Origin of the sequence: Terrabacter sp. GCM10028922, assembly GCF_042666095.1 — a bacterium.
Classification (GTDB): domain Bacteria; phylum Actinomycetota; class Actinomycetes; order Actinomycetales; family Dermatophilaceae; genus Terrabacter.
In genome coordinates, this window is sequence record NZ_JBHTFG010000032.1 from 58,599 (window position 1) to 451,186 (window position 392,588).

356 protein-coding genes, 6 tRNA genes, 3 pseudogenes and 3 riboswitches (1 of these 368 only partly in view) are annotated in these 392,588 nt (G+C 71.3%); of the genes and pseudogenes, 204 read left to right on the plus strand and 161 right to left on the minus strand.

The features are described from left to right. A protein-coding gene (locus ACFQU3_RS20635; protein ID WP_385913277.1) for an HNH endonuclease crosses the window boundary here: on the plus strand, window positions 1-644 show its end. 853 nt of this gene lie to the left of the window's left edge; only the last 644 of its 1,497 coding nucleotides appear in the window; the start codon falls outside the window, past its left edge; the stop codon is at window positions 642-644. Window positions 645-662: 18 nt separating this feature from the next. Further along, entirely contained in the window at window positions 663-1,517 is an 855-nt protein-coding gene (locus tag ACFQU3_RS20640; RefSeq protein ID WP_385913279.1) for a PHP domain-containing protein, read from the plus strand. 50 nt (window positions 1,518-1,567) lie between these two features. Here ACFQU3_RS20640 and ACFQU3_RS20645 read toward each other — a convergent pair whose 3' ends face one another. Continuing rightward, entirely contained in the window at window positions 1,568-1,801 is a 234-nt protein-coding gene (locus ACFQU3_RS20645; protein ID WP_385913281.1) for a hypothetical protein, read from the minus strand. 90 nt (window positions 1,802-1,891) lie between these two features. On the opposite strand from ACFQU3_RS20645, the gene ACFQU3_RS20650 reads away from it, so the two are divergent. Together ACFQU3_RS20650 and ACFQU3_RS20655 are read left to right on the plus strand one after the other, a co-directional pair. Continuing rightward, window positions 1,892-2,854, plus strand: a complete 963-nt coding sequence (locus ACFQU3_RS20650; RefSeq protein ID WP_385913283.1) for a GlxA family transcriptional regulator — start codon at window positions 1,892-1,894, stop codon at window positions 2,852-2,854. A gap of 178 nt (window positions 2,855-3,032) precedes the next feature. Then, on the plus strand, window positions 3,033-4,289 hold the full coding sequence (locus ACFQU3_RS20655; protein ID WP_385913285.1) for a lipase family protein: 1,257 nt from the start codon (window positions 3,033-3,035) through the stop codon (window positions 4,287-4,289). A 14-nt stretch (window positions 4,290-4,303) separates the two neighbouring features. Here the strand turns inward: ACFQU3_RS20655 and ACFQU3_RS20660 are convergent, their stop codons facing one another. From ACFQU3_RS20660 to ACFQU3_RS20685, 6 genes are read right to left on the minus strand one after another with little or no spacing between them, the layout of a single operon-like run. Beyond that, on the minus strand, window positions 4,304-5,725 hold the full coding sequence (locus tag ACFQU3_RS20660) for a tryptophan-rich sensory protein (RefSeq protein ID WP_385913287.1): 1,422 nt from the start codon (window positions 5,723-5,725) through the stop codon (window positions 4,304-4,306). Between the two features lie 4 nt (window positions 5,726-5,729). Continuing rightward, window positions 5,730-6,452, minus strand: coding sequence for a CPBP family intramembrane glutamic endopeptidase (locus ACFQU3_RS20665; RefSeq protein WP_385913289.1), 723 nt, complete (start codon window positions 6,450-6,452; stop codon window positions 5,730-5,732). Between the two features lie 59 nt (window positions 6,453-6,511). Next, the gene (locus ACFQU3_RS20670) at window positions 6,512-7,873 is read right to left on the minus strand and encodes a cryptochrome/photolyase family protein (RefSeq protein WP_385913291.1); all 1,362 of its coding nucleotides are present in this window, start codon (window positions 7,871-7,873) and stop codon (window positions 6,512-6,514) included. Beyond that, the gene (locus ACFQU3_RS20675; RefSeq protein WP_385913293.1) at window positions 7,873-9,150 is read right to left on the minus strand and encodes a class I SAM-dependent methyltransferase; all 1,278 of its coding nucleotides are present in this window, start codon (window positions 9,148-9,150) and stop codon (window positions 7,873-7,875) included. The genes ACFQU3_RS20670 and ACFQU3_RS20675 overlap by 1 nt, the downstream gene beginning before the upstream one ends. Further along, window positions 9,147-9,902 carry a DUF1365 domain-containing protein gene (locus tag ACFQU3_RS20680; RefSeq protein WP_385913295.1) on the minus strand — a complete coding sequence of 252 codons (756 nt, stop codon included), beginning with the start codon at window positions 9,900-9,902 and terminating at the stop codon, window positions 9,147-9,149. Before ACFQU3_RS20680 ends, ACFQU3_RS20675 begins: the two co-directional genes overlap by 4 nt. Beyond that, on the minus strand, window positions 9,899-11,194 hold the full coding sequence (locus ACFQU3_RS20685) for an NAD(P)/FAD-dependent oxidoreductase (RefSeq protein WP_385913297.1): 1,296 nt from the start codon (window positions 11,192-11,194) through the stop codon (window positions 9,899-9,901). Before ACFQU3_RS20685 ends, ACFQU3_RS20680 begins: the two co-directional genes overlap by 4 nt. Window positions 11,195-11,339: 145 nt before the next feature. Here ACFQU3_RS20685 and ACFQU3_RS20690 point away from each other — a divergent pair, with 145 nt between their 5' ends. From ACFQU3_RS20690 to ACFQU3_RS20715, 6 genes are read left to right on the plus strand one after another with little or no spacing between them, the layout of a single operon-like run. After that, on the plus strand, window positions 11,340-11,783 hold the full coding sequence (locus tag ACFQU3_RS20690) for an SRPBCC family protein (protein ID WP_385913299.1): 444 nt from the start codon (window positions 11,340-11,342) through the stop codon (window positions 11,781-11,783). Between the two features lie 2 nt (window positions 11,784-11,785). After that, a complete protein-coding gene (locus ACFQU3_RS20695; protein ID WP_385913301.1) occupies window positions 11,786-12,712 on the plus strand; it encodes a MerR family transcriptional regulator in 927 nt (308 codons plus the stop codon). A 2-nt stretch (window positions 12,713-12,714) separates the two neighbouring features. Then, complete coding sequence (locus ACFQU3_RS20700) at window positions 12,715-13,452, plus strand: cobalt-precorrin-6A reductase (RefSeq protein WP_385913303.1); 738 nt, start codon at window positions 12,715-12,717, stop codon at window positions 13,450-13,452. Between the two features lie 29 nt (window positions 13,453-13,481). Further along, complete coding sequence (locus tag ACFQU3_RS20705) at window positions 13,482-15,266, plus strand: SulP family inorganic anion transporter (RefSeq protein ID WP_385913305.1); 1,785 nt, start codon at window positions 13,482-13,484, stop codon at window positions 15,264-15,266. Between the two features lie 9 nt (window positions 15,267-15,275). Next, complete coding sequence (locus tag ACFQU3_RS20710) at window positions 15,276-15,662, plus strand: VOC family protein (RefSeq protein ID WP_385913307.1); 387 nt, start codon at window positions 15,276-15,278, stop codon at window positions 15,660-15,662. Continuing rightward, complete coding sequence (locus ACFQU3_RS20715) at window positions 15,659-16,111, plus strand: MOSC domain-containing protein (RefSeq protein WP_385913309.1); 453 nt, start codon at window positions 15,659-15,661, stop codon at window positions 16,109-16,111. The genes ACFQU3_RS20710 and ACFQU3_RS20715 overlap by 4 nt, the downstream gene beginning before the upstream one ends. Here ACFQU3_RS20715 and ACFQU3_RS20720 read toward each other — a convergent pair. The 8 genes from ACFQU3_RS20720 to ACFQU3_RS20755 all read right to left on the minus strand — a co-directional run bounded on the left by ACFQU3_RS20720 (window position 16,062) and on the right by ACFQU3_RS20755 (window position 24,751). Continuing rightward, on the minus strand, window positions 16,062-17,015 hold the full coding sequence (locus ACFQU3_RS20720) for a cobalamin biosynthesis protein (RefSeq protein WP_385913311.1): 954 nt from the start codon (window positions 17,013-17,015) through the stop codon (window positions 16,062-16,064). The genes ACFQU3_RS20715 and ACFQU3_RS20720 overlap by 50 nt on opposite strands. Further along, on the minus strand, window positions 17,012-18,031 hold the full coding sequence (cobA, locus tag ACFQU3_RS20725; RefSeq protein ID WP_385913313.1) for a uroporphyrinogen-III C-methyltransferase: 1,020 nt from the start codon (window positions 18,029-18,031) through the stop codon (window positions 17,012-17,014). Before cobA ends, ACFQU3_RS20720 begins: the two co-directional genes overlap by 4 nt. Continuing rightward, window positions 18,021-19,097, minus strand: coding sequence for an Rv2231c family pyridoxal phosphate-dependent protein CobC (gene cobC, locus ACFQU3_RS20730; protein ID WP_385913315.1), 1,077 nt, complete (start codon window positions 19,095-19,097; stop codon window positions 18,021-18,023). Before cobC ends, cobA begins: the two co-directional genes overlap by 11 nt. Then, window positions 19,094-20,590, minus strand: coding sequence for a cobyrinate a,c-diamide synthase (locus ACFQU3_RS20735; RefSeq protein WP_385913316.1), 1,497 nt, complete (start codon window positions 20,588-20,590; stop codon window positions 19,094-19,096). The genes cobC and ACFQU3_RS20735 overlap by 4 nt, the downstream gene beginning before the upstream one ends. Further along, window positions 20,587-21,198 (minus strand): cob(I)yrinic acid a,c-diamide adenosyltransferase, encoded by a 612-nt coding sequence (gene cobO, locus ACFQU3_RS20740; RefSeq protein WP_385913318.1) that lies wholly within the window; start codon window positions 21,196-21,198, stop codon window positions 20,587-20,589. The genes ACFQU3_RS20735 and cobO overlap by 4 nt, the downstream gene beginning before the upstream one ends. Next, window positions 21,198-23,306, minus strand: coding sequence for a VWA domain-containing protein (locus ACFQU3_RS20745; protein WP_385913320.1), 2,109 nt, complete (start codon window positions 23,304-23,306; stop codon window positions 21,198-21,200). The genes cobO and ACFQU3_RS20745 overlap by 1 nt, the downstream gene beginning before the upstream one ends. A gap of 80 nt (window positions 23,307-23,386) precedes the next feature. After that, window positions 23,387-23,459, minus strand: a riboswitch (cobalamin riboswitch). A 75-nt stretch (window positions 23,460-23,534) separates the two neighbouring features. After that, the gene (locus ACFQU3_RS20750) at window positions 23,535-24,275 is read right to left on the minus strand and encodes a hypothetical protein (RefSeq protein WP_385913322.1); all 741 of its coding nucleotides are present in this window, start codon (window positions 24,273-24,275) and stop codon (window positions 23,535-23,537) included. Then, window positions 24,272-24,751 (minus strand): hypothetical protein, encoded by a 480-nt coding sequence (locus ACFQU3_RS20755; RefSeq protein WP_385913324.1) that lies wholly within the window; start codon window positions 24,749-24,751, stop codon window positions 24,272-24,274. The genes ACFQU3_RS20750 and ACFQU3_RS20755 overlap by 4 nt, the downstream gene beginning before the upstream one ends. A 144-nt stretch (window positions 24,752-24,895) precedes the next feature. Between ACFQU3_RS20755 and cbiE the strand changes: the two genes are divergently transcribed. From cbiE to ACFQU3_RS20780, 5 genes are all read left to right on the plus strand, one after another. Next, entirely contained in the window at window positions 24,896-26,140 is a 1,245-nt protein-coding gene (gene cbiE, locus ACFQU3_RS20760; protein ID WP_385913326.1) for a precorrin-6y C5,15-methyltransferase (decarboxylating) subunit CbiE, read from the plus strand. Then, window positions 26,137-26,901, plus strand: coding sequence for a cobalt-precorrin-4/precorrin-4 C(11)-methyltransferase (locus ACFQU3_RS20765; RefSeq protein ID WP_385913328.1), 765 nt, complete (start codon window positions 26,137-26,139; stop codon window positions 26,899-26,901). Before cbiE ends, ACFQU3_RS20765 begins: the two co-directional genes overlap by 4 nt. Window positions 26,902-26,931: 30 nt before the next feature. Next, a riboswitch (cobalamin riboswitch) is annotated at window positions 26,932-27,118 on the plus strand. Between the two features lie 29 nt (window positions 27,119-27,147). Continuing rightward, window positions 27,148-27,354, plus strand: coding sequence for a CbtB-domain containing protein (locus ACFQU3_RS20770; RefSeq protein ID WP_385913330.1), 207 nt, complete (start codon window positions 27,148-27,150; stop codon window positions 27,352-27,354). Window positions 27,355-27,361: 7 nt separating this feature from the next. Then, window positions 27,362-28,156, plus strand: a complete 795-nt coding sequence (locus tag ACFQU3_RS20775) for a CbtA family protein (RefSeq protein ID WP_385913332.1) — start codon at window positions 27,362-27,364, stop codon at window positions 28,154-28,156. After that, complete coding sequence (locus tag ACFQU3_RS20780; protein ID WP_385913334.1) at window positions 28,153-28,536, plus strand: hypothetical protein; 384 nt, start codon at window positions 28,153-28,155, stop codon at window positions 28,534-28,536. Before ACFQU3_RS20775 ends, ACFQU3_RS20780 begins: the two co-directional genes overlap by 4 nt. Window positions 28,537-28,551: 15 nt before the next feature. Here ACFQU3_RS20780 and ACFQU3_RS20785 read toward each other — a convergent pair whose 3' ends face one another. From ACFQU3_RS20785 to ACFQU3_RS20810, 6 genes are all read right to left on the minus strand, one after another. Then, window positions 28,552-29,010 (minus strand): hypothetical protein, encoded by a 459-nt coding sequence (locus ACFQU3_RS20785; protein WP_385913336.1) that lies wholly within the window; start codon window positions 29,008-29,010, stop codon window positions 28,552-28,554. A gap of 103 nt (window positions 29,011-29,113) precedes the next feature. Beyond that, complete coding sequence (locus tag ACFQU3_RS20790) at window positions 29,114-29,728, minus strand: methyltransferase domain-containing protein (RefSeq protein WP_385913338.1); 615 nt, start codon at window positions 29,726-29,728, stop codon at window positions 29,114-29,116. A gap of 109 nt (window positions 29,729-29,837) precedes the next feature. Then, a complete protein-coding gene (locus ACFQU3_RS20795; RefSeq protein ID WP_385913954.1) occupies window positions 29,838-31,355 on the minus strand; it encodes a precorrin-2 C(20)-methyltransferase in 1,518 nt (505 codons plus the stop codon). A gap of 65 nt (window positions 31,356-31,420) precedes the next feature. Beyond that, window positions 31,421-32,068: a precorrin-8X methylmutase gene (locus ACFQU3_RS20800; protein WP_385913956.1), complete on the minus strand. Its 648-nt coding sequence runs from the start codon at window positions 32,066-32,068 to the stop codon at window positions 31,421-31,423. 17 nt (window positions 32,069-32,085) lie between these two features. Beyond that, window positions 32,086-33,291: a precorrin-3B synthase gene (locus tag ACFQU3_RS20805; RefSeq protein ID WP_385913339.1), complete on the minus strand. Its 1,206-nt coding sequence runs from the start codon at window positions 33,289-33,291 to the stop codon at window positions 32,086-32,088. A gap of 45 nt (window positions 33,292-33,336) precedes the next feature. Next, window positions 33,337-34,110: a GNAT family N-acetyltransferase gene (locus tag ACFQU3_RS20810; RefSeq protein ID WP_385913341.1), complete on the minus strand. Its 774-nt coding sequence runs from the start codon at window positions 34,108-34,110 to the stop codon at window positions 33,337-33,339. A gap of 42 nt (window positions 34,111-34,152) precedes the next feature. After that, window positions 34,153-34,288: riboswitch (cobalamin riboswitch) on the plus strand. Window positions 34,289-34,329: 41 nt separating this feature from the next. Between ACFQU3_RS20810 and cobN the strand changes: the two genes are divergently transcribed. Continuing rightward, the gene (gene cobN, locus ACFQU3_RS20815; protein WP_385913343.1) at window positions 34,330-37,995 is read left to right on the plus strand and encodes a cobaltochelatase subunit CobN; all 3,666 of its coding nucleotides are present in this window, start codon (window positions 34,330-34,332) and stop codon (window positions 37,993-37,995) included. 108 nt (window positions 37,996-38,103) lie between these two features. Here the strand turns inward: cobN and ACFQU3_RS20820 are convergent, their stop codons facing one another. Then, complete coding sequence (locus ACFQU3_RS20820) at window positions 38,104-38,727, minus strand: ArsR/SmtB family transcription factor (RefSeq protein ID WP_385913345.1); 624 nt, start codon at window positions 38,725-38,727, stop codon at window positions 38,104-38,106. Window positions 38,728-38,788: 61 nt separating this feature from the next. On the opposite strand from ACFQU3_RS20820, the gene ACFQU3_RS20825 reads away from it, so the two are divergent. Continuing rightward, window positions 38,789-39,364: a dienelactone hydrolase family protein gene (locus tag ACFQU3_RS20825; RefSeq protein WP_385913347.1), complete on the plus strand. Its 576-nt coding sequence runs from the start codon at window positions 38,789-38,791 to the stop codon at window positions 39,362-39,364. On the opposite strand, the gene ACFQU3_RS20830 is transcribed toward ACFQU3_RS20825, so the two are convergent. The 4 genes from ACFQU3_RS20830 to ACFQU3_RS20845 all read right to left on the minus strand — a co-directional run bounded on the left by ACFQU3_RS20830 (window position 39,361) and on the right by ACFQU3_RS20845 (window position 43,840). Further along, on the minus strand, window positions 39,361-39,996 hold the full coding sequence (locus ACFQU3_RS20830; RefSeq protein ID WP_385913349.1) for a hypothetical protein: 636 nt from the start codon (window positions 39,994-39,996) through the stop codon (window positions 39,361-39,363). The two genes, ACFQU3_RS20825 and ACFQU3_RS20830, sit on opposite strands and share 4 nt — an antisense overlap. A gap of 27 nt (window positions 39,997-40,023) precedes the next feature. After that, the gene (cobF, locus tag ACFQU3_RS20835) at window positions 40,024-41,457 is read right to left on the minus strand and encodes a precorrin-6A synthase (deacetylating) (RefSeq protein WP_385913351.1); all 1,434 of its coding nucleotides are present in this window, start codon (window positions 41,455-41,457) and stop codon (window positions 40,024-40,026) included. Then, on the minus strand, window positions 41,454-42,968 hold the full coding sequence (locus ACFQU3_RS20840) for a cobyric acid synthase (RefSeq protein WP_385913353.1): 1,515 nt from the start codon (window positions 42,966-42,968) through the stop codon (window positions 41,454-41,456). The genes cobF and ACFQU3_RS20840 overlap by 4 nt, the downstream gene beginning before the upstream one ends. A gap of 152 nt (window positions 42,969-43,120) precedes the next feature. Then, window positions 43,121-43,840 (minus strand): PadR family transcriptional regulator, encoded by a 720-nt coding sequence (locus ACFQU3_RS20845; RefSeq protein ID WP_385913355.1) that lies wholly within the window; start codon window positions 43,838-43,840, stop codon window positions 43,121-43,123. Window positions 43,841-44,214: 374 nt separating this feature from the next. On the opposite strand from ACFQU3_RS20845, the gene ACFQU3_RS20850 reads away from it, so the two are divergent. From ACFQU3_RS20850 to ACFQU3_RS20865, 4 genes are read left to right on the plus strand one after another with little or no spacing between them, the layout of a single operon-like run. Continuing rightward, window positions 44,215-44,649, plus strand: coding sequence for an ATP-binding protein (locus ACFQU3_RS20850; protein ID WP_385913357.1), 435 nt, complete (start codon window positions 44,215-44,217; stop codon window positions 44,647-44,649). An 11-nt stretch (window positions 44,650-44,660) separates the two neighbouring features. Beyond that, window positions 44,661-46,112 carry an LLM class flavin-dependent oxidoreductase gene (locus ACFQU3_RS20855; protein ID WP_385913359.1) on the plus strand — a complete coding sequence of 484 codons (1,452 nt, stop codon included), beginning with the start codon at window positions 44,661-44,663 and terminating at the stop codon, window positions 46,110-46,112. Window positions 46,113-46,140: 28 nt separating this feature from the next. Then, window positions 46,141-47,028, plus strand: coding sequence for a DUF5926 family protein (locus ACFQU3_RS20860; RefSeq protein WP_385913361.1), 888 nt, complete (start codon window positions 46,141-46,143; stop codon window positions 47,026-47,028). 14 nt (window positions 47,029-47,042) lie between these two features. After that, the gene (locus ACFQU3_RS20865; RefSeq protein ID WP_385913363.1) at window positions 47,043-47,774 is read left to right on the plus strand and encodes a glycosyltransferase family 2 protein; all 732 of its coding nucleotides are present in this window, start codon (window positions 47,043-47,045) and stop codon (window positions 47,772-47,774) included. A gap of 115 nt (window positions 47,775-47,889) precedes the next feature. Here ACFQU3_RS20865 and ACFQU3_RS20870 read toward each other — a convergent pair whose 3' ends face one another. The 3 genes from ACFQU3_RS20870 to ACFQU3_RS20880 form a co-directional block, all read right to left on the minus strand. After that, window positions 47,890-48,369, minus strand: a complete 480-nt coding sequence (locus ACFQU3_RS20870) for an SRPBCC family protein (protein ID WP_385913365.1) — start codon at window positions 48,367-48,369, stop codon at window positions 47,890-47,892. Beyond that, window positions 48,366-48,686 (minus strand): ArsR/SmtB family transcription factor, encoded by a 321-nt coding sequence (locus tag ACFQU3_RS20875; protein ID WP_385913367.1) that lies wholly within the window; start codon window positions 48,684-48,686, stop codon window positions 48,366-48,368. The genes ACFQU3_RS20870 and ACFQU3_RS20875 overlap by 4 nt, the downstream gene beginning before the upstream one ends. A gap of 119 nt (window positions 48,687-48,805) precedes the next feature. Next, window positions 48,806-50,998, minus strand: a complete 2,193-nt coding sequence (locus ACFQU3_RS20880; protein WP_385913369.1) for a hypothetical protein — start codon at window positions 50,996-50,998, stop codon at window positions 48,806-48,808. Window positions 50,999-51,096: 98 nt separating this feature from the next. Here ACFQU3_RS20880 and ACFQU3_RS20885 point away from each other — a divergent pair, with 98 nt between their 5' ends. Then, the gene (locus tag ACFQU3_RS20885) at window positions 51,097-51,627 is read left to right on the plus strand and encodes a DUF4446 family protein (protein WP_385913371.1); all 531 of its coding nucleotides are present in this window, start codon (window positions 51,097-51,099) and stop codon (window positions 51,625-51,627) included. A gap of 68 nt (window positions 51,628-51,695) precedes the next feature. After that, window positions 51,696-52,571, plus strand: coding sequence for a prephenate dehydratase (pheA, locus tag ACFQU3_RS20890; protein WP_385913958.1), 876 nt, complete (start codon window positions 51,696-51,698; stop codon window positions 52,569-52,571). A 21-nt stretch (window positions 52,572-52,592) separates the two neighbouring features. On the opposite strand, the gene ACFQU3_RS20895 is transcribed toward pheA, so the two are convergent. After that, window positions 52,593-53,309 carry a peptidoglycan-binding protein gene (locus ACFQU3_RS20895; RefSeq protein WP_385913373.1) on the minus strand — a complete coding sequence of 239 codons (717 nt, stop codon included), beginning with the start codon at window positions 53,307-53,309 and terminating at the stop codon, window positions 52,593-52,595. A 488-nt stretch (window positions 53,310-53,797) separates the two neighbouring features. Between ACFQU3_RS20895 and ACFQU3_RS20900 the strand changes: the two genes are divergently transcribed. The 4 genes from ACFQU3_RS20900 (at window position 53,798) to ACFQU3_RS20915 (ending at window position 59,125) form a co-directional block, all read left to right on the plus strand. Then, the gene (locus ACFQU3_RS20900) at window positions 53,798-55,378 is read left to right on the plus strand and encodes a S8/S53 family peptidase (protein WP_385913375.1); all 1,581 of its coding nucleotides are present in this window, start codon (window positions 53,798-53,800) and stop codon (window positions 55,376-55,378) included. Continuing rightward, window positions 55,375-55,956 carry an RNA polymerase sigma factor gene (locus ACFQU3_RS20905; RefSeq protein WP_385913377.1) on the plus strand — a complete coding sequence of 194 codons (582 nt, stop codon included), beginning with the start codon at window positions 55,375-55,377 and terminating at the stop codon, window positions 55,954-55,956. Before ACFQU3_RS20900 ends, ACFQU3_RS20905 begins: the two co-directional genes overlap by 4 nt. A gap of 1 nt (window position 55,957) precedes the next feature. Further along, window positions 55,958-56,455, plus strand: a complete 498-nt coding sequence (locus ACFQU3_RS20910; RefSeq protein WP_385913379.1) for a carboxypeptidase-like regulatory domain-containing protein — start codon at window positions 55,958-55,960, stop codon at window positions 56,453-56,455. A 261-nt stretch (window positions 56,456-56,716) separates the two neighbouring features. Continuing rightward, complete coding sequence (locus ACFQU3_RS20915) at window positions 56,717-59,125, plus strand: CHAT domain-containing protein (protein ID WP_385913381.1); 2,409 nt, start codon at window positions 56,717-56,719, stop codon at window positions 59,123-59,125. A 9-nt stretch (window positions 59,126-59,134) separates the two neighbouring features. Here ACFQU3_RS20915 and ACFQU3_RS20920 read toward each other — a convergent pair whose 3' ends face one another. From ACFQU3_RS20920 to ACFQU3_RS20935, 4 genes are all read right to left on the minus strand, one after another. Beyond that, entirely contained in the window at window positions 59,135-60,457 is a 1,323-nt protein-coding gene (locus ACFQU3_RS20920) for an enolase C-terminal domain-like protein (RefSeq protein ID WP_385913383.1), read from the minus strand. A 12-nt stretch (window positions 60,458-60,469) separates the two neighbouring features. Beyond that, window positions 60,470-62,062 (minus strand): aldehyde dehydrogenase (NADP(+)), encoded by a 1,593-nt coding sequence (locus tag ACFQU3_RS20925; RefSeq protein WP_385913385.1) that lies wholly within the window; start codon window positions 62,060-62,062, stop codon window positions 60,470-60,472. A 71-nt stretch (window positions 62,063-62,133) separates the two neighbouring features. Beyond that, the gene (gene kdgD / locus ACFQU3_RS20930; protein ID WP_385913387.1) at window positions 62,134-63,045 is read right to left on the minus strand and encodes a 5-dehydro-4-deoxyglucarate dehydratase; all 912 of its coding nucleotides are present in this window, start codon (window positions 63,043-63,045) and stop codon (window positions 62,134-62,136) included. Between the two features lie 158 nt (window positions 63,046-63,203). Next, a complete protein-coding gene (locus ACFQU3_RS20935; protein ID WP_385913389.1) occupies window positions 63,204-64,127 on the minus strand; it encodes a LysR family transcriptional regulator in 924 nt (307 codons plus the stop codon). Window positions 64,128-64,276: 149 nt separating this feature from the next. Between ACFQU3_RS20935 and ACFQU3_RS20940 the strand changes: the two genes are divergently transcribed. The 5 genes from ACFQU3_RS20940 to ACFQU3_RS20960 are packed head-to-tail and all read left to right on the plus strand — an operon-like array spanning window position 64,277 to window position 69,138. After that, on the plus strand, window positions 64,277-65,296 hold the full coding sequence (locus ACFQU3_RS20940; protein ID WP_385913391.1) for a tripartite tricarboxylate transporter substrate binding protein: 1,020 nt from the start codon (window positions 64,277-64,279) through the stop codon (window positions 65,294-65,296). A gap of 41 nt (window positions 65,297-65,337) precedes the next feature. Continuing rightward, window positions 65,338-65,880: a tripartite tricarboxylate transporter TctB family protein gene (locus ACFQU3_RS20945; protein ID WP_385913393.1), complete on the plus strand. Its 543-nt coding sequence runs from the start codon at window positions 65,338-65,340 to the stop codon at window positions 65,878-65,880. A 14-nt stretch (window positions 65,881-65,894) separates the two neighbouring features. Continuing rightward, window positions 65,895-67,475, plus strand: a complete 1,581-nt coding sequence (locus ACFQU3_RS20950) for a tripartite tricarboxylate transporter permease (RefSeq protein ID WP_385913395.1) — start codon at window positions 65,895-65,897, stop codon at window positions 67,473-67,475. Continuing rightward, the gene (locus ACFQU3_RS20955; protein WP_385913397.1) at window positions 67,472-67,867 is read left to right on the plus strand and encodes a universal stress protein; all 396 of its coding nucleotides are present in this window, start codon (window positions 67,472-67,474) and stop codon (window positions 67,865-67,867) included. Before ACFQU3_RS20950 ends, ACFQU3_RS20955 begins: the two co-directional genes overlap by 4 nt. Beyond that, the gene (locus ACFQU3_RS20960; protein WP_385913399.1) at window positions 67,867-69,138 is read left to right on the plus strand and encodes a glucarate dehydratase family protein; all 1,272 of its coding nucleotides are present in this window, start codon (window positions 67,867-67,869) and stop codon (window positions 69,136-69,138) included. The genes ACFQU3_RS20955 and ACFQU3_RS20960 overlap by 1 nt, the downstream gene beginning before the upstream one ends. A 6-nt stretch (window positions 69,139-69,144) precedes the next feature. On the opposite strand, the gene ACFQU3_RS20965 is transcribed toward ACFQU3_RS20960, so the two are convergent. The 5 genes from ACFQU3_RS20965 to ACFQU3_RS20985 all read right to left on the minus strand — a co-directional run bounded on the left by ACFQU3_RS20965 (window position 69,145) and on the right by ACFQU3_RS20985 (window position 74,206). Then, window positions 69,145-69,876 (minus strand): FadR/GntR family transcriptional regulator, encoded by a 732-nt coding sequence (locus ACFQU3_RS20965; protein ID WP_385913401.1) that lies wholly within the window; start codon window positions 69,874-69,876, stop codon window positions 69,145-69,147. A gap of 44 nt (window positions 69,877-69,920) precedes the next feature. Further along, complete coding sequence (locus tag ACFQU3_RS20970) at window positions 69,921-71,048, minus strand: mandelate racemase/muconate lactonizing enzyme family protein (RefSeq protein ID WP_385913403.1); 1,128 nt, start codon at window positions 71,046-71,048, stop codon at window positions 69,921-69,923. Window positions 71,049-71,169: 121 nt separating this feature from the next. Continuing rightward, entirely contained in the window at window positions 71,170-72,348 is a 1,179-nt protein-coding gene (locus ACFQU3_RS20975) for a flavin-containing monooxygenase (RefSeq protein ID WP_385913405.1), read from the minus strand. Beyond that, the gene (locus ACFQU3_RS20980) at window positions 72,345-73,532 is read right to left on the minus strand and encodes an amidohydrolase family protein (protein WP_385913407.1); all 1,188 of its coding nucleotides are present in this window, start codon (window positions 73,530-73,532) and stop codon (window positions 72,345-72,347) included. Before ACFQU3_RS20980 ends, ACFQU3_RS20975 begins: the two co-directional genes overlap by 4 nt. A gap of 14 nt (window positions 73,533-73,546) precedes the next feature. After that, a complete protein-coding gene (locus ACFQU3_RS20985; protein WP_385913409.1) occupies window positions 73,547-74,206 on the minus strand; it encodes a DUF2461 domain-containing protein in 660 nt (219 codons plus the stop codon). A 116-nt stretch (window positions 74,207-74,322) separates the two neighbouring features. Here ACFQU3_RS20985 and efeU point away from each other — a divergent pair, with 116 nt between their 5' ends. The 3 genes from efeU to efeB all read left to right on the plus strand — a co-directional run bounded on the left by efeU (window position 74,323) and on the right by efeB (window position 77,751). Beyond that, the gene (gene efeU, locus ACFQU3_RS20990; protein WP_385913411.1) at window positions 74,323-75,183 is read left to right on the plus strand and encodes an iron uptake transporter permease EfeU; all 861 of its coding nucleotides are present in this window, start codon (window positions 74,323-74,325) and stop codon (window positions 75,181-75,183) included. A 61-nt stretch (window positions 75,184-75,244) separates the two neighbouring features. After that, entirely contained in the window at window positions 75,245-76,399 is a 1,155-nt protein-coding gene (gene efeO, locus ACFQU3_RS20995; protein WP_385913413.1) for an iron uptake system protein EfeO, read from the plus strand. Further along, entirely contained in the window at window positions 76,396-77,751 is a 1,356-nt protein-coding gene (gene efeB / locus ACFQU3_RS21000; RefSeq protein ID WP_385913415.1) for an iron uptake transporter deferrochelatase/peroxidase subunit, read from the plus strand. Before efeO ends, efeB begins: the two co-directional genes overlap by 4 nt. Window positions 77,752-77,776: 25 nt before the next feature. Here the strand turns inward: efeB and ACFQU3_RS21005 are convergent, their stop codons facing one another. Continuing rightward, complete coding sequence (locus tag ACFQU3_RS21005; RefSeq protein ID WP_385913417.1) at window positions 77,777-78,883, minus strand: diacylglycerol/lipid kinase family protein; 1,107 nt, start codon at window positions 78,881-78,883, stop codon at window positions 77,777-77,779. Between the two features lie 69 nt (window positions 78,884-78,952). Between ACFQU3_RS21005 and ACFQU3_RS21010 the strand changes: the two genes are divergently transcribed. From ACFQU3_RS21010 to ACFQU3_RS21030, 5 genes are all read left to right on the plus strand, one after another. Further along, a complete protein-coding gene (locus tag ACFQU3_RS21010; RefSeq protein WP_385913419.1) occupies window positions 78,953-79,501 on the plus strand; it encodes a DinB family protein in 549 nt (182 codons plus the stop codon). Next, window positions 79,498-80,553, plus strand: coding sequence for a Gfo/Idh/MocA family protein (locus tag ACFQU3_RS21015; protein WP_385913421.1), 1,056 nt, complete (start codon window positions 79,498-79,500; stop codon window positions 80,551-80,553). The genes ACFQU3_RS21010 and ACFQU3_RS21015 overlap by 4 nt, the downstream gene beginning before the upstream one ends. A gap of 361 nt (window positions 80,554-80,914) precedes the next feature. Then, entirely contained in the window at window positions 80,915-81,619 is a 705-nt protein-coding gene (locus ACFQU3_RS21020; RefSeq protein WP_385913423.1) for a DUF998 domain-containing protein, read from the plus strand. A 35-nt stretch (window positions 81,620-81,654) separates the two neighbouring features. Beyond that, on the plus strand, window positions 81,655-82,026 hold the full coding sequence (locus ACFQU3_RS21025; protein ID WP_385913425.1) for a YciI family protein: 372 nt from the start codon (window positions 81,655-81,657) through the stop codon (window positions 82,024-82,026). A gap of 14 nt (window positions 82,027-82,040) precedes the next feature. After that, on the plus strand, window positions 82,041-83,327 hold the full coding sequence (locus ACFQU3_RS21030; RefSeq protein WP_385913960.1) for an RNA polymerase sigma factor: 1,287 nt from the start codon (window positions 82,041-82,043) through the stop codon (window positions 83,325-83,327). Between the two features lie 4 nt (window positions 83,328-83,331). Here the strand turns inward: ACFQU3_RS21030 and zwf are convergent, their stop codons facing one another. Together zwf and ACFQU3_RS21040 are read right to left on the minus strand one after the other, a co-directional pair. Then, on the minus strand, window positions 83,332-84,765 hold the full coding sequence (gene zwf, locus ACFQU3_RS21035; RefSeq protein ID WP_385913427.1) for a glucose-6-phosphate dehydrogenase: 1,434 nt from the start codon (window positions 84,763-84,765) through the stop codon (window positions 83,332-83,334). 46 nt (window positions 84,766-84,811) lie between these two features. After that, window positions 84,812-85,927: a LacI family DNA-binding transcriptional regulator gene (locus tag ACFQU3_RS21040; protein ID WP_385913429.1), complete on the minus strand. Its 1,116-nt coding sequence runs from the start codon at window positions 85,925-85,927 to the stop codon at window positions 84,812-84,814. A 149-nt stretch (window positions 85,928-86,076) separates the two neighbouring features. On the opposite strand from ACFQU3_RS21040, the gene ACFQU3_RS21045 reads away from it, so the two are divergent. The 4 genes from ACFQU3_RS21045 to ACFQU3_RS21060 all read left to right on the plus strand — a co-directional run bounded on the left by ACFQU3_RS21045 (window position 86,077) and on the right by ACFQU3_RS21060 (window position 90,646). Beyond that, complete coding sequence (locus ACFQU3_RS21045; RefSeq protein WP_385913431.1) at window positions 86,077-87,405, plus strand: ABC transporter substrate-binding protein; 1,329 nt, start codon at window positions 86,077-86,079, stop codon at window positions 87,403-87,405. A gap of 7 nt (window positions 87,406-87,412) precedes the next feature. Continuing rightward, on the plus strand, window positions 87,413-88,339 hold the full coding sequence (locus ACFQU3_RS21050) for a carbohydrate ABC transporter permease (protein ID WP_385913433.1): 927 nt from the start codon (window positions 87,413-87,415) through the stop codon (window positions 88,337-88,339). Continuing rightward, entirely contained in the window at window positions 88,336-89,172 is an 837-nt protein-coding gene (locus ACFQU3_RS21055) for a carbohydrate ABC transporter permease (protein WP_385913435.1), read from the plus strand. The genes ACFQU3_RS21050 and ACFQU3_RS21055 overlap by 4 nt, the downstream gene beginning before the upstream one ends. 70 nt (window positions 89,173-89,242) lie before the next feature. Beyond that, complete coding sequence (locus ACFQU3_RS21060; RefSeq protein ID WP_385913437.1) at window positions 89,243-90,646, plus strand: right-handed parallel beta-helix repeat-containing protein; 1,404 nt, start codon at window positions 89,243-89,245, stop codon at window positions 90,644-90,646. A gap of 67 nt (window positions 90,647-90,713) precedes the next feature. Here the strand turns inward: ACFQU3_RS21060 and ACFQU3_RS21065 are convergent, their stop codons facing one another. Next, a complete protein-coding gene (locus tag ACFQU3_RS21065) occupies window positions 90,714-92,372 on the minus strand; it encodes an ABC-F family ATP-binding cassette domain-containing protein (RefSeq protein ID WP_385913439.1) in 1,659 nt (552 codons plus the stop codon). 152 nt (window positions 92,373-92,524) lie between these two features. After that, window positions 92,525-92,923, minus strand: coding sequence for a MarR family winged helix-turn-helix transcriptional regulator (locus tag ACFQU3_RS21070; protein ID WP_385913441.1), 399 nt, complete (start codon window positions 92,921-92,923; stop codon window positions 92,525-92,527). Window positions 92,924-93,011: 88 nt separating this feature from the next. On the opposite strand from ACFQU3_RS21070, the gene ACFQU3_RS21075 reads away from it, so the two are divergent. The 4 genes from ACFQU3_RS21075 to serS all read left to right on the plus strand — a co-directional run bounded on the left by ACFQU3_RS21075 (window position 93,012) and on the right by serS (window position 97,827). Further along, window positions 93,012-94,517: an MFS transporter gene (locus ACFQU3_RS21075; protein WP_385913443.1), complete on the plus strand. Its 1,506-nt coding sequence runs from the start codon at window positions 93,012-93,014 to the stop codon at window positions 94,515-94,517. A 118-nt stretch (window positions 94,518-94,635) separates the two neighbouring features. Then, entirely contained in the window at window positions 94,636-95,535 is a 900-nt protein-coding gene (locus ACFQU3_RS21080; protein ID WP_385913445.1) for an ABC transporter ATP-binding protein, read from the plus strand. Continuing rightward, complete coding sequence (locus ACFQU3_RS21085; RefSeq protein WP_385913447.1) at window positions 95,532-96,377, plus strand: ABC transporter permease; 846 nt, start codon at window positions 95,532-95,534, stop codon at window positions 96,375-96,377. Before ACFQU3_RS21080 ends, ACFQU3_RS21085 begins: the two co-directional genes overlap by 4 nt. A gap of 124 nt (window positions 96,378-96,501) precedes the next feature. Further along, the gene (gene serS, locus ACFQU3_RS21090) at window positions 96,502-97,827 is read left to right on the plus strand and encodes a serine--tRNA ligase (RefSeq protein ID WP_385913449.1); all 1,326 of its coding nucleotides are present in this window, start codon (window positions 96,502-96,504) and stop codon (window positions 97,825-97,827) included. 57 nt (window positions 97,828-97,884) lie between these two features. On the opposite strand, the gene ACFQU3_RS21095 is transcribed toward serS, so the two are convergent. The 6 genes from ACFQU3_RS21095 to ACFQU3_RS21120 all read right to left on the minus strand — a co-directional run bounded on the left by ACFQU3_RS21095 (window position 97,885) and on the right by ACFQU3_RS21120 (window position 103,145). Beyond that, window positions 97,885-98,910 (minus strand): Gfo/Idh/MocA family protein, encoded by a 1,026-nt coding sequence (locus ACFQU3_RS21095; protein ID WP_385913451.1) that lies wholly within the window; start codon window positions 98,908-98,910, stop codon window positions 97,885-97,887. A 40-nt stretch (window positions 98,911-98,950) separates the two neighbouring features. Further along, window positions 98,951-99,691, minus strand: coding sequence for a GntR family transcriptional regulator (locus tag ACFQU3_RS21100; protein ID WP_385913453.1), 741 nt, complete (start codon window positions 99,689-99,691; stop codon window positions 98,951-98,953). 65 nt (window positions 99,692-99,756) lie between these two features. Further along, window positions 99,757-100,170 carry a universal stress protein gene (locus tag ACFQU3_RS21105; RefSeq protein ID WP_385913455.1) on the minus strand — a complete coding sequence of 138 codons (414 nt, stop codon included), beginning with the start codon at window positions 100,168-100,170 and terminating at the stop codon, window positions 99,757-99,759. A gap of 13 nt (window positions 100,171-100,183) precedes the next feature. Continuing rightward, window positions 100,184-100,999 (minus strand): ATP-binding cassette domain-containing protein, encoded by an 816-nt coding sequence (locus ACFQU3_RS21110; RefSeq protein ID WP_385913457.1) that lies wholly within the window; start codon window positions 100,997-100,999, stop codon window positions 100,184-100,186. A gap of 1 nt (window position 101,000) precedes the next feature. Further along, window positions 101,001-102,062, minus strand: coding sequence for an ABC transporter permease (locus ACFQU3_RS21115; RefSeq protein WP_385913459.1), 1,062 nt, complete (start codon window positions 102,060-102,062; stop codon window positions 101,001-101,003). Window positions 102,063-102,140: 78 nt separating this feature from the next. After that, window positions 102,141-103,145 carry a substrate-binding domain-containing protein gene (locus ACFQU3_RS21120; protein WP_385913461.1) on the minus strand — a complete coding sequence of 335 codons (1,005 nt, stop codon included), beginning with the start codon at window positions 103,143-103,145 and terminating at the stop codon, window positions 102,141-102,143. Window positions 103,146-103,687: 542 nt separating this feature from the next. On the opposite strand from ACFQU3_RS21120, the gene ACFQU3_RS21125 reads away from it, so the two are divergent. The 9 genes from ACFQU3_RS21125 to ACFQU3_RS21165 are packed head-to-tail and all read left to right on the plus strand — an operon-like array spanning window position 103,688 to window position 113,986. Next, window positions 103,688-104,692, plus strand: coding sequence for a Gfo/Idh/MocA family oxidoreductase (locus ACFQU3_RS21125; RefSeq protein WP_385913463.1), 1,005 nt, complete (start codon window positions 103,688-103,690; stop codon window positions 104,690-104,692). A 17-nt stretch (window positions 104,693-104,709) separates the two neighbouring features. Then, window positions 104,710-105,720: a 5-dehydro-2-deoxygluconokinase gene (gene iolC / locus ACFQU3_RS21130; RefSeq protein WP_385913962.1), complete on the plus strand. Its 1,011-nt coding sequence runs from the start codon at window positions 104,710-104,712 to the stop codon at window positions 105,718-105,720. After that, window positions 105,717-106,664, plus strand: coding sequence for a deoxyribose-phosphate aldolase (locus ACFQU3_RS21135; protein WP_385913465.1), 948 nt, complete (start codon window positions 105,717-105,719; stop codon window positions 106,662-106,664). The genes iolC and ACFQU3_RS21135 overlap by 4 nt, the downstream gene beginning before the upstream one ends. Further along, window positions 106,661-107,566, plus strand: a complete 906-nt coding sequence (iolB, locus tag ACFQU3_RS21140) for a 5-deoxy-glucuronate isomerase (RefSeq protein ID WP_385913467.1) — start codon at window positions 106,661-106,663, stop codon at window positions 107,564-107,566. Before ACFQU3_RS21135 ends, iolB begins: the two co-directional genes overlap by 4 nt. Continuing rightward, window positions 107,563-109,554 (plus strand): 3D-(3,5/4)-trihydroxycyclohexane-1,2-dione acylhydrolase (decyclizing), encoded by a 1,992-nt coding sequence (gene iolD, locus ACFQU3_RS21145; RefSeq protein ID WP_385913469.1) that lies wholly within the window; start codon window positions 107,563-107,565, stop codon window positions 109,552-109,554. The genes iolB and iolD overlap by 4 nt, the downstream gene beginning before the upstream one ends. Then, window positions 109,551-110,435 (plus strand): sugar phosphate isomerase/epimerase family protein, encoded by an 885-nt coding sequence (locus ACFQU3_RS21150; RefSeq protein WP_385913471.1) that lies wholly within the window; start codon window positions 109,551-109,553, stop codon window positions 110,433-110,435. The genes iolD and ACFQU3_RS21150 overlap by 4 nt, the downstream gene beginning before the upstream one ends. Window positions 110,436-110,489: 54 nt before the next feature. Next, entirely contained in the window at window positions 110,490-111,989 is a 1,500-nt protein-coding gene (locus tag ACFQU3_RS21155) for a CoA-acylating methylmalonate-semialdehyde dehydrogenase (RefSeq protein ID WP_385913473.1), read from the plus strand. Between the two features lie 45 nt (window positions 111,990-112,034). Beyond that, complete coding sequence (locus ACFQU3_RS21160) at window positions 112,035-112,967, plus strand: TIM barrel protein (protein ID WP_385913475.1); 933 nt, start codon at window positions 112,035-112,037, stop codon at window positions 112,965-112,967. A gap of 14 nt (window positions 112,968-112,981) precedes the next feature. Further along, a complete protein-coding gene (locus tag ACFQU3_RS21165; RefSeq protein WP_385913477.1) occupies window positions 112,982-113,986 on the plus strand; it encodes a Gfo/Idh/MocA family protein in 1,005 nt (334 codons plus the stop codon). A 77-nt stretch (window positions 113,987-114,063) separates the two neighbouring features. Here the strand turns inward: ACFQU3_RS21165 and ACFQU3_RS21170 are convergent, their stop codons facing one another. Together ACFQU3_RS21170 and ACFQU3_RS21175 are read right to left on the minus strand one after the other, a co-directional pair. Further along, window positions 114,064-114,819 (minus strand): Ltp family lipoprotein, encoded by a 756-nt coding sequence (locus ACFQU3_RS21170; protein WP_385913479.1) that lies wholly within the window; start codon window positions 114,817-114,819, stop codon window positions 114,064-114,066. A 340-nt stretch (window positions 114,820-115,159) separates the two neighbouring features. Beyond that, window positions 115,160-115,576 carry a MerR family transcriptional regulator gene (locus ACFQU3_RS21175; protein WP_385913481.1) on the minus strand — a complete coding sequence of 139 codons (417 nt, stop codon included), beginning with the start codon at window positions 115,574-115,576 and terminating at the stop codon, window positions 115,160-115,162. Between the two features lie 84 nt (window positions 115,577-115,660). Here ACFQU3_RS21175 and ACFQU3_RS21180 point away from each other — a divergent pair, with 84 nt between their 5' ends. Then, on the plus strand, window positions 115,661-116,659 hold the full coding sequence (locus tag ACFQU3_RS21180; protein ID WP_385913483.1) for an aldo/keto reductase: 999 nt from the start codon (window positions 115,661-115,663) through the stop codon (window positions 116,657-116,659). A gap of 80 nt (window positions 116,660-116,739) precedes the next feature. Here the strand turns inward: ACFQU3_RS21180 and ACFQU3_RS21185 are convergent, their stop codons facing one another. The 5 genes from ACFQU3_RS21185 to rpmE all read right to left on the minus strand — a co-directional run bounded on the left by ACFQU3_RS21185 (window position 116,740) and on the right by rpmE (window position 118,846). Continuing rightward, on the minus strand, window positions 116,740-117,039 hold the full coding sequence (locus ACFQU3_RS21185; RefSeq protein ID WP_385913964.1) for an HU family DNA-binding protein: 300 nt from the start codon (window positions 117,037-117,039) through the stop codon (window positions 116,740-116,742). Window positions 117,040-117,093: 54 nt separating this feature from the next. Then, window positions 117,094-117,216 (minus strand): type B 50S ribosomal protein L36, encoded by a 123-nt coding sequence (gene ykgO / locus ACFQU3_RS21190; protein WP_385913484.1) that lies wholly within the window; start codon window positions 117,214-117,216, stop codon window positions 117,094-117,096. A 12-nt stretch (window positions 117,217-117,228) separates the two neighbouring features. After that, on the minus strand, window positions 117,229-117,402 hold the full coding sequence (locus ACFQU3_RS21195) for a 50S ribosomal protein L32 (RefSeq protein WP_385913486.1): 174 nt from the start codon (window positions 117,400-117,402) through the stop codon (window positions 117,229-117,231). A 68-nt stretch (window positions 117,403-117,470) separates the two neighbouring features. Next, window positions 117,471-118,571: a CobW family GTP-binding protein gene (locus ACFQU3_RS21200; protein WP_385913488.1), complete on the minus strand. Its 1,101-nt coding sequence runs from the start codon at window positions 118,569-118,571 to the stop codon at window positions 117,471-117,473. Window positions 118,572-118,579: 8 nt separating this feature from the next. Then, window positions 118,580-118,846, minus strand: a complete 267-nt coding sequence (rpmE, locus tag ACFQU3_RS21205) for a 50S ribosomal protein L31 (protein WP_385913490.1) — start codon at window positions 118,844-118,846, stop codon at window positions 118,580-118,582. Between the two features lie 59 nt (window positions 118,847-118,905). Here rpmE and rpmB point away from each other — a divergent pair, with 59 nt between their 5' ends. The 5 genes from rpmB (at window position 118,906) to ACFQU3_RS21230 (ending at window position 121,705) form a co-directional block, all read left to right on the plus strand. Continuing rightward, entirely contained in the window at window positions 118,906-119,142 is a 237-nt protein-coding gene (rpmB, locus tag ACFQU3_RS21210; RefSeq protein WP_385913492.1) for a 50S ribosomal protein L28, read from the plus strand. Continuing rightward, window positions 119,142-119,444, plus strand: a complete 303-nt coding sequence (rpsN, locus tag ACFQU3_RS21215; RefSeq protein ID WP_385913494.1) for a 30S ribosomal protein S14 — start codon at window positions 119,142-119,144, stop codon at window positions 119,442-119,444. The genes rpmB and rpsN overlap by 1 nt, the downstream gene beginning before the upstream one ends. A gap of 119 nt (window positions 119,445-119,563) precedes the next feature. After that, the gene (locus ACFQU3_RS21220) at window positions 119,564-119,770 is read left to right on the plus strand and encodes a bacterioferritin-associated ferredoxin (protein ID WP_385913496.1); all 207 of its coding nucleotides are present in this window, start codon (window positions 119,564-119,566) and stop codon (window positions 119,768-119,770) included. Next, entirely contained in the window at window positions 119,757-120,239 is a 483-nt protein-coding gene (gene bfr / locus ACFQU3_RS21225) for a bacterioferritin (protein ID WP_385913498.1), read from the plus strand. Before ACFQU3_RS21220 ends, bfr begins: the two co-directional genes overlap by 14 nt. A gap of 101 nt (window positions 120,240-120,340) precedes the next feature. Next, window positions 120,341-121,705 carry a sensor histidine kinase gene (locus ACFQU3_RS21230; RefSeq protein WP_385913500.1) on the plus strand — a complete coding sequence of 455 codons (1,365 nt, stop codon included), beginning with the start codon at window positions 120,341-120,343 and terminating at the stop codon, window positions 121,703-121,705. Window positions 121,706-121,713: 8 nt separating this feature from the next. On the opposite strand, the gene ACFQU3_RS21235 is transcribed toward ACFQU3_RS21230, so the two are convergent. Next, a complete protein-coding gene (locus ACFQU3_RS21235; RefSeq protein WP_385913502.1) occupies window positions 121,714-122,700 on the minus strand; it encodes a sugar phosphate isomerase/epimerase family protein in 987 nt (328 codons plus the stop codon). Window positions 122,701-122,783: 83 nt separating this feature from the next. Further along, a complete protein-coding gene (locus ACFQU3_RS21240) occupies window positions 122,784-123,980 on the minus strand; it encodes a Gfo/Idh/MocA family protein (protein ID WP_385913504.1) in 1,197 nt (398 codons plus the stop codon). A gap of 136 nt (window positions 123,981-124,116) precedes the next feature. Between ACFQU3_RS21240 and ACFQU3_RS21245 the strand changes: the two genes are divergently transcribed. Together ACFQU3_RS21245 and ACFQU3_RS21250 are read left to right on the plus strand one after the other, a co-directional pair. After that, a complete protein-coding gene (locus tag ACFQU3_RS21245; protein ID WP_385913506.1) occupies window positions 124,117-125,151 on the plus strand; it encodes a LacI family DNA-binding transcriptional regulator in 1,035 nt (344 codons plus the stop codon). Window positions 125,152-125,182: 31 nt separating this feature from the next. Next, entirely contained in the window at window positions 125,183-125,842 is a 660-nt protein-coding gene (locus ACFQU3_RS21250) for a VOC family protein (protein WP_385913508.1), read from the plus strand. Window positions 125,843-125,855: 13 nt separating this feature from the next. Here ACFQU3_RS21250 and ACFQU3_RS21255 read toward each other — a convergent pair whose 3' ends face one another. The 3 genes from ACFQU3_RS21255 to ACFQU3_RS21265 are packed head-to-tail and all read right to left on the minus strand — an operon-like array spanning window position 125,856 to window position 128,579. Further along, on the minus strand, window positions 125,856-126,692 hold the full coding sequence (locus tag ACFQU3_RS21255; RefSeq protein ID WP_385913510.1) for an alpha/beta fold hydrolase: 837 nt from the start codon (window positions 126,690-126,692) through the stop codon (window positions 125,856-125,858). Window positions 126,693-126,744: 52 nt separating this feature from the next. After that, a complete protein-coding gene (locus tag ACFQU3_RS21260; protein WP_385913512.1) occupies window positions 126,745-127,551 on the minus strand; it encodes an alpha/beta fold hydrolase in 807 nt (268 codons plus the stop codon). Next, window positions 127,536-128,579: a LacI family DNA-binding transcriptional regulator gene (locus tag ACFQU3_RS21265; RefSeq protein WP_385913514.1), complete on the minus strand. Its 1,044-nt coding sequence runs from the start codon at window positions 128,577-128,579 to the stop codon at window positions 127,536-127,538. The genes ACFQU3_RS21260 and ACFQU3_RS21265 overlap by 16 nt, the downstream gene beginning before the upstream one ends. A 117-nt stretch (window positions 128,580-128,696) precedes the next feature. On the opposite strand from ACFQU3_RS21265, the gene ACFQU3_RS21270 reads away from it, so the two are divergent. Beyond that, window positions 128,697-129,740 (plus strand): Gfo/Idh/MocA family oxidoreductase, encoded by a 1,044-nt coding sequence (locus ACFQU3_RS21270; protein ID WP_385913516.1) that lies wholly within the window; start codon window positions 128,697-128,699, stop codon window positions 129,738-129,740. After that, a complete protein-coding gene (locus ACFQU3_RS21275) occupies window positions 129,737-130,543 on the plus strand; it encodes a TIM barrel protein (protein WP_385913518.1) in 807 nt (268 codons plus the stop codon). Before ACFQU3_RS21270 ends, ACFQU3_RS21275 begins: the two co-directional genes overlap by 4 nt. A gap of 55 nt (window positions 130,544-130,598) precedes the next feature. On the opposite strand, the gene ACFQU3_RS21280 is transcribed toward ACFQU3_RS21275, so the two are convergent. The 3 genes from ACFQU3_RS21280 to ACFQU3_RS21290 are packed head-to-tail and all read right to left on the minus strand — an operon-like array spanning window position 130,599 to window position 133,817. Further along, window positions 130,599-131,453, minus strand: coding sequence for a glycosyltransferase family 2 protein (locus ACFQU3_RS21280; RefSeq protein WP_385913520.1), 855 nt, complete (start codon window positions 131,451-131,453; stop codon window positions 130,599-130,601). Further along, window positions 131,450-132,523, minus strand: a complete 1,074-nt coding sequence (locus ACFQU3_RS21285; protein WP_385913522.1) for a glycosyltransferase — start codon at window positions 132,521-132,523, stop codon at window positions 131,450-131,452. The genes ACFQU3_RS21280 and ACFQU3_RS21285 overlap by 4 nt, the downstream gene beginning before the upstream one ends. Further along, a complete protein-coding gene (locus tag ACFQU3_RS21290; RefSeq protein ID WP_385913524.1) occupies window positions 132,471-133,817 on the minus strand; it encodes a UDP-glucose dehydrogenase family protein in 1,347 nt (448 codons plus the stop codon). The genes ACFQU3_RS21285 and ACFQU3_RS21290 overlap by 53 nt, the downstream gene beginning before the upstream one ends. Window positions 133,818-134,023: 206 nt before the next feature. Here ACFQU3_RS21290 and ACFQU3_RS21295 point away from each other — a divergent pair, with 206 nt between their 5' ends. From ACFQU3_RS21295 to ACFQU3_RS21330, 8 genes are read left to right on the plus strand one after another with little or no spacing between them, the layout of a single operon-like run. Continuing rightward, a complete protein-coding gene (locus ACFQU3_RS21295; RefSeq protein WP_385913526.1) occupies window positions 134,024-135,658 on the plus strand; it encodes a carbamoyltransferase in 1,635 nt (544 codons plus the stop codon). Continuing rightward, window positions 135,655-137,172 carry an HAD-IIIA family hydrolase gene (locus tag ACFQU3_RS21300; protein WP_385913528.1) on the plus strand — a complete coding sequence of 506 codons (1,518 nt, stop codon included), beginning with the start codon at window positions 135,655-135,657 and terminating at the stop codon, window positions 137,170-137,172. Before ACFQU3_RS21295 ends, ACFQU3_RS21300 begins: the two co-directional genes overlap by 4 nt. Next, window positions 137,169-138,260: a glycosyltransferase family 9 protein gene (locus ACFQU3_RS21305; RefSeq protein ID WP_385913530.1), complete on the plus strand. Its 1,092-nt coding sequence runs from the start codon at window positions 137,169-137,171 to the stop codon at window positions 138,258-138,260. The genes ACFQU3_RS21300 and ACFQU3_RS21305 overlap by 4 nt, the downstream gene beginning before the upstream one ends. Continuing rightward, window positions 138,257-139,459, plus strand: coding sequence for a glycosyltransferase (locus ACFQU3_RS21310; protein ID WP_385913532.1), 1,203 nt, complete (start codon window positions 138,257-138,259; stop codon window positions 139,457-139,459). The genes ACFQU3_RS21305 and ACFQU3_RS21310 overlap by 4 nt, the downstream gene beginning before the upstream one ends. After that, complete coding sequence (locus tag ACFQU3_RS21315; protein WP_385913534.1) at window positions 139,456-140,091, plus strand: SIS domain-containing protein; 636 nt, start codon at window positions 139,456-139,458, stop codon at window positions 140,089-140,091. The genes ACFQU3_RS21310 and ACFQU3_RS21315 overlap by 4 nt, the downstream gene beginning before the upstream one ends. Beyond that, complete coding sequence (locus ACFQU3_RS21320; protein WP_385913535.1) at window positions 140,088-141,527, plus strand: PfkB family carbohydrate kinase; 1,440 nt, start codon at window positions 140,088-140,090, stop codon at window positions 141,525-141,527. The genes ACFQU3_RS21315 and ACFQU3_RS21320 overlap by 4 nt, the downstream gene beginning before the upstream one ends. After that, complete coding sequence (locus tag ACFQU3_RS21325; RefSeq protein WP_385913537.1) at window positions 141,524-142,234, plus strand: SDR family oxidoreductase; 711 nt, start codon at window positions 141,524-141,526, stop codon at window positions 142,232-142,234. The genes ACFQU3_RS21320 and ACFQU3_RS21325 overlap by 4 nt, the downstream gene beginning before the upstream one ends. Then, entirely contained in the window at window positions 142,225-143,208 is a 984-nt protein-coding gene (locus ACFQU3_RS21330; RefSeq protein ID WP_385913539.1) for a glycosyltransferase family 9 protein, read from the plus strand. Before ACFQU3_RS21325 ends, ACFQU3_RS21330 begins: the two co-directional genes overlap by 10 nt. 21 nt (window positions 143,209-143,229) lie before the next feature. On the opposite strand, the gene ACFQU3_RS21335 is transcribed toward ACFQU3_RS21330, so the two are convergent. Next, window positions 143,230-144,276: a UDP-glucuronic acid decarboxylase family protein gene (locus ACFQU3_RS21335; RefSeq protein ID WP_385913541.1), complete on the minus strand. Its 1,047-nt coding sequence runs from the start codon at window positions 144,274-144,276 to the stop codon at window positions 143,230-143,232. A 136-nt stretch (window positions 144,277-144,412) separates the two neighbouring features. Between ACFQU3_RS21335 and ACFQU3_RS21340 the strand changes: the two genes are divergently transcribed. The 3 genes from ACFQU3_RS21340 (at window position 144,413) to ACFQU3_RS21350 (ending at window position 157,677) form a co-directional block, all read left to right on the plus strand. Then, window positions 144,413-146,416, plus strand: a complete 2,004-nt coding sequence (locus ACFQU3_RS21340) for a M15 family metallopeptidase (protein ID WP_385913542.1) — start codon at window positions 144,413-144,415, stop codon at window positions 146,414-146,416. Between the two features lie 379 nt (window positions 146,417-146,795). Further along, complete coding sequence (locus ACFQU3_RS21345; RefSeq protein WP_385913544.1) at window positions 146,796-156,224, plus strand: RHS repeat-associated core domain-containing protein; 9,429 nt, start codon at window positions 146,796-146,798, stop codon at window positions 156,222-156,224. Window positions 156,225-156,306: 82 nt separating this feature from the next. After that, the gene (locus tag ACFQU3_RS21350) at window positions 156,307-157,677 is read left to right on the plus strand and encodes a DUF2252 domain-containing protein (RefSeq protein ID WP_385913546.1); all 1,371 of its coding nucleotides are present in this window, start codon (window positions 156,307-156,309) and stop codon (window positions 157,675-157,677) included. 3 nt (window positions 157,678-157,680) lie between these two features. Here the strand turns inward: ACFQU3_RS21350 and ACFQU3_RS21355 are convergent, their stop codons facing one another. Beyond that, window positions 157,681-158,415: a sulfite exporter TauE/SafE family protein gene (locus ACFQU3_RS21355; protein ID WP_385913548.1), complete on the minus strand. Its 735-nt coding sequence runs from the start codon at window positions 158,413-158,415 to the stop codon at window positions 157,681-157,683. Between the two features lie 24 nt (window positions 158,416-158,439). After that, window positions 158,440-158,937, minus strand: a complete 498-nt coding sequence (locus ACFQU3_RS21360) for a MarR family winged helix-turn-helix transcriptional regulator (RefSeq protein WP_385913549.1) — start codon at window positions 158,935-158,937, stop codon at window positions 158,440-158,442. A gap of 39 nt (window positions 158,938-158,976) precedes the next feature. On the opposite strand from ACFQU3_RS21360, the pseudogene ACFQU3_RS21365 reads away from it, so the two are divergent. From ACFQU3_RS21365 to ACFQU3_RS21400, 8 genes and pseudogenes are all read left to right on the plus strand, one after another. Next, window positions 158,977-159,804: pseudogene (locus ACFQU3_RS21365) on the plus strand (EamA family transporter); the annotation flags it as partial. Window positions 159,805-159,896: 92 nt separating this feature from the next. Continuing rightward, the gene (locus ACFQU3_RS21370) at window positions 159,897-161,264 is read left to right on the plus strand and encodes a dihydrolipoyl dehydrogenase family protein (RefSeq protein ID WP_385913551.1); all 1,368 of its coding nucleotides are present in this window, start codon (window positions 159,897-159,899) and stop codon (window positions 161,262-161,264) included. 20 nt (window positions 161,265-161,284) lie between these two features. Further along, complete coding sequence (locus tag ACFQU3_RS21375) at window positions 161,285-162,142, plus strand: HAD family hydrolase (protein ID WP_385913553.1); 858 nt, start codon at window positions 161,285-161,287, stop codon at window positions 162,140-162,142. A gap of 196 nt (window positions 162,143-162,338) precedes the next feature. Continuing rightward, on the plus strand, window positions 162,339-162,779 hold the full coding sequence (locus tag ACFQU3_RS21380) for a YciI family protein (RefSeq protein WP_385913555.1): 441 nt from the start codon (window positions 162,339-162,341) through the stop codon (window positions 162,777-162,779). Window positions 162,780-162,854: 75 nt separating this feature from the next. Next, window positions 162,855-164,192, plus strand: a complete 1,338-nt coding sequence (locus ACFQU3_RS21385; protein ID WP_385913557.1) for an RNA polymerase sigma factor — start codon at window positions 162,855-162,857, stop codon at window positions 164,190-164,192. An 85-nt stretch (window positions 164,193-164,277) separates the two neighbouring features. Next, the gene (locus ACFQU3_RS21390) at window positions 164,278-165,111 is read left to right on the plus strand and encodes a uracil-DNA glycosylase family protein (RefSeq protein WP_385913559.1); all 834 of its coding nucleotides are present in this window, start codon (window positions 164,278-164,280) and stop codon (window positions 165,109-165,111) included. After that, complete coding sequence (locus ACFQU3_RS21395; protein ID WP_385913563.1) at window positions 165,096-166,547, plus strand: amidohydrolase family protein; 1,452 nt, start codon at window positions 165,096-165,098, stop codon at window positions 166,545-166,547. The genes ACFQU3_RS21390 and ACFQU3_RS21395 overlap by 16 nt, the downstream gene beginning before the upstream one ends. Before the next feature lie 167 nt (window positions 166,548-166,714). Continuing rightward, window positions 166,715-167,323, plus strand: a complete 609-nt coding sequence (locus ACFQU3_RS21400) for a hypothetical protein (RefSeq protein ID WP_385913566.1) — start codon at window positions 166,715-166,717, stop codon at window positions 167,321-167,323. Here ACFQU3_RS21400 and ACFQU3_RS21405 read toward each other — a convergent pair. From ACFQU3_RS21405 to ACFQU3_RS21430, 6 genes are all read right to left on the minus strand, one after another. Next, window positions 167,268-168,290, minus strand: coding sequence for a TerC family protein (locus tag ACFQU3_RS21405; protein WP_385913568.1), 1,023 nt, complete (start codon window positions 168,288-168,290; stop codon window positions 167,268-167,270). The genes ACFQU3_RS21400 and ACFQU3_RS21405 overlap by 56 nt on opposite strands. 169 nt (window positions 168,291-168,459) lie before the next feature. Continuing rightward, a complete protein-coding gene (locus ACFQU3_RS21410; protein ID WP_385913570.1) occupies window positions 168,460-169,788 on the minus strand; it encodes an ATP-binding protein in 1,329 nt (442 codons plus the stop codon). A gap of 92 nt (window positions 169,789-169,880) precedes the next feature. Further along, window positions 169,881-170,624 carry a response regulator transcription factor gene (locus ACFQU3_RS21415; RefSeq protein WP_385913572.1) on the minus strand — a complete coding sequence of 248 codons (744 nt, stop codon included), beginning with the start codon at window positions 170,622-170,624 and terminating at the stop codon, window positions 169,881-169,883. An 88-nt stretch (window positions 170,625-170,712) separates the two neighbouring features. Next, window positions 170,713-171,213, minus strand: a complete 501-nt coding sequence (locus ACFQU3_RS21420) for a DedA family protein (protein ID WP_385913574.1) — start codon at window positions 171,211-171,213, stop codon at window positions 170,713-170,715. Window positions 171,214-171,290: 77 nt separating this feature from the next. After that, window positions 171,291-171,851 carry a cysteine hydrolase family protein gene (locus ACFQU3_RS21425; RefSeq protein ID WP_385913576.1) on the minus strand — a complete coding sequence of 187 codons (561 nt, stop codon included), beginning with the start codon at window positions 171,849-171,851 and terminating at the stop codon, window positions 171,291-171,293. 76 nt (window positions 171,852-171,927) lie between these two features. Continuing rightward, window positions 171,928-172,338 carry a VOC family protein gene (locus ACFQU3_RS21430; protein WP_385913578.1) on the minus strand — a complete coding sequence of 137 codons (411 nt, stop codon included), beginning with the start codon at window positions 172,336-172,338 and terminating at the stop codon, window positions 171,928-171,930. 57 nt (window positions 172,339-172,395) lie between these two features. On the opposite strand from ACFQU3_RS21430, the gene ACFQU3_RS21435 reads away from it, so the two are divergent. From ACFQU3_RS21435 to ACFQU3_RS21450, 4 genes are all read left to right on the plus strand, one after another. Beyond that, complete coding sequence (locus ACFQU3_RS21435) at window positions 172,396-173,223, plus strand: AraC family transcriptional regulator (RefSeq protein WP_385913580.1); 828 nt, start codon at window positions 172,396-172,398, stop codon at window positions 173,221-173,223. A gap of 103 nt (window positions 173,224-173,326) precedes the next feature. Next, window positions 173,327-173,755 carry a DUF2000 family protein gene (locus ACFQU3_RS21440; protein WP_385913582.1) on the plus strand — a complete coding sequence of 143 codons (429 nt, stop codon included), beginning with the start codon at window positions 173,327-173,329 and terminating at the stop codon, window positions 173,753-173,755. 26 nt (window positions 173,756-173,781) lie between these two features. Then, window positions 173,782-174,630, plus strand: coding sequence for a TrmH family RNA methyltransferase (locus tag ACFQU3_RS21445; RefSeq protein ID WP_385913583.1), 849 nt, complete (start codon window positions 173,782-173,784; stop codon window positions 174,628-174,630). Between the two features lie 152 nt (window positions 174,631-174,782). Beyond that, the gene (locus tag ACFQU3_RS21450; protein ID WP_385913585.1) at window positions 174,783-175,418 is read left to right on the plus strand and encodes a VOC family protein; all 636 of its coding nucleotides are present in this window, start codon (window positions 174,783-174,785) and stop codon (window positions 175,416-175,418) included. A 125-nt stretch (window positions 175,419-175,543) separates the two neighbouring features. On the opposite strand, the gene ACFQU3_RS21455 is transcribed toward ACFQU3_RS21450, so the two are convergent. The 4 genes from ACFQU3_RS21455 to ACFQU3_RS21470 form a co-directional block, all read right to left on the minus strand. Beyond that, entirely contained in the window at window positions 175,544-177,922 is a 2,379-nt protein-coding gene (locus ACFQU3_RS21455) for a heavy metal translocating P-type ATPase (protein ID WP_385913587.1), read from the minus strand. After that, a complete protein-coding gene (locus tag ACFQU3_RS21460) occupies window positions 177,919-178,140 on the minus strand; it encodes a heavy-metal-associated domain-containing protein (protein ID WP_385913589.1) in 222 nt (73 codons plus the stop codon). The genes ACFQU3_RS21455 and ACFQU3_RS21460 overlap by 4 nt, the downstream gene beginning before the upstream one ends. Before the next feature lie 68 nt (window positions 178,141-178,208). After that, window positions 178,209-178,490, minus strand: coding sequence for a metal-sensitive transcriptional regulator (locus ACFQU3_RS21465; protein ID WP_385913591.1), 282 nt, complete (start codon window positions 178,488-178,490; stop codon window positions 178,209-178,211). Window positions 178,491-178,542: 52 nt separating this feature from the next. Beyond that, window positions 178,543-178,950, minus strand: a complete 408-nt coding sequence (locus tag ACFQU3_RS21470; RefSeq protein WP_385913593.1) for an MmcQ/YjbR family DNA-binding protein — start codon at window positions 178,948-178,950, stop codon at window positions 178,543-178,545. A 208-nt stretch (window positions 178,951-179,158) separates the two neighbouring features. Here ACFQU3_RS21470 and ACFQU3_RS21475 point away from each other — a divergent pair, with 208 nt between their 5' ends. The 24 genes from ACFQU3_RS21475 (at window position 179,159) to ACFQU3_RS21590 (ending at window position 208,429) form a co-directional block, all read left to right on the plus strand. Next, the gene (locus tag ACFQU3_RS21475) at window positions 179,159-179,965 is read left to right on the plus strand and encodes a BTAD domain-containing putative transcriptional regulator (RefSeq protein ID WP_385913595.1); all 807 of its coding nucleotides are present in this window, start codon (window positions 179,159-179,161) and stop codon (window positions 179,963-179,965) included. A gap of 262 nt (window positions 179,966-180,227) precedes the next feature. Then, the gene (locus ACFQU3_RS21480; RefSeq protein WP_385913597.1) at window positions 180,228-180,434 is read left to right on the plus strand and encodes a hypothetical protein; all 207 of its coding nucleotides are present in this window, start codon (window positions 180,228-180,230) and stop codon (window positions 180,432-180,434) included. Further along, window positions 180,431-180,973, plus strand: a complete 543-nt coding sequence (locus tag ACFQU3_RS21485) for a Pvc16 family protein (RefSeq protein ID WP_385913599.1) — start codon at window positions 180,431-180,433, stop codon at window positions 180,971-180,973. The genes ACFQU3_RS21480 and ACFQU3_RS21485 overlap by 4 nt, the downstream gene beginning before the upstream one ends. Further along, window positions 180,970-181,584, plus strand: a complete 615-nt coding sequence (locus tag ACFQU3_RS21490; RefSeq protein ID WP_385913601.1) for a hypothetical protein — start codon at window positions 180,970-180,972, stop codon at window positions 181,582-181,584. Before ACFQU3_RS21485 ends, ACFQU3_RS21490 begins: the two co-directional genes overlap by 4 nt. 85 nt (window positions 181,585-181,669) lie before the next feature. Continuing rightward, a complete protein-coding gene (locus tag ACFQU3_RS21495) occupies window positions 181,670-184,285 on the plus strand; it encodes a phage tail sheath subtilisin-like domain-containing protein (protein WP_385913603.1) in 2,616 nt (871 codons plus the stop codon). A gap of 50 nt (window positions 184,286-184,335) precedes the next feature. Continuing rightward, window positions 184,336-184,773: a phage tail protein gene (locus ACFQU3_RS21500; protein ID WP_056755757.1), complete on the plus strand. Its 438-nt coding sequence runs from the start codon at window positions 184,336-184,338 to the stop codon at window positions 184,771-184,773. A gap of 3 nt (window positions 184,774-184,776) precedes the next feature. Continuing rightward, the gene (locus ACFQU3_RS21505; protein ID WP_385913606.1) at window positions 184,777-185,238 is read left to right on the plus strand and encodes a phage tail protein; all 462 of its coding nucleotides are present in this window, start codon (window positions 184,777-184,779) and stop codon (window positions 185,236-185,238) included. Continuing rightward, a complete protein-coding gene (locus ACFQU3_RS21510; protein ID WP_385913608.1) occupies window positions 185,239-185,406 on the plus strand; it encodes a DUF5908 family protein in 168 nt (55 codons plus the stop codon). It abuts the gene before it with no gap. Beyond that, on the plus strand, window positions 185,403-186,077 hold the full coding sequence (locus ACFQU3_RS21515; protein WP_385913610.1) for a hypothetical protein: 675 nt from the start codon (window positions 185,403-185,405) through the stop codon (window positions 186,075-186,077). The genes ACFQU3_RS21510 and ACFQU3_RS21515 overlap by 4 nt, the downstream gene beginning before the upstream one ends. Further along, window positions 186,074-187,846 (plus strand): phage baseplate assembly protein V, encoded by a 1,773-nt coding sequence (locus tag ACFQU3_RS21520; protein ID WP_385913612.1) that lies wholly within the window; start codon window positions 186,074-186,076, stop codon window positions 187,844-187,846. The genes ACFQU3_RS21515 and ACFQU3_RS21520 overlap by 4 nt, the downstream gene beginning before the upstream one ends. 41 nt (window positions 187,847-187,887) lie before the next feature. After that, window positions 187,888-188,166, plus strand: a complete 279-nt coding sequence (locus ACFQU3_RS21525; RefSeq protein WP_385913614.1) for a PAAR domain-containing protein — start codon at window positions 187,888-187,890, stop codon at window positions 188,164-188,166. After that, a complete protein-coding gene (locus ACFQU3_RS21530) occupies window positions 188,163-188,588 on the plus strand; it encodes a GPW/gp25 family protein (protein ID WP_385913616.1) in 426 nt (141 codons plus the stop codon). The genes ACFQU3_RS21525 and ACFQU3_RS21530 overlap by 4 nt, the downstream gene beginning before the upstream one ends. Then, window positions 188,585-191,311 carry a baseplate J/gp47 family protein gene (locus ACFQU3_RS21535; RefSeq protein ID WP_385913618.1) on the plus strand — a complete coding sequence of 909 codons (2,727 nt, stop codon included), beginning with the start codon at window positions 188,585-188,587 and terminating at the stop codon, window positions 191,309-191,311. Before ACFQU3_RS21530 ends, ACFQU3_RS21535 begins: the two co-directional genes overlap by 4 nt. Next, the gene (locus tag ACFQU3_RS21540; RefSeq protein ID WP_385913620.1) at window positions 191,308-193,059 is read left to right on the plus strand and encodes a hypothetical protein; all 1,752 of its coding nucleotides are present in this window, start codon (window positions 191,308-191,310) and stop codon (window positions 193,057-193,059) included. Before ACFQU3_RS21535 ends, ACFQU3_RS21540 begins: the two co-directional genes overlap by 4 nt. Further along, the gene (locus tag ACFQU3_RS21545) at window positions 193,052-193,969 is read left to right on the plus strand and encodes a hypothetical protein (protein ID WP_385913622.1); all 918 of its coding nucleotides are present in this window, start codon (window positions 193,052-193,054) and stop codon (window positions 193,967-193,969) included. The genes ACFQU3_RS21540 and ACFQU3_RS21545 overlap by 8 nt, the downstream gene beginning before the upstream one ends. Window positions 193,970-193,988: 19 nt before the next feature. Then, window positions 193,989-196,115, plus strand: coding sequence for a hypothetical protein (locus tag ACFQU3_RS21550; protein WP_385913624.1), 2,127 nt, complete (start codon window positions 193,989-193,991; stop codon window positions 196,113-196,115). Further along, window positions 196,112-197,320, plus strand: a complete 1,209-nt coding sequence (locus tag ACFQU3_RS21555; protein WP_385913626.1) for a contractile injection system tape measure protein — start codon at window positions 196,112-196,114, stop codon at window positions 197,318-197,320. The genes ACFQU3_RS21550 and ACFQU3_RS21555 overlap by 4 nt, the downstream gene beginning before the upstream one ends. Further along, window positions 197,317-198,666, plus strand: a complete 1,350-nt coding sequence (locus ACFQU3_RS21560) for an ATP-binding protein (protein ID WP_385913628.1) — start codon at window positions 197,317-197,319, stop codon at window positions 198,664-198,666. The genes ACFQU3_RS21555 and ACFQU3_RS21560 overlap by 4 nt, the downstream gene beginning before the upstream one ends. After that, window positions 198,663-203,819, plus strand: coding sequence for a hypothetical protein (locus tag ACFQU3_RS21565; RefSeq protein WP_385913630.1), 5,157 nt, complete (start codon window positions 198,663-198,665; stop codon window positions 203,817-203,819). Before ACFQU3_RS21560 ends, ACFQU3_RS21565 begins: the two co-directional genes overlap by 4 nt. Next, window positions 203,816-204,475, plus strand: a complete 660-nt coding sequence (locus ACFQU3_RS21570; protein ID WP_385913632.1) for a hypothetical protein — start codon at window positions 203,816-203,818, stop codon at window positions 204,473-204,475. The genes ACFQU3_RS21565 and ACFQU3_RS21570 overlap by 4 nt, the downstream gene beginning before the upstream one ends. Next, window positions 204,468-204,785 carry a hypothetical protein gene (locus tag ACFQU3_RS21575; protein ID WP_385913634.1) on the plus strand — a complete coding sequence of 106 codons (318 nt, stop codon included), beginning with the start codon at window positions 204,468-204,470 and terminating at the stop codon, window positions 204,783-204,785. Before ACFQU3_RS21570 ends, ACFQU3_RS21575 begins: the two co-directional genes overlap by 8 nt. A 122-nt stretch (window positions 204,786-204,907) precedes the next feature. After that, window positions 204,908-205,123: a heavy-metal-associated domain-containing protein gene (locus tag ACFQU3_RS21580; protein ID WP_385913636.1), complete on the plus strand. Its 216-nt coding sequence runs from the start codon at window positions 204,908-204,910 to the stop codon at window positions 205,121-205,123. Next, window positions 205,120-206,088, plus strand: a complete 969-nt coding sequence (locus tag ACFQU3_RS21585) for a hypothetical protein (protein ID WP_385913638.1) — start codon at window positions 205,120-205,122, stop codon at window positions 206,086-206,088. The genes ACFQU3_RS21580 and ACFQU3_RS21585 overlap by 4 nt, the downstream gene beginning before the upstream one ends. 76 nt (window positions 206,089-206,164) lie before the next feature. Beyond that, entirely contained in the window at window positions 206,165-208,429 is a 2,265-nt protein-coding gene (locus ACFQU3_RS21590) for a heavy metal translocating P-type ATPase (protein ID WP_385913965.1), read from the plus strand. A 124-nt stretch (window positions 208,430-208,553) separates the two neighbouring features. On the opposite strand, the gene purB is transcribed toward ACFQU3_RS21590, so the two are convergent. The 4 genes from purB to ACFQU3_RS21610 form a co-directional block, all read right to left on the minus strand. Continuing rightward, complete coding sequence (gene purB / locus ACFQU3_RS21595) at window positions 208,554-209,966, minus strand: adenylosuccinate lyase (protein ID WP_385913640.1); 1,413 nt, start codon at window positions 209,964-209,966, stop codon at window positions 208,554-208,556. 98 nt (window positions 209,967-210,064) lie between these two features. Beyond that, on the minus strand, window positions 210,065-210,865 hold the full coding sequence (locus ACFQU3_RS21600) for a VOC family protein (RefSeq protein WP_385913642.1): 801 nt from the start codon (window positions 210,863-210,865) through the stop codon (window positions 210,065-210,067). A gap of 38 nt (window positions 210,866-210,903) precedes the next feature. Then, window positions 210,904-211,695, minus strand: coding sequence for a VOC family protein (locus tag ACFQU3_RS21605; RefSeq protein WP_385913644.1), 792 nt, complete (start codon window positions 211,693-211,695; stop codon window positions 210,904-210,906). 4 nt (window positions 211,696-211,699) lie between these two features. After that, window positions 211,700-212,284, minus strand: coding sequence for a low molecular weight protein-tyrosine-phosphatase (locus ACFQU3_RS21610; protein ID WP_385913646.1), 585 nt, complete (start codon window positions 212,282-212,284; stop codon window positions 211,700-211,702). A gap of 93 nt (window positions 212,285-212,377) precedes the next feature. Between ACFQU3_RS21610 and ACFQU3_RS21615 the strand changes: the two genes are divergently transcribed. Both ACFQU3_RS21615 and ACFQU3_RS21620 read left to right on the plus strand, forming a co-directional pair. Then, window positions 212,378-212,803: a YybH family protein gene (locus ACFQU3_RS21615; RefSeq protein WP_385913648.1), complete on the plus strand. Its 426-nt coding sequence runs from the start codon at window positions 212,378-212,380 to the stop codon at window positions 212,801-212,803. A 9-nt stretch (window positions 212,804-212,812) separates the two neighbouring features. After that, window positions 212,813-214,177: an MFS transporter gene (locus ACFQU3_RS21620; protein ID WP_385913650.1), complete on the plus strand. Its 1,365-nt coding sequence runs from the start codon at window positions 212,813-212,815 to the stop codon at window positions 214,175-214,177. Between the two features lie 360 nt (window positions 214,178-214,537). On the opposite strand, the gene galE is transcribed toward ACFQU3_RS21620, so the two are convergent. From galE to ACFQU3_RS21655, 7 genes are read right to left on the minus strand one after another with little or no spacing between them, the layout of a single operon-like run. Continuing rightward, window positions 214,538-215,560, minus strand: coding sequence for a UDP-glucose 4-epimerase GalE (gene galE / locus ACFQU3_RS21625; protein ID WP_385913652.1), 1,023 nt, complete (start codon window positions 215,558-215,560; stop codon window positions 214,538-214,540). A gap of 52 nt (window positions 215,561-215,612) precedes the next feature. After that, window positions 215,613-216,506 carry a M56 family metallopeptidase gene (locus ACFQU3_RS21630; RefSeq protein ID WP_385913654.1) on the minus strand — a complete coding sequence of 298 codons (894 nt, stop codon included), beginning with the start codon at window positions 216,504-216,506 and terminating at the stop codon, window positions 215,613-215,615. A 3-nt stretch (window positions 216,507-216,509) separates the two neighbouring features. Further along, entirely contained in the window at window positions 216,510-216,941 is a 432-nt protein-coding gene (locus ACFQU3_RS21635) for a BlaI/MecI/CopY family transcriptional regulator (protein ID WP_385913656.1), read from the minus strand. Between the two features lie 11 nt (window positions 216,942-216,952). Further along, window positions 216,953-218,752: a thiol reductant ABC exporter subunit CydC gene (cydC, locus tag ACFQU3_RS21640; RefSeq protein ID WP_385913658.1), complete on the minus strand. Its 1,800-nt coding sequence runs from the start codon at window positions 218,750-218,752 to the stop codon at window positions 216,953-216,955. Beyond that, a complete protein-coding gene (gene cydD, locus ACFQU3_RS21645; RefSeq protein ID WP_385913660.1) occupies window positions 218,749-220,485 on the minus strand; it encodes a thiol reductant ABC exporter subunit CydD in 1,737 nt (578 codons plus the stop codon). The genes cydC and cydD overlap by 4 nt, the downstream gene beginning before the upstream one ends. Window positions 220,486-220,503: 18 nt before the next feature. Continuing rightward, entirely contained in the window at window positions 220,504-221,553 is a 1,050-nt protein-coding gene (cydB, locus tag ACFQU3_RS21650; protein WP_385913662.1) for a cytochrome d ubiquinol oxidase subunit II, read from the minus strand. 16 nt (window positions 221,554-221,569) lie between these two features. After that, a complete protein-coding gene (locus ACFQU3_RS21655) occupies window positions 221,570-223,048 on the minus strand; it encodes a cytochrome ubiquinol oxidase subunit I (protein WP_385913664.1) in 1,479 nt (492 codons plus the stop codon). A gap of 144 nt (window positions 223,049-223,192) precedes the next feature. Between ACFQU3_RS21655 and ACFQU3_RS21660 the strand changes: the two genes are divergently transcribed. Next, a complete protein-coding gene (locus ACFQU3_RS21660; protein WP_385913666.1) occupies window positions 223,193-223,573 on the plus strand; it encodes a GntR family transcriptional regulator in 381 nt (126 codons plus the stop codon). 48 nt (window positions 223,574-223,621) lie between these two features. Here the strand turns inward: ACFQU3_RS21660 and ACFQU3_RS21665 are convergent. The 10 genes and pseudogenes from ACFQU3_RS21665 to paaK form a co-directional block, all read right to left on the minus strand. Then, a pseudogene (locus tag ACFQU3_RS21665) lies at window positions 223,622-224,425 on the minus strand (SDR family NAD(P)-dependent oxidoreductase); the annotation flags it as partial. Between the two features lie 321 nt (window positions 224,426-224,746). Continuing rightward, the gene (locus tag ACFQU3_RS21670) at window positions 224,747-225,019 is read right to left on the minus strand and encodes a YbdD/YjiX family protein (RefSeq protein ID WP_385913668.1); all 273 of its coding nucleotides are present in this window, start codon (window positions 225,017-225,019) and stop codon (window positions 224,747-224,749) included. After that, window positions 224,977-227,217: a carbon starvation CstA family protein gene (locus ACFQU3_RS21675; RefSeq protein ID WP_385913670.1), complete on the minus strand. Its 2,241-nt coding sequence runs from the start codon at window positions 227,215-227,217 to the stop codon at window positions 224,977-224,979. Before ACFQU3_RS21675 ends, ACFQU3_RS21670 begins: the two co-directional genes overlap by 43 nt. A 65-nt stretch (window positions 227,218-227,282) precedes the next feature. Beyond that, window positions 227,283-228,710, minus strand: a complete 1,428-nt coding sequence (locus ACFQU3_RS21680; protein WP_385913672.1) for an aminotransferase class V-fold PLP-dependent enzyme — start codon at window positions 228,708-228,710, stop codon at window positions 227,283-227,285. 39 nt (window positions 228,711-228,749) lie between these two features. Continuing rightward, the gene (locus ACFQU3_RS21685; protein WP_385913674.1) at window positions 228,750-229,283 is read right to left on the minus strand and encodes a RidA family protein; all 534 of its coding nucleotides are present in this window, start codon (window positions 229,281-229,283) and stop codon (window positions 228,750-228,752) included. Window positions 229,284-229,505: 222 nt separating this feature from the next. Next, entirely contained in the window at window positions 229,506-229,781 is a 276-nt protein-coding gene (locus ACFQU3_RS21690) for a hypothetical protein (protein ID WP_385913676.1), read from the minus strand. Then, window positions 229,778-230,350, minus strand: a complete 573-nt coding sequence (locus ACFQU3_RS21695; RefSeq protein WP_385913678.1) for an RNA polymerase sigma factor — start codon at window positions 230,348-230,350, stop codon at window positions 229,778-229,780. The genes ACFQU3_RS21690 and ACFQU3_RS21695 overlap by 4 nt, the downstream gene beginning before the upstream one ends. Window positions 230,351-230,484: 134 nt before the next feature. Further along, the gene (locus ACFQU3_RS21700) at window positions 230,485-231,972 is read right to left on the minus strand and encodes a sodium:solute symporter (protein ID WP_385913680.1); all 1,488 of its coding nucleotides are present in this window, start codon (window positions 231,970-231,972) and stop codon (window positions 230,485-230,487) included. 258 nt (window positions 231,973-232,230) lie between these two features. Continuing rightward, a complete protein-coding gene (locus ACFQU3_RS21705; protein ID WP_385913682.1) occupies window positions 232,231-232,659 on the minus strand; it encodes a nitroreductase/quinone reductase family protein in 429 nt (142 codons plus the stop codon). A gap of 123 nt (window positions 232,660-232,782) precedes the next feature. After that, window positions 232,783-234,096, minus strand: coding sequence for a phenylacetate--CoA ligase PaaK (gene paaK / locus ACFQU3_RS21710; protein ID WP_385913684.1), 1,314 nt, complete (start codon window positions 234,094-234,096; stop codon window positions 232,783-232,785). A 192-nt stretch (window positions 234,097-234,288) separates the two neighbouring features. On the opposite strand from paaK, the gene ACFQU3_RS21715 reads away from it, so the two are divergent. The 4 genes from ACFQU3_RS21715 to ACFQU3_RS21730 all read left to right on the plus strand — a co-directional run bounded on the left by ACFQU3_RS21715 (window position 234,289) and on the right by ACFQU3_RS21730 (window position 238,684). Continuing rightward, on the plus strand, window positions 234,289-235,125 hold the full coding sequence (locus ACFQU3_RS21715) for an ABC transporter substrate-binding protein (RefSeq protein WP_385913686.1): 837 nt from the start codon (window positions 234,289-234,291) through the stop codon (window positions 235,123-235,125). A gap of 106 nt (window positions 235,126-235,231) precedes the next feature. Next, entirely contained in the window at window positions 235,232-236,056 is an 825-nt protein-coding gene (locus ACFQU3_RS21720; protein WP_385913688.1) for an amino acid ABC transporter permease, read from the plus strand. After that, complete coding sequence (locus tag ACFQU3_RS21725) at window positions 236,053-236,883, plus strand: amino acid ABC transporter ATP-binding protein (RefSeq protein WP_385913690.1); 831 nt, start codon at window positions 236,053-236,055, stop codon at window positions 236,881-236,883. Before ACFQU3_RS21720 ends, ACFQU3_RS21725 begins: the two co-directional genes overlap by 4 nt. A 250-nt stretch (window positions 236,884-237,133) precedes the next feature. Beyond that, the gene (locus tag ACFQU3_RS21730; protein WP_385913692.1) at window positions 237,134-238,684 is read left to right on the plus strand and encodes a DEAD/DEAH box helicase; all 1,551 of its coding nucleotides are present in this window, start codon (window positions 237,134-237,136) and stop codon (window positions 238,682-238,684) included. A 129-nt stretch (window positions 238,685-238,813) separates the two neighbouring features. Here ACFQU3_RS21730 and paaI read toward each other — a convergent pair whose 3' ends face one another. Beyond that, window positions 238,814-239,245: a hydroxyphenylacetyl-CoA thioesterase PaaI gene (gene paaI, locus ACFQU3_RS21735; protein ID WP_385913694.1), complete on the minus strand. Its 432-nt coding sequence runs from the start codon at window positions 239,243-239,245 to the stop codon at window positions 238,814-238,816. Then, window positions 239,242-240,498, minus strand: coding sequence for a 3-hydroxyacyl-CoA dehydrogenase NAD-binding domain-containing protein (locus ACFQU3_RS21740; protein ID WP_385913696.1), 1,257 nt, complete (start codon window positions 240,496-240,498; stop codon window positions 239,242-239,244). The genes paaI and ACFQU3_RS21740 overlap by 4 nt, the downstream gene beginning before the upstream one ends. A 114-nt stretch (window positions 240,499-240,612) precedes the next feature. Here ACFQU3_RS21740 and paaN point away from each other — a divergent pair, with 114 nt between their 5' ends. Both paaN and ACFQU3_RS21750 read left to right on the plus strand, forming a co-directional pair. Then, the gene (gene paaN, locus ACFQU3_RS21745; protein WP_385913698.1) at window positions 240,613-242,337 is read left to right on the plus strand and encodes a phenylacetic acid degradation protein PaaN; all 1,725 of its coding nucleotides are present in this window, start codon (window positions 240,613-240,615) and stop codon (window positions 242,335-242,337) included. Next, the gene (locus ACFQU3_RS21750) at window positions 242,330-243,739 is read left to right on the plus strand and encodes an MFS transporter (RefSeq protein ID WP_385913700.1); all 1,410 of its coding nucleotides are present in this window, start codon (window positions 242,330-242,332) and stop codon (window positions 243,737-243,739) included. Before paaN ends, ACFQU3_RS21750 begins: the two co-directional genes overlap by 8 nt. Before the next feature lie 39 nt (window positions 243,740-243,778). Here ACFQU3_RS21750 and ACFQU3_RS21755 read toward each other — a convergent pair whose 3' ends face one another. The 4 genes from ACFQU3_RS21755 to ACFQU3_RS21770 form a co-directional block, all read right to left on the minus strand. Beyond that, a complete protein-coding gene (locus tag ACFQU3_RS21755) occupies window positions 243,779-244,990 on the minus strand; it encodes an MFS transporter (RefSeq protein WP_385913702.1) in 1,212 nt (403 codons plus the stop codon). Window positions 244,991-245,099: 109 nt separating this feature from the next. Further along, window positions 245,100-245,480: a DUF1304 domain-containing protein gene (locus tag ACFQU3_RS21760; RefSeq protein ID WP_385913704.1), complete on the minus strand. Its 381-nt coding sequence runs from the start codon at window positions 245,478-245,480 to the stop codon at window positions 245,100-245,102. A gap of 38 nt (window positions 245,481-245,518) precedes the next feature. Continuing rightward, on the minus strand, window positions 245,519-248,512 hold the full coding sequence (locus ACFQU3_RS21765; RefSeq protein WP_385913706.1) for an AAA family ATPase: 2,994 nt from the start codon (window positions 248,510-248,512) through the stop codon (window positions 245,519-245,521). Window position 248,513: 1 nt separating this feature from the next. Continuing rightward, window positions 248,514-249,710, minus strand: a complete 1,197-nt coding sequence (locus ACFQU3_RS21770) for an exonuclease SbcCD subunit D (protein ID WP_385913708.1) — start codon at window positions 249,708-249,710, stop codon at window positions 248,514-248,516. 156 nt (window positions 249,711-249,866) lie between these two features. On the opposite strand from ACFQU3_RS21770, the gene ACFQU3_RS21775 reads away from it, so the two are divergent. Then, window positions 249,867-250,616, plus strand: a complete 750-nt coding sequence (locus ACFQU3_RS21775; RefSeq protein ID WP_385913710.1) for a dihydrofolate reductase family protein — start codon at window positions 249,867-249,869, stop codon at window positions 250,614-250,616. Window positions 250,617-250,677: 61 nt separating this feature from the next. On the opposite strand, the gene ACFQU3_RS21780 is transcribed toward ACFQU3_RS21775, so the two are convergent. Further along, window positions 250,678-251,064, minus strand: a complete 387-nt coding sequence (locus tag ACFQU3_RS21780) for a phage holin family protein (RefSeq protein WP_385913712.1) — start codon at window positions 251,062-251,064, stop codon at window positions 250,678-250,680. Window positions 251,065-251,068: 4 nt separating this feature from the next. Continuing rightward, window positions 251,069-252,157, minus strand: coding sequence for a 6-phosphofructokinase (locus tag ACFQU3_RS21785; protein WP_385913714.1), 1,089 nt, complete (start codon window positions 252,155-252,157; stop codon window positions 251,069-251,071). 147 nt (window positions 252,158-252,304) lie between these two features. Between ACFQU3_RS21785 and hisC the strand changes: the two genes are divergently transcribed. From hisC to ACFQU3_RS21805, 4 genes are all read left to right on the plus strand, one after another. Continuing rightward, a complete protein-coding gene (gene hisC, locus ACFQU3_RS21790) occupies window positions 252,305-253,465 on the plus strand; it encodes a histidinol-phosphate transaminase (RefSeq protein ID WP_385913716.1) in 1,161 nt (386 codons plus the stop codon). A gap of 74 nt (window positions 253,466-253,539) precedes the next feature. Continuing rightward, the gene (locus ACFQU3_RS21795; RefSeq protein ID WP_385913718.1) at window positions 253,540-254,229 is read left to right on the plus strand and encodes a hypothetical protein; all 690 of its coding nucleotides are present in this window, start codon (window positions 253,540-253,542) and stop codon (window positions 254,227-254,229) included. Then, window positions 254,226-255,101: a hypothetical protein gene (locus ACFQU3_RS21800; protein WP_385913720.1), complete on the plus strand. Its 876-nt coding sequence runs from the start codon at window positions 254,226-254,228 to the stop codon at window positions 255,099-255,101. Before ACFQU3_RS21795 ends, ACFQU3_RS21800 begins: the two co-directional genes overlap by 4 nt. 186 nt (window positions 255,102-255,287) lie before the next feature. Then, window positions 255,288-255,695: a glyoxalase superfamily protein gene (locus ACFQU3_RS21805; protein WP_385913722.1), complete on the plus strand. Its 408-nt coding sequence runs from the start codon at window positions 255,288-255,290 to the stop codon at window positions 255,693-255,695. Here the strand turns inward: ACFQU3_RS21805 and ACFQU3_RS21810 are convergent. Then, a complete protein-coding gene (locus ACFQU3_RS21810; protein ID WP_385913724.1) occupies window positions 255,679-256,125 on the minus strand; it encodes a nitroreductase family deazaflavin-dependent oxidoreductase in 447 nt (148 codons plus the stop codon). The genes ACFQU3_RS21805 and ACFQU3_RS21810 overlap by 17 nt on opposite strands. A 114-nt stretch (window positions 256,126-256,239) precedes the next feature. On the opposite strand from ACFQU3_RS21810, the gene ACFQU3_RS21815 reads away from it, so the two are divergent. The 4 genes from ACFQU3_RS21815 (at window position 256,240) to ACFQU3_RS21830 (ending at window position 261,505) form a co-directional block, all read left to right on the plus strand. Continuing rightward, complete coding sequence (locus tag ACFQU3_RS21815) at window positions 256,240-257,580, plus strand: AAA family ATPase (protein ID WP_385913726.1); 1,341 nt, start codon at window positions 256,240-256,242, stop codon at window positions 257,578-257,580. Window positions 257,581-257,861: 281 nt separating this feature from the next. Continuing rightward, on the plus strand, window positions 257,862-259,016 hold the full coding sequence (gene pdhA, locus ACFQU3_RS21820) for a pyruvate dehydrogenase (acetyl-transferring) E1 component subunit alpha (RefSeq protein WP_385913728.1): 1,155 nt from the start codon (window positions 257,862-257,864) through the stop codon (window positions 259,014-259,016). Next, window positions 259,016-260,002, plus strand: a complete 987-nt coding sequence (locus ACFQU3_RS21825) for an alpha-ketoacid dehydrogenase subunit beta (RefSeq protein ID WP_385913730.1) — start codon at window positions 259,016-259,018, stop codon at window positions 260,000-260,002. The genes pdhA and ACFQU3_RS21825 overlap by 1 nt, the downstream gene beginning before the upstream one ends. 18 nt (window positions 260,003-260,020) lie before the next feature. Continuing rightward, window positions 260,021-261,505: a dihydrolipoamide acetyltransferase family protein gene (locus ACFQU3_RS21830; protein WP_385913732.1), complete on the plus strand. Its 1,485-nt coding sequence runs from the start codon at window positions 260,021-260,023 to the stop codon at window positions 261,503-261,505. Between the two features lie 233 nt (window positions 261,506-261,738). On the opposite strand, the gene ACFQU3_RS21835 is transcribed toward ACFQU3_RS21830, so the two are convergent. Together ACFQU3_RS21835 and ACFQU3_RS21840 are read right to left on the minus strand one after the other, a co-directional pair. Further along, on the minus strand, window positions 261,739-262,560 hold the full coding sequence (locus ACFQU3_RS21835) for an oxidoreductase (protein ID WP_385913734.1): 822 nt from the start codon (window positions 262,558-262,560) through the stop codon (window positions 261,739-261,741). A gap of 67 nt (window positions 262,561-262,627) precedes the next feature. Further along, on the minus strand, window positions 262,628-264,328 hold the full coding sequence (locus tag ACFQU3_RS21840; RefSeq protein WP_385913736.1) for an MDR family MFS transporter: 1,701 nt from the start codon (window positions 264,326-264,328) through the stop codon (window positions 262,628-262,630). Between the two features lie 73 nt (window positions 264,329-264,401). Between ACFQU3_RS21840 and ACFQU3_RS21845 the strand changes: the two genes are divergently transcribed. Further along, a complete protein-coding gene (locus ACFQU3_RS21845; RefSeq protein ID WP_385913738.1) occupies window positions 264,402-265,010 on the plus strand; it encodes a TetR family transcriptional regulator in 609 nt (202 codons plus the stop codon). Window positions 265,011-265,083: 73 nt separating this feature from the next. On the opposite strand, the gene ACFQU3_RS21850 is transcribed toward ACFQU3_RS21845, so the two are convergent. Continuing rightward, window positions 265,084-265,431: a TraR/DksA family transcriptional regulator gene (locus tag ACFQU3_RS21850; RefSeq protein ID WP_385913739.1), complete on the minus strand. Its 348-nt coding sequence runs from the start codon at window positions 265,429-265,431 to the stop codon at window positions 265,084-265,086. A 53-nt stretch (window positions 265,432-265,484) separates the two neighbouring features. On the opposite strand from ACFQU3_RS21850, the gene ACFQU3_RS21855 reads away from it, so the two are divergent. After that, the gene (locus ACFQU3_RS21855) at window positions 265,485-266,948 is read left to right on the plus strand and encodes a hypothetical protein (protein ID WP_385913741.1); all 1,464 of its coding nucleotides are present in this window, start codon (window positions 265,485-265,487) and stop codon (window positions 266,946-266,948) included. 122 nt (window positions 266,949-267,070) lie between these two features. Here ACFQU3_RS21855 and ACFQU3_RS21860 read toward each other — a convergent pair whose 3' ends face one another. From ACFQU3_RS21860 to ACFQU3_RS21875, 4 genes are all read right to left on the minus strand, one after another. Beyond that, window positions 267,071-268,264: a ZIP family metal transporter gene (locus tag ACFQU3_RS21860; RefSeq protein ID WP_385913743.1), complete on the minus strand. Its 1,194-nt coding sequence runs from the start codon at window positions 268,262-268,264 to the stop codon at window positions 267,071-267,073. Continuing rightward, entirely contained in the window at window positions 268,264-269,472 is a 1,209-nt protein-coding gene (locus ACFQU3_RS21865; protein WP_385913745.1) for a multicopper oxidase domain-containing protein, read from the minus strand. Before ACFQU3_RS21865 ends, ACFQU3_RS21860 begins: the two co-directional genes overlap by 1 nt. Beyond that, the gene (locus ACFQU3_RS21870; RefSeq protein ID WP_385913747.1) at window positions 269,469-270,188 is read right to left on the minus strand and encodes a metal-dependent transcriptional regulator; all 720 of its coding nucleotides are present in this window, start codon (window positions 270,186-270,188) and stop codon (window positions 269,469-269,471) included. Before ACFQU3_RS21870 ends, ACFQU3_RS21865 begins: the two co-directional genes overlap by 4 nt. 101 nt (window positions 270,189-270,289) lie before the next feature. Then, entirely contained in the window at window positions 270,290-270,943 is a 654-nt protein-coding gene (locus ACFQU3_RS21875; protein ID WP_385913749.1) for a TetR family transcriptional regulator, read from the minus strand. A 92-nt stretch (window positions 270,944-271,035) separates the two neighbouring features. On the opposite strand from ACFQU3_RS21875, the gene ACFQU3_RS21880 reads away from it, so the two are divergent. The 5 genes from ACFQU3_RS21880 to ACFQU3_RS21900 all read left to right on the plus strand — a co-directional run bounded on the left by ACFQU3_RS21880 (window position 271,036) and on the right by ACFQU3_RS21900 (window position 276,736). Then, complete coding sequence (locus tag ACFQU3_RS21880; RefSeq protein ID WP_385913751.1) at window positions 271,036-272,097, plus strand: hypothetical protein; 1,062 nt, start codon at window positions 271,036-271,038, stop codon at window positions 272,095-272,097. A 262-nt stretch (window positions 272,098-272,359) separates the two neighbouring features. Continuing rightward, complete coding sequence (locus tag ACFQU3_RS21885) at window positions 272,360-273,508, plus strand: acyl-CoA dehydrogenase family protein (protein WP_385913753.1); 1,149 nt, start codon at window positions 272,360-272,362, stop codon at window positions 273,506-273,508. Beyond that, window positions 273,508-274,629 (plus strand): acyl-CoA dehydrogenase family protein, encoded by a 1,122-nt coding sequence (locus tag ACFQU3_RS21890; protein WP_385913754.1) that lies wholly within the window; start codon window positions 273,508-273,510, stop codon window positions 274,627-274,629. The genes ACFQU3_RS21885 and ACFQU3_RS21890 overlap by 1 nt, the downstream gene beginning before the upstream one ends. A gap of 46 nt (window positions 274,630-274,675) precedes the next feature. Then, the gene (locus tag ACFQU3_RS21895; RefSeq protein WP_385913756.1) at window positions 274,676-275,419 is read left to right on the plus strand and encodes an enoyl-CoA hydratase-related protein; all 744 of its coding nucleotides are present in this window, start codon (window positions 274,676-274,678) and stop codon (window positions 275,417-275,419) included. Window positions 275,420-275,536: 117 nt separating this feature from the next. After that, window positions 275,537-276,736, plus strand: a complete 1,200-nt coding sequence (locus ACFQU3_RS21900) for an MFS transporter (protein ID WP_385913758.1) — start codon at window positions 275,537-275,539, stop codon at window positions 276,734-276,736. Between the two features lie 151 nt (window positions 276,737-276,887). Here ACFQU3_RS21900 and ACFQU3_RS21905 read toward each other — a convergent pair whose 3' ends face one another. Further along, the gene (locus ACFQU3_RS21905; protein ID WP_385913760.1) at window positions 276,888-278,588 is read right to left on the minus strand and encodes an MDR family MFS transporter; all 1,701 of its coding nucleotides are present in this window, start codon (window positions 278,586-278,588) and stop codon (window positions 276,888-276,890) included. A gap of 1 nt (window position 278,589) precedes the next feature. Continuing rightward, window positions 278,590-279,102 carry a MarR family winged helix-turn-helix transcriptional regulator gene (locus ACFQU3_RS21910; RefSeq protein ID WP_385913762.1) on the minus strand — a complete coding sequence of 171 codons (513 nt, stop codon included), beginning with the start codon at window positions 279,100-279,102 and terminating at the stop codon, window positions 278,590-278,592. Between the two features lie 242 nt (window positions 279,103-279,344). On the opposite strand from ACFQU3_RS21910, the gene ACFQU3_RS21915 reads away from it, so the two are divergent. After that, a complete protein-coding gene (locus ACFQU3_RS21915) occupies window positions 279,345-280,103 on the plus strand; it encodes an ANTAR domain-containing protein (RefSeq protein WP_385913764.1) in 759 nt (252 codons plus the stop codon). A 75-nt stretch (window positions 280,104-280,178) separates the two neighbouring features. Here the strand turns inward: ACFQU3_RS21915 and ACFQU3_RS21920 are convergent, their stop codons facing one another. After that, window positions 280,179-280,967, minus strand: coding sequence for a sigma-70 family RNA polymerase sigma factor (locus tag ACFQU3_RS21920; RefSeq protein WP_385913766.1), 789 nt, complete (start codon window positions 280,965-280,967; stop codon window positions 280,179-280,181). A gap of 213 nt (window positions 280,968-281,180) precedes the next feature. Beyond that, entirely contained in the window at window positions 281,181-282,041 is an 861-nt protein-coding gene (locus tag ACFQU3_RS21925) for a maleylpyruvate isomerase family mycothiol-dependent enzyme (protein ID WP_385913768.1), read from the minus strand. Window positions 282,042-282,067: 26 nt separating this feature from the next. On the opposite strand from ACFQU3_RS21925, the gene ACFQU3_RS21930 reads away from it, so the two are divergent. Further along, window positions 282,068-284,122, plus strand: a complete 2,055-nt coding sequence (locus tag ACFQU3_RS21930; protein WP_385913770.1) for a cytochrome c oxidase assembly protein — start codon at window positions 282,068-282,070, stop codon at window positions 284,120-284,122. Here ACFQU3_RS21930 and ACFQU3_RS21935 read toward each other — a convergent pair. Beyond that, a complete protein-coding gene (locus ACFQU3_RS21935) occupies window positions 284,119-284,937 on the minus strand; it encodes a MerR family transcriptional regulator (protein WP_385913772.1) in 819 nt (272 codons plus the stop codon). The genes ACFQU3_RS21930 and ACFQU3_RS21935 overlap by 4 nt on opposite strands. A 65-nt stretch (window positions 284,938-285,002) precedes the next feature. On the opposite strand from ACFQU3_RS21935, the gene ACFQU3_RS21940 reads away from it, so the two are divergent. From ACFQU3_RS21940 to ACFQU3_RS21965, 6 genes are all read left to right on the plus strand, one after another. Continuing rightward, window positions 285,003-285,809 (plus strand): nitrilase-related carbon-nitrogen hydrolase, encoded by an 807-nt coding sequence (locus ACFQU3_RS21940; protein ID WP_385913774.1) that lies wholly within the window; start codon window positions 285,003-285,005, stop codon window positions 285,807-285,809. After that, window positions 285,806-287,665, plus strand: coding sequence for an NHL domain-containing thioredoxin family protein (locus ACFQU3_RS21945; protein ID WP_385913776.1), 1,860 nt, complete (start codon window positions 285,806-285,808; stop codon window positions 287,663-287,665). Before ACFQU3_RS21940 ends, ACFQU3_RS21945 begins: the two co-directional genes overlap by 4 nt. Window positions 287,666-287,732: 67 nt before the next feature. After that, entirely contained in the window at window positions 287,733-288,611 is an 879-nt protein-coding gene (locus ACFQU3_RS21950) for a hypothetical protein (RefSeq protein ID WP_385913778.1), read from the plus strand. A 130-nt stretch (window positions 288,612-288,741) separates the two neighbouring features. After that, window positions 288,742-289,032, plus strand: a complete 291-nt coding sequence (locus tag ACFQU3_RS21955) for a DUF6458 family protein (RefSeq protein WP_385913780.1) — start codon at window positions 288,742-288,744, stop codon at window positions 289,030-289,032. 82 nt (window positions 289,033-289,114) lie between these two features. Continuing rightward, complete coding sequence (locus tag ACFQU3_RS21960; RefSeq protein ID WP_385913782.1) at window positions 289,115-290,527, plus strand: acyltransferase; 1,413 nt, start codon at window positions 289,115-289,117, stop codon at window positions 290,525-290,527. 103 nt (window positions 290,528-290,630) lie between these two features. Continuing rightward, on the plus strand, window positions 290,631-291,656 hold the full coding sequence (locus ACFQU3_RS21965) for a GNAT family N-acetyltransferase (protein ID WP_385913784.1): 1,026 nt from the start codon (window positions 290,631-290,633) through the stop codon (window positions 291,654-291,656). A gap of 69 nt (window positions 291,657-291,725) precedes the next feature. Here ACFQU3_RS21965 and ACFQU3_RS21970 read toward each other — a convergent pair whose 3' ends face one another. Both ACFQU3_RS21970 and ACFQU3_RS21975 read right to left on the minus strand, forming a co-directional pair. Then, window positions 291,726-293,588: an acyl-CoA dehydrogenase gene (locus tag ACFQU3_RS21970; RefSeq protein WP_385913786.1), complete on the minus strand. Its 1,863-nt coding sequence runs from the start codon at window positions 293,586-293,588 to the stop codon at window positions 291,726-291,728. Window positions 293,589-293,741: 153 nt separating this feature from the next. Further along, a complete protein-coding gene (locus ACFQU3_RS21975) occupies window positions 293,742-295,037 on the minus strand; it encodes an ROK family transcriptional regulator (RefSeq protein ID WP_385913788.1) in 1,296 nt (431 codons plus the stop codon). A 160-nt stretch (window positions 295,038-295,197) separates the two neighbouring features. Between ACFQU3_RS21975 and ACFQU3_RS21980 the strand changes: the two genes are divergently transcribed. Genes ACFQU3_RS21980 through ACFQU3_RS22000 form a run of 5 tightly spaced genes read left to right on the plus strand, consistent with a single transcriptional unit; the run spans window position 295,198 to window position 301,672 of the window. Further along, entirely contained in the window at window positions 295,198-296,496 is a 1,299-nt protein-coding gene (locus tag ACFQU3_RS21980) for an extracellular solute-binding protein (RefSeq protein WP_385913789.1), read from the plus strand. Next, window positions 296,493-297,464, plus strand: a complete 972-nt coding sequence (locus ACFQU3_RS21985; protein ID WP_385913791.1) for a carbohydrate ABC transporter permease — start codon at window positions 296,493-296,495, stop codon at window positions 297,462-297,464. Before ACFQU3_RS21980 ends, ACFQU3_RS21985 begins: the two co-directional genes overlap by 4 nt. Further along, window positions 297,464-298,336 (plus strand): carbohydrate ABC transporter permease, encoded by an 873-nt coding sequence (locus ACFQU3_RS21990; RefSeq protein WP_385913793.1) that lies wholly within the window; start codon window positions 297,464-297,466, stop codon window positions 298,334-298,336. The genes ACFQU3_RS21985 and ACFQU3_RS21990 overlap by 1 nt, the downstream gene beginning before the upstream one ends. Before the next feature lie 2 nt (window positions 298,337-298,338). Next, entirely contained in the window at window positions 298,339-300,057 is a 1,719-nt protein-coding gene (locus tag ACFQU3_RS21995; RefSeq protein ID WP_385913795.1) for an alpha-glucosidase, read from the plus strand. A gap of 10 nt (window positions 300,058-300,067) precedes the next feature. After that, on the plus strand, window positions 300,068-301,672 hold the full coding sequence (locus ACFQU3_RS22000; RefSeq protein ID WP_385913797.1) for a glycoside hydrolase family 66 protein: 1,605 nt from the start codon (window positions 300,068-300,070) through the stop codon (window positions 301,670-301,672). A 64-nt stretch (window positions 301,673-301,736) separates the two neighbouring features. On the opposite strand, the gene ACFQU3_RS22005 is transcribed toward ACFQU3_RS22000, so the two are convergent. The 9 genes from ACFQU3_RS22005 to ACFQU3_RS22045 all read right to left on the minus strand — a co-directional run bounded on the left by ACFQU3_RS22005 (window position 301,737) and on the right by ACFQU3_RS22045 (window position 307,398). Then, window positions 301,737-301,810 (minus strand) — tRNA-Gly (locus ACFQU3_RS22005). A gap of 74 nt (window positions 301,811-301,884) precedes the next feature. Beyond that, a complete protein-coding gene (locus ACFQU3_RS22010; protein ID WP_385913799.1) occupies window positions 301,885-302,145 on the minus strand; it encodes a hypothetical protein in 261 nt (86 codons plus the stop codon). Between the two features lie 290 nt (window positions 302,146-302,435). Next, window positions 302,436-302,987, minus strand: coding sequence for an ABC transporter substrate-binding protein (locus tag ACFQU3_RS22015; protein WP_385913801.1), 552 nt, complete (start codon window positions 302,985-302,987; stop codon window positions 302,436-302,438). Between the two features lie 219 nt (window positions 302,988-303,206). Further along, the gene (locus tag ACFQU3_RS22020; protein ID WP_385913803.1) at window positions 303,207-303,512 is read right to left on the minus strand and encodes a phosphatase RsbU N-terminal domain-containing protein; all 306 of its coding nucleotides are present in this window, start codon (window positions 303,510-303,512) and stop codon (window positions 303,207-303,209) included. Beyond that, complete coding sequence (locus tag ACFQU3_RS22025) at window positions 303,509-303,886, minus strand: STAS domain-containing protein (RefSeq protein ID WP_385913805.1); 378 nt, start codon at window positions 303,884-303,886, stop codon at window positions 303,509-303,511. The genes ACFQU3_RS22020 and ACFQU3_RS22025 overlap by 4 nt, the downstream gene beginning before the upstream one ends. A 26-nt stretch (window positions 303,887-303,912) precedes the next feature. Beyond that, entirely contained in the window at window positions 303,913-304,800 is an 888-nt protein-coding gene (locus ACFQU3_RS22030; RefSeq protein WP_385913807.1) for an STAS domain-containing protein, read from the minus strand. Then, window positions 304,793-305,878 carry a sigma-70 family RNA polymerase sigma factor gene (locus tag ACFQU3_RS22035; RefSeq protein ID WP_385913808.1) on the minus strand — a complete coding sequence of 362 codons (1,086 nt, stop codon included), beginning with the start codon at window positions 305,876-305,878 and terminating at the stop codon, window positions 304,793-304,795. The genes ACFQU3_RS22030 and ACFQU3_RS22035 overlap by 8 nt, the downstream gene beginning before the upstream one ends. Window positions 305,879-306,448: 570 nt before the next feature. Beyond that, a complete protein-coding gene (locus ACFQU3_RS22040; RefSeq protein ID WP_385913810.1) occupies window positions 306,449-306,928 on the minus strand; it encodes an SRPBCC family protein in 480 nt (159 codons plus the stop codon). 347 nt (window positions 306,929-307,275) lie between these two features. After that, on the minus strand, window positions 307,276-307,398 hold the full coding sequence (locus tag ACFQU3_RS22045) for a hypothetical protein (RefSeq protein ID WP_385913812.1): 123 nt from the start codon (window positions 307,396-307,398) through the stop codon (window positions 307,276-307,278). A gap of 347 nt (window positions 307,399-307,745) precedes the next feature. On the opposite strand from ACFQU3_RS22045, the gene ACFQU3_RS22050 reads away from it, so the two are divergent. Continuing rightward, window positions 307,746-309,176, plus strand: a complete 1,431-nt coding sequence (locus ACFQU3_RS22050; RefSeq protein ID WP_385913814.1) for an alkaline phosphatase PhoX — start codon at window positions 307,746-307,748, stop codon at window positions 309,174-309,176. Between the two features lie 403 nt (window positions 309,177-309,579). Here the strand turns inward: ACFQU3_RS22050 and ACFQU3_RS22055 are convergent, their stop codons facing one another. Next, window positions 309,580-310,515 (minus strand): restriction endonuclease, encoded by a 936-nt coding sequence (locus tag ACFQU3_RS22055; RefSeq protein WP_385913816.1) that lies wholly within the window; start codon window positions 310,513-310,515, stop codon window positions 309,580-309,582. A 290-nt stretch (window positions 310,516-310,805) separates the two neighbouring features. Between ACFQU3_RS22055 and ACFQU3_RS22060 the strand changes: the two genes are divergently transcribed. Both ACFQU3_RS22060 and ACFQU3_RS22065 read left to right on the plus strand, forming a co-directional pair. Beyond that, the gene (locus ACFQU3_RS22060) at window positions 310,806-311,642 is read left to right on the plus strand and encodes a DNA adenine methylase (protein WP_385913818.1); all 837 of its coding nucleotides are present in this window, start codon (window positions 310,806-310,808) and stop codon (window positions 311,640-311,642) included. Then, on the plus strand, window positions 311,635-313,938 hold the full coding sequence (locus tag ACFQU3_RS22065) for a DGQHR domain-containing protein (RefSeq protein ID WP_385913820.1): 2,304 nt from the start codon (window positions 311,635-311,637) through the stop codon (window positions 313,936-313,938). Before ACFQU3_RS22060 ends, ACFQU3_RS22065 begins: the two co-directional genes overlap by 8 nt. A 29-nt stretch (window positions 313,939-313,967) precedes the next feature. On the opposite strand, the gene ACFQU3_RS22070 is transcribed toward ACFQU3_RS22065, so the two are convergent. Then, window positions 313,968-314,414: an NUDIX hydrolase gene (locus ACFQU3_RS22070; RefSeq protein ID WP_385913822.1), complete on the minus strand. Its 447-nt coding sequence runs from the start codon at window positions 314,412-314,414 to the stop codon at window positions 313,968-313,970. 41 nt (window positions 314,415-314,455) lie between these two features. On the opposite strand from ACFQU3_RS22070, the gene ACFQU3_RS22075 reads away from it, so the two are divergent. The 8 genes from ACFQU3_RS22075 to ACFQU3_RS22110 all read left to right on the plus strand — a co-directional run bounded on the left by ACFQU3_RS22075 (window position 314,456) and on the right by ACFQU3_RS22110 (window position 321,308). Beyond that, a complete protein-coding gene (locus ACFQU3_RS22075; RefSeq protein ID WP_385913824.1) occupies window positions 314,456-315,232 on the plus strand; it encodes a GntR family transcriptional regulator in 777 nt (258 codons plus the stop codon). An 87-nt stretch (window positions 315,233-315,319) separates the two neighbouring features. Beyond that, window positions 315,320-315,787 carry a plasmid replication, integration and excision activator gene (locus ACFQU3_RS22080; RefSeq protein ID WP_385913825.1) on the plus strand — a complete coding sequence of 156 codons (468 nt, stop codon included), beginning with the start codon at window positions 315,320-315,322 and terminating at the stop codon, window positions 315,785-315,787. Continuing rightward, window positions 315,787-317,433, plus strand: a complete 1,647-nt coding sequence (locus tag ACFQU3_RS22085; RefSeq protein ID WP_385913827.1) for an FtsK/SpoIIIE domain-containing protein — start codon at window positions 315,787-315,789, stop codon at window positions 317,431-317,433. Before ACFQU3_RS22080 ends, ACFQU3_RS22085 begins: the two co-directional genes overlap by 1 nt. Continuing rightward, the gene (locus ACFQU3_RS22090) at window positions 317,430-317,852 is read left to right on the plus strand and encodes a WhiB family transcriptional regulator (protein ID WP_385913829.1); all 423 of its coding nucleotides are present in this window, start codon (window positions 317,430-317,432) and stop codon (window positions 317,850-317,852) included. The genes ACFQU3_RS22085 and ACFQU3_RS22090 overlap by 4 nt, the downstream gene beginning before the upstream one ends. Beyond that, window positions 317,849-318,289 (plus strand): WhiB family transcriptional regulator, encoded by a 441-nt coding sequence (locus ACFQU3_RS22095; RefSeq protein ID WP_385913831.1) that lies wholly within the window; start codon window positions 317,849-317,851, stop codon window positions 318,287-318,289. The genes ACFQU3_RS22090 and ACFQU3_RS22095 overlap by 4 nt, the downstream gene beginning before the upstream one ends. Next, entirely contained in the window at window positions 318,286-319,923 is a 1,638-nt protein-coding gene (locus tag ACFQU3_RS22100; protein WP_385913833.1) for a replication initiator, read from the plus strand. The genes ACFQU3_RS22095 and ACFQU3_RS22100 overlap by 4 nt, the downstream gene beginning before the upstream one ends. Before the next feature lie 18 nt (window positions 319,924-319,941). Then, window positions 319,942-320,157: a helix-turn-helix domain-containing protein gene (locus ACFQU3_RS22105; RefSeq protein ID WP_385913835.1), complete on the plus strand. Its 216-nt coding sequence runs from the start codon at window positions 319,942-319,944 to the stop codon at window positions 320,155-320,157. Beyond that, the gene (locus tag ACFQU3_RS22110; protein ID WP_385913837.1) at window positions 320,145-321,308 is read left to right on the plus strand and encodes a tyrosine-type recombinase/integrase; all 1,164 of its coding nucleotides are present in this window, start codon (window positions 320,145-320,147) and stop codon (window positions 321,306-321,308) included. The genes ACFQU3_RS22105 and ACFQU3_RS22110 overlap by 13 nt, the downstream gene beginning before the upstream one ends. 91 nt (window positions 321,309-321,399) lie before the next feature. Here the strand turns inward: ACFQU3_RS22110 and ACFQU3_RS22115 are convergent. Further along, a tRNA-Gly gene (locus tag ACFQU3_RS22115) sits at window positions 321,400-321,473 on the minus strand. A 111-nt stretch (window positions 321,474-321,584) separates the two neighbouring features. Between ACFQU3_RS22115 and ACFQU3_RS22120 the strand changes: the two genes are divergently transcribed. Together ACFQU3_RS22120 and ACFQU3_RS22125 are read left to right on the plus strand one after the other, a co-directional pair. Continuing rightward, on the plus strand, window positions 321,585-322,016 hold the full coding sequence (locus ACFQU3_RS22120; protein WP_385913838.1) for a hypothetical protein: 432 nt from the start codon (window positions 321,585-321,587) through the stop codon (window positions 322,014-322,016). Continuing rightward, complete coding sequence (locus ACFQU3_RS22125) at window positions 322,016-322,876, plus strand: SMP-30/gluconolactonase/LRE family protein (protein WP_385913840.1); 861 nt, start codon at window positions 322,016-322,018, stop codon at window positions 322,874-322,876. The genes ACFQU3_RS22120 and ACFQU3_RS22125 overlap by 1 nt, the downstream gene beginning before the upstream one ends. A 68-nt stretch (window positions 322,877-322,944) precedes the next feature. Here the strand turns inward: ACFQU3_RS22125 and ACFQU3_RS22130 are convergent, their stop codons facing one another. Next, a complete protein-coding gene (locus tag ACFQU3_RS22130) occupies window positions 322,945-324,465 on the minus strand; it encodes an AAA family ATPase (RefSeq protein WP_385913842.1) in 1,521 nt (506 codons plus the stop codon). An 80-nt stretch (window positions 324,466-324,545) separates the two neighbouring features. On the opposite strand from ACFQU3_RS22130, the gene dcd reads away from it, so the two are divergent. Both dcd and ACFQU3_RS22140 read left to right on the plus strand, forming a co-directional pair. Further along, a complete protein-coding gene (dcd, locus tag ACFQU3_RS22135) occupies window positions 324,546-325,124 on the plus strand; it encodes a dCTP deaminase (RefSeq protein WP_385913844.1) in 579 nt (192 codons plus the stop codon). 38 nt (window positions 325,125-325,162) lie between these two features. After that, complete coding sequence (locus ACFQU3_RS22140) at window positions 325,163-325,861, plus strand: alpha/beta hydrolase (RefSeq protein ID WP_385913846.1); 699 nt, start codon at window positions 325,163-325,165, stop codon at window positions 325,859-325,861. A 69-nt stretch (window positions 325,862-325,930) separates the two neighbouring features. On the opposite strand, the gene ACFQU3_RS22145 is transcribed toward ACFQU3_RS22140, so the two are convergent. Next, complete coding sequence (locus ACFQU3_RS22145; protein ID WP_385913848.1) at window positions 325,931-327,379, minus strand: aromatic amino acid ammonia-lyase; 1,449 nt, start codon at window positions 327,377-327,379, stop codon at window positions 325,931-325,933. 154 nt (window positions 327,380-327,533) lie between these two features. Between ACFQU3_RS22145 and ACFQU3_RS22150 the strand changes: the two genes are divergently transcribed. From ACFQU3_RS22150 to ACFQU3_RS22170, 5 genes are read left to right on the plus strand one after another with little or no spacing between them, the layout of a single operon-like run. After that, window positions 327,534-328,292: an IclR family transcriptional regulator gene (locus ACFQU3_RS22150; protein ID WP_385913850.1), complete on the plus strand. Its 759-nt coding sequence runs from the start codon at window positions 327,534-327,536 to the stop codon at window positions 328,290-328,292. Then, a complete protein-coding gene (locus ACFQU3_RS22155; protein WP_385913852.1) occupies window positions 328,289-329,431 on the plus strand; it encodes an ABC transporter ATP-binding protein in 1,143 nt (380 codons plus the stop codon). Before ACFQU3_RS22150 ends, ACFQU3_RS22155 begins: the two co-directional genes overlap by 4 nt. Then, complete coding sequence (locus tag ACFQU3_RS22160; RefSeq protein WP_385913854.1) at window positions 329,431-330,075, plus strand: ABC transporter permease; 645 nt, start codon at window positions 329,431-329,433, stop codon at window positions 330,073-330,075. The genes ACFQU3_RS22155 and ACFQU3_RS22160 overlap by 1 nt, the downstream gene beginning before the upstream one ends. Continuing rightward, entirely contained in the window at window positions 330,072-330,827 is a 756-nt protein-coding gene (locus ACFQU3_RS22165; protein WP_385913856.1) for an ABC transporter permease, read from the plus strand. The genes ACFQU3_RS22160 and ACFQU3_RS22165 overlap by 4 nt, the downstream gene beginning before the upstream one ends. A 36-nt stretch (window positions 330,828-330,863) precedes the next feature. Continuing rightward, window positions 330,864-331,793 (plus strand): ABC transporter substrate-binding protein, encoded by a 930-nt coding sequence (locus ACFQU3_RS22170; protein WP_385913857.1) that lies wholly within the window; start codon window positions 330,864-330,866, stop codon window positions 331,791-331,793. Window positions 331,794-331,820: 27 nt separating this feature from the next. Here ACFQU3_RS22170 and ACFQU3_RS22175 read toward each other — a convergent pair whose 3' ends face one another. Beyond that, window positions 331,821-332,828: a LacI family DNA-binding transcriptional regulator gene (locus ACFQU3_RS22175; protein ID WP_385913859.1), complete on the minus strand. Its 1,008-nt coding sequence runs from the start codon at window positions 332,826-332,828 to the stop codon at window positions 331,821-331,823. 111 nt (window positions 332,829-332,939) lie between these two features. Here ACFQU3_RS22175 and ACFQU3_RS22180 point away from each other — a divergent pair, with 111 nt between their 5' ends. The 3 genes from ACFQU3_RS22180 to rpmG all read left to right on the plus strand — a co-directional run bounded on the left by ACFQU3_RS22180 (window position 332,940) and on the right by rpmG (window position 334,801). After that, entirely contained in the window at window positions 332,940-333,938 is a 999-nt protein-coding gene (locus tag ACFQU3_RS22180) for an amidohydrolase family protein (RefSeq protein ID WP_385913861.1), read from the plus strand. Next, window positions 333,935-334,522, plus strand: coding sequence for a cysteine dioxygenase (locus ACFQU3_RS22185; RefSeq protein WP_385913863.1), 588 nt, complete (start codon window positions 333,935-333,937; stop codon window positions 334,520-334,522). Before ACFQU3_RS22180 ends, ACFQU3_RS22185 begins: the two co-directional genes overlap by 4 nt. A 111-nt stretch (window positions 334,523-334,633) precedes the next feature. Beyond that, entirely contained in the window at window positions 334,634-334,801 is a 168-nt protein-coding gene (gene rpmG, locus ACFQU3_RS22190) for a 50S ribosomal protein L33 (protein WP_045189498.1), read from the plus strand. A 100-nt stretch (window positions 334,802-334,901) separates the two neighbouring features. Here rpmG and ACFQU3_RS22195 read toward each other — a convergent pair whose 3' ends face one another. After that, on the minus strand, window positions 334,902-335,627 hold the full coding sequence (locus tag ACFQU3_RS22195; protein ID WP_385913865.1) for a hypothetical protein: 726 nt from the start codon (window positions 335,625-335,627) through the stop codon (window positions 334,902-334,904). 168 nt (window positions 335,628-335,795) lie between these two features. Here ACFQU3_RS22195 and ACFQU3_RS22200 point away from each other — a divergent pair, with 168 nt between their 5' ends. The 3 genes from ACFQU3_RS22200 (at window position 335,796) to ACFQU3_RS22210 (ending at window position 339,417) form a co-directional block, all read left to right on the plus strand. After that, window positions 335,796-337,061 (plus strand): GAF domain-containing protein, encoded by a 1,266-nt coding sequence (locus ACFQU3_RS22200; RefSeq protein WP_385913867.1) that lies wholly within the window; start codon window positions 335,796-335,798, stop codon window positions 337,059-337,061. A gap of 295 nt (window positions 337,062-337,356) precedes the next feature. After that, a complete protein-coding gene (locus ACFQU3_RS22205; RefSeq protein ID WP_385913869.1) occupies window positions 337,357-338,880 on the plus strand; it encodes an aldehyde dehydrogenase family protein in 1,524 nt (507 codons plus the stop codon). A 42-nt stretch (window positions 338,881-338,922) separates the two neighbouring features. Continuing rightward, window positions 338,923-339,417 carry a DUF779 domain-containing protein gene (locus ACFQU3_RS22210; RefSeq protein WP_385913967.1) on the plus strand — a complete coding sequence of 165 codons (495 nt, stop codon included), beginning with the start codon at window positions 338,923-338,925 and terminating at the stop codon, window positions 339,415-339,417. On the opposite strand, the gene ACFQU3_RS22215 is transcribed toward ACFQU3_RS22210, so the two are convergent. Further along, on the minus strand, window positions 339,341-340,069 hold the full coding sequence (locus tag ACFQU3_RS22215) for a transporter substrate-binding domain-containing protein (RefSeq protein WP_385913871.1): 729 nt from the start codon (window positions 340,067-340,069) through the stop codon (window positions 339,341-339,343). The two genes, ACFQU3_RS22210 and ACFQU3_RS22215, sit on opposite strands and share 77 nt — an antisense overlap. Before the next feature lie 67 nt (window positions 340,070-340,136). On the opposite strand from ACFQU3_RS22215, the gene ACFQU3_RS22220 reads away from it, so the two are divergent. Further along, window positions 340,137-341,168, plus strand: a complete 1,032-nt coding sequence (locus tag ACFQU3_RS22220; RefSeq protein ID WP_385913872.1) for a M4 family metallopeptidase — start codon at window positions 340,137-340,139, stop codon at window positions 341,166-341,168. 94 nt (window positions 341,169-341,262) lie between these two features. Here the strand turns inward: ACFQU3_RS22220 and ACFQU3_RS22225 are convergent, their stop codons facing one another. Beyond that, complete coding sequence (locus ACFQU3_RS22225; RefSeq protein WP_385913874.1) at window positions 341,263-343,620, minus strand: (Fe-S)-binding protein; 2,358 nt, start codon at window positions 343,618-343,620, stop codon at window positions 341,263-341,265. A gap of 300 nt (window positions 343,621-343,920) precedes the next feature. Here ACFQU3_RS22225 and cysK point away from each other — a divergent pair, with 300 nt between their 5' ends. The 5 genes from cysK (at window position 343,921) to ACFQU3_RS22250 (ending at window position 347,502) form a co-directional block, all read left to right on the plus strand. Next, complete coding sequence (gene cysK, locus ACFQU3_RS22230) at window positions 343,921-344,850, plus strand: cysteine synthase A (RefSeq protein WP_385913876.1); 930 nt, start codon at window positions 343,921-343,923, stop codon at window positions 344,848-344,850. 32 nt (window positions 344,851-344,882) lie between these two features. Next, the gene (gene cysE, locus ACFQU3_RS22235) at window positions 344,883-345,599 is read left to right on the plus strand and encodes a serine O-acetyltransferase (protein WP_385913878.1); all 717 of its coding nucleotides are present in this window, start codon (window positions 344,883-344,885) and stop codon (window positions 345,597-345,599) included. Between the two features lie 216 nt (window positions 345,600-345,815). Further along, window positions 345,816-345,902: transfer RNA gene (locus tag ACFQU3_RS22240), tRNA-Ser, on the plus strand. Between the two features lie 233 nt (window positions 345,903-346,135). Next, window positions 346,136-347,071, plus strand: coding sequence for a dihydropteroate synthase (gene folP / locus ACFQU3_RS22245; protein WP_385913969.1), 936 nt, complete (start codon window positions 346,136-346,138; stop codon window positions 347,069-347,071). A 227-nt stretch (window positions 347,072-347,298) separates the two neighbouring features. Further along, the gene (locus ACFQU3_RS22250; protein ID WP_013491183.1) at window positions 347,299-347,502 is read left to right on the plus strand and encodes a cold-shock protein; all 204 of its coding nucleotides are present in this window, start codon (window positions 347,299-347,301) and stop codon (window positions 347,500-347,502) included. A gap of 116 nt (window positions 347,503-347,618) precedes the next feature. Here the strand turns inward: ACFQU3_RS22250 and ACFQU3_RS22255 are convergent, their stop codons facing one another. Then, window positions 347,619-349,130 (minus strand): LCP family protein, encoded by a 1,512-nt coding sequence (locus tag ACFQU3_RS22255; protein WP_385913881.1) that lies wholly within the window; start codon window positions 349,128-349,130, stop codon window positions 347,619-347,621. 190 nt (window positions 349,131-349,320) lie between these two features. Here ACFQU3_RS22255 and ACFQU3_RS22260 point away from each other — a divergent pair. After that, window positions 349,321-349,410, plus strand: a tRNA-Ser gene (locus ACFQU3_RS22260). Window positions 349,411-349,744: 334 nt separating this feature from the next. Here ACFQU3_RS22260 and ACFQU3_RS22265 read toward each other — a convergent pair. Together ACFQU3_RS22265 and ACFQU3_RS22270 are read right to left on the minus strand one after the other, a co-directional pair. Beyond that, window positions 349,745-350,251 carry a DUF6328 family protein gene (locus ACFQU3_RS22265; RefSeq protein WP_385913882.1) on the minus strand — a complete coding sequence of 169 codons (507 nt, stop codon included), beginning with the start codon at window positions 350,249-350,251 and terminating at the stop codon, window positions 349,745-349,747. Between the two features lie 184 nt (window positions 350,252-350,435). Then, entirely contained in the window at window positions 350,436-352,295 is a 1,860-nt protein-coding gene (locus ACFQU3_RS22270; protein ID WP_385913884.1) for a phosphoenolpyruvate carboxykinase (GTP), read from the minus strand. 472 nt (window positions 352,296-352,767) lie between these two features. Between ACFQU3_RS22270 and ACFQU3_RS22275 the strand changes: the two genes are divergently transcribed. Further along, window positions 352,768-352,840: transfer RNA gene (locus ACFQU3_RS22275), tRNA-Arg, on the plus strand. Window positions 352,841-353,022: 182 nt separating this feature from the next. On the opposite strand, the gene ACFQU3_RS22280 is transcribed toward ACFQU3_RS22275, so the two are convergent. Next, window positions 353,023-353,430, minus strand: coding sequence for a RidA family protein (locus ACFQU3_RS22280; protein ID WP_385913886.1), 408 nt, complete (start codon window positions 353,428-353,430; stop codon window positions 353,023-353,025). A 141-nt stretch (window positions 353,431-353,571) separates the two neighbouring features. Between ACFQU3_RS22280 and ACFQU3_RS22285 the strand changes: the two genes are divergently transcribed. Then, window positions 353,572-353,952 (plus strand): winged helix-turn-helix transcriptional regulator, encoded by a 381-nt coding sequence (locus tag ACFQU3_RS22285; protein WP_385913888.1) that lies wholly within the window; start codon window positions 353,572-353,574, stop codon window positions 353,950-353,952. Between the two features lie 61 nt (window positions 353,953-354,013). On the opposite strand, the gene ACFQU3_RS22290 is transcribed toward ACFQU3_RS22285, so the two are convergent. Both ACFQU3_RS22290 and ACFQU3_RS22295 read right to left on the minus strand, forming a co-directional pair. Then, the gene (locus tag ACFQU3_RS22290) at window positions 354,014-354,307 is read right to left on the minus strand and encodes a hypothetical protein (RefSeq protein ID WP_385913890.1); all 294 of its coding nucleotides are present in this window, start codon (window positions 354,305-354,307) and stop codon (window positions 354,014-354,016) included. A gap of 596 nt (window positions 354,308-354,903) precedes the next feature. Further along, entirely contained in the window at window positions 354,904-355,260 is a 357-nt protein-coding gene (locus tag ACFQU3_RS22295; RefSeq protein ID WP_385913892.1) for a hypothetical protein, read from the minus strand. Between the two features lie 351 nt (window positions 355,261-355,611). On the opposite strand from ACFQU3_RS22295, the gene ACFQU3_RS22300 reads away from it, so the two are divergent. Continuing rightward, complete coding sequence (locus ACFQU3_RS22300) at window positions 355,612-357,096, plus strand: FAD-dependent monooxygenase (protein ID WP_385913894.1); 1,485 nt, start codon at window positions 355,612-355,614, stop codon at window positions 357,094-357,096. 17 nt (window positions 357,097-357,113) lie between these two features. Here the strand turns inward: ACFQU3_RS22300 and ACFQU3_RS22305 are convergent, their stop codons facing one another. Continuing rightward, the gene (locus ACFQU3_RS22305) at window positions 357,114-357,557 is read right to left on the minus strand and encodes a MarR family winged helix-turn-helix transcriptional regulator (RefSeq protein WP_385913896.1); all 444 of its coding nucleotides are present in this window, start codon (window positions 357,555-357,557) and stop codon (window positions 357,114-357,116) included. Between the two features lie 79 nt (window positions 357,558-357,636). Here ACFQU3_RS22305 and ACFQU3_RS22310 point away from each other — a divergent pair, with 79 nt between their 5' ends. From ACFQU3_RS22310 to ACFQU3_RS22355, 10 genes are all read left to right on the plus strand, one after another. Then, window positions 357,637-358,263, plus strand: coding sequence for a DsbA family protein (locus ACFQU3_RS22310; RefSeq protein WP_385913898.1), 627 nt, complete (start codon window positions 357,637-357,639; stop codon window positions 358,261-358,263). Window positions 358,264-358,323: 60 nt separating this feature from the next. Next, entirely contained in the window at window positions 358,324-359,007 is a 684-nt protein-coding gene (locus tag ACFQU3_RS22315) for a maleylpyruvate isomerase family mycothiol-dependent enzyme (RefSeq protein WP_385913900.1), read from the plus strand. A 121-nt stretch (window positions 359,008-359,128) separates the two neighbouring features. Then, window positions 359,129-360,772: an AMP-binding protein gene (locus ACFQU3_RS22320; protein WP_385913902.1), complete on the plus strand. Its 1,644-nt coding sequence runs from the start codon at window positions 359,129-359,131 to the stop codon at window positions 360,770-360,772. A gap of 240 nt (window positions 360,773-361,012) precedes the next feature. Further along, the gene (locus ACFQU3_RS22325; protein WP_385913904.1) at window positions 361,013-362,611 is read left to right on the plus strand and encodes a hypothetical protein; all 1,599 of its coding nucleotides are present in this window, start codon (window positions 361,013-361,015) and stop codon (window positions 362,609-362,611) included. Between the two features lie 84 nt (window positions 362,612-362,695). Beyond that, a complete protein-coding gene (argS, locus tag ACFQU3_RS22330) occupies window positions 362,696-364,456 on the plus strand; it encodes an arginine--tRNA ligase (protein WP_385913906.1) in 1,761 nt (586 codons plus the stop codon). Window positions 364,457-364,593: 137 nt separating this feature from the next. Further along, entirely contained in the window at window positions 364,594-365,337 is a 744-nt protein-coding gene (locus ACFQU3_RS22335; RefSeq protein WP_385913908.1) for a DUF4328 domain-containing protein, read from the plus strand. Between the two features lie 111 nt (window positions 365,338-365,448). Beyond that, a complete protein-coding gene (locus ACFQU3_RS22340) occupies window positions 365,449-366,690 on the plus strand; it encodes an alpha/beta fold hydrolase (protein WP_385913910.1) in 1,242 nt (413 codons plus the stop codon). Between the two features lie 61 nt (window positions 366,691-366,751). Beyond that, entirely contained in the window at window positions 366,752-367,990 is a 1,239-nt protein-coding gene (locus ACFQU3_RS22345) for an NAD(P)/FAD-dependent oxidoreductase (protein WP_385913912.1), read from the plus strand. 72 nt (window positions 367,991-368,062) lie between these two features. Beyond that, window positions 368,063-368,623, plus strand: a complete 561-nt coding sequence (locus ACFQU3_RS22350; RefSeq protein WP_385913914.1) for an OsmC family protein — start codon at window positions 368,063-368,065, stop codon at window positions 368,621-368,623. A gap of 144 nt (window positions 368,624-368,767) precedes the next feature. Then, entirely contained in the window at window positions 368,768-369,478 is a 711-nt protein-coding gene (locus tag ACFQU3_RS22355; RefSeq protein ID WP_385913916.1) for a flavodoxin family protein, read from the plus strand. A gap of 68 nt (window positions 369,479-369,546) precedes the next feature. On the opposite strand, the gene xylB is transcribed toward ACFQU3_RS22355, so the two are convergent. Genes xylB through ACFQU3_RS22380 form a run of 5 tightly spaced genes read right to left on the minus strand, consistent with a single transcriptional unit; the run spans window position 369,547 to window position 375,695 of the window. After that, the gene (xylB, locus tag ACFQU3_RS22360; RefSeq protein WP_385913918.1) at window positions 369,547-370,989 is read right to left on the minus strand and encodes a xylulokinase; all 1,443 of its coding nucleotides are present in this window, start codon (window positions 370,987-370,989) and stop codon (window positions 369,547-369,549) included. Further along, complete coding sequence (locus ACFQU3_RS22365) at window positions 370,965-372,461, minus strand: mannitol dehydrogenase family protein (protein WP_385913920.1); 1,497 nt, start codon at window positions 372,459-372,461, stop codon at window positions 370,965-370,967. The genes xylB and ACFQU3_RS22365 overlap by 25 nt, the downstream gene beginning before the upstream one ends. Further along, on the minus strand, window positions 372,458-373,363 hold the full coding sequence (locus ACFQU3_RS22370) for a carbohydrate ABC transporter permease (protein WP_385913922.1): 906 nt from the start codon (window positions 373,361-373,363) through the stop codon (window positions 372,458-372,460). The genes ACFQU3_RS22365 and ACFQU3_RS22370 overlap by 4 nt, the downstream gene beginning before the upstream one ends. Beyond that, on the minus strand, window positions 373,360-374,316 hold the full coding sequence (locus ACFQU3_RS22375; protein ID WP_385913924.1) for a carbohydrate ABC transporter permease: 957 nt from the start codon (window positions 374,314-374,316) through the stop codon (window positions 373,360-373,362). Before ACFQU3_RS22375 ends, ACFQU3_RS22370 begins: the two co-directional genes overlap by 4 nt. Then, on the minus strand, window positions 374,313-375,695 hold the full coding sequence (locus tag ACFQU3_RS22380) for an ABC transporter substrate-binding protein (protein ID WP_385913971.1): 1,383 nt from the start codon (window positions 375,693-375,695) through the stop codon (window positions 374,313-374,315). The genes ACFQU3_RS22375 and ACFQU3_RS22380 overlap by 4 nt, the downstream gene beginning before the upstream one ends. Before the next feature lie 159 nt (window positions 375,696-375,854). Here ACFQU3_RS22380 and ACFQU3_RS22385 point away from each other — a divergent pair, with 159 nt between their 5' ends. The 3 genes from ACFQU3_RS22385 to pntB all read left to right on the plus strand — a co-directional run bounded on the left by ACFQU3_RS22385 (window position 375,855) and on the right by pntB (window position 379,900). Beyond that, complete coding sequence (locus ACFQU3_RS22385; protein WP_385913926.1) at window positions 375,855-376,805, plus strand: sugar-binding transcriptional regulator; 951 nt, start codon at window positions 375,855-375,857, stop codon at window positions 376,803-376,805. Between the two features lie 143 nt (window positions 376,806-376,948). Next, window positions 376,949-378,505, plus strand: a complete 1,557-nt coding sequence (locus tag ACFQU3_RS22390) for a Re/Si-specific NAD(P)(+) transhydrogenase subunit alpha (RefSeq protein ID WP_385913928.1) — start codon at window positions 376,949-376,951, stop codon at window positions 378,503-378,505. A gap of 6 nt (window positions 378,506-378,511) precedes the next feature. Then, complete coding sequence (pntB, locus tag ACFQU3_RS22395) at window positions 378,512-379,900, plus strand: Re/Si-specific NAD(P)(+) transhydrogenase subunit beta (protein ID WP_385913930.1); 1,389 nt, start codon at window positions 378,512-378,514, stop codon at window positions 379,898-379,900. Between the two features lie 142 nt (window positions 379,901-380,042). Here the strand turns inward: pntB and ACFQU3_RS22400 are convergent, their stop codons facing one another. The 4 genes from ACFQU3_RS22400 to ACFQU3_RS22415 form a co-directional block, all read right to left on the minus strand. Further along, window positions 380,043-380,963 (minus strand): hypothetical protein, encoded by a 921-nt coding sequence (locus ACFQU3_RS22400; protein WP_385913932.1) that lies wholly within the window; start codon window positions 380,961-380,963, stop codon window positions 380,043-380,045. Between the two features lie 184 nt (window positions 380,964-381,147). After that, complete coding sequence (locus ACFQU3_RS22405; RefSeq protein WP_385913934.1) at window positions 381,148-382,647, minus strand: amino acid permease; 1,500 nt, start codon at window positions 382,645-382,647, stop codon at window positions 381,148-381,150. Between the two features lie 82 nt (window positions 382,648-382,729). Continuing rightward, window positions 382,730-383,548: a PH domain-containing protein gene (locus tag ACFQU3_RS22410; RefSeq protein WP_385913936.1), complete on the minus strand. Its 819-nt coding sequence runs from the start codon at window positions 383,546-383,548 to the stop codon at window positions 382,730-382,732. 35 nt (window positions 383,549-383,583) lie between these two features. After that, on the minus strand, window positions 383,584-383,754 hold the full coding sequence (locus ACFQU3_RS22415; RefSeq protein ID WP_385913938.1) for a hypothetical protein: 171 nt from the start codon (window positions 383,752-383,754) through the stop codon (window positions 383,584-383,586). Between the two features lie 164 nt (window positions 383,755-383,918). Between ACFQU3_RS22415 and ACFQU3_RS22420 the strand changes: the two genes are divergently transcribed. Next, window positions 383,919-384,899, plus strand: coding sequence for a small ribosomal subunit Rsm22 family protein (locus ACFQU3_RS22420; RefSeq protein ID WP_385913940.1), 981 nt, complete (start codon window positions 383,919-383,921; stop codon window positions 384,897-384,899). 22 nt (window positions 384,900-384,921) lie between these two features. Here ACFQU3_RS22420 and upp read toward each other — a convergent pair whose 3' ends face one another. Further along, the gene (upp, locus tag ACFQU3_RS22425; RefSeq protein WP_385913942.1) at window positions 384,922-385,560 is read right to left on the minus strand and encodes a uracil phosphoribosyltransferase; all 639 of its coding nucleotides are present in this window, start codon (window positions 385,558-385,560) and stop codon (window positions 384,922-384,924) included. A 17-nt stretch (window positions 385,561-385,577) separates the two neighbouring features. On the opposite strand from upp, the gene ACFQU3_RS22430 reads away from it, so the two are divergent. Beyond that, complete coding sequence (locus ACFQU3_RS22430; protein WP_385913944.1) at window positions 385,578-386,081, plus strand: nucleoside deaminase; 504 nt, start codon at window positions 385,578-385,580, stop codon at window positions 386,079-386,081. A gap of 10 nt (window positions 386,082-386,091) precedes the next feature. Continuing rightward, window positions 386,092-386,181, plus strand: a tRNA-Ser gene (locus ACFQU3_RS22435). A 452-nt stretch (window positions 386,182-386,633) separates the two neighbouring features. Here the strand turns inward: ACFQU3_RS22435 and ACFQU3_RS22440 are convergent. The 4 genes and pseudogenes from ACFQU3_RS22440 to ACFQU3_RS22455 all read right to left on the minus strand — a co-directional run. Then, on the minus strand, window positions 386,634-390,287 hold the full coding sequence (locus ACFQU3_RS22440; protein ID WP_385913946.1) for a discoidin domain-containing protein: 3,654 nt from the start codon (window positions 390,285-390,287) through the stop codon (window positions 386,634-386,636). 403 nt (window positions 390,288-390,690) lie between these two features. Further along, window positions 390,691-391,821 carry a LacI family DNA-binding transcriptional regulator gene (locus tag ACFQU3_RS22445; RefSeq protein WP_385913948.1) on the minus strand — a complete coding sequence of 377 codons (1,131 nt, stop codon included), beginning with the start codon at window positions 391,819-391,821 and terminating at the stop codon, window positions 390,691-390,693. A 277-nt stretch (window positions 391,822-392,098) separates the two neighbouring features. Further along, entirely contained in the window at window positions 392,099-392,290 is a 192-nt protein-coding gene (locus tag ACFQU3_RS22450) for a hypothetical protein (protein WP_385913950.1), read from the minus strand. 36 nt (window positions 392,291-392,326) lie between these two features. Continuing rightward, window positions 392,327-392,588: pseudogene (locus tag ACFQU3_RS22455) on the minus strand (carbohydrate ABC transporter permease); the annotation flags it as partial.

The following is a 392,588-nucleotide window of genomic DNA, read 5'->3' on the forward strand; positions in this document are numbered from 1 at the left end:
GCGTCGTGCCGGCCGGCTCCGCCGCCGCCGATGGCGACGGCCTCACCTGCGGCGGGCTGCTGGCGGAGGCGCCGCCGGCGGTGGTGCGGATCGTGGTGCCGTTCGAGGTCGCGGCCGGCCTGTCGGACGCGGCGTGCGAGATCCCGGGCCATGGGTGGGTCACGGCGGGGCACGCGCGGCGGATCATGACGGCGCCGGGCTCGGTGTGGCAGCGGCTCGCGGTCGAGGTGGACTCGGGCAGGGCGCTCGAGCTGTCGACCGAGAGGTACGCGCCGACCCCGGCGATGGTCGAGCACGTCCGCGCGGTGGACGGGGTCTGCCGGGCGCCAGGCTGTCAGGTGCCGGCGCCGCGGTGCGACCTGGACCACCTCGTGCCGTGGCCGCGGGGTGAGACGCGTGTCTCGAACTTCGAGTCGCTGAGCCGGGGCTGCCACAACGGGAAGACGGCCGGAGTGTGGACCGTCTGCCGGGTCGGCGATGACGGGATCTCGTGGACCTCGCTGGCGGGCCGGGAGTACATCACCTACCCGAAGGACTGGCGCGAAGCCCTGCGCGACCCCGGCACAGGCCCACCCGACGACCCGCCCGACGACCCACCCGACGACCCACACGACACATCGGCTGACGACCCGCCACCCTTCTGACGCGCCTACCGTGGCGGGATGAGCCTCCCGGCCGACAGCCACGTGCACACCGAGTGGTCCTGGGATGCTGCGTTCGGTGACATGGCGAGGACCTGCACGCAGGCCATCGAGATCGGGCTGCCGGCTGTCGCGTTCACCGAGCACGTCGACCACACCGTGTGGACCCTCGACCGGTCACACGTCGACGTGGACGCGCACCTGCTGGCCTTCACGTCCGCCGACGGGCTCGTGACACCGAGACCGTTCGACGCGGCGGGCTACCTCGACGCGGTTGCTGCCTGTCGGGAACGATTTCCCGGACTGCGGATCCTCACGGGCGTGGAGCTCGGCGAGCCCCACCTGCATGCCGAGGCCGTCCGTCACGTCCTGGCGACGGGCACGTTCGACCGCGTGCTGGGCTCTCTGCACTGCCTGCCCGACGGCGACGGCTGGACCGAGCCGGGCGAGCTCTTCGGACGGCGCGCGTCCGCCGACATCATCCGGAGCTACCTGCTCGGCGTGGCCGACATGGTCGCGGTCGACGAGACGTTCGCGGTCCTCGCGCACATCGACTACGCCGTCCGCTCCTGGCCTGCCCGGAGCGAGGGGCCGTTCGACCCGGCGGACTTCGAGGCGGAGTTCCGCCGCGCCCTCGAGGCCACGGCGGCGGCAGGCAAGGCCCTGGAGATCAACACCGTCCTACCGCTGCATCCGACCATCGTGCGGTGGTGGCACGAGGCCGGCGGTGACGCGGTCAGCTTCGGCAGTGACGCGCATGCGCCCGGGTCCTTGGCCCGACGCTTCCGGGAGGTGTCCCAGCTGGCCGAGGCCTGTGGCTTCCGCGCGGGCCGCGACCCGCACGATCTGTGGGGTCGGGCCGGCGGCCCGGCGTGAGCCACGTGGCCCTCGGCTTCGAGGCCGAGCACGGCTGATGCTGCAGGGCTTCAGTGCGCAACGCGGGTGTTGCGAGCGACACGGGGGTTGCGCGCGACGCGGGCGTTGCGCGCGACGCCGGTGTCCTGCGCGACGGGGGTGTCGTGCAGCACCCGGGAGAGGTCGCGATCGACCTCTGCGTCAGCGCCGAAGGGTGCGCGGGGCAGTGAGAAGGTCCGGCGGTGGTGCGGCCCGAGGGCTGCGACGAGAGCGACGATCATGGCGATGAAGAAGATGATGTCCATGGCAGAAAGTCTGCGCCCGTCCTGATCCCGCCACGAGTGGCAGAACAGACGATGTTCGACAAGATCCTGCCAACGTGTCATGCTGGCCGAATGTTGAGCACGATTGCCGTCATCGTCCAGGAGCCGGTGGCCATGTTCGAGCTCGGCGTGCTGTGCGAGGTGTTCGGCCTCGACCGAACGGACGACGGCGTCCCGGCGTTCGACTTCCGGGTCTGCTCTGCTCGCCCGGGTGAGGTCCTGCGCACAACGAGCGGCGTGAGCGTGGTCGCCTCCCACCCCCTCGAGGGCGCCCGCGGCGTCGACCTCGTCGCGATCCCCGGCGGCTCGGTCGACGGACCCTTCGACCCCGTGGTGCTCGACATCCTGCGCGAGACCGCCGAGAGCGGTGGGCGCGTCCTGTCCGTCTGCTCCGGCGCCTTCCAGCTCGCCGCGGCCGGCCTGCTCGACGGCCGTGACTGCACGACGCACTGGAGGTATGCCGCCCGGCTGGCAGCGGAGCACCCGCGCGCCTGTGTCGACCTCGACGTCCTCTACGTCGAGGACGGTCCCGTCCTGACGAGCGCCGGCACGGCGGCCGGCATCGACGCGTGCCTCCACCTCGTCCGCACGGAGCTCGGCTCGGAGGTCGCCACGCGCATCGCACGCCGGATGGTGGTCCCGCCGCACCGGTCCGGCGGCCAGCGCCAGTTCGTCGAGACCCCCGTCCCCTCCGAGCCGTGCGAGGGCCTGCAGGACGTCCTGGAGTGGGTCGCCGAACGTCTCGACGAGGAGCACTCGATCCCGTCTCTCGCCAAGCGGGCCGCCATGTCGGAGCGCACGTTCGCCCGCCGCTTCGCCGCAGAGGTCGGTACGACGCCGCACAAGTGGCTGACGAGCCAGCGCGTGCTCCGCGCCAGGCACCTGCTCGAGACGACGGACTTCGACGTCGAGCGCATCGCCCGCGAGAGCGGCTTCGCGACAGCCGCCGTGCTGCGCCACCACTTCCAGCGGCAGATCGGCATCCCGCCGGTGTCCTACCGTCGCGCCTTCACCAAGCAGCCGGTCAGCGCCTGAGGTCGGCGACCAGCTCAGCCGTCTGGGCTTGTCTCACGGCGTATAGGGCTGTGCCTAGACATCCCCAGACGGCGGGATCGTCCGTCCTCCTTCGTCGCGACAAGATGGGTTACCGCCAGTAGGTTACTGGCCAGTAGACGCCACCGACGTCGTCCCATGGTCAGAGGAGACCGCCTCCATGCCCCATCCCTCCACGCCTGCCACCTGGCCCCTCCCTCGCGTCCGTCTCTCCCGCACCCGCCGGGTTGTCGGAGTCGTCGTGCTCGCCATGGCCGCAGCCGTCATGTCGCCGGTCACCACCGCCCGCGCATCCGACTTCTACACACCTCCCGCCGCCGTCGAGGCGTCACCGGGCACCGTCATCCGCGCCGAGTCGATGACCTTCTACCTCGACCCCCTGCGTCTCCTGCCCTCGCACGCGAGGGCCACCCGAGTCATGTACGCGACGCGAGACCGGACGGGCGCGCCCATCGCCGTCACCGGCACGGTCCTTGTGCCTCCGGCCCCGTGGGTCGGCGTCGGCGTGCGGCCGGTCGTCGGCTACGCCGCGGGCACGCAGGGGCTCGGCGACCAGTGCGCGCCAAGCCGCCAGCTCGCTGCCGGATCCGAGTACGAGGGCGCCTTCATCTCCGGTCTGCTGGCCCGCGGGTACGCCGTCGCGATGACCGACTATCAGGGCCTCGGCACGCCCGGCACCCACACCTACATGGTCCGCACGGCCCAGGCCCACGCCGTCCTCGACATGGTCCGGGCCGCCCAGCACCTCCCGGGCACCGGTCTCCCGTCGGCCGGGCCGGTGCTCCTCGCCGGCTACAGCCAGGGTGGAGGCGCCACGGCCGCGGCGGTGGAGCTCGCCCCCACCTATGCGCCGGAGCTCCACGTCAGGGGCGCGGTCGCCGGCGCGGTGCCCGCTGACCTCGGCGCCGTCGCCGCCCACCTCGACGGCAGCCTCTACTCCGCCTTCGCCCTCTACGCGGTCGCCGGTCAGGCCGCCGCCTACGGCATCGACCTCGGCGACTACCTCAACTCCCGCGGACTGTCCGTCGTGGAGGCGGTGCGGGGAGAGTGCGTTGCCGAGTCGATCGCGCTGCACGCCTTCACGAGCTCGAGCTCCCTGACGAAGGACGGCCGCTCCCTCACCGAGCTCGCAGCGTCGGAGCCGTTCCGCTCGATCATCGCCGACCAGCGCATCGGCCGTCTCACGCCCACCGCGCCGGTCCTCGTGACGCACTCCGTCCTCGACGACGTCATCCCGTATGCCGTGGGCAAGGGCCTCGCGCGTGACTGGTGCGGACGCGGCGCCAACGTCGCCTTCTCGCCGAACATCACCCCGACGCACGTCGGTGGCGCCGTGCCGTCGTTCGCCAAGCAGTTCGCCTTCCTCGAGGCTCGCGTCGCCGGGCTCCCACAGGCCTCCGACTGCTTGTGGCTCTGACGGGCTCCGACGGCTCAGCGGTTGCGACGAGCGATCGCGCTGGAGAGTGCCGTGGCGAAGCCGCACCACGCGGCATACGGCGACAGGGCGATGCCCGCGCGGGTGTTGACGGCGGCTGCCCGCCTGGCGAGGTCGGCCGCGCTCACCGTGAGCACGGCCGCCTCGGCGGCGGCAGCCCAGGGCTTGCGCACCCGCCAGAAGACCACGCTCCAGGCAGCGTTGAGGGCGAGGTTGGTGCCGAGCGCCTTGAGGTACGCGGTGCGGCCCGCGGTGTCGCCGGCCCGGTCGTATGCGGTGAGCGCGGCCGCCGAGCTCGCCGCCAGGTCGGCGTAGAGCCCGGTCCACACCACGGGGAAGGCGATCGCCGGCGGCTGCCAGTCGGGCAGGTCGAGGGAGCGGTACCAGCGCGAGCCCTGCTGGGTCGCAAGCGAACCCGCGATGGCACAGACCGCGGTCGCGGTGCCCGTGAGGGCGAGGTTGCGCAGCGCGGTGTCGGGTTCGGCGTGCCGCATCGCGGATCGCACGGCCGTGTCGAAGTCGGTGAAGCCTCCCGGCACGTCGACGTGCTGCTCGATGTCGCGCTCCTTGACGACGACCTCGTGCACGAGGCTGCCGACGAGCGGCTTCGCGAGGCCGGCCGGGATCGGGGTGACGAGGCCGACCCAGTGGCTCGCGAGCCGGGGCGTCAGCACCGGGACGGTGACCACGAACGGGCGGCGGCGGCCCGTCGCATCGGCGAACCGCGCGATCATCTGCCGGTAGGTGAGCACCTCCGGCCCACCGATGTCGAACGCCCGGTTCACCTCCGGCGGAAGGCTGCCCGCGCCCACCAGCAGGGTCACGACATCCTCGACCGCGATCGGCTGGATCTTGTTCTCGAGCCACTTCGGGGCCACCATCGCCGGCAGCCGCTCCGTGAGGTAGCGCAGCATGTCGAACGACGCCGAGCCGTCGCCGAGCACGACCGCGGCCTGGAGCACTGCCGTCGGCACTCCGGAGTCCAGCAGGATCCGTCCCACCTCGACGCGGGACGCGAGATGGGGCGAGAGCACGTCGTCGTGGGGATGCAGGCCGCCGAGGTAGACGATCCGCGACACCCCCTCCTCGCGCGCGGCCGCGCCGAAGGCCGTCGCGGCCTCGCGGTCGCGGGACTCGAAGTCGGGGCGGTCGTCCATCGAGTGCACGAGGTACCAGGCGGCGTCCACGCCAGAGAGCGCCTTGCGCATGTCGCTCTCGGACGAGACGTCGCTCTCGGTCACCTCGACGTCCTCGAGCCAGGGCCGGCCCTCGAGCGACCCACGACGGCGGGTGAGCACGCGGACCCGCCACCCGTCCGCGAGCAACCTCGGCACGACGTGCCCGCCGACGTAGCCGGAGGCACCGGTCACGAGGGCCGTGCGCTTCGGGGTGGACGAAATGGTGTGGTCGGAGGTCATCGGGTCACCTGGTCAGCTCGAGGGCGGGTGGGAGGAGCAGGAGCATCCCGGTCGACCACGTCACGTGCGTGATGATCGGGCCGAGGACGCCGCCCGTGGCCCGGCGTTGCAGCGCCGTCACGAGCCCGAGGACGGCGGCGGCGAGCACGAGCAGGGGGATTCCGCTGCCGACCGTGGTGAGCGCGTAGAGCAGAGTCGTCACCGCGACCGCGTGGGACGGCAGGGCGGCATACAGCGCCCCCCGGAAGTAGAGCTCCTCGACGACGCCGTTGAGCACGGTGATGGCGAGGACGACGGGGAGCGAGCCGAAGCGGGCGTGGTCGAGCAGCGCGTCGACCGGCGCGCGCAGCATGGGGATGCGCGCCACCACGAGGGCAGCGGCGAGGAAGGCCGCGAGCAGCAGCGTGCCGAGGGCGAGCGACTGCGCGACGGGTCGTGCCGCGGGGCCGCCGCTCCGCGTGTGGCCGCGGCCGAAGTGGAGCGGCCCCGAGGCCACCGCGCCGACTCCCCACGCCGCGGCCAAGCCGAGCGACGCCGTGTAGAAGCGCGGGTCGCCCGGCCGGATCCGCAGGGCCCATGCGAGCGCGGCGGAGCCGACGACGAGGGTCACGGCGGCGACGACCCGGCGTCGCGTCCGAGCTGACGGCGGGTCGGGCTGCTGGCCGCCGACGGGCCTGAGCAGGGCGGCGTCGAGGAACGCGCGCAGCTCGGCGACCGGACCTCGCACCTGCCCTCCTCCCGACTGGTTCCACGACCCGTCCCACTGAGCCGTCCCACCGACCCGGCTCATCGACGACGCGCGCCCTCGTAGCGCGTCAACGTCTCCCTGCGCTCGTCGTCGTGGTCGACGACCCGCCTCGGATAGCCGTTGTCGTACCCGTTGTCGTGCTTCCACGGTTCGTGCGCCGACGCGCCCGACAGATGGCGCAGCTCGGGCACCCAGCGCCGGACGTACTCGCCGTCCGGGTCGAACGTCTTGCCCTGGGTCACCGGGTTGAAGACCCGGAAGTACGGCGCGGCGTCCGTGCCGGTCCCCGCGACCCACTGCCAGCCGTGGTTGTTGGAGGCCAGGTCACCGTCGACGAGGTGATCGAGGAAGTGCCTGGCGCCGACCGGCCACCACACGTGGAGGTCCTTCGTCAGGAAGCTCGCCGCGACCATCCGCAGCCGGTTGTGCATCCAACCCTCCTCGAGCAGCTGGCGCATGCCGGCGTCGACGATCGGGTACCCGGTCCGCCCCTCGCGCCACGCGTCGACGAGCCGGTCGGCCTCCGCGCCCGAGTCGTACGGCAGCCTCGCGAGCTCGGGCCGCAGGGCGTGCCATGCGGAGTCGGGCTCGTGCCACAGCACGTCGGCGTAGAACTCCCGCCAGATCAGCTCTGTCACATACGTGTTGGCGGCCTGCGACCGCCCGGCCGAGTGCGCGGCCAGGTCCGCGAGGATGGTCCGTGGGTGTATCTCGCCGTACTTGAGGGGCACCGACATCCGGCTCGTCGTGTCGAGGTCGGGTCGGTCGCGTTCCCTGTCGTATGCCGTGAGCCCGCCGCGGAGGAACGCGTCCCATCGCTTCAGCGCCGCACCCTCGCCGGCCTCCATCCGCGGGACGGTCGGCAGGGGGTCGCCGGGCACGTCGGCGCGCAGCCACGGGATGCGCGTGGGGCGGGACGCCGGTGCGGGCCGCCCGTGCCGGTGCCACGCCTTCGAGAACGGCGTGAAGACCTTGTAGGGAGAACCGGACTGGTTGAGGATGCGCCCCGGCCCGACGGCATACGGCGTGCCCGTGGCGACCAGCTCGCGCCCGTCGTGTGCGAGTGCGGTCGCGACCTTCTCGTCACGGCGGCGACCGTACGGAGTCGTCTCACGGGTGACGTGCACCTGCCCGGCGCAGACCTCCCTCGCGAGCCGCGGGATGACGTCGACGGGGTCACCCGTGCGGATCACGAGCGCACCGCGCGTGTCCTTCGTCAGGGACGTGAGCGACGCGAGCAGCCGCTGCGTGCGCGGGGAGCCGTGCGCGAGCAGTGCGGGGTCGAGCACGAAGACCGGCAGCACGTGCGCCGCGTGCTCGACCGCGGCGAGCAGGGCCGGGTGGTCGTTCAGGCGCAGGTCGCGCCGGAACCACAGGATCGAGGTCGTCGACGGGGTCATCAGCCGGCCGCGGGGACGACGCCCTCACGCTCGAGGCGCACCTGAGCGACGTCGAGGTAGCCCGTGGCGAAGCCGGCCTGGCAGTACGCGAGGTAGTACTCCCACTTGCGACGGAAGGTCTCGTCGAAGCCGAGGGCGTTGACCTCGGGCCAGCGTGCGAGGAACGTCTCGCGCCAGCGCCGCAGGGTCTCCGCGTAGTCGGCGCCGAACGCCTCGACGCCCGTGATGCGCAGCCTCGTCGCGCCCTCGGTCGTCTCGCTGATCGCCTGGAGGCTCGGGATGAGCCCGCCGGGGAAGATGTGCTTCTGGATCCAGCCGTAGGAGTGCCGCGTGGCCAGGAGGCGTTCGTGCGACATGAGGATCGACTGGACCGCGGCGACGCCGCCCGGAGCGAGGCGTTCGTCGATCGTGCGGAAGTACGTCTCCCAGTACTCCTCCCCGACGGCCTCGATCATCTCGACGCTGACGACGGCGTCGTGGACGCCCTCGACCTCGCGGTAGTCCTGGACCCGGATGTCGACGGTGTCGGAGTAGCCGGCGTCGGCCACCCGCCGGCGGGCCAGCGCGGCCTGCTCCCTGGACAGGGTGACGCTCGTGACCGTGGCGCCGCGGCGGGCGGCCTCGAGGGCGAGCGTGCCCCAGCCGGTGCCGATCTCGAGCAGGCGCGTGTCCTGGCCGACCTTGGCCATGTCGAGGATCGCGTGCACCTTGCGCAGCTGCGCGGTCTCCAACGACTGCGCGCGCGGGGGCAGGTGTTCGTCGAAGAGCGCCGAGCTGTAGCTCATCGTCTCGTCGAGGAACGCCGCGAAGAGGTCGTTGGACAGGTCGTAGTGCGCCTCGATGTTGCGGCGCGACCCGAGCAGCGAGTTGCGCTGCGTCGACGGGATCCGTCGGTCGACGACACCGCGCAGCCGCAGCCAGCGCGGAGGCACTGCTGTCGTGAGGCGCTCGGCGAACGGCGTGAAGAGCTCGGCGAGGTCGGTGCCCTCGGCCGCTCGCCAGTCGCCCGCCATGTACGCCTCGCCGATGCCGATCTTCGGGTGGTGGGCGAGCCGCTCGAACAGCGCCGTCGGGCGGACGACCTGGAGCGCGGGCAGCCCGCGCCGGCGGGTGCCGCCGTCGAGAAGCGAGCCGTCCGGCATGACGACGTCGACGGGCACGCGCTTCGCGACCTGGGCGACGATGCTCCGGGCGAGGTGCGCGCGCAGGCAGAAGTGGCGCAGCGTGGGTCGGCGCAGGCACAGCGGGTGCGCCATGGCGGGCGACGTGGTGGTCATCGGACGGCCTCCTCGGGGTGGCGGGGGCGGGGCATCACGGGCAACCGGCGGCACCACAGCCGGATGCCGTGTGCCCGGATCAGCGTCGTCACCCTCAGGGTCATGAGGCCGTGACGACGGACGAGGCGCAGCAGGGCGCGCGGTGACGCGGGCTCCGGCGTGCCCCGCGTGACGGCGGTCATGACGCGCTCGCCGCCGCGGTCGAGGGCCACCGTCACGGAGACGGTGCGGGGTTCGAGGACCAGGCGGACGGCATACTCCCCGGTCGTGTCGTTGAACGGCGAGACGTAGAACGCCTTGTCGACCGTCGCCGTGCCGTCGGCCGCGACGTCGAGCAGGTAAGCGTGGCGCTCGCCGTACGTGTTGTGCACCTCGAAGACGACGGCGAGCAGCGTGCCGTCGGGTCGCAGGCACCAGAAGACCGAGAGCGGGTCGAAGGTGTGCCCCAGCACGCGCGCGTTCGCGAGCATGAGCACCCGGCAGTCCGGCGGCAGCGTGATGCCGCGTGCCGCGAGGAAGCGTTCGACGTCACCGCGGAGGCCCCCGCCGAGTCGCGCCGCGTCGAGATGGTCACGGGTGTCGAACGCCGCGAACAACCTTGCGGGCCAAGGCAGTCGGGGCAGGCAGTCGACGTCGACGAGCCACTGGTAGTGGGCGTGCGTGAAGCTGTGGTGCAGCGGCGTGCGGCGTGAGTGCGTGACAGTGCCGTCGACGAGGGCGGGCACCGGCGGGGGTATCAGGACGGTGGTCACCAGCGCACCCCGAACGACTCCGCGGCCTCCACGCCGGACCGGCACCCGTCCTCGTGGAAGCCCCACCCGAGGTGCGCGCCCGCGAAGGCGAGACGGTCGCCGCCGCCCGTGCGCAGCCGGGCCGCGGCCTCGACGGCCTCGTGGGTGAACACAGGGTGGTCGTAGACCATCCGGGCCGTCACGAGCGACTCGTCGACCGTGCCACGCGGGTTGAGCGTGACGACGTGGTCGTCGGCGTCGTCGATGCCGTGCAGCCGGTTCATCCAGTAGCTGACCATGACCTCGGCCGCCGGGGCGTCGCAGGCGCGCATGCGGTAGTTCCACGACGCCCTCGCCTGACGCGGCGCGGGCAGCACCGACGAGTCGCGGTGCAACCACGTCGTGTTGCGGGAGTAGCGGATCGCCGCGAGGTCACGCTTCTCGTCTGGTGTCGCGTCGGCGAGCAGGTCGAGCGCCTGGTCGGCGTGGGTCGCGACGACGGCCCGGTCGAACGTCGTCACGCCGCCGACCACGCGGACGTCGACACCGTCGTCGTGCCTCGTCACCGCGGTCACGGGGCTGTCCCTGCGCACGTCCGGCAGACGCTCGGCGAGCCGTTCGACGTAGGTCGCCGACCCACCGGTGACGGTGCGCCACGGAGGTGACCCCGTCACCGTCAACATGCCGTGGTGGTCGAGGAACCGGAAGAGGTGACGGGCCGGGTAGGCGTTCGCGTCGAGGTCGCCGCACGACCAGACGCAGGCCACGAGCGGGATCGCGAAGTGCCGCACGAAGTAGTCGGAGAAGCCCTGCCCGGTGAGGAACTCGCCCCACGTCGGGTCGTGCGACCCATCGGCGAGCAGCGCGTGCGCGGCCCGGTGGAACCGCGGCACGTCGCGCAGCATGCCCAGGAACCGCGGGTCGGCGAGGCGGCGCCTCTGGGCGAACAGGCCCTTGGGACCCCGCCCTCCGGCATACGACAGCCCGCACCCCTCGCACGTGACGCTCATGCTCATCTCCGTCGCCTGGGTCGGCACGTCGAGCTCGCGGAAGAGGCGCAGCAGGTTCGGGTAGGTGCGCTCGTTGTGGACGATGAAGCCGCTGTCGATGCGCAGCGACCCGTCGCGCCCGCCGACCTCATGGGTGTGCGCGTGCCCGCCGAGACGTGTGTCGCTCTCGAAGAGGGTCACGTCATGAGTCCGGCTCAGCACGTGGGCCGCCGTCAGACCCGAGACGCCGGCTCCGATCACCGCTGCGGTCGGTCGGACGGTCGGTCGGGCGGTCGGTCGGGTCGTGTCGTTCGCTCGAGTCACCGAGGCCTCCTCGCTGATGGGTCCCGGGTAGTGGTTCGGCGCGGTGCCCCGACCGGATTGAGCGGCATCGAGGTGCGATGCCTTGTCCAACGTTCGTCCACACCGTAGAGTGGTTGTCTAAGGTCTGTCAAAGGTTGGAGTGGACATGGTCATCGAACGCACCGTCACCGTCGACCGGCCGGTCGACCGCGTCTTCGCCTACCTCAGCGACTTCACCAACACGACGGAGTGGGACCCCGGGACGGTCCGCACCGAGAGGGTCGCGGGGGAGGGCGGCGTCGGCACGCGCTACCACAACACCTCGAGGTTCCTGGGCCGAGAGACCGAGCTCGACTACCTCGTCACCGAGCTGGTGCCCGGCGAGAGAGTCGTTCTCCGGGGCGAGAACGCGACCGTGGTCGCGCACGACACGATGACCTTCGTGCGCACCATGACGGAGGCCGGCGAGGGCACGACGGTGACCTATCGGGCAGACTTCGAGCTCAAGGGGATCGCGAAGCTCATCGCGCCCCTGCTCGCCCCGGCCTTCAGGAGGCTCGGTGACGAGGCCGAGAAGGGACTGCGCACCGCCCTGGGGCGTCTGGAGTAGAGATGTACACCATCAAACGCGCGGCCGAGCTGACGGGCATCAGCGTCGCGACTCTGCGCGCGTGGGAGCGGCGCTACGGCGTCGTCAGCCCCAAGCGCTCCGGCGGCGGCTACCGGCTCTACGGCCCCGAGGACGTGCGCGCGCTCGCCATCATGAACTCCCTCGTCACCCAGGGATGGTCGGCGCGCGAGGCCGCCGCCGACACGTTGCGCCGACTCTCGGCCCGTGACGCCGGCGGGCGTGACGGGCCGCCGCCGCGCGCGGCCCGTGTCACGCACGCCGCTGCGCCGCGCCCCTCGGGCCGCTTCCAGTCCGAGGATGCCGAGGCGTTCGTCCGAGCGGCCGAACGCCTCGACTCCGCGTCGGCGACGGCGGTGCTCGACTCCCGCTTCGCGCTGGGCACCTTCGAGCACGTCGTGGACGACTGGCTCATGCCGACCCTCGAGCTCGTCGGCGAGGAGTGGGCGCACGGCCGCCTCACCGTGGCCGGCGAGCACCTCGTGTCGTATGCCGTCCAGCGACGGCTCGCCGCCGCCTACGAGGCCGCCTCGGGCCGGGTCGACGGCCCGACGCTGCTCGTCGGCCTGCCGCCGGGGGCCCGGCACGAGCTCGGGCTGCTCGCCTTCGCCGTGGCCGCGCGGCGGGCCGGCTTCGCCACCGTCTACGTCGGCGCCGACCTGCCGGCTGAGGACTGGGTGCGCGCCATCGAGGCCAGGCGCGCAGCCGGTATCGTCATGGCCGTGCCCAGGGAGGTCGACTCGGAGTCCGCTCAGCAGATCGTCGACACCGTGAGCCGCACGCACCCCGAGGTCGTCATCGGTCTCGGCGGCAGCCGCCAGGACGAGATCACCGGCAAGGCCATCCACCTCGGCCACTCGATCACCGTGGCGGTGGGCGAGATGACCCGTCGTCTTCGCGTCCCGGCCTGACCGTGCGCGTCCTGGTCCTCGGTGGCACGGGTGAGGCCCGCGCTCTCGCAGCAGTGCTCGTGGCCCGCGGCGACGACGTCGTGTCGAGTCTCGCCGGCCGGGTCAGCGACCCCGCCCTGCCCGTGGGCCGGGTGCGCACGGGCGGCTTCGGCGGCGTCGACGGGCTCGCCGCCTACATCGACGGCCGCGTCGACCGCGTCGTCGACGCGACCCACCCGTTCGCCGCGCAGATCACCGCCAACGCGGTCGCCGCGACGGCCCACGTCGGCGTGCCGTTCGTCCGGCTCCAGCGCCCCGGCTGGTCGGTGCACCCGCTGGCCGACAGCTTCACCTGGGTCGCCGACGTCGACGCCGCCCGCGACGCCGCCGAGAGCCTGGGGCGCCGGCCGTTCCTCACGACGGGTCGCCAGCAGCTCGACGCCTTCGCGTCGTGGGACGACCGCTACGTCCTCGTCCGGGTCGTCGACCCGCCCGACTGGGACGTGCCGGTCAGCTGGGAGGTGCTGCGCGCCCGAGGCCCCTACCCGTACGACGGCGAGCGCGACCTCATGCGCAGCCGCCGGGTCGACGTGCTGCTGACCAAGGACTCCGGCGGGGCGCTCACCGAGGCGAAGCTTGCTGCCGCCCACGACCTCGGCGTGCCCGTCGTCGTCGTGCGCCGTCCCCCCGTGCCCGAGGGCGTACGGGTCGTGGCGTCGGTCGACGACGCGGTGGCCGCGCTCGACGCGAAAAGCACCTGACGGCATACGTCGTCGCGTACGTTCGTCGCGTGACGGCGGGGCAGCGGGACCGGGCGCCGTGGGAGCGGCTGCTCCCGGGGATCGCCGTGCTGCGCGACTACGACCGCGCCTGGCTGCGCGGCGACGTGCTCGGTGGCGTCACCGTCGCCGCCTACCTCGTGCCGCAGGTCCTCGCGTACGCCGAGGTGGCGGGACTGCCTGCGGTCGCAGGGCTCTGGGCCGTCGGGCCGGGACTCCTCGTCTACGCGGTCCTCGGCTCCTCGCGTCAGCTCTCCGTCGGTCCCGAGTCGACGACCGCGCTCATGACCGCAGCCGGCATCGGCGCCCTCGTGACGGCCGGGGGCGGCGTCGCGATGCGACAGGAGATGGCAGCGCTGATGGCGATCGCCGTCGGGGTCATCTGCATCGTCGGCTTCGTGGCGAGGCTGGGCTTCCTCTCCGACCTGCTCTCGAAGCCGGTCCTCGTCGGCTACATGGCCGGCATCGCCGCCCTCATGGTCATCAGCCAGATCGGCAAGGTCAGCGGCATCGGCGTCGAGGGCGGCTCCTTCCCGCAGGAGGTGGCGTACGCCGTGACGCACCTGGGCGAGACCCACCTGCCGACCCTGTGGCTGGCGCTCGGCGTGCTCGTCGTGCTCCTCGGCTTCCAGCGCCTCGCGCCGACGTGGCCCGGCCCCCTGATCGGGATGCTCGGAGCGACGGTCGCCGTCTCCGTGCTCGACCTCGCGAGCACTGCCGGGGTGAAGGTCGTCGGCGACGTGCCGCAGGGGTTGCCGGCCCTGCGGCTTCCCGACCTCGGCGGGGTCGACGTCTGGGCGCTGCTGCCCGCTGCGCTCGGTGTCGCGGTCGTCGCGTACTCCGACAACGTGCTCACGGGTCGCGCCTTCGGAGCACGGCACCGCGAGACCATCGACAGCAACCAGGAGTTCCTCGCCCTCGGCGGCGCCAACGTCGCGACCGGCCTGTTCCAGGGCTTCCCCCTTAGCTCGAGCGGCAGCCGCACGGTCATCGCCGACGCGATGGGTGCACGGACGCAGCTGCACTCCCTCGTCTCGCTGGTCCTCGTCGTCGCGACCCTGCTCTGGCTCGGCCCGGTCATCGGTGCCTTCCCGACCGCGGCGCTCGGCGCCGTCGTCGTCTTCGCCGCGATCCGGCTCGTCGACGTCGCGGAGCTGCGGCGCATCGCCGCATTCCGGCGCAGCGAGCTCGTGCTGGCGCTCGCGACGACGGCTTCGGTGCTGCTCTTCGGGGTGCTGCCCGGCATCGGGGCGGCCATCGCCCTGTCGGTGCTCGACCTGCTGCGACGCATCGTCCACCCGCACGACGGGGTGCTCGGCTACGTGCCCGACGTCGCAGGCATGCACGACATCGACGACCACCCGAACGCCGTGCAGGTGCCGGGCCTCGTCGTCTACCGCTACGACTCGCCGCTGTTCTTCGCCAACTCCGACGACTTCGTGACACGGGCGCTCGCGGTCGTCGACGCCGCCGAGGCGAGCGGCGACCTCGAGTGGTTCCTGCTCAACGCCGAGGCGAACACCGAGGTCGACCTCACCGCGGTCGACGCCCTCGAGTCGCTGCGTCGCACGCTCGAGGACCGCGGAGTCGTCTTTGCGATGGCCCGGGTCAAGGAGGACCTGCGGGTCTCGCTCGACGCGGCGGGCTTCGTCGACGACGTGGGTCGCGACCTCGTCTTCCCGACCCTTCCGACCGCCGTTGCCGCGTATGCCGCGTGGTACGAGCGCGAGCACGGGGCCCCGCCGCCGGGGCTGCGCATCCCACCGGTGCCCGCCCAGCCCGAGCCGGACGCCTAGCCTGACGGCATGCATCTCGACCTCGTCACCGTCGTCGTCGACGACTACGACTCCGCGATCGCGTTCTACACCGGCGTGCTCGGCTTCGAGCTGGCCGAGGACTCGCCGTCGACGACGACCGACGGTCGGCCCAAGCGATGGGTCGTCGTGCGGCCCCCGGACGGCGGCACCGGACTGCTCCTCGCGCGTGCCGACGGTCCCGTGCAGGAGGCGGTCGTCGGTGAGCAGTGGGCCGGCCGGGTCGGGCTGTTCCTGCGCGTCGACGACTTCGACGCGACGCTCGAGCGGCTGCGTACGGCCGGGGCCGAGATCGTGCGGCCACCGCGCCAGGAGGACTACGGCTGGGTGGCGGTCTTCCGCGACGTGGCCGGCAACCGCTGGGACCTGCTCTCGTGACACCGACCGTCGTCTCGATCCACATCGCCCCGGGTCGGCGCCTGCCCACGAAGTCGGTGCCGAGCGTCGAGGCCGAGGCGGGCGCGGGCCTCGTCGGCGACCGCTACCACGGCAGCAGGCACCGGCACGTGACGCTCCAGTCGGCGCCCGACCTCGAGGCCGCCGCTGCCGACCTCGGGCGGCCGGTCGACGCTGGGCTGACCCGGCGCAACATCACGATCTCGGGCGGCGACATCCCGATGAGGCCGGGGGCTCGGGTGACCATCGGCGACGTCGAGCTCGAGGTCGTACGGATCGCTGCGCCCTACCGGCTCCTCGACGACAACCTCGGCCCGGGCGCGGCCCGGGCACTGCACGACCGTGCGGGCACGGTGTTCCGGCTGCTGACGTCGGGCCGGATCAGCGTCGGTGACGAGGTCGTGCTCGACGTCGTCGGTGTCCCAGGCTGAGCAGGGTCGCGACGGCGAGTGACCCCGCCGCGACGCGGCGGGCCAGGCGGGAGGCCGGCGCGATGTCGCGCGCTCCGGCCGCTGAGCCCGTGCCGAGCATGCCCCGGTCCTCGACCCGTCCGTCGTAGACGTTGGCGCCGCCCAGCCGCACGCCCAGGACCCCCGCGAACGCCGCCTCGACGACGCCGCCGTTGGGGCTCGGGTGGGCGGGTGCATCACGCCGGACGGCCTCCCAGCCGGCCCGAGCCCGGTCACGCGAACCTCCAGCGACGAGGGCCAGGGCGCCGGCGACACGGGCGGGCACCCAGTTGGCGACGTCGTCGAGCTTCGCTGCAGCCCAGCCGAACTCGCGATAGCGCTCGTTGCGGTGGCCGACCATCGCATCGAGCGTGTTGACGGCGCGGTAGGCGAGCAGACCCGGCACCCCGAGCAGTCCACCCCACAGCAGGGGAGCGACGACCGCGTCCGACGTGTTCTCGGCGAGGGACTCGATGCACGCCCGCGCCACCTCGTCGGCGTCGAGCCCCGACGTGTCACGCCCGACGAGGTTGCGCACCTGGACGCGGGCGGCGTCGAGGTCGCCGCGCCGCAGCTGCCCGCCGATGGTGTCGGCCTCCCGGGTGAGGGACCGGCCGCCGAGGACTGCCCACGTCGCCGCGGCCGTCGCGAGCGTATGGGCGGCGCCGCGGCGCCGGGTTGCTCGCTCGGCGACCACGCCGAGCGTCGCCGCCCCGGCCACCAGGACGGTGACGTGGGCGACGCCGGGAGCGCGGCGGGCGGCATACGTCCTCTTCTCCAGCAGCAGTGCGGCGGAGCCGAACCCGGCCACCGGGTGCCAGCGGCGCGGGTCGCCGACCGCCTGGTCGAGGGCCCAGCCGAGCGCGAGCCCGAGGGGCCGGCTCATCGGAGGACGTCGAGGGCCGCGACGTCGCCGATGACGACGACGGCGGGTGCACCCAGCCCCTCGCGCCGGGCCGTCGCGTCGATCTCGGCGAGTGGTGCGCGGACGGTGCGCATGCTCGCGAGCCCTGCGTCGGCGACCATGGCGGCCGGCGTGAGCGGTGAACGACCCTCTGCCACAAGGGTCTCGGCGATAGCGCCGAGCGTCGCCACGCCCATGAGGACGACGATCGTCGTGCCGCTGCGGGAGATGGCACCCCAGTCGAGGGTGCTGCGCGGATCGCCGGGCGGCACGTGACCGCTCACGACGGTGAAGCCCTGGACCAGCGCGCGGTGCGTGACCGGGATCCCGGCGAGCGCTGGTGCGGCGATGCTCGAGGAGATGCCCGGCAGGACGACGACGGGGATGCCGTGGGCCGTGCACGCCTCGGCCTCCTCGCCGCCGCGTCCGAAGACGAAGTTGTCACCGCCCTTGAGACGCAGGACGTTCCGGCCGGCGAGTGCGTGCTCGACGAGGAGCTCGTTGATCCGCTCCTGCGGCGTGAAGTCGCCCCTCGGGATCTTGCCGACGTCGACGACCCGCACGTCGTCACGGGCGTGCCGCAGTGCGCTCAGTGGCGCGAGGCGGTCGTGCACGATCACATCGGCTGCGCGGATCGCCTCGATGCCGGCGACGGTGAGCAGGCCCGGGTCGCCGAGGCCGCCGCCGAGCAGAGTCACGGTGCCGACGGACGAGTGGCCACCGGCTCCGCCCGGCCCGCCGCTCTCGACTCTCGGAGACGGCGACGTCGACACCTCGGCGCGGAGCACCACGTCGAAGGTTTCCGGGTCGGCGTCGGCGTCGATGGTGACCAGCCCGCGCTCCACCAGGTCGCGCAGCGACGTCGGCAGGTCGTCGATGTCGGCCGCGACGGTGACGCGCGCACCGTCACGCAGGAGCGCGTGCACCGTCGCGACGGTGTGCGGCACGACGCGTGCGACGAGCACCGACAGACCGGCGAAGCTCAGCTCAGGCGACACGGCGCCCCCTCCTCAGGTCGTCGAACGCCGCGGCGACCGCCCGCGACGTGGCGGCGTCACGGACGGCGAGCCGCACCCACGTCGGTCCGAGCCCGGGGAACGTCTCGCCCCGGCGGACGGCGAAGCCGAGCCGCGCGAGGTCCTCGCGGACCGAGCCGACGCCCAGCGACGACGTGTCGACGAGGACGAACGGTGCGGCCGAGGGTGCCGCCGTTGCGAGGCCCACCGCAGCGAGCTCGCGCACGAGGACCTCCCGGTCGTGAGCCGTGGACACGGCCGCCGCCTCCGCCTCGGCGAGCGCGCGCTCGGAGAGGCAGGCGACCATGGCCGCGACCGACGGGCTCGAGACCGACCACGGCGGCTGCACGGCGCGCATTCGCGCGACGAGCCGCGCGTCGCCGACGACGTAGCCGGCGCGCAGTCCCGCGAGCCCCCACGTCTTGGTCAGCGACCGGACGACGAGCAGCCCGTCCAGGTCGGGGCCGATGACCGACTCGGGCTCTCCCGGCACAGCGTCCATGAAGGCCTCGTCGACGACGACGACGCGCCCTGCCGCCCGCAACGCGCGCAGCTGCGCTGCGGGATGGAGCACGCCCGTCGGGTTCGTGGGGTTGCCGACGACGACGAGGTCGGCGGACGCGTGGGAGCCGCCACGGGCGAAGTCGGCCGGGTCGATCCGGAAGCCCGACCCGCGCTGCAGCACACATCGCCCGACGGGCCGACCAGCGGCGGCGAGGGCAGCCTCCGGCTCGGTGAACTGCGGATGGACGACCACCGGCCGCTCAGCCGGGACCCCCCGGGCGAGGAGCGTGAACGCCTCGGCGCCGCCGGCCGTCGGCAGCACGCACTCGGGTGGGACGCGGTGCCGCGCAGCGATGGCCGCGACCGCCGGCGCCGGGTCGGGGTAGCGGCCGAGGTCGTGCAGCGAGCGTGCGATGACGTCGGCGAGCCACGGCGGCGGCGCCGGGAGCCGGACGTTGACGGCGAGGTCGGTCAGGCCGGGCGCGACGTCGCGGTCGCCGTGGTGGTGCAGGTCGACGCCGGTGTCACCGGCCGCGCTGCTCACGACGCCCTGCTCCGCGACCGGGGGGCGGCGGCATACGCGTGGACCGCCTGCCCGAAGCGCGCGGCGAGCTGGGGGTGACCCGCCCAGTGGGTGTGGAGGTACGACGCGTGCAGCGTCGCGCGGCCGGTGCGGGCCGGGTCGAGGGCGAAGCCGTCGGGCGTGCCGTCGAGCAGCCACGCCGCCGGGCTCGCCCCGGGATCAGGCGTCACCGTCGTGCGGTGGAACTCGTGGCCCGTCACGCGCAGTCCCGCCACCCCGAGCACCGAGTCGCCGGGCGCGATCGCCGTGCGGTAGCCGAGGGTGAGCCGCGGACCCATGGCGGCGACGGCCGGGATCGCGCCGACCATCGCGGCACCGTCGACGGCGGCGCAGAGGTACAGCATCCCGGCGCACTCGGCGACGGTCGGCAGGCCGGCGCGCACCGCACGCAGGATGTCGCCACGGAGCGCCTCGTTGGCCGAGAGCTCCTCGGCGTGCACCTCGGGGAAGCCGCCGCCCAGGTAGAGGCCGGCGGTTCCCCGCGGCAGGCTCGACGCAGTGAGCGGGTCGAAGACGACGGGCTCGAGCCCGGCGGCCCGCAGCAGCTCGTCGGTCTCGGTGTACCGGAACGTGAAGGCCCGGCCACCGGCCACCGCCACCACCGGACGCGAGGCCCTCGGCACGTCGGGTCGCGCCGCGTCACCGAGGGCTGCGGCGGCGTCCCACGCGGGGGCGTCGAGGTCGGGTGCCGAGCGGGCGATCGCGAGCACCTCGTCGAGGTCGATGTGCTCGGCGACCCGCTGCGCGAGCAGCTCGACGGAGCCGGCGGCCTCGTCGCGCTCGGCCGCCGGGACGAGACCGAGGTGGCGCGACGGTGCCTCGATGCCGGCGTCGCGCGGGAGCACACCGAGCACGGGCACGCCCGTCGCGTCTAGGGCCGACCACACCTCGCGCAGGTGCCGCCCCGACGCCGCCTTGTTGAGCACGACGCCGGCGACGCGGACGCCCGGCTCGAAGGTCGCGAGCCCGTGGACGATCGCCGCGGCCGTCCGCGTCATGTGGCTGACGTCGAGAGCGATGAGGACCGGCGTGCGCGTCAGCGTGGCCACGTGCGCCGTCGAGGCGAAGCCGTCGCCGCCGAGGCGCCCGTCGAACAGGCCCATGACGCCCTCGAGGACGGCGACGTCGGTGGGGCCGTCGGCCGAGGCCCCGTGCACGAGCAGCGGGGCGACGCGGGCCTGGCCGCAGAGGAACGGGTCGAGGTTGCGTCCCGGCCGGCCCGTCGCGAGCGAGTGGTAGCCGGGGTCGATGAAGTCGGGCCCGACCTTGAACCCCGTGACCTCGAGCCCGCCGGCGCGCAGGGCGGCCATGAGCCCTGTCGCGACCGTCGTCTTGCCGTGGCCCGAACCGGGTGCGGCCACGACGAGCCGCGGTAGCACGGTGCCGCGGGGCTGCTCCGGCTCAGCGGGCAGCCGACCGAGGGCGGTGTCGATGGCGGAGTCGCGCCGGGTCACCACTCGATCCCCCGCTGCCCCTTCTGGCCCGCGTCGAACGGGTGCTTGACCTTCGTCATCTCGGTGACCAGGTCGGCGAGGTCGAGCACGGCCTCCGGGCAGCGGCGACCGGTGATGACGACATGCTGGTGGCCCGGCCGGTCCCGCAGCGTCGTGACGACGTCGTCGACGTCGATCCAGCCCCAGGACATCGGGTAGGTGAACTCGTCGAGGACGTACAGCCCGTGGGTCTCGGTGGCGAGCCGACGCTTGATCTCGGCCCAGCCTTCGCGGGCCGCCTCGGCGTGGTCGTCCTCGGTGCCCTCCTTGCGGGTCCAGGACCAGCCGGCGCCCATCTTGTGCCACTCCATCGGGCCGCCGCGGCCGGTGTCGCGGTGCAGCTCGGCGAGGGTCTCGACGGCCGTCTGCTCGCCGATGCGCCACTTCGCGCTCTTGACGAACTGGAACACGCCGACCGACCAGCCCTGGTTCCAGCCGCGCAGGGCCAGGCCGAACGCGGCGGTCGACTTCCCCTTGCCGTCCCCGGTGTTGACGATGAGCAGCGGCCGGTTGCGGCGCTGGCGCGTCGTCAGCCCGTCGGCCGGCACGGTGGTCGGCTGGCCCTTCATCAGGCAGCCCTCCCGCTCACGGCCCGAGCCGCGCCGACGATCGCCGACGCCGCGAGCTCGCCGACGGGCAGGTGTTCGGCGCCGAGCTGCTCGGCCAGACGGGCGGCGAGGCCCATCCGGAACCGGCCCGACTCGCAGTCGAGGACGACCGCCTCGACGCCCTCGTGCCGCAGCTGTGCGGCGACCCGCCCCGCACGGGCGAGAGCGTCCGGACCGCTGGTGGCCCGGCCGTCCGTGACGACGACGAGCAGCGCACGCCGGTTCGGGTCGCGCAGGCGCTCCACCCGCAACGTGTCGTATGCCGTCTCGAGCCCTTCGGCGAGCGGCGTCCGTCCGCCGTGGGGCAGGTCGCGCAGGCGTCTCGCGGCGATGTCGACCGAACCGGTCGGCGGCAGGGTGAGAGCGGCGCCCGCGCCACGGAAGGTGACGAGCCCGACCTTGTCACGGCGCTGGTACGCGTCGAGGAGCAGCGACAGGACGGCCGACTTGACGGCTTCCATGCGACGGCGTGCAGCCATCGAGCCGGAGGCGTCGACGCAGAGCAGGACGAGGTTGGACTCGCGGCCCTGGAGCACGGACCGGCGCAGGTCGCCGGGCAGCACCCGCAGACGGCCCGCCGCCGTGCTGCGCGTGGCGGCGGCGCGGATCGTGGCGGGCAGGTGGACCGGTCCGGTGGGTGCGCTGGTCGAGCCGACCCGTCGGCCGGTGCTCGTCAGGGCGGCCGAACGTCGGCCCGGGTCACCCTGCCCGACTCCCTTGGCGCGCAGCAGCTTCGCGCGATAGGGCTCATCGGCGGCGCTCACGCCGGACGCGACAGCACCCGAGGGGCTGGTGTCCGGGGCGGTTTCGGTCTCCTGCTCGCTCGGTTCAGCCTGTTGGTCGTGCCGGCCGTCTTGGCCGTCCTGGGCGCGCTGCGGCTCGGGTGCGCGCTCGGGCTGGCCCTCTCCCTCGCGCTGGGGGGCCGGCTCCGGGGACCGGTCCTCGCCTTCCGGCTCGGTCTCGCGTTCTCCGGTCTCGCGTTCTTCGGGCTCGCGGTCCTCGGGCTCGGGGTCGGGGTCCGGCTCGTCGTCGCCGAGCAGCTGGTCGAGGAGGTCCTCGTCGAGGCCGGGCGAGTCGAACGGGTTGCGGCGCCGCCGGTGCGGAAGCGCGAGCCGGGCGGCTGCGCGCACGTCGGCGCGGGTCACCGTGCTGCGACCGGACCAGGCCGCGTGGGCGACCGCAGCACGTGCGGTGACGATGTCGGCGCGCAGCCCGTCCACCTCGAACCCGGCGCACACGACGGCGATCCGGTGCAGCATCTCGTCGGTGAGCGCGACGGACCGCAGCCTGTCGCGTGCGGCCGCGATCCTCGTGCGCAACGCCTCCTGCTCGGAGGTGAAGCGAGCCACGAACCCGGCCGGGTCGGCGTCGAAGGCGAGCCGGCGGCGTACGACCTCGGCGCGCAGCGCGGGGTCACGGGGGGCTGCGACCTCGACGGTCAGCCCGAAGCGGTCGAGCAGCTGCGGGCGCAGCTCGCCCTCCTCGGGGTTCATCGTGCCGACGAGGACGATCCGTGCCGCGTGCGACACCGACACCCCGTCACGCTCGACGGTGTTGCGGCCCATGGCGGCCGCGTCGAGGAGCAGGTCGACGAGGTGGTCATGGAGCAGGTTGACCTCGTCGACGTAGAGGATGCCGCGGTTCGCGGCTGCCAGCAGACCCGGCTGGTATGCCGTCTCGCCACGTCCCAGCGCGCGCTCGAGGTCGAGCGAGCCGACGACGCGGTCCTCCGTGGCACCGATGGGCAGCTCGACGAGCCGGGCGTGGCGGGTGTCGGCCTCGGCGGCGTGGTCGTGCGGGCCGTCCGGGCACCCGGCACCCTCGCCCGGACCGCAGCCGAAACGGCACCCGGCGACGACCTGCTGGCGGGGGAGCACGGCGGCGAGGCCGCGCACCATCGTCGACTTCGCGGTGCCCTTCTCGCCGCGCACGAGGACGCCGCCGACCTCGGGCGAGACCGCGGTGAGGACGAGGGCGAGGGCCAGGTCGTCGGAGCCGACCACTGCCGCGAAGGGAAAGGTGGGGGGCGTGGACCCGTCGTATTTCGTGCCGTTCGAGCCGTCGCGCATGGGACTGCGAGCCTCCTGCGGGTGCCGCGCCCGCGTCGGTGGACCGGTCGCGCCCGGCGGGCGCGACCAGCGACGGGGGATGCCCTGGCTTCCGGCCGACCTCACGGCCGGTGGTTCACAGTGGCGGGACCGCTCCGGATTCGCACCGGATTCCTCCCCAGTCGCCACGCGCAGTCTGCCACGTCCGCCGAGGCACGCGCGTGGTGGACCGGAGGAGGATCCGCAGGTTCAGAGGGGGCAGGCCATCGAGTCGGTGTCGAGGTCGGCCGGCAGGATCGAGACGAGGGCGCGCCACAGCTCGGTGGGTGTCGTCGGCACGAGCACCGGACCGTGGTCGTCGGCCTCGACGCGCAGCATGCCGGCGTCGGTGTCGACCCAGGCGAGCCGGCGCGCGACGGTGCGGTCGCGAACCGGGAAGGCGATGTCGACGCACGCGGTGCGCCACCCGCCCATCCGGGCGGCCGCGGACACAGCGGGCCAGGGGGTGAGCAGGTCGGCCAGCGCCTCGCCCGTCGCGGCTCGGCGGCCCACGAAGTTGGACACGAGGCCGTCGAGCACCTCCTCGTCGACGCTGACGGTGCCGGCGGCCAGCCGCGGCCGTGGCCCCAGCCCGGCGAGCCGCGCGACCGTCGTGGGCACGAACTCCGTGCCCACGGACTCGAAGTCGTAGGTGCCGTCGCCGAGGTCGGTGAGCATCGCCGACACGCGGGCGAGCCAGCCCTGGTGCAGCGCCACGCCCTCGGGCTCGGTGACGAGCACCTGGAGCGAGGCGAGCGAGTTCGTCACCGCGGCGAGTGCGCCACGCAGCGCGGGATGGGGTGCCCCGTCGACGACCGCACCGACGTCGGCGAGGTCGCGCAACGTGCGGTCGCACGCTCCGGCGGGGTCGGTGGCGTACTCCGCCAGGGTGATGAACGACTCGGCATCGAGCCGCAGCCCGGCGGTCGTCGCGTCGAACATGACGCTCATGCGTGCACTCCCTCACGTCGGCGGACGGCGATGCTCGCTGCGACGCTGTCGACCAGCCGCGCCAGCTCGCTGACCCGCAGGGTCCCGATGTTCGCCGTCAGGGTGACGGCTCGTCCGTCGACGACCGTCGCCCATGACTCGGTCGTCACCGACTCCTCGGCCGGTGTCGCGTGCGTCGTGAGGCGGTGCGTCCCGGGGTGGCCGGCGACCTGCACGTCCTCGCGGTCGAGCACGAGGACGTCGCCGGGGTCCCAGTCGGGGAGCGGGCCGTCGGCTGCCGGCGTGGCCAGCACGAAGTTGGTGCGGAAGCGGGAGCCGTCGTCGGGCTCGACGGCGGCGACGACGTCGCCGCCGGGGCCGAGCTCGACGGTCTCCCAGCTCGCGGGCACGGCGATGGACACGCGTCCGCCGCTGGTGCTGATCGTCGTCATCCGCGGCATCCGGGCACGGCCCATGGCCGGGTGGGCATCACTCATGTACGTGCTTCCTCCCCCTGCTGCTCAAGGTCGCACGTGGTCCCCCGACGACGTGCGAGACACATCATGGCCTCACGAACGGGCTTACCGGGGCGGAACGGCCAATTCGATTGGGTCCAGATCACGCACGCTAGGGTCGCCGCTGTGATCGAGGTGGTCGGCGTCGGTGCGTCCGGGCTGGAGTCCCTCGGCCCCGACGAGCGCCGGCTCGTCGACGAGGCCGGGGTCGTCGTCGGCGGCGAACGGCACCTGGCCATGCTCGAGCCGACCGAGGGGCGACGTCTCGTGCCGTGGCCCTCGCCGCTGCTGCCCGGTCTGCGCGGCCTCCTCGACGACCTGCTCGACGGACGCGACGCGGCCGGTGGCCGGGTCGTCGTGCTCGCGAGCGGGGACCCCCTCGTGTCCGGCATCGGGGCCACCCTCGTGCGCGAGCTGGGTCCCGATCGCGTGCGCCTGCACCCGGCGGTGTCGTCGGTGGCGCTCGCGCGGACCCGGATGGGCTGGTCCGCCGAGGAGTCCGATGTCGTGACCCTCGTCGGCCGTGACGTCGACCGGCTGCGCCGCGACCTGGCACCGCGAGCCCGCCTCGTCGTCCTGACCTCGGGGGAGGACGGCCCGTCCCGCATCGCCGCCCTGCTCGTCGAGGAGGGGTATGCCGGCAGCCGGCTCACCGTCCTCGGTGACCTCGGGTCCGTGGCCGAGTCCCGCACCGACGGGGTGGCCGCATCGTGGGACGGCCGTCCCACGCCTCGGCTGCACCTCGTCTGCGTCGAGTGCGACGCCCACCCCCGGCCCGGCGCGAGGTCGCTCGTGCCGGGACTGCCCGAGACGGCATACGAGCACGACGGGCAGCTGACGAAGCGGCTCGTTCGGGCCGCGGCGCTCGCGCACCTCTCACCCCAGCCCGGCGACGTCATGTGGGACCTCGGCGCCGGCGCCGGATCCGTCGGCATCGAGTTCGCGCGCCAGCACCCGCGCAACGAGGTGCACGCCGTCGAGCGGCATCCCGAGCGCGCCGCGCGCGTGCGGCGCAACGCCCGCGCGCTCGGGGTCCCCGGCCTGCACGTCGTCGAGGCGTCGTCGGAGTACGCCGTCGCGGCGCTGCCCCGGCCCGACGCCGTCTTCGTCGGGGGCGGGGCCACGGCCGGCCTGCTCGACAGGTGCTGGGCGGCTCTCGCGCCGGGAGGGAGGCTCGTCGTCCACGGCGTCACCGTCGAGACCGAGCTGCTCCTCCACGACGCGCGTCGACGGCTCGGTGGCTCGATGACCCGCATCGCGGTGGAGGACCTCGACGAGATCGGCTCGCTCCACGGATGGAGGCCGGCCCGCGCGATCGTCCAGTGGACCGTGGAGAAGCCCGTGCCCGAGGACTCGGAGGGTGACGCATGACCGTGCACTTCATCGGGGCTGGTCCGGGGGCCGCCGACCTGCTGACCCTGCGGGCCGTCCGGCTCATCGGTGAGGCGCAGGTGTGCCTCTACGCCGGCACGTACATCGGTCCCGAGGTCCTCGCGCACTGCGCCGACGGTGCGATCCTCGTCGACACCCAGCACCTCGACCTCGACGCGATCACCGAGCATTGCCTCCTGGCGCACGTGGCGGGCCAGGACGTCGCGCGGCTCTGCTCGGGTGACCCCTCGATGTACTCGGCCATCGCGGAGCAGACCCGCCGCCTCGACCGCGCCGGCGTCCCGTGGGACGTGACACCCGGCGTCCCGGCCTACGCCGCAGCGGCAGCGCTCCTCGGCCGCGAGCTGACGGTGCCGGAGGTCGCCCAGTCGGTCGTGCTCACCCGCGCGCAACGCGACTCCACGCAGATGCCCGAGACCGAGTCGCTCGCCCACTTCGCGCGCTCGCGGGCAACGCTCGTGCTGCACCTCGCGATCCGCCGCACCCGCGAGCTGATGGCGACCCTCGTCGAGGACTACGGCGCCGACTGCCCCGTCGCCGTCGTCGCCAACGCCGAGCAGCCCGACCAGCTCGTGCTGCGCGGCACGCTGACCGACATCGCCGACCAGGTCGAGGCCGCCGGGCTGCGTCAGGCCGCGGTCATCCTCGTCGGGCACGCCCTCGCGGCGCGCGACACCGACGACTTCGTCGAGTCACACCTCTACGGCACGCGCATCGCACGGAACCGGCCGCGCGACTAGGGCCCCCGTGGCGCGTCGCGGCGGCGTGTGTCAGGATGCGAGGGCCGCAGTGCACGGGAAGTCGGTGTGACTCCGACGTGGTCCTCGCCACTGTGACCAGGGAGCAAGTCCCCACCATCGCCACTGGCGACCGCAGGTTCGAAGCCGGGTCGTTGGGAAGGCGGGGAGGCGTGACGATCTGGGAGCCAGGAGACCGGCTGCGGCGTGATCTGTCCACGAGGCATGGAAAGAAAGGGTCAACCTGCCATGGCCACTGCTGCATCGGCTCCTGCCGTCTCCTCCGTCTCCTCCGTCCGTGTCCCCGTCTGGGCGTGGCTCCTGCTCGCGTTCGCGGTCTTCACGCTCTACTTCCTCTCGCAGGAGAACGGCGCCATCCTCAGCGCGCCTGCTGCCGAGATGCTGCACGAGCTGACGCACGACGCGCGCCACGCTCTTGGCGTCCCCTGTCACTGACGTGGGGATGAGCTTCGGCTCCGTGCTGCGGCGCGGAGTCCTGGCCGGCGTGTGCGCCGGCCTCGCGGCGGCGGTCGTCATCTGGCTCGTCGTCGAGCCCGTCATCCGCCGCGCCCTCGCGGTCGAGGACGCGCGCTCGCTCCACGGCGGCCAGTCCGCACCGCTGGCCCTGCACGCCCACGGCGACGGCGAGCCTCTCGTCTCGCGCGCGGCTCAGGTCGTCGGCGGTGCCGTCACCTCGGTCCTCGTCGCGGTCGCGGTCGGCGTCATCTTCGCCGTGGTCTTCGCACGGCTCCGGGATCGGCTGCCCGAACGTGGCGACTTCGGGCGCTCCATGGTGCTCGCCGCCGTGGCCTTCTCGGCCGTGAGTCTTCTTCCGGCACTGAAGATCCCGTCGAACCCACCCGCCGTGGGAGACCCGGCGACCGTCGGCCGGCGCACCATGCTGTATGCCGTCGTCCTCCTCCTCGGGGTCGCCATCGCCCTCGTCGTACCCATAGTCGACCGCTGGGTCGCGGGGCGCGGCACGACGGCGCCGACGCGCTGGGCCCTCGACACGGTCGCGGTCGTCGTCCTCGTCGCACTCGTGCTCGTCCTCGTGCCCGGATCGCCCGACACGGTGCCGGCCGACGTGCCGGCTGCCCTGCTCTGGGACTTCCGGCTCGCGTCGCTGGCCCAGCTCGCGGTCATGTGGCTGACGCTCGGGCTCGTCTTCGGGCTGCTCATGGAGCGGGCTGCGGCGCCCCGTCGCGCGGCGGAGGACGTCGCGCAGGGCGGGCCCTCCGCATCCGTCTCGGCGTGACGGCATACGGCGAGCACGTCTGCATCGTCCGCGTCTGCCGTGACTGCTGCTGCGGCACGGAACGCAAGCACCCCGGGGTCGACCACGACGGGCTCCTCGCCCGGCTCGAGGCCGACACCCGGGGTCACGCGCGCGTGCTGCGCAGTGACTGCCTGCTCGCCTGCGACGAGTCGAACGTCGTCGTCGTGACGCCCTCGCCCGCCGGCCGTCGCGCCGGCGGGCGTCCGGTCTGGCTGCGAGCGGTGCTCGACGACGCCGCGGTCGACGAGATCACCCGTTGGGTGCGGCTGGGTGGTCCCGGCGTGGGGCCCGTGCCCGACCCCATCGGACGGCGGGCGTTCGCACCGAGCGGTCTGGCCCTGTCCTGGGCGGCGGTCTGAGCGCGCTGAGCGAGCTCAGACGAACGACTCGAGGTCGTCGCGCATCCGCGTCAGCTCCGGCTGCTCCCCGTAGGCCAGTTCCAGCGTGCTGAGCGCCCGGAGGACCAGGCGACGGCCCTCGTCGTCGATGAGTCCGGTCAGGCGCAGCAGCGTGAAGCCGGCACCGACGATGATGAAGGCGGCGTCGACGTCGTCCTCGGTGTCGAGGTCTGCGACCAGGCCGTCGACGTCCGCGGGGTCGTCGAAGCCGTCGGCGAGCAGGTCCCGCACGGTCGAGGTCGGGCCGAGCTCGTCGGCACGCTCGGCCCACTCAGCGAGCAGGTCCGCACCCTCGTCGTTGCCGAACGGCGCGAACTCGCCCTCGGCGTCGTTGTAGATCGGGCTCGTGAAGTGCTCCGTGAACGCGTCGTCCGCCGGTGCGTCGATGCCGACGCGGGTCTCGGAGGTCCCGCCGTCGGTGAACTCGTCATCCATGACGTCCAGCATGCCGCGTCACGTATCGGCGTGGACGAACCGGGGGGGCCGGACCTGGCCGTCGTCGGTGGCGCGGGTGCCCGTCGTCCCTGGCTCGGCTCCTTCAGGCTGGTGGACTGCTGAACCCGACGATGTGCCACGCCAGTCCCTCGTGGCGGTAGCTCACCTCCAGCTGTCCGCGCCGCACGGCAGCGGTCATGGCGCCAGGGTCGTGCGCGTAGGTGCGGAAGGCGATGCCGCGCACCCGGAACCACAGGTTCTCGGCCGCCGTGGCTGAGCGGGTCAACAGGTTGCGTGGCGGGTGGCTGAACACGAGCAGGCGACCGGCGTGGTCAGCGGCAGCCGCGAGCAGCTCCTCGTAGTCCGGGTAGCAGCACACGACCCGGTGCAGCACCACGATGTCGTGCGGCTCGACGGCCTCGGGGGAACGCGCCAGGTCCAGGCGCCGGCGGCTGATGCGGTCGGCGACGCCGGCCTCCGCGGCGAGGGCGGCGGCATCAGCGTCGTAGGAGTCAGCCAGCTCCAGGTTGGTGGCACTGGCCGCACCCCGTCGCAGCAGCTCCAGCTGGATCGCCCCGACGCCCCCGCCGATCTCGAGGACGCTGGCGCCGACGACCCCTTGTGCGGCGAGGAACTCGACCATGCGCGACGCAGTCCGGTCCAGTCCGCGCCTGCGGTAGCGCTTGGCGAGGTGACGGGAGAAGCGGGTGCCGAACATGGTGTCGTACCCGGCAGGTTCGCAGCAGCCACCCATACGCGCAGTATCGCCCGCGTGGACGTGTCCGGGAAGCCTCGCGGCGTGCCGCCCGCGCGTGGCTTCCGGGTGCTCAGTCGACGAAGCGGGGGGTCCAGACCTGGCCGCCGTCGGTGACGCGGGTGCCCCTCGCGCAGACGACGACGAGGCACTTCATGTCGATGGTCGACGGGTCGAGGTCGCCGAGCGTCGTCACCGTCAGGGACTCCTCGGCCCGACCGACGTCGCGACCGACGACGACGACGGTGTCGGGGACGCGCTCCCCGAGGAGGACCTCGCGCGCCCGGGCGACCTGTTCGGTGCGGCTGCGCGACGCGGGGTTGTAGAGGGCGATGACGAGGTCGGCCGAGGCGGCGGCCCGGAGCCGCCGCTCGATGACCGACCACGGCTTGAGGCGGTCGGAGAGTGACATGACCGCGAAGTCGCCGCCGAGCGGGGCACCGGCCCGTGCGGCGACCGCCTGCGCCGCGGTGACGCCGGGCAGGACGCGCACCGGCACGTCGCCGTAGCCGTACGTCTCCGCCGCCTCGAAGACCGCTGACGCCATGCCGAAGACGCCGGCGTCGCCGCCGGAGACGACAGCGACCCGCTCGCCCTTGCGGGCCAGCTCGAGGGCGTCGCGGGCGCGGTCCACCTCGACGGTGTTGCCCGAGGCGTGGCGGGTCAGGCCGGCGCGCTGCGGGACCCGGTTGACGTAGGGCGCGTAGCCGACCACGTGACCGACCTCGGCGAGCGCTGCGGTCGCCTCGGGGGTCAACCACCGGTCGGGTCCGGGGCCGAGACCCACGACGACGACCTCGCCGACGACGCTGGGAGCCGGCTCGGCTCGCCGGTAAGCGGATGCCGCTGGCGTCGACGATGCAGCCCGGCCGGCGTCGTCGGCGCGCAGGTCCTTGCCGGGGACGACGACCATCGACATGTACGGCACCGTCGAGGCATCGACGTCCGCGACGGCGAGCACGCGCTCGGCGTCCGAGCTCGCGCGCTCGACGTAGCGCGCCTCGTCGAGCCGGCCGGCCTGGCGCAGCGCCTCGCGGACGTTCTCGAAGGTGCGGCCGAGCTTCATGACGACAGCCGCCTCCGTGTCGGCGAGGCGGCGAGCGAGCTCGGGGACCGGCAGGGTGCCGGGCAAGATCGTCAGCACGTCCTCGTGCCGGCACAGGCCGGTCGCGACGGCGGCAGCCGAGCCGCTGACGGACGTGACGCCCGGGACGACGGCAGTGTCGTAGCGGTCCGCGAGTCGGTCGTGGAGGTACATGTACGTGCCGTAGAAGAGCGGGTCGCCCTCGGCGAGGACGACCACGTTGCGACCCGAGTCGAGGTGTGCGGCAAGGCGGTCCGCGGACTCGTCGTAGAAGTCGGCCATGAGCCCGTGGTAGCCGAGTGGGTGGTCGGTGCTGCCCGTCGTCACGGGGTAGACGAGCAGCTCCTCGACGACGTCGTCGGTGAAGTACGAGGCGGCGATGCGCCGGGCGATGGAGTCGCCGCGCGGTCCGCTGTGGAAGGCGACGACGTCCGCCTCGCCGATGAGCCGCGCGGCCTTGACGGTGACGAGCTCGGGGTCCCCCGGGCCGACGCCCACGCCGCGCAGCCAGCCCGCCGTCCCGGTCGTGCCCGTGGCGGTGGCGGCGACGGGCGCGGTCGGGGTCGTGGCGCTCACAGCTCCTCCTCGCGAGCCAGCGCGTTGACCGCGGACGCGGCGAGTGCGGAGCCCCCGCGGCGCCCGTGGACGACGAGCCAGGGGATGTCGAACGGGTTCTCGGCGAGGGCGGTCTTCGACTCGGCCGAGCCGATGAAGCCGACGGGGATGCCGACGATCGCGGCCGGACGGGGACCTCCGTCGGCGATGGTCTCGAGCAGGTGGAACAGGGCGGTCGGGGCGTTGCCGATCGCGACGACGGAGCCGTCGAGGCGGTCACCCCACAGCGACACGGCTGCAGCCGACCGGGTGGTGCCCCACGCCTGCGCGAGGGCCGGCACGCGCTCGTCACGGAGCGTGCAGACGACCTCGTTGTCGCGGGGCAGCCGCGCCCGGGTGATGCCCGAGGCGATCATGTGGGCGTCGGTAAGGACCGGTGCGCCGGCCCGCAGGGCGCCGCGGGCCGCGGACACGAGGCGCGGGTGGACGGCGATGTGCTCGGTGAGGTGGACGTCACCGCTCGCATGGACCATCCGCACGGCGACGACGCGCGCGTCCTCCGGCAGGTGGTCGAGGCGAGCCTCCGCGCGGATGGTGGCGAACGACCGGCGGTAGATCTCGGCGCCGTCGGTGACGTAGTCGTACCGCCTCGTCGGACGGGCCATGGTGCCGTGCTCGGTGCTCACGTCCACGGGTTCTCCTGCTCTGCTGCTTCTCGAGTCGAGTGGGCACTTTCACCCCGGGTGGAAGTGCCCACTCGACGGGGTGGGGTGTCGTTGCGGACCTGCCGGAGGGCGTCGTCGAGCGACGCCGGCGCCAGGACGTCGACGTATGCCGTCGACGGCGTGCCGCAGCGCCGCTCGCACCCGCTGACATGCACGGGAAGGCGTCCGGCGGGAAGGATGGGAGCGAGCTCATGGGCCAGGGCCCGGGTGTCGAGGGCCGAACGGGCGCAGCCGGGCAGACCCGTGCAGGCGTGCAGTCGGTGCCACGCCGACTCGGGACGGGTGGCGAGACCGGCGTCCTCGAGGTGGGCCAGGGCCGCGGCTCCGTGCTCGACGACGAGCGAGCGCCAGGGAGTGACACGCACCTCGTCGGTCACCTGCGCGAGCGCGATGACGTGCTCCCGGCGGAGCAGGCCGAGCGGGACGGCGACGACGGCGTGGTCGCCGACCGCACCGAGCGGACGTCCGGGGTGGCGCGGAAGGTCCACGTGGGTCGTGGGCGCCCGGCCGAGTGGGGCGTCGAGCTCGTGCACGTGCCAAGCGGTCTCACCGCCTCGGGTCCGCTCGACGAACTCGCGGGCCAGCGCGACGAGCGTCGGCACGGCGGCCTCGAGCGGGACGTCCCAGCCCCGGTCCGTGCTGCCCGCGAGCACGACGCAGCGGCCGCCGCCCGTGGCGAGCACGCCGAGGTCGAAGGTCTCGCGGATGACGTCGCCGCGTCCGTCGTCGAGCGCGAAGAGGAAACGACCACCCAGTCGCGCGAGGTCGGGGTCGGCGCAGAGGGCGGCGTCGAGAGACCGCGAGACGTGACGCACGTCGCAGTGGCCGGCGTCGTCCAGGCCCGAGAGCGGCGAGGCGACGACGTTGCGGACGAGCTCGTGCGACGCCGACGGCACGAGACCGGTGGACTCGATCGAGGCCCGGACCCGGGACGTCAGGGGGTCTGGCAGGCCGCGCAGCTGGAGGGCCGCACGAGAGGTCAGCTGGACGGCTGGATCGGACTGTGCGTCAACGAGATCGAGCAGGCGCTCGAGAGCCTCGACTGATACCGGTCGCCCGGCCGGTCGGAGCCGCACGATCGAGCCGTCGACAGCCACGAACGGGCGGCCCACCCCGGGGCAGGCGTCCGCCGACTGGCGCGGTCGGCGCGTCGGGGCAGTCACGCGGCACATGGTAGGCCCGCATCGCGCGTCCGCGAGAACGACGTCTCAGCCGCTCTCGGGCACCCAGACGTACTGGGGCATCTGGCAGACCTCCACGAAACCGAGTCGTTCGTAGGTCGGCCGACCCATCGTGGACGCCATGAGGACGGCCTCCGTGCAGCCCCTCTCACGCGCCACGTTCATGAGGGTGGCGGTGACGGCATACCCCAGGCCCCGCCGCCGCGCAGACCCCACGGTGGCGATGTTGTAGATGCCGGCGGTGGCAGCGGTGCGGAACACCGAGCCCGCGCTCACCGGCTCACCCTCGAGCCGCGCGATGACGTGGAAGGCGACGTCGGCGGGCACCGATTCCAGCGCGCGCAGCAGCGGCTCGGAGACGAAGTCCGGGAAGCCGAAGCCGGCGGTCATGACCTCGACGAGCTCCGGCGTCACGGGGCTGACCGCGACCTCGACCCCCGGCGGCGTGCGCGGGTCGAGCGGTGCTGTGAGCGGCACGTGCATGCCGGGCTCGGCACTCGGCGCGAGACCGCGCGAGCGCAGCACGGCATCCATCTGCGGCGTCATCGTCGACGGCGTGGCCCACCACAGGAACGGGAGGCCGCGGGCGAGGTAGCGGTCGACGACCTCGGCCGTGCGTCGCGCCTCGGAGCCCGGGGCGAACCGTGCACCGCTGATCCCGTTGAAGAGCGCGAACGGGACGTCGCTCGTGTACGCGATGACGTCTTCGTCGGGCAGCGCCCGCACGTCCTCTGTGGAGGCGAGCAGCCGGAACTGCGCGATGAGGTTGCCCTCCACCGCGGCCACCCTGGGATCGGTCACGTTGGCACGCTAGCCAGCAGCGGGACGGCCCGCAGCCGAACGGCGAGGTGACGACCCGCTAGGGTGGCCGCAGCGTCGTCGACCAGGAACCCGGTGAGAGTCCGGGACGGTCCCGCCACTGTGAGCCCGCCCCACGAGGGTCGGTGAGTCAGGAACTGCCGGCAGCGCTTCACATCCTTTACGACCGCGGGGCGTGGACACCCCGCCGAGGAGACCCCAGTGACGCGCATCGCGCTGCTTTCGACGTCAGACACCGACCTGCTGTGTGCCCGCGGGAGTGGTGCCGACTACCTGCTCGCCAACCCGTCACGACCCGGCCACACCTCGATGGCCGAGGCGATCGAGGCCGCCGACATCGTCGTGGCCCGCATCCTCGGCGGACCGCAGGACCTGTGCGACGGGTTCCGCCGCATCCGCGAGACGGGCAAGCCGATGGTCGTCCTCGGCGGCGAGCAGACCCCCAACGCCGCGCTCATGGACCTCTCGACCGTGGCGCCCGGTGTCGTCGCGGAGGCGCATCGCTACCTGGCGGAGGGGGGCGCGGCGAACCTCCGGGAGCTGCACGCGTTCCTCGGTGACACGCTCCTCATGACGGGCGAGGGGTTCGAGCCACCGGTCGCGATGCCGACCTGGGGCGTGCTCGACCGGCCGGACCCGCTGCCGGCCGCTGCTGCCGGCCAGCGCCCGCGCGTCGGGATCCTCTTCTACCGCGCCCAGTTCGCCGCGGAGAACACCGCCTACGTCCACGCCCTCGCCGACGCCGTCGACGCCGCTGGTGGTGTCGGTGTGCCGGTGCACGTCTCGTCGCTGCGTGACGCCCCGGCCGACCTCCTCGAGCACCTCACGGCATACGACGTGCTCGTGACGACGGTGCTCGCGGCCGGCGGCACGAAGCCGGCCGGTGCGGGGGCCGGCGAGGACGACGAGGCGTGGGACGTGCAGGCGCTCGCCGCGCTCGACGTGCCGATCATCCAGGGGCTCTGCCTCACGTGGGGCCGCGAGCAGTGGGACGCGAGCGACGACGGGATGAGCCCGCTCGACGTCGCGACCCAGGTGGCGGTGCCCGAGTTCGACGGGCGCATCATCGCGAACGCCTTCTCCTTCAAGGAGACCGACGCCGACGGGCTGCCGCACTACGTCCCCGATCTCGAGCGGTGCACCCGCCTCGCGACCCTCGCCGTCAACCACGCACGCCTGCGGCACACCCCACCCGCCGAGCGACGCGTCGCGATCGTCCTGTCGGCGTACCCCTCGAAGCACTCGCGCATCGGCAACGCCGTCGGCCTCGACACGCCGGTGTCGATCATCCGGCTGCTCCGCGCCATGCGTGACGCCGGCTACGACCTCGGCGAGGCCGGCGACATCCCGGGCACCGGGCCGCTCGAGCCGGTCGAGGGCGAGAGCCCCGACACGACGGCCGGCAACGCGCTCATCCACGCCCTCATCGAGGCCGGCGGCCAGGACGAGGACTGGCTGACCCAGGAGCAGCTGTCGGGCCAGCCCGTGCGCATCCCCGCCGCCCGCTACCGCGAGCACTTCGACCGCTTGCCGGCCGGGCTGCGCGACGCCGTGACCGAGCACTGGGGCGAGGCGCCGGGCGAGGTCTTCGTGGACCGCCACACCGACGCCGACGGCGAGCTCGTCGCAGCGAGCATCCGCGCGGGCAACGTCGTCGTGCTCGTTCAGCCGCCGCGCGGCTTCGGCGAGAACCCGATCGCCATCTACCACGACCCGGACCTTCCGCCGACGCACCACTACCTCGCCGTGTACGACTGGCTCGCAAGGGACTTCGGCGCGCACGCCATCGTCCACATGGGCAAGCACGGCAACCTCGAGTGGCTCCCCGGCAAGACCCTCGCCCTCTCCGCGGCCTGCGGGCCCGACGCCACGATCGGGTCGATCCCGCTCGTCTACCCCTTTCTCGTCAACGACCCGGGCGAGGGCAGCCAGGCCAAGCGCCGCGCCCACGCCACGATCGTCGACCACCTCGTGCCGCCGATGGCGCGCGCCGAGTCCTACGGCGACATCGCCCGGCTCGAGCAGCTGCTCGACGAGTACGGCAACGTCTCCGTCATGGACCCGGCCAAGGCGCCGGCCCTGCGCGCCGAGATCTGGACCCTCATCCAGGCCGCGCAGATGCACCACGACCTCGGTCTCACCGACCGCCCCGATGACGATGCCTTCGACGAGTTCGTCATGCACGTCGACGGCTGGCTGTGCGAGGTCAAGGACGTCCAGATCCGGGACGGCCTCCACGTCCTCGGTGAGGCCCCCACCGGGGAGGCCCTCGCCAACCTCGTGCTCGCGATCCTGCGGGCCAACCAGGTCTTCGCCGGCGCCGTGGGCGCCGTGCCGGGGTTGCGGACGGCGCTCGGTCTGAGTGAGGGGCACTCCGAGCGTTCGTCCGTCGACGACGCCGAGGAGCGGGCGAGCGCGCTCGTCGCCGCCCTCGCCGAGGCCGGCTGGGACGCGCCCGCCGTGCCCGGTATCGTGCACGACCAGCTCGGTCCCGACGCTCGCGCCGGCAGCGGCGTCGACACCGATGGCGTATGCCGTTCGCTCGCCTTCGCGTGCCGCGAGGTCGTCCCGCGCCTGCTCGCCACGACGGGTGAGATCGATGCCGTGCTGCACGCCCTCGACGGCGGCTACGTGCCCGCCGGCCCGTCCGGCTCCCCGCTCCGCGGCCTGGTCAACGTGCTCCCGACCGGTCGCAACTTCTACTCCGTGGACCCGAAGGCGATCCCCTCGCGGCTCGCCTGGGAGACGGGCCAGTCGCTCGCCGACGACCTGCTCGCCCGGCACCGCGCCGACACGGGCGAGTGGCCCCGTTCGGTCGGCCTCTCGGTCTGGGGCACGTCGGCGATGCGCACGTCCGGTGACGACATCGCCGAGGTCCTCGCGCTGCTCGGCGTGCGGCCCCGGTGGGACGAGATGTCGCGCCGCGTCGTCGGCCTCGACCCCATCCCGCTCACGGAGCTCGGCCGCCCGCGGATCGACGTCACGGTGCGGATCTCCGGGTTCTTCCGCGATGCCTTCCCGCACGTCATCGTGATGCTCGACGACGCCGTGCGCCTCGTGTCCGAGCTCGACGAGTCGCCCGAGGACAACTACCTGCTCGCCCACGTCGCGGCCGACCTCGCCGAGCACGGCGACGAGCGTCGGGCCACGACCCGCATCTTCGGGTCGAAGCCCGGCTCGTACGGCGCCGGCATCCTGCCGCTCATCGAGTCGGGCAGCTGGCGGTCCGATGCGGACCTCGCGGAGGTCTACGCGACATGGGGCGGCTTCGCCTACGGCCGCGAGCTGGACGGCATACCGGCTCGGGCGGACATGGAGCGCACCTACGCGCGCATGGACGTCGCCGCCAAGAACATCGACACGCGCGAGCACGACATCGCCGACAGCGACGACTACTTCCAGTACCACGGCGGCATGGTCGCGACGGTTCGCGCGCTGACCGGCCGCGAGCCCAAGGCGTACGTCGGCGACTCGACGACGCCCGACTCCGTGCGCACGCGCAGCCTCACCGAGGAGACGGCGCGCGTCTTCCGCGCCCGCGTCGTCAACCCGCGGTGGATCGCCGCGATGCGTCGGCACGGGTACAAGGGCGCGTTCGAGCTGGCCGCGACGGTCGACTACCTCTTCGGCTTCGACGCGACCGCCGGCGTCGTCACGGACTGGATGTACGAGCAGCTCGCCCAGACGTACGTGCTCGACAAGGAGAACCGCGACTTCCTCCAGCACGCGAACCCGTGGGCGCTGCACGGCATGATCGAGCGTCTGCACGAGGCCGTCGAGCGCGGCTTGTGGGAGGAGCCGGACGCCGACCTGCTCGCCGAGCTCCAGCAGGTCTACCTCGACGTCGAGGGCGACCTCGAGGACTGACCGGCGTCAGGGAGCCGCTGGCGTATGCCGTCCGCCGCGGCGTGATCGCGCGCCAGGTCGCGCAGCCGGTGTCGTCCAGGCGCAGCAGGTGCGGGATCTCGCGCCCGATCAGGCCGGGTCGGTGGACGGGTCCTGCGCGGGCTGGGCCTCGGGCTGGGCCTCCGGCTCGGCCTCGGGGAGGACGGGCTGGTCGGTGGGGTAGAGGCCGACGGCGAACCCGTAGACGGTGTCGCCCGACCGCGGCAGGGCGGTGAACTCGCGCACCAGTGCCTCGACGCGACGCCAGAACTGCGATGCGCTCTCTCGTGGGATGCGGACGTGGCGCAGCGTGCTGTAGAGCGTGTCGTCCTCGTGGGCCGGCACCGACTCGGCGGCCGCGACCGACAGACCGTTGACGCAGACCGGGGTCGTCATGTCGCCCGGACGACGGACGACCCCGATCGTGATCGTGCGCCCGGTGCGGCCGTAGTAGCGCTCGTCGATGGCGCGCACGCGCCGGGTCCGCACGACACGGAGCATCCCGGCGTCGACGAGGACGCCGACGTGGTGGGCGACGGTGCTCTTGGGCCGGCCGACCGCGGTGGCGAGCTCCGAGACGGTCGCGGCGCGTTCGAGGACGAGGTCGAGCAGCGACGAGCGGAGCGGGTCGGCGATGGCGCGCAGCTGGGCAGGCGTCGTCAGCTCCACCGTGTCGGGGAGCTCGTAGTCCGGCAGCGGGCTATTGATCGACATAGTTGGATCAGTCTAGATTGTTGGATTGACAGAGCGGTAACCGACGAGCACAGGAGCCAGCATGGCCGAGGTCATCCTCTTCCACCACGCGCAGGGCCAGACCGAGGGCTTCCGCGCCTTCGCCGACGCCCTGCGCTCCGAAGGCCACACGGTCCACGCCCCGGACCTCTACGACGGCAAGACCTTCACGACCCTCGACGAGGGCATGGCCAACGCGCGGGCCATCGGCTTCCAGAGCCTGCTGGACCAGGGGGTCGCCGCTGCCGAGGGCCTGCCCGACGACCTCGTCTACGCAGGGTTCTCGCTCGGTGTCTTGCCCGCCCAGAGGCTCGCACAGACCCGGCCCGGTGCACGCGGCGCCGTCCTGCTCGACTCGGCGATCCCGCTCGGCGAGTTCGCGCCCGAGTGGCCGGCCGTGGTCCCGGTGCAGGTCCACGGCGGCGAGGCCGACGAGTTCTTCATGGACGAGGGCGACGTCGACGCGGCCCGTGAGATCGTGGCAGCAGCGCAGGACGGCGAGCTCTTCACGTATGCCGGGTGCGGCCACCTCTTCGCCGATGCGAGCACGGCGGCCTACGACCCGGACGCTGCCGCGCTCGTCCACCAGCGCGTCGTCGCCTTCCTCGCGCGGCTCTAGGCGTCCAGGCCCGTCTCGTGCGCGACGACCTCGGCACCGCGGGTCAGCCGCACGGTGACCACGGCCCAGTGCGCGTACGTCACGATGGACGTCGCCGCGAAGAGCAGCCCCCGTTCGCCCTGGGGCGGTGTGGTCGGGTCGTCCGGTGACCACAGTCGAGGCATCGTCAGCGCCGTCCAGAGGACCGCCCAGGCCCACACCGTCCACGACCGTGTGCCGTGGATCGCCTTGTCCATGCGCGAGATCCGCACGGCCGGGAGGATCCAGCTGACGATCGGTAGAACCCACATGACCCAGAGGCCCAGGTCGGTGGCCTGCGTGTGGAGCCGTCGAGCGCGGAGGAGCAACCACTGGAGTCTGACGAGCCAGACACAGGAGAACACGCCCGCCGCGAACGCGAGCAGCATCGCCGGCTCGAAAGTCGCGCCGGAGTCGGAGTCACCGATCACGAGCCGGCGGTCCGCTCGGGACACGAAGGCAGCCCACGACATCGGCACGAGCGACGCGGCGCCGAGGGCCAGCGACCACGCGGCTGGGCGTCGCAGCTTCGACTGCTCGGCCCGCACCGGCAGGTCGTCAGGCACGACGTGCCCGTCGCCGAGTGCCGTCGCGTCGCGTCCCCTGTCGTCCACAGCGGCACCCTAGCCGCGCGCCACGGCTCAGCGACTCGGTTCGGCCGGTTCGGTCGGCTCGGTCGGCTCGGTCGGCTCGGTCGGCTGAGTCGGCTCCGACTCGGACGTCAGCGAGTAGTAGATCTCGTCTGACCGGGTGCCGTCGGGGTTGGGCAGGCGCCGGGCCAGCCGGCCCTCGACCCGGAACCCGGCCTTCGTCGCGGCCTTGCCCGACGCCACGTTCTCGACCTTGTGGCCGAGCTCGAGCCGCGCGAGTCCCGCCTCGCGGAACGCCCAGTCCGACACGAGCCGCAGCGCACGCGTCGTGAACCCGCGACCGCGGAAGTGCGGCACGACGCCGTAGCCGACGAGCCCGATCCCGGGCGGACCCATCCGCATGACACCGATGATCCCGGCGCCTCGCCGCGTCTCGGCGTCGACCACGACGAACCGCGCCGCCCGCCCGCGCCGCCACTCGACCGCGGCCCCCGCGGCGATCCGCCGCGCATCGTCGTCGGTCAGGGACTCGCCGTCGAACCCCCAGCGCAGCGACTCCTCGTTGTTGTGCTCGTCGCGTACGACCTCCCAGTCGCCGGGCCCGAGCGGCCTGACCTCGATGACACCGTCGCTGAGCGTCCCGGCGGCCGGGAAGGGCGCGCCCGACGGACCGACACGAGGCGGCACCGGCGCATCCGTCGGCTGCCGCAGCAGGTAGGTGTCCATGACCCAGCCGTGGCGCTCGCGGGCCTCGGCACGCACCAGACGCACCTCCTCGACGACGTCGACGAGCCGGCCCCGCACGAGCAGCTCGTCGGGCGAGCCGAGGAAGGCACCCCAGAAGAGCTCGAGCTGCGGGTACGCCTCGACCAGGCCCGCGCACGCCAGGTGCCCGTCGAGCATGACGACGACGTCGCCGAGCGCGGCGTCGTACTCCTCGACGAGGCGGCGGCCGGTCGTGATGTGGATCGGGGCGCCGATGCGGTTGAGCGGGATGCGGTGCCGGGCGGCGAGCAGCTGCGGCGCACTGATGCCCGCGATGACGTCGTTCTCGACGGCGACCCCGGACGCGGCGTACCGCTCGACCAGCGCGTCGACGACCCGGATCGTCGAGTCGTAGAACGCCGGGTCGCCCCAGACGAGGAAGCCGACCGTCGTCTCGGCGACCGCGAGTCCGTCGATGACCTCGGCGTACGCGTCGACGCGCGCCGCGTGCCAGTCGCGCACCCCCCGGTCGTATGCCGTCGCGTCGCGTTCGGCGTCCGGCCCCCGCCGCGGGTCGGGCACCTCGACGACGCGGTACACGTGGTCGGCGGGGATGAGGGCGTCGCACACGGCCTGCCGGGCGGCGACGAGGTCTGACTTCACCTCGCCCTTGTCGGCGACGAGGAAGACGTCGACCGTCGCGAGCGCCCGGGCCGCCTCGCCGGTGACGTGCTCGGGGTTGCCCATCCCGATCCCGATGACACGGATCCGCTCGATCACGCTGTGGCCCCCGCTCGGGTCAGTGCGAGGAGGGCGTCGATGTCGACGTGCTGCTCGAGGGCGTCGGCGAGGGTGTCGAGCATCCGCTCACGTCGCTCGGCGAAGCCCGGGGCGCCGGCCTGCGGCTGCCACTGCGACCCGACTGCCGAGGCGATCTGCGCGAGCCAGGCTCGTCGGAAGTCGTCGCTCTCGAACGCGCCGTGCCACATCGTCCCCCACACCGGTCCGACGTGCCAGCCGTCGAGGAACCCATGCACCGCAGGCGGATCGGCGACCTCACCGTTCGACGGCGGAAGGCGCCGCGCGATGCCGTGGTGGATCTCGTACGCCGTGTCGACGCCGTGGCCCGACCACGAGCCGGCCGGCCGGGCAAGCACCTTGGCCTGGCCGAACTCGACCCGGACGGGCAGCAGCCCGAGGCCGGGCACGACCCCGACCCGGCCCTCGACGTCGTCCTCGATCTCCTGCCCGAGCATCTGGTAGCCACCGCACACCCCGAGGACCGGCCGCCCGGCCGCCACCCGACGCGCCACGACGTCCGCCAGCCCGCGCTCACGCAGCCAGGCGAGATCGCTTGCAGTGGAACGGGATCCGGGCAGCACGAGCAGGTCGGCAGTGTCTGCCACGGCGGGGTCGACCGTCACGAGGACGTCGACGCCGGGTTCGGCCGCGAGCGCGTCGACGTCGGTGGCGTTCGAGATCCGCGGGAACCGCACGACGGCGACCTTCAGGCGGTCGCGGGCCGTCGCCGACAGCGCCGTCGACGCACGCCAGTGGCCGACCTCGAGGGTGTCCTCGCTGTCGAGCCACACGTCGAGCAGCCACGGGATGACGCCGTGGAACGGCACGCCGGTGCGTGCGGTGATCTCCTCGAGGCCCGGCTCGAGCACCGACACGTCGCCGCGGAACTTGTTGATGACGAACGACTTCAGCAGGGCACGGTCCTCCTCGGCGAGCAGCGCCCACGTGCCGTAGAGGGCAGCGAGGATGCCACCGCGGTCGATGTCGCCGACGACGACGACCGGCAGCCCGAACTCGCGGGCCAGGCCCAGGTTGACGTAGTCGCCCGAGCGTAGGTTGACCTCGGCCGGCGACCCGGCGCCCTCGCAGACGACGAGGTCGTACGCGTCGGCGAGCTCCCGGTAGGCCGCGAAGGCGGCCTCGGCCAGGTGGGCCCGCCCGGCGGCATACTGCCCCGCCTCGAGGGTGCCGGCCGGCTCGCCCCGCACGACGATGAACGACCGGCGGTCGGTGCCCGGCTTGAGCAGGACGGGGTTCATCGCCGTCGTCGGCTCGACGCGTGCGGCGACGGCCTGGAGCCACTGCGCCCGCCCGATCTCGCCACCGTCGAGGCACACCATCGAGTTGTTCGACATGTTCTGCGCCTTGAACGGGGCGACGCGCAGGCCACGGCGCACGAGTGCTCGGCACAGGCCCGCGACGACGACGGACTTGCCGGCGTCGGAGGAGGTGCCGGCGACGAGGAGACCTGAGGGGGCGGGCTGGACCACTCGGCCATCCTGCCCGACCGGCGGCCGTTGACCGGAGCGGGTCCTGCGCTGGGCTCGACTCCGCCTTCGTCGTACTGCACCCCGAGCACGACTGAGCGTGCCCGGGGTGCGGCAGCGAACGAGTCAGCTGACTCGTCGGCTCACTCGGGTTGTCACTCGGGGTCGCCGTCGGCGAGCAGGTGGTAGAGCTTGCGCCGGGTCTCGGTGAGGATCTCGGCGGCCTCGGCCCGCTGCTGCGAGGTGCCCGTCGTGACGATCTGCCACATCGCGCCCATGACCTGGCCGACGATGGGCATGAGGTCGCTGCCGCCGTGGCGCGGCGGCGCCTCCCCCTCCTCCTCGGCTGACTCCTCGAAGGGGCGCCAGGTGGCGGCCATCTCCTCGGCGTTCTCCTCGACGTACGCGCGCCCGGCGTCGGTGAGGCGCAGCAGTCGCCGGCCCTCGACGTCGCGGCCTTCGACGAGCCCCTCGTCCTCGAGCTGCTGGACGGTCGGGTAGACCGAGCCGGGGCTCGGCTTCCACGCGCCGCCGGTGCGCTCGGAGATCTGCTGGATGAGCTGGTAGCCGTTCATCTCGTCGCCTGCGAGGACGTCGAGGATGGCGGCGCGCACGTCGCCGCGTCGAGCGCGGGGTCCGCGGCGTCCGCCGAACTCGGCGCCGAAGCCGGGTCCGCCGAAGTGGCGGACGAGGTCGGCGACCCACGGGGGTGGGCCGGGTCGTCCCCGACCGCCGGGGCCCCCCGGTCCTCCGGGACCGCCCCAGGGGCCGAACCCGGGACCGTTGCGGGGACCACTGTGGCCCCCACCCCAGCCGCCGCCCCAGCCGCCGCCGTCCCAACCGGACTCACGTCGGGTGTGTCGGTGTCCATACATGTGCTTCTCCTTCATGCCTGCACGACTCACGAACAGTCGCGATAGGTTGACGATATATCGCGACTGTTCGTCATGCAAGAGCTGCCCATGTGATGGGTACGGGTGAGGGGTAGTCGGGAGTGCAGGTCGATCCCGAGGTCTACCGGCGTCTAGCGGCAGTTCTAGACGACATGGCATCGGTGAGCCGGCGGGGCGGGGGCACGGGAAAAGTCACAGGGTTCATTGAGGTACGGCGCAGGTTTGGTTAGGTTCGACGGCGGGGGCATGCGTAATCGCCGTGAGGAGGACGTGACGTGGCGAGCACACAGCGGAGCGGATCGACGGCCCGTATGGGTATGGACGGCCGTCGAGCCGAAGCGATCGCGAGGAGATCCATGACCAACGTCCCGGCCACGCCGCTGGGGGAGAAGCGCACGGTGCGCATCCAGTGGGCGCCGTCCGCTGCGCCGCGCATCCGCAAGGAGCTCGTCGAGGACCTCGTGGCCCGGCAGGTCCCGTCGCTCGTCATCGACGAGGCGGAGATCGTCGTGAGCGAGCTCGTCGCGAACGCCATCCGCCACGCCAAGCCGCTGTCCGACGGCGCCATCCGCGTGCACTGGAAGGTCAAGAACAACGTCGTCGAGGTCGAGGTCTCCGACGGCGGCGGCCCCACCGCACCGCGTCCGGCGCCGCCGGCCATGTGGGCCCCCGGGGGTCGGGGGCTACGCATCGTGCGTTCGCTCGCCCATGAGTGGGGCGTCATCGACGAGCCGCACGGTCGCACGGTCTGGGCCTCGCTCGGCGGCCCGTCCCGCCGCCGTTCCCACTGAGCCGCCCACCGGTGCTGCCCGACCCGGCACTCGTCGTGCTCGTCGGCGCCTCCGGTTCGGGCAAGTCGACCTGGGCGGCCGAGCGCTACCGCGCCGCCGAGGTCGTGTCGGCCGACGCGCTCCGCGGCGTCGTCGGCAGCGGAGAGCACGACCTCGGCGCGTCGGCCGACGCGTTCGCCCTCCTCGAGCAGGTCGTCGCCGCCCGCCTCGGCCGCGGGCTCACGACCGTCGTGGACACGCTCGGCACCGATGCCGTGCGCCGCAGACGCTGGCACGACGCCGCGCACCGGGCAGGTATGCCGTCCGTCGCCGTCGTGCTCGACACCCCGGCAGCGCTGTGCCGCAGCCGCAACGCCGGCCGCGACCGCCCCGTTCCGGCGCGCGCGCTGATGAGCCAGCTCGCCTCGGTCGCCGCCGCCCTGGCGGAGCTCGAGTCGGAGGGCTGGCAGGTCGTCCGCGTCGAGCCGGGCGGGCCGAGCGGGGCCGAGCCCGGGCCCGGCCCCCGCGCCGCGTCCGAGCCCGGCTCGGCGGCGACGGGCCTGCGCGGCGTCGTGCTCCAGCTGTCGCGCTTCCCGGCGGAGGGCGACCTGCTCGCCTGGCTGCTGGCCATGGCCGCCGCCGCGGAGGAGGCGGGCCTCACGGGGCTCGCCCTCATGGACCACCTCATCCAGATCCCACAGGTCGGCCGGGCCTGGGATCCCATCCCGGAACCGTGGGTCACGCTCGGTGCCCTCGCCGCGTCCACGACCCGGCTCCAGCTCGGCACGCTGGTCACGCCCGTGACCTTCCGGGCGCCCGGCATCACCGCCAAGGCGGCGGCGACCCTGTCGGCGCTCGCCGGTGGGCGGACGTTCGTCGGGGTCGGCGCCGGCTGGTGGGAACGCGAGCACACGGCATACGGGCTGGGGTTTCCTGCAGCAGGAGAACGCCTGGATGCGCTCGAGCGTGGCATCGAGACGATGAAGGCGCTCTGGGCGCCGGGCACCAAGCCATATGCCGGACGCCGGGTCTCGCTGCCCGAGACGACGTCGTACCCGCGCCCGGCCGGCTCCATCCCGGTGCTCGTCGGCGGCGGCGGCAAGCGCACCCTTCGCATCGCGGCGCGTCTCGGCGACGGCTGCAACGTGCCCTCGGACGACGCCGGGCTCGCGAAGCTCGAGCACTACCTCGCGCTCGTCCGCGAGCGGGGACGCGACGTCTCCGAGGTGCACGCCACGGTGCTCGACCTGCCGCTCGTCGGCAGCGACCGTGACGACGTGTGGACACGGGTGGAGCGGCACCGCGGCCGCACGCCGGCCGCCGCCTTCGCGTCGCTGCACCACGCCGGCACCGCGTCCGAGCACGCCGACCGCCTTGCCGGGCTCGCCGAGCGCGGTGTGACGACAGCCTTCGTCGCGCCTGTCGGGCTCGCGCGTCCCGACGACGTGCTCGCTCTCGAGCCCCTCGCGACCGCGTTCGGCTGACCCGCACCGGGCCACTAGGGTGGCGCGCATGGGTAAGGCATCACGTCGACCGCGCGGCGAGCGCGCTGACCGTTCCGCACGTCCCCTCCCCGCGCCCTTCGTGGCCCGGCCCTTCGAGGGGCTGCCCAACGAGACGGACTGGGTCGCGATGCGCGAGATCGTCCCGGCCGCGACCGCCACGGTGCGTTTCGCGAAGGGCAAGGCCCCCGAGGGTGCGCCGGACGAGGTGACCATCGCGACGGTGCTCCCGCTCGCCTGGCCCGGCCTGCACCGCGAGGCCGGCGAGGTGCTCGTCGGCATCCAGTCCGGCAACGCGAGTGGCGACACGAGCCGCGACATCGCCCAGGCGATCGCGCTCGCCTCGGCCGCCGAGGCCGGCGCGCCCGTGGCGACGCTGCCCGTGTCGACGGCCGACAGCGCGCGTCTCCAGGACATCCTCGACCTCGACGCACCGTTCGAGCTCGAGCTGCACGAGGGCTTCGACTTCTGGGTCGCCGACGCCGAGCTCGACGCCGAGGGCAAGGAGTCGCTCGAGCGCGCCAACGAGTCCGCCATCCCGACCGCCAAGCTCGACGCCGCTCCGTCCGCGTTCTGGTGCCGCATCGGCGAGCGCACCTACGTCCGGTGGGTGCTGCCCTTCGACGAGGACACCGCCACGAACGCCCTGGCCCGCCTGCACGCCGCCGGTGAGAGCCACCTCGGTGAGAACGGCCGCCTGCTCGGCTGCTTCCGGTCGAGCGGTCTGCTCATCCCGGTGTGGGAGGTCGACCCCGGCTCGGAGGCCGCCGACTTCGAGGACGCCGTCGCTGCGATGAAGACGCGCATCGACGCGGCCGCCGCCTCGACCGAGCCGCTGACCGCCGCCGAGCGCGGGGCCAAGGCCGGCCTGACGAACCGCCAGGTCACGCTGCGCTGAGCGGACGGAGCCCGATGACGACCCCGCCCCTGTCCGTCGCCGTCGTCATCCCCGCGAAGGACGAGGCCGCCCGGATCGCCGAGACGATCCATGGTGTGCGCGCGATCCCCGGCGTCGCCGCCGTCATCGTCGTCGACGACGGCTCGACCGACGGCACGGCCGCCGTCGCGGCCCGCGAGGGGGCCGAGGTCGTGCGGCACGTGCGCAACCACGGCAAGGCCGACGCCATGATGAGCGGTCTCGGGCGCGTCAACGGCCTGCGCCGGGTCGGCCGCCTCGACGCCAGCACGTCAGTGCTCTTCGCCGACGCCGACCTCGAGTCGTCGGCGCCCGCCGTCGGGGCGCTCGTGGGCCCCGTCGCCCGCGGAGAGGCCGACCTCACCATCGCGACGCTGCCGCAGCAGGTCGGCAGCGCGGGCGGGCACGGGCTCGTCCTCGGCCTCGCCCGGCGCGGCATCGAGGAGCTGACCGGGTGGTCACCGGTCCAGCCGCTGTCGGGCATGCGCTGCCTGTCGTCGGCCGCCGTCGCCGCGGCCACGCCGTTCGCACGCGGGTGGGGCGTCGAGGTCGGCATGACGATCGACGTGCTCGACGCCGGGCTGACGATCCTCGAGGTGCCGTGCGACCTGCAGCACCGGGTCACCGGCGCCGACTGGCGCTCCCAGGTGCACCGCGCCGCCCAGTACCGCGACGTGGCCCTCGCCCTCGGTGTGCGCCGCCTGCGCCGGCGCCTCGGCCCCGGCTGACGGCCCCGAAGCCACCCTCGCGGTTCCGGGCCACTCTCGCGGTCCCGAACCACCCGCACGCTGGTGGCTCGACGCCTTCAGGGTGGCTCGCCGCCGTTCGGACGGTTCGGTGCCGTCAGTTGCGCACGCCGAGGAGGTCGGCGAACCGCCCGAGGTAGAGCGGCCAGCCGGCGTCGTCGGCGACACCGTCGCGGACGGACTCCCAGCCGGGACCGTGCCGGTCGAGGTTGCGGTGCTCGAGCTCGACGCGGGTCCGGTCGGGTCCCTCGGCCACGAAGCGCACCTCGACCTCACTGGTGAGCTCCGGGTCCTCGACGAGCTCCCAGCGAGGGCTGATGTCCCAGCTGAAGACGACGCGGTGCGGCGGCTCCCAGGCGAGTACCCGGGCCCAGCGGCACTCGGTTCCGTCGACGGCACGGTCGTAGATGTGGCCGCCGACGCGGCCCTCGAAGACCGTCTCGGCGATGGGGGCGGCGAGCAGGTTGTGCTCGCGGGGCTTGAAGTCGCCGAAGCGATCGGTGAACGCGGCGAATGCCTTCTCGACGGGCGCCTCGACGAGGACGTCGCGACGGACGACAGTGTCCGGCTGGGTCATGGCTTCTCCTCTGGCTGGTTGACGGTCTGCTCGTAGCCGCTCAGGGCGCGGCTCCAGAACGTGTCGAGCTGGTCGCGCAGGGCGCTCACGGCGACGGGGTCGAGGTGGTAGATGCGCCGGGTCCCGACGGCGTGCTCGCTCACGAGGCCGGCCTCCTTGAGCACCTTGAGGTGCTGGGAGACGGCCGGGCGGCTGACGGGCAACAGGTCGGCCAGCTCGCCCACGGCGAGGGGGCGTTCTGCCAGGCACTCGACGATGGAGCGGCGGGTGCGGTCACCGAGGAGCATCCACTCGTCCGGCCATTCGTAAGTCCCCACGAACGGTAAGTGTGAACTTACCGAGTGGCCGGTGTCAAGGCCTCCCGCGTCGAAGCCACGGCCTCGGTCCGGAGCCACCCGTGCACCGGGTGCTCGGAGCCGTCAGGGTGGCTCGAGTCCTACAGGTGGTGGCGGTCGCGGCGGCGTCGGACCGGCGCGTTACGTGCCTCGATAGACAGGAAGTGCATGACCGCCGACACGACGAGCGGCACGGTGAAGATCGCCGCGACCGGGGGGATCGCCGCCCCGGAGTCGTTGGTGAGGAACCCGATGACTGTCATGGCGATGATCGAGACGAGGCCGCGGTGCATGAGCGGCGCCTCGTCGAGCAGGCGCCGCAACGGCTCTGTGCCGAGGATGCCGGGCCGGGCCACGATGAGGACGACGAGCGCCATGAGCAGGACGACGAGCACGAGCAGCACCGGCAGGTGCACCGCCAGCGAGATGTTCGCGAAGAGCTTGCGCGACATGACGTCCCACGCGCCGCCGTCGATGACGGTCTGGAGGAAGCGCCCGGGGTGCGAGCGGTCCGCCTCGGGGCGGCGCCAGTCGAGGTAGCAGACGAGGCCCACGACGAGGCCCGCCGCGAGGACGACGAACACGAGGTTGCGGACCGACGTGCGCCACCCCATGACGCCCATGAGCAGGAAGCCGAGCGCCGGGACGAGCGCGATCGGCCCGCCGAAGTCGGCTCCCCACGCCGGCAGCACGTCGACCGCGAGCGCGACACCACCGACGACGACGACCGCGAAGACCGCGAGCCGCGGGGCATCCCGCCGGACCAGCGCGTGCGCCAGGGCGGCGCAGAGCAGCAGGACGGCGGCGGCATACAGCGCGAAGGCGACGTTGCCCATCCCGTAGAAGCGGCCGCCGACGAGCGGCTGGAGTCCGAAGATCGAGGAGATCTGCAGGTGGGAGCCGGTGAGCAGGTCCACGCCGATGACACCGGCCGTGATGGCCGACATCGCCGCCAGCGGGCCGAGCGCGGAGCTGCTCCACGGGCCCTTGAGGCAGACCAGCGCCAGGAGGGAGCTGACGACGAGGACGAGCACGAGCAGCATGGCGGTGAGGACGAGCGTGTTCGTCGACCAGCGCCACCACGGCACGAGGTTGGCGAGGAACGTCGAGGCGGGCATCGCCGACGAGACGAGCCCGACGAGCCGCACGAGGCGCAGCACCCGCGCCCGGGTCAGGCGCCGGTTCCACGGGCGGGCGCGGCGGACGACGGTCCACAGCACCAACATGGCCAGGGCTGTGGCGCTCAGCCAGATGACGAGGAAGGGCGCGACGATGCGGTGCATCGCGTCGGCCTTCGTGTCGATGTCGGTGAGGACGGTCAGCTTGCTCGCCGCGGTCGACTCGCTGTTGTTGGGCGACGGCACGACGCTGAGGGCGCGGCCGCCGATCGCCGCGCTCGACTGGACGCCACCGCGCTGCAGGATCGTGGCCGTGATGTCGGAGAGCTGCGCGACCCCGGACAACCGGGTGGAGGCCGATGCCAGCAGGCCCGGGCCGTAGTGCGGTCCGGTGGCCGTCAGCAGCCGCAGTCGCTCCTGCCGGTCGCGGTCCGCGAGGCCCACGACGACGAGGTCGGCGCCGTTGGGCATCGCGTCGAGGACGAGGTCGATGCGGCGTTCGATGCCGTTGATCCTCTCGACCTGGCGCCTCGGGTCCGGATCGGTCGCGTCGATGCCTCCGACGTCGACGATGCTCACGGGACACTGCGCGAGGTCGGACACGAGGGTCGTGGCCTGGAACGGCGCGTACTTCGCGACCTTGCCGTCGGACGTCGCCGCGGCCAGGCCCGCGCCGGGGCCGACGGCCTGCACACACGTCTTCGCATCGGCGAAGCTGTCGCCGAGCAACCCGAGCTGGGCTCGGAACTCTGCTTCCCGGGATGCCGACGCCAGGGCGTCGAAGCCGACGACCCGGAACCCGCTGGTCGCGTCACCGGCGACCGAGGGGAGCGACGTGCACGCCGGGCGCTGGTCGCTCGTCTCGGGACCGGCCGCCTCGCCGGCCGACACCGTGGCCCATCCGTCGGTGGGGCACGTCGTCAGGCGCAGGCTCTTGACCGACACCGACGCAGCCGAGCCGTCACGCAGCAGGCCCCAGAGGGTCGGGGTGTCCTTCGCCGAGACGTCGTCCCAGGCGAGACCGCCGAGGCCGACGACCACGAGGGACTCGCCGGGCTTGGGCTGCGTCGTCGGCGGCACCGGCACGCTCGTGCGCTTGACGTACGCGAGCGTGAGCGCAGCCACCAGCACCAGGAGCAGGACGACGAGCGTCTTGACGGGGTGGCTGCGGATCACGCAGGACAGACTACAAACCGGGGCTGTTCACCGAGGGCGAGGTCACGGGCTGGAATCGAGCGGCCCGGCGGGCGCGCGCGAGGCTAACCTTGCCGATCGTGGACGCCTCGACGCTGACGACCCTCGCCCTCGCGGCCGGTGTCGTCGCGCTGCTCGCCCTGGCTCTCGCCGTCGGCGCGCAGCTGCGGCTCGCGCGGGTGCGACGGGACTTCGCCGCGCTCGGCGACGACGGCGCGACCGACATCGCCCGTGTGGCCGCGACCCAGAACCACCGCATCGACCGACTCACCGCCGAGGTGACCCGCCTGCGCGAGCACGTCGCGAGCGCCGAGGACGACGTGCGCCAGAGCCTGCGCAACGTCGCTGTCGTGCGCTACGACGCGTTCGGCGACATGGGCGGCCGCCTGTCCTTCTCCGCCGCCATCGTCGACGACCTCGGCGACGGCATCGTCATCTCGTCGATCCACGCGCGGGGCGAGTCCAGGACGTACGCCAAGGGCATCGTCGGCGGGACGTCGAGCATCACCCTGACCCCCGAGGAGCAGCAGGCGCTGGCCTCGGCGACCAAGGACGAGTCCGGCACCGCACGGCCGGCCCGCCTCCCCGACCGCACCAAGGACGCGTCGTGACGCCGCCCCGCACCCCCGACCAGCTCCACCGCTTCGGCTACCTCGGCCCGCGTGGCACGTTCACCCAGATGGCCCTCGACCAGTGGGACGCCGCCGAGGGGCGCGAGCACCTGCCCTTCGCCTCGGTCGACGCTGCCCTGTCGGCCCTGCGGGCCGGCGAGATCGACGCCGCGATGGTGCCGATCGAGAACTCCGTCGAGGGCGGGGTCTCCGCGACCCTCGACGCACTCGCGACCGGCGACCCGCTCGTCGTCATCGGCGAGGTGCTCGTGCCGATCACCTTCGTCCTCTGTGCACGCCCCGGCACGTCGCTCGACTCGGTGCGCTCCGTGGGCACCCATTCCCACGCCTGGGCTCAGGTACGCCGGTGGATGGGCGAGCACCTCCCGGACGCCGAGTACGTGCCGACGCTCTCGACCGCGGCGAGCGCCGCCGCGCTCGGCCAGCCCGGCGACGTGATGTTCGACGCCGGCGTCTGTGCCCCCGTCGCGGCCCGCAACGAGGGGCTCGAGATCCTCGCCGAGGACATCGGCGACAACGGGTCGGCCGTGACCCGCTTCGTCCTCGTCTCGCGGCCGGGCACGCTGCCCGAGCCCACGGGCGCCGACAAGACCACCGTCGTGCTCTACCAGAACGACGACCACGCGGGCGGCCTGCTCGAGCTGCTCGAGCAGTTCGCGGTCCGAGGCGTCAACATGACGCGGCTCGAGTCCAGGCCCACCGGCGAGGCGATGGGCTCGTACTGCTTCTCCATCGACGCCGAGGGCCACGTGCTCGATGCACGCGTCGGCGAGACGTTGATGGGCCTGCGCCGCGTGTGCGCCGAGGTCCGCTTCCTCGGCTCCTACCCGCGCGCCGACCGCGGGACCACCGACGCGCGGCCCGGCACGACCGACGAGGACTTCGAGCGCGCGCGGGCGTGGCTCGACCAGCTGCGCGCCTGAGCATGCTGACGGGCCCCGGCGTCAGCCGATCGTCGCGCCGCTCTTGAGCAGGAAGAGCGTCTCGTCCCCGACGATGCCGTCGGCGCCGATGCGGTTCGCGTCCTGGAAGCGCTGGACGGCCTTCTTCGTCCCGGCGCCGAAGACGCCGTTGACCGTGATCGTGGCGCCGGCCGCGCGGAGTGCCCGCTGCAGGGTCGTCACGTCGGGACCCTTCGACCCCTGCTTCAGCGTCGTGGTGCCCATCGACCGGCTGATCACGAGCACCCAGACGCCCGCGTCCACGCGGCCCGGCTTCGGGGCGGGCCCTTCGTACGTCGCCTCGAGTCGCTTCATCGCGGCCCGGGTCTGTGCGCCGTAGACGCCGTCGACCGCGACGGGACCGAAGTCGGCGTCGTTGAGGAAGCACTGGAGGGCGCGCACGGCCCGACCCCGGTCGCCGGGTGACAGCACGGGGTATGCCGGCAGCGTCCTCGAGCAGTCACCGCTCACCGAGCCGGGGTCGCCCGTCGCCGACGGGTTGGGGGCCGCCGTGGTCGCTGCGGGCTGCGTCGGCTTCGTCGGGGTCAGTGGTTCGGCTGTCTCCGTCGGCAGGGGCTCGGCCCCGGTGGGGCGCGGCGAGGCGGTGTCGGTGGCGGTTGCCGCCGGCGTGGAGGGTGAGGCCGAGATCGGGTCGGGCGTCCTCGCACTGCACCCGCCGAGGACGACGCCGAGCACGGCCACGGCCACGGCCGACTGCATCCATCGACGCCCACCGCCGTGACCCCGTGCGTGACGATCCCGTGTGCTGACCTGCATCCCGACTCCCCTGAGCTCTCCCGCCCGCGGGTCCCTCGTGCCCGCCGACGTCGTGAAGTATGCGGGCTCGGGAGGTCCGGCGCGAGCGGACGCGCGGCACACGGCATACGACACGGCATACGGACGCGGGTGCGCGGGCGGCAGCGCAGGCAGGGGAGGGGGCGCCGGTGCTGCCAGGCCCGGCGCCCCTGGACCGGGTCAGCCCCCAGACCGACCCGGAACCCCTGAGGTCACCGGGCCTGCTGCCCCTCCGCAGCGCCCCGAAGCAGCCCGGTGACCGATCCCCCGTCCGTCCAGAGTCGGTGCGTCCCGGCCTGATACACCTCGGACGCAAAAAGATTCAGGGGCCGGATGTATCAGGAAACCGAGTACGGACACTCAGTCGGGTGTAAGGGTCTTTCCAGCACCAATCCCCCTCAGGAGGTCTGTCGATGTCAGAGTCGGGTCCCGACGCCCCCCAGGGTGCGAACGACGAGAGCGTGACGGGCGGCCGACGCCGACCCGAGCGCCCCCCGGTTCGCGCCCTCGACCCGGCCACGGCCATGCGCCTGACCGACGGTCGTCCGCCGCTTCCCGCGCTCTACCTGTCCGACCGCCTCCTCGTCAGCAACGGGCCCGGCGGCACGCCGCGTGACATCGAGGACCTGCGCGAGGCGCTCGGCAGGCTCGACCTCGACTTCGAGGTGACGCCACGCGCCGACGGTGGTCCGCGCGACCTCGACCGCCCCACGTGGGGCACGAGCATCACGCTCAAGCCGACCCGCTCGCCCATCGACCCCGTCGACGCCTGGAGCGTCCTGCAGCGGCTGCGCGAGGCCGGTGACCCGGTCGCCGAGCGGCTCAGCCTCGAGCACGTCCTGCGCCCGGCCGACGGCTACTGGGGTGGCGTGGGCGGCTACTGGGGCGGTGTGGGCGGCTACTGGGGCGGTGTCGGTGGCTACTGGGGCGGTGTGGGCGGCTACTGGGGTGGCGTCGGCAGCGCCCTGCAGGAGTACTCGGTGCCCGGACGCGGCGGCCGGATGCCGGTCGCGCTCGCGCTGCCCGACCCGCGGCTGCGTGCCCGCGCCGTCGACCGCAACCCCGTCGTCGTCGTGCCCGACACCGCCATCGCCGCCCACCCGTGGTTCAAGGACGGCGAGGGCGTCGTGCGGCTGGTGCTGAAGGAGGGCAGGCTTGTCCCGCTCCTGACGACCGGGGCGGGCGACCCGGTAGACCCCCCGATCTCCGTGCCGCCCCCGGCCGAGCCCGTCGGGCTGCTCCAGGGCCACGCGACGTTCATCGCCGGGCTCATCCGGCAGGGCTGCCCCGAGGCCACGATCGTCTCGATCCCGGTCATGGGAGACGACGGTGTCGTCGACGAGAGCGTCATGCTCGACGTCCTGCAGGCCCTGCTCGACCGGCACGTCGAGGGCCAGGACCAGGGGGTCGAGGCCGACGTCGTCGACGTCCTGTCCCTCTCGCTCGGCTACTACGCCGAGGACCGCACGTACACCTCCGGTCCCGTCGCAGACATGCTCGACCGGTTCGCCGAGCACGGCGTCCTCGTCGTCGCCGGCGTCGGCAACGACGGCACCGACGCGCCGTTCGTGCCGGCGGCGCTCGCAGCGGAGCCGCCGCAGCGGATCACCGCGAAGGCCGTCCCGCCCCTGGCGAGTGTCGGCGCGAGCAACCCCGACGGTGCCACGGTCGCCCTCTTCTCCAACAACCTCCCGGTCGTCAGCGCGATCCGGGCGGGCGTCTCCGTCGTCAGCACCCTGCCGCTCACCAACGGCATGGGCCAGCCGTCGTCGGAGGTCCGCTCGGGAGACACCGTGCGCTGCACGGTCGACCCCGACGACTACACCGGCGGCTTCGGCGTCTGGAGCGGCACGTCCTTCTCCACCCCGGTGTTCGCGGCAGAGCTCGCGGCCGCCCTCATCGACGAGGGCGGCCTGACCGACACCTCGTCCCACGCCATGCGCCGTCGCGCGATCCGCGCGCTGCGCACCTGCATCGGAAGGGTGCGGTCATGACCCCGACCCCCACAGCCCCCGACGGCCTCGGCACCCTCGCCGGCAAGGCGTTCGCCGCCTACCTCGCCGGCGAGCGTGAGCGCCTCTCGGAGCTCGTCGACCTCGTCACGCCCGTGCTGTGGAACGCCGCGCGTTCCCAGGGTGGGGCGCCGGCCACGTGCGAGGACGCCATCCAGACGGCGTTCCTCCAGCTCGTCGACCGTGCCGAGTCGATCAACGAGCCCGCTGCCGTGCTCGGCTGGCTCGTCGTCGTCGTGAAGCGCGAGGTCTGGCGCCTCGCGCGGGGCTCGCGCCGCGAGTTCGGCGTCGAGGAGGTGCCGGAGGCCCCGGCCCAGCAGCTCGACCCGGAGGCGCAGTCGATCCTGTCGGAACGCCAGCGCGTGCTGTGGAAGCACGTCTCGACCCTCACACCGCGATGCCAGGAGCTGCTCCGGGTCATCGCGTTCGCCGACCGCCCCGACTACGCGGCCATCGCGCAGTCGCTGGGGATGCCCGTCGGCAGCATCGGCCCGACCCGTGGCCGCTGCCTCCAGAAGCTGAGGACAACCCTCGGCTCCGACCCCGGATGGGCGGTCTGACATGACATCTCACACGGACGCCATCGACGCCCGCGACCTCGCCAACCTCGCCCAGGTGCGCGACCTGTTCGCCCACGCCGACCCCGTGCCCAGCGACCTCGCCGAGCGGGTCAAGTTCGCCATCACCGTCCACGCGCTGCACGCCGAGGTCGCCGAGCTCATGGACTCGGCCCGCCTCGTGACGCGCGGCACCGACGCCAAGGTCGAGCCGACGCCGACCGACTCGGTCACCTTCACGGCGGCCTCGGTGAGCCTCATGGTGTCGGCCGGTCCCGACGACTCCGACGACACGGACGACCGTGTGCGGGTCGACGGCTGGGTGACGGTCCCCGGTGCCCAGGTCGAGGCCGTGACGACGGAGGGAAGTTCGAGCGTCGTTTCGGATGCGAACGGGCGGTTCGTTCTGGATGATCTACCCCATGGGCCGGTCCACTTCGTCGTGACCGACCCGGGCAACGAGGACATGCGACCGGTCATCACCCCGACGATCCAGATCTGACGATCCAGACCTGGCGACTCGGCGCTGGGTGGTGACCGGCCCCTGAGCGAGAGGCCGGCGGGAGCCATCGACCTGCTCGAGAGTGCCCGGACCCTGCGTGAGCAGGGTGCGGCGGACAACCTGGCCGGACGGCCGGTCCAGGCCGCCCGCTCGCTCACCGCAGCCCTGGACGAGATCCAGCGGCTCGTCGGGGCGGCCCCGACGGCCGAGGCGCTCGAGCTGCGCTGCAAGACGCTCATCACGCTCGCCCTGACGGAGTTCATGCTCGCCGGCCTCGAGCCCGCGACGGCACGTCTGGCCGAGGCCGAGGAGGTCGTCGACGCGCTCGGCGACGACCGGCTGCGCGCCCGTCTCGACTACCAGCGCGCCAACATCCACGGCCGGGTCGGCGACCTCGCGTCGGCGTGGGACGGGCTCGAGGGTGCGGTCCGCCGGCTCGACGCGTTCACCGAGCGCGAGCAGGCGTCGGTCCACCTCAGCCGCGGCATGCTCGCCTTCGAGCTGCTGCGCCCGCAGGAGGCGCTCGAGTCCTTCGCCGAGGCGGCCCGGCTCGCGCACGAGCTCGGCGGCCGGGAGCAGGAGTTCATGGCCCGGCACAACGAGGGGTATGCCGCATACCTCCTCGGTGACATCCCGCGCTCCCTCGCCGACATGGCCGGGGCCGAGGACATCGAGTCCGACGTCTTCAAGGGCCCGGCACGCCTGGACCGGGCCCGGGTCCTGCTCGAGGCCGGGCTCGTCAAGGAGGCCGTCGAGGCGCTGCACGCGGGACTCGCCGGCGTCAGCGGTGACGGGCACGACCAGATCCGGGCCGAGTTCCAGCTCGAGCTGGCGCGCGCGCACCGCCTGCTCGGGCACCTGGACCTGGCGGCGGACGCCGCTCGCTCGGCCCGGGAGACGTACGGCCGCATCGGTGCGACGGCGTGGGCGGCCAAGGCGATGCTCGTCGGGCTCCTCGTCGACCTCGACCGGCAGCGACGCGTGCGCCGCGACCGCGAACGGCTCGAGCGGGACCTCGTCAGGCGCATCGTGGGCGTGGGTGACGCCTCGGTGGCACTCGCCGCGGCCGCGACCGCTGACGAGCTCACCGAGACGGCGACCGAGCTCGGCGACTCCGAGCTCGCCGACAGCGCGCGCGTCGTCGCGGCCCAGGCGCTGCTCCTCGCCGGCGACGTGGCCGGTGCGAACTCCCGCCTGCTCAGCCTCGAGCGCGTGTCCACGGCCTCGCTGTCCGACGAGCTCGACGCGGCCGCGGTGACGGCGATGACCCTCGTCGCCGCCGGCGACGTGACCCCCGCCCGGCGGATCCTCGTGCGCGCCTCACGCCGGCTCGCCGCCGGGCAGGAGGGCAGCGCGAGCCTCGATCTGCGCACCGCCCGGGCGGTCCACGGAGCGCGGCTCTCGGAGCTCGACCTCGAGCTCGCGGTGCCGCGGGGGAGCGGCGCGGTGCTCGAGGCGCTCGAGCGGTGGCGCAGTGCCACGGACCGGCTCCCGTCGCTCGGCCGTCCCGACGACGAGCAGCTCGCCGTGCTCACCGAGCAGCTCCGGGCCGTCCGCGGTCACGCCCGTGGCGAGACGGACCCGGACCAGCTGCGCGAGCTGCACGACCACGCGTCGCGTCTCGAGCGCCAGATCCGCGACCGAGACTGGGCGCTGAGCCGCAGTGGGACCTCCGCCCGGGCCATCCCCGTGCGCGTCCGGGAGGCACGGGCGCTCCTCGGGCAGGTCGACCGAGACCTCGTGTGGTTCTACCGGCACCGCGGCCGGCTCGCCGCCGTCGGCGTCGTCGGCGGTCGCGCCGTCATGCGAGATCTCATGCCGATCGAGCGCGCGGCAGAGCTCGCGCAGCGGGTCCGCGTCGACCTGCGCGCCGCCGCGACCCACCACCTCGGCCCGCTCGCCGGTGCGGTCTGGTCGTCGCTGCGGTCGAGCGCGGCCGAGCTCGACACCGCCCTGCTGCGCCCGTGGCGGTCCGAGCGTGGGCTCGTCGTCGTCGTGTGTCCCGAGGTGTCGGCCCTGCCGTGGGCACTGCTGCCCTCGATGGTGGGCCGTCCCTTCACCGTGGCGCTGTCGCTCACGTCGTTCGCGCGCCGCGCTGCCGTGGCGCCGGACGCCTCCGGGACAGGTGGCGCCCGGGTCCACGTCAGCGTCGGGCCCGGCGTGCCACGCGCGACGAGCGAGGCCCGGACGATCCTCGGGACATGGGGAGCGGGTGACGAGCCGCCCGGGCCGTCACGCCGCGACGAGCTCGTGCGTGCCCTTGCCCGCCCGGGGGTCGTGCACGTCGCGGCCCACGGGACGCACCAGGTCGAGTCGCCGCTCTTCTCCTCGCTCGTGCTCCACGACGGGCCGGTCTTCGCCCACGAGCTGCAGCCCACCGGGGTCCGCGCCGACCACGTCGTGCTGTCGGCCTGCGAGGTGGGGCTCGCGTCGGCGCGGCCCGGGCACGAGTCGCTCGGGCTCGCGCTGTCGCTGCTGTCCCTGGGCGCGCGGTCGGTCGTCGCGGCCGTGGCGCCGGTGCCCGACGACGTCGCGGCGACGACGATGACCCGTCACCACGAGCTGCTCGCGTCGGGCCTGCCGAGCGACGAGGCGCTCGCCCGGGCAGTCTCCGAGACCGACGATGTCGCGGCCGCCTTCCTCAACCTCGGCGGCCAGCACCGTCCGTGACGACCCGGCTCAGCGCACGAGGCAGGGGCGCTTCGGGTCGAACGTCCAGCCGTCGACGAGGAACTGCATCGCCACGGCGTCGTCGCGGGCACCGAGGCCGTGCTCGAGGTAGAGCTCGTGCGCGGCGGCGAGGGCGTCGCGGTCGAGGGTGACCCCGAGGCCAGGAGCGGTGGGCACCTCGATCGCGCCGTCCCGGATCTCGAGCGGCGCCGTCGTCAGGGCCTGGCCGTCCTGCCAGATCCAGTGCGTGTCGAGGGCCGTGATCTCCCCGGGGGCCGCCGCGCCGACGTGGGTGAACATCGCGAGGGAGATGTCGAAGTGGTTGTTCGAGTGCGAGCCCCACGTGAGGCCGAAGTCGTTGCAGAGCTGGGCGACCCGCACGGACCCGGCCATCGTCCAGAAGTGCGGGTCGGCGAGCGGGATGTCGACGGCGTTCGTGCGGATCGCGTGCGCCATCTCGCGCCAGTCCGTCGCGATCATGTTCGTGGCCGTGCGCAGCCCGGTGGCGCGCTTGAACTCGGCCATCGTCTCGCGCCCGGAGAAGCGGCCCTCCGGGCCGCACGGATCCTCGGCGTAGGCGAGCACGTCGTCGAGACCGGTGCACAGGCGTACGGCGTCCTCCAGCAGCCAGCCGCCGTTGGGGTCGAGGGTGATCCGCGCGTCGGGGAAGCGCCGGGCCAGCGCGGTGACGGCCGCGACCTCCTCGTCCCCGGCCAGCACGCCGCCCTTGAGCTTGAAGTCGCTGAAGCCGTAGCGTTCCTGCGCGGCCTCCGCGAGCGCGACGACGGACTCCGGTGTCAGGGCCTCTCGGCGACGCAGCTGCGACCAGCGGTCGTCGCCCTCATCGTCGGCCATGTAGGGCAGGTCCGTGCGGCCCGGGTCGCCGACGTAGAAGAGGTAGCCGAGCATCGGCACGTGGGTGCGCTGCTGGCCGTCCCCGAGCAGCTCGGCGACCGGCACACCGAGGTGCTGGCCCATCAGGTCGAGCAGGGCCGACTCGAGACCCGTGACGGCGTGCACCGTCGTGCGCAGGTCGAAGGTCTGGGCGCCGCGACCGCCTGCGTCGCGGGCGGCATACGCCTCGCCGACCTGGCGGAGCAGCTGGCGGAACCGGGCGATCTCCTTGCCGTGCAACAGCTCCGCGGCCTCGCGGATCGTGCCGGCGATCGCCTCGCCCCCCGGCACCTCGCCGAGTCCGGTGTTGCCGTCGCTGTCGGTGACGATGACAACGTTGCGGGTGAAGAAGGGGCCGTGGGCGCCGCTGAGGTTGAGCAGCATGCTGTCGTGCCCGGCGACGGGCACGACCTCGACGGAGGCGATCTTCGGCGACATGGGGTGCTCCTGTCAGTCCTGCGCCGGACGCAGCCGGCCGTCGATGCGCTGGGTGACGCCCCACGGGTTGTCGTCGCGGGTCGGCTCGGGAAGCAGGCCGGCCGGCACGTCCTGGTAGGCGACGGGCCGTTGGAAGCGGTAGATCGCGAGCGAGCCGACCGAGGTGGTGCGCGAGTCGCTCGTGGCGGGGAACGGGCCTCCGTGGACCATCGCGTGCCCGACCTCGACCCCGGTGGGCCAGCCGTTGAAGAGGATCCGTCCGGCCTTGGTCTCGAGCAGCGGCAGGAGGCTGCTCGCCGTCGCGCGGTCGCTCTCGGCAGCCTGGACGGTCACGGTGAGCTGGCCCTCGAGGCCACGCAGGGCCTCGGCGAGCTCGGCCTCGTCGTCCCAGCGCACGACGACGCCGGCCGCGCCGAAGACCTCGTCGCTGACGGCAGACTCGTCGCGCAGCCCTGAGGTCGTGGTCGACGCGAGCAGGGGTGCGGGGGCGTTCGCGGCGTTCCCGACTGCGCCTTCGGCCTCGACGGTGACACCGGACGCGGTGCGCAGCGCGTCGGTGCCCTTGTCGTAGGCCTGGGCGATGCCCGAGGTGAGCATGGTCTGCCCGGTGGTCGCCGCCACGGCCCGGGCGGCGGCCGCGACGAACGCGTCGCCATCGGGCCCGGACGGCACGAAGGTGAGCCCGGGGTTGGTGCAGAACTGCCCCGAGCCGAGCGTCAGCGAGCCGACGTATGCGGTCGCCAGCGTCTCCGCCCGACCGTCGGCGATGCTGCCGGGTAGGACGACGACGGGGTTGACCGAGCTCATCTCGGCATACACCGGGATGGGCTCACGCCGGGCTGCCGCGGCCGCCACGAGGGCGAGCCCGCCGGCCCGCGAGCCGGTGAAGCCGACGGCCTTGATCCGCGGGTCGCGCACGAGCGCCTGCCCGACGGACGTGCCGCTGCCGAAGATGACGGAGAACACGCCGGCCGGCAGGCCGGAGGCGGCCACGGCGCGGGTGACGGCCGCCCCGACGAGCTCGCTCGTGCCCGGGTGGGCGTTGTGCGCCTTGACGACGACGGGACAGCCGGCGGCCAGCGCCGACGCGGTGTCGCCGCCGGCGACGGAGAAGGCGAGCGGGAAGTTGCTCGCGCCGAACACCGCGACCGGGCCCAGCGGGACCTGGCGCTGGCGGATGTCGGCGCGGGGGAGCGGTGTGCGGTCCGGCAGCGCCGGGTCGATGCGGGCCTCGAGGTGGTCGCCGAGGCGTACGACCCGCGCGAACATCCGCAGCTGGCCCGTCGTGCGGCCCAGCTCGCCGGTGAGGCGGGCGAGGGGCAGCCCCGACTCGATCACGGCGCGCGCGACGATCTGCTCGCCGTCGGCCTCGATCTCGTCGGCGACCTTCCCCAGGAAGGCGGCTCGCTCCTGTGGCGACGTCGCACGGTAGGCGTCGAACGCGTCCGCCGCCGCCCGCGTCGCCGCCTCGAGCTGACCCTCGTCGACGAACGTGTAGACGGGCTCCAGGGCCTCGCCCGTCGCAGCCGCGACGGCCGCGGAGCCGGGAAGGGACCCGGCCACGGGCGTACCGGCGATGATCGAGTGTCCGGTCAGGGTGGTCATGCGATGGCTCCTGGTGCGTCTGGTTCGGGTCTCGTCGGGTGCTGGTCGCGAGCTGCTCGCCCTCGAGCCTCTCAGCCGATCTTGTCGACGAGGATCTTGAGGTCGCTGACGTCCTGCTCGGTGAGGTCGGTGAGCGGCGGGCGCACCGGCCCGGCCGGCCGGCCGATGGCGGCGAGGCCGCCCTTGATGATGGAGACGGCATACCCCCGCTCGCGGTCGCGGATGTCGAGGTAGGGCAGCACGAAGTCGTTCAGCCTGCGGTACACGGCGTCCCTGTCCTGTCGGCGGACGTCCTCGTAGAAGCCGATGGCGAACTCCGGGACGAAGTTGAAGATCGCCGACGAGTACGTCGTGACGCCCAGCTGGAGGAGGGGCAGGGCGAAGGTCTCGGCGGTGGGCAGTCCACCGACGTAGAGGAGCCGGTCGCCGACGCGGGCGTAGGTGCGGGTCATCTCCTCGATGTTGCCCACGCCGTCCTTGAGCCCGATCAGGTTGCGGTTGCGGTCCGCGGCCTCGGCAACGGCGAGGTCACCGAGGATCGCGTTGGCGCGCGAGTAGGCGATGACGCCGAGGTTCGTCGAGCGGCAGACGGCCGAGATGTGCTCGACGAGGCCGCGCTGGCCCGCCTCGGTGAGGTAGGGCGGGAAGAGCAGGATGCCGTCGGCGCCGGCGGCCTCGGCGGCCTTCGCCTGGGCGACCGCGACGGCGGTGCCACCCGTGGCCGGGGCGAGCACGGGCACGCGACCGCCGATCTCGTCGACGGCGACCCGCACGACGGTGTCGATCTCCTCGGTGCGTAGCGAGAAGCCCTCACCGGTGCCGCCGGCCGCGAAGAGCCCGGCGACGTCGTAGCCGCTGAGCCACGACAGGTGGTCGCGGTAGCCGGCCTCGTCGAAGGCGAGGTCGGGCGTGAAGTGCGTGACGGGGAACGACAGCAGTCCGGTGCCCAGCTGGTGAGCGAGTTCGTCGGGAGCCAGGGGCACGGGGTACGTCCTTTGCGACAGAGCGGCCGGCCGTCTCGCTGAGTCGGGGCCCGCCGCTGGGCCAGTGAATGACCTCAGGCTAGGGACGGTGATGGATACCTGTCCAAGACACATTGTGTATGCCATGATGCTCAGGGGGCATCACGGCATACGGCCGCTCAGGCGTCGTCGCCGAGCTGCATCCGGCCGATCTGTGCGAGCACGCGGCGCAACATCGGGCTGCGGCGTCCGCGTGCCCAGATGGCGTGCAGCTCGACCGGGCGCCCCGGTGTCTCGCTACCGTCGGGGTCGCCGCCTCCGTCGACGAGGTCCTTGTAGACCACCCCCTGCACCCCGAGCGATCGAGCGGAGGCGGGCACGAGGGCGCACCCGCGACCCGCGGCGACGAGCAGGACGGCGGTGAGGATCTGGTGCACCTGCTGCTCGACCCTCGGGTGTGCGTTGGTGAGGAAGCGGACCGTCAGCTCGTGGAAGTAGCGCGACTGCACGGGGTTGTAGCTGATGACCGGCACGCGGTCGAAGTCGCCGGCCGTCAGGGGGCGGGTGACCTCGGCGAGCGGGTGCCCCGCCGGCACGGCCGCGCACAGCGCCTCGCGGAACACCACGCGCGACTCGAACTCGGTCGTGTCGAAGGGTGGGCGCGCCAGGCCGAGGTCGAGCTCACCGCGGCGGATGCCGTCGGCCTGGGCGGCCGTGACCCGCTCGTGGAGGATCACGTCGACACCGGGCAGGCTCCGGTCGAGCTCCTTGAGCAGCGGGCCGAGCATGCCGATGGCCGACACGGCCGTGAAACCGAGACGCAGGGTGCCCGCCGCGCCTCCGTCGATGCGGCGGGCGACGTCGCCCGCGCTGTCGACGAGGGCGAGCAGCCGGTAGGACTCGTCGAGGAAGGCGCGTCCGGCCTCGGTGAGGGCGACCCGGCGGTTGTCGCGCTCGAGGAGCGTCACCCCGACCGTGCGCTCGAGCTTCTGTATCTGCCGGCTCAGCGGAGGCTGGGTCATGTTGAGCCGGTCGGCCGCCCGGCCGAAGTGCAGCTCCTCGGCGACGGCGACGAACGCTCGCACCTGGTCCAGGGTCATCATGACCGCCCACGATACAGCGAGGGTATCAATCGATGCAGCATCGGGTTTGGACACGCATTGACTGTCGTTCGTAGTGTCTCCCGTCAAGGGACCAGACCTGACCCCCAGCGCCCCGCCCCGGACGGCGCACCAGCTCGAGGAGACCTTCAATGACGAACGTTCGAACGAGGCACCGCGTCGCCAGCGCCGCCGGCGCCGCCACCCTCGCCCTCGTCCTGACCGCCTGTGGAGGCGTCAAGACCGGCTCCACGGGTGGCGGCGCCACCGGGGGGAGCGACTACCCGACGAAGAGCATCCAGATGACCGTCGGCGCCTCGGCCGGTGGCAGCAGCGACCTCATCAGCCGCGCCATGTCCAAGGGCATGGGCCAGGCGCTCGGCGTCGCGATGCCGGTCGTCAACAAGCCCGGCGCCAACGGCGCGCTCGTCGCCAAGGAGCTGCAGACGGCGAAGCCCGACGGCTACTCCATCGCCATCCAGAACGCGTCGCTCTTCGCGATCACGCCTCTCGCCGTCTCCGAGTCGGAGGCGGTCAAGGTCGACGACTTCGACATCGTCTACGGCGTCTCCCGCGACGACTACGTCCTCGCGACGAACCCCAAGACCGGATGGAAGAGCATCGCCGACATGAAGGCGTCCGGCAAGACGATCCGCTACGGCACCACCGGGGTCGGCACCGGCGCCCAGCTCAACTCCGCGCTGACGTTCGCCACCGCAGGCATCGAGGCCACGGCCGTCCCGTTCGACGGCGGAGCGCCCAACCTCACGGCGCTGCTCGGCGCGCAGGTGGACGCCTCGACCATGCAGGTCGGCGAGGCCATCGAGAACATCCAGGCCGGCAAGCTCGTGCCGCTCGCAGTCTTCTCGGCAGAGCGGGTGCCCTTCCTGCCCGACGTCCCCACCGCCATCGAGCAGGGCTTCGACGTGCAGGTCTCGCAGTACCGCTTCATCACCGTGCCCAAGGGCACCCCGCAGGCGGTCAAGGACAAGCTCGTCGAGGCGGCCAAGAAGACCTTCGCGACGCCGGAGTACAAGAAGTTCAACGAGGACAACAACCTCACGCCGCTCGAGGTGTCGGGCCAGGAGATCGCGACGATGCTGAAGTCCGACCTGCAGTCCAACACCGAGAAGCTCAAGAAGTTCAAGATCTCGCTGGCGTCCACGAGCTGACCGCCACAGCCGCACCCAACCCACTCGAAGAGGAGCAAGGGATGAGCACGACGAGCGGGCCCGAGCGGCACCAGGCCGCCGAGGCCGACATCCTCGAGGAGCTCAAGGCAGAGCTCGCCCACGAGCTGGAGGAGGAGCGACCGCCACACGGCGGCCCGCTCGCGCAGGTCGCGGCCGGCATCGTCACCCTGCTCCTCGGGATCGCGGGCGTCGTGCTCTCCCTCGGCTTCGGGCTCGGCAGCCTCACCCAGCCGGGCCCGGGCCTGTGGCCCTTCGTCATCTCCGTGGCCGTGGCCGCGCTGTCGCTCGCCCACCTCGCGTTCGGTCGGCGCGGCCACGACACCGAGACGTTCACCCGGTCCAGCGCGCTGACCGCGCTCGGGGTGCTGACCCTCGTCGCGCTCGCGGCCCTGCTGCCGGTCATCGGCTTCGAGGTGCCGTCGCTGATCGTCATGGTGATCTGGCTGCGCTTCCTCGGCGGAGAGTCGTGGCGCATGACGGCCGTCGTCAGCGTCGTCACGGTCGCCGCGTTCTACGCACTCTTCGTCCTGGCGCTGTCCATCCCCCTCCCGCGCCTCGTCTGACCGGAGCACCCGTCATGGACCTCAGCCCGATCATCACCGGCTTCGGCATCGTCCTGCAGCCGACGAACCTGCTCTACTGCCTCGTCGGCGTGCTCATCGGCATGCTCATCGGCGTGCTTCCCGGCCTCGGCCCCGCCGCGACCATCGCGATCCTGCTGCCCCTGACCTACGGCATCGAGCCCGTGTCGGCGATCATCATGCTGGCCGGCATCTTCTACGGCGCCCAGTACGGCGGCACGATCACCTCGGTCCTGCTCCGGCTCCCGGGGGAGGCGAGCTCCGTCGTTACGGTCTTCGACGGGTTCGCCATGGCCAAGCAGGGCCGCGCGGGTGCCGCGCTCGGCATCGCTGCCATCGGCTCCTTCATCGGCGGCACCATCTCGATCATCGGCCTGTCGGTCCTGGCGCCCGTCGTCGCCGGCTACGCCCTCGACTTCGGCCCGCCGGAGTACGCCGCGCTCGGCCTGCTCGGCGTCCTGCTCGTCTCGACGGTCGGCAACGGCGGCAAGCTCAAGGCCGTCATCGCTGCAGCCATCGGCCTGCTCATCGCCACCGTGGGGCGCGACAGCTTCACCGGCGCCGAGCGCTTCACCTTCGGCAACCTCAACCTCGCCGACGGCATCGACTTCGTGCCGATCGCGATGGGCCTCTTCGGTCTCGGCGAGATCCTCTACAACCTCGAGGAGAACCACAAGAAGGTCCACGCCCCGGCGAAGGTCACCAAGGTGTGGCCCTCCCGCGCTGACCTCGCGCAGTCGAAGGGCGCCATCGCGCGCGGCTCGGGCATCGGCTTCGGCCTGGGCGTGCTGCCCGGCGGCGGGGCCGTGCTCTCCTCGCTCGTCGCGTACGCCGTCGAGAAGCGCCGTGCGAAGCAGCCCGAGCGCTTCGGCCGGGGTGCGATCGAGGGCGTCGCGGCGCCCGAGTCCGCCAACAACGCGGCGGCCACCTCGTCGTTCATCCCGCTGCTCACGCTCGGCATCCCGGCCAACGCGACGATGGCTCTGATGTTCGGTGCCCTGCTCATCCAGGGCGTGCAGCCGGGGCCGCAGCTCGTCGACCAGCACCCCGACATCTTCTGGGGCGTCATCAACTCGATGTACATCGGCAACATCCTGCTGCTCATCATGAGCATCCCGATGGTCGGCATCTTCGTGCGGATCCTGCGCGTCCGGCCGGCCATCCTCGCGCCGATCACGGCCCTCATCACGATGCTCGGCGTCTACACCGTCAACAACTCGGTGTTCGACATCTACCTCGTCATCGTCTTCGGCATCATCGGCTACCTCATGAAGAAGTTCGGCTTCGACCCCGGGCCGCTGGTCCTCGCGTTCGTGCTCGGCACCCTCATCGAGTCCTCGTCCCGCCAGTCGCTGCTCATCTTCGGCGGCGACCCCACCGGCTTCCTCACCCGACCGATCTCCGGAATGATCTTCGCGGCCATCCTGCTCGTCGCGCTGTTCCCCTTGCTGCGCAAGCTGTTCCGTATGCGGCGTGGTGACGCCGAGTCCGGTCGCGGGGCTCAGCACCACCCCGAGCCCACTCCCGAGCCACGTCCCGAGCCACGTCCCGAGCACGAGACCACGGAGGCGAAATGACCATCCTCGTCGGCTATCTCGACACCCCGGAAGGTCGTGCGGCGCTCGACGCCGGCATCGACGAGGCACGCCTGCGCCAGCAGCCCCTCGTCGTCGTCAACTCCCCGCGGCGAGGAGCCACGGTCGACGACGACATGGTCGACGGCGACCACGTCGAGCAGGTCCGGGCCCGGGCGCGTGCGGCCGGCGTCGCAGTGGAGGTGCGACAGCCCCTGCACGGCGACTCGCTCGCCGAGACGTTCGAGGCGCTGACCGCCGAGCTCGGTGCGACCCTCGTGGTCATCGGCGTGCGCCACCGCAGCCCGGTCGGCAAGCTCATCCTCGGCAGCACGGCCCAGCGGATCCTGCTCGACTCCCAGGTGCCGGTGCTCGCGGTCAAGGCCGCCCACTGATGGCCGCGGTCCGCTCACGCATCTCCTCCGTCGACATCACGCCGGTCGCCTTCGAGGACCCGCCGCTGCTCAACGTCGTCGGCGTGCACCAGCCGTACGCTCTGCGCGCGATCGTGCGCGTGCACACCGACACCGGCTCGGTGGGCCTCGGTGAGACCTACGGTGACGAGACCCAGCTGCAACGACTCGAGGCGGTGGGTCGCGCGGTCGCCGGCCACGACGTCTACGACCTCAACGGACTCTGGCGTGCCGCGTCCGAGGCCCTCGGCCCGGGGAACGCCGGCGCGGGCGCCAGCTTCGGCGGGATGCTGCAGGTCGACTCGGCCGTCGCGACCGCCTATTCGCCCTTCGAGGTCGCCTGTCTCGACATCCAGGGTCACGAGACCGGCCGTCCGGTCAGCGACCTGCTCGGCGGCGCCGTCCGCGACACGGTGCCCTTCAGCGCCTACCTCTTCTACAAGTGGGCGGGGCACCCCGGCCGGCCCGACGACGACTGGGGCGAGGCCCTCACCCCGGACCAGCTCGTCGTGCAGGCCAAGCGGATGGTGACCGCATACGGCTTCGACGCGATCAAGCTCAAGGGCGGCGTGCTGCCGCCCGGCGACGAGGTCGAGGCCATGCGCGCGCTGCGCGACGCGTTTCCCGACCACAGGCTGCGCATCGACCCCAACGGCGGGTGGACCGTCGACACCTCGGTCCGCGTGGCGCACGACCTCGCCGACGTGCTCGAGTACCTCGAGGACCCCACGCCGGGGATCGACGGCATGGCTGCCGTGGCACGCCAGACCGACCTGCCGCTCGCGACGAACATGTGCGTCATCGCCTTCGAGCATCTCGCGCCCGCTGTGCGCGCCGACGCCGTCGGAGTCGTCCTGTCGGACCACCACCTCTGGGGTGGGCTGCTGCGCTCGCGCCTGCTCGCCGGGATCTGCGACACGTTCGGCATGGGTCTGTCGATGCATTCGAACAGCCACCTCGGGGTCAGCCTCGCGGCGATGACCCACCTCGCCGCGGCGACGCCCAACCTCACGTACGCGTGCGACACCCACTACCCGTGGAAGACCGAGGAGGTCGTGAAGCCGGGCGTGCTCGACTTCGTCGACGGCGCCGTCGCGGTGCCCACGGGCCCCGGCCTCGGCGTCGAGATCGACGAGGACGCCCTGGGCGCGCTGCACGAGCAGTACCTCTCGTGCGGCATCCGTCGTCGCGAGGACACCGTCTACATGCAGTCGATCGAGCCCGGCTTCGAGGTCAACACCGCCCGTTGGTGAGGGGTTTCAGGCCTGCTGGAGGCGGGCGCGTGAGTTGGCGAGGTGGAGGCGCATCGCGGCGCGAGCGGCGTGGCCGTCGCCGTGCGCGATGGCGAGGTGGATGTTCTCGTGCTCCAGCGCGACCCGGGTCAGGTGCGTCGCGTCCGAGACGGTGTAGGCGGGCTCGAGGCGGGTGCGCGGCAGCATGATCATCATCGGCCCGAGCGACGCGAGCAGGTCGGAGTAGAAGCGGTTGCCCGACGCGACGGCGATGCGCAGGTGGAACTCGTAGTCGGCCTCGACCGCGCCGCTGGCCTGCTCGCCGGCCCGGGTCAGATCGCGGAGTGCCCGCTCGATCGCCTTGACCTGCACGTCGGTCCGTCGTTCGGCCGCAAGCCCGGCCGCCTCGGTCTCGATGCCGATGCGGAAGTCGATCATGTCGAGGACGTCGCGGTGCGTTCGCACCCGGTCGGCGCCGATCTCGAAGCTGCCGGTCTCGGGAAGGGCGAGCACGAACGAGCCGCGGCCCTGGAAGGTCTCGACGAGGCCGGCAGCCTGCAACCGCGAGATCGCCTCGCGCACGACCGTGCGGCTGACCCCGAACTCCTCGACGAGGGAGGCCTCGGTCGGCAGCTTCTGGCCGGGCTCGATCCGGCCGGCGAGGATGCGCTCCTTGAGCCGCTCGACGAGCTCGTGGGCGAGACCGCGCCCGGAGTCGCGGTCGAGCCGGCGGTCGTCGTCGCTGCCTGGGGGACTCACGGCGCCCAACCTAGTGGCCGCGCAGCTCGCCGGGCATCCGCCCGTCAGGCCCGCCCGACCTCGAAGGTGTCGACCGTCCAGGCCTTGACCTGCTCGCTCAGCGTGAAACCGAGTCCGGGACGGTCCGGCACGACCATGCGCCCGTCCCGGGTCTCGAGCCGCTCGTTGAAGAGCGGGTCGAGCCACTCGAAGTGCTCGACCCACGGCTCGCGGGGGTAGCACGCAGCGAGGTGCAGGTGGATCTCCATGGCGAAGTGCGGCGCGAGCTGGAGGCCGGCGTGGTCGGCGAGCGTGGCGAGGCGCAGGAACGGCGTGATGCCTCCGACGCGGGGCGCATCGGGCTGGATGATGTCAGCCGCGCGGGCCTCGATCAGACGCACGTGCTCGGCGACGCTCGAGAGCATCTCGCCCGTGGCGATGGGGGTGTCGAGCGCGGCCGCGAGCTGGGCGTGCCCCTCGGCGTCGTATGCGTCGAGCGGCTCCTCGATCCACACGAGGCCGAGGTCCTCGACGGCGCGGCCGAAGCGAAGGGCCGTCGCGCGGTCCCACTGCTGGTTGGCGTCGACCATGAGCGGCACGGCGTCGCCGATGTGCTCGCGCACGGCGGCGAGGCGCTGGAGGTCCATCTTCAGGTCGGGCTGGCCGACCTTGATCTTGATGCCGCCGATGCCGGCCGCGAGCGACTCGGATGCACGCAGCTTGACCTCCTCGATCGGCGCGTGGAGGAAGCCGCCCGACGTGTTGTACGTGCGCACCGAGTCACGGTGCGAGCCGATGAGCTTGGAGAGCGGCAGGTCGGCTCGGCGGGCCTTGAGGTCCCAGAGCGCGATGTCGACGGCGGCGAGGGCCTGGGTCGCGACGCCAGAGCGTCCGACGGAGGCGCCCGCCCAGAGCAGCTTGTCGTAGACCCTGGCGATGTCGCTCGGGTCCTCGCCGATGAGACCGTCGGCGACCTCCTTCGCGTGCGCGAACTGGGCAGGACCCCCGGCGCGCTTGCTGTAGCTGAAGCCGGTGCCGCGGTGGTCCTGCTCCGTCGTGATCTCGGCGAACAGGAGCACGACCTCGGTCATCGGCTTCTGCCGTCCGGTCAGCACCTTGGCGTCGCTGATCGGGGTCGGTAGGGGCAGGACGACGGAGGAGAGGGCGACGTGGCGGATGCGGTCTGCGGTCATGGCGAGTCCTCGAGGGATGGCGACGGTGGCACCACTGATCGTACAACTTACACAGTTGTACGACAAGTTTTGAGTGCGTGCGAGATCGAGCCGACGGTGGGCACCGGTCGAGCGGTAGGCGTCAGGCCGAGCGGGCGGCCGTCATCTCGCGGCGCTTGCGCAGTGCCATGGCGAGCGCGATCTTGCGCGCGTCGATGGAGATCTCGCGCAGCATGCCCGAGATCGGGTTCGTGTAGCCGGTGTACCAGAGGCCCGATGCGCCGCGGGCCGTCCGGCCGCCCCGCTCGACGGGGCGGCCGGTGCGGTCGAGCACCCCGAGGTGGCCGAGCAGCGGCTCGAGGCCCTGCTCGTAACCCGTGGCGAGGACGAGGACGTCGGGTCGGATGCGTGACCCGTCGCTCAGCACGACGGTGTCGGCGTCGACCGCGGCGAGAGCCGCGACGGGCTCGACGGCGCCGGACCTGATGGCATCGATGATGCCGACGTCCTGCACCGGGATCGCGTTGTCGCGCTCGACCCGGGTCAGAAGACCGGTGTCCGGACGCGGCAGGCCCCGGTCGCTGAGATCCGGCGTCTGGAGCCGCTCGACGAACGGCGCCACGCGGTCGACGAGGGACGTGGGGAGGCGACGCACCGCGATGCCGGTGTACTGGGCGGCGATCGGACCCCTGTTGCGGCGCAGGATGTGCGGAACGGTCCGCACCGCCAGGCGCACCCGCTTCGCCCCGTGCTCGGCGAGGTCCACGGCGAGCTCGGTGCCGGTGTTGCCGGTGCCGACGACCAGGACGTCCCTACCGGCGTGTGCCGCTCCGCTTCGGTAGTGGCGCGCGAGCACCACCTCGCCCGAGAAGCCTTGCAGGCCGGGCACGTCCGGCTCGCGTGGCGTGTGGTTGAAGCCCGTGGCCACGACGGCATACGGGGCGGTCGTCGTCGTGCCGTCTCCGAGGGTGAGGGTCCACGACGCGCCGTCGGCGGACCTGTCCACCCGGCTCACCTGGGTGCCGAGCCGTACGTGGATCTCGTGGTGCGCGGCATACAGCTCGAGGTAGCGCACGACGTCGTCGCGGGCGACCCAGCGGCCCATCTCCTTCGGGATGGGCAGGCCGGGAAGGCCGGAGAGCTCACGCGGCGTGTGGAGGTGCAGCCGGTCGTAGTGCGCGCGCCACGAGCTGCCGACCGAGTCGGCACGCTCGAGGACGACGGACCGCAGCCCCCGTCGGCGCATGGCCGCCGCGGTCGCGAGACCGGCCGGGCCGGCTCCGATGATGTGGGCGTCGACGGTGGCGCTGGGGCGGGTCACACCGGCGAATCTAGCGCCCGCCCGTCGGCCACGATGATGCCCGCGTGCAGGACCCGCTCCGGACGCAGCATCGCCTCGACGTCCTCGTCGGCGCGTCCGGCCACCACGAGCACGTCGGCGGGCATGCCGGGCGCGAGCCGTCCCGCCCGGTCGGCGATGCCGAGCGCCTTGGCTGGCAGGGACGTGCACATCGCCAGGGCCCGGTCCGTCGGGAGGCCGATCATGCTCACCAGCTGCGTCACTCCGTGCACCATGACGTCGTGTGGCTTCGGGGGGCCGATGCCGGCGTCGGTCGAGAACAAGCAGTTGGCGCCCGAGGCGACGAGCCCCCGCAGGTGCTCGAGGAGCGCGGGGAGGCGTATCGCGATCTCCGGTCGGAGCGGCCCTGGCACGGTGCCACCCGTGATCGACAGGGGGAGGCCGGATGCCGCGAGGCGGGCGACGAGGTCGGGGTCCTGCGCGATGCCGTCGGCCGTCATGAAGCTGACGTGCTCGATGGTGTCGACGCCTGCGGTGACGGCATCGGCGACGCCACTCGTGCCGTGGGCGTGCGCAGCGACGGGCAGCCCTGCGGCGTGGGCGGACTCGACGACCGCGCGGAGCTCGGCAACACCGAACTGCGACTCGTGCGGGGCCGACCCGGGAGTGACGGTGCCGCCCGTGGCCATGACCTTCACGACGTCGACCCCGGCGGCAGCGAGCCGGGCGACGGCCGCCCGCAGTGCCGCCTCGTCTGCGCACTCCCCGCCGAGGAACCAGCAGTGTCCGCCCGGTGTGGTCAGTGCCGGCCCGGCAACGAGCAGCATCGGCCCCGACGACGGGTCGCGGGCGAGCTCGTCGCGCAGCGCCACCGTGACGAGGCCCCGTCCGCCGAGCTCGCGCACCGTCGTGACGCCCGCGGCCAGGGCCCGCCGGGCGTTGGCTCGGCCCCGTTCGAGGAGTGCTTCGTCGTCGCTCTCGCGGTGCCAGCCCAGCGGGTCGGTCGAGCAGTCCCAGGTCAGGTGCTGGTGCGCGTCGACGAGCCCGGGCAGCACCGTCACGTCGCCGAGCTCCTCAACGGTCACGTCGCTCGCGTACGCCCCGGGCGGGCCGACGTCGACGACCGTGCCGTCGTCGATCGCGATGTCGGTCGCGCCGAGGAACCGCTCACCGTCGAAGACCTGTCCTGCTCGCAGAACCTCCATGGCCTTCGCCCCCGTCACGCCGGGCCGACGTGCTCGGAGAACCACTCGTTGAGCGGGCGCAGCGCCTGCCAGGCACCGCGTACCTCGTCGAGAGCCTGCGTCGTCTCCAGCCAGCGAGGGCTGCCGAAGTCGCGGATGAGCATGAGCTCCTTGTGCCGGAGCGTCTCGATGCGCGGGTGGTCGGCGGCATACCCACGGGGAGTGGTCCGCACCTTCTCGCCGAGCACCTCGAAGCCGCTGCCGCGCGCGGCGGCGAGGAGCTGCTCGAGCTGTGGCCCGGTCGACTCCGAGACCACGGCCTGACGCAGGCGGGCGGTCTGGGTCGTCGCGTGCGCATGGAAGCCCCCGCCGGCCTTGAGGCCCGTCGCGCTGATCTCGACGTAGTAGCCGCAGCCGGGATGCGTCGCAGCGAACGCGCCGAGGTGAGTCTTGTACGGCGACTTGTCGGCGCTGAACCGGATGTCGCGGTTGGGCCGGAAGAGCTTCGCCTCCCCGAACTCGTCCTCCAGCGCGTCCACGAGGGCGAGCATCGGCTCGCGGACGTCGTGTTCCCACTGCTGCTTGTGCTCGGTCCAGTACGCCTTGGAGTTGTCGGCCTCGAGGCCGGCGTAGAAGTCGAGGGCGCCGTGGGGAAATCCGGAGAAGGCCACAGGAGACGTCGCGGAGGTGCTCATGTGGCGACTCTGACACCGGGACCAGGTTGTTAGGCAAGGCTTACCTGTGCTTTCCTGATTTCCGTCATGCCGACATGGCGTAATTCCTGAGAATTACCTGAGAGAGGGCCACGCCAGTGCTCGCGAGCAACGCGCTCATCGGACTCCGAGAGGGACTCGAGGCCGCCCTCGTGGTCGTCATCCTCGTCGCCTTCCTCGTCAAGACCGACAGACGCTGGGCACTGCGCCACGTGTGGACCGGCGTCGGTGTCGCCGTCGCCCTCTCGGTCGCCCTCGGCGCCCTGCTCACCTACGGCACGAAGCAGCTGACCTTCGAGGCCCAGGAGCTCATCGGCGGCAGCGCCTCGATCATCGCGGTCGTCTTCGTCACCTTCATGGTCTTCTGGATGAAGTCGGCGGCGCGCACCATCTCGGGCGAGCTCAAGGGCAAGCTCGACAAGGCCCTCGACATGGGCCCCTTCGCGATCGCCCTCGTCGCCTTCCTCGGCGTCGGCCGCGAGGGCCTCGAGACCGCGATCTTCTTCTATGCCACGACCGAGGCCGCCGGCCAGGGCAACAACCAGCCCCTCATCGGCTGGGTGGTCGGCCTGGGCGGCGCCGTCGTGCTCGGCTGGCTCATCTACCGCGGCGCCGTGCAGATCAACCTCGCGAAGTTCTTCCGCTACACCGGCGTCCTGCTCGTCCTCGTCGCCGCCGGCATCCTCGCCTACGGCCTCCACGACCTGCAGGAGGCGCGCTTCGTCCCGGGCCTGACGACTCTCGCCTTCGACGTCAGCAGCACCATCGACCCGGGCAGCTGGTACGCCACGCTGCTCAAGGGCATCTTCAACTTCACGCCGGCCACGACGGTGCTCCAGGCGATCGCGTGGGTCCTCTACGTCGGCATCGTCCTGACGCTGTTCCTGCGCCCGGCCCGTCCCGCGCTGCCGGCGCCCGTGGCGACCTCGGGCGACTCACGCCCGACCGTCGCCGCCTGACCCTCCCGCTCCACCTGCACTCCACCTCCACACGCCAGTCCGAAGCACCCACAGGAGAACCATGTCCCGCCCCGTCCTGCGTGTCGCCACGCCCCTCGCGCTCACGCTCGTCGCCGGCCTCGGCCTCGCCGCCTGCACCGACAAGGCCGACTCGACCGGATCGTCGACGACCGCTGGTGGCGGACCCATCACCGTCACCGCCACCGACACGACGTGCCAGCTGAGCGCGACGACGGCCAAGGCGGGCACCGTGACCTTCCAGGTCGCCAACACCGGCTCGAAGGTCAACGAGTTCTACGTCTACGCCGAGGGAGACCGAATCGTCTCCGAGGTCGAGAACATCACGCCCGGACTCAAGCGCGAGCTCAAGGTCGAGATCACCCAGCCGGGGACGTTCACGACCGCCTGCAAGCCCGGCATGGTCGGCGACGGCATCCGCGGCACGTTCACCGTCACCGGCACGGCCGTCGCAGGCAGCGCCGACCAGAAGGTCGCCAAGGCCATCTCCGACTACAAGGCCTTCGTCGCCGCCCAGTCCGACGAGCTGCTCGCGGGCAGCGAGGCGTTCGTCGCCGCCGTCAAGGCGGGCGACGTCGCCAAGGCCAAGGAGCTCTACCCGACGGCTCGCCTGCCGTGGGAGACGATCGAGCCCGTCGCGGAGAGCTTCGGCGACCTCGACCCGCGCATCGACGGCCGTGAGGACGTCGTCGAGGAGGGCATGAAGTTCACCGGCTACCACCGCCTCGAGAAGGACCTGTGGGTCAGCGGCCTGCAGAAGGACTCGAACGCCATCGCCGACCAGCTCCTGGCCGACGTCAAGGAGATCGCGGCGAAGAGCAAGACGGTCGAGCCGACCGCGCTGACCATCTCGAACGGCGCCAAGGCGCTGCTCGACGAGGTCGCCACCGGCAAGATCACCGGTGAGGAGGAGCGCTACTCGCACACCGACCTCTGGGACTTCCGCGGCAACCTGCAGGGGTCGCAGGAGGCGCTCGAGACGCTGCGCCCCGTCGTGACCGGGCGTGACCCCGAGCTCCAGAAGCTGCTCGACGCCCGGTTCGGCGACCTGAACAAGCTGCTCGAGTCGCACCGCGAAGCCGGCCGGTTCGTCTCGTACGAGACGCTCACGGACGCTGACATCAAGGCCCTCACGGTCGCCCTCGACGCGCTGAGCGAGCAGGTCGCCAAGGTGCCCGGGGTGGTCGAGGCCAAGTGAGCCCGTTCCCGTCCGATCCCGTCGCCCCCGAGCCTCGCGAACCGCTGAACGCGGCCACGGACGAGGCCGGAGTCAGCCGCCGCCGTCTCCTCGGCGTCTCAGGCTCCGCCGCCGTCGCCGGTCTCGTGGCCGGGGGAGTCGGGACGTATGCCGCCACGCGGGGTGGCCAGGACGCCCCGGCAGGTGCCCCGGCGGCTCCCGCGGCCCCCGCCCTCGCGCTCGACGCATCCATCCCGTTCCGGGGCGTCCACCAGGCCGGCATCGTGACTCCAGCCCAGGACCGCCTCCACTTCGTCGCCCTCGACGTCGTGACGAAGGACGCCGCGCAGCTGCGTGAGCTCCTCAAGGCGTGGACCCGTGCGGCCGAGCGCATGACGGCAGGCGCTGAGGCCGCCCCCGGTGGGCTCGTCGGTGGCGGACCCAACCGGGCACCCGAGGACACCGGCGAGGCGTACGGCCTGCCGGCATCCGGCCTCACGATCACGATCGGCTACGGCCCGTCGCTGTTCGACGACCGCTTCGGCCTCACGTCGAAGAAGCCCGCCGCCCTGCGCGAGCTCCCGGCGTTCTTCGGCGACCAGCTCGACCCGAGGCGCTCGGGAGGTGACCTCTGCATCCAGGCCTGCGCCAACGACCCGCAGGTCGCCGTCCACGCCGTGCGCAACCTCGTGCGGCTCGGCTTCGGCGTCGTCGCGGTGCGCTGGTCGCAGCTCGGCTTCGGCCGCACCTCGTCGACGTCGACCGCGCAAGCCACGCCGCGCAACATGTTCGGCTTCAAGGACGGCACCAACAACCTCAAGGCCGAGGAGCCCGAGAGCCTCGCGCAGCACGTCTGGGTCGCGCCGGGCGACGAGAAGGGCGGCGGCGCCTGGATGGCCGGCGGCTCCTACCTCGTCGCCCGCCGGATCCGGATGCACATCGAGGTCTGGGACCGCACGCCCCTGCAGGAGCAGGAGGACATCATCGGGCGCGACAAGAAGGAGGGCGCGCCGCTCGGCGGGGCCAAGGAGTTCGACATCCTGGACTTCACGAAGAAGGGCCCCGACGGCGAGCCCGCGATCCCGGTCGACGCGCACGTCAAGCTGGCCCACGAGAGCCAGCTCGGCGGTGTTCGCATCCTGCGCCGCGGCTACAACTTCACGGACGGCTCCGACGGCGTCGGCCACCTCGACGCGGGCCTGTTCTTCCTCGCGTACATGCGTGACCCCGAGAAGCAGTTCGTGCCGATGCAGCGGGCGCTCGCCAAGTCGGACGGGCTCAACGAGTACATCGAGCACAACGGGTCGGCCGTCTTCGCGTGCCCGCCCGGCCTCGCCGACGGCGAGCACTGGGGTCAGGCGCTGTTCGCCTGACCCCAGTGGGCCGGCGCTGCCCCGGTCAGGTCTGGCGGACCCGCACCGTCAGGCTGGCCGGGAGCACGGTCGCGCTGATCTCCGTGGCCTCACCGACGACGTCGCCGTCGATCTGCACCGGCAACGGCCGGTCGGTGCGCACGCGCACCTGCTGGACCACCTTGTGGTCGAGCGTCGGGTGGCCCTTGCGCTGCCGCGTCGCGACGCGGGTCGCCACCGGCACCCAGCCGACGACACCCTTGGGCGAGGCGATGACCGCATCGAGCCGGCCGTCGTCGACGCGCGCGTTGGGCATGAGCACCAGCCCGCCGAGCAGCCGGCCGCAGTTGCCGATGATGACCATCCGCGCGCGCCGGCGGAACTCGAGCTCGTCGTCGACCTTGACGGAGATGCGGAACTCGGGCGACACGAGGTGCTTGAGGCCCGAGAGCATGTACGCCGGCCAGCCGACCTTCGCCTTGAGGTTCTCGTTGGTGCCCGCCATGATCTGCGCGTCCATCCCGAGGCCGCTCATGACGAGGAAGTAGTGGGTCTCCGGGGCTCCGGACTCGTCGGGTGCGTCGTCCATGGGGGCAGCGCCCACGACGAGCTCGCCGACGTCGATGCGCCGGTTGCGCCCGGTCAGCGCGACCGCGACAGCGGTCTCGAGCGCGACCGGCAGGTCGAGGTTGCGGGCGAGCAGGTTGCCGGTGCCGGCGGGCAGGATGCCGAGGGGCGTCTCGGTGCCGACGAGTGCGCTCGCGACGTTGCGCACCGTGCCGTCGCCACCGAGGCTGCACACGATGTCGGCACCGTCACGCACCGCCTGGGCGGCCTGGCCCTGGCCCGGGTCCTCGATGGTCGTCTCGTAGAACATCGGCTCGCCCCAGCCGTTCGCGAGGCACGTCGACGTGACCCGCTGACGCAGGTCGGGCAGGTCGGCGAACTTCGTCGGGTTGACGACGACGCCGGCACGCTTGAGCGGGGTTCGCGGCTCCTCGCCCGTACGGAAGTGGTCGCGCGGTGGTCGGGGCCGGCGCAGTCGCAGGCCGGCAGTGGCCTCCGGTGCGACGCGGCCCAGGACGAACCACCCGACGACCAGCGCCAGCACCACGACGCCGGCGATGATCCATGGCAGGTAGTCCGTGAGCACGATGACATACGGTATCGCCCGCGCGGGGCGTCCCCGAATCGCCGGCTGCCCCGCCCCTAGGCTGGGCGCATGAGTGACCCCTTCCCCGACCCCGGGCCGTCGACCCCCGACGACGCCGACTGGACGTGGGTGCTGACGCAGCCGTGCCCCGACTGCGGGTTCGACGCTGCCGCCACCGATCCGGCCGACGTCCCCACGATCCTTCGCGACGCCGGCCAGCGGTATGCCGCCGCCCTCCACCGTGACGACGTGCGCACACGTCCGGGCCAAGGTGTCTGGTCGACGCTCGAGTACGTCTGCCACGTCCGCGACGTGTGCGACGTCATGACGGGCCGCCTCGAGCAGATCCTGGCGGGTGGCGGCGAGGTCGTCCGCTTCGCCAACTGGGACCAGGACGCGACGGCCCTCGAGAAGCAGTACTGGCGCTCCGACCCCGACGTCGTCGAGGGTGAGGTCGCCGGTGCCTTCGAGACGGCCGCGACGGCATACGGCCGCCCCTCGGGAGCGCAGTGGGACTGGCCGGCCCTGCGCAGCAACGGCTCCGAGTTCACGGCCCGCACGCTCGCGCTCTACTTCGTCCACGACATCCGACACCACCTCTGGGACGTGAACGCATGACCCTTCCGATCGACGTCCAGCTCCAGCTGCCCGAGCCACGCACGCCCGACCCGCACGAGGCGCCCGCGATCCGCTGGGGCATCCTCGGCCCGGGCGGCATCGCGCACACCTTCGCCGACGCCGTCGCCGTGGGCACGGCCTCGTCGGTCGTCGCCGTCGGGTCGCGCAGCCGCGAGCGAGCGCAGGACTTCGCCGACGAGTTCGAGATCGGCCGGGCGTACGGCAGCTACGAGGAGCTCGTGGACGACCCGGACGTCGACGCCGTCTACGTCGCCTCGCCTCACTCCGAGCACCGCAACCACGCGCTGCTCGCCCTGGAGGCGGGCAAGCCGGTGCTCGTCGAGAAGGCGTTCACACGCAGTGCGGCAGAGGCGCGCGAGGTCCTCGCGGCCGCCGAGTCCCGCGACCTGCTCGTCGTCGAGGCGATGTGGAGCCGTTTCCTGCCGCACTACGACGTCGTGCGCCACGTCGTCGAGACGGGCCTCATCGGCGACCTCGTCGCCGTCTTCGCCGACCACGGCCAGCGCCTCTACCCCGACGGCCCGCTCCGGCTCTCGCAGCCCGAGCTCGCGGGTGGTGCGCTGCTCGACCTCGGCGTCTATCCCGTGTCGTTCGCCGACCTCGTTCTCGGGGCGCCGTCGTCGGTGCAGGCGGTCGGCGGCCTGACCGACCTCGGCGTCGACGCCACGACGACGATCACGGTCACCGGTGCCTCGGGCGCGCACGGGGCGCTGTCGTGCACGATGGCCGCCGTCACGCCCTGCTCGGCCGTCGTCGCAGGCACCGAGGCCCGGCTCGAGCTGTCCGGCACGTTCTACGCGCCCGGGTCGACGATCCGGCTCGTCAACCGCGTGGGCGAGGTCATCGACGAGCGTCCCGGCGGTCTCGCCGACGACGTGCGCGGCTTCTCCTACGAGGCGGCCGAGTTCGCCCGGTGCCTCGTCGCGGGCGAGCGCGAGTCGCCGCTCATGCCGCACGCGACGACGCTGCGGGTCATGGAGACGATGGACGAGGTCCGTCGCCAGGTGGGGGTCCTCTATCCCGGGGAGTGACGGACGTTGCACCCACCCACGGGACGTCGTGCGGGTGCGAACTGCCCACTCGACTCTCGTCACACCCGGTCGAGTGGGCACTTTGCACCCCACACGTGGGACGTCGTGCGGGTGCGAACTGCCCACTCGACTCTCGTCACACCCGGTCGAGTGGGCACTTTGCACCCCACACGTGGGACGTCGTGCGGGTGCGAATTGCCCACTCGACTCTCGTCACACCCGGTCGAGTGGGCACTTTGCACCCACATCCGTCGCGACGAAAGAAAGTCGTCGCGGCGATGTCGATCGGGGTCCATGCCGTTCGTGGAGGGGGTGAGGGCACGCGGCACGAGGTCGCGGCCACGCACCGAGGAGCACCACCATGACCACCGTCCCCACCCCCACCACCGACAGCCGCACCGGCAGCGCCTCCTGCGAGGACGGCTGGACGCCCTTCCACGTCACGAGGTCCTTCCTCGCCTGGGGCGCCGTCGCCGGCCCGTTCTACGTCGTCACCACGCTGGTCCAGGCCCTGACACGCGACGGCTTCGACCTGACCCGCCATCAGTGGAGCCTGCTCGAGAACGGCGACCTCGGCTGGGTCCAGGTCACCAACTTCGTGCTGACCGGCCTCATGCTCGTCGCGTTCGCCGTCGGGCTGCGCCGGGCACTGGCAGGCGGAGCAGGCGCGCGCTGGGCGCCGCGCCTCACCGCCGTCTTCGGGGCGAGCCTCGTCGCGGCCGGTGTCTTCCGCGCCGACCCGGCACTCGGCTTCCCGGTCGGTGCACCGGAAGGCATCGGTGAGGTGACGACCCACGGCGTCGTGCACTTCGCTGCCGCGGGCGTCGGCTTCACCGCGATCGCCGCGGCGTGCTTCGTGCTCGCGCGGCGGTTCGCCGCCGAGGGCCACCGTCGGCTTACCGTGGTCTCACGCGCCACCGGCGTCGTCTTCCTCGGCGGGTTCCTCTGCGTCGCGTCGGGCGGCGGGAGCGTCGCGGCCAACCTGCTGTTCACCGCGGCCGTGGTCCTCGTCTTCGCGTGGATCGCCACGGTCGCCGTCCACGTGTACCGGTCGCTCGCCGACTGAGCCCGCCGATCCCCTGACGAGAGAAGGAGACCCCGATGCGCTACATCGTCGTCCTCAAGGGCACCCAGCCCGCCGGACCACCACCAGAGGGCCTGATGGCCGCGATCATGGATCTCGGCGCCGAGGCCACGGCCTCGGGCGCGATGCTCGACAACGGTGGGCTCGCCCCGAGCGCGGCCGGTGCCCGCGTGACCGTCGCCGGCGGCGAGCTGTCCGTCATGGACGGGCCCTTCGCGGAGGCCAAGGAGTACATCTCGTACGCCATCTACGAGGTGCGCTCCAAGGAGGAGGCCATCGAGTGGACCTCGCGGTTCATGAAGCTCAACGCCGACCTGTGGCCGGGCTGGGAGGGTGAGTGCGAGGTCCTCAAGATCATGGGTCCCGAGGACTTCGCGCCACCCCAGTGAAGCCCGTGGCCCCCATGACCGGCACCGGCTCCGACGAGGGCGCGGCCAGGCGTGCCGTCGAGGCTGTCTGGCGCATCGAGTCCGGCCGCCTCATCGCGGGCCTGGCGCGCGTCACCGGTGACGTCGGGCTGGCCGAGGACCTCGCCCAGGAGGCGCTCGTCGTGGCCCTCGAGCAGTGGCCGGCCTCCGGCATCCCGCCCAACCCGGGGGGCTGGCTCATGACGACCGCCAAGCGCCGAGCCATCGACGCGCACCGACGCACGGCCACCTTCGAGCGGAAGGTGGCCGTGCTCGCGCGCGACGTCACCGAGGACGAGCCCGGTGTGGACAGTGACCGTAACGTCGACGCGCTCGACGACCACGTCGGCGACGACCTCCTGCGTCTCGTCTTCACCGCCTGCCACCCCGTCCTGTCGCTCGAGTCGCGCGTCGCCCTGACGCTCCGCTGCCTCGGCGGGCTCTCGACCGACGAGATCGCGCGGGCCTTCCTCGTGCCCGAGACCACCATGGCGCAGCGCATCGTCCGGGCCAAGAAGACGTTGACCGACAAGGGGGTCCGCTTCGAGCTGCCGCCGCCCGAGCAGCTGTCCGGACGCCTCGCGTCGGTGCTCGAGGTCGTCTACCTCGTCTTCAACGAGGGCTACGCCGCCACGTCGGGCGCCGACTGGGTGCGGCCCGCCCTGTGCCAGGAGGCGATGCGGCTGGCACGCGTGCTCGTGGGGCTCGTGCCTGACGAGCCGGAGGTCCACGGGCTCCTCGCCCTCATGGAGCTGCAGGCCTCGCGGCTACCGGCACGCGTCGGGGCGGACGGCCAACCGGTGCTCCTGCCCGACCAGGACCGCCGCCGCTGGGACCGGCTGCTCGTCCGGCGCGGCCTCGCGTCGCTCGCGCGCGCCGAGGTGTCCGGCCGACCCCTCGGCCCGTATGCCGTGCAGGCCGGCATCGCTGCCTGCCACGCTCGCGCCCTGCGGGCGGAGGACACCGACTGGGCGCGGATCTCCGACCTCTATGCGGTCCTCGCGACCATCTGGCCGTCGCCCGTCGTCGAGATGAACCGCGCTGTGGCCGTGGGGTTCTCGCGCGGACCCGAGGCAGGGCTCGAGGTCGTCGAACGCGTGACAGCATCAGGCCGTCTCTCCGACAACCCCCACCTGCACGCCGTGCGAGCAGACTTGCTCGAGCGCGCCGGACGGCACTCCGAGGCGGCGGAGTCCTTCGAACGCGCGGCGGCGCTGACCCGCAGCGAGGCGGAGCGGACGATCTTCACGTCACGAGCCGCCGCCGCACGCGACCACGCGTGACGGGTCAGGCGCCGCTGATGTTGGGGTCTCGCCAGCGGCGCTCGAACGGCAGCCGCCACGTGAACGGCGCGACGAGCTGGTGGATCTGGTTCGGCCCCCACGTGCCCGGGTCGTACGGGCGCACGATCGGCGGGTTGTCGATCAGCGGCTGCGAGATCTCCCACAGCCTCTCGATACCCTCGGCCGAGGTGAAGAGCGTGCGGTCGCCGCGCGCCGCGTCGTAGATGAGCCGCTCGTACGCCTCGAGCACCGCTCCGGCCCAGTTCGTCTCGCCCATGGAGAACTGCATCGACAGCTTGTCGAGCTTCATGCCTGGGCCGGGGCGTTTCCCGTAGAACGACAACGACATCCGCGACTTGTCGGCGAGGTCGAAGGTCAGGTGGTCGGGGCCGTTGTCACCGACGCCCGAGCCAGGCGGGAACATCGAGCGCGGCGGCTCCTTGAAGGCGATGGAGATGATGCGGGCGCCCTCGGCCAGCTGCTTGCCGGTGCGCAGGAAGAACGGCACACCGGCCCATCGCCAGTTGTCGACGAAGCACTTGAGCGCGACGAACGTCTCGGTCTGGCTGTCGGACTTCACACCCGGCACGTCCCGGTAGCCGACGTACTGGCCACGCACGACGTCGTGGGGCTCGATGGGCGACATGGACCGGAAGACCTTGTTCTTCTCCTCGCTGATGGCGTTCGGCTCGAGGGCCGTCGGCGGCTCCATCGCCGTGAAGGCGAGGACCTGGAAGAGGTGCGTGACGACCATGTCGCGGTAGGCGCCGGTGCCCTCGTAGAAGTCGGCGCGCTGCGCGAGGCCGAGCGTCTCGGGCACGTCGATCTGGATGTGGTCGATGTGGTTGCGGTGCCAGATCGGCTCGAACAGGCCGTTCGCGAAGCGGAACGCGAGGATGTTCTGGGCCGCCTCCTTGCCCAGGAAGTGGTCGATGCGGAAGATCTGCTCCTCCCGAAACACCTGGTGCAGCTCGGCGTTGAGCGTGCGGGCGCTCTCGAGGTCGGTGCCGAAGGGCTTCTCCATGATGATCCGGCTGCGCTCGACGAGCCCGGCCTCGGCGAGCTGGTGGACGACCGCCAGCGCGGCCTTCGGCGGGACTGAGAGGTAGTGCAGGCGCGTGGCCTCCGGACCGAGGATCTGCTCCGACTCGTCGACGGCAGCCCGGATGCCTTGCGGCCCAGCGCTTCCCGGCACCCAGTGGATGCGCTCGGCGAACTCCTTGAGGTCGACGTCGGTGACGTCGTGGGTCGAGTGCTCACGCACGGCGGCGAAGGTGAGGTCGAGGAACTCCTCCCGGGTCAGCTCGTCGAGGCTCGTCGCCACGATGCGCAGACCGTCGAGCAGCTGGGACTCGTGCAGGTGCAGCATGCCGGGAAGCAGCTTGCGCTTCGCGAGGTCACCGGTCGCGCCGAAGAGGACAACTGTCGTGGCCGTCATGTGCCCAGCGTGTCCTAGATCGCCGGTCGCGGGAAGTGGGCCGGGGTCAGGTGCGAGGTGGCGCGATGGAGTCGCGCACGACGAGGGGGCACTCGAGGAGCACCGGCTCGGCGGGATGCTCGCCGTCGAGCAGCATGCCCACCGCCTCGTGGCCCATGGCCCGGTAGGGAAGTGCGACGGTGCTGAGGCGGGGCCGCATGTGGTCGGCGATCTCGACGCGGTTGTCGAAGCCGATGACGCTGACGTCGCCGGGGATGGACAGCCCGAGCTCGCGCAGGCTGTCGTACGCACCCATCGCCATCCAGTCGTTGCCGCAGAAGAGCGCCGTCGGTGGGTCGTCGAGGCCCATCAGGTCGGCCGCGTGCCGTGAGGCCGACTCCTGCCACCAGTCACCGCGACGCACGAGGGTGGGGTCGTAGGCGACACCGGCTGCGGCGAGCGCCTCCCGGTAGCCCTCCAGGCGGCCGCTCGAGGCAGGGTACCCGTCGGGGCCGTTGATGAACGCGATGCGTCGGTGCCCGGCGTCGAGGAGGGTCTGGGTGGCCAGCCGGCCGCCCTGAAGCTCGTCGGGCAGCACGGTCGGCAGGGGTGGCCGACGAGCGTCAGACGTGTCGTCGTGGGTGGTGCCGGAGGGCGGCTCCTGGTCGTCGACGAAGCAGTCGACGAGGACGGCGGGCAGGTCACCGAGGCCCGGCGGCAGCTCGACCCGGCGGTGGTAGTCGGCGGCCAGGATGAGCCCGTCGGCGCGCCACTGCCGCAACCGCATGACAGCATCCGCGGCAGCTGCCTGCTCACCCTCGGTGTCGATGACGAGCAGCGTCTGGCCGCGCTCGAAGGCGGCGTCCTGGGCGCCCTTGATGATCGCCACGGCATACGGCGTCGTGGCGATCTCGCTCGTGACGAGTCCGATGATGTTGCTGTGCGCGCCGCGCAGGCTGCGGGCCATCGCGTCGGGCTGGAAGCCGAGCTCTGCGGCGGCGTTCCACACCCGCTGCCGGGTCTCCTCCGGGATGGTCACGCCGTCGACGTCGTTGAGCACGAGCGACACGGTCGTGCGGGACACGCCGGCGAGCTCGGCGACGTCGCGCTGCCGGGGCCGACGGGAGGCGGGGGAACCGGCTGGGCCCGGGGTGGTGCGGCCGGTGGACTCGCTTCGGGGCATGGACCTCACCGTTCCACGTTCTGGATCTCAGTGTTGACACGTGACAATAACACGAGTTAACTACGGCCCGTTAACACGAGTTAACAGGCACCGGAGCCGCAGGTGGTTGCACCCCGGTCCGGTGCCCCCGAGTCCCCCGTGGAGGCACCATGAACCCGCTCTCGCCAGCGACGCCCGGCTGGTCCCGGCGCTCCTTCCTCCAGCTCGCCGGCCTCACCGGGGCCACGGCCGCGCTCGCCTCGTGCGCAGCCGGCGGCCCCGCCCCCACGAGCACCGGCGCCGCCGGCACCGGCTCGTCCGGCTCGCTGTCGGTCCTCGTCGAGGCGGGTGGCAAGGCCGAGCTCGAGAAGGTCGCGGCCCTGTTCACCCAGCAGACCGGCACGAAGGTCGATCTCGTCGAGCTGCCCTACGACGGGCTCTTCAACCGGCTCCAGACCGAGCTGTCGGCCGGGTCGGTCTCCTTCGACGTGGCGGCGCTCGACGCCGTGTGGCTGCCGACGTTCGCCGGAGCGCTCGCGCCGCTCGACGCCCTCTTCACCGACGCCGTCAAGGGTGACCTCTTCGAGTCCCTCGTGACGGGCGCGCAGATCAACGGCGCCTACGTCGGCATGCCGGTCTGGACCAACGCCGAGATCCTCTTCTACCGCAAGGACCTCTTCGAGGACGCCAAGGAGAAGGCGGCGTTCGAGAAGAAGTACGGCTACCCGCTCGCCCCGCCCACGACCTGGCAGCAGTTCGAGGACGCCGCGGCGTTCTTCACCCGCGGCACCTCGCTCTACGGCACCGACGTCAAGGGCGCCGTCGAGACGGAGTGGCTCGCCCACGTCGGTCAGGCCGGCGCCAAGGGCCTCGTCCTCGACGAGTCGGGCGCCGTCATCATCGACAGCCCGGAGCACCTGCAGGCGCTGACCTTCTACAGCAACCTCAACAACACGCTGAAGGTCGCCCCTCCCGGCGCTGCACAGGTCGACTGGGGCGGCGCCCAGAACCTCTTCAACCAGGGCAAGACGGCGATGATGCGCTTCTGGGCACACGCCTTCCCGCTCATCCCCACCGACTCACCGGTCCACGGCAACGTCGGTGCAGCCCCGATGATCGGCGGAGCCGCCGGCGTCGGAGGCGTGCCCGGCCCGTGGTACCTCTCGGTGCCCAAGTCCGGCGCGAAGACCGAGCAGGCAACGAGGTTCATCCAGTTCGCCTACGACAACAACGCCCTGAGCATCAAGTCGTCGCTCGGCCTCGCCGCCCGCAAGTCGGCCTTCGCCGAGTACGCCGGCAAGCCCGGCTACGAGCACTTCGCCGCCCTGACCGCCACCCTCGACGGCCCCGCGACCAAGGCGCGCCCGGCCACGCCGAAGTGGCAGCAGATCGTCGACACCGTGCTCGTGCCCATGCTGCAGAAGTCGCTCGAGCCGGGTGCCGACTACGCCCAGCTGCTCGCAGCGGCCAAGGGCCAGGTCGAGTCGCTGGTGTCGTGAGATGACCATGAGCGCGCCGGCACCATCGCCCGCACCCCGCCTGCGTCGACCCGTGAGCGACCGACGCTTCGCCCTGCTCCTCATGGTGCCGGCGGCTCTGTTCCTCTCGGCTTTCGTCGCCTGGCCCGTCGTGAAGCTCGGCTGGGACAGCCTCTTCGACACGCAGCCGCTCGCCGGCACGAGCGAGTTCGTCGGGCTCGGCAACTTCGCCGACGTCCTCGGTGCCGCCGACTTCCGCGCGGCGGCTTGGCGCACGGTCGTCTACACGGTGTTCGTCGTGACGTGCGAGTTCGTGCTCGGGCTCGCCACGGCCCTGCTCTTCAACGCCCTCGGCCAGCGCTCGCGCGTGTTCCGCACGATCTTCCTCTACCCGCTCATGATCGCGCCGGTCGTGGCAGGACTGCTGTGGCGGTTCCTGCTCATCGACAACTTCGGCATCGTCGGGCAGCTGCTCGCGCAGGTCGGGATCCTCAGTGACCCCAATGCGATCGGCTGGCTCAGCGACCCCGACATCGTGCTCTTCTCGGTGGCGATCCCCGACATCTGGCTCACGACCTCGTTCATGACGCTCGTGCTCTTCGCCGGTCTGCAGAACATCCCGGGTGACGTGCTCGAGGCGGCCCGCCTCGACGGGGCGGGAGCCCGCACGATGCTCGTGCGCGTCATCCTGCCGATGCTGCGCCCGGTCATCGCGGTGGCGCTCATCGTGCGCGGCGTGGACGCGGCCCGAGCCTTCGACGTCATCCTCATCCAGACCGGCGGTGGCCCGCAGTCGGCGTCGCAGACCCTGAGCCTGCTCATCTACCAGACCATGGTCCGCTTCGGTGAGCCCGGCCGGGCCGCGGCCATGAGCATCGTCTACCTCGTCGTCCTGCTCGCCGTGGCCGTCGTCGCGACGCGCACCATCTGGAGCCCTGGAGGTGAGCGCCGATGAGGAACGTCGGCCAGAAGCGCTCGACCGTCGTGGCACTCTGGGCGACCCTCGTGGTCGTCGTGGCACTCTTCGGCTTCCCGTTCGTCTACCTCGTGCTCACGTCGTTCAAGACGCCGTCGGACGCCATCGCCATCCCACCCGCGGTCCTGCCCCGCACATGGAGCCTGGAGAACTACACCGCCGCGCTGCAGGCGCCCGGCGTCGTCGCGTCGTTCGTCAACTCCCTGAGCACCGCCCTCATCAGCACGGCGCTGTCGATCGGCCTCGGGGTGCCGGCGGCCTACGGCATCACGCGGTTCGCGAGCCGCGCCGGGCGGGTCTTCATGTCGGCCACGCTCGTGACGCGCATGGTGCCGCCCGTCGCGATCGGCATCCCGCTCGTCACGATGACGAGCGCCCTCGGGCTGCGCGACACACCGACCGGCCTGGGGCTCGCCCACGCGACGATCTCTCTGCCGCTCTCGATCTGGCTGCTGTGCAGCTTCTTCGAGGCGGTGCCCGCCGAGCTCGAGGAGGCCGCCCGCGTCGACGGCTGCGGTCGGCTCCGCGCCCTCTGGTCGGTCATCATGCCGGTCGTGTCCGGCGGCGTCGCGGTGACGGCGATCTTCGCCTTCCTCGCCTCGTGGAACGAGTTCCTCTTCGCCCTCCTGCTCACCGCGACCCGTGGCCAGACGACGCCGATCGTCATCGCCAACTTCCAGACGCAGTTCGGGCTCCAGTGGGGCCCGATGACCGCGCTGGCCTGCCTCTACTCGGTGCCCGTCGTCGTCCTGACGCTGTTCCTCCAGCGCCGCATCGTCGCCGGCCTGACCCTGGGCGCAGTCAAGGGCTGAGCAGTCGCGGAAGCGCCCGCTCACGCCGGAGCGCTGCGCGCACGAACGAACCCATTCACGGAGAGAAGACATGCCCACTGATTCCGCGGCCAGGGAGAGCTCTGCCGCCCCCGACCACAGCCGCGCGACGGCGCCTCAGTCAGGCAAGAACTACTACGACGTCACGACGTGGCCCGTAGGCGACCCGTCTGAGGACGTCGGTGCAGTGATCAACAGCATCATCGCCGACATCAAGGACCGGCAGAAGGTCACCGACGCCAACAGTGGCGGAAAGCCCGGTGCGGTGATCTACATCCCGCCTGGCGACTACCACCTGCGCACGCAGGTGCTGGTCGACATCAGCTATCTCAAGATCGCTGGCTCGGGACACGGTTTTGCGTCGACGAGCATCCGGTTCAACCTTCCCGAGGAGGAATGGCCGGACCTGCATGAGCTGTGGCCCGGCGGGAGTCGCATCCTGGTCGACACACCCGTCAATGGAGCCGAGGAGGAGTGCACGGCGGCCTTCCGCGTCGAACGCGGGGGCAGCCCGCGGATCAGCGCGGTCGAGTTCTCCAACTTCTGCATCGACGGGATGCACTTCGAGCCCGATGGTTCAGCGACGCACCGGGAGAACACGTACATCAACGGCAAGACCGGCATCTACGTCGCGAGCTCGAACGACTCGTTCCGGGTGACGGGTATGGGTTTCGTCTACCTCGAGAACGCCCTCACGGTCTACAACGCGGACGCTCTTTCGGTCCATGACAACTTCATCGCTGAATGCGGTAGCTGTGTAGAGCTGCGCGGGTGGGGCCAGGCATGCAAGATCACGGACAACCTGGTCGGAGCGGGCTTCCGAGGTCACTCGATCTATGCCGAGAACCATGGCGGGCTCCTGGTCACCGCGAACAACGTCTTTCCTCGTGGGGCGAGCAGCGTCCATCTGCGGGGCGTCACGCGCTCAAGCGTCACGAACAACCGTCTGCATTCCTTCTACCCCGGGATGCTCATCCTCGAAGCGAACAGCTCAGAGAACCTTGTTGCCACCAATCACTTCTTGCGCGACAACGAGCCGTGGACGCCCTTTCTGGGAGTCGACAACGGAGTGGATGACCTCGAGGGACTTCTCTCTGTCAGCGGCAGCAACAACTCTGTCGTCGGCAACCACTTCTCACAGGTCATCGACTCACGAGGGGTCCGGCCGACGGGCGCCACGCCCGTCATCATCCGGCTGGTGACGGGGGGCGGCAATTTTGTGTCCAACAACCACGTCGTGGCGCTGGACGTGCGATCCACGTCAAGTGACTCGTGCTTCTCGGCCCAAGTGGACGCTCTGTTGACGACTCAGGCTACGGACAGCCTCATTGTCACGACCGTCATGGTCGACCCCGAATCGGCTCGGAATACGATCCTGGACTCCGGAAGTGATACCGAGGTTGTCGTAGACAGGGCTGTCAACGCCTTCAGGGCCACACCCACGGTTGGTTTCTAGGCGCCCCCGGTCCGGTCGAGGTGTTCCGTCGCATCCGGGCGCGAAGGGACACCTCGACCCCGCGGGGTCACAGCACCGCGACCTCGACGCGGCCGTCGACGACGTGCCAGCGGTGGGTCAGGCGTATGCCGTCGAGCAGGTGCTCGTCGTGGCTGACGACGAGCACCGTCCCACCGAAGGCCGCCACGGCAGCCTCGAGCTGCTCGATCGCGTCGACGTCGAGGTGGTTGGTCGGCTCGTCGAGCACGAGGACGTTGACCTCGCGGCCCTGGAAGAGGGCCATGAGCGCGCGGGTGCGCTCGCCCATCGAGAGGCTGCGCGCCGGCCGTGACACGTGCTCGGCGCCCAGGCCGAACTTCGCGAGGAGGGTGCGCACGGCGGCGATCGGCCACTGCTGGCCGGTCTTCGGGTCGTGGCCCAGCTCGCGGCGCACGACGTCGAGGACCCTCACGTCCTCCTCGAGCAGCTGCCTCCTCTGGTCGATGACGCCGACCGAGACGCGGGTGCCGAGCGACTGCCGGCCGGACGTGAGCGGCAGGTCACCGAGCAGCGCCGCGAGCAGCGTCGTCTTGCCGCTGCCGTTGTCGCCGACGATGGCGACGCGGTCCCCGCGACCGACGACGAGACCGACCGGCCCGAGCCGGAAGCCGTGCCGCTCGACGACGGCGTCGGCAAGCGTCGCGACGACGTCCGCCGAGGGCGGGCCCTCGGTGATCGTGTACCGCAGCTGCCACTCCTTGCGGGGCTGGTCGACCGCGTCGAGGCGCCCAGCTGCCCGCGCGAGGCGGGCCCCCTTGGCGGCCTGGCGGTCCGCCCGAGCCCGGTGCTTCTCGCGGATGTGCTTGTCCGGCTCGCCACCCAGGGCGATGTTGCGGCGCCCCTTGTCGGCCCAGTCGTGGCGCTGCCGAGCCTGGGCGAGCAGCGAGTCGCGCTCGGCGGCATACCCCTCGTACGCCTCCCACGCGTGGGTGCGGGCGAGCTCACGCTGAACGACGTAGTCGCTCCAGCCGCCCGTGTAGTGGGCGATCCGCTGCTGCCTCACGTCGAGCTCGACGACGCTCGTCGTCACGGCGTCGAGGAAGGTGCGGTCGTGGCTGGCGATGAGCACCGGACCGTCGTGTCCGCGTACGAAGTCGGCCATGAGGTCGAGCCCGCGGCTGTCGAGGTTGTTCGTCGGCTCGTCGAGGAGCAGCACGTCGTACTGGCTGAGCAGCACGGCGACGAGGCAGGCCCTTGCCGCCTGGCCACCCGAGAGGGTGCCGAGCGGTCGGGTTCCGTCGACATCGAGACCGACGCGCGCCGCGACCTCGGGCAGTCGCTCGTCGAGGTCTGCCGCGCCGAGGGCCAGCCAGCGCTCGAGGGCGGTGGCATAACGCTCCTCGCTCTCCGGCATCCCGGAAGCGATTGCAGCAGAGGCGCATTCGAGCTCGGTGTCTGCCGAGGTGACGCCGGTGCGGCGACGCGCGTACGCGAGCAGGGTCTCCTCGGGGTCGGGCAGCAGTTGGGGCAGCCACGCAACCGTCGCGTCACGCGGCGTCAGGCGGACGGAGCCCGCGTCGACGGGCAGCTCGCCGACGATCGTGCGCATGAGGGTCGACTTGCCCGAGCCGTTCGGCCCGACGACGGCCGTCACGTCCCCGTCGGAGAGCGTGAGGTCCAGACCCGTGAAAAGGGTGCGCGCACCGAAGGCGACAGCGAGGTCGGTGATGGTGAGGGTGGATGGCATCCGGGGTCCTTGATGGTGGGCAGGGCACCGCGGGCGACGTCAGGCGTCGGGCCGGCGGGCTGGCACGAGGGCATCAGGAGATCCACACGAGACGAGACCGTATGCCGTGGGCCACGGGCCCGTCCACCGGGTTTCGCCGGGGGTGGGCTCGCTCAGGCGAGGATGGCCGGACAGTCGGACGCGCCCTCGCGCAGGATCCGCCGCTGCGTCGGCTTCGCCTCCTCGTAGCGGGTGCGACCCGCCTTCGTGATCTCGGCGAAGACGGAGCGGCGGTCGTCCGCGCACGCGGCGCGTGTGACCAGGCCGGCGGCATCGAGGCGGGAGACGAGGCGGGAGAGCGCGCTCTGGCTGAGGTGGGCGCGCTCGCCGAGGTGAGCCATCTTGAGCTTGCCCTCGGGAGTCGAGTAGAGCTGCTGGAGCACCTCGAACTCGCTCGCGCTGAGGTCGTGGGCATTTCCCAGCTCGCGGTCGAGCGTGCACGTCAGGCGCTGGTAGCGACCCATGAGGTCGTGCCAGGCCGCGGCGAGGGCGTCATCGGTGGGCCGGGCCATGCCCCGGATCCTATCACAAGCACATGCATAAGATGTTTCTGCAAAATGTGCTTGTGCATTCAATGCATACGCATGCATAGTGGTCGGCATGACCTCCAAGCTCGAGACCTCTCGACGTCCGGACACCGCTGTCACGACCACCACTGCCACCACCCACGCGGGCAACCACCCGCTCATCAGCGAGGCCCGTGGCTGGACCGGTCGCACGTGGGCCCTGCTCCTCGTCCTCTGCGGCGCGCTCTTCCTCGACGCGCTCGACATCTCGATGGTCGGTGTCGCGCTCCCCTCCATCGGGGCCGACCTCGGGATGGACCCGACGGCGCTCCAGTGGATCGTCAGCGGCTATGTCCTGGGCTATGGGGGCCTGCTCCTGCTCGGCGGCAGGGCGTCCGACCTGCTCGGTCGGCGGAGGGTCTTCCTGGCGGCGGTGCTCGTCTTCGGCGTCGCGTCGGTCGTCACGGCCGTGCTCAGCAACGACCTCGCGATCATCGCCCTGCGCTTCGTCAAGGGCGTGGCCGCCGCCTTCACGGTGCCAGCGGGGCTATCGATCATCACGACGACGTTCGCCGAGGGGCCCGCCCGCAACCGCGCGCTGTCGATCTACACCGTCTCCGGCGCGAGCGGGTTCTCGCTGGGGCTGGTCTTCGGCGGAGTGCTCACGGAGCTCGGCTGGAGGGCGACGTTCCTGCTGCCCGGTCCGGTGGCCCTCGCGATCGCAGCCGTCGCGTGGCGCGTGGTCCCGCGTGCCGCCGTGCCGTCCTTCCGGTTGCGCGACTTCGACCTCCTCGGCGCGGTCACGGTGACCGGCGCCCTGCTGCTCACCGTCTTCACCGTCGTGGAGGCGCCCGGGCGGGGATGGGCCAGTGCGACGACGCTGGGATCGGCAGCCGTCGCCCTCGGCCTGCTGGTGGCCTTCGTCCTCACCGAGCTGCGCCACCCCGCGCCGCTCGTGCGTCTGGGCATCCTCCGCTCGCCGTCGCTCGTCCACGCGAACGTCGCCGGGGCCGTCATGTTCGGCTGCTACGCGGCGTTCCAGTTCCTCGTGACGCTCTTCCTGCAGGACACGCTCGGCTGGTCGCCGCTGTCGATGGCGCTCGCGTTCCTGCCCGCCGGCGTCCTCGTCGCAGCCAGCTCGCTCCACGTCGACAAGCTCCTCGCGGTCGTCCGCACGGAGGTGCTCATCGCGACGGGGCTCACCGCGTTCTTCGCGGCGTACGTCCTCTTCTTCCGCGTGGGCCTCGACCTGTCGTACGCCGCCGTCCTCCTGCCCACGATGCTGCTCCTCGGTGTCGGCTTCGCCATCGCGTTCCCGTCGATCAACGCCCAGGCGACCGCCGGCGTCGCCGACGACGAGCAGGGCCTGGCCAGCGGTCTGGTCAACACGTCCGTGCAGGTCGGCGGCGCGATCATGATGGCCCTCGTGACCGCGGTCCTGGGCAGCCACGCCGGGGAGCCCGGAGCAACGGGAGCGGCCGGGGCGCTCGTCGGTCTGCACGCCGGCTTGCAGGTCATCGTCGGCCTGACGGTTGTCGGCGTCCTCGTCTCGGCGCTCATGCTCTACCGCGGCCGCCGTCCTCGCCTCGCCCTCGACTGACCGCCCCCGATGCGGTGCTCTCAGGGTCGCGTCACGCACGCTCTCGGGGTCGGCTCAGGGTCGAGTCAGGACTGCACCCCATGGCAGCGGCCACCCGCGCACCGGGAAGGTAGAGCCCATGATCACAGTGGAACGACTCACCAAGCGCTACGGCCCCTTCACGGCCGTCGACGACGTCTCGTTCGAGGTCAAGCCGGGTCTGGTCACCGGCTTCCTCGGGCCGAACGGTGCCGGCAAGACGACCGCGATGCGCGTCATGGCCGGCCTCACCCCCGCGAGCTCGGGGCGGGCCACAGTGCTCGGCAAGCCGTATGCCGCCCTGCCGAACCCGGGACGCCACGTGGGTCTGCTGCTCGACGCCTCGGCGCAGCACGCCGGCCGCACCGGACGTGAGGTGCTGACGCTCGGCGCGCTCCTCATGGGCGTCGGCAAGCACCGCGTCGACGAGATGGTCGAGCTCGTGGGCCTCACCGACAAGGAGGCGAACCGCCGGGTCCGCAACTACTCCCTCGGCATGCGCCAGCGCCTCGGCATCGCCCACGCCCTCCTCGGCGACCCCGAGGTGCTCATCCTCGACGAGCCGGCCAACGGCCTCGACCCGGCCGGCATCCGCTGGATGCGCGACCTGCTGCGCGGCTACGCGAACGAGGGAGGCACGGTGCTGCTCAGCTCGCACCTGCTCAACGAGATCGAGCGCGTCGCCGACGAGATCATCGTCATCGGGCACGGCAGGATCGTCGCCGAGGGCACGAAGGACGAGCTGCTCGCCGGAGCCGGCACGTACACCCGCTCGACCGACGACGACGCCCTCCTGGCGGCCCTCGCCGCCGAGTCGGTCGTCGCCCACCGCACGCCGACCGGCGGACTGCAGGTCGACGCCGAGCCCATCGCCGTCGGCCGGGTGGCCGCGGCCCACCAGATCGTCCTGACCGAGCTTCGCGGTGGCGGCAGCCGGGGTCTCGAGGAGATGTTCCTCGACCTCACCGCCGACGCTGCACGAGAGGAGGTGGCGGCATGACCGCCACGACCACGAGTCCCGTTGCCACACAGGTGTCCCCGACGGCGGAGTCCGCCCTGCCGGCCGTGGCCAAGGTGCCGTCGCGCATCGTGGGTCCGCGCCCCACGACCGGCGTACCGTTCGGCCGCCTCATCCACGTCGAGCTGCGCAAGATGCTCGACACCAGGGCCGGCCGCTGGCTGCTCATCGGCATCGGCGCGATCATCGCGGTCGCGCTGACGATCATGTTCTTCAACGAGGGCGGCGAGCACGCGTTCGGCGAGTACCTCCAGGCCACGACCATGCCGATGGCCCTCATCCTTCCCGTCGTCGGCATCCTCGCCGTCACGGCGGAGTGGAGCCAGCGCACCGGACTGGTCACCTTCGGTCTCGAGCCGCGGCGGATCCGGGTCGCCTGGGCCAAGACGCTCGCTGCGCTCTTCGTCGGGGTCTGCGCCTTCGCGCTCTCGCTCGTCCTCGCCGGCATCGCGCACCAGTCGGCCATCACCTTCCGCGGCATCACGGGCGACTGGTCGATCGACGCACTCGTGCTCCTCGGAGCCGGTGGCTACGTGCTGCTCGGCATCGCCCAGGGCGTCGGCTTCGGCATGCTCTTCAAGAACACGCCGGCCGCGGTCGTCGTCTTCTTCGTCCTGCCGACCGCCTGGTCGATCCTCGCCTCGATGGTCTCGTGGCTGCGCGACGCTGCCACCTGGCTCGACATGAACCAGACGATGCAGCCGTTGTTCGAAGGGTCGCTGACCGGCGCGCAGTGGGCGCACCTCGGCACCTCGGTCGGCCTGTGGGTCATCGCGCCGCTCGCCGTCGGCATCTGGCGCCTGACCCGCGCCGAGGTGAAGTAGCACCTCACCACCAACACGAGGTATGCCGTGTGCCTGACGGGGGCACACGGCATACCTCTGCCACGTCAGGGGGTGCGGGGAAGTCGGTCGTGAGTGGCATCGGGGCGCCGATAGGCTGGCCCGCGTGATCGACATCAAGCTCGTGCGCGACGAACCCGACCGGGTCCGCGCCTCGCAACAGGCCCGTGGAGAGGACCCGGGGATCGTGGACGCGATCCTCGCCGCCGACGAGCGCCGTCGATCGTCCCTCGGTGAGTTCGAGGCGCTTCGTGCCGAGCAGAAGACCGTCAGCAAGTCGGTCGGTGCCGCGATGGGCGCCTTCCAGAAGGCGAAGAAGGCCGGTGCCGCCGACGCCGACCAGCTCGAGCAGGCCGCGCACGTCGCGCGCTCGAGGGCCGCGACGCTGAGTGACCAGGTCAAGGCGCTCGAGTCGACCGCTGCCGAGGCCGGGGCCGAGCTCGAGACGCTGCTGCGCCGTGTCGGCAACGTCATCATCGACGGCGTGCCCACGGGTGGTGAGGACGACTACGTCGTGCTCGAGAAGGTCGGTGCCCCAAGGGACTTCGCGGCCGAGGGCTTCCAGCCGCTCGACCACCTCGCGCTCGGCGAGAAGCTCGGGGCCATCGACATGGAGCGCGGCGCCAAGGTCGGCGGTGCGCGCTTCTACTACCTGACCGGGGTCGGCGCCCTGCTCGAGCTCGCGCTGCTCAACATGGCGATGGCGCAGGCGACCGCGGCGGGGTTCACGCCGATGATCACGCCGACGCTCGCGCGGCCCGAGGTCATGGTCGGAGCCGGCTTCATGGACGCGCACGCCGAGGAGGTCTACCACCTCGCCGCCGACGACCTCTACCTCACCGGCACGTCGGAGGTCGCCCTCGCCGGCTACCACGCCGACGAGATCATCGACCTCACGAGCGGCCCCAAGAGGTATGCCGGATGGTCGGCCTGCTACCGCCGCGAGGCAGGGTCGCACGGCAAGGACACCCGCGGCATCATCCGGGTGCACCAGTTCCACAAGGTCGAGATGTTCAGCTACTGCAGGCCCGAGGACGCCGAGGCCGAGCACCAGCGCCTGCTCGGCTGGGAGCGCGAGATGCTCGGGAAGATCGAGGTGCCGTACCGCATCATCGACACCGCCGCGGGTGACCTCGGCGGCCCGGCTGCTCGCAAGTTCGACTGCGAGGCGTGGGTGCCGACGCAGGGCAAGTACCGCGAGCTGACGTCGACGTCGAACTGCACGACGTTCCAGGCTCGGCGCCTGAACACGCGCGAGCGCGACCCGAACGGGTCGGGCACGCGGGCGGTGGCGACGCTCAACGGCACCCTCGGCACGACGCGCTGGCTCGTCGCGATCCTCGAGAACCACCAGCAGGCCGACGGCTCGGTCGTGGTCCCCGAGGCCCTGCGCCCCTTCCTCGGCCTCGACGTCCTCAAGCCCCTCACCTGACGACTCGTTCGATGTATCTGCGCGGCACCGGCGACGCGCAGATACATCGAATCGGCGTCACGTCACCTGACGGGTGACCTCGTCGAGGGCGCGCATGTTGGCCTGCACGGCGGAGGGTGGGTGCAGGGGTGAGGTGAGCTCACCGGCGCCCACGCACCGGGCGACCTCGAGCGCCGAGTGGAAGAGCGCGCCGTGACCGATCGGCTTCGGATCGGTCCACGCCACCGTGCGTGAGCCGTCGGCCGACGTGACGACGACGTCGCCCGGCTGGAAGAACGGGCCGGGCAGGGTCAGGCTGGCAGCCGTGCCGGCGATCGTGGCGGACGTCGGCGTGCGCGCGAGCAGCGTCGTGTGGAGCACGCTCGTCGCGTGGCCGGCGTGGGTCAGCACCATCGCGGCCTGGCCGTTGACGCCGCTGGGCGTCATCTCGCCGGTCGCGTGGACCGACGTCGCCGGGCCGAGCACCCACGTCGCCAGGGTCGTCACGTAGGTGCCGAGGTCGAGCAGCGACCCACCGGCCATCGCCGGGTCGAGGATCCGGTGCGGTGGGTCGAAGCGCTCCCCGTGGTCGGCCAGGACGGTGCGCACGTCGCCGAGCAGCCCGAGATCCAGCACCTGACGGACGACGTCGAACCGGGGCAGGAAGAGCGACCACATCGCCTCCATGCAGAAGACCCCGGCGGTGGCTGCGGCGGACGAGATCTCCTGCGCCTCAGTCGCATCGAGGCCGATGGGTTTCTCGACGAGGACGTGCTTGCCGGCCCGGACCGCGAGCAGGGCCCCGTCGCGGTGCAGGTGGTGCGGGGTCGCGACGTAGACGACGTCGACGTCCGGGTCGTCCACGAGGGCTGCGGCACTCCCGTGCGCCCGTTCGATGCGGTTGACGGCCGCGAAGGCCTGCGCCGACTCGGCGGTCCGCGACCCGACGGCGACGACCCGTTGCGTCGTCGACGCCTGGAGCGAGGCGACGAACCGCGTCGCGATCCAGCCGGTGCCGAGCACGCCCCAGCGCAAGCTGGGCACGGAGTCGGCCGGGGGCCGGCGCGGGGCGGGGAGCGAGACGGGGAGCGAGACGGGGGACACGGCATACCTTGTCGGGTCGAGGGCGGTGGCGCCCGCCGGGTCACCGCTCGTCGAGCATGACCTCGATCGAGTAGTCCTGGGCGCGGTAGCAATGGTCGCCGTACTCGACGGGTCCGCCCACGGCGTCGAAGGCCGTGCGCGTCATCGTGAGGACCGGCTGGGACGGGGTGAGGCCGAGGTGCTTGCGCTCGGACGTCGACGGCTGGCGGGCGCCGATGCGCTGGTGCGCGACGACCGGCTTGCCGCCCCGCGCGCGCAGGAGGGCGTACAGGCCGTCGTTCTCGAGCTCGGTGCGGGTGATGTCGGAGTAGGCCGGCGGGAGCCAGTTGCGCAGGATCGCGAGGGGCCGGTCACCGTCGAGGCGCAGCCGCACGAGCTTGAGCAGCTGGGTCTCGGCCGGCAGCCCGAGGGCGGTCGCGGCAGCCTCGTCGGTCGTCAGCTCGTGCGTCAGCACCTCGGTGCGCGGGTCACCGGCACCCTCGCGTCGCAGGTCGTCGTAGAGGCTCGTCAGCTCGGCCCGGCGGTGGATCTGACGGCCCGCGACGGTCGTGCCGAGCCCGCGCCGCCGCAGCAGCAGGCCCTGCGCGACGAGCTCCTGGATCGCCCGGCGGACCGTCGGGCGGGAGAGCCCGAGACGGTCCGCCATGGCGACCTCGTTCTCGAAGGCGTCGCCCGGCTGGAGCTCACCGCCGGCGATCGCTGCGCTGAGCTGCTCGGCCAGCTGGTGGTACAGCGGGACGGGCGTCTCGCGGTCGATGCGGACGTCAACGGGCTTTGCCATGTCGGCAGACTAGGACAAAGTGCGAGCGTGCGAGCATGTGGTCATGTCATGACACGCTCGCGTCATCACCTCGGGCCCTTGACCACGAGCACCGGGGCCTCCGCGTCGAGGATGATGTTCTGGGCGACGCTGCCGAGGAACGCCTTCCCGACGGGCGAGCGGCGCCGCGCCCCGATGACGAGCAGGTCCGGCCCGATCCGACTCACCTCGCCGAGGATCGCCTCCGACACGTCGCCGATCTCGTGGCCCCCGGCCACGAGCCGGACGTCCCACGGCACGTCCGGCAGCGACACCGTCCCGAGAGCCTTCTCGACCGCGTCGGAGATGCCGGCGCGGTTGGCGTCGGCGATGTCGTTGTCGAGCGAGTCGACGACGTGGATGACGACGAGGTCGGTGCCCCGGAAGGACGCCTGGCGGGCGGCCTCCTCGAGGGCCAACGAGCCCGAGCTGCGGGTCTGGTGCGCGACAACGACGCTCATGCGGTCACCCCGCTCACTTCTGCAGCTCGTGCGAGAGCTCGGTGAGCTCGTCCCCGCCGGCCATCTGCCTGGTCAGCTCGTCGAGCCCGACCTCGGAACGCTTCCGGTCGAGCACCGCCTGGCCGAGCTTGAGGATGACGAAGTGGTTGCCGACGAGGTACGCGTGGTGCGGGTTGTGCGTGATGAAGACGACGCCGAGGCCGGCGTCACGCGCGGCCGCCGTGTACTTGAGCACGACCCCCGACTGCTTGACGCCGAGCGCGGCCGTCGGCTCGTCGAGGATGAGCACGCGGGCCCCGAAGTAGACGGCGCGCGCGATCGCCACGCACTGGCGCTGGCCGCCGGAGAGCGTGCCGATGGGCTGGTCGATGTCCTTGACGACGACGCCCATCTTGCGCAGCTCCTCGTCGGCGATGCGCTTCATGTCGGCGATCTTGAGGCTCGCGAAGGGGCCGCGCCCACCGACGAGCTCGGAGCCGAGGAAGAAGTTGCGCCACACCTCCATGAGCGAGACGACCGCGAGGTCCTGGTAGACGGTCGCGATGCCGTGGTCGAGCGACTCACGCGGCGAGGAGAAGGAGACCTCCTTGCCGTCGACCTTCATGGTGCCCTCGTTGTGCGGGTGCAGGCCGGCCATGATCTTGATGAGGGTCGACTTGCCGGCCCCGTTGTCGCCGAGGACGCAGGTCACCTCGCCGGCGCGGACCGTCAGGTTGATGCCCTTGAGCGCGCGGATCGCGCCGTAGGTCTTGCCGACGTTCTTCATGTCGATGAGCGGCTCGCCCGAGTGCAGCTCCGGGTCCGCGTGCTCGGCCAGGGTGTCAGTCATGTCAGCCCACCTTTCGGGCGGTCGAGAGCTTCTTGACGTAGAGGTTGACCATCACGGCGAGCAGGAGCATGACGCCGAGGAAGGCGCGGAACCAGTTCGGGTCCCATCCTGCGTAGACGATGCAGAGGCTGGTCATGCCGAAGATGAAGGCGCCGATGGCGACCCCGATGGCGTTGCCGAAGCCGCCGGTGAGCAGGGTGCCACCCACGACCGCCGCGATGATGTAGAGGAACTCGTTGCCGATGCCGTTGCCGGCCTGCAGCGTGTCGAACTTGTAGAGGGTGTGCATGCCGATGAACCAGCCGAGGAACGACACGGTCATGAAGAGGCCGATCTTCACCCCGCGCACCGGCACACCGACGGCGCGGGCCGAGTCCGCGTTGCCCCCGACCGCGTAGATCCAGTTGCCGATCCTGGTGCGCTGGAGGATCCAGGCCGACAGCGCGACGAAGAGGAACCACCACAGGACGGTGGCCTCGACGGTGACGCTGCCGATCTTGAAGCTCGAGGCGAAGATCGCGTCGAGCGCCTTGTAGCCGTCCATCTGGTTGATGTTCGGCGTCGACACCGAACCGGTGACGAGCTTGGTCACGCCGAGGTTGGCGCCCTGCAGCACGAAGAACGTGCCCAGGGTTATGAGGAAGCTCGGTATGCCGGTCCTCACCACCAGGTAGCCGTTGAGGAAGCCGATGGCGAGGCTGAAGACGAGGGAGAGCACGGCGCCCACGATGAGGTTGATGCCGAGCTGGTAGCAGAACATCGCGTTGACGAGACCCGCCGTCGTGACGATGACACCGGCCGACAGGTCGAACTCGCCGCCGATCATGAGCATGCCGACGGCGACGGCGACGATGCCGATGGTGGAGCTCTGGTAGAGCACCGTGAAGAACGACGCGGGCGAGCGGAACGCCGGGGCGACGGCGAGGAAGAAGATGAAGATGACGACGGCCGCGACGAGGGCTCCGACCTCGGGCCGTGCGAGCAGGCGGTTCGACCAGCCGAGCGTGACCCTGTTGGATGCCTCGGTCGGCGCCGTGGGCGGCGACGTGACGGTTTGACTCATGGACCTCTCCGATCCGTTGACGTGCGTTCAGTGGAAGACGATGAGGCGGCCGGCCCGGGGGCCGGCCGCCTCGACGGGTCAGCGGGTGTTGTTCTTCGCGAACGGCAGGATGGTGTCGATGTTCGACGCGTCGACGAACGACGGGCCGGTGAGGACGGCCTTGCCGCCGCCGATGTCGTTGCCGTTCTTCTTGTTGAGGTACAGCGCCTGGACGGCGAGGTAGCCCTGCACGTACGGCTGCTGGTCGATCGAGAACTCGATCTTCTTGTCCTTGATCGCCTGGGCGGCGTCGACGTTGAGGTCGAAGGTCACGAGCTTCGCCGAGCTGCCGGCGGCCTCCATCGCCTTGAGGGCGTCGAGCGCGATCGGCGCGCCGAGCGTGACGATGTAGTCGATCGACTTGTCCTGGGCGAGCTTGGCCTGCAGCGCGGAGACCACTGAGGGGTCGTCGGCGCCGTTGACCTGGATGTTCTCCGTGGCGGCGACGCCCTTCTTGACGCCGGCGCAGCGGGCCTCGAGGGCCACCGAGCCGGCCGCCTGGATGACGCACAGCACCTTCTTGCCGCCGGCCTCGGCGATGCGCTTGCCGGCGGTCTCACCGGCGAGGTTCTCGTCAGACCCGAAGTACATGCTGGCGCCGACCTGGGCGTACTGGTCGATCCCGGAGTTGAAGGCGACGACGGGGATCCCGGCGTCGTCGGCGGACTTCACCGCGCCGGCCAGGGCGTCGGGCGTGGCCAGCGTCGTGGCGATGCCGTCGACCTTCGAGTCGACCGCGTTCTGGATGAGGGTCGCCTGCTTGCCGGGGTCCGGGTCGTTCGAGTACTTCAGGGTGATGCCGTTGTTCTTCGCGGCCTGGTTGGCACCGGCCTTGATCTTGTCCCAGAAGGTGTCACCGGGGGTCTCGTGCGTGATCATCGCGATGGTGTAGCCGGAGTTGTCGCCGGCGCCGCCGCCGGAGCCTGCTACTGCCTGCTGCGCGGCGGGTGCACCGCCGCCGCTGCACGCTGCCAGCGCGAGTGCGGCGGCTGTGGCCAGGCCGGCGACGACGGTCAGTTGCTTCCGAGTCCGAGTCGGAGTCATCGTTGATTCCTTTCGTTGCGTCGCGGTCGCCCGGTCGCCGGAGTGGCGCGACGTTCTGTGACGGTTGGTCCGTCGGTCGAGGGGGTTGCGGCTGGGCCGCGTCGCCGGAGGTCCGGCGACGACGTCGTCGCAGGGCAGCCGGGGGCACGCGGGCACGTCTCTGGAGATCTGGTTGGTCCCGCGGGTGGAGCAGCTTGCGGGACGGTGGGGCGAGGTCTTCGCCCGGGCATCAGGACCACGACGAGGGACGGCGAGCTGGTGACCGGCGTCTCTCGTGCCGGCTCCGGCGTCGGCGGACCTCGATGTCGGTGTCCGCGGGTCCCGGCGTCGGTGCCAGCGAATGGCAGAATGCTCCTCGTCAACGCATCATGTCAAGAGATTGAGCAAACATCATAATGTTCTAACATTTGCTTGACACCGTGCGGACGCGGCAGGACCATCGTTGTCGACAGGGCAGCGACGTCGAAGCGCCGCGCGGCTGAACCACGGGCGACGAGCACCCAGCAGCTCACCGCCCACGACACCACCCAAGGGAGTGTGCAATGCGCATCGGACTGGCCGGAGTCGGCCGCATCGGGGCCTTCCACGCCGAGACCCTCCGCGACCTGACCGACGTCGACGAGGTCGTCGTCGCCGACCTCGACGCCGCAGCCGCGGAAGCGGTGGCCGAGCGTCTCGGGGTCGGCTTCGCCGCGTCGCCGGCCGAGCTGCTCGCCCAGGGCGTCGACGGCTTCGTCATCGCCACGGCGACCCCGGGCCACGCCCCGATGCTGCGGCTCGGCCTGGAGGCCGGCGTGCCCACCTTCTGCGAGAAGCCCATCGCAGGCACGCTCGAGGAGACGATGGACCTCGCCAAGCTCGTGTCGCAGAGCAGTACCCCGGTCCACGTCGGGTTCCAGCGGCGCTTCGACCGCGGCTACCAGCGCGCGCAGCACGCCGTCACCGCCGGCGAGCTCGGCTTCGTGCACAGCATCCGCGCCCAGACGCACGACCAGGCTCCGCCGCACGCCTCGTACATCCCGACGAGCGGCGGACTCTTCCGCGACTGCTCGATCCACGACTTCGACATCATCCGGTTCGTCACCGGCCGCGAGGTCGCCGCCGTCTACGCGACGGGCGCCAACAAGGGGGCCGGGTTCTTCGCCGAGGCCGGTGACGTCGACACGGCCGCGGCCGTCCTCACCCTCGACGACGGAACCCTCGTGTCGCTCTCCGCGACGCGCTACAACGGCGCCGGCCACGACGTGCGCATGGAGGTGCTCGGCAGCGAGGGGACGATCGGGGTCGGCTACGACGACTCGCTCGCCGTCACCTCGGCCGAGCCGGGCGCCACGTACCCGTCCGGCCCGCGCCACTGGTCGTTCATGGAGCGCTTCCTGCCGGCCTACCGCGCCGAGCTGACCGCCTTCGCCGCCGTGGCGCGCGGGGTCCTCGCCCCGCCCTGCACCGCCGACGACGCCCTCCAGGCCTTCCGGGTCGCCGAGGCGTGCGAGCTGTCGCGGCACGAGGGACGCCCCGTCCTGCTCGACGAGATCCCGAGCCTGTGAAGGACCTGGTGAACGACATGGACGCGATGGACACGACCACTCCTGCCCCGGACGACACGGCATACGACGTCGTCGCCATCGGGCGCACCGGCGTCGACATCTACCCGCTCCAGCACGGCGTCGGGCTCGAGAAGGTGCGCACCTTCGAGAAGTTCCTCGGCGGCAGTGCGACGAACGTGGCCGTGGCCGCCGCGCGGCACGGCCACCGGACCGCCCTCGTCACGCGCACGGGGCGTGACGCGTTCGGCCGCTACATCCACGAGGCGCTGCGCGACTTCGGCGTCGACGACGCGTACGTGTCGGCCGTCGACGGACCGCCGACGCCGGTCACCTTCTGCGAGGTCTTCCCGCCCGACGACTTCCCGCTGTACTTCTACCGCTACCCGACGGCGCCTGACCTCATGATCGACGCGGATTCCCTTCCGCTGGAGGCGATTCGGCGCGCCGGTGTCTACTGGTCCACGGTGACGGGACTCTCCCAGGAGCCCAGCCGCGCGGCGCACTTCCGCGCGTGGGAGGCCCGCGGCCGTCGAGCCCACACGGTGCTCGACCTCGACTACCGTCCGATGTTCTGGGCCGACCCCGTCGAGGCCGGAGAGCAGGTGGGGCGGGCCCTCGACCACGTGACCGTGGCCGTCGGCAACCGCGAGGAGTGCGAGGTCGCCGTCGGCGAGACCGACCCGCAGCGCGCGGCCGACGCGCTCCTCGAGCGAGGCGTCGAGCTCGCCGTCGTCAAGCAGGGGCCCAAGGGGGTGCTCGCCGCCGCCCGCGACGAGCGCGTCGAGGTCGCGCCGTTCCCCGTCGACGTCGTCAACGGCCTCGGTGCAGGCGACGCCTTCGGCGGTGCTCTCTGCCACGGCCTCCTCGAGGGCTGGGGGCTGCGCCGCATCCTCGAGTTCGCCAACGTCGCCGGGGCCATCGTCGCCAGCAAGCTCGAGTGCTCGACCGCCATGCCCACCTCCGCCGAGGTCGAGGCGCGCCTCGCCGTCTCGTCCCCGTTCGCCACCGTCGCCGAGGAGGCACGATGACCACCACAGAGCACATCACCGAGTACACCACCGAGCACACCCCCCGTACTGCGGGAGTCGCTGTCGCGGACCTGACGGAGATCCGGGTCCGTGAGCCCGGGCGCATCGCCGCCGCCTGGGCCGCGCGCCGCCGCCGCCCGCTCGTCGGCCGCGACGGCCGTCTGCTCGTCGTCGCCGCGGACCACCCGGCGCGCGGGGCTCTCGGGGTCCGGGGGGCGGGCTCGGCGATGGCGAGCCGCAGCGACCTGCTGGAGCGGCTCGTGACCGCGCTCGCGCGTCCCGGCGTCGACGGCGTGCTCGGCACGCCCGACGTGCTCGACGACCTGCTCCTGCTCGGCGCCCTCGACGACAAGGTCGCGATCGGGTCGATGAACCGTGGCGGCCTGCAGGGTGCGCGCTTCGAGCTGGACGACCGCTTCACCGCCTACAGCGCCCACGAGATCGCGGCCCGCGGTCTCGATGGCGGCAAGATGCTGACGCGCATCTGCCTCGAGGACCCCGGCACCGTGGCCACGCTCGAGGCGAGCGCCCGCGCCGTGACCGAGCTCGCCGAGCACGGCCTCATGGCGATGGTCGAGCCGTTCATGTCGGTGCACGAGGGCGACCGGGTCGTCAACCAGCTCGACCCCGACTCGACGATCAAGTCCATCCACATCGGCGCCGGCCTCGGCGCGTCCAGCGCACACACCTGGCTCAAGCTGCCCGTCGTCGACGAGCTCGAGCGCGTCATGGACGCGACGACCCTGCCCACCCTGCTGCTCGGGGGAGACCCCCAGGGCGACCCGCACGAGACGTACGCCTCGTGGGGCCGGGCGCTCGACCTGCCCGCCGTACGGGGGCTGGTCGTCGGGCGTGCCCTGCTCTTCCCGCCCGACGGCGACGTCGCCGCGGCCGTCGACATCGCGGCCGAGCTCGTGCACGGTGGTTCCGGAGGTGGTTCATGACGTGGCACCGGCCCTTCGGCACGGTGGGCGGGGACGGCTGGGACGTCGTCGTCGAACCCGACGCGTCCGGCTGGGAGCACACCGGGATGTATGCCGGCCGCCTCGCCGACGGGGAGTCTCGTGGGCTCGACGCCGGTCGCCGTGAGCTCGTCGTCGTGCCGCTCGAGGGGTCCGTGCTCGTGTCGAGTGACGACGCGGCCGGACGCCACGAGGCCACGCTGGCCGGCCGCGCCTCGGTCTTCGCCGGCGCGACGGACGTCGCCTACGTGCCCGCCGGATCGCGCCTCTCGGTGACGGCGGTCGGCGCGGCCCGGGTGGCACTCGTCTTCGCGGTCACCGAGACCGTCGAGCCACGCTTCGCCTTCCGGCACGTGGCCGCCGACGAGGTGCCGGTCGAGCTGCGCGGAGCCGGTTTCGCCTCGCGCGAGGTCCGCAACTTCGGCATCCCCGGCGTGCTCGAGGCGGACTCCATCATCGCCTGCGAGGTGGTGACCCCGGCCGGCAACTGGAGCTCGTGGCCACCGCACAAGCACGACGAGGAGCGGCCCGGCGAGGAGACGCAGCTCGAGGAGATCTACTACTTCGAGGTCGCGCCCGAGGACGGTTCACCGGCGAGCGCCGCTGCGGACCCCATCGGGTACCAACGGGTCTACGGCACCGAGCACCGTCCCATCGACGTGATGGCCGAGGTCCGCTCGGGTGACGTGGTCCTCGTGCCACACGGTTGGCACGGTCCCGCGATGGCTGCGCCGGGCTACGACCTCTACTACCTCAACGTCATGGCGGGTCCCGGACCGGAGCGCGCCTGGCTCATCTGCGACGACCCGGCCCACGGCTGGGTCCGCGACACCTGGTCGGCCCAGCCGGTCGACCCCCGACTCCCGCTTGGAGGCTCTCGATGACGAGCGCGACCCCGACCGCTTCGACCGGCGAGACCGTGCGCCTGACCGTGGCGCAGGCCGTGGTGCGGTTCCTCGCGAACCAGTGGAGCGAGCGTGACGGCGAGCGGCAGAAGCTCTTCGCCGGCTGCTTCGGCATCTTCGGCCACGGCAACGTCGCCGGGCTCGGCCAGGCCCTGCTGCAGAACGAGCTCGCCGACGGCCAGGAGCACCTCCCGTACGTGCTGGCACGCAACGAGCAGGCCATGGTCCACACGTCGGTCGCCTACGCACGACAGAAGGACCGGCTCCAGACGTGGGCGTGCACTGCCTCCGTCGGGCCCGGCTCGACGAACATGCTGACGGGCGCAGCCCTCGCGACGATCAACCGGATCCCGGTGCTCCTCCTGCCGTCGGGGACGTTCGCGACCCGCGTCAGCGCACCGGTGCTCCAGGAGCTCGAGCAGCCGTATGCCGCCGACGTGACGGTCAACGACGCCTTCCGCCCGTTGTCGAGGTTCTTCGACCGGGTGAGCCGTCCCGAGCAGCTGCCGTCGGCGCTCCTCGGCGCGATGCGCGTGCTCACCGACCCGGTCGAGACCGGTGCGGTGACGATCTCGCTGCCGCAGGACGTGCAGGCCGAGGCCCACGACTGGCCGGTCGAGCTCTTCGCACCGCGCGTGTGGCGCGTGGCGCGCCCGGTGCCGGAGGCCGTCGACATCGCCGACGCGGCGGCCGTCATCCGGTCGGCGCGCCGACCGCTCGTCGTCGCCGGTGGAGGCGTGCACTACTCCGGCGCCGAGGAGGCGCTGCGCGCGCTGGCCGAGCAGACCGGCATCCCGGTGTGCGAGAGCCAGGCCGGCAAGGGCTCGCTTCCCCATGGTCACCCGCAGGAGATGGGTGCGGTCGGCTCGACGGGCACGACCGCCGCCAACGCCCTCGCCGCCGAGGCCGACGTCGTGGTCGGGGTCGGCACGCGCTGGAGCGACTTCACCACCGCCTCGCGGACCGCCTTCCAGGACAAGGGTGTCCGCTTCGTCAACGTCAACGTCGCCCGCTTCGACGCGGGCAAGCACGCAGGGCTCTCCGTCGTCGCCGACGCGCGGGAGGCGCTGAGGGCGCTGTCGGGTGCGCTCGACGGGTATGCCGTCGAGGACGCCTACCGTGAGCGTCAGGCTGCGCTCTGGTCCGAGTGGGACGCCTCGGTCGAGGCCGCCTACCACCCGGCCCCCGACGTGACCGACCGGCTGGGCGACGGGCTGCTGACCCAGGGCCAGGTGCTCGGTGCCGTCAACGAGCTGACCGACCCTCGTGACGTCGTGCTGTGCGCGGCCGGCTCGATGCCCGGTGACCTGCACAAGCTGTGGCGCGTGCGCGACCGCAAGGCCTACCACGTCGAGTACGGCTACTCGTGCATGGGCTACGAGGTGCCGGCGTCCATCGGCATCCGGCTCGCCGACGAGTCGCGCGACGTCTTCGCCATGGTCGGCGACGGTGGCTACCTCATGATGCCGACGGAGCTCGTGACGGCCGTGCAGGAACGCGTCAAGGTCATCGTCGTCCTCGTGCAGAACCACGGCTTCCACTCGATCGGGTCGCTCTCGGAGTCGCTCGGGTCGCAGCGGTTCGGCACCTCGTACCGGTTCCGCGGGGAGTCGTCGGGGCGTCTCGACGGCGACGTGCTGCCCGTCGACCTGGCTGCGAACGCCCGGTCGCTCGGGGCCCACGTCATCGAGGTGCACTCGCTCGACGAGCTGCACCAGGCGATCAAGGAGGCCAAGGCGGCCCCGGCCGACGGTGGCCCGGTCGTCATCCACGTCGAGACCGACCCGCTCGTCCACGCGCCCGACAGCGCGTCGTGGTGGGACGTGCCGGTCTCGGAGGTCAGCGACCTCGACACGACGCAGGCGGCATACGCGGAGTACACCGACCACAAGGCCACCCAGCGTCCCCTCATCAGCCCCACGAGCACCCCCACCAACGCCGCCACGAGCCCGGAGCCCACGTCATGAAGCTCGCCATCGACCCGTACATGTTCCGCGAGACGACCTCGCTGCTCGAGCTGCCCGGTCTCGTGGCCGAGCTCGGCTACGAGTGGGTCGAGCTGTCGCCGCGCGAGGACTTCATCCCCTTCTTCAAGCACCCCCGCGTCGACGACGCCGGGGTCGCCGCCTTCAAGAAGGCCCTCTCCTCGGCCGGTGTCGGGGTGTCGTCGGTGCTGCCGCTCTTCAGCTGGTCGGGCCCCGACGAGGAAGAGCGGCAGGCGGCCGTGCGCTACTGGAAGCGCGCCATCCAGATCGCGTCCGACCTCGGCGTCGACACGATGAACTCCGAGTTCAACGGCAACCCGCGCGACGCGGCTGTCTGCGAGCGGCAGTTCTGGAGGTCGATGGAGGAGCTGCTCCCCGTCTTCGAGAAGGAGGGCATCCGGCTCGTGCTCGAGCCCCATCCCGACGACTGGGAGGAGGACGGCAAGAAGGCCGTCGACCTGATCCGCGGGATCAACAGCCCGAACGTGTCGTTCCTCTACTGCGCACCGCACACGTTCCACCAGGGCAACGACTGCGACGGCATCATGGACAAGGCCGGTGACCTGCTGACGATGGTCCATGTCGCCGACGCCTACGACCACACCGCGTCGTCGGGCCTGCGCTACATCGTCAACCCGCCCGGCTCACAGGTGACGGTGCACCAGCACCTCGACATCGGCCAGGGCGAGGTCGACTTCGACGAGCTCTTCCGCGGCCTCGAGCGCATCGGCTTCGACGGCATCGTCACCTCGTGCGTCTTCGCGTGGGAGGACCGTGCCCGCGAGTCGAGCATCTACATGCGCGACACGATCCGCTCCTACCTCGACAAGTGGGACACGCCGCCCACCTTCGTCGCCCCCTGAGCCGGCCACCCGGCATACCCCGTCTTGTTGTTGCTCCGACCTGAAGGACATCCCATGAGCACGCCCACCCGCATCACCCACCTCGTCGACGGCCGGCCGTGGACCGGCACCGCCGAGCGCACCTCGCCCGTCTACAACCCCGCCACCGGTGAGCAGACCGGCGTCCTCGACCTCGCGTCCGCCGCCCTCGTCGGCGACGTCGTGACGTCCGCCGCCGCCGCGTGGGAGGGCTGGGCCGACGCCTCGCTCGCCAAGCGGTCGGGCGTGCTCTTCGCCTTCCGCGAGCTGCTCAACGAGCGCAAGGAGGAGATCGCGGCCCTCATCACCGCCGAGCACGGCAAGGTGCTCAGCGACGCTCTCGGCGAGGTGACCCGCGGCCTCGAGGTCGCCGAGTTCGCCTGCGGCATCCCACACCTGCTGCGCGGCGGCTTCTCCGAGAACGCCTCGACGAACGTCGACGTCTACTCGATCCGGCAGCCGCTCGGCGTCGTCGCCGTCATCTCGCCGTTCAACTTCCCGGCCATGGTGCCGATGTGGTTCATCCCCATCGCCATCGCATGCGGCAACGCGGTCGTGCTCAAGCCCTCGGAGAAGGACCCGTCGGCGGCGCTCGCGGTCGCGGCTCTCTGGAAGGAAGCCGGCCTGCCCGACGGCGTCATGCAGGTCGTCAACGGCGACAAGGAGGCCGTCGACGCGCTGCTGACGCACCCCGAGGTGAAGTCGGTGTCGTTCGTCGGCTCGACGCCGATCGCGAAGTACGTCTACGAGACGGGCACGGCGCACGGCAAGCGCGTCCAGGCCCTCGGCGGCGCGAAGAACCACATGCTCGTGCTGCCGGACGCCGACCTCGACCTCGCCGCCGACGCGGCCGTCAACGCCGGGTTCGGCTCGGCGGGGGAGCGCTGCATGGCGATCTCCGCCCTCGTGGCAGTCGAGCCCATCGCCGACGAGCTGATCTCGAAGATCAAGGACCGCATGGGCAAGCTCGTCACCGGCGACGGGACGCGCGGCTGCGACATGGGCCCGCTCGTGACGTCGCAGCACCGCGACAAGGTGACGTCGTACCTCGACGCCGGCGTGGCCGAGGGCGCCACGCTCGTCGTCGACGGACGTGAGACCGAGTTCGAGTCGGACGGCGAGGGCTACTTCCTCGCGCCGACGCTCTTCGACGGCGTCAAGCCCGGCATGTCGCTCTACGACGACGAGATCTTCGGGCCCGTGCTGTCGGTCGTGCGCGTCCACTCGTACGACGAGGGCCTCGAGCTCATCAACAACAACCCGTACGGCAACGGCACGGCGATCTTCACCAACGACGGCGGTGCTGCGCGGAAGTTCCAGCGCCACGTCCAGGTCGGCATGGTCGGGGTCAACGTGCCGATCCCCGTCCCGGTGTCGTACTACTCCTTCGGCGGGTGGAAGAACTCGCTCTTCGGCGACACCCACGCCCACGGCATGGAGGGCGTCCACTTCTTCACCCGCGGCAAGGTCGTCACCTCGCGGTGGCTCGACCCGAGCCACGGCGGCCTCAACCTCGGCTTCCCCCAGAACGACTGACCCGCGCCCCCAGCGCCCACCACACCCCTCGAGAGGACCCAGAAGATGGCCGAGTCCAAGGCCCGCAACACCGACGACCGTTACAGCAAGCTGACCATCGGCGTGTGCCCCGACCAGTGGGGCGTCTGGTTCCCCGAGGACGACAAGCAGATCCACTGGGAGACGGCCCTCGACGAGATGGCCGAGGCCGGCTTCTCCGTCATGGAGACCGGACCCTTCGGCTACTTCCCGAAGGACCCGAAGCGACTCCAGGAGGAGATGGACAAGCGCGGCTTCCGGGTCGTCGCCGGCACCGGGTGGGGCATCCTGCACAAGCCGGAGGCGTGGGCCGACACCGAGAAGACGTTCCGCGAGATCGCCGAGACGCACGCGGCCGTCGGCGCGGAGTACATCGTGCACCTGCCCCCGATGTTCCGCGACGAGAAGACGTGGGCCTACACGGACGACCGGGTCCTCTCGACGGAGGCCTGGAACGCGTACATCTCCAACGCCGACAGGCTCGGCCGCATCATGAAGGAGGACTACGGCCTCCAGATGGTGCTGCACCCGCACGGCGACAGCCACATCGAGACGCCCGCCGACATCGACCGCGTGTTCCAGGCCACCGACCCCGACTACGTCGGCTTCTGCCTCGATACCGGTCACATCGTCTACGGCGGCGGCGACCCGATGGAGCTGTGCCGCAAGTACCCCGAGCGGATCTCCTACGTCCACATCAAGGCGATGGACGAGGGCCTCGTGAAGCAGGCCCATGACGAGGACTGGCCCTTCGGCCTCGCCGTGGCCAAGGGCTGCTCGGTCGCGCCGCCGGCAGGTGCGCCCGACATGCCGTCGCTCGTCGAGGCGCTCGCCGACCTCGACAAGGAGCTCTACGTCGTGTGTGAGCAGGACATGTACCCGTGCGACCCGTCGTACCCGCTGCCCAACGCCATCCAGACGCGCGAGTACCTCGCCTCCGTCGGCCTCGGCCTCAAGTGACGAAGGAGCCTGAGATGACCGTCCGCATCGGGATGATCGGCCCCGGAGGCATGGGGCAGGCGCACATCGACCGCATCCACACCGTCATCGCCGGAGGGCGCGTCGTCGCCGTCGCCGACGTCGACGAGGTGCGCGCCAAGGAGGTGGCCGACCGGATCGGCGGCACGGCCTACGCCGACTCGGCGAGCCTCATCTCCTCCGACGAGGTCGACGCCGTCATGATCTGCAGCTACGGCCCGGCCCACGAGGTCGACGTCCTGGCGGCGATCGCCGCCGGCAAGCCGGTCTTCTGCGAGAAGCCGCTCACCCCGACCGCCGATGCCGCGCTGCGGATCATGGAGGCCGAGCAGGCGGCAGGACGCCGTCTCGTGACGGTCGGGTTCATGCGGCGCTTCGACCGCAGCTACCGGCAGATGAAGGAGCTGCTCGACTCCGGCGAGCTCGGCGAGACGCTCATGGTGCACTGCGCGCACCGCAACCCCACCGTGCCCGAGCACTACACGTGGGACATGGCGATCAACGACACCGCCATCCACGAGATCGACACGATGCGGTGGCTGCTCGGCGAGGAGTTCGTCTCCGCGCGCGTCGACAAGCCGAAGAAGACGTCCCTGCGCTTCGAGCACCTCCAGGACCCGCTCGTGCTCATCCTCGAGACCGAGTCGGGTGTCCGGGTCGACGACGAGATCTTCGTCAACTGCCAGTTCGGCTACGACATTCGTTGTGAGGCCGTCGCCGAGAAGGGCACCGTGACGCTCGCCGACCAGAACGCCATCGAGATTCGCGACGGCTCCGGCCACCGCAACGCGATCGCCCGCGACCACAACGACCGTTTCTGGGGGGCGTTCGTCACCGAGGTCCAGGAGTGGATCAGCGCCGTCGCCGTGGGCGAGCACACCGGGTCGACGTCGTGGGACGGGTATGCCGCCGCGTGCGTGTGCGACGCGGGCGTGCGTGCGCTCACCGACGACGGCGTCGTCAAGGTCGAGATGATCGCGAAGCCTGCCTTCTACGCCTGAGCCTCGGCGAGCGCAGGTGAGGCCCGGCTACTTCTCGAGCAGATGGCCGGGCCCCACGGCACGAGAGAGGTGCGTCGTCAGAGCCCGACGGACTTGACCCCATAGGCGGCCTGAGCGTCGGTGAAACCCTCGAACTTGAGCTGACGAAGGAGTCCACCGCGGGAGAACGAGGTGAGCTCGAGGTAGGACTCCGCCTTCTTCGCCGCCTGCTCCTTCCAGTTCACCGTGATGTGGTCGACGGCATACGTTGCGTCAGCCTTGGAGAACTCCTCGAACTCGAGTTGCTTGATGAGTCCCTTGCGGGAGAACGCGGTGAGCTCAAGGTAGGACTCGGCCTTGGAGACCGCCTGCTCCTGCGACACGGTCATCGCGTTCGCGGCCTCTTCCGCGGCGGCCTTTGCGGCAGCGGCTTTCGCGGCTGCGGCCTTGTCGGCTGCGGCCTTGTCGGCTGCGGCCTTGTCGGCGGCGGCCTTGTCGGCTGCGGCCTTGTCGGCTGCGGCCTTGTCGGCGGCGGCCTTGTCGGCGGCGGCCTTGTCCGCTGCCGCAGTGTCGGCCGCCGTCGTAGTGGCAGTCGGCGCGACGCTCAACGTGCTCGAGCTCACGGCGGGTGCAGCGATGGGCGCGGTCTCTGGGTCTCCGCCCATCGCGCCGATTGCGACCAACGCGACGAGTATGCCTCCGGTCCACAGGCCAGCCTTCTTGACCTTGCTCATCTTCTGCTTCGGGGCCGCCGATTGTGCGTCCGTGAACGGAGCGCCCTGCGGCGGTGCCCAGGTGGGAGGCGTGGGCTGCTCGCCTTCCGGGACGGGGTACTGGTAGTTGTTGTCGCTCATGAGTGGCTCTTCCCTGTGATTTCCCTGCGCTGCTAAGGCAGTGTCCGATGCCTCGCGGGGAATATCCCGGTTTCGGCCATTTCCGTAGAAGGAAACGCGATGTCCACTCTCGGCCGCCGTCAGGTCGCCGCTGGCCCCAGCGCTCTAAGGGAGGGCCTCGCCCGAAGCGTTGCTCTGCGACGGACGTTTCAATCGTCGAGCCGCTCAGCTGTTTCTCGTCGCGGTCGCCAGCTGCCTTTCGAGGTCTTGTGAAGGGGCGCGACTGTGAACTCGTCGGTACAACCGTCCGAGTCCTCCTTCTCTGGCGTCGTCGTGTCGAGATGCGCGCGAAGCCAGGGTTCTAGGTCTGAGGAGGGGCCGCTACCGCCTGGCTGTCGGCAAGGCGGCCCCGGTACCAGGCCAGCTTTCCCTCGACACGTTCGAGGTTGCTCTCGAGCTCGCGGATGTGGCGCAGCACCTCGGTCCGGTGCTCCTCGAGCAGCGCGATGCGGGCACCGATGGTCGCGTCGTCGTCCTCGCCCACGAGGGTCGCGAACTCGCGCATCCGCCGGATCGGCATGCCCGTTTCGCGGAGGCACGTCAGGACGCTGATCCACTCGAGGTCGCTGTCGAAGTAGCGGCGATGGCCGCTCGGCGTGCGTTCGGTGCGGAGCAGCTCCTCGCGCTCGTAGTAGCGGAGGGTGTCGATGCTGACCCCGGCCTCTCGCGCGGCCTCACCCACGCGGAGGCCGGCGGTGTCGTTGCGCGTCGTCGTCATCGGTCCACCGTAGAGGCGAGGGTCGACAAATGGTCTGTCCAAGGGCTTGATCTGGTGCGCGCTCAAGGATCTAGCGTCGTTGACATGACGACATCAGAGAAGACCATCACCACCCGGCGAACCCTCGGCCGCAGCGGTATCGACGTGAGCGCCCTCGGCGTGGGGTGCTGGGCCATCGGCGGTCCATGGATCATGGACGGCCAGCAGGCGGGCTGGGGCGAGGTCGACGACGACGAGTCGGTCCGCGCACTCCACGCAGCGATCGCCGGTGGGGTCACGTTCTTCGACACCGCGGCGAACTACGGCGCCGGCCACAGCGAGGCCGTGCTCGGCCGGGCCGTCGCCGACCGGCGTTCCGAGGTCGTGCTCGCCACGAAGTTCGGCTACGGCGTCGACGAGGCCGGCAAGAGCGTCAGCGGCGTCGAGGTCACTCCGGATGCGGTGCGGCGGTCTTGCGCCGAGAGCCTGCGCCGCCTGGGCACGGACTGGATCGACCTGTTCCAGCTGCACGTCGGCGACCTCGAGCCCGCCCGGGCCGAGGACGTCCGAGCCGTGCTCGAGTCGCTCGTCGACGAGGGCACCATCCGCGCGTACGGGTGGAGCACCGACGACGTGGAGCGCGCCCGCGTCTTCGCAGCGGGCCCGCACTGCGCCTCCATCCAGCACCAGCTCAACGTGCTCGAGGACAACCCGGCCATGCTCGACTTCTGCGAGAGCGAGAACCTCGCCAGCGTCAACCGCGGCCCGTTGGGGATGGGCGTGCTCACGGGCGCCTACGACCGCGGGGCGACGCTCTCGGCGACCGACGTCCGCGGGACGGGTGCGGCCTGGATGAAGTACTTCATCGACGGCAGGCCGAACCCGGAGTGGCTGGCCCGGGCCGCCGCGATCCGCGAGGTCATCACGTCCGGTGGGCGCACTCCGGCCCAGGGGGCGCTCGCCTGGATCTGGGGGCGGAGCCCGGCCACCGTCCCGATTCCCGGGGTCCGCACCGTGGCCCAGGCGGAGGCGAATGCCGCGGCCCTCCAGCACGGCCCGCTGACGCAGGAGCAGATGGCGGAGGTCGCGCGCCTGCTCGCCTGAGCGAAGCGGAGGGCACACGGCATCCGCCACCACCCGCACGAACCAGGTGGTGGCGGATGCCGTCCGCTCTGCCTCCGGCGCTACGCGCGGGCGACGCGACGGCGTAGCGGAGCGCCTGCCTTGAAGGCGGGTGTGCGCGTCGCGGCGATCTGCAGGGTCTCGCCGGTGCGCGGGTTGCGGCCCTCGCGGGCTGCACGGTCGCGCGCCTCGAAGGTGCCGAGACCCGGCAGGGTCACGCTGGCGCCCGCCTCGAGGTCGGCCCCGATGGCGTCGGCGAGGGCTGCGAGCACGCGCTCGACCGTGGCGGCGCTCGTCCCCGCCTGGTCGGCGACGCGGGCGACGAGCTCGCTCTTCGTGGTCCTGGCAGTGGTCGTGATAATGGTGTCTCCTCGGTCGTGGGGGCCCGCCGGGGCGGGTTGAACCTCACCCCGCGTCTAGCCCTGCCGGGCCTTGAAGCGCGGGTTCTGCTTGTTGATGACGAAGGTGCGGCCGCGGCGTCGCACGATCTGCGAGCCGGGTTTGTCCTTGAGGTCTCGTAGCGAGTTGCGTACCTGCACGGGTGACTCCTCTCAGAGGTGGCGGGCGTCGACGAGCCCGCGCTGCACGGCCCGCACGAGGCGGCGCGGCACCTGCACGGTCCGGCCGTCCAGCGTGACGGGGACGAGGGCGACGGGCGACGCCTGCCAGTGGGCCCGACGATGCCGGGTGATGCTGCGCGCGAGCTTGCGCATGGGGACGGCCATGGTGGTCTCTCCGGGATGGGAGCGGCTGGGATGGGATCGGGTCGGCTGGGCTGGGTCGCGGGGCGATGTCAGGCAGCGAAACGGAGGTCCCCGAGCCACGGCTCGAAGCCGTCGGCGGGGCGGTTCCACGTGGGACCGGTCGTCCCGAGCTCGGCGTCGGTGAGCAGGCAGTCCTCGAAGGCGGCTCGGATGGCGTCGCGCTCGGCGGCGTTCGTCAGCGAGGTCAGGCCGGTGACCACGAGGCGGGTCTGCGCGGGGCGCCGGCCCCACGGCGCGAGCGAGCCGATGCTGACCTGGCCGCCCGCGCCGTCCCAGCCGCAGGCCTGCCCGGCCCGGGTCGGCAGCCAGAAACAGCCACGCGAGCGGTGTGGCCCGGCACCGAGCTCTTCGAGCCGGTCATGCAGGCGGTCGGGGTGGAACGGACGGTCCGAACGCAGGTCGAGACACCACACCGCGGCCGAGGCCGTGGGCGGCAGAGGGGCCGAGCGGGTCTCGTCGATCCACTCCTCGGTGGCTCGGTGGTCGTGCAGCCCCGAGACGAGCCGGTCCACCGGCACGGACGATCCGTCGGGCACGACGTCGGCTCCCGGACGGGCCAGTGTGCGCACGAGGTCGAGCGCTTCACCGGTGGCATCCCCGTGGACGGTGACGACGTCGGCGTACTCGACGAGTGCGCCCGCCGTCTCGGCCAGCCCCCGCCGGTCCTCTCGCGAGCTGTGGCGCCCGAGCTCGGCCAGGAGTGCGTCGCCCGTCAGGGTCTCGACGAGCGACGGCCCGTCGAGGGCGGTGATGACGGCGGCGACGCGTACGTCCGTGTCGCCGTCGAGGCCGAGCACGCGGCATACCTGCAGGGCCTCGGCCGACAGGGGCAGGTGAGCCACGATGGACGTCCAGCGGCCGATGTCGGCCAGTCGGCGCAGGGTGGGCACGATGTCCTCGCGGATGGCACAGCTGACGCAGGCGTGCGCGAGGTCGATCGTCTCGCGCTCGAGCACGCCTGTGACGTCGCTGATCGTCCGGTGGAGCTGCTGCGCCTCGACGTCGATCCGGTGGGTCACGACGACGGCTTTGGGCAGGTCCCACTGCAGACCCAACGTCGAGGCGGCCATCGCGAGCTCGTCGACACCGGTGACGAGGTAGGTCGGCGTACCCCATGTTGGCTGTCGCACAGGGGCGCTCATCGATCGCCGCCGGCAGTCGACGTCCGAGGGCCGTAGGAGCGACGGAACCGCTCGATGCGGCCCTCGCTGTCGAGCTCGCGCGCGGTGCGCGTCCAGAACGGGTGGCTGCTCGCCGTGACGTCATAGTGGACGACGGGGTAGTCGACTCCGTCGACCTCGATCGTCTCCTCGGGGATACGGGTCGAGCGACTGATCACGACGTCACCGGCGCTCCGGTCGCGGAAGGGCACCGGCTCGTGGCGCGGGTGCAGGCCTGGCTTCACGTCTGCTCCTTTCCTGTGCATAAAATGAAAACCATTCTCATTCTATGCAGGAGGATCACGTGTCACGCAAATGCCAGGTGACCGGAGCCGAGCCCGGCTTCGGTCACTCCATCTCCCACTCGCACGTCCGCTCGAAGCGCCGATTCGACATCAACGTCCAACGCCGCCGCTACTGGGTGCCCTCGCTCGGGCGTCACGTGTCACTGACCGTGAGCGCCCGCGGCATCAAGACGATCGACAAGCGGGGCATCGAGTCGGTCGTCGCCGAGATCGCCGCCCGCGGGGGGAGGCTCTGATGGCGAAGCGGTCCAAGGTCGCTGCCCAGGCCCGTCGCGAACGGACCGTGCGCAGGTACGCCGCCCGGCGGGCCGAGCTGAAGCAGGTCGTACGCACCGGGACGACACAGCAGGCGCGCACCGATGCCGCGAGAGCCCTCGCGGCGCTGCCCCGGGACGCGAGCCCGACCCGCCTGCGCAACCGCGACGTCGTCGACGGTCGCGCCCGGGGTCACCTCCGCCGGTTCGGCCTGTCCCGAATCCGGTTCCGCGAGATGGCCCACCGCGGCGAGCTTCCCAGCATCACGAAGTCGAGCTGGTAGAGCCGTCCGCTCTGCGGAACGTATCGGAGAAGACTTGGGAATCTCGGCTCCATCTGATTAGGTAAGCCTGCCCTTAGTCCTCGTCGCGCCAGCGACCCGCAACCCATGCCGGGGGTCCCGTGATCGTCTGTCACTGTGCCGTGGTGACCGACCGCGACCTCATCGACGCCTGGGACTCCGGCGCGCGCAGCCTCGGGCAGGCCTGCCGCGCGACCGGTGCGGGGACCGACTGCGGCACGTGCGTCTTCACGCTCAAGCGCCTCCTGTGCCAGCATGGGGAGTCCGAGTCCTCGGCTCTGGAGGTGGTGGAAGGTGAAGCCAGTTAAACCACGCGTCGTCGAGCTTCTCAACGATGCCCTGACCTTCGAGCTCACGGTCACGAACACGTACTTCCTGCACGCCCGCATGCTCGACAACTGGGGCTTCTCCAAGCTCGGCAAGGTCTTCTACGACCTGTCCCTCGACGAGATGCGCGACGCAGACGACCTCATCAAACGCATCTTGATGTTCGAGGGTCATCCCAACCTCCAGAAGCTCGGCTCGATCCGCATCGGCGAGGACGCCAAGGAGATGCTCGCTCTCGCGCTGGAGAGCGAGAAGGCGGCCGTCGCCCAGTTCAACGCCGGTGCCGAGGAGTGCCACAAGCTCGGCGACCACGGCACTGCGGCGGTGTTCGAGGAGATGGTCCAGGACGAGGAGAAGCACGCGGACTGGTTCGAGAGCCAGCTCGACGCGGTGGACCGCATCGGCATCCAGCAGTACCTCGCGCAGCAGCTCGGTAGCGACGCACCCTAGGTGCACAGGCCCGCACGGCTCGTACGGCCTCGATGATCGTGGGCGGCGCAGGGGAACCGGGTCCGGCCGCGGCACGCGGTCGCTACGAGGAGTTCCTGCGTATGGTGCCCCTCTTTGCCGACCTGGACGCCGCCGATTTGGCACGGCTGTGCCGGACGGTGCAGGAGGTCGACCTCCCTGCCGGTGAGGTCCTGTTTCACGAGGGCACGCTGGCGGACCGTGCCTTCGTGCTGCACCGCGGTCAGATCGAGGTCGTCAAGGTCGTCGACGGTCGCGAGGTCACCATCGACACGCACGACGAGGCGGGGACCGTCATCGGGGAGATGGCCCTGCTCGAGGAGACGACGCGCCTCGCCACCGTGCGTGCCCGGCGCGACTCGCACCTGCTGGCCCTCGACCACGAACAGGTCGTCTCGCTCCTCCTCTCGAGTCCGAGCGCCGCCAAGGTCATCCTGCACACGTTGACCCGGCGCTGGCGCTCGCTCGAGGCGCAGGTGCACCACAACGAACGCATGGCGCAGCTCGGGACGCTGGCCGCCGGCATCGCCCACGAGCTCAACAACCCCGTGGCCGCCGTGGTCCGCGGCACCCAGCAGCTGACCGAGCTGCTCGACCGTTCGACGGAGTCGCGTCTCGTCCTCGAGCGCGCGGACCTCACGGCCGACCAACGAGCGCGCCTGGGTGCTTTGGCCGCGGAGGTCGAGCAGGTGGTCAGCCCGCCCTCGGCCCTGGACGCCTTGACCAGTGTCGACCTCGAGGACGAGCTCGAGGTGTGGCTCGACCGGCATGGGGTGGACGATGCCTGGCAGGTGGCCCCTGGGCTCGTCGGGCTGGGTCTCACGCCCGACCGGCTGGGCCAGCTGGCCGAGGACTTCGGGGCCGACCGCCTCTCCGTGCTCGCCCGGTGGCTGTCCGCCACGTTCACCGTGCGCTCCCTGCTCGTCGAGGTCGGTCATGGGGCCAGCCGCGTCGCCGAGACCGTGCAGGCCCTGAAGTCCTACGTCCATCTCGACCAGGCGACCGTCCAGGACGTCGACGTGAACCAGGGGCTCGAGGACACTCTGCTCTTCCTGCGCCACACGCTGCTGCCCGATGTCCGCGTCGAGCGAGCGTATGCCGCTGACCTACCCCGGGTGGGGAGCTACGCGAGCGAGCTGAACCAGGTCTGGACCAACCTCATCGACAATGCCGTCGACGCCGTCGACGGCCACGGGACGATCGTCGTGCGGACCCACCGCGAGGACGCCGTGGTCGTCGTCGAGATCGAGGACGACGGGCCCGGGATCCCGAGCGCCGACGTGACTCGCGTCTTCGACCCCTTCTTCACGACGAAGCCGCCCGGTCAGGGTGCCGGCCTCGGGCTCGGAACCTGCCACCACATCATCGAGCGGCACCGTGGCCGGATCACCGTGGACTCCCGGCCAGGTCGCACCGTGTTCCGGGTGGAGCTGCCGGCGGCGCCGTGAGCCGGTGGTCAGATCGCCTTCTCGGCCTCGATGAGGGTGTTGGCGGCGAACCGCAGGCCCTCGAGCTGGTCGAGCTCCTGGTCCTCGTGCTCGATGTTGACGGGCATGTCGGGGTCGATCTTGTGCAGGGCTCGCAGGAACTCCGTCCAGTACGCCGTGTCGTGGCCGCGGCCGACCGCGACGAAGTCCCACGACGCGGTGCGGGGCCATCCGCTCAGCGTCGTGCCGCCACCGAGCGGCAGGTGGCCCGGCTCGCCCTCGGCGACGCGGTGGAAACTGTCGTCGATGACGCCGTTGACCTTGGCGGCCTCGTTGATGCGGGTGTCCTTGGCGGCCGCGTTGACGACGAGCTCGCCGAGGTCGGCGACGGCGAGGACCGGGTCGATGCCCTGCCAGAAGAGGTGGCTCGGGTCCATCTCGGCTCCGAGGTGCGTCGCGCCCACCTCCTCGGCGAGTCGGTGCATCGTGCGCGGGTTGAAGACGATGTTGCCCGGGTGCATCTCGATGGCGATCGTGACGTCCGCGTCGGCGGCTCGCGCCTGGATGTCCTTCCAGTACGGGATGGCGACACTCCACTGGTGGTCCTGCACATCGAGGAACGGGCTCCACCATGGCAGCGGGTTCCACACGGGCACAGACGTTCCCGGCTCGCCGCCAGGCGTGCCGGACATCGTGACGAGGCGCCTGACGCCGAGCAGCGCGGCGAGCTCGATCGAGTCGATGAGCTCCTGCGAGTGTGGGAAGCCGGCAGCCGGGTGGAGCGGGTTGCCGTTGCAGTTGAGCGCGGTCAGGGTCAGGCCGCGCGAGGCGAACTCGCCGAGGTACTGCTGTCGCGCGTCCTCGCTGGAGCGCAGGTCCTCGACGGGCAGGTGGATCGGGGGCAGGAAGCCGCCGGAGTTGATCTCGACGCTCGTGAGGCCGAGGCCGGCGATGATGTCGAGTGCCTCGGTGAGCGTCTTGTCTCCGAGGCAGGCGTTGTAGGCGCCGAGCTGCATGGGTGGGTCCTTTCGTGACGTCGTCGTCGGGATCAGGAGGGTGTGGCGGGAGTGGGGTCGGAGAGTGGGTCGGGAGGATCGGCTCAGGCGCCCGGGGTGACGGAGACGGCCGCCCCGCCTGCCGCGGCGGACCGGGTGACCGCGTCGATGATCCGGAGGTCGCGCACACCGTCCTCGAACGGCGCGACCGGAGGCAGGCCCTTGATGCCGGCGACCTGCTCGAGGAAGGCGCGGGCCTGGTAGCCGAAGAGGTCGCCGACGCCGTACGAGCAGCCGGGGAAGTCCATCGGCAGTCCGCCCTTGACGTACGGGTGGGCCGGCCCGGCGAGCACCTGGTTGTAGCCGTTGACGGCGGAGCGGCGGTCGTCGGTCTGGTTCAGGATCACGCTGAACTCGGCGGGCCGGTCCATGTCCCACTTGGCCGCGCCGTGCTCGGCCATGACGTCGAAGGCCAGCGAGTTGGCGTGACCGGGCGCGATGCGCGAGATCGAGAACGTGCCGATCGCGCCGCTCGCGAAGTGTGCCGTGAAGCTCGCGACGTCGTCGTTCTCGACGGGCTCGCGCACGTCCGAGAGCTCGGTCCTGGCATGGCCGTACGTCGTGCCGAGGGGCACGGCTCGCTCGGTGACCTTCGTCGTGAAGGTGCCACCGCTGACCGAGTCCATCGGCCCGCAGAGGAACTCGGAGAGGTCGATGAGATGGCTGCCGATGTCGGCGAGGGCGCCCGTGCCGGGGCCGCCCTTGTAGCGCCAGGCCATCGGCGTCTCGAGGCTGCGGGCGTAGTCGCACCAGTAGCGGCCGTTGAAGTGGGACACCTCGCCGAGCTCCTCGTGCAGGAGATCGCGCACAGCGGCGACGGCGGGCTGACGACGGTAGACGAAGCCGACGCCGCTCACCTGGTCCGGGTGGGCCTGTGCCGCTGCCACCATGGCGCGCGCGTCCTCGATGCTGGCCGCGAGCGGCTTCTCGCAGAGCACGTGCTTGCCGGCGTCGAGCAGTGCCTCGACGATCTCGCGGTGCAGGTGGTTGGCGACCACGACGCTGACGACCTGCACGTCGTCGGCATCGAGGAGCTCGCGCCAGTCGGTGCCGGACCGCTCGTAGCCGTAACGGATCGCGGCGTCCTCGGCCACGGCTGCGTTCGCGTCGACCACGGCGGCATACCGGATCGGCGGGAGCGGTGGGTCGAAGAGGGTCGGGGCGGAGCGGTAGCCGGCGCAGTGGGCCCGGCCGGCCATACCGGCGCCGATGACGGCAACACCGATGGGGGACGTGGTCATGATGTGCCTCTCTGGACGTCGGGTCGTGCGCTAGGCTTAAAGCGCTTTAAGAGAGTGTGCTGACCGCGAGGGCATGCTGTCAACACTTTGTCCTGACAAACTGGGTCGACCCTTGCCACCAGCCCCAAGGAGCCGTATGCCGTCCCGCCCGTCACGTCCGCGCCTCGACGACGTCGCCGCGCGCGCCGGCGTCTCGACGGCCTCCGTCTCGCTCGTGCTGCGAGGGCGTCCCGGCCCCTCCGGGTCGACGCGCGAGGCGGTGCTGCGGGCGGCCTCGGAGCTCGGCTACCGGCCGGACCGCACTGCGAGCCTGCTCGCCCGACGGCGCACGCAGCTGCTCGGCGTGACGATGGACGTCAGGAGCGCCTTCCACGGCGAGCTGCTGGAGGACCTGCAGGCCGCTGCGGACGAGCGCGGCTACGACGTCGTCGTCAGCCCTCTGACGAGGACACGGGACGAACGTCGCGCCGTGGAGTCGCTGCTCGACTTCCGCTGCGAGGCCCTCCTGCTCCTCGGCCCACGGCTGTCCGACGCCGAGCTCGCCGCCCTGGCCGAGGAGCACCCCGTCGTCGCGATCGGCCGCCGCGCACAGGCAGCCGGGGTCGACGTCGTCCGCGCCGCCGACGACGTCGGTGTCGGCCTGGCCGTCGAGCACCTGGCGGAGCTGGGGCACCGAGGCATCGTCTTCGTCGACGGCCCGCGCGGTCCGATCTCCACGCTGCGCCGACAGGGCTACCGACGTGCCATGAAGCGCCTCGGTCTCGCCCATGCGGCCCTCGTCGTCGCGGGCGGTGACGACGAGGAGTCGGGTGCGGCTGCTGCCGAGGGCCTGCGCAGCGGCGGCACGACCGCGGTCGTCGCCTTCAACGACAGGGCGGCCCTCGGCCTTCTCGACCGGCTGAGGCGGGACGGCGTCGACGTGCCCGGCGACGTCTCGGTCGTCGGCTACGACGACAGCCTCATCGCCCGTCTCGCGACCGTCGACCTCACGAGCGTCAGCCAGCTCCCCGATGCGATGGCGACCGCCGCCGTCGAGGCCGCGACCCAGCGGCTGGACGACGGCCGCACCGAACCCGTCGAGCTGGTCCTGGAGCCGCAGCTCGTGATCCGCGGCACGACGTCACCGCGCGGTGACAGGACGGCCCGGCGGGGCGGCATACGCAAGGACTGACCGGAGGCGTCGGCGGGACTACGGTCGGAGGATGCTCGAGAAGCTCACGCGCCAAACGGCCTCCGACGCACTGCCCGAGTGGCGGTGCCTGCTCCAGCGCATGCACCTCACGGTCCGCGCGCCCGACACCTCGTCCGCCTTCGCCTTCGTCGCTCGAGTGGGTGAGGTGGCGGCCACGGCCGGTCGCCGGCCCGACGTCGACGTGCGTGGCGAGGTCGTGCACCTGACCGTGTCGACCGAGCCGGCCGGCGGCGTCACCGAGGCTGACGTCGAGCTGGGGCGGGCCATCGACGCCGTTGTCAACGAGCTGGGACTGGCGTCGGAGCCGCGGTCCCTGACGGTGATCGAGATCGCCATCGACGCCATGGACATCGACGCGGTGCGGCCCTTCTGGCACGCCGTGCTCGGCTGGGACGTCATCGCGCGCGACGACCTGCAGGACCTCCTCCGGATGGGTGCGGCGGTGTGGTTCCAGCAGATGGACGAGCCGAGGCCGCAGCGCAACCGGATCCATCTCGACGTCACCGTCGCCCACGACGAGGCGGCCGGGCGCATCGAGCGCGCACTCGCGGCGGGTGGGCGCATGGTGTCGGATTCGGCGGCCCCGGCCTTCTGGGTCCTCGCCGACCCCGAGGGCAACGAGGCGTGCGTCTGCACCTGGCAGGGCCGCGACCCCTCGCCGCCCGACTGACCCGGATATCCGATCAGTCGGTGAGGGCCGCGGCGGCCAGGCGCGCGAAGAGGCCCGGGTCGTCGACCCACGGGAAGTGGCCGGCACCCGCCTGCACGACGCAGCGTCCGTCGGGGAAGAGCCCCGCGAGCTGACTGCCCAGGTCCGGGCCCGGCATGAGGTCGAGCTCGCCGACGAGGACCCGCACCGGTGCGGTCAGTGAGGCCAGTGCCGCACGAGTCGTCGCGGGGTCGGGCACGTCGGCCCAGAAGGCGCGCGTGCCCTCGCGGTTGCGCTGCGTGTCGTCCGAGGCTGCGTGCAGCCGAGCGGCGTCGGTCCACCGCCCGTAGAGGAACGGTGACATCGCCTGCCGCGTCGCCGGCGTTCCGTCGTCCGCGTCGAGTGCGGCCTTCGCCTCCCCGAACCACTGCTCCTGCGAACGCAACGCGGCTCGCGACTCCCACTCCTCGTCGGTGAGGTCGAGTCCCACGGTCGCCGTGCCGGGGGTGGCGAGCACGAGCCGCCGGATCCGCGCGGGATGACGGGCGGCGTACAGCAGGCTCACCGAACCGCCGGCTGAGTGTCCGAGGAGGTCGAGGGTCTCGAGTCCCAGGTGGGCGCGGAGCGCCTCGAGGTCGTCGGCGAGGTGCGCGGCGCCGTATGCCGTCCGGTCGCCCGGGAGCGGCGAGGCTCCGGTGCCGCGGGGGTCGGGGATGACGAGGGAGCGCTCGGACACCTGCGCGAGCCCGCCGAGGTCGCCGAGGTAGGCGGGGTCGCGGGCCGGCCCACCGGGCCAGACGACGACCGGTTCGCCCGTTCCCTCGACCCGGTAGGCGAGCTTGACGCCGTCGTAGGACGTGTAGGTCGGCATGGGTCCAACCTGCCAGACGGGTCGGCCGCAGCGCTCCGGGATTCTACGACCCTCAGCCGGGGGCTGCGGCGTCTCCGGCGGCGAGCACGACGAGGTCGGCGACCTCGTCGGGATGGGTGAAGAGGTTGTTGTGCGAGCCGCCGAGCAGCGAGGTCCGCACGCTCGGGGCACAGCGTGCCGAGGTGGCGAGCCGGTCGAGCCACTCGACCGGCGCGTACGCGTCGTGGACGCCCGCCGTGACCGTCACGGGCGTCGGAAGATGGACGATCCGCTCCTCCGGCGAATCGCGCAGACTGCCCTGGAGCATCGCGATGATGCCGGTGCGACCGCGATAGACCTCGACCGGGTCGAGCTCGTGGGGGCCGTCGTTGCGGTAGGCGAGTGGCGTCGTCCGGGCCAGCCGGGGAAGGCGCCGCTGCCCAGGGGTGAAGGTCGGGCCGGCCATGACGAGCGAGAGGCGGCGCCGGCGCGCGCCGAGCGCGAGCGCGGCCGTGAGCGCGGCCTGCGCACCGGTCGAGTGGCCGAGCACGACGACGGGCCGGTCGGCCGTCTCGCTCTCGAGCCAGCGTGCGGCCGTGAGGCCGATGGCGTGGATGTTCGGTCGCGTCGGCCACGGCCGGCCGGACCCGAAGCCGGGCAGGTCGAGGACCGTGCAGTCGATGCCTCGTGAGAGGAGGGCTCGTGCCGTTCGCAGCGTGTAGAAGGGCAGGCCGAGTCCGGGAAGGATGACGACGAGCGGCCCGGTGCCAGATGCTCCGTCGCCGACGGCCAGCGACCGCACGACGCGCCCCTGCACCGACGTGAGGCGCTCGTGCACGTCCGGCCCGAGCGCGCGCCCCACCACTAGGAGCCCGCCCATCGGGCTGGTGGTGCCGTGCTGGCGCGCACGACGAGCTCGGGCTCGATGACGACTGACGTGATGGCCACCGACGCCTGGGTGTCGCTGATCTCGGGCTCGTCGTCGAGGCGGCGGGTCAGGGAACGCACCGCCGCGGCTCCGAGGCGCTCGGCGTCCTGGCGCACCGTCGTCAGCGCCACGTGCGGATAGCCGGCCTCGGTGATGTCGTCGAAGCCGACGACCGACACGTCACCCGGCACGCGCAGGCCCGACTGCCTGACGACGTCGACGAAGCCCATCGCGCACCGGTCGTTGAACGCAGCCACCGCGGTGGGCCGCCGGCGCGCAGCGCCGAGAGCGAGGAACGCGCGGGCCGCCTCGGCGCCCTCGAGCTCGCTCAGCCCCCCGGGCAGGACCGTCTCGACGAGGCCCGGAGACCGACGGATCGCTGCTCGGTAGCCGCGTCGCCGTTCGGCGGCTCCCGCCGTGCGCCCGCCGTCGAGCAGGGCGATGCGCGTGTGGCCGAGGCTGCGTAGGTGCTCGACGGAGAGGCGCAGGCCGGCGGCGTCGTCCGTGCGGACGACGCCCACGTCTGCGCCTGGCACGGGGCGCAGGACGCTCACCACCGGTAGTCGCGCCGACAGGTGCCTGAGCAGTGCCGCGGACTGGCTGCTGCCGAGCAGGATGATGCCCTCGCACCTTTCGGCGAGCAGCGTCTCGACGGCGGCCGTCTCGGAGCGTGACGGCGTCACCCCGCTCAGGACGAGCTCGTAGCCCGCTGTGTCGGCCCAGGTGTAGAGGCTCCCGAGGAGGTCGCCGTGGAAGGCGTGCCCGACCCTGAAGGTGACGCCGAGCGTTCGGGTTCGGCTGCGGCCCAGCCGGCTCGCTCGGGTGTCGGGGCGGTAGTCGAGCTCTCGTGCTGCGGCGAGCACCCGCTCGCGCGTCGCGTCGGATGCCCCGGCGACACCGCGGAAGACGATCGACACGAGGGCGCGTGAGACTCCCGCCCGCGCGGCGACGTGCTCCATCGTGACCTTCTCGGCTCCCACCTCCGCGACTCTAGAGCGCTCCACGGCGGTGGACCACCTCTTGACCGGCGTGGCGGCGGAGGATTCAATGTGCGCAGAACTAGAGCGCTCTAGTCACCTATCTGCGAAGGAGCAGACATGACGCATCCCGACCCGGTCCGGTTCGGCCTCATCGGGGCCGGCCGCATCGGAACCCATCACGCCACGACACTCGCGCACCACCTCGGCGCAGCGGACCTCGTCGCCGTCGCCGACCCGCACGGTGCGGCCGCCGAACGCCTCGGCGAGTCGCTCGGGGTCGAGTGGCTCACCGACCCTCAAGCACTCATCGACGACCCGCGCGTCGAGGCCGTCGCGGTCACGTGCGCGAGCACGGCGCACGCCGACCTCGTCGTCGCGGCGGCGGAGGCCGGCAAGGCCGTCTTCGTCGAGAAGCCGATGGCGATGACCCTCGCCGACGCCGACCGCGCCATCGCCGCCTGCCGGGCCGCCGACATACCCCTGCAGGTGGGCTTCAACCGGCGCTTCGCCCGCGACTTCGTCACGGCTCACGAGACGGTGTCCAGCGGCGGCATCGGCACGCCGCAGCTGCTGCGCTCGCTGACCCGCGACCCCGGGCTCGCCAACCCGGGGGCCGTCCCGCCGTGGACCATCTTCACCCAGACGCTCATCCACGACTTCGACGCGCTCAACTGGTTCAACGCCGGCGCGACGGCCGTGGAGCTGTCCGTCATGGCGGACGCCCTCGTGGCGCCCGACTTCAAGCAGGCCGGGCTGCTCGACACCGCGGTGGTGACGATCCGCTACGACAACGGCGCGATCGCCGTCGCCGAGGCGAGCTTCTCAGCGGCGTACGGCTACGACGTGCGCGGCGAGGTCTTCGGGTCGGCCGGCATGGTCACGGCCGGGAGCCCGGCGCACCTGACCAGCGCGCACTGGAGCGCCACCGGGGTCTCGAGCCCGACGGCCCGCGCCGACACCGACCTCTTCACCGACGCGTATGCCGCCGAGCTCGCGGCCTTCTGCGGCGCGGTCCGCCACGGCACGCCGCCGCAGGTCCGAGGCGAGGACGCCCGCGCCGCGCTGCGGATCGCGCTGGCGTGCATCGAGGCCGTCGAGACCGGCGGCACCGTCACCGTGCGCGACGCCGACCGTGCGGTCGAGGGAGCGGTTGCGCGATGACGAGCCAGGCAGTGGCGAGCCCGTTCACGCTCGCGGTCAGCGCCGAGATGGTCTTCCTCGACCGGCCGTTCGCGGAACGGGTGCGCCGGATCCACGAGCTCGGGTTCCAGGTCGAGATCTGGGACTGGACCCGTCACGACCTCGGCGCGCTCGAGAGCCTCCGCGAGGAGGGCGTCGTCTTCTCCTCGATGACGGGCTACGTCCGGGGACGGCTCGGTGACGCCGAGGGCGCCGAGGAGCTGCTCGCCACGGCGGCCGAGTCGGTGCCTGTGGCGAAACGCCTCGGCATCCCGCGCCTCAACCTCCATGGCACGGGGCTCGACGACCGCGGCCTGCCGGTGCGGGCCGAACCCGTCGAGACGGGCCCGATGTGGCTCACCGCGCAGCGCACGCTGGGCCGCATCGGCGAGCTGGGCGAGCGTGAGGACGTGATGTTCGTGCTCGAGAACCTCAACACCGCCGTCGACCACCCCGGCGTGCCCTTCGCCACCGCCGCCGACTGTCTCGCGCTCGTCGAGTCCGTCGACAGCGCGCACCTCGGGCTGATGCTCGACCTCTACCACGCGCAGATCGGGGAGGGGAACCTCATCGAGCTCTGTCGGCGGGCACTCCCCTGGATCGGCGAGATCCAGGTGGCCGACGTGCCGGGCCGGTGCGAGCCGGGCACGGGCGAGATCGCCTATCCGGCCATCGCCCGAGCGCTTGTGGAGCTGGGCTACACCGGCCCGGTGGGGCTGGAAGGGTTCGCGTCCGGCGACGACGAGCTCGCGCTCGAGCGCTTCCGCACCGCGTTCACGCCCTGACGGCCGGCGGCGACACCGGCCGATCCGACCGACGGACCGACCGACACGGTCTGCGTCAGGATGCAGCGGCGTCGAGCAGTCGCCGGGCCGCCTCCACATCGGGTGGAAGCGGTCGTCGGGCGCGGAGGGCGGCGGGGACCCTCGGCACCGCCGCGAGCAGACCCCGCACGCCGTGGCGACCCCGTGCGGTGCGGCGCGCCGTGCGCAGGACCTCGCGCACGGGGCGACGCATGACGGCGGTCAGCATGATGTTGCGGGCCACCCGGACGTGGCGTGCCCGCACGTCACGTGCCGTCGAGGGCACGTGGCGCGCGACGACCTCGGGTACGTAGCAGAGCGCCCATCCGTGGGCTGCGAGGTCGAGCGCGAGCCGTTCCTCCTCGCCGGCGAAGAAGACCACCGGGTCGAAGCCGCCTGCCTGGAGGTAGGCCGACCGGCGGACGACGGCGCCGCACGCGATGAAGCCGAGGACCCGCCGCCCCGGCTCGCCGGGGCGGGTCTCGAGTGCGGACTCGGACATCGCGGCGCAGACGGGCTCGAGCACCCCCGGCTCGCCGACCAGCACGCGCGCGGCGATCAACCCGACCTGGGGATTGGCATCGAGCAGGTCGGCTGCACGGTCGAGTGCACCCGGCTCCCACCACGAGTCGTCGTCGGCGAACGCGACGTACGGCGTCTCGACCTCAGCCACGCCGACATTGCGGGCGACCGCACCGGCGTTGCGGGCCAACCGGATCACCCTGACGTCCGGGAACGCCTCGGCCACACGCTGTGGAGTCGCGTCGTCGGACGCGTTGTCGACGAGCACGACCGGCGCCGGGTGGTGGCGTGGGAGTGAGCGTCGAAGGTCGTCCCAGCGGTTGCGGGTGGCGACGACGACGGTGACGCGCGGGCCGGGCTCCGGGCTCACGTCGCCACCCTCTCGGGTGTTTCGGGGCCCGAGGCGGGGCTCGCCGCACTGCCGCGGGCGACCTCGGCAAGGAGCAGGTCCCAGTCGCGCAGGAAGCGGCTCAGGCCGAACCGGTGCAACGCGTGGGCACGGGCCTGCTCACCGACCGACCGGGCCAGGTCGGCGTCGTGGCACAGGTCGCGCATGGCGGTGGACAGCTCGTCCGGGCGAGTGCTCACGAAGCCGGCCCCCGGGGGCACCGCCACCGCACTCTCCGTGCTCGCGACCACGACGACCGGCATTCCGAGCAGCATCGCCTCGACCAGGGACAGCCCGAGGCTCGTCCACCGGTTCGGGTGGAGGTAGACCCGGCGTCGCGCCATCTCGGTGTGGAGTCGCTCCTGGTCGAGGCCTTCGACGGTTCTCAGGGCGGGCGGCACGTCGGGCAGCACCCGGAGCGCGTCGGCGTCGATGCCGAACACGTCGATGGGCTGGTGGCGCGCGAACCGCAGGACGAGGTCGGTGCCGACCGCGCGGCCGCGACGGACGGGTTCGTTGACGACGACGGCAGCGCGAGCGAGCTCGCCCGTGTAGCGACGACCGGGGTCCGGCACGCCGTGCTCGATGACCCTGACCGGAGCCGACCCGTTGTCCCACAGCAGGGCGTTGAAGTGGGTCACGTGCACCACGGGGATGCTGCTCTGGTCGGCCATCGGGTGCCGGTCGAAGGGCACCCGCCCGCCGGGGACGTTGTGCTCGAGGTAGACGGCCGGCAGGTCCTTCCCAGGCGTCCGGCCGGTCCACTCCCGGACGAGGTCCAGCTCACGAGGGCGTTGCAGCACGACGACGTCGAGCTCCTCGTCCCGAAGGTCGTGGGGCGAAACCTCCCGCACCCGTGCCGGCCAGTCCCACGACTGAGCACGGCCGACGCCGTCCGGGCCACGGTCGGGCACGACGGGCACGAGGTAGTCGTGAGACCCCTGCACGAACCCGGTCGTCCACGAGCCGTGCACGTGCCAGATGAGGATGCGCACGTCGTCACCCCGCCCTTCGACGCGTGTCCAGCTGCGGGTCGGGGTCGCGCCGTCCAAGGGCGTGCACCTGCCAGCCGGCTCGGGTCCACCGGTGCGGGTCGAGGACGAGGCGGCCGTCGACGACGACGCGTCGTCGGACGATCCTGCCGAGTGCCACGGGATCCAGTGCGCCGAACTGCGCCCACTCGGTCAGGACCAGCGTGAGCTCCGCTCGCTCGCAAGCGGATTCGGCGCTGTCGCGCACCTCGAGGTCGAGGCGGTCAGCCAGGTGGTGCCCCGCCTCCGGGTCGTAGACGTGGACGCAGGCACCGAGCGCCGCGATCCCCGTGGCGACGGCGAGGGCGGGCGAGTCACGAACGTCGTCAGAGTCGGCCTTGAACGAGGCTCCGAGAACCGCGACCTGCCGGCCGCGGGGTCTGCCGTCCAGCAGCCTTCTGGCGAGGTCGACCGCCCGTTGGCGCTGGTACACGTTGACCTCGTCGACTGCGCCGAGCAGCTGCGACGCCGTCTCGACGCCGAGCTCGGCCGCGCGGCTCGAGAAGGCGCGCAGGTCCTTCGGCAGGCACCCCCCGCCGAAACCGATACCGGGGGAGAGGTAGCGCGGACCGATCCGCGAGTCGAGCCCCAGGATCTCGGTCAGGCGCTCGATGTCGGCGTTGGCCGCCTCGCACACCTCGGCGAGCACGTTGACCACGGAGATCCGGCTGGCCAGCATGACGTTGGCCGAGGCCTTGGCCAGCTCTGCGGTCTGCAGGTCGGTGCGGACTGCAGGTACGCCGTCGCACAGCACCTGCCGGTAGACCTCGCGCAGTCGAGCCTCGGCGGCGTCGGACGCGACACCGAGCACGAGCCGATCCGGACGCAGCGAGTCCTCGACGGCGTGGCCCTCCCGGAGGAACTCCGGGTTCCAGGCGACCTCGACGCCGTGTCCAGGGGCCGTGAGGTCCTCGAGGCGTTCCTGGACGAGCGCCGCCGTGCCGACGGGCACAGTGGACTTGCCCACCACGAGGGCGCCGTGGCGCAGCCGGGGTGCCAGCGCGTCCACGGCCGCCCAGAGGGCCCTGAGGTCCGCTGCATGGCCGCCGTCGAGCTGCGGTGTGCCGACACAGAGGAAGTGCACGTCCGCACTGTCCACCGCCGAGGCATCGGTGCTGAAGGCGAGTCGCCCCGATAGCACGCCCTCGCGCAGCAGCTCCGCGAACCCCGGCTCGTGAAAGGGGGCGACGCCGTCGGCGAGCTGCTCGATGCGCCGGACGTCGACGTCGACGCCGACCACGTCATGACCCCATCGGGCCAGAGCGGCAGCATGCGTCGCGCCGAGGTAACCGGTGCCGAGGACGGAGATACGCACGCGTGACTCTTTCCCGCTGCCGCGCGACGCCAAACATGGTGGAGGCGCAGCCGACGGTGCCGGCGCCTGCCGGGAGGCCGGAAGGTCCCACAAAGCAGTCCAATTCGCGCACGAGAAGCACTTCTCCGGAGAGAAGCGGTTTGAGGAGCCGAGAAGTGGGAACCGCTTCTCCGAGACGAACCACCCGCACCGGCATCGGAGGCCCTGTGAAGGTCCTTGGCATCAACGCGCTCTTCCACGACCCCGCAGCTGCTCTCGTCATCGACGGGGTGACCGTCGCTGCCCTCGAGGAAGAGCGACTGTCGCGGCGCAAGCATGGCCACCGGCCCGTGCCCTTCGCCGCATGGGAGCTGCCCGAGCTCGCTGCGCGGTGGTGTCTCGAGCACGCCGGGATCGAGCCGTCCGACCTCGACGCCGTGGCCTACTCGTACGACCCCGCTCTCGCCGAGCCGGCCGACCGGCTCGGGCTCCATGACCCCTGGGACCATCTGCGCCAGTCCTACGCCCAGCGTGCGCCGGGTTTCATCGCGAGCGCCCTGCCGGGCCTGGACCCGGGCTGCGTACGCTTCGTGCCCCACCACGTCGCACACGCGGCCTCGGCCGCGCTGGCCGGTCCGGCGGCCGACACCGACGTGCTCGTGCTGGACGGGCGCGGCGAGCGAGCCAGCCACCTCGCGGGGCACTACGCGGGTGGGCAGTTGGAAACCCTTGCTGCACAAGGGCTTCCGCACTCGCTGGGCCTGCTCTACGAGGATGTCACCGAACACCTGGGATTTCTGCGCAGCAGCGACGAGTACAAGGTCATGGCGCTCGCGTCGTACGGCACGCCCCAGTTCGCCGATGTGATGCGCCGCGCTGTGACGACGTCGGGTGACGGCGGGTATCGCACGGAGCCCGTCGAGTGGGGTGCGCTCGCCAAGCCACGAGGAGGCGACGACCCCTGGATGCAGGAGCACGCCGACCTCGCCGCCAGTGTGCAGACGCGCCTCGAGGAGGTGCTGCTCGAGCTCGTCGCCTGGCTCCACGAGCGAACGGGGGCACGGCGCCTCGCACTCGCCGGCGGGGTGGCGCTCAACTGCGTCGCGAACTCGCGGTTGCATGCCGACGGACCGTACGACGACCTGTGGGTCCAGCCTGCCGCGGGCGACGCCGGCACCGCGCTCGGAGCAGCGTTGACGGTGGCGACCGACGCGGGCGATCGCTGTGAGCCGATGCCCGGTGCCGACCTCGGCCGGTCGTGGGACGACGACGAGCTCGAAGACGTCCTGCGCACGGCGCGACTGCCCTACGAGCGCCCCCGTGACGTGGCGCGCGCGGTCGCGTCGTGCCTCGCCGCCGACGGGATCGTCGCGTGGTTCCAGGGCCGCAGCGAGTACGGCCCTCGGGCCCTGGGCCACCGGTCGCTGCTGGCCCACCCCGGTCACGCGCGCAATCTCGAGAGGCTCAACGACGTCAAGGGCCGCGAGCAGTTCCGCCCGGTGGCCCCCATGGTGAGAGCCGAGCGGGCGGCGCAGATCTTCGGTCGAGGCCCCCTTCCGTCGCCGTACATGCTCTTCGTCCACGACGTCGACCCCCAGTGGCGCGACCGGATTCCGGCCGTCGTCCACGTGGACGGCACGGCACGCGTGCAGACCGTCGACCCGGAGCACGAGCCGCTCGTCGCGCGGATGCTGGCGGCCTTCGAGGAGCTCACCGACATCCCTGTCGTCGTCAACACGAGCCTCAACACCGCTGGACGGCCCATGGTCGACAGCCCCCGTGACGCCCTCGAGTGCTTCGGGTCCGCACCCGTCGACCTGCTGGCCCTGGGCCCGTTCGTCGTGAGGAGGCCGGGGTCATGAGCAGCGGCACCCGAGGCTCCACGGCGACGACGATCGTCGTGCCGACGGTCGGTCGGGACAGCCTGCTGACGCTGCTCGAAAGCCTGGCCGAGCAGTCGACGCGCGTGTCCGCACCGGTCCTCCTCGTCGACGACCGTGGCGCAGCCGACCCCCTCGGCCCGCCGGCGTGGCTCGAGGACCTGCCCTTCGAGGCAACGGTGCTCACCAGCGGTGGACGTGGACCGGCAGCTGCCCGGAACCTCGGCTGGCGGCATGCCCGCACCCCGTGGGTCTCTTTCCTCGATGACGACGTCGTGCCCGGGAACACTTGGTACGCAGACCTGCTCGACGACCTGAGTGCTGCCGGCCCCGACGTCGTCGGCAGCCAGGGCCAGGTCCGGGTGCCGTTGCCCACCGACCGTAGGCCCGACGACTGGGAGCGCTCGACGGCAGGGCTCGAAGGGGCGCCGTGGATCACTGCCGACCTCACCTACCGGCGGGCTGCGCTGGCTCCCGTGGGCGGCTTCGACGAGCGGTTCCCACGGGCCTACCGTGAGGACGTCGACCTCGGGCTGCGGGTCACGGCTTCGGGCGGACGCATCGACTGGGGCAGCCGCGAGGTGCTCCATCCTGTGCGCCCGGCCGACGCCTGGGTGAGTGTGCGGCGTCAGGCCGGCAACGTCGACGACGCCCTCATGCGCCGGTTGCACGGTCCGCACTGGCGGGCCCGAGCCCACGCGCCGCGGGGCCGCCTGCGCCTGCACGGCGCCACGGTCGCGGCGGGCGTGACCGCCGTCGCCGCGACGCTGGCCCGCCGGCGCAGAGCCGGTTGGGTCGCCGGTCTCGGCTGGGCAGCGCTGACGGGACAGTTCGCTGCGGCGCGGCTGCTTCCCGGGCCACGCGACCTCGAGGAGGTCGCCCGCATGGTCGTCACCAGCGTCGTCATCCCGTTCGCGGCCGTGACGTATGCCGTGCGGGGCCGAGTGCAGCACCGCGGTGCGGCACCGTGGTGCGGGCCGCCCGACCTGGTCCTGCTCGACCGGGACGGCACCATCGTGCACGACGTCCCCTACAACACCGATCCCCAGGCGGTGCGGGTCGTCAGCGGCGCGCGTGAGTCGCTGGATCGGCTGAGGTGCAACGGGATCCGTGTCGGGGTCGTGACGAACCAGTCGGGAGTCGGCCGTGGCCTGGTCAGCACCGAGGAGCTCGACGCAGTGAACGCCCGCGTGCAGGCGCTGCTCGGCCCGTTCGACGTCTGGTGCCAGTGCCTGCACGCGCCCGAGGAGCGGTGCGCCTGCCGCAAGCCCGAGCCGGGGCTCGTCCTCGACGCGTGCGCACGGCTGGCGGTCGACCCGCGCCGCACGGTCGTCGTGGGAGACATCGGCGCCGATGTGGCGGCGGCCCGCGCTGCGGGTGCCGCGGCGGTGCTCGTGCCGAACGGTGCGACCAGACGCGCAGAGGTGGCCGCCGCACCCGTCGTGAGAAGCGACCTGGGCGCGGTCGTCGACGACCTCCTGGGCGGTCGCTGGTGACCCACGTGCTCGTCGCGAGACTCGACAACGCCGGTGACGTGCTCCTGGCGGGTCCGGCCGTGCGTGCGGTCGCGGCCGGCGCCGAGCGGGTCACCCTGCTGTGCGGGCCCCAGGGGGCGGAGGCGGGTGAGCTGCTGCCCGGCGTCGACTCGGTGGTGCAGTGGCGCTGCCCGTGGATCGACCCGGATCCCGCGCCGGTACAGGCGGAGCACGTGGACCGGCTCCTCGCCACGGTCCGGGCGCTCGCCCCGGACCGGGCCCTCGTGCTGACGTCGTTCCACCAGTCCGCGTTGCCGACGGCCCTGCTGCTGCGCCTCGCCGGCGTGCCGTGGATCGGCGCCGTGAGCACCGACTTCTCCGGCAGCCTGCTCGACCTGCGGCACCGGCCGCCCGACGGGCTCCACGAGGTCGAGCGGGCACTCTCGCTCGTGCGGGCCGCCGGCTACGCCCTGCCCGACGGCGACACGGGGTGCCTTGCGGTGCGGTCGTCGTCCCTCCCGCGCCAGCCGTGGTCGGGCGACTTCGTCGTGCTGCACCCGGGGGCCTCGGTGCCGGCTCGTGCGTGGCCCGTGCACCGCTGGCAGGAGCTCGCACGGTTGCTGGCCGAACGGGGCCGGCGTGTGGTCGTGACGGGCGGCCCGAGCGAGCGGGCGCTGACGGCTGGGGTGGCGGCGGCATACGGAAGCGGTGACGTGGTGGATCTCGGCGGGCGCACGTCGCTCGCCGAGCTTGCCGGCGTCCTCGGGGCCGCGTCGGCCGTCGTGGCGGCCAACACGGGTCCGGCCCATCTCGCTGCGGCCGTCGGGACGCCGGTCGTGTCGCTGTTCGCGCCGACGGTGCCCTTCGAGCGCTGGCGCCCGTGGGGTGTGCCGGTCGTGGCGCTCGGTCGCGGTGACGCGCCGTGCCGGGACAGCCGCGTCACCGAGTGCCCCTTCCCCGGTCATCCCTGCCTGTCAGCCGTCACCGCCGCCGAGGCGCTGCACGCGCTCGACTCCCTCGGGCCGCGGGCCCGCACGTCCCACCCGTGGTCGGGCGCGCCGGCTGGGGCCGCCGCGCTCGTCCAGACCGTCCCAGGAGGTTTGTCATGAGGATCGCGATGGTGTCGGAGCACGCCGACCCGCTGGCGCTGCTCGGCGGCGCTGACGCGGGCGGTCAGAACGTCCACGTCGGAGCCCTGTCGGCGCAGCTCGTGGCGCGCGGTCACGAGGTCACGGTCTACACCCGCTGGACGGCACCGGACGTGCCGGTGCGCGTGCACACGCCGGACGGGTACGTCGTCGAGCACGTGCCGGTCGGCCCCCCGGAGGACGTGCCCAAGGACGAGCTCCTCCCGTACATGCCCGCCTTCGCCCGCTACCTCGAGACCTGCTGGAGCGAGCAGCCCGTCGACATCGTCCACGCGCACTTCTGGATGAGCGGCGTGGCAAGCACGCGGGCGGCCCGACGCGTAGGCATCCCGGTGGTGCAGACCTTCCACGCCCTCGGGACCGTGAAGCGCCGGCACCAGGGGGACCGCGACACGAGCCCGCCCGAGAGGCTCGGTATCGAACGTCGGCTGTGCCGCCAGGTCGACCATGTCGTCGCGACGTGCAGCGACGAGGTCGAGGAGCTCGGTCGCATGGGACTGCCGACGCACCACGCGACCGTCGTGCCGTGCGGCGTGGACACCGACCTCTTCCGTCCGTATGCCGTCCCCGCGGCTCCCCGACCGCGGTTGCTGTCCATCGGCCGGCTCGTCGAACGCAAGGGCGTCGGCAACGCCATCGAGGCGCTGGCCGCCGTGCCCGACGTCGACCTCGTCGTCGCGGGCGGACCGGAGCCGTCGCGTCTCGACGCCGACCCGGAGGTCCGACGCCTGCGTGAGGTTGCCCAGCGGTGCGGCGTCGCGGACCGGGTGCGCTTCCTCGGGGGCGTGGGCCGTGACGACGTGCCCCGCCTCATGAACGAGGCCGACGTCGTCGTGGCGGTGCCGTGGTACGAGCCGTTCGGCATCGTCCCCGTCGAGGCCATGGCGTGCGGCCGGCCCGTCGTCGGGTCCGCCGTCGGTGGCCTGCTCGACACGGTGCTGCCCGGCCTGACGGGCGAGCTCGTGCCACCGAGACGTCCCGATCTCCTTGCGGCAGCGGTGCATCGGCTCGTCGACGACCCGGAGCGACGGGCGACCTACGGCCGTGCCGGCCGCGACCGGGCGGTGGCCCTGTACCGCTGGTCCTGTGTCGCCGAGCGCACCGAGGACGTGTATGCCAGCGTCTCGGCGGCCGCCTCGCGACGGGCGGTGGCACCGTGAGCGGCGGCCCGACGACTTTCACGCCCTGCGACCACGAGCACCTCGACGCGCTCGTCACCGCGATGAGCACCTTCAGCCCGTGCGTCGAGCTGGCCGACCGCTGGGGAAGCCGTCTGGCGGCCGTGCTGGACCAGGGTGGCCGCCTCCTCGCGGCCGGCAACGGCGGCAGCGCCGCGCAGGCGCAGCACCTGACGGCCGAGCTCGTCGGCCGGTATCGCCTCGACCGGAGGCCCTTCTCGGCGATCTGCCTCAGCGCCGAGACCTCCACCCTGACCGCCGTGTTCAACGACTACCCGCCGGAGGAGCTCTTCGCCAGGCAGGTGGAGGCGCACGGTCGGGAGGGTGACGTGCTCGTGCTCCTGTCCACGAGCGGACGCAGCCCCAACGTCGTCGAGGCGGCCCGTCGCGGGCGGGAACGGGGCCTGACGGTCTGGGCCCTGACGGGGCCGGCTCCCAACCCGCTGGCCGAGGTCGCCCACGAGGTGCTCACTGTGGACGCGGAGTTCACCGCAACCGTCCAGGAGCTGCACCTCGTCGCCGTCCACATCCTGTGCGCCGGCCTCGACCGGTCCCTGGGTGTTCTTCCGGCCCGGACGACCGAGGACGTGCCACCCGTGAGGAGGCCGGCATGAAAGGACCACTCGTCGTCATCGGTGACGCCCTGCTCGACGTCGACGTCGAGGGCCGCGCCGGCCGGCTCTGCCCGGACGCCCCGGTGCCGGTGCTCGACGACCTCACCGAGCGTGCCCGCCCCGGTGGAGCCGCGCTGGCCGCCGCACTGGCGCGCCACGACGGCGTCGAGGTCGTGCTCGTCACCGCGCTCGGCGACGACGAGGCGGGCGACCGGCTGCAACGGCTGCTGGAAGGTGTCGAGGTGGTCGCGCTGTCCGCGCGCGGTGCGACACCCGTCAAGCGGCGGATCCGCGCCGAGGGCCAGTCGCTCGTCCGCCTCGACAGCGGTGGTGCGCCCGGCGGCGTCGCCCCGGCCCCGCAGCGTGCCCTCGACGCCGTGCGCCGTGCCGGTGCTGTGCTCGTCTCCGACTACGGCCGTGGCACGGTGGACGCGGAGGGCCTGCGCGACGTGCTCGCCGACGTGGCGGCCGACATCCCCGTCGTCTGGGACCCCCATCCGCGAGGTGGCGAGCCGGCGCCCGGCGCCCGACTCGTCACGCCGAACGAGGAGGAGGCGGCCGTTCTGGCCGCCCGTCGGGGCTTCGAGGTGCAGGGCCCGCGGCACTCGCTCGTCAGCGTCCGGCGACGCGCCGAAGCGCTCGGGCGGGTGTGGCGCGCGCGCGGCGTCGCCGTGACGCTCGGCGCGCGAGGTGCGCTGCTCACCTACGGCGCCGGTACGCCAGTGCTCGTTCCCGCGCCGGCAGTGCAGTGCATCGACGCCTGCGGGGCGGGCGACCGCCTGGCCACGTCCGCGGCCGCCGCCCTGGCGTCGGGGTCCGTCATCGCGGACGCCGTGGCCGAGGGAGTCCGTCGTGCGGCGGAGTACGTCGCGAGCGGTGGGCCTGCCACCCTCGACCGGCGCAGCGGGACGGCGCCGGCCTGGCAGACGCTTCACGTCTCGGGCCCCGACGGCTCGACGGAAGACCGGAGGCCGACCGTCGTCGCGACCGGCGGCTGCTTCGACCTGCTGCACACCGGCCACGTCGAGACGCTGCGCGCGGCTCGCGCACTGGGCGACCGACTCGTCGTCTGCCTCAACTCGGACGCCTCTGTGCGCCGCCTCAAGGGACCGGGGCGCCCGATCGTTCCCGAGGCGGACCGCGCCCGCGTCCTGCTGGCGTTGGAATGCGTCGACGAGGTGGTCCTCTTCGACGAGGACACGCCGGTCGACGTCCTGCGCAGGGTGCGACCGGCCATCTGGACCAAGGGCGGCGACTACGCGGGCGTGGACGTGCCCGAGCTCGCCGTGCTGGAGGAGTGGGACGGGCAGGCGGTCGTGCTGCCCTACGTCGAGGGCCGCTCGACGACAGCCCTGGTCGAGGCGGCCTCCGGGCGCAGCGCCCGACCGCCCCTGGGAGCGGCCACGGCCGCGCGAACCGAGAGGAGTGACGCATGACGACCTCGACAGTGGGAACGGTGCTGGTGACCGGCGGGGCCTCGGGCCTCGGCGCCGCCGTGGCGCGAGCGGTGGCGCAGGAGGGAGGACGGCCGCTCGTCCTCGACCGACGGATGCCGGAACCGGAGACGGTGGACGTGCCCGACGCCGACGTCGGCATCGTCGACCTCGCCGACGCGCGGGAGGCGGAGCACGCCGTTCGCGACCTCGCCGAACGGGCCGGCGGGCTCGATGCCGTGGTGACGTGCGCCGGAACCGACGCGTGCGGGCGCTTCGACGAGGTCGACGGGCTGGACTGGGACCGGGTCGTGCAGGTCAACCTCATCGGAACGGCTGCCGTCGTCCGCGCCGCCCTGCCGTGGCTGCTCTCCAGCGGCGGGCGGGTGGTCACCGTCGCCTCGACCCTCGGGTTGCGCGTGCTGAGCGACGCGACGGCGTACTGCGCCTCGAAGTTCGGCGTCATCGGGTTCTCCCGAGCTCTCGCCGTCGAGACGCAGGGACGCGTCGGGGTGACCACTCTCGTGCCCGGCGGCATGCACACGGCCTTCTTCGACGGCCGTCCCGAGCAGTACCGGCCGGGGCCTGACGCGAAGCTGAACCGGCCCGAGGACGTTGCCGCAGCAGTCCTGTTCGCGCTCCGGCAGCCCGCCGGCTGCGAGATCCGTGAGCTCGTCGTCACTCCGTCGGTGGAGGGCTCGTGGCCCTGAGCGGACGGGTGCTCGTGCTGCGCGCCCTCGGGCTCGGGGACATCCTGACGGCAGTTCCAGCGCTGCGTGCGATCCGGCGGGGGAGGCCCGACCAGGAGCTCGTCCTCGCCGCGCCGGCCGCCTTTGCCGACCTGGTCGTGGGGCCCGACCTCGTGGACCGGGTGCTGCCGACGCGCGCGCTCTCGCCGGTCGAGTGGCGTGGACCGCCTCCCGACGTGGCCGTCAACCTCCACGGCTCCGGGCCGGAGAGCCATCGGCTGCTGCAGGCGTTGGCCCCCGGGCGGCTCGTGGCGTACGCGTGCGCAGCGGTGGGCGTCCGGGGTCCCGACTGGCGGTCGGGAGAGCACGAGGTGCGTCGCTGGTGCCGGGTCGTCGACGCGGCGGGGTGGCCGGCCGACCCGGCAGACCTGCACCTGCCGCCACCGGACCTCGTGAGCCCCGCGCCGGGAGCCGTCGTCGTCCACCCCGGGGCCGCTCGTCCTTCGCGGCGTTGGCCCGCGGAGCGCTTTGCGGCAGTGGCCGACTGGGCGCGAGAGCAGGGGCACGACGTCGTCGTCACCGGGTCTGCTGACGAGGTCGGGCTCGCCCGCGACGTCGCGGACTCGAGCGGCCTCCGGCCCGGCGCTGTGCTGGCCGGCCGGACCGACTTGCGCACGCTCGCTGCGCTCGTCGCGGGCGCGCGGCTGGTCGTGTGCGGTGACACGGGGATGGCCCACCTCGCGTCTGCTCACCGGACGCCGTCCGTCGTCCTCTTCGGTCCGGTGGCCCCGGCGGAGTGGGGGCCGCCCCCCGGTGGCCCGCACACCGTCGTCTGGCACGGCGCCGCCCGCGCCGCCCACGGCGGTCGGGGTGACCCTTTGGGCGACGTCGTGGATCCCGTGCTCCTGACGACGAGCGTGGGCGAGGTCATCCGCGCAGCCCGGGAACGCTTGGAGCACAGTGCAACCCACGCGGTGGTGACCTCGGGCGGGTGACTCGCCGGCCCGGCGGCACGCCTACGCCGCTGAGCGCAGCTGCTCCTCGAACCAGTCGAGCGTGCGACGCAGCCCTTCCTCGACCGCGACCCGCGGCCGCCACCCCAGCAGCTCCTCGGCCCGCGAGGTGTCGGGTCGTCGCACGCGCGGGTCGTCCTCGGGCAGGTCGACGAACGTGATGGGTGAGCTCGACCCGGCCAGACGGCATACGGTCTCGGCGAGCTCGAGGACGGAGATCTCCTCGCTGCCTCCGAGGTTGACCGGCCCGGCGTGGCCGCTCGCGGCGAGCGCGCACAGGCCGTCGGTCGTGTCGCTCACGAAGCACAGCGAGCGCGTCTGGCTGCCGTCTCCTGCAACCGTGATCGGCTCCCCCCTCAGGGCCTGGGTCATGAACGCCGGGATCATCCGCCCGTCGTCGGTCCTCATGCCGGGCCCGTAGGTGTTGAAGATCCGCGCGATCCCGGTGTTGACGCCCCGACTGGTCCGGTAGGCCGTCGTCAGAGCCTCGGCAAAGCGTTTCGACTCGTCGTACACGCTGCGCGGCCCCACGGGATTGACGTTGCCCCAGTAGCTCTCGGGTTGTGGATGCACCAGCGGGTCCCCGTACACCTCCGACGTCGACGCCAGCACGAGACGCGCGCCCCGGACCTGCGCGAGGTCGAGGGCGTGCATCGTGCCCTGGCTGCCGACCAGCATGGTCTCCACCGGCAGCGCCGCGTAGTGCACCGGCGAGGCCGGCGAGGCGAGGTGCATGACGAGGTCGACGGGGCCCGGCACCTCCAGCCGGCGCGTGACATCGGCATGGACGAACGAGAAGGCGGGGTGTTCGTCGAGCTCGTCGACGACCGACGGGCTGCCTGTGACGAAGTTGTCGACGGCCACCACCTCCCAGCCGTCGCTGAGCAGCCGGCGGCAGACCCAGGCGCCGAGGAACCCGGCGCCCCCCGTGACCACGACGCGCCCCGGCGGGTTCTCGAACGACCGGGCAGCTGCCGTCTGGTCGGACGGCGGGTGACCCGCCCATCGCGAGGGGGTGGCAGCATCCTCGCCGGCCGGGTCGTCTTCCACGTCGGACGCGTACCCGGCCGCCCGGTGGCCAAACGGCCAGGGCTCGTGGTTCGGGCGTCCGTATCGTCCTTTTCGCACCATTTCGGCCCTAGTCTCACAACCACCATCGTCGAGCGCACCCTCCGGGGAGGTCCTCATGACCGGTCACCGCCGCGTACGGCACGCGTCGACACCTCCTGCGCGCGGTCCCGGTGACCTGACCACGGCGGCGCTGGTGTTCGCGCTGCTCCCCGCGCTGGGAGCCGCTCCGAACGCTGCGGCGTCGGGGGCGACGCCGAGCCCGACGCCGCGGCCGATGTCGACGGCGGCGAGCTCACCGGCGGGGAGCTCATCGGCGACGCCCACGCCCACGGACTCCGGCCCGACCTCGGCCCCCGCGCCGGCGGGCACCGTGACGGTCACCGGGACGGCGAGGGTCGGCGAGACGCTCACCGCCGTCACCGAGGGCTGGGATCCCGACCTCACCCTGACCTTCCAGTGGCTCGTCGACGGGACTCCCGTCGCCGACGCGACCCGCCCGACGCTCGCGCTCACGGCGCCCCAGCTGGCCAAGCAGGTCTCCGTCGTCGTCACGTCGTACCGCGGCGACACGAAGATCGACGAGGTGACCAGCGACCCGGTCGGCCCGGTGGCCCCTGGTGTCTTCACCTCGGCGCCGGTCCCGAGCATCGGCGGCACCCTTCGAGTAGGCCGAGTTCTCACGGCAGACCCGGGCACCTGGACGCCCAGCGCCACCTTCGCATACCAGTGGCTCGCGAACGGCGCCCCCATCAGCGGGGCGACCGCGCGCACGTATGTCCTGCAGGCCACCGACCGGACGAAGCGGATCTCGGTAGCCATCACGGGAAGCCGCAGCGGTTACACGTCGGTCAAGCGGACCTCAGCGCTCTCGACGGCCGTCGACTGGGGCGTCTTCACGGCTGCGCCCACGCCGGTCGTGTCGGGCATCGTCCAGATCGGCTCGACCGTCACGGTCACGACGGGCACGTGGTCACCGTGGGCCACCCGGACGTACCAGTGGCGCGTCGACGGCAAGAACGTCGCGCGTCAGACGAACCACTGGTTCTACCTCGATGCCACGAGGCTCGGTCACTCAGTCAGCGTCGTCGTCACTGCCCGGCGCCCGGGGTTCCTCACGGTCGTACGCACCAGCGGCAGCCGAGGACCGGTGACGCGGCCGTTCACGACCGCCCCGACCCCGAAGATCGCCGGCTTCTTCCGGCGTGTCGGCCAGCCCATCTCCGTGAGCACCGGCACCTGGGAGCCGACGGCGACCGTCGCCGTCCAGTGGCGTCGCGAGGGGGCGCCGATCACGGGCGCGACGGGTCGCTCGTACCGCCCGACGACGGCAGATCTCGGCAAGCGGCTCACCGTCACCGTGACCGGGCGCCGCAGCGGCTACACGACGACCGCGCGAACGAGCGCCGCGACACCGGCGATCCTGCCCCCGCCCTACGGGTTCACGACCACCGGCAAGCCGGCGACCCCACCCGTGGCGGCGTACGCCCCGGCGAGCGTCAAGCTCATCACGGACGCCCAGTGGGAACGGATCAAGGCGGCCGGGGTGTGGCGCAGCGGGGACTGCCCCGGCTACCGGACGACGTTCCGCCGGGTGGAGGTCCCTTACTGGGGCTTCGACGGCAAGACGCACCGCGGCTGGGTCAACGTCAACGCCGACATCACGACGAGCACGGCCAAGATCTTCAACACCTTGTACGCCAAGCGCTTCCCGTTGCACCGGGTCGAAGGCATCGAGATGTTCGGTGGCTGGGACTGGCTCGGTTCCAAGGCCAACGCGACGACCGCCTTCAACTGTCGCCGGGCCTCGGAGCAGAACTCGCCGAACGGCTCGTCACCGCACGCCTGGGGTCGGGCCATCGACCTCAACCCCGTGCAGAACCCGTGGATCAACCCCCGCACCGGCACCTGGGACCCCAACGCCCCGGCTCCCTCGAGCGCACCCGGCACGATCCGCTACGGCGGCATGGTGTGGACGCTGTTCCGGTCCTACAGCTGGTACTGGTCGGGCACCGACGAGTGGAAGGACTACATGCACTTCGACACCGGCTACCCCTCGAGGTCCAAGGACGGCTACGTCGTCACCCCCGACGGCGACGTCCTGGGCCGCGGCCCGGTCTGATGCCGGAGCGCGGGCAGCGCGACCGGCGCTGAGCCACAGCCGAACTCGCCAGAGCAGGCCCAGAGGGTCGAGCGTCAGGAGCGCGGCCTCGATGCTGGGGGCGGCAGCGTGAGCCGCTTTGTGACAGTACATTGGCGTTTCGGAGACGGAGACTCTCTCCGGCCTCTAGCGTGGCTTGCCGTACCGCCGAACGCCGAAGCCGGCCGACGCCGGACGACCCCTCACTCCAGGCCGCCCCTCGCCGACCCATCGCGCCCCTCCGCAGGGCGCACGTCTGCCACGGCCTGTCCACTGTGCCGTGCCTGTCTCGGGTCGTCGCACCGTCGGCCCGCGTGTGTTGCAGAGAAGCACAGGGAGCTTCCTCATGGTTCGTCGTCGCATGCCGTCATCCTCCGACCCCGACCAGCAGCCGGTACCCCCGGTTCACCAGGTCCGACGACCCCGAAGGCGGCGGAGCGCCTGGGCCGTCGTGCTGGCGGCGCTGCTCGCCACGACGACGGCGATCCCGACCGCCCTCGCCGGTACGCCCGGAGGCGGCCAGTTCGAGGCGACGCTGCCCGGCATCGCGCCGACGACGCCGCAGGAGATCGGGGAGGGCACGACGACCGACCTGCTGTACGCGGACGTCACCGAGGGTCTAGCCATGGTGAACCCGCCGGAGGCGAACCCGAGCGGCACGGCGGAGCTGGAGTACCCGCTCCAGCTGCCCAAGGGTCGCGGCTTCACGCCGGAGGTGAGCCTCGGCTACTCGTCGGAGGGCGGCTCGACGTGGGCCGGCCTCGGCTGGGACGTCGGTGCACCCGAGATCGCGGTCGACACCTCGTTCGGTGCGCCGCGGTTCTGTGACGGCTCGACCAAGAGCCCGCCCTGCGGCAACGTCGAGAGCGAGTCGTACACCCTCGACGGCGACCCGCTCGTGCCGAACGCCGTCAAGGCCGTCCTCGAGCCGCGCGTCGCCGACCGCCAGGACTTCACCCGCAAGGTCGAGACGAGCTTCGAGCAGATCATCCGGCACGGCGACAGCCCGTCGAGCTACTGGTGGGAGGTCCGCGACAAGCAGGGCAACATCCGCTACTACGGCGGCACGCCCGACAGCGGCGGCCCGCTCGGCGAGGCCGGGAAGCAGGTCGGCATCGACGACCGCACTCGTGACGCGAAGGGCATCCTCACCGACGCGAGTGGCAACGGCGTGCGCTGGTTCCTCACGGCCAAGCGCGACATCGGCGTCAACATGCACCGCTACGTGTACGACACCGTGCAGTACAAGCGCGACACCACCGCCGCCACCGGCTGGTCACCCCTCGCCGCGGGAGCCGGCTGCCCTGCAGGACAGGTCTGCCCGAAGCACGTCTACCTCAGCAAGATCCTCTACACCGCGGCCAACACCGTCAGCGGTGAGCCGGAGGACCCGGCCTACGAGATCCGCTTCGTCCGCTCGGCCGGAACACGCTCGGATGCCGTCCTCGACGGCCGCGGCGGCGTCCTCGACCTCGACCAGGACCTCCTCGACCACGTCGACGTCGTCGACCGTGCCAGCGGTGACGTCGTCACGCGTTACAAGCTGGGCTACGACGCCGACCCGCACTTCGGGAAGAACCGCCTCCGTTCGGTCACGCAGATCGGCTGCAACGGCCTGGCCTCCTGCCCGACGACCGGTCTCAAGCACACCTTCAGCTACTTCGACGACATCGCCACCGCCGGAAGCGGATTCGACACGACAGCCCGCTGGGAGACGGGCACCAACCCGACGCCGGCCGGCGGCACGGCCGGCTACATCACCGAGAAGCTGAGCGGTCTCGGCGCCTCGACGACGAACGCCGGAGACGGTCGCATCTACGTCGGCTTCAACCCGGCCAGCCCGTCCAAGACCGGCTCGGTCGGTGGCTCCTTCGCCATGAACGGTGCGACGAACGAGTCGGTCATCGAGTTCATGGACCTCAACGGTGACTCCCTGCCGGACAAGGTGTACCGCCAGGGCGTCAGCTTCACCGGCGGCAACGGCGCGATCAGGTACCAGCTCAACACGAGCACGCCGTCGGCCTCCCGCACCGCGGCCCTGACGTTCGGCGAGACGCACACGCTCTCTGGCTTCTCCGAGCTGCCCGTCCAGCGCTCCATCGGCGTCCAGGGCGGCGTCGAGGCGTACTTCGGCGTGTACGGCGTCTTCAACGTCGGGGGCCAGTGGAGCTGGGTCGACAGCTACTTCACCGATGCCAACGGCGACGGTCTGCCTGACCTCGTGCGTGGCACCGAGGTGCTCTTCAACCACCTGGTGTGCGACCCGGCGAAGACCGGCGTCGAGGCGTGCGAACCGACGTTCAGCTCGTCCGACGCCCTGACCCGCGTCCCGCTCTCGCCGCAGACGGTGCCCGTCAGCGACTCGGACTTCGAGGAGATGGTCGACCGCCTGCGCGAGGCCGTGCCGCCCATCGACACGGTGCGTCGCTGGACCGCGCCCTTCGCCGGCACCGTCACCATCGACGCCGAGGCCGCCATCGGCAGCCCGGGCGACTCCGCGGGCGGCTCCGTCCGTGCCGCCATCCAGAAGGGCGGAAGCGAGCTCGCCACCGCCAACCTGTCGTCGGCCTCCCCCTCGTGGGCGCCCGCGACCCTGACCACAGCGGTGACGAAGGGCCAGTCGATCTACTTCCGCGCGGGCTCGCGTCCGAAGGGCAACGGCGACACCGTCACGTGGGAGGCCACGATCGCGTATGCCGGTGGGTCGGCCCCCGACGCCAACGGGCTCAACCAGCGCGCCTACTCGCTCGCCGACGACTTCACGCTCGCCGGCCGCCCGGGGGTCTACACGTCCATCGGTGAGGGCGGCGCGATGCACTACAGCGTCGCGATCAACAAGACCGCTGCCACGACGGACGACCTGCGCCCGCAGGTGGTCCGGCGGGCCGGGGCGGGCGGCGCCACGTCCAGCGCGGCCATCACCGTCACGCCGATCACGGCGGCGGGCGCCGACGACACACCGCGCGTCAAGTCCGTCACGGCGACGGCGGGCCAGTGGTGCGTCAGCGACTCGACGACCGACTTCGGCTGCTACGCAACGCAGGCCGCAGCCATTGCGCGCCTCGCAATCATCGGCGAGGACGAGATCGGACGGTTCCGCATCACGGCCGATCCGACGTTCGCCGCTCCCGTGCTCGACGGGGACGGTGTCCCCAAGGCCTTCGATGCCGTCCGTGCGGGGATCGCGGTGGACAGCCCGATCGACGTCACGACGATCGAGTTCGTCGAGGCTGCGACCCTCTGCACGCTCGCCGGGGGCGTCTGCGACACGGCCAAGGCCGTCTACACACCACACCCGGACATCGACGTCTACCCGCAGACGAGCCGCTCCGGCCCGGCCACGGCCTGGGACTCGACGCTGGGCCGAACCGTGACGCCCAAGGTCACCGGCACGCGTGACGCTGACAACCCCGGCGGGGTCGTCGTGGTCACCGCGAAGACGTCGACCGGTCTCGTCTACAAGGACTCGTTCACCGTCCCGAGCGGGGGCGGTGCCATCAACGCGACGCTCGACGGCCTGACGCTCGTGAGCGGCGCGGACTACTGGTTCGACGTCACGATGCGTGACGCCGGACTGTCCGCACATGTCAACAGCCTGGATCTGGCCATGACGTGGGCCGAGGGCGCCGTCGCCACGTCGGAGAACGTCCCGCAGACGGTCAACTGGGCCGGTCCGCAGGGGTACTTCCCCATCGCGCACCGCGGCTGGGCTGCAGCGGGCTACACGGCGACGGGTGCCCGTGCCACGACGGCGGTCGTCGAGGGCGACTTCGACACGACGGCCGGCGGCGACCCGTACGACGACAAGGCTGCCGCCTGCCAGGACCTCTTCGGCGGCGCCTGCCCGACGGACACGTCGGTCAACAACGACGGCTTCGGCGACTACGACCCCGGTTCGGGCGGTCCGCCCGAGTTCGACGTCGACAAGGCGACCGAGAACATCCCCGACGCGTTCGCGTACCGTCCCGTCGTCGACTCGTCCACTCTGGTCATGACGTGGCAGGGCCCGAAGGCCAAGATCTTCGCCGGGGAGGACGGCATGACGGGCTCGGCCCGCTTCGGCGAGGACCTGCCGATCACGACTCCCGGGGGTGGCGGCACCACCCGCGCACCCAACCTGCTGGGCGAGACCGGCCCGATCTTCATGCTGATGGCGGGCATCGGGCCGTTGGGCGGCAGCTTCGCCGCCGGCTGGAGCCGCAGCCTCGTCGACTACATGGACATGAACGGTGACGGTTATCCCGACACCGTCCGGCCCGGCTCGATCACCTACACGAACCCGCGCGGCACCCAGGAGTGCGGACCCGCTGCGGCCCGCGTGGCCTGCACCGGCGGAGGCGTCTCCGTCGTCGACTCCGCGACGACCCTCGCGGTCTCGGGCGGTTTCGGTGGCGCACCCATCGGCATCTCCGGCAACAGCAAGGGCACGACGAACCCGACGAAGGGCGGCTCTTCCACGAAGGGCGGCAGCGCGTCAGAGACGTCCTACGGCGCCAACATCGGTGGCTCCATCGGTGGCGGAGCGAGCTTCACGAACCCGACCTCGCAGAACGAGCACCAGGACGACGAGGCGCTGACGAAGGTCCCGCGCGACGAGACGATCCCGGTCCAGGAGACCATCGCCGACATCAACGGTGACGGCCTGCCCGACCGGATCACCGTCGACGACGACGAGATCCGCGTGCGGCTCAACCTCGGCCACACGTTCACGCCGCAGTTCCGTTGGACCGTCAGCGCCTTCAGCTCGACGAACTCCTACAGCGGCTCCATCGGCGCGAGCCTCGGCTTCAACGTCGACAACGGCGGCTTCGCCGGCGGCATCGCGAAGAACTCCAACGTCGACCTGCCGAACGTGTCCTGGGAGGACGTCAACGGTGACGGCCTGCTCGACGCGCTCTACAGCAAGGACGGCAACGTCAAGGTCGCGTTCAGCAACGGCACCGGCCTGACCGACCAAGCGGCCTACGGCACGCACCAGGCGTCGAGCTTCAAGATCCTCGGGATCTTCGACCTCGAGGGCAAGCCGCAGATCCGCCAGGACAGCTCGGAGAGCCTCGGTGGCGGCGCCGACGTCACGATCGGCATCCCGCTCTGCCTCGTGGCCTGCTACCTCATCCTCAACCCCGGCGGGCACTTCGAGAACAGCATGACCTCGACCGACGTCGACCTGACCGACGTCAACGGCGACGGCTACGCCGATTCCGTGTCGCGGGTCAAGGACTCGAGCCAGGTCAGGGTGGCCCTCAACACGCAGGGCCGCACCAACCTGCTCAAGTCGGTGACGACTCCGCTCGGCGGCACCATGACGATGGACTACCACCGCGACGGCAACACGACGACGCACCCGGACAGCCAGTGGCTGCTCGACGACGTCACCGTCGACTCCAGCCGCGGCGCCGACGGCATCGCGCAGAGGCGCAGCACCATCGGCTACGGCGCCACGGCTCAGGACTTCATCCAGCGCACCGACCTCGGCTACGACAAGGTCACCGTCACGGAGCGCTACACGAAGTGGGACCACAGCGCGGACGTCAACGCGCCGGCCACGTCCACCAAGCTGCACACGACCGTGCACGAGTACCGCAACGACTCGGTGTTCGAGTCCGGGCTCGAGCACCGGACGACGATCTACGACGGGACCGACGCGACAGGGACCGTCATGCAGCGCACACGCACGACGTGGGCGCTCATGGACCTCGACAAGAACGCGGCGAGCGGTGGCGGCTACGGGCCGCTCGACCTCGGCGGACTCACCGTCGACCAGCAGCTCGCGCTGCGTGCCACGCCACAGGTCTCGAAGGTCGAGCAGGACTGGTACACCGGCGGAACGGTGCGTCTCACGACGACCATGACGTACGCGTACGACCGCTTGGGCAACCCGACGACGATCGTGGACTCGGGTCTGCCCGGCACAGCGGCGGACGATGCGACGGCGACCATCGAGTACGGGAGCTGTGAGACGAGCACCAGCGCGGACATGAACGACTTCTTCGGGTGTGGCAGCACGCTGAAGGCCACCCCGCCGAAGGTGTCCCCGTACTGGTCTGCGACGAACTGCCAGACCTGGGACAGCCAGCCCGTCGGCATCACCGTCAAGGCGCCGGGTGGCACCGTCCTGCGCTCACGCGCCGGGCACACCGCCTACTGCGACAACAACTCGGTGACCGTGCAGCGCGAGCTGCTCGTGCCCGCCTCCGGCAGCACGCCGGCGACGTACGCCGAGACCCGTCTGCTCTACGACCAGTGGGGCAGCTACAACCGGATCGTCATGCCGCCCGACGCGGACGGCAACAGGTATGCCGTGCGGTACGTCTACGACGACGCGAACCACGCGAACGTCAGCACGGTCACCGACTACGAGCTGCAGGGCTCGGGCGACCCCGAGGGCACCGACCCGCTCGACACGACCCGGATCTTCATGGAGGAGGACGTCGACCCGACCGGTGACGCCGTCGGACTGACGTCGACCGCGGCCTTCGACGCGCCGACGGGGCGCGTCAGGACCCGCACCGACGCGAACGGCAACGTCGTCACGTACACGTACGACGCGTACAGCCGGACCCGGACCATCACGTCGGCCGACGGCGGCGTCGCGACGTTCAGCTACCACCCGGACGACCCGGACTACCCGTACGCGACCGTGACCCACTCGGACGAGTTCCACCCGGGCACGACCATCGACACGGCGACGTACGCCGACGGCTCTGGCCGCGTCACCGGACGCAAGCGCGACGCCCTCGTCCACGACCCTGCCAGTGGCGTCACCGGGCCCGGGTTCGCCGCCGAGGGTGGCTCCGACGTCGACGGCCTCGGCCGCACCGTCCACCAGTGGAAGCCGTTCCTCCAGACCGGCGCGACCCTCGCGGACTACACCGTCGACACGACGAGCCCCGGTTACGACAAGGCGACGATCACCACCTTCGACGCCCTCGACCGGGTCGTCGTGGAACGGCTGTCCAACGGCGCGACGACGCGGACGGCATACGCCCACGAGTCACTGGCCGGCTACGGCACGGTCGCGACCGTCGACGTGACCGACCCGCAGGGTCGGCACACGAAGACCTGGCTCGACGCGCACGACAACGTGGTCGAGAGCGAGGACAGGACGGTGGCCGGCGTCGCGCTGCGCACCAGCTACGTCTACGACCGGCTCGGACAGCTGCTCACCGTGCAGTCGCCGGGCGGTCTCACCACCACGCACACCTACGACCTGCTCGGCCGCAGGACGTCGACGACGACGCCCGACGGGGGGCTCGTCGACTGGACGTACGACCTGGCCGGCAACAAGACCTCCGAGCAGAGCCCCGTGCTCCGCGAGGAGGGCAACGTCCGCACCGTCTTCGGCTTCGACTTCGGCCTGCTGACGTCGATCACCTACCCCGACGAGGCCCCCGTGACGATGGACTACGGCGGCTACCTCGGTCACCCGACCGCGGGCAACGCGGCCGGCCGGATGGTGCACGTCGAGGACAAGGCACGCGTCCAGGACCTGGCCTACGACGTCAACGGGCGCATCGCCAAGGACGTGACGACGATGACGGGTCCGCACCCGAACAAGGGACCGTTCACCACGGACTACGACAACGACTGGCTCGGACGGCTCGCGACGGTGTCGCTGCCCGACGGCGAGGTCGTGCGCAACGGCTATGACAGTGGCGGCCGGCTCACCAAGGTCGTCGGGACACGCGACTGCCGCGAGATCGGTTCTCTCACAACGGCTGTCGACGCCACGGCGACGACGATCACCGTGACCGAGACGCAGCACGCCGACCCGGCCTCCAGCTGGGACCCGGCACTACCGTTCACGATCACCCTCGGCAGCGAGCAGCTGCGGGTCACCGCCCGCACGCCGGGCGCCGTCGCGGGCACGTTCGTCTACACCGTGGAGCGCGGCATCAACGGCACGGTCGACGTGCCGACTGCAGCGGCCCACTCGGCCGGGACCAGGGTGGTGGCCGACGTCGCCGTGCCGTGCGTCTACGGCTACCTCGACCAGCAGCGCTACGACGTCTACGGCCAGACGTCGCAGCGGAAGACCGGCGACGGCGTGGTGGAGACCACCTATCGCGATGCCGACACGCGACGGCTCGACCGCCGCACCGCTCTCTCGCCCGACGGCAGTCGCGAGCTGATGGACCTCCGGTACACGTACGACCTCGTCGGCAACGTGAAGAAGGCGGAGAACCACCTGCCCGACGACCTCCCGTCGCTCTTCGGTGGCCCGACCGTGCAGAACTACACCTACGACGACCGGTACCGGCTCACGGCCGCCAACGGCACGTGGACGTACGCGCCGAAGACGACACGCAAGTACACGTGGTCGGCGACGCTCGACGACGCGACGAGCAAGGTGACCCGGATGGCCCAGCGAGACTGGACGGTCGACACCGGCTGCACGACCAAGTGCCGGGAGGTCACCCAGGCCGCGACGACGTTCGACAAGACCGGGTACACCTACGACCCGAACAAGCCCAACCAGGCGACCCGGGTCTTCGACTCGATCTCCAGGCAGGCGGACGTCTTCACGTACGACTCCGACGGGGAACAGACGACGGTCACCAACCCGGACACGGTCCGCAACATCACGTGGGACTGGGCCGGCAAGATGATCGAGATCGTCGACCACAACGCCAAGGGAACCGGCCGCAAGCAGACGGACTACGTCTACGACTGGGCGGGCCAGCTCGCGACCGAGATCAAGGAGCAGGGCGTCACCTACTACGTCAACCCGTGGGTGACCGTCCGCAACGGCACGATGTCGAAGAACATCTGGGCCGGGAACGACCGTCTCGCAGTGAAGTTCAGCGACGGCGGCGGCACCTACGAGACGAGGCTCTACTTCCCGCGCAAGGACCTGCAGGGCAGCACGAACATCGTCACGAACCGGGTCGGCATCGTGTTCCAGCACCAGGAGTACTTCCCGACGGGGCAGGTGTGGATCAACGAGGACAGCACGATCTTCCGGACGCCGTGGCAGTTCGCCGGCGGGTACACCGACGAGGACCACGGGCTGGTGAACTTCGGGGACCGCTGGTACTCACCGACCCAGGCCCGCTTCCTCACGGTCGACCCGATCCTCACCGAGGACCCGATGGCCCTCGTGGAGAACCCGACCCTGACGACGTCGTACACCTACGGCCAGTCGAACCCGACGAGCTACGTCGACACCGACGGGCGCCTCGGTAAGCCCGCCAACCTCGACGCGATCGACGTGCTGCGGACGATCCAGTCGCTCAAGCCGGACGGCGACCCGATCAACGCCGACCAGTCGACGAAGCTGCTCGGCTTCTTCGCCGACAACGCCGACACCGCGCGAGGTCGTCAGGCCCTGGGCTGGTTGAAGAACTACAACACCTACCAGCACCGGCAGGCGAAGCTCTTCAACCGGCTGGACTCCAGGCCCGTGCTCGAGTTCGAGATCGAGGACGGCAAGCTCAAGCAGGTCAAGCTCGGCTTCGGGGTCGGCAAGCGGCTCAAGCTCCTCGACGACAAGGGCGCCGGCGCGACACCGCAGGCGAGCAAGACGGTCGTCGACGACCAGACGAGCTCGGGCGGCTCCGGCGGCACGGGTGGCACGGGTGGCACCGGTGGCACCGGTGGCTCCGGGACGGGTGGCGGCGCGAACGGCGTCGGCGGTTCCGGCAAGGCGGCCCCGACCACGAGCCCGGGCTCTGGAACCGGTGGCGCGGATGCGGGTTCGGCCAACCCGACCGGTGACTCGGGGACGGGCACGGCCGTGACGCAGAAGACGTCGCCCGCGACGGTGCAGCAAAAGAGCAGCGAGGGCTGAGGCCCGTCGGCTGGAGGTGCCCGACCCCTGGATGCGGGGTCGGGCACCTCGATCCGGCCGTGCCCTGTGGCAAGGTGACTGGATGGACCAGCCTGAGGCGGATGTCGTCGACGGAGCCGAGGCGCAGCGCACCGACCTGATCATCAGCACCCTCGTCGAGGCGTTCGAGCCGTTGATGGCGGCCGACCCTCGCGGCTTCCGGACGAAGTTCCGCAAGATGGCCCGCGACCCGTACGCCTTCTATCGCGGGACCGCCTGCCTCTTCTATGCCGACGTCGGGCCGGGTGGTGCGTTCGGCGGCTTCGACGAGCGCTGGCTCGACGACGAGACCTCGAGGGTCTGGATCCAGGGCGACCTGCACGCCGAGAACTTCGGCACCTACCTCGACGCCGAGGGCCGGCTGGTCTTCGACGTCAACGACTTCGACGAGGCCTATCTCGGCCACTGGACCTGGGACCTCGCCCGCTTCTGCGCGAGCCTGGCGATGATCTGCTGGCAGAAGGCATTGCCCGACACCCTCATCGACGAGCTCATCGCCGCGTACGTCCGGGGCTACGTCGAGCAGGTCGAGCACTACCGCGAGGTCGAGGACGACAGCGAATGGGCGCTCACCCTCGACACGGCCGAGGGGGCCGTCCTGGATGCGCTCCACGTGGCCAAGCTCTCGACGCGCGTCCACCTGCTCGACTCGATGACGGTCGTCGACGACTACCGCCGCCGCTTCGCCGACGGCTCGGGCGTGCGGCGCCTCGAGGACGACGAGCTGGGCAGGGTCAAGGAGGCGTTCGCGGCCTACCTCGGCACGATCCCGGAGTCGCGCCGAGGCACGGTGACGTTCGACGTGCTCGACGTCGTGGGACGTTCGGGCTTCGGCGTCGGGAGCGCGGGGCTGCCGGCGTACAACATCCTCATCGAGGGCTACACCCAGGCGCTGGACAACGACGTCGTCCTGTCACTCAAGCAGGCCAACGTCGCAGCCCCCAGTCGGGTCGTCGACGAGGAGCGCGCGCGACGGCACTTCGAGCACCACGGCCACCGGACCGCCATCTCGCAGCGGGCGCTGCAGGCGCGCGCCGACCGGTTCCTCGGCTGGACCGTGCTGCCCGGCGATGACGGTGAAGACGTCGGCTACGTCGTGAGCGAGGTCTCGCCCTACGAGTCCGACCTCGACTGGAACGAGCTCTCCGAGCCCGACGAGCTCGCGCTACTGGTGCCGCAGCTGGGTCGGGCGACCGCCAAGGTGCACTGCGTGGCCGACTCGGAGTCCGACCAGGACCTCGTCACGGTCAGCGTCGAGGAGGCGGTCGGCGCCCGCATCGGCGGCGACGTGGACGCCCTCGTCGCCGACCTGACCACCTTCGCGCACGAGTACGCGAACCGGTCCCGGAGCGACCACCAGCTGTTCGTCGACGCCTTCCGGGGCGGGGCCCTGCAGCAGGTCGCGCCCGCCTGAGCGTCAGCGCACGACGAGGGCCAGGGCCGAGACGACGGTCGCGGCGAGCACGGCCTGGTCGAACCGGGTCTGGCTGAGCCGCCGCGCGGTGTGCAGCCCGACCCAGCAGCCGACGAGCACCAGCGGGACGAGCAGGGCCGTGTGCCAGAGGGTGTCGAGGTTGAAGAGACCCAGGCCGGCGCTGAAGGGCACCTTGCAGAGGTTGACCCCGAAGAAGAAGAGAGCGCTCGTGCCGAGGAAGCGGCGCTTCTCCACGCCCTGCGCGACGAGGTAGAGGGTCATCACGGGCCCCGCCGCGTTGGCCGTCATCGTCGCGAAGCCTGCTGCGACGCCGGTGCCGATCGCCGCGGTGCGCGACGAGCCGATGCGGGCCGTGTCCGGAGAGCGCCACGACAGGACGAGCTGGAGCGCCGCGAGCACGAGCAGCAGCACACCGATGCACCGACGCAGCGTGGTGTCGTCGACCCGTGCGAGGAAGAGGGCGCCGAGAGCCAGCCCGGGAAGGACGGCCGGGATGAGGCGTTTCAGCATCCCGAGGTCGGCATCGCGACGGTAGTGCCAGACCGCGACGAGGTCACCGACGAGGAGGAGCAGCAGGATCGCAGCCGTCGACTCCCGGGTCGGCAGGGCGACGGCGAAGATGGCGATGGCGATGCTTCCGACACCGCCGATCGCGGTCTTGGCGAAGCCGACGAGCAGAGCGGCCACTCCGAGCAGCGCGAAGGTCGTCAGCGTCATGGTCGCGAGCGTATGCCCGCCGGATCAGACGCCGAGCGAACCGCCCAGCTTGCCGAGCAGCGTGGCGAGAGTGCGTCGCTCACTCGCCGTCAGCGGCTCGAGGAGGCGCGCCTCGTTGGCGAAGTGCTCGGGCACCGCCCGGTCGATGAGGCGGCGCCCCTTGTCGGTCAGCGCGACGATGCGGCTGCGACGGTCGCCGTCCGAGACCCGCCGCTCGACGAGGCCGGACTCCTCGAGCCGGTCGAGGCGCTTGGTCACCGCGCCCGAGGTCACCATCGTCTGGTCCATGAGCTCGGTCGGGGTCAGCTCGTACGGCTCGCCGGTCCTTCGGAGCGTCGCGAGCACGTCGAAGTCGCCCTCGCCGAGCCCGTGGGCGTTGTAGACCTTGACGAGCTCGGTCGTCAGGGCCAGCGCGACGCGGTGCAGCCGCCCGATGACGAGCACAGGTGAGGCGTCGAGGTCGGGCCGGACGGCCGCCCACTGGTCGACGACGTGCTGGGCGTGGTCCACGGGTCCGTCCATGTCTGGACTGTATCTTCCATGGAAGGTAAGTTGCCTTCCATGGAAGATAATCGCAGCGGGTGGACCACGATCGCGCTGACCGCGCTGCCCGCCGCCATCTGGGGGTCGACGTATGCCGTGACGCAGGAGTGGCTGCCCCCCGACCGTCCGCTCTTCGCCGCGACCGTGCGGGCCCTGCCCGTCGGCCTGCTGATGCTGGTCTGGCTCCGCCGGCTTCCCCAGCGAGACTGGTGGTGGCGCTCCCTCGTGCTCGGCGCCCTCAACATCGGGCTCTTCTACGCGCTCCTCTTCGTCGCCGCCTACCGGCTCCCGAGCGGTCTGGGGGCGACTCTCGTCGCCACGGCCCCGATGGTGACGATGGGCGTCACCTGGCTGCTGATGAGCCAGAGGCCGGCGCGGATCTCCTTGGCGGCCGGCCTGATCGGCCTCGTCGGGGTCGGGATGCTCGTCCTGCAGAACGGCCTCGACAAGCCGCTCGACCCGATCGGCCTGGGCGCGGGGATCCTCGCGGTCGTGCTGTCGTCGTTCGGCTTCGTGCTGACGAGGGAGTGGGCCCCGAGGGACGGGGTCGTCACCATGACGGCGTGGCAGCTGGTCGCCGGTGGCCTCGTGCTCCTGCCGATCGGGCTGGTCGTCGAGGGCCCACCACCGGCCCTGGACCTTCCGGCGGTCGTGGCCCTGGCCTACCTCGGACTCGCCGGGAGCGGCGTCGCCTACGTCCTGTGGTTCCACGGTCTTGCGCGCCTCGGGCCGACCTTGGCCTCGATCATCGGTCTCGTCAACCCCGTCGTCGGCGTCCTCCTCGGTGTCGCCCTCCTCGGCGAGCACTTCGGTCCGGTCCACCTCGTCGCGATGCTGCTCGTCGTCGTGAGCGTCCTCGCAGCCCAGGAGCCGGTGCGTGAGGCCGTCACCGCCCGGCGCGGCTCGACGCGCATGCCGCCGGCAGGTAAGGCTGTGCCATGGCCAACGACACGGAACGCTCTTTCGACGTCATCGTCATCGGACTCGGACCGGGCGGCGAGCACGTCGCGGGCACCCTTGCAGAGCGCGGGCTCTCGGTCCTGGGCGTCGACCGCAGGCTCGTCGGGGGCGAGTGTCCCTACTGGGGCTGCATCCCGTCGAAGATGATGGTCCGCGCCGCCGACGCGCTGGCCGAGGCGCGCCGGGTCGACGGTCTCGCGGGCTCGGTCGGCCAGGTGACCGCGGACTGGTCCGTCGTCGCGAAGCGGATCCGCGAGGAGGCCACCGACACCTGGAACGACCAGGTCGCCGTCGACCGGCTGACCGGCAAGGGCGCGACCTTCGTCCGGGGCACCGGCTCGATCTCGGGGCCCGGCCGCGTCGACGTCGACGGCACGGCATACACCGCGACGAAGGGCATCGTCGTGGGCACCGGCACGGCGACCGTGGTCCCGGGCGTCGACGGTCTGGCCGACACCCCCTACTGGACCAACCACGAGATCATCGAGGCCGCCGAGCTGCCCGCGTCGCTCGTCGTCCTCGGAGGCGGCGCCATCGGCTGCGAGCTGAGCCAGGCCGTGGCCCGTTTCGGCGTCGACGTGACGATCGTCGAGGCTGCCGACCGCATCCTCGCGTACGAGGAGCCCGAGGCGTCCGACGTCCTCAGGACCGCCCTCGAGGCCGACGGCGTCACCGTGCTCGAGGGCGTCGGCGCCGAGAAGGTCCGACACGACGGGTCGAGCTTCACCGTCCACCTCGCCGACGGATCCACGCTCACGGCCGAGAAGCTGCTCGTCGCCGCAGGCCGTCGCGCCGACCCCGCGGCGGTCGGACTCGACCGTGTCGGCGTCCCCGAGGACGCGCGCACGGCCTCCGTCGACGACCGGTGCCGCGTGACCGACGGCGTCTGGGCCGTCGGCGACATCACGGGCAGGGGCGCCTTCACGCATGTGTCGATGTACCAGGCGGGCATCGTCATCCGCGACATCCTCGGAGACGACGGCCCGCCGGCGGAGTATGCCGCCCTCCCGCGCGTCACGTTCACCGATCCCGAGATCGGGGCCGTCGGAATGACCGAGAAGCAGGCACGCGACAGCATGGCCGACGTCCGGGTCGGCGTGACGCCGCTCGGAGAGACGACGCGCGGCTGGATCGCCAGGGCCGAGGGCTTCATCAAGGTCGTCGCCGACGCCGAGCGCGGAGTCCTCGTGGGCGCGACGACCATGGGGCCCGCCGGGGGCGAGGTCCTCGGCGCGCTCGCCGTCGCGGTCCACGGCGAGGTGCCGGTCGACCGGCTCCGGTCGATGATCTACGCCTACCCGACGCTGCACCGCGGCATCGAGGACGCGCTCGGCCGCCTGGCGTGACCGGACGCTACCGTGAGCCCATGGCACAGCGACTGCTCGCCCTCGACCTCGACGGCACGACGCTCAACCACATGGGCGAGCTCTCCGAGCGGGTGCGCGAGGCCGTGCACGCCCTGCCCGACGACATCGAGGTCGTCGTCGCGACCGGTCGCTCGATCATCGCTACGACGCCCGTCCTCGAGGCGCTCGGCCTGCGGCACGGCTTCGCGGTCTGCTCGAACGGGGCCGTGACCCTCGAGATCGACCCGACTGCCCCGACGGGCTACACCATCGTCGACACCATCACGTTCGACCCGCGGGCGGTCCTCGAGAAGCTGCGCGTCGAGCTGCCTGACGCGCTCATCGCCGTCGAGGAGCTCGGCGTGGGGTTCAAGGTGAGCAAGCACTTTCCCGACGGCGAGCTCATGGGCGAGTCGCGGGAGGTGAGCTGGGAGGAGCTCGTCGAGCACCCCGTCACCCGTGTCACGCTGCGCCAACCCGAGGCGAGCGCCGAGGAGTTCATGGAGATGGTCGAGCGCGCCGGACTGCACGGCGTCTCCTACGCCGTCGGCTGGTCGGCCTGGCTCGACATCAACCCCGAGGGCGTCTCCAAGGCGAGCGCCCTCGAGCTCGTGCGTAGGCGCCTGCAGGTCGAGCCCAGCCAGACCGTCGCCTGTGGCGACCAGCGCAACGACCTCGAGATGCTGCACTGGGCCGCCTGGGGCGTCGCGATGGGCAACGCGCCCGACGAGGTCAAGGCCATCGCCGACGAGGTGACCGGCCACGTCGACGACGACGGGCTCGTGCCGATCCTCGAGGCCGTCGCCCAGGCCGCCCGCGACGGCATCACGTTCCGCGACGGCGTCGAGTCGGCTGCGACGGCACGGCTCGAGCTCTAGCCGGAGGCCCCCGAGCGCGTGCACCATCGACGCGAGCACCACACGATCGAGGGGCCGTGTCGAAGTCGGCGCGTGGCGTTCGACGTAGGGGTGAAGCGGGATCACAACCCCGCCGACACCGCACCGACACCCGTCTACACCGGGTCGACACCGCGTCGACACCGCGTCGACACCGCGTCGACAGAAGGAGACCACCATGCGCTTCATGATCATCGTCCCGGCCAGCCCCGACTCCGAGCAGGGCTCCACGGGCACCGAGCAGCAGTTCGCCGACATGACCGCCTACAACGAGGAGATGCTCAAGGCGGGCGTCTTCGTCGACGGCCAGGGCCTGCACCCGACGGCCAAGGGCGCGCGCGTCACGTGGGAGGACGGCGACTGGGTCGTCACCGACGGGCCGTTCGCCGAGGCCAAGGAGCTGATCGCCGGCTTCACGATCATCGACGTCAGCTCGCGCGAGGAGGCCCTCGAGTGGCTCAAGAAGTGGCCCGTCTCGTGCGTGCCCGACCCCGGCCAGGCCCTCGAGCTGCGTCAGGTCTACGCGCCCGAGGACTTCGGCGACGAGTTCACGCCCGAGCTGCGCGAGCGCGAGGAGAAGATGCGCGCCGAGGCCGCCCGCAACGCCGCGCGCGGCTGAGGCCCCGGCGTCGCGCACATGACCCTCGCGCGGCACTGACGCAGGCGTGACACCTGGTCGTGCCAGAGTGGCGGGGTGTCATCCACCGCCGACCACACCGACGAGTCCACCGACGCGACCGCCGACGACAACACTCGGACGCTGACCCCGAAGGCCGAGGTCCAGCGCACGCTCGAGGCCGTGTGGCGCATGGAGGCCGCCAAGGTGACCGCCGTCGTCGCCCGGGTCGTCGGCGACGTCGGACTCGCCGAGGACCTCGCGCAGGACGCGTTCGTCCAGGCGCTCGAGCAGTGGCCTCGCGACGGCATCCCGAGCAAGCCGGGGGCGTGGCTCACGGCGACGGCTCGACGACGGGCCATCGACCGCATCCGTCGCGACGTCAACCTCGCGAGCAAGCTGCAGCAGGTGGGACACGCAGAGGAGCTGAGAGTGGCCGACCTGGCCGAGGCCGACTTCGACGCGGCGCTCGAGGACATCGACGACGACGTCCTCGGCCTCATCTTCGCTGCGTGCCACCCGGTCCTCACGGCGCAGGCGCGGATCTCGTTGACCCTCAGGATGATCGGTGGGCTCACGACCCGCGAGATCGCGCGCGCCTTCCTCACGACCGAGCCGACGATCGGCCAGCGCATCTCGCGCGCCAAGAAGACGCTGAGCCAGGACGGCGTCACCATCGAGGTGCCGTCGGGGGCCGAGCTCGCGCCACGCCTCGCGTCGGTGCTCGAGGTCGTCTACCTCGTCTTCAACGAGGGGTATGCCGCGACGACGGGTCGCGACTGGGTGCGCGGCGACCTCATGGAGGAGGCCATCCGGCTCGGTCGCGTGCTCGCCGCGCTCGCACCCGCAGAGCCCGAGGTGCACGGCCTGCTCGCGCTCATGGAGATCCAGGCCTCGCGCACCCGGGCGCGCATCGGCCGTGACGGCGAGCCCGTCCTGCTCCTCGACCAGGACCGCACGAAGTGGGACTGGTCGCTCATCCGGCACGCACTGGCGACCCTCGACCGTGCGACCGCACTCGTGTCCGAGCCGGTTGGCCCGGGGCCCTATGTGCTGCAGGCCGCGATCGCCGCGTGCCACGCGCGCGCCCGCACCGCCGACGCGACCGACTGGTCGCAGATCGTCGCCCTCTACGAGCGGCTCGGCAGGCTGCGGCCCTCCCCGGTCATCGACCTCAACCGCGCCGTCGCGATGTCGTACGCCGACGGACCCGCCGAGGCGCTCGCGGTCGTCGACGGCATCGTCGCGACCGGCGCACTGGCCGACTACCACCTGCTGCCGAGCGTCCGCGGCGACCTGCTCTCACGCCTGGGCCACGACGAGGAGGCACGGGCCGAGTTCGCCCGCGCGGCCGAGATGACCCAGAACGACGCCGAGAAGGCGCTCCTGCTCCGAAGGGCCGCCGGCGAGGCCTGACCAATCCACCCACGGGCCCGACGTATCAGGGCTACCGTCGAGACACCCTGCACTGACGACGGCTGTCTATCGGGCGGAGGTTGCCATGGCCGTGGTGCACCAGAGCTGTGTCGGCTACGTCGCCGAGCCCTTCGCGTCCCTCGTGGCCGGCTACCCCGGCGACGACGTGTACCCGCAGGCCGACTTCCGCACGGAGTGGGGCCCGGTGTTCCACCGCGGCCGGCTCGACGGCAGCGCGCGCGTGCTCGTGCTCGGTCAGGACCCCGCGACGCACGAGTCGATCTCGCGACGCATCCTCGTCGGTGAGGCCGGCCAGCGCGTCCAGGGGCTGCTGGCCAAGGTCGGCGTCCACACGGCATACGTCATGGTCAACGTCTACCTGTACAGCGTGTTCGGGCAGGCCGCCGGCAGCCGGCACGTGAAGAACGAGGCCATCGCCGAGTACCGTCACCGCTGGCTCGACGCGCTCCTCGTCGGTACCGACGTCACCGCGGTCCTCGCCCTCGGCGACCTCGCGGCGAAGGCGTACGAGCGGTGGGCGAGGACGCAGCCCGACGCTGCGGCGGCCCTGCACGTCGCGGCGATCCGGCACCCGACGTATGCCGAGGGCTCGGCCCGGGCGTCCGGCCGGCCGCTCGCCGAGACGACCGCCGCGCAGCTCGCGAACTGGAACGAGCACCTCGACGACCTCGCCGCGCACGTGGCGGCCGAGGGGCCGACCGACCTGACCCCGTATGCCGCCGGATGGGGTCCCACGGACCTGGCGCCGATCCCGGAGGTCGACCTCCCGGCCGGCGCGCCGGGCTGGTGGCGCGACGTCGCCGCGTGGGCCACGCGCCAGGGTGACGACAAGCAGACGAAGCGCGCGACGATCAGCGTCGTCGTGCCGAAGGGAGCCCGCACATGGCCGGCGCTTTGACCCGTCGAACCCGACCTGCCCGCTCGGCCGCCGGAACGAAGACGGCCCTGGAGCACTGGGAGCCGGACGGGTCGCGCGGCCGGTCGGGACCGTTCGCGAAGGCCTACTCGCGGGGGATCACCGACGAGCTGCCCGAGCCGTCCCGCCGCCGTCGCGCGCTGCCGCCGGCGCCGTTCGCGCTGCACGGCGCCGTCATCACGCCCGACGGCGCCTGGTCGAGCGGGTACGTCACGGTCGCGAGCGGCCTCGTCGACCGTGTCTCGAAGCGCAAGCCGTCCGACATCGCGGTCCTCGAGACCGACGGCGTCATCCTGCCCGGACTGCTCGACCTGCATGGTCATCCGGAGTTCAACGTGTTCGCCGCGTGGGAGCCGCCGAAGGTCTACGCCAACCGGTACGCGTGGCGCCGGTCCAAGCCGTACCAGGCGCTCGTGCGCGACCCGCAGAACGTCCTGCTGACCCAGGTGCCGCCGAAGACGCAGACGCGCTACGCGGAGGTGCGGGCGCTCGTCGGCGGCGTCACCGGCATCCAGGGCGCGTCCGGCGCGAGCACCGCGTCGTCCGAGCCGCTCGTGCGCAACATCGACCAGTGGGCCTTCGGGGCGCACCGCGCCCGCTCCCTCATCGACCTGCCCTCCGGCAGCTTCGGCAAGGAGGGCTTCGACCGGATCATGGAGCGCATCTCGGACCAGGACGTCAACGCGTTCTACGTCCACCTCTCCGAAGGAAGACGCGGAGATGAGGTGAGCGCCAAGGAGTTCCGGCGCTTCATCGAGCTCGGGGCGGCGACCCCGGCGACGAACATCATCCACGGCAGCGCCCTCACGGCCGACGACCTGCACGAGGTGGCAGCCACCGGGTGTCGGCTCGTGTGGTCGCCGCAGTCGAACCTCCGGCTCTACGGCGAGACCACCCTCGCGGGCGAGGCCATCGCGGCCGGGATGCTGGTCGCGCTCGGAGCCGACTGGCTGCCGTCGGGCTCGACGAGCCTGCTCGGCGAGATGAAGGTGGCGCGCCGCGAGCTCGCCCGCCAGGGGCACCCGATCGCGGCTGCAGACCTCGTCGCGATGGTGACGTCGGTGGCCGCCCGGGTCGCGGGCCTCGACGAGCACCTCGGGGCGATCGCGGTCGGCCGGCCCGCCGACCTCGTCGTGCTCGAGCGCCACCAGCAGGACCCGTACGAGAACGTGTGCCTCGCCGACCCCTCCTGGGTCGAGCTGGTCTGCATCGGCGGCGACGTGACCTACGCGCGCGCCGACTGGTTCGGACAGCTCTCGGGCGCTGCGACCGGCACGACGATCGAGGACCTCACCGCCTGGGGCAAGCCGATGCGGCTCGACACCGGCTTCCAGGGCGGCGCCGACGTGCCCTCACTCTCGGCCGTGCGCTCGGCGCTCACGGCTGCCTACCCCGCCGTCGGCCCCATCTTCGCCTGACGCATCCGCCCAACCCCGTCGAGTGGGCAGTTTCCACCCGCCAACCCCGTCGAGTGGGCACTTTCCACCCGGGTGAAAGTGCCCACTCGACGGTTTGGCGGGGGCTCGAACATGATCCGAACACGACCCGGACCTCGGCTTCACCTCCGTGCGCGAGCGTGGGTGGCATGAACACGAACCCTCGCCGGACGCCCGGTCTCATGCGCTCGTCCACGGCCCTCGCTGCGGCCACCATCCTGCTGGGCAGCCTCACTCTCGGCGCCTGTTCGAAGACCGGCTCCGAGGGCGCGTTCGCCGCGCCCGCGCAGCAGGCGGAGCCGGCCACCCCGGCCGCCGACGGCGACACCATCGACCTCGTCGACGCAGTCCTCGAGAGCCCGACCGACGCAGACCGAGCCCGTGGCGACGGAGACGGTGACCGGAAAGGACTGCGCGCCCAGCTGCTCCGCGCCCTGCACGCCACCTGGGTGACGAAGAGCCCCACCGGCCCCGTCACGCACCAGGCGGTCCGCGGCGAGGTCACCGCCGTGTCGGCGACGTCGATCACTGTCAGGGCCGAGGACGGCTTCGCCCTGGCGTATGCCGTCACGGCCGACACGACGGTCCGCTCGCGCGCGAAGGGGGCGGGTTCGCGGTCGAGCATCGGTGCGGTGAAGGTCGGGTCCAAGGCCCTCGTCACCGGGGTCGGCGCCACGAACCCCACGGCTCGCCTCGTCGTCTTCAGGAGCGCGACGCCTCGGCCTGCCGGCTCACCGTCGCCGAGCCCGACGAGCTGAGGCTCGTCACGGTGACGACCGCGAGGATGCCGACGATGACGCCGAGTGAGAGCAACGTCGGGATCTCCGGCACCGACGGCCACACGGTGTGCGCCCAGTGCAGGACGAGCTTGACGCCGATGAACGCGAGGATGAGCGACAGCCCGTGCCCCAGGTGGACGAGCGAGGCCAGCGCGCCCTCGAGCACGAAGTAGAGCGCGCGCAGGCCGAGCAGGGCGAACGCGTTCGTCGCGAAGACGAGGTACGGGTCACCGGTGATGCCGTAGACGGCGGGCACGGAGTCGATGGCGAAGACGACGTCGGTGCCGAGGATCGCGACCGCGACGAGCGCGAGCGGGGTCAGGGTGCGACGGCCGTCGTGGTGGACCGTGAGGTCGGTGCCGGAGTAGCGCTCGGTGACGGGGTGGAAGCGGCGGATGAGCCTGACGCTGCGGAGCCGGTCGACGTCGATGCTGTGGTCGGTGTGTGAGAGGGCGTCACGGCCGACCTTGACGGCCGTGGCCAGCAGGATCGCGCCGAAGAGCAGGAAAGTCCACGAGAAGCTCTCGATCATCTGCGCGCCGAGGGCGATGAAGATGCCGCGGAGCACCAGCGCGCCGGCGACGCCGATGAGCAGCACCCGCTGGCGCAGCTCGCGCGGCACGGCGAACGCCGACAACACGATGATGAAGACGAAGAGGTTGTCGACCGAGAGAGACTTCTCGACGACGTAGCCGGTGTAGTACTCGACCCCCTGCTGCGACCCGTACTGCCACCAGAGCCAGACGCCGAAGGCGAGCGGGATCGCGATGTAGAAGGCCGACCAGCAGGCGGCCTCGCGCATGCTCGGGTCGTGCGGGCGGCGGGTGACGAGGAAGTCGGCGACGAAGAGGGCCAGGACGCCGGCGATGGTCGCGGCCCAGAGGGTGGGCGAGCCGATCGACGCGGTCGCGGACGCCGACTCGGCGGCGGTCAGGGCAGAGAGCATGGGGACTCCTCAGAACGATGACGTCTGAGGTCTCCTTCACCGGCGGGCGCCGGCCGCGGACCGGAGTGGCCGCGGGACCACCGTACTGACCGGAACGCGCGAGGAAGTACTCCCCTCGACGGCAACTGTACGGAACGGAAAGGACAGGGCCAAAACGGCGAGGACCCGGTCAGCGGTCGGGCTCGCGGGGCAGGCGGAGCGTGAAGCATGCTCCGCCCTCGGGCGCGTGACCCGCCACGACCGTGCCGCCGAGCACCTGGGCGAGCCGGCCGACGATCGCGAGCCCGAGACCGGTGCCCACCGGCCGGATGCCGCGGTAGCGGTCGTGCAGGACCGAGGGCTCGAACGCGACGGCGAGGTCGTCGTCGGTGAGGCCGGGGCCACCGTCGCGGACCTCGACGACGTCGGTCGCGGCCTCGCGGCGCACCTCGACGACGACCGGTCGTCCGGACGGCGTGACGCGCAGCGCGTTCTCGAGCAGGCCGTCGACGAGCTGCCGGACCCGGGCGGCGTCGGTCAGGGTCGACACCTCGGGCGCCGAGGCCACGAACGTGAAGGGCACGCCGACGGCCGCGCACCGCCGCGACCACGCCGCCTCGATCTCGTGGCCGAGCGCGACGAGGTCGGTCGGGGTCGGGGCGACGCCGGGCTGGTCGGCGCCGAGCCTGGCCAGGTCGAGCAGGTCGCCGACCAGCCGCTCGAGGCGCTTGGCCTCCCCGAGGAGGACACCGCCGACCCTGGCGGTCTCCTCGGGCGGGACGAGACCGCTCGCGAGCGACTCGGCGTAGCCGCTGATTCCGGTGAGCGGGGTTCGCAGGTCGTGCGACACCGAGAGCAGGAAGTCGCGCTGGCGGCCCTCGGACCGCGACAGCGACCCCGACAGGGAGTTGAGGGCGCTCGCCACCTCGGCCACCTCGTCGGGCCCCTCGACCGGCACGCGGACGTCTCGCCGCCCGGCGGCGAGCGCATGGGCGGCGTCGGCGGTGCGTCGCAGCGGACGGGAAAGCCGCCGGGCCACGGCCGCGCCCACGACGACGGCCACGACCGCCGCGATGACGAGCGCCAGGAGCACCCGCCGCACGAGCCGGTCGGAGTCGGCCGTCGCGTCCGACGTGCGCTGCACGAGGACGATGCCGCCGGCGTCGGTCGGGCGTCCCTCGACGAGGACGAGGGTGCCACCGAGGTCGTCGCGCGCCGAGATCGTGCGCCCCGCGAGGAGGGTGCGCTGCCGGGCCGGGGTGAGGGCCTCCCGGGCGAGTGGGCTCGTGGACGTGATCGCGCCACCCCGGCCGATGCTCGCCGACTGGATGCCGAGCGCACCGAGTGTGCGGACGGCGCGAGCCTGTGAGGTCCGGGCCGCGGCCCCCGTGTCGGCGCGGTCGGCAGCGCCGTCGGCGATGCGCGACAGGGTGCGTCGGGCCGACTCGTCCGCTGACGTGCGCGTCAGCCCCACTGCGAGCAGTGCCGCGAGCAGGGCTGTCAGGACGGCGATTCCCACGGACAGCACCACGACTCGCTGGGAGAGGGACCCGCGCCGGAGGCCGGGGCCCGGGCGCGATCCCGGCCCTGGAGGAGTGGCGGGCTGCGTGGTCATGAACCCGACTCCGCGCCACCGGCGTCGTGGCGCGGGGCTCGCTCGGCGGCATACCCGACGGAGCGCACCGTGCGGATCGGGCTGGCCTCGCCGAGCTTCGCGCGGACCTGCGCCACGTGGACGTCGACGGTGCGCCCACCCGCGGTGGCGGCATAGCCCCAGACATCGCTGAGCAGCTGCTCGCGCGTGAAGACGACCCCAGGTCGGCGCATGAGATGGGCGAAGAGGTCGAACTCCGTTGCGGTGAGGGCGATCTGCCGACCATCGGCGTGAACCTCGTGCGTCGTGACGTCGACGGTGAGGCCGCCGGAACGGAGCACCTCGGCAGTGTTCGCGTCGCCACGGGTGCGCCGCAGCACCCCGCCGAGCCGTGCGACGAGCTCTCGTGGGGAGAAGGGCTTCGTGATGTAGTCGTCGGCGCCCAGCTCGATGCCGAGGATCCGGTGAACCTCGTCGTCGCGGGCGGTCACGAACAGGACCGGCGTCCAGTCGCCGCGGGCACGGAGACGTCGGCACACCTCGATGCCGTCGACGGTGGGCAGGCCGATGTCGAGCACGAGGGCCGTCGGGCGCAGGTCGCGCGTCGCGTCGAGCGCGGCGGCGCCGTCACCCACGACCTCGACGCCGTAGCCGGCCGCGCGCAGGTTCAGCCGAAGGACGTCAGCGATGGCCGGCTCGTCCTCGACGACGAGCACGAGGCCGCGGCCGGGTGCGGGGCGTGGGTCTGGCTCCGGGCACACGCTTCGCAGCGTAGTGAGCGCGGCGCCGGCCGGAGTCACGTCGGCGTCACGGCGACGTCAGGATCGTGTCAGGGCACGTGAGGGCGGGTCAGGCGCGGGGCGCCGTCGACTCCTCGCTGACCGTGCCGGTCGAACGGGACCGCGAGCGGGACCGGCCGACGAGCCAGCCGGCGAGGGCGAGGCCGGCGAGTGCGACGACGGCCACCCCCCACCACGACCCGGCTTCGGCTGCGAGCCAGGCCTGCACGACCGCGAGCCCGACGGTCGCGTAGACGGCCGCCCACGCGGCGGAGCCGACGGCGGCGGCCGGGAGGTAGTAGCGCAGCGGCATCCGCATGACGCCTGCCGTCAGGTGCACGGCCGTCTGGATGCCGATCGTCAGGTACGACAGCGTCACGGCGAACGGACCGAGGCGTCGCAGCAGCGCCTCGGCTCGCACCGTGAGCTCGCGATGGCTGCCGCGGTAGCGACGCCAGCCGGCGACGGCGCCGCGCCCGACCCAGTACGTCGCGTTGGAGCGCGCCATGACGATGACGAACAACGCGAGGAACGCCTGCCAGAAGGGCAGCTCGGCCAGCCTGTCGAGCATGACGTCACCCTAGGCGCAGGCCACCGCGGGTCCGCGCCCAGGTCTCCGTCGCGGGTCGATGTCGGGAGCTCGTGGGCTCACCGGGCGCCGAAGTCGACCTCGGCGGTGGGCTTGACGTCGCCCTTGCGACCCGGCGCCTCGGACCACGCCCAGTAGGTGTTGGTGTGGGCGATGACCTGCTCCGGGCTGACGGGAACACCCCACTGGCGCAGGTCCTCGGTCGTGTGTGCGTCCTCGACCAGGGTCGCGTCGTAGCCGCGGACGAGCGCGCCGTGAAGAGTCGACCGGATGCAGGCGTCGGTCTGCGCTCCGGTGACGACGAGTCGGCCGACCTGACGCTCGGCCAGCAGCGACTCGAGGTCGGTCGCCTCGAACGAGTCGCCGTACTCCTTGTGCACGAGGGGCTCGGACACGTCGCGGACCAGCTCGGGGACGTACTGCCAGCCGTCTGACCCCTTCGGCATGTTCTCGTCGGAGTGCTGCACCCAGATGACCGGCACGTGCTCGGTGCGTGCCTTGTCGACGAGCGAGCCGATGCGGGCGATCACGCCGTCGCGGTCCCACGCGCCGGAGACGACGTCGTTCTGGACGTCGATGACGAGCAGCGCCGTGTTGGGTCGTCCTTCGAGAGTGGTCATGCGTGCCTCCGAGACCGCCGTTTGTCCTGCCCCCGACGCTACGCCGCCGCGCCGACACCGGCACCCACCGCGGCGCTCAGCCGACGAGGATGCAGAACGGGTGCCCGGACAGGTCGGCGAGCACGACCAGCGGCTCGACGTCGTCGTCGGTGCGGTCGAGGAGCACCTGCGCGCCCAGCGCCTCGGCCCGGGCGCGGTGGCGCTCGAGCTCGGCCAGGGACGGCACCGCGTAGTCGATGTGCAGCTGCATCGGGACGTCGTGGGTCGGCCAGGTCGAGCGCGGCAGGTGGTCGACGTGCTGGAACGCGAGCCGACGCACCCCGTCGGCGTCGAGCAGGACGAGCCAGTCGGCGTCGTCGGGCCCGTCGGCGGGCCGCTCGTCGCCCGGTCGGTAGTGCAGGCCGAGCAGCTCGCGGTAGAACTCGGCGAGGGCCCGAGGCTCCGGCGTGTCGAGCGCGGTGTGCAGCAGTCGGGGGTACTCGGCCATGCGGCCCTCCTCGTTCGTCGACGTCGTCAAGTCTAGGAGCGGGGTTACGGTGCCGGTGTGGAGGCGCGAGACGGGGTCGGCAGGGTCGACAGGGTCGACAGGGCGATGTCGTGGCGACCGGCGGTCACGGGTGTCGCCGAGGTCTTCCACGCCCACTGGCGCGACCACGCATACCCCGGCCACACCCACGACACGTGGACGCTGCTCGTCGTCGACGACGGCGTGATCGGCTACGACCTCGACCGCCACGACCACACGGCCGTGCGCTCCGGCGTCACCCTGCTGCCGCCGCACGTCGTCCACGACGGGCGGGCGCTGACGTCGACCGGGTTCCGCAAGCGGGTGGTCTACCTCGAGCAGGACGTGCTCGGTGCCGATCTCGTCGGACCGGCAGTCGACGCGCCCCTGCTGCCGGATGCGGGCCTGCGCGAGGCCGTGTCGCGCCTGGACCGCGCGCTGGTCGCCCGGGACGACCTCGAGGCCGAGTCGCGGCTCGCGCTGGTCGTCGAACGCCTGACGGCGCATCTCGTACGCGGTCGGCCCGGTGTCGTCGGCACCGTTCAGCCCGCGCCGGGGCGCGTCGCATGTCTCGCGCGGGAGATGTTCGACGCCGACCCGGTCGGCACCCCCGGGGTCGCCGCCGTGGCCCACGACCTCGGGGTCACCACGCCGCACCTCGTGCGCTCGTTCGGTCGCGCGTTCGGGATCGCGCCGCACCAGTACGTCGTCGGCCGCCGCCTCGACCTCGCCCGGCGCCGGCTGCGCGACGGCGTGCCCTCGGCGGTCGTCGCGACCGAGACCGGTTTCCACGACCAGGCGCACCTGACACGGCACTTCCGACGGTTCCTCGGCACGACACCTGGCCGCTTCCAGTCCGGCCGTTGACCGCCCCGGCCGCGCGACCATCCGCACGATCACGATGCACGACGAGCCCGCGACATCAAGGACGTACAAGACGCCGGCGTCCGGCAGCACCGACGATCGAGTGATGAGAGACCTGCTGACGCCGCCGTTCGACACCAAGATCGCCGTCCTCGTGCGTGACGACCTCGAGGCCTGGCAGCGCCTCAACGTCACCGCGTTCCTCGTCAGCGGAGTGACGGCCGCGCACCCCGAGCTCGTCGGAGACGCGTATGCCGACGCCGACGGCCAGACGTACCTGCCGCTGCTGGGGAGGCCGGTCCTCGTCTTCGAGGGCGACGCCGCGACGGTGACCACCGCGCACGGACGCGCGCTGCGTCGCGGAACGGCGCTCGCCGTCTACACCAAGGACATGTTCGCGACGGGCCACGACGCCGACAACCGTGGCGCGGTCGCCCGGGTCGCGACCACGGACCTCGACCTCGTCGGACTCGCCCTGCATGCACCGAAGAACGCGGTCGACCGCATCCTCAAGGGAGCGCGCCTGCACCCGTGACCCAGCGATGGGATGCTAGGCCTGCCATGACGAACCAGCCGCGCGAGCTCACGATCACGTCCGCGTCCAACCCGCGCCTCAAGGCCCTGCTCGGCCTGCGCCGGCGCCGCACTCGCGAAGAGACCGGCCAGACGCTCGTCGAGGGATACGAGGAGATCGGTCTGGCGCTCTCCGCGGGTGTGCGTCCGGGAACCGTCTACGTGTGCGAGGAGCTCTTCAGCCCCGCCGGCCGCGCCGGTTCGCAGGACATCGGCCACCAGTCCGACCTGCTCGCCCGGCTGCGAGGCGATCGGGTCGAGGTCGTCCACCTGAGCCGGGGCGCCTTCGAGAAGGTGTCCTACCGGGAGGGCCCCGACGGGCTCATCGCCGTCGTCGAGCGCGTCGGCGTGGACCTCGACGACCTCCGCGTCGAGGGCGTCGACCATCTCACCCTGCTCAGCCAGGGCGTCGAGAAGCCCGGAAACCTCGGCGCGATGCTCCGCACGGCCGACGCGGCCGGCGTCGACGCCGTCATCGCGGCGGACCCCGTCACCGACTGGGGCAACCCGAACGTCGTCCGTGCGAGCAAGGGCACCGTCTTCGCGGTCCCCGCCGCGAGTGCGACGACGGCGCAGACCCTCGAGTGGCTCGCGGCCAACGGCGTGCGCCTCGTCGTCACCACACCGGAGACGGATCTGCTCCACACCGACGTCGACTACACCGGCCGCGTCGCCGTCGCCGTCGGCAGCGAGAAGCACGGCGCCGACGGCACGCTCCTCGACGCCGCCACCCACCGGGTGCGGATTCCCATGCACGGCAAGGCGAACAGCCTCAACGTCGCGGCCTCGGCCGCGATCGTGCTCTACGAGGCGGTCCGCCAGCGCGACGCGCGCTGAGCCAGCACGAGCGCGCGCCAAGCCCGTGGGAGGCGGCCTGACGGCATACGACATGACTGTCAGGTTTCATTCATGTGACGCACGCGACGAGTCGCGCGGGCCGGGGGAGGGGTGGTCAAGAGCACCCCTGCGCGTGTGTCACGATGTTCTGTATGCGAGTTGACCACGTCTCCTATGCAGCAGAGGCCGGTGGCCTCAAGGCCACGGCCGACCGACTGTCGAAGCTCATTGGTGTCGCTGCCGTCGACGGCGGCGTCCACCCGCGGTTCGGCACCCGCAACGTGATCTTCCCCCTGGCCAAGGACCACTACCTCGAGGTCGTCGAGGTGCTCGACCATCCGGCGTCCGACAAGGCCCCCTTCGGGCAGGCCGTCCGCGCCGCGTCCGAGGCCGGTGGCGGCTGGCTCGCCTGGGTCGTCGCGGTCGACGACATCCACCCCGTCGAGCAGCGCCTCGGCCGCGAGTCGGTCCCGGGCAACCGGCACCGCCCCGACGGCACGGAGCTCAAGTGGCGCCAGCTCGGCATCAAGGGTCTGCTCGCCGACCCGCAGGTGCCCTACTTCATCCAGTGGGACGACATGACCGTCCACCCGTCCGCGGGCGCCGATACGGCCGTCTCCATCGACAACATCCAGATCGCCGGTGACCCGAAGCGCGTCCGTGAGTGGCTCGGCCCCGAGGACACGTTCGACAAGGGTGGCATCGACTTCACGTTCGTCGCGCCGCACGGCACGCCGGGCCTGCTGTCCGTCACGTTCGACACGCCCAACGGCAAGGTCACGATCTGAGCCGAGCCGCCAACTCGCAGACACACCTCGAAGGGCCACGGACCGCATCGGTCTGTGGCCCTTCGGCCTCCTCCGGGCACCGAGGCCGAATGCCGTTCAGCCGCATGCCGTTCAGCGTATGCCGCTCAGCGACCCCAGCGCTTCAGGCGCAGCGAGCTCGTCACGACGATCACCGACGACAGTGCCATCGTCGCGCCCGCGATCATCGGGTTGAGCAGGCCGAACGCGGCGAGCGGGATGGCCGCCGTGTTGTAGCCGAACGCCCACGCGAGGTTCTGCTTGATGACGCGCAGCGTCTCGCGGGAGAGCCCGATGGCATCGGCGACCGCGCCGAGGTCGGGGCGCACGAGGACGATGTCGGCCGAGTCCATCGCGACGTCGGTGCCCGAGCCCATCGCCAGACCGAGGTCCGCCTGGGCGAGGGCCGCGGCGTCGTTGACGCCGTCGCCGACCATGGCCACGACCTTGCCGCGGCCCTGCAGCTCGGTGATGACCTCGTGCTTCTGCGCGGGAAGGACGTCGGCGCGCACGTTGCCCGCGTCGATACCGACCTGTTCGGCGACGCTACGGGCGTTGGAGGCGCTGTCCCCGGTGAGCAGGTAGGGCGTGAGGCCGAGCGAGCGCAGCCGGGCGACCGCCGCCTTCGACGACTCGCGCACGGTGTCCTCGACCGTCAGGGCCGCCTCGGCGACGCCGTCCCAGCCGACGAAGACCGTCGTGCCCGCGCGGCCGGCGGCGTGCTCGAGCAGCTGCGGGTCGACGCTCTCGAAGAGGACCGCCTTGCCCACCGTGACCTCGGTGCCCTTGATCCGCGCCGTGGCGCCCTCGCCGGGGTTGGCCTGGAAGTCGCGGATCCGGGGCAGGTCGACACGCGCGAGCTTCGCGCCGTCGACGATGGCGCGGGCGATCGGGTGCTCGCTGCCCTGCTCGACCGCCGCGGCTGCCGTGAGCGCGGCCTTCTTCGAGAGCTTTCCGCGCACGGCGATGCTGCGCAGCCTCAGCTCGCCCGTCGTCACGGTGCCCGTCTTGTCGAGCACGACCGTGTCGACGCGCCGGGTGTCCTCGAGCACCTGCGGGCCCTTGATGAGCGTGCCGAGCTGCGCCCCGCGACCGGTGCCGACGAGCAGGGCGGTCGGCGTCGCGAGCCCGAGCGCGCACGGGCAGGCGATGATGAGGACCGTCACGGCGACGGCGAGGGACCACGCGACGTCGTGCCCGGTCGCAAGCCAGGCGACGAACGTGCCGATCGCGATGACGAGGACGACCGGCACGAAGACGGCCGAGACCCGGTCAGCCAGGCGCTGCACGTCGGCCTTGCCGGTCTGCGCGGCCTCGACGAGTCGCTGGATGCCGGCCAGCATCGTGTCGGCTCCGACCTTGCGGGCCTCGACGACGATGCGGCCGGTCGCGTTGATGCTGCCCCCGGTCACCTCGTCGCCCGGCGTGACGTCGACCGGCGTCGACTCGCCCGTGACGAGGCTCGCGTCGACGGCGCTCGACCCGTCTCGCACGATGCCGTCCGTTGCGACCTTCTCGCCGGGTCGCACGATGAACTGGTCGCCGACGACGAGCTGGTCGACGGGGATGCGGGTCTCGCTCGTGATCCGCGACCTCGGGTCGATGCGCAGCACCGCGACGTCCTTGGCTCCGAGGTCGAGCAGCGACCGCAGGGCGTCCTTGCCGGAGTCCTTGGCGCGGGCCTCGAGGAAGCGGCCGAGGAGCAGGAAGGTCGTGACGACGGCGGCGACCTCGAAGTAGAGGTGCATCCCGCCCTGCAGCAGCTCGACGACGGAGTAGCCCCATGCGGCGAGCACGCCGAGCGACACGAGGGTGTCCATCGTCGAGGCGAGGTGACGGGCGTTGACGGCGGCCGCCCGGTGGAACGGCCACGCGCACCAGAACACGACCGGTGTCGCGAGGACGAGCTGCAGCCAGGGGCTCGCACCGAAGTCCGGCGCCACCATGGCGAGGAGCAGCACCGGCACGGTCAGCGCGATGGCGACGACGAGGCGCCGCTTGAGCACGCTCGGCGGTGGCGTGTGGTCGAGATGGCCCTCCGACGCGCCAGCGTGCCCGGGATGCCCGGGATGCCCGGGATGCCCGGGGTGACCTTCGTGGTCGGCGTGCTCGGCGTGGTCGGTGCCGGGGCTGGTCCGGGGGCTCGAGGGTGCGGTTTGGCGCACCTTCTGCCTGGCGAGCTCCTGGGCCCGCAGCTTCTCGAGCAGTGTCCCGGCCGCCGGCCTCCCGGCACCGCCGATGACGGTCGCGCCGTAACCGGTCTTCTGCACCTCCGCGACGATCTCGTCGACCGTCACCGGGGCTGTGAACGAGACGACGGCCTTCTCGGTGGCGAGGTTGACCGTGGCGGACTCGACACCGGCGACCTTGGAGAGCTTGCGCTCGATCCGGGCCGAGCACGAGGCGCACGTCATGCCGGTGATGGCCAGCCGGACCTCCTCGCGTGGGCGCTCGGCGGTCGGCGTCGGTGCCTCTCCGGGGCTCATCGGACGCTGTAGCCCGCCTCCTCGACGGCGGACGCGACGGCGGCCGGGTCGAGGGGTGCCTCGCTCGTGATGGTCACGGGCGAGTCCTCGCCCGGGTGCAGGTCGACGACCACGTCGGTCACGCCCGGGAGCGCGGACAGCTCCTCGGTGACGGACGCGGAGCAGTGGCCGCACGTCATGCCCGCGACGGTGACCTCGGTGACGGTGGACTGGCTCATCGGATGACTCCTGGTGGCTCGGGGCTCGGGGCTCGGGTTCTGGCTCGGGATGTGGTCGGGGTGCTCGCTCAGCTGCGCACGAGACGGGCGATGGCCTCCGAGGCCTCGCGCACCTTCTCCTGCGCCGCCTCGTCGGACTCGCGGGCCGCGTTGACGACGCAGTGGGCGACGTGGTCCTCGAGCAGTCCGAGGCTGACGGCCTGCAGGGCCTTCGTGATGGCGCTGACCTGCGTCAGGATGTCGATGCAGTACGTGTCGCTGTCGACCATCTTCTGAACTCCGCGCACCTGTCCCTCGATGCGGCGCAGCCTCTTCAGGTAGTCGTCCTTGCTGCCGGTGTATCCAGCCATGGCACCTCCTCGTGGTAGACAACACGGTACCCCTCGGGGGTATTCCTGTGCGTCAGGCGCCGCCGAGGAACTGCTTCGCGACCTGCTTCGGCGCCTTCGCCAGCCAGGCGTCGGTGACGACCTCGCGGATCTCCTGCGCGGTGAGTCGCCCGATGTCCCGCTCGAGGAGCAGGACCGCGTTGTAGCCGTTCCAATGCGGCGTCGTGAACCAGGGCGAGTCCTCGTCGGACACCATCGCCTCCTTGTCCTCGGCCGTGCACGAGAAGGCGAGGACGTCCTCGTACGGCTGGCCCGTCTGGGGGTCGAAGGCATCCTTGCGCGCGCCCCGCGCGAACGCGAAGGTCCGGCCGCGCACCTGGAACGTCGGCCGGCCGCCGCTCGGCGGGTCGCGCGTCACCTCGGGCAGCGCGAGCGCGGCCTCGTCGATGTCGCGGAGCGTGGCTTTGCGCGAGCGGACCATGCCTTGGCACGTTAGCCCGCCACCCGGCATACCAAAAGGGGCCACGCTCGGCGGGGCCGGATCCGGCCAAACCGGTCACGAAAGTTCGCCCGCGGGAGTATTTTCGGCCGTGAGCAGCCCACATCGAAGTGTGGGGGTAAGCGTGGTCAACTCGGGGCTCAGACTCAATCTTCTCGGCCCTCCGACGCTCGTCTCGGGAGATCGTCCCGTGGCGCTGTCGCCCGGGGCCGCCATGCTCGTCGCCTACCTGGCCCTCGCTCCGCGTGAGGGGCGTCAGCGCTCGGTCGCTGCGGCGCAGCTGTTCGCGGACTCGACCGAGGACTCGGCCCGCCGCCGGCTCAACACCGCGCTCTGGCGCCTGCAGTCCGAGGTGCGCGCCAGCACCGGGGTGGAGCTCGTCGGCCGGTCCGGGGGGCGCTCGGTGGCGCTCAGCCCCGCCGTCGACATGACGGTTGACGCGACCCGCTTCGAGAACCTGCTCGAACCCGTCCTGCGCCGCAGTGTCGTCGACCTCACCGACGACGACGTGCGCCGCCTCGAGGACGCCGTCGCGCTGCACCGCGGTCGGCTCGTCGAGCTGTGCGACGACGAGTGGGTCCTCGGCGCGCGGCACCGGATCGAGACCCTCTACCTCACGGCGCTCGACTACCTCGTGCAGCACCACGGCTCGCGCGGTGACGTCGCCGCGGTCGGTCGCTACGGCGGGCTCGCGCTCGCGCTCGAGCCGCTGCGCGAGGACATCCACCGACACCTCATGGGCGCGTACGCCGCCTCCGGCCGGCACGACCTCGTCGAGCGCCAGTTCGAGCAGTGCCGGCTGACGCTGCTCTCCGAGCTCGGCGCAGACCCGATGCCCGAGACGGTCGCGCTCTACGCCCGGATCACGCGGGGCGACGCCGGCCAGGCCGCGTCGGTCGCGGCGCTCGTGGCCGAGCTCGAGCGGGCCCGCCGGGAGGTCGTGCGCCTCGCCGAGATCGTCGACCGCGCGCTCGACCACCTCCACCGCATGCCCTGACGCGCACACCCTGACGTATGCCGTCGCCTCCGGAGGCGACGAAAGGTGGCCTTTCGACGGGGCGGGGACAGCACGTTGTGGCCTCTCGACGGGGCGGGGGCGACGAAAGGTGGCCTCTCGACGGGGCGGGGGCGACGAAAGGTGGCCTCTCGACGGTGGAGGGGCCGTGATCGGTCGGTGATCGCGGACGGCAGTGGCCGTGAGCGGTCGGTGATCGGGGCTCGGGACCCTCGGGCGTGAAGAGAAGGGTCCCGGCCTGGTGATGCGCGCATGGAGGCAGCGATTCCTCATCGACGTCTGGGCCGAGCCCCGTGACGTCGAGTCGCTCCCGGCCGTGATCCGCGCCCGGGTCCGGGACATGGCCACGGACGAGGAGACCTACGTGGGTTCGTTCGCCGAGATCGAGCAGATCGTCGAGAAGCGTCTCGACGAGGACGGCGTGACCCCGCGGCGCTGGGAGCGACCGTGATCCGCGAGGTCAGCGAGGCGCTGCGCGACGTCGTCCACCGGGCGACGCCCGACCTCGGCTCGTGGGTCGTGCTCCACTCGCTGTCCCAGGGCGACAAGACGCCGCTCCAGGACAACAAGGGCGTGCTCGCGCTCGTCGCCGTCGCGGAGCACCCGCACCTGCGCAACCGGCCCCTCGTCGACGGCCTCACCGGGCTGGTCCGGGCTCCGCTGTCGCTCCAGCTGACCTACGTCGTCACCTACATCGGTGACCACGACGAGGCGCAGACCCGGCTCGGTCGCGTCGTCCAGGCGTTCCACACGACACCGGTCGTGCGCCCGCCCGAGCTCGCGCCGCCGCTCTCCGACGAGGTCGAGAGCCTTGCGGTCCGGCTCCTGGCGCCCAGCGCCGACGAGCGCAACCAGGTGTGGGGCTCGCTCGGCCGACCCGGCCGGCTCTCGCTCTTCTACGAGGTCGACGTGGCGCCCGTCCCGGTGCTCGAGCGCGACGGCCGAGGCCGTGTCCGCGAGCACCGCATCGACTACGTGGGTGCGCCGTGACCGCCCAGCCGGCCGCGTGGCCCCACCTCGCGACGGTGACGACGACGCTGCGCCACACCGTGCGCCTCGTCCACGCCTCGACGGGAGCCTCCGTCCGCGGGCTCGGCGCGCACCTCGAGCCGGCGCTCCGCGGCTGGTCGCTGCGGGTGCTGCCCGACGTGCTCGTCGTCAGCGCCCGCGCCGACGCACCCACACCGGCCTCGCCGCCGAAGGCGGTCGTGACCCTCACCGACGGGGCGCTCGCCGACGTGCTCGTCCTCCCGGCGCTCGCGGACCGGGCCCCGCGCACCCTCGTCGTCGACCTCACGACGGCCGACGTCCAGCACCTCGTGCACCCCGTGCCGATGACGCTGACCGTCGTCCTCACGACCCCCTCGACCGGCGTCCCGCGCACCGGGGCGACCGTGACGGCCCGGGCCACGTCCGGCCCGAACCCGAAGCCGACCGTCCCCCTGCCCGAGGTCTCGCCGGGCACCTACCGGTCCGCCGCCCGGGAGTGGACCGCCGCGTTCACGCCGCTCGACGTCCTCGTCGGCGGCGACCCGCTGCGCACGCTCTCCATGGACTTCTCCACCGTGACCACCCGCGTCCACCTCGTCGACACGACGTGAACCGCACGCCGCTCCCACCCGCACGACCCGCTTCCACCCGCACCACCCACTCCCACCGCACAGAGCACGAGCCGAGGAGGGCACCGTGACGACCTACCTATCACCCGGCGTCTACGTCGAGGAGGTCCCGTCGGGGCCGCAGCCGATCGCAGCCGCCCCCACGAGCGTCGTCGCCGTGCTCGGCACCACGCGCAAGGGACCCGTGAAGGAGCCCACCCGCGTCACCGGCTGGGCCGACTTCGTGCGCACGTTCGGCGCTGCGACGTCCCGCGGCTTCACGGGTGAGTCCGTCTTCGGCTACTTCGAGAACGGTGGGCCGGCCGCGTGGATCGTGCGGGTCGACCCGTCGACGAGCGCGTCGTGGACCGCGTTCGACGTGGCCGGCGTCGAGAGCTTCGACATCGAGGCCAGCTCCTCGGGCACGTGGGGCAACGACGTGTCCGTCTCGGTCTCCGCGGACGAGTCGAGCGCGTCCGGCGCCTTCTACCGGGCGTCCACGACTGCCGCGACGCCGGCGATCTCGGGCGGTGGCGGCGGCACGATCCCCGTCGCGTCGACCGCGGGCCTCAAGCCCGGCGACACCGTGGCCCTCGTCGCGGCACCGACGTCCGGGTCGGTCGCGGCCCCGCCCACCGCCGTCGTCACCGCTCTCACGACGACAGCGATCACCGTCGGCAGCGCGAGCGGCGGCGTGACGCTGCCCGCAGGGTCGGTCGTCGCGAGCGCGGCGGCCGGCGGCGCCACGTCGCTGTTCCTGCCGTCGGGCAAGGGGTTCCGCAAGGGCGACGTCGTCGTGGCCGTCGCACCGAACGGCAGCCGGTCGAGCGCGGTCGTCACCGACGTCACCCAGGCCGGCAGCGGCGTCACCCTGACGCTCGACGCGTCCCTCGGCGCCGTCCCGGGAGCGGCGTTCGTCCAGCGTCGCGCGGACTTCCGCGCGACCGCGACCGTCGCGGGCACGCCCGCCGGCAGCCCGCCGTCGCTCAACCTCACGGCCGCGGCGCTGGCGTTCGACCGCCCGCTGACGGCGCCCATCGCGTCCGAGCTGACGGCGAGCACGCCCGAGCGCTCGGCCGCGCGGCTCACGACCGGTGACGGCCGCAGCACGCTGTGGCAGACGAACCGCTTCGTCGTCGTCGGCGCCACGGCCCCACCGAGCGGACCCGTCACCGTCAACGCGCCGGTCAGCGCCGTGCTCCTCGCGGACGGCGGCCTCGGCATCACCGGGCTCACCGCCGCCGACGTCGCGAACGCGTACGGCTTCCTGCCGACCGGCGCCCGCGTCACGTACACCGGGGCCGGGTCGACTCCGGCGGTCGTCGCGACGCGTTCGGCGGGCGGCTTCACCCTTGCCCCCGCACCCGTCGCGACCGACACGTACACCGACGCGACGTTCACGCTCCAGGCCGACGCCGACGAGGGCATCGCGGTCCGCTGCGGCGTCGCTCCCCGGGTCGGCGACGTGCTCGGTCTCGGCACGGCGTTCGCCCCCGTCACCGTGGTCGACGCCGTGGGGGGCGACACGTACGTGCTCCGGTTCGCGGCCGGCACCGCCGTCTCGAACACGGCCCAGACGAGGTTCCCGCTGTATGCCGTCGAGTCGGCGTCCGTCGTCGCGGCGCGGTTCACGCTGGCGGTCTCGGTGGGCGGCGTCCTCGCCGAGTCGTTCGGCGGGCTCTCGCTGAGCCCCGACCACCCCGCCTACTTCGCCAAGGACGACGTCGTCAACGGCGCCTCGGCCCTCGTCACCGTGACACCCCGCGGTGTCGGTGCGCCGGCCCCGTCTGTAGCGGCCGCGCCCTTCTACACCGCGGTCGACCGGATCGGCGCCGACAAGGCCCCGACGAACGACGACTTCCGCGCGGGCCTCTCCCGGCTCGAGGAGGTCGCCGAGCCGGCCATGGTGATCTGTCCCGACGCGCTGAGGCTCGGCGACCCGCTCCTGCACGCCGACCTCGTCGGCCAGGTCGTGACGCACTGCGAGAGCTTCCGCCGGTATGCCATCGTCGACGCGCCCGACCTCGACGACACCGACCTGCTCGCGTGGCGCAACACGACGCTGTCGAGCACGTATGCCGGCCTGTATGCGCCGCACCTGCAGATCGTCACGGTCGACCCCGACTCGATCGACCGGTTCACGACCGTGCCACCGTCGGGCTTCGTGGCCGGCGTGTTCGCCCGCACCGACCGGCTGCGCGGCGTCCACAAGGCGCCCGGCAACGAGACGGTGACCGGCATCGTCGGGCTCTCGCAGGCCTACACGCAGCGCCGGCAGGACCTGCTCAACCCCGGCGGCGTCAACCTGATCCGCGCGTTCCCGGGCCGCGGCACCCGCCTCTGGGGAGCGCGCAACGCGACCGACGACACGACCTGGCGCTACGTGAACGTGCGTCGTCTCTTCAACATGATCGAGACCTCGGTCGACCGGGCGACGCAGTGGGTCGTCTTCGAGCCCAACACAGCCCAGACCTGGATCCGCGTCAAGGTCTCGGTCGAGAACTTCCTCGACCAGCAGTGGCGCGCGGGGGCGCTCGCCGGCACGAAGCCGGAGCAGGCGTACCGCGTGCGGGTCGGTCTCGGCGAGACCATGACCGAGACCGACATCGACCTCGGGCTCATCATCACGGAGGTCGCGATCGCGCCGGCCAAGCCCGCCGAGTTCGTCGTCTTCCGCTTCAGCCACAAGCGGCTGTCCGAGTGACCCGCCCACAGCGCACCACGCGAATCCTCTTGTGAGCCAAGGAGCCTGACATGTATCCCATGACCACCCTGCACTTCACCGTCAGCTGGGGCGACCGGCAGCAGACCTCGAGCTTCTCCGAGGTGAGCGGCCTGACCATGGAGGCCGAGGTCGTCGAGTACCGCGGCGGCGCCGACCCGCAGTTCTCGACGCGCAAGCAGCCGGGCCTGCGCAAGTTCTCCAACGTCACCCTCAAGCGGGGCATCGCCCCCACGGAGGCCGGCAACGGTCTCTTCGAGTGGTACAACTCCATCACCATCGGCGCGGTCGAGCGTCGCGACGTCACCGTCAGCCTCCTCAACGAGGAACGCGAGCCGGTCATGACGTGGAAGATCAAGGAGGCCTGGCCGGTCAAGATCGAGGGCCCCGGCCTCAAGGCGACGGGCACCGACGTCGCCATCGAGTCGGTCGAGTTCGCCTGCGAGGGCATCGAGATCGAGGCGAAGTAGCCGATGCTCCCGCTCTCCTCACCCGCGCTCGTGCCGTTCACGACGGCGCACTTCGTGCTGGCCATCGACGGACTCGCGTCCGTCAGCTTCAGCAAGTGCACCGGGCTCTCGGGTGAGGTGAGCGTCGAGGAGTACCAGGAAGGCGGCGAGAACCGCTTCGCGCACCGCTTCCCGACGCGGGCGTCCTTCCCCAACCTCGTGCTCAACCAGGGCGCGGGTCCGCTGCAGGAGCTGTGGGAGTGGTTCTACGAGTTCCACGTCACGGGCGTCGTCGCGCCGCGTGACGGCACGGTCGTGCTCATGAGCACCGTCGAGGGCGCGCTCGCGCCCGTCCGCGTGTGGTCCTTCACCCGCGGCTGGCCGGTCAAGCTCACCGGCCCCGACCTCGACGCCCAGTCGTCCGCGGTCGCCGTCGAAGCCGTCGAGATCGCCCACCACGGGCTCGTCCTCAAGAAGGTGGTCTGAGTGCCTGTCGTCATAGGCGAGATCGTCACCGAGGTCGTCGTCACCCCGAGGCCGGATGCCGCCGGGCCGACCCCCGAGGCACCGCTGGGTGATGCGGCCATGGACGCGCTCGTGCGCCGCGCGGTCGAACGCGTCCTCGAGGTGCTGCGGCGGGAGTGGGACCGATGAACCTCACCGCCACGCAGCTGACGAAGCTGACGATCGACGCGTACGCCGACCTCAAGTTCGAGCAGCCGACCGGGCTGCGGTGGCAGGCACTGCTCAACCCGACGGAGCTGTCGTTCTCCCGCAAGAACCTCTACCAGGCGACCCAGTCGGCCGGCACGTCCGCGCCGCAGCAGTCGTTCAGCGGCGGCGAGCCCGACCAGGTGCAGCTCGACCTGCTCCTCGACGGCACCGGCGTCGTCGGCGAGCCCGGTGGCATCGGCGAGCTGCTCGACGCCCTGCTCGCCCTGACGAAGTTTCAGGGCGACACGCACCAGCCGTACTACGTCCACTGCTACTGGGGGCGGTTCAGCTTCCGCGGCATCCTGACCCAGGCCGACGTGACCTACAAGCTCTTCGACCGGGCAGGGGAGCCCCTGCGCGCCACGGTCAAGCTCTCCCTCAAGGAGGCGCTCTCACCCCAGGAGGTCGCGGCCGAGGACCGCCCGGCGTCGCCCGACCTCTACCAGACCTGGCTCGTCAAGGACGGCGACGCCATCGACGCCATCGCGGCGCGTGTCTACGGTGACCCGGCGTACTGGCGCCCGCTCGCGGCGGCGAACCGGCTGACCAACCCGCGCGGTCTCGTGACCGGTCAGCTGCTCCTGCTCCCACCGCTGGCGGCGACGCGATGAGCCCCACGACGTCTGCGACGACCTCCCCGACGACGCAGCGTGACCGGCCCGCCTTCGAGGTGCGGGTCGGCGGCACGGCGCTCGAGCCTCTCGTCGCTGCCGACGTCGTGGACGTCGAGGTGCACGAGGAGATCGGCCGGCACGGGCGGCTCACCCTGCTCGTCCAGAACTGGGACGCGGACCAGCGGGCCGTGCGGCACAGCGACGACGGACCCTTCACGCCCGGCGCCGGCATCGCCGTCTCGCTCGGCTACCACGCCGACCTGACGGAGGTCTTCGACGGCGTCATCGCCTCGCTGACGACGCACTTCCCCAGCGGCGGACCGCCGGTGCTGCGCGTCGAGGGACGCTCGCGCTCGGTGCTGCTGGACCACCCGCCACGCTCGCGCCAGCTCGCCGACGTCACGGACGGCGACATCGCCTCGGCCATCGCCGCCGACTACTCCCTCGACACCGACACGACAGACGGGGTCACGCACCCGTTCTGGGCGAGCGACCGGGTCTCCGACTGGGACGCGCTGACCCGGCGCGCGGGCGAGCTCGGCTGGGTCGTCCTCGTGCGCGGCACGACACTCGTCCTGCGCCCGCCCTCGCCGCTCCAGGAGCCGCTCGAGCTCGACTGGACCCGCACGCTCGTCGAGCTGCACCTCAGCGAGGACCTGACGCGGGCCATCGACTCGGCCGTCGGTGTGGGGTGGGACGTCGACGCCGCCGAGGCGACCGAGAGCGAGCAGAGCGCGAGCGCGGCCGGCATCGACGTCGGGGACCGCCGGACGCATGCTGCGGCCGTCGGGGATGCTGGGTGGCCGCTGCGCGAGGCGCGGGTCGAGTCGGACGCCGTGGCGGCCGCCGACGAGGCAGACGCGAGAGCCGTTGCCGCTCAGCGCCGCTCGGCGTTGACACATGTGCACGGGACCGGCGTCGTCCAGGGCGATCCGGGTCTGCGGTGCGACGGCTGGGTCAGCATCGGCGGTGTCGGTCGTCGGATGTCGGGTCCGCACTACGTCACCGCCGCGCGGCACCGGCTCTCGGCGCGCGGCTACGTCACGGAGTTCCAGGTCGGATCGCCTCCGGTCCTGGCGCCGCGGGCGACCGTCGCGGACCTCCTCTCGGCGCCCTCCGACCGCGGCCCGACCCTTGCCCTCGGACTCGTCGAGGCCCTCGACGACCCGGCCTCGCTCAACCGCGTCAAGGTGCGCTTCCCCTGGCGCTCCGACGGCGGCGACGGGGTGTGGGCCCGCCAGTCGAACGTCGACGCCGGCGACGGCTACGGCGCCGTCATCGTGCCCGCGGTCGGGCAGGAGGTGCTCGTCGGGTTCGTCGGCGGCGACCCGGCGCATCCCGTTGTCCTCGGCTCCCTATACAACGGCAGCCAGCAGCCGCCCTTCACCGTCGACGCCGACACGAACGCGGTCCGCGCCCTCGTCACGCCCGACCAGCACACGCTGCGGCTCGAGGACGGCGACGACAGCGCCGTCACGCTGGCGACGGGCAAGGGCCACTCGATCGTCCTGTCCGACAAGGACTCCGAGGTCGTCATCACCCACAAGGACAGCGGCAACGCCATCCGCCTGTCGGCCGACGGCATCGAGCTGACCGCCGCCCAGGGCGACATCACCCTCTCGTCGTCGACGGGCACCATCTCGCTGGAGTCGCTGAAGCTCGCGGCCAAGGCCTCGGGCCCGTCCACCATAGAGAGCTCCGCGACGCTCGACGTCAAGGCGTCGGGGTCGCTGGGGCTCAAGGGATCCCTCGTCACCATCAACTGACCGACCAGACGTACGTCATCGAGGAAAGACCAGGAGGAACCATGCCGGGGGCAGCACGCGTGGGTGACACCACGGCGCACGGTGGCACGGTCGTCGGGCCGGGAGTCGCCACCGTGCTCATCGCCGGTATGCCGGCCGCCGTGGTCGGCGACATGCACGCCTGCGTCATCCCGTCGCCTCCTCCGCACCCGCCGGCCACCCCGTTCGTCGCGGGGTCGGCCACGGTCCTCATCCAGGGCAGGCCCGCGCTGCGGGCAGGGGACGCCTGCGGCTGCGGGGCGACCGTCGTCGTCGGCAGCCCCACGGTGGTGATCGCATGAGCACCGGCGACTACCCGCAGGTCGGTCGCGGCTGGGCGTTCCCGCCGCGTTGGGAGCGCGTCGGTGCTGCGGGGGCAACGGCAGTCACGCTGGTGACGAACGACGGCGCCGAGCACGTCGCAGAGGCCCTCGTCCTGCTGCTGCGCACGATGCTCGGCAGCCGCGTCATGCGGCCCGGTCTCGGCGCCGGCGTCGACCGCTACGTCTTCGAGCCCCGCACGTCCGACGCCTGCCACCGTCTCGCCGACGACGTACGACGGGCGCTCGTGCTCGGCGAGCCGCGCGTCATCGTCGATTCCGTCGAGGCCGTGCCGGCGGGCGAGGCAGACGACCGGGTCGACGTCACGATCGAGTTCCGCATCGACCGCCACCGCCGCCCGACGAGCCTCGTCGTGCCCTTCTACCTCGCGGGTGCATCGTGACCACGGCGGGACGCACGCCCGCACAGGTCCTCGAGGCGATGGCGGCCGCAGCCCGTCTCGCCGAGTTCGACGACGACGGTTCGTGGGCCGACGTCCTCTTCACCACGGGCCCCGACGGCGTGCTCACCCCCGCCCCGGCGGGTGCCCCCGACCGTGAGCTGCTCAGCGCCCTCGCCGCCGAGTACGCGGCGCTCGACGAGCACCTGGCGACGGTGCCCGAGCGGCTGCGGCGAACCTGGCTCGAGGAGGTCCTCGGCATCGAGCGCCTTCCCGCCGTGCCCGACCGGGTCGTGGCCCACGCGACGGTCGACCCGAAGGCCGCCCCTGCCGTGGTGGCCAAGGGCACGCGGCTGCGCGGCGGCAAGGACGCGTACGGCAACGAGCGGCGCTACGCCACGCTCGACGCCCTCACGGCGCACGGTGCGGCCCTGACGGGCGTGCGGTCGTTCGTGCCGGACCCACCGGACGGACCCGTGCGACCTCATGGCGTCGCGGCAGCAGCCCCGCCGTTCCCGCTCAGCCCGCCCGACGGCGACGACGGCACCCACCGGCTGCGGATCCACTCGCCGGCGCTCGTCTTCACCGGCGGCGACCTCACCGCCCAGCTGGCCTTCACGGGCGCCACTGCGCCCGCCGGCCTCGCCGGACTCGTGTGGCGGTGGTCGCGCGCCGACGGCACGACGAGCGCGACGACCGGCGGTGCGGTGTCCGGCTCGACGGTCACGGTGACCCTGACCGACGGCTGTGGCGCACCCGAGGGCGAGGTGCCGTGGATCGAGGGCGAGCTGGCCGCCGGAGTGGCGGTCCCCGTCGGGTTCTCGTTCACCGGGGTCACGGTCCGCGTCACGTCGCGGACGGCATACGTCCCCGAGGCGGCGTTCTACAACGACGGCGCAGTCGACGTGACGAAGGAGTTCCAGCCGTTCGGGGCCGTCGCGAAGCGCGGCGACGCCTTCTACCTGCGGTCCGACGAGGCGTTCGGCAAGGCGCTCGCGACCGTCGAGGTCGCCGTGCAGGTCATGCAGGAGGGCGGGGCGCCGCTCTCGTCGTCGGCCGGCGGCAGCGGCATCCCGACCTACCTCGCGGACAACCTGAAGAACCAGCTGCTCCTGATGAAGACCAACCTCGGGTCGGGCTACTCGGCCGTCGAGTCGCAGTGGACCAGCATCTTCACGTCGGTGTCGACCACGACCACGCCGTCCGTCGTGTGGCAGCGCCGCGAGGAGGGGGCATGGAAGCCGTTGGGCTCGGCGTCCTCGAGCTTCGGCACGCTCTCCGCGACGGTGAGCGGATCAGCGGTCGCCTCCGAGACGTTCTCCGTGGCAGGGCAGCCCGGCCACTACGTCCGGGCCTTCCTCGCCCAGGGGGACTTCGGGTGGACCGACTACCAGCAGAAGGTCGCTGCCTTCGCCACCGCGGCCGTGCGCACCCCGTCGGGCAACCCCGTCATGCCGCCCGTGCCGGTCCCGCCCATCGCGTCCGGAGTGACGCTGCGCTACACGACCTCACCGGTCGAGGCGACACTCGTCGAGGCGAGCAGCGGCTGGCGCCGGCAGACGCGAGCCGGCGGGTCGGCCGAGCGGTTCACGCCGTTCCGCCTCATCGTCTCCGACACCGGCGCCCCGGGCATGGTCGCCGTCGGGCTCGAGCTGCCGGAGGCCGCCCTCGGCTCGAGCGTCTCGCTCTACCTCGACGTCGAGTCCGCGTCTCCGTGTGGCAGCGCCGAGCCGGTCGCCGCCTCCTGGGAGTTCTGGGACGGCGCCGGGTGGTCCGCGCTGGCCGTCGCGGATGCGTCGCACCAGCTGCGCGAGGCCGGCCTGCTCCGCTTCGTCGCCCCGCGTGCGTGGGCCGTCGGTTGCGACGACCTCTCGGCGGACACCGGGCGTTGGGTCCGGCTCGTCACCGACCAGCCGGCCCGTCTCGGGGAGCTGCGCGACGTGGTCGTCGACGCCGTCGTGGCCGAGTTCATCTCCGCCGCAGCCGATCCCGGGCTCGACCCGAGCTCCGCGGACGCCCTGCCACCCGGCACGATCAAGGGGACGCTCGCTCCGGTCGCCGGCGTCAAGAAGGTCACGAACCTCGCCTCGGTCCGCGGTCGCGCGCCGGAGACGGATGCCGCCTACCTCGCCCGGGCGTCGGCCCGGGTGCGCCACCGCGACCGGGCCATCACACCGTGGGACCTGGAGCAGCACGTCGCACTCGCCCTGCCCGAGGTCGCCGCCGTGCTGTGCCTGCCGCACACCGACCCCGACGGCCTGCGCGCGCCGGGACACGTGGGCCTCGTCGTCGTGCCCGACCGGCCGCTCGACGCCGCGCCTCGTCCGTCCGTCAGTCTCGCCGGCCGCGTCGTCGACGTCGTCCGGCCACGCGCGCCCCTCGGCGCGAGCCTGCACGTCATGTGTCCCGCCTACGCGCCCGTCGCCGTCGTCGCCACCATCCGGCTCCGGCCCGGGGTCGCGGCCCTCACCGGGACCGAGGCGGTCACCACCGCCCTCGAGGTCGCGCTGCACCCGACCGGAAGGCTGCCGGTCCGGTGGGGGCGCACGCTCTACGCCTCGACCCTCATCGCGTTCCTCGAACGGCAGCCGGTCGTCGACGTCGTCACCGACTTCGAGCTGCGCGACGGGTCCGGCGCCGCGGTCGAGCTCGTCGAGGTCGACCCGTGCCGTGGGCTCTTCTGCTCCTCCGGCGACCACCACCTCACGTGCGAGGAGCAGCTGTGAGCATCCCGCAGACACCACCGACCGCGCAGGCCTCCAAGGCAGTGCCCATCACCCGGTTCGTGCCGGTCGCGCCCGACGCGGACTTCGAGACGATTCGCGCCCGCCTGGTCGCCCGCCTTGCCGTGGCCGCTCCGGAGTGGACCGACCACAACGCGCCGGACCCCGGCATCACCCTCGCGGAGGCGGCGGCATACGGCCTGGCGGACCTGCACTACCGCGTGGCCGAGCGCGCTCTCGACGACTGGCCGCTCGAGGTGCGTGCCTGGGCCGACGACCCCGAGCGGCACTGGCACGCAACGCTGCCCGCCGGCCGTCTCGACCCCGAGGTCGACCCGTCGGACCCTGCGGTCCCGGCCCGTGACCTCGCCCCGGTGTCGAGCGTCGCCGACGCCCTCGCGCAACCGGCGACCTCCGCCGCCCTGCTCGAGCCGCTCGTCCGCGGCAGCCGGTCCCGCGCCGACGCGATCGCGCTCCTCTCGACGGAGCCGTGGGCCGGCGCGCTGCGCCCCGGCGACCGTCCCGCCGTGGTCGCCCTGCTGCGCTCGCGGTTCGTGCGCCAGGTCGCGCACGAGCAGGCCGACCTCGTCGCCGCGGCGGTGGCCACCGCGCACGCCGACGCCGTGACCGCAGCAGCGCGCCGCGCCGACCCGGACGCGCCCCTCGACGTCGTCGCGATCGACGCGGCCGCCGCAGCCGAGCTCGCGTGGTCGCTGCCGCTGTGGGACGAGGAGGTCGTCGCCCTCGTCCGCCGCGAGCGGCACCGGCTCTCGCGTGAGGTGGTCCGCGCACGCCTCGACGCGGTGCGTGCCACGACCCCCGAGACCCGGGCCGCGATGCGCGCCGAGCTCGCCCAGGCGGGGCTCGACGCCGACGAGGCGCTCCTTGCCGTCGCGGCCGCACCCCAGGCGGCGGGCCTGCTTCCCGAGGACCTCGAGGACGCGCAAGGACGCTCGCTCGTGTGGCCGCCGCACCCGGTCCAGGCCCTCACGTGCGAGCCGGTCACCGCCGACGACTACGCCCGCCGGGCCCGCACTCACACCGGGGTGACCCGGGCCTGGGCGGTCCGCGGACGGCTGCCCGGCATCGCGTGGAACGGTCTGCCCACCGGGACTCTCGCGTCCATCGAGGTCGACCCGGCGGCCGATGCGCTCACCCTCGTCGTCGAGAGCCGCGAGACGCTCGCGCCGTCGGCTCGTGACGGGTTCCTGCGCGGCGTGCTGGCGGCGGCGATCGGGCACGAGGTGACCGCGCCGTTCCCCGACTGGCGCGACGACGTCGACGACCTCGAGCCGCGCCGGGTCATCTGCGACGAGGTGGGCGCCAGCCTCCTCGAGCGCGCGCCGGTCCTCGTCCAGGCGACCCTCGTCACGGAGGTCGGGGTCGACCGGGAGGCCGTCGTCGAGGACGCACGGGCCCGGATCGCCGCCTTCTTCGCGCGCGGCCGTCCGGAGACGTTCGTGCCGTCCCCGGCGCCGGTCGTCGACGGTCCCTGGCCGCGGGCGGACCAGCCGAGCCTCGGGTGGGTGCCCGGCGAGCCCGTGCGCTTCACCGAGGTCGTCGAGGCGGTCGTCGGCAACGCCGCCGTCTGGGGCGTCGAGGACCTGGCCATGAAGGTCGAGGGGGCCGCCGAGTTCGTCACCGCCTCCGCCGGGCCACTCGAGATTCCCGAGAATGCCGTCCCGACCCTCGCCGACGCCCGATGCCTGCGCGTCCGCTTCTCCCTGACGAGCCGGTGCGGCGATGCGTAGCCTGCTGCCGCCCACCGCCCCCGCCCGCGGACCCGACCACACGCGCCTCGCGAGCTCGCTGCCGGCCGTCTACCAGGAGGACGAGCGGTCCTTCGCCCAGGTCGACGCCTTCCTCGGGCTCGCCGACGAGCTGAGCCACGCCGTCATCGAACGCCTCGAGGACGCCCTGACGATCCTCGGACCCGACGCGACCCTGCGGTGGCCCGCCGACCTGCCGCTCGACGCCGGGGTCGACGCGCTCGTCGCGCACCACCTCGCGACCTACGACGAGGTGGCGCGGTGGGCGAGCGTGACGTTCCCGTCGAGCTGGCCCGGCACCGAGCGCGGGCTCCAGCAGCGACGTGAGCTGCTCGCCCGGTGCGCCCGTCTCTGGCGCCGGCGCGGCACCCCGCGCGGGTTCCTGCGCTGGTTCTGCCTCTGGTTCGACCTCCCCGCCGCGGGCCGGCCCTACCTGCTCGAGCACTACAAGGCACCCGGCGCCGGCCTCACGGGCGAGCCGTACACGGCCACGCTCTTCGTCCCGACGAGCGTGCCCGTCCCGAGCACCGGCGATCCGTCGACGGCCAAGGGCTTCCTCGACTGGCAGCGACGCGAGGAGGCGGTCGAGTTCGTCCGCCGGTACGCCCCCGCGCACGTCAGCCTACGCGTCTGCTTCACCGACCCCGAGGTCTTCGAGGACCACGCGGTCCTCGCCTCCCCGCCCACGCTCCCGGACGACCCGACGCCGGCGGACATCACGACATACGCCACGGCCGTCGAACAGCAGCAGAACGACCTGAACGCCCTGCTCTGCTCGGTGGTGTCGGTCGTCAGCCACGCCAGCGGCATCCACCTCTACGAGTGCATCGACGCAGGGCGCGGTGTCGACCGCCTCGGCGTCGGCCTCCTGCCGACCGATTCGACGGACTGAGTCCGAAGGGAAACCAGCGATGTCAGACAACCAGTACCCCGTCTTCGTGGACGGCCAGACGCTCACCGAGGCCGAGCTCAACGACCTGCGCATCTTCCTGCACCAGCGCGACCGGCTCGTCGGGCGCCTCGTCGGCTTCGGGGTCAACGCGGGACTCGCCGGCGCCGTCACGTCGGGCACGACCCTGACGATCAGCCCCGGGCTCGCCGTCGACCAGACGGGCGAGCCGCTCGTGCTCGGCGCGTCGACGACGATCCCGCTGCCGCCCGTCGCGGAGTCGGTGGCCTACGACTTCGTCAGCGCGGCTCCCGGCGGCTTCAGCGTCGTACTCGAGTCGACCGACACGGTCGAGCCGTCCCCGGCCTGCGGCGAGTCGGGGTGCGCGGGGCACGCCGAGCTGCACACGCGGTCCGTTGCCCTGCACGTCGTCGCCGGCCGTGTCACCGGCACGCGAATGGACTTCGCGGCCGAGTCGCTGCTCACCGTCGAGCCGATCCGGCTGTCCCTCGACTCGACGCCGACCAACTCGTACACGGCGCTGCGCAACGCCATCGCCACGCGGCTGACCAACGGCACGGCGCCGCTCGTCGACCCGGCGCTCATCGCGAAGCTCCAGGCGACGTCGATCGCGACGGGCGACACGGCCGGCATCCGCGGCTACAAGTGCGGCTGGCTCAACATGGTGCTGTTCGCGACCCTCGACCTGCTGCGCGTGCGCGCCCTGCTCAGCCTGACGTCGGAGCGCACGACGACGCGGCCCGGCGTCGTGCTCGGCTGGGTGCACCAGGTGTCGGGGACCTGGGTCTTCGACTGCGCGTGGCGGCACGCCTGGGAGCCGCCGCGCGGGTTCACCGAGGCCTTCCTCGGCGGCACGTGCTCCGACCCGGCGGGGGCCTTCCGCGACGAGCTCGAGGCATTGCTCGCCGGCTTCGCGCCACCCGACCCCGCGCCCGTCGGCGACCCGAAGCCACCGATCGCCTGCCCCGTCGGGTCGATCCGGGTCGGCGACAGGTGCATCAAGATCACCTTCCCGCCGAAGGAGATCCCCGACAAGTGGGCCCACAAGTGGCTCTTCGACCCCCGCGAACCGATCTGGTACCCACCGATCGAGACGTGGAAGAACCCCGACGTCGTCTACGAGCGCGCGTCCGTCGACGTGCTCGGCGAGAAGGAGTTCCCGCTCACCGACTACCTCGGCCACACCGGCACCGACGTCAAGGAGGTGCTCGGCGGGTTCATCAGCGAGCAGGGTGCGATCGCCGACGTCCGCGTGATGGCAGCAGGCGACGTCCAGGCACTCGAGGGCTACTCACCCGCTGGGGGCTTCGCGCCCTCCGACTCGGTCGTGCTCGGTGTGGACACCAACGGTGTGGTCGTCTCGACCGGACGCGTGCCGACCGTCCAGAACGTCCGCACCGTGGGCTCGGCGCTGCCCGCGGCGGTCGGCGCCGCGAACGAGGCGATGGCGGCCGCGACGGAGCTGCGCGGGCTGTCGACCGGCTTCGAGGCCCGGTTCACCGAGCTCGACCAGACGATCGCCGGTCTCGACACCAACCTCACGACCCTGAAGACCGACTTCCTCACGTACAAGACGAGCTTCGACCCTGGTGGTATCGGTGACCGCATCGGCAGCCTCGAGGAGGGCTTCAAGGAGCTCGAGGGAGTGCAGACCCGCATCAACGTGCTCGAGGGGAAGGTCGACGTCATCTCGAAGTTCGGCGACGGCATACGGCTCGACCCCGGCAAGGTCGGCGGCGGGGGCGTCATCGGTGACGTCGTGGGCGGCCCCGGCGGCATCGGCGGCGGCGTGATCGTACGGCCGGGCGGCCAGATCGACCGCGAGCTGGCCCAGGGGATCGCGGAGTTCGCGCGCACGACGGTCGACGCGATGCGCTCGCTGCCGAAGCCGCGCAACCGCAGCTTCAGCCGGTATGCCGCCGCGGCCGACCGCGCCCACGCGGCCCTCGCGGAAGCCGTGTCGCCGGAGGAACCCGAGGCCCCGGTCGCCGACGCGGCCACGATCACGGCGGCGGCCATGGAGGTGCTGTCGACGGTCCGGACCCTCGTCAAGGCGTCCGGCATCCCGAAGGACCTCGGCAAGCAGCTCGACGCGCAGCTGCGTGACCTGGGGAAGCACGTGCCATGACCGACGTGGCCGTCGACACGGTGCGGCTGCGCGGGCCGGGGGCGCAGCGGCTGGCGCGCGTCGCGGCCACGACTCTGCCGGCGGCACTCGACCGCGCCCTCTCGGACGTCGGTGACGTCCACCTCACGCAGGTCACCGTGCGGCTCGACCTCGTCGTCGACGACCACGACGACGAGACCTTGGCCGTGCTGTGGGCCGACGCCATCCGCGCACAGGTCGTGGCCGACGGTGGAGCGCGACCTGCTCACGCCCCAGCGCCGGCCGTCCCGACCGGGCTGCCGGCTGCCGCCGGCGCGCCGTGGGCAGGTGACGTGGTCGCAGCGGCCCGCCAGTGGGTCCTCGCCTCCCGTGCGGGGCGAGCAGACCTCCCGGCCGCCGTCGTCGCCCTTGCGGACCCGCAGGTCGCGGGTGCCGTTCGCCGGCAGCTGCAGGACCACGAGTGGCGCGAGCTCATCGGACTCGTCGCGAGCTCCCTCGAGCCACGACCCCGCACGCCGTGGCCGCCCCCGCCGACCGCCCCCGCTCCGGCTCGTGCCGGGAGCCCGGCAGCGGCAGACCTGAACCACCACCAGCCCGCTCCGACGGAACGCACCGACGGCGCGGCCGAGCAGCCGGAAGGCGTCGACATCGTGCGCGACACCGAGGCCACGGTGCTCGCCGGACTGGCGGGTGTCGCCCAGGTCGCGCCCCCGAGCGGTGGGCCCGTCGTCCTCGCCGACCTCACGCGCGCCGCCGGCCTGGTGCTGCTCTACCCGTGGCTCGCCGACCACTGCCGCCGCGCCGAGGCGCTGCACCCGAGGCTCGACCCGGTCGACGTGCGCGAAGCCGCGCTCGCCGTCGTCGTCGACCCGGAGGACCCGACCCTCGTCGACGACCCCCTCGTCCGTCTCCTTGCCGGTCGCCCGCTCGACGGCGACGGCGGACCCCGAGCCCGTATGCCGCTCAGTGCCGCCCGGGAGGTCGCCCAGTCCGCGGGGTCCGTCCTCTCCGGCTTCGCAGCCCTGCTTCCCGGCTTCGAGCGGTCGAGCGAACGGTTCGTCCGCGAGTCGTGGGTCGCGCGCGTGGGGCTGCTCGACACCGAGCGGGACCCGGTGCTGCTCACGGCGGCGACCCACCCGCTCGACGTGCTCCTCCCGCGCCTGCCCTACCCCGTCGGCCTGCTCAAGCTTCCGTGGTCACCGCCGGTCACCGTGAGGTTCCGGTGAGCACCGGGCCGGCTCTCGGGCCAGGTCTCAGGGCAGGTCTCGGAGCGGCCCCCGAGGTCGCGGAGCTGCGCGCAGCCCTCGAGACCCTGGACGCCCTCGTCGCCGTACGCGTCGAGGAGCGCAGAGGTGGGCTCGACGGACGGCGGCTCTCGATCGACGGTGACGGCGAGGGACTGCCGCCGGTCGAGCGGTTCGCCGGGATCGGGCCGTTCGCCGAGCTCGTCAGCGGCGCAGGGCTTTCCGCGGCCGAGGCGGTCATCGTCCTCGCCGCCGTCGCGACCTACGTCGACGAGCGGTTCGCCGTGCGCCTCGGCGCGCTGACCGACCGCCCGTCGGTCGGCGGCCTGACGGGCGAGGTCGCGCGGACGCTCGTGGCACGGTCGTTCCAGGGCCGGCTCGACGCCACGGTCCTGCTGTCGCCGCAGGGACGGTTGCGTGCCCAGGGCCTGCTCACCCTCGACCCACCCGGCGACCTCTCCGGGCAGCTGCGTCCTGACCCCGCCCTCGTCGCCTGGCTGCTGGGCCTGCCGCCCGAGACGCCGACCGCCTCCGCCGACTTCCCGGCCCGGCCCCTCACGACGGTCCACACTCTCGCCGACGTCGTCCTGCCTGCCGCTGCCCGAACCCGTGTCGACGACCTCGCGGCGCGAATCACCCACCGAGACATGGTCGTCGACGACTGGGGCTTCGGCGCCCACCACGACAACGCCACCGGGCTCATCGCCCTCTTCCACGGGCCGCCGGGCACCGGCAAGACGATGACGGCCGCGGCCTTGGCCGCGTCAGCAGGCCTCCCTGCCTACCTCGTGGACCTGTCCGCTCTCGTGTCGAAGTACATCGGCGAGACGGAGAAGTCCCTCGCGAAGGTCTTCGACCGGGCTGCCCGTGAGCGGTGCGTCCTCGTCTTCGACGAGGCCGACGCGGTCTTCGGGTCCCGGACCGAGGTCGGCGACGCCCACGACCGATACGCGAACCAGGAGGTGTCCTACCTGCTGTCGCGCGTCGAGCAGCACCCCGGCATCGTCATCCTCACCTCGAACCTCCTCGCGAACATCGACAACGCGTTCCAGCGCCGGATCCACGTCATGGTCGAGTTCCCCGAGCCCGGACCGCCGGAACGCGAGAGGCTCTGGGCCGCAGTGGCGCCCCCGTCCCTGCCGATGGACCCGGAGATCGACCTCCACGGCATCGCGCGGCACTACCCGCTCACCGGTGCACAGATCCGCGACGCGACCCTCGACGCCGCCTACCTCGCCGCCGCGAACGGCCGCGTCGTGACGACCGAGCACCTGCTGGACGGCATCCGCCGACAGTTCGAGAAGGCGGGGCGGACGGTGCCACGGTGAGCACGCCCGTCACGACCCGGGCGGGCCCTGCCGCCGCGGGCGGCGAGGCGGAACGGGCCGGCAGCCGGTCGGCCCGGACCACGTATGCCGCCGGGCGCGGCTCGCCTGTCGCCGACGGAGCGTCGGTGCTCGGTCTCGTGCCCCGTCCAGCCGGGGACTCCGCTGTCGTCACGCTCGACCCGGCCACGACCGCGGGCGGACTCTCGGCGGTGCAGGTCGAGTGGGGTGTCGACGGCGGCGTGGTCGTCCTCAGCGGCCGGGTGCCGTTCGCGGAGCTCACCGGACGAGCTGGCTTCCGGTCCGACGGCTCGCTCGACGGCACCGTCGAGATGCGGGCGCGGATCGGGCTGCTGGGCCTGCACCTCGGCGAGGCGACGTGGCGCGTTGACGCGTGGAGTGCCGAGCAGGCGCTCGCCGCACCGGCGGTGACCCTGCGCGGCACGACCCTCGGCGTCGACCTACGGCCCCTGCCCGCGGAGGCCGCGTGGTCGGCGCCCGAGGGGGTCGACGCGCCGAGGACCGGCGCGCAGGCCACGATCCACCTGCCGGGAGACGCCGTGCCGCCGGGGCTCCCACTCAGCCCGCGCGTCGCCGAGGTGTACCGCGGGCTGCTCGGCGTGGACGTCAGCGGCATCCGCGTGCACCCGGACAGCCCCGTGGCGGGCGCGCCGGCCTTCGTCACCGACGAAAACCTCTTCCTCGCCCCGGGCGTCTACGGCGTGGACAGCCCCGAGATGCTCGCCGTGCTCGATGCGGCCATCCGGGCGGCCCTCGGCGGGCTCCTCGGTGCGGTGACCGGTGAGCCCGAGCCGCTCGTGCCTCCAGCGCCGCCGACCCCGGCCGCGCCACCGGCCGACACGACCATCGTGCCGGCGACCGTGCCCGAGGGCGGTCCGTCCTCCGAGGTCGCCGACGCCGCGGCAGCCCGGACCGGCGAGGCGGACGTGACCACGACGGCCGAGACGCCCGAGCAGGCGACCGCGGCCGTGGCCGAGCCCGGAGCGGAGGATGCGGCCGGCGGGACCGCGGCGGTCGGCATACCCGGTGGTGACGCGACGGCCGAGCCCGCGGCCGAGGGGGAGGAGGCCCCGCCCGTCGTGGAGCTGATCATGCCGGAGCCGCCGTCGACGCTGACGCCCGCGGCGGCAGCGCGTGGTGGTGCGGTGGCCGGGGGAGCGCGCGGTGCCGGTGCCGCGGCGCGCGACCTCCCCACCGCCGACGAGAACGTCGCAGACTCTCGGGGAGCCGTCGAGGAGCCGGCGTCGGAGACGGCCGCCCGCGCGCGGGAGGAGCTCGCCGGCGAGCTGGGCGAGCGCCCCGCCCCGAGCCCCGAGATCGTCGAGCTGTGCGAGCGGATCCGCACGGCCATCCGCGAGAACCGCCCCGAGGACGAGGACGAGCTGCTCGAGACCGACCCGACTCATGAGGCTCAGGCGGCCGGCGCGACGATCACCGGCTCGGTCGAGACGCAGACGACCCAGGTCGGCGACAGCTACGACGCCATGGCCTCGCCGCCGGCCGGCACGCCCGCTCTGACGCCGACACCCGTCGTCACGCCCTCGCCCTCGTCACCCGGCATGGGCGTCGACGCAGCAGGCGCCGCCCCAGACCCCATCCCGCCGGAGAACACCTCGCTCGACGCCGACGTCGCCGCGACGGACCAGCGGATCGCCGACTCCGGCATCGACACCCGGGTGACGCGCGAGATCCCCGACGGGCCGTTCGCCGAAGCGCGGGCTGCCCGAGGCGAGCTCGGCGAGGCTGCCGAGCGGACCCCCCAGCAGATCCAGGACGAGCAGCAGCAGGCCGTCGACACGGCGCAGTCCGACATGGCCGCGCTCCAGCAGCAGGCCGTCGCCGCGATGCGGGCGTCTCGGTCGGGCACCGTCGGGTCCGTCGACGCCGCGCAGGGCGGCATGGTCACGACGGAGCAGCAGACCCGCGAGTCGGTCTCCACTCGCGCGCAGGGCATCTACGACGAGGCGCAGCGCCAGGTCAACACCCTCCTGGAGCCCTTGAGCCGCACGGCGATCGCACGTTGGGACGCCGGGCTCGCCCAGCTGTCGCAGGCGTTCCACGACACGCTCGACCAGGTCAAGCGCTGGATCGACGAGCGGCACTCTGGCGTCGGTGGGGCGATCCTCGCCGTCGGCGACTACATCGGCGGCCTGCCCGACTGGGTCACCGACGAGTACAACCGGGCCGAGCGGGAGTTCGGCGACGGCGTCTGCACCCTGCTCACCGACATCTCCAGCGACGTCAACAGTGTCGTCGCCGCGGCCCAGGCCGTCATCCAGCACGCGCGCGACGACATCGATGCGGCATTCACGGCGATGGAGGCGGAGTTCCCCGAGTGGGCCGCTTCGGAGCGGGCCCGGTTCGCCGGGATGCTCGACGGCCTGAGCCAGCGCGTCACGGACGCGCAGACGAGCTTCGTGCGGGACGTCTCGCAACGAGCCGTGCAGGCGGTCAACGAGGTGCACGCCGAGGCGCAGGCCCGGCGCGACGAGGCCGGGGGCCTCATCGGGCGCGTCGTCGCCGCCATCGAGGAGTTCATCGACGACCCGATCCGGGCCATCGTCAACGGGCTCCTCCGGCTCGTCGGCATCCCGCCAGCAGCATTCTGGGCGTTGATCGCCCGCATCGAGCAGGTCATCTCGGACATCGCCGACGACCCAGAGAACTTCATCAACAACCTCGTCGCCGGGGTCAAGCTGGGCTTCGAGCAGTTCTTCGGCAACTTCGGCACCCACGTGCTGCGCGGCTTCTGGGACTGGCTGTTCTCCGGGCTGGAGACCCCGATCCCCATGCCCCGCGACTTCTCGCCCCGCTCGCTGTTCACCTTCGCGCTCCAGCTCATGGGGATCACGTGGCCGCGCGTGCGCGAGATCCTCGTGCGGCACATCGGGCCGACCGCCGTCGAGGTCATCGAGGCGGCGTGGCAGCTCGTGTCGGTCCTCATCGAGCGCGGACCCGAGGGGCTCGTCGAGCTCATCAGGGAGCAGCTGAGCCCCGAGAACATCGTCAACATGATCCTCGAGGCTGCGGTGCAGTACCTCGTGGAGACACTGATCCAGCAGGTCGTCGTGCGCGTCGTCGGGATGCTCAACCCGGTCGGCGCCATCGCGCAGGCGATCGACCTCATCTACCAGGTGTGCTCGTGGATCTTCCGCAACGCGGCCCGGATCTTCCGGTTCGTCGAGGCGGTCGTGAACGGCATGGCCGACGTCATCGCCGGCAACATCGGCGGGCTCGCCGCGGCCGTCGAGCGGGCGCTCGCCTCGCTCATCCCACCCGTCATCGACTTCCTCGCCGGGCTCCTCCACCTCGGCGGTCTCCCCGGCGAGGTGGCCGAGGTCATCACCCGGCTCCAGACCATCGTGTATGCCGCCATGGACCGGGTCATCGGCTTCCTCGCCGAGCGGGGGCGGGCGTTGTTGGCACGCATGGGTATCGGTGGTGAGGAAGGCGAGGAGGGGGACAACGACGACTCCGAGCTGGGCACGACCGTCCGGTTCAGCGCCGCCCACGAGAGCCACCGGCTGTGGTTCCAGGTCGCCGGTGACGACAGCACCCTCATGGTCGCGTCCGTTCCCGAGCCGATCGAGACGAAGATCGCAGAGTGGCGCGGGAAGGTGGACGAGCTGCCCGAGGACGACCAGGCCGGCGCCAGGGCGAAGATCGAGGCCCTCGCCGCGGTGGCCGACGACGCGAACGCCGAGGGTGACCGGCTCGCGCGCGAGTTCCTCGCGGCCAACCGCGACCCCAACGACGAGCAGGAGCCCCCGAACGACAACGCCCTCGAGTCACGTGAGCGTGCCCTGGCCGGGATGCTTCGCGAGCTCTTCGAGATCTTCGGCGGCCGCGCGTCGGAGGCGAGCTACCTCGCCGACATGACCGCGAACCTGCCGGGACACGGCCGCGCGTACGCCGAGACGGTGACGGGACAGTGGGAGTCGACGATCATCCGCGCCAAGCTGGCGCCGGACGGGACGCGTCCCATCTGGGACACGAGTGTCGTGTCACCGGACGGCGCCCTGGCCCTGCTGCGCCGCGACGGCACGCGGCGCGAGCTGCTGCCGTGGTTCCTCGCCGGCAGCCAGAGCAACCCGCGATCGGCCTCGTCGGGGACGTTCCGCAACCACGCCTTCGAGACCGACACCCCGGATCCGCCGCACACGGTGCGCACCCAGTTCATCACCGCCCTCGGCAACGACACCGCCGCACGGATGGTCCGGGTCGTGAACCGGGACATCGCGACGGAGGACAACTCGGCCCTCCTCCGCCAGCTCCAGGGAATCTCGTTCACGACGTCCGGCGGCCGCTGGGGCGCGTTCGTCAACCTGCCCGTCGACACGGTCAACCCGCTCATCAAGACCGCCATCAACCAGGCCGGCGACATCGTCCGCTTCCTCCGGGCGATGGTCTCGCCCGGCAGCTACTCCGGGGTCACGTGGACCCAGTTCCTCGGCGTGTGGAACGCGAGCTCTGAGACGAAGAACTACGTGAAAGCTCTGTTCCGCAACGTCGACCGGGGCAGCCACGAGTGGATCCCGACCGGGTACATCCCCCAGGTCGTCGAGACCGCGATCAACACCGCGAACGCGTCGAGCATCCGGGACGGCTTCCGCTGGGTCGTGGCGCAGGACCGGCTCAGGTCACCGACGCGGTGGGTGCTCCACAGGCCGTCCGTGCTGCCTGTCGTGACACCGTCGGCGGACGGCCGGGGACCCGGCTCGCCCCGTGGCGTGCAGACCCACCAGGGGCCGGCCGTCACGGTCGGCGTGTCCGGTCACGTGGGCGCCTTCCGCCGTCGCGAGGGCGACGAGCTCGTCAACGCCGGGACGATCGGCACCGAGGAGTTCCACGACTGGCTCAGGGCCGAGTTCACTGCGCAGAACGGCCTCGGCGCAGCCGGCTACGTCCAGCACCTGCAGGGCCAGCTGCCCACCCGGGTCTGGGACGGCGGCACCGAGATGATCCCCGTGCATGCGCTCAACCAGCCCGTGGGGATGCTGTACCGCGTCAGCGAGGGCGTCGACGCCGCCCTCACGGTCGCCCAGCTCGCCCTGCGCCAGCGGCTCAACTGGCAGCGCATCCAGGCCAACTTCGCGACAGCATCCGCCGCTGTCGAGGCGGAGACTGGAGCATGACGACCGACGTGCAGCGCGCCCTCGCCGACCTGGTCGACGCCGGAGCCGTCGCGCCCGGGACGCAGCCGGGCGAGGTCGTCGACCTCGTCGTGTCGCACGCGCGGTCTCTCGACGGACTCGACGGCTTCACGCGTCTTGAGACCCTGTCGCTGCTCTCGTGCGAGGTCGGCGACTACGCGCCGGTCGCGTCGCTCCCCGCGCTGCGGGTCCTCGCCGTCGAGAACAGCGACGTCGTCGACCTCGCCTGGATCGAGAAGCTGGAGCTGTACGTTGCGGTGTTGCGTCGCAACCGGATTCGCGATGCGACGGCGGTCATCGGGCTCGCCGGCCTGCAGGTGCTCGACCTCTCGGGCAACCCGCTCGACGCGCGGTCGCGTGCTGCCGCGCGGGCGTTGGCGGGGCCGGTCGTCACCCTCGACGACGACGAGCTCACCGACGTCAACGTCATGCTCGCCGACGCGGGCGTGCCGCTCGTCGGCTACCGGGTCGGCGACGGCGTCTGGTCCTGCGCGACGGGTCTCACCCTGACGAGCCACCCGGAGGCCGGCCACGTCGTGACATCGGTCGGCGACCTCGCGGCCGTGGCCCGGGGTGAGCGCAGCCCCGCCGACCTGCTCGGCCTGGCAGCCGACCCGCACGGAGGCACCCATGAGTGACGAACGCGAGCCCACGGCATACGGCCCGGGCACGCGGTGGCTTGCCGGGCGTACCCGGCGGAGGCCGGAAGAGCTGACGCAGTCGGCGTCCGCGGCGGTGTCAGCCCTGGGTGATGCGATCCGGGAGGTCGCCGGACTCGCCGCGCGGCTCGAGTCGCGGGACCCGCAGGTCCGGGCCGCCGCACAGGCCGAGGCGGATGCTCTGCGCGAGCGCATCGCGAGTGAGCCCTCGCCGGGGGAGCGTCTCGGCACGCGCCTCGCCCAGGTGCTGCGCGACGCGGCGCAGCGGCTCGAGCACCCGCGCAGCTGAGCCGCGCACCTCGGGAAAGGAATACCCCTGGTGGGTATCGGGTTGGTTCGGCTATGGTGGTCCATATACCCCCCATGGGTATTCAGAGACGGCCACCAACCAGCACGAGAAGGGCCACCACCATGAGCCAGACCAGCACCTACACCGTCGTCGGCATGACCTGCGGACACTGCGTCTCGTCCGTCTCGGAGGAGGTCGGCGCCGTCAGTGGTGTCGAGCGCGTCGAGGTCGACCTCGAGACGGGCTCGCTCACCGTGACCGCGACGGCACCGGTCGACGAGGCCGCCGTCCGCGCGGCCGTCGAGGACGCCGGCTACACCCTGGCGGGTGCGTCATGACGCTCGACCGGTTCGGCACCTCAGCACGCGTCGCCGGTTTCGTCCTCGGCCTCGCCGCCCTCTTCGCCGCGGCGCTCGGAGTGGGCGCCGCCGTCGGCTCGAGCGCCCCCGTCGCGGCGGCGCCGGGGCACGACGACGCTCACAGGTCAGGAGGCGCCGACCAGGGCACCGACAAGCCCGCCGCGGCCGCCGTGTCGCTGCCCGGTGGCCTCACGGTCGCGCAGGACGGCTACGCGTTGCGGCTCGCCGCGCCGACCGCGCCGGCCGGCTCCGGCGTCCCCGTGTCGTTCACCGTGACCGGACCTGACGGCGCGCCCGTGACCGGCTTCGACGTCCAGCACGAGAAGCGGCTGCACCTCATCGCCGTGCGGCGTGACCAGACCGGCTTCCAGCACGTGCACCCGACGCTCGCCGCCGACGGCACGTGGTCGACCGCCCTCGACCTGCGCCCCGGCACGTGGCGTCTCTTCGCCGACTTCAAGGCGACCGGCGGCCAGCCGCTGACGCTCGGAGCCGACCTGGCGGTCGCGGGTGACTTCGCGCCGGAGCCCCCCGCCGCACCCAGCCGGACAGCCACGGTCGACGGCTACACGGTGACGCTCACCGGTGACGTCGTCGCCGGCCGCGACGCCCGGCTCGCGCTGAGCGTGAGCAAGGACGGACGGCCGGTGACCGACCTCGACCCGTACCTCGGCTCCTACGGCCACCTCGTCGCCCTGCGCGACGGAGACCTCGCCTACCTCCACGTCCACCCGGACGGCGAGCCCGGCGACGGCCGCACGACGGCCGGTCCCGAGGTCGTCTTCCACGCCGCCGTGCCGAGCGACGGCCGCTTCCGTCTCCACCTCGACTTCCAGCACCGGGGCGTCGTGCGCACGGCGTCGTTCGTCGTCACCGCCGCAGGTGCCGCCATGCCACCGGCCCACGAGGCCACGACAGGAGGATCCGATGGCCACGGCCACTGAGCCCCGCGGGCTCCCGCTGACGACTGCCCTGGTCGACGCCACCCGTGAGAGCACGATCGAGCTCGACATCACCGGCATGACCTGCGCCTCGTGCGCCAACCGCATCGAGCGCAAGCTGAACAAGCTCGACGGCGTCACCGCGACGGTCAACTACGCCACCGAGAAGGCCCGGGTCAGCGCACCGGAAGGCCTGCGCCCCGAGGACCTCGTGCGCACCGTCGAGGAGGCCGGCTACGGCGCCACGGTCCCGGCACCGCCGGCGACCGGGCCCCACGGTGACGCCGCGCCGAGCGCCGAAGCGGGCGACCCGGCATACGACCACGTGCGCTCGCTCCGGCAGCGCCTGCTCGTCTCGGCGGCGCTCACGGTCCCCGTCGTCGCGATGGCGATGGCGCCGGCCCTGCAGGTCACGTACTGGCAGTGGCTCTCGCTGACTCTCGCGGCGCCGGTCATCGTCTGGGGTGCCTGGCCGTTCCACCGGGCGGCGTGGACGAACCTACGTCACGGCACGACGACGATGGACACCCTCGTCTCGCTGGGCACCGTCGCCGCGTTCGGCTGGTCCCTGTGGGCCCTGTTCCTCGGCGAGGCCGGCGTGCCCGGCATGACCCACCCCTTCGAGCTGACCGTCGCGCGCACCGACGGCTCGGCCAACATCTACCTGGAGGTCGCGGCCGGGGTGACGACGTTCATCCTCGCCGGACGCTTCTTCGAGGCGCGGTCGAAGCGCCGCGCCGGCGCCGCCCTGCGGGCGCTGCTCGAGATGGGAGCCAAGGACGTCGCCGTGCTGCGCCCGGGGGCCGACGGCGTGGACGTCGAGGAGCGTATGCCGGTCGGTGCGCTCGGGGTCGGCGCGCGGTTCGTCGTCCGGCCCGGGGAGAAGATCGCGACCGACGGCGTCGTCGAGGACGGCACCTCGGCGGTGGACGCGTCGATGCTCACGGGTGAGTCCGTGCCCGTCGAGGTACGCCCGGGCGACGCCGTCGTCGGCGCGACCGTCAACGCCGGCGGCCGGCTCGTCGTCCGTGCGACACGGGTCGGGGCCGACACGCAGCTCGCGCAGATGGCCCGGCTCGTCGAGGACGCGCAGAACGGCAAGGCGCAGGTGCAGCGTCTCGCCGACCGCGTGTCCGGGATCTTCGTCCCCGTCGTCATCGCCCTCGCGGTCGCGACCCTGGGCTTCTGGCTCGGCACGGACGGCGGCACCGCGGCGGCCTTCACCGCGGCCGTCGCCGTCCTCATCATCGCCTGCCCCTGCGCGCTCGGGCTCGCCACGCCGACCGCGCTCATGGTCGGCACCGGTCGCGGCGCGCAGCTCGGCATCCTCATCAAGGGCCCGGAGGTCCTCGAGTCCACGCGCCGGGTCGACACCGTCGTCCTCGACAAGACCGGCACCGTGACGACAGGCCAGATGGTGCTGCGCGACGTGGTGCCGGCCTCGGGGGAGTCCGCCGCGGAGGTGCTGCGGCTTGCCGGCGCGGTCGAGGACGCGTCGGAGCACCCGATCGCGCGGGCCGTCGCGGCCGGGGCGCGTGAGCGCCTCGCGGCGGAGGGTGTGCCCGGGCTGCCGCCCGTGACGGACTTCGCCACCACCGACGGCCTCGGCGTCCAGGGGGTCGTCACCGTCGACGGGACCTCGCGCGCCGTCGTCGTCGGCCGCCTCTCGTTCGTGACCGACTGGGCCGTCGAGGTGCCGGACGACGTCGCCGACGCGCTGCGGCGGGCCGAGGAGTCGGGCGGCACGGCCGTCGTCGTCGCATGGGACGGCGCGGCACGGGGTGTGGTCGTGGTGGCCGACGCGGTCAAGCCGACCTCCGCGCGGGCCATCGCCGAGCTGAGGGACCTGGGCCTGCGACCAGTGCTCCTCACCGGCGACAACACCGCGACCGCGCAAGCGGTGGCAGCCGAGGTGGGCATCGCGGCCGACGACGTCGTCGCCGAGGTCCTGCCTGCCGACAAGGTCGATGTCGTCAAGCGGCTCCAGGCGCAGGGACGCGTGGTGGCGATGGTCGGCGACGGCGTCAACGACGCCGCGGCGCTCGCCCAGGCCGACCTCGGCCTCGCCATGGGCACCGGCACCGACGTCGCGATCGAGGCGAGCGACCTGACGCTCGTACGCGGCGACCTGCGCGCCGCGGCCGACGCGATCCGGCTCGCGCGGCGCACCCTCGCGACGATCAAGGGCAACCTCTTCTGGGCGTTCGCCTACAACGTGGCAGCCCTGCCCCTCGCCGCCGCCGGGCTGCTCAACCCGATGCTCGCCGGGGCGGCGATGGCCTTCTCGTCGGTCTTCGTCGTGACGAACAGCCTGCGGCTCAAGCGGTTCCGCACCGCAGGCTGACCCCCGCCCCCCCCGGCCCCCTGGCCCGCAACACACCGAGCAGGTCTCAACTCACCGGGATCGGACCACGGTGTGTTGGAACCTCCTCGGTGTGTTGCGGGAGAAGCCGGGGGGCCGTATGCCGTCAGGCGAGGTAGTCGTCCACCAGCCGGCTCGCGAGGGCCGTGTAGGTCTGGGGCGTGAGCGCGACGAAGCGGGCCTCGACCTCGGCCGGCAGCCCGAGCCCGCGGACGAACTCGCGCAGGTCGTCACCGTTGATCCGGCGGCCACGGGTCAGCTCCTTGAGCCGCTCGTAGGGCTCCTCCATGCCCGGGACTCCCTGTGCCCCAAGGGCCCTCATCGCGGACTGGATCGGCTCCCCGAGCACCTCCCAGTTGGCCTCGAGGTCAGCGGCCATCGCCTCGGGCACCGCGTCGAGACCGGCGAGGCCGCGGGCGACGTTGTCGAGGGCGAGCAGCGAGTGGCCGAAGGCCGTGCCGACGTTGCGCTGCATCGAGCTGTCGGTGAGGTCGCGCTGGAGGCGGCTCTGCACGAGCGTGCCGCCGAGCACGTCGAGGAGGGCGTTGCTCACCTCGAGGTTGGCCTCGGCGTTCTCGAAGCGGATCGGGTTGACCTTGTGCGGCATCGTCGAGCTGCCGACGGTGCCCTGGCCGCGGACCTGCGCGAAGTAGCCCATCGAGATGTAGGTCCACACGTCGGTGCAGAGGTTGTGCAGGATCCGGTTGAAGCGGGCGACGTCGGCGTAGAGCTCGGCCTGCCAGTCGTGGCTCTCGATCTGGGTCGTGAGCGGGTTCCACGTGAGGCCCAGGCCCTCGACGAACGCGCGCGAGATGGCGGGCCAGTCGTTGTCGGGCAGGGCGAGGGCGTGCGCACCGTAGGTGCCGGTGGCGCCGTTGAACTTCCCGAGGTACTCCTGCCTCTCGATGCGGCGCAGCTGCCGGCCGAGACGGTGCGCGAGGACGGCGAGCTCTTTGCCCATCGTCGTCGGCGTCGCCGGCTGGCCGTGCGTGTGCGCGAGGAGCGGCACGTCCTTGAGCTCACGCGCCATCGTCGCGACCTGCTCGACGAAGGCCTGCGCCTTCGGTAGCCAGACCTGCTGCACGGCGCCCTTGACCATGAGCGCGTAGGACAGGTTGTTGATGTCCTCGCTCGTGCAGCCGAAGTGGATGAGCTCCGCGATGCCCTTGTCCTCGGCGGCGGGCGTGACCCTGGCGAGGCGCTCCTTGAGGAAGTACTCGACGGCCTTGACGTCGTGCACCGTGACGCGCTCGATCTCGGCCAGCTCGGCCACCTCGTCGGTGCCGAAGTCGTCGACGATGGCGCGCAGTGCCGCGATCTCGTCGTCGCTCAGCTTGCGGACGCCCGGCACGACGCCGTGGGTCGTCTGGTGGACCAGCCACTCGATCTCGACGTGCACCCGCTGGCGGTTGAGCGCCGCCTCCGACAGGTGGTCGACGAGCGGCGCGACGGCGCCGCGGTAGCGACCGTCGAGCGCCCCGAGCGCGATGGGCGGGGTTGCGTCAGCAAGCGAAGCCATGGCCCCATCCTCCCAGAGCCTGCGGAGTGGTCCGTCTGCCGTCCGCCTCCGAAGGGTGCCCCGCGCGCGGGGTGCGGGAGGGCGGCATACGCCTCCGGTCAGCCGGCGGGCTCCGCGGCCGCGGCGGGCAGCTGCATGACCGAGAAGGTCTCGCCCTGCGCGCCCGTGACGACGGACAGGCGTCCGTGTGGGGTGTCGAAGGGTGGCTGGACGACCGAGCCGCCGAGGCTGGTGACCCGGTCGGCGGCGGCGTCGCAGTCGGCCACCGCGAAGTAGACCATCCAGTGCGAGCGCACGTCGGCCGCCGCCTGGGCGGGGATCGCGCCGATGCCGGCGACGGGCTCCTCGCCCTCGAGACGCGCCACCGAGTACTGGACGCCGCCCTCGCCGGTCTCCTGGAGCCGGTAGCCGAACACGTCGGCGTAGAACCTCGTGCTCGCCTCGTAGTCGCGGCTCATCGACTCGGCCCAGCACAGTGCCCCCGGCTCGTCCACGAGGTCGGTGCCGGTGTGCTCCATGGACTGCCAGAGGCCGTACGCCGCGCCGGCCGGGTCGGCGCCGACGGCGATCCGGCCGACCTCGAGGACGTCCATCGGCTCGAGGAAGAAGACGCCGCCGGCGGCCGCCGCACGCGCGGCGGTCTCGTCGACGTCGTCAGTCGCGAGGTAGACCGTCCAGGCGTTGACCTGGCCGGGGTCGTCAGGGTTCCTGGCCATCGCGCCCGCGACGACGTGGCCGTCCTTGCGGACCATGACGTAGCCGCCCGCCTCGGGCACAGGATCCTCGAACGTCCAGCCGAACAGCGCGCCGTAGAAGTCGCGGGCGCGGTCCAGGTCGTCGACCATGACGTCGGCCCAGCACGGCGCGCCGGGGGCGAACCTCTCCTCGTGGACGGGCATGGCTCCTCCTGATCGTGGGTTCGGGGCTGGGCGAGTGCTCAGTCGAGGTCGGGCACGAGGAGCGAGAACACTTCTCCCTCAGGGCCGCTCAGCACCGCGCCGACGCCGTAGGGCCCGTCGAACGGCCCCTGGAGCAGCGTCGCGCCGTGCTCGAGGGCTCGAGCCAGCGCGGGCACGACGTGGTGCGTCGCGAACGACGCGACCCAGTGCGGCGGGATGTCCTCCGGCCACTGCTCGTCGATCTCGGCCAGGCCGTATGCCGGGTTGCGGTCGCCCGTGTGCGCGGTGGCCCATCGCGGTCCGCCGGGCTCCGTCTCGTCGGTGAACTCATGGCCGAAGACGCCGAGCTGGAAGTGCTGGACGAGGTCGTAGTCACGGGTCAGCAGCTCGTTCCAGGTGAGCGAGCCCGCATCGTCGAGGACCCCGCTCCCGGGCAGGTCGCCGGGCTCCCAGACGCCGAAGTAGGCGCCTCCCGGGTCGACGGCGATGAGGGTCCGCGAGAGGGCGCCGATCGACACGGGCCGCCCGAGGACCCTGCCACCGTGCGCGGTGATCGCCTCGGCCGCGGCGTCGATGTCGCCCACGCGGAGGTAGGTCGTCCACTGGCTCGGGATGGGCGCACCGTCCGGCTTGCGGCTGATGCCGGCGACGGGGTGCCCGTCGAGCAGGGCCATCGTGTAGCCCCCGGTCGCGGGGTCGCCGGAGATCCACGTCCAGCCGAACAGCTCGGTGTAGAACGTCTTCGCGCGCGGGACGTCGCTGACGAGCAGGTCGACCCAGCACGGGGAACCATAGGGGTAGTCGGGCACTGTGAGGTTCAGGTCTCGCATCGGGTCAGGGCCGCTCCGTGTCCACCCGGTCGCCCATGTCGTCCACGTCGTCCGCGTCGATCACGTGCCCGTCCGGCTCGCCGTCCAGCCGGCCGTCCAGCTGGTCCCTGACGTGGTGAAGAATGCCATGACAGGCGGCCTCGACCTCGGCGAAACACCGGGCGAAGTGCTCGTCGCCGCCGTACCACGGGTCGCCCGTCTCGAGGGTGCCCGCGGCGACGGCCTCGGGGTCGAACTCGCGGACGAGCCGGATCTTGCGCCGGTTGGCCGGTGTGCGGGCCATCCGCTGCAGGGCGCGCACGTGCCCCTCGTCGGACGCGAGGACGAGGTCGACGTCGTCGAACTCGTCGGGGTCGAACTCGCGGGCCCGGTGCTGCGAGCCGTCGTAGCCGTGCGCGGCGAGCACGGCGACGGTCCGGGGGTCCGCGTGCTCGCCGACGTGCCAGTCGCCCGTGCCGCTCGAGGTGACCCTCACCAGCGCACTCAGGCCGGCGTCGTCGACGAGGCGCTGGAGGATGACGTGCCCCATGGGCGACCTGCAGATGTTGCCGCTGCACACGAACGTGACGTGGAGTGGGCGAGACGACATGCGCCCCATTGAACACCTCCGATCCCGAGCCGATCCCCGAAGCGACCCCACTGCTCTTACCCGTTGTCGGTGGGCGGTGGCACGGTGTGGCCCATGACGACGAGCGAGCAGCCGACCACCGTGGGGGCGAGCGCCCCCGAGGAGCTCGAGCCCCGGCTCGCCGCGCTCGTGGCCGCGGGCGACCTCGACGGCATCGTCGGGCTGTATGCCGCCGACGCCGTCGTGAGCCTCCCGCGCGGTCGGGAGGCGGCCGGGTCCACGGCGATCCGCAGTGCGTTCGCGGCCGCGCTCGCTGCCGGTGCCCTCGGTCCGGTCGGCGCGGGCTCCACGGTCACCGCCCGCGCCGTCGTCTCGGGAGACCTCGCGATGACGACCTCCACCACGGCCGACGGGACCGTGCGCACCCAGGTCGCGCGCCGCTGCGCCCAGGGCCGCTGGGTCTGGGTGCGTGACGGGTCGCGCCTGCGCGACGTCCCGGCCTGCCTCCCGGTCGACTCGGGCTCGCTCGCGGTGGCGTAGTTTCGCTCTGTGACCGACGCATCCCACGGCCCTGACGCGCCTGCGCCCGTCGAGCCCGGGTCCGTCGCGTCGCGGCGGAGGTCGCACCTCATCGACCTGACCCCGCTGCGGGTCAGCCCCGCGTTCGCGCGGCTGTGGTTCGGCAACACGCTCGCCGGCATCGGCACGTTCGTCACCAACACGGCCGTGGGTCTGCACATCTACGACCTGACCCGCTCGACGTTCATGGTCTCCCTCGTCGCGTGGTTCTCGTTGCTGCCGATGATCGTGGCCGGCCTCTACGGAGGTGCGATCGCCGACCGTTTCGACCGGCGCCTGGTGGCGCTCTCGGCCTCGACCGTCGCGTGGGCCTCGACGGTCGTGCTCGCCGGCATCACGTGGTTCGGTGCCCAGCACGTGTGGATGTTCTACGTCATCACGACCGTCAACGCCGTCGCCGCGACCATCGCGTCGGCGACGCGCCAGGCGATCACGCCGCGCCTGCTGCCCAACGAGCTCCTGCCCAAGGCCGCGGCGCTGCTCGGTGTCTCGGCCGGGGTCATGGTCACGGTCGGCCCCGGCGTGGCTGGGGTGCTCGTGGCGCGAGCCGGCTACGCGTGGACCTACACGGTCGACGTCGTTCTCTTCTTCGCCGGCTTCTTCGGGCTGTGGACGCTGCCGCGCATCCGGCCCGAGGGTGAGCGGCCGACGGTGGGCGGTTTCCGGTCCGTCGTCGACGGGCTCGCACACCTGCGCCGCGCTCCCAACGTGCGGATGAGCTTCGTCGTCGACGTCATCGCAATGACCTTCGGCCAGCCGATGGTGCTCTTCCCGGCCGTCGGGGCGGTCGTCATCGGTGGCGGCTCCGTCACGGCGGGTCTGCTGCTCGCGTCGTTCGCCGTCGGCGGCATCCTGTCGAGCCTCGGCTCTGGCCGGGTGACCGGCCTGCGCTGGCAGGGCCGGGCGATCCGCAACGCCATCGTCTCCTACGGCCTGGCGATCCTCGGTTTCGGCGTCGTGCTCGCCGTCACCGAGCTCGGCGGGGGCGCGGTCACCTCGATGCACTTCGGCGACGTCAACCGGGTGGCCCTCGTGCTCGCTGCACTGTGCCTCGCCGTGGCCGGCGGCTCCGACAACATCAGCGCGATCTTTCGGCAGTCGATCCTTCAGGCCGCCGTCCCCGACCACCTGCGCGGCCGCACGCAGGGCGTCTTCACGGTCGTCGTCACCGGCGGCCCGCGGCTCGGTCAGATGTTCGCGGGCACCCTCGCGACGGTGACGGCGACGTGGGTGCCCTCCCTCGTCGGTGGGTTCCTCGTCGTGGTGCTCGTCGTGGTGACCGTCGCGCGCGTCACCTCGTTCCGCGACTACGACGCCCTCGACCCCCGCCCCTGACGACCCGCCGTTTCCCCCCAACGTCGAGTGGGCAGTTTCCACCCAGCCTCGCGGTGCAAAGTGCCCACTCGACCATCGAGTGGGCACTTCCCACCATCACGGCATACGCCCCGGTCCTCCCGCTAAGTCGAGTGGGCAGTTTCCACCGGACCTGGCGGGTGCAAAGTGCCCACTCGACCATCGAGTGGGCAGTTCCCACCATCACGGCATACGCCCCGGTCCTCCCGCTAAGTCGAGTGGGCAGTTTCCACCCGCCCCGGCATAGGCCCGGCTCGTCCCGTTAAGTCGAGTGGGCAGTTTCCACCGGGCCTGGCGGGTCCAAAGTGCCCACTCGACGGGGGTGGCAGGGTGCGTCCGGGGTCAGGAGTCCGAGTCGGGGTAGCCGGTCGGGTTCGCGCTCTGCCAACGCCACTGGTCGACGCACATGTCGTCCATGGTCTTCTCGGCGCGCCAGCCGAGCTCGGCATTGGCGCGTGATGGGTCGGCGAACGACTCGGGCAGGTCACCGGCGCGGCGACCGACCACCTCGTAGGGCAGCTCACGACCGACGGCCCGCTCGAACGCGTGGAGCACCTCGAGCACGCTCGTGCCGTGACCGGTGCCGAGGTTCCACGTGGAGACCGGGTCGTCGACCTGGCCGAGCTTGGTCAGGGCGGCCAGGTGGCCGGCGGCGAGGTCCTCGACGTGGATGTAGTCGCGCAGCGGCGTCCCGTCGGGCGTCGGGTAGTCGTCGCCGAAGACGAGGAGCTTCTCGCGGCGGCCGACCGCGACCTGGGCGATGAACGGCATGAGGTTGTTGGGGATGCCCTGCGGGTCCTCGCCGATCGTGCCGCTCGCGTGCGCCCCGACCGGGTTGAAGTAGCGCAGCAGCGCGATGCGCAGCGACGGGTCGGCGGCGGCGACGTCGCGCAGGATCTGCTCGATCATCACCTTCGTCCAGCCGTACGGGTTGGTGGCGGCGGTCGTCATGTCCTCGGTCAGCGGCGGTGGGTTGTGGCCGTAGACCGTGGCCGAGGAGCTGAAGACGAGCTTGGTCACGCCGTGGCGGCGCATCGCACGCACGAGCGAGAAGGTCGACACGAGGTTGTTCTCGTAGTACTCGAGCGGCAGCTCGACGCTCTCACCGACGGCCTTCAGCCCGGCGAAGTGGATGACGGCGTCGATGTGCTCGTGGGCGAAGAGGTGCTCGGTCTTGTCGTGGTCGCGCAGGTCGAACGAGTGCACCGGCAGGTGCGTGTCGGTCAGTGCCTCGAGCCGGTTGACCACCGTCGGCTTGCTGTTGGCGAAGTTGTCGACGATGAGGACGTCGTGCCCGGCGGCGACGAGCTGGACCACGGTGTGCGAGCCGATGTAACCGGCGCCGCCGCTGACGAGTACGCGCATGGCGCCCACCCTATCGAGGGCGGCCCCGACCGGATCAGCCCGCGTCCGCCCGTCAGACGAGCCTCAGCTCGGTGATCGCGAGGGCGAACAGCGCGAGGGGAGCGGCGAGGATGGCGACCGACACGGCATACATCGCGGCGGCAGCGAGGGGGACGGGCAGGCCGGCGACGCGCTCGGCGTCGAGCAGCTCGATGCGTGCCCTGGCGTCGGCGGTGCTCTCGCGCATGGCCATCGTGCCGGCGGGCTTCGGGCCGCCTGCCATGGCGACGATCGCCCGCCCGGTGCTGAGGACTCCCGCGCCCCGGACGGCCGCGCGGTCGGCGAGGACCTCGATGAGCAGGTGGACCTCGCGCAGCGCGGCGTCGCAGCGCACGAACCGGGGCACGGCCTCGTGGACGACGGTGAAGAACTCCATGACGAGGTCGTGGCGGGCGGCGAGGTGGGCGCGTTCGTGGGCGAGGACCGCGTCGAGCTCGTCGGGGGCGAGCCGGTCGATGGTGCCCTGGGTGAGCACGACGCGGCGGTGGACGCCGGGCACGCAGTATGCCGTCGGAGTCGTGTGCTCGAGCACCCGAGTCCGGTGGTCGCCGTCGCGCGGGTCACCGAGCAGGTCCACCAGCTCGCGGTGTCGGCGTCGGGCGGCCCGCAGGTTGCGTCCCACCCGGTCGCCGGACAGGAGCAGCCTGGCGGCGACGACGGCGCTCAGGGCGGCCGCGACCCCGACGACGACCCAGTGCTCCGAGAGCCGGACCTGGCGGCCGATGAGCGCGGGCACGGCAGCGGGTGCCGCGAGGAGCGCGGCGAGCACGGCGGCGACCGCGGTCGACTGCCAGAGCACGAGCGCAGCCCGCGGGGCCTTGCGCAGCCCCGTCGCCCGGGCGAGGACGCGCGGCACAGGCCAGGCGAGCAGGCCCGCCAGGACGACGAGCGCCGCGACGACGAGCACGGCTCAGCCTTTGCCGCGAGTGGCGTCGGGACCAGCGCCGGGCCGGCGGGCCTCGAGCTCGGCGAGGGCGGCCTTGAGCTCGTCGATCTCCTCCGGGGTCGACTCGTCGAGGAAGTGCAGCAAAGCCGACCGCCGGGTGTCCCCGGCGAGCTCGCCGAGGGTGTGGTGCAGCGACTCCGACGTCAGCTCGGCGCGGGTCGAGGCGGCGGTGTAGCGCCAGGCGCGGCCGTCGCGCTCGCGCCGGACGAGGTCCTTCTTCGCCATCCGGTCGAGCACGGTCATGAGGGTCGTGTAGGCGAGCCCCCGCTCGACCCCGATGGCGTCGTGGACCTCACGGACGGTGCGTCCCTCGGGGTGGGCCTCCGCGGTGGCCCAGAGCTCTTCCATGACGGCGCGTTCGAGGTCGCCGAGGCGGTTGCGGGGTGTGCTGGGCATGGTGTTCCAATCTAACGACCCGGGTGGTCGGCTTCGTGCATGCGGTCGTCCGTCTCGGCGTCCGCGGTGGGTGCCATCGTCCCCGATGGCCGGCGCCGCACCTCGACGACACGGTCGAAGAGCTCGGCCCCGTCGTCGCGGTGGGTCACCATGATGATCGTTCGGTCGGGCCGGTGGGTGCCCGTGGCCGACCTCGTGAGGTCCTCGAGGACGGCGCGCGCGGTCGGGGGGTCGAGGTGCGCGACGGGCTCGTCGAGGAGCACGAGCGGGCGGCCGCTCAGGTGCGCGCGGGCGATCCCGAGGCGGGCGCGCTCGCCTCCCGACAGCCCGCGACCGGTCGAGCCGAGCGTCGTGTCGAGGCCGTCGGGGAGGGCCGCGAGGAGCGGGCCGAGCCCGGCTGCGGTGAGTGCGTGCTCGACGGCCCGGTCGTCGGCGTCTGGCAGCGCCAGGGTGAGGTTGTTGCGCAGGGTGGTGGCGAAGACGTGGGTCTCGTCGTCGACCACCGCGATGCGTGACCGCGCTTGTGCCACAGGCAGGTCCAGCGTATCGGTGTCGCCGAGACGGTACGTGCCGGATGTCGGGTCGAGGTGCCGGGCGAGGACCGCGAGCAGGGTCGACTTGCCGCTGCCGTTGGGGCCGGTCACCACGACGCTGCTGCCGGCGGGCACGTCGAGGTCGGTCGGGTCGAGGTCGGTGCGCTCGCCGGTCCAGGACGCCGTCAGCCCCCGAGCCCCGACGTCGATGCCGCCGTATGCCGGGTGGCCAGGTTGCGTGGCCGGGGTGTCCTCGCGGTCCCGCTCGGCCGCACCGGCGACGGTGGGCCTCAGGTCGAGCAGGTCGTCGATGCGCCGCTCGCTCGCTCGCGCCCGGGCCAGCGCCCGCATGGCGTCGACGAGCGGAGTGATGGCCTCCGAGACCGCCACGGGCGTGAGGACGAGCAGCGCCTTGACCGGCGTCGACACCGCGAGGCCCTGGGCGATGACGGCGGTCGCGGCGACGGCAGCACCGACCGCGACGAGGAAGAGGGAGGAGGCGACTGCGCGTCCGACCGCGATCCGCCGGGTGACGCGGTCCAGGGTCGCGTGGGCCCCATCGAGCCAGCCGAGCGCGGTCGTCCAACCGCCGACGGCCCGCAGCTCGTCCGCCTGGCTCGCCATGAGCTCGCTGACCCTGTTCACCTCGGCGCGGGCAGCGAGCAGGCTTGCCAGCGAACGGGACTCGAGCCGGACAGCCAGTCCGCTGACGAGGCACACGACGACCCCGAGGGCGAGCAGGACGAGCCCGACGGGCATCGCGAAGGCCATCGTCAGGGCGATCGCGAGACCACCGGCGACGGCGGTCGAGATGACCGGCACCGTCACCCGCACCTGCGCGTCGACGACGTCCGTGAGGTCGTCGACGACCCCGGTCAGCACGTCGGAGCGCCGACGCCTCCCGAGCCGCGCCGGTGTGAGCGGGACGAGCGCCTCGTAGGCGGCGGTGCGCCGCTCGGCGAGCAGGGCGAGGGCCGCGTCGTGGCTCGTCAGCCGTTCCCAGTAGCGGAAGACCGGACGCGCCATGCCGAAGGCCCGCACCGCCACGATCGCGGTGAGCAGGGTCAGGATGACGGGCCGCTCGGAGGCTCGGACGATGAGCCATCCCGACGTGGCCGTCAGAGCCATGCCGGAGGCCGTGGCGACGCCACCGAGCAGGCCGCCGCGGACGGTGCCGGACGACGGCCACCAGACGCGTCGGGCCCGGGCAGTGGCGCGAGCTGGGCCAGCCAGTTGCGGGGGAGCCGTGGTCGTCTCGACAGGCGCCTTGTCGTTCACTGCGCCGCCTCCCGTCCGTTCGTTCGAGGTGACGTCGAGCCGCGCGCGGGCCCCGCGACCGCCGCCTCCACGAGCGAGTCGGGAGCCGTGAGCACGACGTGTTGGTCCGCGTGGGCGAGCAGCTCGTCCCGGTGTGTCACCGCGACGACGACGCGACGCTCGGCGAGCTCGGCGATGACCGCGGCGAGGTGCTCGGCTCCCTCAGGGTCCAGGTGGGCGGTCGGCTCGTCGAGGAGCAGCAGGGTCTCGGGTGCGAGCCAGGCCCGGGCGAGCGCGAGTCGCTGGCGCTGGCCGGCCGAGAGCCCGAACCCGTCGTCGCCGAGATCGGCAGAGAGCCCGCCGGGGAGCCCGGCGACGGCGCCGTCGACCTCGACCGCGCGCAGTGCCGCCCACAGCTGCTCGTCCGTGGCGGCATGACCGATGGTGAGGGCGTCGCGGATCGACCCGGTCGCGAGGAACGGCCGCTGCGTGACGTAGTGCGCGGGCGGCGCGGTGACCGCGCCCTCGTCCGGGCGCCGCAGGCCGGCGAGCAAGTCGAGCAGCGTGGACTTGCCCATGCCGGACGGCCCGGTGACGACGGTGAGGCCGGGCCCGGCCACCAGGTCGAGGTCACGCAGGACGGGAACGGACGACCCGGCATACGCGTACGTGGCCCTGCTGACCCGCACCGTCCAAGGCGCCCCCCGGCCCGACCCCCCAGCACCGAACGAGTCGTTCGACCCCGAACGCGCCGGTGCACCACCGCGCTCGGCACCGAACGACTCGTTCGCGCCCAAGGGGGCTGCGGCGGCGACGGGGGCGGGGGCGAGGTGGGCGAGGACCGCGTCGAGCGCAACGGCACCGTCGGCCGCCGCGTGGTACTCGGCTCCGACCCGGCGCACCGGCCAGTACGCCTCTGGCGCGAGCAGGATCGCGACGAGCGCGGGACCGAGGTCCATCGACCCGTGTGACAGGCGCAGGCCGACGGTGACGGCCACGATCGCGACCGAGATCGTGGCCAGCAGCTCGAGCGCGGCTGACGACAGGAACGCGATCCGCAGCGTCTCCATCGTGGCCCGCCGGTGTCGCTCGCTGACCTCGCGCACCGTGTCGACCTGGCGACGGGCGCGGCCGTACGTGACGAGGGTCGGCAGGCCGCGGACGACGTCGAGGAAGTGGCCCGACAGCGTCGCGAGTGCGGCCCACCGGCGCTCGGTCGAGTCCTGCGTGGCGCGCCCGATGAGCGCGGCGAAGAGCGGCAGCAGCGGCAGGGTCAGCACGACGACGAGCGCGCTCGGCCAGTCGACGACCGCGAGCGTGCCGACCGCGAGAGCCGGCACGACGGCCGCGTGCACCAGCGTCGGGAGGTAGCGGGCGGCATACGGCTCGACCGCCGCGGTGCCGGACGTCGCGAGCGACACGGCCGCGCCGGGGTCGAGGCGTGAGTCGGCGTCGACGGAGCCCCACCGGCGCAGCAACGCCGCCCGGAGTGCCGAGGAGACGGAGACACCGGCCCACGCCGCGACCCACTCCGTCGTGGCCGCCATGACGGCGCGGACCGAGAACAGGCCGAGCAGCCACGCCAGCGGGGTGGTGAGGCCGCTGCCCGCGACGACCGCGACGACGACGGCCGAGAGCGCGAACGCCGTTGCGATCGTGGCGATCCCGCTGGCCACGCCGGTGGCCGCGAGGACGGCTACCGGCCTCCGGACGGCTGGCGCCGTCCGGAGGAGTCGCGGGTCGAAGGGCTTCATCGGGTCACCGGTCCGTCGTCAGCGTGACGCTGGCTCGAGCGGGGCGTCCTCGGGAATGTGATTGGTGCCCAAGCGCTTCCGGAAGACCCAGTACGTCCAGCCCTGGTAGATCACGACGATCGGGGTGAAGACGAGCGCCACAACCGTCATGACCTTGAGGGTGTAGTCCGTGCTCGACGCGTTGTCGACCGTGAGGCTCCACGCCGGGTTGGTCGAGCTCGGCATGACGTTGGGGAACATCGTGAGGAAGTACGTCGCGACGGCCATCGCAATGGTGACGGCCGTGCCGAGGAACGCCCAGCCCTCGCGTCCGGCCCGGTTCGCGGCGAGTGCTCCGAGGAGGGCGACGGCCGCGACGCCGGTTGTGGCCCAGGAGGCGGCCTTGCCGTCGGCGAGCCCGATCCAGACGAGCAGCACGACGGCGAGCACGGCCGCGACCGCGCCCACGCGCTGGGCGATGAGGCGCGCCTCGTGACGGATGTCCCCGTCGGTCTTGAGTGCCACGAAGATCGCGCCGTGCGTGAGGAATAGGGTCACGAAGACGAGGCCGCCGAGGAGCCCGGCCGGGTTGAGCAGGGTGAGGACGTTGCCGGTGAACTCCTTGTCGGCGTCGATCGGCACGCCGCGCACGATGTTCGTCAGCGCGACACCCCAGAGGAATGCCGGCAGCACCGAACCCCAGAAGATCGCGAGGTCCCAGCGCGCCTTCCACTGGGCCTCCGGCCGCTTGTGGCGGTACTCGAACCCGAGGTTGCGCACGATGAGGGCGACGAGGATGACGAGCAGCGGCAGGTAGAAGCCGCTGAACAGCGTCGCGTACCAGTGGGGGAAGGCTGCGAAGGTCGCGCCTCCGGCGGTCAGCACCCACACCTCGTTGCCGTCCCAGACGGGACCGATGGTGTTGAGCAGGACGCGGCGGCGCTTCTCGGCGTCCATGGCGTCGGCCGCGTGACGCCGGCCCCCGAGCACGGGCAGCAACATGCCGACGCCGAAGTCGAAACCCTCGAGAACGAAGTACCCCGTCCACAGGACACCGAGGATGATGAACCAGACGGTAGCGAGATCCATGGCGACGCAACCCCTTTCAGTAGGCGAAGACGAGGGGGGCGTCCTCGTCCCGATCGGCGGGATCCTGCGGCTGCTCGAAGGGCTCGGCGCCCTTGCGGACGTAGTGCAGGAAGAGCTTGACCTCGACGACGGCCAGGGCGCCGTAGAGCAGGGTGAAGACGGTCATCGAGGTGATGACCTCGCCGATCGAGACGCCCGGTGAGACGCCGGATGCTGTGGTCATGAGGCCGAAGACGACCCAGGGCTGACGACCGACCTCGGTGAAGATCCAGCCGAAGCTGTTGGCGAAGAGCGGGAGGAACGGAGTGGCCACGGCGGCATACGCAAGCCACCGCGACGACGGGGTGCGTCCCCGCCGTGTCAGCCACAGGACGGCGAGCGAGACCGCTGCGCCGGCCATGCCCAGCCCGACCATGAGACGGAACGTCCAGTACGTGGTCGGGATGTTCGGGACGTATGCCGTGTCGGGGTCGGCGACGAGGGGGTTGCCGCTCGCGCCGTACGTCTCGGCGTAGGCCGCCTTGAGGTCGTTGATGCCCTGCACGGCGCCGTCGACGTCGCCCGTCGCGAGGAAGCTGAGTAGGCCCGGAACCTCGATGAGCGCGTTCGCGTGCGACCCGTCGAGCGAGCCGATCGTCAACACGGAGAACGGTGCTCCCTCGCCCGCGGGCACCGACTCGTAGAGCGCCTCGGCGGCCGCCATCTTCATCGGCTGTACCTCGGTCATGATCTTGCCCTGCACGTCGCCGGTGACGGTCACGCCGATGGCGGCGACGAGGGTGACGAGCGCGCCGATCCTGGCGGCCCGTCTGTACATCGGCGCGTCCGTGCGCTCGACTGGCTGCGCGTCGTCGTCGGCTCGTTGCGCCTCGCGACGCATGAGCCACAGGGCGACGCCCATGACGACCGCAGCCCCGGTCATGTACGCCGCGAGGACGACGTGCGGGAAGGTGACGAGCTGGACCTTGTTCGTCAGGACGGCGATGAAGTCGGTGAGCTCCGCCCGCCCGGTCGCCCGGTTGTACGTATAGCCGACGGGGTGCTGCATGAAGGAGTTCGCGGCGAGGATGAAGTACGCCGAGAGCACCGTCCCGATGTGGACCACCCACATCGTCGCGGCGTGGAGCGTCTCGGGGATGCGTCCCCAGCCGAAGATCCAGAGGCCGAGGAAGGTCGACTCGAGGAAGAAGGCGAGCAGAGCCTCGATGGCCAGCGGGGCGCCGAAGATGTCACCGACGAAGCGCGAGTAGTCGCTCCAGTTCATCCCGAACTGGAACTCCTGCACGATGCCCGTGACCAGCCCGAGCGCGAAGTTGATGAGGAAGAGCTTGCCGAAGAACTTGGCGAGCCGCAGCCACTGCTCATTGCGGGTGCGGACCCACGCGGTGTGGAAGACCGCGACGATGGCGGACATGCCGATCGTGATGGGGACGAAGAGGTAGTGGTAGACGGTCGTGATGGCGAACTGCCATCTCGCCAGGTCCGTTGCATCCATGGAGGCTCCCCGAGGGGTCAGTGGAACTACATGTCGTAGTAGATACTACAGACTGTAGTGGATGCTGCGCACCGGGGTGCCGGCGGCTTTCGCGCGGCCGCGCGCCGCGTTGACAGCGCCCCGGCCCGGTGGGTCAATCGCGGGATGGCCGACCTGCCCATCACCGTCGACGCGCACTCGCACGAGGCGCCTTTCGAGCAGGTACGCGCCCAGCTCGCCGCGCTCATCGCCGCGGGTCACCTGCTCCCGGGTGACCGGCTCCCGACGGTGCGTGCGCTGGCCGCCGACCTGGGTCTGGCGGTCAACACGGTGGCCCGGGCGTTCAAGGAGCTCGAGGCGAGCGGTCTCGTCGAGACCCGCCGCCGCGCGGGCACGGTCGTCGCGTCCGGCGAGCACACGGCCGACGTCGCCGTCGCGGCCCTGGCCACGAGGTTCGCCGTGGCGGCACGGGCGGCGGGGATCGACGACGCCGCGGCCATCGAGCTCGTTCGATCGGCCCTGCGGCAATCCTCCCGGTCCTCCTGAGTGGTGCGCGGCCACCGGCAGGGAAGCTCTGCCCTGAGATCCGCTCGATCAGGCGTTGTCGTGCGCCAGTGACGAGGACAGCTCGCGGTGGGCGTCGGCCTGGGCGAGCAGCAGCCTGGCCTTGTCCTCCACTGCCTCCACCGCGTCGGCGCCGGCGACGAAGCGCAGCGGCGGCTCGTCCCGTCCGGCCAGGTGCACCAGAGCCGTGGCGAGCTTGGCAGGGTCACCAGCCTGCTGGCCGTCCACGCCCTGCCATGCCGCCACCGTCGCGGCGGTGCGGTCGGCGTAGTCGTCGATCGAGGGCACCGCAAACTGGGTGGACTGCGGGGTGAGCAGCTCGGTGCGGAAGAAGCCGGGCTCGACGACCATGGTGCGGATCCCGAACGGTGCGACCTCTGAGGTCAGGCTCTCCATGAATCCCTCGACGCCGAACTTGGAAGCGGCGTACGCCGTCATGAAGTCACCGGCCGCGCTGATGCCGGCGGTGGAGGAGATGGTCGTCACCAGGCCGGACCGCTGAGCCCGCAGCTGCGGCAGGACGGCGCGGGTGAGATTGACCGGGCCGTAGAGGGTGGTCTTGATCCGCGCCCGGAAGTCCACCGGAGCGATCTCCTCGAAGAACCCGGCCTTGAAGTTTCCGGCATTGTTGACCAGCACGTCGATACCGCCGAACCGCTCGACGGCGGCCTCGACGGCTGCGCTCGCGGCGACGGGATCCGTGACGTCGAGGGCGACGGCCAGCAGGTCGTCGTGCTCGCCCAGCGCGGCGGTGACGGTGTCGGTCCTGCGTGCGGCGGCGACCACCGCTTGACCTGCAGCCAGGGCCGCTCTGGCGATGTCGACGCCCAGCCCACGGCCGGCCCCCTTCCCGCTGCCGGCGGACCCCGGACAGAGCCTCCTCGTCTACACCGCCGAGCCCGGGTCATGCAGCGAGGATGCGCTGACGCTCCTGGCCAGCTGGTCGGCCACCGCCCACCGTCACACAACTCAGACCAGCGACCCGCAGCCCGGAACGCAGTCCCACAAACACGAGTAGCGAAGGCGGGTGTGCGTGCAGCCCGGCAGCGATGGACATCGGCGCGGTGCTCGTCGCCGAGGGAGGCGCAGACCGGTCGGCCCGCCGAGCGACTGGGGGTGGCCGACGTGCTCCGTCGGCCACCCCCGGTCGTGACGTCAGCAGCAGCGACCCTGTGGGTGACGGTCCTGCCAGTCCAGGTGCTCGCGCCAGAACTCGCGCTCCCCGAGTGGCCGGGCGCCGGGGTGGTGCCGGGTCAGGTGTGCGCGGTACCGGTCGTAGGCGTCAGCCCCCATGACTGCGCGAAGGTATGCCGTCCCGCCCCGGAAGCCACGGATGCCGGCTGAGGCGAGCCGCGACAGGAGGGACCGACTGGTCGGCGCCACGGTCAGTGGCGCCCGGACGGCATACGTGGGGCGATCTCGTCCCACTCGGCCTGGAGCTCGCGCTCGTGTGGCGTCGGGACGAGGCCCGCGGGGGCGAAGATCCGGGACTCCACACGGGGGTCCTCGGTGTCGACACCGCGATGTCCGCGGGCAGCCCTGACGCTGGTGACGATCGCTGCGACGAGCACGATCAGGGTGAGGACGACGAAGACGACCGAGAGGGTGCCCTGGACCGTCGTGTTGCGCACGACCGCTTCCATGGCCTCGACCGACTTGGCCGTGCCGAAGCTCGTCCTTCCCTCCGCCAGCGCGGTGCGGAACGCCTCGTTCTGGGCCCAGTACCCGACCGCGGGCACCGGCGAGAAGATCTTGAACATCGACGCGGTCACCGTGACGACGGCGGCGAAGCCCAGGGGGAGCACGACCACCCACAGGTGCCGGAAGCTGCCGCGCCGCGCGACGATCGCCATGACGACGGAGAGCGCGATGACGGCGAGCAGCTGGTTCGCGATCCCGAAGAGCGGGAAGAACGTGTTGATCCCGCCGAGCGGGTCGGTGACACCGAGGACGAGGATGTAGCCCCACCCGGCGACCATGACGGCAGTGCAGATCCAGGCGCCGAGGGTCCAGGACGTGTCCTTGAACCGCGGGATGACGTTGCCGACGGTGTCCTGGAGCATGAACCGGGCCACGCGCGTCCCGGCGTCGACGGCGGTGAGGATGAAGAGCGCCTCGAACATGATCGCGAAGTGGTACCAGAAGCCCATCAGCGCGGTGCCGCCGAACCACTGGTGCAGGACCGTGGCGATACCGACGGCAAGCGTCGGCGCCCCGCCCGTGCGTGAGACCACGGACTCCTCGCCCACGTTGTGCGCCAACGTCGTCAGAGCGTCCGGAGTGAGGTTCACGCCGGAGAGCCCGAGCGAGTTGACGAACGCCACGGCACCCTCGACCGTGCCACCGGTCGCGGCGGGGGACGCGTTCATGGCGAAGTAGATCCCACGGTCGATGCTGATCGCGGCGACGAGCGCCATGATCGCCACGAACGACTCCATGAGCATGCCGCCGTAGCCGAGGAACCGGGTCTGCCGCTCCTTCTCGACGAGCTTGGGCGTCGTGCCCGACGAGATGAGCGCGTGGAAGCCGGACAACGCGCCGCACGCGATCGTGACGAAGAGGAACGGGAAGAGCGAGCCGGGCACGACCGGTCCGTTGTCGCGGCTGGCGAACTCCGAGATGGCCGGCACGGTGATCGTGGGCTGGACCACGACGATCGCGACCGCGAGCAGGACGATGACGCCGATCTTCATGAACGTCGACAGGTAGTCGCGCGGTGCGAGCAGGAGCCACACCGGCAGGACCGCGGCGATGAAGCCGTAGACGATGATCATCCACGCGATGCTCGTGCGGTCGAGGTGGAAGAACGAGGCGCCCCATGCGGACTCGGCGACCCAGCGGCCGGAGATGATGGCGAACATCAGGAGCCCGAAGCCGATGACGGAGACCTCCATGACCTTGCCCGGCCGGATGAACCGAAGGTAGACGCCCATGAAGAGCGCGATGGGCAGGGTGAGGCCGACGGAGTAGACGCCCCAAGCAGATTCGCCCAACGCGTTGACGACGACGAGCGCGAGGATCGCGGTGATGATGATCATGATGGTGAGCGTTGCGATGAGGGCCGCGGTCCCGCCGACCACGCCGAGCTCCTCCCGCGCCATCTGGCCGAGCGAGCGGCCGCCACGCCGCATCGAGAAGAACATGACGAGGTAGTCCTGCACGGCGCCCGCGAGGACGACGCCGACGATGATCCACAGGGTGCCGGGCAGGTAACCCATCTGGGCGGCCAGGACCGGGCCGACGAGCGGCCCGGCACCGGCGATGGCGGCGAAGTGGTGACCGAAGAGCACCCTGCGGTCCGTCGGCATGAAGTCCCTGCCGTTGTCCTTGGTCTCGGCAGGCGTCGCCCGGGTGTCGTCGGGCTGGGCGACGCGACGCTCGATGTACTTCGCGTAGAACCGGAACGCGATCAGGTAGGTGCTGACGGCCGCGAAGACGAACCAGATGGCGTTGATCGTCTCCCCGCGGAAGATCGCGATCATCGACCACGCGACGGCGCCCAGCGCGGCGACGGCGCTCCAGCCGAGGATCTTGCGCGGCGTCCATCGCCGGTCGTGCTGGTCGGCGACCTCTGGGTCGACCGCCGCCGGGGGCCGTGAGTGCTGGTCGGGCAGGGTTGTGCTCATTGGGTATTCCTCATCGGGGTCTCGGTGGAGGGGTTTGGCTGGTGCAGGGCCCGTCGGCCGGAGGCTCAGGCCATCGCCCGGGAGAGCTTCCACATCGCGTCGACGACACGCTCGACGTCGTCGTGCTGGTGGAACAGATGCGTCGACACACGAACCGCCCAGTGCGAGCTGCTCGCGCCGATGACCGGGAAGTCGACGTTGCGGATGACGATGGAGTGCTCGGACCTCATCCGCGAGACGAACTCGACGGACTTCGCCTGGGTGGTGACGTCCGCTGCGTTCGCGAACGGGTTGAACGACGTCAGCGCGCAGACCAGGCGGGGGTCGTCCTTGGGCGAGTACAGGCGCTCGACGCCCCACCGCTCGGCGATGAGCTCCTTGAGGTGCGCGGACAGGCCGAGGACGTGGTCCTCGATGCGCTGCCGGCCGATCGTGTCCCACATCGTCATGACCTGCTTGACGCCGGCCTGCAGGGCGATGCTGCCGTTGCCGACCGACGTGAGGTAGCGACCCATGTCGTAGGACGCCGTCGCGTTGGTCGTCCGCGGTGGCAGCCCGGCGTCGGGGTAGCTGCTCGTGATCGTGGGCCAGAACGCGGGCAGCGGGTTCGGGTTGTAGCGCGCGTCGACCTTGTTGCGGACGTAGAGCACACCCGTGCCACCGGGACCGCACTGCCACTTGGCGGCCGAGCCCGCGAAGAAGTCGACCCCGAGCTCGTGCATCGAGTAGTTCATCATCCCCGGGACGTGGGCGCCGTCGACGACCGTCACGAGGCCGTGCTCCTGGGCGAGCTCTACGAGCATCCGGATCGGGAGCATCGTGCCGGTCTTGTACGTCGGTGCCGAGAACAGCATGACCTTGGTCCGCGACGTGATGGCCTGCCGGAAGAGCTCGACGTAGTCCTCGGCGCGCTGCGCGTTGCCGACGGGCAGCGCGACCCGGCGCAGGACGACCCCCTTGCGGTCACGGAGCTGCTGCATCGGCGAGTTGCCGCCCGAGTGCTCGTGGTTCGTCGTGAGGATCTCGTCGCCCTCGGCGAGCTCGAGGCCGGCGAGGATCTTGGCCATGCCGTCGCTCGTGTTGTGGGTGATCGCCATCTCGTCCACGTCACAGCCCAGCCCGGATGCCGCCAACGCGCGGACGTCGTCGAACGAGCTGTAGCCCGACTCCGCGGCGACGGCGACCCGCAGGTTGGTGTCCTCGAGGGTCTGCAGCACGGACCTCGGCGGGGAGCCGACGGTACCGACGTTCATGAACAGCACGTTCTTGTCGAGCACGAACTGTCTCTCGACCTGCTGCCAGAAGGTGGGGTCACCGGCGAGAGGGACCGCGGCGGCGCCACGAGCCGTGGAGGCCGTCGTGGCCGACGCTGCTGACGCGGGGGACGATCCGATCAGGCCGAGGCCGCCTGTCGCGGCGGTGAAGGTTCCGGCGCCGATCAGCCGCAGGATGCCGCGACGGGAGGCGTGTGAGGTGTTGAGGACGTTGGTCATGAGTATCTCCTTTGGTTCCAATGGATTCCGGTGGACAGCTCAGCGAACGGCGATGGCGGCGATCTCGACCTTGGCGTCCCGGGGCACCCGAGCCACCTCGACCGTCGCCCGGGCTGGCGGAGCCTGCGGGAAGAACTCCGCGTAGGCCGCGTTGAACGCGGCGAAGTCGTCGAGGTCGGACAGGTACACGGTGGTGCTCACGATGTTCGACAGGGTCATCTCGTTTGCTTCGAGCACCGCTGAGAGGTTCTTCAGCACCTGCCGGGTCTGGTCCTCGATGCGCGACCCGGCGGGAATCTGGCCCGTCGCCGGGTCGATGGGCAGCTGGCCGGACAGGAACAGCTGGTTGCCGGCGGCGATGGCCTGTGAGTAGGGCCCGATCGCGGCCGGAGCCTCGGGGGAGGCGATCACGCGGTGTTGTGTGGTCGGCTCGGCGGATGCGAGGGGCTCAGCCGGACTGGCCACGCCGCTCTGGGTGCCCCAGGCGAAGGCGGCCCCGGCGAGTCCGGCCGCGAGGGCGGCGGTGAGCGTACGGGGGAGGCGGTGGATGGGCGTGCTCGAGTGGGGCGACATGGGTCCTCTGCTCTCGGACGACTGGGTCTGTTGACCGCCGCGGCGCGCGACTGCGTCGTCGGGGTCACATGGAGGTTGCGCACGTCGAGCAGAAGGTTTACACGAGCCTCATTGAACGGCAGGGAAATTCACGGGACGCGGTGAATGCCGCCGAACTGGGGACCGCTGGGAGGGTGGCGTCGAGCGGCCGTGTGCTCGATCCCGAACGCGTGGACCGCGGCCCTACGGAAGGATGACGACCCTGCTGACGGCGGGCGGCGTGGTCGATGACGGCGCCGGCGTGGGCGTCTGCTCGCTGGCGTGCAGCGCCCACAGGCCGACCACGTCGGCAGCGGCGATGAGCACGCCGGCGACGGCGACCATGACGAGGCGCCGGCGGCGGTCGCGGCGCTGCCACTCCTGCTTCGCTCGGGCGTATGCGTCGGGCGAGGACGTGGTCTGTGAGGCGAAGGCGCGCAGGGACTCGGCCAGGCGCTCGTCCATCGTGTGGTCGGTCATGGCTGTCCCTCCGTCCGCTCTTTCGACCACTCTTCCGACTGCGGCTCCAACCGGGCCGTCAGGGCGCCCATGCCACGGAAGACGTGTGACTTGACGGCTCCGGTGCTGATACCGAGGGCTTCCGCGATCTCGGTCTCCTTCAGGCCCAGCCAATAGCGTAGGACAAGAGCCTCGCGCTGGCGGGTGGACAGCGTCTGGAGCGCGTCGATGACGCGCTGTTGGTCGTCCTTGAGCAGCGCGAGGCTCTCCGCGGACTCCACGGTGGCACGCTCGAGGTCGCCGGCCTCGGTGTGCGCGTGCCGTCGCCGTACCTCGAGCTTGCGGATACGCATGCGGGCGAGGTTCGTGACGGTGCTGCGCAGGTACGCCGGTGCGGAGTTGGGGTCACGCAGCCGGCTCCACCGGCGGTGCAGCTCGCAGAACGCCTCGGAGACGAGGTCCTCCGCGTCGTGTCCTGCTCCGAGCAGGAGCGCCAGCCGTGTCAGCTGCAGGTGGTGCGTGTCGAAGAGTGCGGCCATCGCGGCCTCCCGGTCGATGTCGCGCAGGTCGACGTGGTCGGCCTGCGCCACTACTCCGCGAGTCGAGTCGGCCGAGGCCGCCGAGGGGGCTGAGGGATCCGACGAGGCGGAGGGATCCGAGGAGGACTGCGGAGGCGACGGGTCCCGGCGCAGCTCCCGCCCGGCACGGGTCGCGGGTCGCAGGTTCATGGACGCACCCGGCTTTCGGACCACAGGACGCGTCCGCCGGCCTCGACCGCCCACACCGTGACGATGTTGAGCGTGAGGGCGGCGACGCCGGCATAGACCGGTCCGGCGCCGGGAACGTCCACCGTCGGGGAGAAGCCGCCCAGGGTGACCATCGCCGTGCTGCTCACCATGCCGACGGCCCACCCCGACAGCAGGGCCGTGCGGCCGGGGCGGCGCGGAGCCAGGGTGAGCAGCAGGGGCGGGAGGGTCTGCAGCACCCAGGCTGCGCCGAGCAGATGGAGATGGATCGCGCTCTGGTTCTGGAACCCGAGCGCGAAGCCGAGGGCGCCCAGCTTGACGAGCAGCGACATGAGCCGCGCCACCTTCACCTCGTGCGCACTGCTCGCGCCGCGGTTGACGTACTCGACGTAGACGTTGCGGGCGAAGAGGGTGGCCACCCCGATCGACATGACGGCGGCGGGCACGAGGGCGGCCACGGCGATGACCCCGAGCAGCAGCCCTGCAAGCCACGGGCTGGCGAGCCGCTCGATGAGCAGGGGGATGGCGAGGTCCGAGCGCCCCGACGGCACCTCGATGCCGACGGCGGCAGCGACGACACCCATGACGGCGAAGACGCCGAGAAGGAGCGTCCACCCCAGCATCGCCGGGAGCGTGACCGCCACCGTGCGCTCACTGCGAGCCGAGAGGGCGACCATGAGGACATGGGGGAAAGCGAACAGCGCGAGCGCCGACCCCACGGCCAGGCTGGCATAGGCCAGCCCGTGCTCCGGAGGTGGCCAGAGCGTCAGGGCACGGTCCTCGAGCGCCGCCTGCGCCGACGCGGCGATCGTGGACCACGAGTGCTGCCGGGAGACGAGGACGATGAGCGTGGCGGCGGCGAGGATGACGAGGACGGCCTTGAGCACCGCGACCGGGGTCGGGGCCGCCAGCCCGTGCCGGTAGGTCGACAGCGCGAGGACGGCGAAGATGGCGACGAGGGCCAGGTCACTGCCGAGACCGTGGAGCTCGAGGCCCAGCGCGGCGAGGACGGCGCGGAGCCCCACGAGCTGCAGGGCGATGTAGGGCATCGTCGCGAGGATGCCGGTCAGGGCCACGGCGAGGGCAAGGCCCGGCGAACGGTACGAGCCCCGGATGAGGTCGGCGCCGCTGACGTAGCCGTGACGCCGAGCGATGCCGGTCAGACGTGGGAGGACGAGTAGAGCCAGCGGGAAGACGATCGTGGTGTACGCGAGAGCGTAGAAGCCGACTCCGCCAGAGCTGTGGACGACGCCGGGGACCGCGAGGAACGTGTACGCGGTGAAGATCGTCCCGCCGAGGACGCACCACAGGATCAGCCCGCCGTTGGCCCGACCCGCGAGCGCCCAGTCGTCGAGGTCGGTCGTGGACCTGCCACGCCCCACCGCCTGCCGATGCGGCCGGGCCACCGCGACGAACGAGGCCGCCGCGACGACGACTGCTCCCGCGAGTGCGGTCCCGTACCGCATGGCACCTCCGTCTCGGCGGCTCGCGATGGCTGTCAACCGAATCGCGACACTGCGCAACCACGTAGTACCGGAGCCTCCGGCGCGGTCACCGAAACCGGACACAACCACCGCGACACGCACACGAACAAGGGCAGTTCCACCACGTGAGAAGAGGCCACGGCGGCGGATCAGCGCGCCCTGAAACGGCCCTCCGGGCCCCCCGACGGGCCAGCACCCGAGAGCCGGCGGCCACGGCAGATGTCACCCGACCGGCAGGGCTCAGGCCGTCGGTGTCACCCGGGCGACGGCGATCTTCCGCCCGGACTTCGTCTCGTAGTCGGCGAAGAAGGGGTAGGCGGCGACGATGACGTCATTCCACGCGGTGTCGCGCTCGGCGCCGCGGAGCACCTCGACCTCGACGGGGTGCTTCGTCGAGCCCACCTCGATCGTCGCCGAGTGCGTCGCGCGCAGGTTGCGGATCCACTGCGGCTCGGTGGGCGCCCCGCCGGCTGAGGCAGCGAGGTAGTAGGCGCCGTCGTGCTGCACGTACGCGACCGGCACGGTGTGCGGGACGCCGGACTTCCGGCCGGGCACGGTGAGCAGCAGCACCGGGCTGCCACCTTTGGCCTTGCCGCCGACCCTCCCACCGGTTCGGCGGTAGACCCAGACGGCCGCCTTGGTGCCGGCCCGCCAGAGACGCTCGGCCATCGACGCCATGATGTTCCTCTCGCTCGAACCTCAAGCCCTCGGTCGCTTCCGAGTCAAGCACCACCCGACGGTGCCGGCCAGCGAACCGCGCAAGCCGGCATACGTTCTCGGCCGCGCGAGCGGTCAGGCCTCGGGACGCTCGTCGACGATGCGTCGCGCCTTGCCGATCGAGCGTTCGATCGACCCCGGCTCACGGACCTCGACGCGGCAGGTCGTGCCGATGCGCGCCTTGATGGTCGCCTCGAGGGTGCGTGCGATGGCATCGGCCTCGCCGGCGGGCAGCTGCGACAGCGGTTCGACGAGGACGGTCAGCTCGACCAGGCGGTCAGGCTGCCTCAGCACGCACTGGAAGTACGGCGACAGCCGCGGCTCGGCGAGCACGTGCTCCTCGATCTGCGTCGGGAAGACGTTGACACCACGGATGATCATCATGTCGTCGGTGCGCCCGGTGATCTTCTCGATCCGGCGCATCGACGGTATGGCAGTGCCGGGCAGCAGACGCGTGAGATCCCTTGTGCGGTAGCGGATCACGGGCATCGCTTGCTTCGTCAGGGAGGTGAGGACGAGCTCGCCGACCTGGCCGTCGGGCAGCACCTCGTCGGTGAGGGGGTCGATGATCTCGGGGTAGAAGTGGTCCTCCCAGACGTGCAGTCCGTCCTTCGTCGTGGCGGCCTCCTGGGCCACGCCGGGACCCATCACCTCGGAGAGCCCGTAGATGTCGACCGCGTCCATGCCGGTGCGTCGCTCGATCTCCCGGCGCATCGACTCGGTCCACGGCTCGGCGCCGAAGATGCCGACCTGCAGGCTGGTCGAGGCGGGGTCGATGCCCTCGCGCTCCATCTCGTCGATCAGGCTGAGGAAGTAGCTCGGCGTCACCATGATGACGCGCGGCTGGAAGTCGCGGATCAGCTGCACCTGCCGTTCGGTCATGCCGCCGCTCGCGGGCACGACGGTCGCACCCAGCCTCTCGACGCCGTAGTGCGCGCCGAGCCCGCCGGTGAAGAGCCCGTAGCCGTACGCGACGTGCACGACGTCCCCCGGGTGGCCCCCTGCGAGACGGATCGACCGGGCCATCAGGTCGGCCCACGTGTCGATGTCGGCCTTCGTGTAGCCGACCACCGTCGGCCGCCCGGTCGTGCCCGAGCTCGCGTGGACGCGCACGACCTGCTCGCGCGGGACGGCGAACATCCCGAACGGGTAGTTGGCCCGCAGGTCCGCCTTCGTCGTGAACGGCAGACGGCTGACGTCGTCGAGCGACCGGAGGTCGTCGGGGTGGAACCCCTTGGCGTCGAAGGCCGCCCGGTAGTGCTCGACGTTGCCGTATGCCGCCCGCACCGTCCGCTGGAGCCGCTCGAGCTGGGTGCCCCGCAGCTCGGCGAGCTCCATGGTCGGGATCTCGTGATCGGGCAGGGCGGGCGTGCGTGACTCCGGCGTCATGCCGCCCATTCTGCTCTTGCGCTCGAGCGGCACAGCGCAGGCGGGCCCTTCCCTTCCCCGCGAGAAGGTGGAGACTCGAGGTGAAGATTTGTCGTCATGAGGCAGGCGACGTGCCATCCGGCGTCCAGAGGTGCAATCATCGGCGCCTGCCGGTCACGACGATCGTCGTGACCAAGAGTAAGGAGCGACTCCGTGAAGTCTCGACACACCCTCCGGTCCCTGATCGCCGTCGCAGGGCTGAGCGTCCTGGCGCTCTCGGCCTGCAGCAGTGGCCCCACCAGCACGACGACGACCCCCGCGGCCCCCGCGAGCGGCGCCTCGGGCGTCACCCTCATCAGCGCAGGCCAGCTGACGGTCTGCACCCACCTTCCCTACGCCCCGTTCCAGTCGAACGACGACTCGGGCAAGACGGTCGGCTTCGACGTCGACATGATGGACCTCGTCGCGAAGAAGCTCGGTGTCGAGCAGGCGATCGTCGACACCCCCTTCGAGGGCATCAAGTCAGGCCAGGACATGGCCACCGGCAAGTGCGACATCGCCGCCGCCGGCATGACGATCACCGACGAGCGCAAGAAGGCCATCCTCTTCTCCGAGCCGTACTTCGACGCGACGCAGGCGCTGCTCGTCCCGACGGGCTCGACGGTCAAGACGCTCGCCGACCTCAAGGGCAAGAAGCTCGGCGCTCAGGCCTCGACGACCGGGCTCGACTACGCGACGAAGAACAAGGACGCGAACGGCTACGAGATCGTCGAGTTCCAGGACCTCGCCGCCGAGACCCAGGCCATGCTGACCGGCCAGGTCGACGGCGCGATCAACGACCTCCCCGTCTGGACCGAGGTGCTCAAGGAGAGCCCCGGCAAGGCGGCCATCGCCACCCAGTTCGACACCGGTGAGCAGTACGGCTTCGGCATGAAGCTCGGCAACGAAGCCCTCAAGAAGGTCGTCGACGAGGTCATCGCGTCGGCGAAGGCGGACGGCACCTACGACAAGCTCTACAAGAAGTGGATCGGCGACGTCCCGGCCTCCTGACGACCGGCTGACGGCCTGAACGGCCGTTGAGCGCCCAGGGCTGGCGCAGGCATCGGGTCTGCGCCAGCCTTGCCCTTGTCCGCCCCTGCGAACGAGTGAGGACAGCATGACCATCGAGACCGTCGACAACCGCCGGAGCGGCTTGACCCGCCGCCAGCGGGCCCGACTCGGCCGGGGGGTGCAGTACACGATCGGCCTGGTCGTCGTCGCGCTCATCGCCCTCAAGACCGACTGGGCCACCTTCAGCGGGGCCTTCCTCCGCAGCGACATCTTCGAGCGGATGGTGCCGCGCGTCATCACCATCGGTGTCGTCAACACCCTCATCTACACCGCGCTCGCGTTCGTCTTCGGGCTCAGCGTGGGTCTGCTCCTCGCGATGATGAAGCTGAGCTCGATCGGGCCCTATCGATGGTTCGCGACGGCATACATCGAGTTCTTCCGTGGGGTGCCGGCCCTGGTCGTCCTCTTCATGGTCGCCTACGGCATACCCAACGCCTTTCCCGGCTTCTCCTTCCCGTTCGGCACGTCCGGCATGGTCATGGTCGGTCTGGGCGTCACGGCGAGCGCCTACATGGCCGAGACGATCCGGGCGGGCATCCAGGCCGTCCCGAGGGGACAGGTCGAAGCGGCTCGGACGCTGGGCATGTCGCACTCGCGGACCATGGGCACCGTGGTGCTGCCGCAGGCGTTCCGGATCATCATCCCCCCGCTGACGAACGAGATCATCCTGCTCATCAAGGACTCGTCGCTGGTCTACGTCGTCGGTGTGACCGCGAACCAGTACGAGCTGACGAAGTTCTCGCAGGACTTCCTCAACCGGACCGTGAGCCCGACGCCCCTCATCGTCGGGGCCGTCTGCTACCTCGCGATCACGCTGCCCCTGTCCATGCTCGTGCGTCAGCTCGAGCGCCGCTACGCGAAGGCCCGATGACCATGTCGACCCCGTCCACTGCCGAGCGCGGCCCGAACCCGGCGCACGCCATCTCCATCCGCAACCTCAAGAAGTCGTTCGGTGACAACGAGGTGCTCAAGGACATCACTCTCGACGTCGACCTGGGAGAGGTCGTGTGCGTCATCGGCCCGTCCGGCTCGGGCAAGTCGACCCTGCTGCGCTGCGTCAACCTGCTCGAGGACCCCACCTCCGGCCGAATCTTCGTGGGAACCGACGAGATCACCGACCCCGACGTCGACATCGACCGCGTGCGTCGGCGCATCGGAATGGTCTTCCAGTCCTTCAACCTCTTCCCGCACCTGACCGTGCTCGACAACCTCACCGTTGCGCAGACGAAGGTGCTCAGGCGGTCGAGGGCCAAGGCGAAGGAGGTGGCCCGTCACAACCTCGAGCGAGTCGGCATGACCCACAAGGAGGATGCCTACCCCGCGCAGCTCTCCGGTGGTCAGCAGCAGCGCGTCGCCATCGCCCGGTCGCTCTCGATGGACCCCGAGCTCATGCTCTTCGACGAGCCGACCTCCGCGCTCGACCCGGAGCTCGTGGGGGAGGTGCTGGCCGTCATGAAGGCGCTGGCCGCAGAGGGGATGACGATGATGATCGTGACCCACGAGATGGCCTTCGCGCGAGAGGTGGCCCACCGCGTCGTGTTCATGGACGGCGGCTATGTGGTCGAGGAGGGGCCGGCTCACGAGGTCATCGGCGACCCACAGGAGGCGCGCACCAAGTCGTTCCTGCACCGGGTCCTCAACCCGATGGTCATCGAGGCCGAAGAGATCACCGACGAGGGCGTCCGCGACATCCACTGAGCCCGGTCCCGCTGTCTGATGTGTTTGTGGAAACACGTCGGATGTCGGCGGATCGACCCGGTTAACGCTTGGGGCGCCCGCTCCGGTACGCTTCCCACAGCGGCCCGCCCAGTTCTGCCTCGGGTCGCCTCTTCTTGGCCTGGCGGAGTGTCGCCGGCCCCGTCGATTCGCTCTTGCGCCGCGACGCCTCACAGCTGAGGCCCATCGCGCCGGGCAGAACGACCTCATCCACGTTTTGGAGTACCCATCTGTGTCCACTGACACGAACTTCGCCGTCCTCGGCGTGCCCGCGAACCTCGTCACGGTCCTCGACGGCCTCGGCATCACCACGCCGACCCCCATCCAGGCCGCGACGCTGCCCGACTCGCTCGCCGGCCGCGACGTGCTGGGCCGTGGCCGCACCGGCTCCGGCAAGACGTACGCCTTCCTCCTGCCGCTGCTGACCCGCCTGTCGCAGTCGCGCCGCAGCCGCCTGGCCCGCCGGCCGCGCGCCCTCATCCTCGCGCCGACGCGCGAGCTCGTCACGCAGATCGACACCGCGATGGCCCCGCTCGCCAAGGCGCTCGGCCTCACCTCACAGACGATCTTCGGCGGTGTCGGCCAGAACCCGCAGGTCCAGGGCCTGCGCAACGGCGTCGACGTCATCGTCGCCTGCCCGGGCCGCCTCGAGGACCTCATGCAGCAGGGCCACGTCAACCTCGACAGCGTCGAGGTCACCATCCTCGACGAGGCCGACCACATGGCCGACCTCGGGTTCCTCCCGGGCGTCCGCCGGATCATGGAGAAGACGCCGCGCAATGGCCAGCGGCTTCTCTTCTCGGCCACCCTCGACGGTGCGATCAACGTGATCGTCAACAAGTTCCTCCACAATCCTGTGACGCACGAGGCGGACTCGGTGCAGTCGCCCGTCTCGACGATGAGCCACCACGTGCTCCACGTCGACAACGGCTCGCACCTGCCCGTCATCCTCGACCTCACCGCGGCCCCGGGTCGCAAGGTCGTCTTCACGCGCACGAAGCACCGGGCCAAGAAGCTCGCCAAGCAGCTCAACGCGTCGGGAGTTCCGGCTGTCGAGCTGCACGGCAACCTCAGCCAGGGTGCCCGCACGCGCAACATGGACGACTTCCACTCCGGCCGTGCGCAGACGCTCGTCGCCACCGACATCGCCGCGCGTGGCATCCACGTCGACGACGTCGCGCTCGTCATCCACGCCGACCCGCCCGTCGAGCACAAGGCGTACCTCCACCGCTCGGGCCGCACGGCCCGCGCCGGCAACGACGGCACCGTCGTCACGATGATGCTCGACGAGCAGGTCCGCGACGTGCGCGACCTGACCCGCAAGGCCGGCATCAAGCCGACGACGACGCGCGTCGCCATCGGTCACCCGCTCCTCACCGAGCTCGCCCCGGGCGACCGGTCGTATGCCGGCGGGCTCGTTCGCGAGGCCGAGCCGGCCGGCTCGGGTGCGACCGCCGGCAACGGCTCCGGACGTGGCTCCGGCCGCGGCCGTGGTCGTGGCGGCAACGGCGGCGCGGCAGCCGGCGGCGGCCGTGGTGCGGCTGCCGAGTCCCGCGGTGCGGGTCGCGGCGCTGGTCGCTCGGGTGGCCGTTCCGGTGCCCAGGGCTCGGGCCGCGGTCGCGCGGCCGGTCAGGCTGGCGAGGGCCAGGCCGGCGGTCGCCGTTCGGGCGGCGCCGGTTCCGGCCGTCGCGGCGGAACGGCGACGGTCTACTCGACGAGCAGCAGTGGCGGCGCCGCGGCGTTCTCGGCCGGCACCCGCGCCGGCTCCCGCCGCTCCCGCTGACCACCCCTCCACCCGTCGAGAGGCCCCCTCTCGTGGCCTCCCACCCGTCGAGTGGCCACCTCTCGCCGCGGGGATTTGGCCACTCGTCGGTCGAGCCGGCCCAGGTCTTGGCCTTTCGACGGTTGAGGGTCAGGGGCGCTTGAGGCTGCGGCTGCGGCCGCGGAACTCGGCGATGATCTGCCCGTCGGACTCGCGCCTCACCGTCACGTCGGTGATGCCGCTGCGCCCGAACGCCGACCGCACGTTCCCCTCGGCGACGAGCACGTCACCGAGCCGGCCCGGAGCGGTGAAGGAGATGTCGGCCCCGGCCGCCACCGTGGCGCGACCCCGCGAGTTGCAGGCGAGCGCGAAGCACGAGTCGGCGAGCATGAAGATGTAGCCGCCGTGGCAGATGGCGTGGCCGTTGACCATGTCGTCGCGGATCGCCATCCGCACGACCGCACGGTCCTGCTCGACGACGGCGGCCTCCATCCCGAGGCGCCGCGAGGCCTCGTCGTCGGCCCACATCTGCCGTGCGAAGGCGACACCGTCGACACCGGGCTGCGGTTCGACGCCGCTCACGTCAGGCTCCCGTCGGTCAGCGCGGGGCTCGGCCGGTAGCGCCCACCCGGGAACGCCTCGTCGAGCTCGGCGAGCTGCCGCGCCACGAGGTCGAACCCGATCTCGCGTCCCCACTCGATCGGCCCCTTGGGATAGCGGACCCCGAGCCGCATCGCGGTGTCGACGTCGTCGGCACTCGCCTCGTCGCGGGCCACGAGGTCGACAGCCTCGTTGACGAGCATGGCGAGAGTACGGGCGAGCGGGTCGGTCGCGATCGGCCCGCCGACGAGACGACCGGCCAGCTCGAGGTCCGGCTCGGCGTCCTGCGCGGAGCCGTCGGCGGCATATGTGTAGACACCCGCCCCGGACTTCCGGCCCAGCCGGCCGGCAGCCACGAGGTCACGCTGGAAATTCGTTGGGGCATAACGCTCGTCGCGGTCGGTCTGCTCCCAGACCGATGTGCCGACAGCGAGGTTGACGTCCTGGCCGATGAAGTCGGTCAGCTCGAGCGGGCCCATGGGGAAGCCGCCCTTCTCACGCAGCGCCCAGTCGACGGTGGCGGCGTCGGCGACACCGCTCTCGACGATGCGCTGCGCCTCGCCGTAGAACGGCCGCGCCACCCGGTTGACGATGAAGCCCGGTGTCGAGCTGCACCGAACCGGGGTCTTGCCCCAGCTCGCCATGAGCGCGGTGACGTGCTCGACGAACGCCGGGGCCGTGCGCTTGCCGTGCACGACCTCGACGAGCTCCATGACGGGCGGCGGGTTGAAGAAGTGCAGGCCCAGTACGCGCTCGGGGTCGGCGACGTCGGTCGCGATGTCGTCGATGTCGATGCTCGACGTGTTCGTGGCCAGGACCGTCGTCGAGGGCTGGCTGTCGGCGAGCTCGGCGAAGATCCGGCGCTTGAGGTCGAGGTCCTCGGGCACGGCCTCGATGACGAGACCACAGTTGGGCAGCTCGTCGAGTGACTCGGCCGGGGTGACGCGCGCGAGCACCGCCGCGGCGTCGTCGGCCGGGAGGCGGCCCTTGTCGACGAGGCGCGACAGCGCGGCGCCGATCCTCTCGACGGCAGCCGCTGCAGCGCCCGGCGCGGCGTCGACGAGGCTCACTGCGTGGCCTGCCGTCGCCGCCACCTGCGCGATGCCGGCTCCCATCGCGCCGGCTCCGACGACTCCGACCGGTCCGAACGCCGACCCCACGTCGGCCGTGTCGGGCTCGCTCGTGCGGTCCTCGTCGGGGCGTGGCTGGGCGGGCTCCGTGGCGTCCGTGTCCATGCCAGCCATCCTGCCGCGTCGCCCGCCCCGTGCGCGCGGCGGGCGTCGCCGGCGCCGCCAGCCCGGTGCCCGACGGCATACGGACGGGCGTCCTACCGGGACTAGCATCGTGGCGTGACAGCACAGGCAACGACGCCCACCCACCCCCTGCTCGAAGCGCACGAGGGAGTCCTCGACGAGATCCGTCAGGCCCTGACGAGCCGTTCCTGGTACTCCCGCTACCCCGAGTCGCCCAGCCCACGCGTCTACGGCGAGTCCGCCGCAGCAGAGGGCCTGGCCGCGCACGAGGCCCACCTCGGGCAGCCGTATGCCGCCCTGTCGAGCCAGCCGACCGACGGCACCTTCGTCGGCAGCGAGGTCTCGCCCTACGGCCCGACCCTCGGCGTGACCTACCCGGCGCTCGACGTGGACGCCGGGCTCGCAGCCGCTCGTGCGGCGATCCCGGCCTGGCGTGACGCGGGGCCGCAGGTGCGCGCCGCGGTGTGCGTCGAGATCGTCGACCGCATCAACAGGCGCAGCTTCGAGATCGCCAACGCCGTCATGCACACGTCGGGCCAGCCGTTCGTCATGTCGTTCCAGGCAGGCGGGCCGCACGCGCAGGACCGCGCGATCGAGGCGGTCGCCGCCGGTCTCGTCGAGCAGGAGCGCGTGCCCTCCTCGGTCGTGTGGGAGAAGCCCGGCCGCGACCGCGAGGGCAACCCCGCGCCGACGCGGATGCAGAAGGACTACCGGATCGTGCCGCGCGGCGTCGCGCTCGTCATCGGCTGCAACACGTTCCCCACGTGGAACGCCTATCCCGGCATCTTCGCCTCCCTCGTCACGGGCAACCCCGTCGTCGTCAAGCCGCACCCTCGCGCCGTCCTGCCGCTCGCGATCTCGGTCGAGGTGGCGCGCGAGGTGCTCGCCGAGTCCGGCTTCGACGCGGCGCTCGTGCAGCTCGCTGCCGAGGCGGACGGCCAAGGGCTCGCCAAGACGCTCGCCGAGCGCGACGAGGTCGCGATCATCGACTACACGGGTGGTCCGGCGTTCGGCGCCTGGCTCGAGCAGTCGGCAGCCGCCAACGGCACCCTCGTCTACACCGAGAAGGCCGGCATCAACTCGATCGTCATCGACTCCACCGACAACCTCCGGGGCATGCTCGGCAACCTCGCGTTCAGCCTCACGCTCTACTCGGGCCAGATGTGCACGGCGCCGCAGAACCTCTACGTGCCGGGCGACGGCATCGACACCGACGAGGGCCACCTCTCCTTCGACGAGCTCGGCGACCGGATCGCGGGCGCGGTCGGGCGGCTCACCGGCGACGATGCCAAGGCCGTCGAGCTGCTCGGGGCGACGGTCAACGACCAGGTGCGCAGCAACGCCGACTCGCTCACGCAGCTCGCCGCGGACGCCGACGGCAGGGTCGTCCTCGAGTCGCGTCGGGTCACCCATCCGGCGTATGCCGACGCCGTCGTCCGCGCCCCCGGCCTCGTCGCGGTCGACGTGGCCCGCGAGGACGTCTACACGCAGGAGTGCTTCGGCCCGGTCGGCTTCCTCATCCGCACTGCCTCGACCGAGCAGTCGCTCGCCCAGCTCGCGGACACGGTGCGCGAGCACGGCGCCATGACGGCGGCGGTGTACTCGACGAGCGAGGAGGTGCTCGAGCAGGCACGTGACGCGGCGGCGCAGGGCGGGGTCGCGTTGTCCGAGAACCTCACCGGTCAGGTCTTCGTCAACCAGACCGCGGCCTTCTCCGACCTGCACGGCACGGGCGCCAACCCCGCCGCGAACGCCGCGTACACCGACGCCGCGTTCGTCGCGAACCGGTTCCGAGTCATCACGTCGCGGCGTCATGTCTGAGCCGCCCGTGGTGGTCACACCTGCGTCGTTGGACCGGGCCGCCTTGCAGCGCAAGGTGGTTCGGACGCTCGTCGGTTCACAGGTGCTCAGCGGTGTCGGCATGGCCTGCGGCATCGCGGTGGGAGCACTGATCGCCGAGGACCTCAGCGGCACCGAGGCACTGGCCGGTGTCGGCACGACGGCGCAGGTCTTCGGCACGGCGCTCATCACGATCCCGGTCGCGCGGGCCACGGCAGCGCGCGGGCGGCGCATCGGCCTCCGGTTCGGGCTCAGCCTGGCGTTCGTCGGGTCCGCAATCGTGGTCGCGGCGGCCGTGGTGAGGTCGTTCCCGCTCTTCGTCGTGGGGATGTTCCTCTTCGGCGGCGGCACGACCGCCAACAACCAGACGAGGTATGCGGCAGCGGACCTCGCCGAGCCGGCGCGCCGGGGGCGTGACCTGTCGATCGTCGTGTGGGCGACCACGATCGGGTCGGTCGCCGGGCCGAACCTCGTCGGCCCGGGCAAGGCCCTCGCGAACGCACTGCGGCTGCCGGAGCTGAGCGGGGTGTTCGTCTTCTCGCTCGCTGGGTTCCTGCTGGCCTGGCTCTTCGTCGACCGCCGGCTCCGGCCCGACCCGTTGCTCACCGCGCGGTCGCTGGACGACCCCACGCGGGCGGCCGGTGCCACAGCCGCCGTCGCGACGCCGGCCGTCGCGAGGCCGGCCGTCGCGACGCCGGCCGTCGCGACGCCGGTCGGCACGCCTCCCTCCGAGGCCGTCGTGGACCCGGCCTCCGGGGGTGTCGCCGACGTGCCGAACCACGACGGCTCGATGCGCCGTGGCCTCGCGGTCGTCCGGTCGAGGCCGGGCGCGCTGCCGGCCGTGCTCGTCATGGCCCTGGGGCACCTCGTCATGGTCAGCGTCATGGTCATGACGCCGATCCACATGAAGCACGGCCATGCCGAGCTCGAGGTGATCGGCTTCGTCATCTCCGTCCACATCCTCGGCATGTTCGCGTTGTCGCCGATCGTCGGTCTCGCCGTCGACCGCTTCGGCGGTCAGCGGGTCGCGATGACAGGTGGCGTGATCCTCACGCTCGCCGCGGTCCTCGCGTCGCGCTCGCAGGCCGGCTGGTCCGGACTGCTGCTCTCTGCGCTGTTCCTGCTCGGTGTCGGCTGGTCGTGCACGCTCGTGTCCGGCTCGACCCTGCTGACCGCCGCGGTCTCGACGGACGAGCGACCGGCGTCGCAGGGCCTGGCCGACCTCGTCATGGGGCTCATGGGAGCGTTCGGCGGCGCCTGCGCCGGTTTCGTCGTCGACCGCTACGGCTACGGCACGCTCTCCGGCTCCGCGTCGGTCATCGGCGTGCTCATCCTCGTCCTCGCGATGGCGGCCCGGCGCCGCGTGCGAGCGGCCGCCGCCTGACGCCACTGCCCGGTGGCGCGCGCGGCGGCGCGCGGTCGCTCAGCCGACCTCGTCGGCCACGCGTCTGCCGGCTGCCGCGCGTCGTGCCATGAGCCCCACGGTCCAGGCGGCACCGAGGCCTGCGGCCGCGGCTCCGACCACGAAGGCGGCGGGGATGCCCAGCGGTTGCGCGACGAAGCCGAGCAGGATCGGGCCGACGCCGAGGCCGAGGTCGATCGCCATGGACGCCGTCCCGGACGCGGCGCCGCGCTGGCTCGGTGCGACGTCCGCGAAGACCGCGGCGAAGAACGCGGGTGTCAGCAGGCCGACTCCCAGCCCGATGACCGCCGCCGCGGTCACCAGCAGCGCCGGTCCAGTCGCGAACGCAGCGACCAGCGCTCCGCAACACAGCACGCCGAGTCCGGAGGTGAGGACGCGCAGTGGCGGCACCCGGTCGGCGATGGTCGCAAGGGTCAGCCGTACGCCGACGACCGTGGCTCCGTAGGTCATGAGCACCAGGCTCGGCGTCGTCATGCCGATCTCACCGGCGCGGATCGAGCAGAACGCCATGAACCCCGAGGACGCGAGCAGGCCGCCGACGAAGCCGATCGACGGTGCGATCGTGCGCCGGTGGATGAGCTGCGCCGGTGCGGCGCCGAGCCCGCTCGGACCCGTGCCCGGGCCGTCGTCCTCGCGCGGCGGTTCCGTCGTCAGCCACGCCAGGACGGCCGCGACCAGGCAGAGCAGGGCCGCGGCCCAGAAGGCTGCCCCGAAGCCGCTGAGGTCGATGAGGTTTTCGGCGATGATCGGCCCGAGCGCGATGCCGAGGTAGAGCGCGATGGAGTTGAGGCTGAGAGCCTCGCCCTGCCGCCCGGGTGGCGCGAGGTCGGCGAGCATCGCGAAGCCGGCCACGAAGAAGGCCGCCTCGGCGACTCCCGACACCAGACGCACCGCGATGACCGCCGCGATCGATGACGTCAGGAGGAAGCACAGCGTGAGGGCGGCAGCCAGCAGGGCGCCCGCCACCATGAGCGGTCGCCGGCCGAGGCGGTCGGTGAGCCGGCCGGCATACGGCCGGAGCATCAGGGCGGTGATGGTGAACGCCCCGAAGGCGACGCCGGCGCCGCGTTCGTCCGCGCCGACGGGTCCGACGGCGTAGAGCGGCAGCGCGTAGATCATGATCCCGGCCGCGAGGAAGTAGGCCAGGTCCATCACCGTGATCCGGATGAAGTCCGGGGTCCACAGGCTGCTCCCGCCCGCCCGCGAGCTCATTCCTCGACGGTAGCCGTCAGGGGCGCCGGTGGGCGGCGGTTCGCCGGAGCCGGGTCGAGCCGGCGCGACCCGGCGCGACCCGGCGCGACCCGGCGCGACCCGGCGCGGCTCAGGCGATCAGGGTGAGGACGAACCCGATGAGCGGCAGCGTGCCCTGCGACAGGGCCGCGCGCAGGTAGCTGCGGCCGGTCGTGACGAGCACGGCCGCGGCCGCGGCCATCGAGCCGGTGCAGAAGAGGGCGAGGGCCTGTCCAGCCGCGTCCTGGCCCGCCCACCAGAGCACGAGCCCGAGGGCGGCGCCGAGGCCGAGGAAGAGGTTGTAGAAGCCCTGGTTGTACGCCATCGGCCGGGTGACGTCTGCCGCGGCCTGGTCGGCGACCCCGAACCGCCTCCAGACCTCCGGCCGGGTCCAGCCGATGCTCTCCATCCAGAAGATGTAGACGTGGAGCAGGGCGGCCAGTGCGACGAACACGCTCGCGGCGATCTTCATGCTCGGATCGTAGGGGGCCCACGGGCTCGTCAGGTCATTCAGGCGGTGACGCGCAGGGTGCTCGTGCGGTCGGGGTTGACCAGCACCTCGATGCGGTCGGCGACGCGGGACTTCAGCTCGGTGACGTGGCTGACGATCCCGACCGTGCGCCCGCCCTCACGCAGACCCTCGAGGGTGTGCATGACGTCGTCGAGCACGTCGGGGTCGAGCGTGCCGAAGCCCTCGTCGACGAAGAGCGTGCCGAGGTCGACGCCGCCCGACTCGGCTCGCACGACCTCCGCGAGAGCCAGTGCGAGCGAGAGCGAGACGTAGAAGGTCTCGCCGCCCGAGAGCGTGCCGACCTCACGGACCTGGTTGGTGTGCATGTCGTGCACACGCACCCCGAGCCCCGACTTGGCGTTGCCCTTCTTCGCGTCGGTGTGCTCGAGCGTGTAGCGGCCGCCGGAGAAGCGCCCGAGCTCGGTGTTGGCCGCCGAGAGCACCTCCGTGAAGCGCCGGATGAGGACGTACTTCGCGAGGTCGAGGTTGAGCTGGTTGTCGCCGTTGCCGGCGACGAGCTGGCCGACCCGGACGGCGTCGGCGGTCTCGGTGATGACGGCGGCGTTGCGCTGCATGGCGTCCTTGATGTCGCCGACGCGGCGCTTCGTCCGCGTGACCTGGTCGCGGAGGCTGCCGTGCTCGTTGCTCGCTGCCTCCATCTCCTTCTTGGCCGCGGCGGCGAGCGCCTCGAGCTGCTCGATGTCGTCGAAGAGCGCGTCGAGCTGGACGTCCGCGAGCTCGGGACCGCTCAGGCCGGCCCGCACCTGCGTGCAGGCGCGCTCGAAGTCGTCGATCTCGCGGGTCTTGGCGTCGATCCACGAGCCGCCCCGGTCGGCCGCCATCCACTCGGCGACGTCGGCGAAGCCGAACTGCGCGAGGTCGGCGTCACGCGCGGCGGTGTCCTCGGCGACCGCCGTGGCGGCGACGTCGCGCTGCGCGAGCGCGTCGACGAGTGCGTCGATGCGACCGGCGGCCTGGACCAGCTCGTCGCGCCGCGCCGAGACGCTCGGGTGGCCGTCGCGGGCCTGCTCGACGAGCGCGGTCTCCTCGGCGATGCGGGTGTCGAGGTCTGTCACGGACTGCTCGGTGCGGGCGAGGCCGGCTCCGAGCCGGCCGGCCTCGGCCGACAGCTCGTCGACGCGCGCCCGCAGCTCGGTGAGCCGCCGCGCGCCGGCCTCGGCGTCGGACCGGGCCTGCACCGACTCGGCGAGCTCGCGCGCTGCGGACTCGGCCCTGGCGCGCGCCGCCGCGACCTCGAGCCCGTCGGCGCGGGCAGCGAGCTCGCGCACCTCGGACCGGAGGGTGCCGAGCGCCTCGGCCGCCACGGTGGCCTGGGCGCGCAGGCGTGCGACCCGCGCCTCCTCGGCCTCGATCTGCTCAGGGGTCACCGCATCGAGCGTGGGGCGCGCCGGCGAGGGGTGCTCGGTCGAGCCGCACACCGGGCACGGGTCGCCATCGACGAGTGAGAGGCCCAGCTCGCCCGCGATGCCGTCGATGCGGGCCCGACGCAGCGCGGCGAGACCCGTCTCGGCCTGCGCCACCGCGGACAGGGCCGAGGTCGCCGCGGACTCGGCCGCGGAGACCCGGGCGCCGGCGGCCGCGTGCGCGACGGCGGCCTCGAGCCGGTCACGGGCCCGCTCACCCTCGGCGGCCCGTCCGTCGACGAGCGCCGCAAGCCTTCGCGCCTCGGTCAGGGCCTGCTCGTGCCGGCTGATCGTCGCGGGCAGCGCGTCGAGCTCGCTCGTCACCGTGGCCACCGACCGGCGTATGCCGTCGAGCCGCTCGGCGAGGCGCCGCCGCTCCTCGACGCGGCCGGCGAGCGCCGACTCCAGGGCGATGGCTCCGGTGAGCGAGCCGACCACCTCGCGGGCCTGGGCGGCGGCCTCACGCAGCGCGGCGGGCCCGTGGTCACGCAGCGCCGCCTCGACGCGGTCGCGTGCCTGGGTCAGGGCCGTCCCGGCCCGCTTGAGTGCCGCCTCGGACTGCGCGAGGGTGCGGACCGCGCCGGCGACCGGCCGGGCCTGCTGCGCGCGGGCCACCTCATGGCGCAGCTCGGAGAAGCGGACGGCCTGCTTGCCGAGGTCGTGCTCCTGCTGCTGGAGCGCGAGGAGGCGCTCGCGGCGCTGCATGCGCAGGCGGGCGTCGCTGACCATGTCGGCCATCTGCTTGTGCGTCTCGATGGCCTCACGGCTCGCCTTGCCGGCGTGGCGCTCGCGCGTCGTGAGCTCGTCGACGACCTGGGCCAGCTCGCCGCCCAGCGCGTCGGGCGCGGTGCGGCTCAGCTGCTCGAGGACGTCGCGGCGCTCCGTCTCGAGGCCGGCCGACACCGCGAGCGCGTGCACCGCGAGACGGATCTCGTCGACGGCCGACTGGCGTCGCGCCTGCGCGGCCTTGCCGGCCTCGACGATCTCGTCCTGCACGCGCCGGAAGAACGCCGTGCCGAAGACCTTCTCGAGGAGCTTGCCCTTGTCTTCGGACCGCGCCCGCAGGAACGTCGCGAACTCGCCCTGCGGCAGGATCACGGTCTGCACGAACTGGTCGCGGGTCAGGCCCACCGCGCGGGTGATCTCGTCGTCGCAGTCGCCGATGTTGGTCGATAGCAGCTCGCCGCCCGTGAGGTCGTCGGGCGTCTGGAGCCGCCAGAGCTTGGTGGTCGGCTGCTGCACCGTCGTGCCCGCACCCCGCGCCTTGGGCCGCTCGAACCGCGGGGTGCGCTGCACCCGGAACAGCCCGGACTGCGTCTCGAAGACGAGCGTCACGACCGGCACGGTGCGCGGGTCGGCGTGGTGGGAGTGGATGCGTTCGACGTCGGCCGAGGCCTGCGCGACCTTGCCGTAGAGCGCGAAGGTGATCGCGTCGATGATCGTCGACTTGCCCGAGCCGGTCGGGCCCTCGAGCAGGAAGAGGCCGGCGCGCCCGACGGTGGTGAAGTCGATGACCTCGGTGCCGGCATACGGGCCGATGGCCGTCATGGAGAGGTGGTGCAGCTGCACGTCACGCCACCTCCTGCGCCTCGGCCCGCTGCTGCGCCCTGACAGCAGCCTCGAAGCCGGCCTCGAAGACGTCGACCTCACCGCCGCTCGCCTCGGTCTTGGTCACGTAGGCGATGAAGTCGCAGCCGAGCTCGCGCGGCTCGCGCTCGCTGACGACGGTCGTGCCCGAGCGCCCGCGCTCGATGGCCCCCACGGGCTCGTGGAAGACCTGCAGCGCGTGCGGGAACCGTGACTTGAGCCGGTCGATGAGCGAGTCGGGACGCACGCGGTCGGTGACCGTGACGCGCACCCACGCGCTCTCGGCAGAGGTGTGCTCGGGAGACTCGAGGAGGTCGTCGAGCCGGCCGCGCAGCGTCGCCATCGCGCGCGGCTGGGTGATCTCGACGGGCGTGACGACGGCCGGCCCCGAGGCGGCCAGGTCGACGAGGAGGACGACCTTGGTGTGGTCCTGCTCGGAGAACGAGTAGCGCAGCGGCGAACCGGAGTAGCGCACGACCGACCCCTCGGCCGACTCGGGAGCCTGCGGTCCGTGGAGGTGTCCGAGCGCTGCGTAGTCGATGCCGTGGAAGACCGTGCCCGCGACGCGGTCGACGCCGCCGACCATGATCGAGCGCTCCGAGTCGCTCGGCTCGGCGCCCGCGACGAACGCGTGCGCGAGCACGACCGACCGCACTCCCGGCCGGTCCGCGAGGTCGGCCCGGATGCGGTCGCACGCCGCCCCGACGACGGCCTGGTGCGATCGCGGCAACGGCTCGCGGCCACGCGCCAGGGCGGCCCGCGCGTGGTCGGGGTCGAGGTAGGGGATGCCGTAGACCGCGGCGCGCACGCCGTCGCTGCCCTCGAGCCGCACGGGCAGGTCGAGCATCCCGAGGTCGGTGACCATGCGGATGCGCTCGCGGAAGAGCCCGGCGCCGTAGCCGAGCCGGATCGCCGAGTCGTGGTTGCCCGACGTCACGACGACGGTCGTCACGGCCGACAGCCGCGAGAGCGTCCACTCGAACAGCTGCACCGACTCGACGGGCGGGACCCCACGGTCGTAGACGTCGCCCGCGACGAGCACGGCGTCGACGGGGATGCCGTCGGGCGGGTCCTCGACGAGCTCGCAGATGCGCTCCAGCACGGCAGACTGCGCCTCGTGGAGGTTCACGCCGTGGAGCGTGCGCCCGAGGTGCCAGTCGGAGGTGTGGAGCAACCGCATGGCTCGACGGTAGGACCCCGCGCCGACACGGTCCCAGCCGACACCCCGGTGAGCCGCGAGCCGTGGCCGAGCCGTCACCACCCGGCGCCGGCGCTCCACCCACACGGCTCGCGTATGCCGTCCGGCACCGTCGCTGCCGCCGCCTACCGTGACCGCATGGCTCGTCCACACGTCGTCGTCTACAACGAGGTGAGCATCGACGGCCGCGTCGTCGGCTTCCAGACCGACCCTGGGCGTTACTACACCCGCTCGTTCCGATGGCGCGCCGACGCCAACCTCATGGGCAGCACCACCGCGCTCGCCTTCGGCCCACCCGAGTCGCCCGCCGACCAGGCTCGCGTCGTCCCCGCCCCGCCACGCAAGGCCGTCTATCCCGGCTTCGAGGAGCTGGTGCACGACCCTCTGCCGCTCCTGGTCGTCCCCGACAGCGCCGGTCGCGTGCGCAGCTGGATCCACGCGCAGGCCGAGCCGTGGTGGCGCGGCATCGTCGTCCTCGTCACGGCGTCCACGCCGTCCGACTACCTCGACTACCTCGATCGCCGTGGCATCGAGCACCACGTCGTCGGCGACAGCCGCGTCGATCTCACCGCCGCGCTCGACCTGCTCGCCGAGCGGCACGGCGTCATGCTGGTCCGCACCGACTCGGGCGGCGCCCTCAACGGGGCGCTCCTCGAGGCCGGGCTCGTCGACGAGATCGCCTTGCTGCTCGACCCCGTCGTCTCCGGCGACCCCGACGGCCAGGGGCTCGTCATGCTGTCCCGCCCGCTCGGCCCGGCTGGGGTCCGACTCGAGCTCGTCGAGCTCGATCGCCTCGACGACGGCACGCTGTGGCTCCGTTACGCCGTGGCCGGGTCCGCCGGGTCCGCAGGGTCCGCCGGGTTCCCCGGAGCCGCCGGTACGGCGTGAGCCCGCCTCCACGGGAAGGCGGGCTCACGGCATACGCGATGCAAAGGACGGCGACGCGCGCTCAATCGTCCCTGGGGTTGAAGAAGCCGAGGATCATCGAGACGAACGTGATGATGAGCGCCCCCAGCACCGCGTCCCAGAAGAAGTCGTCGACGTGGAACGCGAGACCGAGCTTGTCCGAGAGCCAGGACGTCAGCTCGAGCATCAGCGCGTTGACGATGAAGACGAACAGTCCCAGCGTCAGGATGATGAAGGGCAGCGAGACGACCTTGGCGATCGGCCGCACGAACGCGTTGACGATGCCGAAGACGAGTGCGACGAGCAGCACGGTGCGCACGACAGCCCACGTGTCGGGGTTCGTCCCGAAGTTGATGCCGTCGACGAGGAGCGCGGCGATCCACAGCGCGACGCCGTTGACGACGGTCTTGATCGCGAAGTTCAGGAGCATGCGGTCAGTGTTCCACGGGCGCAGGCGCATCCGCGGGAAGGCCCGGGTGCTCGTCGCCGGGGATGCGTGGCTGGAACATCGCGTTGAGCCGCAACAGGTCGGCTTCGACCATCTTGAGCGACCCGACGGCCTCGGCGACCGGGACGCGTTCGATGTGGCCCTTCTGGAGCGCGACCATCTGGCCCCACGCGCTGTCGAGGGCGGCCTCGACAGCGGCCACACCGAAGCGGGTGCCGAGCACGCGGTCGAACGCGACGGGCGAGCCGCCGCGCTGGATGTGGCCCAGCGCCGTCATGCGGCTCTCGATGCCGGTGCGTCCCTGGATCTCGCGGGCCAGGATCGAGCCGATGCCGCCGAGGATCTGGTGGCCGTACTTGTCCACCTCGGGCTCGGGGATCTCGATCGTCCCCTCCTTGGGCAGCGCACCCTCGGCGACGACGACGATCGTCGCGAAGCGGCCCTTCTTGTGCCGGTGGACGATCCGCTCGCAGACCTCGTCGATGTCGAACGGCTCCTCGGGCACGAGGGTGATCGCGGCGCCGCCGGCGAGGCCCGACCAGATGGCGATGTGCCCGACGTGGCGACCCATGACCTCGACGACGAGGACGCGGTGGTGCGACTCGGCCGTCGTGTGCAGCCGGTCGATGGCGTCGGTGCAGATCTGCACGGCCGTCTGGAAGCCGAACGTCATCTCGGTGAGGGAGATGTCGTTGTCGATGGTCTTGGGCACCCCGATGACGGGGAAGCCGTTCTCGTGCAACCGGTTGACGACGCCCATCGAGCCCTCGCCACCGATGCCGATGATGGCGTCGAGGCCATGCCGGTCGTAGGCCTTGCGGACCCGCTTGAGGCCGTCCTCGTGGGCGAACGGCTGGTCACGGGACGTCCCGAGGATGGTCCCGCCGAGGGGGAGGATGCCGCGGCAGCGGTCGACGTCGAGGATCTCGTAGTCGTTGTCCATGACCCCCCGCCACGCGTTGCGGAAGCCGATGACGGTGCTGTCGTAGGTGACCTCGGCGGCGCGGGTCGCGCCCCGGATGACGGCGTTGAGGCCGGGACAGTCCCCGCCCCCAGTGAGGATGCCGATGCGCATGATCTGACTTTCGGAAGAGTGGCATGAAGAATGGGTGTCGAGGCGGCGGTGACGCGACGTTGTGAGCCTAGCCACACAGAGCCCCTGCCGTCAGGCCTGCGTCCATGGGCCGGTCGCCGCCATGGACACTGCCTCTAGAGTTCGGGTATGAGCGACGCCGGCGAGAGCACCACCGACAGCGTGACCGAGAGCGCCACCCCGGAGGAGGTGCGCGACGGCGGGCGGGAGCAGGCGCACGCGACGGTGCGCCTGCGTGACGTCCTCGCCCAGATGCCCGACTACAAGCCCGGCAAGCCGGCGGCGGCACCAGCCGGCGTGACGGCATACAAGCTGTCCTCCAACGAGAACCCGTACGGCCCCCTCCCGTCGGTCGTCGCGGCGATCGACGACGCGGCGGCGACCGTCAACCGCTACCCCGACATGGCGGTGACGGCCCTCACGCAGCGCCTCGGGCGGTTCCTCGGCGTGCCGGCCGAGTGCCTCGCGACGGGCACCGGGTCCGTTGCGGTGCTCGCCCAGATCGTCAACGCGGCCTGTGACGCCGGCGACGAGGTCGTCTTCGCGTGGCGCTCCTTCGAGGCCTACCCCATCGTCACGCAGCTGGCGGGCGCGAAGCCCGTCATGGTCGGGCTCGACGAGCAGGCCCGACACCGCCTCGACGCGATGTTCGCGGCTCTCACCGACCGCACCCGCGTCGTCCTTCTCTGCACCCCCAACAACCCCACCGGGCCGTGCGTGCGACAGGCCGAGGTCGAGGCGTTCCTCGACAAGGTGCCGAGCGACGTCATCGTCGTCATCGACGAGGCGTACGTCGAGTTCGTCCGCGACCCGCAGGCCGTCCGCGGGCTCGAGGTGTGGCGCGAGCGCCCCAACGTCGTCGTCCTGCGCACCTTCTCCAAGGCGTACGGCCTCGCCGGCCTCCGCGTCGGGTACGCCGTCGCCCACCCTCCCGTGGCCGCCGCGCTCCGCAAGACGGCCACCCCCTTCGGCGTCAACTCGATCGCCCAGGTCGCCGCCATCGCCTCGCTCGACGCGTTCGACGAGCTGCGCGAGCGCGTCGACTCGATCGTCGCGGAGCGTGACCGGGTGGTGCAGGCCCTCGCCGACCAGGGCTGGAAGCTCCCGCAGTCCGACGCGAACTTCGTGTGGTTCCCGCTCGGCGCCGACTCGACCGCGTTCTCGCAGGCGTGCGAGGAGGCCGGGCTCATGGTGCGGCAGTACGGCGACGACGGCGTGCGCGTCACCATCGGCGAGGCCGAGGCCAACTCGCGCCTGCTCGAGGTCGCCGAACGTTTCGGCGCGCGCTGAACGAGGCGACAATGGTCTGAACCGCGGTCGGTCGCGCTGTCACGCACGGTCAGGCGCGGTGTCAGGAGGGCGCGATGAGGTTCGTGCGCGAGAGGGTCCCAGCCGTGGCGATGGCGCTCGTCGGCGTCGTCATGGCCCTCCCGTCGGTCGTCGCGCCGACCTGGCAGCTGACGACGCTCGACAGCGCGGGCGGCGTCCTGCTCTTCGACCAGCAGGACTGGAGCTGGGGCCGCTCCCGGGTGCTCGGCGCCGGCGGGGCGGTCGTGCAGGACCTCCCGAACGCGTTCGGTCTCGTCGTCCTCGTCGCCCTGCTCGCGGTCGCGGCGGCTGGGGCGCTCGTGTGGCTCTTCACGTCGGCGCCCTGGGCCTCGGTGGCCGCGCTGGTCACCGCGGCGGCCCTGCTCGGCCGGCTCGCGACGACCGTGGCCGAGCGCCACGGCGCCAGTGTCCGCGACGACGTGCACGGTCTGGCCGCGATCGGTTCCACGACGACCGTCGGGGCTCTGGAGTCCCTGGCCGCGCTGGCGCTCGTCGTCGCCGTCGCGCTCATGGCTGCGTCGGTCACCGGCGTCCGTATGCCGTCCGCCTGGGTCACGCGGCTGCGTACCGTGGCGAGCGGCGGACCTGACGAGCGCGACCCGGGCGGCGTGCAGGAGCACGCGAGGGCCTCGACCCGCCGGGCCCGGGCGACCATCACGTCTCGACCCGACGGCGAGCACCTCGCCGCCCCTGCCGTCGAGCTCGGTGACGAGGAGCAACGGTGAGCGTTCCCGAGCAGCCCTCCTCCCGCCACGTCGCGGAAGTCGGCGGGACGGCGCTCTCCGCGCCGGTCGACACCGCCTGGCGTCGGTTGCGTTCGCGCGTCCCTGTCGTGCGGGGCCGCCTCGTCGGCACGGTGCTCGTCCTCGCCGGCGTGCTCTGCGCCGCGCCGACGGCGATCTGGCCGACGCACACCATCTCCTACCTGCCGCTGCCCGACGTGGGCGGGAGCGCGCCGGTGCAGGAGATCGCGTTCTGGTCGTGGGGCCGCATCGCCAACATCGGCGTCGACGCCGGTGAGAACCGTCTCGACCTCGGCAACCCCGCCGGCCTCCTGCTTCTCGGCGTCGCCCTCCTCGTCGGCGTGGCGGCCGGTGCCTGCTACGCCTTGCGACGAGGCTCCGACGGCGTGCTGCTCGGGATCGCGGGCACCTCATGGCTGACGGGCCACGTGAGCGCCGACCTGGGTCAGACGGCGGGCCGGCTGTGGAGCGACTTCTACGGCGGCACCGAGGGCATCTGGAGGGCGACGACGGTGGTCGGCCTCCTCCAGCTCGCCGCCATCGCGATGCTGGTGGCGGCCTTCGTGGTCATGGGATGGCGGCCGGTGCTACGAGTCCTGGCAGCAGCCGCGGCGATGGTCGAGGAGGTGGCCCGACGGGTCCGCAGGCGTGCCCCGGTCGAGGAGGCGGGACCTGCCGAGTCCGAGCCGCGGGTCGGCATCGCGACGATGCGCGACGTCGACCCCGGCCGCGAGCCCGTGGTGCGGCCCGGCTGGTCGCCGGGGCACTGGAGTGGGGGCGGCGACGCGGGAGTCGGCTTCTCCGACGACCCTCCCCAGCCCGGGTCCGACCCGGCCCGCTTCCGCCCGCGCTGACCGTCCCCGCGCTGACCGTACCCGCCCGACTGACGGGTCGACGGACCGGACGCCCGCGCCCTGCCGTGCTCACGGGTGTCCGCAGGGCGGGTTCGGTCCGGTTGGTCGACCCGTCGGACGGGGTCGCCCCTCTTCCGGCACCTTGCTCGGCCCCCGGGTGTGGGCGCCAGCGCCTACGGTCGGTGCATGGACATGAAGCTCGAGCTGGTGGCGGTGCCCGTGACCGATGTCGACCGGGCCAAGGAGTTCTACGTCGAGAGGGTCGGGTTCAACGCCGACCACGACTACACCGTGAGTGACGAGGTCCGCTTCGTCCAGCTGACGCCGCCCGGGTCGGCGTGCTCGATCGCGATCGGAAAGGGCCTGACGCAGATCGTGCCCGGCGGCCTCGACAACCTCCAGATGGTCGTGGCCGACGTCGATGCCGTTCGGGCCGAGCTCGTCAGCCGGGGCGTCGAGGCCTCCGAGGTCGACGACCAGCCCTGGGGCAGGTTCGTCTTCTTCTCCGACCCCGACGGCAACCGCTGGTCGCTCCAGCAGCTGCCCGCGTGGTCAGCCGGCGCCGGCGGTGAGGGCGTCAACCCGGAGGCGTGACCTCGACAGGTCGCAGCACGGCGACGGGGATGGTCCGGCCGGCCTTCGCCTCGTACTTCGCGACGCCGGGGGCGGCGGCCAGCACGACGTCGCGCCAGACGCGGTCGCGCTCCCCGTCGTCGAGGACCTGGGGCACGACGTCCCTGCCCGTCGTCCCGATCTCGACCCGTGCGCGCGGCGCGCGGCGCAGGTTGCGGAACCAGTCCGGCTCGGTCGGCGACCCACTTCCGGTGCCCCACACGAGGTAGCCCCCCTCGTGGTCGAGGTAGCGGACCATGACCGACCGTGGCAGCCCCGTCCGTCGACCCGGTGAGGTCAGCATCAGCACCTTGGCGGCGCCACCACTGTCGAGCCGGCCATGGAAACGGCGGTGCATCCACAGGCCCATCGCGTTGCCACGGTGCATCATCCGGTGCCTGCGCGTCGTCATGGCCGGCCCTCCTCGCCCTCCGACTCAGCGTCCCGCGGGACGACCGGACCGTCAACGGAGGCGGGGTCCCCGACAGGTCTGTCAGGTGTCAGCCCCACGGCATACGTTCGGGGCATGCTCACCGCCGTCGCCGTGTCCGGCTACCGATCACTGCGCGACGTCGTCGTGCCTCTCCACGGCCTCGACGTCGTCACGGGCGCCAACGGCAGCGGAAAGTCCAGCCTCTACCGGTCGCTGCGGCTGCTCGCCGGGTGCGGTCGCGGCGACGTGATCGCCACTCTGGCGCGCGAGGGCGGCCTCGAGTCGGCCCTCTGGGCGGGGCCGGCCACGCTCGGCGGGGCACGCGAGCGCGGCCACGCGGTCCAGGGCACTCGCCGCAAGGGTCCGATCAGTCTCCAGCTCGGCTTCGCCTCCGACGACTTCGGCTACCTCGTCGACCTCGGCCTCCCGCAGCAGGCGTCGGGCAGCGACGGGGGCACGCCCTCGGCGTTCCTGCGAGACCCCGAGATCAAGCGCGAGGTCGTGTGGTCCGGCCCGGTCATGCGTCCGGGCTCGGTGCTCGTGCGGCGGCGGTGGGGCGTCGTCGAGACGCGCACCGCGCTCGGCGGCGACGACGGGTGGGGTGACGACTGGGACGACCGCGACGACGCGGTCGAGTGGGAGTCCGACCCCGTCGCGGCCCCGGGCGCCGGCACCGGGTCGCGGGCAGCGAAGGGCACGCGCCGCGGCTGGGCGCAGCTGACCCGCACGCTCCGGCCCTGGGAGAGCATGCTCACGGAGCTGGCCGACCCCGAGCGCGCACCCGAGCTGCTCAGGGTGCGCCGGATGATCCGCGGCTGGCGCTTCTACGACGGGTTCCGCGCGGACGCCGGTGCGCCCGCCCGCACGCCACACGTCGGCACCCGCACCCCCGTGCTCGCCGACGACGGCGCCGACCTCGCCGCCGCGCTCCAGACGATCCGCGAGAACGACAGGGGTGAGCTCGACCGCGCCGTCGCCGACGCCTTCGACGGCGCGATCCTCGACGTCACCGTCGACGGCGGTCGCTTCGACGTGGCGCTTCACCAGCCCGGCATGCTGCGACCGCTCGCCGGCGCCGAGCTGTCCGACGGGACACTGCGCTACCTGCTGCTCGTCGCGGCACTGCTGACCACCGACCCGCCACCGCTCATGGTGCTCAACGAGCCGGAGACGTCGCTGCACCCCGACCTGCTCGCGCCCCTCGCCCGGCTCATCCAGGCGGCCGCCCGACGCAGCCAGGTCATGGTCGTCTCGCACTCCGCTGCCCTCGTCGGCGAGCTCGGCGTCATCGACCCCGACGACGAGGACGAGACGCCGGTCGGGCTGGGCACCCCGGCCCGCGGCGTCACCCTCGTCAAGGACCTCGGCGAGACCTTCGTCCGCGGCCAGGGCCTGCTCACGACGCCCGCGTGGTCATGGGGGACGCGTCGCTGACCGCACCTTTCCGTGGCTCCCGGCTGGGCGGCATACGTCCTTGCTCGGCGACCGTCCCGAGCGGCGGGGGATCGGCGTCGTCGCAGGTCACCCGTTCGCCGGCTCCACCGGACCGTCCCGCATTGTGAGATTCGCAGCGCTCTCCGGTAAGTTCCGGGTCGAGGACCAAGCACGCGTCCGTCGTCACGAACGGCGGTCCTGCGCCCCCAGAAGCCGACAGCGGGAGACCCCCGTTTGCGGGCCGAACGAGTAGGCCGGTCTCACCGGCGAAGGAGCCCCACGTGAGCGACAAGGTTGTCGCCGAGCTGCACGAGCCGACCCCCTCGGTCGGAGACGGCGGCCCGGACATGATCCAGTTGCTGACCCCCGAAGGTCAGCGCGTGTCCCACCCCGACTACGACAAGTACGTCGCGGACCTGACACCCGAGGACCTGCGGAGCTTCTACCGCGACCTCGTCCTCATCCGCCGCCTCGACGCCGAGGGCTACGCGCTCCAGCGCCAGGGGGAGCTCGGGCTGTGGCCGAGCCTGCTCGGCCAGGAGGCCGCCCAGGTGGGCTCCGGTCGCGCGCTCAAGCCGCACGACTTCGTCTTCCCGACCTACCGCGAGCACGGCGTCGGCTTCGTGCGCCGCATGGACCCGCAGAGCTCGCTGCAGCTCTTCCGCGGCGTCAGCCAGGGCGGCTGGGACCCGCAGGAGAACAACTTCCACCTCTACACGATCGTCATCGGTGCCCAGGCGCTGCACGCCACCGGTTACGCGATGGGCGTGCGGATGGACGGCAACGTCGGCACCGGCGACCCCGAGCGCGACACCGCCGTCATCTGCTACTTCGGCGACGGCGCGAGCTCACAGGGTGACGTCAACGAGGCGTTCGTCTACGCCGCGAGCTTCGATGCCCCGGTCGTGTTCTTCTGCCAGAACAACCAGTGGGCCATCTCCGAGCCCGTCGAGAAGCAGACCCGCATCCCGCTCTTCCAGCGCGCCGCCGGCTTCGGCTTCCCCGGCGTCCGCGTCGACGGCAACGACATCCTCGCGACGTATGCCGTGACGCAGCACTGCCTCGACGAGGCCCGCAACGGCAACGGACCGCTGCTCATCGAGGCCTACACGTACCGCATGGGTGCCCACACGACGGCTGACGACCCGACGAAGTACCGCGTGTCGGCCGAGGTCGAGGAGTGGAAGTTCCGCGACCCCATCCTGCGGCTCAAGAGCTACCTCGCCCACGAGGGCATGGCCGACGAGGCCTTCTTCACGAACGTCGACGAGGAGGCCGACCAGTTCGCCGCCGAGCTGCGCGAGGGCTGCGTCACCATGGAGACGATGGCCGGCGAGACGATGTGGGACCACATCTACGCCGAGGACCACCCCGTCATGGAGGCGGAGCGTGCCGCGTACCTCGCGTACAAGGCGAGCTTCGAGGAGGCGAACTGATGGCGCTCGAGAAGGTCACCCTCGGCAAGAGCATCACCAACGGCCTCCGCAAGGCCATGGAGGCCGACCCCAAGGTCGTGCTCATCGGTGAGGACATCGGCAAGCTCGGCGGTGTCTTCCGCATCACCGAGGGGCTGCAGAAGGACTTCGGCGAGGAGCGCGTCATCGACTCCCCGCTCGCCGAGTCCGGCATCGTCGGCACCGCGGTCGGCATGGCGCTGCGCGGCTACCGCCCCGTCTGCGAGATCCAGTTCGACGGGTTCGTCTACCCCGCGTTCGACCAGATCGTCAGCCAGGTCGCGAAGATGCGGGCACGCTCGCTCGGCGCCATCAAGATCCCGATGGTCATCCGCATCCCGTTCGGTGGCGGCATCGGCAGCCCGGAGCACCACTCGGAGAGCCCCGAGGCGTACTTCGCGCACACGGCGGGCCTCCGCGTCGTCGCGTGCAGCAACCCCGAGGACGCCCACTGGATGATCCAGCAGGCCATCGAGTGCGACGACCCAGTCATGTTCTTCGAGCCGAAGCGCCGCTACCACGATCGCGCCGAGTACGACACGGACGCGACGACCGCTCCGCGTGGCCTCTTCGAGGCCAACGTGGTCCGCGAGGGCACCGACGTGACGCTGCTCGGCTACGGCCCCGTCGTCAAGACGATGCTCGAGTCGGCCGCGGCCGCCGAGGCCGAGGGCACGAGCATCGAGGTCATCGACCTGCGCTCGCTCTCCCCGCTCCCGATCGACACGATCGTGACGTCGGTACGCAAGACCGGTCGTCTCGTCGTCGTGCACGAGGCGAGCAGCTTCCTCGGCATGGCGTCGGAGATCTCGGCCCAGGTCACGGAGCAGTGCTTCTACGAGCTCGAGGCGCCGGTCATCCGGGTCGCGGGCGCCAACATCCCCTATCCGCCCAGCCGGATGGAGGAGGAGTTCCTCCCGGACCTCGACCGCATCCTCGACGGCGTCGACCGCGCGCTCGCGTACTGACGAAAGGCGCTGGGAAACATGGCTATTCGCACATTCAACCTGCCCGACCCAGGGGAGGGCCTCGTCGAGGCCGAGATCGTCGAGTGGAAGGTGTCGCCCGGCGACACCGTCAAGGTCAACGACATGGTCCTCGAGATCGAGACGGCCAAGTCGCTCGTCGAGCTGCCGATCCCGTGGGCCGGCACCGTCAAGGAGCTGCTCGTCGAGGTGGGGCAGACCATCGACGTCGGCACACCGATCATCTCCATCGACGACGGCAAGGGCGGCGACGAGGCCCCCGCAGCACCGGCGGGCCAGGCGTCGGCCGCGGGCGAGAAGCCTGCTCCGGCAGAAGCGGCCTCGGAGGCGATCCTCGTCGGCTACGGCGCCAAGGCCGGTGCCACCGCGCGCCGCGCCCGCAAGGGTATGCCGGGTGGCGCGGCCGCGCCGTCTGCGCAGGCCGCTGCTCCGGTCGCGTCGGCCCCCACGGAGACCGAGCAGGTCGCCGCCGCGGCCCCCGTCGCCGAGCCGGCCACCCCGGCCCCGCGCGCCGAGTCGCCGGCGCCTCCCGTGGCCGGTCCGGCAGGCCCGGCCGGTGGCCGCCCCAGGGCGAAGCCGCCGGTGCGCAAGCTCGCCAAGGACCTCGGCATCGACCTCGCAGCGGTCGCGCCCACCGGGCCTGACGGCATCATCACGCGCGACGACGTCACGAACCACTCGACCGGTGCTGCAGCCAACGGCCTTGCCGCACAGGCGACGTCGGCTCCGCAGGCTGCGGTCGCCGCCGGTGTTCCGTTCGGGTCGGGTGAGCGCGAGGAGCGCATCCCGATCAAGGGCGTGCGCAAGATGACGGCGCAGGCGATGGTCGGCTCGGCGTTCACGGCGCCGCACGTCACCGAGTGGATCACCGTCGACGTCACGAAGACCATGGAGCTCGTCGACCGGCTCAAGGGCAGCCGCGAGTTCAAGGACGTCAAGGTGACGCCGCTGCTCGTGCTCGCCAGGGCGCTCGTCCTCGCGGTCAAGCGCAACCCCGGCATGAACGCGACGTGGGACGAGGCCGCGCAGGAGATCGTCCAGAAGAACTACGTCAACCTCGGCATCGCCGCCGCCACCCCGCGGGGTCTGATCGTCCCGAACATCAAGGACGCCCACGCCCTGTCGATGCTCGAGCTCGCCCAGGCCATCGGGCAGCTCACGGCGACGGCCCGCGAGGGGCGCACCCAGCCGGCGGAGATGTCCGGCGGCACGATGACGATCACCAACGTCGGCGTCTTCGGCGTCGACAGCGGTACCCCGATCATCAACCCGGGTGAGTCGGCCATCGTCTGCTTCGGCGCGATCCGCAAGCAGCCATGGGTGGTCAGCGGCGCCGACGGCACCGACGAGATCGCGATCCGCCACGTGACGCAGCTCGCGGTGAGCTTCGACCACCGGCTCATCGACGGCGAGCTCGGCAGCCGCTTCCTGTCCGAGCTCGCGGCCATCCTCGAGGACCCGGCGCAGGCCCTCGTCTGGGGCTGACCACCCGACCCGACCGTCGAAGGGCCAGTTTCCGTGGCCCCCCGATCGTCGAAAGGCCAGTTTCCGTGGCCCCCCGACCGTCGAAAGGCCAATTCGTCGCTTGGTCGCGCTCGAGAGGCCAGTTCTGTCACGAGAACTGGCCTCTCGACGTTCGAGGGGGCGCAGATCTTGACCTCTCGACGGTGGAAGGTGCCCACTCGACGGTGGGAAGTGCCCACTCGACGGGAGAGAGGTCAGCCGCCGGCGACGCGCCTCATGACGACGTCCATGAGCCGGTCGGGCAGCAGTCGCCGGGCCGCGAGGATGGTGCGCGCGCCCCGCCCGGCGGGGTAGCGCGCCGACGGGTTCGTCGCCTCCAGGGCCACGAGCACCTTCTCTGCGACGGCATCGGGGCTCGACACGACGCGAGGGTCGTAGGTGCGCTCGTACATCGCGGCCATCCGCGTCGCCGCCTTCTCGTACACCGTGCCGCGCGACCAGGCCAGCATGCCCTCGCGCGCGATGGCGTCCCACTCGGTCAGGATCGGTCCGGGCTCGACGAGGACGACGTCGATCCCGAACGGCCGCAGCTCGAGACGCAGGCTGTCGCTGAACCCCTCGACCGCGAACTTCGTCGCGTGGTACCAGGCCCCGAGCGGCTCGTAGATCTTCCCGCCGATGCTCGAGATGTTGACGATCGTGCCGGACCGTTGGCGTCGCAGCTGCGGGATGACGAGCTGGGTCAGCCGGGCGAGCCCGAACACGTTGACCTCGAACTGCCGCCGGGCCTGCTCCATCGGCACGATCTCGACCGGCCCGTAGGTGCCGTGACCCGCGTTGTTGACGAGCGCGTCGAGCCGCCCCTGCTCTTCGATGACGCGCCGAACCCCGGCGACCATCGAGGCGTCGTCGGTGACGTCCATCGCGAACGTCCTCACCCCGCGCGCCTCCAGGGCCACCATCCGCTCGACCCGACGCGCAACGGCATACACGGTCCAGCCGGACTGGGCGAGGTGGACGGCGATCGACTCGCCGATGCCCGCGGAGGCACCGGTGACGAGGGCTACCTTGCTCATTCCGTCACCGTACGCAGCGTGGCCGCCCCCGTCGTGGCGAGCGCGGCCGCGGTCATGACCGTGCGGCTCATGACCGTGCAGCCGCCAGGCGCTCGTGCGTTCGCGACGTGCCGGCCTCATGGCCGAGCGGCACCTCGAGCTCGTCGTCACGCGCTGCCGGCGAGATCGTGTCGAGCTGCTCGATGACGGGCTCGTCGGCCGCATGGACGGTGTCGCGCAGCGGCAGCTCCTTGATGAAGAGCGCGGCGAGCAGCGCGAACGCGAAGGGCACGAGGCCCCAGACGAAGACGGTGTGCAGCGAGTCGGCGAGACCCTGCTGGACGCCGGTCGCGATCTGCGGCGGCAGCTGTGCGAGCGCCGACGGGTCGAGCACCGACCCGGCGTTGACCTCCTGTCCTGAGGCCCGCATCTGGGCAACGACCTCGCGGGGCAGGTGCGCGGCGATGTTGCCGGCGAGGCCGCTCGTCATGATCGTGCCGAAGACGGCGGTGCCCACCGTCGAGCCCACGTTGCGGAAGAACTGCGTCGACGCGGTCGCGACGCCGAGGTCCGAGCGCTGGGCGGAGTTCTGGATGATCAGGGTGAAGACCTGCAGCGCCATGCCGAGACCGACACCGAAGACGATCATCGACAGCGTCAGGTCGAGCTGGCTCGAGCCGTGGTGGAGCTGGGTCAGCAGCCAGAAGCCGACGCCCATGATGAGGATGCCCGCGATGGTCTGCAGCTTGTATCGGCCGGTCCGGGTGATGACGAGGCCCGACACGATCGAGAGCCCGATCATGGCGACCGACATCGGCATGAGGATGAGGCCGGAGTTCGTCGCCGACGCGCCGAGCACGCCCTGTGCGTACACCGGCAGGTAGATCATGGCGCCGAACATCATGACCGAGACCATGAAGGCTGCGATGTTGCTCAGGGTGAAGAGCGGGCTGCGGAAGAGGCGGAGCGGCAGCACGGGCTCGACGGCTCGGTGCTCGACGGCGATGAACCCGGCGAGCGCGACGACGCCGGCGGCATACATCCCGATGATCGCGGGGGAGCCCCAGGCGAGCGTCGTCCCACCGAGCGACGTCGGCACGAGCAGGAGGATGAGCGTCAATGAGAGGACGGCGATTCCGGCCTTGTCGACGACGGTCTCGCGCGGCGTGTGCTCGAGGTGGAGGAAGCGGCTGATGCCGAAGAACGCGAACACCCCGACCGGCAGCGTGACGAAGAAGAGCCAGCGCCAGCCCCAGTGGTCCGTCACGAACCCGCCGACGAGAGGGCCGAGGATGGAGGCGAGTCCGAAGACGCCGCCCATGAGGCCCTGGTACTTGCCACGCTGACGCGGCGGGATGATGTCGCCGATGATCGTCTGCGACAGCGGCATCAGCGTGCCCATGCCAGCGCCCTGGATGGCGCGGGCGACGATGAGCCACCAGAAGTTGTGGGCGAAGCCGGACAGGACCGAGCCGGCCATGAAGACGACGAGACCACCGAGGTAGAAGCCGCGCCGGCCGTAGAGGTCGCTCATCTTGCCGACGATCGGGACCGTGATCGCGCTGACGAGCATCGCGGCGGTCGCGAGCCACGAGTAGTGGTCGATGCCGCCGAGCTCGGCGACGATGCGCGGCATGGCGGGGCCGACGATCGTCTGGCTGATCGACGCGACAAGCATCCCGAGCATGAGCGCGATGAAGATGTTGCGGGTCGGGCGGTCCAGGCCCGCGGCCTTGCTCGTCGAGCTGGTGGCGGTGTCCGTGGCTACCTCCTGAGATGTCTGTGGCATGCGCACCACGGGACGCCAAACATGCAGTCACTGCAAAATTGCAGTTAATGCTTCCGAGTGACACCATTGAGACATGAGCACGGACCTGCTGACGGACGAGGCGTGTGGCCTGCGGGAGCGCAAGAAGCGCGAGACGCGCCGCGCGCTCAACCTCGCCGCCCTCGACCTCGTGGAGGAGAAGGGCTTCGCCGCCGTCACGACCGAGGAGATCGCGGCCCGCGCCGGCGTCAGCGCGCGCACCTTCTTCAACTACTTCCCGTCGAAGGAGGCCGCCGTCATCGGCACGACGGCCGAGGAGCTCGAGTCGTATGCCGCCGCGCTCGAGGAGGACGTCGAGGGCGAGTCGCCGCTCGAGTCCCTCCGCCGGATCCTGGCCGGGATGCTCGCGCCCGCGTCGATCGACCGCCAGCTGCGCGCCAAGCGCCGCCGCATCCTGCTCGGCGAGCCGGCGCTCGCGCCCGCTCTCGTCGGCAACAACATCCGCATCGAGAACGCGCTGACCGCCGCGCTGGAACGCCGCCTGGGCGTCAAGTCCGGCACGTCGCTCGAGCCACGCCTCACCGTGGCCGTCGCCATCGCCGCGGTCCGGGCCTGCATCGAGCACCAGCAGAACGGTGGGTCGGGCCGCTTGGAGCGCAACATCGACGCGGCGTTCGACCACCTCGCTGCCGGCCTGCGCTGACCCACGCCACCGCCCCGGCGGTTCGATGTATGGACGCGTCACGGGTGACGCGCTGATACATCGAACCAGGTCGTCAGCCGGCGTGCTCGATGCACCTCGTCGCCGTCGGGCGTGCCTCGAGTCGACCAGCCGGGATCGCACGCCCGCACCTCTCGCACCGCCCGTAGCCGCCGTCGGCCAGCCGGGCCAGAGCAGCTTCGATCTCCCCGAGGCGCCGCTCAGCCTGGTCGACGAGAGCGCTCAGCTGGGAACGTTCGTAGGCGATGGTCGATCCCTCCGGGTCGTGCTCGTCGTCGGCATTCGCCCCCACGGACGCGTCGACGACGACCTCGAACCCACGCCGCAGGGCCTCGAGCCGCTCCACCGTCGCGGCCCGCTCGTCGGCGAGCCGCTCCTCGGCCGTGGCGGGCGTGTCGTCCACCCGTCCATTGTCGCCCGGCGGCGTGGGTCACGCCGCTCCGGCAGGATGGGTGCATGAGCGAGCCCACCGGAGTGGTCTTCCCCGTCGAGCCGGTCTCGGGCCGCCGCAGCACGACCGCGACCGGTCGAGCCGTCGTCGCCGACGCCCTCCGCGCGGTCGACCCGGTCGGCGCCGCCTCCGCCCAGCGCGAGACGAACTGGCGCCAGGGCTACCTCCCGCACTTCCGACGCCTCGTCGAGGCCGGGCTCACCTCGCCCGACGCCGCCCGCAACATCGCCACCGGTGGCCTCGAGGCGCTCCACGGCCGGATGCGCTGGGCCTCGCCCGACGGCGACCACCCGCTCTCCGACGCGTTCGCCGACCATCGACGCGCCGACGACCTCGCCTCCGAGACGGTGCGCGGGGAGAGCGTCCCCGAACGCACCCTCTCCGTGCCGTATGCCGGTGAGCGACTCTCGGGTGACGCGCTGCGCCGCCGGCTCGACCTCTGGGTCGAGGCGGGCACGATCGAGCCGACGTGCGCCGAGGCCGTGTCGCTGGTCGTGGACAACCCCGACTGGCTCGACCTGTCCGACCGCACCGTCGTCGTGCTCGGTGCAGCGGCCGAGATGGGTCCGCTGCGGTCTCTGCTGCGCTGGGGCGCCGACGTGGCCGCTGTCGATCTGCCCCGAAAGGAGCTGTGGGAGAGGCTGATCCGTGACACCAAGCAGCTCGCCGGCTCGGTGACGCTGCCGGTGCGGCGCGGCGACCAGCCGCTCGCAGCACGCGCGGGTGGCGACCTCGTCCACGACCTCGCGGCCGTCACCCGGTGGGTCACCGCGCTCGACGGCCCGCTCGTCATCGGCAACTACGTCTACGCAGACGGTGAGACCAATGTCCGGGTCTCGATGGCCGTCGACGCCCTGACACGCCAGGTGGTGGACGCCAAGGGTGTCGGCGACGTCGCGCTCGCGTTCCTCGCCACCCCGACCGACGTGTTCGCGGTCCCGGGGGCGGCCGTCGCGCGCTCGGTCGACAGCTACGCCCGGCGGCGCACGTCGAAGGTGCTTCGTGTGCCGCTGCGCACGATCAGTGGTGGCCGCCTGCTGCGCCGCAACTACGTGCCGGGCCAGGATCCCGGCATCAACGACAGCGTCGTGCTCCAGCAGGGACCCAACTACCTGCTCGCCAAGCGGCTCCAGCGGTGGCGGGCGACGGCCTACCGGGCCGACGGCGGCCTCGTCTCGCTCAAGGTGGCGCCGCCCACGCGTACGCGGTCGGTCGTCAAGAACCGCGCGCTCGCGGCCGCGTACGCCGGCGCCCACCGCTTCGGCATCGAGGTCTTCGAGCCGGGCACGGCCAACACCCTCATGGCCGCCCTGCTCGTCCACGACCTCCGGACCGGCGCACCGTCCCAGCCCACGCCCTGGCAGGACGAGGCGTATGCCGCGGCGCACGGAGGGCTGTGGACGTCGGCGTACGACCCGCGCAGCGCGCTCGGGCTCGCCGCCCTGCTCGGCTTCGCCGCGGCCCGCTGAGCGCCGCCCGCCCACGCCGGTCGATACGTGCCGGTCGATATGTGCCGGTCGATATGTGCCGGTCGATACGTGCCGGTCGATACGTGCCGGTCGGTCAGTGCCGGTCGGTCAGTGCCGGTCGGTCAGGCGGTGACGAGGAGCCCGGTCAGGTACATGACGACGACGCCTGCCGCGATGCCGACGATGACCGGCCCGTCCACCGCACCACGCGCGCGGTCACGAAGCGAGGGCAGGAGCAGGACGATGACCTGGACGATGGCGCCGGCTCCGAGACCGATGAGGAACGTGGCCTGGGGGGCCGTCGAGACCATCGCGCCGAGGACCGTGCCCACAGCGGCGGGGGCACCCGCGATCAGGCCGAGACCGATGAACGTGGCCACCCCGACGGAGCGCCCGGTCGAGTGTCCGCTCAGGGGCGCGACGACGGCGATGCCCTCGGTCGTGTTGTGCAGCGCGAAGCCGATGACGAGCGTGGCCCCCAAGGCGAGCTCGCCGACGGCGAGCGCGGACCCGACGGCCAAGCCCTCGCCGAGGTTGTGCAGGCCGATGCCGATCGCGACGAGCAGGGCCAGCCGCCGGCCGCCGGAGCCGCTCGGCAGCACGCGTTGCAGGGCGGCCAGGGCCAGCAGGGCGACGACGGCGCCCAGGACGAAGAGGACGGGTCCACCGAAGGCGCCTCCCGGCCCGGCGCCGAGCTCGAAGCCCTCGAGCGTGGCGTCGACGGCGAGGAACGCGAGCAGGCCCACGGTGAAGGCCAGCAGGATCCGCGACGTCGCGGGGCTCGCGCGGCGCAGCAGAGGCAGGCAGCTCATCCCGAGCAGGACCGGGGCGATGCCGATCATCGCGCCGAGGGCCGCGATCCGCGCCAGCGAGGCCGGCGTCGCCTGCGGTGTCGCGACGGCGACGGGGATCTCGTGCTCGATCACCGCACCGGTCGACGTGAGCAGGGACACGGCATACGGCAGGCCCTCCTGCCACGGGTAGCTGATCGTCAGGGTCGTGGTGGCGAGCCGACCCACCGGCGCCTGCCCACCCGACACCGCCACGAAGGAGTCGTTGACGGCGGCCTGCGCGATCGTGACGGGGTCGGGGCCCGTGTTGCGTACCGTCAGCTCGATGGTGCCCGCCGTGAGCACGGTGCGCTCGACGACGAGCTGCTCCACCGGCGGCCCGGTGCGTGTGGGCAGCAGCACGCCGGCGAGCGCTGCCAGAGCGGCGATCCCGACCGCGACGATCGCCAGGACCACGGCGGCGAGCGCGACCCGGTGCGTGCGGGGAGCGTCGGGGGTGCGGGGGGCCACGGCCGGTTCGGACATCAGTCGACCACCTCGAAGAAGCCCATCCAGCCGAGGTCGGCGAACTCCGTCTTGTGGGCGTGGAACATGTAGCGCCCGGGGTGCGGGAACCGCAGCTCGCAGATGCCCCGCTGGCCCTGCCCCTGCACCACCGTGTCGGTGTACTCGGTCGGCTCGAGGCGGGTGCCCGTCGGGTAGTAGTCGAAGAAGTTGCCGTGGACGTGGAAGCTGTTGATCGGGTCGTACTCGAGGACGTTGACCAGGTAGATGCGCACGAGCTCGCCGCGCTTCACCCGGATGGGCTCGTTCATGTAGTGGAACGGGATGCCGTTGACGGCGTAGAGCTGGTTGCCCTGGCCGTCGAAGGTCGTGTTCCACCCGTGCTGGACCATGACCATCTCGTCGGCCCTGGGCCGGCCCCGTGCGGGGTCGATGATGAAGGTGCCGTACATCCCGCGGGCGATGTGCTCGGCGAGCGGGCCGACGTGGCAGTGGTACAGGTGCAGCCCGAACGGCTCGGCGTCGAACTCGTAGACGAAGTCCTCACCCGGCGCGATGGTGCCGCGTCCGACCATGGGGACACCGTCCATCTCGGCGGGGTGGATGCCGTGGAAGTGCATCGTGTGCGGGTGCGCCGACGCGTTGACGAAGCGGATGCGGAGTCGGTCGTTCTCCCGGCAGCGCAACGTCGGCCCGGGCACCCGGCCGTTGAACGTCCACCCCGGGAAGCTCACTCCGGGGGCCACCTCGATCTCCTGGTCGCGGGCGACGACCTCCCACTCGCGCAGGGTGCGGCCGTCGGGCCGCTTCGACGTGGTGCCCCAGTCGAAGTCACGGAGCGTCGCCGTGGGGTTGAAGCCGTTGGCCGTGTGGTCGACCGTCGCGCCCTCGCGGAACGTCGCGCCGTTGACGCCGCCACCATGAGCGTGGGCGCCGGCAGCTGGTGCGTCGGTCGCCCCGGTCGCCCCGGTTGACGGGCCCGAGGTCCAGGCGGCTCTCGCGGCGCCCGAGTGGGTGGTGTGGGCAGCCTCGACCGGACCTGCGTCGGCGAGAGCCGAGCGGGTCAGCAGCGCACCGACGCCCGCCGCTCCCGCGGTGCCGGCGAGGAAGAGTCGGCGCGACGTCGTCGCGGCGCGCGACCGTTCGGGCCCGGGGACCGCCGCCTGACCGGCGGGGTCGGTGGGGTCGGTGGGATCGGTGGGATCGGTGGGCATCCTCTCGTCGGTCATGACGTCTCCTCGACGGACTGTCCGTGGACGAGGTGGGCGAGCGGGGCGCCGAGCGCGACCCGCTCGCCGTCGACAGACACCCACAGCGGGCCGTCGAACGGAGACTGCTCGAGCACCTCGACCGTGACGCCCGGCCGCAGCCCCAGCTCGGCGAGGTAGCGCAGTGCCTCGGCGTTGCGGTTGTGCAGGCGCTCGACGCGGAAGCGGGTGCCGATCTGCACGTCGGCGATGGCGACGTCGCTCGCGACGAGACTGTCGGTGTCGTCCTGCGGGATCGGGTCGCCGTGGGGGTCGAGGTGCGGATGCCCGAGGAGTGCGTCGATGCGGCCGAGGAGCGAGTCCGAGACGGCGTGCTCGAGCAGCTCCGCCTCTGCGTAGAGCTCGTCCCAGGGCACCTGGAGGACCTCGGAGAGGAACGTCTCGAGGAGCCGGTGGCGCCGGACGATGCGCCGGGCGTGGTCGGCGCCGTGGTCGCTGAGGGCGAGGCTCCGGTCGTCGGCCCGCTCGACGAGCCCGTGGTCGACGAGGCGCTTCACCATCGCCGAGGTCGTCGGCGGCGTGACGCCCAGGACGTTGGCCAGGGTGGTCGTGCCGACGGCGACCCCGTCGCCGCCGAGCTCCCACATCGCCTTGAGCGTGTCCTCGGCGGCGTCGGTGCGCGTCAAGCCGCAGCAGCTGAACGCCTGCTGCAGTTCGACGGCTGAGACGTCTGACATTCGATGCTCCTAAGGGCGCCTGTTTGCCTCGACGAACCCATCCTACCGGCGCACGCGAAACGGCTGTCTCGATGTGAGACGGCCCAGCACGGTCGGCTCGGTCAGCCGCCCTCGAGGTAGCGCTGCAGCGTCGGGCCGATGTGGGCCACGAGCTCATCGGTCGACATGCTGACGAGCGGCTCGATGCGCAGGACGTACCGTCCCATCGCCATGCCGACGATCTGGGTCGCGGCGAGAGCGGCCCGCTGCCGGGCGTCGGGTGCGTCGAGGTGGCGTGCGTAGCTCTCGATGATGACGTTCTCGATGAAGTCCCGCACGACGTCGTGGGCAGGCCCCTCCGTGACGGCCGAGCGCATCAGACCGATCATCGCCCGGCCCACCGTCTCGTCCTCGATGAGCGTTGCCATCGTGCGGGCGATGCGCTCGCCGATGCCGTCGAGGCCCTGGGCGAAGACCTCGTCGATCTTCGTGCGCGGGTCGATCGGCAGTTCGAGGGCGGCGGCGAAGAGCCCGTCCTTGTTGCCGAAGTAGTAGGGGACCAGGGCGACGTCCACTCCGGCCCCGTCTGCGACCGCACGCATCGTGGTGCCCTTGAAACCTCGCGCCCCGAAGAGCTCGCGAGCCACGCGGAGGATGTCCCCGCGGACGTCGTCGCGGTCCGCCCGCGGGCCGGGGCGGCCGGGGCCGCCCGCTGCGCCGGGGCTGGAGCCCTCCGCTCGGGCGGGACGTGGGCGGCGGATCGGAGGAGACGGCATATCGGCATCCTAGCCACGATTGAACGCCTGTTGAAATCTGCCGGCCAGAGGTCTACCTTGGAATTCAACACCCGTTGAAAGGAGTGCCTCACATGTCCACCGCACCCACCCGAAGCCCTGCTCGTAGCTCTGCCGGCCGATCCGCGCGTGGCTCCGCGGCCGACGTCGTGCCACGGAACGACACCGTCCACCGCGTCGGACGTGGCGCGCCGGTCGGCGTCATCGTCGCGCTCGCGGTGGTGCTCGGCATCGTGCTCACTGCCTTTGCGCTCCCCGCCGCCAACAGCGCGCCCCGCGACGTGCCCATCGGCGTGGCCGGTCCCGCAGCCGCGAGCGCGCAGGTCACGGCCGCCCTGAACGGCCGCGCCCCGGGTGCGTTCGAGGTGAACGCCTTCGCCGACGAGGCGGCCCTCACCTCGGCCATCCGCGACCGCGACGTCTACGGCGGCATCGTCGTCACCGTCACCGGCCCGAAGGTGCTCACCGCGCCGGCCGGGAGCCCGGCTGTCGCGCAGCTGCTCACCAACCTCGCCACGAGCCTGTCGCAGCAGACCGGCCGCCAGGTGCCTGTCACCGAGGTGGTCCCGTTGCCCGCCAAGGACGCACGTGGTGCCGGCCTGTCATCGGCGCTCCTGCCGCTCATCATCGGCTCGGTGGCGCCGGTCATCGCGATGGTCCGGCTCGTCCGCGGACGGTGGTCGCGACTGGCAGGGGTGCTCACGGCATCCGTCGTCATCGGCGCTACGCTGGCCGGTCTGCTCCACTGGTACGGCGTCTTCACTGCCGGCTGGGGCCTCGATGCGGCCGCCATGGCGGCGGTCCTCGCGGCGATGTCGACGGCCCTGCTCGGCCTGCACGCCGTGGGTCGCTGGGCAGGGCTCGGCCTCGGCGTGGCGACGTTCATGCTGCTCGGCAACCCGCTGTCGGGGCTCGCGACGGCCCGCGAGTTCCTGCCGGAGCTCTGGTCGTCGCTCGGCTCGTGGCTTCCGCCGGGCGCGGCCGGGCAGCTGCTCCGGAGCTCGGCCTACTTCGACGGAGCCGGGGCCACCCACGGTCTCATCGTGCTCGGCTCGTGGTTCCTCGTGGGACTCCTCCTCATCGCCGTCGCGCCGCGGTCCCGGGCGTCGGACGTCCCGGCACCCGCCCTCGCCTGAGGCGAGCTAGTCCAGGTCCGACGAGTGACGACCGGCGCCCCCGACACGCGTGTCGAGGGCGCCGGCACGACTCGGAGCGGAGGCGTTCCCGCCGCTTCGGGGTGGACGAACCCCGCGAACGACGGGCGCCGGCCTGTCGCCCGGGGCGCTCTGCGCGGCATCCGTCGCCGTGTGGCAGGCTGGCGCCGAGTTGTCCAAGGGGCTGTCCCGCGGGGCTGTCCAGGGCGACGTCCACGGGGCTGTCCCACGGAGGAAGGTGAGCATGGCGCCACGTCTCGTCCCGCCCGGCGTACGCGAGCTGCCGGCCCTCACCGAGCTGCGCCTCGAGGTGCGCGCCTTCCTCGCCGAACAGGTTGCCGCAGGGGCATTCGTGCCCCATGTCGACACGTGGCTGACGCAGTGGGACCGCGAGTTCACGCGCGAGCTCGGCCGTCGCGGCTGGCTCGGCATGGTCATCCCGACCGAGTACGGCGGCCAGGGGCGCACCTACCTCGAGCGGTTCGTCGTCACCGAGGAGCTGCTCGTCCTCGGCGCACCCGTCGCCGCGCACTGGGTCGCCGAGCGGCAGATCGGCCCGTCGCTGCTGCGCTACGGCACCGAGGAGCAGAAGCAGGCCTTCCTGCCCGGCATCAGCCGCGGCGAGGTCATCTTCGGCATAGGCATGAGCGAGCCCGACTCGGGCTCCGACCTCGCGAGCGTGCGCACCCGCGCCGAGCGTGTCGACGGCGGCTGGCGCCTCACGGGCACGAAGGTCTGGACAAGCGGCGCGCACGAGGCCGACGCGTTCTTCGCCCTCGCCCGCTCGGCCCCGCTCGACCCCGAGCACCGGCACGCCGGCCTCAGCCAGTTCATCGTCGACCTCCGTGCGCCGGGCGTCACGATCCGCCCGATCATCTCGATGGGCGGCGACCACCACTTCAACGAGGTGCACCTCGACGGCGTTCTCGTCCCCGACGACCGCGTCCTCGGCGAGGTGGGCGCGGGCTGGGCCCAGGTGACGTCCGAGCTCGGCTACGAGCGCAGCGGCCCCGAACGCATCCTGTCGACGTTCCAGCTCCTCGCGGCGGCAGCCCAAGCCATGGACGACGGACGCCTCCCCAACGACGCCGGACTCGGCCGGCACGTCGCGCGCGTCGCGGCGCTGCACCACATGTCGTTCGCCGTCGCCACGGCGCTCGAGAACCACGAGGACGCCGACACCGCAGCTGCCGTGGTCAAGGTGCTCGGCACGACCGGCGAGGGTGACATCGCCGACTACGTCGACACCCTGACCGCGACCGGCTGGGCCCTCGACGAGGAGCTCGACACGCTCCTGCACGCCGCGATCCTCCAGCGGCCCGGCTTCACGCTGCGGGGCGGCACCAACGAGATCCTGCGCGGCGTCATCGCCCGCGGGCTGGGGCTGCGTTGATGCCCGACCGCCCCGGCTGCCCCGAGCGCCGCGACGTCCACGACCTCGTCGCGCCGACGAGCCCGGACCCCGACCTCGTCGCGGTCCTCACCGACCTCTTCGCCGACTACCGCGCGCAGCGCACCACGCCCACCGCCGTCGTCGACCTCGACCGCGACCTGTGGCAGCGCCTCGAGGACCTCGGGCTCACCCGGCTCACCGGCCGCGAGGCCTCCGGTGGCAGCGGGGGCAGCTGGGTCGACGCGGCCGCCTTGCTCGGGATCGCTGCAGCGGCAGCGGCGCCCGTGCCGCTCGCCGAGCACGACGTCCTCGGTGGATGGCTGCTCGAGGCTGCCGACCTGCCCAACGACGGCGGCCTGCGCACCGTATGCCGCCCCGACCCCTCCGGAGTGGCCCTCAACGTCACGTGGGCCCGAGACGCGAGCAGGATCGTGGTCCTCTGGGAGGACCGCGACGAGTGGCGCGTGGCCGACGTCCCGGCCGACCGGGTCGGTATCGAGGAGCGCCGCAACCTCGCGGGCGAGCCCAGCGACACGGTGGAGTTCGACCTCGACGACCTCGAGGCCGGCATCGTCGTCGCCCACGAGATCGGTGAGCAGTTCCACCTGCGCGGGGCTCTCGCGCGGTCGGCACAGGTCGTCGGGGCGATGGAGCGGGTCGTCGAGGTCGTCCTCGAGCACGTGCGCGAGCGGAAGCAGTTCGGCCGGCCGGTGGGCCGTTTCCAGGCGGTGCAGCACCTCGTCGCCGACATCGCCTCCGAGACCGCGCTCGCCCGAGCCGCGACCGACGCCGCCGTCGCGCGGGCCGCGGCGTCCGACTGGCGCGACCCCGGGATGCTCTTCGCCGTCGGGGTCGCCAAGTCCTGTGTCGGTCACGCCGCCTCGGTGGTCGTGCGCGGAGCCCACCAGGCGCTCGGCGCGATCGGCACGACTCTCGAGCACGAGCTGCACACGCTCACCAAGCCGATCCTCGCCCGTCGGAGCGAGTACGGCTCGCTCCAGGACTGGGACGAGACCCTCACGGCGCTCGCGTCGTCGGCGGGCCACGACCGGCTCTGGACCCTCATCACGACCGGGCGTGCCAAGACACCCCCGTTCGATGTGTTCGACGGTCGCCCATGACCGCCCAATACATCGAACCGGCCTGCGCATGAAGGAGATCCGCACGATGACCGAGACCGAGATCCGCTACGACGTCACCAACGGAGTTGCCGTCATCACGCTGGACGCGCCCGAGCGGCGCAACGCGCTGTCGGTGCAGATGTCCCGGGAGCTGACCGACGCGGCACGTACGGCCGAGGCCGACGACGCCGTGGGCGCGGTCGTCGTCACCGGCGGCTCGCACTTCTGCGCGGGCGCGGTGCGCAGCGTCCTGTCCGACACCGGCCGCGACCCCGTCGAGGACGAGGCCTACCGCAACCTCGAGACCGTCTACGCCGCGTTCACGACGATCGGCACGATCGGCCTGCCGACCGTCGCCGCAGTGCGAGGCGCCGCCGTCGGCGCGGGGCTCAACCTCGCCCTCGCGACGGACCTGCGCATCGTCTCGCGCACCGCGCGCCTGCTGCCCGGCTTCGCACAGATCGGCATCCACCCCGGCGGCGGCCACTTCACCCTCCTCAACCGCGTCGCGGGCCGCGAGGCCGCCGCCGCCCTCGGCCTCTTCGGCGACGAGGTCGACGGCGAGCGCGCCGTCGCCCTCGGCCTGGCATGGGCGGCATACGACGACGGCGACGTACAGGCACAGGCCATGGCACTCGCTGCGCGCGTCGCGAAGGACCCTGCGCTGGCCCGCCGGACGGTCGCGAGCTTCCGCCGCGAAACCGTCCCGGGCGGCGTCCCGTGGGACGTCGCGGTCGAGCTCGAGCGGTCGCCGCAGATGTGGTCGCTTCGGCGCCGTCACGACGCCTGAGCCCCGCCCGCCCCCTCGGTGGGCGACCGGAGCGGTTTCGGCCCCACCCCGTCCGTGGTGCAAGGATGGGCAGGTTCGCTTCCCTGAGCGAGTCCCCGTGATCGAGGAGGATAGACAGTGCTGGCGTCCTACCGACCTCTCTTCGAGGTCCCGGGAGCCCGCGTCTTCATCACGGGGGGAATGATCGCCCGCTCGGCGGGCGCGATGTTCGGCGTGGCAACCGTCGCGATGATCGCGGCGCGGCGCGGCTCCTACGAGCTGGCCGGCGCCGTCATGGCCGTCGGGATGGTGGCGCTCGCGCTGTTCGCGCCGTTCCTCGGGCGCCTCGTCGACCGGTACGGCCAGCGCCGCATCGCCATCCCCTTCTTCATCTGGTCGGGGTTCTGGGCGACGATGACGGTGCTCGCGTCGGTGCGGGGCTGGCCGTCGTGGGTGCTCTTCGTGACCTACCCGCTCGTCGGCCTCATCCCGAGCCTCGGCACGATGGCGCGCGCCCGCTGGACGCACATCTTCGCCGGCGACCCGAGGAGCCTGCACACGGCGCTCTCGTTCGAGCAGGTCATGGAGGAGATCACCTTCGTGGTCGGCCCGGTGCTCGCCGTCTGGCTCTCGACCACGCTCTTCCCCGAGGCGGGCTTCGTCTTCGCCGCGGTGTGCTACGGCGTCGGCGTGGCCGTCTTCGTGTCGGCGCGGTCCACCGAACCGCCCGTCGTGCCGCACCACGAGCGGCCGCACGGGCACGCGCACCACAACCCCGGCCTCATCCCGCTCGCGTTCATCATGACGATGACCGGCGCCATCTTCGGCGTCAACGAGGTCGTCACCCTCGCCGTCGCGGAGGACGCCGGCCAGAAGAACGCCGCGGGTCCGATCCTGGCGCTCTACGCCGTGGGCTCGGCCATCGCGGGCGTGTTCTTCGGCCACCACTCCCACGGGCGCAGCCTCGTCAAGCTGCTCATCGTCGGCACCCTCGGCATGGCGCTGCTCGAGGCGCCGGTGCTGCTCGCAGGCAACCTGTGGGTCCTCGCCGTGATCATGGTCTTCGCGGGCATGGCCACGGCCCCGACCCTCATCACCACGATGAACCTCATCGAGCGCATCGTGCCCAAGGCCCAGCTCAACGAGGGCATGACGATCGTGCTGACCGGCCTCATCATCGGCATCGCGGCCGGCTCAGCCGTGTCGGGCGCCGTCGTCGACCGTGTCGGAGCCCAGCACGGCTACTGGGTCGCCGTGATCGCCGGCGGCTTCGCGTTCGTCATGGCTCTCGGGACGCGCGCCTTCCTCAGCCGGCGCGAGCTGCACGACCTGCGCTGAGCCCGCCACCCGGCATACGCCGCCCCCAACCGTCGAGTGGCCAACTCCCGCGTCCCCTGACACGTCGAAGGGCCACTTCTCGGGCGAGAAGTGGCCCTTCGACGTGCGGGAGGCCACGAGAAGTGGCCCTCTCGACGGGGGGAGAGAGGGGTCAGTGGCCGGCGGGGACCGCCGTCACGTCGTCGCCCTGCTTCACGGGCTGGCCCGGCTTGGGGCCGAGGTCGACGTGCGGCAGGAACAACGAGGCGACGAAGGCCAGCACGAGCACGCCGGCCGCCACGACGAAGACCGTCGACATCGCGTCCGAGAAGCCCACGAGGAACGGGCGCGCGAGCCGCGGGTCGAGCTGGTTGATGAACGAGCTGTCCTGCAGCGCGGACGCGCCCACGCCTCCGTTGCCGTTCCGGACGCCGGCGATGAAGGCCGCGTTGGCCTGCGGGTCGCCGCCCGTCGGGTTGCGCACGGCCGCGAGGAACTCGGGCGACGTGCGCGCCGACTGGAACGCCGCGCCGATCTTGTCCGCGGCCTGCCCGAAGAGGATCGACAGGAAGACCGCCGTGCCCAGCGTGCCGCCGATCTGGCGGGTGAAGGTCGCCGACGAAGTGGCCACGCCGATGTCGCGGCGGGCGGCGGCGTTCTGCACGGCGAGCGTGAGCGGCTGGAAGTTGAAGCCGAGCCCGATGCCGAAGAAGAACATTACGACCATCGTCTTCCACAGCTCGGTGTCTGCGTCGACGAAGTGGAACATGTACAGCGACACGACGAGCAGCGCGGCACCGATGATCGGGAACTTCCGGTAGCGCCCGGTGCGGGAGATGATCTGGCCCGAGGCGATCGAGCCGGCCATGATGCCGAGCGTCATCGGCACCAGCATGAGGCCGGCCTCCATCGGGGAGGCGCCCTTGACGATCTGCAGGTAGAGCGGCAGCGCGGCGAGGCCACCGAACATGCCCATGCCGATGAAGACGGAGCTGATCGACGCGGCACCGATGGTGCGGTTCGTGAAGAGGCGCAGGGGGATCAGCGCCTCGTCGCCCATCCGCCTCTCGATGACGAAGAAGGCCGCGAGGCCGACGACGCCGATGGCGTAGCAGAGGACCGCCGAGCCGGAGCCCCAGCCCCAGTCACGGCCCTGCTCCGCCACGATGAGGAGCGGCACCAGCGCGACCGACAGCGACGCGGCACCCCAGTAGTCGATGCGGTGGTCGAGCCGCGTGTGCCTGAGGTGCAGCGTCCGCGTCACGACGATGAGCGCCGCGACGGCGATCGGCACGTTGACGAGGAAGACCCAGCGCCAGCCGGTGATGCCGAGGAGCGACTCCTGGTCGGAGAGCAGACCGCCGATGACGGGGCCGAAGACGCTGGACGTGCCGAAGACGGCGAGGAAGTAGCCCTGGTACTTCGCACGCTCACGAGGCGGCACGATGTCGCCGATGATCGCGAGGGAGAGCGAGAAGAGGCCGCCGGCGCCGAGGCCCTGGACCGCGCGGAAGGCGGCCAGCGACGGGATCGACCAGGCGAGGGTGCACAGCATCGAGCCGAGCGTGAAGATCGTGATCGCGAAGAGGAAGAGCTTCTTGCGCCCGTAGATGTCGCCGAGCTTGCCGTAGAGCGGCGTCACGATCGTCGAGGTGATGAGGTATGCCGTCGTCACCCAGGCCTGGCCGGCGAGGTCCTTGAGGTCGTCGGCGATGACACGCATCGCGCTCGCGACGATGGTCTGGTCGAGCGCCGCGAGGAACATCCCCATCATGAGCCCGACGAGGATGGTGATGATCTCCTTGTGGGAGAGCAGCGGCGCCGCGTCGCGTGCAGCGTCGCCGGACGATGGTTCGGCGGTGGTGGCGGACATGTCAGTCCTCTCTCTGCTTCTGGTCTGTGGTGCTGTCGAAGGGCATCGGGGGCGGCGCTGCTCCCCGGGCCCGGAGGTTCGCGTCGAGCGCGTCGCCGAGCGCTCGCAGGCGCGCGACGAACTCGGTCGTCTCGGTGGTCTCCCAGTCGGTGAGCAGCCCCTGGAACCACGTGGAACGGCTGGCCTGGATGCGTCCGAGGGCCTCGCCTCCGTGCGGGGTCAGGGACACGACGGACGCGCGCCCGTCGCTCGGGTCGGCGCTCTTCTCGAGGAGTCCGGCGGTGACGAGGGCGCTGACCTGACGGCTCACCGTGGAGACGTCGTTGTGCAGCATCGTCGCGAGCTCGGAGACGCGGACGGTGCCGGCTCCGGCGACGACGAACAGCACCGGGTATGCCGTGACGTCGACGCCGTCCTCGAGGCGCGGCGCCGAGTGCTTGGCGGCGACGAGCAGCTTCTGCACACGGAGCAGTGCCAGGAAGACGTCGTTCGCCTCGTCCTTGCTGACGCCCACGCATCTCCTCGCGCTGGTGGCGGATCCAACTAGTTGCTTGCAGCAAGCAAGTATGCGCGCGGACGCGTTCCGACGCAACTGCTCTGTCGAGCCTTGTCCGTGTGCAGACAGCGCCGACGCGATACTCGCGGTCCATGTGGTTGTCTGTGATCTCGCACCCCGCGGGGAGGTGCGATGATGCAGACGTCGTAACCGTTGAGCAACAGGCGGCACGGCGGGATTCGCAGCTTCCCAGGAGTGACATGACGAGCGACGTGCCGGTCGACCCGACGATCAACGACGCCTTCCACCAGATGTCCGCGCTGATCTACGCAGGGGCCGACGCCGGATCGATCCACCAGGCGCTCGTCGACGCAGCCCAGCGCCTCGTCGAGGGCTGCGACCGCGCCTCCCTGCTCGTGCGCACGCGTGACCGCTTCGTCACCGCCGCGAGCACCGACGACATCGCGCGCCGCATCGACCAGATCGAGCTGGAGATCGGGGAGGGACCCTGCGTCGACGCCATCCTCGACGAGGCGTACCAGCACGACGCCGACCTGACGACCTCGAAGACGCCGTGGCCGCGCTTCACCGAGCGCATCGTCGCCGAGACGCCCGTGCGCTCGGCCATCGGCTACCGACTGCTCCTCGACGGCGACAAGGTCGGGGCCCTGAACCTCTTCTCCGACACCCCCGGCGGCCTCACGTCGAAGTCGGCCGACGTCGGCGCCGTCATCGCGTCGTTCGCCTCGGTGGCGCTCATGGCGATCCGGGCCCGCGAGGAGGCGGCGACCCTGCGGCAGGGGCTGCAGAGCAACCGTGAGATCGGCAAGGCGGTCGGCCTGCTCATGGCCGCCCACCACATCTCCGGCCAGGAGGCCTTCGAGCTGCTGCGCAGCACCTCGCAGGAGCTGAACATGAAGCTGGCCCAGGTGGCCTCGCAGGTCATCCAGGGTCAGGAGGCGCAGTTCGGCGGTCTCGCCGGCAGGGGACAGGGCGCCCCCAGCCCCACCGGGTCCTGACGAGCGAGACCTCTGCGACACGACCGATCCCGGCACCCTCGCAGGCGCCGGGATCGGGGCTTGTGCCACCGGGCGTCAGGCTGAGGCGACGCCCTCCGCCGACAGCTGCCGGCGCAGCTCGTCCAGCGTGCGTCGCAGCAGCCGGCTGACCTGCATCGCACTCAGACCCATCGACTCGGCGATCTCGGCCTGCGTCATGTCGTTGCCGAAACGCAGCTCGACGAGCTTCTGGTCCCGCGCGGGCAGCCGCTCGAGAGCGGTGCGCACGACGATGCCGTCGTCCAGCGCCGGGTCGGACGCGGAGTCGCCGCGCGCGTCGAGCAGGTCGAGGACGGGGCGGCCGCCGTCGGTGCTCGTCGCATCGAGCGATGCCGGGCGCAGGTTCGTCGCCGCGACCTGGGCCTCCTTGACGGCGTCGAGACTCAGCTCGAGCTCGCGCGCGAGCTCGGCCGGGTCCGGGTCGTGGCCGAGGCGCTGCTCGAGCCGCGACCGGGTCTCGGTGACGAGCTGGCGCCGCTCCTGCAGCTCGCGCGGTGGCCGCACGAGCCAGCCGTGGTCGCGGAAGTGGCGGCGCAGCTCTCCGGTGATGGTGGGCGTCGCGTACGCGCCGAACTCGGTGGACTTGTCGAGGTCGAAGCGGTGGATGGCCTTGAGCAGGGCGAGGAACGCGACCTGTTCGAGGTCCTCGCGGTCGAGTCCCTTGCCCGAGTAGCGATGGGCGAGTGAGCGCGCGAGCGGCATGTGCAGCAGCGTCACGGACTCGAGGGCGTGGGCGCGCTCGGACGTGCAGTCCGAGGTGCGCAGTACGGTGATGAGTTCTCTGGTTCGCGCATCCTTGCGCGGACCCGTGGTCGGGTCGGTCATGACTACTCCGTTTATCGGATCCCCGATGCGGCACTGGCTTGACCGACTACTCCCGACGCTAGGCGCTTGACCACCAATACACAAGGTGGGCCTAGTTACCGTTCGGATGCGTCGAGGTGTATAAGGCGCGGGGGCCCGCGCGAGGCGGCGGCGGGCGCGTCGGACGGGACGAACGGTCCCGGTGGTGGTCGTCGCCGGCGCGCTGCGGGGTAGTCAGTGGGTGATGACGAGCGCCTCGAGGACCCGGCGCGCGATCTCCTCGTCGCCGGTCACGGTGTAGTGGATGTCGTCGACCGAGCGACGGCCTGCGGCCCGCCGCGTCAGCGCGTCGGTGCTGAGGTGGATCGACGTCACGTCGAGCTGCTCCTCACCCACGGGTCGGTCATGACCACTGAAGAGCGCCTCCCCGTAGGGCCGGCCGTCGTCGCCGGTGACGATGCGCACGCCGTCGCGCGCGACGACGGGACCGGACACGTCGAGGACGACGGCATGGCCGGGCCCGATGCCCGCGACACGGGCGGCGACACGGGGGACTGCGGCGAGGACGTCGGCGGTGAAGAGCGCGGCGCCCGCGGAGTCGAGGTCGCCGGGGCGGTCGAGGGCCGCACGGAGGTCCTGTTCGTGCACCCAGGCGTCGACGATGCGCCGGTGGAGGTGCTGCCCGAACGTCGTCTCGGGACCGAAGAAGCCGCCGATGACGGTGTCGAGCTCCGCGTCGCTGGCTCGCAGGGCCGCGACCCGTTCGGGGTGGAACTCGGCCAGCTCCGCGACGACCTCGCGCCCCGGCACGGCTCTGCGGCTCTCGACGTCCTGCTCGACGAGTCGCGCGAAGTCGCCCTTCACGTGCGGGTAGTCCGGAACGGCCACCTCGGTGCGCGGGAGCCCGGCGAAGGACTTCTCGGCTCCGACGACGTGGGCGATCTGGTCCTTCACCGTCCAGCCGGGACACTCGGTCGGGAGGTCGAAGTCCGCGTCGCGGCATGACATCCCGAGGTCGATGATCGACTGCACGGTGTGGTCGAACGCGTCGATCAGTCCGTCGCGGTCGTGGGGGGCGGCCGGGTGCATGGGCATGCCATCACACTACTTACCCTTGAGGCATGCCAACCCCGCAGCGAGACGGTCTCGCCGATCCGCGAACGGGTCCGGAGCCCTCTGCCCCCTGGGGGGCCGCGGCGGTCGTCGCCGGCGTGCTCGCCGTGGGCCTGCTGGCGAGCGTCGTCGCTGCCCGCTACACGGGCGCCGCGGAGTCGCTGCCCGGCGGCCTGAGCGACGCCGGCCCGGTCGTGCGCTGGTCCCTGCCGCTCGTCCGGGTCGTCCACGACGTCGCGGCCTCGCTGACGATCGGCGCCCTGCTGCTCGCTGCGACGATGGTGCCCGGGCGGACCAGGGCCGCGAGCGTGTCCCTGGACGAGCCGCGACGCGGTGCCGCCCTGCGCGTCGCGACCGCGGCCGCCTTCGTGTGGGCGGTCGCGGGAGCCGTCGGGGTCGTCTTCACCTTCGCCGACGCCGCCGGGATGCCGCTCTCCGACCCCCTGTTCGGCACGAGCCTGGCCGACTCGGTGTGGGCCATCGAGCCGCTGCGCGTCGGGCTGCTCAGCTCCATGGCGGCGTTCGTCGTCGCGTCCTTGGCCGCTGTGGCGCGCTCGCGGGCCGTGGCTCTGGCCCTCGTGGCCGTGTCGGCGTTCGGCCTGCTCGTGCTCGGTCTCGCCGGCCACGCCGGCGGGTCGGCCGACCACGAGACGGCGGTCAACGCGATTGCCGCCCACCTGCTCAGCGCGGGCGTCTGGGTCGGTGGCCTGCTCGCTCTCGTGGTCCTGCGCCGACAGCTCGGCGACGCGATCGGGGTCGTCGCCCGCCGCTACTCGACCGTGGCCCTCTGGTGCTTCGTCACCCTCGGCATCTCGGGTGTCATGTCCGCCACGACCCGGCTCGCCGGCTGGTCCGACCTCGCCACGCCTTACGGCGTACTCGTCCTGGTCAAGGTGCTCGCCTTCGTCGTGCTCGGCGCGGCCGGCGCGTGGCACCGCCAGGTGACGCTCGACCGCCTCGACACCGCGTCCGGCCGTGACCGCGGCCGCGTCTTCACGCGGCTCGCGGTCGCCGAGACCCTGCTCATGGCGCTCGCCTTCGGGGTCGCGACGGCACTGGCGCGCAGCGAGCCGCCGGTCCCCGAGACGGTGCAGAACCCGTCCGCTGCCCTGGCGCTCACCGGCTTTCCAGTGCCTCCGGCGCCGACTGCGATGTCGTGGCTGACCGCCTGGCGGGTGGAGTGGCTCTTCCTCGCGACCGCGCTGCTGGCGATCGGCGTCTACGTCGTCGGGGTCGTGCGGATGCGGCGACGCGGCGACGCCTGGCCCCTGCTGCGCACCCTCTCGTGGTCCGCGGGCTGGCTGCTCTTCCTCTACGCCACCAACGGGGCGCTCGGCATCTACGGTCGCGTCGCGTTCTCCTGGCACATGACCCTACACATGACCGAGGCGATGGTGGTGCCGATCCTGCTCGTCCTCGGTGCCCCGGTCACGTTGGCGTTGCGGACGATCCGGCCACGCAGCGACGGCACCCTGGGGCCACGCGAGATGCTGCTCGGCCTCGTGCACTCACGGTTCCTCGCGGTGCTCGGCAACCCGGCGGTGGCCGCAGCACTGTTCTTCATGAGCCTCGTGGTCTTCTACTGGACCGGGCTGTTCGAGCTGGCACTCGAGACCCACACGGGCCACCTGCTCATGACGGCGCACTTCGTGCTCACCGGCTACCTCTTCGCGTGGGTCCTCGTCGGCATCGACCCCGGCCCGAAGCGCTGGAGCCCTGCCCTGCGCCTCGTCGTGCTCTTCGCGACCATCGCGTTCCACGCCTTCTTCGGCGTTGCGATGATCAGCGGCACGGCGCTGCTCGGCGGCGACTTCTTCACGACGGTCGACATCCCCTGGGTCCCGGACGCCCTCGCCGACCAGCGCTACGGTGGCGGCGTCGCGTGGGCCATCGGGGAGCTGCCGGCGCTCGTCCTCGCCCTCACCGTCGCGATGCAGTGGTACCGCGCCGACCGCGCCGAGTCGACCCGGCGCGACCGGCGGGCGGACCGTGACGGCGACGCCGAGCTCACGGCCTACAACGAGCGCCTGGCCGCCCTGGCGAGGCGCGACGAGCGCTCCTAGCGCACGGGCTGCTGCAGCTCCGTGACCCACGCGTCCTGGTCGTCCATCGGCGTCTCGAGGTAGACCTCCCGACAGGGGCCGTATGCCGTGAGGCCCGCAGCATCCACGGCCGTCGCGAGTGCCTGCCACGTGTCGCCGATCGTCGCCATCGACCCGCGGTGGATCACCGTGACCGCGCGCGGTGCGGCCGGGAGGTCCGCAACCTCTGCGCCGTCGACGCCCTCGACGTGGTCGATCGACTCGAGCGCCGTGGGAAAGCCCACACCCCACGTCGTGCCCTCCGTGTCGCCGTCGTACCAGGCGACCGACGGCGTCTGCAGGGAGACACCTGCGGCGGTGAGACCGCCGACGAGGCGGTCGAACGCCGGCCCGATCGTGGTGCCGAGCTCGGTGACGTCAGCGACCCGTCCCGACACCTGCGCCAGCCGAACGGCCGGCAGCGCCTTCTCCACGTACTCCAGCTCCGACATCGTGCCCTCCTTCTCGATGGTTCGCAGCCTCGCCTCGATCGCGTCCAGTCGCGCCAGGTCGGCGGCGATCTGTTCCTCGATCTGCGCCCGCCGCAGCGTCAACATCCCGCGCAGCTCGTCCGCCGACACCTGCGCGTCGAGGACCGTCCCCACCTGTTCGAGGGTGAGGCCCAGGTCCTTGAGCGCAACGAGACGGTTGAGCCGGGGGAGCTGCGCGGCGGCATACCGGCGGTAGCTCGTGACCGGGTCCACGTGGGCCGGCACGAGCAGGCCGAGGGAGTCGTAGTGGCGCAGCATGCGCACCGTCACTCCCGCGAGCCGGGCGAAGTCTCCGATCGTCAACATGACGACCATGGTCTACGGCCTGACACGGTGTGAGGGTCAACTCGCAGTCGTGTGAGAGTTGGTCCATGAAGGTTGCGCTCATCCAGCTCGCCTACGGCGACGACGAGACGGTCGCCGACCGCACGGCCCGCGTCACCGAGATCGTTCGCGCCCAGGCCGGCCACGACCTCGTGGTGCTGCCCGAGCTGTGGCCGGCCGGCGGCTTCGACTACACCCGCTGGGACGAGCGGGCCGAGGCCGTCGACGGGCCGGTCGCGCAGGCCCTCGCTGCCGCCGCACGCGACGCCGGCGTGACCCTGCACGGTGGCTCCATCGTCGAGCGGGCCCGGCCGGTCGGGGACGGCGGACGCGGACTCTGGAACACGAGCCTCGTCTTCGCGCCCACGGGTGAGCTCGTCGCCACCTATCGCAAGATCCACCGCTTCGGCTTCGGCGAGGGCGAGCCGAGCCTGATGGACGCCGGCGACGACCTCGTCGTCGTCGACGTGCCGGTCGCGGACGGTGACGCCGTGCCGGTCGGCCTCTCGACGTGCTACGACCTGCGTTTCCCCGAGCTCTACCGGCGCCTGCTCGACCGCGGCGCCGAGGTCTTCGTCATCCCCGCCGCGTGGCCCCGCAAGCGCGTCGCCCACTGGACCCTGCTGGGGCAGGCCCGCGCCGTCGAGGACCAGTGCGTCGTCCTCCAGTGCAACACCGCCGGCACCCACGCCCGGCACGAGATGGGCGGGCACTCGCAGGTCGTCGACGCGACGGGGCAGGTCCTCGCCGCTGCGGGCCTTCACGAGGAGGTGCTGAGCGTCGACATCGACACCGCGGCGACGCTCGACTGGCGCCGCAGCTTCCCGGTGCTGCCCGACCGGAGGCTCTCGTGACGGCGGAGACCGGGTCGCTGCGGGCGCGCGTCAAGGTGCGGGCACCCGAGCTCGTCGGGCGCGGGTGGCTCAACACGGGCGGCCGCGCGATCTCGCTCGCGGACCTCCGGGGCCGGGTGGTCGTCCTCGACTTCTGGACCTTCTGCTGCGTCAACTGCCTCCACGTCCTCGACGAGCTGCGACCTGTGGAGGAGCGGTTCCCCGACGCCTTGACGGTCATCGGGGTGCACTCGCCGAAGTTCGAGCACGAGGCCGACGCCGACGCCCTCGCCGCCGCCGTCGAGCGGTATGCCGTCCACCACCCCGTGCTCGACGACCCCGAGCTGGTGACGTGGCGGGCTTACACCGCCCGCGCCTGGCCGACCCTCGTCGTCATCGACCCCGAGGGCTTCGTCGTCGCCTCCATGTCGGGCGAGGGGCACGGTCCCGGCCTCGCCTCCCTCGTGGCCGAGATCATCGAGGAGCACCGCGCCAAGGGCAGCCTCCAGCCCGGTGACGACCCCTACGTCGCGCCGCCCACGCCCGACACCGCGCTGCGCTTCCCGGGCAAGGCGATCGCCCTGCCCGACGGCTCGTTCGTCGTGTCCGACACCGCGAACCACGCCGTCGCCCACCTCGAGCCCGACCTCGTCACCGAGCGTGCGCGCTGGGGTGGACCGGGCGTGTTCAACGAGCCTCAGGGCATCCTGCTCGCGACCCCCGGGCTCTCCGCACGGCTCGGCGTGGACGTCCTCGTCGCCGACTCGGTCAACCACCAGCTCAAGGGAATCCGCCTCTCCGACGGGTTGATTCGCACTCTGGCCGGCACCGGTCGGCAGCTGCGCGAGCGCGCCGGCGGTGGTCCCGCTCTCGAACAGCCGCTCTCAACCCCCTGGGACCTTGCGTGGCTCGGCGAGAGCGTCGTCATCGCCATGGCCGGCACGCACCAGCTCTGGTCCTGGACGCCCGGTGCCACGATCGAGGACGGGCTCGTCGAGCTGGTCGGCGGCACGTCGAACGAGGGGCTCGTCGACGGTCCCGCCGCCGAGGCGTGGTTCGCGCAGCCGTCCGGCCTGGCCACGTCGGTGTCGGGCGACCGCGTCTGGGTCGCCGACTCCGAGACGTCCGCGCTGCGGTCTGTCGTGTCGACGGCGGAGGGCCTGCTCGTCGAGACACATGTCGGCACAGGGCTGTTCGACTTCGGGCACCGCGACGGCGACGCCGCCGAGGCGCTGCTCCAGCACCCGCTCGGCGTCACCGAGCTGCCCGACGGGTCAGTCGCCGTCAGCGACACGTACAACGGCGCGGTGCGCCGCTACGACCCCGTCAGGCGCCAGGTGACGACCCTCGTGCAGGGTCTCGCCGAGCCGAGCGACGCCGTCGTCGAGCGCGATGCCGAGACGGGTGAGACGCGCCTGGTCGTCGTCGAGTCGGCGGCTCACCGGCTCACGAGGGTCGCCCTGCCCGAGGACGCCCAGCGCGTCGACGGGCCGGCCCACCGCACGCAGCGTCCGTCGACGCCCCTGCCGGCCGGCGAGGTCCTGCTCGAGGTGACGTTCGTGCCGCCTGCCGGACAGAAGCTCGACCACCGTTGGGGCGACCCGACACGCCTCGACGTCTCGGCCACCCCAGATGCCCTCCTCGTCTCGGGTGCCGGGCGCGCCGAGGGACTCACCCGCACGCTCGTGCTGCGTGACGGCATCGGCTCCGGCACGCTGCACGTCTCGGTGCAGGCCGCCGCGTGCGACGGTGACCCCGACACGGGCGAGGTGCCCGAGCACGCCGCGTGCCACCTGTTCCAGCAGGACTGGGGCATCCCAGTCATCCTCGACGCGTCGGCGGATGCCAGACTGGCTCTCGACCTCCGGGGGGTCTAGGTCGGGGTCCAGGTGGGGGTCCAGGCCGGGAACGCCCCGGCCGGCATCGGACGGGCAGGTGGCGCGCGTGGCACAGCAGGCATCCGGCGGCCTCGGCAGGTCGATCCTCTCGGGGCTCTGCGGGCTCCTCGCCATCGTGTTGCTGCCCGTGTCCCTCGTCGCGTTCTGGGCGTCGGTCATGCTGACACGCACCGACGTCTTCGTCGACGAGCTGCGACCCGTCGTGAGCAAGCCGCTCGTGCAGGAGGCCCTCACCGACGGCATCGTCGACGGCATCCTCGGCGCCGTGACGCTCCGGCCCGCCATCGAGAAGGCGCTCGAGGCCCCGATCCGCGCCGAGGCCGAGGCCCTGGTCGCGAGCCCTGAGGTCAAGGACGCCTGGACCGAGGGGATCCGCGCCGTCCACACTCAGCTCATCGGCGTCATGGAGGGCCGGGCCGACACGACCCTGGACGCTCAGGGCCGGGTCTCCGTGCGTCTCAAGATTCCCGTGCCGGCGCTGACCTCGCGGCTCGAGCAGGCGGGAGTCCGGGACGCCGCGTCCATCGCACCCGTCGTCACGATCCCGCTCGCCAAGGCCAGCGACCTCCAGAAGGCACAGCAGGTCTACCGCGTCGCCGACGCCTGGGGCTCGTGGGCGCCGGTGCTCGTCGCGGTCCTGGCCCTGCTCGCGATCGTGCTGGCTCGGCGCTGGCGCGCGGCCACGACCCTCGTCGCGGTCGGCTGGATCGTCCTCTCGCTCGCGCTCGCGCTCGTCATCATGATCTCGCGTGAGCCGCTGCTGCGCCCGGTCGGCTCGGACGTCGCGCGCACCATCGCCGACGCCGCCTACGGCCTCGCGGCCCGAAACCTCTACTACGAGATCGCGATCGCCGTCGGCGTGGCCGTCGTCATGCTGCTCGTGTCGGCGCTCAGCCTCGCGTTCCGCAGGCGTCGCCTCAACTGAGCGCTGGGCGCGGGTGGTCCTTTGACCGCCTCGCGTCCACGGCCGCACCCTCCCCGTGGACACTCGGTCCCGTGCGGGTATGTGGTGGTCAGGCACGCGCTGTGGCGTGCCCCCAACCCAAGGAGATGTCATGGGTATCGGACTCGGGATCTTTCTGCTCGTGGTCGGTGCGATCTTCTACTTCACGAACCTCGACTCCGACGTGCTCAACCTGAGTAGCGGCACGGGCAACACGATCGGGATCATCCTCATGATCGGCGGGGCGCTCGCGATCATCCTCGGACTCGTCATGAACGCCCAGCGCACGCGGACCCAGCACACGACCGTCACCGAACGCCGCGGAGAGCCGGACGTCGTCGAGCGCCGCGGAGAGCCGGACGTCGTCGAGCGCCGCGTGGACCGCCGCGACGACACGATCTGACGGCCGGCCAGCACACATCCGAGACGGCGGTCTGAGCAGGAGAGCTCACCTGCCCGGATCGCCGTCCGTGCTTCCATGGGCCGTGAGCCAGACCCGCCCGCGCCCGACCACTCGCCCCACAGCACCCGAGGTCCACACCGCAACGCCCGCAGACCGCGACCGTTGGGTCGACACGCTGCGGGTCGGCTCCCTGCTCGTCGTCGTCCTCGGGCACTGGCTCATGGTCGCCATCACAGACGGCGGCCGGATCACGAACGCGCTCGCCGTCGTCCCGGCGCTCCAGCCGCTGACGTGGCTGCTCCAGGTCATGCCGCTCTTCTTCCTGGTCGGCGGTGTCGCCCACGCACACACGCTCGAGTCGCTCGAACGCCGCCACCCGGCACATGCCGGCAGGTATGCCGTGTTCTTCCGCGCGAGGGCCGCGCGCCTGCTGCGCCCCACCCTCGCGTTCCTCTCCGTGTGGGTCGTGCTCGGTGTCGTCGCGGACCTGTCAGGGCTGACCGACCGGCCGGGTGACGCCGGTCGACTAGCTCGGGACGCGCTCGTCATGGTGCCGCAGCTGCTGTGGTTCGTCGGGATCTACCTCGGAGCCTGCGCCCTCGCGCCGGTCATGCGCGACCTGCACCAGCGGTGGGGTCTGCGGGTCTTCGTGGCGCTGGTCTTCGTGGCCGTCACCGTCGACCTCGTGCGCTTCAGCGGCGGTCGGTCTCTGGTCGGCAACCTCAATTTCGCCTTCGTGTGGCTCGCGCTGCACCAGCTCGGATTCGCTTGGCGCGATGGGCTGCTCACGACGGCGCGCGGGTGGGTGATGGCCGTGGTCGGGTTCGGGGCGATGGGGCTGGCGGTCACGCTCGGCCCCTATCCGGTGTCGATGGTCGGACTCCCCGGTGAGGCGGTGTCCAACATGGCGCCGCCGACCGCGGCCCTGCTCGCCCAAGGCATCGGCATCTGCGGCCTCGCCGTCGTGCTGAGACCGGTCATGGGCCGTGTGCTCGCGCGCCCGAGGGTCTGGCGCGCCGTCGTCCTGGCGGGCTCCTTCGCGATGACGGCCTTCCTGTGGCACCTCACGGCGCTCATGGCGGTGCTGCTCCTGGCCGGTGCTGTCGGGATCGAGCAGCCCGACGTCGCCTCATGGGCATGGTGGCTGACGCGTCCGGTGCTCTTCTCCGTGCTCGCCGGCGTGACCGCGGTCCTCGTCGGCGTCTTCGTGCGCTTCGATCGCGGACCACGTGCCGCCTCGGTCGGGTCCGACGACGGTCGACGCCGGGTGGACGTCGCGGCCGCCGTGTCGGCCGGAGTCCTCTTCTTCGCCACTCTCATCGTGTCGATCGTGGGCGTCGACGTGCTCGGCAACCGACCCGTCTTCTTCCTCGTCGGCGACGTCACGCCGGTCGTCGGCTTCGCCGTGCTCGCCGTCGGTCTCCTCCTCCTGCGCAACACCCCGCAACACACCGACAAGTCGCCAACACACCGCGATCAGGTCCCGGTGCGTTGACGACTGCCCGGTGTGTTGTGGTGCAGGCCAGAGGTGGCTGGGGATCGGGGACGGCCGGAAACTCCATGGCCGGACGTCGGCGGCGAGCCCTACCGTCATGTCCATGGACACAGGGCTCCACATGGACACGAGGCTCATCGACGAGCACGACGACACGGTCTGCTCGCGGGTGTACGACATCATCGTCGCCAGCAAGGGGCACGAGAGGCCTTGGCACGAGCCGCCGTCGCTTGCCGAGATGGTCGCCGAGTGGCGTCACGTCGACGAGGCTGAGTACAAGCAGATGTGGGGCGCGTTCGACGGCGACGAGCTCGTCGGGGTCGCGACGATCTGGCTACCGCTGGCCGACAACACCTCGATGGCGTGGTTCGAGGTGCACGTCGACCCGGCGCACCGGGGCCGCGGCGCTGGGTCGGTCCTCACGGACCGCGTCGTCGACCGGGCGCGCGAGGAGGGGCGCACCAAGGTCATCACCGACTTCCTCGTGCCGCCCGACTCCGACGGGCACCCGTACCGCCGGTTCGCCGAGCGCCACGGCTTCCGCCTGAGCAACACCGAGATCATGCGCCACCTCCAGCTGCCTGTCGCCGGCGAGCTGCTGACGCGCCACGCCGAGGCCGCACGCCCGCGGTGGGAGGGCGACTACCGTCTCGAGACCCATGTCGGTGGCGTGCCGGAGCACCTTCAGCAGTCGCTGTGCGCCGTCATGAACCAGCTCGCCGTCGACGCGCCCACGGGCGACATCGAGTTCGAGGAGGAGTCGTTCACACCGGAGCGCTACCGCGATTACCTCGAGCTGTTCCGCCGGCAGGGACGGGTCCGGCTCACCACGGTGGCGGTGCACGAGGCCTCGGGTGACGTCGTCGCCTACACCGACCTCATCCTGCCTTCCGGCGCCCCGACCATCGTCTGGCAGTGGGGCACGCTCGTGCACCGCGACCACCGCGGGCGCCGCCTCGGGATGGCCGTCAAGATCGAGAACCTCCGGCGCCTGCAGGCGGACCACCCCGAGCGCCAGCGGATCGTGACGGGCAACGACGACACGAACTCGTGGATGGTCTCGATCAACGAGGACCTCGGCTTCCGCATCGTCGAGCTCTGCCCCGCTTATCACCGCACTCTCGACTGACAAGCTCGAAAGGCCGCAAGCTGCGCCATCAGGGGCGCGGTCTGCGGCCTTTCGACTAGGGTCAGGCTCTCAGAAGGCGGACTCGGGCACGTCCATGAGGTCGTTGTCGGTGGCCTCCGCGATGGCGCGCTCGGCGGCCAGCTTCGGCAGGACGTTCTTGGCGTAGAAGGAAGCCGCCGCCACCTTGCCGCGGTAGAAGTCGGTGTCCTTGCCGGATGCTCCTGCGTCGAGCGCCGCCTGGGCGACCTCGGCCTGGCGCAGCAGCAGCCAGCCGACGACGAGGTCCCCGGCGGCGAGGAGCAGGCGCGTCGTGTTCTGGCCGACCTTGTAGAGGTTGGCCACCTCGCCACCGGTGCGCGGGTCGCTCTTCACGAGGTCGCCGATCATGTGGCCGAGGATGCCCTGGACGTCCTCGAGCGCCTTGCCCAGCAGCTCGCGCTCGGTGTCGAGCGAGCCGCCGAGGTCCTTGGCGAACTCCTGGATCTGGCCGGCGACGTGCTGCAGGGCCTGGCCCTTGTCGCGGACGATCTTGCGGAAGAAGAAGTCGAGGCCCTGGATGGCGGTCGTGCCCTCGTAGAGGGTGTCGATCTTCGCGTCACGGACATACTGCTCGACGGGGTAGTCCTGCAGGAAGCCCGAGCCGCCGTACGTCTGGAGGGACTCGGTGCCGAGCAGGACCCACGCCCGCTCCGAGCCGAGACCCTTGACGATGGGCAGCATGAGGTCGCTGATCCGGTTGGCGAGCTCGGCCGCCGACCCCTCCTCGAGCTGCGCGGCCGGGTTGCCCACCTGGGCCTGGTTGACGGTGTCCTGCTGGCTCGCGGTGTAGACGACGAGCGCGCGCAGGCCCTCGGCGTACGCCTTCTGGAGCATGAGCGAGCGGCGCACGTCGGGGTGGTGGGTGATGGTGACACGCGGCGCGCCCTTGTCGGTCATCCGGGTCAGGTCTGCGCCCTGGACGCGCTCCTTGGCGTACTCGAGCGCGTTGAGGTAGCCGGTCGAGAGCGTTGCGATCGCCTTGGTGCCGACGAACATCCGGGCGTTCTCGATGACCTTGAACATCTGGGCGATGCCGTCGTGGACGTCGCCGAGGAGCGTGCCGACCGCAGGCTCGTGCTCGCCGAACGTGACCTCGCACGTCGTGGAGACCTTGAGGCCCATCTTGTGCTCGACGTTGGTGACGTGGGCGCCGTTGCGGGCGCCGAGCTCGCCGGTCTCGAGGTCGACGTGGTATTTCGGCACGATGAAGAGACTCAGGCCCTTCGTGCCGGGGCCGCCACCCTCGGGGCGGGCGAGGACGTAGTGGATGACGTTGTCGACCATGTCGGACTCGGCCGAGGTGATGAACCGCTTGACGCCCGTGATGTGCCAGGTCCCGTCGGGCTGCTGGACGGCCTTGGTGCGGCCGGCGCCGACGTCGGAGCCGGCGTCGGGCTCGGTGAGGACCATGGTCGTGTGCCAGGCCTTGTCGACGATGTGCTTCGCCAGCTTCTTCTGGTCGTCGGTGCCGAGGTGCCACAGCAGGTTGGCGAAGGAGTAGCTCGCCGTGAACATGTGGATGGCCGGGTTGGCGCCGCAGACCATCTCGGCGACCGACCAGCGCAGCGAGGCCGGCACGACCATGCCGCCGAGCTCGGCCGGGACGTCGAGGTTGCCCCAGTCGCCGTCGACGTAGGCCTTGAAGGACTTCTTGAACGAGTCGGGCATCGTCACGGTCTGGCTGACCGGGTCGTACACGGGCGGGTTGCGGTCGCTGTCGAGCAGGCTGTCGGCGAGCTCGTTCTCGGCGAGCCGGGACACCTCGCGGAGGATGTCCCTGGCCGCCTCGACGTCGACGTCGGCGTAGATGCCGTGCCCGAGGACGGCCTGGCGGTCGAAGACCTCGAAGAGGTTGAACTCCAGGTCGCGCACGTTGCTCTTGTAGTGGCCCATCCGGGGTCCTCCACGTTCTGTGTCGATCGTCTGCGGCCGCGCGATCAGCGGGCGCCACCAAGTTACTGGCCGGTCACTTACATGATGCTACTGACGGGTAACGATCGCAAGGGGGCGAGGTCACGGTTGTGCCACGCTGGGTACCCGAAGCCGCTATCGGGCCGGGAGGCCCTCGCTCGGCAGTGCCGAGTGTGTGGCCAGCGTCAGTGCGGGCGTGTCTCCGAAGAGCCGGGTCTCGACGTCGTCGAGCGCGCAGCGCACGGCGCCGGCGGTCACGGCGTGGTCGCCCAGCGATGACGCCTCTAGCTGCGGCGGCGTGTCGGTCAGGGCAGGCAGCGCGGACCGCAACGGGGGAAGGATGAGGTCGCCGACGAGGGCGGCGCCGCCGCCGATGACGACGAGGCTCGGGTTGAGGAACGTGGAGATGATCGCGACGACGCGCGCCATCCGGTCGACGATCCGGTCCACGATCTCGTGCGCGACAAGGTCGCCTCGTCGCGCGGCGTCGAAGACGGCGCGGGCGTGCGGCCGCCCGCGCTCGTCACGTGCGTCCGGCCCGAGCTGCTCCATGGCGGGGAACCGGCCGTCGGTCTCGGCCTCGTGGGCGAGGACCTCCGCCAGCTCGGCGACTGCGTCGGTGTTGCCGACACCCTCGACGAGGTTGAGGAAGGTCAGCTCGCCCGCGGCTCCACCGCTGCCGCGCAACAGCCGCCCGCCGAGCACGACTCCGGCACCGAGGCGGTAGCCGGCCAGCAGCTCGACGACGTCCTCGACACCCTGGGCGACGCCGAGCCAGCGTTCGCCGATGACGGCGAGGTTGGCGTCGTTCTCGACGATGGTCGTCCACCCGAAGTCGTCGGCGAGGACCGCGCGCAGGTCGAGCTCGGCGAGTCCGGGCAGGTAGTGCTCTGCTGCGGTGACGTGACCACGGGCATCGACGGGGGATGGGACGCCCATCGCGACGCACAGCACGCCGTGGGAGTCGACCCCTGCGGCGGCCAGGGCGGCGCGGACGGTCTCACGCACGATGGCGACGCGCTCGACGGCCGGCACCCGCTCGTCGCGGAACGACGTGCTCTCGCGGGCGCGGACGCGCCCTCGCAGGTCGGCGACGACGGCCGAGACCTTCTTGGCCCCGAGGTCGATGCCGACCACGTGCGCCGCGTCGTCGCGTGAGGCGTACTGACGCGCGGGCCGCCCGGCTCCCGTGTCGCTGTGCGGCGACCGGGTCTCGATCTCGACGACGAGCCCGCGCGCGATGAGGTCGTCGCACACCGCGTGGACGGTGGGTCGGGACAGGCTGCAGGCCGCCATGAGCTCCGTGCCCGTGAGCCCGTCGGTGCCGTCCAGGGCCGCCCAGACGGCAGCGGCGTTGTGCTGGCGCATCGCGGCCGACGACGGTGCGGCGCCGCTGACCGGGCGGGACCGGTCGGTCCTGGGGTGCGGCATCGGTGCGCCTCCTTGGGCGGTCGGCGGGCCGGCACCCTCGATGGCGCTCGGCGTCCCTCGAAATCTCTCACACGGGACGGGGTCTTGACGGAAGGTGGTCATGCCGCCACCATAAATCAACCGAGTTAATCAATGCGCTTTATAAATCAAGGGAGATGGCATGAAGCACAGCGGGACGGCAGCGGGTCTGATGGCGGTCGCGATGTTCGCCACAGGCTGTGGCACCGGTGGCGGCGGTGCCCCCGAGACCGCCGAGACCCTCGCGACGGGCGGCAAGGTCACCGGTGAGATCACCTTCTGGCACTCCTACAGCGAGGGTGGTGCCGAGGTGAAGACCCTCAAGGAGAAGGTGATCCCGGCCTTCGAGAAGGCCCACCCCGGGACGAAGGTCAAGCCCGTCACCGTGCAGTACGACCAGCTCCACCAGAAGCTCGTCACCGCCGCCGCGGGCAGCACCCTGCCCGACGTCGTGCGCAGCGACATCATCTGGGTTCCGGAGCTCGCCGACCTCGGTGTGCTCGTCCCCCTCGACGAGGCGATGCCCGACTTCACGAGGCTCGCCGCCCAGACCTACGACGGGGCGCTCGCCACGAACCTGTGGAAGGGCAAGCACTACGGGCTCCCACTCGACACGAACACCAAGGTCCTGCTCTACAACCCCGCGACCCTCGCGAAGGCCGGGGTGAACGCCCCGCCGGCAACCTTCGACGAGCTGAAGGCGCTCGCCCCCCGGCTCGCCGCGAAGAAGATCTACGTTCATGCCGTCGGCGACGGCTCCGGCTGGAACGTACTGCCGCTCATCTGGTCCAACGGCGGTGACATCACCGACAAGGGCGTCACCAAGAGCGACGGCCACCTCAACGCTCCGCCCGCCGTCGAGGCCGTCCAGCTCCTCGTGGACCTCTACGCGGCGGGCGGCATCCCCAAGATCGTGCTCGGCGGTGGCGGCGGCACCGGCGCACTGGAGGGACTGGCCAAGGGCATCTACGCCACGACCCACGACGGGCCGTGGAACTACCCGATCGCCAGGGCCCAGTTCCCGAAGCTCGAGCTGAACGCAGCCCCGACCATCAGCGGAAAGGGCGGCAGTGTCAGCGTCGTCGGCGGTGAGAGCATCGTCATCACCCAGTCCTCGAAGAACAAGGCGCTCGCGGCCGAGTTCACCCGGTTCATGCTCTCGCCCGAGGCGCAGATGCTCATGGCGCGGGTCGGGCAGGTGTCGGTGCTCAAGGATCTGGCCGACGACATGGCGAGCGTCGATCCGTACTACGCGCCCTACATGCAGCAGCTCGAGACGGCGAGGCCGCGACCGGCGACGCCGGCGTGGGCCAAGGTCGACGCCATCCTGACGAAGCAGGTGCAGCTGGCCATCAAGGGCGATCTGACCGCGCAGGCCTCCATGGACGCCGCCGTCGCGCAGATCGACCCGCTCCTCGAGCGGGCCCGGGCGGGCCGATGACGACGCTGGCGCCAGCGGCGGTGCGCGAGCCCATCGACGTCCCCGGACCGCCCGAGGGTCGACGGGGCCGCCGGCGCTGGACCCCACGCGACCGGCGGACGACCCTGACGGCATACGGGCTGCTCCTGCCGGGCATGGCGCTCTTCTCGCTCGTCGTCATCTACCCGCTTTGCCGGTCGTTCCAGATCAGCCTCTACGACTGGTCGGTCGTGCCGACGAAGGCGAGCACCTTCATCGGACTCGACAACTACCTCCGCGGGCTGCGCGACGGCGACTTCTGGATGAGCGTGGCCAACGCGGGCGTCTACCTCGCGATCACCGTGCCCGGGCAGATCGTCATCGGCCTGCTCGTCGCCGTGCTGCTCGACGCGAAGATGCCCGGCCGTGGGCTGTTCCGCGTGCTCTTCTACCTGCCCGTCGTGACGAGCTGGGTCGTGGTCGCCCTCGTCTTCAAGTACCTCTTCAACACCGACGGCGGCGTCGTCAACTGGCTCCTCGTGGACGTCGTGCACCTCGCCGACACCAACGTCGCGTGGCTCCAGTCGCGCTGGCCCGGCCTCATGGCGGTGAGCCTGCTCGGCATCTGGAAGGGCGTCGGGTGGGCGATGGTCATCTTCCTGGCGGCCCTGACGAACGTCAGCGAGGACCTCAAGGAGGCGGCGCTGCTCGATGGTGCCGGGCCGTGGCAGCGGTTCCGCAACGTGTCGCTGCCGGCCATCCGCAAGACGCTGCTCTTCGTCGTCGTGCTGCTCGTCATCGGCGGGTTCAACGTCTTCATCTCGGTACTGCTCATGACCGGGGGAGGGCCGGCGGGCTCGACGGAGGTGCCGCTGACCTACATGTACAGGCAGGCGTTCGGCTTCCTCGACTTCGGGTATGCCGCGGCGCTGTCGTTCCTGCTGGCACTCGTGATCTTCGCAGTGTCGTACTTCCAGTTCCGCGTCTTCGGCACGGACAGCGAGTCGTGATGGCAACCTCGTTGGCGACCTTGACGGCCACCTCCAAGGCGCGCTCCCGACGCGTGCCGCTCACGTGGCCGCGGACCCTTGTCGCGGCGGTCCTGTCGCTCGGCGTGGTGCTGCCCTTCGCGGTGATGCTGAGCACGTCCATCAAGAAGGACACCTTCGTCCTCGAGATGCCGCCCGAGCTCATCCCCTCCGAACCGACCGCCGAGAACTACGCGACCGCCTGGAATGCGTCGAACTTCGCGAGGTACTTCGGCAACTCGTTCTACGTGGCGGTCCTGACGACGGTGATCGTCCTCGTGCTGGCGTCGTTGCTCGCGTACGCATTCGCCCGGTTCGACTTCCCGGGCAAGAGGCTCGCGTTCGCCGGCGTCCTGTCCGGCCTCATGATCCCCGGAGTCGTGACGATCGTGCCGGCCTACCTGCTCGCCCAGAGCCTGGGAGTGCTCGACTCGCTCAACGGGTTGGTCCTCTTCTATGCCGGAGGGGCGGTGGGCTTCATCGCCTTCCTGCTGCGCGCCTTCTTCGAGCGCGTGCCGATGGCCCTCGACGAGGCCATGCGGCTCGACGGTGCCAGCGCGTTGCGCCGCTTCGTCTCGCTCTACCTGCCTCTGTCGCGGGCACCGCTCGCGACCGCGGCGATCTTCACGTTCCTCGGCGCCTGGGACGAGTTCGTCTGGGCGCTGACCGTGATCAACGACCCCGACAAGCGCACGTTGCCGGTTGCCATCGCAGCCCTGCAGGGGCAGCGTGGCACCGAGTGGGGCCTCGTCTTCGCAGCATCCGCCCTCGCCCTCGTTCCCGTCGTCATCCTCTACGTCGCAGCCCAGCGCCAGTTCCTCGCGGGAGCGACGTCCGGCGCAGTGAAGGACTGATCATGCTCAAGGACCACACGACCCCAGTCGCGGACGACACGGCCACCTCCCCGTGGTGGCGCAGCGCGGTCGTCTACCAGATCTACCCCCGAAGCTTCAGCGACGGCAACGGTGACGGCGTCGGGGACCTGGCCGGCATCCGTCGACGGCTCGACCACCTCGAGCGGCTCGGGGTCGACGTGCTCTGGCTCTCGCCCGTCTACCCGTCACCTCAGGACGACAACGGCTACGACATCAGTGACTACCACGGCATCGACCCGGCGTTCGGCACCCTAGAGGAGTTCGACGAGCTCGTCGCCGACCTGCACAGCCGCGGCATCAAGCTCGTCATGGATCTCGTCGTGAACCACACGTCCGACGAGCACCCGTGGTTCCTGGAGTCGCGCAGCTCCACCGACAACCCGAAGCGCGACTGGTACTGGTGGCGTCCTCCCGCCCCCGGCCCCGAGGGCCCGCGGCCACCGACCGACTGGCGGGCCGCCTTCTCGGGCCCGGCCTGGGACCTCGACGAGCAGACGGGGGAGTACTACCTGCACCTGTTCAGCCGGAAGCAGCCGGACCTGAACTGGGAGAACCCCGACGTGCGCGAAGCCGTGTACTCGATGATGCGCTGGTGGCTCGACCGCGGCGTCGACGGCTTCCGCATGGACGTCATCAACTTCATCTCCAAGCGACTGCCGCTCGCCGACGGTGGGTCAGAGCAGTACACATCGGGCCCGCGGATCCACGAGTTCCTCGCCGAGATGCGTGCCGCGGTCTTCGACGGTCGTGAGGGCCAGTTCCTCACCGTCGGCGAGATGCCCGGAGTCACCGTCGAGGATGCACGGTTGTTCACCGACCCCGACCGGCGCGAGGTCGACATGGTGTTCCAGTTCGAGCACGTGAGCCTCGACCACGTCGGCAGCAAGTGGGACCACAAGCCGCTGGACCTGCGGGATCTCAAGGCCTCCCTGGGCCGCTGGCAGGAGGGGCTCGCGGAGTCGGGCTGGAACAGCCTCTACTGGAACAACCACGACCAACCCCGCGTCGTGTCGCGGTTCGGCGACGACGGCGAGCACCGGGTGCGCAGCGCGAAGGCCCTCGGCATCGTGCTGCACCTGCACCGCGGCACGCCCTACATCTACCAGGGCGAGGAGCTGGGCATGACCAACATGCCTGAGCCGCAACGGGACTCGTTGCGCGACATCGAGAGCATCAACCACTACGAGGAGGCCGTCGCAGCTGGGGCCGACCCCGTTCACGTCCTCGCGGCGCTCTGGGCGATGAGCCGTGACAATGCGCGCACCCCGATGCAGTGGGACGGCTCCGAGCACGCCGGCTTCACGACGGGCACGCCGTGGATCGACGTCAACGTCAACCATGACGAGGTCAATGCCGAGGCCGCGGTGGCTGACCCCGAGTCGGTGTTCCACACCTACCGCCGTCTCATCGAGCTGCGACACGAGCGGCCGGTCGTCGCGGAGGGAGACTTCCGGATGCTCCTGTCCGACGACCCGCAGGTGTACGCATTCACGCGGCGTCTCGGCGACGAGCGGGTCCTCGTCGTCGCCAACCTCAGCGGCGACACGGCCGAGGTCGACCCCTCCACCCTGGGCGCACCGGGTGAGTGGGACGGAGCCGACACCCTCATCGAGAACCTCCCCGCGGCGGCGGCCCACGACGATGGCAACTCCATGCGGCTCGCGCCGTGGGAGGCCCGTGCCGTCATCCGGACCAGCTGAAGGAGCCCTTGTGGACCTGTTCCCCGTCAAGTCGACGTTCGCCCCGGACGACGTCGTCGAGCTCGTCGCCCGGTCGCTGCCCACAGGTCGGCTCGTCGTGTCGCGGGGTGGGAGCGTCGTCGTCGACGAGCCCTTCGACGGCGACGACCACGTCGTGCTCGGTTGCTTCCCGGCCGGCGGGTATGCCGTGACCCTCGATCCGCACGACGGCTCAGGGCCGTACGGCGCACCGCTGGCCGCGACTGCCTTCGACGTCCTCGCGAGCCCGCGGCAGAGGCCGCGCTACGGCTTCGTCTCTGAGTTCGGCCCGGAGCGCGACGACGTCACCGAGACGCTCGACTCGCTGCGTCGGCTGCACGTCAACGTCGTCCAGTTCTACGACTGGGCCTACGAGCACGCCGAGCTCGTCGCCCCGGACGACTCGGAGTTCGTCGACGCCTGCGGACGTCTGCTCTCGCAGGGCACGGCACGCCGGCTCATCGAGGGCTGCCGTCACATCGGGGCGCTCTCGATGGGCTACGCCGCGGTCTACGGCGTCGGCCACGAGTACGCGAAAGCTCATCCCGACGAGCTGCTCTACCACCGCGACGGGTCGCCCTGGGCGCTCGCGGACCTTCTCGAGATCGGCAACCTCGCAGAGGGCAACGCGTGGCGGGCGCACATCATCCGCGAATTCGTCGACGCCGTGAGCTCGCTCGGGTTCGACGGCCTGCACCTCGACACGTACGGGTCACCCAAGCTGGCCTGGGACGTGGAGGGCCGGGTCGTCGACATCGCCGCGGTCTTCCCGGGGTTCCTGGGCGACGTACGAGAGGCACTGCCCGAGGCGACTCTCTTCTTCAACAACGTCAACGACTACCCGACGTGGACCAGTGCGAGTGCACCGCTCGACTCCACGTACATCGAGGTGTGGGACCCCCACACCGACTACGCGCACCTCCGGGCCCTGGTGCTGGGCGCCCTGGGGCGCACGCCCGGCCGCCCGGTCGTGCTCGCGGCCTACCTCACCGCCTTCGGCGTGGCTGACGACGAAGCGGCCCGATGGTCGGCCCGGCTCGCGCTGTCGACGGCCTTCGCGCACGGCGCCCACTACCTGCTCGTCGGCGAGAACGGCGGGGTGCTGACCCACCCGTACTACCCGAACTTCGCCAGGCCGGGCCGCGAGAGCCGTGAGGTGCTTCGGCGGTGGTTCGACTTCGCCGTCGCGCAGGGTGACCTGCTGTACGCGGCCGACTCGGTCGACGTGACCCACTCGCACTTCTCCAGCAGCGAGAACGACGACCTCGCCGTCACTGCGACGGTGCCCGTGTCGCCCGACCCTGCCCCCGGCTCCGTCTGGGTGACGATGAAGCGCGTACCGGGCGCCAGCACGATCCACCTCGTCGACCTCACGGCCCAGGACAGCCCGGTGTGGAACGTGCCGAAGACCCCGGGGACCCTGGCCGAGGGGGTGACGGTGCGGCTGCGCACCGATGCTGCGACGGCATACGTCGGCAGCCCGGAGGCGGGACCTCACCTGCGGGAGGTTACGGGTGTCCGCGAGGGTGACCACCTCGTCGTGGAGGTCCCGCCCTTCACAGCGTGGTGCCTCGTGCACGTGCCCGACAGCGACTGACCGGGAGCCGTCGAGCAGCTGTGGAACGGCGAAGGGCCCGGTCGGAGACCGGGCCCTTCGCGAATGGAGCAGGCGGCACGAATTGCACGTACGTCTTCCTTCTGGAAGAAGGCTGTTCTGCTACTGAACTACGCCTGCGGGCGCGCCCAACCGTAGCAACGCCGGGTGTCGACGTCCAAACCGCGCGCCGGCGCGCCGAGAAGCCCAGTGGCTCAGCCCGCGTCCGGCACGTCGAGGGGCAGTCCCGCCCACCACCCCACCGAGCGTGCGGCCATCCAGTCCTCGAGACCCACGACGACCAGGCCCGGATAGTTTCCGGAGTCGTCCGCGAGGAAGTGCTCGCCGGCAATCGGTTCGTGCTCCAGTCCGAGGAACTGCACGCGGACACCGTCGTCCTCGTCGTTGCTCGTCACGATGCCGGGATGGTTCTCCTCCAGCACACGGCCTGCGGCGACCAGCGCGTCATCAGCCACGTTCGAGGCATCAGCGCGTCCCACGTACAGCACTCGTGTTCCGACAGGATCGGACTGCGTGAGGGGACGCATGTCGCACTCCTTCATGGTCGCCCCCGAGCGCGAAGTGAACGTTGGTTACGTACCCAGCCGGGGCCGTTCGCATCCTCCTGTCCGACCCCTGGCGCACGGACAGCGCCGACCCCGGGAGGGTGGGATCGGCGCCGTCCGTGCTTCCCGGGTGACAGCAGGCCCGGGAAGCCGCAGCGGGGTCAGTACATCTGGATGACCGGTTGGTCAGCAGGCTTGGGTCAGAGACCCAGGAGACGGTTCAGCAGGTTCGCCAGTCCGTTGACGCCGTTGCCGTCGAGCAGGCCGGCGATCGCGCACAGCAGGTTGCCCAAGAGGTTTCCGGGACCCGGCTGAGCCGTGATGTTCAGCACCACCTGGTTGAGGTCGATGACCAGACCCAGGAGATCGAGGTGCAGCGGCCCGAGCACCAGGTTCAGGATGTCGCAGGAGCCCGCCGTCGTCGCGCTCTGGACCGTCGTCGTGATCGTCTGGCTGACGGGGATGACGGTTCCGGTCAATGTCGTCAGGGTGCCCGTGAGGAGCCCGGTGACAGCCAGCTGGCCGTTCTGGTTGCTGAAGCCGGTCGGCGCGAACGAGCCCACGAAGGTGCCGATGCCCGGGATCACCTGGTTGATCGTCGAGGACGCGGTCGTCCGCGGAGTGCTCGCAGCGACGGCTGCCGACGGAGTGGCTGACGGGGCGGCCGACGCGGCCGAAGCGGGGACGAGGCCCAAGGCGACGGTCGTGGTCAGGGCGGCGCCGGTGGCGCACAACCGAGTCGAGAGCTTCATGACGTGTCACTCCTTCATCTGGGTGCCGGCCTCGTGGGCCGGGGGTCACCACTGAAGAGTCCGCAACCGCCGTGGCATGACGCGAGTCACAGCACCCAGTACGGCTCGTCGCCGGTCCGGCGCGTTCCCTGTGAGCAGGGGACCCCGCCTGCGCGCCCGACTCCGCCCGTGGGCCGCCGCGTCATGGCGACCCTGCCAAGGCGTCCGCCGGCGCGTGCCTCAGGGACCCAGCACCCCACGGTGCGTCATGTCGTAGGCCGCGAGCACCTCGAGCAGCAGCTCAGAGGCGGTCTCGATGACCGCGAGGTGGTCCTCAGGCGGCGTTTCGCGCAGGATGTCCAGCTCGAGCTCGTGATGAATCCGGCAGACGTCCAGCAGGCTCACGCCGGCAGCGAACGCATCCCGGCCCTGTTCGTAGCCTGCGGATCTGGCGGCCTCGTCTCTACGAGGGAGGAATCGAAGCATGACGATGCGATAGTCCTGCGTGAATGCCCCTACCGCGGAGGTGTCCCCTGTATCCGTCATGTCGCCTCACCGCGTTCTCTCGGTGCGTTGCGAGGAGTGTCGGCGTCACGGGCGAGCATCTCGAGGCCCTCATCGAGGTCGAGGGCCGTGGGCACGTCGCCCGTTCCTATCCCGAGCCGCACCATCGTGAAGGCCACCTCGGGCTGGATGCCGACCAGGACGGTCTGTGCCCCGCGGAGCCTGGCCATCTCGGCGATGCGCCGCAGCGTCAGGGCGGCGAACGAGTCGATGACGTCCAGGGCGGCGACGTCGATGATGACGCCGCGTGACCGGTGCTCACCGATCTGGCTCACCAGATCGCGTTCGAAGCGGACCAACTCTGTGTCGTTGAGGGCTGTGTGCACCGATGCGAGCAGGTTCGATCCCTGCCGCATGATGGACACCAGAGCTGGTCCGCCGTTCACGAGCTGGTGCCGCCCTCCTTTCGGGTCACGCTGTAGCCAAGCAGTCGTTCTGCCTCTTCGAGACCGCCCTGCAGGTCGCCGATCGTGTTCATCTTGCTGAGGTCCACACCGATGGTGACCAGCGTCTGGGCGATCTTTGGTGACAGTCCCGTGATGATGACGCTCGCACCCATGAGGCGTGACGCGTCGACAGTCTGTACGAGGTGGTTCGCCACCGTCTGGTCGACGTCCGGAGAGCCCGTGATGTCTATCACGACGACCTTGGCGCGATGCCTGCGGATGCCGGAGAGCAGCTGCTCGGTGAGCTGGCGAGCCCGCTCACCGTCGAGGACGCCGATGATCGGCAGGATGAGGAGTCGCTCGCGCACCGGGAGGACGGGCGTCGAGAGCTCGCGGATCGCGTCCTGCTGCTGCCGGATGACGCGCTCGCGTTCGTCGACGAAGCTGACGGCGACGGTGTTCGCGATGCGGTTGGCGGCGGGCTCGTACGCGTCGAGCACCTCGTTGAGCAGGCCGAAGTCGCGCTGGTACTTCTCGAACAGCGACCTGGCCAGCACGTCGCGCAGGAGCAGGACGATGCCGACGACCTCGTTCGTCTCGACGCCACGAGGGATGATCCGCTCGGAGAGGTCTCGGGCGTAGTGCTGGAGGGCCTCGACACTGCCGGTTTCGAGCACCTCGACGTAGTTGTCGTAGACCGAGGTCGTCTCGGCGGCCATCTCCTGGGGGGTCATCGCATTCAACAGATGGGCCTGTTGGATGCGTTGGGCCCACTCCTCGCGCAGTCGGGTGCGGTGCTCTCTCAGGTGCGCGACGAGCTGCGAGAGCAGGTGTTCGCCCTCCCCGGCCGCAGGCCTTTCCGGTTCCTTCTGCTGGTCAGTCATCGTCGGTGTTCCTCTCCCATTTGGTCATGGTCACTGTGGTGCCGTGGCCGGGTTCGCTCACGATCGCGAACTCGTCCATGAGCCGGCGCACGCCGGGAAGTCCCAACCCGAGCCCGCCGTAGGTGCTGTAACCGTCGGACATGGCCTTCTCGACATCGCGGATCCCCGGCCCCGCATCGCGCGCGACGACCTGGATCCCGCGGCGCGGTGACTCGAGAAGCTCGACGACTACCTCCCCGGAACTGGCGAAGCGGACGATGTTCCGGCACACCTCCGAGACGGCTGTGGCAATCACCGTCAGGTCGGTGGGGCCGAACTTCAGTCGGGACGCCACGTCACGGGCGGCCCCTCGTGCCGCGACGATGTCGGAGTCGGCCGCGATCGTGATGCGGAGCGAGTCCTCTCGCTGCTGGCCGCGTTCGAGGAGCGGCTGACTGAGGCGCGCGCAGTCCTCGCACTCGAGCAGGTGCTGCGCGGCGCGGACCTCACGCTGGCGCCGGTGATCTCCGCTGCTCAGGGCGATGAGCACCGGCCGGCACCGGTCGGTCGGCGGCTCGACATTATGCAGGGCCAGCAGGTACTCCACACGCAGCCGTGCCCGTGTGCGGTTCAGCTGGGCGGCGATGGCCCCGGCCGTGCTGCCGGTGCTCTGGGCCAGCGTCTTCGTGTCCGTCCCTGCCACCTCGTGGTCCAGCAGGGTGCGCCGTTCGCGTTCGTCGAGGCGGCTCAGCGCGCGTGCCATCGCCGACTGCTCCTCGTCGAGGACCAGCTGCGCCTCGGGAGTGTCCGGCTCGCTCAGGTCGATGACGCGGTGCTGGTTGCGACGTTTGCGGTCCTCGTCGCGCCACATCGTGGCCACGACGTTGCGCGCCGTGACGATGGCGTACGGCTCGAGCATCCCGGGCTCGATCGAGTCGGAAGCGGCCAGGACCCGGGTCAGGGTCTCCTGCACGAGATCGTCCGCCGCCGGGTGCGAGCCGACCCGCGCGCCGACGATGCGGCGAACCATGGGGATCAGGTCTGCGACGTCCGCGGACGCGTGACCAGTGCCCTCGTCGCCGCGCTCGGCTGCGCTCACGGCGTCAACGTACCCACTGCCGCATCGCTCCACGTCATGTTCGCGCCCCGAGGACGTCGTCAATGGTGAAGGACCCGCTATGTGGGGTCGTCGTCGGAAGGATCGGACATGTCCGTGCTCGCTCTCGCAACACCGGTGCTCGGGCTGCTGCTGATGCTCCTCCTGCAACAGCTCGAGGCGTGGTTGGACGGGGCCCCGACTCCGAAGCCGCGACGAGCAGGTGCCATCCTCGCGGTCCCTACGACCCGGCCCTCGACCCAGCGCGCGCCCGCGTTGCGCGACGGCCGATCCAGTCCGCCGGCCGCGGTGTCCGCGCCGTCGGAACGCCCCAGCCCGTTCATGAGGGCGGCCGGCACGTGCTCACGTCACCATGGTGTGAGCGCCCTCCTGCCGACCTCGATGGCTTCCGTGCCGTTCAACGTCGCCAGGTGGTGCGCCACCGCGGGCAGGATCAGGAGCGGGAGTCGCGTGCCGGCCACGCGCCGTCGCCGCCTACCGCCTCAAAGCGTCAACGGCTCCGAGATCGGCGCGCGGCCGGGTCAGGCGACAGAACTCTGAGAGACGCCCGGCTCAGAGTGGTTGCCCGGGCTCGCCGTCGTCGACGCTCCCTCGCCATGCACCCGTCGCTGCGCCACGGTCCTCGATGAACCTCTTGAACTCCTCGGCGGACTTGTCGACCTGCCGCTGGTCGACGTTGAGTCCTGCCCCGACGTTCTCGACAACGCCTTCGGGATCCCAGCCGAGCTCGATGTCGACCCGGGTGGAGTCCGGCCCGAGCGGTTCGAACGCCACGCGGCCTCGGTGGCCACCCGTGTCACCTCCGGTGCTCGCCCAGGCGATCACCTCGTCGGGCGTCTGCTCGGTGATCTCCGCGTCGAACTCACGCGTCACGCCCCCGACCTTGACGACCCAGTGCGTGTGGGTGTCGTCCTGCTGGGTCACCGACTCGACGCCGTCCATGAACTCCGGGAAGGACTCGAACTGGGTCCACTGGTTGTAAGCGGTGCTGATGGGGACGTCCACGTCCACGCTCTGGTGCACACTGCTCATGGCTTGCCCTCCTCTTTGCGCCGCACACTCGCTCAGGTCGCGAGAAGAAGAATGCGGTCGACAGGTCGGGGAACCCATACCCATTTGCCCGATGGCGCCCGGTAGCCGGTCGTGATGGCGCCAGGGACGCTCTCGCGTTTGGCGCTCACGGGCGTTCGTGGGGCAGTGGCGGCGCCCCGGCCAGCGGACACCCCCTCCACGAGATGCCCGCCGACCGAGACGCCGATGGCACCGTACCCACGATGCTCTGGTCGCGCAGGCGTATGGCGCACTTGTCCCGGCCGTCGGCCACGGCCAGGAAGAGCTTGGGGTGTCGCTGGACCGACCCTTCGGCGCGGTGTCGCCCGCTAGCCGTGGTGGTCGTGGCGGCTCGCTGCCGAGCCCGACGTCATGAGGCGGTCCTCGAACCACTGCATGGACAGCAACAGCGCGAAGCCGACGAGGGGGGCGCTGAGGGTCAGTGCGATCATCGCGAGATCTTTCGTGTCTTCGTGGGTCTGGTCGGTTCAGATGCACCCGCCCCCGCGGATGTTTCTACTCCTGTGCGGACGTCTACGTACCCGGTTCGTGTCACATCCCCACTCAGCGGGGGCACCCAACGGGTGACCGAGGGCCTCCCTCGAGATGCGCTCCACAAAAGGGGCCGAACCCCCTCGAAGTGGTACTCCCAGTCCTACGCTGGATGGTGACGCGCCGCGTGAGTTTACGCAGGGGCTGTGCGGTTCGGGGACCGCTCACTGTTGCCGTCTCGCGTCGGGTGACCTCCGGAACCGATCCGGCGTCGACTGGGTTCGGCATGACTGATGAAAGGCGCCTCATGACATCTTCACTTGACCGTCGCGGCTTCCTGGAAGCGGCTGCGGCTACCGGACTGGGCATCGCGATCAGCGGCAGCATCGAGGTGCTCGCCGGATCCGGCAGTGCCCTCGCGGCCCCGCGCTCGTCCGAGGGTTACGGACCGCTCGTACCTGACCCGAACGGCCTGCTGTCGCTGCCGGAAGGGTTCTCGTACCGCATCGTGTCCCAGACCGGTGTGACACCGACGGCCGACGGGGTCCCCACTGCGAGCGACCCCGACGGCAACGGCGTGTTCGCTCGAGGCACGGGCTCCACGATCGTCAACAACCACGAGATCTCCGGCCTCAGCACGGGCAGCGAGAAGTTCGGCGTCCCGACCCTGGCCGGCATCACGTACGACCCGGGCGCGCGGGGTGGCACGTCCAACATCGAGGTGGACGCCGAGGGTGTCCGCATCCGCGAGTATGCGAGCGTCGCCGGCACGCACACCAACTGCGCAGGCGGGGAGACCCCGTGGGGCACATGGCTGACGTGCGAGGAGAGCGAGCAGCGCAAGGGCGGCCGGTTCCTCAAGGACCACGGTTACGTGTTCGAGGTCGACCCGACCAGCCAGGAGGCCAACATCGGCAAGAGCCCGGTGCCGTTGACGTTCCTGGGCCGCTTCGCCCACGAGGCCGTGTCGGTCGACCCGGCGACGCACGTCATCTACGAGACCGAGGACGCCGCCACCCCCAGCGGCCTGTACTACCGGTGGACCCCACCTGCCGGCTTCTCGGGTGCCAAGGACGCGCTGCGCGAGCTCGCCCTCTCAGAGGGAGGGAACACGGCCGGACAGCTCGAGGCGATGAGCTGCTACAGCGGCAGCACGCACATCCCCGACCTGTCGCTGGCGACGCACCCCGGCACCCGCTACAAGGTCGTGTGGAAGCAGGTGCCCGACAGGGACGCCCGAGTCACCTCCGTGCGCAAGCAGTTCGCCGACCACGAGATCACCCGCAGCCGCAAGCTCGAAGGGGCATGGTGGGGCGACGGCGGCGCCTACTTCGTCGCCAGCTTCGCCCGCGTCAGCGACGGCAGCAGCGCCAACGACCACGACGGCCAGGTGTGGTTCTACGACCCTGCGAGTGAAGCTGTCACCCTGACGACGATCTTCGCCGTGAACCCTGACCCGAACGTGGACTCGGACAGCTACGACGGACCCGACAACATGACGCTCTCGCCGTACGGCGGCATCATCCTCGCCGAGGACGGGGGAGGCATCCAGCACCTCGTCGGGGTCACCGACCAGGGCAAGTCCTACCCGCTGGCTCGCAACGACCGCAACACCAGCGAGTTCGCAGGCCCGGCATTCAGTGCCGACGGTTCGGTCCTGTTCGTCGGCATCCAGTCGCCCGGCCACGTCTTCGCGATCACGGGCCCCTGGGCCCGGCCGAGCAACGCGCAGGTCTGACCGCATCCCGACGAGGGCAAAGCACAACGAAGCCGCAGGCCCGGATCGTGGTCCGGACCTGCGGCTGCGTGGTGGAGCGAGCGACGGGAATCGAACCCGCGTATCCAGCTTGGGAAGTGCCTTGGTGGCGATCTTCTGGGCCGTTGCATGCTCGTTGTGGCATCCGGCTCTGGCCGTTCGCGACCGCGTTCGGCCAGAGCGTTGGGCACGAATTGGGCACACAGTCGGGGTGGCCAGGGAGAGCCACCGAACCGATAGCGGAGCAGGCCAGCATGCCGGAGTGGCCGGGTCAAGGGTGGCCGCAGGCCATCGCGTCAGCGACGCCGAAGGCGCCCTTGACGCGGTCCGCAGGCGTGCGGACAGTGGAGCGTCGGGTCGGCGGCTCGGAGGCAACGTTTCCCGCTCAGAGGGTCTCGAAGAAGTCCTCGTCCAGGCGGAGCAGGGTCGTTACGTACCCCGGCTGCACACCGACGCGATGCTTGAGCATGAGCTCTGCGAGGCGGATCCCGTCGATAGGGATGATCCGAACTCCGACCCGGTCTGCGTAGGTCAGCGCATCCTTGGTGAAGGCGCAAGTGGCAATGAATACGCCGCGGTCGGCCTGCTGGCCCTGAAGGGCTCCCACGAAGGCCTGCATCGCGGGTCGTCCGATGGTGCGGTCACGCGAGTAGCGCTTTGCCTGCACATAGATCCTGTCGAGTCCGAGCGGGTCTTGGCTGATGACGCCATCGATGCCGGCGTCACCGGACTCCGCCGTCGACTCGATCTGACCGGAGGCGCCATAGCCCATTGCCCCGAGAAGTCGGAGGACGAGCTGCTCGAACGCTATGGGCGTCAGGTCCATGACGCGCTCGAGGAGCTCGCCTGCCAGTGCCCCGTGGACGGTGGCGACCATTTGCGAGATGACTTCCTGGGGCGTATCGGCGTCCGCGCCCTCGTCCTCGATGTCGTGCAGTGCAGCAGGGTTGTCACCTGGCGCCGGCTTGGGCTTGCGTCTGCTGCGTTGCCTGAAGTCGCGGAACTCCTCGAACTGCTCGAGGTCCGAGTTGGAGATCGGGCCTTGGACGCTATCCAGGAGTTGGCGTCCTCGCTCGGTAACTTCCGCGTATGCCCTACGCGGTCGCTTGATCACCCCGGCCTGGACCAGGTACGTAACCGCCCAGCCGACCCGGTTCACCACGACGGACTGACCACTGTCGATGGTGGCGACCATGTCATCCTCGCCGATCTGCATGCGTTGGGCGACGAGGTCGACGAGGGAGCGAAAGGCGAGGGGGCCCTTGTCGGCGAGCACCTCGAGCGTCGGGCGCATCATCTGTTCGTAGCTCGGGACGGTCACGGTCGAGGACCTCCTTGTCGGCAGGGACTCCCGCGAGCCTATCGACGGAGATAGGCGGCGCGGGGTGCGGTGGGGTGCGCGTAGGCGCGCCAGCGCCGGAGCGCGGGGTCCCCATCGCGGGGCCCCGCGCTTCTTCGCGCCGGAGGCGCGCTTGAGCCAGTGAAGAAACTCCTCACGCGCCCGATGTGAGGAGTTGGCCCCGAGGTCGGTCCAGCCTCCCGCGGATCCGGCCCCGCGGAATCCGGGCAAATGCACCGCAATGTGGGTGGCGCTGGGTAGCATCGCGAACCATGAATGCAGGGGAGGCCATCGTTGACCAGGTCCAGCCAGTACTGCGCTGGGCCGGCGGCAAGCGGTGGCTGGTTTCTCACCTGCGCACCCTGACCCAGGGGATCGACGTTGGGGCCTACCACGAGCCCTTCCTCGGAGGGGCGTCGGTGTTCTTGGGCCTAAACCCTAAGCGCGCGTTCCTCGCAGACTTGAACGCGGAGCTGATCGAGACCTACGAGTGCATCAGGCAAAAGCCGCGGGAAATCTCAGACCGGCTGCAGGAATATGAGAACACGGCAGAAAGCTACTATGGTGCCAGAGATGAAAAGCCCGACGATGCAGTTGGTCGAGCCGCAAGGTTTATCTTCCTTAACCATCACTCGTTCAATGGCATCTATCGAGTAAACCTGCAAGGCGTGTACAACGTGCCATTCGGCCGAAGGGCTCGCCCGAACATGCCTGGTGAAGACGAATTGGTCGCATTCTCGAGGCGACTCGAGGCCGCAAGCCTGTCCAGTGGGGACTTCTTTGAGACACTCGAAAACGTCAAGGCTGGCGACCTGGTATTCGTGGACCCGCCTTACACGGTGGCGCACAACAACAACGGCTTTGTTAAATACAACCAAAAACTGTTCTCGTTTGAGGACCAGCACAGACTTAGTGAGTATCTAGATGGTGTCAGAGACTTGGGGGCCCACTACATCATGACCAACGCTGCGCACGAATCCATCGCCCTTCTCTTCGAGAAGGGCGATCGGCGCATCGAGACCAGCCGGCGGAACTCGGTTGGTGGGGCAACCTCAGCTCGTGGTTCGGCAACGGAATACCTCTTCACGAACATCCGGTCTGATGGTTGATGTCATCCCGCTTGGCGGCATGCTGCGGGATCACATGCTGCCTGCGAAGAGCATCCCGGCCGAAACTCGGCGCCGCCTCGCCTCGCACGAGTTCAAAAATGTCCTACCGACTGCGATCGGGGCGCTTGAGGATGATGGCTGGGTGGTGAGCGATCGCCTGAAGCGCAGCGTGAAGATGCGTCGTCCGAAGAAGCATGATGTCGCATTCGAGGACAGGGTATGGGCCGCCTTTGCCAAGCTCCAGTTTACATTTTTGAACAAGGATCGAACCTTCAGGCTGCAGTACGGATCTGGCCCCAAGGAATCTAAGCAGATCGACGTTTTTGCTGCAGACGACGAAGTGGTTTTGGTTGTCGAATGCAAGTCGACAGAGTCGGTGAAGTCGAGCGCGTTCAAGAATGAGGTCGAGATGATTCAAGGCACTCGTGCCGGCCTCATTCGTCGGATCAAGGACGAGTTTCCATCGCACAAGATAAAGTTCATCTTGGCGACAAACAACTTCAGCGTCGGGCCGTCCACGCTCGAACGATTAGCTGATGCCGATATCGTGTTGATGGACGAAGATGCCATTAACTACTACATCGATCTCGCAGAACACCTCGGCAAGGCCGCCCGATACCAATTGCTGGGCGCTCTCTTCGCTGGACAACGGATCCCAGGCCTTGAGTCTGAGGTGGCGGCCATTCAGGGCAAAATGGGAGGCTATACCTATTACTCGTTCGCGATCGAGCCTTCGCGCCTGCTCAAGTCGGCCTACGTTCTCCACCGAAACAAGGCCAACAGCAGCCTTATGCCGACGTATCAAAGATTGATCAAGAAGAGTCGTCTGAAGAAGGTCTCCCAGTTCGTCGAGTCGGGCGGATTCTTTCCCAACTCCATCATCCTCAACATCGACACTGGTCGACGACCCCTGCAGTTCGATCGAGCGTCTCGAAGTGAGGGCACGGCTCGCTTTGGTGTCCTGCATCTCCCGCAGACGTATCGCGCCGCCTATGTCATCGATGGGCAACACCGGCTTTACGGTTATGCCGATTCGGCGAGGGCATCGACCGATCTCATCCCTGTCGTTGCTTTTGAGAATTTGCCCCGGTCGGAGCAGGTTCGGTTGTTTATGCAGATCAATGAGAATCAGCAGGCCGTGCCAAAGAACTTGCGGAATACTCTCAATGCGGATCTCCTCTGGGAGTCCGACGATCTTCGCGAGAGCAATCGAGCCCTCAAGCTTCGTGCGGCGCAACACCTGGGCGAAGCGAAGAGCTCGGCACTCTATGGCAGGGTGATCATTGGCGAGAATCAGCGAACTGCTCTTCGGTGCATTACCATCGACGCGGTCAGCAATGGCTTGGAGCGCGGATCATTCTTGGGTTCGTTCACAAAGTCTGCCGTCAAGGAACCAGGGACGTTCTACCGCGGAGACAATGACGCCACATTCGAGCCGCTTGTGCGCTATCTCGAATTGGCGCTGGACTACATGCGCGATGGCCTGGAGTCGCAGTGGAATTTGGGAAGTGCTGAAGGCGGCTTTGTATTCATCAACAACGGCATCGAGGCACTCATTCGAGTGTTCAGCGACATTGTGACACATCTCGAGTCATCGTCTGGGATCCTGGCGAGGACCATGGCTCCATCGAAGGTGTTCGAAGATTGCGTTTACTACCTCGACCCTTTGGTGGCACACCTAGCCTCGCGCACCCCCGAGCAAGCCTACGAATACCGACGGCTATACGGAAGTGGTGGCGCAACGCGTTATTGGCGCCGGCTTCAAATGGCTATCCGAGACTCGCGTCCCGAGTTCAGCCCGGCTGGTCTGGATGAGTTTTTGGCGGACGAAGCCAAAGCGTTTAATCTTGAATCGTTCGAGATGATCCGCGAACTTGAACTATTCATGAATAAAGACATTCGCATCCGCTTGCAGGATGAATTTGGCTCGAAGTGGCTCAAAGGCGGCGTTCCGAGAAAAGTCTATGAGGCGGCGGCAGTATTGGCCGTTCAGAAGAACATGGATCTCGAGGACGAGGAGGAAGTTGAGCCGTGGGATTGCCTCCATTTGATCGACTACTACACCATTCTCACGCAGAACTTTGACCTCTGGCAACGCCATTTCGAGAAGACGTATACAAGGCCGGGCACGGAGAATGACAAGGGCGGCTGGAAGGGCCGCGTCTCCTGGATCCAAGAGTTGAACCGGATACGGAACGAAAATGCCCACACCTACAGCGTTAAGGAGGAGGAGTACGACTTCCTCGTATCCCTAACGACATGGCTGATTAAGGGGCAGAGCGAGAACGACCTGTAAAGGGTCTCGCTGCGTCGGTAGGGAGCCAACTAGAGGAGGTCACGGCCGTCATGTGCCCGGATGGTGGGTGAGGTTCCGTCCTCCCCCGCATCGAGAACGCGGGTAGCGTACGCGGGATCTGCAAGCGTGGGCACCAGGTCTAGCGCCGTCCATTTGACTTCGCGGGCTTCGGCGGTTGAATCGACGGGCGGTGACGTGATGGTGCACCGGAATACCAGGGCCACGATTCCCCGTGCCATGTTCTTGTAGACACCCGTGAGGGGCCCGACTTCAATCTCGGCGCCGGTCTCTTCGCGGACCTCGCGACGTAGGCCGTCCTCGATCGTCTCGTCGAGTTCGAGGACGCCGCCTGGTGGCTCCCACTTGCCGTTGTCGCGGCGCTTGATGAGCAGGACGTTTTTGCCGCCATGGTCAAAGATCGCGGCGGCGACACTGACCGAGTGCCGCGGCGTCCCTGTCATGTTGTGTGGGTCCATCTGCCAAAGTGTAGGTATTACAGACGTCTGGAGGAGTGATCATGCTGGAGCTCGGCGAGGTCGACAAGGCCTCGGACACTCCTGCCTTCAAGCAGATCGCAAGCGGGCTCCGGGAGGCCATTGCTTCTGGTCGGATCCCACCGGGGGAAAAGGTGCCCTCCGAGTCGCAGTTGATGGAACGCTTCGGCGTCGCGCGGATGACTGTTCGCCAGGCATTGGGTGAGTTGCGGGCTGAGGGCCTGCTGGTTGCAGAGCATGGGCGTGGCGTCTTCGTTCGCCAGCGGCCTGTGGTGCGTCGAGTAGCGTCTGATCGATTCGCGCGAAGGCATCGCGAAGCTGGGCAGGCAGCGTTCATCGCTGAGGCCGAGGGCGTGGGCGCGCCAGCTGTAGACGAGCTCGAGGTTGGGTCGGAGGTGCCAACGGCCGACGTTCGCGAGGCGCTCTCGCTGCCTGCGCGGGCTCGGGTGGTGGCCCGCCATAGGCGCTACCTGCTGGACGGCCAGCCGGTCGAGCTCGCGTCGTCATACGTGCCGGCGTCAATCGCCAAGGGCACACAGATTGAGCAGACCGACACTGGGCCCGGTGGGATCTACGCGCGAATTGAGGAGGCCGGCCACGCTTTGGCCGAGTTCGCCGAAGAGGTCGCCGCGCGGATGCCGACCCCGGAGGAGCGGCGCCGCCTGCGTCTTCCCGGGGGTACGCCCGTACTCACCGTGCGCCGGATCGCTTTTGACAGCAACGGTTTGCCAGTGGAACTGACGGACACCGTCAAGGCAGCTCCGAGCTACGTCCTGGAGTACCGGTTCCCGGCGATCTGACCAGATCCCTTGCGACTTGTCTAGAGGAGTGCTTCACTGTCTCTCACTAGGGCAACTGCTCTAGGTGACTAGATAAGAGGACATTTCATGGCGATGCAGAAGCGGTTCCGGGTCGGTCACGGGGACGTGTTCCCGAAGGGCGCGTTCATCAAGGGCGAGGTCGAGAAGGTGATCGACTTCGACAAGTCCACGCAGGAGAACCGGGTTCAGGCGGTGGACCTGAACAAGGCGGGTGAGGGGACGGGGCTGCCGCTGTGGCAGGTCATCGTTCTCGATGCGGACGAGGAGGCGGGCAAGAAGGACACCGCCGTCACGGTCAAGATCGCGGCGAAGCACCAGCCGGTGCCGCCGGAGAACAAGACGCCGTTCCCGTGGACGATGGTCGAGTTCGTCGGGCTGACGGCGCTGCCGTACGTCGAGTACACGGGCAGCAAGGACAAGGACGGCCACGACCGCACCCGGATCGTGTGGTCGTTCCGGGCTGAGGGCATGGTCGCCCCCGGTCAGTCGGCGAGTCAGTCGGCGGGGTCGTCTGCTTCGAAGGGCGCGGCCTGATGGACCGGGTTCCCGCTCACATGTGGGCGGTGGTCTGGGGTGTGGTGGTGTGGACGTGGCGGCATTTGCGCTGGACGGTCCTCGTCGCCGCGGTGGCGTTCGGGACCCGGCTGCTCCCGGATGGTCAGCCTGCCGCGATCCGCACGCTGGTCCTCGGCTGGTGGGTCCCGGCGGTGGTCGCGTCGGTGTGGTCCCACTGGTTGCCGGCCTCGTACGGGCGGCTGGTGGCGGGTCCGGCGGATCGGGTGTCGTGGGTGGTGTGGGCGCGTCGCCGTTGGCCGCATCTGGCCCGGGAGTGTGGCCTGTCGGTGCACCGCGATCGGCGTCCCTCGGTGGTGGACCAGGTCGTGGCCGAGGTCGGCAAGAAGCCCGCACCGCCGGCCCGGAAGGTGTGGGTGCACCCGCGGCTCTGCTCGGTCACCGCGAAGGGGGTGACGCTCACGATCACGGTCCGGGCCCGGACGGGGCAGACGGTCGACGACCTCGAGCACGCCGCCCCGGCCCTCGCCGCCGCCGCATCGGCCCGCTCGTTCCGGTTCCGGGCCCTGTCGCCCTCGACCGGCGAGTACCTGCTGGTCATGGCCGACCGCCTCGGCACCACCCGCGACGCGACCGCACCCACCTCGAGCAGCGCCGACGTGCGGGTCCCCGTGCAGGTCGATGCGGTCCCGGTGGGTCGACGCCAGGACGGCACCCCGTGGGTCCTGCCGGTCACGGGCAGGCACACCCTCGTCGTGGGCTGTTCCGGCTCCGGGAAGGGTTCGGTTTTCTGGGGCGTCTGCGGCGGCCTGGCCCCTGCCGTCTCCGCCGGGCTGGTCCGGCTCTGGGGTGTCGACCTGAAGCGCGGGGTCGAGGTCGGGATGGGTCGAGGCCTGTTCGCTGAGGTCGCGACCACGCCCGGGCAGGCGGTCGAGGTCCTGTCCCGGCTGCTCGCGGTGGTCGATGAGCGCGGCCGCCGGATGGCGGGGGTTTCCCGGCTGCACCAGCCCAGCACGGTGGACCCGTTGCACGTGCTCGCGATCGATGAGCTCGCGGTTCTGACCGCCTACGCCGACCCGGAGATCCGGAAGGAGGCTGGGCGGCTGCTGGCGGAGGTTCTCACCCAGGGCCGGGCCCTCGGCGTCGTCGTGCTGGCGTGCGTGCAGGACCCCCGCAAGGAGGTCATCGGCCTGCGGGGCCTGTTCACCCAAACCATCGCCCTGCGGCTGCGCTCCGCGGACGAGACCCGGATGGTCCTCGGCGACGGGACCGCCGGCACCGCCCCCGCACACCGCATCTCACCCTCGGCACCCGGCACGGCGTGGGTCATCGAGGAAGACGGCAGCGCCGACCGGGTCCGGGCCGACTTCTGGCCCGACACCCTCGTCCGCGACGTCGCCGCCCGGCACCGCGCACCCGGCCCGGCCAGTGCATGGACCGAGGAGGCGCAGCCGGTCGACCTCGGCCACGTCGACGCCACCCCGTACGTGCCCGGCGCACCCGAGAACTCGGGCGACCCCGTCGAACCGGCGCAGTCGGGTGGAGATCCCCGGGCCCATCGTCCGCGATCACCGCGCAAGCCTCGGCAGCCGCGCGACAGGACGTCCGTGTCCTCGTCGGCGACGTCGGCTGGTGGCTCGTCCGAGGTGGGCGGTGACGCAGCATGAGCCAGCCTCCTCGCTCTGAGCAGCCGTGGGGTCGTCCCCGCCCGTGGGTCGACCGCACCGGAGGGCCCACCCTCGCGCAGCTCGACATGGACCGCTGGCACGACGACGGACTCTGCCGCACCGGGCCCGCCGACTGGTGGCTCTCCGACGAACCCGCCGACACCACCCGCGGCATCGAGGTCTGCCACGACTGCCCCGTCCGACGGCTCTGCCTCGCCTCCGCCCTCGTCTTCGGCGACCAGTGGACCATCTACGGTGGCACCACCCCACCCCAGCGCCGCGCCCTGACCCGGCGACTGCGCCGCGGTGAGACCCTCGGCGCCGTCCTCGCCGACACGCTCAACGACACCAACGCCGACACCGATGACGCCGCCCTCCGCTCCTCGCATGCGCGCACGGACGTCGGTGAGGTCGCATGACCGCCCTGTCCCGCTCCGCTCGGTGGGCCGCCCTGGAGGCCGTGTGGTGCGAGGCCGCGATGGCTGCAGCTCGACGTCCACTCGGTGGAGTGCCGTGGCAGTCGCTCGGGTCCTGCGGCGCCCGCACCGACCTGCCGTGGATCGGCGAGCCCGAGGAGATCGGCCCGTGGGATGCCGAGTCGATGCGCTCGGTGTGTCGGGCCTGCCCCGTCCTCGCCGAGTGTGCCGCGTACGTCCAGGACGCCGACGTGTGCGCGGGTTGGTGGGCCGGCACCCACCGCGACCCGGCGTACGTCGAGCCCGCCCGGCCAGGCTGGGTCCCCGTCCAGACCCGCCGCGCCGGCCGCGCCCACGTGGGCTCAGGCGTGGACGCACAGCAGGGACTGCTGCCACTGCCGCTTGCCGCTCCCGGCACCCTCGGCGGTGACGCCGCATGACGTCCCGAACCATCGGCCGGACCATCGGTGTGCCGTCTCTGAGCCCGGGCTCGTTCCCCGGGTTCGGGGAGGACGCCCCGCTGGACCTGCACGGCCTGACCGATGCCGGGGCTGCCGCCCTGGTGCGCCGGTTCCGCGACCGGACCATGGGCGCGTTCACCGACGCCGCCGCCTCGGTGCACTACTGCACCCGGCCCATCCAGTTGGCCGGCTCGAGCCAGACCGTCGACACCCGAACCGGCGAGATCCTCTCCTCGTACTCCTCGACCGACGCCCCGCTCGGCGTGACGCTCGTGCCGTGCGGCAACCGCCGCGCCTCCGAGTGCCCGGCCTGCGCCCGCACCTACGCCCGCGACACGTTCGAGCTGATCCGGGCCGGGGCCGTCGGCGGCAAGACCGTCCCCGACACGGTGGCGGTCAACCCGATGCTGTTCGTGACCCTGACCGCGCCGTCGTTCGGCCACGTGCACCGCGCACCGAAACCCGGCCAGCCGGTGGTCCGGTGCCGCCCCCGCGACACCGCGAAGGTGTGTGAGCACGGCCGCCCGATTGGATGCATGGCCTCGCACGATGCATCGGATGCGCTGGTGGGGCAGCCGATCTGCCCGGACTGCTACGACTACCAGGGCCACGTCGTGTGGCAGTGGTGGGCCCCGGAACTGTGGCGCCGGTTCACCATCGCCCTTAGTCGTCGTCTGGCTCGCGCGCTTGGGGTCACCGAGACCAGGAGGCGACCAACCAAGCGCCGCCCGATCCCTCCACCCGCGCTGTGCGACGTGGCGTCCGTGCAGTACGCCAAGGTCGCCGAGTACCAGACCCGCGGCCTGATCCACTTCCATGGCCTGATCCGCCTCGACGGCCCCAAGACCCCCAACGGGTTCGCGCCCGCCACGGAGTCGGTGCCCGTGCAGCTGCTCGCCGCGCTCGTCGAAGAAGCCGCCGCGTCCGTCACCCACACCGCGCCCTCGCCCGTTCCCGGCTCCCGGGACCGGGTGCTGCGATTCGGCCAGCAGCTCGACGTGCGCGTGGTCCGGTCCGCCCACCGTCCCGACGACGAGGAGGCGCACGGGCTGGCCGGGGAGGACGTCGAGCGCGTCGCCGGCTACCTTGCGAAGTACGCCACCAAAGCCGTCAGCGACACCACCGACCGGCAGGGCGGGCACGGCGCCACGTGGAATGCCCACTACGGGCGCCTCCGTGCCGAGTGCCGTCGCCTCGCCGCCCACTCCGAACTCCGCGCCAGGGAGGCCCGCGAGTCCGGGAACCATGACTACGTCGACCCGTACGTGCTGATCGGCAAGTGGGCCCACATGCTCGGGTTCCGGGGCCACTTCTCGTCCAAGTCCCGCCGCTACAGCGTGACCCTCGGCAGGCTCCGCCGCGCCCGTCGCCGCTGGCAGGCCCTCGCCGCCGAGTCCGCCCGCACCGGGGAACCCGTCGACACGGCCGACCTCGAGCGGCGCTTGATGAGCGAGGACGAGGACGAAACGACTCTCGTCATCGGGGACTGGTCGTACGTCGGCACCGGTTGGCAGAACTCCGGAGAGGCGGCCCTCGCGGATGCAGCCGCTGCTCGCGCACGCGAGTACGCCCAATGGCGAGCCGAGCACAAGCACCGAAGCCAAAACCACTGAGAGACAGGGAGAATCAGCATGGCAACGTCGACAGGCACTGATCGGCTACTGACGCTGGCCGAGGTCGCCGAGTGGCTCGGCACGGGGGAGCGGTTCCCTCGCCGGTTGATCGCCGAGCGACGTATCCGCTTCGTCAAGGTCGGTCGGCACGTCCGATTCCCGGAGTCGGCTGTTCGCGAGTTCATCGAGGCTTCGACGGTCGAGGTTGTGGACCGTCGCGGGTGGTGCGCCTGATGGCCGGCAAACGCGTGCGTGGATCGTTCCGGCAGTTGCCCTCGGGACGGTGGCAGGTGCGTTACACCGGTCCGGACGGGATCAGGCGGGCGATGAGCGACACGTACCGGATCAAGGCTGACGCCGAGGCTGCATGGTCGGTGCTCGCCGGCCAGATGGTCACCGGCCGCTGGGTCAACCCCGAGCGCGCCCGGATCACCTTCAAGGTCTACGCCGAGCGTTGGGTGTCGGAGCGCGCCGGGCTGTCGCCCCGTACTCGGGAGCTCTACGCCTCGCTGCTGCGGCTGCACGTCGTGCCGTTCATCGGCAAGGTGCAACTGCGACACCTTGGCCCGGAGCAACTCCGACAGTGGCGTCAGGCGCGGTTGGACGGGGGAGTCGGTGGCAGCACTGTGGCCAAGGCGTACCGACTTGTAAGCGCCGTATGCACGACGGCCGTCGACGACGAACTGATGTACCGGAACCCCTGTCGTATCAAGGGTGCCGGGGCGGAGTCGGCGGACGAGCGTCCTGTGCTGACGGTCGCCCAGGTCACTGCCCTGGCCGATGAGATCACGCCGCGCTACCGGCTCCTCGTGCTGCTAGCGGTGTTCGGCTCGCTGCGATGGGGCGAACTGCTGGGGCTCGTTCGGGCGGACATCGACCTGGACTCGATGACCCTTTACGTGCGCCGCTCGGTCTCGGAGGTCGGGGGGCAGCTCGTGGTCAAGGCGCCGAAGTCTGCCGCCGGGCGTCGTGCCGTCGCGCTGCCTGCCGCGTTGCGGGGTGAGATCGTGCGGCACCTCGACGCGTACGCAGAACCGGGGCCGGCCGGCCGAGTCTTCACCGGTGCAAAGGGCGCCACGCCACGGCGGGCCCACTTCGTGTCGATCTGGCGTCAGGCGAAGAAGGCGGCGGGCGTTCCGGAGTCGGTGCACTTCCACGACCTTCGGCACACCGGCAACCATTTCGCGGCGGGTTCCGGGGCGTCGACGCGCGAGCTCATGGCGCGGATGGGGCACGCCAGCATGCGGGCCGCGATCATCTACCAGCACGCGACGGCCAAGCGTGACCGAGCGATCGCTGACGCCATGGACTTGCTGTTCGACGTGCCCAACGACGCGGATTCGGACTCCGAAACCGACCCCGACGCCGAGGAAGAGTCGGCGTGATTGGGCACGGATTGGGCACGTGGGACTCCCTCATACAAGAACCCCGCCGCCGGCCTCGACCCAAAAGGGCCTCTGACCTGCGGCGGGGCTGTGGAGCGAGCGACGGGAATCGAACCCGCGTATCCAGCTTGGGAAGCTGGCGCTCTACCATTGAGCTACGCTCGCACGGGCCGCCGGCAGGTCCCCCCGGGAGGGGTTGCGAGGCGGCACGCGGCGTCAGTGTAGCCGACACCGCGACCACGCAATGACCGCGACCCCAGGGGCCCAACAACCGTCATGGATCTCGCCAAGCAGACCGCCTTCGTCGACCACGTCCGCGAGCGCGGGGGAGGGAGCGCACAGGTCGCCGTGACCCTCGAGCAGTTCTTCGACGGCAACGACTGCGAGTGGTGCATCGCGCCCAACCGTCCAGACGACGTGCCGCTCGAGACGGTGCGCCGCGTCCTCCACGACCTCCGCGCGCACCCCGACGTCCACGACGTGCGTGTCGAGCTCGACGTGCTCGAGTTCGAGGAGTTCCCCGACGACGAATGGCCCTACGCCAGTGGGGTGGCCGTGGTCACGACGCTCCGGCCCGAGGAGGTCGACGCCCTGACCGTCGAGGCGGACACCGAGGCCAGCGGTGGCCCGGCCCACGCGGTCGAATGGCTGGTCGACGCGCCCGGTATCCCCGGCGGGCATCACTACGTCGGCGTCTGGTGGGACTGATGACCGGCGGCCTCGTGGAGGGCCGGCCCGAGCAGGTCACGGATGCGCTCTGCTACCACGGCGAGGGGCCGGTCTGGGCGCCGACGTGGGGCGGGCTGCGCTGGGTCGACCTGCTCGCCGGCGACGTCCTGACGCTCCGCGCCGACCGCACGGTCGAGCGGATGCACGTCGGTGACGTGGCTGCCTTCCTGCGCCCCCGGGCCCAGGGCGGTTGGGTCGTCGCGACGGAGCGGGGGCTGGCGCGCGCGGACGGGCCGGACGGCATACCCACGCCCTGGTTCGACCTCTGGGACGACCCGTCGGTCCGGATGAACGACGGCGGCGTAGACGGCGCGGGCCGGCTGTGGTGCGGGACGATGGGCTACGACCGGGTGCCCGGCACAGCCCGGCTCTATCGCGTCGACGCCACCGGCGACGTCACGGTCGTCGTACCCGACGTGACGATCTCGAACGGTATCGACCTCTCACCCGACCGCAGGCTCGCCTACTACGACGACACCCCGACCGGCAGAACCGACGTCTTCGACGTGGTCGATGGCGAGCTGACGAACCGGCGGCCCTTCGTCGCCCACGCGACCGGCCACCCGGACGGCCTCACGGTCGACAGCGCCGGCAACGTCTGGGTCGCGCTCAACGGAGCCGGCCGCGTCCGCTGCTACTCGCCGGCCGCCGAGCTGCTCGCGGAGGTCACGCTGCCCGTCCGGCTGACGACGGCGTGCACCCTCGGCGGCGAGGACCTGCGCGACCTCTACGTCACGACGTCCCGCGAGAACCTCGATGACCCCGAGCCCGAGGCCGGCGCCGTCTTCCGCGTCCGCGTCGCCGTGCCCGGGCAGGCGGTGCGCGCCTTCGCCGGCTGAACGTCACGACACTGCTCCGCCGGGCGGAGCACTGACGGGGCGGCGGGTTCCGTATGCCGTGTGGCCGGTCAGCCGGACGACGTGATCCCTCCGTCGGGCGAGTAGCCGAACCACCCCACCGACCGGCCGGGCCGCGGCACCCCGCGCGGCGGCATACCCATCGGTGCGCCGAGGGCGCCGAGCGGGTCGTCGCCCGAGCCGACCCCGAGGAGGCTTCGGGTGAGGCGGTGCGTGTCCGAGAGCAGCTCGTCCAGCGCGACGCCGAGGTGGTCGTCGGACGGCGGCTCGTCCGCGAGCGCGGCCGCCAGCACCGCCCGGCGGACGAGCTCCTTCGCGAACGATGCCGTCGTGCCCTCGGCCCGTGCGGCCGCGGCCGAGATGGCCTCGGCCCCGAAGAGGTGCCCACCGTAGAGGCGGAGCAGCTCACGCCGGCCGTCGGCGCCGGGAAGCGGGATCTCGGCAGCGAGGTCGACCCGACCGGGACGCTGCGACAGGGCGATCTCGAGGTCGGCGACGCGGTTCGTCGTGAGGACGAACGCGACATCGGCGTCCGCATCGAGGCCGTCGAGGGCGTCGAGCACCTCGAAGAGCAGCGGCGAGGCCCCCATCCCGAACGACCGGTCCTCGGCGACGAGGTCGCAGTCCTCGAGCACGACGATCGCGGGCTGGTGCGCTCGAGCCACCTTCGCGGCGAGGTGGATGTGCATGAGGGCGTTGCCGCTGAGCAGCACGGCCGTCGTGCCCGGCGAGGCTGACAGCAGGTAGCGGACCGTGTGGGTCTTGCCCGTGCCGGGAGGGCCGTAGAGCAGGACCCCGCGCTTGAGGTGCTGCCCGTGGTTGCGAAGGGCCTCACGCTGCTCGCCCATGCCGATGACGTGGTGCGCGACGCGGTCGAGCACGCCGTCGGGCAGCACGACCGCGGCGGAGTCGACGTGGGGCCGCTCGAGGAACGTCAGGCCCGACATGACCGGGCCGTACGGGTTGCTCGCGAAGGTCACGACCTGGCCGCGGATGACGCTGCGTTCGTCCATCACCTCCTGCACCCGCGCGAGGAACGCGTCGGAGACGTCACGGTCTGCGGCGACGACCTCGATCATGCCGGCTTCGCGCCCGAACTGCAGGTTCACGCCCTGCTGCCGCACGGCGACGGGAACCCCGTCGAACCGGAACAACCGGACGCCGGATGTCACGACCTGCCGCCGGTCCTCCTTGCCCGGTCCGGTCGCCATCCGGTCGTAGTCCACCTGGCCGACCGGCACGCCGTGGCCGTGCCGAAGGTGCACGAGGTCGCCGAGGGTCATGTGGTGACGCGCGTCGCCTGCGATGCCGACGATCCGGGCGTCGGGGTCGGCCCCCGACACCTCCGCCAGCGCGATGTCGGCGTCGACGAGGCGATGCGGCGGCACCGGATGGCCGACGACCGCGAGCAGGTGCGGCTCGGTGCCGAGGTGCTCGGTGAGCACGTCGACGAGCCGCGGACCCGTGCCGCCCCGGTCGGGAAGGTCCTCCAGGAGACGACGCACGACCGTGTGGAAGTCGGCCAGCAGGTCGTCGTCGGGACGCTGCGAGCCGTTCGTCGAGGGGTTCATGAAGAGACGATAGGCGGGCGCGGGCGTCCGCAGGGCAGGAGTGACCGGGCGAAACGTCACGGGCGTTATAGCCTCGACCCGTGCTGCTCTCCGACAAGGACATCCGGGCCGAGATCGCCGCCGAGCGGGTCGTGCTCGACCCGTGGGACCCGCAGATGGTCCAGCCGTCGAGCGTCGACGTCCGGCTGGACAAGTTCTTCCGGCTGTTCGACAACCACAAGTACCCCTACATCGACCCCGCGGCCGAGCAGCCCGACCTCACGCGGCTCGTCGAGGTCGGCCCGGAGGAGGAGGTCTTCGTCCTCCACCCCGGCGAGTTCGTCCTCGGGTCGACGCTGGAGACGGTGACCCTGCCCGCCGACCTCGCCGCGCGCGTCGAGGGCAAGAGCTCCCTCGGCCGCCTCGGCCTGCTGACCCATGCGACGGCCGGTTTCGTCGACCCCGGCTTCTCCGGTCACGTGACGCTCGAGCTGTCCAACGTCGCGACACTTCCGATCATGCTCTACCCAGGCATGAAGATCGGCCAGCTCTGCTTCTTCCGTCTCAGCTCGCCCGCCGAGAGCCCTTACGGCTCAGCGGCATACGGCTCGCACTACCAGGGCCAGCGTGGGCCGACGGCGAGCCGGTCGTTCAAGAACTTCCACCGCACCCAGGTGTGAGCGCCGCGGCACCACCCAGGGGCGGCGGACGATCCGCGATGCCGCTCGCGTCGCTCAGCTGGGATGCGCGCCCCGCGGACGCGACGGTCGTGGCCCTCGTCCTGCACGGCGGCGCCGTCGACGGGCACGAGCCCAACCGCGCCTGGTCGCACAACGTCGCCCGCCTCGTGCCCTTCGCTCGTGCCCTGGCGAGGGTGCCGGGCCCGATCGCCGTGGCCCGCCTGCGGTTCCGCGTCCGGGGCTGGAACGCCGAGGCCCTGCCCGTCGAGGACGCGCGATGGGCGCTGACACAGGTGCGGACGGCATACCCGGGGGTGCCGATCGCGCTCGTCGGGCACTCGATGGGCGGACGGGTCGCGATGTTCACGGGTGACGAGCCCGACGTTCGCCTCGTCGTCGGGCTGGCGCCGTGGGTGGAGTCCCGTGACCCGCGGCCGGGGCCCGGCCGGCGCACGGTTCTCATCCACGGGGACCGCGACATCATCTGCTCGCTCGGGCGCACCCGGCGGGCCGTGGAGCAGATGCAGGCCGACGGGCTCGACGCCTCGCTCGTCCGCATCGCCCGCGGCGACCACGCGATGCTCGTGCGCGCCCGGCTCTGGACGGTACTCGTCACCGACCTCGTCGAGGCGACGTTCGCCAGAGAGCTCGGCGGCTCGGGTGAGCCGCGTTCCGGGCCGGTCGGGGCCGTCGTGGCGCAGATCGTGCACTCCGGCGGCGCCACGATCGACATCTGACCCGACGGCGCATGCCACCGATCTGGTTGCCCTTGAAGGGAACTGGTCGACTGCCGCGGCTGCGCTCCCTCAGGTGGAGCGCAACGGCGCCTCTGCGGCGTACTGCTCGACGATGCCGACGGCCGCCGCCACGGTGGGTGCGAGGTCGTGGTCGTCGGGTTCTCCTGCGAGATCCGCGCACCGGGCCAACAGGTCGGACAGCTCCCCCTCGACACGTCGGCCGCTGATGCCCAGGGCGCGCACCGCCGTGACGAGCTCGAGGGCGATGAGCTGCCGGTAGGTGTCGGCAGCTTCGGCAAGGCGGGCCGTGGACGCGGACGCGTGGCTCGCGCCGTCCTCCACGCCCGCAGACACCGACACCCATTGGATCGAGCGTGGCGCCGACGCCGCTTCTCGGAGCAGGGCCATGGCCGACGCGGCGTCGTACTCCAGGATGAGCAGGCCCGACGAACCCGCCTCCGGTCCGGCGAGGAACCGGGGGAGCCCGCTCGCCGGGTCGGTCAAGAGGTGCGCGATGCGAGAGGCGCCGGTGTGCGCGGAGCCGACGAGGGCGAGCAGGACCGCGTCGACGGCGAGCGCGAGGTACGCCTGGTGAAAGCCGCCGTGGTGCGCGACGGTCGGCGGGTCGTGGTGCAGGACAGCGGGGTTCTCGCTCCCGCTGTTGACGAGTGCCTCGACGACGCGGCGGAGGGCGTCGATCTGGTCGAGCAACGGGCCGTGCACCTGCGGGAAGGTGCGCAGCCCGAAGAAGTCCTGGAGCTGGGCGGGCGCGACGGCGCTGGGGTCCACGAGCCCGCTGACCTTGGCGGCGGCAGTGACGGCGCCGGGGAACGGTGTGACCCTGGCAACGGCCGGCCCGAACGCCTCCGGGTTGCCGCGCAGCGCGACGAAGGAGAGGGCACAGACGGTCATCGCGACGTCAGCGAGCCGGCCGAGCTCCAGGCAGCCGAGTGCGGCCTCGGCGAGCGTGAAGGCGCTGCTCGACATCAGCGGGAGCGCGTCGGCGTCGTCGATGGACACCGGGGACTGCAGCGTCCCATCGTGACGGGGGCGCTCGCCGAGGAGAGTGAGCCCGACCTCCGCCAGCGCCGTGAGGTCGCCGGTGCCGATCGCGCCCCGGCGGTGGACGACGGGAAGGTGTGCGTCGTCGGCTCTCGTCGCCTCCACCAGCGCGCGTAGGAGGGAGCCGCTGGCGCCCGACGTCCCAGCCAGCAGCTGGTTGACGCGGATGGCCAGTGCGCTGCGCACCGTCCCGCACGGGAACGGCTGGCCCCATCCGGCGCCGTGGCTGCGCAGCAGGGCACGCCCGGGCTGCGCCGACGTGCTCGTCTGGTCGCGGTTGGCGCCCACCCCCGACGTCCGGCCGTACACAGGACGCAGTCTGGCCGCCGCCCGGGCCGCGTCAGCCGCCTGCTCCACCGCGGACTCCGCCTCCGGGTCGACGGCGAAGTCCGCCTGCCGGCCCAGCGACTCGACGGCTCCGATCGTCAGATGCTGTCCCGTCAGGGTGATGGTCATGCGCTGGTCCTCGGATCACGGGTTGAGATTTCTCCTGGCACAGGCTGTTGCGCCCTGTCGTCAGTGTGCCAGACTGCCACTGTGCAGCAAAGGCTTGCCGCACAGTGAAATGATTGGACTGCTTCCCACTCGATCGCACGACGAGGTGTCCCCCATGACACGACCAGCACGCTCCACCGCCATACGAACCGCGGGCCACCCGTTGCCGTCCGCCGACCGGGCGCCGGTCTCGGCCGCCGGAGCCGCTGGCACGCGCTCCGTCGAACGGGCGCTCGGCCTCCTCGCACACGTCTGTGAGTCCGCCCCGACCAGCCTGTCGGCCTGCGCCAAGGCCGTCGGTTTGTCGCCGACGACGGCCCTGCGCCTGCTGCGCACGCTCGAGGTGCTCGACTTCGTCAGCCGCGACGAGGGCGGCGACTTCCACCCCGGCTCCCTGTCCTTCCGTTTCGGCGCGCTCGCCCTCGGGCGCAACCAGATGGTCAAGGTTGCCGAGCCTGCCCTTCAGCGCCTCAGCGCACAGTGCGGCGAGTCCGCCTACCTCGCCATCGCGGGACGACCTGACGAGGCCGTGTACATCGCGATGGCCGAAGGGACGTTCTCCATCCGGCACGCCGGCTGGGTCGGACGCACCGTGCCGGTGGCCGGCACGGCCATCGGTGCGGCCCTCCAGGGACGCACCCCGGAATGCGGCTACGTGGTCGTGCGTTCGAAGGTCGAGGACGACGTGACGGCCATCGCCGCCCCGATCGCGTGGATGGGCGGCATCGCGGGCGCCCTGAATGTCGTCGGCCCCTCGTATCGTCTTGACCCAGAACGCACCCGTGACGTCGGAGTTGCCGTCGCAGTGGAGGCTCGAACCATCGCGCGAACCCTGTTCCCGACCCACCACACGAATGAGGTGACGAGCCGATGATCCGGTTCGAGTCAGTGACGAAGGAGTACCCCGACGGCACGATCGCCGTCAACGAGCTCAGCCTGACCGCCCCCACGGGCAAGATCACCGTGCTCGTCGGTCCGTCCGGATGTGGCAAGACCACGTCCCTGCGCATGATCAACCGGATGATCGAGCCCACCGGCGGCCGCATCCTCGTCGACGACCGCGACACCTCCACCATCGACAGCGCCGAGCTGCGCCGGGGCATCGGCTACGTCATCCAGCACGCCGGGCTCTTCCCGCACCGCACCATCGTCGCCAACATCGCCACCGTCCCCCTCCTGCTCGGGTGGGACCGGGCGCAGGCGACGAGCCGGGCCCTGGAGCTGATGGACCGCGTCGGGCTGCCACGCTCGTTCGCCAAGCGATTCCCCTCGCAGCTCTCCGGAGGGCAGCAGCAACGCGTCGGGGTGGCACGCGCACTCGCAGCCGATCCGCCGGTCATGCTCATGGACGAGCCCTTCAGCGCCGTCGACCCGATCGTGCGCGACCAGCTGCAGGACGAGTTCCTGCGGCTGCAGGGCGAGATCGGCAAGACGATCGTCTTCGTCACCCACGACATCGACGAGGCCATCAAGCTCGGTGACCAGGTGGCCGTCCTCCGGGTCGGTGGCACGCTCGCGCAGCTCGCCGCTCCCGAGGAGCTGCTGGCCCGGCCCGTCGACGACTTCGTGGCCGACTTCGTCGGGCGCGACCGCGGCTACCGCACACTGGGATTCCGCAACGCGGCCTTTCCCACCAGGGCCGAGCCCACGACTCGTCTCGGCGCGACCGAGGCAGATGCCAGAGCGGCCACTGGCGACCCGTGGATCCTCGTCCTCGACGACCAGGACCACCCGCTCGGCTGGGTCGAGCGCGAACGCCTCGACGGCCCGGTGACGCGCGAGGCCCTTCATCGTGGCGGCACCGTGGCTCCGACGGACGGATCCCTCAGGCAGGCTCTCGACGCCGCACTGTCGGCGCCGTCCGGCCGCGGCGTCATCGTCGGGCCCGACGGGGTCTTCGTGGGCACGGTGCGCGCCCGAGACCTGATCGAGCCCATCGAGGCGAGCGCCGGCCGTCAGCACGTGGCGACCCCTGAGGGCGTGGGTGTCGTGTCGCAGTCGAAGGCCGACTGATGGACTGGGTCACCTCGCACGTCGACGACGTCTGGGAGCTGCTCGTCACGCACGCCTACCTCGCCGGCGTCCCCCTCCTGGTCGGCCTGCTCATCGCGCTGCCTCTGGGCTGGTTGGCCCGTCGCTTCTCGTGGGCCTACCCACCCCTCATCATCGGCACCGGCCTGCTCTACACGCTGCCCTCGCTGGCGGTCTTCATCCTGCTCCCGGGCATCCTGGGCACGCGGATCCTCGACCCCACCAACGTGCTCGTCGCCATGACGATCTACACGGTGGCGCTGCTGGTCCGCACGGTCGCCGACGGTCTCGGCGCGATCCCCGACGACGTGCGGCTCGCCGCCAACGCCATGGGCTATCGGCCCATCCGGCGGTTGCTCGGGGTCGAGCTGCCGCTGGCCGTTCCCGTGATCTCGGCGGGCCTGCGCGTCGCGGCTGTCAGCAACGTCAGCATCGTCAGCGTCGCTGCCATCATCGGCGTCGCCCAGCTCGGCTCCCTCTTCACCGACGGTTTCAACCGCGACTTCTTCCCGCCGATCATCACCGGCATCGTCGCGTGTGGCGTCCTGTCGCTGCTGTTCGACATCGTCATCGTCGTCGTCACCCGGCTGCTGACGCCCTGGACCCGAGCGAGGGCCGCCTCATGATCAACGACATCATCAGCTGGCTCGGCGACCCGGCCAACCGCGACGACATCGTCCAACGGCTCGGCGAGCACGTCGGCTACGCCCTGCTCGCCACCGGCATCGCCGCCCTCATCGCCATCCCGGCGGGCATGTGGATCGGCCACACGGGTCGCGGCAGGTTCGCGGTCGTCAACATCTCGGGCTTCGCCCGCGCCATACCGACCCTCGGCCTGCTCTACTTCATCGTGCTCTGGCTCGGGCCGAACCTCTCGGGCGACCTCGCCTTCCTCCTGCCGAGCCTCATCGTCCTCATCGTCCTCGCGATCCCACCGATGCTCGCGGGCACGTATGCCGGCATCGACGAGGTGGACCCTGCGGCACGGGATGCCGCCCGCGGGATGGGGATGCGGGGCAGCCAGGTGCTCTTCAAGGTCGAGATCCCGTGTGCGCTCCCGCTGATGTTCTCGGGCCTGCGCTCGGCCCTGCTCCAGGTCGTCGCCACGGCGACCATCGCGGCAACGGCGGGTCTCGGCGGCCTCGGCCGCTTCCTCATCGACGGGCTCTCGGTTCGTGACTACCCGCAGATGGCGGCCGGAGCCGTGCTCGTAGCTGCCCTCGCACTGGCGATCGACCTGGTCGTCGCCGTCATCCAGCGACTCGTCGTCTCACGCGGCATCACCGGCCGTCACCGCACTCGCCGCGACCGCGCTGCGGTGAGATCCACCGAAGACTCCCTCTCGACCACCACCGTCACGGTGGGCACCGTCAACTGATCCCGTCCGGTCAGCGTCCACAGGAAGAAGAAGAGTATGAAGCACAGCAAGGCGATTCTCGTGTCAGTCTCGGCACTGGCTCTGGCCGGTCTCACCGCGTGCGGCTCCAGCGGCGGAGGAAGCCCCCTGGACGCGCCCACCAACGCCGGATCACCGGCGGCGGGCGGCGCGATCGTGGTCGGCTCCGCCAACTTCCCGGAGTCGGAGCTGCTCATGGACATCTACGCCGGGGCTCTGAAGGCCAAGGGCGTGACGGTGGAGACGAAGCCCAACATCGGCAGTCGTGAGACGTACATCCCGGCGCTCCAGGACGGCTCGATCGACCTCGTGCCCGAGTACACCGGAGTCCTCGACCAGTACTTCAACAAGTCTGCCAAGGCGACCGACTCGGAGGCCGTCTACGCAGAGCTCAAGGCGGCCCTCCCCGCGACGCTCATGGTGCTCGACAAGTCTGCCGCCGAGGACAAGGACGCCGTGGTGGTCACGAAGGAGACGGCGGCCAAGTACTCCCTCACGTCGATCGCCGACCTCGCGCCGGTGGCCAAGGACGTCATCCTCGGCGGTCCCCCGGAGTGGAAGACCCGCGAGTCGGGTGTGCCCGGTCTCAAGAAGGTGTACGGCCTGACCTTCAAGGAGTTCAAAGCGCTCGACGCGGGTGGTCCACTGACCGTGCAGGCGCTGAAGAACGGCCAGGTCCAGGCGGCCAACCTCTTCACGACCGACCCGAACATCCCGGCGAACGGCTTCGTGGCGCTCGAGGACCCCAAGTCCTTCTTCGCCGCGCAGAACGTCGTTCCGCTCATCACGAAGTCGAAGGTCAACGACACCATCTCGGCGGCGCTCAATGCGGTGTCCGCGAAGCTCGACACGGCCACCCTGGCGGGCCTGGTCAAGGAGGTCGTCATCGACAAGAAGGACGCCGAGGATGTCGCCGATGCCTTCCTCAAGAAGGTCTCGCTGGGCTGATCGCCAGTGACCTCGCTTCCACCGGGATCAGGCGGAGGGGGCGGCCGTCGAGTCGCGCGGGACGGGAGTCGGGCTGATCACCAGCTTGCGGCTCCTGCCCCGGCCCTCGACGGCCTTGAGGGTGCGACCGACGACGGCCTCGACCAGCTCGTCCATCGGCCAGCGGTACGTCGTCAGCGCCGGCCGCAGCAGCCGGGAGACGGGCGTGTCGTCGTAGCCGATGACGGAGACGTCGTCGGGGATGGTGAGGCCGAGCTCGGCCGTGGCGGCGTACACACCCCAGGCCATCGAGTCGGCCAGGCCGAAGAAGGCGGTCGGGGGGTCGGGTGACTGGAGCGCCTCGCGTGCGGTGGCGCTGGCTGAGTCGAGGTCGTGCAGTGCCGTGTGCACGCTGACCTGGATCCCGAGCTCCCTGCTGACCTGTCTGGCGACGTCCTCGGCCGGTCGGTCCGGGGTGTGCACGTCGTTCGGCGAGAGGACGGCGATGTGCCGGTGGCCGAGGCCGGCGAGATGGATGAGTCCGTCGCGCACGCCGAACTCGTTGTCGTAGACGACCTGCGCGGCCGCGGCCGCGCGAGGGAGCGCATCGCCGACCGTGATGACCGGCACGGCGTCGGAGATGTCGCGCCACTCCGTGGCCGCTGGGTCGATGGGCATGACGATGACGGCATCGACGCGCTGGTTGACCAGGCGGCGAGCCTCGGCGAGCTGGTGCTCCGGGTCGGATCCCGCGTCGACGATGATCGCTCGCAGCCCGGCCTGCGGGAGGGCCGAGACGAGTGCCGCGACCACGGCCTGCTGCCAGCTGTCGTGCAACGAGCCGCAGAGCAGCCCGACGGTGTCCGTGCGACCTGACGCCAGGGCGCGGGCGATCGGGTTGACCTCGTAGCCGAGCCGCTCGGCCGCCTCCCGGACGCGCGTCTGGGTCTCCTCCGGCACGTGGAGGCCGCGAAGCGCGTACGACACCGCTGCGGTCGACAGGCTGGTCTCGCGAGCAATGTCGCTGAGAGTCGGCCGCCGCTCTCGCTCGTTCACGTGGCCAACCTAGCGGACCGTAGGGACACCGGGCTCTTGACGAGCCAGTTGTTAAGCGATTCACTGAAGGGGTTAAGTGAATCGCTTGACCACATCGAGCGACGGGGTGTGATGCGCGAGCACGGACCACGGGTCGCACCCGCCCCGCAGGCGGCAGGCTGGCCCGCCACGTGGAGGACAGCCCTCGACGCCAGGACCGGCGAGGGCACGACCATCGACGTGCACGGACACCTGTGGCCAGAAGAGCTCGTCGACGCTCTTCGCCGTCGCAGCTCTGTGCCGCGGCTCGAGGGCTGGGTGCTCCATCTTGACGGCGAGGCCCCGCTCCGTCTGAACCCCGACGACCACGACGTCGTGCTGAGGGGCTCTCTCGAACCCGACAGTCGAGGCCTGTGTCTGCTGTCGCTGTCGTCGCCCCTCGGCATCGAGTCGCTCCCAACGGCGCAGGCGGCGCCGCTGCTCGACGCCTGGCATGCAGGCGTGGCGCGCCTGCCCGAACCGTTCGCGGCCTGGGCGTCGGTGGCCGGCACGGAGCCAGACCTGCAGCAGCTCAAGCACCACCTTCAGACCCGCTTCGTCGGGCTCCAGGTGCCGGCGAGCTGGCTTGCGACGCCCAGCTTGCTCGAGACCCATGCCCCGACCCTGGCCGTGTGCGAGGCCGAGGGCCGCCCGGTCTTCGTCCATCCGGGACCCGCTGGTCTGCAGCAGGCCAGTCGACTGCCCGCGTGGTGGCCGTCCGTCGTCGCGTACTCGACGCAGCTGCAGGCGGCCTGGTGGTCGTGGCATCAGGTCGGACGGTCGCTCATGCCGGACCTGCCGATCTGCTTCGCCGCAGGGGCAGGCCTCGCACCCACGCACCATGAGCGGCTCGTCGCCCGCGGTGGGGCGGTCGGCCGGATAGATCGTGGCGTCTTCGTGGAGACGTCGTCCTACGGACGCCAGGCCATCGACGCCCTGACGCGCGTGCTCGGAGTCGACGGCATCGTTCTCGGCAGCGACCGGCCCTACGGCCGGCCCGTCGACGCAGAGGCCCTCGGGCTCGGGCGCGCCGCCGCCCGAGCCATCGAGTCCACCAACCCACGTCGACTACTTCTGGGAGGTACCCCATGACCACGACCCTTCCCGTCGTGTCCCCCGACTTCTCGGGTCCGGAGCGCGACCGTCTCCCTGCCCAGGCCGCGGTGCGGCACGAGGACGTGCCCGTCGGGGTCACGCTCGACAACCTGCCCCAACGCGATCTCGACCACCACGAGCTGCTCGAGCTCGCGACCGCGATCGCCCGGGATCGCTTCCTGTGGGCCGGGCACGTGACGTTCAGCGACACCGAACGTCATTACGTCTGTCTGCACCGTGACGCGCATGTGGATGTCTGGGTGCTGTGCTGGACGCCTGCCAACGACACCGGTTGGCACGACCACGACATCTCATCCGGCGCGGTCGCCGTGGCGCAGGGTGCGCTCGTCGAGCACAACCTCACGGTCGGCGTGCCCCTGGCGCGGACAGAGGTCGGGGCGGGACTGGCGTACTCGTTCGGCGCGGAGCACATCCACCGCCTCACCGGTCTCGATGTCGGGTCTGTCTCCATCCATGCCTACTCACCGCCGCTGTGGCGCATGGGCCAGTACGTTCTCACGTCGAGCGGCGTGCTGCGCCGCACATCCGTGTCGTATGCCGACGAGCTGCGTCCGCTTTGACGACAGCCGCTGAGAGGCGCCGGGGGCAGACCTGCGGGAATGCCGGAAGTCCGAGAACGGTTATCAGTCTCGACGAGTGAGTACCCGTCCCTGAGACAGAGGAGCAGCCCCTTGGCCAAGCGAACCGACCTTCGACCCGTCGTCACCCTGCGGTCGACTGCCGGCACCGGCTTCAGCTACGTCACGACGAAGAACCGCCGGACGCAGCCCGACCGGCTCGTCCTGCGCAAGTTCGATCCCGTCGTACGCGAGCACGTCGACTTCCGCGAGACCCGCTGAGGCAGCAGGTCTGTCTTCATTGCCGGGTCACCGCCGACCGATGACCGAGTGGCCCCGCCCGGATGTCCGGACGGGGCCACTCGGCATACGGGCTCGGTCCTCAGCCGGCCAGCGTCCGCTCGGTCGCAGCGCTCGACGGCGCGGCGGTGTGCCCAGACGCTGACGACCAGGAGACGATGACCGGCGCCGGGGCGACGGGCGCGAAGGCCGCCGTCGCATCGATGCCGTCGCGCAGGAGCTGGACGAGAAGGTCCTCGGGGTCGTCGATGCACGCGCGCGCGATGCCGTCAACGGCGAGGGCGACGATCTTCGCGGCGCTCGAGGGGCGCATGGTCGCGGGGCTGAACCCCACCCGCGCCAGGTGGATCCGGGCCCAGCGCTCGGCCGCCGGCGAAGTGGCCAGGGCAGCCCGGGAGGGCTTCGAGAGCTCACCGGGGGAGCGGCCGTCCTGCTCGGCGAGGATGCCCTCCGCGTTGAGGATGGCGAGGGCCATGACGTTCTGGCGCTCCTGGGCGGCGACGGGCAGGGCCGCGCGGGCTGCCGTCAGCACGAGCGCAGTGGGGACGCGTCGGTCGTCCGGGTTGAGGCCGACGACCTCGGGGATCATCGTCACGAGCCGCTGTCGGTGCGTCTCGTCGAGCATGTCGTTGACGCAGCGAGCGAGCGTGGCGAGCACCGGGTGCGTGCACGACGGGTGGTCGCTCCAGCGTTCACCGGCCAGGAACGAGGCCATCTCCATGAAGCAGGCGCCCTTGCGCGCGTTGCGGTGGCGTCCTCGGGACAGAACCGGCACACCGTCGGGGACGAAACTGGAACGTCGTGACATGGTCGCTCCTCGGACTTTCCCTTGGATCCTGCGGGCGGGTTCTCTTCATGGTGCGCCTGATTCCGGCGATTGACCACCCTTTCCACGTAACCTGCCGCCCCCCCGTCTCCGTGTGGCGTTCCCCGCAGATCGGTCGCTCCGGTGGCGTGCTGCGTGCACAATCAGCCCATGCCCGCCGACGCGCACTCCGAGGCACACGCCGACGCGCAGCCCGATGTCGAGAGCAGCGGGGTGCGCGCCCACGTCGCCGACTCGTGGCTGCGGTCCGCGGCCGCCGGGGTGCACGTCGACACTGTCGACGCGCCGATCACGCTGCCGGGCGACACCCTGCGCGACCACCGTGAGGCGCACCCCCTGGCTCGCGTCTTCCCGCTCCTCGACGACGTGCTGGGTCAGGCAGCCCGCGACTGCGACGCCGTCATGGCAGTCTCCGACGCCGCAGGCCAGCTGCTGTGGGTCTGCGGCACGCCGAGCGTGCTGCGGCGTGCCGAGTCGATCGGCTTCGTCGAGGGGAGCAACTGGGACGAGCGCCTGGCCGGAACGAACGCCCCCGGGGTCGCGCTGCGGCTCGACCGCACCGTCAACGTCATCGGGGCCGAGCACTTCCGCCGCTCGGTGCAGCACTGGAGCTGCGCCGCCACGACGATCCACGACCCGTCCGACCAGAGCATCCTCGGCGTCCTCGACATCACGGGCGGCGACCAGATCGTCGTGCCTCAGACGATGGCCATGGTGCGGGCGGCCGCGCGGATGGCCGAGTCCGAGCTCGCCCGGGAGCTGCTCGTCAGCGCGCGCGGCGCGCCCGGGACCGAGGCCCCGTCGACCGGCGGGCTGACCGTCCTCATGGAGTCCCTCGGCCGCAACGACGCGCTGCTCACCATCGCCTACGGTCGCGCCCGCCGCCAGACCGTGCGGCTCAGCCCTCGCCACAGCGAGATCCTGCTGCTCCTGGCCTCGGCGCCACGCGGGCTGTCGGGTGACGAGCTCGCGGTGCTGCTCTACGAGGAGGACAGCAGCGCCTCGACGCTCCGGGTCGAGATGGGCCGCCTGCGCAGTATGTTGGGCGATGACCTGCTCGCGTCACGCCCCTACCGGCTCGTCGCGGGGCTCGCCGGCGACTGGCTCGGCGTCGAGGCACACCTCGCCGCCGGAGACGTCGCGAGCGCGATGCGCGCCTACCGCGGTCCGCTCCTGCCGCGGTCGGTGGCCCCTGGCGTCGTGCGGCTGCGCCAGAGCATCGAGGGCGACGTGCGCACCGCGATCCTCCGCAGCGGTCGCGCCGACCTCATGTCGGCGTGGACGCGTTCGGCGTCCGGCGCCGACGACTACGAGATGTGGCAGGCCCAGGCGCGCGTGCTGGGGCCCGGCTCGCCGCTCATGCCGCTCGTGCAGAACCAGATCCAGCGGCTCGACCGCGAGTTCGGCCCCGTCTGACCCGCAGCTTCTGGCCTCTCGACGGGTGGGGGGCCGCAGGTTGTGGCCTCTCGACGGTTGGGGGCCGCAGGTTCTGGCCTCTCGACGGTTGGGGCGAGCGTTCTGCCACCGTCGAGAGGCCAGAACTCGTGGGCTGCGCCCCGTCGAGAGGCCAGGATGCGTGGGGTGCGCCCGGTCGGCCCGCCACCCGGCATACGGCCTCGGTTGAGCGCGACGCAACATGGATGCAACGTTGCGCTGCCTAACGTCGTGCCAACCCCCGCGAGGGGACCACCAAGGACGTTGGGAGAACACCATGACCGTCTACGCACCCCCCGGCTCGCCGGACTCGCTCGTCTCCGTGCTCGACCGCTACGGCCACTTCATCGGCGGCAACTGGGTCGACCCGAAGAAGGGCCTCTGGTTCGAGAACGTCTCGCCCGTCAACGGCAAGCCGTTCTGCGAGGTCGCCCGCGGCACGGAGGAGGACGTCGAGGCGGCTCTGGACGCCGCGCACGCCGCGGCACCTGCCTGGGGCCGCGCCTCGCTCGGCGAGCGCTCGCTCGTCCTCAACCGGATCGCTGACCGCATCGAGGAGAACCTCGAGGCCCTCGCCGTCGCCGAGACGTGGGAGAACGGCAAGGCCGTCCGTGAGACCCTCGCCGCCGACCTGCCGCTGGCGGTCGACCACTTCCGCTACTTCGCGGGCGTCCTTCGCGGACAAGAGGGTTCGAGCAGCGAGATCGACGAGAACACCGTCGCGTACCACTTCCACGAGCCGCTGGGCGTCGTCGGCCAGATCATCCCCTGGAACTTCCCGATCCTCATGGCCGTGTGGAAGCTCGCACCGGCGCTCGCGGCCGGCAACTGTGTCGTGCTCAAGCCGGCCGAGCAGACGCCGTGGTCGATCCTCAAGGTCATCGAGCTCATCGGCGACCTGCTGCCCCCCGGCGTCGTCAACGTCGTCAACGGCTTCGGCGTCGAGGCCGGCAAGCCGCTCGCCTCGTCGCCGCGCATCGCCAAGATCGCCTTCACCGGCGAGACGACGACCGGCCGCCTCATCATGCAGTACGCCAGCCAGAACATCATCCCGGTCACCCTCGAGCTCGGCGGCAAGAGCCCGAACGTCTTCTTCGACGACGTCGCGACCGAGCGGGATGCCTTCTACGACAAGGCCCTCGAGGGCTTCACGATGTTCGCGCTGAACCAGGGCGAGGTGTGCACGTGCCCGTCTCGCGCCCTCGTGCAGAGCTCGATCTATGCCGACTTCGTGCCCGACGCCGTGGCTCGCGTCGAGAAGATCAAGCAGGGCAACCCGCTCGACACCGAGACCACCATGGGCGCCCAGGCGAGCAACGACCAGCTCGAGAAGATCCTGTCGTACCTCGACATCGGACGGCAGGAGGGCGCGAAGGTGCTCACCGGCGGCGAGCGCAACGTTCTCGACGGTGACCTCGCCGAGGGCTACTACGTCGCGCCGACCGTCTTCGAGGGCAACAACTCGATGCGGATCTTCCAGGAGGAGATCTTCGGCCCCGTCGTCTCGCTCACGAGCTTCGCCGACGAGGCGGAGGCACTCTCGATCGCCAACGACACCCTCTACGGCCTCGGCGCCGGCGTGTGGACCCGCGACGGCTCCCGCGCGTACCGGATGGGCCGTGGCATCAAGGCCGGCCGCGTCTGGACGAACTGCTACCACCAGTACCCGGCGCACGCCGCGTTCGGTGGCTACAAGCAGTCGGGCATCGGACGCGAGAACCACAAGATGATGCTCGACCACTACCAGCAGACGAAGAACCTGCTCGTGTCCTACTCCCCGGACGCCCTCGGGTTCTTCTGACCGGGGCGTGACGTGCCTTCCCACGGGCCAGACGCCACGTCCATCGGGACGGGTCGACCCGGTGAGCCATCGGCTTCCCGCAACCGGGTCGACCTGACCGGTGAGGCGGCGGACCTGCTCCGCCGCCTCACCGGGGTCCACGGACCGCTGATGTTCCACCAGTCCGGCGGTTGCTGCGACGGCAGCTCGCCCATGTGCTACCCGGCCGGCGAGTTCCTGACCAGCGACGCCGACGTGCACCTCGGCGACCTCGCTGTGGAGGGGCTGGACGAGCCGGTGTCCTTCTGGATGTCGGTGTCGCAGTACGCGTACTGGAAGCTCACCCACCTGACGGTCGGCGTCGTGAAGGGACGCGGCAGCGGCTTCTCGGTCGAGGCCCCGGAGGGTGTCCGGTTCCTCATCCGCTCACGCCTGCTCACCGACGACGAGCTGGCGGCCTTCGGGATCAGCGCGCCGGAGCTCAGGCCGGTGGGGCCGCGACGCCCCGGTTCTGGCCCGACCGCTCCAACGAGTCGGCGACGAAGCCACTCACCTTGAGCTCCTCGACGAGGTCGCGCAGGAAGCCGATGGTCTCGGCCGAGCGCGAGCGGGTGGTGCCGACGGCCTGCTTGATCTGCATGAACGCCCCGTCCAGGACACGCAGGCCGCCGTGCTCCTCCGCGAAGGCGGTGGCGGGTTCGCGGATGCCGGCACCGGCCTCGAGCCCTTCGGCGAGAAAGACCTCGACGCCCTCGTCGCCACGCACGAGCGTCGCGTTCTCGACGGTGCGGCTCAGGTAGAGGTCGTAGGCGGAGCCGGTCTTGACACCGACCCGCACGCCGGCCCGGTCGACGTCGGCAGCCGACCGAAGCGGCGACTCCTCCGGCACGACGTAGACGCCCTCGATGAGCGCGTACGGTTCCGTGAAGGCCACCTCTGCCTCGCGCGCCGGCTCGATGGCGAGGAAGCACATGTCGGCCGCGCCGGTCGTCATGGCCTCGAAGGACTTGCGCGCCGCGTCGAAGCACAGCAGCTGCACCGTCACCCCGAGCCGCTCGCCGACGGCACGTGCGATGTCGACGGTGACGCCGCCCGGTTCGTCAGGGGTGCCGTGGGCGAGGACGGGGTTGTCGAGGTTGATCGATGCCCTCAGGACACCGGTGGGGGCGAGGTCGTCGACGACGTGGGGCGGTGGAGCGCTGGCGGTCACACGGGCAGGCTAGGACAGTTCGCCCGGAACGGTGGCACGTGGCCCGACGCAGGGGGAGAGTGGGGCCATGGCACGCAGAACCCTCACTCTGGGCGTCGCCGCACTGGCGTCGCTCGCGGTCGGCGTCACCCTGCCGGCCCAGGGCGCCCAGGCGCCGTACACGCACTCTGCCGGCGCGACCGTGTTCCTGCCGAACCCCGTGCAGGACCTCGGTGACGAGACGCTCACCGACCAGAAGGACGCCGACTACGCGGCGCTCGCCCCGGCGTACCACCGGGTCACCCTCACCGACCTCGACGGCTCCGGCACGCTCACCGGCGCGTACGCCCGCGTCAAGAGCTCCACCGGCAAGGCGGCGGTCTCGGTCGGCGGCGCCTTCCCCGCCTACCATCGCGACGCCGACCAGTTCGAGCAGGTGATGGGCTACCACTGGGTCACCACGGCCCAGACCTACCTGCAGCACCTCGGCTTCGGGTCGACGTTGCGCCCGGTGAACCAGCGCCAGATCGAGGTCCGCATCGACCAGTTCGGCGGCGACAACTCCTTCTTCCGCGAGGACAAGGCGAACATCACGCTCGGCAAGGGCGGTGTCGACGACGCCGAGGACGCCGAGGTCATCGTCCACGAGTACGGCCACTCGGTGCAGGACGGCCAGGTCCCGGGCTTCGGCACCAACCTCGAGTCCGGCTCCATCGGTGAGGGGTTCGGTGACTACCTCGCCGTCGTCGTGACGAGCTGGGCTGCGGGGGCGCCGACCGCGGTGCCCGAGGCGTGCGTGGCCGACTGGGACGCGGTCTCCTACACGAGCACGGTGCCGCACTGCCTGCGCCGGCTCGACGGCACGAAGCACTACCCCGAGGACCTGCGCGGCGAGGTCCACCGCGACGGTGAGATCTGGTCGCGGGCGCTGTGGGACATCCGAGGGGCGCTCGGCGACACCAAGGCCACGACCGTCATCGTCGAGGCGCAGTTCGCCTTCGCCCCCGACACCTCGTTCCACGACGCGGCCGTGGCCACGGTCAGCGCGGCCCAACGGCTCTACGGCCAGTCCGCCGCGAGGGCCGTGACCAGGGCGTTCGAGGCGCGCGGCATCCTCTGAGGCGGCCGCCCCACACGGCATACGGCGACGGCCCCGCCCACGCACGAGCTGGAGGGGGCCGTCGTCGTCGGTCGGCGTATGCCGTCCCGCGGGCTCAGGCGGTCGGCGCGGGCTCCGGGTCGGGCTGGGGCGCGGGCACCTCGGCGTCCGCGGGTTCGCCACCGCCGTCGCCGCGGCGGACCGCGGCGAGGAGCATCTGGGCGACGTCGACGACCTCGACGGCGTCGGTGGCCTTGCCGTCCTGGATGGCGGCGTTGAGGCCGTCGGAGAGCATGACCTTGCAGAAGGGGCAGCCGATGGCGATGCGGTCGGCGCCGGTGGCGAGGGCTTCCTCGGTGCGGTTGTTGTTGATCCGGGTGCCGAGCTTCTCCTCCATCCACATGCGGGCCCCGCCGGCGCCGCAGCAGAACGACTTCTCCTTGCTGCGTTCCATCTCGGCGTACTCGACACCGGGCAGGATCTGGAGCAGCTCTCGTGGCGGCGCGTAGACCTGGTTGTGCCGGCCGAGGTAGCAGGGGTCGTGGTAGGTGACCTTGGCGCCGGTCGAGGCGGCACCCGTCGTGGCGACCTCGCCCGGCCGGGCGACCGGGGTCAGGCGCTTGTCCCGGACGAGCCGGTTGAGCAGCTGGGTGTGGTGCAGCACCTCATAGCGCCCGCCGAGCTGGGGGTACTCGTTCTTGATGGTGTTGAAGCAGTGCGCGCAGGTGACGACGATCTTGCTCGCCCCGACCTCGTTGAGGGTCTCGACGTTCTGCTGGGCGAGCATCTGGAAGAGGAACTCGTTGCCGGCGCGGCGCGCGGAGTCACCGGTGCAGGCCTCGCCGTCGCCGAGCACGGCGAAGCTGACGCCGGCGGTGTCGAGCAGCTCGGCGACCGCGCGGGTCGTCTTCTTGGCGCGGTCCTCGTAGGCGCCCGCGCAGCCGACCCAGAAGAGGTAGTCGACCTCGTCGAGGTTCTCGACGTCGACACCGACCTGCTTGACCTCGAAGGGCAGGTCCTTGGCCCAGTCCATCCGCAGCCGCGGCGCGAGGCCCCACGGGTTGGAGTTCTTCTCGAGGTTCTTGAACAGACCGTTCAGCTCGGCCGGGAAGGCCGACTCGATGAGGTTCTTGTAGCGGCGGAGGTCGACGATGGCGTCGACGTGCTCGATGTCGACCGGGCACTGCTCGACGCACGCGCCGCACGTCGTGCACGACCACAGGACGTCGTCGTCGATGACGGCGTCAGGTCCGTGGGGGTTGTACGCCTGCAGCGGGTGGCGGATGTCGTAGCCGGTCGGACCGACCAGCTGTTCGGCCGCGACCGCGGCCTTCGTCGCGTCGGAGAACTCGTCTCCCGCCTTCTCGATGCCGGCGGCGCGGACCTCCTCGGAGGCGAGCAGCCACGGCGACTTCGCGTGAGCGTGGTCGCGCAACGTCATGACGAGGAGCTTGGGGCTGAGCGGCTTGTCGGTGTTCCAGGCCGGGCACTGGGACTGGCAGCGGCCGCACTCGGTGCACGTCGTGAAGTCGAGCAGGCCCTTCCAGGTGAAGTCCTCGACCTTGCCAACGCCGAGGGGGGCGTCCTCGTCGAGGTCCTCGACGTTCTCGAAGTCGAGCACCTCGCCCTTGATCCGGATCGGCTGCAGCTCGCCGAGGCTGGTGCGCCCGTCGGCGTGCCGCTTGTAGAAGATGTTGAAGAAGGCGAGGAACCGGTGCCACGCGACACCCATCGTCGGGTTCAGCGCGATGGTGATCATCCAGGCGAAGCTGATCAGGATCTTCACCGCGGCCACGATGACGATGACGTTCTCCAGCGTGTCGACGCCGACCCCGTCGAGCAGCCGGCCCAACCAGCCGGTCAACGGGTAGTGCAACGCGCTCGCGTCGCCGACCGCGCTGGTGCCGGTGGACCCGCCCGACTTCTCCAGGGCGTACTCCAGCGCGCGCAGCGCGAGGATGCACGCCATGACGCCCAGGATCGTGAGCTCGACGTAGTACGCCTGCCACCACGTCGAGCCGAAGAACCGGCTGCGCCGCCCGTCCTGGCCCGGCGCCGAGCGCGGGTGGTTCTTCTGCCGGATCGCGATCAGCACCAGGATGGCGACCAGGCCCGTCCAGGCGAGCAGCTCGGTGACCCACTCGAACGGCGGGAAGTGCCCGATCAGCGGCAGCGCGAAGTCGGGCTTGAACAGCTGCCCGAACGCGTTCAGCAGCGTGAAGAACAGGTAGCCGAACCCGACCATCGTCACCCAGTGCGCGATCGCCACGACCGGCAGCCGTGACATCCGCGTGTGCCCGAGGAACTCGCGCAGCAGGGTCCGGGTGCGGGCCCCCACGTCGCCGCCGCGGTCCTCCGGCTGCCCGAGCCGGAACGTGGCCAGGAAGTGGTTGACCGTCTTGACGAGGAGCGCGACGGCCACGGCGGTGACACCGAGGCAGACGACAGCGGCCACGATCTGGAGCGCACTCATGCCGGCCACTCTACTGACGAGTTAGCAAGCGCTTAGCGAATGTGACGGCCGTCGCGGAGTGACGCTCGTCCTGTTCGCAACGCTCGGGCGCGAGTGCTCTCCGACGCCGTGCCGAGTCATCGGATGCGGTGCGATCGGCGGGGCCGCGTCGCGACCGGGCCTCACGGCATACGCCCGGATCTTGGGCGGTCGCTTGGCATCGGATAACGACATGTTGGAATATGTATAACGAACACCCGGTTGTCGCAGACGATCGGGGTCGACAGACCGCTCGAAGCACCCACGCCGAAAGGGCAGCACATGCCGATTTACGACGACGTCACCAAGCTGATCGGCAACACGCCGCTCGTGCGCCTCAACAAGGTCACCGACGGGGCCGAGGCGACTGTCGCCGCAAAGCTCGAGTTCTACAACCCGGCCAGCTCGGTCAAGGACCGCATCGGTGTCGCAATCGTCGACGCCGCCGAGGCCAGTGGTGACCTCAAGCCCGGCGGGACGATCGTCGAGGCGACCTCCGGCAACACCGGCATCGCCCTGGCCATGGTGGGTGCGGCGCGCGGCTACGAGGTCGTCCTGACGATGCCGGAGTCGATGAGCAAGGAACGCCGCGCGCTGCTGCGTGCCTTCGGCGCCGAGCTCGTCCTCACCGACCCGGCCCTCGGCATGAAGGGCGCCGTCACGAAGGCCGACGAGATCGCCGCCGAGCGTGGGGGCGTCCTCGCCCGCCAGTTCGCCAACGAGGCCAACCCGGAGATCCACCGCAAGACGACGGCCGAGGAGATCTGGAAGGACACCGACGGCCAGGTCGACATCGTCGTCGCGGGCATCGGCACCGGCGGCACCATCACCGGTGTCGGCCAGATCCTCAAGTCCCGCAAGCCCGACGTGCAGATCATCGCCGTCGAGCCGGAGGAGTCACCGATCCTCAACGGCGGCCAGCCTGGCCCGCACAAGATCCAGGGCATCGGCGCCAACTTCGTCCCCGAGATCCTCGACACCGAGATCTACGACGAGGTCATCGACGTCAACGCCGGCACGGCCGTCGAGTGGGCTCGCCGCGCGGCCACCGAGGAGGGCCTGCTCGTCGGCATCAGCTCCGGTGCCGCCATCGCCGCCGCCGTCCAGGTCGCCCATCGCGAGGAGAACAAGGGCAAGACGATCGTCGTCATCATCCCCTCGTTCGGCGAGCGCTACCTGTCCACCGTCCTGTTCGAGGGCCTGGTCGACTGACCCCGTCCGTCGGCGCCACCAAGGAGACGTGCATGAGCACCGCAGTCACGATCGACCACGAGACCAGGACGGTTGAACCGTCCCTGACGCTCGTGCGGGGCGAGGCCGTCCCCGACGGCCACCTGGTCGTCGTCCCCGACGAGCCCGACGAGCCCACGTATGCCGGACCGATCGGTCTCGTGCGCAAGCTCGCTCACCGCTTCGTCGAGGACGTCGACGGCGCGATCGAGCGCGACCCGGCGGCGAACTCCCGGCTCGAGGTGGTCCTGACTTCGCCCGGGCTGCACGCCATCTGGGCGCACCGTGGCCTGCACGAGCTGTGGAAGCGGCCCGGCGGGCGGCTGCCGGCCCGCGTGCTCGCGACCGTCGCTCGTTCGGTCACCGGCGTCGAGATCCACCCGGCGGCCCAGCTCGGGCGACGGTTCTTCATCGACCACGGCATGGGGGTCGTCATCGGCGAGACGGCCGAGGTCGGCGACGACGTCATGCTCTACCACGGGGTCACCCTGGGCGGGCGCTCCATGGAGCACGTCAAGCGCCACCCCACCGTCGGCAACCGCGTGACGATCGGTGCCGGCGCGCGCGTGCTCGGACCGGTCCACGTCGGCGACGACGTGCAGATCGGAGCGAACTCCGTCGTGGTCAAGGACGTGCCGAGAGGGGCCGTCGCCACTGGCATTCCGGCCGTCATCCGCTTCCCGAAGCGCGACGCGGCGAACCACTGGCTCGACCCGGCGATGTACATCTGACGCCAGTCCTCGACTCGAGCGCGAGCGTTGGCATACGAGGCTCCCGACCTCAGGAGCCTCGTCGCCTCGCGCCGCGATCGCGCGTCTGATCGCGCACCTGGTGTCGGTGTGGCGCACTTGCTGCGCGATCTCGCGCGCGATCAGCCGGCGCGTCCCGCGGATGAGTGGAACGGGTTCGAATGCGTTGGGCCTCGCGGATAGACTTCCGCGGACACTGGAGGGCTCGCATAGTGGCCTAGTGCGGCGGTCTTGAAAACCGCTATGGGGTTACACCCATCGTGGGTTCGAATCCCACGCCCTCCGCCGAGCGCTCTGTCGGGAGCGTGCGACCGCCTGGGATCGCGGCAGGACCAGGACCGGCAGACGATCCGCGACCCGGCCGGGAGCGTGGCCGGGTCGTGGACGATGTTGCGCACCAATGATAACAGTTCTGCATCCATCCTCGAACTGAACGTTGACCTTTGAACCACCCTGTGAGATACGACAGTGTGACCAGACATGCCGGCCCGGATCCCGCGCCAGAGACCGCCGAGATCCTGAGCCGGCTGGCTCCGCTCGAGCTCCCCACGACGAGCCCCCTCGTCCTGCGTGGCAGGCGTTTCGACGCGTCGGCGCCGGCCGTTATGGCAATCGTCAACCGCACTCGTGACTCTTTCTTCAGCGGCAACCGGCACTCCGACCTCGAGTCGGCCAAGGCCGCTCTTGTCGAGGCTGTCGAGCTCGGTGCCGACCTCGTCGACATCGGCGGCGTGCGAGCCGGGCAGGAGGGTGAGGTCGTCGACGCGGACGAGGAGATCCGGCGGGTCGTGCCGTTCCTTCAGTGGGCCAGGACCGAGCACCCGGACGTCATCCTGAGCCTCGACACGTGGCGTTCGGAGGTCGCCCGCGAGGCCGATGGTGTCGTCGACCTGGTCAACGACACCTGGGCCGGTCACGACTCCGAGCTCGTCCATGTCGCATCGGCGGTGGGGGCCGGCTACGTCATCTCACATACCGGCGGCCTCCCGCCTCGAACCGACCCGGTGGACGTGACCTACGGTGACGATCCGCTCGACGTGGTGCGGGACGTCGTACGCACCCTGGCGCACGGAGCGGGCGAGGCCGAGCGGGCCGGCATACCCAGGGAGCGGATCCTCGTCGACCCGACGCTCGACTTCGGCAAGACGACCGCGCACTCGCTCGAGGTGCTGCGCCACACCGCTGCCGTCGCGGCGCTGAACTACCCTGTGCTGCAAGCAATGTCGCGCAAGGACTTCATCGGCGAGGCTCTCGACCTGCCCCCCGAGGAGCGCCTCGAAGGCTCGCTCGCGGCGACCGCGGTGGCGGCCTGGCTCGGTGCCACGGTGTTCCGCGCGCACGACGTCCGAGCGACGCGACGCGTGGTCGACATGGTCGCCACGATCCGTGGAGACCGGCGCCCGCGACTCGCGCTGCGTGGCACACATCGCGACGACGTGGCGAACGGCGCGTGAACGACGTAAAAAGCATTCCTTCCAGCGGGACGACCGGTCGGTAGTCTGCTAAGTTCGTCGCGGTTGCAGTTGCAGTTCCTCGCAGTCGAGTAGGTGCCCGTCATCCGCAACGGTGACGGGTTTTCTTTTCGACATCGGTGGGTTCGCCCGTCGAGTGGAGTCAAAGCGGCAGCTTGGGATGCGCGAGGTGCGTCGTCCCACACGCTAAAGAAGGAAGAGTTACCCGTATGGCACAGGGCACCGTCAAGTGGTTCAACGCCGAAAAGGGCTTTGGTTTCATCGCCCAGGACGGCGGCGGCCCCGACGTTTTCGTCCACTACTCGGCCATTCAGTCGAACGGTTACCGTTCGCTGGACGAGGCACAGCGAGTCGAGTTCGAGGTCACGCAGGGTCCGAAGGGCCCGCAGGCCGACGCAGTTCGCCCGCTCTGATCACTCGAGATCAACCGCAACGAGCGACACCACCCAGTCGTTTGTGACAAAGCCCCCGGCCGGCGGCCGGGGGCTTTGTTGTGTCCAGGCCGGCCTGGGGCCGAGCGCTGCTCTTCTCAGCACTCCTCGTAGGAGTCGGTGGTCGAGCTGGTCGTCTTGGTCGGCTTCGACGTGGAGGTCGACGGCTGGGGCGTGGCCTTCGGCGGCGCGATGCCCTTCTGGACGAGCTTGCGGACCAGGTTGTAGTCCGGGTCGTTCGAGTAGACCTCTTGCTTCGCCGTCAGCGCGACGCTGGTGATCTTCGACCTCTGCACGCGCTCGACCAGCTCGACGAAGGCGGGGAGGTTCTGCACCGGGATGTCGGTGTAGATGTTCTCCTTGAGGATGCTCGCGACCTCGGGATACTTCCTGACCATCTGAGCTGGGTTGACCTGCTGGACGATCGCCTGGACGACGCAGCGCTGACGCATCTGGCGGAAGGTGTCGCTGTCGGCGGCCCGGGTGCGGGCGTACCAGAGCGAGTGGTAGCCGTCGAGGTGCTGGCGACCGGGCTCGAAGTAGCCCTTGACGCCGACGACACGGTCACCGACGTGCTCACCACCGATGGTCAGCTTCGTGCCGTAGCCGCTGAGCTTGACGTTGATGTCGAGTCCGCCCATGGCGTCGATGAGCCGCGAGAAGCCCTTGAGGTCGATGACCACGGTCTGGTCGACATCGAGCCCGGTGATCTCCTGCACGGCGCCGCGCAGCTCGACGCGGCCGGGGGCGTCGCCGGCGGGATAGGCGCCGGGGTGGGCCTTGGCGTAGTTCTCGGCGTCGACGTAGAGGTTGGTCAGCATGCACTGCCCCGGCCCCTGGTCGCAGGCGCTGTCGGGGGAACCGAACTCGCCCGAGGGATAGATGGCGCGCAGCGGGCTCTCTGGCCCGAGCGGCGCCTTGAGCAGGTTGCGCGGCAACGAGATGAGTGCCGTGCGGCCGGACTTCGTGTCGATGCTCGCGAGGATCATCGAGTCGGTGCGGGTGCCGATGCGGTCGGCGCCGGCGTCCGAGCCGAGGAGCAGGATGTTGACGCGGTCCTGGTCGGCCCAGGGGTCCTCGCCCTCGGCGACCTGTGCGCCCGAGCCGGGGTTGACCGGCGTGTTGCCGAAGACCTGGGAGACGGTGCTCTGCGTGATCGAGGCGTACTCGGCGAACTTGAACGACGACGCTGCGACCAGGAACACCATCAGCGTGGTGAACGCGGCGAGCAGGCGGGTACGGGTGCGGTCGAGGCGGGTCGGGCGGGACTGCACGGCCGTGAGGATGATCGAGCCGCACCAGAGGATGCCGCCGACGATGAAGAGACCGGCGAGGACCATGAGCAGGTGGGGGCGGGCGACGAGCGAGAGGGCTGCAGCGGTCAGGCCGCTGCGCAGGACGTAGTAGGTGCCGACGCCGAGGCCGACGACGGCGAGGACCAGCAGGGCCCAACCGATCTTGCGGCTACGTGTCTGGGTCAGGCCCGCTCCGGGTATGACGGTGCCCAGAGCGGTGAGCCCGACGGCGCGACGGAAGCCTGTGCGAAGGTCGCGTCGCAGCGCCTCGCGGGTCGGGGGCGCAGCCGGACCTCGCGGGTGGGGTGGCGTCATGGAGTCCTCTCTCATCGGCCCGTGCGCACGAGCCGACAGCACATTGTGCCCTGTCTATCTGTTAGATACCGCATCCGCCTGAGAGCGGGCACCACAGCAGGCGACCCCGGTTTGGGTCGGGCCGGTCGGTGCCGGTAGCCTGTGCTCGCCCGTGCATCCGACGCCGCCCCGGTGGCCTCGTCGCGGGCACGGAGGCGTCGCATAGTGGCCTAGTGCGCCCGCCTGCTAAGCGGGTTGAGGATAAAACCTCTCGCGGGTTCAAATCCCGCCGCCTCCGCCAGCACAAGACAGAAGGACCCCGACACGCTTTTCCGTCGGGGTCCTTCTGTCTTGTGCTGATGGAACACGTGGGATTTGGGAGGGCTTCTGGAGGCTCCGAGGAGCGAGGAGCCTCCAGAAGCCCGGCGTCCCGCCGCCGACCGGTGCAAACTGCCCACTCGACCGGCGCAAACTGCCCACTCCACGGGTGGTGCGACTCAGGGGCGGATGGAAACTGCCCACTCGACTTGGTGGTGCGACTCAGGGGCGGTGCAAACTGCCCACTCGACGGGGTGGTGCGGCTCCGGGGCGGATGCAAACTGCCCACTCGACGGGGTGGGTGGTCGGCAGGCGCGTCAGGGGGTGGACGTGTGGGACTCGCGTCGCTGCCGGGCCCGGCCCTTCTGCGAGAGCGGCACCCCGAGCCACAGCGCGATCCCGAGCACCAGCAGCACGGCGCCGACCCCGAACGCCACCGTGTGCGACATGAGCACGTCGAGGATGAGGACGACGCCACCGATGATGCCGATCCCGAGGGTGAAAAGGCCGACGCTCATGAGGCGGTCGGTGTACTTCACGATGAAGTCCTTGAGCCCGTCGCGGAACAGGGTGCGGTGCAGGGCGACCGGCGCCGTGAAGACGATCACGCTGACGGCGGCGGCCATGAGCGTCCACACGTAGATGTTGCGCTGCAGGTCGGTGAGCGTCGTGAACCGCTGCTGGAAAGGGAGGCTCAGCAGGAAGGCGAAGAGGATCTGGACGCCGGCCTGGGCGATGCGCAGCTCCTGGAGCTGCTCGCCGAAGTTGCGGTCGAGTCGCTCGGCTTCGGACTCGTGGCGGGTGTACGGGTGTGAGTCGCTCATGGGCAACATGTACCCCACCGTCGGGTGCCCACGACAGGACCGGGGTCAGGCGGCGCGCTGACCGAGCCGGACGGCATACGCCCTCGGTATGACGGAGGGCCCGGCACCGTGGGGTGCCGGGCCCTGCATCACGTCGTCCACTGCCCACCGGCGAGCAGGCGGTGGACCGTCCTCTCAGTGTTCGTCAGTGCTCGCTGATGCGGGCCTTGAGGGCGTCGAGCTCGGCCCACAACTCGGCGGGGAGCTGGTCGCCGAACTTGTCGAACCACTCCTGGATGAGGGGCAGCTCCTTCTCCCAGTCGGAGGCGTTGACGGCGATGGCCTTGGCGACCTGCTCGGGCGTCATGTCGAGGCCGTCGATGTCGATGGAGCCCCCGGTCGGCACGAACCCGATCGGGGTCTCCACGGCGTCGGCCTCGCCGTCGAGGCGCTCGATGACCCACTTGAGGACGCGGCTGTTCTCGCCGAACCCGGGCCACAGGAAGGAGCCGTCCTCCTCGTCGCGACGGAACCAGTTGACGCCGAAGATCCGGGGGAGCTTGGACGCGTCCGCGCTCTTGCCGATCTCGAGCCAGTGGTTCATGTAGTCGCCGGCGTGGTAGCCGATGAACGGCAGCATCGCCATCGGGTCGCGGCGCACGACGCCGACGGCGCCGGTCGCGGCGGCCGTGGTCTCGGAGGAGAGCGTGGCGCCGATGAAGGTGCCGTGGGTCCAGTCGCGCGACTCGTACACGAGCGGCACGGTCGTCTTGCGGCGGCCGCCGAAGAGGATCGCGTCGATCGGGACGCCGTCAGGGTTGTCGTACTCCGGCGCGATCATCGGGCACTGCGAAGCGGGGGTGCAGAAGCGGCTGTTCGGGTGGCTCGAGAGCACGCCGTTCTTGCCGTCCTCGGGCGTCCAGTCGTTGCCGTGCCAGTCGGTCAGGTGGGCCGGCGGCTCGTCGGTCATGCCCTCCCACCACACGTCGCCGTCGTCGGTCAGTGCGACGTTGGTGAAGACCGAGTTGCCCTTCTCGATGGTGGCCATGGCGTTGGGGTTGGTCGACGCGCCGGTGCCGGGGGCGACACCGAAGAGCCCGAACTCGGGGTTGACGGCGTAGAGGCGCCCGTCGTCACCGAAACGCATCCAGGCGATGTCGTCGCCGACCATCTCGGCCTTCCAGCCGGGGACGGTGGGCGTGATCATCGCGAGGTTCGTCTTGCCGCAGGCGGAGGGGAACGCGGCCGCGATGTAGTGGACGGAGCCCTTCGGCGAGGTGAGCTTGAGGATGAGCATGTGCTCGGCCATCCAGCCCTCGTCGCGCGCGATGGCGCTCGCGATGCGCAGCGAGTAGCACTTCTTGCCGAGGAGGGCGTTGCCGCCGTAACCGGAGCCGTAGCTCCAGATGGTGCGCTCCTCGGGGAAGTGGACGATGTACTTCGTGTCGGAGCACGGCCACGCGACGTCGGCCTGGCCCTCGGCGAGCGGGGCGCCGACGGAGTGGAGCGCCGGGACGTATGCCGCGTCCGTCTCCTCGATCTTCCGCAGCACCTTGTCGCCGCAGCGAGCCATGACGAGCATCGAGACGACGACGTAGGCGGAGTCGGTGATCTCGACACCGAACATCGGCACCGTGGCGTCGAGGTGACCCATCACGAACGGGATGACGTACATGGTGCGGCCCTGCATGCTGCCGCGGTACAGCTCGGTCATCCGAGCCTTCATCTGGTCGGGCGCCATCCAGTTGTTGGTGGGGCCCGCGTCCTTCTCGTCGACGGAGCAGATGTAGGTCCGGTCCTCGACGCGGGCGACGTCGCTCGGGTCGCTGGCGCAGTAGAACGAGTTCGGCTTCTTGCTCTCGTTGAGGCGGACGAACGTGCCGGACTCGACGAGCTTGTCGGTCAGCTCGGTCCACTCCTCGGCGGAGCCGGTGATCCAGCGGATGTCACGGGGCTGCGTCAGCTCGGCGACCTCCGCGACCCAGGCCGCGAGGCCTGCGTGCGTCGTGGGGGTCTGCTGTTTCTCGTGGGTCTTCTCGGGTGTGGTGGTCAACTCGGGGCCCATCCCTTCGCGCGCGGTGCCGCCCGGCACCACGTCGTGCCGGTGTGAAGCTGCTCGGCAGGCGGCTCCGCGGTCGCCGTGATGGGGCGTCCGACAGGTGTCCACATGCTGAACAGATGACGTGATGATTTCAAGGTACGCGTCGTCCGTGGTGCCACAGACCGCCTGCGGGGGTGCGAGTGGTGAAACGGCTCACAACGAGGTCCGGTGCGCAAGAATTTCATGGCGCCTTTGTCGGTTTCTTGCAGGATTTTCAGCGAGGCCCGTTCCGCGCGCCGGCCGGGGAGGCTTCGCCTGACGGCATACGCTGAGCCCCGCAAGGGCGTGAGTGGTCGTGGCGGCGGGGCAGTCAAGCAGTCCGAAAGCGAACCGAGGCGGGGGCCGACGGCGCTCGCTGTGACCGATTTCGTGGAAGCCGACCTGAGGCGCTAAGGTAACTCTTCGTTCGACCACGACGAATGTTGCGGCGGAACATGCACCCGTAGCTCAACGGATAGAGCATCTGACTACGGATCAGAAGGTTTGGGGTTCGAATCCCTACGGGTGCGCTCTGTGTTGAGACAGAAGGAAGCGGCCTGACCAGCGGAGACGCGGGTCGGGCCGCTTCGTTTTGCGCCCCGAGCGTCCGCCGCCGACCTCGGAGACGACGGCATGCTCGACTGAAGCACGCTGGTGGCCACTGAGCGCCGGAGTTGGCCGTGCCGGCGTTCAGTGGCGAGCGAGCACCTGTTCAGTCGAGGACCGCGGTGGCTTCGATCTCGACGAGATGGTCGGGGGCGTCGAGGGCGGCGACGCCTATCAGCGTGGTTGGCGGGGCCGGGGTGACGCCCAGCTTCGCGGCTGCGCGGGAGATCCCTTCCAGGAGCGGGGGCATCTTGTCGGGGGTCCAGTCGACGACGTAGAAGGTCAGCTTCGCCACGTCGTCGAAGGAGGCGTCGACCTCGGCCAGGGCGGTCGCGATGTTGAGGTAGCTCTGCTCGACCTGAGCGGCGAGGTCGCCTTTCCCGATCGTGACTCCCTCGGCGTCCCAGGCGACTTGCCCGGCGATGAAGACCAGCCTCGACCCGGAGGCGATCGACACCTGCCGGTAGACGTCGATCTTGGGCAGTCCGCTGGGGTTGGCAAAGGTGATGGCCATGCTCTCTGTCTCCTCTTCCTGAGCGCCTGTGGACTAGCGTCCGCGCCGACCAAGACGCTCACTCTCTTGTGGTTACTGAGGAACTGTAAGAGAGTGGACGCTCACCTGGAAGAACGCACTTTTCAGTGACTGGAGAACCGTATGGTGACCAAGCAGTTCACAGGCTCACCCGAGGACGCAGACCTGGCGCGTTCGGGCTCCTTGGCGCGGGAGATCTTCTCCGACGTCGCCAACAAGTGGGCGTTCCTCATCGTCGAGGGTCTCGGGGAGCGCACCCTACGGTTCAGCGAGCTGCGCAACGAGATCGAGGGCATCAGCCACAAGATGCTCACCCAGAACCTGCGCATGTTGGAGCGCAACGGCCTGGTCGAGCGCACCGTCTACCCAACCGTCCCACCGCGGGTCGAGTACTCCCTCACCGAGCCAGGTCAAGCCCTGCGCGCAACGGTCGACGGCATGTGCGGCTGGACCCATCAGTACTTCGGTCACATCGAAGCCGCCCGCCGCCGCTTCGACGCCTGACGACTGGCGCACGCGCGGCCTCGTGACCCCCAGCGCCCGCCGACACCCTGCAAGCCTCGACTCAGTGGTCCGTGCCCCAGAACCGTTTCCGCATCCAACTTCGCGAAGCGTCGTACTGCTCTTTCACGGCGGCCGGCGTCCTGGCCTCGACGCCGAGCACGCCGCCCACCTCGGCCCAGCTGTGTCCGGCGGCGAGAGCCTCGCGAATCGCCTCGCCGAGGGCCTTCTCCACGGCAACGGATGCCCGGCAGCACTCCCGCACGTTTGCAAGCGGGTTCGGAGCCGTCGCCATACGCAGCCGCAGGTGCTCACCCGAACCCCTGAACCGCAGGGTCGCTGTGCGTGTCCCGATCATCTCGATCCTCCATCCATGCGGGCACCCACCCTCAATCATGCGCGCCGGTTACTGGTCTGACGATCCTGCGCCCGGGTCTGGTCGGCGAAACTGATGTCCACGCTCACGTGACCGGGCCACCCGGCGGTTCTTGTAGAGGTCGGCACGGCGAGAGATGCTTGGCGCGGATACGGAAGGTCGCTGGCGATGAGCGCGATGACCGCAGATGAGGCGGAGCTTGATGAGCTGCCCGGCGTGTGCTGGTGCTGCGGCGGGGAGCACCCAGCCGTCGCGTTGCTCCACCTGGGCAATCACCCGGAGGTGACCGTCTGCCTGCGGTGTGGGGAATTCCTGGCTCGTCGAGCGCAAGAGCGGCGGGACGAGATGAGTCCTTCCCTCGCGGCGCGTGCTCGAGGTGTCATGCGCGGTGGTCGCCGCACAGTGATGAGTCACGGCTGGCACGAGCGGCCGCTCGTCGGGCCCGTGCTTCGCTGGCTCGACCGCTACGTGCCATAGACACCGGCCCGTCTGTGTTGGGACAGAGGGAAAGGCCCTGACCCGCGCAGACGCAGGTCAGGGCCCTTCTCACACGCCACCGATATGACGGCCGGACAGACCTAGGCGCACTCGGTGAAGTAGAGGCCCACGTTCGTGATGCCGTGACAGCTCGGGCCGTTGAACTGTGCCAGCTCAGGGATCTCGTCATCGCGGCCGACAACGTAGGTCTGGAAGTCGACCTTCCCGTCTCCGTCGAAGTCGATCCCGATGAGGCCGTGGAACCCCTCGCCGGTGTCGGGGTCTACGAGGCCTTGGGCGATCCGCGTGGCCAGGCCCGGGGTCGTCCACTCGATGCCATCCGGTCCGAGGAGGATTTGGATCCCAGCCTCCACCTGCTTGCTCGCGTTCACACATTCCGTTGCGAGAGACGGCCCTGCAGCCAAGACGATCGCCGACGCGGCCGCGAGGCCGGCCATGCCAAATCGAGTGGTGCCCTTCATGGGGGTTCCTTCCTGCGCTTTGGGGCAGCACGGGGTTGCCGCCCCGTCTCTCAGAGTCGACCTGTGGAGGGGGCTGCGCAGCCGATTGGCCGAACGTCGAGCTCGTCACCCGGTCAGACCCAGACAATCCACACCTCACCCGGACGTCTTCGTGGTGAGCGCGGGGGTTCGGCCGTCTCCGTGGCTCTCGTCGCCGTCGGGAACAGCAAAGGCAAGGAGCCTGAAGCCCCTTGCCACTTCCAAGGTATAGCGGAGAGGGGGGCTTGCGGCAAGACACCTGTCGTGGCCCAGACTTCTCGGTCGTGCCGAGGAAAGCGGGGGTTTGACATGAACGACGTGACGATCATCGGAGGCGGGCCGACTGGCCTGATGTTGGCGGGAGAGCTGGCGTTGGCGGGAGTGAATGTCGAGATCCTGGAGCGGCGTTCGACTCCGGAGCTGGTGGGCACTCGTGCGCGCGGGTTCCACGCGAGGACCATCGAGATCTTCGACCAGCGCGGTATCGCCGACCGGTTCCTCGGCGAGGGACGGACCGCTCAGGTGCTGAGCTTCGCCAACACCGCGCTCGAGGTCGCCAGCCTCCCCTCGCGTCATCCGTACACGCTGGGGCTCTCGCAGAGCCACGTCGAGCGGATCCTGCGCAGCTGGATCGAGGAGCTGGAGGTGCCGATTCATCACGGGCTCGACGTCACCGGCTTCGCCCAGGACGACGCTGGCGTCGACGTCCACCTCGCTGACGGCGCCCTGCTGCGGACGGCATACCTCGTCGGGGCCGATGGTGGCCGCAGTGTCGTCCGCAGGGCAGCCGGCATCGAGTTCGTCGGCGCGGAGGCGACCCGGAGCCACCTGATCGCCGAGGTGGAGGTGACCGACGAGCCGCCCACCGGCATCCGACATGACGACGTCGGGATCCATGGGATCAACCTCATGGACGACGGGCGGACGGTAGGAGTCGTCGTGACCGAGCGACAGGTCGGCCCCCCGACCGAGCCCACGCTCGCGGACCTCAGCGAAGCACTGACGGCCGTGTACGGCAGGGACTTCGGGATCCACGATCCCTTGTGGATCTCGAGGTTCACCGATGCCACCCGGCAGGCAGCCGACTACCGCCGTGGGCGGGTGCTGCTCGCCGGAGACGCCGCCCACACCCATCCACCCACCGGCGGCCAGGGGATCGGCCTTGGCGTACAGGATGCCGTCAACCTCGGCTGGAAGCTCGCCCAGGTCGTTCAGGGCGTCTCGCCCGCGACGCTGCTGGACAGCTACCACGAGGAGCGGCACCCCGCCGCGGCTCGCGTCCTGAAAAACGTGATGACGCAGGCCTTCCTCCAGCGAGCCGACGCGCGAACCGAGGCGATTCGCGACACGTTCGCCGAGATGCTGAGCTTCGAGGGACCACGCACTCGGCTCGCAGGGCTGCTGTCCGGGCTCGACGTGGTCTACGACCTCGGTGAGGGACACCCGTTGCTGGGACGCCGCATGCCCGACCTCGACCTGACCACACCCGACGGCCCGCAGCGGGTCTTCGAGCTGCTTCACGGTGGCCGACCGGTCCTGCTCAACCTCGGCGAGCCCGGAAGCATCGACATCACCCCGTGGGCAGGCCGTGTCCAGCAGGTCGACGCCGACCACACCGGGACGTGGGTACTGCCCGTCATCGGAACCGTCAGTGCTCCGACCGCCGTGTTGATCCGGCCCGATGGTCATGTCGCGTGGGTGGGCAACGAAACGCAGGCAGGGCTCAGCGAAGCCTTGACGACGTGGTTCGGCTCACCCGCCCCACGTGGACGCCGTCCAGTCGACCCGACCTGACGGGAAGCACGAGGCGGTCAGGCGTCGTCGCGATAGGGGTCGGTGATCTCGCGCAGCAGGGTCAGCGTCTCGCGCAGCTCGCGCATCCGGCGGGTGCCGACGTGGGCCTCCCACTCGCTCTCGACCTGCATCTCCTCGGCACGCGCTATCGGCAGGAGCGACTCGCCCCTGGCGGTGAAGCGCACGAGACGGGCGCGCCCGTCGCTCGGGTCGGGCACTCGCTCGACGTAGCCGGCGGCCTCGAGTCGGTCCACGAGCGCGGTCGCCGTCTGCTTGCTCACCTGGGCCTGCTCGGCGAGCTCGGTCAGGCGGGTGCCGTTCGGTCCGATGCGGGCCGCGATGCGGCCCTGGGCGACCGTCACGTCGTGGACGCCGGCGCGCCGCATCGCCTCGATGACGCGGCTCTCCACGTCGCGCGCAGCGATGAACAGGAGCACCCCGACGGAGAGCTGGGTCGCCATGTCACCTCTTGAAGTAGTCCTATGTTCGAACTATATTGGTCAGATCATCGAACTAGATGATAGCGAGAGGAGTCCTCCCATGAGCGCTCGACCGGCCGTCGTCGACTTCTGGTTCGACCCCGTCTGCCCCTACTCGTGGACGGCATCGCGCTGGCTCGGCGAGGTCGCGGCTCGCGTGCCCCTCACGGTCCGCCACCACGTCATGAGCCTCTACCTGCTCAACGAGCACCGCACCGACGTCGCGCCCGAGTACCGCCGGAACGTGGAGGACTCCCGCGGGCCGTCCCGCGTGGCCATCGCACTCGCGGAACGCTGCGGCGGGGACGTGCTGGGCGGCTTCTACACCGCGTTCGGCGACGTCATCTTCGACATCTGGCGCCGTCCCACGAGCGGCGAGTACCACCTCGCGGTGCGTTCGGCTCTCGCATCCGTCGGTCTGCCCGCCGACCTGGAGGACGCCATGGAGAGCACCGAGCACGACGAGGCGTTGCGGCGCAGCCACGAAGCGGGCATCACCGCGGTGGGTGGTGAGGTCGGGACGCCGACCATCCACATCGACGGTGTCGCCTTCTACGGTCCCGTCCTCAACGCGATTCCGCGGGGCGACGACGCCGTGCGGGTGTTCGAGGGCGCGCGGCTGCTCGGTGGGTACCCCGAGTTCTTCGAGCTGAAGCGGACGCGCACGCGACCGCCTGTCTTCACCTGAGCCAGACCATGCGGCCACCCCGAGTGGACGCGAGAGAACCATGTGACAGAAGGGAACGACATGAGATCTGACGCCGAATCACCGGATCTCGACGTGATCTGGTCGGAGATCGACGACCAGCGCCTCCGCACGGCGGCGATGCTCGTCGCGCTCACGGACGACCAGTGGGAGCACCCCTCGCTCTGCGAGGGCTGGACGGTGCGGCACGTTGCCGCGCACCTCACCTTGCAGCGGCAGCACCTCGGCGACGTCCTGCATCTCCTGGTCGAGCACCCGCGCCTGCTGCGCAGCCTCGGACTGAACCGCATGATCCACGACTCGGCGGTGCTCCAGTCGGCACTGCCCACCGACGAGATCGTCGCGCGCATCCGGGCCGGGATCGGGTCGCGCCGCCACAACTCCTTCGTGACCCCCCGCGAGACCCTCACCGACAGCATCATCCACGCGCAGGACATCGCGGTCCCGCTCGGCGTCGAGCTCGAGATGCGGCCGGTGGCCGCGGTGATCGCTGCCGAGCGGAGCTGGGCGATCCGGAGCACGTGGCTCGGTCGGGTGAATCGGCATCTGCCCATCGACGGCTACCGCCTCGCGGCCACGGACGCGGACTGGTCGGTCGGCAGCGGCCCCGAGATCACCGGCCCGATCGGGGCCCTCCTGCTGCTCATCACCGGTCGTCTGGTCGCGCTCGACCGGCTCGAGGGGGACGGAGCAGCTCAGCTGAAGATGCAGACGCAGCCGGCCTGACGGCATACGCGCTCGGTGTCGCGACCAGGCCGGCGACGGGGAACATCTCTTGCGCCCGAAGGGGTGCGAGGGTTGGGTGTGTGTGTCAACGTCCATGCCGCACGCCGCGCGGAGGCACCCGATGACCGCCGCCCCGTCAGACCAGCTCGACCCGACGCTGTCGCACACGCGCGGTGAGACGGAGCCGGCACTCATCGAGCAGACGATCGGCGACAACTTCGATGCCACCGTCGAGCGCTTCGGCGACCGCGAGGCCCTCGTCGACGTGACGCAGGGCCGGCGCTGGACGTACACCGAGCTGCAGGGTGATGTCGACCGGCTCGCCCGCGCGCTCCTCGCCGTCGGGGTGAGGACCGGGGACCGCGTCGGCATCTGGGCGCCGAACTGCTCGGAGTGGACGCTCGTGCAGTACGCCACGGCGAAGCTCGGTGCGATCCTCGTCAACATCAACCCGGCCTACCGCGCCCATGAGCTGCAGTACGTCCTCGGCCAGGCCGGCGTGTCCACGCTCGTGGCCGCCGAGTCGTTCAAGACGAGCAGCTACCGGGCGATGATCGACGAGGTCCGCGGTGAGGTGGACGGTCTCGAGCGGGTCGTCTACGTCGGCACGCCGAGCTGGGACGAGCTCGTGGCCCGCGCCGACGACGTCACCGCCGACGAGCTGGCCCGCGTGCAGGCCGGCCTCAGCAACACCGACCCGGTCAACATCCAGAACACCTCGGGCACGACCGGCTTCCCCAAGGGTGCGACCCTCAGTCACCGCAACATCCTCAACAACGGCTACTTCGTCGGCGAGCTGTGCGACTACACGGAGGCCGACCGGGTCTGTATCCCCGTGCCCTTCTACCACTGCTTCGGCATGGTCATGGGCAACCTCGCGTGCACGTCGCACGGGGCCTGCATGGTCATCCCGGCGCCCGGCTTCGACCCCGCCGCGACGCTCCGGGCCGTGCAGGACGAGCGGTGCACGAGCCTCTACGGCGTGCCGACGATGTTCATCGCCGAGTGGAACCTGCCCGACTTCGCGTCGTACGACCTCTCGAGCGTGCGCACCGGCATCATGGCGGGCTCGCCGTGCCCTGCGGAGCTGATGAAGAAGCTCATCGCCGCCGGAATCGAGGAGATGACGATCTGCTACGGCATGACCGAGACGTCGCCGGTGTCGACGCAGAACCACACCGACGACACCTTCGAGCAGAAGGTCGCCACCGTGGGTCGGGTCGCCCCGCACCTCGAGATCAAGATCGCCGACCCCGTCACCGGTGAGACGTTGCCGCGCGGCCAGGCGGGCGAGTTCATGACGAAGGGCTACTCCGTGATGCTCGGCTACTGGGAGCAGCCCGACAAGACGGCCGAGGCCATCGTGGACGGCTGGATGCACACCGGCGACCTCGGCGTCATGCACGACGACGGCTACGTCGAGATCACCGGGCGCATCAAGGACATGGTCATCCGCGGCGGCGAGAACGTGTACCCGCGCGAGATCGAGGAGTTCCTCTACACGCACCCCGACATCCTCGACGCCCAGGTCATCGGCGTCCCCGACAAGAAGTACGGCGAGGAGCTGTGCGCCTGGATCCGGATGAAGGACGGCGCGCCCCCGCTGACCGCCGATTCGCTCCGCGAGTTCTGCACGGGCCGGCTCGCGCACTACAAGATCCCGCGCTACGTCGAGATCGTCGACGAGTTCCCGATGACCGTCACCGGCAAGGTCCGCAAGGTCGAGATGCGCGAGATGACGGCGAAGAAGCTCGGCCTGGCCTGAATCAGCCTACCGCACAAGGGGATTCGCAGGATCGACAGTGCGGGAGCTCTGGCCCGGCGCCGAGAAGGTATGCCGTGTGGCCGCGCCACGCGGCATACGTGCGTTCGCAGGACCGTCGGCGACGCGGTGGTGCAGTGAACACGGGGACAACGACGGCGTGCTGGGCGACGCCACCTACCCGCGCGCAGTAGGTTTCGAGTGAAGCGGTCGTGAGGACCGGTAGTCCGTTAGGGGAGTGGCATGTCCGACACAGGCAAGATGATTCTCTGGATCGCGGTGGCGGTCGTCGTCATCGCCGTGGTCATCTGGTTGTTCGTCTCAGCAGGCCGCCGTCGCGAGGTGGAGGCTCGACGCTTCGAGGCGGGCGAGCTGCGCGCCAAGGTCGAGGAGCGGCTCCCCCGGCTGCAGGACAGCGAGGACCGCGCGTCCGTGACCGCGGTGATGGCCGCCGATGCGCGCACCGAGGCCGAGCGGAAGGCAGCCGAGGCGAAGCGCCTCGAGGAGCAGGCCGAGGCGCACCGCGCCAGTGCGGCGGCGGCACGTGAGAAGCAGTCGGCCCTCGAGCGCGAGGCCGACCGGGTCGATCCGGACGTGCGCACGGACGCCGAGGGCTACCGACTCGACGAGCGCGGTGAACGGTTCGCCGGCCAGGAGCCGTCGCGGTCTGGTGCGGGCGCCGGTGCGGCTGGCGCTGCGGGCGCGGCGGCTGTGGGTGCCGCCGCGTTCACCCAGGACGACGAGGAGGACGACCTCGCCGATGCCGAGAACCCGTTCGCGCCCGCGGCGGAGACCGCCTCGTCCGTGACGGACGAAGGCACGGACCATGGGAGCGACGAGTCCTCCTACGCGTCCGAAGAGCCTGAGGTCACCGGGGGCGCGACGTCCTCGGAGTCCGCCTGGGCACCGAGCGAGGGTGCCGACGACTCGGACGCAGGTACGGACGAGGAGGGGGCAGACGCTGCCGGGGACGAGGCCGGAGATGTGCAGCGCGACGAGGGGTCTTTGGGTACAGGGGAGGAGACGGATCAGTCAGCCCGAGACGAGAGGGACACCGACGTGAGCGACAACCTTTCCAGCGCCCTCGATGCCGACGACGAGGACAACGGCGCGGCGGCCGTCGGTTCGGCCGGGGCCGGTTCGGCTGCGGGCGCCGACGAGGAGGCCGCGCAGGTGCGTGTGCCGGCGTTGGAGGACCGGGACGACGTGCTCGCCGACGGCGGCACTCCCGATGACGACCCCGGCGACCACCGTGGACAGGCGTGGGCCACGACACCCGGCATGCCAGGGCCTGGAGACAGCGACGAACCGGCCGACGAGGGCATCGACGTCGACATGGCTCCGCACTCGCACGAGAGCGACGAGACCGACGAGCCCGACGAGGCCGTCGGCTCGACGGCGCAGGCGCCTCGCCGTGAGGAGGCCGAGCCGGCCCCGGACGTTGCCGCGGCCGCCTACCCCGACACGGACGCCAGCACGGACACCAGCACCGACACCAGCACGGACACGAGCACCTCCGCCAGCACGGGCACGAGCACCGACGCCAGCACGGACACGAGCCCGGACACGAACGCCGACGAGACCGCGACCGCCGAGAACGCGAGCCCGTCCGCACGGCGCGTCTCGGCGTTCGACGAGGTCGTCGACGGCGGGTTCGGTCTCGGCTCGGCCGCGCCGATCGAGGACGGCGCGCAGCCGCTCGGCCACGTGGTCAAGGGCACACGTGGCGGCAAGACCTTCCTCGCTCCCGACGACGCCGGCTACGACGACCTCGAGCCCGACGTGTGGTTCTACAACGAGGACGCCGCCCGCCGGGCCGGCTTCCACCGCGAGGGGGACTGACCGGGGGACGCCACTGGCGGCATACGCCCGGGGTGGGCTGAAACTTGGCGCGGGCACCCTGCCGGCGCAAATAGACTTGCCGGCATGGTTTCCCCGCTCGTCGAGCTCACCCCCAAGGTCCAGTCCGCGATCGCCACCGCCCTCGGTGACGAGTTCCGCGAGGCGGACCCGGTGCTGCGCCCGTCGCAGTTCGCCGACGTGCAGGTCAACGCCGCGCTCGCCCTCGCCAAGAAGGTCGGCGCGGCGCCGCGCGACGTCGCAGCCAAGATCGTCGACGCACTCGATCTCGACGGCGTCTGCGACACGGTCGAGGTGAGCGGGCCGGGGTTCATCAACCTGACCTTCTCCGACGCCTGGCTCGCCGGGCTGCTCCAGGACGTCGAGGCCGACGAGCGCACCGGCGTCGCCCTCCAGCCGGCGCAGAACATCCCGATCGACTACTCGGCGCCCAACGTCGCCAAGGAGATGCACGTCGGCCACCTGCGCACGACCGTCGTCGGCGACTCGCTCGCCCGCACCCTCGAGCACCTCGGTCACAACGTCATCCGGCAGAACCACATCGGAGACTGGGGCACGAACTTCGGCATGCTCATCGAGCACATGCTCGAGGTCGGCGAGCAGTCCCAGGAGGCCGACCTGCTGGTGACCGACCCCAACGCCTTCTACCAGGCGGCGCGGGTCAAGTTCGACCGGTCCGAGAAGGCCGACCCGCCCGGCAGCGAGGGCGACTTCCACACCCGGGCCCGGACCCGCGTCGTCGCGCTCCAGGCCGGTGACGCCGAGACGCTCCGGCTGTGGAACAAGCTCGTCGACCTGTCGAAGATCTACTTCAACAAGGTCTACTCGACGCTCGGCATCACCCTCACCGACGACGACCTCGCCGGAGAGTCGAGCTACAACGACGTGCTCGCGGACATCTGCGCCGAGCTGGAGAGCAAGGGCATCGCCGAGGTCTCCGACGGCGCGCTCTGCGTGTTCCTCGACGGCTACACCGGCCGCGAGGGCAAGCCGGTGCCGCTCATCATCCGCAAGTCCGACGGCGGCTACAACTACGGCACGACCGACCTCGCGACGATCAAGCACCGGGTCGAGGACCTCAAGGCCGACCGCGTGCTCTACGTCATCGGGGCCCCGCAGGCGCTGCACCTCAACATGGTGTGGGAGACGGCGCGCAAGGCCGGATGGCTGCCCGCCGACGTCGCGACGGTGCACATCATGATCGGCAACGTGCTCGGCGAGGACCGCAAGATCCTCAAGACCCGCTCGGGCAAGCCGCTGCGGCTTATGGCCCTGCTCGACGAGGCCGTCGACAAGGCGCGGACGGTCATCGACGGCACGCGCCCCGACCTCGACGAGCAGACGCGGGCCACCATCGCCCGGCAGATCGGCATCGGCGCCGTGAAGTACGCCGACCTGTCCGTCGCGCACGACAGCGAGTACGTCTTCGACCTCGACCGGATGGTCGCGCTCACCGGCAACACCGGCCCGTACCTCCAGTACGTCGTCGCGCGCATCCGGTCGATCTTCCGGCAGGCCGGGCTCGACCCCGCCGCGCAGCACGCCGCCATCGTCCTCGGCGAGCCGCACGAGCGGGCTCTCGCCACGCACCTGCTCGGGTTCGGTGACGTCGTCGCGGAGGTCGGGGCCACGTACGAGCCGCACCGCCTCGCCGGCTACCTCTTCGAGCTCGCCCAGGCGTTCTCGGCCTTCTACGAGAACTGCCCGGTCCTCAAGGCCGAGCGTGACGAGGTCAAGGAGTCGCGCCTGACGCTCTGTGCGCTCGTCTTCCGGGTCATGACCACCGGTCTCGACTTGCTCGGACTGGAGTCGCCCGAGCAGATGTGACCCCAGCGCGAGTTGGCCGGCCGTGCTGACCGCCGGCCCACTCGCGTGTCCCTGCGTGTTTCGGCGGCGAATCGCGGCGGGGCGCCCGTCCGACGGTGTACGTTTCGGCCGCCGAACAACCGACAGGGGAGCACGACATGACGCACCAGCCCACGCCTGCGCAGGACCTTCCAGCGCCCTCCGGGGAGCCGGTCACCACGCACCGATCCGGCCTCACCTCCAACTTCAAGAACGTCACGGTGCGGCCATGGCGTCAGTCCACCGCCGTGCTTGCCGTCGTGGCGCAGGCGCTTTTCGCACTCGGCGGGGTCACGAACCTGTACCTCGCATGGTTGGACGTCCGGATCAAGGGCCTGCTGAGCGATCAGGACTACGAGGCCGTAATCCGTGAGTCGGAGACCGTCGACGGGCTGTATCTGCCGATTCTGGCTGTCGGCGCGGGGGCGGGCATCGTCTTCCTCGTGTGGTTCCACCGGGTCTGGACGTCCGACCGATCCGACCACGGCCTCTACACGCGTGGCACCGGTCTCGCCATCGGCGGCTGGTTCATCCCGCTCGCGAACTTCGTGCTCGGCCCGCTCGCCCTGCGTGACCTGCTCTGGGGCACCGAGCACGCGAGTCCCAAGGCGCAGCCGGGTCGACCCGTTGCGACGCCGCGCCTTGTCATTGCCTGGTGGGTCGTCGTCGGCCTGGGCGTGCTGTTCGCCATGCTCGGACGCGGCGCGGAGACCGGGCTCCAGCAACCGAAGTCCCTCGAGGCGCTCACGACCTCGCTGCAGGCGACGCTCACGTGGGACGCCGCCGGTGGCCTCGCCGCAGCGGTAGGCGCGCTCGTCGCCGTTCTCACGATCCGCCGGGTCATGGACTACACCCGACGCTGATCCGACGCTGATCCGACGCTGATCCGTCGCTCGGCCCGGACCTGTCGGGCTCGCGCCTCGAACGGATGTCGGAGTCCGGCGCGGGCCGGTGACTCTCTGCGACAATCGAACGTGCGGTTCACGTTCGGGGACATCGTCCTCGACACCGACAGGTTCCTGCTCGAACGCGGCGGCGACACCTTGCACGTCCAGCCGCAGGTGTTCGACGTCCTGAGCCACCTCGTGCTCAACCGGGAGCGCGTCGTGCCCAAGACCGAGCTGCTCGACACGGTGTGGGGCGACCGGTTCGTGAGCGAGTCGACGCTGACCAGTCGCATCAAGGTGGCGCGACAGGCGGTCGGCGACGACGGCATCCTGCAGACGGTCATCAAGACCGTGCACGGCCGCGGCTACCGCTGGGTGGCGGACGTGACGGTCGAGCCGGGCCCGGCGACGGCGACCCAGCCTGCGCCGACACCAGCCGCACGCCGCCTCGAGCAGCGCATCCGGTTCTGCACGACCCCGGACGGAGCCCGCCTCGCCTACGCGACGGTCGGCGACGGTCCGGCCCTCGTGCGCGCGGCTCACTGGGTGACCCACCTCGACTACGAGTGGGAGAGCCCCGTCTGGCGCCACTGGATGGAGGGGCTCTCGCGTCACCGGATGCTCGTGCGCTACGACGAACGCGGCTGCGGCCTGTCCGACGCCGATCCTGACGACGTGTCCTTCGAGGCGTTCGTGAGCGACCTCGAGACGGTCGTCGACGAGCTCGGCCTGGAGCGCTTCCCGCTCATGGGCCTGTCGCAGGGTGGCCCGGTCGCCATCGAGTATGCCGTCCGCCACCCCGAGCGGGTCACCCGACTCGTTCTCGTGGGCGCCTTCATGAAGGGCCGTCTCGCGCGGGCGCGCACCCCGGAGGAGCTCCGTGAGGCCGAGCTGCAGCGCGAGCTGATCCAGGTGGGCTGGGGAAGGGACGACCCGTCGTTCCGGCTCTACTTCTCGTCGACCTTCATGGCCGACGCACCCCCGCAGCTCTGGAGCGACTTCGCCGAGCTGATGCGGCGGACGACCTCGACGGAGAACGCGCTGCGTCTCAACGACGTGTCCATCGCGATGGACGTCACGGAGTCGGCGGCCCGGGTCAGCGTGCCGACGCTCATCGTGCACGGCCGGCACGACATGCGGATCCCGTTCAGCCAGGGCGTCGAGCTCGCCGCCCGGATCCGCGGGAGCCGGCTCGTGCCACTCGACACCCGCAACCACCTGCTGATGCCCGACGAACCCGCGTGGGGTCAGCTGCTCCACGAGCTGGACGAGTTCCTCGCCGACGACGAGTCCACGTCGAGTCCACGGGAAGTCCACGGCGTCTCCTAGGACGGCCTCGCCCCACACGCCACCGTGGTCCTCATCGCACATCCGATGAGGAGAACCACTGATGAGCACCGCATCCCACTCCGTCGCGCGTCGCGTCACTGCCGCGTCCGGCCACCGCCTCGAGCGAGTCCTGACGGCCGACGTCGTCGTCGTGGGTGCGCGCTGCGCCGGCGCGGGAACTGCCCTGCTGCTCGCCCGTGCCGGCCACGACGTCCTCCTTCTCGACCGTGCCACCTTCCCGAGCGACACCGTCTCGACGCACGTCATCGCCCGATCCGGCATGGTGCAGCTGCGCCGCTGGGGGCTGCTCGACGCCGTCGTCGCGAGCGGCGCCCCGCCGATCCGTCGGGTCGAGTTCAGCAGCGAGCTCGGGTTCCTGTCCCGCACCGTCAAGGACCGCTACGGCGTCGACTTCCTGCTGGCGCCGCGGCGCACCGTCCTCGACCCCATCCTGCAGGAGGCAGCCCTCGGCTCCGGCGCGCGCCTGCTGTCCGGGGTGGCGGTCGAGGACGTCGTGCGCGACGGGCGTGGCCGCGTCGTCGGCGTGCGGGCCCACGACGACGACGGACCGCTTGTCGTCCATGCGCGATACGTCGTCGGGGCAGACGGGTTGGGCTCGCGCATCGCGAGGTCGGTGCGTGCCCCGCTGACGGTCGAGCGCGCCCCCTCTGGAGCTGCGCAGTACGCGTACTACGCCGGCGACTGGACCGCCATCGAGCACCACCTCGGTGACGACGTGTTCGCCGGGGTGTTCCCCACCCACGACGGGCAGGCCTGCATCTGGGCGTGCACCCCGGAGAGCCTCGCCCGAGCGCACCGCAGGGCTGCCGCCTCACCGGAGGAGGCGTTCGCGCGAGTCCTCGCCGACGGCGTACCCGGACTTGCTACCCGGCTCGACCCCTCCGCGCGGCGTTCGCCCGTGCGCGGGATGCTGCGCATGCCGAACCATTTCCGTCGCGCTGCCGGGCCCGGCTGGGCCCTGGTCGGCGACGCGGGCTACCACCGGGACGCCATCACCGGTCACGGGATCAGCGACGCCTTCCGCGACGCGGAGCTGCTCGCCGCCGCCCTCGACGAGGCACTGTGCGACCCGGGCTGCGAGACCGACGCACTCACGGGCTACGAGCGCGACCGGGACCGGATGGCCGGCGACGTCTTCGACATCACGTGCGAGCTCGCCACGTTCCCCGAGCCGTCGCGCTTCGTCGAGCTGCAGAAGCGGCTCGCCGGCGCGATCGACGACCTCGCCGCCGAGCTCAGCGCGCGCAGCCTCCCTCGGGCCGTCACCGCCGCGGCCTGACCCAGACCTCCTCGAACCGAGGACCAGCCGGAAGCACCGGCAGCAACCACCACGAAGGAAAGAAGAGACGACATGACCACGGACACCGCACACCGCAACGGCGTCGACACGGCGACGCTGTTCGCGACGCTGGACGCCGTCAAGCAGATGCCCGCCGCCGCCCACTTCCAGTTCCGGGCGCACAACCAGTGGGTCGAGGGCACCCACAGCCGCGGCTCCATCTCCGACTTCTTCGGGGTCGGCGAGGAGCGTTCGCACGAGAGGGAGTTCGTCTTCGACGCGGATCACCCAGCCGTGCTCGTCGGCCGCGACAACGGGCCGACGCCCGTCGAGTTCGTGCTCCACGCCCTCGCCGCCTGCCTGACCGCCGGCATCGCGAACATCGCCTCGGCGCACAAGGTCACCCTCACCGAGGTCCGCTCGACGGTCACCGGCGACATCGACCTCAACGGCATCCTCGGACTCCAGGACGTCCGCAACGGCTACGAGCAGGTGAGCGTCAAGTTCGTCATCAAGGGCGACGCCCCGGAGGACGTGCTGCGCCAGATCGTCGAGCAGTCACGGCAGCGGTCGGCCGTCTACGACGTCATCACGAACGGCGTGCCCGTCGACATCGAGGTCGAGGTCGCCTGACGACGCTCGGTGCCCGGCCGCGCCGGACGGCATGTCGGCCGGGCTCCATGCGGCGTATGCCGTCCGGCGGCGTCACCGAACCGTCAGCACCTCGTCATGTGCGAAAGCGTTGTGACGAGGTCCGGCGGGGAGGACAGTCGGCTCATGACCGACTGGGACTTCAGTGACCTCAAGGCCACGTACGTCAACTGCACCCTCAAGAAGAGCCCCGAGCTGAGCCACACGCAAGGACTCGTCGACGCGAGCGCGGCGATCATGCGCGAGCAGGGCGTGCAGGTCGACGAGATCCGGTTCGTCGACCACGACGTGGCGACCGGCGTGTACCCCGACATGCGCGAGCACGGCTGGGAGACCGACGCCTGGCCCGAGCTGTACCCGGGCATCCTCGAGAGCGAGATCCTCGTCGTCGCCGGACCCATCTGGCTCGGGGACAACTCGAGCATCACGAAGCGGTTGATCGAACGCATCTACGCGCTCTCCGGGATGCTCAACGACCAGGGCCAGTACCTCTTCTACGGCCGCGTGGCCGGGTGTCTCATCACGGGCAACGAGGACGGCATCAAGCACTGCGCCCAGAACGTCCTGTACTCCCTGCAGCACGTCGGCTACACGATCCCGCCGAACGCCGACGCCGGGTGGATCGGCGAGGCCGGGCCCGGACCGTCGTACCTCGACCCCGGCAGCGGGGGGCCCGACAACGACTTCACGAACCGCAACACCACGTTCATGACCTGGAATCTCATGCACCTGGCGCGGATGCTCAAGGACGCGGGCGGAGTGCCGGCGTACGGCAACCAGCGCTCGCGGTGGAACGAGGGTGAGCACTTCGGCTGGCACAACCCCGAGTACCGCTGACGCCCGAGCGCCGTCGGGACCGGACGTCCCGCCCCCTCGCCCGTCGCGGCCGGTAGCCGACCGGACGCTCAGAGTCCGTGCGTGCGTGACACGAGGGCCTGGTAGCGCGCCACGACGTCGGCGTGCGCCTGCTCGTGACCCGGCTCGACGGCATACTCCGAGTCGATCTCGAGCGTCCAGGTCGGCGGCTCGGCCTCTCGGGACAGCGCCCACGCTGCCTGGCGCGCGGCGCCGACGCCGACGTACTCGGCCGGGGCGGGCACGACGACCGGCGCGCGGAAGAGCCCGGGCGCGATCGCACGGACGGCGCCTGACGCGGCTGCGCCACCGATGAGCAGGACCCGCCGAACCTCGACGTCGCGGTCGCGCAGCGCGTCGACGCCGGCGACGAGGTTGCACAGCATCCCCTCGACGGCCGCCCGCGCGAGGTTCTCCGGCGTCGCGTTCGACCGGGTCAGTCCGCTCAGCGTGCCCGTCGCGTCGGGCAGGTCGGGCGTGCGCTCACCGTCGAGGTAGGGAAGAAGGCTGAGCCCTCCGGCGCCCGGGCTCGCCTGCAGGGCAAGGCGGTCGAGCTCTGCGAGGTCGACACCGAGCATCGACGCGGCGGCCGTCAGGACACGTGCGGCGTTGAGGGTGCACATCAGCGGCAGGTGGTGCCCGGTCGCGTCGGCGAACCCCGCGATGGCCCCGGTCTCGTCGCGGATCGCCGAGCGGTGCGGCGTGAAGACCGTGCCGCTCGTGCCCAATGAGACGACGACGTCCCCGGGGTGGAGCGTCAGGCCGAGGGCAGCGCCCATGTTGTCGCCGGTGCCCGCCGCGACGAGGACGCCGTCGGACGTGGCTCCTGCGGCCTCGGCCGGTGCCAGCACGTCGGGCACGCCGACGACCCGGCCGAAGGCGCGCTCGAGCAGGTCGAGGCGGTAGTCACCGTCGGCCGCGGACCAGTAGCCGGTGCCGGACGCGTCGCCACGGTCAGTGGTCCAGCGCTCGAAACCGTTGCCCTGCTGGAGGATCCGGCCGGTGAGCCAGTCGTGAGGGAGGACGACCCGGGCGACCCGGGCGGCGTGCTCGGGCTCGTTCTCGGCGAGCCAGCGCAGCTTCGTCACGGTGAAGCTCGCGACCGGCACGAGACCCACCGCGTCCACCCACGCGCTGACCCCGCCGAGCTCCTCGGTGAGGTCGTGGGCCGCGCCGGCGCTTCGCGTGTCGTTCCACAGGAGCGCGTCGCGCACGACGGTGTCGTCCTCGTCGAGCGTCACCATGCCGTGCTGCTGGCCACCCACGGCGACGGCGGCCACCCCGTCGAGGATGCCGCCGTCACTGGCCTGCAGGTAGGCCTCCCACCATCGGTCGGGATGCACCTCCGTGCCGTCGGGGTGCGGTGCCCGCGCCGTGCGGACGACCCGCCCCGTCTCCGCGTCGCAGACGACGATCTTCGTCGACTGGGTCGAGCTGTCGACGCCTGCGACGAGGGTCTGGCTGTCGGTCACGTGTCCACCCGGCTGCTCCATGACTGAAGAGTCTCCCGCGCGCCCTTCGTATGCAAGGCCGAGAGTGCGTCCGTGAACACCGCGGTGAACCGCTCGTCGTCGACGAGGCCGCCGAAGAGGTCGCGGTCGCGCAGGAAGGCGAGCGGGTCGTCGCCCTGCCTCGCGGCGGCGGCCATGACACGGTCCTTGACCCGGTCGACGACCTCGATCGGGTCGCCCTGCTCGTCGACGCCCTCGGCGTAGCGGGCCCACGACGCGACGACGAGAGCCGACCGGTCGATCTCGCCGCCCGTCTCGAGGTTGCGGTTGATCACGGGCACGAGCCACTTCGGGATGCGGTCCGAGCTCTCCGCGCACAGCCGCGCCAGCGTGTCGCGAACCTCCGGGTTGGCGAAGCGCGTGATGAGCTCGCGCCGGTACGCGTCGAGATCGACTCCCGGCACCGCCGGGAGCGTCGGGCTGCCCTCGTGCTCCATGTAGCCGAGGAGGAAGTCGACGAAGAGCGGGTCCTGGCAGACCTCGTGGGCGTAGCGGTAGCCCGCGAGGTAGCCGAGGTAGCAGAGCGCCTGGTGGCTCGCGTTGAGCAGGCGCAGCTTCATCAGCTCGTACGGCACGACGTCCTCGACGAGCTGCACACCGGCCTGCTCGAAGGGCGGTCGGCCGTCGCTGAAGTGGTCCTCGAGCACCCACTGCGTGAACGGCTCGCACACGACGGGCCACGCGTCGTCGACGCCGAACCCCTCGGAGAGGTGAGCGACGTCCTCCGGTGCGGTCACCGGCGTGATGCGGTCGACCATGCCGTTCGGGAAGAAGACGTGCTCATCCATCCAGTCGGCGAGCGACGGGTCCTTCAGGCGCGCGAAGGCCGTCATCATCGTGCGCGCGACGTCCCCGTTGCCCGGGAGGTTGTCGCACGACATGACCGTGAACGGCTCGGCACCCGCCGCGCGTCGAGCCGCGAGGCCCGCGACGACGTAGCCGAAGACCGTACGCGGGAGCGCGCCCTCCTCGAGGTCGGCGCGGATCGACGGGTCGTCGGCGTCGAACTCGCCGGTCACCTGGTTGACGAGGTAGCCGCCCTCCGTGATCGTCAGCGACACGATGCGGGTCCGCGGGTCGGCGAGCCGGTCGACGACCGCCTGCGGGTCGTCGGGCGCGAACATAAGCTCCACGATGCTGCCGATGACGCGCGGCTCGCGCCGCCCGTCGGGGTGCTTGACGACGAGCGTGTAGAGGCCGTCCTGCGCGGTCAGCGTGTCGACGATGCGCCGGTCGTGCGGCAGCGCCCCGACCCCGCAGATGCCCCAGTCCAGCGCGAGCCCGTCGTTCATGAGCCGGTCGACGTACATCGCCTGGTGCGCCCGGTGGAAGCCGCCGACGCCGAAGTGGACGATGCCGGCGGTGACCGCCCCCCGGTCGTATACCGGCCGGCCCACCTCGGCGGACAGGTCCTCGAGCGTCGCGGCGGACAGGGCGATGGCGCCACCGCTCATCGGACGGCGCCCATCGACAGGCCCTGCACGAGCTTGTCCTGTGCCGCGAACCCGGCCACGAGGACGGGCAGCGACACGACGAGCGAGGCCGCGCAGACCTTGGCGAGGAAGAGGCCCTGGCTCGTGACGAAGCCGGTGAGGAAGACCGGCGCCGTGCCGGCCGTCGTGCCGGTGAGCACGCGCGCGAGCAGAAGCTCGTTCCAGCTGAAGATGAAGCAGATCAGCGCGGCCGACGCGATGCCCGGCATGACGACCGGCGCGATGACGTCGCGCAGCGTCCGGGTCAGGCTCGCGCCGTCGACCTGCGCCGCCTCGAGCATCTCGACCGGCACCTCGGCGAGGAACGAGCGCAGCATCCACACGGCGATCGGGAGGTTCATCGAGGTGTAGAGGATGATGAGCAGCCAGATGTTGTCGAGCAGGCGGACCTGCTGGGCGAAGAGGTAGATCGGCAGGATGCCGGCCACGATCGGCAGCATCTTCGTGCTGAGGAAGAAGAACAGCACGTCGGTCCACTTGCGCACCGGGCGGATCGACAGCGCGTACGCCGCCGGGAACGCGAGCAGCAGCACGAGGATCGTCGAGATGACGCTCGCCGTCAGCGAGTTGAGCAGCGACGGCCACGGACCCGCGTCGAAGAAGGTCTGGTAGCCCTCGAGGCTGAGCGGTGCGAAGACGCTGGGCGGGTTCGTCGCCGCGTCGGTCTCCTTGTGGAACGACGTCAGGACCATCCACAGCACCGGCATCGCGAAGAGCAGGCCGATGACCCAGGCGAGCACGCCGAGGAGCGCCGCCTTCCTGGGTGGCCTGCGGTGGACGATCTGGGCACCGGCCGCGCCGCGGGCGCCCGCGGAGGCGGACGGCATACGCGAGCTGGTGGACGTCTGAGGGGCGGCGCTCATCGGGTCTCCTCCTTGAACAGGCTGAACGCGGTGCGCAGCGCGAGCGTCGCGATGATGATCGTGCCGATCACGACGACGACGCCTGCGGCAGAGGCACGCCCGTAGTCCTGGGCGGTGTAGAAGGTCTGGTAGATGAAGTACGGCAGGTTGGCCGTGCCGAGCCCACCGGACGTGATCGTGAAGACGTGGTCGAAGTTCTGCACCACGTAGATGGCTCCCAGCAGCGCGGACAGCTCGATGTACTGGCGCAGGTGCGGCAGCGTCATGCTCCTGAAGATCTGCACGTTGCTCGCACCGTCGATGCGGGCGGCCTCGACGACGTCGAGCGGCCGGCTCTGCAGGCCCGCGAGCAGGATCAGCATCATGAACGGCGTCCACTGCCACACGAGCGCCGCGATGATCGACCACAGCGGGTTGTTCGTGATCCAGTCGGGCTGCGGCGCGTTCTCGCCGAAGACCGCCTTGAGCAGGCCGTTGAAGAGGCCGTACTCCGGGTTGTAGAGCGCGTGCTTCCAGAGCAGGGCCGCGGCGACCGGCACGATGAGGAACGGCGTGATCATGAGCGTGCGCACGATGCCGCGCCCCCGGAACTTCCGGTCGAGTAGCAGCGCGATGCCGAGCCCGAGCAGGAGGCTGATGACCACGACCGAGACGGTCAGCAGGATGGTCACGACGACGGCCTGGCGGGTGTTCGTGTCGGTGAACACCCGGCGGAAGTTGTCGAAGCCGGCGAAGCCTCGCTCGTCGGGGTAGTAGGCGTTCCAGTTCATGAACGACACGACGAGCGTGGCCAGGAACGGCAGCTGGGTCAGGATGATGACGAAGATCAGCGCGGGCAGCAGCGGCGCGCGCCGCGCCCAGTCACCGGCCTTCGCGAGGGATGTCGAGCGTTCCCGGGGCTCGTTCGACGGAGTCGGTGGCGTGGCCTCGGGGGCCTGGGTCGTCGTGCTCACTGGTCACCCTCCCGTGCCTTGTAGCGTTCCGCCACGTCCTCGGCGAGGGCCTGGCCGTTGTCGAGTGCCTCGTCGACACTCGTCTTCCCGGCGATGGCGGAGCTGATCTCCTGACTCACCTGGGTGCCGAGGTCCGGGAACTCCGGGATGTCGACGAACTGGATGCCGAGGGCCGGGCGGGGCTGGACGCCCGGGTTGGCGGGGTCGGCCGACTCGATGGCAGCCTTCGTCGGTTCGGCGAAGGCCTTGGCCTCGGCGAGGTACTCCGGGTTCTCGTAGGTCGAGGCCCGCTTGCCGGCGGGCACGCGCGACCAGCCGAGCTGCTGGCCCACGAGCTCCTCGTACTCCTTGCTCGAGGCCCACGACACGAACTTCCAGGCGTTGTCCTGCTTGGTGCTCGCGGCCTGGATGCCCCACGACCACGCGTAGAGCCAGCCCGCGCTCTTGGTCTTGACGACCGGGGCGGGCGCGTAGCCGAGCTTGCCGCGGACGGGGGAGTCCTTGGCCTCGAGCGAGCCGGCGGCTGACGTCGCGTCGTACCACATGGCGGCGGAGCCCTGGGTGAGGTTGTTGAGGCACTCGGTGAAGCCGGCCTGCGGTGCGCCGTTCTCGCCGTGCTCCCGGACGAGGTTGACGTAGAAGCTCACCGCCTCCTTGAACTCGGGGGCGTTCACCTTGGGCGTCCAGTCCTTCTCGAACCACGTGCCGCCGAACGTGTTGACGACGGTCGTCAGCGGCGCGAAGACCTGGCCCCAGCCGGGCTGGCCGCGCAGGCAGATCCCGGCCATGCCGGGCTCGGCCCCGTCGACCTTGGCCGCGATGTCGGCGACCTCCTGCCACGTCGGGTTGGCCGGCATCGTCACGCCCTTGGCCTCCAGGACGTCCTTGCGGTACATGAGGAACGACGACTCGCCGTAGAAGGGTTCGCCGTAGATCTTGCCCTCGTGCGAGAGCGAGACCTGCATGGGCTTCAGGATGTCGGCCTGGTCGAACTGCGCGTCCTTGGCCAGGAAGCCGTCGAGTGGGCTGAGCCACTTCGCCTGGGCGTAGATCGGGATCTCGAAGTTGGAGACCGTGGCGACGTCGTACTGCCCCGCCTGGCTCGAGAACTCCTGGCTGATCTTGTCGCGGACGTCGTTCTCGGGGAGCACGGTGAAGTTCACCGTGATGCCCGTCTTGGCCGTGAAGTACCTCGCCGTGAGCTGCTGCAGGTCGACCATCTGCGGGTTGTTGACCATGAGCACGCTGATGCTGTTGGGTCCACCCCCGCCGATGCCGCCCCCGCCCCAGCCGGCGCACGCCGAGAGGCTCGCGACGAGCCCGGCGGTGAGAGCCATGGCGCCGGCGGCTGTGGCGCGTCGCCGTGTCCGCTGTCTGATCCGTCGCACGTCGTCCTCCTCCTTGAGTCCGCTCATCTGAGCGGAGCAATGCACATATGAGTAAAGTGACTGGCATCACCGGTGTCAACAGGTGGTCCGAAACCCGGCACACCGACCACGGCAGGTGCCGGGAGGCCTCAGACTCGGGATGTGGTGGAGATGACCAGGGAGAGCCGGGGGCCGGCCGAGCTCGTGATGGCTGCCGCCGTGGCCCGCCGGCACTACCTCGCCGGCCGGTCGAAGATCGAGATCGCCGACGAGCTGGGCATCAGCCGGTTCAAGGTCGCCCGACTGCTCGAGCTGGCTCGCGAGCGAGGCATCGTGCGCATCGAGATCGTCTCCGCGGGCGAGATCGACCTCGACCGCTCGGCTCGACTGCAGGAGGCCTTCGAGCTACGTCACGCCGTGGTGCTCGACGGCACGGGCCTCGACGACCCCACCCTGAGGGAACACCTCGGCGAGGCGACCTCCCAGCTGCTCGCCGAGATCCTCACCGACGACGACGTGCTGGGCCTGCCCTGGGCGCGTTCGATCGACATCATGACCAGGTCGCTGCGCGACCTCCCACGCATCGACGTCGTGCAGCTCACGGGCGCCATGGAGATCCCCGGCGTCGACAGCAGCGCCGTCGACATCGTGCGCCGGGCGGCGCGGGTGGCTGGTGGGTCGTCGTCGATCTTCTACGCGCCGATGATGCTCGACGACGCCGTCGCGGCCCAGACGCTCCGGCGTGACGGCCCGGTCGCGCGGGCGCTCGCGGAGACGGCCCGGGTCACCACTGCGGTGATGGGGATCGGGGCGTGGTCCGAAGGGCTTTCGACGATCTACGACGCCGCGTCACCGGCCGACCGCGAGGCGTGTCGCAAGGCAGGCGTCGTGGGTGAGATGGGCGGCCGGTTCTTCGACCGCGAGGGCTGCCTCATCGAACCGCCGCTCTCAGAACGGATGGTCACGATCGGCGCCGAGGAGCTGCGGGGCATCCGCGAGGTCATCGGCATCGTCGCGGGGGAGGCGAAGGCGCGAGCTGTCGCTGCGGCCCTGCGCGGCCGACTCGTCAACGCTCTCGTCGTGGATGTCGTGCAGGCCGACGCGCTTCTCGCGAATCGGTAGTTGTCGCCGCTCAGGATCAGAGACGTTCCGAGACGGCTCGCGATGCTCTGATGTGATGTCACTGGCAGAGGCGCCGTTACCCAGGCGTCGTGCCCTAGGTTCGTGAACCAGTGCCCCCAGATCCGAGCGCGAAGGAGCCCAGCGTGCAGATCGGTGTCCCCCGCGAGACGCGTGCCCGTGAGACGCGGGTCGCCGCGACGCCCAAGACCGTCGAGCAGCTCGTCGGTCTCGGCTACGAGGTCGCCATCGAGAGCGGGGCGGGTGAGCGGGCGAGCTTCTCCGACGAGGCGTATGCCGCTGTCGGCGCTCGCGTCGTCGACGGTGGGCAGGCGTGGGGCTCGCCGATCGTGCTCAAGGTCAACGCGCCCTCGGACGAGGAGATCGCGCGGCTGCGGCCGGGCACGGTTCTCGTGTCGCTGATGGCGCCGGCGATCAGCCCCGAGCTCGTCGAGAAGCTGCGGGCGGCGGGGGTGACGGCGATGGCGATGGACGCGGTGCCGCGCATCAGCCGCGCCCAGTCGCTGGACGTGCTGTCCTCGATGGCGAACATCGCCGGCTACCGGGCTGTGGTCGAGGCGGCGCACGAGTTCGGCTCGTTCTTCACCGGTCAGGTCACGGCCGCGGGCAAGGTCCCGCCGGCGAAGGTGCTGGTCGCGGGTGCCGGTGTGGCGGGGCTCGCCGCGGTCGGTACGGCCCGGTCGCTGGGCGCGATCGTGCGCGCGACGGACGCTCGGGCCGAGGTGGCCGAGCAGGTCGAGTCGATGGGCGCCGACTTCCTCGCCGTGCAGATGCCCGAGCTCGACGCGGCCCAGGCCTCCTCCGATGGCTACGCGCGGGAGATGGGCGAGGAGTACAACCGCCGCGCCGCCGAGCTGTACGCCAGCCAGGCGCCGGACGTCGACATCATCATCACGACGGCGCTGATCCCGGGTCGGCCGGCGCCGCGGCTGATCACCGGCGAGATGGTCGCGTCGATGAAGGCGGGCTCGGTCATCGTCGACATGGCGGCCTCCAACGGCGGCAACGTCGAGGGGTCGGTCGCCGACGAGCTCGTCGTGACCGAGGGCGGCGTCAAGATCATCGGGTACACCGACCTCGCGGCCCGGCTGCCCACGCAGGCGAGCCAGCTCTACGGCACGAACCTCGTCAACCTGATGAAGCTGCTCACGCCGGGCAAGGACGGGCAGCTCGTCCTCGACTTCGACGACGTCGTGCAGCGCAACATGACGGTGGCCCGCGACGGGGAGCTGCTCTGGCCCCCGCCGGCCATCCAGGTCAGCGCGGCTCCCGTCGTCGCGGCGGCATCCGGCAAGCAGGTCGCGAAAGAGCCTGAGCCACCAAAGGACCCACGGCGTAGGTATGTCGGGATGGGCGTCGCCGCCGCCGTGTTCGCCGCCATCGCAGCGTTCTCGCCGGCGAGCTTCCTGGGCCACTTCACGGTGTTCGCGTTGGCCGTCGTCGTCGGCTACTACGTCATCGGGCACGTGCACCACGCGTTGCACACGCCGCTGATGTCGGTGACCAACGCGATCAGCGGCATCATCGTCGTCGGTGCCCTGATCCAGCTCGGCCAGTGGGCCGGCGGCATGTCCGGGGCGATCCTCGTGCTGGCCTTCCTCGCGACCCTCATCGCGAGCATCAACATCTTCGGTGGCTTCCTCGTCACCCGCCGCATGCTCACGATGTTCCGGAAGGGCTGACCGCACATGAGCTCTGGAGTCGACACCGCACTGATCAGCGCGGCATACATCGTCGCCGCCCTGCTCTTCATCCTGTCGCTCGCCGGCCTCTCGAAGCACGAGACCGCCAAGGACGGCAACGTCCTGGGCATGATCGGCATGGCGCTCGCGCTCGTCGCGACCCTCTGGCTGGCGCTGCGCGGGTCCAGCGCCCTGAACTGGCTGCTCATCGTCGTGGCCGTGGCGATCGGCGCCGTCATCGGCATCTGGCGGGCCCGCCGGGTCGAGATGACCGGCATGCCCGAGCTCATCGCGATGCTGCACAGCTTCGTCGGTGCCGCAGCCGTCCTCGTCGGCTTCAACACCTTCCTCGCGACCGGCACCGAGGGTTCTGACGGCGTGCACCTGGTCGAGATCTTCCTCGGCGTGTTCATCGGTGCGGTGACGTTCACCGGCTCGATCGTCGCGTTCCTCAAGCTGTCCGCGCGGATCTCGAGCAAGCCGCTCATGCTGCCCGCGCGGCACTGGCTGAACCTGACCGCCGTGGTCGTCTCGGTCGGGCTGCTCGTGTGGTTCGCCGCGTCGCACTCGATCGTGCTGCTCGCGGTCATGACGGCGATCGCCCTGGCGTTCGGCTGGCACCTGGTCGCCTCGATCGGCGGCGGCGACATGCCGGTCGTCGTGTCGATGCTCAACAGCTACTCCGGGTGGGCCGCCGCCGCGGCCGGATTCATGCTCGGCAACGACCTGCTCATCGTGACCGGCGCGCTCGTCGGCTCCTCCGGTGCGTACCTGTCCTACATCATGTGCAAGGCGATGAACCGGTCGTTCGTGTCCGTCATCGCCGGCGGGTTCGGCTCCGACGGAGCGGTGTCCGTCGACGTCGACTACGGCGAGCACCGCGAGACCAACGCCGAGGAGGTCGCCGACATGCTCACGCACGCGTCGTCGGTGGTCATCACGCCCGGCTACGGCATGGCCGTCGCCCAGGCGCAGTACCCCGTCGCCGAGCTGACCGCGAAGCTGCGGGAGAAGGGCGTGGACGTCCGGTTCGGCATCCACCCGGTCGCCGGCCGGCTGCCCGGGCACATGAACGTCCTGCTCGCCGAGGCCCGCGTGCCCTACGACATCGTGCTCGAGATGGACGAGATCAACGACGACTTCCCCGGCACCGACGTCGTGCTCGTCATCGGGGCCAACGACACCGTCAACCCGGCCGCGGCCGAGGACCCCACCAGCCCGATCGCCGGCATGCCGGTGCTGCAGGTGTGGAACGCCAAGGACGTCGTCGTCTTCAAGCGCTCGATGAACGCCGGCTACGCGGGAGTGCAGAACCCGCTCTTCTTCCGCGACAACTCCGCGATGCTCTTCGGCGACGCCAAGGAGCGCGTCGAGGACATCATCAAGGCCCTCTGACCCTCCCCGCGCTTTCGGCGGCGAACGATTCGTTCGGTGCCGAAAGCGTGGGTGCACCGGCGTGTTCGGTGGCTCAGGGCGCGTTCGAGCACGGGCAGCGCGTTCGCCGAGACCGTATGCCGGTCCCTTGCGACTCCGGGGGTCAGCCCGCCCTCAAGCGCGAGCGCGCGAGAGCAGCCTCGATCCGGGCTCGAACCTCGCCGGGCCTGTGCAGGTCGGCCCAGGTGAGCCGCACGACCTCGTAGCCGAGGAGCCGGAAGCCGTCCTCCCGGCGCTTCTCGGCGAACAGCAGGGCCTGCGCCTGCTCCGGCGAGTCAGCGGCGTACTTGACCGCGCCGTCGAACTCCACGAGGACCCGAGTCCCCTTGATGCGGAAGTCGGCCCGCTCAGGCGATCCACCAGGACCTCTGCTGCCCGGCTTGAACTGCGGCTCGACCTCGTAGCCGAGGCCACGCAGGACATACGCCGTCATCGTCTCTCCCGGCGACTCGTGCCTGGCATCGAACCATGGGATCGCGGCACGAGCCTGGACCAGCCCCCGCTGCCCGCGCAGCGCGGCGGCCGCAGCCTGCAGCTCGTCACGGGTCACGGTGCCACGCCGCAACGCCTCGTCGCCGGCCACGAGCATGGACCTGACGTCCAGCAGACCGGACTGGACGACGGCCAGCGCCGGGTGGACGGTCTCCTGGCGGCACGGGAGGCGCGGGTGGTCTATCGCCTCGTGCATCCTGACCCGGCTGTAGGACCGGAACGCGACGTCGGGCCCGACCCACATGAGGTGCACCGTGCCGAGGTCGACGCGTTCGGTCGGCAGCCCCAGCCACACGACTGCCGAGCCGTGGCACGCGACGGCGTCACCGGCATACTCCTGCAGCAGCGCACTGGTGCGCAGCCGGTGACGGTCACGCTCGTCGCGCGGCGGCCGGACGGCATACCAACCGCGGTGGAGCGGGAACGCCGTGCCGCCCTGGACGCAGCGGCGCAGCGAGGAGCTGCCGATGCCGAGCTCGCGAGCGTGGGCCGCGGAGAAGACGCCCTCGCGGGCCAGGAAGCCGAGGTTCATGACGTCGATGGTGGCCCAGGCGCGGCTTCCGGCGTTCCAGGCCTGTGGACAAGTGGTCAGCGAACGCGTGGGTGGTGCCCGAACTCCCCAGAAAGCACCGAACGCGCCGGTGCACCGGCGCGTTCGGAACCGAACGATTCGTTCGGTGAAGGGAGGAGGGAGCAGGGAAGGGGAAGAGGGGGAGTCAGCGGTCGCTGAGGAGGGCCTCCTGCTCGGGCTGCTCCTCGCCCGTCGCGAGCTTGCTGTGGCTGCGGGAGTAGAGGAAGTAGACGATGAAGCCGACGCCCATCCAGACGAGGAAGCGGATCCACGTCTCGAGGCTGAGGTTGAGGATCAGATAGAAGCAGAACGCCGCCGAGAGCCAGGGGATCCACGGGTTGCCCGGCACCTTGAACGCCCGGTGCAGGTCGGGACGCCGCTTGCGCAGGATCGGCACGGCGAGCGAGACGAGGATGAACGCCGCCAGCGTGCCGATGTTCACCATCTCCTCGAGGGTGCCGATCGGAGTGATGCCCGCGGCGACGGCGACGACGCCACCGATGATGAAGGTCAGCTTGACCGGCGTGCCGGTCTCGGGGTTGGTGACGCCGAGGCCCGGGGGCAGCAGCTTGTCCCGGCTCATCGCGAACGTCACACGGGTGGCACCGATGATGAGCGTCATCACGACCGTGGTCAGACCTGCGACGGCGCCCGCTGAGATCAGGGTCGCGTAGCCGTCCTTGCCGACAGTGATGAAGGCGTTCGCGAGAGCCGCCTTCGGGTCGATCTCGCTGTACTTCTGCATCCCCGTGATGACGAGCGCGACGGCGACGTAGAGGATCGTGCAGACCACGAGCGAGCCGATGATGCCTCGGGGGAGGTCGCGCTGCGGGTTCTTGGCCTCCTCGGCCGTCGTCGCGACGACGTCGAACCCGATGTAGGCGAAGAAGACCAGCGCGGCCGCGGACATGATGCCGAGCACGCCGAAGGTGGCCGGAGTCATACCCGTGACGAGCTGCAGGACGGGGGCATGGATGCCCTCCGACCCCTTGGCGCCCGGGGCCGACGGGGGGATGAACGGAGTCCAGTTGTCACGGTTGACGAAGCCGATGCCCGCGATGATGACGAAGAGCACGATGAACAGCTTCACCCCGACGAGCACGAGGTTGACGCGGAGCGACTCCTTGATGCCCTTGGCGACGAGCAGGGTCAGGGCCACGACGAGGAGGAATGCCGGCAGGTCGAAGTGCCAGCCCTCCGCGGGTCCCAGCGAGGCCGGCCAGGTGACGCCGAGCTGCTTGAGCAGGGTCACGAAGTAGGTCGACCAGCCCTGGGCCACGACGCTGGCACCGAGCATGAGCTCGAGCAGCAGGTCCCAGCCGATGGCCCACGCGACGATCTCGCCGAGGGTCGCGTAGGAGAAGGTGTACGCCGACCCGGACACGGGGACGGTCGAGGCGAACTCCGCGTAGCAGAGGGCCGCCAGGCCACACACGACGGCGCCGAGGATGAACGAGTACACGACAGCTGGACCGGCATACTGCTGCGCCGCGCGGCCGGTCACCGTGAAGATTCCGGCACCGATGATGACGCCGATGCCGAAGACGATGAGGTCGAGAGCGGAGAGCCGACGTTTCAGGTGGTGGTCAGGCTCTTCGGCCGCTGCCATCGAGGCCTCGATCGACTTCGTGCGAAACAGACTCATGAGGACCTCCGGCGGTTCGGTGGTGACATGCGGGTCCCGACAAACTATCGGTGCGCGCTGCTGCGCTGCGAGTCCTGGTTCGTCAGTCTTCGTGCTGCGGCCAGATCGGCCCGGTGTCGGCACCTCGCCGGCGACGCTTGATGTCGTCGCTCTCGTAGACCGTCTCGGGCCGGGACGGGGGCTGGATCGGGACGGGCCGCGAGTACGAGTCGAGCCGGTCCTGGATCGGGTTGTGCGTCCGGTGGACGTCCGGGTAGTCCGTGCTGACAGCGGAGACGATGGGGCTCACCGGCGGGGTGGGGCCGCCAGGGCCGGTGCGGCCGCCAGGGCCGGTGCCGCCCGTGCCGTCGCCGAGATCGCCGAGGTCCTCGAAGTCCTCGTCGCCGGGAGGCGGCACGATGTGGAAGATCTCGGCGCAGATGTCGCGGTAGGTCTGGTCCGGGTTGGGCACCCACTTGACCTCGCGCATGGCCTGGTCCTGGCCCGCGCTCTCGAGGACGAACTTGCCGTAGCCCAGGAACTGCCCGGGGATGGACCGGACGTAGCTCATGTCGGTGACCTTGAGCAGCGGCATCATCGCGACCTTGTGCGTGATGAGCCCGTAGCGCAGCAGGAGCCGCTTGTCCGTGGCGACGAACCAGTTGTGGCTCCAGTCGAGGAAGCACCAGACGAGCCGCGCGAGCAGCACGAAGAAGAGCCACCAGAAGATCGTGCCGAGCACCTGGGTGGCCTTGGTGACGTTGGAGTCGACCCAGATCGCGGCCGCGAAGCCGAGCGTGGTCGTGGCGACCGGCTCGGCGAGCTTGCCCCAGTGCGCGTGGACGGCCGTGACGAGCTTCTCGCCCGGGAGCAGGATCGGGGCGAGCCCCGTCGGGACCTCCGTGCTCCGTCGCAGTGCCATGGGCTCAGTCTGCTCGCATCATCGGGTCACTCGCATCATCGGTTCAACAGGGAGCTGAAGAACTCGAGGATCGCGTTGAAGCCGTCGACGAGGACGCCCCAGATGTTGCTCACGATGTCGGCAGCCTTGTCAGGGGAGGTGAACACGGCGTAGACGAAGAACGCGAGCACGATGATCAGGATGATCTTCTTGGCCTTGGGGCCCATGGTGTGTCGCTCCTTGGAGGGGAAGGTGCAGCGGGCTGCCAGGACAGCCCCCGCGGCACAGGGTGGCCACCAGTGTGCCGTACGTGGCTCGTGGGGCCGTGCACCCCACCCGCGTGTTGCGCTCGTCGGGCCGGGCTGGTGCGCGCCGCCGCTATCCTCCTCGCGTGTCGCGAACGCCACCGTATGCCGCCGAGCTGCGGGCCGCCCTGAGCCACGCCGTGCGTGGCGTGGACGAGCGTGAGCTGGCCCGGGCGACGGAGGCCCTCGTCGCGCGCTACCGCTCAGTAGCACCGGCGTCGGCGCCGATCCTCGCGTCGCGCGTGCACGTCGCAGCGTATGCCGCCTACCGGATGCCGGCGACCCACGCGGCGCTCTCGCGCGTGCTCGGGTACGTGGCAGACCGCGGTGTGGCGCCGCGCACCCTGCTGGACCTCGGGGGTGGCACCGGCGCGGCCGCGTGGGCTGCCGCCGGCGCCTTCCCCTCGATCCAGGCCATCACCGTGCTCGACCAGGTCGAGGACGCCCTCGTGCTCGGCCGCGAGCTCGTGGCCCACGCGTCCGCTCCGGCGCTGACGGACGCGTCGTTCCTGCGGGCGGTCGCGGGCGCCTGGCCCGACGTCGAGGCGGACCTCGTGACCGTCTCATACGTCCTCAGCGAGCTCGACGAGACCGCGCAGGCCGGGCTCGTCTCCGACGCGATGCGGCGGGGACGGGCTGTCGTCGTCGTCGAGCCGGGCACGCCGGACGGCTACGGCCGGGTGCTGAGGGTCCGCGACGCGTTCATCGGCGCCGGTTGGACTCTCGTCGGTCCGTGCCCGCATGTGACCGAATGCCCTCTCGTGCAAGGGGACTGGTGCCACTTCGCCGCGCGCGTCAACAGGTCCGCCGAGCACCGCCGCCTCAAGGGTGCGGAGCTGTCGTACGAGGACGAGAAGTTCTCGTGGGTCGCCGCCGCCGCGCCCGGCACCCTTGAACCGCAGGCCAGCCCGGGCCGCATTCTGCGGCATCCGTTGAAACGTAAGGGTTTCGTGGAGTTCCAGGTGTGTCGACCAGACGGCACAGCGGGGCGCGAGGTCGTGTCGAAGAAGGCAGGGGAGCGCTACCGCGCGGCACGCGACGCCGAGTGGGGCGACCCGCTTCCCTGACCGGACGGCATACGCAGCGAGCTCAGACGAGGCCGTAGAGGCGGTCGCCGGCATCGCCGAGGCCCGGCACGATGTAGCCCTTCTCGTTGAGCCTCTCGTCGACCGTGCCGAGGACGACCTTGACGGGGACGTCGAGCTTGCTCGTCTCGGCCTCGAGGTGGGCGACGCCCTCGGGGGCGGCGAGCAGGCAGACCGCGGTGATGTCGCGGGCGCCGCGCTCGACGAGGAACCTGATCGCGTCGGCCATCGAGCCGCCCGTCGCGAGCATCGGGTCGAGGACGAAGACCTGACGGCCGGTCAGGTCGTCGGGCAGCCGGTTCGCGTAGGTGACCGCCTCGAGGGTCTCCTCGTCGCGCTGCATGCCCAGGAACCCCACCTCGGCGCTCGGCAGCAGCCGCACCATCCCCTCGAGCATGCCGAGGCCGGCCCGGAGGATCGGGACGATGAGCGGCTTGGGGTTGCTGAGCTTGATGCCGGTCGTCGGCGCCACGGGAGTCTCGATCTCGAACGGCTCGACGCGGACGTCGCGCGTCGCCTCGTAGGCCAGCAGGGTCATGAGCTCCTCGGCGAGCCGCCGGAAGGTCGGGCTGTCGGTCCGCTTGTCGCGCAGGTAGGTCAGCTTGTGGGCGATGAGCGGGTGGTCTGCGACGTGGACGTCCATGGGTGGAAACTTAGCGCGTGGCCAAGCGATCCGAGACCCCTGACAACGGCTCCACCCCCTCGCCCGAGACGTATGCCGCCTGGCTGGGCCAGGCGCTCGACCTCGCGGCGGCGACGGTCGCCGCGCAGGACGTGCCCGTCGGGGCACTGGTGCTCGACCCGGAGGGAACGGTCCTCGGCCGAGGTCGCAACGTGCGGGAGGAGCTCGGCGACCCGACGGGTCACGCCGAGGTGGTCGCGCTGCGTGAGGCGGCGGCTGCAACCGGGTCGTGGAGGCTCGACCGGTGCACGCTCGTCGTGACCCTGGAGCCGTGCGTCATGTGCGCCGGTGCGGCCATGGCGGCCCGGGTGGAGCGGGTCGTGTTCGGGGCCTGGGACCCGAAGGCGGGGGCCTGCGGATCGGTCTGGGACCTGACCCGCGACCCCCTCGCGACGCACAACGTGGACGTCGTCGGCGGGGTGCGTGCCGAGGAGTCTGCAGCCCTGCTGGTCGATTTCTTCGAGGGCCGCAGGCTCGGGTAAGGTCTCTCCCGGTGGCGTGTCCGAGCGGCCTAAGGAGCACGCCTCGAAAGCGTGTGTGGGGGTGACTCCACCGTGGGTTCAAATCCCACCGCCACCGCCAAATGGAGCAGGACCCCGACACGCTTTTCGTCGGGGTCCTGCTCCATTTCTCGTACGCTGCGGGATTTGGGAGGAGCCGGAGCGAAGCGGAGGCGACGGCTCCCACCGCCACCGCCGCTGACCTGCGGAAACGTCGGTCGGCTCCTTCCCGGAGCCGCCGACGTTTCCCACGTTACTGCTCGGTGTCCGTCGTACCGTCCGTGACCGCCGCCGCGAAGCCGGTCCCCGGAACGGTAGCGAGGGAGCCGAGGAGCGTCACGACTCCGACGTTGCGAGCGAGCCGCCGTACCCCCGATCTGCCGCACGCTGCGTCTTTGCAGCCACGCGAAGCATGGTGAATTCCTCTCGTGCTGAACTTCGGTCGCCACGCGCGGCGCGTGAGCGCCGTGAACGTGCATCGGGCACTCCGGGCCCGGGCCGGCAGTGCCGACCCCGGGCCCGGCGCTGCGTCGTTTAGCTGTAGACCTTGAGCTCGGCGATCGACCACCAGCTGCCGGCGCTGCCGGTGTTGACGACCTTGAGGTAGCGGGCCGTCTGCGGCGGGAAGGTCGCCGCCTGGGTCGGCTGGCGGTCGGCCACGATGGAAGCGACCTTCGTCCAGCCCGATCCGTCGGAGGACACGTAGACGTCGGCGCCCCGCGCGTAGTCATCGGTGCTGCTGCCCGAGTCGAGCACGACCTTGCTGAAGGTCTGCGGCTGGCCCATGTCGACCTGGAGCCACATGCCGTCGTACAGGCTGGTCCCCGAGCTGTACCGGGAGCCGATGTCGCCGTCCAGGAGGTGTCCGAGCGCATCGTTCGGCCAGGGACTCTCGTCGGACGCCGTCGCGGTCCAACCGTCGCGAGCCAACGGTGCATCGAGATCAGCGTCGTAGTACACGTTGAGCTCCGCCATCGACCACCAGTTACCGACACTGCCGGTGTTGACGACCTTGAGGTAGCGGGCCGTCTGCGTCGCGAAGGTTGCCACCTGGGTCGGTTGGCCGGCTCCTGAGATCGACGCCACCTTCGTCCAGCCGGCCCCGTCGGAGGACACGTAGACGTCCGCGCTTCGCGCGTAGTCGTCCGTGCTGCTGCCGGGGTCCAGCTCGACCTTGTTGAAGGTCTGCTGCTGACCCATGTCCACCTGGATCCACATCCCGTCGTACTGGCCGGCCCCGGAGCTGTACCGGGAGCTGGTGTCGCCGTCGAGGATGTGGGCGAGGGCATCGTTGGGCCACGGGCTCTCGTCCGACGCCGTTGCGGCCCAACCAGTCTTGTCCAGTGGAGCCTTCGGGTCCGGCTCCGGATCCGGGTCGGTGTTGTTGTACACACCGAGCTCCGCGATGGACCACCAGTTGCCCGAGCTGCCGGTGTTGACGACCTTGAGGTAGCGGGCCGTCTGGGTGGAGAAGGATGCCAGCTCGATCTGCTGGCCGGTTGCAGTGACGGAGGAGACCTTCGTCCAACTGTCTCCGTCGGAGGACACGTAGACGTCTGCGCTTCGCGCAACATCTCCGGCGCTGCTGCCGGAGTCCAGCACGACCCGGTTGAAGGTCTGCTGCTGCTTCATGTCGACCTGGAGCCACATGCCGTTCTTCTGACCGGTCCCCGAGCTGTAGCGGGAGTCGGTGTCGCCGTCGAGCAGGTGCTCCACCACGTCGCTGGGCCATGGGCTCACGTCCGAGGCCGTCGCGATCCAGCCGTCCCGGTCCAGCGGAGTGCCCAGACCGGTCACGGTGAACGGCGCTCCGCCCGCGGGCTCCCCGCCCGCACCGATCACCGACACGTCGTACTTCCCGGAGGCAAGTCCGCCCGGAACGTACGCGCTGATGCTCGTGTCGGTCCAGCTCTCGATCTTGGCGTGGACCGATCCGAAGTACACGGTGCCAAGGCCCTGGGTCTCCCCGAAGTGAGAACCCGTGATCTTGAACTTGTACCCGGGGATGCCCCGGTTCGGTGTCAGGCTGCTGAAGGCCGGCGTCGGGTAGCTCGACAAGGACTGCCTCGTGAACATCGCCGACGTTCCGCTGGGCAGCGCGTACGTGTACGAGCCGTCCTTGGACACCGGGAACGTCTGGCTGGTCCGGCTTGCGTTGTAGACCACCGAGACGTCGGCGCCGTCCGGCGCGTTCCACTTCTGCAGCTCGAGGCCCTTGGGCACCGACGTCGGAGCCTGGATCGATGCCGTCCCGCTCGTGCCGCCGAACACCTTGATCTCACCGATCGACCAGCGGAAGAAGAACGACGGTGCGCTTGCGACGATCCGGACGTACCTCGCGGTCTGGGGTGCCAGGGAGATGGCGACCGTGCCGAGGTCCCCGCTGCCGTCGGCGACCGCGCTGCCCCAGCTGACCCCATCGTTCGAGACGTAGACCTGGTACTTGGCGAGGGAGTCGAAGGCGTTCTTCGCGGTGTTGTCCATGACGATCTTGTTGAAGTTCGTCGGAGTTCCGAAGTCGAGCTGGAACCAGTCGCCGCTCTTCACCTTCGTCCCGGAGCGCCAGCGGGTGCTGGCGTCACCGTCGATGGCGTTCGCGGCCGGGTCACCCGCCGCGCTCGACGACGACTTGGCGGTCCGTGCGCCACGGTTGAGCTCGGCGCCCGGTGTCCGGACGGAGGCACCGACCGGTAGGGAGTAGGTGAGCAGGTCCTTTCCGGTCTTGATGCCGTTCTGCACGGGCAGCAGGTCGGGATCGTAGGTGACCGTCGCCGGGTCGGTCTTGCCGAAGATGAAGTCGTGGTTCGGGTCCGTGACGTTGGTCGCCGCCTGGGTGCTGCCGTTCTGCGTCGGCCCGGAGTAGGTGAAGGTCACCGCGTCGCCGGCGCCGAGGGTGTAGTCGAACGACTGGGTGCCGTCGGCGACGCTGAACGTCTTCTCGGCGTCGCTGTCGTTGTAGGCGACCAGCACCTTGGAGCCGTCGGGGTTCTGGAACGCGACGTCCTCGATGCTTCCTTCCCCGAAGGTGTTGGAGTAGATCCGGTGGGCGCCGGGCTTGACGAACTTGCTGACCTGGGCGAGGGCGTAGTAGTCCGCGTTGTAGGTCACCGCCCCCGTCTTCGGGTCGATCGTGACCAGCCCGCGGCAGATGCCGATGCCGTTGGTGTCGCTGTTCAGCGGGCCCTTGTCGGGGTCCAGGGCGATGTTCCACAGCGTCACGCCGTTGGCCCAGTTGCGCGTGCCGTCGATGACCCAGCTGTTGAGGGCGTCGTGGAACGCGACCTGCTTGCTGGCCTGCCAGTCACCGCCGGTGGCCTCGGTCAGGTACGACTCCTTGCCCGGGTAGTCGTTGTGGGTCAGGGTCTGGTAGATCGGGGTGCCGCTGTAGATGTGCCAGGCGCTGCCGACCGCGTAGTTGGCGGTGGCCGGGTCGTTGAAGACCGACTCGGGGTACGAGGGGACATCCCAGTTGTGGTCCCAGGCCAGGATCTTGGTGGGAAGCTTGTTTGAGGCGAAGTCCTTGCCCATCTGCTGCACCAGGGTGATCTGCTGGGAGGGCGTCAGCGCGGTGCCCGGCCAGGTAGGGGCGTTGAGCGGCTCGTTCTGCGGCGTCACGTAATGAATCGGCACGCCGGCCTTGCCGTAGGCCTGGATGAACTTCACGAAGTAGTTGGCCAGTGCCGGGGAGAACTCGTCCTTGAGCGTGCCCCCGATCATGTTGTCGGAGGTCTTCATCCAGCCCGGGGGGCTCCACGGGGTCGCCGTGAGCTTGATCGACGGGTTCATCGCGAGAGCCTGCTTCAGCTGCGGGATGATGTACGGCTCGTCGTGGGCAATCGAGAACCGCGACAGCGTGGGGTCCGTCTGGCCCGCCGGCATGTCGTCGTAGGAGTAGTTGCCGCTCGCCGCGAAGTCCGAGGCGCCCATCGGCAGCCGGACCATGCTCAGCCCGATCCCGCTCGAGGGGTCGAACAGCTTCTTCATCAACGTGTCACGACCGCTGGCCGGCAGCTTGTCGATCAGCCAGGCCGACGAGTCGGTCAGCGCTGCCCCGAAGCCGGTGACCTTCTGGTACTTGACGCTGTTGTCCACCTTGATCGTCAGCGGGTTGGCCGTCTGCTTCGTCTGGAAGGGGACGTCGCTCTGCTTCTGGACCCACTTCTCGCTCGAGACGTCGGTGAGCCACACGTGCACGGGCGAGCTAGCACCCGGTGGCGGCGCTGCTTGGGCTTGTGGGGTCGCGACGGGTAGCGCTGCGAGGCTGATACCCAGAGCAGGCACCAGAAGTGACCTGCCTCTTAACTTGGCCATGCTCATTCCTCCGAAGGAACTCGTTGTCAAAGATCGTGCGGTCGATGGGGTTTCTGTCTCTGCAACCGGTCGCGCAACCTCTCGATCGCCGACGGGCTGCGACAGGCGCCATCCCCCGCAGATGCGCTTGGTATGCCGATGGCAGGTCTTGCATCGGGACACCACAGCCAGTCACTAATTCGGGTTAGTGAGCAAACGTAGGCGCGCCCACCCCCCGCGTCAAGATCCTGTTACGAGGGGGTTTCCGCTGCAGGCAGGGCGGACTGGCCGGGGTCCGGCCTCAGGGCCTGGCGCGGGCCCGGGCTGGGGGCGCCGTGGAGTCGCGCATCACGACCGGGCAGTGCACCAGGGTGCGGCCGGTCAGCGCGGGCCCGCCGATGGCCAGCTGCTCGGCCGCGAGGCGGCCCATGCCGGGGTACGGCAGCAGCACGGTGCTCAGAGCCGGACGTACCTCCGCCGCGAGCTGGAACTGGTCGTCGTAGCCCATCACCGACACGTCGTCGGGCACCCGCAGCCCCGCCTCCAGCAGGCCCAGGAGCGCGCCCACCGCCATCCGGTCGTTGCCACACATGATCGCGGTCGGTGGCGGGTTGCGTTGCAGCAGCGTGCGCACCAGCTCGTAGCCCGAGTCCGCGTGGTAGTTGCCGGACAGCACGGTGTGGTCGGCCGGGTTGAGCCCCGCGCCGCGCAGCGCCTCGCGGAAGCCACGAAGCCGGGCTTTGGTGGCCCACTGGCTGGGCTTGCCCGTGAGGTAGGCGATGTCGCGGTGCCCGAGGTCGAGCAGTGCCTGGGTGGACTCCCGTCCGCCACGCACCTCGTCCGGCAGGATCGCCGGCACGGGGTCGTCGGGGGTGAAGCAGTTCAGCAGGATCGTCGGAACGCGCAGGGCCGCTTCCGGCAGCACGACCGACCTCGTGCCTACCGCAGCGAAGATCAGCGCATCGGCCTGCCGGTCGAGAAGGTCACCGATCAGGTGAGCCGCCTGACGGTTCGAGCCACCGGTGTTGACGAGGAGCAACAGGTTCCCCTGCCGGCTGCAGGCCTCGTGCGCCCCCTTGATGGCCGAGGCCGCGAACTCACCGAAGTCCGCGTCGTGACTGACGAAGCCGATCGTCGCACTGCGTCCCTGCCGCAGCCCTTGCGCGGCACGGTTGGGGCGGTAGCCGAGCTCGGCAACCGCTTGCAGAACGCGTTGCCGGGTGTCGTCGCTGATGGTCTGCCCGGCCGTCTGGTTGAGCACGAAGGAGACCGTCGCCGGGGAGACGCCCGCCAGGCGTGCGACATCTACCCGCCGCGGTCTAGTCGCCGGCGTTCGGCGATGCGCTTCATGGGTTGCCACGCCGCAAGAGTACGAGGCGCCCGACCGCACGGTGCGTCCGAAGCCTGCTTCGCCGATCCTTCGTCGACCCACCTCGCGTCAAGCCGATCGGCGCGAAGGGTCCACCCGGTGATCAGAGTTTCCTCCCACACCGCAGCCCAAGGAGGGTGGGCCATGAGGGTCCGCCGCTCACATCCGACGATGGTCGACGTGGCCAAGCGAGCCGGTGTCTCGCAACCCACCGTCTCGGCCGTCGTCAACGGGGCGGGCCCGGACGATTGGCATCGCGGAGGGCACCGAGGCGCGTGTCCGGCAGGCCAATGGAGGAACTCGGCTACCGGCCCAACCTCGCCGCGCGCAGCCTGCGCCTTCAGCAGACGAAGACGATCGGCTTCATCACCGACCACATCGGAAGCGGCAGGTGCGGGGACTTGAGCGCGGCCTGCTCGGTCGGGAAGTGTTCCCCGGCGTCGACCGGCCTGCGGCGGTGAGCATTCAGCGACTCATCGCCGACAGAGGTGGACAGCGACAACGGAAGGGCCGTGGCTCCCTGGGGAGCCACGGCCTTCCTGCGTGCCGGGCGGGGCGGTGGGGGCGGCTAGCCCTTGACCGCTCCGGAGGTCATGCCGCGGATGAAGTACCGCTGCAGGGAGAGGAAGACGATGACCGGGACGATGATGGTGATGAAGCCGGCTGCGGGGATGAGTTCTCGTCCTTGTCCGGTCTGGCCCTGTAGGCCCTGCAGGGCCACGGTGGCGACGGTGTTGTCGCCGCGGCCGAGGAAGATCAGGGCCACGAGCAGGTCGTTCCAGACCCAGAGGAACTGGAAGATCGCGAAGGAGGCGAGGGCGGGTGTGGAC

What these genes read in the sequence shown, in the direction of transcription:
- ACFQU3_RS22050 (WP_385913814.1), top strand. Translation starts at nt 307,746, where the DNA reads ATGACATCTTCACTTGACCGTCGCGGCTTCCTGGAAGCGGCTGCGGCT.
- ACFQU3_RS21845 (WP_385913738.1), top strand. Translation starts at nt 264,402, where the DNA reads ATGAGCACGGACCTGCTGACGGACGAGGCGTGTGGCCTGCGGGAGCGC.
- ACFQU3_RS20800 (WP_385913956.1), bottom strand. Translation starts at nt 32,068, where the DNA reads ATGGCCCGTCCGACGAGGCGGTACGACTACGTCACCGACGGCGCCGAG.
- ACFQU3_RS20650 (WP_385913283.1), top strand. Translation starts at nt 1,892, where the DNA reads ATGTTGAGCACGATTGCCGTCATCGTCCAGGAGCCGGTGGCCATGTTC.
- ACFQU3_RS21525 (WP_385913614.1), top strand. Translation starts at nt 187,888, where the DNA reads ATGCCGGGGGCAGCACGCGTGGGTGACACCACGGCGCACGGTGGCACG.
- ACFQU3_RS21405 (WP_385913568.1), bottom strand. Translation starts at nt 168,290, where the DNA reads ATGCTCTCTGCCCTGACCGCCGCCGAGTCGGCGTCCGCGACCGCGTCG.
- ACFQU3_RS21555 (WP_385913626.1), top strand. Translation starts at nt 196,112, where the DNA reads ATGACCGACGTGGCCGTCGACACGGTGCGGCTGCGCGGGCCGGGGGCG.
- ACFQU3_RS20960 (WP_385913399.1), top strand. Translation starts at nt 67,867, where the DNA reads ATGGCCGCGGTCCGCTCACGCATCTCCTCCGTCGACATCACGCCGGTC.
- ACFQU3_RS21830 (WP_385913732.1), top strand. Translation starts at nt 260,021, where the DNA reads ATGGCTATTCGCACATTCAACCTGCCCGACCCAGGGGAGGGCCTCGTC.
- ACFQU3_RS22075 (WP_385913824.1), top strand. Translation starts at nt 314,456, where the DNA reads ATGCTGGAGCTCGGCGAGGTCGACAAGGCCTCGGACACTCCTGCCTTC.
- ACFQU3_RS21370 (WP_385913551.1), top strand. Translation starts at nt 159,897, where the DNA reads ATGGCCAACGACACGGAACGCTCTTTCGACGTCATCGTCATCGGACTC.
- ACFQU3_RS21685 (WP_385913674.1), bottom strand. Translation starts at nt 229,283, where the DNA reads ATGTCGCCCCACTCGAGCACGCCCATCCACCGCCTCCCCCGTACGCTC.
- ACFQU3_RS20870 (WP_385913365.1), bottom strand. Translation starts at nt 48,369, where the DNA reads ATGACCCAGCCGGACACTGTCGTCCGTCGCGACGTCCTCGTCGAGGCG.
- ACFQU3_RS22250 (WP_013491183.1), top strand. Translation starts at nt 347,299, where the DNA reads ATGGCACAGGGCACCGTCAAGTGGTTCAACGCCGAAAAGGGCTTTGGT.
- ACFQU3_RS21060 (WP_385913437.1), top strand. Translation starts at nt 89,243, where the DNA reads ATGCCCACTGATTCCGCGGCCAGGGAGAGCTCTGCCGCCCCCGACCAC.
- ACFQU3_RS21570 (WP_385913632.1), top strand. Translation starts at nt 203,816, where the DNA reads ATGACGACCGACGTGCAGCGCGCCCTCGCCGACCTGGTCGACGCCGGA.
- ACFQU3_RS22030 (WP_385913807.1), bottom strand. Translation starts at nt 304,800, where the DNA reads ATGACTGACCAGCAGAAGGAACCGGAAAGGCCTGCGGCCGGGGAGGGC.
- ACFQU3_RS21345 (WP_385913544.1), top strand. Translation starts at nt 146,796, where the DNA reads ATGCCGTCATCCTCCGACCCCGACCAGCAGCCGGTACCCCCGGTTCAC.
- ACFQU3_RS20640 (WP_385913279.1), top strand. Translation starts at nt 663, where the DNA reads ATGAGCCTCCCGGCCGACAGCCACGTGCACACCGAGTGGTCCTGGGAT.
- ACFQU3_RS21065 (WP_385913439.1), bottom strand. Translation starts at nt 92,372, where the DNA reads ATGCCATCCACCCTCACCATCACCGACCTCGCTGTCGCCTTCGGTGCG.
- ACFQU3_RS21770 (WP_385913708.1), bottom strand. Translation starts at nt 249,710, where the DNA reads ATGCGGTTGCTCCACACCTCCGACTGGCACCTCGGGCGCACGCTCCAC.
- ACFQU3_RS22150 (WP_385913850.1), top strand. Translation starts at nt 327,534, where the DNA reads ATGACACGACCAGCACGCTCCACCGCCATACGAACCGCGGGCCACCCG.
- ACFQU3_RS22400 (WP_385913932.1), bottom strand. Translation starts at nt 380,963, where the DNA reads ATGAACCTCGGCTTCCTGGCCCGCGAGGGCGTCTTCTCCGCGGCCCAC.
- ACFQU3_RS20710 (WP_385913307.1), top strand. Translation starts at nt 15,276, where the DNA reads ATGCATCTCGACCTCGTCACCGTCGTCGTCGACGACTACGACTCCGCG.
- ACFQU3_RS21940 (WP_385913774.1), top strand. Translation starts at nt 285,003, where the DNA reads ATGAAGGTTGCGCTCATCCAGCTCGCCTACGGCGACGACGAGACGGTC.
- ACFQU3_RS22265 (WP_385913882.1), bottom strand. Translation starts at nt 350,251, where the DNA reads ATGAGCGACTCACACCCGTACACCCGCCACGAGTCCGAAGCCGAGCGA.
- ACFQU3_RS22020 (WP_385913803.1), bottom strand. Translation starts at nt 303,512, where the DNA reads ATGACGGATACAGGGGACACCTCCGCGGTAGGGGCATTCACGCAGGAC.
- ACFQU3_RS21480 (WP_385913597.1), top strand. Translation starts at nt 180,228, where the DNA reads ATGCGCGCATGGAGGCAGCGATTCCTCATCGACGTCTGGGCCGAGCCC.
- ACFQU3_RS21275 (WP_385913518.1), top strand. Translation starts at nt 129,737, where the DNA reads ATGACGAGCCAGGCAGTGGCGAGCCCGTTCACGCTCGCGGTCAGCGCC.
- xylB (WP_385913918.1), bottom strand. Translation starts at nt 370,989, where the DNA reads ATGGAGCAGCCGGGTGGACACGTGACCGACAGCCAGACCCTCGTCGCA.
- ACFQU3_RS21815 (WP_385913726.1), top strand. Translation starts at nt 256,240, where the DNA reads ATGCTCACCGCCGTCGCCGTGTCCGGCTACCGATCACTGCGCGACGTC.
- ACFQU3_RS20695 (WP_385913301.1), top strand. Translation starts at nt 11,786, where the DNA reads ATGTACACCATCAAACGCGCGGCCGAGCTGACGGGCATCAGCGTCGCG.
- ACFQU3_RS21965 (WP_385913784.1), top strand. Translation starts at nt 290,631, where the DNA reads ATGGACACAGGGCTCCACATGGACACGAGGCTCATCGACGAGCACGAC.
- ACFQU3_RS21320 (WP_385913535.1), top strand. Translation starts at nt 140,088, where the DNA reads ATGAAAGGACCACTCGTCGTCATCGGTGACGCCCTGCTCGACGTCGAC.
- ACFQU3_RS22325 (WP_385913904.1), top strand. Translation starts at nt 361,013, where the DNA reads ATGTCCGACACAGGCAAGATGATTCTCTGGATCGCGGTGGCGGTCGTC.
- paaK (WP_385913684.1), bottom strand. Translation starts at nt 234,096, where the DNA reads ATGACGCCGGAGTCACGCACGCCCGCCCTGCCCGATCACGAGATCCCG.
- ACFQU3_RS21115 (WP_385913459.1), bottom strand. Translation starts at nt 102,062, where the DNA reads ATGAGTCAAACCGTCACGTCGCCGCCCACGGCGCCGACCGAGGCATCC.
- ACFQU3_RS21890 (WP_385913754.1), top strand. Translation starts at nt 273,508, where the DNA reads ATGCCCGACCGCCCCGGCTGCCCCGAGCGCCGCGACGTCCACGACCTC.
- ACFQU3_RS22415 (WP_385913938.1), bottom strand. Translation starts at nt 383,754, where the DNA reads ATGGGCCCCAAGGCCAAGAAGATCATCCTGATCATCGTGCTCGCGTTC.
- ACFQU3_RS21360 (WP_385913549.1), bottom strand. Translation starts at nt 158,937, where the DNA reads ATGGACGGACCCGTGGACCACGCCCAGCACGTCGTCGACCAGTGGGCG.
- ACFQU3_RS21040 (WP_385913429.1), bottom strand. Translation starts at nt 85,927, where the DNA reads ATGCCCCGAAGCGAGTCCACCGGCCGCACCACCCCGGGCCCAGCCGGT.
- ACFQU3_RS22180 (WP_385913861.1), top strand. Translation starts at nt 332,940, where the DNA reads ATGCGCGAGCACGGACCACGGGTCGCACCCGCCCCGCAGGCGGCAGGC.
- ACFQU3_RS21430 (WP_385913578.1), bottom strand. Translation starts at nt 172,338, where the DNA reads ATGGCCGAGTACCCCCGACTGCTGCACACCGCGCTCGACACGCCGGAG.
- ACFQU3_RS21600 (WP_385913642.1), bottom strand. Translation starts at nt 210,865, where the DNA reads ATGCCCGTCCACGAGGAGAGGTTCGCCCCCGGCGCGCCGTGCTGGGCC.
- ACFQU3_RS22310 (WP_385913898.1), top strand. Translation starts at nt 357,637, where the DNA reads ATGAGCGCTCGACCGGCCGTCGTCGACTTCTGGTTCGACCCCGTCTGC.
- argS (WP_385913906.1), top strand. Translation starts at nt 362,696, where the DNA reads ATGGTTTCCCCGCTCGTCGAGCTCACCCCCAAGGTCCAGTCCGCGATC.
- ACFQU3_RS21660 (WP_385913666.1), top strand. Translation starts at nt 223,193, where the DNA reads ATGGCCGACCTGCCCATCACCGTCGACGCGCACTCGCACGAGGCGCCT.
- ACFQU3_RS20790 (WP_385913338.1), bottom strand. Translation starts at nt 29,728, where the DNA reads ATGTTCGGCACCCGCTTCTCCCGTCACCTCGCCAAGCGCTACCGCAGG.
- ACFQU3_RS21520 (WP_385913612.1), top strand. Translation starts at nt 186,074, where the DNA reads ATGAGCCCCACGACGTCTGCGACGACCTCCCCGACGACGCAGCGTGAC.
- ACFQU3_RS22370 (WP_385913922.1), bottom strand. Translation starts at nt 373,363, where the DNA reads ATGAGCGCCGCCCCTCAGACGTCCACCAGCTCGCGTATGCCGTCCGCC.
- ACFQU3_RS21700 (WP_385913680.1), bottom strand. Translation starts at nt 231,972, where the DNA reads ATGCGGTACGGGACCGCACTCGCGGGAGCAGTCGTCGTCGCGGCGGCC.
- ACFQU3_RS21550 (WP_385913624.1), top strand. Translation starts at nt 193,989, where the DNA reads ATGTCAGACAACCAGTACCCCGTCTTCGTGGACGGCCAGACGCTCACC.
- ACFQU3_RS21325 (WP_385913537.1), top strand. Translation starts at nt 141,524, where the DNA reads ATGACGACCTCGACAGTGGGAACGGTGCTGGTGACCGGCGGGGCCTCG.
- ACFQU3_RS21355 (WP_385913548.1), bottom strand. Translation starts at nt 158,415, where the DNA reads ATGACGCTGACGACCTTCGCGCTGCTCGGAGTGGCCGCTCTGCTCGTC.
- ACFQU3_RS21980 (WP_385913789.1), top strand. Translation starts at nt 295,198, where the DNA reads ATGAAGCACAGCGGGACGGCAGCGGGTCTGATGGCGGTCGCGATGTTC.
- ACFQU3_RS20770 (WP_385913330.1), top strand. Translation starts at nt 27,148, where the DNA reads ATGGCCACTGCTGCATCGGCTCCTGCCGTCTCCTCCGTCTCCTCCGTC.
- ACFQU3_RS21990 (WP_385913793.1), top strand. Translation starts at nt 297,464, where the DNA reads ATGGCAACCTCGTTGGCGACCTTGACGGCCACCTCCAAGGCGCGCTCC.
- ACFQU3_RS21760 (WP_385913704.1), bottom strand. Translation starts at nt 245,480, where the DNA reads ATGAAGATCGCCGCGAGCGTGTTCGTCGCACTGGCCGCCCTGCTCCAC.
- ACFQU3_RS21905 (WP_385913760.1), bottom strand. Translation starts at nt 278,588, where the DNA reads ATGTCCGCCACCACCGCCGAACCATCGTCCGGCGACGCTGCACGCGAC.
- ACFQU3_RS21675 (WP_385913670.1), bottom strand. Translation starts at nt 227,217, where the DNA reads ATGAGCACAACCCTGCCCGACCAGCACTCACGGCCCCCGGCGGCGGTC.
- ACFQU3_RS22300 (WP_385913894.1), top strand. Translation starts at nt 355,612, where the DNA reads ATGAACGACGTGACGATCATCGGAGGCGGGCCGACTGGCCTGATGTTG.
- ACFQU3_RS21840 (WP_385913736.1), bottom strand. Translation starts at nt 264,328, where the DNA reads ATGCCACAGACATCTCAGGAGGTAGCCACGGACACCGCCACCAGCTCG.
- ACFQU3_RS20720 (WP_385913311.1), bottom strand. Translation starts at nt 17,015, where the DNA reads ATGAGCCGGCCCCTCGGGCTCGCGCTCGGCTGGGCCCTCGACCAGGCG.
- ACFQU3_RS20920 (WP_385913383.1), bottom strand. Translation starts at nt 60,457, where the DNA reads ATGTCGCCGAAGATCGCCTCCGTCGAGGTCGTGCCCGTCGCCGGGCAC.
- ACFQU3_RS21750 (WP_385913700.1), top strand. Translation starts at nt 242,330, where the DNA reads ATGTCTGAGCCGCCCGTGGTGGTCACACCTGCGTCGTTGGACCGGGCC.
- ACFQU3_RS21100 (WP_385913453.1), bottom strand. Translation starts at nt 99,691, where the DNA reads ATGGCAAAGCCCGTTGACGTCCGCATCGACCGCGAGACGCCCGTCCCG.
- ACFQU3_RS22270 (WP_385913884.1), bottom strand. Translation starts at nt 352,295, where the DNA reads ATGGGCCCCGAGTTGACCACCACACCCGAGAAGACCCACGAGAAACAG.
- ACFQU3_RS22365 (WP_385913920.1), bottom strand. Translation starts at nt 372,461, where the DNA reads ATGAGCGGTGGCGCCATCGCCCTGTCCGCCGCGACGCTCGAGGACCTG.
- hisC (WP_385913716.1), top strand. Translation starts at nt 252,305, where the DNA reads ATGAGCGACGCCGGCGAGAGCACCACCGACAGCGTGACCGAGAGCGCC.
- ACFQU3_RS21860 (WP_385913743.1), bottom strand. Translation starts at nt 268,264, where the DNA reads ATGTCCGAACCGGCCGTGGCCCCCCGCACCCCCGACGCTCCCCGCACG.
- ACFQU3_RS20895 (WP_385913373.1), bottom strand. Translation starts at nt 53,309, where the DNA reads ATGCAGTCGGCCGTGGCCGTGGCCGTGCTCGGCGTCGTCCTCGGCGGG.
- ACFQU3_RS21390 (WP_385913559.1), top strand. Translation starts at nt 164,278, where the DNA reads ATGGCCGTGGTGCACCAGAGCTGTGTCGGCTACGTCGCCGAGCCCTTC.
- ACFQU3_RS20915 (WP_385913381.1), top strand. Translation starts at nt 56,717, where the DNA reads ATGCTCGCCGGCCTCGAGCCCGCGACGGCACGTCTGGCCGAGGCCGAG.
- ACFQU3_RS21825 (WP_385913730.1), top strand. Translation starts at nt 259,016, where the DNA reads ATGGCGCTCGAGAAGGTCACCCTCGGCAAGAGCATCACCAACGGCCTC.
- rpsN (WP_385913494.1), top strand. Translation starts at nt 119,142, where the DNA reads ATGGCGAAGCGGTCCAAGGTCGCTGCCCAGGCCCGTCGCGAACGGACC.
- ACFQU3_RS20925 (WP_385913385.1), bottom strand. Translation starts at nt 62,062, where the DNA reads ATGACCACCCTGACCGGACACTCGATCATCGCCGGTACGCCCGTGGCC.
- ACFQU3_RS21045 (WP_385913431.1), top strand. Translation starts at nt 86,077, where the DNA reads ATGAACCCGCTCTCGCCAGCGACGCCCGGCTGGTCCCGGCGCTCCTTC.
- ACFQU3_RS20955 (WP_385913397.1), top strand. Translation starts at nt 67,472, where the DNA reads ATGACCATCCTCGTCGGCTATCTCGACACCCCGGAAGGTCGTGCGGCG.
- efeO (WP_385913413.1), top strand. Translation starts at nt 75,245, where the DNA reads ATGTCCCGCCCCGTCCTGCGTGTCGCCACGCCCCTCGCGCTCACGCTC.
- ACFQU3_RS21500 (WP_056755757.1), top strand. Translation starts at nt 184,336, where the DNA reads ATGTATCCCATGACCACCCTGCACTTCACCGTCAGCTGGGGCGACCGG.
- cobO (WP_385913318.1), bottom strand. Translation starts at nt 21,198, where the DNA reads ATGAAGGGCCAGCCGACCACCGTGCCGGCCGACGGGCTGACGACGCGC.
- ACFQU3_RS21395 (WP_385913563.1), top strand. Translation starts at nt 165,096, where the DNA reads ATGGCCGGCGCTTTGACCCGTCGAACCCGACCTGCCCGCTCGGCCGCC.
- ACFQU3_RS21240 (WP_385913504.1), bottom strand. Translation starts at nt 123,980, where the DNA reads ATGACCACGTCCCCCATCGGTGTTGCCGTCATCGGCGCCGGTATGGCC.
- ACFQU3_RS21350 (WP_385913546.1), top strand. Translation starts at nt 156,307, where the DNA reads ATGGACCAGCCTGAGGCGGATGTCGTCGACGGAGCCGAGGCGCAGCGC.
- ACFQU3_RS22410 (WP_385913936.1), bottom strand. Translation starts at nt 383,548, where the DNA reads ATGGCACTGCGACGGAGCACGGAGGTCCCGACGGGGCTCGCCCCGATC.
- ACFQU3_RS21300 (WP_385913528.1), top strand. Translation starts at nt 135,655, where the DNA reads ATGAGCAGCGGCACCCGAGGCTCCACGGCGACGACGATCGTCGTGCCG.
- ACFQU3_RS21865 (WP_385913745.1), bottom strand. Translation starts at nt 269,472, where the DNA reads ATGACCGACGAGAGGATGCCCACCGATCCCACCGATCCCACCGACCCC.
- ACFQU3_RS22335 (WP_385913908.1), top strand. Translation starts at nt 364,594, where the DNA reads ATGACGCACCAGCCCACGCCTGCGCAGGACCTTCCAGCGCCCTCCGGG.
- ACFQU3_RS21880 (WP_385913751.1), top strand. Translation starts at nt 271,036, where the DNA reads ATGTCCACCGCACCCACCCGAAGCCCTGCTCGTAGCTCTGCCGGCCGA.
- ACFQU3_RS20850 (WP_385913357.1), top strand. Translation starts at nt 44,215, where the DNA reads ATGACCAACGTCCCGGCCACGCCGCTGGGGGAGAAGCGCACGGTGCGC.
- ACFQU3_RS20945 (WP_385913393.1), top strand. Translation starts at nt 65,338, where the DNA reads ATGAGCACGACGAGCGGGCCCGAGCGGCACCAGGCCGCCGAGGCCGAC.
- ACFQU3_RS20905 (WP_385913377.1), top strand. Translation starts at nt 55,375, where the DNA reads ATGACCCCGACCCCCACAGCCCCCGACGGCCTCGGCACCCTCGCCGGC.
- ACFQU3_RS21025 (WP_385913425.1), top strand. Translation starts at nt 81,655, where the DNA reads ATGCGCTACATCGTCGTCCTCAAGGGCACCCAGCCCGCCGGACCACCA.
- ACFQU3_RS20900 (WP_385913375.1), top strand. Translation starts at nt 53,798, where the DNA reads ATGTCAGAGTCGGGTCCCGACGCCCCCCAGGGTGCGAACGACGAGAGC.
- ACFQU3_RS22280 (WP_385913886.1), bottom strand. Translation starts at nt 353,430, where the DNA reads ATGGCCATCACCTTTGCCAACCCCAGCGGACTGCCCAAGATCGACGTC.
- ACFQU3_RS22120 (WP_385913838.1), top strand. Translation starts at nt 321,585, where the DNA reads ATGGATCTCGCCAAGCAGACCGCCTTCGTCGACCACGTCCGCGAGCGC.
- ACFQU3_RS22060 (WP_385913818.1), top strand. Translation starts at nt 310,806, where the DNA reads ATGAATGCAGGGGAGGCCATCGTTGACCAGGTCCAGCCAGTACTGCGC.
- ACFQU3_RS21010 (WP_385913419.1), top strand. Translation starts at nt 78,953, where the DNA reads ATGAGTGACCCCTTCCCCGACCCCGGGCCGTCGACCCCCGACGACGCC.
- ACFQU3_RS21180 (WP_385913483.1), top strand. Translation starts at nt 115,661, where the DNA reads ATGACGACATCAGAGAAGACCATCACCACCCGGCGAACCCTCGGCCGC.
- purB (WP_385913640.1), bottom strand. Translation starts at nt 209,966, where the DNA reads ATGGCTTCGCTTGCTGACGCAACCCCGCCCATCGCGCTCGGGGCGCTC.
- ACFQU3_RS20845 (WP_385913355.1), bottom strand. Translation starts at nt 43,840, where the DNA reads ATGTATGGACACCGACACACCCGACGTGAGTCCGGTTGGGACGGCGGC.
- cydD (WP_385913660.1), bottom strand. Translation starts at nt 220,485, where the DNA reads ATGAAGCCCTTCGACCCGCGACTCCTCCGGACGGCGCCAGCCGTCCGG.
- ACFQU3_RS21915 (WP_385913764.1), top strand. Translation starts at nt 279,345, where the DNA reads ATGACGAGCGACGTGCCGGTCGACCCGACGATCAACGACGCCTTCCAC.
- ACFQU3_RS20675 (WP_385913293.1), bottom strand. Translation starts at nt 9,150, where the DNA reads ATGACCACCACGTCGCCCGCCATGGCGCACCCGCTGTGCCTGCGCCGA.
- ACFQU3_RS21340 (WP_385913542.1), top strand. Translation starts at nt 144,413, where the DNA reads ATGACCGGTCACCGCCGCGTACGGCACGCGTCGACACCTCCTGCGCGC.
- ACFQU3_RS21460 (WP_385913589.1), bottom strand. Translation starts at nt 178,140, where the DNA reads ATGAGCCAGTCCACCGTCACCGAGGTCACCGTCGCGGGCATGACGTGC.
- ACFQU3_RS21780 (WP_385913712.1), bottom strand. Translation starts at nt 251,064, where the DNA reads ATGCTCCTGAACTTCGCGATCAAGACCGTCGTCAACGGCGTCGCGCTG.
- ACFQU3_RS21605 (WP_385913644.1), bottom strand. Translation starts at nt 211,695, where the DNA reads ATGCGAGACCTGAACCTCACAGTGCCCGACTACCCCTATGGTTCCCCG.
- ACFQU3_RS21930 (WP_385913770.1), top strand. Translation starts at nt 282,068, where the DNA reads ATGCCAACCCCGCAGCGAGACGGTCTCGCCGATCCGCGAACGGGTCCG.
- ACFQU3_RS21440 (WP_385913582.1), top strand. Translation starts at nt 173,327, where the DNA reads ATGAGAGACCTGCTGACGCCGCCGTTCGACACCAAGATCGCCGTCCTC.
- ACFQU3_RS21465 (WP_385913591.1), bottom strand. Translation starts at nt 178,490, where the DNA reads ATGGCTGGATACACCGGCAGCAAGGACGACTACCTGAAGAGGCTGCGC.
- iolD (WP_385913469.1), top strand. Translation starts at nt 107,563, where the DNA reads ATGACGAGCGCGACCCCGACCGCTTCGACCGGCGAGACCGTGCGCCTG.
- ACFQU3_RS21775 (WP_385913710.1), top strand. Translation starts at nt 249,867, where the DNA reads ATGGCTCGTCCACACGTCGTCGTCTACAACGAGGTGAGCATCGACGGC.
- ACFQU3_RS22145 (WP_385913848.1), bottom strand. Translation starts at nt 327,379, where the DNA reads ATGACCATCACCCTGACGGGACAGCATCTGACGATCGGAGCCGTCGAG.
- ACFQU3_RS21705 (WP_385913682.1), bottom strand. Translation starts at nt 232,659, where the DNA reads ATGGCCGAGCGTCTCTGGCGGGCCGGCACCAAGGCGGCCGTCTGGGTC.
- ACFQU3_RS20690 (WP_385913299.1), top strand. Translation starts at nt 11,340, where the DNA reads ATGGTCATCGAACGCACCGTCACCGTCGACCGGCCGGTCGACCGCGTC.
- ACFQU3_RS20645 (WP_385913281.1), bottom strand. Translation starts at nt 1,801, where the DNA reads ATGGACATCATCTTCTTCATCGCCATGATCGTCGCTCTCGTCGCAGCC.
- ACFQU3_RS21155 (WP_385913473.1), top strand. Translation starts at nt 110,490, where the DNA reads ATGAGCACGCCCACCCGCATCACCCACCTCGTCGACGGCCGGCCGTGG.
- ACFQU3_RS22315 (WP_385913900.1), top strand. Translation starts at nt 358,324, where the DNA reads ATGAGATCTGACGCCGAATCACCGGATCTCGACGTGATCTGGTCGGAG.
- ACFQU3_RS21050 (WP_385913433.1), top strand. Translation starts at nt 87,413, where the DNA reads ATGAGCGCGCCGGCACCATCGCCCGCACCCCGCCTGCGTCGACCCGTG.
- ACFQU3_RS21235 (WP_385913502.1), bottom strand. Translation starts at nt 122,700, where the DNA reads ATGCAGCTCGGCGCCTACAACGCCTGCCTCGGAGACAAGACGCTCACC.
- ACFQU3_RS21445 (WP_385913583.1), top strand. Translation starts at nt 173,782, where the DNA reads ATGACGAACCAGCCGCGCGAGCTCACGATCACGTCCGCGTCCAACCCG.
- ACFQU3_RS20825 (WP_385913347.1), top strand. Translation starts at nt 38,789, where the DNA reads ATGGCCGAGGTCATCCTCTTCCACCACGCGCAGGGCCAGACCGAGGGC.
- ACFQU3_RS21875 (WP_385913749.1), bottom strand. Translation starts at nt 270,943, where the DNA reads ATGCCGTCTCCTCCGATCCGCCGCCCACGTCCCGCCCGAGCGGAGGGC.
- ACFQU3_RS21655 (WP_385913664.1), bottom strand. Translation starts at nt 223,048, where the DNA reads ATGGATGCAACGGACCTGGCGAGATGGCAGTTCGCCATCACGACCGTC.
- cydB (WP_385913662.1), bottom strand. Translation starts at nt 221,553, where the DNA reads ATGGATCTCGCTACCGTCTGGTTCATCATCCTCGGTGTCCTGTGGACG.
- ACFQU3_RS22130 (WP_385913842.1), bottom strand. Translation starts at nt 324,465, where the DNA reads ATGAACCCCTCGACGAACGGCTCGCAGCGTCCCGACGACGACCTGCTG.
- ACFQU3_RS21575 (WP_385913634.1), top strand. Translation starts at nt 204,468, where the DNA reads ATGAGTGACGAACGCGAGCCCACGGCATACGGCCCGGGCACGCGGTGG.
- ACFQU3_RS21795 (WP_385913718.1), top strand. Translation starts at nt 253,540, where the DNA reads ATGAGGTTCGTGCGCGAGAGGGTCCCAGCCGTGGCGATGGCGCTCGTC.
- ACFQU3_RS21970 (WP_385913786.1), bottom strand. Translation starts at nt 293,588, where the DNA reads ATGGGCCACTACAAGAGCAACGTGCGCGACCTGGAGTTCAACCTCTTC.
- ACFQU3_RS21470 (WP_385913593.1), bottom strand. Translation starts at nt 178,950, where the DNA reads ATGGTCCGCTCGCGCAAAGCCACGCTCCGCGACATCGACGAGGCCGCG.
- ACFQU3_RS21075 (WP_385913443.1), top strand. Translation starts at nt 93,012, where the DNA reads ATGACCTCCAAGCTCGAGACCTCTCGACGTCCGGACACCGCTGTCACG.
- ACFQU3_RS21870 (WP_385913747.1), bottom strand. Translation starts at nt 270,188, where the DNA reads ATGTCAGACGTCTCAGCCGTCGAACTGCAGCAGGCGTTCAGCTGCTGC.
- ACFQU3_RS20655 (WP_385913285.1), top strand. Translation starts at nt 3,033, where the DNA reads ATGCCCCATCCCTCCACGCCTGCCACCTGGCCCCTCCCTCGCGTCCGT.
- ACFQU3_RS21985 (WP_385913791.1), top strand. Translation starts at nt 296,493, where the DNA reads ATGACGACGCTGGCGCCAGCGGCGGTGCGCGAGCCCATCGACGTCCCC.
- ACFQU3_RS21805 (WP_385913722.1), top strand. Translation starts at nt 255,288, where the DNA reads ATGGACATGAAGCTCGAGCTGGTGGCGGTGCCCGTGACCGATGTCGAC.
- ACFQU3_RS21260 (WP_385913512.1), bottom strand. Translation starts at nt 127,551, where the DNA reads ATGGGCGGGCTCCTAGTGGTGGGGCGCGCGCTCGGGCCGGACGTGCAC.
- ACFQU3_RS22220 (WP_385913872.1), top strand. Translation starts at nt 340,137, where the DNA reads ATGGCACGCAGAACCCTCACTCTGGGCGTCGCCGCACTGGCGTCGCTC.
- ACFQU3_RS21725 (WP_385913690.1), top strand. Translation starts at nt 236,053, where the DNA reads ATGACCATGTCGACCCCGTCCACTGCCGAGCGCGGCCCGAACCCGGCG.
- ACFQU3_RS22205 (WP_385913869.1), top strand. Translation starts at nt 337,357, where the DNA reads ATGACCGTCTACGCACCCCCCGGCTCGCCGGACTCGCTCGTCTCCGTG.
- ACFQU3_RS21175 (WP_385913481.1), bottom strand. Translation starts at nt 115,576, where the DNA reads ATGACGACGACGCGCAACGACACCGCCGGCCTCCGCGTGGGTGAGGCC.
- ACFQU3_RS21105 (WP_385913455.1), bottom strand. Translation starts at nt 100,170, where the DNA reads ATGAGCGTCGTTGTCGCGCACCAGACCCGCAGCTCGGGCTCGTTGGCC.
- ACFQU3_RS22080 (WP_385913825.1), top strand. Translation starts at nt 315,320, where the DNA reads ATGGCGATGCAGAAGCGGTTCCGGGTCGGTCACGGGGACGTGTTCCCG.
- ACFQU3_RS21055 (WP_385913435.1), top strand. Translation starts at nt 88,336, where the DNA reads ATGAGGAACGTCGGCCAGAAGCGCTCGACCGTCGTGGCACTCTGGGCG.
- ACFQU3_RS20910 (WP_385913379.1), top strand. Translation starts at nt 55,958, where the DNA reads ATGACATCTCACACGGACGCCATCGACGCCCGCGACCTCGCCAACCTC.
- ACFQU3_RS21375 (WP_385913553.1), top strand. Translation starts at nt 161,285, where the DNA reads ATGGCACAGCGACTGCTCGCCCTCGACCTCGACGGCACGACGCTCAAC.
- ACFQU3_RS20755 (WP_385913324.1), bottom strand. Translation starts at nt 24,751, where the DNA reads ATGAGTGATGCCCACCCGGCCATGGGCCGTGCCCGGATGCCGCGGATG.
- ACFQU3_RS22385 (WP_385913926.1), top strand. Translation starts at nt 375,855, where the DNA reads ATGACCAGGGAGAGCCGGGGGCCGGCCGAGCTCGTGATGGCTGCCGCC.
- ACFQU3_RS21030 (WP_385913960.1), top strand. Translation starts at nt 82,041, where the DNA reads ATGACCGGCACCGGCTCCGACGAGGGCGCGGCCAGGCGTGCCGTCGAG.
- ACFQU3_RS21810 (WP_385913724.1), bottom strand. Translation starts at nt 256,125, where the DNA reads ATGACGACGCGCAGGCACCGGATGATGCACCGTGGCAACGCGATGGGC.
- ACFQU3_RS20950 (WP_385913395.1), top strand. Translation starts at nt 65,895, where the DNA reads ATGGACCTCAGCCCGATCATCACCGGCTTCGGCATCGTCCTGCAGCCG.
- ACFQU3_RS21085 (WP_385913447.1), top strand. Translation starts at nt 95,532, where the DNA reads ATGACCGCCACGACCACGAGTCCCGTTGCCACACAGGTGTCCCCGACG.
- ACFQU3_RS21515 (WP_385913610.1), top strand. Translation starts at nt 185,403, where the DNA reads ATGAACCTCACCGCCACGCAGCTGACGAAGCTGACGATCGACGCGTAC.
- ACFQU3_RS21420 (WP_385913574.1), bottom strand. Translation starts at nt 171,213, where the DNA reads ATGCTCGACAGGCTGGCCGAGCTGCCCTTCTGGCAGGCGTTCCTCGCG.
- ACFQU3_RS21785 (WP_385913714.1), bottom strand. Translation starts at nt 252,157, where the DNA reads ATGCGCATCGGCATCCTCACTGGGGGCGGGGACTGTCCCGGCCTCAAC.
- galE (WP_385913652.1), bottom strand. Translation starts at nt 215,560, where the DNA reads ATGCGCGTACTCGTCAGCGGCGGCGCCGGTTACATCGGCTCGCACACC.
- ACFQU3_RS22090 (WP_385913829.1), top strand. Translation starts at nt 317,430, where the DNA reads ATGAGCCAGCCTCCTCGCTCTGAGCAGCCGTGGGGTCGTCCCCGCCCG.
- ACFQU3_RS22345 (WP_385913912.1), top strand. Translation starts at nt 366,752, where the DNA reads ATGAGCACCGCATCCCACTCCGTCGCGCGTCGCGTCACTGCCGCGTCC.
- ACFQU3_RS22125 (WP_385913840.1), top strand. Translation starts at nt 322,016, where the DNA reads ATGACCGGCGGCCTCGTGGAGGGCCGGCCCGAGCAGGTCACGGATGCG.
- ACFQU3_RS20745 (WP_385913320.1), bottom strand. Translation starts at nt 23,306, where the DNA reads ATGCGCGACGGCTCGAACGGCACGAAATACGACGGGTCCACGCCCCCC.
- ACFQU3_RS20670 (WP_385913291.1), bottom strand. Translation starts at nt 7,873, where the DNA reads ATGACCCCGTCGACGACCTCGATCCTGTGGTTCCGGCGCGACCTGCGC.
- cysE (WP_385913878.1), top strand. Translation starts at nt 344,883, where the DNA reads ATGAGCACCGCAGTCACGATCGACCACGAGACCAGGACGGTTGAACCG.
- ACFQU3_RS21380 (WP_385913555.1), top strand. Translation starts at nt 162,339, where the DNA reads ATGCGCTTCATGATCATCGTCCCGGCCAGCCCCGACTCCGAGCAGGGC.
- ACFQU3_RS21580 (WP_385913636.1), top strand. Translation starts at nt 204,908, where the DNA reads ATGAGCCAGACCAGCACCTACACCGTCGTCGGCATGACCTGCGGACAC.
- ACFQU3_RS22200 (WP_385913867.1), top strand. Translation starts at nt 335,796, where the DNA reads ATGCCCGCCGACGCGCACTCCGAGGCACACGCCGACGCGCAGCCCGAT.
- ACFQU3_RS20865 (WP_385913363.1), top strand. Translation starts at nt 47,043, where the DNA reads ATGACGACCCCGCCCCTGTCCGTCGCCGTCGTCATCCCCGCGAAGGAC.
- ACFQU3_RS20985 (WP_385913409.1), bottom strand. Translation starts at nt 74,206, where the DNA reads ATGAGCACCTCCGCGACGTCTCCTGTGGCCTTCTCCGGATTTCCCCAC.
- ACFQU3_RS21610 (WP_385913646.1), bottom strand. Translation starts at nt 212,284, where the DNA reads ATGTCGTCTCGCCCACTCCACGTCACGTTCGTGTGCAGCGGCAACATC.
- ACFQU3_RS21110 (WP_385913457.1), bottom strand. Translation starts at nt 100,999, where the DNA reads ATGACTGACACCCTGGCCGAGCACGCGGACCCGGAGCTGCACTCGGGC.
- ACFQU3_RS21590 (WP_385913965.1), top strand. Translation starts at nt 206,165, where the DNA reads ATGACCTGCGCCTCGTGCGCCAACCGCATCGAGCGCAAGCTGAACAAG.
- ACFQU3_RS21855 (WP_385913741.1), top strand. Translation starts at nt 265,485, where the DNA reads ATGAGCGAGCCCACCGGAGTGGTCTTCCCCGTCGAGCCGGTCTCGGGC.
- ACFQU3_RS20935 (WP_385913389.1), bottom strand. Translation starts at nt 64,127, where the DNA reads ATGATGACCCTGGACCAGGTGCGAGCGTTCGTCGCCGTCGCCGAGGAG.
- ACFQU3_RS22085 (WP_385913827.1), top strand. Translation starts at nt 315,787, where the DNA reads ATGGACCGGGTTCCCGCTCACATGTGGGCGGTGGTCTGGGGTGTGGTG.
- ACFQU3_RS21020 (WP_385913423.1), top strand. Translation starts at nt 80,915, where the DNA reads ATGACCACCGTCCCCACCCCCACCACCGACAGCCGCACCGGCAGCGCC.
- zwf (WP_385913427.1), bottom strand. Translation starts at nt 84,765, where the DNA reads ATGACGGCCACGACAGTTGTCCTCTTCGGCGCGACCGGTGACCTCGCG.
- ACFQU3_RS21635 (WP_385913656.1), bottom strand. Translation starts at nt 216,941, where the DNA reads ATGCCCAGCACACCCCGCAACCGCCTCGGCGACCTCGAACGCGCCGTC.
- ACFQU3_RS22165 (WP_385913856.1), top strand. Translation starts at nt 330,072, where the DNA reads ATGATCAACGACATCATCAGCTGGCTCGGCGACCCGGCCAACCGCGAC.
- ACFQU3_RS22045 (WP_385913812.1), bottom strand. Translation starts at nt 307,398, where the DNA reads ATGATCGCACTGACCCTCAGCGCCCCCCTCGTCGGCTTCGCGCTGTTG.
- ACFQU3_RS21170 (WP_385913479.1), bottom strand. Translation starts at nt 114,819, where the DNA reads ATGAGCGACAACAACTACCAGTACCCCGTCCCGGAAGGCGAGCAGCCC.
- iolC (WP_385913962.1), top strand. Translation starts at nt 104,710, where the DNA reads ATGGACGCGATGGACACGACCACTCCTGCCCCGGACGACACGGCATAC.
- ACFQU3_RS22170 (WP_385913857.1), top strand. Translation starts at nt 330,864, where the DNA reads ATGAAGCACAGCAAGGCGATTCTCGTGTCAGTCTCGGCACTGGCTCTG.
- ACFQU3_RS21545 (WP_385913622.1), top strand. Translation starts at nt 193,052, where the DNA reads ATGCGTAGCCTGCTGCCGCCCACCGCCCCCGCCCGCGGACCCGACCAC.
- ACFQU3_RS22405 (WP_385913934.1), bottom strand. Translation starts at nt 382,647, where the DNA reads ATGAGTCTGTTTCGCACGAAGTCGATCGAGGCCTCGATGGCAGCGGCC.
- ACFQU3_RS21740 (WP_385913696.1), bottom strand. Translation starts at nt 240,498, where the DNA reads ATGGACACGGACGCCACGGAGCCCGCCCAGCCACGCCCCGACGAGGAC.
- ACFQU3_RS20785 (WP_385913336.1), bottom strand. Translation starts at nt 29,010, where the DNA reads ATGGATGACGAGTTCACCGACGGCGGGACCTCCGAGACCCGCGTCGGC.
- ACFQU3_RS22225 (WP_385913874.1), bottom strand. Translation starts at nt 343,620, where the DNA reads ATGAGTGCGCTCCAGATCGTGGCCGCTGTCGTCTGCCTCGGTGTCACC.
- ACFQU3_RS22285 (WP_385913888.1), top strand. Translation starts at nt 353,572, where the DNA reads ATGGTGACCAAGCAGTTCACAGGCTCACCCGAGGACGCAGACCTGGCG.
- ACFQU3_RS21530 (WP_385913616.1), top strand. Translation starts at nt 188,163, where the DNA reads ATGAGCACCGGCGACTACCCGCAGGTCGGTCGCGGCTGGGCGTTCCCG.
- ACFQU3_RS21230 (WP_385913500.1), top strand. Translation starts at nt 120,341, where the DNA reads ATGGTGCCCCTCTTTGCCGACCTGGACGCCGCCGATTTGGCACGGCTG.
- ACFQU3_RS21680 (WP_385913672.1), bottom strand. Translation starts at nt 228,710, where the DNA reads ATGACCAACGTCCTCAACACCTCACACGCCTCCCGTCGCGGCATCCTG.
- ACFQU3_RS20765 (WP_385913328.1), top strand. Translation starts at nt 26,137, where the DNA reads ATGACCGTGCACTTCATCGGGGCTGGTCCGGGGGCCGCCGACCTGCTG.
- ACFQU3_RS21120 (WP_385913461.1), bottom strand. Translation starts at nt 103,145, where the DNA reads ATGACTCCGACTCGGACTCGGAAGCAACTGACCGTCGTCGCCGGCCTG.
- ACFQU3_RS21505 (WP_385913606.1), top strand. Translation starts at nt 184,777, where the DNA reads ATGCTCCCGCTCTCCTCACCCGCGCTCGTGCCGTTCACGACGGCGCAC.
- ACFQU3_RS22295 (WP_385913892.1), bottom strand. Translation starts at nt 355,260, where the DNA reads ATGGCCGGCCTCGCGGCCGCGTCGGCGATCGTCTTGGCTGCAGGGCCG.
- ACFQU3_RS21125 (WP_385913463.1), top strand. Translation starts at nt 103,688, where the DNA reads ATGCGCATCGGACTGGCCGGAGTCGGCCGCATCGGGGCCTTCCACGCC.
- ACFQU3_RS22140 (WP_385913846.1), top strand. Translation starts at nt 325,163, where the DNA reads ATGCCGCTCGCGTCGCTCAGCTGGGATGCGCGCCCCGCGGACGCGACG.
- ACFQU3_RS21975 (WP_385913788.1), bottom strand. Translation starts at nt 295,037, where the DNA reads ATGCCGCACCCCAGGACCGACCGGTCCCGCCCGGTCAGCGGCGCCGCA.
- ACFQU3_RS20775 (WP_385913332.1), top strand. Translation starts at nt 27,362, where the DNA reads ATGAGCTTCGGCTCCGTGCTGCGGCGCGGAGTCCTGGCCGGCGTGTGC.
- ACFQU3_RS21995 (WP_385913795.1), top strand. Translation starts at nt 298,339, where the DNA reads ATGCTCAAGGACCACACGACCCCAGTCGCGGACGACACGGCCACCTCC.
- ACFQU3_RS21720 (WP_385913688.1), top strand. Translation starts at nt 235,232, where the DNA reads ATGACCATCGAGACCGTCGACAACCGCCGGAGCGGCTTGACCCGCCGC.
- cysK (WP_385913876.1), top strand. Translation starts at nt 343,921, where the DNA reads ATGCCGATTTACGACGACGTCACCAAGCTGATCGGCAACACGCCGCTC.
- ACFQU3_RS21935 (WP_385913772.1), bottom strand. Translation starts at nt 284,937, where the DNA reads ATGTTGACGATCGGAGACTTCGCCCGGCTCGCGGGAGTGACGGTGCGC.
- ACFQU3_RS21255 (WP_385913510.1), bottom strand. Translation starts at nt 126,692, where the DNA reads ATGCCGACCTACACGTCCTACGACGGCGTCAAGCTCGCCTACCGGGTC.
- ACFQU3_RS21755 (WP_385913702.1), bottom strand. Translation starts at nt 244,990, where the DNA reads ATGAGCTCGCGGGCGGGCGGGAGCAGCCTGTGGACCCCGGACTTCATC.
- pheA (WP_385913958.1), top strand. Translation starts at nt 51,696, where the DNA reads ATGGCCCTCGACCAGTGGGACGCCGCCGAGGGGCGCGAGCACCTGCCC.
- ACFQU3_RS20820 (WP_385913345.1), bottom strand. Translation starts at nt 38,727, where the DNA reads ATGTCGATCAATAGCCCGCTGCCGGACTACGAGCTCCCCGACACGGTG.
- ACFQU3_RS22350 (WP_385913914.1), top strand. Translation starts at nt 368,063, where the DNA reads ATGACCACGGACACCGCACACCGCAACGGCGTCGACACGGCGACGCTG.
- ACFQU3_RS20750 (WP_385913322.1), bottom strand. Translation starts at nt 24,275, where the DNA reads ATGAGCGTCATGTTCGACGCGACGACCGCCGGGCTGCGGCTCGATGCC.
- ACFQU3_RS22040 (WP_385913810.1), bottom strand. Translation starts at nt 306,928, where the DNA reads ATGAGCAGTGTGCACCAGAGCGTGGACGTGGACGTCCCCATCAGCACC.
- ACFQU3_RS22290 (WP_385913890.1), bottom strand. Translation starts at nt 354,307, where the DNA reads ATGATCGGGACACGCACAGCGACCCTGCGGTTCAGGGGTTCGGGTGAG.
- ACFQU3_RS22095 (WP_385913831.1), top strand. Translation starts at nt 317,849, where the DNA reads ATGACCGCCCTGTCCCGCTCCGCTCGGTGGGCCGCCCTGGAGGCCGTG.
- ACFQU3_RS21455 (WP_385913587.1), bottom strand. Translation starts at nt 177,922, where the DNA reads ATGAGCCCCGGAGAGGCACCGACGCCGACCGCCGAGCGCCCACGCGAG.
- ACFQU3_RS22070 (WP_385913822.1), bottom strand. Translation starts at nt 314,414, where the DNA reads ATGGACCCACACAACATGACAGGGACGCCGCGGCACTCGGTCAGTGTC.
- ACFQU3_RS21920 (WP_385913766.1), bottom strand. Translation starts at nt 280,967, where the DNA reads ATGACCGACCCGACCACGGGTCCGCGCAAGGATGCGCGAACCAGAGAA.
- ACFQU3_RS21615 (WP_385913648.1), top strand. Translation starts at nt 212,378, where the DNA reads ATGACGACGAGCGAGCAGCCGACCACCGTGGGGGCGAGCGCCCCCGAG.
- ACFQU3_RS21195 (WP_385913486.1), bottom strand. Translation starts at nt 117,402, where the DNA reads ATGGCCGTCCCCATGCGCAAGCTCGCGCGCAGCATCACCCGGCATCGT.
- ACFQU3_RS21015 (WP_385913421.1), top strand. Translation starts at nt 79,498, where the DNA reads ATGACCCTTCCGATCGACGTCCAGCTCCAGCTGCCCGAGCCACGCACG.
- ACFQU3_RS22160 (WP_385913854.1), top strand. Translation starts at nt 329,431, where the DNA reads ATGGACTGGGTCACCTCGCACGTCGACGACGTCTGGGAGCTGCTCGTC.
- ACFQU3_RS21955 (WP_385913780.1), top strand. Translation starts at nt 288,742, where the DNA reads ATGGGTATCGGACTCGGGATCTTTCTGCTCGTGGTCGGTGCGATCTTC.
- ACFQU3_RS20660 (WP_385913287.1), bottom strand. Translation starts at nt 5,725, where the DNA reads ATGACCTCCGACCACACCATTTCGTCCACCCCGAAGCGCACGGCCCTC.
- ACFQU3_RS21080 (WP_385913445.1), top strand. Translation starts at nt 94,636, where the DNA reads ATGATCACAGTGGAACGACTCACCAAGCGCTACGGCCCCTTCACGGCC.
- iolB (WP_385913467.1), top strand. Translation starts at nt 106,661, where the DNA reads ATGACGTGGCACCGGCCCTTCGGCACGGTGGGCGGGGACGGCTGGGAC.
- ACFQU3_RS21245 (WP_385913506.1), top strand. Translation starts at nt 124,117, where the DNA reads ATGCCGTCCCGCCCGTCACGTCCGCGCCTCGACGACGTCGCCGCGCGC.
- ACFQU3_RS22105 (WP_385913835.1), top strand. Translation starts at nt 319,942, where the DNA reads ATGGCAACGTCGACAGGCACTGATCGGCTACTGACGCTGGCCGAGGTC.
- ACFQU3_RS22195 (WP_385913865.1), bottom strand. Translation starts at nt 335,627, where the DNA reads ATGTCACGACGTTCCAGTTTCGTCCCCGACGGTGTGCCGGTTCTGTCC.
- ACFQU3_RS21895 (WP_385913756.1), top strand. Translation starts at nt 274,676, where the DNA reads ATGACCGAGACCGAGATCCGCTACGACGTCACCAACGGAGTTGCCGTC.
- ACFQU3_RS21450 (WP_385913585.1), top strand. Translation starts at nt 174,783, where the DNA reads ATGCGAGTTGACCACGTCTCCTATGCAGCAGAGGCCGGTGGCCTCAAG.
- ACFQU3_RS21925 (WP_385913768.1), bottom strand. Translation starts at nt 282,041, where the DNA reads ATGCCCATGCACCCGGCCGCCCCCCACGACCGCGACGGACTGATCGAC.
- ACFQU3_RS21270 (WP_385913516.1), top strand. Translation starts at nt 128,697, where the DNA reads ATGACGCATCCCGACCCGGTCCGGTTCGGCCTCATCGGGGCCGGCCGC.
- ACFQU3_RS22185 (WP_385913863.1), top strand. Translation starts at nt 333,935, where the DNA reads ATGACCACGACCCTTCCCGTCGTGTCCCCCGACTTCTCGGGTCCGGAG.
- ACFQU3_RS22320 (WP_385913902.1), top strand. Translation starts at nt 359,129, where the DNA reads ATGACCGCCGCCCCGTCAGACCAGCTCGACCCGACGCTGTCGCACACG.
- ACFQU3_RS22065 (WP_385913820.1), top strand. Translation starts at nt 311,635, where the DNA reads ATGGTTGATGTCATCCCGCTTGGCGGCATGCTGCGGGATCACATGCTG.
- upp (WP_385913942.1), bottom strand. Translation starts at nt 385,560, where the DNA reads ATGGACGTCCACGTCGCAGACCACCCGCTCATCGCCCACAAGCTGACC.
- ACFQU3_RS21690 (WP_385913676.1), bottom strand. Translation starts at nt 229,781, where the DNA reads ATGACCGACCACACGATGGACGAGCGCCTGGCCGAGTCCCTGCGCGCC.
- ACFQU3_RS21165 (WP_385913477.1), top strand. Translation starts at nt 112,982, where the DNA reads ATGACCGTCCGCATCGGGATGATCGGCCCCGGAGGCATGGGGCAGGCG.
- ACFQU3_RS20860 (WP_385913361.1), top strand. Translation starts at nt 46,141, where the DNA reads ATGGGTAAGGCATCACGTCGACCGCGCGGCGAGCGCGCTGACCGTTCC.
- ACFQU3_RS21585 (WP_385913638.1), top strand. Translation starts at nt 205,120, where the DNA reads ATGACGCTCGACCGGTTCGGCACCTCAGCACGCGTCGCCGGTTTCGTC.
- ACFQU3_RS20940 (WP_385913391.1), top strand. Translation starts at nt 64,277, where the DNA reads ATGACGAACGTTCGAACGAGGCACCGCGTCGCCAGCGCCGCCGGCGCC.
- ACFQU3_RS21425 (WP_385913576.1), bottom strand. Translation starts at nt 171,851, where the DNA reads ATGACCACTCTCGAAGGACGACCCAACACGGCGCTGCTCGTCATCGAC.
- ACFQU3_RS21150 (WP_385913471.1), top strand. Translation starts at nt 109,551, where the DNA reads ATGAAGCTCGCCATCGACCCGTACATGTTCCGCGAGACGACCTCGCTG.
- ACFQU3_RS21310 (WP_385913532.1), top strand. Translation starts at nt 138,257, where the DNA reads ATGAGGATCGCGATGGTGTCGGAGCACGCCGACCCGCTGGCGCTGCTC.
- ACFQU3_RS21160 (WP_385913475.1), top strand. Translation starts at nt 112,035, where the DNA reads ATGGCCGAGTCCAAGGCCCGCAACACCGACGACCGTTACAGCAAGCTG.
- ACFQU3_RS21250 (WP_385913508.1), top strand. Translation starts at nt 125,183, where the DNA reads ATGCTCGAGAAGCTCACGCGCCAAACGGCCTCCGACGCACTGCCCGAG.
- ACFQU3_RS22015 (WP_385913801.1), bottom strand. Translation starts at nt 302,987, where the DNA reads ATGAAGCTCTCGACTCGGTTGTGCGCCACCGGCGCCGCCCTGACCACG.
- ACFQU3_RS21070 (WP_385913441.1), bottom strand. Translation starts at nt 92,923, where the DNA reads ATGGCCCGGCCCACCGATGACGCCCTCGCCGCGGCCTGGCACGACCTC.
- ACFQU3_RS21135 (WP_385913465.1), top strand. Translation starts at nt 105,717, where the DNA reads ATGACCACCACAGAGCACATCACCGAGTACACCACCGAGCACACCCCC.
- pntB (WP_385913930.1), top strand. Translation starts at nt 378,512, where the DNA reads ATGAGCTCTGGAGTCGACACCGCACTGATCAGCGCGGCATACATCGTC.
- ACFQU3_RS21400 (WP_385913566.1), top strand. Translation starts at nt 166,715, where the DNA reads ATGAACACGAACCCTCGCCGGACGCCCGGTCTCATGCGCTCGTCCACG.
- ACFQU3_RS20970 (WP_385913403.1), bottom strand. Translation starts at nt 71,048, where the DNA reads ATGACCGCAGACCGCATCCGCCACGTCGCCCTCTCCTCCGTCGTCCTG.
- ACFQU3_RS22100 (WP_385913833.1), top strand. Translation starts at nt 318,286, where the DNA reads ATGACGTCCCGAACCATCGGCCGGACCATCGGTGTGCCGTCTCTGAGC.
- ACFQU3_RS22255 (WP_385913881.1), bottom strand. Translation starts at nt 349,130, where the DNA reads ATGACGCCACCCCACCCGCGAGGTCCGGCTGCGCCCCCGACCCGCGAG.
- ACFQU3_RS22025 (WP_385913805.1), bottom strand. Translation starts at nt 303,886, where the DNA reads ATGCGGCAGGGATCGAACCTGCTCGCATCGGTGCACACAGCCCTCAAC.
- ACFQU3_RS22305 (WP_385913896.1), bottom strand. Translation starts at nt 357,557, where the DNA reads ATGGCGACCCAGCTCTCCGTCGGGGTGCTCCTGTTCATCGCTGCGCGC.
- ACFQU3_RS21885 (WP_385913753.1), top strand. Translation starts at nt 272,360, where the DNA reads ATGGCGCCACGTCTCGTCCCGCCCGGCGTACGCGAGCTGCCGGCCCTC.
- ACFQU3_RS20980 (WP_385913407.1), bottom strand. Translation starts at nt 73,532, where the DNA reads ATGGAGGTTCTGCGAGCAGGACAGGTCTTCGACGGTGAGCGGTTCCTC.
- ACFQU3_RS21835 (WP_385913734.1), bottom strand. Translation starts at nt 262,560, where the DNA reads ATGAGCAAGGTAGCCCTCGTCACCGGTGCCTCCGCGGGCATCGGCGAG.
- ACFQU3_RS22155 (WP_385913852.1), top strand. Translation starts at nt 328,289, where the DNA reads ATGATCCGGTTCGAGTCAGTGACGAAGGAGTACCCCGACGGCACGATC.
- ACFQU3_RS22355 (WP_385913916.1), top strand. Translation starts at nt 368,768, where the DNA reads ATGACCGACTGGGACTTCAGTGACCTCAAGGCCACGTACGTCAACTGC.